This is a genomic window from Halobellus sp. H-GB7 (assembly GCF_030848585.1).
Taxonomy (GTDB): domain Archaea; phylum Halobacteriota; class Halobacteria; order Halobacteriales; family Haloferacaceae; genus Haloquadratum; species Haloquadratum inordinatus.
The window spans coordinates 1-446,074 of sequence record NZ_JAVDDW010000001.1 but is presented as its reverse complement, the minus strand read 5'-3'; the positions used below and the strand labels follow the sequence as shown (position 1 = coordinate 446,074).

The window sequence follows — 446,074 nt, the reverse complement described above, 5'->3', positions numbered from 1 at the left end:
AGACGAATTCGACGTCGTATGGAGCGTCGGCGTCCGTGCCGGTCGCGTGGCTCACGAAGAGTCCTGGCTGGTCCGTGTCGTAGCCGACGAACTGCACGGGGCGACGTAATCGATGCGGGGTGAAAGCGGTGCCGTTCCAGGGTGGGGGCTCTGTGAGTCGCCGGGTCGCCGCTTTCTCTCGCGCTCGCTACGCCTCGGATTCGGCGCGCAGTTCCTCGTAGAGTTCCTCGGCGGCGCGGCGGACGGCGTCGTCGCTGGAGGCGTCGGCTTCCCAGCCGAGCCCCGAGAGCTTCTCGACGGAGAGCCGCATCCGCGGGACGTCGCCCTCCCAACCGCGGTCGCCGCCGGTGTACGCGTAGTCGGGGTCGAGATCCATCACGTCGGCGACGATGTCTGCGATGCGGTTCACGGAGGTCGTGGTTCGCGTTCCCAGATTGTAGGTGTTCATCGCGGCGTCGGCGTGCTCGACGACGTGGCAGATGGCGTCGACGCACTCGGTGACGTGGAGGTAGGACTTCTCCTGGCGACCGTCCCCGAGAATTTCGAGCGTCTCGGGGTCCGCAAGCAGTTTCTCGATGAAGTCCGGGACGACGTTGCCGCGCTGGTGCGGCCCGACGATGTTCGCGAAGCGGAAGCACCACACGGTGAAGTCTTTCGCGTGAGCGTACGTCGAGAGCAGCCCCTCGTCGGCGAGTTTCGACGCGCCGTAGACGCTGATCGGTTCGAGGGGTGCGAAGTCCTCGGGCGTCGGCCGCGGCGCTTCGCCGTACACGGTCGACGAGGAGGTAAAGGCAATGTCCGAGACGCCGACCTCCGCCATCCGTTCGAGGACGTTGTAGGTCATCTCGGTGTTCTCCTCGAAGAGCTTCCGCGGGTCGGCGAAGTTCGTGTCCGTGTAGGCTGCCAGGTGGAAGACGAGGTCGACGTCGGCGGTGATGACGTCCGCGACGTCGTCTGGGGACGTCATATCCGCCTCGACGAACTCGACGCCCGCAGGGACGCGGTCTCGCGTGCCTTTCGAGAGGTCGTCGGCGACGACGACGTCGTTGTCGTCGCGGAGTCGGTTCGCGAGGTGCGAGCCGACGAGGCCTGCGCCGCCGGTGACGACGATTCGCTTCTCGGAGAGGTCCATACTCGTGATGCAGTAGACAGCGGTAAGTGCGTTCTCCTTTTCGGGGTTGCGGACACCGGCGATCGTATGGCGTCGACGAGCGCGTACGCCATCCGAAGCGCCTTAGCGCCCGCACCGTCTCGATTCGGCTATGCAAGACGAATCCGAAGTGGCCGTGCTCCGCTACGGCCACCGGCCCGGTCGAGACGACCGGATGACGACGCACGTTGGCCTCACGGCGCGAGCGCTCGGCGCGGACCGAGTGATCTTCCCCGGCAACGCCGGCCAATCGGAGGAGACCGTCCAAGACATCACCGGGCGGTTCGGCGGCCCCTTCGACGTCGAACTGACGGATCAGCTGGACGCGACGATCCGCGAGTGGGACGGGCACGTCGTCCACCTCACGATGTACGGCGAGCGCGTCCAGGACGTCGAAGGCGACATCCGAGAGGCGCACCGGGAAGCGCCACTCCTGATCGTCGTCGGTGGCGAGAAGGTCCCCTTCGAGGTGTACGAACACGCCGACTGGAACGTCGGCGTCACCAACCAACCGCACTCGGAAGTCGCGGGACTGGCCGTCTTCCTCGACCGGCTCTTCGAGGGTCGCGAACTCGAACAGGAGTGGCCCGACGCAGACCGTCGGGTGCTCCCACAGGAGCGCGGCAAGCGCGTCGTCGACGCCGAGGAACTCGACGGCGGGTCGTGAGCGATCGGCGGTCGGTGACGACTCGCTAAGCGGGATACGACGACGTCGAAGAGAAATGCGCGAGAACGGCGGTGTAGACCCGGACGGGAGACGTTTTCCCCGACCCACACGGCCATCTAGCTTCGACACGCCGACTTTATCCGGAATCTCACCGGCGCTTGCCGAAGCGTTAGCCGGGTTCCCACCGGCATTGTCGACGTGCCGTCGCCGAATTTCACGAAGTCCGCTTGCGCGTACTCCGATAGTTGGCCTTGTCCCTCGGCCGCCCGGGCGGTCGAGCGTTCGGGACGGTGCGGTCCTCCTTCGGAACCGAAACCTCGTCGCCTTGTGACGGACTCTTCGGTTGTGGCTCCTAGCTCGTTTCGTCTCACCAGCGTCCAGGCGATCTGAAACGAGTCGTCCAGTGTGTCCCCGCCTTCTCGCGGGAATTATACTTACGAGGTACGTAATAATAAATCATTCTGAATAGTTTTCGAGGTGTTGTCATAATTCTAAGTAGTGGCTGTATGGAAACATACCGGAGCAGACGAGCGTCCCGGCTTCCGCAACTTTAAAACGACTGAGCGGCGCAACTGTGTACAATGGCTTTTGAGGAGCTGCTGAACGACCCTGTCATCCAGAAATACCTCCACGAGCTGGTGGGACCGACGGGGATGCCGGTGGCCGCGGCCCCGCCTGACGGCGAGGTAACCGACGAGGAACTCGCCGAGGAACTGGGCCTCGAGCTCAACGACGTTCGACGGGCGCTCTTCATCCTCTATGAGAACGATCTGGCGTCCTATCGCCGGGTCCGCGACGAGGACTCCGGGTGGCTCACCTATCTCTGGACGTTCCACTACGAGAACATCCCGGAAAACCTCCAAGAGGAGATGCACCGCCTTCTCGACGCGCTCGAAGAACGCCTGGAGTACGAACGGACCCACGAGTTCTACCTCTCGGAACCGGCGGGGATCCGCTTCGAGTTCTCCGAGGCGATGGAGCAGGGCTTTCAGTGCCCCGAGACCGGCGCACCGCTGGAACCGATGGAGAACGACGAGATGGTCGACTCGATGGAGCGACGGATCGAGGAGCTTCGCGACGAACTCAACGTCGACGTAGGTCGAGACGACTGATGGTCGCGCTCGCAACCAAATGCTACGTCGATGGCGACGCCCGCGAGCGAGCCCTCGACAGTTTCAATTCGCTCGTCGGCAACGAGATCGGCGAGCTATCGGTCGAGTGGACGGTCGACGTGCGCGAAGACGACTTCCTCGACGTCGACCTCGACGGCGAGGACGCGACTGTCGCCGCCAACCTCCTCGCCGAGTCGTGGGGCGAGATCGCTCCCGACCACGAGGACGGCGAGACCTACGTCGGAACGCTCGAATCGTGGGACGAAGACGGCTGGGTGCTCGACGTCGGCAACGGAAACAGCGTCCGGATTCCGGCCGAGGAACTCGGCCTTGGAACCGGGTCGCCTTCGCAGATCCGGGATCGCTTCGGCGTCGTCCAGCACACGCCGCTGCGGTTCGTCTACGGCGAGACGCCACGGCTCGCGGACGCCGAGCGCGACCGGCTGTACGACTGGACTCGCGAGGACGGCAGCGGGCGAGTGAACGTCAACAGCGCGACGCGCGGCGAAGTCCGCGCGACGGTCAACCGCGCCGGCCACGCGGCCGACATCGTTACTGTCGAGCGCCTCGGACTCCTCGAACAGAGCATCGTCTGCCCCGAGAGCACCGACCCGCCAGGGCTGCTCGCCAGCATCGGCTCGTACCTCCCGTCGGAGCTGAAGTGCGTTCTGACGTGAGGCCGACTCCTCTCCGAACGCTATGACCCACTTTCGCACCATATGAACCGTCGACTCCTCCTCGCGGCCGGCAGTCTCGCCTTGCTCGCAGTGATGAGCGGCTGTCTCGGCTTCGGAACCGGACCAGTGCCCGCCGAACGACTCGACAGCGAACCGGCCGCCGCCTACGAGTGGGAGACGAACCGGACAGTGCACATCACGGTGCAGGCAAACACCCAGTTCCGGGCCGTGATGGAGACGAACAGTTCGACTATCGAACTGTTCAGACGCGACGGCTTCGGCGGAACGAATCCGCTATCCGTCCAGTCGGTACGCTATCGCTATCCGAACGGGACCGTCGTGAACGGCACAGAGATCCGCGAAAACGGCGGGGAGATCCGCCGCACGCGGGACGAAATGATCGTCTCACTGCCGGAAAATGCACCGGCTAGCGGCGGTAAGCTCGCGTACACCAGCAGCGGAACGCCGAAGCGGTTCACGCTGCCTACCTACGTGGACGGCACCTACGAGGTGGTGTTGCCGCCGGACCGCCGGATCGACTTCCCCGTCTTCGGGAAGGTCTCGCCCGGCAATTACGACGCGACCATCGACGACAGCAGCCGCGTCCACATCGTCTGGCAGGAAGCGGTGACGGTCGAGACCATCTCGGTGCAGTACTACCTCCAGCGTGACTTGTACGTCTTCGGCGGGATCGTCGCCTTGGTCGGTGCCATCGGCATCGGCGGGCTGCTCTACTACCGACGACAGATCGAGCGCTTGCGACGCCGACGGATGGAGATGGGCGTCGACGTCGAGACCGACGACGACGAGTTCGACGACGGGCCGCCGCCGGGAATGCGCTGAGACCGACGGCCCGCTGCCGAGTCGCTTTTGTCCATCTCAGGCATATCACGGGTATGCGAGTCGCAATCGTCACCGTCGGAGACGAGATCCTCTCCGGTGACACGGTAAACACGAACGCCGCGTGGCTGTGCGAACAGTTGAACGACCGCGGTGTCGACGTCGGGCGTATCACGACCGTTCCGGACGTCGTCGCCGACATCGCCCGCGTCGTCAACGAGTACCGCGCCGAGTACGACGCCGTCATCGTCACCGGCGGCCTCGGTCCCACGCACGACGACGTGACAGTCGACGGCGTCGCCGCCGCGGTCGGACGCCGCGTCGAACCGCACGACGCCGCCCACGAGTGGTTGACCGAGCACGGCGGGTACGCCGCGGAGGACCTCGTCGACGGGACCACCGACCTGCCCGCGGGAGCGCGAATGCTGCCGAACGAGGCGGGCGTCGCGCCCGGCGCGGTCGTCGAGGGCATCTACGTCTTCCCGGGCGTGCCCACCGAGATGAAATCGATGTTCGAGGCCGTCGCCGACGAGTTCTCCGGCGAGGCCACCTACACGACGGTCGTCGACGTCGACGAACCCGAGAGTGAACTGATCGACCGATTCGAGGCGATCCGAGAACGCTTCGACGTCACTGTCGGGAGTTACCCTGGCGACTCGGTCCGTGTGAAACTCACCGCGACGGACGAAGCCGTCGCCGACGAAGCGCGCCACTGGCTCAGCGAGCGTGTCGAACTCGTCGACGGAGCAGTGGATCGAGAACAGGCGTAGGCGTCGGCGCGAACGCTACCGATAGAGGTAGTAGAGCCAGCCGACAACCATCGCGACACTCAACAGGAGAATGACCGCGCCGGTCTCCGCGATCGGGAAGGGTTCGCCAGTGACTTCGAGTGGGAGCATACGCCTCAGTTCCGAGGCGCACTTCTTAAACGTTCAGTAATCCGGCTCGTCCCCTCGCCAGCCACGTCCGAGCACCGGCGGACTTTTGCTCGCAACGCCGTTCGGTTCGCGTATGCGTCTCGGTTTCGTCGTCAACCCCATCGCGGGAATGGGCGGTCGCGTCGGTCTCAAGGGTACCGACGGCAAAGTCGAAGAAGCGCGCCAGTTGGGGGCCGAGCCTCGCGCTCCCGACCGCGCCCGTCGGGCGCTCGTCGCGCTCCACGAGCAGGGGGGCGACGACGTCGAACTGCTCACGTGGGGCGGGGAAATGGGGGCCGACGTCGCCCGTGCGGCCGGCTTCGAGCCGGAAGTCCTGGGCTCTCCTGCGGACACGGAAACCGGCGCCGACGACACGGCTCGGGCCGTGGCGGCGTTCCTCGACGCCGACGTGGCTCTCGTCCTCTTCGTCGGCGGTGACGGGACCGCCGCAGACGTCGCCGACGCCGTCGAAGGGACTGCCACGCCGATTCTGGGCGTGCCCGCCGGCGTGAAGGTGTACTCCTCTGTGTTCGCCGTCTCGCCCGAAGACGCCGCACACGTCGTGCGGACGTTCGAGCGGACCGAGCGCCGCGAGGTTATGGACATCGACGAAGACGAGTACCGCGAGGGCGAGGTGCATCCCGAACTCCGCGCGGTGCCGTACGTCCCCGTCGCCGAGGAACTCCAGTCGTCGAAACAGCTCGGTGGCGGCAACGTCGAAGCGCTCGTGGCAGGGACCGTCGACGACATCGAGGCGAGCGAGAAGACGTTCGTGCTGGGACCGGGGAGCACCGTCGGCGCGATCAAAGAGGCACTCGGCTTCGATGGGTCGCCGCTGGGCGTCGACGTCTGGCGGGACGGCGAAGTGCTCGCCCTCGACGCGACCGAATCGGAGATCCTGGCTGCGCTCGATCCCGACGGCGAAAACGTCGTCGTCGTCTCGCCGATCGGCGGCCAAGGGTTCGTCTTCGGCCGGGGCAACCCACAGCTCTCACCCGACGTGATCCGACAGTGCGACGTCGAGGTCGTGGCCTCGCGCGCGAAACTGGATACCATCGGCGAACTCCGCGTCGACACCGACGATCCGGAACTCGACGAGGAACTCCGCGGGTGGACGAAGGTCCGGGTCGGACGTGTCGAACGGCGGATGATGCGGATCGCCTAGAGCGGGTCTGTCCGTACAACCCTGGTGGTGGGGAGCCACCCATTTCAACACATCCTAACAAATACATATCTGTATAAGTGGCATATAGTGAAGATTAAGGCCGCTGGAGACCAGGGTATGGTATGGAGACGCGTAAGGTTCAGCGGCTCGGTCCCTCCACGCTGGCAATGACGTTACCGGCGGAGTGGGCGAAAGAACACAACGTCGACAAGGGTGATGAGGTTTCTCTACGGATGGGCGGGAAAGGAACGCTGACGGTACTGCCGGAGTCTGCGAGTCAGGAAGATTCCTCGGCGACGATTCGCGCGGACAATCTCGACGCCGACTCGCTCGAACGGGCAATCGTCGCGCAGTACGTGCTCGGACGGCGCGTGATCCACATCGAAAAGAGCGACGGCGCACTCGACTCCGAACACATCAACGCCGTCTACAAGGCGGAGACGCAGCTGATGGGTCTAGGCGTCATCGAGGAGACGCCGGACCGCATCGCGATCCGCTGTTCGGTCGATCCCGAGGACTTCACGCTCGACAATCTGCTCGAACGCCTCGAAAACACCGGCAGCACGATGCGCGGTGAGGCGGTCAAAGCGCTGGCACACGGCAACACGGACCTCGCCCAGCGCGCGTTAAACCGCGAGCGACAGGCGAACAAGATCTTCGTCCTCCTGCTACGTCTCATCTTCACGGCCTACCAGAACCCGAACCTCGCGCGGGCCGTCGGACTGGAGTCGGGCTTCCCCCTGATCGGTTATCGCTCGGTGGCGAAGAACCTCGAACTGACTGCGGACAACGCCGAGGACATCGCCAACATCGCGATGGACGCCGAAGGTCACACGCTCGACGTCGACTCGAAGACGATGCGGCGGATCCGCGAGTTCACCGACCAGGTCGACGAACTCACGCGGACGGCAGTGCAGTCAGTCGTCGAGCGCGACTACGACAAGACCGTCGAGTGCCGCACCCTGTTCCGTCAGCTTCGAGACCGCGAACAGGAGATCCTCGACGACCTCCCCGAGATGGACAACGAGGAACTACTCCAGATCCGGGAGGTCCTCGTCAGCCTCCAGCAGACCGCGCAGTACGCGATGCGGAATGCGGAGATCTCAGCGAACCTCGCGCTGAACGAGGAGTCCGAACACGTGACGATTGGGTAGTCGAAGCCGACCGGTGAGTATGCGACGCCGCCTCCCAATTCGTATGAACTAAGTCGAGACCGGGAAACGTTCGGGTATGGAGACCGCATCCGCCAGTTCTGACAAGGGAATCGGCCTGACCGTCCTCTTTTCGATCGTCGCGATTCTCGGAGTCGTCGGGATGTTCGCCGCGGGACTGACCGGGGATCAGCTCGTCGCCGCCGTGGGCTTCGCCGTCGCCACGATCGCCGCCTCGCTCGCGGTGTCTGCGACGCACCTATTCGGGTGACTTCCGAACGCTACGATAGCCCGCTGACGAGAAACCGTTAAGACCGAACCGTCCGTACACGGAGTCAAATGAGTGACTTCACCGAGGAGGAAAAACGGATCGTCTCGTACCTCCGCGAGAGCGTGTCCGCCGGCGAGCGGTACTTCCGGGCGAAGAACATCGCCGACGCCATCGGGCTCTCGGCCAAGCAGGTCGGGGTTCGACTGCCGCGGCTCGCGGAGAAGTCCGACGACGTCGAGATCGAAAAGTGGGGTCGGGCCCGCTCGACGACCTGGCGCGTCACCCGTAGCTGAACACTGCCCGGCACAGCCCGTCGCCGTCCGCGCGAACGCGCATTTCAGGGCCTTTTTTGTCTCTCCACCCTACGTGACGGTATGACGGTTCGTGTCCGGCGGGTGTTCGAGTTCGACGCCACGCCCGAGGCCGTGTGGGACTTCATCGCTGACCCCTCCAAGCGAGCCGACGCGATCAGCGTCGTCGAGCGCTACGAGGTCGACGAGGGGACCGGCGCAGCGACGTGGCACGTTCGGCTGCCGATTCCGCTCGTGAAGTCGACCGCCCGCGTCGAGACCGAAGACGTCGAGCGCGACCCGCCGCGATACGTCAAGTTCGTCGGGAAGTCCTCGGTGCTGCGCGTCACGGGCGAACACACCGTCGAGTCCACGGACGGCCACACGCGGCTCGTGAACGAGTTCGTCGTCGACGGCCGCGTGCCGGGCGTCGAACGGTTCTTCAAGCGGAACCTCGACGAGGAGTTAGAGAACCTCGAACGCGCGCTCAGCCGCGCCGTCGAATCCGAATCCTGAAATCGACAGACTACAGGAGAGTCGCCCCGGAGCCGGTGGGTTTATTCACGTCCCGCTGCTACGCTCTTTCGCCGACGAACGACGCTTTTCTCGTCGCAGTCGGCACAGATCCGCCGCACGCCGCCGCAGTGTTCGGGGTCCGCTGCGGCCCACCGCGTCCAGCGCTCCCTCTTCCCGGAGAGGGGGTAGCTGTTCGCTCCACTCCCGCCTCCGCCTTCGCATCCGCTCACCTCTCGCTCTCACCCACCGTTCCACTTCCCACCGCTTCACTTCCTACCGTTCCACTTCCTGTCGCCCTACTGCCCCATCCTGTCGGTCGAGCCTCGACGCTCCTGAGCCGTGACCTCGCTCGGAGCACCGCCTCCCGTAGCCTCGCTACGGCGAGGAGGCGCGCTTTTCGATCTCGCCTTTCAGGACCGCGGCGTCGAAGTCGTGATCCGGACGGATGTTGACGAAGTCGAGAAAGCGCGCGGCGTCGAGTAGTTCGTCCGTCGAAAACGCTTCGAGCGCGGCGTCGACCGCGCGTTTCGCCCCGATCAGCGGTTCGAGCGCGCCGAGCGCGCAGGCGACGTCGTAGGCCTTCGCGTCCCGCGCGCCCTCCTCGCTGACGTTCGTCGCGTCGATGAAGTAGATCTCACCGTCGCGGATGAGGACGTTCTCCGCGCGGAGGTCGCCGTGTAGGAGTTCGTGTTCGTGCATCGCGTGCAACGCCTCGAACAGCGTAGGGGCGAGATCGGCCTCTGCTTCCTCGTCCAACTCGTCGAGCGTCCGGAAGTCGGGGAGGTACTCCAAGACGAGCACGCCGAGGCCGTCGACCTCGAAGGCCTCGACCGGTTCGGGCGCGTTGAGGCCGATGTCGCGCATCCGCCGCGTCGCTTCGAGTTCGTGTTGTGCCATCTCGACCGGCGTCGCGAAGTGCTCGAAGAACCCTTCGGTACCCGACGAGAAGGCACCCAGGTTTCGCCCGGTCGTAAAGAGCGCGTGGACGATCGAGTTCTGTCGCGAGATGACCTTCACGAACCACTGATCGTCGACGACCATCGGCGTCGAGAGCCAGTTGTCGGCGTCTAGAAACCGCACGTGGACCTCCTCACGATCGTAGCGATCGCGGATTTCGCGGGCGACGGCCTCCAGTCGAGACCACTCGATACGCCCGCGAAGGAGGCGGCGGAGTTCCATATGCTTCCAGTCGGTCTCCGGGCGTATATAAAGTCGCCTTCGCGTCACGCGGCGGATACCCCGCCGGATATATCGTGAGCGGACGGCGGCCCAGTCGGGCGTATCATAAGCGGACAGTGGTCTGCTGGACGTGGTCACGCGTCGGGAGCGCGGCGTGGTCGGAGCCGGCGCGGTTGGAGGCGACGCGCGGGTAATTTGCTCTCCGTTATTCCTCTTCCTCTTCCTCTTCTTCCTCGTGTGAGCGGACGGTCAACACGGGGACGTCGGAGCGACGAACGGTTCGCTCGGTCACGCTGCCGAGCAGGTAGCGTTCGAGGCCGGTGCGGCCGTGCGTCCCCATCACGATGAGGTCGCAGTCGTTTTCGGATGCGTAGTCGACGACGACGTCGTCGGGTACGCCGGGTTCGATTGCGGTGACGACATCGGCGACGCCGGCGTCCTTCGCACGGTCGGCGACGTCGGAGACCACTGATTCCGCTCGCTCGCGGAGCGTCTGTTCCACCTGTTGCGGGCTGATGGCCGGCGCGCTGTGGCTTACGTCTCTGGCATCGACGACCGAGAGGACGTGCAGCTCGGCGTCGTACTGGTCGGCGAGGTTGATCGCGTGCTCGACTGCGAGGTCGGCACAGTCGCTGCCGTCGGTCGGGACAAGAATACGGTCGTACATACGTTGTCGTACTCGGAGTGACAATTAGACGTTTTGGATGGCTGCCACCGCGTGAGAATGTGTGGGAGCGTCCGGACGGCGACGCCGTTACTCGATCAATCGCTCGGCGATCCGGCGCGCGCCTTCGGCCGGGGCGAGGTCGGGTCGGTCGGCGGAGATACATTCGACGTCGCGGTCGAGTTCATCCGAGAGGCGCTCCTCGAAGACGTCGACGATGCCGGGGATGCAGGCCATCCCACCGGTGAGAACGATCGGCTTCGAGAGCGCGAGCTGGTACGGCTTCATATGGTCGTTCGCCAACTGCGCGAGGAAGTTGTTCGCGACCTCATCGACGGCGTTGTCGACGTAGTCGTCCAGCGGTTCCATCACCGAGCGCTCGATGGTAAACTCGTGGGCGCCACCACCGGGCTGCTGGATGACATCCGTGAACGGCTCGAACTCCTCGAAGTCACCGTGCTCCTCTTTGTACTCGCGGGCGGTCGTCAGATCGACGTTGACGCGACCTTGGGTCTCCTCCTCGACGGCGTTGGCGATCCGCCGGTCGACCTCGTTACCGGTGACGGCCCCGGAGACGAACGGCGAGAGCTGTTCGCCGTGGCGGTACGCGGAGGCTTCGAGGTTCGTCGAGCCCATATTCACGGCGACGAACACCTCGTCGATAGCGCGGAGGTCCTCGCCGAAGGCCGGAATCGCTCCGCAGAGCGACTCGGGGAAACTTCGGACCAAGGCGTCGCCGACGGGGCTCTCCTCGATGACGCTGTTGAGGTTCGCCAGCCCCGGTTCGTTGTCGATCGTCGGAATCGCGTAGACGACGGCGGTGTCGGCGTCGAGTCCTTCGGATGCGACGACTTCGGCGAAGAACTTCGAGGCGAGTTCCGCGCGGTCCTCGTCTTCTGGAAGCCCCGAGCGGAGCATATACTGCACCTCGTCGGGGTACTCCTGTGCGGCCTGTTCGCCGAAGAGCACGCGCTCCTCACCGGTGAGCGCGTCCTCGTACGTCGCGAGACACGTCAACGTCCGGATCGTCTCCACTTCGTCGTCGCGGACGTACTGGAGGACGGTCCGCGTGCTTCCGAGTTTGACGCCGACCGGCGTCGGTCCCGATTCGGCTGCCCCAGCCTCGTCGAAGGAGGCGTCTTCACTGTCTGCCATAGGCAAGTGGAAACAGAACGAGCAGAAAGTACTGTTGGTATATGGGTTGATACGAGCCGCGACAGAATACGGCGCTACGTCATCGACGCCAGTCGTGCGATGTAGACCAGGCTCAGATGATGGTCATCGACGTCGTATTCGGTCGTATTGGTGACCTCACCGGAGAACCCGACCAGGTAGTCTTGCAGTTCGGATTCGACGTCTTCGGTCAGCCACTCCACGGTGTGGTAGTACCGGAGCGCGTCCATCGTCCGCTTGAAGCCGCCCTTGAGGACGAGGAACTCGAGCCAGTCGAAGACGAGTCGTTCCGCGGCGTACGCGTCGGGGAGCGAGCCGAGATAGGGCTTCGAGAGCCCTTCTGCCGCGGCGGTCTCGTGGACGAGCAGTTGTTCGAGTTGGTTCTGTCGGAGAGCCTCGCCAGCCCGCCCCCGGGGCCGTTCGCGGATCTCGGTGTCGAACTGGAACCGTCCGACGTCGTCGGCACCGAACTCGGGTTCCGCGGGGACTCGTGAACGCGAATCCGTGCGCCGCCGGTCGTCGCGTCGTCGGTCGGGGTCGCGCCCGCGACGCGAACGATCCTGCGCGCCGACGCCGAAGCCGAGGTCGCGAGCGATCTGATCCGCGAGGACGACCTCGTCGTGACCCTCCGCGTGATCCGAGTCGCCACGTCGCGGCGGCGTGACGTCCTCGCGCGGACGCACAGAGACCTCGCCGCGCTCGTCGTCCGCATCTCGGTCGTCCGTCTGCTCGGTGGCGTCGCGCCGTCGAGCACCCTCGCGGTCACGACTGCCAGCGTTCCGTTCCTCGTCGCGCCGGCGGATGTCGTTTTCCCGTGCCTCGCGACGGTCGGTATCGCGGTCTCGGCGGCTCTCAGTTCGACCGTTCAGTCGTCGCTCGTCGGTACGCTCACGCGCTGCGCGGTCGGAGATGCGTTCGCTCTGCCGCCGGTCGTCGCGATTCGCCCGATTGTCGCGACTCGACCGGTCGTCACTCCGGCGCTTCCCCGACCGACGCCGGTCCGTGCGACTGCGGCGGCGTCGCTCCGACGGCAGTCGGTCGTCGTCGTGGTCCGATTCATCGCCGGGCTGTTCGTCCTCCGAACGGCGCGCGCCCCGCCGTTCGTCCGCGATTCGTCTGAGTTCTCGGAGGTCGTAATCGTCGGGATCGATGGTCATTGCCTGTCTCTCGTCCCGCGGCGAAATCGCCGCGTCGGTCGTACCTCGACGGTCTGCAGGCGCGTGCATAAACGTGCCCCCGAAATTATCAGCGAAGATACTGCGACTATGTGTGACGAACCAGTACGTACTGGGAGACTGCAACCCGCCGAGTCATAGGGATTATCGTCACTGTTCGGAGAGTCTCGCCGTACCGTCCGGCGAGAGATCAATGAGGACTTACGATAATCTCTATCAGATGACGTGATTTTCGCCGTGTGCCCGCCGGATGGAGAGTTCGCCAGTCGTGGCATCGAACGACAGCGAACGGCCGTAGTCGCCACCCACATCTGTCGCGACGAGGGGAACGTCGTACGTTTCGAGCGTTGTCTTCGCGGCGACGACGTTGCGCTCACCGACGCCGCCGTCTCCGGAACTGAACTCGAACATCGCACTCCCCCCGGCGAGACGTGCTTCGATACGTGAGCGGTCAGCACCCGTCTCCTCCATCGAATGCAGGAGCCCCGGAATAGCGGTGTTGACGTACTTGGCCCCGGCTGGCCGGTCGTCTGTGGGCTCGTCCCCGGTCGCATCGCCTGCCCCGCCATCGCCGTCCTGCTCGTCGCTAGCATATGGTAACATCGCGTGCGCGAGGCCAGCGACGCCGGCGTCGACGTCAGCCAACGCGATCCCGACACAGGAGCCGAGTCCGCTCGTCACGAGCGTCGATCCGGCCTCGGCGACGGCGTAGTCGGCGACGCCGACTTTGATTCGCTTGGACGACGATTGGTCGGTCGATCGGTCAGTCGTGTATACTTTCATTGGTTCGTTCGGGGCGTGACGAAGCAGCGCCGAAGGCACGTTCGTCAGCTGAGGTGATCATTTCGGCGCACGTGGTCGTGACACGGTCATTCGCCGGCTGTCAGTTCGCTTCGGGCGCGAGCTGGTCGAAGGCTGCGCGCAGTTCTCGTTCGTCGGGGAGCGCGTAGATGTCGCAGGTGAACGTCTCGTCCGGCGTGGCGATCGCCGAATCGATGAGGAACGCATAATCTTGCGTCCGCGCGAGTTCTGTCACCAGCGGGTCCACAATCGCCGAGGCGATGTCGTCGACGTAGGTCGGGGGGGAGATTTCGATCGTCGTCTCCAAGGAGTTGGCCCAGCCGTCGAGGAATCCGGACGTGACGATGTTGCCGATCTCTTGCAGCGCGCTCTTTCGCATCTCTGGATCCGCGTCCATCCCAGGCATCAGCGCGTCGGCGACGCTTTCGGCCGATTCCGGGTCGAACAGAATCGCGATGTATCCCGATGGCGTGCCCGAGAACTCGAGGACGACGCCTCGTCTGGCCTCGTCTGTGAGTTCCATCGGCACCCCCTCGACCGGAACGAAGCTCAGTCGACTCACGTCGACGTTGGTGTCGATCCCGGTCATCGCCGTCAGGTCCTCCGAGGCTTGTCCCGCGCCTTCGGAGATCATCTGGGAGAACGACGTGAACGTCTCGACGGGGATCGCGTCGTCGGCGTCGCCCGCGACGTCGACGATCGTCTCGACAGAGTCCTGCGTCGGTAGCATATAGATGTAAAAGCCCGCCTCCTCGTCGACCGTTTCGAGGTGGTTCCGGAACGCGAGCACGTGATTGGAGTCGATTTCGGCACCGAAATCGACGTCTTCGTGGACTTCCGCGCCGAATTGGCCGTCGGTGTCGAACTCGGAGTCGTCGACGACGTCCTGCAGCGACTGGCCGGCGTCCAACTCGACGTACGTCGGCGTCGTGATGTCGATGCCGTCGCCGAGGAAGTCCGCCCAGCCGTCGATGAACCCCCCGAGCATAATATTCCCGAGTTCCTTCAGGCCGCTCGTCGCCAGGTCACTGTCCGGGTCGTCAGAAGCACCAGGAACGAGTGCGTCGACGAGCGAGATGGCACGGTCGCGGTCGAACGCGAGAACTGTCTGGCCCTCGATCGCCCCCGAAAACCCGATGTGGACGGTGACGAGGTCGCGCTCCCGAAACTCGCGTTCGACGTCCGCTCGCGTCGCCATTTCAACTTTTGTGACGGCCACGCGGGCGTCGAAGCCAGTCAGCGTCGTGAGCGATCCGGCCGCTTCTTCCGCCCCCGAGTGGGCGAGACGACTGAACGTCCGAAGCGACTGGACGTCGAGGTTCATGCTTCGACGCCCACCACGTCGTCGATAGCCTGGAGCACGTTCGGCTTCTGGAAGGGCTTCGTAATGTAACCGTCCGCGCCGGCTTCGACGGCTTCACGCATTTTCTCCTCCTGTCCGACGGACGTGCACATAATCACCGACGAGTCGGGGTCGATCGATTTGATCTCCGACGTCGCCTCGATGCCGTTTCGGATCGGCATCACGACGTCCATCGTGACCACGTCGGGATCGAGTTCACGGTACAGCTCGACCGCTTCAACCCCGTTTTCGGCTTCGCCGACGACCTCGTGATCGTCCTCGAGCAACTGCTTCAGCAGATTCCGCATAAACGCCGAATCGTCCACAACCAGTACGGTGCGTGCCATATCTTCACTTCCGAGAAACGCTGTATAAACGCATCGTCCCCATTATCAGCGCTGATACGGCTCTTGCACGCTCACTCTTCGTCCGGCGGGATCTGAAGGCCATCGTCGGGGAGTGAACCGACGAGGTCTCCGATCGAGTCATCGAGCGTGAGGTCGTGCTCTTTCAGGAGCGACGCGAGCGCCTTCTTCGGATACGAGACGCGCGTCTCGGAGGCGAGAAGGAGAATGCCGAGGGCTCGCTTTTCGGAGGCTGTGGTGTCGATCTGTTCGACGTACCACGACGCTAGCTCGCCGAAGGCGTCGACGACGTCGTCCGAGAAGTGCTCGTGGTGGTCGACCTCGCCTTCGAATGCCGCGGTGAGCGCGAACCCGTACTCCGAATCCTGCTCGGAGAGGTACCGGGCCATCTGCTGGCGGGCGAGCGCTCCGAGGTCCGCAGACGCGTCCTCACCGTCGTTCTCGTCCACTGACGGCGAATTGTCGTTGTCGGTCGCGACCACGTATCGACCGTCTGAGATCTCTGCGACCCGTTCGGAGGCGGTGTAGTCGAGTTCGTCGGGTCTGACGACGCCCTCCTCGTCGCGCACGGGTCGCCGCGCGTCATTCGGAGGGTCGGGAGCCATACCTCGTGGTGCCGTCGGCGCGATAATAAGCCCATCGCAGGCGAAAGTCAGTCGACAGCCACGAGACGGGCGGTCCTCAAATCCGATATTCAGTATCGAATTCGAAATCGCGCGGACCGTCACATTCAGGTAAGTCCGGTTAGAACGTGGCGCTATCTATGGAGTCCGACAGGACGCTCGCAGCGCTCGGAAACGAGTACAACCCGGACATCTTACGTGCTGCCGACGAAGCTCACTCCGCACAGGAATTCAGTGAAATGCTCGACATCCCGATCGCGACGTGTTATCGCCGCATCGAGGAGCTCACGGGTGCCGGGCTGCTCGAACTACACGACCGCGTCCTCTCGGACGAACACCGTCGGACCAACGTTTATCGCCGCGACGTCGACGAGATCGTCATCAGTTTCGACGAGAACGAACTCAACGTGCAGGTGACCGAGCGCCCCGAAGTGAAGAACAAACTCGACGACGTCTGGCGGAAGATTTCTCAGGAGTAAGCTGGCTGGCGGCGTGTAGCGAGTCGGGGCCAGCGTAGGCCCCAACGCTCACAACCGGAGCCCGAAGTCCGAATCGCAGACACAATTTTTCTAGTTCGCCGACTCGTTATTGGGGGTCGCTGTCGGACTCGGAGGTAGGGATTCTCACTCTTGATTTTTCCAATCGTGAGACAGAAGTTTTCGTATGCGGCCTGAAACTACCGAAATTCGGCTTCAAAATCCAATATCATCTCTGATATCTGGGTCCATACCATTATGTGCAGACCGCTGATTGCTTGATTTGACGGTCCTCACCTCCGGCGGGGAGGCGAGGGGGCCAGACTGGAGACAACATACATATGTTCGAACAAGACGACGCCGACCGTGGTCAGGTCGGTATCGGTACGCTCATCGTGTTCATCGCGATGGTGCTGGTCGCAGCGATTGCGGCGGGCGTCCTCGTGAACACGGCCGGCTTCCTCCAAGCGACCGCGGAGGATGCGGGCCAAGAGAGCGTCGACAAGGTGACGAATAGGCTCGACGTGGTGAGTACGCACGGAATGGTCAACGACAGTGACCCGAAGACCATCGACAACCTGAACCTCACCGTCCGAATGGCGGCGGGTTCGGGGAGTGTTAATCTCAATACGACGACAATCAAGTACCTCAGCGGAACGACGGCGGAAACGCTCACGTTGAATCATACTGCAAGTAGTGCCGGAGGCGCGAGCTTCGACAACACCACAGATGACGAGTTCATAGCGACCTCGCTCGACGGCACCGACAATTCGTTCCCGGTACTCGACGAGCAGTCCGATCGATACGAGATTCGGATCAACACTTCGATAGTTGAGGGAACCACTGCCAACGGGACGCAGACGGGCGATACGGTTAAGCTGGACATAACTACGCAGAGTGGCGGAACCTCACAGGTCATCCTAACGATGCCCCAACAGCTCGCGGGCAACGAGGACGGCGACCCGGTCCCTCTCTAAAGTGATTACTAATGTTTGAAATATTCAACAAAGACGAACGCGGTCAGGTTGGTATCGGTACGCTCATCGTGTTCATCGCGATGGTGCTAGTCGCAGCGATCGCGGCGGGCGTCCTCGTGAACACGGCTGGCTTCCTCCAAGCGACCGCGGAGGATGCGGGTCAAGAGAGCGTCAACAAGGTGACGAACCGTGTGGAAGTTGTGAACACGCACGGCGTCGTCCTGGATGACGAAAATTCGCGAATCAATATGACGGTTCGTCTGGCTGCTGGATCAGGTGCCGTCGATATGAACGAAACGTCGATAAAGTACTTGAGCGATGAAAGCGTCCAGACGTTGACAAATGGTACTGCAATTGGTAGGGACGGTACTAGCTCTACCGAATTCGGCTTGGACGAAATCACTGACGACGACGGGTCGTTCGGTGTCCTCAATAGTAACACCGACCGGTACACAGTGACCATTAATACGACCGAAGTCGAGACGGATGGTAACGGTCTCAGCACCGGTGAATCGCTCAATCTCGAAATCACCAGTCGGACTGGCGGAACGACGCAGGTCATCCTGACGATGCCGCAGCAGCTCGCAGGCAAAAACGACGGCGACCCAGTCGAGCTCTAAGTCCCGCGTATACCCTCGACTGTAGCTGATTTCTTTACTATTTGGGATTGACTGCGGAAAGATAGACTATTCAGCGATAGCTATCAGATGTAGAGTAAACCCAAAGAAGACAGAATAAGGTAGCGACCGGCAGTCTATTCCAAATTCCCCTCTTCCTCACCGAACCATGGCGGCGAATCGCCGACCATTGAGAAGCCAGCCGCCTGCTCGTAGATTTTGATCCCACCCTCGTCGATCTCCAGCGGGAACATCGAATTTTTGATCGCCTGCTTACGCATCTTCGCGACCCAGATATACCGATTCGACGTCGAACCGGCGGGCGATTGGATCAGATAGATATTCCCATCCGTCAAGAAATTCTCGAGGCCGATTTCGGTATCCGGGAACACCGCCGACTGCTCCATCGTCAGAATCGACGTCAATCCACTGTCTTTCAGAATGTCGATGAACTTGAGCAGATACTGGCGCTTCTCTTGTTCGCTCTCGAAGAAGAGCTGGAACATCGTCAGCGAGTCGAGGACGAGCCGGTCGTACTGTGTGTCCTGCAGATCGTCGAGAATCGTATCGAGCGTCGAAGAGAAGTCACCGCTGCGGAGGAGTGTCCGCTTGTCGTAGATTTTGATTCGGCCGGCGTCGACGAACTCGTCCCACTTCTCGAAGCCGATCGATTCTGCCGCCTGGCTGATGTCGTCTGCAGACTCCTCGAATGTGAGGTAGATCCCGCCTTCATCGTACTTATCAACGCCGTTGTAGAGGTACTGGAGGCCGAGAATGCTCTTGCCAGTCCCAGGGTTGCCACTGACAAGTACCGCCGCGTTCTTGACGATTCCCCCATTGAGTATGGAGTCAAGTCCCTCAATCCCGGTTTTGACGAATTCTGGCATACGTGTGGTCACGTCCTTGAAAGGTAGCTATAGAATCCGTCCCGGATGCGGATAATTCTTCGCACCCCGAACGAGTCCTTCGGATCGTAGTACAGGTCGATTATCTGCCGCTACAAACGTATTCCGGTTCTATCACGAGCGATAATTTGGAGCGAACCTTCTTGTACCGATGACTGGACATTTGTACCAATGTTACCTGTTCCACCGAGACCGGACGACCGGACCGGTCGGACCACCCGTTCGGTACGGTTCGTGGGGCGCAGTGGTGCGCCACAGCGGTCGAGCCGGGTGACGGCCGGTCGTTGCGGTCGTTTCCACAGGAGGCGGTGCGGATGGGCGTGATGGACTGGATGGACGGTGACGAGGGCGAAGATTCCGATACCGTCGCCACGGATGGGCTCGGGTTCGACGAGGACTTCGACGACCTCGACGGCGAGGTGGACGATCTCGACGGGGGCGGAATGGGTGACCTCGACGACGAGATGGACGACTTCGGTGACGATATGGGCGGGTTCGACGACGGTGACGACCTCGGAGGACCCGACATCGACGCCGACACCATCGCGGAGATGGAAGACCGAATCTCCGAGTTGGAAAACGAGGTCAGTTCGGTCTCGTCGAGTATGAACACCGTTCGCGAGGAGAACAAACAGATCGGCGAGACCGTCGAAGAACTCGACGAAACCATCCGAAAGCTGCTGGACATCTACGAGATGGTGACACGGGGAATCAACCCGTTCGTCGACGACGCTCGCGAGATGGGCGGGCTGGAAGGCGACGGTGCGTTCGGCCTCTTCGATATGGAAGAAGAGGAAGAGGAGAATCTCGATTCGGATGTCGCGAACGCGGACGCCGAGGACTTCTTCGACGAGGACTTCGGCGACCTCGACGCCGAACAGGACGAAGCCGAACTCGCAGCAGAGGACGAACTCGCCGAGGAAGAGCGCGAGGACCCCAGTGAGGCACTCGACGATGATGGGGACGAGGAAGCCGGCGACGAAGCGGCTGGCGGATCCAGCTTCGACGACCTGAAAGCCGAATACGAGGAGAATGACGGCTGGGACGACGTCGAGGACGACACGGAAGACGAATCCGAGTCCGACAACCTCGACGACGAGACGGCCGCCGCACAGGATGCGCTCGACGAGGCGCTCGATGGAGACCACTTCGAGGAAGCGACGGAGGATATTGGCGACGAGGAATCACTCGACCAGGCTGAAGAGGTCGAACCCGACGAGACGCTTTTCGAGGCCGACGAAACGTCTGAACCGGCGAACGATGCTGCCGACCCAGCCGAGAGTGGCTCCAAGGAGACGTCACCAGAGCCAGCCGCCAGCCCGGACCCAGCCACGACCACTGCGCAGTCGCCAACGACGGATTCCGAACCGACCCACGATCCCGACGTGTATCTCGCCGAACTTCCGGCCCGGTACACGGCCGAATCCGTCGTCCTAGAATGGACGCGCTTCCTCGTCGACGTCGGCGGGGCGATCGGTGCCGCGCGAGCGCTCCGACAGTACCGCTCGCAGGGCTGGATCACCCGCGACGTCGAGCGGACGATGAGCGAACACGTTCGCAACGCCGCCACCGCAGGGACGACGGAGCAGCCGCGGGACCTGCGCGTGGAACACCACCGCGAGAGCCTGACGTACATCAGTCGGCTCGCCGGCGACGTCGACGAGGCGCGGCTCCTCGAAGAACTATCGGCGCTCGGAGGGGGTTCCCGTGGGATTCGGCGTTAGCGGCTCGACAGCAGTCATCTTTCTCGGCGTCCTGATCGCCTCCGGGACGCTCTACACCGCAGCAGCGGGTAGCGCAGAGCAGATCTCCGAAGCGCGTGACGACGATCAGGAAGACCTACTCGAACGCCGGAATACGGCGATCGACGTGACGCGGGTCGTGTATAACAGTACCGGAAATGACAACCTGGAGGTTACGGTGCAAAACACCGGAACGACGACGCTGTCGGTCAATGGAACGAGTCTACTCGTCGATAACGAGCACATTGGTCTGGGACACACACAAACGAGTGTCGAGGGTGACGATACGACGGACGTATGGGCAGCCGACCAGACACTCGTACTAACGACGACGATGGATCAGGAACCCGACCACGTCAAAGTCGTCGCCGAAAACGGCATCGCGGCGAGTAACACGACGGTCGAGGTGGTGAACTGAATGGCCGACGTCTCCGTTCCGAGTCTGATCCTGTTCATCGCGAGCATCGTCATCGCAGCAGGAGTCGCGGGTGTCCTCATCGACACGGTCACCGGAATCAGCGGGGCGCTCGACGACCGGGGCGCAGACGTCGCAGAGAACATCCGGACCGACATCGAAATTATCAGCAGTTCCGACAGTAACGTTTACGACGACAGCTCAAACAGCATAAGTCTGTACGTCAAGAACACGGGACAACGAACGTTACCAGCGACGGGTCAAACGTTTGACGTCATCGTCGACGCGCAATATCGAGCGGACGTCGATGTCAATGTCGTCGACGGCAACAGCGGGGAGTGGACGCCCCACGGTGTCGTCAACGTCACGATACAGAACATCGACCTGACCGAAGGTAGCGGCGATCACGACGTCACGCTGACCGTCGACGGCGACGAAGAGAACTTCCGCTTCAACTACTAACTATGGGATCGAATCAGTTCTCGCTTGGACTCAAAGACCACGACCGCCTCGAGAAGGAACTCGGCGGCGGTATTCCGAAGGGCTCGATCGTCCTCATCGAAGGCGATTACGGGGCCGGAAAGAGCGTCCTCTCCCAGCGACTCACCTACGGGTTTACGCAGGAAGACATTGTGACGACGCTCGTCTCGACAGAACTAGGTGTCCGAGGCTTTCTCGACCAGATGCACTCGCTGACGTACGACGTCGTCAAGCCCCTGCTCGACGAGGAGATTCTCTTCATCCCCGCCGAGATCGACGCGTCGGGGACGCTGACCGGCAGCAGTGGGGACGACGAGCGGAAGCAACTCCTCAAGCGAATGATGGAGGCGGACACGATGTGGGACGGCGACGTCATCATCGTCGATACGTTCGACGCCATTCTCCGGAACGATCCCAAGTTCGAGGCGCTCGTCCGGCAAAATGAGGAGCGGCAGGCAGCGCTGGAAATCATCTCGTTCTTCCGTGATCTGACCACCAAGGGCAAGACGATCGTTCTCACGGTCGACCCCTCGACGGTCGACGACGAGGCGATCGGTCCCTTCCGATCGATCGCGGACGTCTACCTCGAATTAGAGATGGTCGAGGTCGGGAACGACGTCCGGCGAAACATCTTCGTGAAGCGATTCGCCGGGATGGGCCAGCAGGTCGGCGACCGCGTCGGCTTCTCGGTCCGCTCGGGGATCGGGATCGTCATCGAGTCGAGGAGTGTCGCATAATGGCTACCGAACACGGCTCAGCGAAGATCGACAACGAACTGCGGCGGCACGCCCAGCGGTGGGGCCATCTCCGCGAGCACCTCAAGCGGTTTCGGCAGATCACCGGCGAGTTCCCGATGCTCGTCGAGGAGCCAGACGGATACGAGTCGCGGCGGCCGAACATCATCTACCACGTGGGCGGCCCGATCTACTGTCAGGTGTACGGGAACTTCGGGGAGACGACGAAGTACTACACGATCGAGCCGGAACTGGACGACGACGAACGCGAGCTCTTCGGGCAGGTGAAAGACAAACTCCTCGAACGGTCGGTGACGAAGCCGGCACCTGCCGAGGAGACCGAGTACGAAGATCGGATTCGGGAACTACTCGAAGAGATCGTCGTCCTCGAAGACGAACGCAACGGGCGGTTGGCGGAAATCATCCAGCGACTCGAACTCGGGGCGCTGGAAGTGTCCGAAGAGACGTACGAGAAGGTCCAGTACCGACTCGTCCGCGACATCGTCGGCCTCGGACCGCTGGAGCCGATCATGCGCGACCCGGCCAACGAGGACATTCACGTCATTGGGCCACGCCAGGTCGACGTCGATCACGGCGAGTTCGGACTGCTGGAGACGACCGTCGAATTCGACTCCGAAGAGCAGTACGACAACTGGCTCCGGAATATGGGTGAACGCATCGGCGACCCGGTGTCGGACGCGCACCCGATCGTGGACTCGACGCTCCCGGACGGATCGCGTATCAACATCATCTACTCCGACGACGTCTCGCTGAAGGGTTCCTCGCTCACGATCCGCCAGGGCGACGACGTCCCACTGTCGGTGTTTCAGATCGCAAAGTGGGGAACGCTGTCGCCGGAACTGGCCGCGTATCTCTGGATCGCCTTGGAGAACGAGCGGACGGTGTTCGTCGTCGGCGAGACGGCGTCCGGGAAGACCACGACACTCAACGCTGTCACGTCGTTCATCCCGCGGGACTCGAAGATCTACACCGCAGAGGACACCGCCGAGGTGCTCCCGCCACACGACACGTGGCAGCAGCTCCTCACCCGCGAGGGACGCGGCGCGGATTCTGAAGTCGATATGTTCGACCTCGTTGCGGCCGCGCTGCGTTCCCGTCCTGACTACATCATCGTCGGGGAGGTTCGTGGCGAGGAGGGGCGGATGGCGTTCCAGGCCGCCCAGACCGGTCACCCGGTGATGCTGACGTTCCACGCGTCCGACATCGTCTCGATGATCCAGCGGTTCACCGGGGACCCGATCAACGTCCCCGAGACGTTCATGTCGAACTGTGACATCGCGCTGTTCCAGAACCGCGTCAAGCGGGGCAACGACACGCTCCGTCGCGTCACGTCGGTGCAGGAGATCGAGGGGTACTCGAAAGAGATGGGCGGTGTCGTCACACGGGAGGCGTTCTACTGGGACCCAGTCGAAGACGAGATCGTGTTCCAGGGCCGGAACAACTCCTTCATTATGGAAGAGAAGATCGCGACGCTGCTCGGGTACGACGACACCCGGAAGATCTACGAGGACATCGAGTTCCGCTCGGAACTCATCCGACGGGCAATCCAAGAGAACATCGTCGGCTATCACGAGGTGAACGAGTTCATCGAGGACTTCCAGCGGGACGGTACGGAAGGCATCCCGTTCGATATGACGAGGGTCGACTGATGAGTGAAACTGACCGACGGCCGAACCGGAGTGCCGCCGATGACCGACAGGGAGGATAATCGATGAGTGAGACGAATCCCGACGTCGATCCCGGATGGAGTGCACAGCGGAAGCAACTCCAGGAGTTCGCGTCGTCGATCCTCGACTCCTACGAGCGGATGCCGATGGAAAATCGGAAGTACGCGCTCACGGTCCTGGCGCCGACGGTACTCCTGTTCGTCCTCGGCGTCGCCGGGGCCGTCTTCCTCCCGCTGCCGATCCTGGTCCGGATCCCGATCTTCCTCCTCGGCGCGCTGATGCTGGTGGCGGGCGCTCTCTATCCCCGCTTGCTCGTCGAACAGCAGCGACGCGGCCTGGAGAACCAACTGCACCTCGTCATCACGCACCTGACAGTGCTTTCGACGACGAATATCGACCGTGTTGCGGTCTTCCGGCAGCTTGGGAAAGAAGAAGAGTACGGCGAGCTCGCGGTCGAAATGCGGCGGATCACGGAGCTGGTCGACACGTGGAATCAGTCACTCGATGATGCGCTGCGTCGGCGTGCACGTGCCGTTCCCTCGAAGGAACTCGGTGATTTCCTCGACCGACTGGCGTACTCGCTGAACGCCGGCCAAAGCCTCGATGACTTCCTGCTCGGCGAACAGCAGACGATGATCGAAAAGTACGTCACGGTCTACGAGGGTGCGCTCGGCAACCTAGAAGTGATGAAGGACCTCTATCTCTCGATGATTCTCTCGATGACGTTCGCTATCATCAACGCGATCGTCTTGCCGATTCTCACCGGCACCGACGCGACGATGACCATCGCGGCCGTTATCGTGCTGTTCGTCTTCGTCCAGTTGGGATTCTACTTCGTCATCAGGACGATATCGCCGCACGACCCACTGTGGTATCAGCAGGACGAGTACCGGACGAAGATGGGCCGGCAAATCGATATTGCACTTTACGGATCGGTCGCGCTAAGTCTCGTGTTCATTGGCATTCTGGGACTCGGCGTCGCCGGGTGGACGTCGATCGGACAATCGATCCAGTACGTGATGCTCGATATTCCGATTCCAGTGATGATGGCGGCACCCTTGACGCCGCTCGCGATTCCGGGGCTCGTTGCTCGGCACCACGAGAACAGCGTCAAGGAACGCGACAACGAATTCCCGGGATTCATCCGGGCGCTCGGCGCCTCCGAGAGCGCGAAGCAATCGACCACGCGTGCGGTGTTGGAAACGCTCCGCGAGAAGGACTTCGGCGTGCTCTCCCGAGAGATCGATCGGCTCTACACTCGATTGAATATGCGCGTCGCACCGGATCGCTCGTGGTTCTTCTTCACCGCGGAGACAAGTTCGTACCTCATCCAGAAGTTCTCGGAGATGTACCTCGTCGGGCGACAGATGGGTGGGACACCGAAACAGCTCGGCGAACTCATCTCACAGAATATGAACGAAGTGATCAAGCTCCGTCAGCAGCGCGACCAGGCGACCGTGACGCTCATCGGCGTTCTCTACGGGATCACCGCCTCCGCGGCGTTCGCGTTCTTCATCGGCCTGGAAGTCGTCGAGATCCTCGCGACGTTCTCCTCGGATCTGAACCTCGCGCAGTTCGAGTTCGGGAAGATCATCTACGCGGGCGTCTACGACATCCCGGTGATCGAGTACCTGCTGTCGCTCATTATCCTGTTCAACGGCGTCCTCTCGGCGCTGATGATCCGGATGGTCGACGGCGGGCACAAGGTGAACGCCTACCTCCACTTCGTCGTTCTCGTTTGGATCGGCAGTGGCAGCGCGGTGCTGACCTCGTGGCTCGCCGGGGGGCTGATCAGCGTATGACGGCCGCAGATTCCGACCGTGATGGCGGCGATCGCGACGCCTCCGAGTCACACTCTGAACACGGCGAAGCAGCCGAACAACGCTCGGAACTCCTCGAAGCGTATCGGGAGGAATCCGGCAGCGGCTCAGACTCGAAGTCGAAGTCGGGCTCGAAGTCGAAGTCGGGCTCGAAGTCGAAGTCGGGATCGAAGTCGAAATCTCGTAAGGCACAGAGCGGCGAGTCGGTCATCGTCGACTTCGTCGCGAACTTCGTCGCCGGCGGCGACGCCGCGTTCGATCCGGTGAAAGGTCGCGTGCTGATGAGCGAGCGACGGCTCGTCCTCGCGACCTCGGAAACGAAGACGATGATTCCGATCACCTCGATATTCGACATCGCAGTCGGGCAGGTGCCGCCCGAAGTCGAGGAGTTCTTCGATTACACCGTGATGGTCGGGTACGTCGACGGCGACTATCGACGGACGACCGTCATCGGTGGCGACCGAGAGACGATCGAGAAGTTCTCGCTCTTGCTCTTCCGGGCGACGCTCAACGGATCGACGGCGCTCGTGAAGCATCCGGCGAAGATCGGCGGGCGCGTGATGGATACCCCGAAGCGGAAGACTGGGCTCAATCTCGATTACGAGTCGGTGTCGTTCCCCGGCAGCGACGTCCAATCCGAGGAAGACGGGCCGTTCTCGATCGACCTGGCGTCGGTCGTCTTCTTCGAGGTGATAGAGCGGACGGCCGACGACGGCGATTCCATCCTCGTCCTCTCAGTGCAACACGTCGAGAACGGTCAGACGGTCACCTCCGAGATTTCGATGCGGTCGAGACGGAAGATGAACATCCTCGGCCGCTACCTGCGGCTGATCTACCACTGGATCAAGAGCGACGTCCGCGACGTCGAGGTGGCCGAGACAGAACTGGAAGTGCTCGTTGGGCTGTACTCGACCGCCGAAGACATCGATCTCGCATCGCTACTCGACATCGGCGACGCCGAACTCGAAGCCCGACTGGAGTCACTCCACGAAAACGACCTCATCACTGACGAGGAGCCACCGGTCGATCTCACGCCACAGGGTCGGTTTATCGTCAACGAGGAGTTCGAAGACATCAACGTGTGAGCGCGCGAGGCAGGCCAGCCATTCGAGACCGGCAAGCGCGGCGGGAGACGCCAACCGGGAAAGTGACGGACGTCCTGCGGCGCCACTACCGCATTTCTTCTAGGGGGACGAACGCGTCCGCGTCGGCGGATAGCCAGGCGTCGACGTGTTCACAGCAACTCTCCCGACGCGGGTAGATCGTACAGCGGTCCGGCCGTTCCTCGTAGCGGACGACGACGCTTCGGAGTTCGAACAGTCGATGCGACGCATCGTCGGTGCGTTCGGCTCTCGGCTCTGGAGCGCGATTTTCGGGATCGCCGGGCAAGTCGGACATCTCAGTCCACACTCGGACTATCGCTACGGACGTACTAAACCACTACTGTTGGCAGGCAAGTTCCGCCGGGTAACACGGAGTCAAGTGTGCCCGAGTGCCAAGCACTCGAAGAGATGGTAGACCCGACCTCCGATCTCGGAGAGGATATCGACGAATCTAACGCACCCGCGTGTGCGACCTGCGGAGAGAAGATCGTGCAGTCGCCGACCCACCGCGTCGTTACGTGGATTGAGGACAGCCAGGTGCAAGAGCGACACTTCTGTTCTGACGAGTGTAAGGCCGCCTACGACGAATAGCGACTTCTCTCTCTCAGTTCGCTTCGAGCGACGACCAGAACCGATCGACGCCGTAGCCGAGCATATCCGGACTGACCGGATCGAACTCCTCGCGTTCGGTCTCGGGGAGGTACTCCCGGACGCTGTCCCAGGACTCGCGGGCGTAGCGGGCGTCCACGAGTGCACGGATCCCGACCTCGTCGGGCCCGCGAATGACGCGCCCGATCGCCTGCCGCGCTTTTCGCACGGCCGGCACGGTGAGCGCCGTCTCGAATCCGCTCCGACTCCCTTTGCCCTCGGAACCGAACCGGCGATCGTACGCCGTCTTCACCGCCCGCGTCCGCGGACTCGACGTGTCGATGATCGGCACGCCGCAGACGACCGCCGCAGCGAGGCGGTCGCCCCGGTAGTCGACGCCCTCGGTGAGCGTCCCGCGGAGGCTCGTGACGAGGACTTTCGACTCCCCGCCGAAGAACTCCGTCTTCAGGGCCTCGGTCGCGTCGTCGTCGGACGCTTCGTCGAGGAGCACCGGGCGGTCGAGTCGCTCCGAGAGGGCCTCGGCCATCCACGCGGCCTCTGCGTAGTTCGGCATCCCGACGAGGACGTTCCCCGGCGAGCGCGCGATCTCACAGACGGCATCGACGTGGGCGCGTCGGGTCGGATTCAGTTCGCCCCGCGGGCCGCGGTTCTCGTGGGTGAACTTCGGCACGTCGACGGCGAAGGACGCGCGGTTCGTCGCGGGGAACGAGAGCCCGTAGGTCCGCTCCTCGATCGGCCGGCCGTCGTCCGCGAGCGCGTCCAGCCCTGTTACTTCCCGAAAGACAGCCATCGGTTCGAGCGTCGCCGACATCAGGACGCCGCCGCCGAACTCGCCGAGCCGCTCTGCAATCGCCTCGCCGGGGACGCAGTTGTGCAGCGAGATGCGGGCGTTGTAGGCGCGTCGCCAGGAGTTCTGGCGGGCGGTCTCGTCCCAGGTGCGTTCGAGTTCGAGTTCTCTGAAGTACGCGACGTGGTCGGTCCGAACCCAGTTCGCGAGCGTTCGCCCGACGGCGGGGGCGGCCCGCCGGACGTCGTCGTCTTCGGCCTCGTTCAGGATGCGAGCGACGACGGCGCCGACTGACTCCGCACGAAGCCACGTCGCTTCGTCGTAGCCGGCGTCGTCGGCCCACGCCGTGAGTTCGTCGACGCCGGGATCTTCGGGGTCGCGGAGTGGGATCTCGTCGTCGTCGAGGCGCGTGAGGTCCGCGCGCCAGTCCGGCAGTGTCCGGTCCAGGTGAGCGTTCACGCGGCGGTCGATCTCCGATCGGAGATCCGAGACGAACTCGCGGATCTCGCGCACTTCGCGGAGAGTCACGTCCGCGTCGGCGAGTTCGCCGCGGACGAGGTCGGCGTCGGCGCTTCCGGCGTCGCCATCTGCACTTGATTTCCCCGCGTCCTCGAACTCGATGGGCTGGATCACTCGCGTCAGTTCGTTCTCGGCGTCGCGAAGCGTCGATTCGGCGACGCCGTCGCTCACCAGATCGCGAACGCGCGGTTCGAGCATATGCGCCTCGTCGCAGACGACGAAGGTTTCCTCGTCGACGAGCGCACCCGTGAACGAGCCAACCGTCGTGGGGTCGAACGCGTGGTAGTAGTTTCCGAGGACGACCTCCGCGTGCGGGAGGACTGCGCCCATCACCGAGTGGGGGCAGGTGCCGTAGCCGGCGCTCAAGCGAACGAGTTCCTCGGTGTCGATGTGGCCGCGGTCGGTCAGATCGAACGGGACCGCCTCCATCGGGTCGCCGTCCTCGGGGACGTCGTCGAGGAACGTCGCGTAGAACGGACAGTACTCCGTGTCGCCGTACTCGGCGGTCTCGGGGAGATACGGCGTCGGTTCGCCGGCAGTGGAGAGGTACTCGGGCCCCTGTGTTGAGCCCGAGTCGAGCAGCCCGGTCTGCGTCTGGCGGGCCTCCGAAACGAGTGTCCCCGTCGAGGTCTCGCCGCCGTCACCGACGGGGTTTCGCGTTCGTTCGCGGAGGCCCTCACACCGATCGTAGACCGTCTCGTCGTCGACGCCGGCGACGCCTTCGCGGCTGTAGGGGCAGACGTCGGCCTTCCCGACGAGCGTCAGTCCCGACACGGGCGACCACTCGTCCGGAAGGTTCGCGTTGATCGTTTCGAGGTCGGCCTCGAACTGGCGCAGTTGCTGCTTGACGCTCGTCAGGACGAGCACGCGCTCGTAGTCCGACTCGGGGTCGCGGACGCGGTCGATGCCCGCCGTAAGCGCGAGCATCGTCTTTCCTGTTCCGCACGCCCCTTCGACGACGAGAAAACCGTTCTCCTCGGCGACTTCGACGGCGGCGTCGATGCCGTCGGCTTGCTCGGAATACGGGTCGTCGTGGCCGAAGACCGCCTGCCAACTCACGTGCTGCAGTGGCTGCGCCGCGCTCATATTGGTGTCGGTGAGTGGCCGCGGCTCAGTATTTGAACGCTCGGCCGAGACGAAACGGCGAGAGACGGCGACTCCTGTCGACCGCCCCCCGTAGCTATTCGAACGTGTGATCGATGTCGGCCGAGTCGCCGACGCAGACGACCAACGAGTCGCGGGCCGGCGCGTACACCTTCATCTCGCGTCCTTTCACGGAGTAGCGGGTGTCGACGACGCGGACGAGCTCTGCGTCGCGGAGGTTGTCGAGGTGGTGCCGAACGTTCTGCAGCGAGGTTTCGACGTCGTCTGCGAGTTCGGAGGCGGTGGCAGGGTTCTCTTGGAGAGCCGCAAGTGTCGAGCGGGCAGTGTCGGAGGCGAGACAGTTTATGAGCTGGGCGGCGTCATCGTCGTCGAGCGGAAGCACGCGTAGGGTGCCATCGTCCCCATCTGGAGGACGAGTCTCTGTCTCTGACGGCAGGAGCCCCGACATACCACCGTATTCCACGTACGTCTGCCTAAACGTTTCGGATATCCGACACACACCACGTCACGCGTGACCGGAGCGGTCACGCTTTGCCGGGGACGGCCAGTGCCGAGGCCAGCGTCGGGCGCGCTACAGCATCCCTCGCATTTTAGGATAGGTCGGACCGAACTGAGGAGTATGATAACGAGCGAGCGAATGGCCGCGGTGGATCGCAACGCCGAGGCGCTCGGCATCCCGCGGAAGCAGTTGATGGAGTCGAGCGGCAACGCCGTCGCCCGTACGGTACGCCGCCTGGCCGACCCCGAAGACGCGGTCGCGATCGTGGCCGGCCGCGGAAACAACGGCGGCGACGCACTCGTCGCCGCCCGCTTTCTCGACGCCTACGACGTCACCGTCCACCTCCTCGGTCGGCCGGAGACGATCACGACCGATCTGGCCCGGGAAAACTGGGAGGCCCTGCGTGCCGTAGAGTACGACGCGCGGACAGTCACAGATTCCGTCGATCTCGATTTCGACCTCGGCGACCCGGACGTGATCGTCGATGCGATGCTCGGCACGGGCGTGACGGGAGCGCTGCGCGAACCGGCGGCGACGGCCGCCCGGCAGATCAACCGCCTCGGCGCGACGGTTCTCTCGGTCGACGTTCCCTCCGGGGTCGACGCCGACACCGGCGAAGCCGCGGGCGTCGCCGTCGACGCCGACCACGTGGTGACGTTCCACGACGAAAAACCGGGACTGGCGTCGCTCGACGCCGACGTCACCGTCGAAGACATCGGGATCCCGTCAGCAGCGGAACTGTTCACCGGACCGGGCGACCTCCAGCAACTCGGGCGTCCAGCCCAGAGCCACAAGGGCGACTTCGGCGAGGTACTGGTCGTCGGCGGCGGCCCGTACACCGGCGCGCCCGCACTCGCCGCACAGGCGGCACTCCGAGCCGGCGCGGACCTCGTCCGCGTCGCCTGCCCCGCGTCCGTCGCGCGCGAGATCCAGGGCTACAGCGAGAACCTCATCCTCCGTCCCTACGACGGCGACCATCTGGAGCCGGCACACGTGGGCGAAATTCTGACGCTCGCGGCCGAGCACGACGTCGCCGTCTTCGGTCCCGGCCTCGGGAGTCACGAGGAGACCCTCGCGGCCGTTCGCGACCTTCTCGAACGCTACGACGGCACCGCCGTCGTCGACGCCGACGCACTCCAAGTCGTCCCGACGGTCGACACCGACGCGGCCCTGATCTGCACGCCCCACCAGGGCGAGTTGCAGGCGATGGGCGGCGAGACCGACACCGAGTGGCGGGCGCGCGCGGAACTGGTCACGGAGTTCGCCGAGAACGTCGGTCACGTGCTACTCGTGAAGGGAGCCTACGACGTGATCACCGACGGCGACGAGACGCGCGTCAACCGCACCGGGAACCCGGGGATGACCGTCGGCGGTACCGGCGACGTTCTCGCGGGCGCGACCGGCGCGCTTGCGTGCGTCCTCACACCACTGGAGGCGGCCGCCGTCGCCGCCTACGGAAACGGACGCGCCGGCGACGCAGCCGTCGACGAGAACGGGTACGGTCTCCTGGCAACGGATCTGATCGATCGGCTGCCCGCGGCGCTTCGGGAGGGCGACGAATGACCGACGCAGAGCGCGACGCCGACCGGAGGGACGACGGTGACGCTCGATCTGACGGGAGCGACGCGGAACTCACACACGTCGACGAGACGGGCGACGTCCAGATGGTCGACGTCGGCGCGAAGCCCGATACACAACGGAGAGCCGTCGCGGCCGGAACGATTCAGCTCACCGAGTCGACGATCGGCGCGATCCGCGACGACGAGATCGGCAAGGGCGACGTGCTCGCGACCGCGCGCATCGGCGCGGTCCAGGCGGTGAAACACACCTGGGAGACGATCCCGATGTGCCATCAGATCCCGATCACGAACGTCGACACCGATTTCGACGTCCGGGACGACCACGTGACGCTCACCGTGACCGTCGAGACGACCGGGAAGACCGGCTGTGAGATGGAAGCTCTCGAAGGCGTCACGACCGGGCTGAACGTCGTCTGGGATATGGTCAAAGCCGCCGAGAAGACGGCCGACGGGCAGTATCCCGACACGCGAATCACCGACGTCGAAGTCCTGACAAAAGAGAAGCAGCGGGTCGACGACGCCTAGTCGGGCCGCGTCGTCGATTCGGACATCGAGCCCAGTGGTCCCCAGATCCTACCGCCCGTCGACGCTCGCTTCGGACTCGGCGGATTCGGGTTCCGCGCTGGAGGCTGGAACGCGGACGTCTGCCGCTTTCGATCGCGCTTTCTCGACGATGGCGGGGCGCGCGGAGAACTCGACGAGGACCTCCTCGCCGGTGTACTCCTCGCGCTCGACGTGGCCGTGGTCGTAGAGCCACGAGACGAGGCTCATCGCATCGTCCGACATCGGCAAGAGCAGTCGCTCCTCACGCCACTCGGGGAGTTCGGCTTCGATGCGGTCGGTCAGTTCGTCGATGTTCTCACCGGTGAGTCCCGAGACGACGACCGGGTTCGGTGCGAGGGCGTCGAGCGCCGCGCGCTTCTCTGCGAGCTCGTCTTCGTCGACGCGGTCGATCTTGTTGAGGACCGTGACGATGGGCGCTTCGTTCCGCTCGTAGAGCGTGTCGTGACTGGTGATGAGCTTCTCGCGCATCTCCTCGATCGACTCGGAGGCGTCGACGACGAGCAACACGAGGTCGGCGCGGTAGACCGAATCCAGCGTCGACTCGAAGGACTCGACGAGCCAGTGCGGAAGATTGGAGATGAACCCGACGGTGTCGGTCAAGAGAACGTCTCTCGTCCCCGTGTCGGCTCGGCGCGTCGTCGTGCCGAGCGTCGTGAACAGGCGGTCTTCCGACTCCGCGGTCGGGTCGAGATCCGGGTGGAGCCCCTCGTTCTCGCCCACGTCGAGGTCGTCTGCGAGCCGGCGCATCAGCGTCGACTTGCCGGCGTTCGTGTAGCCAGCGAGCGCGACGAGATCGAAGCCGGACTCCCGGCGCTGCTCGCGACGCGTCTCCTCTTTGTCGGCGATGGCGTCGAGTTCCTGCTTGATACGGGAGATCTGCGCTTTGATGTCCTGCTCGCGGCTCTCGTCGTACTCGCCGAGGCCCATAAACCCGGGGCGCTCGTCGCGCTTTGCCAGCGACGCTTTCGCCTCCGCGCGCGGGAGTTCGTAGCGCAGTTCCGCGAGTTCGACTTGCAACTGCGCCTTGCGGGTGTTGGCCCGCTGGCCGAAAATCTCGAGGATGAGCGTGAAGCGGTCGATCACTTCGACGCCCTCCGGAAGTTTCCCGCCGATGTTGTACGTCTGGTACGGCCCCAGGCGGTTGTCGACGATGACCGCCTGGGCGTTCGTCTCGCGGACGAGCGCGGCTAGTTCCTCGACTTTCCCCTCGCCGAAGTGGTAGGCCGCGTCCTCCTCGCGCGACTGCGAGAGTTGGCCGACGACGTCGTAGCCGGCCGCGCGGGCCAGGTCCATAATCTCGCTCAAGTCGGCAGTATCGCCGCCGTCGACCCGTTTCGCGACGACGACGGGGCTGTCTTCGCTCATCGTTTCACCGCAGTAGCGGCGGTCTCGGGGTGATTCACCTGCACTGTCTAGGCGGAGGTAGGCGGTCGAAGCACTTGAACGCTACCCGAATTCCAGCGCCGATCCGAGCGTGTCGTTCCCGAGAGAGGCCCCCGACATCACTTGTGACTCGCCGTGATTCGAAGTAGCACGGTGCCGTTGCGTAATATCTCCCTATATTCCTAATATTATAGAATCTAAAACGATTGTATTGCTCTATTTTGTAGATAAGTATAAACAGCTCTAGCTCTGAGTGAAGATATCTCTATGAGATATGGAATTCGTTCCCGGTTTCTACCACCTGAGGTGGTGCTGTTCGTCACACTTGCGACCGTCTGGGGGCTCTCTTTCGTCGCCATCGAGGCCGGACTCGCCCACGTCCCGCCGCTGTTCTTCGCGGCCGTCCGCTACGCGCTGGCTGGCGTCCTCGTCCTCGGCTACGCCGCGGTCACGACGGACCGCCTCCGACCGCGCGGTCGCACCGAATGGCTGAACGTCGCCGTCGTCGGCACCTTCCTCGTCGGTGGCTACCACGCACTGCTCTACGTCGGACAACTGTCCGTCCCCGGCCCCGTTGCCGCCGTCGTCGTGAGTCTCTCACCGGTCCTGACGGCGGTCTTCGCTGCGATGCTCCTCGACGACTCGCTCGACGCGGTCTCCGCCGGCGGCTTCGCCGTGGGGCTCCTCGGCGTCGCAATCGTCGCCGACCTCGATCCGTCGAACCTGTTCGCGTCGGACCTCCTCGGAGTCGGTCTCTTGCTCGCCGGTGCCGCGACGTTCGCGCTCGGCTCTGTGCTCTCGACCCCGCTTCGGACGACGCTCGCAGACGTCTCGATGCAGGGCTGGGCGATGCTTCTCGGGGCCGGCGTGCTCTTCGCCGGATCGCTCGCGCGCGGCGAAGCCGTCGCGACCGTCGAGTGGACGACGACCGCGCTCGCGTCACTCGCGTATCTGACCGTTGCCTCCGGTGTGATCGGCTTTCTCGTCTACTTCGCGCTCCACGAACGGGTCGGCCCCGCCGAGAGCAACCTCGTCGGCTACTTCCAGCCGATCGTCGCCGCGCTCGGCGGCTGGCTCCTGCTCGGGCAGACGGTGAGCCAGACGACCGTCCTCGGCTTCCTCGGCATCTTCACTGGGTTCGTCCTCGTCCAGCACGAACTCGTCCGCGAGCAGTTCGGCGGCGTGCTGGTCCCCCGACAGCGGGTCGCCCGAAGCCGGGTGTTCCCGCAGCGGCGGGTCGTCCACTGGTCGAGTCTGGAGTACCGAATCTATCGGCACCTTCGGCGGGCGCGTACCCGCGTGTGTGACCTCTCTCCGGGTCGAGCCCAGATCTGCGAGAAGCAGTCCTCGCCCGCGACGGGATACGGTCACGACGCCGACTGACGAGACGACCGACTCGTCTCTCTATCGAAGTACTCGCAAAAATACGCCGCCCGTCCGCGCGTCCGCAGGATGTGAGAGATCCCAGAGACCGCGTTACTCCTCGATGAAGTCCGGCTCGATCCGCTTTTCGTCGTACTCGGATTCGAGGTGCGCGCGGAACGTCTCGACGTCGACGTCCTGTCGCTCCTGCTCCTTCCGGTCGCGCACCGAAATCGTCCCGTTCTCCTCCTCGTCGTCGCCGACGACGATCATATACGGCACGCGGTCCTCCTGTGCTTCGCGGATCTTGCGGCCGAGCGTCCACGAGCGGTCCTCGACCGAGGTCCGAAAGTCGCCCAGTTCGTTCTTCACGCGGTGGGCGTACCCGAGCTGGTCGTCGCTGATCGGGAGGATGCGGACCTGCTCGGGCGCGAGCCAGAACGGGAACTTGCCGTCGAAGTGCTCGATGAGCACCATAAAGAAGCGCTCGTAGGAGCCATACAGCGCGCGGTGGATCATCACCGGACGGTGCTCCTCGTTGTCTTCGCCCGTGTAGGAGAGCTCGAAGCGCTCGGGCATATTGAAGTCGAGTTGGACGGTCGGACCGTCCCACTTCCGACCGAGCGCGTCCTCGAAGGCGAAGTCGATTTTTGGACCATAGAAGGCGCCGTCGCCGGGTTCGAGGTCGTAGTCGATACCCTGATTTTCGAGCACGGAACGGAGCTGTGACTCCGCTTGCTCCCAGATCTCGTCGCCGCCGACGGACTTCTCCGGGCGGGTCGCGAGCGCGACGTGGGCGTCGAGGTCGAAGGTGTCGAGCACCTCGTAGATGGCGTCCATCACCTGATTGACCTCTCCTTCGATCTGCTCGGGGCGGCAGAACAGGTGGCCGTCGTCGATAGTGAACGACCAGACGCGCGAGAGGCCCGAGAGCTCCCCGCGCTGCTCTTTCCGGTAGACTTTGCCGTCCTCGAAGTAGCGAACTGGCAGGTCGCGGTAGGACCAGGATTTCTGATCGAAGATGGTCGCGTGGCCCGGGCAGTTCATCGGCTTCAGGCCGTATTCCTCGTCGTTGACGTCCATCAGGAACATATCGTCGACGTAGTTGTCGTAGTGTCCCGACTTCTTCCACAGTTCCGTCCGGAACAGATGGGGCGTCTCGACGGGGTCGTAGCCGGCGTCGAGGTTGAGCGAGCGGGCGTAGTCGGCGAGTTCGTCGAGGATCTTCTTCCCGTTGGGGTGATACAGCGGCAGGCCGGGACCCGTGACCTCCGGTATGGAGAACAGATCGAGTTCCTGTCCGAGCTTTCGGTGGTCGCGCTCTTGGGCCTCTTCGCGAAGGGTGAGGTAGTCTTCGAGGTCGGATTCGGACTCGAAGGCCGTCCCGTAGACGCGCGTCAGCGTGTCGTTGTCCTCGTCGCCACGCCAGTACGCCGAGGAGATGTTGAGAAGCGTCACTGCACCGATCTCGCCCGTGGACTCGACGTGGGGACCCTTACAGAGATCCTCGAAGTCGCCCTGGACGTAGAAGGAGATGGGATCCTCGCCGGCAGCCTCGTCCTGGAGAATCTCCTGTTTGTATGGGTTGTCGTCGTAGGTGTCGAGTGCCTCCTCGCGCGGCCGGAGTTCACGCTCGATGGGGAGGTCCTCTTCGATGATGGCCTCCATCTCGTCTTCGATCGCTTCGAGGTCGTCCTGATCGAGGTCGACGTTCGCGACGTCGTAGTAGAAGCCCTCGTCGGTCGGCGGCCCGATGGCGAGTTTCGCTTCGGGGTGGAGCCGCTGGAGCGCCTGGGCGAAGACGTGCGCGGCCGAGTGGCGCAGCACGCGGAGATACTCGTCGCTCTGGTCGGTGACGATGACGATCTCGGCACCGTCGTGGACGGGTGCCGCCTTGTCGACGAGTTCCCCGTCGACGACGCCCGCGACGGTGTCGCGGCCGAGTCCGGGTCCGATCTCGTAGGCGACGTCCTCGACCGTCGCGTCCTCCGAAACAGAGAGTTCAGAGCCGTCGGGGAGGCTGACAACGATTTCGCTCATACGCGTTGGGAGTGCGAGCGTACGAATAAGTGTTTTCGAGTCGCCGAACGGGCTGGTACGTCAGCGCTGGGCGCACGCTCGGTACCGACACCGATCCGCGGTCAGCAGATGGCGTAGTAGGAATAGAGTCCCCCCTCGTCTGTGATCTCCACGTAGGCGTTCCCGTAGCACGCGCTCGTCTCGATCGTGACGCTCTCTGTCGTGTTGCGGGCGGTCGCCACGACGCGGAACGGTTCGATCCCCGCCGGGTCAGCCGCCGAGAGGTTGTAGACGTCGCGTTCTGCACCCGGTTCGAGAGTGTAGGTCGCCTCGTGAACCGTCTCGTTCGTCGTCTCGCGGACGACGCGCACGTGGATCTCGACGCTCCGGTTCCAGGCGTTCTCCAGTCGCACCTCCTTGTTCGGATCCGGCTGGTCCGACGCGTGAGCCGTTCCGGCCGGCGTCGACGCCGTCGGCGACGCCGAGGTCGAGGGAGCGTCGCCGTTCGGGACGCCGAGGCAACCGGCGGAGAGCAGTAAGACGGCGAGCACCACGGAGGCGGCTCGTGTGAGGTCCATCACGTGGGAACACGGCAGTGGGCAGAAAGGGCCTTGTGGTGGATCAAAGGAGTGTTTGAGAGATCTGAGAGAGTACAGCGGCGTCGCCGCGATACCCGACGCGACACTCGTTATGCGTACTCCGCCTTCACCTCGTCGGCGTAGGCGTCCGCCAGCCGGGTCGGCTCGGGGAGTTTGTAGCCGTCGCAGAGCCGCTCGACGAGGTCGGTCGCGGTCCCGACGCCCACGCGATGTCCCGGACTGACGTACAGCGGGTTGACGATCGGCCGCGACGCGTACTGCCGGGACTGGAACGCGTGGCCGATCTGTTCACCGGGTGCAGCGTTCTCGACGTCCGCGTCGGCCCGGATCGGCGTCCGCCACCCCTCCGGGCGGCCGTCGACGTCGTCGTCGGGGGTGCCACAGAGCAGGCCCTTCGCGACGCCGACGCTCGGGAGGTCGAGCAACACGCCGAGGTGCGTCGCCAGTCCCGCCTGCCGGTAGTGGATGCGGCCGCTGCCGTCGAAGACGACGAGGTCGGGCTCACACGCCAGTTCCGCGAACGCGGCGAGAATCGGCCCACCCTCCCGGAAGGCGAGCAGTCCAGGAATGTAGGGGATCTCCAGGTCGGTCACGGCGTGCGCGCGCTCGACGACAGTCTCCCCGCGGCGGACGACCACGACGCTCACGGCGCGGTCGTCGAGGAACGCCTGATCGACCCCGGCGACGAGCGGACGGTCGTCGGGATCGGTCGCTGCATCGAGGGTGTGGTCGGCCCGTAGCGACAGAGCTGTTGGATCGAAATCGAATGCGTCTTCCCACGTCGCCGCCGCGGCGACGTCGAGTTGCAGCGACTCCATCTCCGCGCGCGTCAGCGCGGGGTCGGGGACGAACTCGGGACGAACCGGCCGCATCGGTTCAGGGGCGGCGGCCCGGGCCGCCGGGGCCGCCCGGACCACCGCCCATTCCGCCGCCGCCGCGACCGAACTGCAGGGAGTTCGGGACGCCGACCCGGTCCTTCACGCGGACGCCGTAGGCGAGGCCGACGAGCAGGCCGGCGAGGTGTGCGAGGTGGGCGACGTTACCGCCGACGAGGCCGCTGCCGGCGGCGCCGAAGCCGGCGACGATGCTGAACGCGGCGAAGCCGAACGTGAGCACCCACAGCGGCATCGGGATGATGAAGTAGAGATACACCTTCAGGTTCGGGTTCAGGACGGTGAGCACGCCGAGCACACCCATAATCGCCCCGGACGCGCCGACGACGCCCGCGCCGAAGGGGCCGACCGTCAGCAGCGTCGAGAAGACCTGCGCGAGCCCGGCGATGATGCCGGCCCCGAAGAAGAGCGCGGCGAAGCGCTTCGTGGAGAGATAGCGCTCGACCACCGGGCCGAAGAAGTACAGCGCGATGCTGTTGAAGGCGATGTGCGTGAAGCCGCCGTGGGCGAAGATCGAGGTGAGCCACGTCCAGACGTACTCGATGTGCCCGGGCGAGAGCACGAACGCGGCCTGCCAGAGCGAACTCCGCGGCGACGCGCCGAGCAGGAAGGGGAAGATGAAGTACTGCAGCGCGAACGTGATCCACATCACGCCGAGGAAGACGTAGCTCATATTTCCACGGAAGTACCCGAGCGGGCCGCCAGTGCCGAGCAGTCGGTCGGCGAAGCCACTCGAACGCGACGTACTGCCGCGGTTCTGGACTGAGTCGTCGAACCCGCTGTCGAAGACGCCCGAGGGGTCGTTCCAGTCGCTGAGGCCCGGGCAGTCGTGGTTCTCCGGGAGTCGGTGTTCAGCACAGAACGTGTTCCCGCACCGTCGGCACTGGTACGGCAGGTTCTCGTGCTTCCCGCACTCGTCGCAGGTAGCCATCACTCACCGTAGTCGCGGCGCAAGTAAAAGCGGTTCCCCTCAGTGGAGTCGCGTGCGGTGCGAGGCTGGCGAACGGGCCAGCCCCGCCCACCGGCGTCTTGCGACGATTGCGCGGGCACCGTTCGACGAGGCGCTGCTCGCCGATCCGAGAACGTCTCGGACGACCAGAACTCGGGCGGGACTCAGGCGGCCTCGACGTCGATCTCTACGGCCTCGTCGGTGTGATCCGATCCGTCCGGACGACCCCCACCCGATCCGTCCGGGCTGGCGTCGTTCTCGCGGGTGTCGACGCCGGCGACGTCGTAGGCCGGACAGTACCCCGTCGCACCCGTTGCGAGCATCGTCCCGCCAGCGCCGAGCGCGGCCGCCCGCCGGACCGGGCCGCGCGTCGTGAGGGCCGCACCGAGTAGCGTCGCTCCTGCAGCGATGCGTGCGCGTCGATCCATTCGGCCGACGTTTTGCTCCATACTGAAACTACGAACTGAGCAGTCTTGTATTTTTCACCCAAGACGTTCGGCGTTTCGCGGTCACGACCGCTCGTCGGCACAGCGGTCCGGTCGTCGAACGTGGCTCGAAGAAGGCGTCGTTACGCCGCGTTCTCGGTCGTCTCTTCCGATCCGCTCTCGCTGGTCGGAGCCTCGTCTGCGTCGCGCTCCTGTCGGTGGTTGGTGGGAACGACCGTCGGGTGGGCGACGCCGAGGCGCGGGTTCTTGGCAGCCATCACAGATAGTACTTCAGCCCCTACGGGCAAAAGATTACCCATACGCATAACGCATCGGGGCGCACAGCGACCATTACTGGGAGGTATCCGGGGGACTCAACCCGTCGCTAAGCAGGGTGATACGGCGCGAAAAAGCGGAACGGGGGGGTCGCTTACGCGAAGTTCTCTTCGTAGAGGTCCATCGCGTGCTCGATGGCGTCCTTCGCGGCGGCGGCGTCTTCCCAGCCGAGCGTCTCCGTCTGTTTGCCCTCTTCGAGGTTCTTGTAGGTCTCGAAGAACTCGGCAATCTCGGCCTTCTGCTGGTCGGTGAGGTCGTCGACGTCTTGGACGTCGTCGTAGCGCGGGTCCTCGTCGGGGACGGCGATCACTTTGTCGTCCTTCTCGCCGTCGTCGTCCATCCGCATCAGCGCGACCGGGCGGGCCTCGATGATGCACCCGGGGAACGTCTGATCCTCGACGAGCACGAGGATGTCGAAGGGGTCCTCGTCGTCGTAGTACGTCTGCGGGAGGAACCCGTAGTCCGAGGGGTAGTGAACGTTCGAGTGGAGCACGCGGTCGAGGACGACGCCGGGAACGTCCTTGTCGTACTCGTATTTGTTCCGTTCGCCCTTTAGACACTCGACGACGGCGTAGACGACGTCCGGCGCGTCCGGACCGGTCTCGATGTCTTCCCAGAGGTTCGTCATACCTGTGCTGTCTCCGAACGAGCAAAAAGTCCTTTCGCATCGTCGGTACGCAACAGGTAGCATCACACGTGTCAGCGTGTAACGCGGTATATGCGACCGATTTGATGATCGGGTAATATTCGTCCAAGAATACCCAGACGGGACCATCACTAGACATTTCCGGGCCGATATCCGTGGGGGAAGAAACACGGATCGCCCGATTGCGACCGCCAAGAACCGGTTAGAGGCCGATTTGGTTTTAATGTGAAGATTAGTTGAGAAGCGTTAAATATCCCGGACCCATTTCAACTGGTATGTCAGAGGCACAAACAGTTACTGACACGGAAGGTGTGGTACGCGACCTTACGGCATTCCAGCAGAATATCCTCGTCATCCTCGCCGAGGAGCCGATGTACGGCCTCGCGATCAAACGCGAACTCGAGACGTACTACGGCACCGAAGTGAACCACGGCCGACTCTACCCCAACCTCGACGACCTCGTCGAGATGGGACTCGTCGAAAAGAGCGAACTCGACAAGCGGACGAACCAGTACGAGCTTACCGAACAGGGCCACGACGCGCTCCTCGATCAGTTCGATTGGATGTTCGCGAAGTTCGTCACCGGCGACGAACGCGCCGCAGAACTCACCGACCTCGTCGAAGCGTACCGATAGACCGGATATCGTAGCATTTGCAACCGATTGCGCACCAGATCACACGCTGTCGTGCGGTCGGTGCGTGAAGACTCGCGAATGCTACTGTAGTTCAGGTTCCGGGCACTCCGTCGTCGACCACCTCGGCAACGAGCTCGACGCTATCGACGACGATGGATTCCTGTTCTTTCGATGGCCACGCGTTGCGCGGGTAGTACTCCGCGAGGAACTCCTCGCGCTCCTCGGGCGTGGCGTCCGCGACCGTCTTGAGGTAGTGGTTTCCCATAAAGTCCGCAAACGCGCGGACGTTGCCGGCGTGGGCGGGACCGTACTCTTTCTCTATCGCGTCGACGATCGCCTGGTTCTCGTCTTCGACGTGTTCCCACTCCGCGCCGTGGTCTGGACCCGACAGCGATACCTCCACCGCGCGGTCGGTATCCTCGATGCGATCGAACTGGACCGTACCGTCTTCGACCCACTCCTCGGGGTAGAGAACGAGCGTGTCGTCCTCGTCGCGGACGCGTGCGGTGAAGTCGTGCTCGTCGACGAGTTCGTCGCGACGCTCCTGGTACGCCTCCGCGGCGTCGTCGACGGCGGCCTCGCTTTCCAGTCGCGTCAGCCGCTCCGCTTCGTCTATCACGTCTTCGGGTATCTCGGGATCGTCGGCCGCATCGTCACTTCCGGTCGGCCGGCGTCCGTCGGCCGGCTCTGGGACGTCTGCCGCCTCGCGCTCCCGTCGATCGAACGTCTCACTGTGGTCTTCAGCCATCGTCGAGCGCCTCGTTCGCTAGTGAGTCGGCGCGTCCGTTTACCGCTCTCGGTACGTGTTCGAGCGACCACCGATCGAACGCATCGAGCAGTTCGAGCACGCGGACCCGTCGCTCCCGCAGTTCCGGGTTGTTCGTGTCGTACTCGCCTTTCACCTGGCGGACGATCAACTGGGAGTCGCCGCGAACGTCGACCTCGTCGAACCCGTAGTCGCGGGCGACTTCCAGTGCGCGTGCGAGCGCCTCGTACTCCGCGCGGTTGTTCGTCGTCTCGCCGATGCGTTTGCTCCCCTCGTCGACGATCCCGTCGCTCGTGACGATGACCCAGCCGATCGCCGCGGGGCCGGGGTTGCCGCGGCTCGCGCCGTCGAAGTACACGTGCGCGCGTCCGCCACCGTCAGACCGGAGGACCGCAAGCAGATCTGTCGGCTGCGATCCCTGCACGACCACCTTGTCGTCGTAGGCGACGGCAGTCGCCCCGCCGCGTTCGGCACGCCACCGCTCGTAGTCGGTGTTACCCGCCCGAACCTCGACGCCCGCGGCTTCGAGTCGGTCGCGGGCGACGTCGGGATCGCACTCCACACTCGGCATACCGGAGAGAGTCAGAGCGCGGGAAAGAACCGTTCGGTCTCTCCTCGCTCTCCGAGGGCGTCGTCAGCCCGCGGATCGAATCCGCACACGTCGTCGCCGCCGCCGACCGTACGACTCGTGCGACGGAGCACCCCGAACCAGCCGAGGGTTTAACTGTATCGAGATAGCGAATATAAAAATGCGATGACACGGCCCACCCGCCAGCGGGAACAGGACGTCGAGAGGACGCGATGGCAGGGCGAGCGTGAAGACGAGGCGGACGGAGCGGAAGACGACATCGACTTCGAGGATATGGACGAGGAAGACCTCGTCCGTACGGGTGACGGAGAACTCATCCACGAACCGACGGGTATCGTCGTCGAGGAGGAGCAGATCGATCCCGGACCGGAGTGGCGGGCGTTCAACCACTCCGAGCGCCAGGAGAAGTCCCGCGTGGGCGCCCCCACGACACAGACGATGCACGACAAGGGGCTGACGACGACGATCGACTGGAAGGACAAAGACGCCTACGGGCGCTCGATCTCCTCGCGCAAGCGCTCACAGATGCACCGATTGCGCAAGTGGCAAGAGCGCATCCGGACGAAGGACGCAGGCGAGCGCAACCTCCAGTTCGCGCTCTCGGAGATCGACCGGATGGCGTCGGCGCTGGGCGTCCCACGATCGGTACGGGAGGTCGCGTCGGTCATCTATCGCCGCGCGCTCAACGAGGACCTCATCCGCGGCCGGTCTATCGAAGGCGTCGCCACTTCTGCCCTCTATGCGGCGTGCCGCAAGGAGGGGATCCCCCGGTCCTTAGAGGAGATCTCTGAGGTCTCCCGCGTCGATCGAAAGGAGATCGGCCGGACGTATCGTTACATCTCCCAGGAGCTCGGCCTGGAGATGAAGCCGGTCGATCCGAAGAAGTACGTCCCACGGTTCTGTTCGGAACTCGATCTCTCGAAGGAGGTCCAATCGAAGGCCGACGAGATCATCGAGACGACCGCAGAGAAGGGACTGCTCTCCGGGAAGTCGCCGACGGGGTTCGCGGCCGCGGCGATCTATGCGGCGTCACTGCTCTGCAACGAGAAGAAGACCCAGCGCGAGGTCGCCGACGTCGCACAGGTGACGGAAGTCACCATCCGGAATCGCTACCAAGAGCAGATCGAAGCGATGGGCATCCACAGTTAGAGCCACGCCGGCGTCGCTCGCGAGTCTCGGAGGGCGCCAAAATCCCCTCCGTCGCTTCGTACTGTCGGTCGCTCGACGGTCGAGCCGCCTCTGTTGCGAGCGCGGACGACTCGGCCGTTCCACATTCGAACGTACCTCCTCCAGCCACAGGGGGACGATCGTCCCGGAGAGAAACGTCGACCTCACGTCGCGGCACATCCGGTAGACGCTCTCGCGTCGCGGCACATCCGGTAGCGCCCTCCCCACGGAGCGCCACGTCCGATGTGCCGTGTCGCCAGAAGCGGTGCGATAGAGAACAGTCGGCACGCTACAGTCCCGCACCGACGTGCCGAACAACTGCTGCCCGGCGCGGGATAGACATCACGTCACACGATCGCTGGCCGCTCGTTCGTAGATAAACTCACGCACCGAGCCGCGGGTCGATCGACGAGACGCCGAAGGTTCATATCCGTCCCCGCCGCACACCCACACGATGAATCTGGACGAGTACGTCGACGTCGAGCGGAACGAGCGCGCGGAGCGTCGGCGACTCGCCGAGGAGAAGTCCTACGACATCCTCGATCACCTGGAGACGTTTCAGGATCGCTTCGAGGAGACCATCCAGGGCGACTCGCTGTACGGCGGCGTCTCGCCGTCGATCTTCGTCGGCACCTCCAACTACCCGCGCGTCTCGACGGGCCTTCTCTCGCCTGTCGGTCACGACGAAAACGCCGAGCAGTTCGAGACCTCCGGAGCGTGGTACGACGAAGGCGTCTCGATCTCCGACGTCTTCGCGCGGCGCACGTCGCTTCTCAACTCCAATCGCTCACAGAAGGTGACGAACGTCGCGGACTCGTGGAACGGCTTTCTCGGCACCCAGCGCGAAGTGGCGATCGCCGACCGTCCCGTGACGGTCGAGATCGGCCTCGACGAACGCCCGGACGTCGACTTAGACGTCGGCGTCGAAGACGTCGCCACGCCGGTCGGGCCGCGCGCTCGTGCCCGCTCTGCGGAGTTAGCGGAGAACCCCCACGTGCCGCGTCCCGTCGAGAAGACGCTCGAAGACGACGACTGGAACGCCGAGGGCGCGATGAACTACCTCTATCGCCGCGGCTTCGACGTCTACGACATCAACACGATTCTCTCTGCGGGCGCGCTCGGACAGACCGACCAGCGGCGACTCGTGCCCACGCGCTGGTCGATCACCGCCGTCGACGACACCGTCGGCCAGTACCTCAGAGGGCGGATCCGGACGAATCCTGGGATCGACGCCGTCGAAGTCCACCGCAACGAGTTCCTCGGAAACGCCTTCTGGGTGATCCTCGCACCGGGCAAGTGGGAGTACGAACTCGTCGAGTTGAAAGCACCCGGGAGCGTCTGGAATCCCGACCCCGAAGCCGGGATGTACCTCGCCGCGGACAGCGAGGGCTCGGAGGGTCGCACAGGCTACGTCGACGAGACCGCCGGCGCGTACCACGCAGCACGGCTGGCCGTCCTCGAACACCTCGAAGACCGTGGCCGGCAGGCGAAAGCGCTCGTCCTCCGGCACGTCTCCGACGACTACTGGGGGCCGGTCGGCGTCTGGCAGGTTCGCGAGACCGTCCGGGACGCGTTCGAGGACGAACACGGCACCGCTGAAACGTTCGGCGACGCAGTCCGCGGCGTCACGAAGCACCTCCCCGTGTCGCTGTCGACGCTCCGGCGAAAATCGACGATGGCGGCCGGACTCCAGCGGACGCTCGGGGACTTCGGATGAGCGCGGGGAAAACCCAGCAATCGTGGGGAAATCGACCCGCCGCGGTGGCGTGACCGGCGGTACTACTTTAACGATTCGCCGAGAGATACCACCGGAGGTCTACACGGTGGAAATCTCAGATAAACTCCTGTGTCTGTTCAACGCGGACGTTCGCGCCGAAGAGGATCGCTACGTCGTCGAAGTACCGAAGCGCGAGGTCGAAACCGGGTCGATAGAACCCGGCGAGGCCTACCGCGTCGCTCTCATCTCTCGTGCCGTCGAGTCTTCCTCGGAACCGTCCGAGTCCGAACGGCCGTCCTCGGAGCCACAGCCGCCGGTCGAACCCGGCGAACTGCGCTACGTCGAGATCGAGGACATCGGCAAGCAAGGCGACGGCATCGCCCGCGTCGAACGCGGCTACGTGATCATCGTCCCCGACACGGAGGTGGGCGACCGAGTGAAGATCGAGGTCACCGAAGTGAAATCGAACTTCGCCGTCGGCGAAGTGATCGAAGAAGAGATCTAATCCTATCGTCAGTCCGCGCTCGGTCGTTCGTCAGTCGGGTAGCTCCCGGTGAACGTCGAGAAGTCGATTTCTGGACTCGGCACGGCCGCCGCAGAGTCGTACGGGCGATTGATGACGATATCGCCGGCCGTCCGGTCGCCGATGCCAGGAATCGCCGTGAGTTCGTCCATCGTCGCCGCGTTGGGGTCCAGCGGGTACGGAACGCCGGTCACCGACCGATAGCCGTGGTCGACGACCGCGACGTCGATCGTCGCCCCGAGGTCGCGCTCGCCCGGGATGCCGACCAAGAGTGGATACGTCCCGAGCTGCCGGCCGAACGTCCGACCGTCCTGGTGATATTCGAGGTGGACGTCCGGCAGCACGGTTCCGATCGGTGCGAGCCGCCGCAGCATCGGCCGGTCGATCTCCTCGCGGATGTCGCGTTTGTACTGTTTGAACCGCTTTTTGTGTTCCTTCGCGATGTCGGCTCCTTCGTCGGCCATCTCGGTGCCCTCGAAGGCCATCACCTGCCGGATGTTGATCCGCCGGACCATCAGCCCCGCGTCGTAGACGCGCTGGAGGAACTGTTTGTTGTGCTCGAAGGTCTCCGCGCGCTCACCTTTCAGCCCGTGCAGGAGGTTGATCCCGGGCAGGAGTTTCGGGAGGCGGTTCGCGGCGCCGTCGCCGTGCGTCGGCGCGTCGGCGGGGTCGTCGCCGGGACGCCAGCCCGCCTCCTCGTTGACGATCTCGATCGCTCGGAAGCACTCGTCGGCGGTGACGTTCAGCTGATTTTGCTCCTGTACCACGGGATCTGCCGATTCGAGTCCGAACGCCGCGGTGTCGCCGGGCGTGTTGTGTTCGGCGATGATCCGAATGCCCTCTCTGGCTTTCTCGGGCCACTTCACCACCGTGATCGGGTTCATGTTGTCGAGGTGAAGCGTCCCGAGGTTGGGCGCGACCTCCCGGATCCCGCCGTAGAGTCGGCGCAGGGCGTCCGGGTTGGGCGCTTCGCCGTCGCCGCCGTACGCGAGGATGTCGGCCTGTCGACCGAGCCGGAGGTGTCGAACGCCCCGCTCGTAGAGGTTCTCGACCTCGCGGACGACCGACTCGGGCGTCCGGAACGCGGGGTTGCCGTACATCGGCTCCGTACAGAACGAACATCGGTAGGCGCACCCGCGCGAGGTCTCCAGTTCGGCGATGAGGTACTCGGGGTGGTTCGGATGCTGTTCGACGACGAACGCGCCCTGCGCCGCCCAGCGGTCCAGTTCGTCGTTGTCGCGGTAGCGGTTCTCGAAGCCCTCCAGTCCGCTGTCGACGAGGTCGTACGCCGCGGCCTCGACGTCGCCCATCGCGAGGAAGTCGTAGTCGAGGTCCTTCCGCTGCATCTCCTGTGCGCCGGCGTTCTCCTCGCCGACGCCGAAGCGGATCGGCCCGCCCATCACGGAGACGCCCTCTGCGGCCCAGGCGAGTTCGCGCACTTCGTCGGGTTCGGCGGGCGTCCCGCCGACGTACTTGCCGGGGACGGTCATCCCGCCGAGGTAGACGAACAGGTCGGCGTCGGCGACGTCGGCCCACTTCGCCCGGTCCTCGCGGAGTTCGTCGATCGTGTGGTACGTGACGTTCGCCTCGGGGACGCCGGCGTCGACGATCGCACCGGCCGTGAACCGCGGATACGTCGAGATGTACGGCGGCACGCCGAAGTGCGCCGGCTCGTCGACGTAGCCGTCGACGAGCGTCACGGAGAGGTCGGCCGGGTCAGTCATACGAGTGCAAAGACGGCCGAGCGGTAAAACGCTCACCTTCTCAGACGAACTCGAGGGTCGGCCGCGATGCGCTGGCGCGCCGCAACCGCAAGAGAGGTTAGCTCGCGGGTCGGTTCGAGATGTATGAGCGAGGACGCCGGACCGAACCCGCACGCCGACGGAACGGACTGTCGTGCGGACTCGTCAGATACCTCGGACGCTGTCGTGACGCTCCGTCCCGCCCGCCCGGAAGACGCCGCTGCCATCCGCGACATCTACGCGCCGTTCGTCCGCGACTCCCCGGCGACGTTCCGAACCGACGTGCCGACAACGGCCGAACTCGCCGAGAAGATCCGCGCGAAGCGCGCGGTCGACGAGTATCCGTGGTACGTCGCCGTCAGCGATGCGGGGGGGCGCGACCAGGAGGTCGTCGGCTACGCCTACGCCAGCCGGCTCCGCGACCGGGCGGCGTACCGCTGGACCGTCGAGACGTCCATCTACGTCGATCCCGCGACACATCGGTCCGGCGTGGGGACGCGGCTGTACGACCGCCTGCTCGGCACGCTCCGCCGGCAGGGGTACTGCTCGGCGTACGCCGCGCTGGGAATGCCGAACCCCGAGAGCGAGCGCTTTCACGAACGACACGGCTTCGAGCGCGTCGGACAGTTCCCCGCTGCCGGTTTCAAACTGGGTGAGTGGCGCGACGTCGTCTGGTATCACCGTCGACTCCGGGATCCGGACGGCGACCCGGACGAACCGCGCACGGTCTCGGCCGTCGAGCAGCCGACTGACGAACGCTGACGCTTGAGCGGAGACGGCACCGCGGCAATCCTCCGCAGAGTCGCCACGTTCAAGCGCACCGACCGAGTTGAGCCGACAACGATGACACGAAGCGTCTGGCTCAAGGCCGACGACAGCGTCGGCGACTGGGAGACACGCAAACGACGGATCACGGCAGGGCTCGAAGCCGGGGTCGACTGGGTACTCGTCGACGAGGACGACGTCGAGCGCGTTCGCTCGCTCGGCGACGTCTCCGTGGCGGCGTTCCGGACGGACTCAGATACGACGCTCATCGACGACGTCGAGGAGGGTGACGAGGACGCCGCGAGCATCGACGCCGCGAGCGAGGCCGACGCGTACATCGTCGGCAAGGACGGCGAGGGCGACGGCACCGTCGACCTTCCCGGCGACTTCTCCGGGTCGGCCGATCTCACGACGCTCCGCCGCGAGGACAACCGAGCGCAGGGCTCCTACGTCCGGATTCTCTCGAAGGACTACGAGAGCTTCGCCGAGGAGGCAGCCAAAGACGCTGACTACACCATCGTCGTCGGCGAGGACTGGACGATCATCCCGCTGGAGAACCTCATCGCGCGGATCGGCGAGGAGACTGACCTGATCGCCGGTGTCACGACCGCCGAAGAGGCCAAGACGGCCTTCGAGACGCTCGAACTCGGGGCCGACGGCGTACTTCTCGACTCCGACGATCCCGACGAGATTCGCCAGACGGTCGAGGTGCGCGACGAGGCCGAGCGCGAGACGCTCGACCTCCAGTGGGCCACCGTCACGGCCATCGAACGGACCGGGATGGCCGACCGCGTCTGCGTCGATACGGGCAATCTGATGGAACACGACGAGGGGATGCTCGTCGGCAGTATGGGCCGCGGACTGTTCTTCGTCCACGCCGAGACCGCCGAATCGCCGTACGTCGCCTCCCGGCCGTTCCGAGTCAACGCCGGCGCGGTCCACGCCTACGTCCGGACGCCAGACGGCGGCACGAAGTACCTCTCGGAACTCAAGAGCGGCGACGAGGTGCAAGTCGTCGACGCCGACGGCAAGACGCGCGAGGCCGTCGTCGGCCGCGTGAAGATCGAAAAGCGCCCGATGTTCCGCATCGAGGCCGAGATCGACGGTGACCGCGTGGAGACGCTGCTGCAGAACGCCGAGACGATCAAGGTCCACACGCGCGAGGGACGCACGGCCGTCACGGACCTGGAAGCCGGAGACGACGTCCTGCTGTTCTACGAGCAGACCGCGCGACACTTCGGCGAGGCCGTCGAAGAGAGTATCATCGAGAAGTAGGCGTCTGTAGTAGCGTTTGCAACTGATTACAGAGGCGATCGCACGACTGGTGTGATTGGGTGAGTGGAGACTCGCAAACGCTCTATAGCGCGGCGGCGTTCAGTTTTCCGTTCGTCGATCGCCGACTTCTCCGTCCTCGACCGGGTAGTTCTCGAACTCGACCGTACACCACGGACAGAACGAGATTTCCGGGTCGATCTCGCCGCCGCAGTTCGGACACTGCGGTGCGTCCGTCGACGTCGGTCCACGGGTCGCGAGACGGTAGGCGTCGAGCGCGCTGAGCAGCAGGAGCGCAAACAGCGGCGCGGTGACGATCGTCGGCAGCGACGACGGCTGCATCGCCGCGACGGACGCGGGATCGGTGAGACTGACCGTCGTCGGATCGACGAACACCGAGAGAAGCACGAGTGCCGCCCCGATGACGAACGAGAACCACGCTGCGCCCCGTCGCCACTCGCGGAGGTAGAGATGTCCGGCCCCGGCGACGCCGACGCTGGCACCGAGGACGGCGACGAGCGTCGCGATCATCGCACGGCGTCGCGTTCGAGTCATATCCGTGGCCGACGCCGTGGGCGTTCTTAAACTCACGGGAATGTCTCTCGCTGTCACGCAGGGGACGTACGACTGTCTCGCGGGGTGCCGACGACTGTCTCGCGGGAAGAGGTGGCCAGAAAATGAGGAGTGTCGACGAAATCGCCGCGCCGACGGCGATACCGAGACCCGGCTTACGCGAGGCCGATGCTCTCTTCGGCTTCGAGCAGTTCGTGATATCGGTTGCGGATCGTGACTTCGGAGATGTCCGCAACGTCGCTCACGGCGGCCTGCGTCGTCTTCTCGTTGGTGAGCAGGGCGGCGGCGTAGACGGCGGCGGCCGCGAGGCCGACCGGCGACTTTCCGGAGTGGACGCCCTTCTCTTTGGCGTTCTTCAGCAGCTGGCGCGCGCGAAGTTTCGCCTCGTCGGAGAGGCCAAGCTCCGAGGCGAATCGGGGGACGTACTGCTCGGGGTCGGCGGGCTTGACTTCTAGCGACAGTTCGCGTGCGATGTAGCGGTAGGTTCGCGCGACCTCGCTCTTGGGGACGCGGGAGACCTCCGCGATCTCGTCGAGCGAGCGGGGGACGCCCGCCATCCGCGCCGCAGCGTAGACACACGAGGTGGCGACGCCTTCGATGGAGCGGCCGGGGAGCAGATCCTCGTCGAGCGCGCGGCGGTAAATGACAGAGGCGGTCTCTCGGACGTTCTCGGGGAGACCGAGCGCCGAGGCCATCCGGTCGATCTCGCCGAGCGCCTGCTTGAGGTTGCGCTCTTTCGAGTCGCGCGTCCGGAAGCGCTCGTTCCACTTGCGGAGGCGCTGCATCTTCTGGCGCTGGTTCGACGACAGCGAGTTGCCGTAGGCGTCGCGGTCGCGCCAGTCGATGTTCGTCGAGAGCCCCTTGTCGTGCATCGTGTTCGTCGTCGGCGCGCCGACGCGGGACTTCTGGTCTTTCTCCTTGGCGTCGAACGCGCGCCACTCGGGGCCGCGGTCGACCGAGTCCTCGGTGATGACCAGCCCACAGTCGTCACAGACGGTCTCGCCGTGTTCGTCGTCGACGACGACGTTGCCGCCACACTCCGGACAGGAGAGCTCTTCCTCGGTGGATTCTTCTTCGGTCTCTTCTTCTTCTTCCTGGCCGGGTCGTACCCACCGCTGGCCGGCCGAGTCGCCGTCTCGGCCGTCGTTCGTTCGCGATTCGTCTCTCGTTCTCGCGTTCACGCGAGTGTACGTACTCTTCTCGCTCATCGGTATAGCGACGAATGCTCCGTGCCACAGACACGGGGTAAGAGAGGCCCGGAGCGGTCCGTACCCATTCCACCGACGGAGAATATAAAAGCGGTTCGGAATCGCTCGCCCGAACCCAGTGCACAGCCCCGAATCGCGTTGTCTGTCGAAATAGACCGTTATGATTTATATAGTCGGTATCGGCGGCACGACCCGCCCAAATCGTGGGCCAGTCCCGTCCACAACGCACTTGATCGTTCCCCGTCGACGACGACTATGTACTCTTCTCGCGACGACGCAGCCGGGGGGGCCGGCTCGGCCAGCGACGTCGAGCGCGTCGTCTCGCTCGCGCCGAGCGCCACGGCGACGGTGGCGGCGATGGGTGGCAGGGACCTCCTCGTCGGCGTGACGACGCACTGCCCGCTGGACCGCACGGTCGTCGGCGGGTGGCTGAATCCCGACTACGATCGGCTGGCCGACCTCGATCCCGATCTGGTCTGCACCGCCGACGCGTTGCAAGCGGACGTCCGCGACGAGCTCGCAGCGCGCGGCTACGACGTCTGTCACGTCGAGCCCGACCGACTGGACGCCGTCGTCGACTCCTTCGCGACGCTCGGCCGTGCCGTCGGTCGTCCCGAGGCAGGCGAACGGCTGGCCGACGAGGCCCGCCGCCGGATCGATGCGGTTCGGGACCGCGTTCCCGGGCGAAGCGACGGCGAGCAAGGCGGCGACGACGCACGACCGGTCGTCTACTGTGAGGAGTGGGGTGACCCGCCGATGGCCGCCGGTAACTGGGTCCCAGAAGTCGTCGCGGCGGCCGGGGGCAGCTATCCCTTCTGGGACCCCGGCGAGCGCTCCCGCGAGGTGACACGCGAGCAGGTCGAAGCGGCGGATCCCACGCACGTGATCGTCCACCACTGCGGCCACGGCGACCGGGCCGACCCCGACATCCTCGCCGACCGCGGGTGGGACCTCGACGCGTCCGTCCACGTTCTCGACGACGACCTGCTGAATCAACCGAGTCCGCGGCTCCTCGACGGCGTCGAGACGCTCGCTGAACTCTTTCACGGAGATAACTGAAGTAGGTACTCCGAACCGCACAGAAGCGACACACGTATCGCCGGCGGTCGTTCACTCAGGGGTATGTACGTCGCAGTCGGCAGCGGCAACCCGGTGAAGCGCGACGCGACGGCCCGCGTGTTCCCCGGCGCGACCGTCGTCGCCGAAGCAGTCCCATCGGGCGTCTCCGAGCAACCGATCGGGCACGACGAGACGCGAGCGGGAGCGCAGAACAGAGCCGAAGCGGTGCTCGAAACGGTTCGAGACGAAGCAGACGACTCCGAGGAGACCCGTCTCGGCGTCGGGATCGAAGGCGGCGTCGCGTCCTTCGGTGACGGCCGCGTTGTCGACGACGCCAACGCAGCCGCCGACGCCGAGGCACCCGCGACCGACACGTACCTCGTGATGTGGGCGGCCGCCACAGACGGCGACCGCTGGGGCGTCGGCTCCGGCCCGAGCCTCCGTCTCCCGGAGTCGATCGCGACTCGCATCCACGACGGCGAGGAGTTGGGACCGGTGATGGACGACGTGCTCGGTGAGTCGAACGTCGCGAAGAACCAGGGCGCAGCGGGCGCGTTCACCGCCGGACAACTGACGCGCACCGACGCGCTGGAAGATGCCGTCGCGGCTGCCGCCGCGCCGTTCCTGAGCGGCCTCTACTAGGAATCTCAGTCCAGCTCCGGCGCTTCCTCGCGCGCTTCGCGCACGTCGCGCGTCTCCTCGACCGCCGTCGTCAGCGAGACGTTGAGGCCGAGCATCGAGGCGTAGCCGCCGATCACGGTGACGATGTTCTTGACGGCGTGGTCCAGCACGGCCGCGCCCAGCGCGAGCTCGGCTCCGAGCGGCGTCAGGCCGACGACGAGCAGCGTGAACGCGCCCTCGTAGAGACCGACACCGCCGGGGGACAGCGGAAGCACCTTCGCGAGGTTCCCGACGCTGACCGCGAAGAAACTCACCGCGATCAGTTCTACGACCGGCAGCCCGGGAGAGAACGCCGCGAGGACCAAAAGTGCCGTGACGACGTCGAGCGTCCAGACGAGGACGCTCGTCGCGCCGACGCGGGCGAATCCGCGCCGCGTGCCGGCGACGGTCTGGAGGTCGCCGACGAACCGCCCGATGACGCCGGCGACGAAGTCGGCGTACGAGTCCGTGCTCACGCGGTAGACGAGCGCGGTGACGACGTCGCGGTCGCTCCGGGCCGACAGCGCGATGCCGATCACGGCGGCGATGGCGACGAGTCCGACGCCCATCGCGACGACGACGGCCACGCGGCCCGCGCCCTCCGCGCCGACGACGGTTCGGGCTAACTCCGCTGTCTGCCCCGTCGCCGTGTAGCCGAGCAGGACGACGCCCGCCATCGACGCGATGGTGAGTAGATCGAAGACCCGCTCGGCCGCCAGCGACGCGAAGCCCGAGGGGTACGGAATGCCGCGACGGGCCTTGACGACGTACGCGCGGATCAGGTCTCCGGCACGTGCGGGAAAGACCAGGTTCCCGGTCTGGCTGATGAACACCGCGCCCGTCAAGAAGCTCAACTGCTCGCGATAGCCCAACTCGGTGAGAATATCCTGGTAGCGGAACCCACGGAGCGGCCACGAGAGGACGTAGACGAGCGCGGCCGCGCCGACCAGCGCGGGATCGGCGTCGCGCATTTCCGTGAGTACCGTCCCGAAGTCGAGATACTGCGTCATCAACACGAGTGCGAGGACGGCCAGTACCGCACCGGCCGCGAGCCCGACCCGCTGGGAGAGTCGCGGACGAACCGACAACTGCCACCACGTCCGCAGAATCTGACTGCCCATCCCGAGGACGTCGCGGACGAGGTCGACTTTCGTGTCGCCCTTCGGCGTCCAGTCGACGGGGAACTCAGTCACCTCGTAGCCGGCCCGCTGTGCCCGGACGAGCATCTCTGTGTCCCAGAACCAGTGGTCGTCTTCGACCTCGTCTGCGAGCGTCTCGAACGCCTCGCGGCTGAACGCCTTGAACCCGCACTGGTGGTCCCGGAGGTCAGAGCGGAGGAACGTACGCACCAGGCCGTTGTACACGCGGCTGGGGACGCCGCGCTTTGCCGGTCTGTCAGCGACGTTCTCGGGCATCCAGCGCGAACCGGTCGCGACGTCGGCCTCGCCGGAGCGTACGCGCTCTACGAGCTCTTCGAGGTGGCGCATATCGGTCGCTAGATCGGTGTCGAAGTAGACCAGCACATCGCCGTGTGCGGCCTCGAAGGCGTGTTCGAGCGCCCCACCACGTCCGAGCCGCTCGTCGCTGTGGAAGTGCCTGACGCGGCCGTCAGCGGCCGCCAGGCGGTCTGCTATCTCGGGCGTCCTGTCGTCGCAGCCGTCCTCGGCGACGATGACCTCGAAGGTCCCCGATTCGAGGAAGGCATCGAGCGTCCGGAGTGTCGTCTCCACGGTCGACTCGATGGTGTTGGCTTCGTTGTACGCGGGGAGCACGACGCTCACAGCGATGGAGGGGGCCGCGCCGTCGCTGGCGCGGTCGGCGGGCGGGCCGCGGGCGGCACCGTCGGAGGGACCCATTGGTGCTTTCTGGCCGGCCGGCGCGTATGAACTTTCTGCCTCGGCGCGGGTGGTCTGCCCCGTTAGGCGACCGTACCTCGAAGCCGATAATAGCACGTGGAAACGCGGCCCCAATCGCGAAAGACCGCATTACAGCGGCGTGTTAACCGCGCGTACCAAACCCCTCATAGGGAGATACACCGTGTGTAGGAGTATGAGCGCAACCGCCTCCACGACGACCGCACCGAACCTCAGCGACAAACAGCGACAGATTCTCCAGTACCTCCGCGCGAACGCCGACACGCAGACGTACTTCAAGTCGCGGCTGATCGCGGAGGATCTCGGTCTCTCGGCGAAGGAAGTCGGAGCCAATATGCGTGCCATCCTCGACGGCGACGTCGGCCTCACAATCGAGAAGTGGGGCTACTCCTCGGGGACGACCTGGAAAGTGACCCAGTAGCCTGCCACAGGTGCGTCGCGAAGAACGGGATCAATCGGAGCTACGGAGTCAGTCGTCTGCGCCGTCCCGCGGCTCGTATCGGATCAGCGAGTCGGCCTCGTCGGCCAGGGCAGCGGCCTCTGGTCCGAGCGAGTCGGCGTATCTGACGACGAGCGTGAGGAGCGTCTCCGGCCGTTCGACGGCGTACGCGCCGTCGCGCGAGAGCAGCCCGGCGTCGTCGAGTTTGCGGGCATACCCGCTCACGGTCGCTCGCGACACGTCGAGGTGTTCTGCGATCGCTGCGCCGCTCGTGCCCGGGTCGCGGAGGAGGGCAACGAGCATTCCGCGCGGCGTGCGACGACGGAGGTACCCGAGCGCGACCTGTTCGAACTCGGAGAACCGGTCTGCGGGGAAGAACCGCTTGTAATCGCCGTCGCGGCGGAACACGAGTACGCCGTCGTCGACGAGTTGTCGGAGGTGGTGCTGGGTCTCGCCCGTCCCCAGGCTGAGATCGTCGCGTATCTTCGAGAAATGCGCACCCGGCGTCGACGCCACGTAGCCGACGATGGCGTCGCGGGCGTCGCTCGTCGAGTCGGACGTGGCTTCGGCCTCGCCACTGGCACCGAGTCCAGCGAGCGGCGACGCCGCCCCCAGCGCGGCGAAGCGCCGGAGCGTCGCCCGCTTTTCCTCGTCGATGTCGCGGTTCGGCATTCGAATCTACCACTAGTACGACTCGACACGGAGAAAAGCGCTTCGCTCGTCTCAGCGAAGTCGGACGAAAAAACGTGAACGCGGGTAACGTCGCCGGAACGCGTCGGTAACGCGGTCCTACTCCCGCTCTTTCTCGACGGCGCGGTCGTCGTCATCCGCGGCTTCGTCGCTCTGTTCTGTCGGGGTTTCCGTGTCGGTCGCGGCTTGTGCGTCGGCGACGACGTCTTCGGGATCTTTGATCGCGGCCTCGTCTGCGGCGTCGGCCTGGTCGATGACCGCGTCGGCGCTCCGGATGTCCGTGCCCGCGCCGCGCTTGATCGCTTCGGCCTCCTGTTCGAGTTCTTCGACGTCCATCTCGGTGGCCTGATCGATCTGCCCGAGGATCTCCTCGATGTCGTCGAGGCCGAGGAGTTCGCGCGTCTCCGCGTCGAAGTCGAGACTGTCGAGGCCGGCCTGCTCTTGGACGTCGGAGTCGGTCAACTGCCGGCCGTAGCGCCCGAGGAGGCTCGTGAGTTCCTGCGGGAGGACGAACGTCGTCGACTCGCCCTGCCCGATCGTCTCTAAGCTCTCCATACCCTTCTCGATGATCGCGCGTTCGCCCATCGACTCGGCGGACTTCGCGCGGAGGACCGTCGAGATGGCGTCACCCTGTGCTTCCAGGATCTGACTCTGCTTTTCACCCTGGGCGCGGATGATGTTCGACTGCTTCTCACCCTCGGCCTGCTCGACCGCAGAGCGGCGTTCACCCTGCGCTTCCAGGATCATCGCACGGCGACGGCGCTCGGCGGACGTCTGCTGCTCCATCGCCTGCTGGACGTCCTGGGAGGGATTGACCTCGCGGACCTCGACGCTCTCGACGCGCACGCCCCACTCGTCGGTCGGCTCGTCGAGTTCGCGGCGGATCCGGCCGTTGATCTCCTGACGCTTGTTGAGCGTGTCGTCGAGTTCCATATCGCCGATGACGGCCCGCAGCGTCGTCTGTGCGAGGTTCGAGACGGCGCGCTTGTAGTCGTCGACCTCCAGGAACGCCTTCTTCGCGTCCATCACCTTGATGTAGACGACGGCGTCGGCGGTCACCGGCGAGTTGTCGCGGGTGATCGCCTCCTGTCGAGGCACGTCGAGCGTCTGCGTCCGCATATCGAACGGATACGTCCGCGAGACGAACGGCGGGATGAAGTTGATGCCGGGTTGGAGGAGCTTCCTGTACTCACCGAACACCGTCAGCGCCTTCTTCTCGTAGGCGTCGACGATCTCGACCATCTGGTAGACGATGACGATCGCGAGGAGGAGCACGAGTATCCCGATCGTCGGGATACCGAGACCTGTCTGTAATGGAACGGGACCAAGTACCATACGCGGACTTAGTGTGTGGGTCTGATAAGCGTTGGCCCAGTCGAACTGAGAAATTCGGCGACGCGAGTGCGCACAGAATCGCGGTACGTCGGTGAGACCGGTTCGGCCGCCGTCTCCGTGTCGTCGTGTCTCAGTATCGTTACGTCTCGATGTCGTCGCGTCTGAGCGTCGTCGCAGCCGCGATCAGGCGCGCTCGGTCTCCATCTCGGTGTCGTCCTCGCTGTCTGCTCTCTCGACGTCGTCCGACCGCGACGCCCGACCCTGATCGAGTTGGCGGTCGATCTCGTCGTAGCCGGACGAGAGTGACTCGACGGTGACGACGTTCCCGCCGCCGGGGTCGACGACGACAACTTCCGTCCCGACGGGGAGTTCGCCGTCCACCGATCGCGCGGCGTAGAAGGGGTTGAAACCGCCGTCGTCGAGTTTGACCTCGCCGTCGGTCGGGGTCACGCGTTCCGTGACGCGACCGGTCCGGCCGCGGAGACTCGCCGAATCGCTCGTCTGTTCGGTGCCTTTGCCGCCGTAGATGTCGAACTCGCGGTAGCCGTAGAGCGCAAGCGACCCGAAGACGAGGACGAGGACGCCGAGGACGATCGGTGAGGCCAGCGGCCCGAGGACCAGCCCGACGAGTCCGGCCGCGAGGAGGGCGATTCCGAGGACGATGAAGTGTGCGCCCGGCGCGAAGGCTTCGAGGAAGCTGACGCCGAGTCCGGCGGTGACCAGCAACAGCGGCAGCGTCTCCGGCGGGATCGAGAGCTGCAGGGCGACCGAAAGCGCTGGTTCGAGCATACGAGCGATAAGTCTGGCGCACGATTAAGCGTTGTCACGAGAGATCGATGCACACGTTGGGAAACCGAGCGACGGGAGTGTGCGATATCGGTCGATCGACCAACTGCGTGGCGTGACCGAGCGTGCGACATCGACCGACGGGAAGGCCGTCGGACCCGCTATTCGCGCTCCGGGACGGTCGCCTCGGGCGTGATCGTGGTATCGCGGGTGAAGCGAACGTTCAGTTCGCCGGTCATCAAGAGCGTCGCGCTCTCTCCGTCGGCGGGAACGCTGAAGACCGTCCACACCTCCCGCGACTCGCCAGGTTCGAACAGTCCGGCGGAGGGGAAGCCGGTCACGCCGTCGAGCGGTTGATGCGCGTAGCGCTCGCCCGCGACCTCGACGGCCAACTTCGACTGTGCGAACTGCGTCGGAGTGTCGGCCCGGTTGGTCACGTTCATCCGAACTAGGAGGAACGTCTGTTCGTCGGGGGCATCGTAGGTGGTCCCGTTCACCGTGAGCGCCTGCGTCGTCTTCGCATTCCAGCGCACGTCCGCCGTCGCGTTCGCGCTCGCCGTCGAGATCGCCGAGACGTCGAGGCCGTCGTCGCCGCCGGAGGCGAAGGGACCCCCGAGGCCGAGCGCCGGCCCCAGCGCAGCCCCGAGCACGAACGCGACGACGAGGACGATCGGGATGACAGTCGCCGGTAGCGAGCGCGAGGAGAGCGCGCGGATCCGGTCCGTGACTCCGGCGTCGGCCCCGGGGGCGCCGCTCGAATCGGGATCAGAATCGGACTGCGCCCCCGACGCATCCGCGTCGTCGCTGTCGTCCCCGTCGCCGCGGTCGAGTTTCGCGCGGATCGCCGCGAGCGACTCACCGAAGTCGGGGACGCGGTCGACGACGGACACGGGGACCGGCACCCCAAGCTCCTGGAGCCGTTCGACGGCTGCTTCGAGGCCGCTCGTCTCGGTGTACTGCTTCAGGACGTCCTCGAAGCCGCCCTCCTCGACTGTCTCGGCGAGCGTCGCGCGGTCGAGGAGGTGGACGCTTCGCTGGGCGGCCACCTTCTTGGCGCCGTCCGCGAACGCGCCCTGCGTCGCGACGACGGCCACGTCGATGCTGCGTTTCCGACAGAAGGCGACGAACTGCTTGAGGTGCCGTTCGGTGACCGTCGCCGTCGTCGTCGGGAAGGCGTAAATGACGCCGCGCTTGCCGTCGCCCCGCTCGCCGATCACGAACCGCGTCTCGTCGGCGCGCTCTTTGACGGAGATCTCCCAGCCCCGCTCGCGCCAGAGGTCCGCGAGGAAAGCGACGAAATCCTCGGGCTCCAGTTCGGGGATCACGACGACCCACCTCGGCGTGCGAGCAGTGCACCGGCGCCGAGCAGCGCGGCGACCGCGACGCCCGGCGACAGCGGGAGACTCGACTGCGAGGCACCAGCGGGAGCCAGCGGCGTCCGCGTGACGACGGGGTACGGCGTCGCCGTGGACGTCGCCGTCGCCGTCGCGGTCCGCGTCGGTGTGCTCGTCTCGGTCGGTGCCGGCGGGAACTCGATCCGCGCCGTGTCGTTGACGACGGCGTCGTTCGCGGTGTAGGCCGCCGCGTCGGGGTCGTAGGACTGCTCCTCGCCGGCGCGGACCAGTTCGGCGCGGATCTGTTGGGCCTCGAAGAGCGGCGTCCCCAACTCCGCTGTTACGTTCGTATGTTCACCGGGCGCGAGGTAGTCGCTCCGTCCGACCGACGACCCGTCGGCGTCTTCCAAGCGAACGAAACCGCCCGCGGGGACTTCGGCGCTCGCGATCCGTAGCGTCGTTCCGTTCGCCGTTTGGTCTTCGATACGGACGCTCGGGTCCGGTGCGACCAAGTAGACGTCCTGTGCGGTCTGCAAGAAGTGATTGCGAACCCAAAGCGTCGCGTTCGTCCCCCGAGAGACCGACGAGAGGTCGAACGACGCCTCGAAGTCCCCGTCGGGGCCGACTGTGGCATCGCGCAGCTGCAGGAACGCGTTCGGATCCGAGGACCGGAGGCGGACTTCCAGCGTCGTGTTCGGCGCGCGGTTCGTCGTCCCGGAGACGGCGAACGAACTGTTCTCCCAGGGGTAATGCACCGAGTCGTTGTCCGGCGACAGCGACACCGACTGCGAACTGAGATGGAACGGCGTCGACGCGATCGTCGTCGGCGAGTCGGCGAGGCCGCTCTCGTCGGTCAGCGTCAGGGCCGCGCGGTAGCGATTGCGCTTCTCCAGATTCCCGATCGGAACCTCGCTGGTGTCCCAGAGCACGTAGATCTCGTCGTTCGCGAGACTCGGCAGCACGGAGACGTTCGCCGAGGCCGTCGCGACGTACTCCCGCGGCTCCTGGTTCGGCCCGGGCGTCGTCTGCGTGAAGTTCACTTTGAGCCCGTTAGCCGCCGCGGCACCGGTGAGGTCGCTCGTGTTCAGCGCCGACTCCAGGCCGCTCTCCTCGAAGCGGACGACGGCGTAATCGCCGCGTGCGAGGTCGGTTCCGGCGCTCATCGTCGTCTCCAGGGGTCCGACGTTGGCGTCGCCGTCTTCGCCGCCGTCGACGTACTCCGAGGGCTCGAACGCCCCCGGCGCGCGGTACGATTCCGCTGTCGTCTCGCCCCGTGGGTCGACGGTGAGCGTTCCGATGTCGCGCTCGACGCCGTCGATAGAGACGCGGAGAAGGTAGTCTTCGGGCTCGATGGGCTCATCGAGCGGTGCGGAGTGCAGCGTCGCGGATCCGCCTTCGACGAAGACGGCTGGATCGGCGGCAGTCGTCTGGCGTGTGTCGAGAGTTACTTCGGACGTGCCGCTGCCGCCGAGCGCGACGGTGAGGTGAAAGCCGTACTCCGGGCCGCCGATCGTCACGTTCGCGGGGTCGGAGTGTGAGACCGAGAACGTCACCTCGTCGCCGCGGGTGACGGTCACGTTGCCGCCAGGGAACGACGCCGAGGCGTCGTCGGTCTGTTGCGGCGCGCGATCGGCGGCTGCGAGTGCGTGCGGAGAGGTGCTGTGGCTGTCCTCGCCGATCGTCTCGGTCCCGGCGCTGTGGGCCACTCCCGGCGCCGTCGACGCAGGGGCGACCCCCGAAACGGGCGTCGCACCGCCGACGAGGAGGGAGAGGGCGATAGCGAGAGCGAGGTAGGGATGGGCGTGAGACATCGGCGATACGGTCGTCCCCCTACGCTACCGACCAACTCGCATAAAACGCTGCGGTCACAGGATCAGAACTGATAACGGACGTGCAGCACGGAGGCCGAAATCGAGTGGCGGCGAGCCGCTCAGAGTACGCCCGGGACGATCGCTGACGCGAGGAGCGCGACCGTACCGAGCGCGCCAGCCACCACGAACAGGGCGTTCTCCGCGTCGGGATCGCCGGGTTCGATCGGCGCACGGAGCGAGAGCCGTCCGTCGCCGAGCCCGTCGGCATCGACGTCGGTCGCAGGCGGCGCAGCGTCCTGGTCGGTTCGGGTCTCGTCGAGCTCCCGGTCGGGACCAGTGTCCGGATTACTCATTACGAGTAGTACGACTGCCACAGGAAAAGACTTGCCGCCTCGGACGCCTATCGGATCTCGGCGTCTCGCGTGCGATGTCTGATGACGTCGCCCTCGTAGACGATGCCGCGTTCGGCGTGCAGCGTCAAAGTCGTCCCGGGCGACAGCGACGTCGGCAGCGGCGCACCCGAGATCATCGGGATGTCGAGTTCGCGGGCGACGAGCGCCGGATAGCCCGTCATCCCGGGACGCGCGTCGACGATGCCGCCGAGTTTGGCGGCCTCGCCGTCGAACTCGCCGTCGAAGGTCGCCGGCAGTGCCAGGATCGCTCCGTCGGGGACCGACGAGAGGTCGCCGTCCTCGGTGACTGCGAGCGGGCCAGCGACGCGGCCTCCGACGACCTTCCGGCCCGTCGCGACGGCCTCGGCGGCGACGTGGAGTTTCAGCATATTCGTCGTGTTCGTGCCCTCGAGTTCGGTCATCATCCCCGAGAGGACGACGAGCGTGTCGCCGGATTTCGCGACGCCGGCGTCGAGCGCGGCGTCGACGGCGTCTTCCATCATCGCGTCGATGCCGTCGCGGTACGCCGAGTAGACCGGGATGACGCCCCACGAGAGGGCGAGTTGCCGGCGGACGCGGTCCGTCGGAGTCGTCGCGACCACCGGGACTGCCGGCCGGAACTTCGCCGTCTTCCGCGCGGTGTAGCCGGACTCGGAAGCGGCGACGATTGCACTCGCACCGACGTCGCGGGCGAGATACCGCGCCGAGCGGGCGAGCGCCTCGGTGCGGGAGTCCTCGTCCGGCGTCGGAATCCGCTGTTCGCGGCTCTCGGCGTACTCGTCGCTGGCTTCGACCTGTCGGATGATCCGGTCCATCGTCTCGACGACGCGTACCGGGTCGTCGCCGATCGCGGTCTCGCCCGAGAGCATCACCGCGTCGGTGCCGTCGAGGACCGCGTTCGCGACGTCGGAGGCTTCCGCCCGAGTAGGTCGGCGGGCGTGCACCATCGAATCGAGCATCTCGGTCGCCGTGATGACGGGCGTCCCGGCGGCGTGGCACTTTCGGATGATCCGCTTTTGGATGATCGGGACGTCTTCGAGCGGCATCTCGACGCCGAGGTCGCCGCGGGCGACCATCACGCCGTAGGCGGCGTCGATGATCTCGTCGAGGTTCTCGACCGCCCCCGCGCGCTCGATCTTTGCGACGACGGGGATGTCCGCGCCGAGTTCGTCGAGCGCGTCGCTGATGGTGTAGACGTCTTCCGCAGAGCGGACGAACGAGGCGGCGACGAAGTCGGCCTCGGTCTCGGCGGCGACAGCCAGTTCCGCGCGGTCGCCTTCGGTGATGAGGTCGATGTCGAGGTCGACGCCCGGGAGGTTGACGCCCTTTCGCCCCCCGAGTTCGCCGCCGGAGTCGATGCGCGCGACGACGCCGTCGTCGTCGACGCGGACGACCGTGGCCTCGATCCGACCGTCGTCGAGGAGCACCGTATCGCCCGGCTCGGCGGCCGTGATCGAGTACGAGAGCCCGATCGTTTCGGGCGTCGCCTCCTCGCCCGCGACGAACCGGACCTCCGTGTCAGTCGCCAGCGTGATTGGGTCTTCGAGCGGCGCCGTCCTGACCTCGGGGCCCTGGAGGTCGACCATCGCGGCCAGGGGGCTGTCGGTCACGTCGTCTACGGACCGAATGCGCTCGATGACCTTCCGGCGGTGGTCCGGGGTCCCGTGGCTCGCGTTGAGGCGGGCGACGCTCATCCCGGCGTCGACGAGGCCCCGAATCGTGGATTCGTCGTCCGACGCCGGGCCGAGCGTGCAGACGATTTTCGCCTTTCTCATAGGACCCCCTACTCGGGAGTGAGTTAAAAAGACCGACGATGAGCCGGCCGGCGTAACGAGGGGTCTACTGGACCTTCGTTCCGGGGACGGCGTCGCCGTGGGTGGTCAGGAGATCGGCCTGATCGCCCGCCGCGAGCAGCATCCCGTTGGATTCGACGCCGAACAGTTCGGCTTTCTCCAAGTTGGCGACGACGACGATCTTCGTGCCAGGGAGCGAATCCAGGTCGTGGAGCTGTTTGATCCCGGCGACGATCTGGCGCTCTTCGACGCCGATGTCGACCGTCAGCTTCGCGAGTTTGTCGGCGCCTTCGACACCCTCGGCGGCGACGATCTCGCCCACGCGGATGTCGAGATCCTGGAAGTCCTCGAAGCTGATCCGCTCGTCGGCGATCGGTTCGAGGTCGGCCACTGCTTCCTCGGTCGGCTCGTCGCCGTCGCCAGTACCTGCGTCGGCCTCGTCGTCCGCGTCGGCCTCGGCCTCGCCGTCTTCGGTCGCAGCGTCGACTCGCGCTTCGAGTTTCTCGTTCAGTTCCTCGACGCGCTCCTCGGGGATCTTCTCGAACAGTTCCGTCGGTTCGTCGAACGCCGCGGCCGGGGCGTCGAGCGCGGCGTCGGTGCCGACGGCGTGGACGTCGCCGTCCTCGTTGAGGTCGTCCCAGAGGTTCTCGGCCGCTTCGGGCGTGACCGGCTCGAAGAGCACGGCGACGGCCTTCGCGATCTGGACGCAGTCACGGATGACCTGCGCCTTCTCGGGGTCGTCGTCGTCGAGCTTCCAGGGTTCGTTCCGCTGGATGTACTCGTTGCCGAACTGCGCGAGGCGGACGGCGGCGTCGCCGACCTCGCGGACCGAGTACTCGTTGACGCCGGCCTCGAACTCGGCCATCGCCGTCTCGATGCGCTCACGGACCGACTCCGAGAGGTCGACGTCGGGCGTGCCGCCGAACTCGCGGGCGGCGAAGAGCAGCGAGCGGTACGCGAAGTTGCCGACCGTGCCGACGAGTTCGTTGTTCACGCGCTCGCGGAAGCGCGCCCACGAGAAGTCGACGTCCTGCTGGAAGCCGCCGTTGGTCGCGAGGTAGTAGCGCAGGAGGTCGGGACGGAAGCCCTCCTCGAGGTACTCGTCGGCCCAGACCGCGCGGTTTCGCGAGGTCGAGAAGCCCTTGCCCTCCAGCGTGATGAATCCGGAGGCCATCACGGCGCGGGGTTCGACGTAGCCCGAGGCGTGGAGCATCGCCGGCCAGAACACCGTGTGGTGCTGGATGATGTCGCGGCCGATGATGTGGACGATGTCGCCGTCCTCGCGCCAGGCCGTCTCCCAGTCGAAGACGTCGGGGCCGACGCGTTCGGTGTACTGCTTCGTCGAGGAGATGTACTCGATCGGCGCGTCGACCCAGACGTAGAGGACGAGGTCCTCCTCGCCGGGGTAGTCGACGCCCCACTCCATATCGCGGGTGATACACCAGTCCTGGAGATCGCCCTCGATCCACTCGCGGGGCTGATTCTGCGCGTTCGAGGTGCCTTCCAGGCGGTCGATGAACTCGCCGAGGTACTCCTGCAGGTCGGAGACGGCGAAGAACTTGTGCTCTCGGTTTCGGTACTCCGCTGAGTTGCCCGTGATCGTCGAGACGGGATCTTCGATCTCGCCGGGTTCGAGGTGGCGACCGCAGCCCTCGTCGCACTCGTCGCCGCGGGCGTGCTCGCCGCAGTAGGGGCAGGTTCCCTCGACGAAGCGGTCGGGGAGCCACTGGTCGGCGTCGGGGTCGTAGGCGACCGGGATCTCCTTCTCGTAGACGTAGCCCTCCGCTTCGAGAGTCCGGACGATCTCCTGGGTCGTCTCCGTGTTCGTCGCGTCGTCCGTGTGCCCGTAGTTGTCGAACTCGACGTCGAACTTCGGGAAGGTCTCCTCGTATTGTTCGTGGTGTCGGAGCGCGAACTCCTCGGGCGTGACGCCCTCCTGGGCGGCGTTGACGGCGACCGGGGTGCCGTGCATATCCGACCCGCAGACGAACGCGGTCTGCTGGCCGAGTCGCTTCAGCGCGCGACTGTAGATGTCGCCGCCGACGTACGTTCGGAGGTGGCCGATGTGCAGGTCGCCGTTGGCGTACGGCAGGCCGCAGGTCACCACCGCCGGGTTCTCGGTGGGAAAGTCCTCGTGGCTCATAGGGGGTACTCTCAGCGGCGGCACCAAAATCCCGCTGATTCGGAGTCGCCGGCGGGCCGCCTCTCAGTGGCGAGGGCGACCCCGACTAGACGATCGACAGCACGGTACCGACGCCGACGACGGTGACGACGAGGCGGCCGACGCTCCCGACGAACGTCGCGGCCGCGAACTTCACGTAATCCTCTTCGAGCACGGCGAACGCGTAGATCGAGAGGGTGTCCGGGAAGAACGGGATCGAGAGCGCGACCGCAAGACCGGCGTAGCCCCACTTCTGTGCGATGTCGACGGTGCGGCGCTCGGACCACTCGATCACGTCGAACCGGGACCGCCGCAGGAACCGGATGACCGGTCCCGCCTCCTTGACCTCCTGGCCGATGTGGAACGCGAAGACGCTGCCCGCGGCCTTTCCGACGCCGGTCACGAGCGTGATGACCGCGAGTCGTCCCGTCTCCGAGAGGCCGAGATTCAGCGGCGCGAGCAGAACGATCTCGCTCACCCCGGGCAGCGCGAACGCGATGAGGAACGAGTAGACGAAGATGATGCCCAGCCCGGGCCATCCCGTCGCCGTCTCGACCGCCGCCGAGAGCCAACCGAAGTCGGGCAACAGGTCACTCGCGAGCGCGAGACCGACAGTGCTGGCCGTGTCGACGACGGGCTCGAGCGGTACTGCCGTGACAGGGAGGGACACGTTACCGGAGAGTGAGTCGCACGGGGTCGTAAGTCTTGAGTTTCCGGGCGAAATCGGCGCCGTAGACGCGAGCGCGGCTACCGGATCTCGTCGAGATCCGACAGGAAGGCGTGGAGCACGTCCCGGGTGACGTGTGGCATCACGACGATCCGAGCCAACCCCGAACCGGTGCGGGAGAGTCGCCAGCCCCGGTCACGGATCCGCTCGAACGTCGGGGCGTCGACGTCGGCGACGACGATCGGGAGTGCCACGTCGGCGACGTCGTAGCCGCGCTCCCGGAGTTCGGTCGCCAGCCACCGCGCGAGACGGTCGGCGCGCTCGTACTCGCGGCGGTAGCCGTCAGGCCACAGTGCGTCCATCGCGGCGACGGCGCCCGCGACACCGGCCCCGCTCCGCGTCCCCGTCAGCGACGCCTGCGAGGTCGACTCCAGATACGGAGTATCGACCGCGAGCGCGTCGACGCCTGCGCGTTCGCGGAACAGGAGGCCGCCGGCGGGGATGACCGCCCGCCCGCACTTGTGAGGGTCGATCGTCAGCGAGTCGATCGGCGCGTGCGCGAAGCTCCACTCGTAGTCGGTGAAGGGGAGCAGAAAGCCACCCCACGCGGCGTCGACGTGACAGTACGCGCCGGCGTCGTGAGCGATTCTGGTGAGTTCCGGAATCGGGTCGACACGGCCGTACTCGGTGGTTCCGGCGACGCCGAGCACTAACACCGTCTGGTCGTCGACGGCGGCCCGCACGCCGTCGAGGTCGACGCGGTGGGCGTCGTCGGTCGGAACCGAACGTAACTCCACGTCGAGGATGTCGGCAGCCTTGGGAAACGAAAAGTGCGCGCTCTCGGGGACGACGACGTTCGGGTGCTCGACGTCCCGACGGTTCCGAGCGGAGCGGAGCGCCTGGATGTTCGCCTCGGTCCCGCCGCTCGTGATGTATCCATACGGGGCGTCGGCCGCTGGTCGACCGGCGCCCGCTCGTGACGACGAAGGGGCTGTAGCTGCGTCGTCGAGGCCGGCGAGCCGCCCGAGTCCGGCCACCGCGCGCGATTCGAGGTCGGCGACTTCGGCGTACGTCGCCGGATCCCCCGGGTTCGTCGCGAGAAATCGCTCCGCCGCGTCCCGCGCGGCGGGATGTGGCTCCGTGCACATCGACGAAAGAACCCGGTCGAACTCTTGCGGGGCCGCCCGCTGCATAGCGCCGTTTAGTTCCCGTCCGCGTTTAGTGGTTCCGTTTAGTGATCAGACCAGGGAGTACCGGAGATCAGCGAACGGAATCGAGCAGGAGGCGCTGTTCGACCCGCTTGACCTCGTGCTGGACATCGCGAACGGCGTCGATGTTCGCCGAAACCGACGAGACGCCCTTCTCGACGAGGAACTGGACCATCTGCGGTTTCGAGCCTGCCTGCCCGCAGATACTCGTGCGGACGTCGAGGTCCCGGCACGTCTCGATGGTGTCGCCGATGAGCTTCAGAACTGCCGGGTGTAGCTCGTCGAAGCGGTCGGCGACGCGCTCGTTGTTGCGGTCGACCGCGAGCGTGTACTGCGTGAGGTCGTTCGTCCCGAAGGAGACGAAGTCGATGCCGGTTTCAGCCATCGACTCGACTTCGAGCGCGGCCGCCGGCGTCTCGATCATCACGCCCCACTCGCGCTTCGTGGGGTCGATGCCGGCCTGTTCCATCAGATTCCGTGCACGGAAGACGTCCTCGGCGTCGTTGACGAGCGGGAACATCACCTCGACGTTGTCGTAGCCCATCTCGAAGATCCGCCGGAACGCCTCCAGCTCGTGCTCGAACAGATCCGGGTTGTCGAGCGAGCGGCGGATGCCGCGGTATCCGAGCATCGGGTTGTGCTCGTGTGGCTCGTCGTCGCCGCCCTCCAACTGGCGGAACTCGTCGGTCGGCGCGTCGAGCGTGCGGACGCGGACGGGACGCGGGTAGAACGCCTCGGCGGCGGTTCGGATGCCGTCGACGAGTTCGTCGACGTACGCCCGCTCGCCGTTCTCGGCAATGTACTTCGTTGGCGTCTTGCCGAGCGAGAGCACCATATGCTCGATGCGGAGGAGTCCAACCCCGTCGGCGCCCGTCGCGGCGGCGCGCTCTGCGGCTTCGGGGATCGAAACGTTGACCTTCACTTCGGTCGCCGTCATCGGTTTCACGGGCGTCTTCGGTCGCGCCTCCTCGATGGGTTCGGGCGCCTCTTTCTCGGGCTCTGCACCCTCGCGAACCGTTCCCTTGTCACCGTCGATCGTGATCGGCTGGCCGTCTTCCAGTTGCCGGGTGGCCGAGCCGGCGCCGACGACCGCCGGAACGCCGAGCTCGCGCGAGACGATCGCGGCGTGGGAAGTCATCCCGCCCTCGTCGGTGACGATGCCCGACGCGCGCTTCATCGCGGGCACCATATCAGGCATCGTCATCTCAGTCACGATGATGTCGCCCTCGCCGACCTGGTCGAGGTGGTCGAGTTTCGTGACGATCCGGGCCTCACCGGAGGCGATCCCGGGACTCGATCCGAGCCCGCGGAAGAGGACGTCGCCGGACTGGGAGGAGTCGCCGGACTGGACCTGTCCGCCGTTCGCCCCGGCGGCCGCCTCGGCGGACTCCTCGTCGTCGGAGATCGTCGTGATCGGCCGCGACTGGAGCATATACACCTCGCCCTCGTGGATCGCCCACTCGACGTCCTGCGGCGTTCCGTAGTGGTCTTCGACGCGCTCACCGAGCGCGACGAGTTCTTCGATCTCCTCGTCGGAGAGCACGCGTGCGCTCCGCTTTTCGTCGGGGACCTCCGTCTCGATGGTCTCGCCGGTCTCCTCGTCTTTGACCATCATCATCTTCTTGTCGGCGACCGTGATGGTCTCGACTTCGGCAGTGTCTCGGTCGATGACGTAGTTGTCCGGGGAGACAGACCCGGAGACGACCGCTTCGCCGAGTCCCCACGCGGCTTCGATGATGATCTGCGGCTCGCCCGTCGAGGGGTGCGAGGTGAACAGCACGCCGGACTTCTCGGCGTCGACCATCTCCTGTACGACGACGGCGATGTCGACCTGGTCGTGCGGGAAGCCCTGTCGGTTCCGGTAGTAGATCGCTCGCTGGGAGAACAGCGACGCCCAGCACTCCTTGACACGCTCGACCAGTGCGTCCTCCTGGACGTTCAGGAAGGTCTCCTGTTGGCCGGCGAAAGACGCGTCCGGCAGGTCCTCGGCGGTTGCAGACGAACGGACGGCGACGAAGCGTTCGCCGTCGCCGAGGTCTTGGTACGCAGCGAGGATTCCCTCCCGAACGTCGTCGGGGACGGGAGTGTTCATAATAAGTTCGTGAGCACGTTCGTGAGCCTCACGAAGAGCCTCGGTGTCTTCGTGATCGACGTCGACAGCCGAAAACAGCTCCTCGTCGATGCCTGCGTCCTCGATGAATTCACGGTATGTCCCGGCGGTCACGACGAACCCCGAGGGAACAGGCAGCCCTGCCCCGGTGAGTTCGCCCAGCGAAGCCGCCTTTCCGCCGACGCTCTCGATGTCGGCGGACCGCACGTCGTCCAGCCAAGCTACAGCCATTAGCGTGTGCAAGTCCGCAGATATCACTAAAGTACTTTCCGAAGCGTGAGACGCCGAATAAAACGTACTCGGAAGCGAATTTTTAATATATAATAGGTGAGGATGCGTGGCGCGCTCGCTCTTCGGCTCCGGAGTACGACCCCCGGGCGAGAAATTCTTTAGGGACGGCGCCCTGTGTCTATACGTGCTTCCGGAGTGGGTCTCGTTGTTGCCGCCGTGGCTCGTCTTCGGCCTCCTCGGGGGCGGTATCGCCTCCGTCGTCGCCGCGGGCGTGTTCGTCGTAGGCGGACGCCTCTTTCCGGACGAGCCGACGCCCGCCGGCCACCGAATCGATGGCTCGACGCGCCGACGCGCGGAGATTCGCGAGTATCTCCGCGATATTTCCGAGCCGTTCGCCGAGGACCACGTCGTCCGCGGCGAGACGATCGAATTCTACTTGCCGCGCCGGGACGTCGCGATCACCTTCGACGCGCAGGCGTACTTCAGACTCGAACGCGCAGGGACCTACACCGTCCTCTGTGAGCACGAGATGCCGGTCCACGCCCTCGGCCGTCGACTCCCGTTCGACGTCCCCACCTTCACCCACGGTCCCCGCTCGAACGCCAGAGCGGATCCGGTCTCGGAGGCGTTCGACTACCTGGATCTCTCGCGGGGTGCCAGTCCCGAGGCCGTCAGGACCGCCTACCGCGACCGCGTGAAGTCCGTCCATCCGGATCACGGCGGCTCACAGGCGGAGTTCAAGCAGCTCCAAGAAGCGTACGCAACGGCACGAGAACACGCGAGCGAGTAAACCTGTCTCACTAAGAGACAGCCCCAGTGCCGCAGAAGCCCCGGTCTGCGCGAGGTTTTATATACGGAGCCGCGGCCAGACCGCGCGTAATGTAGCCCTCGCCACGGCGCGTCTCGCGGTTGCGTGGTACACCGCGCCGTGTGATTCGGAGACGGGCAGTCCCGTACCACCTGTTCGCCCGCATCGAGAGGCGTCGCTCGGTGTCAGTCCGCCCCGTCGCTGTCGCCCGCCTCGTTCGGATCGCCGGCCGCCGGCGTCGCCCCGTCACGTCCGGCTTCGGTTACCTCGTACAGGACGTCGCTGTCACGGAGTGCGTCCGTCACGCGCCCCACGTTGTCCGCCGTGGCCACGACGACGCTGTCGACACCGCGTGCGGCCGCCGCTGCGGCGACTTCGCCGGCAGCGAACGACGTTTCGACGTCGACCTCGGCTGCTCGAAGCGCGACGACCGCTTCGACTCCCGCCGCAACGACGACAGCCGCATCGGCACAGATCCCCGCCAACTCGTCCGGCGAAACCGCTCGGCTGCCGCCGGAGCGCGCCGACGGAACCTGAACGACGGTGACTTCGCCCGGCTCGATCTCGATGACGCCCTCGAAGCCAGTGATGCTCACGTCCTCGCCAGGGTCGGCGCTCGTCGTCGCGACGCCGGTCGCGGGACCGGAACCGCCCGGCGAGGCGTGCAGCAGTCCGTCGCGGAGCGACAACGTCACCGTGTCACCAGTCTCGATCGTCGCCGTCGCGATGGCGGCATCCTCCTGGACGCTTTCGAGCACGTCGTCGGTGACGTGCTCGGCGAATCGCTGGAGCCCTTTGGCCTCCTGGAACAGCCAGTCGACGCCCTCTTTCGTCACGCGGTACCGCGACCGCGCTTCCTTCTCGACGTAGCCGTCGTCGACGAGTTCTCGGATGTACTCGCTGACGGCCTGGCTCGTCACGCCGACGGCCTCGGCGATCTCACCCTGGCTCACCGCCGGTTGCCGGTCCGCGATTTCGACGAGGATGCGAAACCGCGTCGCAGTCCGCTTGTCTTCGAGGGCTCCGCTCATACTGGCGTCCTTGCAGGCCGCCGAGAAAAATCCCACCGGAACCCGACGAGCGGTGCGCCCAAGCCGCAGAGCACAGTTGCGTAGTCACGCTATCGTCATCGACGCGTGCTCTCACTGCCATCGTCGGTGCGTGCTCCCGCTGCCGTCACCGATATGACCGCCCCATCCGTACGTCGACCGTGGACGGCTTCCAGTTTCTCCCGCGGAGCGTCTTCCTGCCGACCGCGGACGCGCTCGTCGTCGCCGACCTCCACGTCGGGCGGAACGAAGCGTCAGACGTCGCGTTTCCGCTCGGTGAGCGTCGCGACCTGCTCGACCGACTCGGCGCGCTGCTCACCCGCGCAAAGCCGACAACCGTGGTCTTCGCCGGCGACGTGCTCCACCGGTTCGAGGCGGTCTCGGAGCGGAGTCGTGAGACGGTCGCCGAACTCGCAGCGGCGTGCCGCGAGGCTGGAAGCGATCCCGTGTTCGTTCGCGGGAATCACGACCCGATGTTGGATGCCGTCCGCGACGACGCCCGCGACGCCTACGTCGTCGCAGCGGACCCACGAACCGTAGTCTGTCACGGGCACGAGGAGCCGTCGCTCGACGCCGAGCAGTACGTGATCGGACACGACCACCCGGCGATCGACATCGAAGGGCAGCGGCGACCGTGTTTTCTCGACGCACCGGCCGCCTACGAGGGCGCGGACGTGCTGATGCTGCCCGCGTTCTCGCGACTGGCTGCGGGCGTCGAGGTCAACGACGCGCGCGGATCCGACCTCCAGTCACCACTCGTCCGCGACCTCGACGACGTCCGACCGACCATCTACGACGACGGGAGCGAGGAAGCCCTCACGTTTCCGCCGCTTGCGTCGTTTCGACGATTGCTCTGATAGGGGTTATCGTAAGTCTCCATAGATTTCTTGCCGGACGGTACGGCGAGAATCTCCGAACAGTTACGATAACCCCTATGAGTCCGTACGACGCCCCTCACGGATCGGGAGTCAGAAGTCCCACTCGACCGCTCTGGCCACCTCGCGACCGCTTCGCATCGCGCCCTGAATGGAGGACCACGCGGTGTAGTCACCGGCCAGATACGTCCGACCGCCCGGCGCGCGGTGATCCGGGAGCGTGTCGTGTACGCCCGGCGGTTGATCGAACTGCGCGAACTCGATCCGCTGGGTGCGGACGGGGTCGAGGTCCGCGAAGTCGCGGTCGGGGTACCACGACTCCAGGGTCAGGCGCGTCTCGTCGGCGAGGGCTCCAGCGTCGCGGTCGAGTGCGGCGTCGCCGAGGAACGTGGCGTTGAGTAGCGCCTCGCCGTCGGGTGCGTACTCCGGCGCGACCTCGGACATCGGCACGACCGTATTCGGCGACGGATCGCCGGCATTGAGCAGGAGCTTGCGCCGCGTCGTCGGCGCGACGTCGTCCGGAAGCCGGTAGTGCTGAGTCACGCACCCGCGAGCGTCAGTCGGGATCTCCGCGACGTCCGTGAGGCGTTTCGCCTCCTTGGGGTCGGTCGCGACGACGAGTGCGTCGGCGTCGATCGTCTCGGCGTCGGTCTCGACGGTGACGCCGTCGCCGTGGTCGGTCACCGATTCGACGCGTTCGGAGAGACGGATCGACGCGCCCGTGCTTCGCGCTCGCGCTGCCAACTGCTCCGGAATCGCGGCCATTCCGGCGGCCGGAACGGCGATGCGGCCATCCGAGAGCGCCTTGAACGTGTACTCGAAGACGCGTTTCGAGGTCGATAGCGACCGATCGAGCGTAATTCCGCCGTAGAAGGGGGCGACGAAGTTGTCGACGTAGTCGTCCGAAAAGCCCCACTCGCGGAGATACGAGCGGATCGATCGATCGGCGCTCCTGAAGATCTCGGATTCCGTCCGCGTGTCGACGTGCTGCCGAAGGAACAGCGTCCGGACCTTGTCGGTGAACGTCACCTCGTCGTTGCGGACCGACGCCGGCGCGGATCGAAGGTCGCGCAGCGGGTCCGAGAGGACGGAGCGTGATCCGGGCCGGGCGATGACTGCGCCGGGCGTGAAGTACCGGAGGTCGAGCGCCGCCAGATCTAGTTCCCGTCGGACGGCCGGATACGCGGTGAAAAGCACCTGAAATCCGCGGTCGAGAGTGAATCCGTCTCTCGTCTCCGTCCGGACGCGGCCACCGACGGTCGATCGGCGCTCCAGCACTGTCACATCTGCGCCTGCGGCGGCGAGTCGACGGGCGGCGACGAGCCCGGCCAGCCCTGCGCCGGCGACGACGACGGAAGCTCCGTTCATACGCGTCGTTTCGATCGCGGGACACAAAGAGACTGCGAGTGGGTCCCGGAGAGAAGTGAATAGGGATTTGTTCGTCGGATCGTAACTCCAGGTATGCAAACGAGCGAGGCGTTCTGCGGCCTAGTCTGTACGGCGACCGACGAGCGCTACGACGCGACTGCGACGGGCGAGAGCGACGCCGGCGCACGGCTCGAAGCCGCGTACGACTACGACGCCGTCGAGTGGTCCGACGAGGCGCTCGCGGACGCACCGCGGTCGATGTGGCGCTACAGCGACCTGCTCGCGTTCGAATCGCCGGTCACGGCCGACGAGGGCGGCACGCTGCTCGTCGCCGCGCCGACGCTGGCCGAGGAAGTCGGTCTCGGCGAACTCTCGATCAAAGACGAGAGCCGCAACCCGACCGGAACGGTTCTCGACCGGGGGCTGGCGCCGGCGGTGACGGCGGCGCGCGAAGCCGACGCGGACCTCGTCGCGCTCGCGACGCCGGGGAACGCGGGGCAGTCGGCGGCGTCCTACGCCGGGATGGCCGACATCCGCTCGTACGCGTTCGTCCCCTCCCGCGCGCCGTTCTCGAACAAGGCGATGGTGAACGTCCACGGCGGGGAGATGCGAGTCGCGGGCGGGCGCTACCCCGACGCGGAGGCCGCACTCCACGAACAGTTGCAGTCGGAGTGGTACACGCTGCAGGAGTTCGACAATCCGCACCGACACGACGGTATCAAGACGGTCGCCTTCGAGATCGCGGAGTCTGTCGATTGGGCGCTCCCGGACGCCGTCGTCCTTCCGGCGGGGACGGGTGAGGTGGTCGCGGGCGTCGTGAAGGGCTTCCGCGAACTCCGCGAGGTCGGGATGACCGACGACGTGCCGCCGGTGTATGCGGCCCAGCCCGCCGGCTGTGCGCCGCTCGTCGCCGCGCACGATCGCGGTGCCGACACGATCGAACCCTGGGAGTCGCCGGACACCATCGTCGGCGAACTGGAGATTCCCGAGCCGAACGGTGCGGAGCCGGCGCTCGACGCCGTCGCGGAGACCGGCGGCGGATTCGTGGCCGTCGACGACGAGAACAGCCTCGAAAGCGCTGTCGTGGCCGCTCAGAAGGCAGGATTAGAGGTTGGCGCCGCCGGCGGAGTCGCGGTCGCGGCGGCCGGCGAACTCGCTGCCGACGGCGTGTTCGGCCCCGACGATCACGTCGTCGTCGTCAACACGGAATCCGGAACCAAGACCGCAGACGTGCTCCGGAGCCATTTGATGGGAAAAGGGATCTGAGTTAGAACACTCACGCAGAATCGTTTGGACCGACAGATTATTAATTTTGACTAGTCTAAATCGTCGTATGTTGAGCGACGTGATGGAAGACTATCTCAAAACGATCTACCAGATTCAGGCTCGATCCGGGCCGCCCGTCTCCACCTCTGCGGTCGCAGACGCCCTCGAGAAGACCCCGCCGACGGTGACGAGTATGCTCGGGAATCTCGAAGACCGCGGGCTCGTGACGCGCGAGAAGTACAAAGGAGCCGAACTCACCCCCGAAGGAGAGACGGTCGCACTGGAGATTCTCCGCCATCACCGCCTCCTCGAAGCGTACCTCGCAGAGCATCTTGATTACTCCTGGAGCGAGGTCCACGACGAGGCCGACGCGCTGGAACACCACATCAGCGAAGAGTTCGAGCGTCGCGTCGCGGAGGCGCTCGACGATCCGATCGTCGACCCGCACGGCGATCCGATTCCGTCCGCTGATCTCGCCCCGCTCGAAGACGACGAGGCGACGCCCCTGACGGCCCACGAGGTCGACGACCGCGTCGTCGTCTCGCGCGTCAGCGACCGCGACCGCGACGAACTCGAATATCTTGCTGACGCGGGGATCACACCCGGGACGACGCTCGAAGTTGTCGGCGTCGCCCCCTTCGGAATGGTCACGGTGCGAACCGGATCAGACGCCGAACAGAGTCTCCCAGAATCTGTGGCCGAAGCGATCTACGTTCGTCCTGCGACCGATGCGGCGCCAGCCGGCGGTTCGACTGAGGTGAGCGACGCGTGAGTACCTACCTCGAAATCCTGATCGTCGCGTTCGTCGCTCAGTTGGCCGTCCTCCCCGGAGAGAAGGTGCAGTTCATCATCGCGGGGCTCTCGACCCGGTACGACCCGCGGATCGTCGTGGCCGCCGCAGGGTCGGCGTTCGCCGGCTGGACCGCAATCGAGATCCTCTTCGGGCGGGCACTTCAGTCAGCCTTGCCGCCGGTCGTCCTCGATGCAGTGACGGCGGCGCTGTTTTTGACGTTCGCGGTCCTCCTGTACCGTTCGGCTCCGAAGGCCGCCGGTGGCTCCGGACTCGACGGGACGAGCGTTACCGATGGGGGCTTCGCAGAGTTGGCAGACCTCGATCTCCCGCGCCCGCTCGATCGGTACGCCGGTTCCTTCGGCGGATTCCTCCCCATTTTCGTGATGATGGTCACCGGCGAGTTCGGCGACAAGACGCAGTTGGTAACGATCGGGCTGGCCGTCCAGTACGGCGCGACCTCGGCGATCTGGGCCGGCGAGATGCTCGCGATCATTCCGATCAGCCTCGCGAACGCGTATCTGTTCCACACCTTCGCGCACAAGTTCAATATGCGCAAGGCCCACTTCGGCTCCGCGATCCTGTTCGCCTTCTTCGGGCTGGATACGGTCCTCTCGATCGTCACCGGCTTCTCCGTCTGGGAGACGTTCATCGGGACGGTGACCGCCGCCGCGACCGGGCTCGTGTAACTGGGCGGGCCCGTGCGACTGGCCGGTCGCACTCGATGCACTGCGGTCCGACGTAGTGCCTGCCGCGCCTTCGGATCTTTTTTCTCGATACCACTCGTGAGATGGGACGATGACGAGTCTCGTTGCAACCCTCTCGGCCGGTATCGTATTCGGGGTTGCCCTCGCTGCGCCGCCCGGACCGATGAACGCAATTATCGCCGAGGAGAGCGTCGTGCGCGGCTGGCTCGCCGGGTTCAAGGCGGGTCTCGGCGCGATGAGCGCCGACGCGATCTTCTTCGTCCTCGCGGCGCTCGGCGTCGTCGCGTTCGTCGAGCGGTTCCCGCTCCTGCGGGCGGGGATGGTCGGCGTTGGCGGCGTCCTGATGCTGTACTTCGCCTACGGCGCAGCCAGCGACATCCAATCGTCGTTCCGGGCCGGCGGCGGCGCCACGGACGACTCCGACCCGCGCATCGGGACCGGATTCCGCAAGGCGTTCGTCCTCGCCCTCACCAACCCCTATCAGATCCTCTTTTGGCTCACGATCGGGGTCGGGCTGCTCCAGCCAGGCACGCTCGACGTGCTCGCACAGACGCCGTACGTCGGCTCCTCGCTCGCCGGCATTCTGGTCGTCAACACCGGATCGCCGGCCCTAGTCGCGGGCTTCTTCGGCGGAATCGTCGTGTGGGTCACCGGCTTCCCGGCCGCGCTCGTCAGCGCAGAGCGCCGCGTCGAGGCCTTCGCCCCGATCGTCGCCGGCGTCAGCGCCGTCGTCCTCGCCGGGTTCGGCGTTCTGTTCCTAGCGCAGAGCATCGCCGCGCTGTCGTGAACGAGCGCGAGGCGCGTGCAGTCGGATGAGGGAAGACGTGCAACCGCCACTATCGCATTCGGTCCAGATTGGGCACAAGGTATGTATACTCAGGAACATAACTATCTAGTATGTCACAACCGCCCGAAGAGCGCGTTGACGAAACGACGACGTGGCCCGAACTCGCGATCGGCCTCTACGATCGCCTAACTGGACGAGGCGCCGAGATCACGTACGAATTCGAGGATATGTCGGTCGAAGTGCCCAGCGGGACGGGGCCGGACGCGGAGCACGCCACGTGGCTCGTCGACGGCACCGTCCGGATCACGACCAGAGAGCGTGAGTGATTCCCACGTAGACGAGCGGTTCACGCCGCTTTCGGTGGACGCAGACCTGACGATCGAGGTCGCTGGGACGCAGGCGGACGTGCGATCGATCGGCGAACGAGTGTTCGTGATGTTCCCCTCATTACTCGGCGCCGTTCAGGCGTTCCGAAGACTCCCCGGCGGGTCTGAGAAGCGGCTCAGCGAACTGCTTTCTCGGACTGACCTCACCGTCGAGTTCCGTGTCCGCGACCGGACCGTGGCGGTTTCTGGCGCCGGAGCCCGACCGGGGCTACTCTCCGAACTGCTCGGTGTCGAGACGGTCGAGATCCGAGTGAGCGGAATCGCTGGAGCAGTCAGGCGCGGTGTCGCCGCCGCAATAGAAGCGGTATAAACACAACTGCTCCACGAACCAGTATATTCTAACGGCCCCATCGGGTACGGTACGTATGTTCGAGAAGACGACGTGGATCAAACTTCCGCGAAACGTCCTCGTCGGTCACGGCGTCCTCGACGACCTCTCAGACGCGCTGGCGGAGCTCTATCTCTCGGGCCGCCCGCTGGTCGTGACGAGTTCGACGCCGGACAGCCTGGTCGGCGACCGCGTCCGCGCCCAGTTCGACGATCCAGCGACCGTCACGGTCGATACGGCCAGCTTCGAGGCCGTCGAGCACGTCATCGACGCTGCCGAGGCGGCCGACGCGGGCTATCTCGTCGGCCTCGGCGGCGGCAAACCGATCGACACCGCGAAGATGGCGTCCGATCGGCTCGACTGCGGATTCGTCTCCGTTCCGACTGCGGCGAGCCACGACGGGATCGTCTCCGGGCGCTCGTCAATCCCGGAAGGTGACACCCGGCACTCGGTCGCGGCCGACCCGCCGCTCGCCGTCGTCGCCGACACGGAAATCCTCGCGGAAGCGCCCTGGGAACTCACGACGGCTGGCTGTGCGGATATCGTCTCGAATTACACGGCGGTGAAAGACTGGAAGCTCGCGCACCGGCTGAAGAACGTCGAGTACAGCGAGTACGCGGGCGCGCTCTCACAGATGACCGCGGAGATGCTCGTCGAATCCTCCGACGCGATCAAACCCGGGTTCGAGGAGTCGGCGTGGCTGGTCGCGAAAGCGCTCGTCTCCTCGGGCGTGGCGATGTCGATCGCTGGATCCTCCCGGCCCGCCTCGGGCGCAGAGCACCTCATCTCACACCAACTCGACCGACTCGTCCCCGGTCGTGCGCTCCACGGCCACCAGGTTGGCGTCGCCGCCGTCGTCACCGAGTACCTCCACTCGGGCGAACGCGGCGAGTGGGCCGACATCCGCGACGCTCTCGACGATGTGGGCGCGCCGACCACCGCCGGCGAACTCGGCATCGACGACGCGACGTTCTTGGAAGCGGTGACGACTGCGCACACGATCCGCGACCGCTACACGATCCTCGGCGACGGCGTCAGCGAGGCGGCCGCGCGCGAAGCCGCGACATTCACCGGCGTCATCTGAGCGTCTCCCACCATCGCGCACATCCCACGCACGGCGTCCACGATCGGTCCTCGATCCGAAGACGGAATACGGCAGAGTCCTCACCCCACGGTATGGCAACTTCGAGCGCCGACAACGCGGCGAAGCGGCACCCGTTGGCCGTCACTGCCGTGCTCTCGGTCGTCGGATACGCTGCCGTCGTCGGCACCTTTCTCGGACTCGTTCCGGGGAGCGTCTTCCCCGAACTATCGCTGCGTGCGGTGAACCGGCTCTCGGACGCGATCGCTCTCGTGAACGCGATTAACGTCGTCGTGATCGCCGCCGGCTGGCGGTGGATCCGCCGCGACGAGGTGAAAAAGCACGCGACTGCGATGGTGACCTCGTTCGTCCTGATCCTCGTGTTCCTCGTGATGTATCTCACGAAAATCGGCGGCGGGGGCACGAAGGAGTTCGTCGGGCCGGCGTTCGCGTACTACCCCTACCTGGCGATGCTCGCGATCCACATCATCCTCTCCATCATTTCGGTGCCGGTAGTGCTGTACGCGCTCGTGCTCGGTCTGACCCACTCGCCGACGGAACTTCGGACCGAGACGCCGCACCGTCGCGTCGGCCGGATCGCCGCGGGCGCGTGGCTGCTCTCGCTCGCGCTCGGCGTCGTCACCTACCTGTTGCTGAACCACGTCTACAGTTGGGAGTACATCGAAGCCGCCGCTGCGGCTCTGATCTTCGTCTGATTGGATTCGGCTCGTCGTCTGTCGGGCCGTCGACTCGTCGGGTCCCGGCCCCGACCGCCGAATGTCGAGGATTTTTATCGCCCCGACGAAATCCACGGGTATGCGCGTCGCGTTCGTCTCGTTGTATCCCGAACAGCGCCGGTCCGACGGCGCGACGAGGCGAACGCGACGAGTCGCCGAACACCTCGCGGCGCGCGGTCACGACGTCGTCTTCCTCTGTTCGCAGTGGTGGGACGGCGAGTTAGACGCCTTCGAGCAGGACGACGTCGAGTACGTCGCCGTCAGCGAGACGCCTTCGGCACGCACCTTCGCCTCGAAACTCCCCTTTGCGCTCCGGCGGGCCGATCCGGACGTGATCCACGCGACGAACAGCCCCCCGTCGCAGGTCGTCGCCGCGAAGACCGCTGCGCGCGTTCTCCGGGTCCCGGTCGTCGTCGACTGGTGGGCCGCCCGCGGAGACGACTCGGCCCGGATGCTCGGCAAGGCGGCGACGAGCGCGAACCGCGTTCTGACGCCGTCGCGGATGGTCAAGACGGACGTTCGCGAACACGGCGCGCCCGAAGACGCGGTCACGGTCGTCCCCGAATCCATCGACGTCGACCTGGTGCGTGAGTCAGACGTCGACAACCGAGCGGACCTCGTGTACGCCCGCCACTTGGACGAACACGCGAACGTCGAGTCGTTCCTCCTCGCGCTCGCGGAACTCCGCGACCGCGACTGGCGTGCGGCCATTATCGGCGACGGGCCCGAACGCGACGCGGCAGAGCAGACTGCCGCGGAACTCCGGATCGACGACCGCGTGGAGTTCCTCGGTGACCTCCCGCCCGCCGAGTTCGTCCCGATTCTGAAGGGTGCACACGTGTTCGCCCAGACGGCGACCGTCGAGCCGTTCCCGCGCGGACTGCTCTGGGCGCTCGCCGCCGGCTGTGTCGGCATCGTGGAGTATCAGGCCCGATCGAGCGCCCACGAACTAGTCGAAAACTGCGAGCGCGGCGTCCGCGTGACCAACCCGCAGGAACTGGCCGACGAGGTCGTCGCCGCCGCGGGCCACGAGCGGGCGTCGATCAACGAGGCGTTCGCCGACTTCGATCACGCCGACGTATTGCAGTCCTACGAGCAGCTCTACGAGACCGAGCGCGACGACTACGGGTTCTTTTGAAGCGCGCGATAGCGGAGAGAGCGGGCAGGTAGAGAGCCACGCGGAGAGCGGTAGTGCGGCGGTTCGGGTTGGAGACGAGCGAATAGCTATCAGGCCAGAGAAACGATCGCGCGCTGCGACGGTCTGTGGCCGCCGAAGACGATTACTCGTCTTCGATCTCGTAGTCGCCGCCGTACTTCAGGAAGAAGAAGGCGAGACCGAGTGTCGCGACCATCGCGAACGTCGTCGCGACGCCGAGCGTCTTCGCGGAGTCCGGAACCGTCGGGACGTTCGAGGGTGCAGGCGTCGAGATAGACTCGACGACTTCGATAGTCCCGACCATTCCCGCGCTCTGGTGAGGCACGCAGTAGTACTCGTAGGTTCCGAGCGTCTCGAACGTGTGCGAGTAGGTGAATCCCGTGTTCTCGATCGGCTCGTGGCCCTCCCAGTTCGCGCCCTCGGGCTGGCTGTCGACGACGATGTTGTGGTTGTCGGAGTCCCAGACGAACTCGACGGTCGTTCCGGGCGTGATCTGGAGCGGTTCGTTCGTTCCGGGCTCGAACACCAGCGAGCCGCCGGGGCCGACCATAACCGTCTTCGTGCCGCCACCGCCGCCTTCCTGTGCTGCGGCGGTTCCGGCAGCACCGGCGGCCGCGGCGGTACCGGCCGCGGTCGTGAGGAAGGCGCGACGGGACATCTCCGCGTTGCCGTCAGTCATACCCGGGCGTTAGAAGTCGGCTGTAGTGAATACTTTGGTTTGTCTCGTCGAGAGAGCGGCCGGTGTGTCGAAACGGGGCCGATGTCCCCCCGATCGAGGCGGGTGGGGCTCTGATGCTGGCGAGATCCAACCGAAACCGGCGCGGGATCTCGACCGCACCGACGCCGTCGACGCGACCGATCACTCCAGCGGCGGCGAGTGTCGACCGTTCATCTCGTCGATTTCGAGTTCGTACCACTCGGGGGCGAGTGCGGGCGCCTCCTGTTCGAACACGCTCAGCCCCGCGACCGACGCGTACTCGGCGAAGATCTCCGACGTCTCGATCGCTTCCGGTGTGTCCCCGTCGATCGCGTGGAGCGTTCCCGTGATGAGGACGCTGCGCCAGTCGCTGGGATCTGTCCACTCGTAGGTGACGAGTGAGACGGTCGGCGACTCCTCGAGTCGGGCTTGCTTTTCGCTCTCCTCGTGGAAGACGGGCTGGAAGATACACCGGTTCTCGATGACGTCGTAGCCGAAGGAGATCGGGAGGCCGTAGGGAACGTCGCCGCCGAAAGAGAGAACGCCGTGTCGCGCCGGGTGAGAAACGTCGCAATCTCGCTGTCAGTCATCTCGACGCCGTAGTCACCGGTCGACATTGTCCGGCAGTTTCCGACCAGAGGACAAGAAGCTACGGGCCGTGGGTAAACTCTCAACCGATTTGTGGTGGTTCCGGAACGCTTTTGCGGATTGTGTGGCACGTCTCGGCTATGGCAGACGTTGAGGCGGAACTCCGAAAGCAGTTTATGGACGCGTTCAGTGGCGCCGACTATCCGATCACCAGCCAGATGGACCTCGTCCCCGCGCTCCCGGATGGACCGGGAACGAAGTTCGAGGCCGGCGACGTCACGCTCACCGCGATGGAGATGGCAGCGAAGCTCGGCTCGCACCAGGACTTCCCCTACGACGACGCCGAGTCGCTCGTCGACGACGTCATCGAGGGGCTGAAAGCCGAAGGGATGATCTAAGCAGCGGCCGGTCGGTTCGTGCGCGAGACCAAACGGACGCTCTGGGAGTCGTGGCTCGACCGCTACGTCGACAGCGACGACCCCACACCGCTCTTTGCGACGACCGACGACGCGGGCCTGGCGGTCGAGCTAACCGAGTACGGCCGACGACAGCGTCGCCCCGTGCTCCGGCGGAGTGAGGCGATGAACGCCCAGCTTAAGCAGGCCGTCGAAACCGTCGTAGAAGACCACGAGACCCGCCGCGGCGAGTACGACGGTCTCGTGTACCTGATGTACACTCTCGAGGAGTCGCAGGTGATCCCGTACTACATCGGGAAGACAGGGATGTACCGCCGCTCCGACGACGGACTGAGCGCGAACCTCCGGAACGTCTCCGAGACGGGCGGGAAGTTCGCGCGCTGGGGCTACGGGAACGCGTACCACATCGGTGATCTGAGCGCGGCCGTTCTCGACGCCTGTGAGGACGTCGACGCCGCGAACCACGACGCTCCGACGGAGAAGTATCGGACGTGGGCACGGCGGCTCTTCGAGGCGGGGACGCATCGCCTCCGTCGCCCAGTCTACTTCTGGGTCCGCGCGTGGGACCGCAGCGAAGGCCCGTATCCGGACACGTACCCGTATCTCGCCGAACTGGAGTACCAGCTCGTCGGTATCGCCTACGAGCTGTTCCCGGAGACGCTTTTGAACACCGAGGGCGTCCCGAACAACCCGACTGCCTACGCGAAGGCGCGGGGCTGGATCGCAGACGAGCGGACCAGTCTCGACGACTTCGCAGACGTGGATCGGTAGCCCGCTCGGGGCACGGGGGGCACCACCCGAACGCTTTCGTCTTCTGCAGCGGAATCGAAACGTATGCCCCACGACATCGAGCGCTATCTCAACGTTCGGAGCGCCTACGGCGCGTCGGTCGCCCCCGACGACGAGCACGTCGCGTTCCTGATGGACACGACCGGCGTCCCGCAGGTGTGGACAGTCGCAGCGCCCGGCGGCTGGCCCGAGCAGCGGACCTTCTTCGACGAACGGGTGACGTTCGCGTCGTTCTCGCCCGAGCGCGAGGAGTTCGTCTTCGGAATGGACGAGGGCGGCAACGAGCGCCAGCAGTTGTTCCGGTACGATCTCCCCACGGGCGAGATCACGAACCTGACGGCCCACCCCGACGCGAAGCACCGCTGGGGCGGGTGGAGCCACGACGGCGAGCGGTTCGCGTTCGCCTCGAACCGACGCGACGAGTCGGTGTTCGACGTCTACGTGCAGGACCGCGACGCCGACGGAGACGAGGCCGAACTCGTCGCCGAGGGCGACGGCTGGCTGACGGTCGGCGGATGGTCCCCGGACGACGCACGGCTCATCGTCTCGGAGGCGTACTCGAACTTCGATCAGGACGTCTCCGTGCTCGACGTCGAAACCGGCGAGTTGATCCACCTGACCCCTCACGACGGGACCGTCCGGTTCCAGAGCGCCGAGTGGGGACCCGACGGCGAACGCGTCTATCTCGTCTCCGACCGCGACAGCGACACGCTCGATCTGTGGTGTGTCGACGTCGACAGCGGCGCCTTCTCGCTCGTCGCCGCCGACGCCGACTGGGAGATCGACGGGGTCGCGATCGACGACGAGTCGGGGCGCATCGTCTACTCGACGAACGTCGACGGCTACACCGAACTGACAGTCGGCGAGCTCGCGGGGCCGACGACGATTGCCGACCCGACGACGCCGGATCTCCCGCAGGGCGTCGCGGGCGGCGTCGCGTTCGATTCGACCGGCGAGCGGTTCGCGATCACCGTCACGCGGCGCAGCGACCCCGCGAACGTCTACGTCGTCGACGCCGAGACCGGAGCGACCGAACGCTGGACGCGCGCGGCGACTGCCGGCATCCCGCGAGACTCCTTCGTCGAACCCGAACTGGTCCACTACCCGACGTTCGACGGCCGGGAGATCCCGGCGTTCTTCACGCTGCCGGAGACCGACACCGGCGCGGGCGAGACACCGGTGATCGTCGACATCCACGGCGGCCCCGAGTCCCAGCGCCGACCCTCCTTCAGCGCGGTCACGCAGTACTTCCTCGCGAACGGCTATGCGGTCTTCGAGCCGAACGTCCGCGGGTCGGCGGGCTACGGGAAGGCCTACGGTCACCTCGACGACGTCGAAAACCGGATGGACTCGGTGGCCGACGTCGAAGCCGCCGTGGAGTGGCTCCACGATCACCCCGCAGTCGATCCCGATCGAATCGTCGCGATGGGCGGGTCCTACGGCGGATTTATGATCCTCGCCGCGATGACGGAGTATCCCGACCTGTGGGCCGCCGGCGTCGACATCGTCGGCATCGCGAACTTCGTCACGTTCCTCGAAAACACCGGTGAGTGGCGGCGCAAACTCCGCGAAGCCGAGTACGGATCTCTCGAGGACGACCGGGAGTTCCTCGAATCCATCTCGCCGCTCAACACCATCGAGGACATCCGCGCGCCACTGTTCGTGCTGCACGGCGAGAACGACCCGCGAGTGCCCGTCTCGGAGGCCCACCAACTCGTCGAGGCGGCCAGCGACCACGTCCCGGTCCGCGAACTCGTCTTCGAGGACGAGGGCCACGGGATCACGAAACTGGAGAACCGGATCGACGCGTACGGCGCAATCGTCGAATTCCTGAACGAGCACGTACACTGATCGTGAGTATCGAAAGTCCGAATCGATGCTCGCCGAACGGTCTGGCGTGATCGCTGCACCGTTACGATAATCCCGATGAGAAACTCAGCGACCAGTGTACACGCTTGAATACGAATACTGATCGGATTCTGCATCCGATTCAAAATCGTGTTAGATGAGTCGAAGTCACCTTTGTGTGTCTTAGACCCGGTCGATTGATCCGAGAAAATAGTCAACAGACCGAACGTCTTAATGGGCTGACGGGCGAGTCCCGCAGTATGACGAGAGAACATGCTGGGGGGCGCGTTCTCGTCGTCGTTTCTTCCGCCGTCAGTGAGGACGACCGAGAGGCGGACGGCGGATCAGACACCGATCGTCGCCCCGGTGCTGACAGGTCGGACGACGAAGATACGTTCTATCGAGGAGGGGGAAATACGAAGTCGGAAACGGGCGCTAACCCGGTTGGCTCTGGTGGCAGAACGGACGCCACCGGACCGTCCACGGGTCGCCCTGACTCGACGGGATCCTCCAATGCGGACGGTGGCGAAGAGGACGGTTACGACGCCGACTGCGACTGTAACCCTGAGGAAGTAATCGCAGAGCTGGATCGGCGGCTTCCAGCGGACGTCGTGTCACGGTGTTCAGCGACCGCTGTCGAGTACGTCGAGGAACTCGGACCGACACTCGACTGTGTGGTCATTCTCGGGGCGGACCCACCGCTAATTCGGGAACTCGCCGCGGACAAATCGATTCCCACAGTCGTCTACGATCCACCAGTCGTCAGCGTCGTCGACGGCGCTCTTACTGACGAAAATCACGGGGAGCTAATCGAACGCGTGCGCGGCGAGGTCTGGTCGGACCGGTCCAAAAGCGAACTTCGCGAGTCGAACGCACGACTGACGGCGCTGAGCCTCTACGCCGAAGACATCACCGCGTGTGAGACCATCGAGGCGGTCCTCGACCGAACGATCGAAGCCGCGGTCGAGGCGCTGGCGTTCGATCACTCGATCGTCTTTCTCACCGAGGGAGACCGGCTGGTCCCGCGCGCCTCGGTACTTCCAGAACCCGAAGCGAGTCCGAGCAATATCGAGGACGGCATCGCGGGGCGAACGCTGGCCGCGGGCGAATCCGAAATCGTCGACGATATGCAGACTGACCCCGACGCCATTCCGGAACACGACGGGTTGCACGCCGTACTGAGCGTGCCGATCGGGACACAGGGTGTCATCCAGATGGCGTCGAAAGAGTGTGGGGCGTTCGACGAGAGAGACAAAGAGTTCGTCGAGATCCTCGCGGGCTACACGCGGGAGGCGCTTGAACGGATCGAGCGCGAAGTGACGCTTCGGACGGAACGGGATCGACTCCACGCATTCTTCGGCGACCTCCCGGTGCCGGCGGTCTACGTCAAGTGTCACGACGGCGTCGTCCAAATCGAAGAAGTGAACTGCGCGTACGCCAGCCAGTTCGGCGAACCAGAAACGGGCAAGTCGCTCTTGAATGCCGTCCAGAGCGATACGGAGTTCGAGCAGTATCAGACGGCTCTCAGGACCGGAGACGTCACCACGGACACCGTCGAGCGATCGGTCGAGGACGGGGCACCCCAGACGTTTTCACTCAGCGTCATTCCCGTGTCTCCGCCGGGGGTAAACGAGTGTTCCTACGGGATCTACGTCGGTGCCGACGGCGAGATACCGATGTTGGGTCCATAGTGACGGCTCATAGTGGGTATCGTAACGGTGCAGCGATCACGCCAGGCCGTTCGGCGAGACTCGGAGCGGACTTCCGATAACCACTGTCAGCAGACGGGGGTGCGACTCGACGGCGTCAGTTGATGTTCGACCGGCGGTAGAACCAAACGGTCGGCCTTCGAAGGGTCGAGTATGAGCGCCGACGCGGAGCGAGGACAAACACAGCAGCCGATCCGGTGTCTCATCGCGAAGGTGGGACTCGACGGCCACGATCGGGGCGCACACGTCATCGCCCGTGCGTTCAGAGACGCCGGCTTCGAGGTCGTCTACTCGGGGCTCCATCGTGCTCCCGAGGAGATCGTCCAAGCGGCCGTCCAGGAGGACGTCGACGTCCTCGGGATCTCGATACTCTCTGGTGCACACAACACGCTCGTCCCGAAAGTGATCGAGGGCCTCGAAGAGTACAACGCCTTCGCGGACACGCTCTTGATCGTCGGAGGAATCATCCCCGAAGAAGACCGCGAGGGCCTTCGAGAGATGGGCGTCGCGGCGATTTTCGGCCCGGGGACACCGATGCAAGAGACGATCGACTTCGTCCGGGAGCACGCTCCCCAACGCGACTGATGGAGGGACCGGACGCCGACCGACGCGACACGGCCACCCGACCTGAGGACGTCGACCCGGAGACGGCCGCACGCAACGAGCGCCTCGTCGAGTCGCTCCTCGCGGGCGAACACCGCGCGCTAGCGCGCGTCATTACCCGGATCGAGAACCAGGCCCCGGGCCACCGTGACCTCGTCGCTCGGTTGCACCCACACACCGGCGAGGCCGCCATCGTCGGGATTACCGGGAGCCCGGGCGCGGGGAAGTCGACGCTCGTGGATAAACTGGCGGAGGCCTATCGGAGACGCGGCGACACCGTCGGCGTCGTCGCCGTCGACCCCTCCTCGCCGTACTCCGGGGGCTCGGTCCTCGGGGACCGCATCCGGATGGCGTCGACTGTCGGCGATATGGACGTGTTCTTCCGCTCGATGAGCGCTCGCGGGCGGCTTGGCGGCCTCGCGACCGCGACGACGGACGCGGTGAAGGCGCTCGACGCCTTCGGGAAGGACGTCGTCGTCGTCGAAACCGTCGGCGCCGGACAGAGTGAGGTCGACATCGTCCGAACGGCCGACACCGTCGCCGTGCTCGTGCAACCGGGCAGCGGCGACGACGTCCAGATGCTGAAGGCCGGGATTCTCGAAATCGGCGACGTCTTCGTGGTCAACAAGGCGGATATGGACGGCGTCGAGCGGACTGTCGCGGAGCTAAAAGAGATGATTCACCGGCGAGACGCCGCGGGCGACGCGACCGAACGACGGCCACCGTCTGAGGTCGGACACCACGGAGTCGCCGGATCCGCTGGAGCCGACGCGGACGCGGGGGCCGCAGACGGACACGCGGACACAGCCACGGACGAACGGGCAGACACGGCCGCCGACGCCACAAATGACGCGTCCGACGACGCCACCGACGGCGTGTGGGAACCGCGGGTCGTCGAGACCGTCGCGACGACGGGCGACGGCATCGACGAACTCATCGACGCGTTCGACGCGCACGCCGACCATCTCTGTGACTCCGGCAAACGAGAGACGAAAGCCCGCGCCCGGTACGCGGACGAGATCCGTCGGCTGATGCGGAGCGACGCGAACGAACTTCTCGACGAGGAACTCCGCCGTCACGGCGGCGTCGACGCGCTCGCAAAGCGCGTCTACGAACGCGAGACAGATCCCTACGCCGTCGCGGCGTCGATCGTCGGGCCGCTTCGCGACTGCGTCGAAGCGAGACGCGAGCGCGACGAACCGAGAACGTCGGAGTGAACAGCACAGCGAGCAAAGCGGACCGGGGAGCTGCCCCAGCAGCCTGATTACCCTCGCGGTCGTGCGTTGTGGTATGAAGCTCAGATCGGTCGCCAGCGCACTCGTCGCCGGGACGGGAGCCGTCGCCCTCGCAAACGCCGCACTGAGACAGCGCGCCCCGCCGCTGGAGCCAGCACTCGGCGGTGACCACCGCACCTTCGAGTGGAACGGAATCGACGTCCGGTACGCGGAGGCGGGCGACACGGACGATCCGGACCTCGTCTTACTGCACGGCGTCAACGCCGCCGGTTCGAACGGCGAGTTCCGCGAGATATTCGACGAACTCGCAGCGGACTACCACGTGATCGCCCCCGATCTGCCCGGGTTCGGAACCTCAGAGCGCCCGCCGCTTCGATACTCCGCGACGTTATACGAGGAGTTCGTCCGCGACTTCGTCGCCGCCTTCGAGAACCCGGCGGTCGTCGCCTCCTCGTTGACGGGGGCGTATCTCACGGCTGTCGCAGACGATCTAGATCTCGCCTCGGTCGTCCTCATCTGCCCCACCGAACGCGGCGGCCCCGACCGCAACCTCCCCGCGCGGGAACTCCTCCGCGCGCCGGTCGTCGGTGAGGCGCTGTTCAATCTTCTCACGTCGAAGCCCTCGATCCGGTATTTCAACGCGGATCACGGCTACTACGATATGGATCGCGTGAGCGATGCGTGGATGGACTACGAGTGGCGGACGGCCCACCAGCCGAACGCCCGCTACGCGCCCGCGTCGTTCGTCAGTGGCTTTCTCAACGCCGAGTTCGATCTCGAAGAGACGCTCGCGGGCGTCGACGCCCCCGTGACGCTCCTGTGGGGGCGCGAGGCGGACATCACTCCGCTGAAGCGCGGCCGGGAGTTGGCGACAGCGACCGACACGCGACTCGTCGTCGTCGACGACGCGAAACTCCTCCCGCACGTCGAGTTCCCCGAGGAGTCCCTCAACGCCATTCGCGACGCGATCGGCGAGTGATGCTTTCACCGAGCGGCGACGCGACGCCCGACCCCCGCTCCGGAGCGCCGCGACGTCGCTCGCCGCAGCGAACCGCTGGGTCTTTTTTCCCCAGCGGTTTACCGGCGCGTATGCTTGGAGTCGAGCCGGAGTCGACGAAACCAGACCGGACGGGGGCGGGTCCGTGAGCGAGACGGCCGTCGTCGTGAGCGAACCCGGCTCGACCGGTGACGCGGTCGTCGAGGCACTCGCCGGCACCGAGGGGATTCTAACCGAGCGCGCGGACCCGACCGCAGGAGACTGCCGGATCGGCGACGACGCGGATTCGGTGTTCGCCGTCGGCGAGACAGCCCTTCTCGCGCTCGCCGACTGTCCGCTTGAGTGTCCCGTCTTCCCGATCGGCGTCGGCGCGGATCGGTACGACGTGCCGGTCGGAAACGCCGACGTCGCCGCGGAGGCCTTCCTGCGCGGGACATACGAGACTGTATCACATCCGATTCTGGACGTTGCGGTCGACGGCGAGGCGGCGGGGACGGCCATCACCGACGTGACGCTTCTAACCTCGGAACCGGCCCGCATCTCCGAGTACGCCGTGGGATCGCCCGACGGCTGGCTGGATACGGTCCGCTCCGACGGCGTCGTGATCGCCACGCCGCTCGGCAGCGCGGGCTACGCCCGCGACGCCGGTGGATCCCTGCTCGCACCCGAAACGGGACTGATCACCGTTCCGATCTCACCGTACGCGATGCACGCCGACTCGTGGGTGCTTCGCCCACCGGTATCGCTCTCGGTCGAACGAGACGAGGCGGCCGTCTCGCTGCTTCTCGACGACGAATCCGTGCGTTCGGTTCCGGCCGACACGCCGATCGACGTCAGCATCGGCCGGGAGATATCGCTCGTTCGTCCGCAAACGCTCGGTGACGGGTAGGACGGCGGGGAAGCGAACTGCACAGCGAAAAAAGCACGTCAGTGCCGTCTACGAGAGCGGTTTTTCTGGGCGGTCGTCGGCGACGTCGAAACGGACGACCCGACTCAGATGATCGAGTTCCAGAGCGGTTCGATGAGGTAGAAAAAGCCCTGATAGCTCGCGTACAGCAGCGCGAACACCGCAGAGCCGATGGCCGTCGTGGGACGTCCGAGTTCCTTGCTCTTCGAGCGCGCCTCCACCCGGCGGGCCTCGTACTCGAAGAAGTCCGAGACGAACACCGAGAGTGCGAGCGCGGACATCACCATCCCACCGTGTGGCTCGACGATCATAAAGAGGAACGAGACCAGCACCAGCGCCAGCGTGGTTGCGGTGTGCGGCAGCCACCGGCTGATCTCCGCGTCGCCGTCGCCCGAGTCAGCCTGCGTGTGGTGCTTCCGGTGCTGAACCGCGCGGGTGAGGAAATTCAGGAGCACCAGGCCGACGAGGACGACTGGGAGGATGGGTGCGACCCCCTCCAGCGCGTCGATCGGGACGAGGAACTGTAGCGGTTGCATACCCGACCTTGGGTACAGGACTCATTAGAGTTTTTCCAATCCGACGCGAGGATAGCGTGACCTATCGTGGAATAGTAGTCTGTCGTCGAGACGATCGTGACCGAAAACGTCGGCGCTCGCTCGCCGGATCGCAGCGCGACTGGTTTACTGGACGCGCTCTTCGAGCGCTTCGCGGGCCTGTCGGACGGCCGGAATGCCCACCCAGAAGGTGAGGGCGCCGATGATTGCGAACCAGAAGAACACGTCCATCAGCAGCACGCCGAGGGTGTCGAACATCGTCGCGGAGTCGCTGAGCGACACCGGTTCCACCAGTTGCTGACTGCTCTCGAAGCTCGAGGTTCGGTACCATCCCGCGAGGACCATCCACGCGAGCCCTGCGCCGGTGAAGATTCCCAGCCCCTTGATGAACTCGTCAGCCATTGTTGTTCGAATCTTCGCCGGAGTCCTCTTGATACTTTCCCATTCCGCGGGCGCGGAACCGCGTCCCGATGATGTACACTCCCGCGCCAAACGCGATGATCGCGAGGCCGACGGCGGCGAAGACCGTGCTCAGGATGCCGTCGGCGATCTGAAGCCCGACGAACGCGAGGACGCTCCGGACGAAGTTCCCCAGAAAACTCACGTTCAGCGTCGCCGCGTCGAGGAGCATAAATCCGAACACGACGCTCACGACGGCGATGAGCGTCGAGAACACAGTCACGACCTTGTAAAGCGGCATCGGGACGACGACGTCGCGTCCGCGCCCGCCCTCACGGTTGCCGCTCCCGGTCGACGCCGCGTCCGATCCCTCGGCCGCGCTCGCCCCGGTCGCGTCTCCATCAGTCATTACCGGGCCTACGGCGGGAAGCGAAATGTGCCTTTCCGTGTGCGGTCGTCGCGACGCTCAGAGACGAGTGGGCCGCCAGAAAAACGAAACAAGAGTCGGAACGGTGAGCGCCGATAGGCGGCGCGCAGAGCCCGCTATTTCGGGGGGCGAAGCCGGTAGTAGCGGCGGTTGAGGTCGTACATATACCCCTCGCGCATCGTCTTCAGCACCGCCCACGTGACGAACCCGCCGACGATCGGCAGGAGGAACGTCAGGTCGAACAGCAGGTCGACGTTCATCGGAATCAGGTTCTTCGCGGAGTAGACGCTGATGGTGAACGCGAAGATGACGCCGCCGACGCCGACGGCGGCCCAGAAGGGCTGCTCGACGGGGCGGCGCGCGCTCCCCTTGTTGAGGAAGGGGACGATGGCGACGATGCCGACGACGACCAGGTTCGCGAGGACGCCGTACGTCCGGTCGGCCATCAGTTTCTGTCCACCCAAGATCGAGAGCTCGGGGTTCAGGGGACCGAGCTTGAGGAGGCCGAACGACCAGTAGAGATACCAGTCCGGCAGGATGATCGCGGGCGTACTGGACGGATTCGCCGGCGCGCCGATGTGCGGCGGCAGCGTCGCAGACAGGAACAGCAGCATTCCCACGAAGAAGCTCGCGATCGCGAGGTTCCGGATGATCTCGTGGGGCCACGTCGGGAACGCGAGCACGTCGCGCTCGACGTAGTCGGACTCCTGTCGCAGGTCTTGGTCTTCGCGGCGGGCGCGCTCGAAGTACTCGTAAGTGAGTCGCGAGAGGCCCTCCGTGCGCTCTTTGCGCTCGCGCCACGTCGGCGTCTCGTCGTCCGGCGCGACGATGCCGCTGCCGTCGGTGCGAACGTCGTCGGTGTTGGTGTCTTCGTCGGTCATTGGTTTAGTGGGGTTCGGCGATGCCCTGCACCCAGACGATACCGATGTGGATGGCGATGAGCGTCGTCACCACGAACGGGAGCAGGAACACGTGGAGGATGTACATCCGCTGTAGCGTCGCTTGGCTCAACGAGAAGCCGCCGAAGAGGAGCTGTGCGGCCCACTCGCCGACGAGCGGGATCGACAGCGCCATCTCGACGCCGATCTGTCCCGCCCAGTAGGCGAGCTGGTCCCACGGGAGCAGGTAGCCGGTGTACCCGAAGACCATCGTCAGGCTGATCAGCACGATGCCGATGAGCCAGTTCAGCTCACGGGGCTCCTTGTACGCTCCGGTGAAGTACACGCGGAGCATGTGCAGGAACACCGCTGCGACCATCACCTGCGCCGCCCACCGGTGGATCGAGCGGAGCATAAAGCCGAACTGGAGATCGCGCATAATGAACGCGATACTCTCGTAGGCGACGGTCCCAGCGGCCTCGGTCCCGGCGGCCGCGGAGGGGCTGTAGTAGAACCCCAAGAGCGCGCCGGAGATGGCCGCGACGACGTATGCTAACGTCGAGAACAGCCCCAGCGTGTACAGCGGGTACCAGTACCAGAACTTGTTGTCGAGGTTGTACTGTTCGGTGTGACTCTTCGGCATCTGGAGGTTGACCCGGTAATAGAGGGTCTCTAAGAGCTCCAGGTAGTCGACGATGCGGAGCCGCTTGTCAAGCCAGATGAGCGTCGTGAGGAAGGTCGACTCGATCGGAGTCAGATCCTTCTCTTTCATCCAGCCTTTGTGGTCGTAGTCGTCTTTCTTTTCGAGACTCATTGTTATCGCTTGTAGTACGGGTAAACCGCGCGTTTGACGTGATCCCACGCGCCGTCAGCGAATGGCGTGCCATCGACGTCTTCCTCGCGGATGTAGAGATCCTCCCACTTGCGACGTCGTTTCTTGACGATCACGACGTCCGGCAGGAACTCCTTGCGATACATCGCAAGTATGAACGCCAGGTCGATGAAGATGACGGCCAACACGGCGCCGAGATACATATTCCCGGTGTCGGTCAGCCCCCATCCGGAGATGAGGCCATACGTGAACAGAAACACGAACACGACCTCGATGATCGTGAGCAGGACGATGGCGATCGCCGCTGCGGTGCTCTCACGGGCCGGCTCGTACCGGTGGATGTCGCCGTAGGTGCTCCCACTGGATGACATCGTCAGTTCCTCCCGGTGCCCGTGTGGGCCGATTCACCGTATTTCAGGATGTAGAACGTGAAGATCACCGTCACGAGGATCCCGAGTATCGTGGCGGCACCGACCCAGTGCGCGTGGATCGGGACGCCGAGCTCGTGCAGTTCCTTCTCGCCGCCACCGCCGCCGCCCGCGTTGGGGTTCTCGACGACTTCGATCGTGGCGACCATCCCGGCCGTTCGGTGCGGTTCACAGTAGTACTCGTACGTGCCGAGCGTGTCGAACGTGTGCGTGTAGGTGAAGCCAGTGTTTTCGAGGGGTTGGTGTCCTTGCCAGTTCGCGCCGTCGGGCTGATTCTCGACGACGATGTTGTGGTTGTCGGAGTCCCAGACGAACTCGACGGTCGTCCCGGGTGCGATCTGGAGCGGTTCGCTCGTCCCGGGCTCGAACACCAGCGAGCCGCCGGGGCCGACAGTTACCGTTACGGTCTCGCCGCTTCCGCCGCCTCCACCTGAGCCGCTCGCAGTCCCCGTGGCCGTCCCAGTTCCAGTACTGGTCCCGGTTGCTGTGCCGGTCGCTGTCCCGCCCGACGTCTCCGTCGTCTCCTGGGCGGCACCGAGGCCGGCGGTAGCAGAGGCCGTCGTGGCAGCAGCAGGGACGCTCGCTGCTCGCAGAAAGTCCCGCCTCTTCATACAAGCCGAAGGTGAGGATGGAATGCGCTTAAACCCACCGACTCCCCCCTCAGAGCGGACGCTACGATTCGCGAGCCTCGTCGGCTGTACCGGCGTCTACGGACTACTGATCTCCCCGAGTATCGGCCGTAGGACCCCCGTCTTCGCGGCCGCCTGAATCCGCCGAGCCGGCGAAATCCCGGGCTTTCTCCCCGTCATTATCGCCGGTTTCGTCCGCCCCGGCTCCGTCTTCGTCGGTACTGCGCGCCCGCTCTGGCTCCTCGTCGTGCAACAGTTCCTCCAGTCGCTCGTCGCCGGCGGCGTCGAGCGCGCGGAGTCGATTGCGGAACTCCTCCGTTCGGAAGCGATCCGAGAGCCGGGCGTTCGCCACCACCAGAAAGAGGAAGAATCCGATCACGAGAAAGCCGATGGCGGCGATGGGGGCGACGACCGTCGAGAGCGACGGCAGCGTGAGCCACGCGACGAGGAGTCCGAACCCGACTAGCATCTGCGCGCCCGCGACGATCTGTAGCATCAGGTTTCCGAACTCGCCGCTCCCTTCGACGACGTCCGTGGGCTCTGGGAGCGACGCGTCCTCGGGCGCCTCCATCAGCTCGTAGTCTTCCATCGAGCAGAGCGCGACGGTCGGTTTGACGTCGCGGAGGACGGTGCCTTCGCCCTCGACGCTCCCGTCGGCGTAGACGATGGCGTAACCCTCGTCGGAGTAGGCGACGACGCGGTCCTCGACGCGTTCGACGATGGCGAAGATTTCACGGATCGCGACGCGGGCTTTCAGTTCCTGTTCGACCCGGTGGAGCAGTTCCTCGCCGACGATCCACGTGTCGGGGTCGAACGCCGCTTCCCACTCTTCGAGGCTCATCTCGGCCATCTCCGCGGGGCCGAAGTTGTCGAAGTCGTAGGTCTCTTCGACCTCTTTTCGGAGCGCCTCGAGGTCGTCGGACTCGGCGCTCGACTGGCCGGCCGCGTCGGCTTCCGTCGCAGGGTCCGGCGCGGCCGACGAGTCTTCGGCGGCGGCCGAGCCCGAACGGCTGTCTGCCGCGTACGACTCCTCAGAAGACTCCGTCATTTCCTGTCTGTAGGAGCGGCAGACTCCTTAGGGTAACGGTTCTCGCAGACAGGGCAGTCCGAGACACTACCATCGCTCGGCGTGCGCCGACGACGAGTCGGACACTTTACCCACGGGGAGTCCATACTCGGACCGATGGTATCCGATTCGACCATCGCGACAGCCGCCGCGCTGATGGTCACCTCGAGTCTCCCGTTCTACCTCTACGGTGCGTGGATCATGATCGACGCCAAGATCGTGAGCTGGGACGTACTCGTCTATCACCTGAAGTTCATTTTCCCCGGGCTCGTCCTCAACACGATCCCCGTCGTCACGTGGATGTTGCCGCGACTCCTGGACCAGCTGGGTGGCGTGACCGTGCTCCACGCGATTTTGGGCCTCCAGGCGTACGCGCTCTTGGCGTTCGCGTTGACCGGAATCGTTCGCATCCTCCAGGTGAAGCGAGACGCCGACCTATATGACGACCCGACCCAAGACGTCGACCTGAACGAGCTCCACCCGGATATGAGTGCGTGGCGGGGGCGCCTCCGCGTCGGCGTCTTCGGCTACGTGCTCTTCTGGTTTCTCGCGTGGCTCTTGGGGCTGTATCAGTACGTCGGCCGCTACATCCTCGGGTGAAATGCTGCCCGTCGCCTAGGCCCAGGATTCGCCCGACGCGAGGTCGATGTCGCCGTCGAGTTTCGAGGACGGACAGATATCTTCGAGCACACAGTCGTCGCAGTCGGGGTTCCGCGCCGTACAGACCGCGCGACCGTGGCTGATGAACAGGTGCGTGAACTGCTGCCAGTCGGATTCGGAGACCAGTTCCATCAGTTCCTGTTCGATCTTCGTCGGCGACTCCTCCTCGGCGATTCCGAGCCGTCGGGAAATACGCTGGACGTGGGTGTCGACGACGATGCCTTCGACGACGTCGTGACCGTGCTGGAGGACCACATTCGCCGTCTTGCGGCCGACGCCGGAGAGTTCTGTGAGTTCGGCCATCGTGTCGGGCACCTCGCCGCCGTGCTCGTCGCGAAGCGCCTCGCCGATGGATTTCAGATAGCCCGCCTTGTTGTTGTGGAACGTGATGCCGTAGATGTCCTCGGCGAGCTGTTCCTCGTCGGCCTCGGCGTAGTCCTCGGGCGTCTGGTACGTCTCGAACAGTTCCTCGGTGACGTCGTTGACGCGTTCGTCGGTGCACTGCGCCGAGAGGACGACGGCGACGAGTAGTTCCAGCCGATTCGAGTAGTTCAGCGAGATCGTAGAGTCGGGGTACTCCTCGTAGAGACGGTCGAGAACCTCCGAGGCCTGTGCTTCGCGGTCGGAAAGCGGCGTGCCCATACGCGAGCGTCGTCGCCGCGGGTGTTGAGTGATTCGGCTTCCCACGACGCTCGCGCGGAGATGACTCCGAGCAGTGCAGTCGAGCGCCGGCGGTGCAGTCGAACGCCGAAGCCGAAGCACCGATCAGTCGTCCGCGCTCGACGTGACCGCCGCAAGCGACGCGTCCTCGACGCGGTCGACCGACGAGCGGTTGCTCGTCGGGTCTTTCTCGACGGTCACCAGATCGTCGGCGGCCGCGACGAGTTCGTCGTCGTGGCTCACGATCAAGATCTGCTTCACGCCGAGGTTCCGCATCTCCTCGACGAGATCGACCAGCCGGGAGACGTGCCCGGAGTCGAGAAACACCGTCGGCTCGTCGAGGATGAGCGGCGGCATCGGGGCCGACCCCTCGATACCCTCCGCGAGCAGCCGGTAGATCGCACACCGCAGCGAGAGGTTGAACAGCGCGCGCTCGCCCCCGGAGAGCTGTTCGGGTTCGAGCGCGGTGCCGTCCTTCTGGAAGACCGTCAGTTCGTACTCGTCGTCGAGCCGGATGCGCGAGTAGGCGTCGTTGCCGTAGACGAGATCGAACGTCTCGTTGAGCATCCGTTCGAGCGTCTCGACGTTCCGCCGCCGAAGTTCCGCGCGGAGGTCGCTGTAGGTCGATTCGAGCGTCGAGATCTCCTCGTGGAGCGACTCCAGATCGTCGACCCGCGCGGCGATCAGTTCGCGGTCCTCCCGGAGCGATTCGAGTTGCGACAGTTCGCCTTTCACGCTCCCGATGCTGTTCTGCAGTTCGTCGCGGCGCTCGCGCAGTTCCGTCAGTTTCACCTCGACGTCGGACAGGTACTCCTCGGCGTCGGCCTTGTTCGTCCGTGCCTCCTCGATTCGTGACTCGTCGACCGCGTCGGCGAGTTCCTCGCGCCGGTCCCGCTTCTCCTGGAGATACGACCGTCGCTCGTCGTTTCGGTCCGCGATCGACTCCCGCTTCTCGCGGCGGCGGTCGATCTGGCCTTCGATCTCGTCGATCTGTGCGCGCAACTCTTCGACCCGGTCGAGTCGCTCGCGCGCCGCCTCGATCGCATCGAGGTCGCCCTCCAGCGCCGAGACGCGCTCGGCGGCGTCGGCTGCTGCGTCGGCCTGGCCCTCGGCCGCTTCGCGTTTTTCGGCCGCCTGCGATTCGAGTTCGGCGGCCTCCTCGCGGAGCGACCCCGCCTCCGCTCGGCGGTCCTCGGCCGCCGTTTCGGCGTCCGCGATGCTGTCTTCGATCAACGAGCGCTTCTCGCGCAGATTCCCCAATCGCGTTTCGGCGTCCGCGAGCGACTCGGCCGTATCGAGTTTCTCGTCGAGGGCTTTGCGTCGCTCCTGCAGCGTTTCGACGTCAGCTTCGAGCGTCTGGATCTGCGCTTCGTACTCTCCGATGGCGTCGACGTGGGGCGACCCCTCGACGGGCTGACCGCACTCCGGACACTTCCCCGCCGCCTGGAGTTCCTTCGCCTCCTCGAGGCGATCGCGGACGGAGTCCAGTTCCGCTCGGGCGTCTGCGAGATCGTCGCGGACTGCTTGCTGGTCCTCCTGCAGCGATTCGCGGTGGGCCGCCGCCTCGCCCACATCGATCGGTGCCTCCACGAAACGGGCCTGGAGTGACTCGATCTCGTCGTCGACTGTCGAGAGTTCCGCAGCGCGCTCCTCCGCGCGTTCTGCGGCCTCCTCGGCGGTCGATTCCGCGTCTGTAGCACGCTCGCGCACTTCCCCTGCGCGCGTTTCGAGTTCGTCGGCGCGCTCTCGCAACTTCTCGGCCTGGTTCGACAGCATCGTCTGGCGCTGGCGCGCTGCCTGCAGTTCCTCGCGGACGTCCGCTTCCTCGTCGTCGAGCGTCTCGCGGCGCGCGTCGATGGCGTCCGCATCGACGTGCCCGGAACTAGCCGCGTCGAGGTCCGTCTCTGTGAGTGCCGCATCGAGGTCGTCTTCGAGCGCGTCGATCCGCTCGCGCGCGTCGACGATCTCGTCCCGCAACTCCTCGCGCGTCGCCTCGCCGTCCTGAATCGTCCCGCGCAGTTCCTCGATGTCAGCGTCGAGGCTGTCGAGTTTCTGCTTCGTCTCCTCGTACGCCGAGAGCACCTCTGTCGCCTCCTCGTAGGTGTCTTCGGCGCGCGATTTGTTCTCCTCGAAGCGTTCGATCTCCGAATCGACGTCCGAGAGTTCGGTTTCGAGGCTGTTCAAGCGTTCGTGCAGTCCCGCGTCCTCTTTGGCCTCGATCTGGGAGTCGAGTTTCGAGAGCGCGCCGCGCTTCTCCGAGAGGACGTCTTCGACGCCGAGGCGTGCCTGGCCGGCGCGCTCGCGGTACTCCTCCAGTTTGCCGAGTTGCAGCAGGTCGTCGATAGTGTCCTGTCGCTGACTCGGCGTCGCGTTGATGAGTTTGTTCACCTCGCCCTGGCGGACGTACGCGCAGTTGACGAACGCCTCGGCGTCCATCCGGAGGAGGTCGGTGACGAACGCCCGGACGTCGGTGGCCCCGTCGACGGCGACGTCGGGGCCTTCGAGCGTACACGTCGCCGTCTGCATCCGCTCGCCGGAGCGGCGCAGGCGACGTTCGATCCGGTAGGTGTCTCCCTCGTGGACGAACTGGAGTGTGACCTCGGCCTCGTCCTCGCCCGTGGTCACGATGTCGTCGAGCGTCTCGTCGAGGGCGCGCGCGCCGTAGAGCGCGAAGAAACACGCCTCGAGCAGCGAGGACTTGCCGCTGCCGTTCAGGCCGTGAATCACCGTCACGCCGTCGCGGAGGTCGAGGTCGGCGTCGGCGTAGGGCTTGAAGTCCTGGAGTCTGATCCGTTCGAAGCGCATCTAGAAATCCTCCATCGTTACTTGAGTGTCACTCGGCGTCGCAGTCTCCTCCGAGTCGTCGTCTGTCGCCTCCTCGTCGGTCTCGTCGCTAGAGGTTTCGTCGCTAGAATCGTCGAGTGGGGGCGGAGCGGCCTCGTCGGCGGCGTCGCCAGTCGCGGATCCGGCGGCGTCCGCGGCGGCGACGTCGGAAACACCGTCCGTCGCGTCGGTGACGTCGGCAGCGCCGTCTGTTGGACCGGTAACATCGGCGTCATCCGTCTCGGAACCGCCGTCTGCACCGGACTCGGTCGTCCCAGCTCCGTCACTTCCGGAGCTCTCTACACCAGATTCGTCGTCCCCTCGCGGAGCGGCAGCGAACGCGGCGTCCGCTCCGTCCTCCAGGAGGTCGGTGACGCGAGATTTCACCGCGTCGCGGACGTTCGAGTCCGGCGTCTTACTCGCTCGGATCGTCTCGTCGACGTCGAGCGCGGCCGTCGAGAGTCCTAGGTCGCGAACGCGCTCGTCGACGGCGGCGTCGGGGTCGGCGAAGGAGACGTCGATCTCCGCGTCGGTCTCGTGCTCGCGGCGGTCCGTGACGCGCGCGATGAGCGCGCCGCGCTCCGTGAGAGACTCCTCGATCGCCGCGGGCGTCACGGGCTCGCCATCGCCGGTCACCTCCACGACGACGACCGCGTCTGCGACCTCGCGCTGACGGAGTTGCTCGCGAACGCGCCCCGGTCCCTCGCCCGCGGCCAACTCCACGCTGACGAAGACGAACGAGCGGGTGTCGAGCGTGCGTCGCCGGATGTCGACCGCGTCGTCGAACGTCACGAGGTTGTACCCGCGCGCGTCCTCCTCGGCGGCGCTCGCGCGCTCGGTCGATCCGCAGTAGGTGACCCACGTGTCGTCGACGGTCTCGGTCCCCGGCGCGTGGTTGTCGCCGAGGAGGACCACGTCGAAGTCGACGTTCGAGCGATCGAGGACCATCTCGGTGTCCCAGTTGGCGTGGGCAAAGGGCGTGAACAGCCCGTGGCTCACGAGCGCGGCGGAGGCGGCGTCGTGTGGCTCGAAGTCGTAATCGAGTTCCTCCCGTCGCGACTCGGGCACGTGGTCGAGACCGTAGAAGGCGGTGTCCTCGACGACTCGCGGGGCCGCTCCGAGTCGCTCCGCCAGGCCCAGGTTCTCGAAGAGGTCGAGCCACTGGCCGCCGCGCGTGGACTCGTGATTCCCGACGACCGCGAGAAACGGAATCTCGGCGTCGTCGAGTCGCCTGAGAATGCGAATCGTTCCGAGGAGGTCCCGGAGTTCCGGGCGGCGGTCGTGGAACAGATCGCCGGCGTGGACGACGGCGTCGACGCCCATCTCGACGGCGTCGTCGATCACCTGCTCGAACGCGTCGAGGAAGTCCTTGCGCCGCGCCGAGGAGTGGTACTGCTGGTACCCGAGGTGGGTGTCGCCGGTGTGGATCACCCGTGTCATCTGCCCGGGTCTTGACCGCTGCGTCCTAAAACGGTTCCGCGAGCGGAGTGAAAGTGGTCGCTGTCGGACGACAGCGGACAGTCGGCGTCGGAGGCGACGCCGGCGGATCGAGGACTGTCATCGTGGCCTCTCAGGGCGGTCTCGAACCGCCGGAGCGTCGCGCTCGCGGTTCGTCCGCGGCGTGCTAATTCGGCTGTGCCACACCGCGTCGCCGTCCGGACCGCGGCGTCGAGCGCCGACAGCCGACCGGCAGCGACGAATCTCGCGCCCGCGCACGCACACGATACCGCACTTTCTGCGTCGGAGATTACGTCCTCGGCGTCTTCGGTGTCGGCGACCACGGCTTCCGCACCGACAAGTCCGGCTTCGGGACCTTCGGCGTCACAACCAGGGTCGGGCGCAGTGGGCGTCAGTCGGGCGGGCGCGGACCCCTCTGTGAGCGCACGGAGCGAACGTCGGACGGACTCGGGCGACGGTTCTGACACGGCGTCGATGGCGCCGCGTTGCTACTTGAACTTCCGGAGACTCTTCGTAGGGATGATCGTAAGTCCGCATAGATTTCTCGCCGGACGGTACGGCGGGAATCTCCGAACAGTTACGAGAATCCCTATCAGAGGTTCAGCGTGTACAGCCGCTTGCGGGCGTCGGTGAACGAGAAGCGCGAGTCGACGACGCCGGCGTCTTCGAGTCGCGAGAGCGCGTAGCGAACGGTCCGCGGCGGGAGAAGCGTCTCCTCGGCGAGTTGGCTCTGGGTCAGCGTGTCGTTGTAATCGAGGACCTTGGCGACGAGTTTCGCACTCGGCGGCATCTCGCGGACCGGGTCCCAGCGGTCGGTCGACTCCTCTTCGGGGGCGAGTGCCTCGGTGGTGCTCATTCGTATCTCTCACTGGGGAATGTAGACTGATAATATTTACTGTATCAAAATATGCATCTTGTTAATTATTCTGTCCGAGGGACACAGCTCGTTCTGCCCCGATTCGACGCATCATTGCCACCGTTACCGGCGAATGAACGAATAACGGGTCTCCTTGCTCGTTCGGGTACGTTCGGAGGCCGCCGGAGAGACAGCGCTCCCACAGCGCGGCGGATCCGACTATGGTACGGCTTCGCTCACCCGAAGTCTCTTATGAAGCCACATCCTACGGAGGGTGATGACTGACACTGTGGACGACGTCGAGCTCCCCTACGACGAGGAGGCGGCGTCGCAGCAGGAGAAGATCCAGGCGCTCAGAGAGCGCCTCGATATTCTCGAGTCCCAAAACGAGGAGATGCGGGACAAGCTGCTGGACGCGAACGCCGAGAACAACAAGTACCAGCAGAAGCTCGAGCGGCTCACGCACGAGAACAAGAAGCTCAAGCAGTCGCCGCTTTTCGTCGCCACCGTCCAAGAGATCACCGACGACGGCGTCGTGATCAAACAGCACGGCAACAACCAGGAGGCGCTCACCGAGGTGACAGACGAGATGCGCGAGGACCTCGAACCCGACGCGCGCGTCGCCGTCAACAACTCGCTTTCGGTCGTCAAGCGTCTCGATAACGAGACCGACGTCCGCGCCCGGGTGATGCAGGTCGATCACAGCCCGGACGTCACCTACCAGGACATCGGTGGCCTCGAAGAGCAGATGCAGGAGGTGCGCGAGACCGTCGAGATGCCGCTGGAATCGCCCGAGATGTTCGAGAAGGTCGGCATCCAGCCGCCCTCGGGCGTCCTGCTCTACGGTCCGCCGGGCACCGGCAAGACGATGCTCGCGAAGGCCGTCGCCAACCAGACGGACGCGACGTTCATCAAGATGGCCGGCTCCGAACTCGTCCACAAGTTCATCGGCGAGGGCGCAAAGCTCGTTCGCGACCTCTTCGAGGTGGCCCGCGAGAACGAGCCGGCGGTCCTCTTCATCGACGAGATCGACGCGATCGCCTCCAAGCGGACGGACTCGAAGACCTCCGGCGACGCCGAGGTCCAGCGGACGATGATGCAACTGCTCTCTGAGATGGACGGCTTCGACGAGCGCGGTGACATCCGCATCATCGCGGCGACGAACCGCTTCGATATGCTCGACGAGGCGATCCTCCGCCCCGGCCGCTTCGACCGCCTCATCGAAGTCCCCAAGCCCGGCCAGGAGGGTCGCGCGATCATCTTCCAGATCCACACGCGCGATATGAACGTCGCCGACGACGTCGACTTCGACCGGCTGGCCGAACTGACCGGCGAGGCCTCGGGTGCCGACATCAAAGCGATCTGCACGGAGGCCGGGATGTTCGCCATCCGCGACGACCGGACGGAGATCACGATGGCCGACTTCGTCGAAGCCTGGGAGAAGATCCAGGCCGACGCGAGCGCCGACGGCGACGCGAGCCGCGCGTTCGCCTGATTCGGCGGCGTCTCTCCGGGCTTCTTTCTGCTGTTCAGAATCGACGGGGCGGAGCTGTGCTTCGATTATCGCCGACCACTGTCGGCTACTGTCGATTACTCGCTGTTACCGTCGTCTTCGGCGCCTCGAAGCATCGCGACCGCACGGCGCGTCGTCTCGGTGGCGTCGTAGCCGCGCTCGCCGTAGACAGTCGTCTCGGTGAGGAGCCCTGCCGCGCGGAACTCACCGAGGAGGCCGTGAAGATCCGACTCACAGAGGTCGTAGGAATCGAGGAGTTCGACCACCGAGAGCGGGCCGCGATCGGCGAGTTCGACGAGCAGTCCAAGCGAGCGGTCGTCGTGTGCGGCCGTGGCGACGCGTCGGACCGCCTCGGGGACGGCGCGAGCGGCGACCGAAAGTGGCGCATCGTCCTCGACGGTCAACGCGTCGTTGGGGAGGTACCGTTCCTCGCCAGTCTCCGGATCGCGCACGCGACTCGATTCGGCCGAGCGCTTGACCAAGAGATACCGATCACCGGCGTCATCGCGGACGGTCTGCATAGTCGTGACCTGGCCCGAGCGGCGCTTATCAGTTGCGCTGGCGGACGCGATCACTGATGTTCGTCCGGACCGGCGCCCGCGGTATCGGCGTCCGCGTTTGCCGCACCGGCAGAACCTCCGTCTTTCGCCCCGTCAGAGTCTGTATCTACCGCCCCGTCAGCAGCTGCGTCGGGCGTGCTCTCGTCGCTGTCTGCGACGTGCTCTTGGTACGTCCGATAGAGGTCGTACGTCCGGTAGAGTGCGAAGAGGCCGACGACGACGGCCCCGCCGCCCCAAGTCCACTGACTACGGAACGCGATGAGCAACAGGCCGAGGCTGACGCCTGCGAGCGCGACGTTGGCGTAGATGACTGTGGCCCAGAAGAACTTCGCGAGGTCGCCGTCGACGTCGATGCCGGCGGCATCTTCGTCCCCCGACGTCTCGACCGACGGGATAGAAACGAGGTCGTTCTCGGGGTCTCCCCACCGGTCTTCGGGGTTGGGCTCGTTCGGTTCTTCGAGCCACTCGTCGAAATCCGTCGGCACGGTCGACTCGAGGGGCGGGCGCCGCAAAAACAGTTCGTTCCGCCGAAAGAGAGCGACGAGCGGGCTAACAGTACTCGGCGAGCGTCACCGTCCGGGCCGCTTCGACCCACGCGAGCGGATTCTGCGGATCGTAAAACACGATCCCGCCGTCGACCTCGTAGGACTCGACGTCGTCGAGTCCGTTCGCTTCGCCCAGGCGCGCTGGCGCGGCTGGCGACCGATCCGTCCGCTCGGAGTCTGCAGGGTCGACCATCGTAGCCTGTGGTATGACATAACACACTATAGGTCTTGCGTCCGATCCGGAACCCGTCGCGGAGAAACCGACGATCCGCCGAGACGGTCGGCGGAAGGATGATCATAGGGACTATCGTAAGTCCTCGTAGATTTCTCGCCGGACGGTACGGAGAGAATCTTCGAACAGTGACGATAATCCCTATCAGTCGAGGGGCGGTCGGCAAGAAGACGAGGCGTTAGCGAACGTAAATGGCGGAATCCGGGTACACGCGACGGACACAATGCCGAAGCTTTTACTCGGGAATGCCGAAAGCGCCCCTATGGAACAGGCAGGGCTTACGGACGACTGGGGGGGCGGTGGCGACGACACCGCCGACGACGCCCGGCCGGACGCGGAAGCGGTGGCCGTCGCCGGCAACGGCACACAGCACGTCTCGGAAGTCGTCGACGCCGAGGACATCCGCTTTCCCGACGCCGACGGCACGGTCGAACTGATGGTGACGCAGGTCAACTACTCCGTCGAGGGCAGCGGCCGTCGGGAGTATCCCGTCCTGCACGTCTTCGGTCGGACGCCCGACGGCGAGACCGAACACGTCCGCGTGCTCGGGTTCGAGCCGTACTTCTACGCGCCGACCGAGACGCTCGACGACGACAAACTCGACAAGGACGTCATCACGCGAACGGAGGAGGGCTACGAGAGTATCCGGGGTGAGGAGCTGACGAAGATCTGCACCCGGACGCCGCGGGACGTCGGCCAGATCCGCGACGAGTTCGAACACTACGAGGCGGACATCCTCTTTCCGAACCGCCTGCTCATCGACAAGGACGTCAAGAGCGGTATCCGCGTTCCCGAGCGACGTCTCGGTGACGGCGGCGACGGTGGCGACGATAGTGACGGGAAAGCAGATGCGATCCAGATTCCGCACGACGAGATCGAACCCGTCGAGGTCGAAGCGCCGCTGCGCGTGAACACCTTCGACATCGAGGTCGACGACCGTTCGGGCTTCCCCGAGGACGGCGAGGAACCGATCGTCTGTCTCACCAGCCACGACTCCGAACGCGACGAGTACATTGCGTGGCTCTACGACGCTCCGGAAGCCGCCGCGGGCGTCGACTCTCCTGACGACCTCGACGCGTACGAACCGCTGCGCGAGGACACCGACATCGACGTTCGATCCTTCGAGCGCGAGGATGCGATGCTCGACGCGTTCCTCACCTACATCGAGGAAACGGATCCGGACGTACTGACCGGTTGGAACTTCGAGGACTTCGATATGCCGTACCTCCTCGATCGAATGGAAGTCATCGATCCGACCTCGGAGTACGACCTCGACCCCGCGCGGTTCTCCCGCATCGGCGAGGTCTGGCGCAGCGGCTGGGGCGGCCCGAACGTGAAAGGCCGCGTCGTCTTCGACCTCCTGTACGCCTACAAGCGCACGCAGTTCACGGAACTGGAGTCCTATCGGCTCGACGCCGTGGGCGAACTCGAACTCGACGTGGGGAAAGAGCGGTACGCGGGCGACATCGGCGACCTCTGGGAGCAAGAGCCCGAACGTCTGCTGGAGTACAACGTTCGCGACGTCGAACTCTGCGTCGAGATCGACCGCAAACAGGACGTCATCGCCTTCTGGGACGAGGTGCGGACGTTCGTCGGTTGTAAGCTCGAAGACGCGACGACGCCGGGCGACACCGTCGACATCTACATTCTCCACGAGGCGCACGGCCGCTTCGCCCTCCCGTCGAAGGGCCAGGCCGACGCCGAGGACTACGAGGGCGGGGCCGTCTTCGATCCGATCACCGGCGTCAAAGAGAACGTCACCGTGCTCGACCTGAAGAGCCTCTATCCGATGTGTATGGTGACGATCAACGCGTCGCCGGAGACGAAGGTCGACCCCGAAAGCTACGACGGTGACACGTTCCAGGCACCCAACGGGACGTACTTCCGACGCGAACCGGACGGGATCATCCGCGAGATGATCGACGACCTCCTCGCAGAGCGCGAGGAGAAGAAGGCCCTGCGGAACGAGAACGATCCCGATACGCCGGCCTACGAGCAGTACGACCGCCAGCAGGCGGCTGTCAAGGTGATTATGAACTCGCTGTACGGCGTCCTGGGCTGGGATCGGTTCCGCCTCTACGACAAGGAGATGGGTGCTGCCGTCACTGCGACGGGTCGTGACGTGATCGAACACACGGCCGAGGCCGCGAACGAACTCGGCAAGGAAGTCATCTATGGCGACACCGACTCGGTGATGCTGGAACTCGGCGGTGACGTCAGTAAGGAGGAAGCCATAGAGCAGTCCTTCGAGTTGGAGGAGTACATCAACGACTCCTACGACGAGTTCGCAGCGCGGGAACTCGACGCCGAGGAACACCGCTTCCAGATCGAGTTCGAGAAGCTCTATCGGCGGTTCTTCCAAGCAGGAAAGAAAAAGCGCTACGCGGGCCACATCGTCTGGAAGGAAGGGAAGGACGTCGACGACATCGACATCACGGGCTTCGAGTACAAGCGCTCGGACATCGCGCCGATCACCAAAGAGGTGCAAAAGCGCGTCATCGAGATGATTGTCCACGGGGAGGAGACCGACGAGATCGCCGACTACCTCCACGAGATCATCAGCGACTTCGAGTCGGGCGAGATCCCCGTCGACGAGATCGGCATCCCCGGCGGGATCGGCAAGCGCCTGGACGCCTACGACACCGCGACCGCGCAGGTCCGCGGCGCGAAGTACGCGAACGAGTTCCTGGGGACGAACTTCGGGCGCGGGTCGAAACCGAAGCGGATCTACCTGGAGAAAGTCCATCCCTCGTGGTTCCGGCGGATGGAAGGCGAGGAGGGATTCGATCCGCAGCGCGATGTCCTCTACGGTGAGTTCAAACGCGATCCCGACGTCATCTGTATCGAGTACGACGACCAACTCCCCGAAGAGTTCGAGGTCGACTGGGACGTGATGCTCGAAAAGACGCTGAAGGGACCGATCGCGCGGATCATCGAAGCGCTCGGAATGTCGTGGGACGAGGTGAAATCCGGGCAGGAGCAGACCGGACTCGGCAGTTTCGTCTGACGCACGTCAGCAAACGCGACCGACAGGAACCTCACGTACCCACATTCGGTTTCGCAAAACGCAAATATATTTTCCCCACAATAAACTGTGTACTGGGGAATGCGTAACCATTATGGGTGCCAGACCCTACTTTAGGGACACGAGGCAACGAAACAACGATGGCTACACTCGAAATCAAGAACCTCCACGCGAACGTGGCGGAGGAAGGCGGCGAACAGATTCTTCGTGGCGTTGACCTGGAGGTCAAATCCGGCGAGATCCACGCGATGATGGGTCCAAACGGGTCCGGGAAGTCGACGACGGCGAAGGTCATCGCCGGACATCCCGCCTACGAGGTCACCGACGGTGAGATCCTCCTCCATCTCGACGAGAACGACGTCGACGCGGACGCCCCCGAGGACAAACTGACGTGGGATCTTCTCGAGCTGGAGCCGAACGAGCGCGCGGCGCTCGGTATCTTCCTCGGCTTCCAGTACCCCGCAGAGATCGAGGGCGTCACGATGACGAACTTCCTCCGGACCGCACTGAACGCCAAACTCGAGGAACGCGAGGAACTCTTCGAGGACGAAGACGAAGCCGAAGAAGCAGCGGGCGAAGAAGAAGACGCTGGCTACGAGACCTCCCCGATGGAAGGTCCCGCCGACGAGGGCGAGGTCGGCGTCGCCGAGTTCCAACAGCTCCTCAAAGAGAAGATGGAGCTGCTGGATATGGACGAGAAGTTTATGCAGCGCTATCTCAACGCCGGCTTCTCCGGCGGTGAGAAGAAACAGAACGAGGTGCTGCAGGCCGCGATCCTCGAACCGTCGATCGCTGTCCTCGACGAGATCGACTCCGGGCTGGACATCGACCGCCTGCAGGACGTCTCGGCGGGAATCAACGCCCTCCGCGACGAGCAGGGCACGGGCGTGCTCCAGATCACGCACTACCAGCGCATCCTCGAGTACGTCGAGCCCGACCACGTCCACATTATGCTGGACGGGAAGGTCGTCAAGAGCGGCGACGCGTCGCTGGCCGAAGAACTCGAAGACAAGGGGTACGACTGGGTTCGCGACGAGGTATACGGGACAGCCTGATACGGACAGAGATCTAAGCAACCAAACACAATTATGAGCTCCGAACAAGATCACCTCAAAGAGACGGACACCGAGGCTCGCTTCGACTTCAAGAAGGAGGAGTCCTCGGCGTTCCAGACCGAGAAGGGCCTGACCGAAGAGACGGTCCGCGTCATCTCCGAGGACAAAGACGAACCCGAGTGGATGCTGAACCGGCGCCTCCGCGCGCTGAAGCAGTTCCAGAAGATGCCGATGCCGACCGACTGGCCCGGCCAGCCGGACCTCTCGGAAGTCGACATCGCAGAGATCGTACCTTACATCCGACCCGACGTCGACGTCCGCGCGGGCGTCGACGACTGGACGGAACTCCCAGACGAGATCAAAGACACCTTCGACAAACTCGGCATCCCCGAGGCCGAGAAGAACGCGCTCTCGGGCGTCGGCGCCCAGTACGAGTCCGAGGTCGTCTACCAGAATATGCAGGAGCGCTGGGAGGAGAAGGGCGTCATCTTCATGAATATGGACAAGGCGGTGCAGGAGCACCCCGACATCGTCCGCGAGTACTTCATGACGAAGTGCGTCCCCCCGAGCGACAACAAGTTCGCCGCGCTCCACGGCGCCGTCTGGTCCGGCGGCTCGTTCGTCTACGTCCCCGAGGACGTGACAGTCGAGATGCCCGTGCAGGCGTACTTCCGGATGAACTCCGAAGGGATGGGCCAGTTCGAGCACACGCTCATCGTCGCCGAGGACGGCGCGGAAGTTCACTACATCGAGGGCTGTTCGGCCCCGAAGTACTCGGCGTTCAATCTGCACTCCGGCGGCGTCGAAGTGTTCGTCGGCGAGGACGCCCACGTCCAGTACTCCACGGTGCAGAACTGGTCGAAGAACACCTACAACCTCAACACCAAGCGTGCGATCGTCGAAGCCGGCGGCCGAATGGAGTGGATCTCCGGCTCGATGGGCTCGAAGGCGACGATGCTGTACCCCTCGACCGTGCTGAAGGGTCCCGGCGCCTCCGACAACCACATCACCATCGCCTTCGCAGGCGAGGGCCAGAACATCGACACCGGCGCGAAGGTCTACCACAACGCGCCCAACACCAAGTCGACGATCGAGTCCAAGTCGATCTCGAAGGACGGCGGCCGGACGAACTACCGCGGTCTCGTCCACATCGCCGACGGCGCGTCCGATTCCTCGACCTCCGTCGAGTGTGACGCGCTGATGTTCGACAACGAGTCGACGTCGGACACGATGCCGTATATGGAGATCAACGAGTCGAAAGTCGACGTCGCCCACGAGGCCACCGTCGGCAAGATCGGCGACGAGGACGTCTTCTACCTCCAGTCGCGCGGCCTCGACGACGACGACGCAAAGCAGATGATCGTCTCGGGCTTCATCGAGCCGATCACCGAAGAACTGCCGATCGAGTACGCGGTCGAACTCAACCGCCTCGTCGAACTCGAAATGGAGGGGAGCCTCGGGTAGTATGAGCGGCGCACAACTTCCCGCGAACCTCTCTGCGGAGACGGTCCGAGAGATCTCCGAGCAGCGCGAGGAACCCGAGTGGCTACTCGAAGCGCGACTCGACGCCCTCGACGCGCTCGAAACGCTCGATCTGCCGGACGTCATCCAGACGCCCGGCCGCCGCTGGACGAACCTCGAAGCGCTCGACTTCGAGTCGCTCGTCGACCCGCTCGAACAGGTCGACGAGACCGAGCGCACCGCCGACGAGGGCGTCGAGGTGCTCACGTTCACCGAAGCGCTCGACGCGCACCCCGACGTCGTCGAGTCCGCGTTCGGATCGACGATCGACCCGCAGGAGAACTACCTGACCGCGCTGTCGGCCGCGCTGTTCACGACCGGCACGGTCGTCTACGTCCCCGAAGGAGTCGACGCCGAGGACGTGACGATCCGCGCGGAGATGAACTCCCGATCGCTGTTCAGTCACACGCTCGTCGTCACCGAGGAGTCCGCGTCGGTCACGATCCTCGAGAGCATCGAGTCGGGTGCTGACGTAGAGGGCTCGCGGTACTTCTCGAACCTCGTCGAGATCGACGCCGGCGAGAACTCCTACGTCCAGTACGGGTCGCTGCAGAATCTGAACGAAGACACCTACAGCTACTCGCTCAAGCGAGCGGACGTCGGCACGTACGCGACGGTCAACTGGATCGAGGGCAACCTCGGATCGCGGCTGACTCGCAGCGACGTCGAGAGCGAACTCAACGGCGACGCCGCCGAGACGAAGATCGTCGGCGCGTTCTTCGGCCACGACGACCAGCACTTCGACGTCAACGCCCGCGTCTGGCACAACGCCGAACACACGACCGCAGATCTCGTCACCCGAGGCGTCCTCGACGACGAGGCGCGCTCGGTGTACGAGGGCGTCCAGGACGTCGGCCGCGACGCGTGGGACACGAACTCCTACCAGCGCGAAAACACGCTGATGCTTTCGGACGAGAGCGAGGCCGACGCGTCGCCGAAGCTGATCATTCAGAATCACGACACCGAGGCGTCGCACTCGGCGACTGTCGGACAGGTCGACCAGGAAGACCTGTTCTATATGGTCTCGCGAGCCATCCCGCCGTGGCGCGCGCGGAATATGCTCGTCGAGGGCTTCTTCGTCCCCGTCCTCGAAGAGATCGAAGTCGAGGAGTTCCGCGACGATCTCGAAGCCCTGATCGCCGCACGGCTGCAGTAACCGACGCTTTTACTTACGGTTCTTTCTCCCGCACTTTCTACGCGATCTCATTCTCTCGGACACTGCCCCGTCGGCGTCGTACAGCGAGGCCCCGGAGCCGATCCGCTCCACGCGACTGATCGCTCGTCGACGTTGCCGTCGGTGTCGCCGACGCCGAACTTTCCGGGCGGCACGGCCACGACGGCGACCGTCCGCACGCGGAAGTCGACGCGTTTGTTCTCTCCGAGTCGTTCGTCGACCCCATCGCCGTCGACGTCGAGCGCCACGGTCGTCCCGTCGCGGACGTACGTCGTCCGATCGGAGGCTGCTTCGACGGCGAACCGACCGTAAGCACCGCGGGATTCCACGATCCAGAGGTTCGTCGTGGCGACCCACGGGTTGAGCGTCGGCAGGATCGGGAGTCCGGCGGGGATCTCTCCGAGCGTCCCGTTAGTTGCGCGCGCGATGCCCTGCTGGGTCGCGTTCTCGGCGGTTTGGGTCGCCATCTCGCGGGCGACGTCGCGCGTCGTCGAGACCGTCTCGTCGACGACCGACTGGGGAACGCGGACCCGTTTCGACGTCGCTGCCCGACGCAGATCGACGCGGAGCGCCGTACGGACCCGATCTTCCGCTACCTCGCTCGAACCAGTGCCTGTCGTTTCAGCGACGGCCACTGTCGCAACCGCGCGAGCGAGGGACCCGTCGGTCGCCGCGACCGCACGCTCGCCCGGGCCGGCCCAGCGCGCGAACGCGCGGCGGACGACGGCAGTCCGCTCCGTCGGCGAGAGTGTCGTCTCGCGAGCGAGCGTTCGCTCCGTGCGTTGTCGAACGTGGCCCATCGAGCGGGCGACGTTCGACCGCAGTGCGTCGGTACGCTTTCGGAGTGTTGGATCAGCGTGCGTTTCGAGCGTCTGATCGGCGGTGACGAGCGCCTGCCCTGCAGTGTGTAGCGAGACGCGTCCAGCGTTCCCGAAGAGCGTTCGTGTGACGAGATCCGCCGCTTCGCCGTACGGGACGGCAAATACGTTCAGATTTCGGACGGCGAGACCGACGTACTGTTCGTCGTCGTCGATACCGTCGACGAGAGTTCCCTCGACCGGTTCGGGCGCGAGATACGCCGGGTCGCCGTCGGGGACGAAGACGACCTCTCCGCGTGCGCCTGCGGCCGTCCCGACGTCCCGACGCGGCGATGGCGGCTCGGGCGTGAGATCTGCGAGATCCTTCGCGCGTGAGGCCGCGATCCCTTTCGCGTCGAGCGCACGACCGATGCCGGTGTTTTGCTTCCGGGTCCGGTCAGCGCGGGCGTCGAGCGCAGCGAGTAGCTGGTCGAGATACGCCGCACGAGCGGCGACGCGGGTTCGGTCCGCGACGCCGTCGTAGGTTTCAGGCGCGTCGAGGAGTACGGCACGTCGGTCGCGGACGAGCGACGCGAGGCGCGCCGCACCGTTGGCTCGCCCCGTGGCCGCAGCACTGGCGTCGACCTCGACAGAGAGGTGCCGCACACGATCGCGGAGTCGCGCGACGTCCGCGTACACCCAGTCGGCGAGTTCCGCGGGCCGGTCGCCGACCATCGCGGTCGAGGCACTCGTCCGGCCACCGGTGACTGCACGGCGAGCGATCGCGTCGGGTCCCCCGAGGTCCGACACGAGCTCACGGCTGGCTGTGCGTCCCGCTCTGAGGTTCGGTCCATCGAGCGTCCCGCCGGATTCGAAGAGCGGTCGGACGGGGCGGGCGGGCGCTCTCCCGCCACCGAGCCGGCCGGTCGCGGTCACCCGGACACGGGAGACGTCCCGCCACGACGCGGACGTCGTTTGTGGTGTCGCATTCACCTTGACCCAGGTCCGATCCACTCGCCGGTGCTCTACGACGCGTCGGGTTGCCGTGTAGAGCCGCCGCGTGCCGATCCCCGTTCGAGACACAGACCGCGACTGCCCACTTCCGGTGACGGCGACGTCAGTCGAGACGTCGGAGTAGACGAGCGTCCAGTTGGGACCAGGTGCGCGTGGGGCGGGTCGCCGGCCGTTTCGGACCGTCCACGCCTCGGCGTCGATGGAGACTCTCGCCCGGTAGCCGTCTCGCAGGACGGCGTCGAGGGTGTCGGCTCCGCGCGTCCCACGGAGCAGTGACAGAAACGCCTCGTCGGCCGTGCCGTTCACACCCACCGAAATCGATCGGGTCGCCGGCAACGACCCAGATCTCCCGTCGGAATCCGCGCGCTCGGCGTCGTTGGGACTCGGAAGTTGACCGGTCACTGCCGACACGACACGCGGGTCCGTTCTCGGGCCGAGGAGGTCGGTCGCGCCGGTCTGCAGCGTCGCCGCGCGAACCCCAGCGGCAGCGTCCGGATCAGCTCTACCGAACGCCGCCCGCTGGGCGTCGAGGAGGCCGGCGTTCGTCGAGAGCGCGACGTGGCGGTTCGCCACGACGTTCGAGATCGGTAGCCCGCCGTACTGACCGAGGCCACGGGCCTGCGCCATCGCGGTGACGCCAACCGTCGTCCGGCGAGCGAGACCCGGTGCGTCGAGTGGGTCCGCGTCCAGGCGTGCCTGGAACGCTTCGGTTCGGTCGTGCAGCGCCAGGACGGGGACGCCGACGGTCATCGTCCGGTCGCGCTGGCTGGTCTCGACGACACGTCCGTCCCGTTCGATCGTCAGAGCGACGTCGTGGACCGTCACTCGCAGTTCCGTTCCGTCGTCGGCGCTCGCGAGCGAGACGTGACCGAGCGCGTCCGGAACGGTCTCGACGGACGCCCCGAGCGATGCCCGCGCGGCGCTCTGCCCTCGGCGGTGTTCGACTGCCGCGACAGCATCACGAGCAGCGAGGAACACGCGAAGTCGGAGGTAGCGACGGAACGTCTGCGAACCCGCGAGCGCGCGTCCGGCCTCGGTGTCTGCTGCGATGGTCACGGGGTCGCGAGCAGCCGCCCGCGCCGCATCCCGAACGGCGCCGCGGAGTGCGGCGGTCACCTCGGCGTCGACGCGATCGGCGACGACGTCAGCCGAGCGGTCGATCGGTTCGGGACCCGGTGTCGCGAGTGAGGCCGCGAACGTCGAACTGCCAACGAGGAGCAGCACGCCGACGAGGGCGAACGGGACCCGCGCGCGGTCGTCGTCTGCGAGCCGCATCAGCGAGCCTCCGCCGAGGGGTTCCAGGTACGAACGATGATCCGAACTGAAGACACGGACACCGACTCCGCGGCCGCAGCCGGCGTGTCGTATCGGCTCCGTAAGTCTGCAGTCACCTGCCGGGCGAGCGCGTCAGCGACGCAGGCGTTCGCGGCATCGGTGTCTTCGGTCGCGAGCGGGGCAGACAGCGACGTGTTCATTTCGGCTTCGAGGCGCGCGTACCGATATCGAACCAACCCAGCGGCCGGATCGTCACCGCGGAGCGTGACGTGCGCGGGGCCGGGCGGGACGAGTACCTGCACGGTCCGGTCGGCGACTGCGCGGCCGAGTGTCTCGAAATCGGTCGTTTCTGACGCAGCGAGCGGTGCGACCCCAGTCGGGACGACGAGCGTCGCCGTGTGGACGCCATCGATGGGCGGTCGAGGACCGACGCCGACAGCACCGCCGACCGGCGCGTCGGGATACGGTCGCCACACTGCGTCGATCCGAGCGGTCGCGCCGGTTCGAGCGCGGACGGCTTCCCGCACGGCCCGGCGGAAGTCCGCGCGGGTCCGCGTGAGTGGGGCTGCCTCGGGATCTGAGTCCGCCGAGTCCAGGGTGACGCCCGCAGTTCCCGTCGCGGCGCGAGCGAGCAATCCGGCGAGGCTCCCGTGCGCAGTCCGGTCGAGTTCGGGCGAGTCGAGAGGCGTTTCGGCCGCGTTCCCATACCGTGGATCAGCGTCGTCGAGGGCACGAACGCCGGGGGCGAGCGAGTAGGTCACCTGTGCCGTCGTCGTCGCGAGCGCGTCGGCGACGGCGTCGGCCTGTCCAGGGTTCTGCGGTGGCGACTGCTCGACACTCACCAGACCGAAGACGGACGCGGAGACGAGGAGCAGACAAACCACTGCGTCGAGAGCGGCGTTCATCGCCACACCCAGACCCGTAGCTGACCCCACTCGACGTCGCCGTCCCCCATCGCAACGCTCACCGGCCGGGCAGCACTGTCGGCGTCGCTGCCGACATCGTGCGGCGGCCGACGGCCGTTCGTCCAGCGCGCGTTCTGTGTCGTGAGCACGACCGCGACGCGGTAGCCGTCTGGCGCGACCCTGTCTGCCCGAACGAGGCTCACGGGAGAGACGACGCCGCCACCGTGGATCTCGCCGTAGACGCGGTCGAGCGTCGGCTCTGCGAGTTCGTTCGCCGTCTCTGACGGCGTCACGGCACCGAGTGTGGTGGCGTACAGCGACAGGCCAGCACAGACCGCGAAGAGCGCGACGAGCGCCACTATCGGTGACGTCTGGGCCCGTTCGGCCGCCCTCGCCTCGTTACGCATCGACGAGCACCACGTCGACGTCGTCCCAGGTCGTCCGGCGAACGATCAGCGTTCGATCCACGACACGCCACGGCGCCTCCGTCGCGTCGGCTCTGGCGCTGACGACTGCCTGTCGGAACGCCGCCGGCGAGCGGAACGCCCGGTCGGGCGGCGTCCCGTGCAGCACCTCCCGAAGCGGCGAGTCGCCGGCGGGGACAGGAGTAACGGGGCCGAACGCCACCGTCGCGTGAGCCGTCCCCGCGTCCGAGCGGAGTCCGACGCGGCGCGTCCCGAGCCGGATCTCCTCGGCGTCGAGCGGGTGCTCGCCAGTCGCGGTGTACTCTGCGGCCGCGACGCGGTCGATCGTCGCCGCGACGGCTCCTGCGTCCGGTGGCGGGGCAGTCGGAAGTCCGGTAGCGGCACCGACGAGTGCGACGCCCGTCAGCGACAGGCCGATCCACGCGTACCACGCGTCGAGTGTGAGGTCGAACATAGGGCGGCTGGTGCCGTCTCCGTATATAAACGCTCGCCGCCGCGGAGCAGTGCTGGTCGGCGTCCCGAAATTGTGCCCCGGTCAGAACAACATCGACGCCCCGAGAAACGCCGCGAGATACGCCACCGTCGCCGACAGCAGCGCCAGTCCGACACGGTACCCCACGAGCGTCCGATCGAGACCGCGGTCCAGTCCCGTCGCCACGACAGTGAGAATAGCCGCGAGCGCGAGAACGTACAGGCCGACCGCTGCGCCGAGCAGCGCAGGGTCGAGCGTCGTCGCCCCCGGGGCTGCCGATCCAGCAATCGACGAACGGCTTGCGGCTGACGCGCCCAGCGACTGCTGGCCCGCGCCGACGCCGGATGCGGCCATCTGTGTCGCCATCGCCACGGTCGCGCCGCCGACGAGCGGACCGAACAGCGCCGCGGTGTGTCCGAGTGTACCCGTGATCGCTGCGAGTTCGCGGCGTGCGTCGGCCTCGACGCGCCGGAGTTCGGTCAGATGATCGGCCAGCGTGACGAGTGTCGGACCGGCAGGTCGGCCCTCTCTGGCTGCGACCGCTAAGAGCGATGCCGTCGCGCGGGCCCGCGGGCTCGGAACGTGTTCGAGTGCGCCGTGCGCCCCGAGGAACGCTCGGTGTACGCCGACGCGCAGACGACGTTGGACGCCCGCCGCGGCGTCGAATACCTCGCTCGTCCGTCCAGTCGTCGCGTCGGCAGCCGACTCGATCGCCGTCTCGACGGATTCCCCGGCTCCGACGCGACGTCCGATGACGGCTGTCGCGTCCGCGAGCCCCGATTCGACCGCGGTGACGTCGCGGCGGACCGCCGCCATCGGGCGGTAGTACGCGGTGAGACCGGCCCCGAGAGAGAGCCCCGCGGCACCGACTGGTGTCGCCCACGGCGCGACGAGCGACCCAACAGCGGCCCCGAGGACGAGGCCACCCGACGCCGCGGCGACCCCGCGCCACCGCCCGGACGGCACGTCCGGATGCCCGGTCGTCACGCGCGGCGGGGCGAGCGCGATCGGACGTCGAAGCAGGAGCCAGGCCCCGGCAAACACCAACCCTGCCGGGAGGACGACGTCGTAGAGGCCGACGAACGCCACCGCCGGTACTGACACCCCGCCAGCACGGGCGGCCGGCAACACGCCGACGAGTGCGAGCGGCAGGAGCACGCCGAACGCGTAGATTCCGCTGGCCGGACCGCGAATGTCGCCTGCGAAGGTCGCCATCTCGGTTCGCGCCCCGTCGAGCACCGTCTCCAGTGCGCGATCGAGCGCGTGGTCACGTTCCTCCGCGGGGGCGTCGGAGGCACTCAAGAGCAGCGACGTCGACCGTTCGAGCGCAGGGAACCACGAGTGCCACTCCGCGGCGAAGCCGCCGAGTCCCGCAGCCGGGCCGGCGCGCGTCCGGTCGATGTGTGCAGCGAGGCTCCGAGCGAGTGGCCCTTCACCGGTCTGGGCCGCGAACGTGGCGGCGCGTTCGGGCGCTGCTTCGAGCCGAAGCCGAAGGGCTGCGCGGGCGACGAGTCCGGGTGCGTCGCCGAGAGCCCGCGACCGTCGGAGTGTCGCGGCCGCGACGGGGAGCCGGTGGACGAGGTGAGTAACTCCGAGACCGAGGCCCGCGGCCGCCGAGGCCGCGGCCACGAACGGGAGTGACGGGACGGCGAGTACGACCCCACACAACACGAGGATCGTAGCAAAGGGGGCGAGCACGTACCCGGCCCGGACGACCGTCTGGGCTCGAAGGTCGCTCTCGAGGAACGCTAGCGACCGGTGAAGCTCTGCTGTCGGCTCGACGTCGCTTGGATACCAACGCGCGAGTCGGCGTGCCGCACGAACGACGCGGTCGTCGGTCGCCGACATCAGCGACCTCCGCGCTGGGACGGGCGTAGATCGTCGGGGGCTGTCAACCCCGCGGTGGCGAGTCGCTCGAAGCGACTCGCGCGCCGGTCGAGCAGCGAGAGCAGGTCGCCGTAGGACTCGTCCCCGTGGCAGAGCCGCTCGAACAACGCGCTGTCCCCTCTATCCAGCGAACCGGTTCGACGGAGCGTTCCCGATTGCCGCTCGAAGAGCGAGACGAACGTGGTGTCTCCGTTGACAGCGCGGACTTCCTCGATGGCGTCGACGTAGCGTGCGTCGCCGTCGTGAGTGCAGGTGACGACGAGGTCCGTCGCACCGAACGAGGACGGTGGGACACCGAGATCGGAGACCACGCGCTCGCGGACGGCAGCCGCGGAGTCGCCGTGGATCGTTCCGAGCACTGCGTGCCCGTGCGCGCCGACTCGCATCGCCTCGTAGAGCGCACCGGCTTCCTCACCGCGGACTTCGCCGACTGCGAGCGCCCCGTCGCCGAGCCGAAGCGCCGCGCGAAGCGCGTGCGTCGGAGAGAACGAACCGCCTATCCCGGTGCCTTCACCCGACCCTCCTGCGTGGCCGTCGGTGTGGAGCGCTTGCACGTCCCGGCCGTGCGCACGGAGCGCTTCGACCGGGAGCTCCGGCGTGTCTTCGATGCTCACGAGCCGCGTCGTGTAGGGGAGTTCCCAGAGAAGCGCCCCGAGCAAGGTCGTCTTGCCGGCACCGCGCGTCCCGGCGACGATCGTTGCCGCCCCGCGCTCGATCGCGAGCGAGAGAAACGCCGCAGCCGCCGGTGAGAGCGACTGGGCGGCGACGAGACGCGCCAACGTCCAGGCTTCGTCGTCCCGCGCGCGAAAGGCGAATCCGACGCCGTCGCTCGCGGGTGCCGTCACGCCAGCCACCCGGATCCGGCGACCCGTCTCCGCGACGACAGACGCGTCGAGCGTCGGCGAACTGCGGGAAAACGCGCGGCCACTCTCGCGACGGAAGCGTGAGGCGAGTGACGCCGCGCCGCCGGGCGTCAGCCGGAGGTTCGTGGGGACGCGCTCGCCGTCGAGGACGACTCTGACGGGCGAGTCAGTCACCGGGGCCGAGACGACGACGTCCGAGACTCGCTCGTCGGCGAAGAGGTGCTCGAAGACGCCGAGTCCGCGAGTGTACCGGTCGAGCGCCGTCGAGAGCGTTTCGACCGGGTCGGCAGGGCTGGCGACGCGTCTAACGGCTCGGCCCGCGGCACGCGGTCCGCCGCTAACGGACCCGTTCGCGAGCACGCCGTAGGCGGCCGCCAGGGTCGACGTGGCGGCGGCGTCGAGTCCGTGTGCGACCGGACCGAGGTGGTATCGCGTTCCGTCGACAGTGTCGTACACCCGGACGTCCGCGCCGGTCGGCAGTTCGTACGTCTCTCGTGGAGAGGCGTCAGACGGCGGCTGGCGAGCCACACGCGCACGAGCGATCGTCGGCCCGACGAACGCGCTGAGGATGCCAGCGTAGTCGTCCCCGTCGCTGACAGATTCGAAGTCGTCCGCTCCAAGGCGAGCACCCGCGCGCGCAACCCCCTCTGCGAGTCCTGATTCGGCGGCGATTCGTGCGACGGCACCCGCGCGTCCGGTCGCCCGCCGAGCGGCCGCGAGCGGGTCTCGACGGGCCCGCTCGGCCAGCGACTCGTCGTGGAAGCGAACGCGCTCGACGAACCGACCCGCGGCGAGGAGCAGCCCCACGGATTCGTCGGTGTACGTCCGTTCGCGTCCATCGGATCGCGTCCTGACGGCGTCCACGTCGTGGTCGGTTAGTGCCGCGACGACGGTTGCGCGACACCCCGGACGTGACTCGAGAACTCCCTTGCCGGGGCACGCGGAAGCGTCGACGACGAGTTCCCGGCGATCGGCAACACCCGTGCCAGTCAGTCGTTCGATCGACGGCTGGCACCGACAGCCCTCACCCATCTCGCCTGGATCAACCCCACTGGCCACCGGTCCCGATCCCTCGTTAACGGGGTTCGGTTGGTCTGGCTCCGAACCGAGTCCGAGAGCAGCGACATCGGGAAGCGACGACGTGAGGCGACTGAGAGACGGCTCGTCGCCGAGGACGGAACCGAGGTTGAGCGACATACGACGGGTGGCCGCGTCACGGTATATAAAGAATCGGCCGACGGCTCAGGTCGCCCCCGTCACAGATGCTCCGGGCGGACGCCGCGTGACGACGAGCGTGGGGCGCTCGGCCGCGCCCACGAGCGCGAGCGAGACGCTTCGGCGACCGGGTTCGCGCAAGACAACTGGGCCGGCGGGCGTTCGGACTGGAACCGGCAGCGAGAGTCCTCGAAGCCGCGTCGGCGACTCCGCCAGGGCGAACGTGACAGCCGAGCGATTTCCCGGTCCCCTAGGCCGACCGCCGATCGCGACGAACGCCGGCTGGGCTGCTGTCAGCGACGCGCGCGGGAGTCGGATCGTGATGCGTCGCGTCGCGGCTCGCTCGCGCGTCGGCGTCGCGTCTTCCGTCGTTGCGAGGCTACGCCCGGCGCGGTCGATCCGGTCGACGGCACGTTCGATGGTCGCGTCGGTCCGCGTTGCTCGGGCGTCGTCGACCGCGGGAACGACGGCCGCGAACGTCGCGACCGTGAGTGCCGCCGCGACGACGAGGCGAATCACCGGAAGGCGTCGCGGAGTCGCGACGCGAGAGACGGACCCGCGTCCGATGCCGTATCCGTCGACGCCCCCTCTGAACGGCTGACGGCGTCGCGGACTGTCTGCCCGTCGCGCGCGCGATCACCGCCGCGAGTGGACTGTCGGGACTGCGGCGTGGACGGTCTCGCGTCTGCGTCGTCGACCGCGTCGTTCGGGGTTCGGGTCGGCGTCTCGGCTGTGGTCGATCTCCCCACCGCGTGGCGTGTCTCGCCGCTTTTCGATTCCGCGGGCGTGTCTCCGTCACCTGTCTCTCCCGACTCCGCGAACCGCTCGCGGACGAGCGCTCCGTCCTCCCGCTCGACTTGCCGTTCGAGTGCTTCGACTTTCGCGAGGGCGATGGACGCCCGGCGCTCGACCGCCTCGTCGATGGCTTCGACGCCGTCGAGCAGCCCTCGGACTGCGTCGAGGTCGGCCTCCAGCGCGGTCAGCCGCTCGTCGAGACTCGCCACGCGCTCCTCGACGGCGTCCGTGTCGTCTCGGGACGCGGAATCGGCGTGCGTCGTCGCCGAACCCCGGTCGAAGTCGCCGTCCGTCGCTGGGGGTAGCAGTTTCTCGTCGTCGGTCGCGGCCGATTCGGAAGCGGCGATAGCGTCGTCGACGGAATCGAGACGAGCAGTGAGCGCGTCGTGGCCAGTCTGTTCACTCGACATACCGCCCGTGGCCGCGTCATCGTTCATAAACGGTCGGCCGCAGAGAGTCCGCCGCGCACGCGACCCGGGGCGAACGTTGAAGGGCCACCTCAGAGATACACGAGATATGAAGTCCGTCCTGATCGGCGTCGGCCAGGCCGGCGGGAAACTCACCCGCGAACTGGTCGCATACGACGAACGGATGGGGTTCGGCTCCATCCGTGGCGCAGTCGCGGTCAACACCGCCAAGACAGATCTGCAGGGTCTCCCCTTCGAGACAGTTTTGATCGGCCAGGACCGCGTCAAGGGCCACGGGGTCGGCGGCGACAACGAACTCGGGGCCGAAGTGATGCAATCGGACAACCGCGAGGTGCTCTCGGCGCTCGACGGCCGCATCACGGCCGGCGTCGAGTCGATCTTCGTCGTGGCCGGACTCGGCGGCGGAACCGGCAGCGGCGGCGCGCCCGTCCTCACGAAGGAACTCAAGCGTATCTACGACGTCCCCGTCTACGGACTCGGGATCCTCCCCGGCCGCGACGAGGGCTCGATGTACCAGGTGAACGCCGGTCGATCGCTGAAGACGTTCGCCCGCGAGGCCGACGCCCTCCTCCTCGTGGACAACGACGCGTTCCGGTCGGCCGGCGAGAGCATCACCGAAGGCTTCGACGCGATCAACGAGGAGATCGCACAGCGAGTCGGCCTCCTCCTCGCATCGGGCGAGGCCGTCGAGGGCGTCGCCGAGAGCGTCGTCGACTCCTCGGAGATCATCAACACGCTCCGCAGCGGCGGCATCGCCGCCCTCGGCTACGCCTCCGCCGAAGCAGCACCCGACGCCGAGGAGAACATCAACGCCGTGATGAGCACCACCCGGCGCGCCCTCCTCACCGGATCGAGCCTGCCTGACGCGACGGACGCCGACGCCGCGCTCCTGATCGTCGCGGGCGAACAGGACGCCATTCCGCGGAAGGGCGTCGAGCGGGCCCGTCGGTGGGTCGAAGAGGAGACCGCCAGTCTCCAGGTCCGCGGCGGCGACTTCCCGCTGTCGAGCGGTCGCCTCGCGACCTTGGTCCTCCTCGGCGGCGTCGAACGCTCCGAACGGCTGGAGGCGTTTATGCAGCGCGCCAAAGACGCCCAGGAAGAGTCCGACGCGGCGGCCGAAGCGGAGGCCGAGGACGCCGCGGATATGTGGGCGAACGACGACCTCGACGATCTGCTGTAGGCGACGCAGGGCCGTTGGGGGGGATACGAAGCCGTTGGAAGCGACGCGAACCGAGCGCTGAGGCGCTGTTCGGTCGGTGCGAAAGAGGTGAGAAGTCGCTCGCTACTGCTGGAGTAGGCTCGCGCCGTCGAACTCGGTGCGGGCGTACTCGACTTCCAGCAGGTCGAGGATCGTCGGCGCGATGTCGTAGAGGTCGGCGTCCTCTATCTCGACGTCGGAGTCGTCGACGAACAGCGACGCGTTGTCGAAGCTGTGCATCCCGTTCCGGGGGCCGGTACCGAACACGTCTTCGTGGCCCTTGAACCCGGATTTGAGGTCGAAGCCGTGGTTCGGGACGACGACGAGGTCCGGCGCGATGTCGTCGTGGTCGCCGCGGAAGGCGTCTTCTTTCTCGACGACCCGCGCTGCGACCTTGCGACCGTCGGGGCCTTCGAGCGCTTCCAGTTCGGCTTTGAGTTCCGCGCGGACCGCCTCGTACTCGTCCTGTGGGACGCCTCCGCGCGGTTCGCGGTCTTCGAGGTTGATGTAGAACCGTCCGGGGATGAGCGAGTACGCGCGCGTGTCGTCGGCGATGTCGCCGAGTTCCTCGTGGTCGTCGTCCGCATACGAGAGCCAGCCCTCCTCTTCGAGCCAGGCGTTGCAGTGGACCTCGTAATCGAGGGACGTGAAGCCGTGGTCAGAGGCGACGACGAGCGTGACGTCGTCCGGGAGCGATTCGCGGATCTTGCCGACGTACTCGTCGACCTTCTCGTAGAACTCCAGGAACGCCGCTTTGTTCTCGCCGTCGTGTTCGTAGTCCTTGAATAGGAAGTGATTCACTCGATCGGTCGTCATAAAGACCCCGAAGAAGAGGTCCCAGTCGTCGCGGTCGAGGACGTTCGTGAACGCCTCGTACCGGCGGTCGAGGGTCTTGTGCGCGTTCTCGACGAACTCCGTCTTGTCCTCGTTGTGGCCGAGTTTGGCGTTGACGTCGATCCGATAGCCCATCTCGTCGAGTTCGTCGCGGAACTCGTCGGGGTGGGCGGCCTTGTCGACGCCCGGCGAGAGAAAGCCCGAGACCATCCGCTGGACGTTCCGCTGCGGCGGGAACGTCACCGGGACGTTCATCACGCTCGCCTGGCGGCCGGCGTCGGTGACGCGATCCCACAGGCGCGTCGCCTGTACGTCGCGCCCCATCGGGACGTAGGTGTCGTAGGAGCCGTTCTCGCGGTCCTGAAAGCCGTAGACGCCGGTTTCACCCGGATTGACGCCGGTCGTGAGCGACGGCCAGCAGGCCGAGGACTCCGGCGGGACGATGCTCTCGATGGGGCCGGCGCTCCCCTCCTCGGCGAGCGCGGCGAAGTGCGGAAACCGATCTGGGCTGTCGGCGAGGAGGCTGAAAGGAACGCCGTCGATACCGATGAAGGCGACGCGCGGGTGATCCGCCCCGCGAAGTCGGTCGAACAATCCCATATCCTCCGTATTTCCTGGTGAGTCATAAGAAGTTTCGTCTCCGTGCGAACGACTGCCGGCGTCTCTGACGGCGAAGGAGCGAAGTGGACGGCCGCGTAACTGCAAGGCGAGAGCCGTGAAGGAGTTCGAACGAAAACAGCTGTTGGAGCGCGTCAACCGCGAGGCCGCGACCGTCGGCGTCGACATCCCGGATCGGATCGACGTACAGGGCGAGGAGATCGACCTCCGGGAGTTCGTCTTCGAGATCAAGCGTCGCGATACGATTCCGGCCGGCGAGCGCGACCGCGTCGAGCAGGCGAAGAAGAACCTCCGTCGCGAGCGACTCCAGCGACTCCAAGAGATCGAGGCGGGCGAGATCACCTACGAGAAGGGAGAACGGCTCGCCGAGAGCATCATCGGCATCGACCGCGCGCTGAACGCGCTCGAACAGCTTCGGCCGGTCGACCTCGAACAGGAGTCGAAGGTGCAAGAGGCCGCAGACCAGAAGCGATGGATGGGCTTCCTGAAGCAAGCGCTCGGGCACGAAGACACCAGTAGCACGCGCGGAGGTCGACTGTGAGCCGCAACGCGGAGGTCGCCCACCAACTCGAGATATTCGCGGACCTCCTCGAAGCCGACGACGTGGAATACAAGCCGAACGCCTACCGTCGCGCCGCGGAGAACGTCCGCGAGTACCACGAGCCGATCGAGGACCTGGCAGACGAGGGGAAATCCGCGGTCGAGCGGATCGACGGCGTCGGCGACGCCATCGCCGCGAAAGTCGTCGAGTACATCGAGACCGGCGAGATCGAGGAGCTAGCCGATCTCAAAGAGAAACTGCCCGTCGACATCGAGGCGCTCACGCGAGTCGAGGGCGTCGGTCCCAAGACGGTCGGGACGCTCTACGACGCGCTGGGCATCACCACGCTCGACGAGCTCGCGGAGGCCGCCGAGGAGGGGCGCATCCAGGAAGTGAAAGGCTTCGGCGCGAAGACCGAAGCGAACATCCGCGAGAACGTCGCGTTCGCTCGCGAGGCACAGAAACGAGAGCGCCTCGGCGACGCGCGTCCGCTCGCGGACGACGTCCTCGCGTACCTCCGCGGGATCGACGAGGTCGAGCAGGCTGAAGTCGCGGGGTCGATCCGCCGCTGGCGGGACACGATCGGCGACGTCGACGTTCTCGTCGCCGCAACCGAGAGTGAGGCCGTGATCGACGCGTTCGTCGAGTTACCGGCCGCGTCGGACGTGATCGAGGCGGGCGAACACAAAGCGGGCCTCCGCGTCGACGACATCCGGGTCGATCTCCGCGTCGTGGCCCCCGACGAGTTCGGCTCCGCACTCCAGTATTTCACCGGAAGCAAGGATCACAACGTCGAACTCCGGAACCTCGCGATCGATCGGGGGCTGAAGATGAACGAGTACGGCGTCTTCGACGTCACCGACGTTGACGACCCCGACGCGGGCCAGCGCGTCGGGGAACGGATCGCCGGCGAGACGGAGGAATCGATGTACGCGGCGCTCGATCTGCCGCTCATCTCGCCGGAGATCCGCGAGGGGACCGGCGAGATCGACGCCGCGCGCGAGGGTACCCTCCCCGACCTCGTCGCGGAGGGCGACGTCCGCGGCGATCTTCACACGCACACCGACTGGTCCGACGGGCGCGCGTCGGTCGCAGAGATGGCGCAGGCGGCCGCCGAACGCGGCTACGACTACTACGCCGTGACCGACCACGCGAGCGGACCGGGAATGGTCGGCGGCGTCGGACTCTCCGACGACGAAATCCGAGAACAGATGGACGCGATCGAAGATGCGCGCGAGAAGACCGATTCGGGGTTGACCCTGCTGCACGGCATCGAGACGAACATCGACGCCGACGGCGGCCTCTCCACCGCCGACGACCTCCTCGCGGACCTCGACGTCGTCGTCGCGTCACCGCACGCCGCGCTCGGCCAGGACCGCGAGACGGCGACCGACCGGCTCGTCCGAGCCGTCGAACACCCGAGCGTCGACATCCTGGGGCACCCGACCGGCCGCCTCATCAACGAGCGCGAAGGGCTGGATCTCGACGTCGCCCGGATCGCCGAGGCGGCCGCAGACGCCGGAACCGCGCTCGAAATCAACGCCGACCCCGCGCGGTTGGATCTCCACGGCGAACTCGTCCGGGTGGCGATCGACGCCGGGGCGACGATCGCTGTCGACACCGACGGGCACGCCCCCGGCGCGCTCGCGTACATCAGATACGGCGTCCACACGGCTCGGCGCGGCTGGTGTGAAGCAGACGACGTGTTGAACACCCGAGAAGTCGACGAGCTTCGCGCCTTCCTGCACTGATTCGACCGATGACCGAGAACGACTCCACGGACCGGTTGCTCCTCGACGCGATGCTCGGCAAACTGACCACGTACCTGCGGATGTGTGGCTACGACGCCGCGTATATCCTCGACGAGGGCGGCGAGTGGGGGCGAGAGCCCGGAAACGACCCCAGTGACGACGAGATCCTGGCGCAAGTCGAGGCGTCGGATCGGACGCTCGTGACGCGCGACGTCGAGCTCGCGACCCGCGCGACCGACACCGTGCTCCTGTCCACGCGCGACGTGAAAGACCAACTCAGAGAGGTCCGCGACGCCGGCTACGCCCTCACGCTCGACGATCCGCCGACCCGCTGTAGCGCGTGCAACGGCGAACTCCGTCCCGTCGACGCGGCCGAGTCGCTTCCGGCGTACGCACCCGAGCCGGCCGAGACCGACTGCTGGCGCTGTCGCTCCTGCGGGCAAGTGTTCTGGAAGGGCAGCCACTGGGACGACGTGACAGCGACGCTCGAAGAGCTATAGGAGCGACAGTCAGCGCGAGCGGTCCGACCGCGACGTCCACTCTTCACAGGGGTCCATATCGTCCATCAGTTCCTCGTGTGCGCCGCAGTACGGCTGGATCCCCGAGTCAGTACGGACGTACTCGAAGTGTGCGCAGTTGCCGCAGTAGGTGTCTGCAGCATCGGATGCGGAGCCGCGCTCGGTGCGCTCGGAGCGCCCGGTACGCTGGCTTCGCGGCGTCTGTGCGCGCTCGGTCTGCTGTCGGGACTTCGAAGCCGAACTCGCTGCTGCACCGGCGCTCTGCGTCCCGCCCGGTGCGGCGTCCATCGGCGACGAGATCGACTCGGCGTCGGTGCCGCCGTCCGACGCCGGGCCGGGCGTACTGCCGGGGGCGCTGGAACCGCCGTTGCTGGATCTGCCTGCGGTCTGCGTTTCGACTTCGCCGTCGGGTGTACCGCCAAAGAAGCCGATACCGCCGAGGCCGCCGCGCGAGCGCTCGACCGGGACGTACTTCGTTTCGCTCTTGCGCGTCACGTTCACGGTGGCCGTCCCCCCGGGATCGTTGCGCGTCTTGAAGTTCGCGACGCCGGCGAACAGACACCAGAAGGTGATCATCGCGCCGAGGAAGTAGACGCCGACGGTCATCAGCGTCAAGTCGGGCTTGCCCGCGCCGCAGAGCGATCCCGACCAGCGGCAGGGGTACGCGTAGGTGAAGAGCGCGACGCCGATCACGGCGATGCCGGCTCCGACGACCGCTGCTGCCTTCGTGAGCCGCGCGGAGGGGAGCACCGCGAAGATACCGAGAAAGACCGCAGGGACGCCGACGCCGGCGAGCACGCCCCCGAGTTGGCGCTTGGCCGTCAGCGCGGCCGGTTCGGTTCCGTAGAGGACGTCCGTCGTGGCGACGACGATGCCGAAGACGACGAAGAGCGCCCCGGCGAGAAACAGCACTAGCCCGAAGAGCAGTCGCCGGAGGCTCGCCCCCGTTTCTTTTCCCCTGTAAACCTCCGAGAGACTGGGCATAGGCCTAGTTCGAAGTCACCACACAAAACGATGCGTCAGACGGACGTACGACGGACACTCGAACGGAGACCAGAACCCGTCTTCCGAGCGGGCAACACATATGCGATGGGACGAGGTCGACTGGGTAGAAGGTGGCGATCAATCGGGGAGAGGCAACGGACGATAGAGCAGTGGGCGATGGACAACAGACCAAGCTGGCAGCGATCGATAGAGCAGTAGGCGACGGACGGTAGACATACAGGCGACGGACAGAGAGACCCGCGAGCGTCGCGTTCACGGGCTTTCGCGCGTGTCGAAGAGATTATTGTACGGGCTCGCTAACCGCCGGGTATGGCAGACGAGGAGGAATCCGAGGGCCCCGTCGTCGAATTAGGCGAGGAAACACCCGTCGAGGGCCAGCCGCTGGCGCGCGTCGCCGCGCGACTCACCTGGCCCCACGAGATGAGCCGGATCGTCGAACAGGAGGGCGACAGCGTCGTTCGGACGCCGTCCGGCCCCCAGACGCTCGCCGACGTCCTCGAAGCAGTCGACGAGACGTACTTCGACTCCCGACAGACGTTCGTCGACCGGGTCCACGACGTCATCGGCGATGGGCCCGTGCAGACCGAGTGAGTACCGGCCACGACGGTGTCCGTTCACGTACGTATTCGTAACGCCGCTTTCGAGTCGAGTTGGCTCCAGCGGTCGCTGTTCGTCGGTCTCGTCCTCTCGATACTCTGGAGTTCGTGGACGGTCCCACCGTCGGATCTCACCGCACGCGTCGTCCGCGATGCCGTCGTGTTCCTCTTCGTGCCCATCGGTCTCGCGATCACGCACGGGCGGAACCTCGGCTACCGAGTCGACCGGCGGGCGCTCCGCGACACCCTTATTCTCGCTGCATTCGTGCTTCCCTTCTACCTCGTCGGCGCGTCGCTGCCGAGCATCCGCGCGTACTACCCGATGTGGCAGACGACGACTGCGCTCGGGCAGTTCCTCCCGCACACGATCCAGCAACTGCTCGTCGTCGTCGCCGCCGAGACCTACTACCGCGGACTGCTCTGTGTCGGCGTCAGCGACGATTTCGGGTTCAAGAGCGTCTTCATCAGCCCCGTCGTCTACGCCCTTCACCACGTCGGCAAGCCGCCGATCGAACTCCTGCTGTCGGGGCCGACAGACGTTCTCTTCGGCGCAGTCGATTACCACAGCCAGTCGCTGTTGCCCTCGATCGTCGCCCACGGCCTCGGCCTGACGCTGCTCGATTGGCTCACACTGCACGACCCCGTGTTTCCGCCGCAGGACGTACTGGCGGCCTTGCGGTGGTTGCCAGTCCCGCTGTGAGGTGCTGATAGACTGCCCTGCGAGGGACAGAGACCGCTGTGAAAGGGCATAGATTTTCCTCGCGTGCCGTCGTATGACAACCCGATGACTCTACCGATAGATCCGGAAGCGATCGCTGCGTCAGATATCGGCGAAGAGCGCGCGACACTACAGATGGAACACGGAGACGCGATCGAACACGTTCGGGAGGCGTTCACCGACGCCGGCTTCGGGATCGCGACTGAATTCTCGGCCTCGGAGTTGCTCAACGAGAAGATCGACGCCGGACGCGACCCGTATCACGTTCTCGGGGCCTGCAACCCGTCGATGGCGAACCGCGCGCTCGACGCCAGCGACAACCGGATGGGTGGGCTGTTCCCGTGCAACGTCGTGGTCTGGCAGGAAGAACCGGGCGTCCAGACCGTCTATCACGTGAGTATTATGCGCATCGCTCGCCTGGTCGGGATGGCACCCGACAGCGACGAGATGGCCGACGTCATCGCCGATACGGGCGAGCTCGTCGACGAGGCGTTCGGGAACCTCGACGCGGAGTGAGAACCGACAGTAGCGTTTGCAAACCTTCACGCGCTCGCTTGCACGCGGTCGTGCCATCGAGTGCGTGACGGCGCACGGACGCCACTACTGGAGGGTGATCAGGATCGGTCAGACGCGGGGCGTGGATCCCACGATCCGAGACGCCGCATCGTCGCATCCATCTGTGAAAAGTGGGCGGTTTTCCTGTCACGGTCTGACATAGCATACGAAAGGTCGGAAGTAACGCATAAGTATTTTCTGCCGCGTGTGTTTTGATTGATCACGAGTATATCCACCTATTATATCTATAATCGTGGTCTTATCTGCTATATTATTGTATTTTCTGTTTATTTTGGCATCGGGTGCCAATGCTGACGCGTAACGCGGACCGTCTGCTCGTCTCCAAGGGTAACTGTCCATGCGTAGCGACAACCGACAGAATTAGCCCGGGGCCAGCCCCACCGTCGGGTATGATTCACAGCGACTGGGACGATTGGCTCCCGCGCGCCGTCGAATCGGCTGACCCGGAAACTGTCGCGATCTGGTATCTCGGCTGCAACGGCTTCATTCTGAAGGGCTCGGAGGGAACGACCGTCGCGATCGACCCGTATCTCGGCACGGGCGATCCGCCGCGGACCGTCCGGATGATTCCGGTGCCGTTCGCGCCCGAGGACGTCGCCGAGATGGACGCCGTCTTCGCCACGCACGAACACACCGACCACACGCACGGCCCGAGCCAGGCGCCGATCCTCGAAACCACCGGCGCATCGTTCTACGCGCCGGACGACTCGCTCGCGGTCGCCTTCGACGACGAGGCGTGGCTCGACGAGTACGACCTCACAGAAGAGCAGTTCACCGAGGTCACCGAGGGCAACACCGTCGAGGTGGGCGAGTTCACCGTGCACGTCGAAATCTCTCACGACCCCGATTCGACGCATCCGGTCTCCTACGTGTTCGAGCACGACTCGGGGACGTTCTTCCACGGTGGCGACACCAAGCCGCACGACGACTTCGACGACGTCGGCGAGCGCTACGACATCGACCTGGGCGTGCTCGCGTTCGGCGCGATCGGGAACATCGACGACAAACAGACCGGCGAGCCGAAGCGCACGCGCTGGTACTCGACGGAGAACGAGGCCGTCGAGGCGGCCTCGGCCCTCCAGTTCGATCGGTTCCTCCCGAGCCACTGGGATATGTGGAAGGGGCTGACCGCCGATCCGAAGGTGCTCCACCACCACACGCGGAGCTACGCGTACCCCGAATCGCTGGAGATCGCCGAGATCGGCGATCGGATCGACCTCTGAGTCGCGGGCGAACGCGACCCGCCACTTCGTCGTAGCAACATCCCCTCGGTAAAAAGCGGACGTGACAGGACTCCCGCGAGCGGTAGCGAGCGGGCGGTCGTCACGGGAGTGCGCGACGTGAGCGGACGTGACGGGACTCCCGTGAGCGGTTGCGAGCGGGCGGTCCTCACGGGGGTGAACGAAGTGAGCGGACGTGACGGGATTCGAACCACGGTCGGACGTGCTTGCTCCGCTGCGCGCGACTTCCCCGATTCGAATTCCTCAGCGTCGTTTTCACGCCTCGCTGTCGCTCGGCGGGAAACGGACGTGACGGGACTCCCGCGAGCGGCAGCGAGCGGGCGGTCGTCACAGGAGTGACCGAAGTGAGCGGACGTGACGGGATTCGAACCCGCGCTCTAGGGGTTAGGAACCCCTCGCCTTAGTCCACTGGGCCACACGTCCTACCGCAGGATAGCGTAGCCGTCGCGTGAACTACCCCTGCCTACTCGCCGCCTTCGGCGGCTCCTTGAGGCAGGGGCTTCCTGCTTCCACGACGCACTTTGCAGACACAACGGTGTCCGTAGGGAGCGCAGTCTCCACAGGCGTTAACGAATCGCTGCGCGATTCGTTCGCACACCAGAAATCTTCGATTTCTGGGGACGTTCGTTCGGAGTGAACCACTCCTACGTCTTCGAGACCGCGAGAAAGGATGTTCCACGACGCATTCGCGTCTCTATCCGCTTCAAACCCACAAGATGGGCACGAGTGTTCGCGCACCCACAGCGGTTTATCCGTCTTGACACCACAGGACGCACATTTCTTTGTCGTGTCTTTCGGGTCAACAGCGACGAAGTGCGTTCCCTCCCGCTCGCACTTGTATTCGAGCATCCGAAGGAACGTCCCCCACGCCGCACCCGCACGGTTGCGCGAGTTGCCCGGTAGTTCCACCAAACCCTTCGCGTCCAAATTCTCTACGGCCACAAGGTCGTATTCTCGGGCGTAGTAGTTCGAGAGTTTGTGGAGGAAGTCACGGCGCTTGTTCTTCAACTCGGCGTGTCGTTCGGCCACGACCCGGCGTTGTTTCTCCCAATTCGCAGAGCCGTGCTGTTTCCGCGAGAGGTTGCGCTGTGCGCGTCCCAACCGCTCGCGCTCGTCGCTGAAGTCAGGACTCTCGATAGCGTACCCGTCGGTGTCGTGAGCGTACTTCAGGAAGCCTACGTCAATCCCGACGACTTTCTCGGGTGTCTCCGGTTTCTCAGGCGTTGCTTCGTCCACGTTGATACCGAATGTGGCGAACCACTCACCCGTCGGTTCCTGCTTGACCGTGACCTGTTTGATGGTCGCGTTCTCGGGAATGTCTCGGTGGAGGTGAATCGGTATTTCTCCGATTTTGCTCAACCACAGGACAGGCCGACCACTCGTATTCTTGAGTTTGAAGCCGGACTGATTGTAGGTGAGCGACCGATACTCCCGAGGCGGTTTCCACTTGAGCATTCCCACGGCGCGTCCGTTCTCCTTCTGCGCTTTGAGCGTGGAGAGATTATCGTAAACGCGCTTGACAACCATCTGCAACACCTTCGAGTGAACGTCTCCGAGGTCGTCCCACCACGATTTGAGGTCGGGGAGTGTGCCCTGTACCTTGTAGCGGGCGGGAATCTCGTCTGACTCGTTGAGTTTGTAGAGGACGTGGTTATACAGTTGCCTACAGGTATCGACGTGGTGCAGAAGCGTCTCCGCGAGAGCTTCCGGTGGGTCGAGCCGATACTTGTAGTTGTAGTGCATCTATTCTTCTCGTTCCTCGATAAGTTCGTCCAGTTTCTCTTGGACGAACGAGGAGAGATTCAGGTGGTTCTCCTGTATCCACTCCTCTTGGTCGTCTCGGATGGAGATGTTCTTGCGCGTTGCCACAACATATTATACACAAAATACTCAAATAAGAGTTGTGATTGCGTGGGCCTGTGGGCCGGGCGACGAACGTGTTTGAGAACCGTGCGGCGCTGTATCCCCTCCCTACTGCGCTACTCGGTCGCTTCGCTCCCTGCGTTGCTCCTTGACAGATACGGTTCCGAGAAAAACGCCGGGTGGGGGCAGCGCCTCATAGGGCTTATCGTAAGTCCGCATAGATTTCTCGCCGGACGGTACGGCGAGAATCTCTGAACAGTTACGATAATCCCTATCAGTTCGCGTCGGTGGACGTTTCCGTCGACTTCGTGGTCTCGGCCTCGTCCGTCTCTTCGTCGTCCATCTGACTCAGTTCATCTTCGATCTCTTCACGGCCGCGCTTGAACTCGCCCATCGCCTGCCCCGTGGAGCGGGCGAGTTTGGGGATCTTGTTCGCCCCGAACAGCAGCACCAGTATGAGCAGGACGACGAGCACTTCCGGCCCACCCGGGAGCCCCGGGAACAGTGGGGTAACACTTACGGACATTGCTACCAGCACCTAACCCAGTCGTAATTATAGGCTTTTTGCTCGGCTACCCCCCTAAATTCAGGTAGGAACAGGAAATCACAGGTAGCGACAGCAACATTGAACCGGAATGCCTGCGCACTCCCGGTATGGTTTCAGTCGGCGATACTGCCCCTGACTTCACCGCACCGCTCGCAGACGGCGACATCGGCTCGTTCACCCTCTCAGAAGAACTCTCGGAGGGGCCGCTCGTGCTCGCGTTCTTCCCCGCGTCCTTCACGAGCACCTGTACGACCGAGATGTGTACGTTCCGCGACCAGATGGCCAACTTCGAGGACGTCGGCGCTGCCGTCTACGGCATCAGTATCGACACGCCGTTCACGCTCAACGAGTTCCGCCGGCAGAACGAACTGAACTTCGCGCTCCTCAGCGACACCAACCGCGAGATCATCGACGCCTACGACGTCTCGATGGACTTCGCGGACCTCGGCGTCTACAACGTCGCAAAGCGCGCGGTCTTCGTCGTCGACGAAGACGGGTCAGTCACCTACGCCTGGGTGAGCGACGACCCCGGCGCCGAACCCGACTACGACGAGGTCGCCGCCGCCGCCGAAGAAGCGAGCGCCTGAGAGGAAGTACTCTCACTGTGTACCGCCGAGCGCCACTCCCGGTGGCGGTGGTCGGCGGTAAGAGACGAGAGTAATCAGTATGAGTCGGTCGCGACACCCCAATCTGACACGTTCCCGATCGGCCTACCCGTAGGCTACTTTGCGCTCCCCGGAGAATGTACAGAAGTATGGCTGAGTCTACCGAGAGCGTCGGTCACGAGTACGACCCGGACGCAGACCACAATTTCCCGGACGAACGGCTCAACGCTGTTCTCCCGCAGATCCTCGACGACCCCGAGATTACGACGTATCTGCAGGCCCAGAACGTCAACGCGGTCACGAGAAAAGGGTACAACGATCACGGTCCCAAACACATCGAGATCGTCCGCAACCGCGCGCTCAACCTCTATGACCTCCTGAAGGGCGGCGACGTGGCGTTCAACGGCGCGGCCGACCAGGGCCTCGAGGAGGCCGACGAACCGGTGATCGTCGCGCTGGCGGCGACGCTACACGACATCGGCCACGTCGTCCACCGCGACGAGCACGCGTACTATTCGATTCCGCTCGCCTCCGACGTCCTCGACCGCATCCTCCCGCAGTTCGAGTTCTACGACACCCCTGAGGTAGTCCGGATGAAGGCCGAAGTGCTGCACGCGATTCTGTGCCATCACACCGAAGAAGATCCGCTGACGACCGAAGCGGGCGTCATTCGCGTCGCCGACGCGCTGGATATGGAGCGCGGCCGCTCGCGCATCCCCTACGAGAAGGGTGGCCGGGGGATCAACACCCTCTCCAGCCAGGCGATCGAGAGCGTCTCGCTCCGTCCCGGCGACGGCAAGGCCGTCCTCGTCGAGATCGAGATGGTCAACGCTGCCGGCGTCTATCAGGTCGACAACCTCCTGAAAGCGAAACTCAGGGATTCGGGACTCGCATCGCACATCCGCATCGTCGCGGTCAACACGAAAGCCGACGATCAGCTCGTCGAGCGGATCGAACTGTAAGGCGACCGAATAGCGAGAGCAGCGCAGACGAGGGGCGACGCGCTCAGTCGTCTGCGGGCGTGACTTCTTCGAGGCCGGCGACGGTGAGTTCGCCACCGAGCGTCCGGTTCGGGTACGGGATGTCGATGCCCTCCTCGTCGAAGCGCCGTTTCACGGTCTGGACGTACTCCGCGCGGGTCTTGACGAAGTCAGCACGACTCGGGTCGTCGATCCAGATTCGAGAGGTAAGCGTCACCGAGGAGTCACCGAGTTCCGTCAGCCGCACCGTCGGCGCGGGATCGTCGAGGATGTCGTCGCGGGCGTCGGCTTCCTCGACGATGATCTCGGTCGCTCGCTCGACGTCGTCGTCGTAGCCGATTCCGAAGGGGACCTGGAGGCGGAGTTTGTTTTTCGCGACGGGGTTCTTGATGACGCCGTCGGTCAGCGCCGAGTTCGGCACCGTCAGGAGTTCGTTGTCGAACGTCCGGACGCGCGAGACGCGGAAGCTGATGTCTTCGACGATACCGGAGTTGCCGTCCCATTCGATCCAGTCGCCGATCTTGAACGGCTTGTCGGTGTAGATGAAGATGCCGGCGACGAAGTTCTTCAGGACGTCCTGCATCGCGAACCCGATCGCCAGCGTCGCCGCCGCGGCGATCGTCGCGAGCGACTGCAGGAAGTTGGGGTAGCCCGCCGCCCCGAACGCCGCGGTGATGCCGACGAAACCGACGACGAGGACGAGGAGTCGCCGCAGTGGCGTCTGTGCGTGTGTTTCGAGACCGCGCGAGTCCATCATCCGGTTCGCGAGCGGGAGTACGACGCTGCGCCCGACGAGATAGACGACGGCGAACACGCCGAGGAACGCCAGCGCCTGTCCGAGCAGGCCAGCGACCGTGTCCGGCAGTCCGAATCCAGCGAGGAAGCGACCGATAGAGTCGCTTAGGTCGACGCTCGTCTGGAGCGTCGCCCCGCCGGTCATCGGTAGAGAACTCCCGTGTTACCTCGTGTTTCGATTACCGTGGCATCGGTGCGCTCTGCCAACTCCGCGGCTAACTCCTCGACCGTCGTGCCGCCCTGAGCGGCTCGGAGGAACTTCACTTTGATGAGGTCCCGGTCTGCGAGTTGGTCGGATACTTCCTCGACGACGGGGTCGAGACCGCCCTTTCCGACCCAGACGGTGACATCCAAGTCGTGTGCCTGCTTTCGCAACTCCTGTTCGTCCATACCGACTCGCTACGGCCGCACCCGGTTTGAAACTTAAGACTCACAAACAGTCCAGACGAGAGTAGCCGTTGCAACTGATTGCGCACCCGATCGCACGACAGCGTCTGCTCGGGTGAGTGAAGACGTGCCAATGCTACTGTCGGCACTCACACGGGACGGGCCGCCGAAGCGGACAGACCCTTATAGGAATGATCGTAAGTCCGCATAGATGTCTCGCCGGACGGTACGGCGAGAATCTCCGAACAGTGACGATAGTCCCTATTACTCGTCACCGTACGGATACCGCTTCGTCGCGCCGCATAAGAGACACCGGACGACGACGTGTCCCGACTGAAGCCGAACGCGCGCGGTCGAACCGGGTCGGAGATACGCGTCACACTCGTCGCAGGTGAACCGACGGAACCGGCGCGGGAGGCCCGAGCGGTTCCGCTCGGCGATGCGGCGCGCGAGACGGACGTACTCGCGTGCGCGTTCGACGTCTCCCCCGGCCGTCGCCTCCCGAGCGAGGTCGTGCAACCGTTCGATCCGTTCAGCCGGGATACCCATTACCGACGCGTCGTGACGAGCGGAAAAAGACGTTCCGAGTCGGCCGCGTGGACCCGGACAGCCAGGCGTCGTCTCATATTCTTGTATCCACCGCACAATATTAGTTAGTGGGGTGCGAATAACAAGTATGCGCATCGTATTTGCTACAGACCTCTCGGACGCGAACGAGGCAGCGATCCGCTCACGGACGTGCCTGGACTGCCTGGACAACATCGGCGTCACGGAGGTCCACCTCGTGACGGTCGTCCCCGACAACGTCACGAGCGGGCTACCGGGGATGGGTGCGGCCTCGGACGCCCGACAGGCGCTGCAGGCACAGCGCGACGTATTCGAGTCCGCGGGCTTCGACGTCGAGACGCACGTGGCGCGCGGAACCCCATACCGGCGCATCAACGGCTTCGCCGAGCGACTCAACGCGGATATGGTCGTCATCGGGTCGCGTGGTGAGAGCCCGCTCGAGAACCGCCTCGTCGGGAGCACGACGCGAAACGTCGCCCGGACGTCCGTCCGCCCGCTGCTGGTCGAACGCATCGCCCCGCCGGAGTCCGACAAGGCGGTCGTGAAAGAGCACCTCTTCGAGCACGTCCTCTTTACGACGGACTTCTCGGAGAACGCCCAGAAGGCCTTCGAGTACCTCCCGCACCTGACGGGCGCGACGCAGGAGGTCGACCTGCTCCACGTGCAGCACGGCGACACGGAGATCAGCGACGCCCAAGAAAAGCTCGACGAGCTCGCCGCCGAAGTCGAACGCGAGATGGGTATCGAGGCCGGGACCAACATCCGCAACGGCGACCCCGTCCAGGAGATCCTCGCCGAAGAAGAGCGCGTCGGCGCGACGACGACGCTGCTGGGGACGCGGGGGCAGAGTCGCCTCCGTCGCCTCCTGCTCGGGAGCGTCTCTGAGGCCGTCGTCGCTCGCGGCAACAACAACGTCCTCTTGGTCCCGCCGGCGGCGTCCCAGCGGCGCTAAGCGAGACGTATCCCTCGCGTTCGGTCGCCGTCGACGACACGCGCTCCCGTGACAGTCGCTGTGACACCACGGCACACCACGGCTCCACAGCCGACAGTATAAATGGACCCACCGCAAACGGCCACGCGACGTGGCTCTCCGCGCGCTCAACTACCTCGAACTCGAATCTCGGCTGGCACGAAGCGGTATCGGGACCGCCGCTGACCAACAGCGCGCCGCGCTCGAACGCACCGACGTCGAGGTCGTGACCTCGCCGTGGCGCGGCGGCGACCCCCTCTCGGGGGTCCGATCGCTCGCGGCCGGCAGCGGCTTCTTCGAGGACTTCGACGTCGCCCACTGCAACCTCGTCGGTCCCGGATCACTCGCCGTCGCGCGATACGCCAAACGGAACGACGTACCGCTCATCCTCCACACGCACGTCACGCGCGAGGACTTCGCCGAGTCGTTTCGGGGGTCGACGACGATCGCCCCCGCACTCGGTCGGTATCTGAAGTGGTTCTACTCGCAGGCGGATCTGGTCCTCTGTCCCTCCCAGTACACGAAGCGCGTTCTCGAATCGTACCCAGTCGACGCCCCGATCCGCCCGATGACGAACGGCGTCGACGTCGACGCGCTGGCGGGCTTCGAGACCCTCCGCGAGGAGTACCGCGACCGCTACGACCTCGAGGGGACGGTCGTCTTCCTCGTCGGCAACGTCTTCGAGCGGAAGGGACTGACGACGTTCTGTCGCGTCGCCGAGTCGACGCCGTACGACTTCGCGTGGTTCGGTCCCTACGACACCGGACCGCACGCCTCGAAAGCCGTCCGGCAGTGGACGACGAATCCGCCCGAGAACGTCACGTTCACCGGCTGGATCGACGACATCCGCGGCGCGTACGGCGCCGGCGACGTCTATCTGTTCCCGACGAAGAACGAGAACCAGGGCATCGCCGTCCTCGAAGCGATGGCCTGCGGGAAGGCGGTCGTGCTCCGCGACATCCCGGTCTTCGAGGAGTTCTACACCGACGGGCACGACTGCATCAAATGCGAGACCGAAGCCGAGTTCCGCGAGGCCGTCGAGCGCCTCGCCGAGGACGAACAGCTCCGGCGGCGACTCGGCGAGAACGCCCGCGGGACGGCGATGGAACACAGCCTCGACCGCGTTGGCGACCGGCTCGCCGCGACGTATCGCGAGGTCCGCGATGCGAAACGCGCGGGGCGACCGATCGACCTCGACGACGAGTAACGGGTACTGCCCGTGTCCGATTCGCAACTGATTAAGCCCGCGTCCGTGAATCGCCGCCGATGCATCCCGTTTCGGTCGCCGCCTTCACCGACACCTACCTCCCGACGGTGAACGGCGTCTCCTACACGATCCAGACGTGGCGCGATCGCTGGCGGGACCGCGGCGGGACGATGAACGTCGTCTACCCCGGAAGCGACGAGTACGACCCCGACGACGGCGAATACCCGGTCGGGAGCCTCCCGTTTCCGATGTACGAGGGCTTCCGGTTGGGGACGCCACGGATCCCCACGGCCGCCGCGGACGTCGACGTCGTACACGCACATACACCCTTCGCGGTCGGTCTCGGCGGCGTCCGACTCGCCCGCCGCGAGGACCTTCCGCTCGTTACCTCGTACCATACGCCGACCGCGGAGTACGCGGACTATCTCACCTCTCGACCGCGCGTCGAGCGCGGCATCGAACGCATCGCCGAGCGCTACGAGCGGTGGTTCCTCTCCCGTTCGGACGCGATCGTCTGCCCCAGCGAGGACGCCAAAGAGCGTGCGGTCGGGAACGTCCCAGTCGACACGCCGGCAGTCGTACTCTCGAACGGCGTCGACGTCGAGTTCTTCTCGCCGACCGACCCCGAGTCGTTCCGCGCGCGCTACGACCTCCCGTCCGGTCCGCTCGTCGGCTACACCGGCCGTCACGGCTACGAGAAGAACCTCTCTGAGTTCCTGCGCGCCGCCGCCGGCGTGGACGCGACGGTCGTTCTCGGCGGCGACGGACCGGCACGCGACGATCTGGAAGCGCTGGCCGACGACCTCGGTCTCGACGCGCACTTTCTGGGCTTTCTCCCGCGCGAGGAACTTCCCGCGTTCTACTCCGCGCTCGACGCGTTCGTCTTCCCGAGCCCCGTGGAGACCCAGGGGCTCGTCGCGCTGGAGGCGAACGCCTGCGGGACGCCCGTCGTCGCTGTCGACGCCGGCGCGCTCTCGAACACCGTCGAAGACGGCGTCACGGGCTATCACTACGCACACGGCGACGTCGACGGCTGTCGCGACACGATCCGGCGCGTGCTCGACGAGCGCGCGACGCTCGCGGAGTCCTGTCTCGCACAGCGCGAGGAACTGAGCGTCGAGCACGCGGTCGATAAACTGGCGTCGCTCTACGAGCGCGTCATCGAGAAAAAACGGACGTAACGGGCGTCGCAGCCACCGATCGCAGCAGAGGCCTTCAGTCGTCGAGGTCTTCGACGGCCTGTGCGATCCGCTGGAGCTGTCGGGTCGCATCGCGGACTTCGTCGCGGAGCTGACGGACCTCGCGGACGAGTTCCTCGTTGCCAGCGGACTCTTCCTCGCGGCCGCCCATCCCGCCGGGGCCGCCGCCCATTCCACCGGGGCCGCCACCCATACCGCCGGGACCGCCACCGCCCATCATCCCGCTCATCATTTGTGCGAAGGGGTTGCCACCGGCGCCACCGGGACCGCCGCCGCCCATCATCTCTTCGGGCTCGGGGCGGTCGCCTTCCTCTCGCTCCTCGGCTCGTCGCTCGCGAATCTCCTCGACGCGCTCGCGGAAGGATTTCTCCTCGGAGTCAGCGTCGGCGTCCGGCGATTCGTCTGCGTCGTTCTCAGCGGCGTGATCGTCTGATTCGTCCGACATACCTGCGCGTACACCCTCGGCCCGCAAATGACTGTTGGTCGGAACCGAAGACGCGAAACCGGGGTCGGTTCAGTATCCGGCTCAGGGCGACGTCTCGATCCGATAGAATGCCTGCGGCGGTAGAACGTCCGGTTCGAGATCGCTCGAAAGCGGTCGACCGATTACGCCAGCGCCGAGTCTTCCTCTTCGCCGTTCGGCTTCGACATCTGCTCGATGACGTCGTGGAGCGTCACGTCGTTGATGAGGATGACGTCGCCGACTGCGCGGACCCATCGATACGGGAGGATGACGCCTTTCTGTCCGCCGACGACGCCGGCGAATAGTTCGTCGTTCAGTTGAGTGAGCGCGAGTCCGGTGACGGCCTGCCGCTCGGTGAGGTCGATTCGGACGTCCGCGACTTCGCCGACGAAGACGCCTTCGTTCGAGTACACCTCGCGGCCGACGAGCGTCGTGATCTTCTCGGGTGTCTCGTCCATATGCCGCTGATCGGGAGCGTTCGTCTTAATTGTTCGCAGCGAGCGTCGCTCGGAGCCCTCGAGACGACGGGAGCCGGCAGACGAGCGTCAGACGCCCGGTCCGCGGAACACCCATTTGCGGTGGCCCTGGTACGTCACCCGTCCTCGAACTCGTCGTCGGTCACGCGGACGACGACCGTCTCCGAGACCGGCCGGAGGTCGTAGGACGGGAGGGTGCCGTCCGGTCGGCGGGTGACGTACATCGGTTCGACGAGACGGCCGTCCTCAACGCCGTAGATGGCCACCCGCTCGCCGGTGTCTTCGGGCCGGACGTCGCCGTCGCGGACCGCCGCCGCCAGCGACCGACTCAGCCACTCGTCGCTCGAAACACTCGGCTCACGGACGACCGCGAGGTCGACGAACCGGACGAGATACCAGTTCAGGTCGTTGCACAGCGACACCGCGGCGCCGAGGCTCACCGTATCGACGGCCAGCGAGTTCTCGAAGGGGGCGTAGCGCTCGTACGTCGAGAGCGCCTCGCGAGCCGTCTCCCGGGAGAGCAGTTCGTACTGGACGTCGACGTCCGGCGAGCCGACGAAGCAGACCCGCGTCACGGCTGTCGTGGGCGGCGACCGCCGGATCGCTTGCGGGCCGGTGCGAAGACGGAGTGCGACGACGTGTGGATCATTGGATCGGGGCCGCGCGACGGCGCGGCGTACTGTCCGGCGGTTTCGAATGTGGTCATAAATCGGTTCCGGTGCGAGGCGTCACAGGACGGAGTGATAGGGGCTATCGTAAGTCCGCATATAGTAGCGTTTGCAAGTCTTCACGCATCTAATCGCACGCAGTCGTGCGATTGGCTGTGTAATCAGTTGCAAACGCTACTATAGATGTCTCGCCGGACAGTACGGCGAGAATCTCCGAACAGTGACGATAATCCCTATGAAAGCGAGAAGCCGAAAAGAGCGTCGGGAGGTGGGAGGACGTGCCGTCAGCAGTAGCGCAGAGGAGTGCCGTCAGCAGTCGTGCGGCGCGTTCACAGCGCGAACGACGCCGAGGTTCACCGACTCTCGACGTCGTCGAGCCACGAGGTCGCACACGACTCGTCACAGAACGAGAGCAGTCGGCGCTCACGCGTCAGTTTCGAGCCAGCGGCGGCCGCCCGCTCGCGGTCGAGTTCGACCTGGTAGTGCGGACCGCAGAGTTCGACTGGCTCACCGCAGGTCGGGCACGCTTCGGTGGTGGTGTCCCACTCGCTACGCGGGACCACCTGCCGCACGTTCCACTCGGGATCGGCGGACGACGGGGAGGGACGACACGTCTTTGACATCGACCGTACGTACGGTCTGGAAGTATGTAAATGCATTTTAACCCGGTCTTTCACACGGAAATCTTACTGTGCGTAACTTTCACGCACAAACCGATATACGTTCGCACAATTCCGGGTGTCGCGCGTTCACAGGGGGACGATCTCCGCGTTCCGCCCCGCCTCGCGTGCGATGTCGAGAAGCCCGTCGGGTTCGGCGGCGACGACGTCCGAGCGCGTCGCGTTCGTCTCCGGATGAGAGGGAGCGATCCGGTCACAGCCGACCGGGAGCGTCGCGTCCGTGTACGTCCCGAGATCCTGCGCTTCGGCCACGATGTCCGGCTTGTCGACGGTGAGCAGCGGTCTGTGGACTGGGATCGAAACCGCCGCGTCCGTCGCTGCGAGATTCGCCCCGGTCTGACTGGATTTCTGCCCCAGCGCCTCGCCCGTCGCGATGCTGTGGGCGTCGTCGCGTTCGGCGACGGCCTCCGCGGCGGCGAGCATCGCACGCCGGAGCGACAGCATCCGAGTGTTGTCAGTGGTCTCGACGACGCGCTCGACGAACGGGCCGCCGTCGACGATCCGCGGACGGGTGTCGGCGCGCGGGGCGCGTGCGGCGAGCCTCTCGATCACTTCGAGCGCCCGCGCGCGGTGGTCGGAACCTCCGTAGTCACCGAGGTCGACGTAGACGGGGATCGCGACGACGCCGCGACGGAGGAGCCGCCACATCGCCACCGGCGAGTCGAGACCGCCGCTGACGAGGACGACGGCGCGACCCTGGGTGCCGACCGGGAGGCCGCCGGGGCCGTCGAACCGTCGCGCCGAGACGAACGCCTCGGTCTCGCGCGCTTCGATCCGGTAAGTCCGGTCGGGATCGTCGAGGTCGACGGGGCTACCCGTTTCCTCGCCGACGACGCGTCCGGCTTCGATCTTGAGATCACGGGTCGAGAACTCGTGGGCGTCCGCTGGCCCGATTCGGTCGCCGTCGACCGCGTACGACTCCGCGGCCGTCTGTGAACTGGCCGCAGCGAGCCGTCGGGTGGCGTCGCGGATCAGGTCGAGTCGGGGAGTGACGGCGACGGCAGGGCGGGCGAACGCGACGCCGGGCAGGGTCGCAGCGACACGTGCGGCCGCCGTCGGCTGGTCGGTGCGGACGACGACGCGCGACCACGGACGTTCGACCGTCGCGTCAATTTCCGCTGCGGCGAACGCGGCCGCGAGGTCGGCGGCGACCCGCTCGGCCATCTTTGCGCGGACCGCGCTGCTCTTCGCGCCGAAGTCGCCGTGACCGACTAGCACGGCGTTGGTCGGGTCAGTCGCGTCCGTGGGGTTCGTTCCGCTCACACAGTATATTTTGCGTCAGCGGGTTTCAGAACGTCGAAACGCGTCGGTCGGAACTGTGGAAGTCCTCAGAACGTCGACAGCTCGCCGTCGATCACGCGCCGGGTGACGTCGGTGACGTTCGCCAGTCGGTCGTCGATGAGGTCGCGGATCTCCGGCTCGATCTCGTCGAGTTCGACGCCCTCCTCGGTGACGATCTTCGCGTCGGCGACGTGGGGCTGGTCGATCGGGCGACCGATCTGTGAGAGGAGTCGGACCTGGAGGTCGCGGATGCCGTGGACGTCGTCGACGACGGTCTCGGCGATGTCCGTCGAGAGGAGGTTGTAGATCTTTCCGATGTGGTTGACGGGGTTCTTCCCGGAGGTCGCCTCCATACTCATCGGGCGGTTGGGCGTGATGAGGCCGTTGGCACGGTTGCCGCGGCCGACCGAGCCGTCGTCGCCCATCTCCGCGCTGGTGCCGGTGACGGTGAGGTAGATCGATCCCTCGGCGTAGTCGTCGGCGGTGTTGACGTCGACGTGGACCTCGCGGTCGGTTAGCCCGCGAGCGACCCCGCCGACGAACTCCCGGACGCGCTCGACGGCGTCGTCGTAGTCGTCGAGATCCTCGACGTGGGCGTCGACCATCGCCGCGGCGACGGTGATGTCGATGTGATCGCCCTCGCGCTTTCCCATCACCTTCACGTCGGGGCCGAGTTCGGGATGCTCGTCGGCGTACGCGCCGTTGAGTTCCCGCTCGACGGTCAGGACGATCTCCTCGGTTTCGGTGAGCGGCGCGTGGCCGACGCCGAAGGAGGTGTCGTTCGACATCGGAACTTCCGCGCCGTCCTCACCGAAGACGTCCTGAAGGTCGCCGGAGCCCTCGCCGAGTCGAGTGTCGATGACGACGTCGGTGCCGACTTCCAGTTCGGGGATGTTCTCGTTCAGGTAGTCGCGGGCCGCGGCGATCGCCGCCGCGTCGACCGGGAGCCGCTGGCCGTCGTACGTCTTGGTCGCGCGGCCGACGATGAGAACGTAGATGGGTTCGACGATTTCGCCGCCGCCGTACTGGGGGGCGGACTCGCCGGCGACGAGCTGTGTCTCGTCGGTGTTGTAGTGGAGGACTTTGCCAACACGGTCCAGATAGAGTTGCGAGAGCGCACGGGAGACGCTCTCTGCAATGCCGTCGCAGATCGAATCCGGGTGGCCGATACCCTTCCGCTCGACGATTTCGACCTCCTGGTCCTCGACTGCAGTTCGGTCTGCAGCCTCGATAGCGATGTTCCGTTCGGTCATTACCCCTGGCTACTTCCCGGGCGGTTCTATAACTTGCGGAAAAGATCCGTCGGAATAATATTACTGCCGGATATTTACTCGGCGTCGGCTTCGAGTAGCATACCGAGATAGGAGGTCCGGATCTGATCCGTCGGGTCGAGACCTAACGTCCGAAGGACGTCGAAGGCGCCCTCTCGGACGCTCGCGACGTCGTCGCTCGCTTCCGCTTCGGCTTCGACTTCGACGAACTCGCCGAGGCCGGCGACCTGATCGAGCGTGACGGTGTAGTCGTCGAGTTCGTAGAAGGTCCGGTGCTTTTCGACGACTGCTGCTGGCTCGAACCCGAGACCGTCGAAGATCGCTTCGGCGGTGTCGCCGTCGTCGACGCCGGTCTCGTGCTCCTCGCGAGTCTTCGAGTCGGCGTCGACGAGCGGACCTTTGTAAGTCAGTTTGGTCGTCGCTACCCCCTGGTCCGCCCGCGCGGGGTCATCGTCCGAGCGTCTGTCCAGTTCGCCCTCGACGTCAGACTCCCGCGTCTCGCGGCGGAGACGGAGCGCCTCGTCCGTCTCGGCAAAGTCGCGATGCGGCGCTTCGTAGTAGGTGTCGACCTGCGTGACTCGCTCGACGAACACTGCGTCCGCCTCGGCGAGCGCCGGGCGGATAGCGTCGTGTGAGGCGCGCAGTTTGACCTCGACCTCGAACATACCAGTCGGTCGGTCTCACCGGAGAAAAGCGGTCGGAATCGACCGTACGTAGTACCGGGAGACCGACAGTAAACATAGTTATTTATCATTATAAAAATCCTACGTTTGGACGGGACCATACTATGAGCAGTGAAACCGCAGAGCGTCCCGTTGACGCGGTAGACGAGGATGTAGACGGTATCGAATCGTTCGGGATTCTGATCACCGCTCGCGTCGTCCTCGGTTCGATGGCAGGTGGACTGTTAGGAACGGTGGCGATGCTCCCCGTTCTCGTCGGTATTCCGGAGCTTCTAGGGCTGTTCCGAACCGCACCAGTGACGCAATTCGCTGGACTGGCTTCGTTTTTCGGACTCGAACCGACGATCTACCTCGGCATCGTGCTGTTCGCCTTCGGCGGCACGGTCGCGCTCCCGCTGACGTTCCTCGTCGTCGGAGCGTTCCTTCCGCCGGAGTCGCCGCGCTACCTTCGCGGTGCGACGTTCGCGACGGCGTTCTGGTTCGGATTCGTGCCGGCCTTCTGGCCCGACGTGGGGCTCTTGACGTCGTCGTCTTTCCTCGTCTTCTCGCTCCTCGGACACTGGATATACGGCCTCACCCTCGGCTACGTCCTGAGCCATGTGGTCGGTATCCCACAGCACGACGTGTGAGTTCGCCCACACTCATCCATCTCTCTACACTGTTTGTTCACGGCGAAGCATCCAGCGCGGTGTCTCGAGTCTGTCGATCTGCGACAGGAGCGCCCGAGAGGCGTCATCGCCGTCGCTGACGCCAGCATCCGCGTAGCGTCCCACGTTTCTCCCGGCAAACGGCCGCTGCGTCGGTATTCCCTGCCCAAGTCGAAACGTGATTCTTAAGGGTCGCACGGGAGATGGTCAGCGTATGAGTGACGAACAGCAGGCGGACGCCGCCGAATCGCAGGCAGACGCCGAGGACGACGTCGCCGAGGACGCTATCCAGGACGGCGACTTCGTCCGTCTCGCCTACACGCTCCGGACGACAGACGACGGTCGCGTCGTCGACACGACCGACCAAGAAACGGCCGAAGAAGCCGAAATCGACACCGACGAGTACGAGTTCGAGCCGCGCGTGATCGTCGTCGGCGCCGGACACGTCTTCGAAAGCGTCGACGAGGCGCTCATCGGCGCGGAGGTCGGTGACACCGGCACCGTCGACATCGCCGCCGCCGAGGCCTTCGGCGAGTACGACGACGACGAGGTCCGAACGGTCAGCGCCAACAAGATCGACGAAGAGAGCCGCTACCCCGGCGCACAGGTCCAGATCGACGGCGAGCAGGGCCAGATCGTGACCATCGTCAGTGGCCGCGCTCGCGTCGACTTCAACCACCCGCTCGCGGGCGAGGACCTCGAGTACGACTACGAGGTCCTCGACGTCGTCGACGACCGCGAGGAACAGGCCGCCAGTATGCTGGAGATGTACCTCCAGGAGGCTCCCGAGGTCTGGATCGAGACCGACACCGTCGAAGAAGAGCAGGTCGTCGAGTCCGACGAGGACGACGAAGACGCCGACCCCGAGACGGAGACCGTCGAAGTCGAGAAGGAGACGCTGTACATCGAAGCCACGCCGCAGATGACGATGAATCAGCAGTGGCTCTTCTCGAAGCAGCAGATCGCACAGGACGTGATGGACCGACTCGATCTCGACCGCGTCATCGTCCAGGAGACCATCGACGGGATGGGCGGAATGATGGGCGGTCTCGGCGGAATGATGGGCGGCGCAGGCGGCGCGGCCCCCGAAGACATCGAGGAAGCTATCGAGGACGTCGACGTCGACGCCGACGAACTCGCCGACGAACTCGACGCCGACCTCGAAGAGTAACGCACCCGAAAGCCGGTTTCGCGACTCGAAGATCGATCGGGTGGTCGACCCCACACGACCCCCGCTAGGTGATGCACACCGATGCCAGACGAATCTACGAGCACTGAACTCTCGAACGCCGGACTCGCTACCGACGATCTGCGGGTCGCGGTCGTCGCCGCGGCCTGTACGATCGGACTGACGCTCGGGCTCAGGTACGGCCTCGGCCGCGAGATCGCGTTCGTCTGGCGGCTGCTTCCCCTCGGTCCGTACTTCCTCTCGCTGTTCACGAAGCGGCTGCAGCTCGGCGGTCTCGACACCGCGCGGAACTGGTCGCTCCTGACGGTCGCAGTCACGCTCGGCGCGTTCGTCTACTTCGGCGTCGTCTGATAGTGATTACTCTCACTGTTGACCGCCGAGCGCCACTCCCGGTGGCGATGGTCGGCGGTAAGAGACGAGAGTAATCATTATGAGGCGCCCGCACGCTCGCGTCGATCGATGAGAACGAGCAGTCGAAAATACCGCCCAGCGACGGGGTCGGCCTATGCGATGTCGCGGCTCGTGTCGACGGTGACGCGCTCGCCCAAGCGGAGTTTGATCGTCTCCTCGGGCGGGTGTCCGCCGCGGAACTTCGGAACGGCGAGTCGGTTCTCGATCTCGGAGCCGTCGATCTTCGTGCGGAGGTCGAACACGACGTCGGACATATGCTTCGTGTAGCTCCGGTTCCGGGGTTCGGTCTCCTGTTTCATCCCGTGGACGATCGCCAGCCCGCCGGTGTTGACCATATGCGTCTGGAGTTCGTTCAGGAACTGGCGGTACCGCGCCGGCTCGGTCTCCTCTAACGCGTCGACGACGTCGATGACGAGGTTCGCGCCCTCGGGGAGGTCGCGAACGAAGCGGTTCGCCGTGTCCAGCGGTGCATTACCGCCGACGTCTCTGACCGTCGGGTCCCCGACGTGTCCGGGCGCGCGGTCGATCGCGTCGCGGATCGCCTGATCCGAGCGGATCGTCGTGAGATACAGCGTCGCCCGTACTGCCGTTAGTTCGTAGAGAAACAGCTCCGACTGGCTGGCGGGGTCCGCGGCGAGAAGCACGATGCTCCCCGGCGGGATCCCGCCGTCGAGTTGGCGATCGAGGACGCTGACGCCAGTCGAGAGTCTCCCTGCCACGACGGGGCGTTCGCGGGCGAGCGGTTTAGCTTTTTGGTCGGTCGCAGACTGCCTGTGCGAGGTCGTCGTACGCTCGTCTGACGGGGGGCGCAGCGAGCGGGTCGGCCGCAGGCGGGACCGTCGCGAGAACCGGACAGCCGAGCAAGTCGTCGACGCCGGGCGGCGCGAGCCGTGCCCGCGTGAGGACGCCACCGACGACCGGCGTGCCGACCGCGCGCGCCATCGCAGCCGTCTTTGCCGCGTCACGGAGCGCGGCGACGCAGGGCGTCGCGACGAGGAGGACGGCGTCGGCGACGCGCAGCGGGACGGTCGCATCCGGACCAGCACCGGCCGGACAGTCGACGAGGACGGTGGCGTCGTCGTCGCTATCGACGAGCCGTCGCAGCCGTCCGCCGACGCCGTCGGGTGCGTCCTGCGGAGCAGGTAGAATCCGAGTTTCAGAACTGGGCGACGCCGGATCCGGATGGCCGAAGCCACCGGGCGAAGGGTCGCGCGGGACGCCCGCGAGCGCGTGGAGGTTCGGCAGGTCGCAGTCGGCATCCACAGCGAGCGTCGGCCCGTCGACCGCCCGCGCAAGTCCCAGCGTGGTCGTCGTCTTGCCGCTGCCTCCCTTCCCGCCGGCGATAGCGAGCATACCGTCGCTGGTCCCGTCTCGGTACTTGAACGCTCGGACCCAGGTGAAGACGGACCGAAAACAGCCGACTCGCCGAGTTAGTCGTGACAGCAGCCGCCGGCTTCGCCGCCGAAGTCGATCGCCAATGGGTCGGAGATCGCCTCGTTGATCGACTGCAGGCGCTCCTGGAGTTCCTCTTGGGCTTCCAGATAGGCGGCCATCTTCGGCATCGAGTGAAGCTCTTGCTGGGCGGACTGGACCTTCTGGAGTGCCGCTTCGCTCGCGTCCCCAGTCTGACGGGCCTGCATATACTGCTCGCGGAGTTCCTGGAACGTCGCGATCTGCTCTTGGACGTCGTCGTCGTTCTCGACGGCCGCTTTCGTTTTCTCGAACGCCTCGTACTCGGGCGTCCCCGCGATGGCCTCGCCGAGGTCGCTGCCGAGTTCTTCGAGTCGGTCTGTCTGGACGCTCATCGACGTACGTTCGGACGCGATGTGTTTCAAGGTGCCGGACCCAGAGAATCTCGGACACGCTGGCCACCCACTGAGCCGCACTCTCACGGTCGTTCGCCCGGTTCTCGGAACCGCCGACGTTATCAGCGTCGACCGGCTACGGCGTTGCAATGAGTCAGGACGGCGCCACGGAGGGTGATCTCCGAAACACCGGGATGTCGCTGAAGCACGACCGGGAGTGGGACTACGAACTCGACCGCATCGTCGAAGCCATCGAAGAACGTGACGCGACGAAAGTCGGCCTGCAGTTCCCCGAGGGGCTGAAGCGCCGCGGGCCGGCCGTCGCCGACGACCTCCGAGAACTGTGCGACGACGACGTGACGTTTATGCTGTCGGGACAGCCCTGCTACGGCGCGTGCGACCTCGACACCTACCTGATGCGGCGGACCGACGTGTTCGTGCACTTCGGCCACTCGCCGATGAAGGAATCGGAGAACATCATCTACGTGCCGCTGTTCTCGAACGTCGACCCGTTCCCGATCCTCGAAGAGGCCGTCGACGAGTTGCCCGAAGAGGAGGTCGGTCTCGTGACGACGGCGCAGCATATGAATCGCTTCGAGGAGATGGTCGAGTGGCTCGAAGAGCGCGGCTACGACGTCCACACCCGCCGCGGCGACGACCGCCTGACCTACGAGGGGCAGGTCCTCGGCTGCAACTACGCCTCGGCCGACATCGACGCCGATCAGGTGCTCTACGTCGGCGGCGGGAAGTTCCACCCGCTCGGCCTCGCGATGGAGCACCCCGAGAAGAAGGTTCTCATCGCAGACCCCGTCAACAACGTCGTCACCGTCGCGGACACGGAGAAGTTTATGAAACAGCGGTACGGCGCGGTCCACCGCGCGATGGACGCCGAGAAGTGGGGCGTGATCTTCTGTACGAAGATCGGCCAGGGTCGGATGGAGATCGCAGAGTCCATCATCGAGGACAACGACGACGCCTACCTTATCACGATGGACGAAGTGACGCCGGACAGGCTCAGGAACTTCGATATGGACGCGTTCGTCAACACGGGCTGTCCCCGCATCACGACTGACGACGGGCCGCGGTTCCACAAGCCGATGCTGACGCCCCAGGAGTACCGGATCGCCGTCGGCGACGAGCCGCTCGATTCGCTCTCGTTCGACACCTTCCACGGCACCTGGTAAGCGGCTCGACGGTACCGACCGGCGCGTGTGGCTTCCGCGGCGCGTCCCGCTCCCGCGTCGTGTTCTGCTTCCGCCACCCGTACCGCGAGCGTGCCGCTCCTGTTACTCGTCGTCGCCGACAGAGTCGCCACTAGCAGCGACCGCGTTTTCGACGTACTCAACCGCTCGTTCGGCGGTCTCGACCGCTTCGACGTGATTTGCGTCGTGCGTGCCGATGCCGGCCGTCGGCCGCTCGTAGACCGCAGCGTAGCCGAGTTCCGAGAGCGTCCCCCCGCTGCCGTCGACCGCGACGACGGCGTCGCCGTTCATCACGACGAGTGCGTTGCGCGCGTGCCCGAGGCCCGTCGCGATCACCTCGTCGACGAACGAGTTGGCATCGGCGCGGTCGTCCGTCGGGAGGATCCCGATCGTGTGTCCGCCGGCCTCGTCGGCGCCGCGACAGACGGCTTCCATCACGCCGCCGAGACCGCCGCAAACGACGGTGTGGCCCCGCTGCGCGATGTGTCGGCCCAGATTCGTCACCACTTCGGCCGTGTCGTCGTCGATCGTGCTGCCGCCGATGACGCTGATTCGCATAGCGGTCGCTCGGCGGGGATCGTGGAAGAACTTTCGTCTACGAGCGAACCTCGATGGCTTCGATGTCGGCCACCGGGGACAGCGAATCGAGGTCGTCCGCCGGGCCACACCCGCTTCGGCGCTGCATCCGGAGCGGGAGCACCCGGTCGTCGCCGACGACGGGGCTCTGGGTCTCGACGATGTACGCCTCGTGTCGAGTGTCGTGTGAGCACGGGACGAGACGCAGAACCCGTCGGTCGACGATCCCGTCGATGTCGACGTCTTTCTGCCGCGCGTCGATGGTCTCCTCGGTCACTGCGGCCACGCGGGTCACGATCGGCGACGCGAACTCCACGCTGCCGACGGTGAGTGTGTCCGTGTCGAGGGTGATCGCCACCTCGTCGCCCTCGCTCGCGCGTTCGATCTGCTCGAAGAGTTCGGCGGTCATCGGAGCCAGCTATGGAGGGAGCGCTCAAGAACCCTCCTACCGGGCGCCGCGTACGGTTACTCCGCGTCGCGAATCGGCGACCCGTCCGCGCGCTTCGGTCCCTCGGAGTCGTACACGACGACGCCCTCGGTATCGACGGGGCTGTAGTTGTCGCGGACGCCGATCGCCTCCTCCAGTTCGCGGACCGCGCGCTCTTTGAGCGCCGCCGCCAACTCCTCCGCGTCCGCGCGGGAGATGTCGCGACCCAGTCCTTCGCACTCGTGGGCGCGGACCATCCCGGCCTCGTCGACGGCCTCGCCCATCGGCTGGCTCGTCCCGCCGAGCGCGACGCTGAACGGGTAGGTCCGACAGATGAGCGGGCGGTCCTCGTGGACACGACAGGCTCCGAGGCCGGCTTCCTCACCCCCGTCGTCGTTCTCTTCGTAGAACACGCAGTCGCCGCAGGCGTCCGCCTGGATCGCCCACTCGAACGTCTCGCCCTGGGGGCCGTCCTCGCCCTCGGTGATCCCGTACGGCATCGGGCGGGCGACGTCGCGCCAGTCGTAGGATTCCGCGGCGTCGCCATCCGAAGCGTCGTCGTCCGAAGCGTCGTCGCTCGGTTCGTCACCGGCCCCGCTCGCGGCCGCCTGCAGCTCCCGTACTTCGTCGGGGAACACCGTCGCAGTGTGGGGCTCTCTGGTCTCGGAATCGGCGCTCTCGTGGCCCGTACAGCACGCGCCACAGCGCGTGCACTCGAAGCCGATCGACTCGATCGCGTCCGCCAGTTCCGACACCGACAGGTCGCGAGCGCGGGCGAGTTCGGTCTCCAGCGTCGGCGCGTCGCTCACGGTTTCTCTCACAGCGGCGCGGACAAAATCTTCTCGATCAGCAACAAACGCTCCGACGCCGACCCGTCAGCGCGCTTCGACGGTCTCGGCCGTTCGGTCGAACACGACCGAGTTCTCCACGTCCAGTTTATCGAGGTGCGCGACGACGGTCGCCCGCGCGAGATCACGGACCCCGGTGAGATCGGCGTCGTAGGCGGCGTCGAGCACCGCATCGACGCTTGTGGCACCCGATCGGACGGCATCGAGGACCCGCTGTTCGCGGTCGAGTCGGTGCCGAATCAGGCGTTCACAGGTGGCCCGCGTGTCCGCAATAGCGGGGCCGTGTCCAGGGAACAACTGCGATGGATTCCGGGCGTAGAGCCGCCGGAGTGCGACGAGGTACGCGCGGATGTCTCCCTCGGGCGCGGCGACGGCGACGCTCCCCTCGGCGACGGCGACGTCGCCGCAGAGCGTCCCGCTCGCAGTCTCGAAGGCGACGTGGTCGGGCGCGTGCCCCGGCACGTCGATCACGGAGACGCCGTCACCGATCGGCAGTTCGCTCCCCTCGACGAACGTCCGATCGGGCCGGATCCCTGCAGCCCGCGCAAAGCGGTCTTCGCGGCCGCGACGACACCAGACAGTCGCGCCCGTCTCGGCGGCGTACGATTCGACACCACCGATATGGTCGGAGTGTGCGTGCGTGACGGCGATGTGGTCGACGGTGGCGTCGGCGACCGCGGCGTCGAGGTCGTCGGTCCGGGCGGGCGGATCGACGAGCAGTGCGGGATCGTCGCCGACGAGGTACGCGTTCGTCGAGCCGGTCGGCACGCGGCCGTCGACCGGGACGGAGATGCGGCGAACGGGGGCGTCGCGCTGGCGGGCCGAAGTCACGGCCCGAGCTACTGGCCGTCGGAAGAAAACGCTACCGTCACGGCTCCCGTAGTGAGTGAGCGGCGTGTAGAAGAAAAAGGAAAGCGACGGAGGACGAGTCGCCGAAGCCGTCAGGTGTTGAGGTAGTAGACCTGCTTTCGGGCGTCTTTGAAGCTGTATCGGGAGCCGACGAGGTCGGCGTCTTCCAGACGGTTGAGCGCGTAGCGGACGGTCCGGTCCGGAAGGAGCGATTCTTCGGCGAGTTGTCCCTGCGAGAGCGGCGCGTCGCCTTCGAGAACCTTGGCGACGAGTTTCGCGCTCGGCGGCAGCTCCCGGAGCCGGTCGCGGTACTCCGATTCCGAGAGGAGATCGTCGCCGTCGATTTCTGCGGTACTGGTGCTCATAGGCACACAGAGCAACGTATTGCTGGTAAATGTTGTCTACAAGTGAGACAATATAATCCGTAGACCTTAAACACATACAAGGGCGTAAAATTCGCATCCGAATACGGGGCAAGCGGACGGATCGTCGATCCGTTCAAGCGAGGGCGGACGCGACGCGCATCCAGTACGGTTTTAGTCCGCGAGCGTGGACTGGCAGATAGCGTGAAAGGAAAGGAGTGGTACCAGGCTGACGACGTCGCCCAGGAGTACGACTCGAAGCGGTTCTCACGGGGCGGGAGACTCATCGACAGCCGCGAGAAACGGGCCGTCGTCGAAGCGATCGGACCTGTCGAGGACAAAGACGTCCTCGAAATCGCCTGCGGGACGGGGCGGTTCACCGTGATGCTGGCCGAACGCGGGGCGAACATCGTCGGACTCGACATCTCCAACGCGATGTTGGCCCAAGGCCGCGAGAAGGCTCGGCAGGCCGGCGTCGACGACCACATCGAGTTCCTCCGCGGCGACGCCGCCCGGCTGCCCTTCCCCGACAACCACTTCGACGCCGTCTTCGCGATGCGGTTTTTCCACCTCGCGGAGACGCCGGCGAAGTTCATAGCCGAGATGGCTCGCGTCTCGAAAGACATCGTCTTCTTCGACACCTTCAACGAGCAGAGCACCCGCGTCGTCTACAATTGGCTGCTCCCGATGGGCTCGCATCTCTACTCCTCGGATCAGGTCGAACGGCTGCTCGACGGCGCCGGCCTGTCGATGGTCGACGCCGCACACGACTTCCTGCTCCCGTACGGCTTCTACCGCAAGATTCCGAACGGCATCGCCCAGGAGTTCCGCGACCTCGACACGTCGATCGGCGAGACGTCGGTCGGCGACGCGCTGGCGTCGGTCTCCTACTGGACTGCGACCGTCGACACCGCCAAGCACGGATAGCGCGAGCAGTTCCACGAGCGTCGTCTCGTACTCCGACCGCTCCGCCGCCGAATCGCCCGGCGAGTCCGAGTCGCGGTCGGCCCGAGGTGCGACATTTAAGTTCTCGTGTCGCAACCGACGGGTATGGAGCTCTCGGTAGTGGTCCCGACCCTGAACGAACGGGACCATCTCGCGGCCACGCTCGACGTCCTGGCCGCGCACGCCCCCGACGCCGAGGTCGTGGTGGTCAACGGCCCCTCGGCCGACGGGACGACGGGGATGATCCGTGACCGAGACGACGTCGACGTGCTCGTGGAAGTCTCCGATCGGACGCTGAACGTCTCTCGCAACGCGGGGATTCGAGCCGCGTCGGGCGACGTCGTCGCTTTTCTCCGACACGACCTCGCCATCGAAGAGGGCTGGACGACCGCCATCGAAGCAGGGCTACAGAACGCGGCAGTCGTGACGGGTCCCATCCACGAGACGCTGCCGGCCGGGATGACGACGACCGCGCCGGAGACCCGGCAGATCCGCGGGCGCGACGTGACGTACTTCAACGGCGGCAACGTCGCCTTCCGCGCCACGGTGCTCGACCGCCTCGACGGCTTCGACGAGTACCTCGAAACCGGAGGTGCACGCGACGCCGCACACCGACTTGCCGGACTCGGCTACGACGTCGCCTGGGAGTCAGAGATGTCCGTCCGCACGGAGTACGAAGCCGATGGCGGGGTCGACGAACGCGACCACAGGTGGAAGTATCGGGCGCTGACGTATCGGCTGGTGAAAAATTACGGCCTCCGCCCGACCGTCCTCCGTCGGATCGTTTCGCACGCGGGCTCGGATGCGATTGCGGCCGCCCGCGACGTCGTCGCAGGCGATGCCACACCGACGGGCTGGGTCGGCACCGGACGCGACGTGGTCGCCGGCGTCGCGACCGGCTGGTCGGACGGCCTCGTCGCTCGCGCGAGAGATCAGAGCCCGACCCGGAATCCGCACGGCTGCTCGAAGCGCGCCGACCGGGCGGTCGCGAGGTACGACTGGCGCTGACCGCGGGCCCGAACCGGGAAGTCATAGGGGTTATCGTACGTCCTCATAGATGTCTCGCCAGACGATACGGCGAGAATCTCCGAACAGTGACGATAATCCCTATCAGTCTTCGCCGGGCGCGAGTCCGGGGACGACCCGTGAGGGGTTCGTCGAGAACGCGCGCCGCATCGCGTCCTCGGAGACGTCGAGCGTCAGAATCTCCATCACGCCGACGTTCGGGTGCGTCTCGGGTGCCCCGCTCCCGAACAGCACGCGGTCGGGATGTTCCAGCAGCGCGCGTTCGAGGACGCTCCGGAAGTGGACGTGTTTCGTGTCCAGATAGAGCTGATCGTACTGATCGAGGAGTTCGATGGCCTCGAGCATCAGTTCGCGGTCGAGCGGGTAGCCGCCGAAGCCGGCGAGAACGACCGGGAAATCGCGATCCAAGAGCGTCTCGGCGACCGCCGCGGGCGGAAACTCGCGGCCGCCGTCGACGACGACCGGGAGTCCGACGTCCTCCAGTTGATCCAGCGTCGCCTCGTCGGGGAGCCCGTCTCGGTCGGGGGCGAGCGTGAAGCCGTGAAACCGGTCGTCGTAGGCGTACTGCTCGATGTCCTCGGGACTGGCGTGGTGTGACGCCCGCGAGGCGGTGAGGTTACGGAGCCGAGCAGACGCACGGGAACTCGGATCGCGCGGGCCGTCGATGCGCGCGAACGCGAGAAACGGGCGTTCGACGCTCAGCCGCGCGACCGCGTTGTTCGCCCGGAGGTACCCCTCGTCGGCGGGGCGGCTCCCCGGCGAAACGACCGCCTTGACGACGCCCGCCTGGTGGAGTTCGCGTTCGAGCGATTCGGGCGTCGTCTCGCGGCCGCGGCTCGCGACCTCCGCCTCGTCGGTCGGATCCAACCGCGCGTGGAGGTCGACGACCCGAAACCCGTGGTTCAACTCGAGCATCGTCGGACACTGTCGCGGCGACGCAAATATACCTTGGCGAATGCGTCCGCTGCGTGCGGGCGGCTCCCGTCGTGCCCTGGCACCCCGTGAAACATACATAAAGTGTCACAAACCGTCGCTCGCTTGCTGGCACTCCGTATCGAGACACACACAATCACGCTTAGAAGACCCTTAGCGGCATTCAGACCCTGAAATCCGAAATGTACATATAGAACTGCTAACGTCTTTCCCGTCGAGGTTCCATAAATATGTCGACACGTATGCAGCCACTGTACGTTCTCTCCGGAAGCAGCGAGCGCACCCGCGGGGGTGACGCACAGGACTCGAACATCCGGGCGGGCAAGGCCGTCGCGAGCGCCGTTCGGACGACGCTCGGTCCGCGCGGGATGGACAAAATGCTCGTCGATTCGGGGGGCAACGTCGTCGTCACCAACGACGGCGCGACGATCCTCGAGGAGATGGACATCGAACACCCGGCCGCTCAGATGATCGTCGAGGTCGCACAGACCCAAGAAGAGAGCGTCGGCGACGGCACCACCACCGCATCGGTACTGACGGGCGAACTCCTCTCGCACGCAGAGCACCTCCTCGACGACGACCTCCATCCGACGGTCATCATCGAGGGCTACAACGAGGCCGCCCGACTCGCCCAGGAGGCAATCGAGAACCAGGTGCTCGACGTGACACTCGACGACGACGTGCTGGCGGCCGTCGCGGAGTCGTCGATGACCGGCAAAGGAACCGGCGACGTCACCGCCGACGTGCTCGCGCGCCACGTCGTCGACGCCGTCCGCGCGGTCCACGACGGAAGCGAACCCTTCGACGCCGACGACGTGCGCATCCTCACCCGCACGGGCGCGTCGTCGTCGGCGACCGAACTAGTCGAGGGCGTGGTCGTCGACAAGTCGCGCGCTCACGACGGAATGCCCCGATCCGTCGAGGACGCGACAGTCGCCGTCCTGACGACGAAACTCGACGTCCGCGAGGGCGAAGCCGGCACCGAATACAGCATCTCCTCGGTCGACCAACTCGAAGCCGCGATCGAGGCCGAAGACGCGGAACTCCGCGGGTACGCGACGGCACTGGCGGACGCCGGCGTCGACGTCGTCTTCTGCACGAAGTCGATCGCCGACCGCGTCGTCGACCACCTCGCGCGGCAGGGCATCCTCGCGTTCAAGAGCGTGAAGTCCGCGGATGCGCGCGCTATCGCCCGGGCGACCGGCGCGAAGCAACTCGGCGACGTGCGCGATCTCGATCCCGCCGACTTCGGCCACGCAGACCGGATCGCGACCCGGACGTTCGGCGACGACGAACTCACCTTCGTCGAGGGCGGCGACGCCGCGAAAACGGTGACGCTCCTGCTCCGCGGCGGGACCGAACACGTCGTCGACGAACTCGAACGGGCGATTTCGGACGCCGTCGACGTCACCGTCGCCGCGATCGACGCGGGCGGCGTCGTCCCCGGCGCCGGCGCGACCGAAGTCGCGGTCGCAGATCACATCCGCTCGGCAGCGAGCGGCGTGCAGGGACGCAAACAGCTCGCGGTCGAGGCCTTCGCCGACGCCGTCGAGGCGCTCCCGCGCACGCTCGCGACGAACGCCGGAATGGACCCGATCGACGCCGTCGTCGAACTCCGATCGACGTTCGACCGCGACGGCGTCGCGGGGATTCTCTCGACGGGGCGAACTGGCGAAGTTGGCGACCCGATCGAGGCGGGCGTTTTCGACCCCGCGGCCGTGAAGCGCGAAGCCGTCACCGCCGCCACTGAAGCGGCGACGATGATCATCCGCATCGACGACGTCATCGCCGCGAAGTAAGCACGTCTCGCTCCCAATAAGCGTCCTTCCCCCAGAAGCGCGCCTCACTCCGAGAGTACGACGTCGTCACCGGGGGCGAGGTCGAACGCCTCGTCCCCACGACCCCTATTCACGTCGCATTCGACGTAGCCGTGGCTCCCGACAGTCACCAGGCGTGCGCCCTCGGGAACGTCCGCGAACGCAGTCGCGACGGTCGCGGAGGTGCCGTTCACGCCGAGGTCGTCGCCCTCACGACCGTCGAGGAAGGAACCGGGGACGTTCGTGATCGCGTTGCCGAAGTCGTCGACGACGAGGACTTCGCCGCGCGCCTCGTTCGCGCTGGGGTCCAGCGTCGGTTCCGGGAACCGGCAGTCGACGACTGTTTCGGGTGCGTCAGCGGCGACGAACGTCTCCGCGTGTGTCACCGCGTCGATCGATCCGACGGCGTCGACGCCTGCTTCGTGGACTTCGGCGGCCACGGGAGCGAACACGTCCCGTCCGTGGAACGTCGACGAGGCGGGGTCGGCGTGGTCGTAGACGAAGCACTCGATGGGGACGGTCTCGTCAGTGTTCGCAGCGAGGCGACGCGCCGCCGGCAGCAACACGCCGTTGTCGGGGCCGACAAGCGCGTGCTCACCCGCGCGGACGACGAGCGCGTCGCGGTCGGTGCCGACGCCGGGGTCGACGACGACGAGGTGGACCGCGGGCGGGAAGTACGGGAGTGTCTCGCGACACCAGAACGCGGCGGCGCGGACGTCCTGGCGGGGGAGATCGTGGGCGACGTCGACGAGGCGGGCGTCGGTGTGCTGGAGGACGACGCCTTTCATCGCGGCCGGGTACGGGGAGCCGAAGTCGGAGGCGAGCGTGAGCATTACTCTCTCACTCGGGGTCCGTACTGCTGTCGCCGTTAGTAGCGTCGGTGTCGCTGACGCTCTGGATGCGCTCTATGCCGTTGATCTCCTCGACGACGTCGACGACGGGGTCCGGCACCAGACTCTGCCAGTCCTCGCCGTGGATCATCCGCGAGCGGAGTTCCGCGCCTTCGAGGACGTCCCGATTGAACATCGGCGACTGGCGGACGTCGACGCCCGCCTCCGAGAACAGTTGGATGACGAGCGGGTTGTTGGAGTAGGCGACGTCGAACGCGGGCGACATACTCTGGACGTGGCTCACCCAGACGGAGTTCCGGTCGAGGTCCTCGATCGGGACCGCGTAGGTAGTGATATCGAGGTCCGAGACGGACTTCGTCACCATCATCACGCGCTCGCCGGCCGTGAACGGATTCCGCGGGCTGTGAGAGTCGCCAGCCGATCCGATCCCGAGGACGAGTTCGTCGACCTCACGTGCGATCTCCTCGACCATCCGGTGGTGCCCGTTGTGGTAGGGCTGGAACCGGCCGATATAGAACCCCCGCATACCACAACTGTGGCTGCCATCATTTATAAATACCCCGAGACGCGGCAGAGCGGTAATACAGCACATAAGCGGCCTGAAACAGTCGATATCGAGGGTGCAGGCCCGATACATTCGAGGAGAAAGTATATCAGTCGCCCGGCCTACCGTATAGGTAGCGAAGGATTCTATGAGTAACGACACGGAAGCCGACGAGAACGCCCCCGAAGAGGGGGGCGGCGTCACCGACGAGGCGCCCGACTCACCGCCGTCTGACGGCAGTGAGCGGTTCCCCGACGGGGTCGCCGACGAACCGTCCGACGGAGCCGTCGGACCCGACGAGCGAGGCGACCGTCCCGGAGACCGGAACGGTCAATCCGATGGAAGCGTCGAGGGAACCATCGAGGACCTCGGAAGCGACGTCGAAGTCGACGCCGAGGTCGCAGAGGACGTCGACGAAGACGACCTCCTCGGTGGACTGCGGATCGACTCCACGGAAGAGATCGACGTTCCGGACCGGCTCGTCGACCAGGTCATCGGGCAGGAACACGCCCGAGACGTGGTAATGAAGGCTGCAAAGCAACGGCGGCACGTGATGATGATCGGCTCGCCCGGGACGGGCAAGTCGATGCTCGCGAAGGCGATGTCGGAGCTGCTGCCGCCCGAAGAACTGCAGGACGTCCTCGTCTATCACAACCCCGACGACGGGAACAACCCCAAGGTTCGGACCGTTCCCGCCGGGAAAGGCGAGCAGATCGTCGAGGCCCACAAAGAGGAAGCGAGAAAGCGCAACCAGATGCGCTCGTTCCTCATGTGGATCATCATCGCGATCGTCATCGGCTACTCGTTCATCATCGCCGGGCAGATCCTGCTCGGCATCCTCGCAGCCGGTGTCATCTACCTCGCGTTCCGCTACGGCTCGCGCGGTGGCGACGCGATGGTGCCGAACCTCATCGTGAACAACGCCGACACGACGACCGCGCCCTTCGAGGACGCGACCGGCGCCCACGCCGGTGCACTGCTCGGCGACGTCCGCCACGACCCGTTCCAGTCCGGTGGGATGGAGACGCCGAGCCACGACCGCGTCGAACCCGGCGCGATCCACAAGGCGAACAAGGGCGTGCTGTTCATCGACGAGATCAACACGCTCGACATCCGCAGCCAGCAGCACCTGATGACGGCGATCCAGGAGGGCGAGTTCTCGATCACCGGCCAGTCCGAGCGCTCCTCGGGCGCGATGGTCCAGACCGAACCCGTCCCGACGGACTTCATCATGATCGCCGCGGGGAACCTCGACGCGATGGAGAATATGCACCCCGCCCTGCGCTCGCGGATCAAGGGCTACGGGTACGAGGTGTATATGGACGACACCATCGAGGACACCCCAGAGATGCGCCGGAAGTACGCCCGCTTCGTGGCCCAGGAAGTCAGCAAGGACGGCCGCCTGCCGGAGTATTCCGCCGAGGCGATCGAGGAGATCATCCTCGAAGCGCGGCGGCGTGCCGGCCGCAAGGGCCACCTGACGCTCAAACTGCGTAATCTGGGTGGGCTCGTCCGGGTTGCCGGCGACATCGCCCGCTCGGAGGACGCCGACGCTGTCACGCGCGATCACGTGCTGCAGGCGAAGGGTCGCAGCCGCTCGATCGAACAGCAGCTCGCGGACGACTACATCGAGCGCCGGAAGGACTACGAACTGCAGGTCTCGGAAGGCTACGAGGTCGGCCGCGTCAACGGGCTCGCCGTGATGGGCGAAGACTCGGGCATTATGCTCCCCGTGATGGCCGAAGTCACGCCGTCGCAGGGTCCCGGTGAGGTCATCGCGACCGGCCAGCTGAAGGAGATGGCCCAAGAGGCCGTCTCGAACGTCTCGGCGATCATCAAGAAGTTCTCCGACGAGAACATCTCCGAGAAGGACATCCACATCCAGTTCGTCCAGACCGGCCAGCAGGGCGTCGACGGCGACTCCGCGTCCATCACCGTCGCGACCGCGGTCATCTCCGCGCTCGAAGATATGGGCGTCGATCAGTCGCTCGCGATGACCGGCTCGCTGTCGGTCCGCGGCGACGTGCTCCCGGTCGGCGGGGTCACGCACAAGATCGAGGCCGCCGCCAAGTCCGGCTGTGACCGGGTCATCATCCCGGCCGCGAATATGCAAGACGTGATGATCGAAGAGGAGTACGAGGAGATGGTCGAGATCATCCCCGTCTCCCACATCAGCGAAGTGCTCGACATCGCGCTCGAAGGCGAGCCCGAGAAGGACTCGCTCGTCGACCGCCTCAAGAGCATCACCGGCTCGGCGCTCTCGCAGGGTGAGAACGTCTCCGGACCCTCTAGCCCGAGCCCGCAGTAACGTCTATGCCCCAGTGGGCGACGTTCGCCGGATTCGCGTTCGTCGTCACCGCGGGACTCCTCTTACTTTCGCACGCGTCACGCGGCGTGCTTTCCGAACGAGATCACACACAGAGCGACGGCGACGTCGATCAGCAGGGGCGAGCCGCGAGGCCGCGATCGACCGACGCCGATAGTGAGACCGGCGCGAACGCCGCCGCTCGCGGCTCGGAGACAGATCACGGCGAGCCCACCGAAGTCGGAGCGTTTCAGCGCGTCGACGCGACCGACGAGGCTGCGAAGGCGCGCCACGACGAGGAGACGATCGTGCTGCCGAAGTCCGGCGTCGAGTACCGGGTGACAGATGCGGGTCTGAATCAGGGCGGGTCCGCGCCCGCACGGGAACTCTCGACCGCGTCGCTACTCGCGAACGTCGCCGTCTCGCAGGGCCTCTTTGGCGTGCTCCTGCTCGCAGGTGCGTGGTACGCCGAGATCCCCGCGTGGGCGTTCGGCGTCGCTGCAGAAACTGTCAGCGTGCGCGCCCTCGCGATCGGCGTCGGCCTCGGCCTCGCGCTCTACGCCGCGAACGAGGCCGGCGCGGCCGTCGGCGCCCAGTTCGGACTCGGCGAGGGTGAGCGACTGCGAAGCGCGCTCGCACCGGACACGCTGCTCGGTTGGGCGGTCCTGTTGCTCGTCGTTTTGCCCATCATCGCGGGCTTCGAGGAACTGCTCTTTCGGGGAGCACTCGTCGGCGTCGTCGCGGCCGGCTACGACGTCTCACCGTGGGTGATGGCCGTCGTTTCCTCGGGTGCATTCGCGCTTGGACACGGCGCACAGGGTCGCCTCGGTGTGCTCGTGACCGGGACGCTGGGCTTCGTCCTCGCGGCGGCGTTCGTCGTGACTGGAAGTCTCCTCGTCGTCGTGGTCGCGCACTATCTCGTGAACGCGCTGGAGTTCGTCGTGCACGAAGGACTCGGCGTCGAGTGGGCACGCGATAACTGATAGCGTGGGCCGCGCCGACGTTCTGCAGGTCTCCTCAAACCGACTCGATCTCTCGCAACCGTTCTGTGACCGACGCGGGCGCGCCGCTGGGGGCGTCGCGGACGCGATGGTCCGGGACGAAAAGCGGCACCGGATTCTCCGCTAACGCGGCTCGCGCAGTTTCCACGTCCTCGGCTTCGTCGGGGTCGAGGTCGGCCATCCGCATCACGCGGTCCAGTGACACCGTCTCGCCGTAGGGGACGTTGCGCGTCGCTTCCAAGACGCGCCGCTGTTCGGTCGGGACCGTGAGTGCGACCTCGACGTCGTCGAAGTGGTCGGACGCGCCGTCGAGGTACGCGAAGGCGCGATCCAGCAGCGGGTGATCGGATGCTGCGTCCGCCGGCGGCGACGCCGGGAACGAGACGCTGATCACGCGGCCGCTGGCGATCCCGATCTCGATCGACCGGCCCAGCCGGTCGGATTCGCGGGCGAAGACGCCGACGTCCATACTCCCGCGTTGCGCGCCATCGTTCTTGAACGTTCGCGATACAGGACCGGCGTCGCTCCGCTGACCGCCGAGGATGGACCCGGCCGCGACGCGCAAGCCTTATGTGCAAATGCGTCCGTTAATGGACATAGATGAACGCTAGTGAGGACAAACTTGCCCCCGAGGTGCGGTCGATCCTCGCGGCGGCCCGCGAGCGGTCCGGCGGTGAGGGGACGCTCGACGTCGACGCGCGGTCGTTCCCCGAGGCGGTCGCGACGGCGGAGGCGGCCGGACGCGTCCCCGTCGTCGCCGAGGTCAAGCCGACCAGCCCGACGACCGACGGCGAACGGACCGACGATCCGGTCGCGCTCGCGCGTGAGATGGTTGCGGGCGGCGCGACGGCGCTGTCGGTGCTGACCGAGCCAGAACACTTCGGCGGGTCGACGGAGAACCTCCGGCGCATCCGCGAGGCCGTCGACGTACCGGTGCTTCGCAAGGACTTCGTCGTCCGCGAGGAGCAACTCGACGTCGTCGAATCGGATCTGGTCTTACTCATCGCGCGCTTCCTCGACGAGGACGACACGGACTCCCTCGCGGCCCTGTACGAGGCGGCCGAAGAGCGGGGGTTCCAGCCGCTCGTTGAGGTTCACACGCGCGCGGAACTCGACCGAGCGCTCGACGTCGGCGCGGAGATCATCGGCATCAACAACCGTGACCTGGGGCAGTTAGAAGTCGATCTGGGGACGTTCGAGCGTCTCTCCCCCCACGTTCCCGAGGACGTGACACTCCTCGCCGAGAGCGGCGTGGCGAGCGTCGACGACGTCCGGCGGATGCGCGCCGCGGGCGCGGACGCGCTCCTGATCGGGACGGCCATTATGGACGGCGACGTCGAGACGAACACCGAGCGACTCACCACGGCCGACGCCGAGCGTACGAACAGAGATTCGACGGCGGAGGCGGCAAGCACAGACGCGACAGCGGTGACAGACGCGAAAACGACAGACACAGCCACGGATACCGACACACGATGACACAGCAATACGCGGACGGCAAGTTCGGCAAGTACGGTGGACAGTACGTACCAGAGGCGCTGATGCCGGCGATCGAAGAGTTGACCGACGCCTACGAGCGCTACGTACTGGAGAACGAGGACGGGTTTATGGACGAGTTCCGCGCGCGACTGCGGGACTTCGGCGGGCGACCGACGCCGACCCAGCACGCCGAGCGCCTCTCAGAGCGCTACGGCCGCGAGGTCTACTTAAAGCGCGAGGACCTGCTCCACGGCGGCGCGCACAAACTCAACAACGCGCTCGGCCAGGTCCTCCTGGCGAAGTATATGGGCAAAGAGCGGATCGTCGCCGAGACCGGCGCGGGACAGCACGGCACCGCGACGGCGATGGCGGCAGCCCACCTGGATATGCCCTGTGAGATCTACATGGGCGAGCGCGACATCAACCGCCAGCGCCCGAACGTCTTCCGGATGCGGCTCAACGGCTCGGAGGTCAATCCGGTCACGACCGGCCGCGGCACGCTGAAAGAAGCCATCTCCGAGACGATGCGCGACTGGGCGACGAACGTCGAGGACACCCACTACGTCATCGGGTCGGTCGTCGGCCCGCATCCCTTCCCGGCCATGGTTCGGGACTTCCAGGCGGTCATCTCCGAGGAGGCACGCCGCCAGCTTCGCGAACAGACGGGCGGACTCCCGGACTCGGTGCTCGCGTGCGCCGGCGGCGGGTCGAACACGATGGGGACGTTCGCGCACTTCGTCGACGACGAAGACGTCGGGCTGTACGCCGTCGAGGCCGGCGGCTCGACGCTCGAAGTCGACGAGGAAGCGGGAGTCGCGCCGAACTCCGCGTCGCTGTCGACGGGCGAGGAGGGCGTCCTTCACGGGGCGCGGACCAAGCTCCTCCAGGACAGCGACGGCCAGATTATGGAGAGCCACAGCGTCTCCTCCGGCCTCGACTACGCCGGCGTCGGCCCCGAACTCGCCCAGCTCGTCGACGAGGAGCGCGTGAACGCGGTCAACGTCGACGACGACTGCGCGCTGGAAGCGTTCCACCGGCTCTCACAGCTCGAAGGCGTGATCCCCGCGCTGGAGACAGCCCACGCGTTCGGCTACCTGGAAGAAAATTACGAGGACCTCGGGGAGACGGTTCTGGTGAACGTCTCCGGCCGCGGCGACAAAGATCTCGAAACCGTCATCGAGGAGACCGAAAATCGAGACATCGAGGCCGCGCCGTCGCTGGCGGAGTTCTCGGGGGGGATCTGAGATGGCCGACGACCTCGACGCCGCATTCGCCGACGGGCCGGCGTTCGTCCCGTATCTCGCCGCCGGCGACCCCGACTACGAGTCCTCGCTGAAATACGTCGAGGCGCTCGAACGCGGCGGCGCGGACGTCATCGAACTCGGCCTCCCCTTTTCGGAACCGGTCGCCGAGGGATCGACGATCCAGAACGCCGTCGTGCGGGCGCTCGAAGGGGGGATGACCCCGGATCGGTTCTTCCAGTTCGTCGACGACCTCGACGTGGACGTTCCGCTGGTCTGTATGACCTACTACAATCTCATCTTCCAGTACGGCGACGAGCCCGGGCCGCGGCCGTTCGTCGAGCGCGCCGCGGAACTCGGCCTCTCGGGGTTCGTCGTCCCCGACCTCCCTGCAGAGGAGGCCGACCCCCTGCGGGACGCGTGCGACGAGTTCGGACTCGACCTCGTCTTCATCGTCGCTCCCACGACGCGCGGCGAGCGCCTAGACCGAATTATGTCGCAGGTCTCCGGCTACGTCTACGTACAGGCGCGGCTGGGCGTCACCGGCGCGCAGGACGACGTTTCCGGACAGACCGAGGAGAGTCTCGAACGCCTCGCCGACTACGACGTGCCGAAGGCCGTCGGGTTCGGGATCAAGACCGGCGATCACGCCGAGCGGATCGTCGCCGCCGGGGCGGACGGAATCATCGTCGGGAGCGCGCTCGTTGACATCGTCGCTGAAGGTCACGAGACCGGGAAATCCGCGGACGCCGTCGCCGCGCGGCTGGAAGAGAAGGCCCGCGAACTGAAGGACGGCGCCCTGCGCGGATACGAACAACGCGTGCCCCAAGCGGAAGGCAAATAACCGACGGTTGCCACAGTTTCTCACACGATGAACGCAGGACTCACAGCCCGACTCGATCGCATCTCGACAGGGGGGCGATACCTCGTCGTCCCGATGGACCACGGTATCACACTCGGCCCTGTAAAGGGCCTCGTAGACCTCGAATCGACAGTTGACTCGATCACGCGCGGCGGCGCGGACGCCGTCCTCACGCAGAAAGGCGTCGCACCGCGCGTCCACGGAAACAAGAACGGGAAAGGCTACATCGTCCACCTCAACGGCTCGACGGTCATCGGTCCCGACGAAGAGGACAAACGGCGGACGGGCTCGGTCGAAGAAGCGCTCCGCGCGGGTGCGGACGCGGTCTCCTTCCACATCAACATCGGCAGCGATCACGAGCCCGATCAGCTGACCGAACTCGGCGAGCTGACCGAAACCGCCCACCAGCTCGGGATTCCGGTCCTCGCGATGAGCTACGCGCGCGGGCCGGGCGTCGACGAACACGACGCCGAGAGCCTCGCACACGCCGTCCGCATCGCCGAGGAACTCGGTGCCGACGTCGTGAAGACCGCCTACTCCGGCGACGCTGACTCCTTCGAGCGCGTCTGTGAGGCGACGCGGCTCCCCGTCGTCATCGCCGGTGGTAGCCGCGGGACTGACCGCGAGACCGCAGAGATGGTCCGCGGCGCGATGGACGCCGGCGCGGCGGGCGTCTCGATGGGGCGTTCGATCTTCCAGCACGACGACCCCGAAGCGATCACCCGGACCGTCAGCGCGATCATCCACGACGACGCCGACGTCGACGAGGCAGTCGAGGCCGGCGGCCTCGGTCTCGAAGCGTAACCGACGCCGATTACCGCCCGACGGGCGGTCGTATTCTCCTCTCCTCGCGCCCTGTAGCGACGATGGTGGTCTCACGTCGCCGTCCGGCAGCGGCCCGCTCCCGTCCGGCAGAGCGGGCCGAGCCCGCGCGTTTATCATCGTGGCGAGCCAAGCCGTGGATATGCCTACTACGCTCGAAGTACGGTGCACCGACGACGAGTGCGAGATGGATATGTTCGAGCTTCATTACACGTACGATATGCCCGACGACGTCGGCGTCGCCGACTTCGTCTGTCCGTACTGCCGCGGGAGCGAGCCCCTGGAGGCGATCGAGCTATGAGCGGCTTCAGAAAGCTCAGCGACCTCGGCGATCCCGAGCGGTTGCGCGAGATCGGCGAATCGGTCGCCGAGAACGCACTGGAACGCGTCGGCCGCAGCGTCGCGCGCGTGCAGGAGCGAAAGCCGCTGCCGTACGACCTCTTAGAGAGCGACGACGCCTACCTCGTCGTCTTCGACGCGCCGGGCGTCCGCGAGAAAGACGTGCAGGTGCGCTTCGAGAACGGCGAGGTACAGGTCCGCATCGACCGCTTCCGTGACTTCTATGAGGGCTTCGAGATGCGCTTTCCCGGACGCGGGCTCGCCTTAGACGGGGCGGCGCGGCTTCCCGAAGGGGCCGCCGTCGACGCCGAAAACGCCTCGGCGACCGTCACCGACGCGGGCACGCTCCGAATCAGACTCCCGAAGCGCGGCGACGACGCCTGAGCGCCGAGCGGCCCTTTCTCTCGCGTCTCGCGTCCTACACCGGAAGTTCCGCGTCTGAGTCGACGACGCGGTCCGGTTCCTCGGGGACGGTCCAGTCGGTCGTCAGTTCGAGCAGCTGCGCGAGCATCAGCCCGGTCGCCCCCCAGACGGTGTAGTCGCCGACGTGGAAGTAGTGAATGCGGCGGCAACCGTAGCCGGAGAACTCGCGCCGTTCGGATTCGTAGTTGTCGAGGTCGGCGAGGTCAGAGACGGCGAGCGGGACGACTTCGGCGACCTCGCGTTCGTCTGGATCGTACGCGCGGTTGGGGACTGCGGCGACGAACGGCCGTACGGAGTAGTCAGTCACCGTCAGGATGTCGTCGAGACGGCCGAAGACGGCCGCCTCCTTGGACCGCAGTCCGATCTCCTCGTCGGCCTCGCGGAGCGCTGTTGTCTGGAGCGTGCCGTCTTCGGGTTCGCGTGAGCCGCCGGGGAAACTCATCTGTCCGGGGTGCTCCCCGAGGTGGTCCGCGCGCTTCGTGAACAGGACGTGCGTTTCCCCGTCTCGTACCAGCACCGGGGCGAGGACCGCCGCCTGTTGGCCCGCCCCGCCGACCGGCTCCGGTGTATACGCCGACACCCGCGAGAGATCCATACTCGGAGTGGGGTACGAGCCGAGGGGGCTTATACTGTCGGCCGGCTCTTTATGTGAGTGAGTTACGAGTCGCCGTCGAGCGCGTCGTCGAGTCGCGCGCGGATGTCGTCGACTGCGACAGTATCGGACCACACGTCGACGTCGTACGTCACGTCGAGGAGCCGACGCATTTCGGCGTCGTCCTCCTCCGCGACGGCTCGCGCGGCCGCCGTTCTGAGGCGTTCGGCGACGGCCGCGTCGGCGGTCTCGCGGTCCACCTCGCGCGTGGGCACCTCGAGAATGTGCGGCAGGTCTTCGGCGTGCTCGGGGAGCGACGGAAAGGCGGCCGGGCCGGGCGCGAGCAGCGTCTCCCCGTCGTCCTCGTAGCGGACGAGCGCGAACGCCGCGATCGCGTCGTCGACGGCCTCGGCAACGACGTCCGCGTCGACGCTTGCCTGCCGTTTGAACGCCAGTTCTTCGAGGGCATCCTCGAGTTCGCCGGGAGCGAGCGCACCGAAGAGGTCGACGACGCCGGCGAGTTCGTCCCGCTGTAAGTCACTCGCCCGGAAATCGTCCGTCACTCGCCGCCTCCCGCGTCGATCGGTGGCGCGCTCGTCGTTCCCGGTCCAATCGCGTCTTCGAGGTCGGACGTGGCTGCGTCGAACACCGCATCCGCAGTGATCGGCGCGTCCTCCCACGCCGGGAGGCGATCGTCGCTTCCCGTCGGTTCGGTGACCGCCGCCGCGTAGCGTGTCACCTGCCGCCGCTCGTGGTCCCGGTCGAAGTGGAAGTCGTTGAACGCCGCATCCATCGCGTACTGCTCGACGAGCGTCTCTGCCGTCGTCCGATAGCGCTCTGGGAGCGTCTCGAAGTCGACGTCGATGCCGTGTTCGAGGACGCCCCGCAGGAGCGTCTCGCCGACCGATCGGCTCATCTCCGAGAGCCCGGCCGAGCCGTCGACCGCGCGATGGTCGTGTTCGTACGTGCCGAGGTCGACCTGTGCCGTTCCCTCGAACCCGGCGACGTCGAACGCGTCGCCGAGGGTTCCGACTTCGAGCCCCCACTTCCGAGGCGTCCGGATCCGGCGGGCCGTCTCGGCCGTCGCAGCGAACTCGCCCGCGAGTGCGTAGCGGAAGGAATCGAGATACTGGAGATAGGGGTCGGGGTGGGCATCGACGAGCGCGCGGACGAGCGGGACGTAGAAAAGCCGAAAGAGCCGCCCGTAGAGGCGCTGGTCCTCGACGCGCGCGTAGTAGCCCTTCGAGAAGTCGTAGCCGTTCGCCAGCGGGAACAGCAGCCGACGGACGAACGACTCGTCGTAGGTCGTCGTGTCGGCGTCGTGGACGACGACGAACTCCGCTTCGGCTGCGCGGCCGAGCGCCAGCCACACGTCGCGGCCCTTTCCGCGACCGCCAGCGAGACCGGCATCGGCGAGCAACTCCGCGAGGCGTGGGCCGTCACACCACAGCAGTTCCAGCCGTAGGTCGTACGCCGAGAGCCACTCGTGGACCGACTCGACGCGCTCGGGGGCGGCGCGGAGCGGAACGACGACCCGAGCGGGTTCCAGCCGTTCGAGCGTCTGTAACACCCGGTCTGCGGCCGCGCCCTGACAGTCGCGCTCCGTCATCGGCACGACGACCGCCGCGCGCCCGGTCGGAGCGGTCGGGAGCGGATCGGCGAGACCGTGGAGCGTCGTCACCCGCGCTTGCACGTACTCCATCGAAGCATTCTCAGGGCGGAACGAGCAAAAGCGCGGGGGTTCCGGATGCCTATCGCCCGCGCGTCGTGGGCGTCACTGCGGGAGCCGCCCCGCCTGCTGGAAGACGACCAACCCGACGACGACGACGGCGAGTCCGAGCGCGAGTTGCGTGAAGATGGCGTCGTAGGCGAGTCCCAGTTCGCGGAGCGTCCCGACGGCCGACGACCCCGTCGCCTGGACGACCATCATCCCACCGGAGTACCACGCGTACGCGCTCGCTCGCGTCTCGTCCGGTAGCGTGTCCAGCAGATAGGTGTCGATCGCCGGAAAGAGGCTGTGGATCACGTAGCCGATCACCGCCGTGAGGACGAGGATCGGGACGAGTCCCGTCGTGACTGTCAGCACGAGCACGGAGACGGTGAAGGACCCGATGATCACGAGAATGTACGGGACGCGCGGGAGCCGGTCAGTGAGCCGCCCGGAAATAAAGAAGGCGGGGACGCCAGCGGCGAAAATCACCGTGAGGAGGTTCTTCGCGGTCGCGTCGGCGAGCCCTTTCGTTTCCATATACAGCTCGTAGAAGTTGAACAGTCCCTGCCAGACGAAGCCGGTCGCGCCGACGACCACGACGCCCAAGAGCACGACGCGCCACTCCGAGCGGATCGCGCCGAGGAGGTCTCTGTCGTCGGTGCCCGCGTCGGGGAGCTCTGTCGACCGCGCGGCGAAATACAGCGCGACCGTGACGAGCGCCGCCGCGGCCGCGACGCAGACGAACACGAGCTGCCAGTCGAAGAAGAACGTCAGGATCAGCGTCACGAGCGGCGCGGCCGCGACGGCGGCGAGTTGGCTCATCATCCCGTGGACGCCGAGCGCCCAGCCGACGCGTTCGGGGTAGAGTTCGCTGACGAGCGGGTTCGCGGCGACCAGATAGACGCCCGAGGAGAGCCCCATCAGGAGCGCGCCGATGCCGACGAAAAGCACCGAGTTCGCGCTCGCGGTGAACGCCGCAGCGGTCGTGAGCACCGCGCCGGTCACGAGGATCACGCGGTGACGGGGGACACGCGTAAGCACCCAGCCGGTCGGGATCCGCGGGAGCGCGCTGCCGAGCCACGCGAGCGTCGCGATGAGCCCGGCCGTGCCCTCGCCGATCTGAAACACCGCGATGAACTCCTGCAGCAGCGGTGCGAAGACGACCCTCGCGAGGTTCACCAGGAAGAACATCGAACAGAGCGTACCGAACAGTCGGCTCCGAGACACGACCGACCCTTGCCCGTAAGGGGTGTCAACTGTTGCGATCCAGCGCCGGAGACGAGCGGATCGCGCTATACTGATCTTTTTACCTCACGCCCTCCACGTTCGAGGTGACTATGAAGACGACGCGGAAGGGGCTTCGAGACGGGGAGTTGGAGAAAGACACCTACGGGCGTCTGAACTGCGCGGAGTGCGGCGAGACGCTGAAGACCGAAAACGATCCCGACGAGGTCTACACTGTGCGGCGGTGTCCCGACTGCGAAACGGAGTGGAAGGAACTCCGGTAGACAGCGGGCGGGCGGTGAATCGGAGAGAACGGCCGCAGACAGGTGAGGGGCACGCCGTCACTCGAAGACGGCGTCGAACGCTCGCGCGCCGAGCGGCTCGAACGTGCCGGCAGCGACGTTTTCGGGGACGTGCCCCGGCGAGCTCGTGCCGACGAGCGCGGTGGTGACGCCGGGGGCGCTTCGGGCGAAGTTGATCGCTCGCTGCGCGGCGGTCTCGCCGTGTAACTCCGCGTCGACGGCTGCCGGGATCGACGACGCAAGATCACCCTGTGCGAGGGTCGCGCTCGCGACGACGTCGAGGCCGGCCGCCTGGGCGTATTCGAGCGCGCTGACGTCCCGTTCTTCTTCGGGGAGTCGGTGCGCCGCGACGGTGAACGCGTCGGCCATCGTGACGCTGAACGGGAGCTGAATCGCTTTCAGTCCGGGCTCTGCGGCGCCCACTTTCTCGGCCGCTCTCGCGGCGCGGTCGACGACCTCGGGCAACGAGAGATACGCGTCGTGATCGCGGGGCACGCGGAACGCCTCCCAGGTCGCGACGCCGTAGGCGCCGATGTCGCCCGCCTCGCGGCGACGTTCGAGGCGCTCGAAAGCCGCTTCGAGTTGCTCGTAGACCGCCTCGCGGTTCCTGACCGCCAGTTGCGTTTCGGGGTTGTGGACGTAGTAGCAATCGACCGTGTCGACGCCGAGGTTCGCGAGCGAGCGGTCCAGCAGTTCATCCAGGAAGTCGGGGGCGATCGCGTGGCTGCCGCGCGCGAGGTCGTCGACAGCGACGTGGCCGGGGCGGACGAACTCCTCGCGGACGTACGCGCCCGGATCGTCGGGACGGGAGCCATCGAACGGGACGAAGCCGCCCTTGGTCGCGACGACGACTTCCTCGCGGCCGGCGTCGGCGGCGTCGAGCGCCTCGCCGACGACGCGCTCGCTCCGCTGGTGGCGGTAGTTGATCGCGGTGTCGACGTGGTTGATGCCGGCCGAGAGCGCGTCGGTGACCGATTCGCGGTAGCGCTCGTCGTACTCGTCGGTCGGAGCCCCGAGGTACGTGCCGAGGCCGATGCTCGAAGCGACACCCGGTCCGAACCGACGGAAGTACGTCCGGGCGAAGGCGTCGCCGAACCGATCGCGGTATCCCCAGGTCCCCTGACTCGTCGCCATAGTCCAGGCAAAGGGACGCGCGGGTAAACGGGCGTCGGAAGTCGAGAGTCGGGAGCCGAAGTTCGGAACTCGGAAGTCGCCAACCGCCAACCGCCAACTGCCAACCGCCAACTGCCAGCCGTCCCACGGCGTCAGATGTCGCCGGACATCGACTCGAACAGGCGATCGCGGAGCGCGTCGCGGGGCATCGTCTCGCCGGTCTCGGTCTGGATCTGGCCGCTGTGTAAGACGAGTTGTCCGCCGCCCATCCGCGCGTGCCCGCCCGCCGAGGCGCTCTTTAGACCCGATACCGCCGAGTCGAGCGTCTGACCCATATGGACGCGATCGTCGCGTGAGCGCCCGGAGACGTGGATCGTCCCGTCCCGCTCGCCGAGGACGACGACGGCGGTGACGCCTTCGAGTTGGACCAGTTCGTCGGCCGCTTGGGGGATGGCGTCGGGATTAGAGATGCGACCGACGTCGCTGATGGCGAACGGCCCGCGGACGTCGCGGCCGGCGATCGCGCGGGCTTTCAGTTCCAGGACTTCCGTCGAGACTTCGGGGTTTGCGATCCGGTCGAGTTGATCCTCGTTGACCCCAGCGTACAGGAACCCCGCAGCGGCGAAGTCCGCGGCCGAACAGCCGGCAGTCAGCCGCTTGGTGTCGGTCAGAATACCGTAGAGCAGGCCGGTCGCGACCGTCGACGGGACGGTGTAGGCCGCGTCGACTTCGCTCGCGTGTTTGGCCGGCGGGACCGGCTTGGCGCCGACGTCCTCGAAGTACTCGGCGACGATGCTGGAGGCAGCCCCGTAGTCCGTCCGCACGTCGGTGAACTCGCCGCCGGTCCCCTCGCCGGGGTGGTGATCGACGACGGCGAATGGGAGGACGCTATCGGCCCCAGCGAAGCCTCGCGGGCGGTTGTGATCGACGAGGACCACGTGTTCGGCCGCGACGTCGCTGACGTGGGCGATCCGGTCGATGTCGATCTCCAGTACCGTCTGGAAGGCGCGGTTCTCCTGGTGGCGGACCTGCCCGGCGTACTGGACCGTCGCATCAGTTCCGACCTGTTCGGCGAGGCTCGCGACGCCGATGCCCGTCGCCATCGCGTCGGGGTCGGGATTCGGATGCAACAGCACCGCGACCTCGTCGAGTCCGGAGACCTGTTCGAGAAAGCGCGTCCCCATCGGCCGCTCGAACCGCTTGATCGCGTAGAGACCGACGAGGAGCGCGAGGAGACCGACGACGACAGCGAGGACGACAGCAGGGTAGGCCACGAAGAGCTCCCTCGCGCGACCGACGAACTCCGAACTGGCGTTCGAGGCGACGCCCGGAAGCGGGGACCACATACTCTTTGCGTCAGAGTGCATCCCTAAGAAGATTCCTTCGTTCGGCCGGGTGACGCGCTCACAGACGGGGATCTGGGGGAAATCACAATCGAACAGATCCACGGCGCGTCCCGAAACGAGCGCTAGAGTGGTTGGGGGAACCGCCGCCGAACGTGCAGTTCAGATCTCCGAAGCGTCCGTTCCGGACAGATACGCCTCGATCGCCGCGCTGTAACCCTCCCGATATGTCGGATACGCGAAGTCGTAGCCGAGTTCGCGCAGGCGCGCGTTCGAGCAGCGCTTGCTGGTCTGGATCCGCCGGCGCGCGGCCGCCGAGAGGTCCGGGTCGTCCAGTCGCTCCTCGATCGTCCGCTTCGGTGGGGCAGGTTCGTCGCACTCGGTAGCCAGCCAATCGGCGAACGCCCACTTGTCGACCGGTTCGTCGTCCACGACGAGGACGACGTCGTCGCGTGCCAGGTCGGATTCGAGGAGGAACGCGACCGCGCCCGCGGCGTCGTCGCGGTGCACCATATTCAGATATCCCTCCGTCACGGGGCCCTCTAGATAGCGATCGAGTCGGTACCGGTCGGGACCGTACAGCCCCGCAAAGCGCGCGACGGTGCCGTCGATGCCGGCCGCAGCCGTTTCCTCACGGGCGACGCGCTCGGCCGCCGCGAGGACGCGGGTCTTCTCGGTCGTCGGCTCGATCGGCGTCTCCTCGTCGACGAAGTCGCCGCCGTGGTCGCCGTAGACGCCCGTCGAGGAGGTGTAGACGAGCCGATCCGGAGGCGAGGAGCGATCGGCGTACGCCGCGATGACGTTCCGTAATCCCTCCACGTAGACGTCGCGGGCGGCATCCGCACCGCGACCGCCGGAACTGGCCGCGAAGACGACCCAGTCGGCGTCGGGGAGGGCAGCGAGCGAGTCGGCGTCGGTCGCGTCGGCGCGGACGGCGTCGAGACCCGCTTCGGCGACCGCGTCGAGTCCGGCGTCGGAGCGGCGGACGCCGGTCACCTCGTGGCCGGCCGCGTCGAGTTGCCGGCCGAGTTCGAGGCCGACGTACCCACAGCCGACGATGACGGTTCGGGCCATCAGCGTTCGTTCCGTTCGGCGAGGAACTGCTGGATCGCCGCGAGCTGTTCGAGCGTCATCGTCGTCCGGCCTTCGAGCGCCTGTTGGACCTCCTGCCCCGAGAGCCCGAGACCGACGTTTGCGGCGATCGTGTCGACGTCGACGACGCCGGTCGTCATCGCCATCAGGAGGTGATCGCGGAGTTCGAGGACGATCGCCTCGGCGTCGGGGCGGGCCTCGTCGAGTGCGAGGATTGCGGCGGCGTCTGCGACGCTCAGATCGGGCACGGTGCCGTCGGCGAGCGCCTCGACGGTGTCGACGTCGACGCCCGATTCGGCGGCTGCGGTTTCGACGCCGACGTCTGTCAGGACGGCTCTGAGCTGTGCTTCGTAGGCTTCGCGCAACGCCTCGGGAGTCAGCGTCGCCGGCTCCTCGGCCGCGTCGTAGAGCATACCGCTACTCGCCACCGCGGCGGCAAAACGGTTTCCGAACGGGGCGTGGCGGCGTCTCGGGGGCGTCGGGGTCGCACCCCGCGAAGGGGAACTGCTTAAGTCCGTCACTACCCACCCAACGAGTATGAGCCACGTATCGCCCGCAAATCGGGAGGTGCAGCCGTGAGCGTCGGCCATCGCGTCAGCTCCGATCACCAGCTCGCGCGGTTGCTCCAGATCGGGATCGTCCTCGAAGAGGTCGTCGAGGCCCGGTCGTATCACCACTATCAGTCGCTCGACGAGGGATCAGAGCTCGACGCCGAGATCGAATCGCTCTTGGAACACGCCGCCGCGGAATCCGCCGAGCATCGCGAGCGACTGGAAGCGCTCGTCGAGGAACTCGACGCCGAGAGCATCCCGTTCGACGAGATCGAAGCGCTCGTCGAAGCCCAGTACGGCAAGACAGAGCCCGAGGACTTCGACGACATCCTCTACGACCAACTGTGCAACGAGGAGACGGCGTACAAGTTCTACGACGACCTCGTCGGCGCGCTCCGGGCCTCGGAGGCGACCTTCGGGATCGACCGCGACCGACTCATCGACGTGCTCATCGAGATCCGCGAGGAGGAAGCAGACGGCGTCGAAGAAGTCACGAAAATTATGAACAAACGGCAATGAGACGAGATACGATGCGTCACGGAGGGACGGTATGAACACGGCCGACCAGTACGTCAAGGCGATCTACCTCCTCCAGCAGATGGAGAACGGCCCGGCGTCGACCGGCGCGCTCGCGGATCGCCTCGACGTCAGCCCCGCCAGCGCGAACGAGATGATCGGGAAACTCGAATCGCGAGGGCTCGCCGAACACGAGAAGTACAAGGGCGTCACGCTCACCGACGACGGGATCGTCCGCGCCCGGGATGCACTCCAGACGTACTGCATCATCGAGCGATTCCTCGCGAACGTCCTCTCCGTCGAGGAGTTCCGCGCCGAGGCACGCGAACTCGAACCGGTCATCGACGACCTCGTCGCCGAGCGCCTGGACACGATCATCGATCGAAACGCCGAGTGCCCCGACTGCTTCGACCCCGAAACGGACGCCTGTTGTCACCTCGAAGTGGCTTCTGAGGCCAACGTCGAAGCCGAAGAGCAACGCGCGGACTGACGCCGTTTTTCTCCCGGCTTATTAAGCAGGACGAAGCCCGTAGCTTCAAGATGTTCCCGACTGAGGCGTTGGATATGGATGGGACAACGGCGCTCGATCGCCTCCTGAAACTCGCGGGATTGGGGCCCCGCGAGGCGTCGGAGGCAACCGACCGAACAGCACCGTACGCGTGTTTGGGCTGTGGGGCGACGTACGACGTACAGTATCACGTCTGTCCGGAGTGCGGGGGGTACTCCGTGGAGCTACAGCAGACCGGTCTCGATCCGGATACTAACCCGGAAAGCAGACACGAACGTCGATGAGGCAGCCGACCACCGGGCGGGATCGAGGCCCGGCGAGCGCCGTCGGAACCCGATGCCTTTTCAAAGACTGCGACGTGAGTAGGAGATGCAGTCCCGTGGTGTAGTGGCCAATCATATGGGCCTTTGGAGCCCATGACGGCGGTTCGAATCCGCCCGGGACTACTCAAACTTCTGACATAATCCCCGAAACAGAGCCGTCGCTGTCTGCCGGTTCGGATCCTGGTATCTCCACCCGAACCCAGGGGGTGCGCGCCTGATGAACCCCGAGCGGCCGCTCCGTGGTGACGATCACGGCGACATCGGGCTCGAAGCCACGAAGTACTGCGGCTGTCTCAGTTGCACGGACCCAGCCGTCGCTGTGATCGAGCACCCGAAGCACGGTCTCCGGACGGTCTGTGGTGCCCACATCAACGGCCACGACGTCGACGAGTGGCTCGTCGCGCGCGACACCGACATCAACGCGGACGACCAGGAGGTGTCGGCCGATGTCTGAGGACCACGACATCACGCCGGCCGACGCCCTGCAGGTCGCCCAGCGAGCCCTCGCGAAGGTCAACGACCTCGAAAGCGAACTCGAAACGCTCCGTGCGGATCACGAGGACGCGGTCAAGGAGCTGACGAAGCTTCGGCTGTGGACCTCGGAGTTCGAGACCGACCGCACGTACGAGTCGCTGGGGAAGGACGCGAAGATCGGGATGGTCCGCGAACACGCCTTCGAGCGCGCACTCGACAACGGAGGGCGCGGGAAGATCGACTACAAGGACGTCAAGTGGGGCGTGTTCAACGGCGAACCCGGCGCCTCGCACTGCTATAACTTGCTCCGGTGGGCGGCCGGCGAGGACGAAGCAGCCCAGCGCGACATCCGCAGCGGCACCGTCGGCTTCCGCTACCGCAACCCCGACTCGGGGAACATCCACCTTGCCGTCGACGCCGATCTCGCCAAACGCGAGTCCAGTCTTTTCGCCCAGAAAAAAGACGCTCAGGAGTCGGGGGTGATCTGAGCGTGTTCTCACGGTGCGGGAAACCACCTCCGCTTGAATTGAGCTAAAATTACGTTGTATAGCCGCTGTAAGCATCGGTTCGCTAGCTGCAGGTACGTCGTCTCCGGCGTCGTCTCGGCGTCGGTCGCGGCGGTCCGAAACGGCTGCGAACCGATTTTTCTGCCCAAAAAGACCGCACCCGATCCGATGCACGACACTCACGACGCACACGGCGCACAGGCGATGGACGAGATGACAGAACAGTTCATCCGGTTCTACCGGAAGTACTACCGCGACGAGCTGGGGCGGCTCGCCCAGCGGTACCCAAGCGAGCAGCGCGCACTCCGCATCGACTACAGCGACCTCGTCCAGTTCGAGGCCGAACTCGCGGAGGGATGGCTCGACACCCCGGAGCAGATGCACGAGTACGCGGACGCGGCGCTGCACAACGTCGACCTTCCGGCGGACGTCTCGCTCACGCGCGATGACGCTCCGCCTGCAGAGGTGCGGCTCACGAACCTGCCCGAGGACCGCGAGTACTACCCCGGCGGCTACTCACCCTCGGATGCTCCGGGCGAGTACGTCGCGATCCGCGGCGAGATCGCGATGGCGACCGACACGTACCCGAAGATCGTCGACGCGGCTTTCGAGTGCCAGCGCTGCGGGACGATGACCTACATCCCACAGGACGACGGCTACCAGGAACCCCACGAGTGCCAGGGCTGCGAGCGCCAGGGGCCATTCCACATCGACTTCGACCAGTCAGTCTTCGTCGACGCCCAGTCACTCCGCGTCCAGGAGCCTCCGAGCGTCGCCGGTGGTGAGGGGGCGACCGTGGACGTCTTCGTCGAGGAAGATCTGGCCGGCCGCGCGGACACGGGCGACGAAGTCGTATTCTACGGGACGCTGCACCTCCGGCAAGTCGACCAGGACGACACGAAGTTCACGACCTACCTGGACGCCCGCGCCGTCCAGTTCGAGGAGTCCTCCTCGGAGGACCTCGACATCACAACGGAGGAACGCCAGCGGATCCGCGACCTCGCCGCCGGCGCCGAAGGCGACCCACTGCAAGTGGCTGCGGATGCCCTGGTGCCGAAGATCCACGGCTACGAGCACGTCAAGAAGGCGGCCATCCTGCAGCTCGTCGGCGGCGAGCACGTCGAGTACGCCAACGGCGCGACCGACCGCGGCGACATCCACCTGCTCGCGATCGGCGATCCCTCGACTGGCAAATCGGAGATCGTCGACGCAGTCGAGCGCGTCGCCCCACGTGCGGCGGCGGTCTCCGCCTCGAACACTGGAAAGGCCGGGATGACGGCGTCCGCTGTTCGCGATGACTTCGGCGACGGCGAGTGGACGCTCAAGCCCGGTGCGTTCGCGAAGGCCAACGGCGGGATGGTCTGCGTCGAGGAACTCGACGACCTCGAAGCCGAAAAGCGCGCGGCGATGCTCGAACCAATGTCGAAACAGTCGATCGCCGTCTCGAAAGCCGGGATCAACACGAAACTGCAGACGCGCGTGGGCGTGATCGCCGCGGCGAACCCCAAGCACGGCCGGTTCGATCCCTACGAACCCGTCGCCGAGCAGTTCGTGTTCGGCTCGGCGATGCTCTCGCGATTCGACCTGATCTTCACGTTCACCGACGAGCCCAATCCCGATTCGGATACGATCGTCGCCGGCCACATCGCGGGCCACCGCCGGGAGGGGAAGCTCCAGATGCGTGAGGGCCAGCCCGCCGGCGCCGACGCCGGATCTGAGACCGACACGAGCATCGATCACGACCTCCTGCGGAAGTGGGTCGCGCTCGCGTCCCGGTCGGACCCACCAATCTCCGACGAGACGGCGCTCGAAGACGCGCAGGAGACGTTCGTCAGCCTCCGCGGGGCGAACGGCTACGACGAGAACGACCCGGTCCCGGTGACGTGGCGCTCGTGGGAGGCCGTCCTCCGAATCGCCGAGGCCGCCGCGAAGTTCGAGTTCTCGGCAACGATCGAGGCACGGCACTTCGAGACGGCGACGCAGTTGGTCGGCCAGTCGATGCAGGACATCGGGAAGAACGAAGACGGCGAGCTCGACGCCGACGTCGTCGAGACGGGCACCTCGAAGCCCCAGGCCGAGCGCAAGAAGACGCTCAAGGAGATTCTCAAAGAAGAGGCCGGCGGCACCGAAGCCGAGATCGATCGAATCGTCGACGTGGCGGCCGACCACGGCATCTCCGAGCAAGAGGTCAATGAGGAGATCCAGACGTTCCGTGACAGTGGCTGGGTGATCGAGCCCCGGGCGAATCAGACAGTCAAGTGGGTGGGTGAGTTCTGATGTCGAGCACAGAAGGGCATCCAGCGGATGGCGGCCCGTGGTGGTGCCCGTCGTGTGGTCGCGTCACCGTGACGAACTACCGCTGCTCGAACTGGGACTGTGCGGTCGACCTCACTGAGGAGACGCTGGAGGCGCTATGACGGCCAAGCGCGCGCTTCCGCCCGAAGGATCCGAACGCGCCTATCGCATCATACTCGGGATGCTCCACAAGAATACGGGCCACGGCAGCCCGGTCACAATGTCGGCATCGCATCTGTGGAACACGGTCCGGCACGCCTCACTCTCGAAAGGCGACGCCAAGACGGCGCTGCAGGCTGCGCGGGAGAACGGCGACGTCCACCGCTGGCAAGATGGTGAGGGCCAGATCCGCTACGCCCTAGCTGCCGATGGCGTCGACGAACTGCCCGATACCGAAATGCCGATCTACACGAGCGAGGACGTCGACGCGCTCAAGGCCGTGATCGACGTCGAGGTCTCGCGCCCCGACGACGAACTCGACCAGAACGTGATCGGCTGGGCGAACACGCATCTGCAGGCGATCAAGGAGGGTTCCGATGGCGACCTGTAACGTCGAGGGCTGCTCCGACCGCGCGGTCGCGGCGATCGTCGGCGAGGATGGCTACGCGACCGCCTACCGCTGTCGGGACTGTCTCGTACTCGACCTCGATCTCGGAGGTGGCCACACCGATGAGTAATCACAAGTACTCAACTGACAGCAGCGACCGCACCACGACAACGTGGGAAACCGACACCGAGCACACGTTGTACGAGTGGACGACAAAGCCATTCGTCGGCCACCGACACTGCCACGAGGAAGTTGAGTGCCGGATCCGGATCGAGTACTACGACGATTTCGGGGCGGACATCCGCTGGGAGGCACAAAGCGACGACACTGCGAAGTTCCCCGATTCGTGGGGTCTGGTCGAGGCCGTCGAAATCCGCGAATACGGTGCTCGACATACGCGGCACGAACGCGCGAGGTGGCTGTGATGAGCCAGCGCACGAGGTACCGCAAGGAGCTCAACGAGTGGGTGCTGGGCCCAGACGACGGTGATCACTACGCCATCGGTGTCGAGCCACCGCTGAACCGCGACGACGTCTACTGCCGTCTCGACGTGAAAGGCCGTACCTGGGGCGGCTCCTCGCGGCAGGTCGCCACCCGCGACGACGCGATCGCGTGGCTCCACGAGAAGCTGGCCGAACTCGAACAGAAGGCGCTCGACGACAAGCCTCGCGGGAGCGTCTCACGCTACCCAGAACCGCCGAAACCGTCGAACACACGGTACGTTGTGCACCCCGACTACGAGGGCGAGATCGGCCCGCGCGAGGTGTGGGGTGACGCCACGCTGTCGTCGTTCGGCGTCGAGACGACATCGCGGTACGCGGACACGCCGTGGTACGAGACTCGTGACGCCTACCAGGAGTGGCTCGCCCCGCTGCGAGAGTCGCCGGGCGACCGCGTCTGTCGCGTCTTCGCCCAGGATCTGACCGAGATGGCCTACTGGTGGGCGATGGCTGGCGAGGACGAACTCTACTGGATCCGCTACCGTCCGCGCTCCGATCGGCTCGCAGTCCAGACGACGTCGTGGACGTCCGCGACGCGACGGGCTGGCGGCATCGGTCTCACAAACGCCCCGCCAGCGGACGTCCGCCTCTTCGACATCAAGGAGACGCCGCTCGCACACGGAGTGACCGAGGACGACATCCGGACGTGGATCGACGCCCACGACGTCGAGGCACTGACAAAGGCCGAAGCGAACCAAGTCGACACAGGGGACGAGATGCCTACTCGCTACGGAGGTCACCAATGACTGACGCGGTCCTCGACGACGTGCCAGCGAGCGCGAAGTTCGTCCACTACGTCCTCGAGGAGGCCGATCGCCCACTCACTACATCAGAACTCGCCGACCGAACAGGGCTCCCAGAACGAACGATTCGTGAAGCAATCGACCGCCTTCGCGACCGCAATATCGTCGAGACACGCGCTCCGAGCCCGCGGAATCCGAATGCGCCGCTCCACGACATATCACCCTTCCAGTAGTATTAAATATCCAATTCGAAATGGAGCAGTATGGGATCAGACGCAGTTACGTTTCTCTCGATTCCGCCGCGAAAGGCTGTACAGCTCATTTCAGAGAATGCGTACTATTCAGTCATCGTCGAGGGCGGCCCCCACACGTGGGAGATCTACTGGGACAAAGGCAACGACCGTATACTCTCGAACAGTAAGAAGCTCCGAGCGACGCTTGAACGCCACAAATTTACTGAACAGGTTGTCCAAACGAATTCGACCCGCGTTGAGTCCGGTACGGTCGGGACCAAGATGACGTGGGATAGCGGGAACTCGTGGGTGAAAGAACCTGTCGAAGACTACGAAATTCGGTAGGGCACGGGAGTCTTATAGAGTCGCGTGCCCTCTGAGGTTCTCTCCGAAGAACCACATATCCACTCTTCAACGGAAATTACGAAAATGTCCAAATACATTTTTCACACATCGAACAGAATATATGCCTCAATTTGCTGGATTCTGGTATGAGTGTGGGTGGTCCGAGTGGACGGGTTCAGTATTCGTACGATCGCGGCGATACAGCCCCGAGTATAGCTCTTATTGAAGCCATAGCTGATGCAGAAGGCATCGAGGCCACTGACTTGTCCGACAAGACGGGAATGCAGCTGGGCGACTACGTCGACCTTGACGCGGTTGACAATCTCGAGACCGCAGAAAGCAACGTCACTATTGCACTCCACATAGGCGAATACGGCATACAGATTGACGGTGAGGAAGTTATTATCGAATCACAGACCTCCGAAGAGTAACTGAATCGTTCTCTTTCGCCGATGGTCGTGGCTCGATTCGTTACCGTCTCCTTGCCACCCCCACCGTGGGGCCGGCGAGAACCGCCGGACTGCGAGCGCTTTTCGCGTAGCAACCACATCACTCGATAACTCCTCTTCAGACGGTCGTGACCACCCGAGAGTTGGGGCCCGCGGCCCCCTCTCTGTCCTGCCCGCCATCTCCTCAGTTACTCGTGCATCCAGCATACCAAGAGCACGTCCTGAACGCACCGGATATCTGTCGCAACTGCCTCCGCGTCGTGCGCGAAGAACGCCACCCACACGAACCCCGCCGGTCGGACGTCTCCGTCCAGGAGTCGCAGTGGAGCCGCCGCAAGGACACCACCGAGGTCGCGTTCGGCCCTGCCGACACAGCCTCCGGCCAGAAGGGCATCTTCTGCGAATGTGGCGTCGAGGGCTCGTTTGTCCGCGTGTGGGACGACGTCGACGTCGATCGCGAGCGCTTCCGGACGCTGCTGAAGCGACTCATCCAGACGTTTGAGCACAAAGGCGTCAGCATTCACCGGAAAGCCACTGTGGCACACGCGCTGGATGCCTTCGAGCGACTTCCAGTGGAAATGGAGGGCCCACACCGCCCAGACACGAGCGTCGACGAAGCCCTCTCGGAGGGCGTCCGCTACGGGCTGGCCCGCGCGGAAGTACAGTCGCGATCGCGATCGACCGCGAATCCGGCGCCCACTGCCTAACGATGTCTTCGTCTCGCCCACACACGCCCGGCACCCGAGTGATCGTGCCGCACACGCACCGCCCACTCCTGGGCCGCATCGTCGACGCCGAGATGCGACCGACGTTCGCAGACCCGGGCCGGACAATCCTCACCGTCGAAGCCGACGACCTCGAGGAGACCGTCCGCGTGCTCGCCCAGGATGCCGAGGTGGTCGCAGACACCGACACCGAGGCCGGCACCGGCGAGCCCGCCACTGACACGAGAGATGTACTATGACGACGACGAGACCCACCCGACCGTGGTACGCCCCAGACGCACTGATCGACGACTACAAAAACAGCCTCCGGGATGGCGGTGATCTCAGAATGTATCGCTCGCTCAAGGTCATTCGTGGGATCATCGTCAATCTCGGCATCATCGGGTTAGCGATCTATGCACTCATCCAGGGCGCGGAGCCGACGATCATCGGCACGTTTGCACTGCTGACACTCGCCGGCTACAACGGGCTCGAGATGTCCGACTACGCGGCCCTCGTACAGGCCTACACTGAGATCCAACGTGAAGGCGGCACAGATAGCAGCGATGACTGACGAGAACACCACCGACACCACCGACAACGCCGACAACGCCGACGCCACGACGGAGTCCACCCGGACGCGGTGGGACTTCACGAACGACGTCCTTGCATTCATCCTGGTCATCTCCGTGCCAGCACTCGCGACCCTCGACGCAACGACGCACGCCTCGCTCGCCCAGCTCCCAACGAACCTGCTGCTCACGTGGCTGCTGCTCGCGACGATCGCGACGGCGTGGGCCTTCGGCGGCGCCGCAGTGAAAGCTGCCTCGCAACTCCGCTCGGGATCCTGAGATGGCCTGGGAGTGTCACGCCCGCGTCGCCGACGACTGCGTCAGCGAGGACCTCTGGGATCCGCCGTACTACGACCCCGACGGGATGCCGATCTGCATACGATGCGCGGTCGCCCTCGGAATGCACGACCCCGAGACGAACACACCGACCTACGCGAGCGACGATGAGTGACCGCACGAATATCTCACTGAACGAGCGGGCCTACGACGCGCTTGATGACGCGAAACGTGCGGACGAGTCGTTCTCGGATGTCGTCCTCCGACTCACCGACGGGTCGATGAACCACACGCAAAACACACGCATCGACGCCGAACAAGCGGAGGAGATCGCGCGGATGGCTGGCCGATTCGCCGGCGACGAGGTCGAAGGCCGCCTCGCACGCCGATGAGGGTGTCGCACACGCACACCACGGACTCGTAGCTCAGCCTGGGAGAGCGCCGCCCTGAAGAGGCGGTCCTGCCCCGGTTCGAATCCGGGCGAGTCCATTCGACGTCTCTATCGAACTGACATACCGCTCACCGCGTCGCTGGCGTCGCTCTCACCGGCCACGCGGCCTACTTAAAGTATAAATCAACCCCCCGACGCAACGCGACACACCGCTATCGATGTCTACACGCGACCGCCGAGTCACGCTCGCCCTCAAGTGGCACCATCTCGACAATCTCTCAGCCCGAGAGGTCCGGGACCGCTTCGAGAGCGAGGGCATCGGCGACTACACCGTCTCGACGATCCGAGACTACCTCAGCGAGGAGCCGGCCGACGCCGTCCTCGAACAGATCGAGAACGAGCACGCCAACGTCCGGCTGCAGTCAGCCGAGCGCTACGAGCGGCTCTACCAGCGGGCCCGCGAGGCCGAACAGAACGCAACCACCGACGAACCGATCACGGCGATGGTCCCGCAGATGCGGACAGTCTCCCAAAGCGAGGAACCGCTGCGCGTCGCCGACTGGGAGCGCGCCCCGCCAGGGGACGATCGCCGACCGGAGTGGGCCGACGAGCACGACGTCGTTGTTGTCTTCGTCGACGACGCTCGCCACCTCGAGGCCGGCGACGAGTATCCTGCCGGCGCCCGCCGTGGCGGCTACCCGGCACGTCCTGGAACACTGCCGGAGTTCCGCAAGGCGACGATCGGTGTCGAACGCGACGAACCCGATCCGAAGGGCCGGGCGATGGCCCGCTCCGAACAGGCGAAGTACCAACGCGAGAAGGGCGACGTCCTCGGGATCTACTCGACAGACATCAATATGAACGTCGACGGCGAGCTCGAGACGACCGTCGAACTCGATTCGGCGACAGCGGCCGCGATCCGGGAGGCCGACCTCGGGGAGGACGTCACCGATGAGTAGTACGCCCTCTTCGTCGTCTGCTTCTACGTCTTCTGAGGCCGGCGACACCGAGGCGGTCGACCTCTCGCTGGCGGAGATCCGCGCGGCCTACAACCCCTTCGAGCACGGCTGTTGGCTCGACTTCGCGAACAAACTCACGCAGGGGTATATGGACGACGAGTACGACGACTGGGCGCCACTGACCGACCACCACGGCCAGTGGCTCCGACACCTCGCCGGCGATGCCGACGTCGACGGCGACCTCGCGCTGCTGTGTCACCGGGACGGCCTCAAGACGACCATCATCACGGCCTTCGCCGTCGCCTGCCTCGAATACCTGGATGGCTATCGCGTCATCTGGGCGATGAACACCCAAGAGCAGGCCTTCGAGAAGGCCGACCGCGAACTCAACAAGTTCATCGAGCGGAACCCGTGGCTCACGAGCCTGAACAAACCCCGATCTACGGACTCGAAGAAGACCAAAGAGTTCGCGAACGGATCCAGCCTGACGACGGGCTGGCTGAAAGGCGCGATTGAGGGCGCCCGAGCCCACCTGCTGATCCTCGACGACATCATCAAAGAGCAGGGTGACGGCTCGACGCAGGGCGTCCTCAACTGGGTCGACGGCGTCGCCCAGCCGATGGTCAAAGACGAGGGCCGGACGGTCCTCGTGGGCACACGAAAACGCTCTGACGACATCTACAACCACTACCGCAACTACGAGGGCTACGCCCTTCGGGAGTTCCCCGCGATCCTCGATGCGTGGGACCAGGAGTTCCGTGGAGACGACGACTGGCAGGCCCGCCGACCCGACCCCGACTACTACACGGAAGTCGCAAACCCCTGGCGCGAGGGTGAGTCTCTCCGGGTCTTGTGGCCCGAAGCGCGAGGCCCCGAGTGGCTGGCCAACAAGCGCTCGAAGATGGCCGACTACCTCTTCTGGCGTGAGTACACGCTCACGATCCAGGGCGCCAGCGGCAACCTAATCGAGCCCGCGGACGTCGATCGCGCCGTCTCGGATGGCGGCTGTTCGATCCGCGATCGCTCACCACCAACGAAATATCGCGCTGGCGAGGGCGAGGCGATCGTCGTCGGGCACGACCCCGCGATGTCGCCCACCGGCGACGACGCCGCGTTCGTAGTGCAGCTGCTCCGGCGCTCCGGCGAGCGCGTGATCCTCGATGCCCACGCCGAGCAGGGGATGTCGCCCTCTGGCGTGAAAGCCCAGCTCCAAGAGTACGATCGGCGGTACGATCCCGCCCTGATCGTGATCGAGGACAACGGAATGCAGCAATACATCGTCGAGGACGCCATCGAGTTCTCGCCAGCACTGCGCGCAAAGGTGACCGGACTGTCGACGACGTCGTCGAAACACTCCTGGGAGAACGGCATTCCTCGGCTCCGGACGCTCGTCGAGAACGGTGGGATACAGTTCTACCGTGGGCACGGGTCCACCGAAGACTGGATCCAGGCGGCGACGTCGCTCGAACTCGCCGACGGCAAACTGAAAGGCCACACGCCGGACCTGATCGCGGCGTGGTATATGGCCGAGCAGGGGCTGCGGCGCTTCGAGTACCGCGATGGCAGTGGCGGTGGTGGGACAGACGACACAGACGGCGATACGTCAGGGATTAGCTACGTATGAGTAGAGAGTCGTAGAAGGTTTCCCAGAAAAAATACGACGTGCTCGCTACAGCACAACATTCCACTGATTAGCCGCCCCAGCCGCCATAGTCAGTAGCAAATTCACGCCCAGTGCAATTGTTGGTAGCCAAGCCAAACAATCGGAATTCGACGTCCTCGAATGGAATTCCCCAGACACCGAGGTCTGGCGGGAACGCTGCGTTTGCGGCTAGGCTGGCGTATGCTTGCTCTGTGTCGTCGTCCTCGATCTCGTAGATCTCGCCCGTCACAACGACACTTCGCCAGACTGCCGGGTCGTCTGCGTCCTGCTCATAAACAGTGAGACAGACGTTCGGGTTCGACTCGATCGCTTCACTCTTCCGGCTGCTGTAGCCACCGCCCCACTGCATCGGAAAAACCATCTCTTCTGCGTCGTAGCCGAAGGAGATCGGGATTGCATACGGTTGTGTGCCGTCGACCAGTGCCAGCACGCCGATGCCATTCCGAACGAGGAGTTCGTCGATTTCTGTTCCCTCAAGGCGCCTCATTACCTCTGTGTTCCCATTTTACTATCCTAAGTGTAATGATTGACGTGTGACACTACTGATGACTGTTAGCCGCTCTTACGGGGACCAGTACGCAGGCAGAGTCCCACGGCTGATTCGGCCGTGAGATCGTGAAAGAAACACTGTGAGAAGTTTTTGACACTCTGACGTATGAGATCGACACGACAGCAGTGCCGACAGTGCAACGCGACGCTCAGTACCGATCGCGAGCAGGCACGTGGCGTCTGTAACAGTTGCAGCCGAACGAGGATCGAAAAATGAGTGAAGAGGGGCCGAAGATCTGGATCGACCACTACGACCTCAACCTGGGCGTCGCCGGCGGCGATGGCGACACGCTCGAAGACGTCCAAGAGATCTTCAACGAACAACTCGCGAAGGCGATCGAGACCGACCCGAAACTCGGCGAAGACGATCTCGATGATGCACGGGAGGTCCAGTGATGGCTAGCGACAGTTCTCGCGAGACGGTGACCGTTGAGGCAGAAATCGAACCGTATGAACTGGAGTGCCTCCGCGAGTGGGCCGACGCGACCGGTACTGACGTCGAAGCGGTGGCCGGCAGCGCGCTCTCGGAACAACTCGAGGAGTGGTGCTAGATGACCGAGGATACTGCAGACGCTGGCGACGGTGGGACGACCATCGGCGTCGACGTCACCAAGATCGGTGGCGGCCTCGAGAAGGCCGACGATACCACGCAACTGAACGAGCGCCGCATCGCGACGGACATCGGGCGTGGGATCCAGCCGCCGTACAACCCCGACCGGCTGGCGGCGTTTATGGAGCTCAACGAGACGCACTCCGCAGCGGTCCGCAAGAAGGCGCGCTACGAGGTCGGCCACGGGTTCGACATCACACCACACCGAAGCGTCGATGCCGAGGACGCGAGCGACGAGCAGTTCGAGACGATTCGCGACTTCTGGCACGGCTCCGAGTCGCAGTGGATGGTCGGCCCCAACGGCACGGCCGCGACCACTCCGGAAGAAGTCCTCGAACAGGCGCGCATCGACTACCACGGGATCGGCTACTGCGCGGTCGAGATCCTTACCCGGGCGGATGGCACGCCCACAGGCCTCGCTCACGTGCCGGCACGGACGGTCCGGGTCCGGAAGGCCGAGACCGACGATGGCGAGGTCGTCAAGGGCCACGGGTACGTGCAGATCCGGAACGGCCGGACACGTTACTTCGGTGAGGCGGGCGACCGGTACGCCGACGATCCGAAATTCGTCGACAAGGAGACTGGCGACGTCGCTGACGACGCACGCGAGCTTCCGAACGAGCCGGCGAACGAACTCATCTGGGTGCAGAACCCGACGCCGCTGGCGCTGTACTACGGCGTACCGGACTGGGTGGCGGCCACGCGGACGATCGCGGCCGACGAGGCGGCCAAAGACTACAACCACCAGTTTTTCGAGAACGACACGATTCCGCGCTATGCGATCAAGGTCACCGGCGGCGAACTCAAAGAGAGCTCCAAGCAGGAACTGCGGAAGCTGTTCAAGAACCTGCAGGACTCACCACATCGCACCGTCATCCTCGAGGTCGAAGAGTTCGCAAAGAACCTCGATTCGGACATCGAGATCGAACTCGTGCCGCTGTCGGCGTCGCGGACGCAGGATATGGACTTCGAGAACTTCCGCGAGCGCAACGAGCACGAGATCGCGAAAGTCCACGAGGTCCCGCCCGTCCTGCTGAACCGGACGGAGACGTCGAATCGCTCGAACTCGAAAGAGCAAGTCCAGGAGTTCGCCCTCTCGGTGATCGCGCCCGAGCAGCAGAAGTTCGCCGCCCGCCTCTATCAGGTGCTTCACCAGGCCGCCTTCGGCGCGCCAGACTGGACGATCGAGTTCACGCTCCGGGGCGCCGAGCAGCCGAAAGATGAGGCGGACGTCGCCCGGACGCGGGTGATGGCTGCCCGCGGGACGATGACCGTCGACGAGGCCCGCGCTGAAGTCGGGATCGGGCCCCTTCCGGACGAGCACCCTGTCGATGGTGACACACTACTGGCTGAACTGGGAGCAGACCAAAGCCAGGAGTTCAATGCCGTCGGCGAGCGCCCCGAGTACCTCCCGCCGGCAGAGAACAAACTCGGTGAGCGGGCAGACGTCACGCTCAAGGAGTCGGTCGAGACAGTCTCCTTCGACAGTACGAATCTCGAGTCGGCCGCGTACGACGCCGACAACGACGAACTGTACGTTCGGTTCAAGCGTGATGAGGGCACAGACTCGCTGTATGTCTACCTGGACGTCCCCCAGCAGATCTGGGAGGGCCTCAAAGACGCCTCATCGCACGGCTCGTACCACTACTCGAATATCCGGACGGAGTTCCCATACGAGGAGATCACGAGCCATCACGACCGGCTCCCGGGCACGGAACAGCCGACGGAGTTACCGACTGGACTCTAGCTGCAACTGCTGTGACGACGGTGGATAACAACACACGAACGTCGAAGCGCGGCTGTCCGATCTGTTTGAGACGGATAATGTACTTCACCAGCGACTTTCGTAAACACTCAAAGCCTTCCACATTCTAGGTACTGGCGCCGATTGAATGATCGGCACTCCGGGGAGGAGAGGAATGTGTCAGAGGCACACTCTCCTCCCCTTTGTACCATTCATCTCTATTTGTTATCTACAAATAAAGATCACTACTCTAGAGAGTTGTGAGCTGAATTCGCATACGCTTCCACATCCGTTTGTGTAATTATTCCGTGTGGTTAGTTCTGTGACAATCGCGCCCAGACGCTCGTAGCGCACTCCCGATGACGCCTGCCGGGGCCGAGGTCCAGACCCGGTTGGATGTTGGAGGTTGGATTTCTCACGCAATGACTGACGAGACAGCGCCGCGTAGATTCACGAAGACGGCCACGATCAAGGCCGTCGACGAAGAGGCGCGGACGGCGACGGGGGCTGTCCTGGTGCCCGACGAACTCGATCACCAGGGCGACTTTCTCCGCCCCGAGGCCATCCGCCGCTTCCACAGCGATGACGTCGCGACCGGCGTGATGCATTCGGCTTTCCCCGATGATGCCGCCGCCCTCGAACGCTCGGAGGTGATCGATACCGCCGAAGAACTCGATGGCGCCACGTACCCACCAGGGACGTGGATCGCGACGCGTCGCTACGACGACGACGACCTCTGGCAACTCGTCGAAGACGGCATTCTGACGGGCTTCTCGATCGGCGGCGAAGTCTCGGAGGCCGTCGAACACGAGGAACTCCCGGACGAGGTGACCGTCCCGGACGCCGTCGAGCACGAGGACGCCGGCGGCATCGAACTCGTCGACGGCAGCGTCGATGAGGTGTCGGACGTCGACATCCCGGCCGTTCCCAGAGCGACGTACAAAGGCGATCTCGCGAAGGGCGTGCTCGAAGAGATCGACGGCGAAGACGAGTTCGTCGCCGTGATGACCGAGCAGCGCGGGCACGACGAAGCCGACGCCCGCCAGCTCTATCAGTACCTCAGCGAGCACACCGACGCGGACGATCCCGATGGCGATAGCGACGCCGAGAACACGGCGACGCACGCGACGGAGGTTTCTGATGCTATGACAGACCCCGACCACGAAGACGAACCGGCCACTGACAAGACTCCTGCAGATCCGCAAGTCGACGACGCCACGCTGGGCAAGCGGCTGAAGACGCTCCTCGGACTCGGTGGGGCAGATGCAGATGCCACGGCCGATGACGGCACTCAGGCGACAGCCAAGTCCGAGGCCCTGGACACGGAGACGACCGATGCTCCCGCAACCGACGACACCGAGAAAGCCGGCCGGACACTGTCGACGTCGAACGTCGACGCGGTGAAGGCTATCCACGACGCGTCGATCGACCTGCTCTCGCAGGCCGACGGGTGTGAGACGGCGCTGCGCTACACCGACCGAGAGGACGATGACTTCGAGATGGCCGCCTATGGCGCCGACTCACCATCAGGAGAAGCGGGAGGCAGTGGCGAAGACGACGAGGACGTCAACGAGAACGACGACGAGGACGAGGAGAGTACCAAGACCGCCGACGACGGCGCAGTAACAGCGGCCAGAGGCACACTCGAAAAGGAACTCACGCCCGAGCAGGCGACGATCGTCGCCGACGCCGTCGAAGAGTTCGTGGATGCCCACGGCGATGCGACGGTCGGTGACTTCCGTGATTGGTTCTGGGAGATGGACTGGGCCGACGAACTCGACCCAGACCAGATTGTCGCCCTCGAGAGTGCGTTCGACGAGTGGTTCGACGCGATGGCCGCAGAAGAACAGGTTATCACAGACCAGTTCGCCGACTGGCTCGGCGAACAAGCAGAAGACACGGAGCTTACGATGAGCAACGACCCTGAGGACCCGCCCGCGTGGGCGGCGACTCTCACTGAGAAGGTGGACAGTATCGAGAAGCGAGTCTCTGAGATGGAAGACGACGAAGACGCCGAGAAGTCGCTAGAGGACGCCCCCGAGTGGGCGGCCAACCTGGCCGAGAAGGTCGACGACCTCGACGAGCGCGTCGAGACGATCTCCAAGCAGTCCGGCCACAGCCAGCAGCTCGGCAAGACCGCCGACGAAGAAGAGGAGACCGAGAAGTCGAACTTCACGCTGGACCCGCGGAAGGCGGGGCGGTGATCTAAATGAGCATTCGGAACACCCGCGACAAGAACGAAGACGCACTGGAAAAGCTGGACACGACCACGATGTCCGGGGGCGTGCTGCCCCGGGATCTGTTTCAGGAGTTCTACCAGAAGGTAGTCGACTCTGCCGCGATGCTCGAAGGCGCCCGCACCGAAGAGCTCCCGCGCCCGCAGATGGACCTGCCGCGTATCTCCGTCGGCGAGCGGATGCGCCGCGGGGCCGACGAGGGTGACGGTGATTCGGGATCGGCGACGGTCAACACCGACGCCGTCAGTATGGACACCAACAAGGGCACCCTCGCGTACGACCTCACCCGCGAGTCCGTCGACGACACGGTCGACAACGTCGACGAACTCGTCCTGGATATGCTGGCGCGGCAGTTCGCGGTCGACACCCAGGACCTCGGCATCAACGGCGACGAGTCGTCCGGTGACGCCTTCCTCAACCAGCACGACGGCTGGCTGAAGATCCTCGCGAACGCGACGGACACGAACACCTACGACCACTCGGACGCCAACGGCAACCCCCAGCCGATCAACACGGATCTGTTCAACCAGATGATCCAGGCGATGCCGAACAAGTACCTCCGTTCGGATCGCTTCGAGCCGGTCTTCTACGCCAACGAGAACCAGGTCCAGTCCTACCGGATGCAGCTGACCGAGCGCGAGGACCCGCTCGGGTCGGCGGTCATCTTCGGCGACGACGACATCACGCCGTTCTCCTACCGCGTGGAGGGCATCGCCGCGTGGCCCGAAGACACGGTCGTCTTCACGCACCCCGAGAACTTCATCTACGGGCTGTACGACGACGTCGAGATCCGCGTGCTCACGGAGACCGACAAGGTCGCCGAGAACGACCTCTTCGCGCGCTACTTCATGCGGGTCCGTGACGACTTCGAGATCGAAGACGAGCAGGGCGCTGTGCTCGGGACCAACATCCAGACCTGAGGTGGACAGTAGATGAGTACCACTAACGAGCAGGTTCGCCGGCGCTACGAGAACGGCGAGCTCCTCAACGACGGCGCGCCGAAGCACGTGGAGACAGACGCGCCGGCCAACGGCGCGGATACAGTCGTCGGGACAGACGCCGACGTCCACGTGGTCACGGCCGACGGAACGAACACTGTCGACCTCTCGAACATCGAGGCAGCTGGCCGCCAGGTCACGGTCGTCCACGACGGTGGCGCGAACACGCCAACGCTGTCGTTCGCTGATGCCGACTTCGTCGGGACCGGTCCGTCGAACATCACGAGCGCCGGCGCGACCGCCACGGTTCAGAACATCAACGGCAACGCTGACGGCTGGGTCGTCGTCGCGACCGGGAGTGCCTAACGATGCGTCGCGTCCGCTACACGGCTGAGGGCGGCCACTATCGGACCAACGGCATCGGCTTCGGTCCTGGCGACGAGCGCGACGTCGACGCCGATCTCGCCGCGTACCTGTGCAGTCGGGACGACTTCGAGGCCGTCGACGGCGGCGCTGGGCCAACAGATGCGACTCCCCACGAGGCAGCCGAGCCGCCTGACGAGGCTGTGGATGGCACGGATGACACAGACAGCGCCTTCGACGTCGGCTCGTTCCTCGATCGCAACGTCGATCCGATTGCTGAGGACATCCTGGCTGGCGAGGCGGACGCACACCTCGACGAACTGAGTGCCGAAGCCTCCCGCGTCACCGTCACCGACGCGATCGGCGAGCGTCGTGCCGAACTCGAAACGGAGGGCTGACTGAATGCCCACGTGGCACGACAGCGTCGCGATCGCGGACTCGAAGACGTTCAACGCCGGCGAGTCGGCCAGCGCGCTCGTCGAGAAGTTTCACACGCCGGCGGTGTGTGTCGCCGTCGAGAACCTCGAAGGCAACGCCGACGATACCATCACGGTCGAGATCGTCGGCGACGTCGGCACGTACGAGGTCGACAGTCGGACGCTGTCGGCGACCGGCAGCTACGTCGTCGACGTCCCGCAGTGCGAGCAGGTGCACGTGACGAGCGCGAACGGGACGACGATTTCTGCAGAAGCGCGGAACAACCCGCGGTGATCTGAATGGCAACGGGGTACTGCACGCTCGAAGACGTCCGCCGAGCGCTGCGGAAAGCATCGCTGCCGGGCGACATCGGCCAAGATAAGCAGATCGCCGTCGACGCGGTCGTCGCCCAGACCGAGGAACTCGAAAAGACGTTCAGTCGGCACTGGTACGCGCCTGATGGTGCAGACATCCTCTCGGAAGCGTCGACGATCGACATCCCCACCAGCCCGAAGACCCGGAATGACGAGGAGTCGCTCCCGACCAGTGGCGCGATGGCTGTCGCTGCGCCGCCGACGCCAAAACTCTACCAGGGCGACTACACGCGGATCGATCTCGCCCGGCGCGATGCGAAGGCCGTCCAGCAGTTGCTCGTCCGTGATCGTGATGGGGGCTACACTGACTGGATCGCGAGCGACGAGTACACTGGCGGCACGTGGCCCGACGCCCTCGGCGACGACTATTTCCTTCGTGTGAACAACGGCGGCCAGTCGGCGCTGTATCTGGACACGACGAACTTCCTCGAAGCAGACGATGACGACGAGTTCTATCTCGACTCGTTCGTGAACGCGGTCTACGTGACGTGGGAGTACGGCCACGAAGGCATCCCGCGGAACGTCCGCCGGGCGGTCGCCTTCCGCGCTGGCGCCGAGCTGGTCGAGGAAGCAGTCGTCGAGATTCCCCAGAACGCGACCGTCTACAACGTCGACACGAAGGCCGAGAAGATGCGCAACCGCGCCGACGAACTCCTCGACGTCTACCGCTGATGACGACGCTTGAGTCGGGCTTCGAGGACAAGCTCCACACGGCTCTGTTAGATGATGCAGAACGCAGGGCCCGCGAGGAGATCGCGCCCGAACTCAAGACGAAGGCCAACGATCTACTGACGCGCTACGGCCAGCGCCACGACTACGACGTCGGGACGCTCGTCGACGCTGCTCGCGTCGAGGTCGGGCGGACGGCCGACGCCGTTACCATCACGCTGTACTACCCACACCCGGCACTCCTGTTCGAGCGTGGAACTGCAGATCACGAAGTCACAGGCGACCCGCTCAGTTTTGTTTGGAGTAAAGACGACGACCCGCCCGAGTGGGTTCGCGAGCAGTTCGAGCGCGAAGGTGACGGCTGGCGCGTGTTTCTGCAGACAGTCGAGGTCTCGGGGCTGCCCGAAGCGGGCTTCATTCGAGACGCGCTGAACGCGATGCGGCAGAACCTACAGCGATAGAGCTACTGACGATGAGTTTTCCACAAGTCGACTGGACGCTGTCACAGCTCGCCAGCGTCGCCGACGCCCAGCCCGACGAGCACCCGCTGACGCGTGTTGACCGGGACGACGCCGAGGTCTACGAGACCGGTGATGCGGTCGATATGGCTGCGCCGATGCGGACGCGAACTGCACAACTCAAACAGGCGAACTACGTCGGCGCAACGCTCGCATCGGCCGATCGGTCACCGATCGGCACCGAGTACGACTACCACGTCGACGACGTCGTCCGTGTCCGCGTCGAGGGACTGCATCATTCTGAGTGGGGCCACATCGACCCGGCCGGCCAAGACGGCGTCGCGTTTGCGGCGCTCGTCGACGCGATCCAGGATGCAATCGACAGCGCGGCGACCTTTCCACAAGTGCCGGGCGAGGACGCACGCTACACGCACCTGCTCGTCACGAACGACGATCCACAGTCGAGCGACTGGGCGGATTTCTACCGCTATTCGTTCGACATCGAATTTTCCGGCTACGAAGAACGATGATCCAGGATGATCGACGCGGCCACCGCGCCGCGACTGACGGAGGAACCGTATGACCGGCGCCGGCAGCGCGACTGTCGCGTTCGGCCTCGAAGATGGCTTCGGCGGCTCGATCGTCGACAGTGACAGCGACGGGAGTCCAGAGTACTATCTCCCGTTCAAGAACCCGACCGTCGATGAGCTCTCGGTGGACAACGCGCTCCAACGCGAGCGCGATCCTGGCGACGTCGAAGCCGATGGCTCGCTCGCCCAGAACTTCGAGGGTGGCATCTCGATCTCGGGTGAACTCGCAGAGCCGCCGAAGTGGCACGAGCTCGTGTTCAACGACGGCGGGACGGGCTTCACGACGGGGCGGATGCCCTCAGGAACGTTCTTTTTCGGCGTCGACTACCTCGACGGCACCGCCGAGTGGGCGGCCGAGCAGGCAGTCACGACGGACGTCACGGTCAACTGGCAGCAGGGACAGCCGCCGACTGTTGACTGGACGCTGATCTACGGCAATGCCTCCTCGAACATGTCGATCACACCGTCGAACATCCAGACGCCAGGGATCAGCGACATATACGCCTTCCACGGCCTGGACCTCACGATCGACGGCACGACCGTCTCGAAACTCCAGTCGGCGTCGCTGTCGATCCCAACCAATGCCCGATTCCATCGTGACGCCGACCGCCATCCGACCGACGCAGTGATCGGCTCGGTAGATACGACACTCACGACGGACGCGATCTTCACCGGGCCATCGAACTTCGAGGCTGCGCTCGGCGGCACCACGCCGGCGACGATGCTCTCGGAGGTTTCGGGCTCGATGACGTTCACGAACGGAAACGGAACGGCGCTCACGTACAATCTCGGTGGGATGAAGCCGAACAACTACTCGTGGAACCAGCTGATCGACAACGACAACGATCTACAGGACCCCGTCGAATGGCACGTCTCGTCGCTGGGGGTCACATAAGATGCCACTCGGTACGAACACACTGAACTTCGACGACGAGGTACAGCGACTTCGCGAAAAGCGCGAAGAACTCCTCGACAGAGTCGCGGCACTTGATCCCGACAACCCCGAAGCGGCGCGGCTCGAACAGCGGGGACAGAACATCGATGACTACCTGGCCGGCCTCCGGTGGGCTCGCGATGAGGCGTATGAGGATCCAGACGTCAGTGTCTGGGACGCCGACGCCGATGCAGTCACACTGTGTGGGCTCACTGGCGGCGAGTACGCCGGCGTCGAAGATGACGTCCGCTCGGCCGCCCTCGAACGCGAGCAGGCGTCGGCGTCTGGCACCTCGCGCGTCTATATGGTCGCTCACGGGACTGTCGACGCACCCTACCACGACGAGGACTACAGCGACGCCGAGTTGCTCGCGGCGACACAGCAACTCCCGTATCAGTTCCTCAAGTGGGCCGAGATGCACATCAACCGGATGACGACTGTCGGTGGTCAAGAGGGAAATCAGAGTTTCTCCGCCGCGGTCGCGGAGAGACGTCGGGAGATGTCGACCGACGAACCGAACTGAACTGGTTACTTGCTGTGGCAGCGCTCCACGGCCACGATCCACGGGACGCCCGTGAGTGGCCACTGGCCGATCTCCAACGCCTCGAGTTCGCACACGAACTCACGATCGCGAAGATGACTCCATTCACCGATGTCTGAATTTGCTGCGACCGCGTCGCTCGACGTCGCCGTTAACCAGGCGTCACTTCGATCGGCGCGACAGACGGTCGAGGACTCGATCGGGAACATCACTGTCGACGTCGCGACCGATGGCGGTGCTGCAGGCGCTGCCTCGCGCGGGCTCGCGAACGCCGGCGGTGGCGGTCCCTCTCTGACTGGTGGCACGACAGCCACCGAGCCAGAGGGGATCGGAAACACACTCACCCAATCACTCGAAGTCCAAGAGTCGATTCTCGAGGAAGTCGAGGACATCAACTCACAGGGCGGGAGTATGATCGGCGATATGGTCTCGAACTTCGTGACTGAAGCGGGCCCGTCGGCCGCGGGCGACTTCGCCGGCGAGGCCGTCGGTGCGGTCGCCGACACGATCGGGGGTGCGCTGGGGCCGGCAATCGGGACCGTCATCGGCGATGCGCTCTCGAACGCCACGTCGGGAGACGTCAGCGGCTCAGTGTCGCTCACAAAGCCGGAGTGGGTGCCGCTTCGTGTTGCTCGCCCGGGGTGGGCCCCACTGGGCGTGTCCAAACCGAAGTGGGACGTCGGCGTGAGCAAGCCCAGTTGGGAGGTTGGTGTGGCGCGTCCCGACTGGGAGATCGGCGTCGCCAAGCCAGACTGGGCACCGCTTGAGATAGAGGACGTCGAGCCGATCCCCGTCGACGCACCGGAATCAATCCCGGTGACAGTCGACACGCCACGGCAGCGACAGCCTCCGACGACACCGCCCAACTCGACCGAGTCAGAGAAGACACTCTTGGGGAACATCGGGAAAGGCGTGACCAGAGGGGCAGCGGCAGGAGCTGTGACGGGCACTGCTGCAGGGTTCCTGGGCGGGCCTCTTGCTCCCGTCTCAGTCCCTGGCGGTGCCATCGCAGGCACTGCAATTGGTGGTGCTGTTGGCGGTGGCCTCGGTGCCGTCGACTACGCCGCCTCAGAGCTAACCGCTGGGCAACAGCAGCAACAACCACGCACCTCGGTAACGAATGAGATCTCGATCACGAACCGCCCGCGCTACGAAGTCCGTGTCGATGGCCTCGATCGCGACGAGATCCGGCGGGCGGTCGAGGAGGCACAACGCGACAATCTTGCTGAGTTGGAACGCCGACTCGACAAGGTCGAACGGGAGCTCGACCGGATGCGCCGCTCGATCAAACAGAGCGCCTGATCACGACGTGTGTAGCACCCGGAAGTGGCCCGCGATGAGGCCGAGCACTGCGCCCGTGAAATGCGCCAAGAGTGCGCTGCCGGGCGCACTCCACTCGATAGTGAGCCACGCAGCTGCGACGGCGAAGACGACGACCGCAATCCGGAACGAGATACCGAGCCACCCAGCGACGAGCTGTGACACGACATTCGACGTCAGCACGTAGCCGACCAACGCGAACGCGGCACCACTGGCACCCAACACAGCGATTGCGGTGCCCTGCAGGTGGAACACCAGTACTTGCACCACGCCGGCGAGCACGCCAGTCGTGAGAAAGAACAGATGAAAGCGGAGTGTCGACGTCGAAAGGGCAACGATCCCGCCGGCGATCGCGATGATCACGGCGTTCGCGAGGAGGTGCCCTGGACCGAGGTGCGCGTACACGCTGGTCACGAGCCCCCACGGGCGTTCGCTGAGAGGGGTGGCAAGAACGAACAGTCGGGAATAGCCCACGAACATCCCGATCCACGCCACCGCCGACACGAGTACCATCAGCGCGAGCGTCTGCACGGCCGGGTTCCTCGCGATCGCACCTCGCATTGTCTCGTCAGCAGGGGCTGGGGTACTCATACCGCCCACTCGGGGCCCGTGTCTCGTAAAGTCACTGCCACGAACGTGTCCGAACCTCTATGTCAGTTCCGCAGTGAGAGCCATTGTGACGCGTAACGGGACGGACCAACGCCGGATTACGGACCTTTCGACGCCAACACCCGAGGCGATCAAATATCGGAACACGCAGTTCCTCCGGGATCCGGAGCACCCGTACGAAACGGGGCTCGACGATGATCCCGAACGCCTGCGGAGGAAGATTTGGAATGTCAGAAACGGCGACCTCCGGCGACTCTTCCGTCAGTTCCCCGTCCAAGAGCCACTGCCGCGACAGTGTGCGCACTGGGTCCACGCAGTCGTCGGGAAACACTTCTTCCCGGATGCGAATCACCGGACTGCCATCGCAACACTCCGACGGTTAATGCGGCACAACGATATCTATCCGCCGGCGTGGCCGGTCGATCGGCTCCGGACTGCGCGAAAAGAGTCACACACGATTCGCGGCGAGGTTGATCCGATACGGCTTGATACGCTCTACCGTCGCGATCGACTGCACGACCGCTGGTACGAGTTCTTCACGGCTGTCGATTTAACAACCGACTGAAAACGGGGACAGAGCGAGGCCTACTCGTCGTCGCTATCGTCGTCATCGGCGAGTGCGTGATACATTTCCGCGTTCTCGTCGACGTCGCGCTCCATATCACGGACCGCGTCCCAGTCCATCGGCATACCTGAAACCTGCACGTGAGTACGTAAATCAGTTACTCTCAGTAACACCCTGATGATGCCTGTGTCGCCGCAGCACGGGTGAGGCGCCCCGACGCGGCGTTCGATTTTCAATACCAATGACCGAACGATTGAGCGGTGCCGTTATCCAAGTTGAAGCGAACCTGGACGGGCAGAGCCGGACAGCGAGTCTTGAGCTCCGTAAGGACTTCGAGCGTGAAAGCGAGTCGACACACGAGTTCGTTGTCGGCCCAGTCGGTGAGATCGGAGCCCGCGTCCTCAACCTCGTCACAAATAGTGACAGCCGACTTCGCCAACCGTATGTTATCGACGCCGGCGGCGGTCGCGTCGCCTACGATCTGCGGGCGACACTCTCGGAGACACCACACAACGGCTCGTACCTCCAGATGGGCGACACTGGTGATCCTGACCACCTGACTGCGACCGACGCCACGGGTGCGGACGCACGCACGCAGGCCGACGTTGCCCAGCGCTGGCTCTCACAGAGCACGATCGATTCAGTCAACCCCGCAACGCTGCACATCGGTCACTATCACGACGGCACGTACACCGACTCAGGCGAAGCGGGGCTATTCGGGAGCCCACTGGACGTCTACGTCGCCAACACGCGCGTGATTATGTCCTCTGAGGAGTCCTCGACCGTAGATTTCAACGTGACGCTGGTGCCCGTTGCAACGCTCGCGAACGCACTCGATGCCGCTGCACAGTTGGGTTAAGAGTACGCTATATGAACTGGAGACTCTACCGACTCGTCATTCGGAACCAGGCAGTACTGCGCCGAGGGCGTGGGCTACAGCGAAACACGGCACAGCTCTCGAAGCTCTCGGGGCAATCAACGTCGAAAGCGATTTCGCTTGCACCGGGAGAGATCCGCTTCGAGTTCCTGCGCGCCGGCGAGTACGCCGCAAAGCTCGCTCAAGAGGCGAAAGAACTGTTCGACGCTGAGGGCTTCGAGACGGTCCCGCTCTACTCGATGGGCTCAGAGACAGAAACGGACGGGTACTACGTCCTCAAATCCGCCGATGGCCGGCCACTCGATCCAGCGACCAATCGGCTGCACCGCATCGACGGTGTCCTTCGGGCCGCTGGGACACGCCGCTCGCACCTTCGATCGGTTGCGACGACGATCGCGACGCAGCCGAACGACTTCGGCAACGATGAGCGGGCTCGCGTCGGTGTCGACGCCCGCGCCACCCGGCCGCAATGGAAGGATCGCACCTCGAACGCGACCGAAGACGCCACGATCGTCACCACTCGGACGGGCGCATTCGGGGACGTTGCGCTCGTGGATCCGCAGGCGTCGACCTTCGAGGCCCCCACGCTCGTCTATGACCTCCCGTACGAACACCAGGGCGCGATGGACGTCCGCGTGTGGGACGATCGCGGCCACGGCCTGGACGGCAAAACCGACAGCGACGGGGTCGTGCAGTGGGCGCGGGTGTTCACCACGAGTCACGAGTTCGCCGGCGCGACCGTGCTCTCGAACGGTTTGGTGCGACTGCGCTGTGCCGATGACGCTGAGACGATCGCCGCCGAGCGTTACGATGCAGGCGCGGGTGCGTGGACGGCGGTCGCGCTCGGTAGTTCGGAGTGGACGCTCGTCGACGTCGGCGTCGTCTCGATCGGGCCGGCGGCGGTCGACGCGCGGTTGACGTTCGCGGATCGGACCTCCTCGCCCGTGGCGTACTACGAGCTCGCGGCGCGAGTGACGCGGGGTGACGAGACGATCCAGTTCACGACGCCCGGTCGCGACGCGCAGGGTGGCACGCCTGCCGGCCTGCTCGACCTGCTCGATCCGATCGCGTCGACGTCGCGATTAACGGCGGGTGAGTCGCTGGGGCTGGTCGCTCGCGACGACGTTCGGTACTGACTGCCGGCGAGTCGGGTCGGTTCGATCAGACTCGGTTGGACTCGATTCGACTCAATTCGGGTCGCTCGGATCGATACGAGACCGATGATGCCGCCGTGGCCCGCGGCGTGCGGAGGACCCTGGGCACTGCGAGGCTATTCATAATGACTGAAGGACTCAGTAACTACGGCGAAGAGACACTGTTGAACGCGCTGGTCGGCCTCGACGTCGACCTCATTCTGTACGATGATTCGACCGACGCACTGACCGATTCGGATGGCACCGGCGCGATCACGACCGAGCCGAGCGGCGGCACGACGACGCAGACGATCACCGTCCAGTCAGGAGACCTCTCGCTGACGAACGACGACTGGACGTTCGCTCGCAGCGTGGTCTTCTCAGACGTGTCCGCAGCGAGCGGGCGCGTCGACGCCGTCGCTGTCGCCGAGAATGGGACGTCGAACATCCTCTTTCGGGGGTTGCTCGACTCGGCAATTACGGACATCGGCCCGGTCGACAAGATCGACCCGCTGGACGTTAGCCTCCCGCTTGACTAACGATGGCTGATCGCTGGTTCGTCGTCCCGGTGGCGACAGACGATCAGGGTGCACAGCATCCGAAGTACAGCAACCGCGACGGCGTCGGCGGCTTGGCGGGCAACGTCGTGGACTTTGCAGCGACTGAGTGGAGCAGTCTCGACTACCCGTTCGTCGGCGCAGAGCGGTACGTCGTGCGACTCTACGCCGACGGCGGCGAACGAGTTCGGCGAGTCCGTCCCCTCGAACGAGGCGAGCGTCGACGTGGCTGCCGCGGACCCGCAGGTCACGATCACAGCGACAAACACCCTGTCGCGGCGGGCGAGCCGCTGCGCGTTGACGTGGCGGTCACGAACGCGGGCGACCTCGCGGCGACGGGCGAACTGACGCTTTCGGTTTCGGAGCAATAACACGATAATGACAGACCACGACATCCTCATCATCGGCATCGAGAACTGGACGACTGGACAGCGACCCGACGGCATCGACAACGACGACATCCGCAACGGCGCTCTCGTTTCTCCCGCAGGTCAATTTCATCAATGTCTCAACACCGAACCAGGCGGGGATTTCGAGGTGCGGTTAGTTAAAGATAAGAGAGACCTCTCCCAGTACGAGGGGACGTGGACGCTTCACTTCGCCGATGGGACGACGCACGACCAGGAGTCGTGGAAGTCCGCCGTCGCACAGGCGTTCAACGACGGCAAACAACTCGTCGACGTGGACGGAGTGGTCCCGGTTCCCGCCGACGATGTCGACATCGCCAACAGCATCATCTCGAATGGGCTGCCCGCACAGTATCGCGGCGACCGCGAGCGCGTGCAGTCGTGGGCTGACGAGAACGGCATCTCGCTGCCTGCGGACACCTACGAAATGATGCGAACGGCCTACGAGGAGGGCTGCCCCGACGTGACCAAGACCGAGCCGCCTGAACTCTAACGATGGCGTTTGGAGACGTTCTCCGAACCAGTGCCTCGCCTGATGCCTCTCCCTGGGGTATCGGGGGCGATGGCAGTACGATTTGGCATAGTAACCCGAGCGCCAATACCCTCTATGAACTGTCGCCATCGGACTTCTCGACGGTGCAGAGCGCAACACCGCCTGGTGCTGGGCCAATTGATATTGGGGGCGATTCTGACACTGTCTGGCACACTGATGATGATAGCGGGACGGTCTACGAACTCGCGTCGTCCGATTTATCGACCGTTCGCAGCTCCAGCTCTCCAAATAGTTTTCCCGATGGGATTGGCGGAGATGCAGATACCATCTGGCTCTCACAAAATTACGATCCACTATACCACGAACTTTCGACATCGGACTTCTCATCGATCCAAAGTGCGAGCACGCCGACGGATTCGCCGATAGGTGCAGGCGGCAATACGGAAATCGCCTACCACAGCGAGTTCGACACAGGCACGCTTTACGAACTCTCGACCAGTGACTTCTCGGTCGTCAATGATGCCAGCGCGCCGGGGGGCCAGCCGTACGGTATCGGAGGCGATCGCAACACCGTCTGGGTAACTGATCGAACTAACGACGAACTCTACGAGGTCGAGGAGCCGCCAGAACTGCCCGCTGCACCGACGAACCTGAGCGCGACGCTCCAATAATAGATGGCGACAGTAGACCTCTCGTGGACGGACAACTCAAACAACGAGGATGGCTTTCGGATTTACCGTACCACCACGTCCTCGCCGTCGTTCCCATCTGATTACTCACAGATCGACACGGTTGGGTCGAACACGACGACGTACTCCGATACGTCCGCCCCTGACGGTGATGTCGTCTACTACGCAGTCACCGCCTACAACGCGGCAGGCGAGTCCTTGGAGACGACGACGAACATTGACACGACGAAACCACCCTCAACGCCGCAGAACCTCGCGTTCACCGACACGGCGACCGAGGGCGAACTGTCGTTCGCGTGGGACGCCGTTGACTGGGGTGGCGAGCAGGGTGACTATCAAATCTATCGCGCCGAGGCGAGCGGTTCCACACGCTCGGACTACACACAGACCGACACCGTTCCCGCTGGCACAACCTCCTACACCGACACGGGATTAGAGGACGGCGAGCGATACTTCTACCGTGTCGGGGCGACCAACTCGGCGGGCGACTCCGACCTCTCCAGTGAAGTCAACGCCACGACGGTCCTTCCCGCGCCGACCATCGGTGACCTATCTGTCAACTCGAACGATAACGTCGATGTCCCGTGGACGTATAACGACAACTCGACCGACGGCGGCGTTGACATCGAGCGCAAAATCGACGACACGCCACACAACCCAGTCGCCTACTGGAAATTCGACGACGCCTCGGGTGGTGTCGTCCCCGACCAGATTGGGAATAAAGACGGCCAACTCGTGAACGCGTCGTTGGTGTCGTCACCCCTTGGCGGCAAGATGGTGTCGTTCGACGGCGACGACGCCTATGTCGACCTCGGCGACCTCTCGGGGTTAGTTGGGTCCGAAGCTACCTTGGCGATGTTCGTCAAGACGACGCCGTCGTACTCAAACGGGTTCACAACGCTTGACGGGAGCGGCAAGACGTCTCATTACGTCTATGGCGACGGGACGGCATATATTAACGAACTACGGTCCAGCCGTGTCGATGTCGGACAGCCACCAGTTGATGTGACGCAACTCCACCACCTCGCAATTACTCACAAGGCAGGTGCGACCGACGGGTGGACGGTCTTTTTCGATGGCTCACCCTTCAAAACCGTCGATGGCACGGCAAGTATTACTCTCGGGGCGGGGGCGAAACTTGGGGTTGATGGTGGAAATTATATGCTGGGTGCGATGGACGAGGTGCGCCTCTACGACTACGTTCTCACCGAGAGCCAAATCAGCGACCTGACGCAATTCCCGTATTCGTGGTCGGATATTGCCACCAGCATATCACCCTCCACGACATCGTACACCGACACGTCCGTCTCCGAGGGCACGACCTACGAGTACAGAGTCGAACGCAACACCGACCACGCGACGGCGACGAGCGGCACGGCACAGGTTACGACGCCCACCGTCGTCTCGGCAGCAGTTAGTGCATCAACGACTGGCTCCCCAACGGTTGCATCAACGACTGGCTCCGAGCGGAGCGCAACTCCGACCGCAACGGCGACGCCGACGGCGACCGCTGAGGCAGTCAACACGACGCTCGCGGCTGACGTTGCAGCAAACGCCGCCCCAGCGACGTCGGCCACGGCGGACGTCGAACGTCTCGTTGCTATGTCCGCGACGTCGCCACCCAATGTGACGGCGGTTACGGCGGCATCGCCGTCGGCCACGCTTGGAGCCGGCGCATCGCCAGCCGCGACACTCGGAGACGTCACTGCGTCGGTCACTGCCGATCTCGCTAGGCCAAACGTGGCGCTCTCCTGGCAGGCCAGCGATGACCTCGCAGAGATCTACTCCATCTATCGGTCCACCGCGGCGTCGCCATCGTATCCTGACGACTACGAGCGGCTTGGCACAACGACGGCTACGGCGTTCGTCGACGAGACACCACCTAGCGACGAAACGCCGAGCTACGTCGTTACGGCGAGTAACGACACGGGCGAGTCACCGCCATCGGCGCCGGCCACTATTGCGGTACCGGCGTACGGTGGCTACTCGAATCCAGCGGCGGCAGTCGGATCAGTGAGCGCCTCGACGTCAAGCAGTGTGAGAGCGACCGCGACGCCCACTGCAGCGGTAACGGCAACCGTCCAGCACGCCCTCTCTGCCTCCGCGACCGCGGCACCCACGGCGGCGCTCGGTGCGCTGTCGGGGTCGCTGGCCGCCCCCTCGGGCTTCGCGATCACCGGCCACACGGCGACGAGCGTCTCAGCCTCCTGGACCGACAACGCGACCGAGGAGGCTATCTATCGACTGCTGCGCGAAGAAGAGTTCCCCGATGGGTTCGGCCCCCAGCGCGTCGGCGTCGAACTCCCAGCGAACGCTGAGAGTGGGACCGACGACACCCTCCTCCCGGACACGACCTATCGCTACCGCGCCGAGGCCGCAATCGAGGTTACCGACGACGGGCGGAAGGTAACGGCCGGAAGCGACACCGCAACTGTCACGACCGACGCGCCAGCCGAACCGACGACAGCCGCGCCTGCGACGGGCTGGTACGTCGAGATCGATCACCCCGACGGCCGGACGCTCACCCCCCGCGTCTTGGAGGGCGCGACACCCCGCCCGACGCTCAACGGCCTGCCCGAAGTTGAATTGCCGGTCCCGCGAGACGAGTCCTGGTTGGATCCGGCCTTCGACCGCGCGCCGGTCCGCGTGTGGCACGACGGCCAGCGCCTGCCCGTCGAGACGCTCGTCGATCGTTCCCAGGCGCCCGACCAGACCGTCCTGACGGCGCGGGGTGGCGACGAGCTCACCAAGCGGATCGAACGCAACGTCATCGAACAGCAGTCCCACACGTTCGTCGAGGACCTCATCAGCGCGGAGACGTCACTGGCGACGCACGTCGACGAGCCGGTGGGGACGATCACCGAGAACGCGCCGCTGCTCGACGCCGACACGACGACCGAACTCACGGACGCGCTGCGAGACGCGATCGCCGCCACGGACCCGATCGACGCCGCGAATGGGGCGATCGACCTGCTGGATTCGTGCCACGTCTTCGAGGCCGGTGGCGGGGCAACGGGTGGGACCGTCTCCGATAGTGCAGCCTCCGGAGGCGAGGCGGCGACGTTCTTCGATACGTCCCATAGCTACACGGTGACCGCGTCACTCGATTACGACATCCCGGCCGAGCACGTCGGCGTCGCGCTTCGGTTTCGCAACCCCAAGGATCCGGACGGCGACGGTACTTACGAGGGCGCGACTGGCGAAGTCATCGTCGACGGCTACAACCTTGGCCCGCAGTTCGGGAATGCGAACAACTCTACGTATTCGTGGGGCAGGTCAGAAGGCGAGTATGGTGGTGGCGATCTGTCGGGCTCGGTCGACGTCGAGATCGAAATCGTCTCGAATGCTCCCTCCGGCGCCTCGACGTACGTCGATCTGGTGGTGGTGTACGACACGCGCTTTTCCTACACCTGGGACAACACCGTCGACGCGAACAACGCGCTCGCCGGTCCCGAGCCCAAACCCGACCAATGGGACGTCGTCTTCTCCGAGGTGCGCGCTGTCCAATCCGTCGCCGGTGGCAAGATCACGGTGGCGATGGACGATACCTCTGGGAATCAGCACCTCGCGCTCTCACCCGATGGCGGTGCCACGTGGCAGACGGCCGCGAACACCGACTCGTTCGCGACGGACTTCGCGAATCTTGTCGATGGTGTCGCCGCGCGAGTGCGGCTCTCTCGCTACGGATCACAGTCGACGACGCCGACGCAGGGTGTCTCGGGACAATCCCTCGACACTGTCGAGTTGTTTGCCGACCTGGACTCGACGCCGATCGTCACCAACGAGACGTTCGACGGGGAACTGCGAGAGGTCCTCACGACGGTCGCCGAGAACGGCGATTTTATCTGGGAACTGCAGTGGGATCCCAGCGCCGGCGGGCTCACTCTCGAATGGACCCAGCCCGGCCAGCGGACGGCCACCGTCGATCCCGCACTCGTCGATTACGAGGTCGACGTCGATTCCTCCGCCGTGAATGAAAAGGCGATCGTCTATGGCGTCTCTCAGACCGTTCGGGACGAAGAGATTACGGCGAGTTCCGGGACGGCAGTCGCACTCGCCAACGACTACAACCAACCCGGCGAGATCGCCGTCGTCGCGAAGAGTGACGGCACCGAGTATCGTCTTGGCATCGACTTCGAGTACGACGCCCTCGCTGGTGACGTGACGGCACTCCCTGGGGGTGGGATCAGTGATGGCGAGGCGCTGTTAGTCGACTACGTCACCCGCGTTCGTGGGACGTATGCGCTGCCGTCGTGGTCGGGCGATGAGACGCTCGCGACGACCGAAGAGGTGCCAGGCGCGACGACCGATCGCGCGGCGGCCCAGGCCGCGTACGTGCTCGTCGAGCAGACCAACGAGCCGATCACGACCGCGACAGTCACGATCGACACGCGCGCCGGCTGGTCGCTCGTCGATGCGTTGTCGGTCGAGCAGCTCCCGACCGACGAGCCGATGGAAGTGTGGTCGCTCGAAGACCAGGGTGGCACGCTCGTCCTGCAGTTGGGGAGCCGCGACCGGATCGGCGAGGTCATCTCGCGGCTGCAGAGTCAGCTTGAGACGACCGCCTCGAAGGTGTGACTCCTTCGCCCACGCCTTAACCTACAATCCCGGCCGCCAGCGGTCACGTGTTGGTTAAGACCGCGGCGCGTGTGCCTGATGGCCCGATGGCCCGCTGACGCTACCGGCCGAGGCGAGGGTACTGTACGATGGATTTTGGACCGCTTACACTTCCGACAGCAGTCGCATCGCTTCTCGGACTTCTTCTGACCGCTGGGGCGGCCTACCTGGGCGGGCGCACGAAGCGCGCTCGCTCGGCGGTGATCCGCTTCGAGACAGAGCTCCGACGCATCCTCGAGGACAAGTGGGGGATTCCGTCGCCGGCGACGCGGCGCATCACACGCTCGACGATCGATCAGGCGCTACAGAACGCGATCGCGCCCTACGATGGCTCGAACGACCCGATCCGTGTCGCCTACACCGACGGGACGTGGCTCGCGCCGATTCCCGCGGACGTCGATCTCCTCCGCGTCGGTGGCGTGTTGACGTCGATTCTTCCGTACCGACCTGAGAGGTTCGACTGCGAGAACTTCGCTGGCGCGTTCCGTGCGCTCGTCGCGTTCGGGCTCGGGACGAACACTGTGGGCGTCGTGATCGACTGGTCGGGTGGGCACGCCTACAACGTGATCGTCGACGCCGACGGTGGCGTGACTTTCTACGAGCCCCAGGACGATCGCGTCGTCGAGGTCGGCAAAGAGGGCAACTACCAGCTACAGAACGCGCTCATCGTGTTCTGAGTCCCCAGAAGACTCCTTTTCAGCAGTTTCGTGTCTCTATACCAACTTACATTATGCACCGGTACAACGAACCCAGTAGGACACAGCACCGTGTCCGAGCTGGGTAGTCTCGCACCAGTACTACTCGGCCGTGATCGCGAACGCGGCGTACATCAGCAACCCACCGCCAACCACTGCACCTGGACCGTACAGTGTGAGGAGGCTGAAGCCTGCCGCGAGCGCGACCATATGATCTTCTACAATGACGATGATGGTTTCACCACCGTGCGACAGTCTGTGATGCACCCACAATCTTGACTGTTTGTGTTCGCCGCGAGGGACGTAGGTGCGCTCATCTACGTTGCCGTCTGAGTATGGCGTGACTGAAAGAATAGCCTGCTAACAGCTGCTGTACGTCACGCCCACCGCGCTTGGAGTTCGCGCTCGACCTGGACCGGGCCGCGCTCGTCGAGGTAGCGTTCGGCTTCGGGCATCGCACACGAGCGCATCGCCATCACTTCGGCGACGAGGTCTGCGCGTGGGCGCGGGTCGACGTCCGCGCTGTCGTCGACGTCGAGTGGGTCGACCGCCGGCGCCGGGACTGCGTTAGGCATCCGTCTCACTCCCACGACCGCGATAGAGTTCGGCGCGGCCAGCTGGCGCGGTCGCGAGCCAGCGGAGTTCGTCGCCGTCGACGAAGCCGATCGCGAGCGACACGTCCGAGTCGCGGGTGGTCGTGATCGAGACGTCTGGGGAAGTCACTGCGACCACCGCCGGCGGCACGATCGGCATTCGAGGACCTGCTGGGTGCCCCAGACGTCACGGTGCTCGCGAGCGCGGATGGCGAGCCGCGCGTTCCGGGACGTACAACACTCAGGCATCGGCTTCGCCCTCTTCGAGGATCTCTGGTCCATCGACCAACACTTGCGCCGACTCCGCTTGCGCGGCCGCGCCCTGGACATACTCCCACTCTTGGCTCTCTTGGTCGAGTTGCTCACGAGCGCCGATCAGGAGCTCGTAGGCGCGTTCGATCAGCGGGCCGACGTCAGGGTCAGCCTCACCGGGCTCGTAGCCGCGTCGCATCGCGTGGAATGTCGGCGAATCGGGGTCGCGTTCCAGGCGCTCCTCAAGGCCCTCGATCGCACACTCACGCGTGCAGAAGTACGTCTTCTTGCCTCGTGGCCAGCCGACATCGGCATCGAACTCCATCCGCGAGACGACAAAACACGGATCCTGGTCGTGCGTCATCGCCATCTTCGTACGAATCGAGCCGTGGCAGTTCTCACACCTCGGCATCTTCGATTACCTCACACGCCGCGCGGACGTGTCGGCGGAGCGCCTCGACGTCGTTGTTCTCGATCGCCTCGCCGGCGGCCAGGACGTGCTGTTCCAACTCGTCGACGTCGAGGGCGCCGTTCTGGTCGCCCTCATCGTCATTCTCGGGGACGTGCTCGTAAAGTCCTCTGTTCACCTTCCGAACGACGCCAGCCTTCTGCAGCTGCCGGAGCGCGTCGTTCACATACTGTTTCCGAACGCCAGTTGCCTCGCGGACGCGCATCGGGTTTACACGCTTCTCGCGGCGAACGACGTCGAGGACCTTCTGTTCGGTCTCGTCGGGTTCATAGTCCATCGCTGGTTCTTGGATGCTCATTCGACCACCTCAATAGTAACGTTTTGCGTACTATGCCAAGTATCTTTCTACGTATCTGACTTAGACAATTACTCCGTAATCACTAAGTACCCACACCTGTTACTATGATATAGGAAGCGCGGGACGCCGCAGAAATCGGCCGGTGCTGATGACACCGACCGTGGCTCGTGACGAGCAATGTCGACTATGAACGCTACCGAGGATAAGTCCCTCGGCACGACTGCGGGCCCCGATCGGGGCGGCATCGACACCGACCATCTCGACCTGCCGTACGACGCGACGCTGCTGGGCGTCGACGGCGAGGGCGACGTCCACCTCCACTCGCCGAAGGCCGATCGCGTGTACGTCCTCGACGACTCTCACGAACCGGCGAAGGTCACCCACGAGACGCCACTCGGCGGCCGCTCGGTCTGGGACTGGGTCGAACACACCGAGCAGGCTCGCGGCGAGTGGGCCGAGCTGCGGTACGTCCGCGGCGGCGCTTTCGAGAACATCGTCCGCGACATCATCCGCGCCCAGGCACAGATCCAGGGCCAGCACGAGGAGGGCCACTGATGCTCGACGGCTACGTGCCGGGGGCGACCGACGAACGCGGCACGCCCGACGCGGCGATCGTCGAGTGTGCGTGCGGCGTGCTGTTCAGGCGTGGCGGCGAGCATCGGCACAACGGCACGTGGATCGACTACGAGACCTTTCGCGCGGAGGTGGCCGACCGATGAGCGCGGCGACCGAGAGCGACGCGGCTGCATCCGACGCCCAGATGATCCAGACACTCGCACGCCTCGAAGACCGCGACATCCGCGCCCTGACGCGGCCGATGAACACGGTCATCGACGACCCCGACACGTGGGGCGACGACGAAGTCGCCGTCTACCACAAAGGGCGACAGCACATCGTGAACGTGGTGACGCAGTCCTGCGACTGCGAGGACTTCCACTATCGCGACGTCGCGTGCCAGCACATCCGGCGGGCGTGGTATGCGACCGGCCGCCGGGAGATTCCCGATGGCATCGACGTCGACGCGCTCGACGCACCGCTTCGTGAGCAACTCGACAGCGAGAGCGATTCTCAGGAGACCCACCGATGACGCTGATCTACAAACTCAAATACGCCGGCGCAGAGCCATTCGAGCCCGAGCAGGGGCGCGACGACATCGACTACCACGAACAGGAGCTCCTCGAGCAGGACGAGACGTACCAGAAGCTCGCGGAGTTGCGGTACCTCGCCGATGACCTCGAAGAGACGCTGAGTCGCGACGTCCTCGCCGCCGAGAGCGACGCCCACGATGCCATCTTCGAGGCGACCGCGATGCGCGATGCGCCATTACAGGTAGCTGTATCGCAGTACGTCGACGCCTGGCTCGCCGATCACCGTGCTGACGCCGACGACCAGGAGGTGGCCGCGGATGCGAATTGACGACGCCAGTCGCGCGGCCGAGACGATGATCGACGAACTCGACCTCGCCAGCGAGGACGACGACTACGAGCTCTATCACGCACTCCTCACCGACGAGCGCTTCGGCGCCGCCTGCTACCTCTATCAGGAAGCCGCGGTCTACGCGAGTGGTGACGATGCGACCGAGGCCGACCGGGAGGCGCGGGACTGTCTCAAGCGCTCGATCCGCGAGCACGCTCAGCGTGTCCGGGCAGAGGTCGGCGACATCGACCAGGAGGGCGCGGATGACTGACGAGACGCTCAACGAGACGTGCGCCGACTGCGGCACACAGCTCGTCCGGACATCCGAAGACGACGTCGCCAATGCGCACAACTGCGCAGTCGTGACGTGTCCGAGTTGCCTCTCGATCGTGCGGAGGGAACGATGAGCGACCGCGACCAGCAGTCGGTCACGCTGCAGTACCGCCCGCTGTCAGGCCCGCGTCGACGTGTCCGCTTCGAGCCGGTCAAGCCCTCGCGGCTCACGCCCGAGGCGTATTGCTACTGGCGTATCGACGAGGTCTACTCGGTCGAGCAGGCGGCCTGGCGCGAGGTCGGGCGCGAACGGACTGACGAACCCGAACTGACGCTCGACGTCGACGACGCAGTTACGGCGGACACGGGGGTGTCCCCAGATGCGTAACCCGCTCGCAGTCGATGGTAACGGCCGCATCGCTCGACTCCGGAATCGCTTCCGCAAGGGCGCGTTTTCACTCGGAGTCGGGGGTATTCTCGTGGCCATCCACGACCTCGGGATCGGCGCTGCTCTCTTAGCGATCGCCGCGATCGCGATCGCCCTCGACGAGCGCCTCGTTCGATCGGGGCTGCTGCCGTGGGGAGGGCGATGACGATGCGTTCGTTTGCTGATGAGGACACGCACTTCGAGTTAGTCACGGCCGAGACGTCCGAGGGCTGGGACGGAGCCCGGCGTGGCGAACCCACGGGCGAAGTGCGCTGTGACGAGTGCGGCCAGGCGGCGATGACGGTCGAAGAGATCCCACACGACAGCGATTGCAGTCAGAGAGGCGTCGTCTCGGAGTGGTGGGCTGCGACGTTCGTTGCTGACGATCGCGACTGCTGACCGAGCAGCCCCACGTGTCGTCGCCGGCAGTTCACTTGCACGGTGGTGTGTGATCTCTAAATTTCCTTACACACGGAAGGGAGCCAGTGTGTCTCTGCCAGAACGCCAGCACGTCGACCACGATTCCCCATCTTGGAGATTCGAGAACGGAATATACTTGACAACGGAATACAATATTTCGGTGCGGGTGTGGTGACCCGCATACAGGCTGTGGTCCTGGTTCCATCCGCTAGTTGAGCCTTGGATCGCGTTGGCGTCGGCGTTTTTGAAGAGTTTCCCGTCGGCGCCCCCCTTTCGTTCCAATCACGGCGACAGTGACAGAGACCTCTCAGGTTTCTCATACACCCGGAACTCGCATATGTATTTTTACACCTGCTTTGCGTCACCGAAACTGAATGATAACGAATTCGAGTGTCTTCGAGGACGACACGCCGCCACGGGAGTTGATGTATCGCGAGGCGGAAGTCGAAGCGCTCCACCGGGCGTGGAAGCCGACACTCGGCGGGCAGGCGGGTGACGAGGTCATCATTTCTGGGAGTTCAGGCGTCGGTAAAACGTCACTCGCCCAGCACACGATCGAACGGATCGAAGCGCAGACCGAGACGGCACACGCTTACGTGCAGTGTCTAGGGGCGTCACCCCAGAAGATTCTCGCGACCGTCCTCCAAGCGCATCCAACGGCGTCGTTCCCGGCCGGTGAAGAGTCACTTGCGGCACTCACAGAGACGCTTCGCGACGCTGTCTCGCACCCGTACATCGTCATCCTTGACGAAGCCGAGGGTCTCCCCGATCTGAATGCGCTCGATCGGCTTGCGGATGTCCCCCAGTTGTCGACAGTCGTCATCGTCCACAATCCAACGCGATGGCGATCGCGGCTCTCGAATGAAGCCGTCAGCGAGCGGTATATCGATGCGACTGACGTCGAGGTCGACAAGTTCGGCGTCGACGAACTCGCAGACATCTTGCGGGCTCGCGCCCGCGTTGGATTGCAGCCCGGTGTCGTCGATCGCTCGCAGTTGGAGTGGATCGCCGACGAAGTCGCTGGCGTCGCTCGTTACGGGATTCAGTCGCTCCGAGCGGCTGCCGAACACGCCGCCGATCGGGGCGCCTTCGAGATCGAGGCCGAAGACATCGAGGCGTGTTTCGAACTCGCCCAACGTCGGATCCGCGAGATCAATCTTCGCTCGCTGACCGTCCATCATCATATTCTGTATGCGCTGATCCACGCGGCCGGGTCGATCAACGGCGTCGAGCTGCACGAGCGCTACGACGCGGTGGCCGAGCAGGTGTATGCGGATACCACGTTGACACCGATCGTCCGTCGAACGCGTCGTGATCGACTCCGGAAGCTCGAAGAATACGAGCTGATCACCCAGGAGGGGACGGGTGTGGCACGCTACGAGGTTGCGGACGCAAGTGTGCAGCCACCGATCGATGTCTCTGTTGCGGCTTCTGTCGCGTCAAATAAGAGGTGAGTAGCCGGGCGTTATGCGCCGCCGGGTGCTTTCGACTGGCTTAACGTGGCCGAGGTCTCGCCGTTCTGGGAAGACCAGACGACGCGGATTGTCTGACCGTTGAATGCGTTCTTGGCCTCTTTTGTGATCGAATTCCCGGCTGTAACGGTCGTGTAGGATTTATTCCACGTTGGAGTGGAATCAGCCCAGTTCGCGCCCGTCGTGTTGAGCTGCGATGCCGTGATCGAATCACCAGACTGGTGCGTGATCGTCACGTTACTAGCACCGTTCGTCGTATTGTAGTCGAACTCGAAACTGGCCTGCGGGGCTGTCTGTTGGACGCCCTGGCCGAGGTTCAGCACGAACGAGCCAATGACGGCCGCGAGGATCACCGTAATTGCGACCATCAGGATCACCCCGATAACGGGAGACACTGCGTCGTCATCTGCGAGGAGTTGTTTTAGCTGCATACTAACTGCTTTAGTAGGGTCTGGCTAAAACATTATCCCCGAACCGAATCTTGTCGAATGACAACCGGCCAGATCACGCAGAGAGAGGCATAGACACTGATACACAACAGATCTACGCTGAACCACACGGCGACAGTTAGGATCAGGTTTCTTCTGATTCTCGTTTCGTTAGTAGCATCCAGACAGCAATGGCGATAACTGCCGCGACAACCCCGAGGCCAGGCAGTTTCCGAGTCGACGAATCGTCCTCAGTTGAGACTGTGGCATTCACCTCACAATCGTTGGTCTGAACAGTTACAGAACTGAACATCACTGTGGTTTGTTCGCCGGGTGCCAACGTCACCTGCTCCTGCCGAACCACCGCACCATCAACGGATAATGTGACCGTTTGAGTATCTTCGATAGAGCCCTCATTGACAATTGTAGCTGATCCTGTGCCGGTTGCTTTACTTCCCAGACAGAAACGACGACCAACATTGGTGTCGGTAATGTTAAATATACTTTCCCCGCCTGCTGGGTTGGCTGCGATGTCCAATAGGATAGTGGATGTATCTGACTTCTCGCTCTTCCAGATCAGTTTCACACGATCTTGCGTCGGCACTGCTTCGATTGTCGTTCCTGCCTTCACAGTCTCGGGGATGTCCGCCTGTGCACCTTGGAGTTCGAGATTCTTTCCAGCGAGAGATTGCCCACCAATGTGGGTTATCCGTAATGTGTCCCCATCCTGTTCGGTGTCAAATGCTGCAGAGGGTGGACTCGTATTCTGTGAATTCGCTAAATTCGAGGCGGGGATTCCCACGGCACCCACTACGACAATCGTGACAGCGACCATTAATATCGTGGCGGTTGTTGAGGTCGCCCCTCGTCTGTGCCCACCCATATCCAGAGCAAATATCTCCACCACATAAATTATAGGGGCAAGTACCCACATTTTGGGCACCATTCAAGGAAGTCTCTACGACATAACTAACAACTAAATTACATACCCGGAAGTTGCGCCCCTTTTTATGCTACCTCCGGTCCTCAGTCGGCGTGTATGCCAGAGCAAGTACAGACGGTCGAGGCGTACACCGGCGACGAAGTGGCGGTTGAGCCGATCAAGCAGCTCTCGAACGGTGGCACGCGCGTCGAGTTAGATGTCGTGGAGGGTCCGCGATGGCGACTTGACGTCAACGGGACGGGCAACGACTACGAGGTCGTGACCTCGTGGGACGCAACCGGACAGTTGGCGGACGTCGACGTGCCCGGTTGGATCGACGACATCCTCGTCCGGTTGCGTCAGGTGTGAGGCCAGGGCCCGAACGGCATCCCCAATCCCCCGTGGTGCAGCCGATCGGGCACTGACTGTGGTCCGGCGTGGTGGAGAGCGAGAATCGCAGGACTACAGCCACCTGAGTAGACGCGAAGTCTAGATTAAAACCCCGTCAGACGCTAGGTGACAAACTTGATACAGCAACCAGTCCCCAATAGTGCCCTCCGATTAGCTACTCGTCGCCGCTGGGATCGAGTTTCCCTCTGCAGAGTCTCCCGTGCTTTCCCGTTCGAGTTTTTCGACGACGGCTTCCTCAATCCATTCGCTACGGCTGTCACCGTATTCGAGTCGGTCGTCAACCTCGTCGACGAGTTCTTCGGAGAGACTGATGCTGATAGTCTTCTTCATACGTGCACTCAGTTGAGGTATGAACTTAATAACTCCCCCACTAATCGAGTTATTGAGCTATTGAGCAACGTTACTATTAAGTTAATACTCAAATAACCAAATAACGGATGGCACGAAGAACAGTCCACATCCCAGACGACCTCGACGACCGCGTCGAAGATTACGGCGGGTTACACGACAGTTACAGCGGCCTTGTGCAAGAGGCTCTTCGTGAATACCTCGATCGGCGTGAAAACGGCGCGGAGACGCTTGAGACGGCGAAGAATTAACCACTGCCCACGCGGGCGACCCAGTCCAACGAGTCCGCCCGCGCAGGTGGTGGTCCCGATCACCGCAGTCAGCAATGAACGAGACCACCCGAACGGAGGGCAAGCGCCCTCAAAAAGACGACGGCACGAGTACTGACACAGAACCGACGCCGCGCGATGCGTGGTTCGACCTGCATCACTTCCAGCGCGACATCCTCGCGGCGATCGCGGCCCACGACGGCGTCCCGCACGGCCTCGCGATCAAGGACCAACTCGAAGCGTGGTACGACGAGGAAGTCAACCACGGCCGCCTGTACCCAAACCTCGACGAGCTGGTCGAGGGCGACCTCCTCGCCAAATCGGAGAAGGACAAGCGCACGAACGGCTACGCACTCACCGCCCAGGGCACAGACGTCCTCGCAGCGGGCGCGGAGCACCTCGACGCCGTGCGCCCAGCACCAGGACACCGGCTCGCGGCCGCCGACCCCAAGACGCAACCCGACGATGCGGGCGACGTCGACGACACGGTCGCGGACCCGAAGTCACTCGACGTGTTGCAAACGATCAGTGGCGTCGGTCGCCGGCGGGCGCAGGCACTCATCAACGCCGGCTACGAGTCGGTCGGATCCCTGCGCGAGGCACCGGTTGAGGAGATCGCCGCTGTCGAGTCGGTCAGCGAGTCGGTCGCGGTGCAGATCAAGACTGACATCGAGCCCAGTCCCACCAACAAAGCCGCACTCCACAGTGACGGCGGCTACGGGGTGACCGACTGATGGCGGCCGAAGACCTCGTCCAGAACATCGTCCGCGCTTCGGACGACGCCGAACCGCGCCGGCGAGAGGCACTCCACCGATCGGAGACACCCAGCGGCCGGCAACTGCTCTGCGAGCCGCAGACGATCGCCCGTGCGAAACTCTTCGGGCGCGTCCGATCGAGCGCGTGGATCACCGCCCACCCGAACGACCTCGTCGACGTCGAGGAGGTGGCCTGAGATGTACGCCGCGATTCTACACGCGGTTGCCGGCGGCGACGTCGCAGACGGCAACGCCACGCTCGACAGCGACCTCGACCGGCGGCCCTACGCCGACCTCTCGGCGACCGAATACCTCGACGGCCACACGGTCTACGACGGCACGCTTGCGGGCTACGTCCCCACCGAGCAGCCGAAGTTCTACACCGACGCCGACACCGAACACCCGAGCCTCCACGTTGAGACCGACGAGGCCGAAGTCCCGATCACGACCGACGTGGTTGCGGACCTCGAAGCGGGGTGGGCGGGTGTCGACGCCGGCGATGGCGCCGACCTGCTCGAAACGATCCTGCTCGGACAACTATCGGCCATCCCCGAACGCACCGAACTCGATCTCCCGGCGATCGCCGAGACGCTGCCCGACGACGCGATCGTCGAGGGCGTCGTCACGAGCGAGGATGCCGACGAGGATGATCGCGACGCCGCGGCGGCGCTGTGGCACGACGAAGCCCCGAAGCGACACTCGATCCCCACGCAGGGGCTGTCGCAGTTGTCGATTCGGTACCGGTGGGACGGCTACCCGATTCACGGTACGCTCGCCGCATCGGGTTACGTCGCGATCTACTCGGACATCACGATTGAGGCGTTCGCCCGCTGGGTCACCGAGGTCGTCTGGCCGAACTCGGTCCACGAGGACGGCACAGTCGGCGGCCAGACCGAGTTGGGCGACGATCCCGACGTCTGCGCCGAGTGCGGTCGCGAGAGCGACGACCTCCTGCGGCACGAGGCCGCACCGGTCGACGGAACGCTGTGCCCGGTCTGTCGGGATCAGTACGACGAGGTCGCCGATGGAACGGGAGGTGAGGCGGCGTGACGTCGATCACGCATCTGCTGTTCGCCGGTGACGGCTACGGCGGCCACATCGAGTCCGGGCTGCGATACATCTCGCTGTGCGGAACGACGTTCGATCCCGAGGCCGTCGACCGCGAGGCGTACGCCTGCCCAAACGACCCCGACCACAAGCACGCTCACCTCTGCTTTGACTGCACGAGTGTCCGGAACGGCGGCAGTGTTCGCGAACACCACCGCAGCCGTCACGGAGGTGCGTCTGCGTGACGTTCGACCGCGTCGAAAAGCGCCACGGAGGGTCGTACGCAAAAGATGAGCCACAGCTTGCTATTTACCCGGCGGGCACTGCGCGCTTCAACAAGAGCGCCAGTTGCAAGTGGCTCGGCGACGTCGACGTCGTTGAGTTCTACGTCGATCGCGAAGGTCGTCAGTTAGGCATCGCTCGGGGCGGCGACCCTGACGACGCCTGGGCGTTGATCTCTGACGGCCCGGGGTATGGCGTGTCGTTTCGGGGGATTCTGTCACAGTTCGGTCTGAGCCGCGAGGTGATCGGCCAGACAGTCTACCTCGATCTCGACCACGATGCCAGCGAGGGCCTGCTCGTCGCCGACGCCGAGCCGCTGTTCGACGAAGCGGAGGGGAACGAATGAGCCAGCAGTTCCGTGTCGTCGATCGTGTCGCCCGCGAGACCGCCGAGATGCTCGAAGCGACCGACGCGATCCTCGCACACGACGACGAGCACACGTACGTCCTCGAGGAGGTCGACGATGCCGAGTGATCGGCCTGACGACGTCGAGCAGCACCTCGACGCGATCGAGCGGCACATCCACGCGGCCCGTGGCGACATCGACACCACAGCCGACGTGAGCGTCCACGACTTCCGGATCCCGACCGGAAACGAACTGCGAGCGCTCCGTAAGACGTGCGGCCTCTCGGTCGACGAGGTTGCCACGCAGATCCCGTATGAGGCGACCACCGTTCGGAACGTCGAATCCGGGACGAACGCGCCCGGACGGGCGTTGATCCAGACGCTACTGCGACTCTATCGGATGGAGTGGCCCCGAGGTGAGACCTATGAGTGATGCCGACACGCGCGTCTGGGTCGCCGTCGACAGCGGGACCGACGTCTATCACTACGTCGACGACTGCGCTGGGCTGCAGTCGGGTGGTCCTGCTGGCGAGTGTGCTGACGCGACCCCGACGACGATCGGCGACGTCCCAGACCGCTTCCGGCCGTGCGAGCGCTGTCGCTATTTCGACATCCCGGCGCTCGAGGACGCGCCCGCTCGCCGAGATCGCGCCCAGACCGAGACGGCGCCGTGGATCGTTGCGCTCGGCGCGGCGCTCGGGCTCGCGATGCTCTTCGTCGCGATCTACGGAGGTGCACTGTGAATGTCCTCTCGTCACCGGCGCAGCAGCGACGTGCGAGCGCCGACGCCCTCGACGCCGGACGGCCGAGCGCAGGCGTGGAAGACCCAAGATGGGATGCGCCTGCGCGGAGAGTGCAACGGCCACGCGCGGACCCACCCCGGCCGGCAGTGGGACGCCCGCTGTCCCGACGGCTGGGAGGGCTATCCGCTCCGCGTCGCCTGGCGCGAGGCTGTCGCGACCGACGTGAAGACGGACCGGGAGACGACCGCCCGCGTCCATCTGGCGACCGAGATGCTGTTGATCGCCTGTCTCGGGGCGATCGTGAGCACGGTCCCGGCCCACTGGGAGAACGTCGACGTCACCGAGACCGCAGCGGAAGCCCGCAGCGAGGCACAGTCAGCCAATCGCTATCGCGAACAGCAGTTTACCCCTACCAATGAGTGAGACACAGCAGCGAGAGGGCGACCTCTCATTCCGTGACCGCAGCGACCGTGAGAAACTCGAATCGCTCACCGAGAAGTACGACGCCGATACGAAGATCGGCCGCTATGCGCGCAACATCCTCAATGAGATGGCCGGCGGCACCGACGCCCAAGAGGAGGATGACGATGTCTGAATCAGACGTCGAGGGCCGCTTCGGGATGGGCCTCGATATTCTCCAGGAGGGCGACCAGTTCGTCACGTGTCTCGGGGTCGATCGTCGAGACGAGCTCGTCGGTCGTCGTGTCGGTCGCCTCGGAGACGGCGTCAGCAGCCGTGTCGGTCAGTGGAGCCGAACAGTTGGGGCAGAACCGCTGGCCCTCGCGGACCGACGACCGGCAGCGCGGACACGGGAAGACCGTCGGCTCGTGCTCATCGCGCTCGATGTCGATCCCGTAGTGTGCGAGGATCTGGTCGTTGAGTTCCTCGTCGCGAACCCCGGAGTAGGTCTTGATCTGGTCGGTATCGACGTCCCACATCGCCCGGTGTTTGATCGCCTGCTCGGAGAGCCCCTCGCGGATCCACCGCGAGATGGCCGTCTTCCGGAAGTTGTGCGTGTTCACGCGCTCGCGTGCGACCCCAGCCTTGTCGGCGGCCGTCTTGATGCGTCGCGAGAGATACTGGTAGGTCATCGCGCCATCTTCGCCGTCCTCGTCGAGGTCGTACCAGCCGGCGCTCTTGTGGATCAGTGCCGCCTCGTCGACGTCGCGTCGCGGATGGTTGTTGAGATACGAGGTGAGGTGCGACTCGCTCCACGTCAGCGGGACAGTCCCCGAGGCACCCTTCACGTTCGCGTCCTCGTTGATCGACAGCGTCGTCATCTGCCCGCTGGTGTCGAGGTCGCGGATCCGGAGGCTGGCGATCGCGCCGATACGGAGGCCGGTGTCAGCGAGCAGTGCGATCGTTGCTTTGTCTCGCGGGTTCGGGGCAGCATCGAGGAGGTCGTCGATCTCCTCGTCGGTGAGGAGTTCGTCGGGGTCGACCGATCGACTGGGCTGTGCGCCGATCGTGATGTCTTCGGCCCACGGCTCGTCGCGATGGCGGAAGAACTTCCGGAGCGACTTCCGGTAGTTGCGGCGGGTACCTTCGGCGAGTCCGTGTTCGTGGTTCAACTCGAAGAGCAGCGTGTCGACATCGGACTTGTCCATCTCGACGAGCGGGACGTCGGCGCGCTCCGAGGAGAGCCGGAGGTGGTTGATCCGGGCGCCCATCGTGCCTTCGTTGAGGTTACCGGTGGCGTCGAGGGCGTGGATGAAGTTGAGAATGGCCTCGCGGTCGCGCTCGTCGATATCGGCGTCCTGAACGCGCTCGTACTGGTTACGGAACTTTCGCGCGTATCCTTGGACGTCTTCGGTACCGACCATATCCAGTTTGTTGACAGCAGGGACTATGAAACATCTAGCTATAGTCCGCCCGGGACTACTACTTCTGTGACAAACCGAACGGGGAGTCACGAATGCGAGACTGTCGGGCGATTCGAACCCAGAGGCCGAGCAGACGCGAGTCCTCGCGGGGCGAATCCACGTTGGGGTACTCGCAGTTCATATAGTAGCGTCTGCAACTGATAGGGAGTATCGTAACGGTTCAGAGGCTGTCGCCGTACTATCCGGCGAGAAATCTATGCGGATGTACGATAATCCCTATGAGTACACAGCCAATCGCACGACTACGTGCGATTCGGTGCGTGAAGACGTGCAAACGCTACGATAGCGATAACGAACCCTGTGCCCCCGCTGTCGACCGAGTCGGATATTCAGTCAGTTGCCTAAAGGGAATACGAGCGTCGTGACTCAGCGGGACGTGTCGTCGGGACGCCAAAGAAAATGAAGCCGTCGGGTGCGGTTAGCGCGCTATTCGTTGAACGCGAAGTACGCGCCGGCGACGATCGCCAGGATGACGATCACGACGCCAGCGATGAGCAGCGGGCCAGGCCCGCCGTCGTCACCGGGCGGCGACGTCGTCGTCGCCTGGGTCGCCGGTTCGGTCGTCTCGTCCGGCTGTTCGGTCGTGTCGACCGCAGTCGTCGTCACCTGCGCTTGATCGTCCTGCACGGTCACGGCGAACGGCGAGAAGCCCGTCGTCTGCGCGCTCAGGACGACTTCGCTACCGTCCTGGCTTTCGACGGTCGTCTCGAGCGTCTGCCACGCGCCGTCCGTGTAGTGCTGGATGGCCAGCTGCTCCGCGCTCGCGCCCAGTTCGTCGAGGCGTGACTGCGAGACGGTGATCGTGACCGTCGCGCTCTCGCCTTCCGGCGGATCCGGTGCGGAGATGTCGACGCCCGTCACGTACTGGCCCGGCGGGGCAGGTACGTCAGCCGGCGGGTCCGGCAGTTCTTCGACGGTCGCCTGACCGGTCGCGCCCGGCACGGTCACGGTGACGCTCGTTGCGCCCGTGCCGCCCGAGAGCTGGACCTGCGCGGCGCCGTCCTGGTCGAGATCGACCGTTTCGGAGACTGGCTCGGGGGTGTCGTCGGCCGGCGGGGCATCGCCACCGCCGCCAGTACCGCCAGTACCGCCATCACCGGTGTCACCGTCGCCGCCGTCAGGCGTTTCGGTGGGCGTGGTGGCGACGTCAGCGGTGAAGTTCACCTGCGCGCTGCTGCCGGGTTCCCAGGTCGCCTGGGTGCTTGCATCCGTCCCTGCGACGGAGATGGTGACCGTGTCACCGTCTTCGAGACCGTTCTCTTTGGGGACCTGCAGGTCGTAGTACCCGTCGGAGTCGGTAGTGGTATTGGCGATCACCGCGCCGTCGTAGGTCACTTCTACAGTCTGGTCAGCGACGCCGACGCCGTCGCTGGAAACCGTCCCGTAGAAGCGCTGCGGCGGCACCGGTGGTGTGCCCTCTTCTTGGGCCGCGGCCAGCGGCGCGAAGCCTGCGCTCGCGACCGTCAACAGTGCGACGACTACGACCAACAGCCGCAGCGCCGAACGTTGCCTAGTTCGTGTCATTATGTGTTATGTGAGTAGTCCTGTCTACCTTTGTGTCAAATAAATTGTGGAGGAGGTGTGAGCCGATTAGCCCGACGTAGTCGTGCTTGTCGACGTTGACGTAGTCGTGCTTGTCGAGTCAGTCGTGACGTCGATCTGACCAGCCATCACGGTGTTGCCACCGTCGTCCTCGATGACCACGTAGACGTCGTACGCTGTGCCTTCACTGAGACCACTCACGGTCGTCGAAGCGGACGAATCGGCGGTGACCTCGAACTGCCCCTTGACTTCGCCACTGGCAGACTGGTCGACGACTGAGGCTTTGTCGGGACTGTCACTGTCGGACGTCTCGACGACGTAGTACGCGGTCACGTCTTCGTCAGCGTCGACGTTGATGTCGAAGCTGTTCGTTCCGACGTTATCGGTGCCGGAACTCTCGAACGCGGGCGAGTTCATATCGACGACCTTGTGGCCGCTTTCGGGCTCAATCGTGATCATCGACTTCTGCTCGTCAGAGACGCCATCCGCGGACTTCGGCGTACCGGCGTAGAGACCGATACCGCGCGGCGTGCTGTACGAGGCGTAGTTGTCGCCATTATCGATGTCCGCAGAAGTGAACTGCGAACTGACCGTGATGGTGTTACCGGATAGGGTCGTGATACCGTCGCCACCGACGCCGATGCCTTCGCCGTCAGAAGCGACAGTGATGTCGTTGTTCTGAACCGTGACGTCAGCAGCTGTCGTCAGCGTTGAGACACCGACGACAGCGTCAGTAACGTTGTTGCCTTTAACGACGTGTTTGACGTCGTTCTGTCCGGTCTGGATCGCCGTCTGAAGGTTCTTGAACTCGTTGTTCTTGATGACGACCTTCTCGCCACCGTCAGCGTTCGCGGTCCGAACACCGACTAAGATGTTCGTGTTCCCGTTACCGTCGAACGTCAGCCCGGAGATCGAGACACCGGCACTCCGGACGTCGAACATCCGACCACTACTCGGGAGATTCGTGTCTGTGATGACCGGGTCGGCATTCGATGCGTTAGTGATCGTCACCGAACGGCTGATACCGACACTGTCGTACTCTCCGTTTTCGAGATAGAGCGTTTTCGTCGTGTCAACATTATCGACAGCCGTTTGGAGCGTCGAGTCGCCAGTGGTGTCCCACGAATCCGCAATCGTGCCGTCGTCGTTCACCGTGTACGCGAGGTCCGTCAGACCGGAGACGGTCTGAGCGTCTTCGTCGTTGGTGTCCTCGGCGACGACGTAGTCGTAGTCGTCACCTTCGCTCGCGTCGACGAGGTAGGCGTTCAGTTTGTCGCCGTTATCAACCCGCGTCATATTGACGTCGAGGTGAGACTCTCCATCTATGGGACCGATGTCCGTGGCGACGACCTGGCCGGTCTGTGCGTTCTTAACGATTACTTGGGCGTCTGCCACGCCGCCGGTATTGTAGGTCGTATCAACTGTGATCTGACCTGCATCGTCATCGTCACTGGCTTTGAGATCGCTTTCAACGATCTCGACCGATCCAGTTCGGTCAGCCGGGTCGACTTCCTGACTGACCTGACCGACGTTACCGTAGGCGTCGACGGCCGAGACGGTGACTGACGTGTTCTCGATTCCATCGTAGCCTGCAGCGTAGTCGGCTTCCACGGTGCCTTGGCTCACGTAGAGCGTACCGGACGTCTGAGACTGAATGGATTTCAGATACTGTCGGATTTCAGTCGTGTAACTGTACTCCGGTGGGAGATGGATGAACTCCTCGGAAGGTGGCCGCTCGAAGTACATCTCTGTGCCAACCGGAACCGGAACGAGGGTTTCGTCGATACCCAGTTCCTCGGAGTGAGCCTGAACAGTACTAATCTGATTCTCGTCGCTCACTTGCGCGATGAAGATCAGCTCTTCCTCCCCGTTCACGGGGAAGCCCACAGGACCGGCTCGGTCGAGAGCGAGAGGCGTGCTCACAGGAGACACAAGGTTTGCGCCAGGCAGCGTGCCAACGGTCGGCTTCTCGCTGGTCGCGCCGCCGTAGTTCACGGGCACGTAGGGGCCGCCCTCGGTGGTGAAGACCCAGTAGCCTTCACCGGCGTCGAGCGAGGCGTCCGTGCTCAGTTGCGAGCCGTCGTAGCCCGCTTCGATCTGGTAGAACTGGTCACCGAGCGGCGCCATTACCTGGCCGACAGACTGCTTGCCTTCCTGGTAGTGGCCGATCAGGTTCCAGCCGGACTGGAGCTGCTGGAGGTTCCGCTCGTCGACGGGCGGTGCGTTCTCGGCGTTGATCTCGACTGTCGTGTCTTCCGCAGCGTCCACGACGTAGCCCTGCCCACCTTCGAGGTAGGTGAGGTTGTTCTCTTCAGCACCGGGCGAGTACTGCTCCCAGGTGCCGTCCGCAGCGTCGTAGGCGCTGATCGTGTCGATCGCGTCACTGTTGAAGCCAGTGGCGCTGAGCTCGACGCGGCCGGTCTCGGCCGGGATCGAGATGACGTTCAGCCCGTCGCTCGACAGCTCGAAGTGAGCCGTCGCGACCGGCGTGGACGTGTCACTCGTATCCTGAGTGTCGCCGTAGTTCGTCTCGGTCACGTCGGAGACGTTCAGCAGCGGCGCGTCGACCGTCTGGACCTCGCCGTCGAGAGTGACAGTCAGCGTGCCGTCGCCGTTGTCGACGACGTTCTTGACGGCGGCAGTCGAATCACGGAAGGAGACCGCCGACTCGTCCTCGAGTGCGACGTGCTCATTGAATTCGACCGTGACCGTGGACTCGCCACCGTTGCTACCGATCAGGTAGGCCGTCTCAGCCATCGGGTCGTGGTCGTCGACCGTCGCGGTCGTACCTGCGTCCCCGTCGAGACGGACATTCACGGTGTCGCCGTCGTCGTCCTCAGCGTCGGTCACCGTGACGTCGTAGGTGCCGTCGTCGAGGCCGTCAACGGTCGCCGTGTAGATGCCGCTGTCTTCGTATTCCGAGAAGTCCTCGCGCGTGAGTGTCCGCTCGGTCTGCGCGAAGTGACCATCGGTGTCTTCGACCGTAACGTTGAGCTCGTCGAGGTGCTCGACGTCATCGAGCGTTTCGACGCCGATGTTGACCTCGTCGCCGCTGACGCTTTCAGCGCCGACGAGCGGGGCGAAGGAGACACGAACCGTCGTGTTTTCGCCGCCAACCTCGGCGGAGATCGGTTCGGTCAGCCCGCGGTGGACTTCAGCGGTGATCGTGTGGTCGGCCGCGACCTCTTCGCCGTCGACGTAGTAGGTCGCATCGACACCCTCATTCGTGCTGAAGACGTCAGCCGGGGAGATGTCCGTAGTGCCGTCCGCAGTGTACCCACCGGCCGAGACAGGCGTGATGAGACCGGGCAGGTACTCCTGCTCGACCGTCAACGGCTGATCGTTGTCAAGCGTGAAGTCGACAAACTTGGTGCGGTCGTTACCGGCGCTGTCTTCGACGGTCACTGCCAGCGTGTGGGTGCCGTCGGGGAGGTTCTGCGTCGGAACGTTCTCAGCGCTGAACGGCAGCTCGGAGATCGGGACCGCCGCGGATGCGTCGGTGCCCACGTAGATCTCGTAGCTGATCTCGTCGATGTCATCTTCGTTAGTGGCGTACGTCGTGAAGTTCACGTAGCCCTGGATCGGCGAGGAGATGTCTCCCGGTTCGCTGAGCGTGATCGACGGACCGTCCGTGTCGATCGAGAACGTCTCGTTACTCGCGTCAGCATCGGCGTTCGACAGGCCGTTGCCAGCGACGTCCGATGCTGCCGTGACGTTCATGACAGCCGAGGCGTTTTCGATGTTCCCGTAGGTGTCGAGGTTGAGCGGGACGGCAACCTGCTTGCCTTCTCCCTCAACAAGGTCTGCCTGACCGGTGACGGCATTAGACTCACCGTCGATACTCGTCGTGAGGTCGACAGAGTTCTCGTCGACCGTGTCGTTGAACGTGACGAGTGCATCGACACCGTGGTCCACGTCACTTTCGTTGATCTCGGAATCGGAGAGTTCGAGATCGGTGACCTGGATCGGCGTCGTGTCGACGTGGAAGCTGAAGACGTCGCTGGCGGTGTTGCCCGCGTCGTCTTCCGCGCTCACGTCGACAGTCACGTCACCAGTCGCGGGGAGCGACTGAACGTCGTTCTCGCCCGGGACGACGGTGAACGTGTGGGTGTCGTTATCGTATTCGGTGTCCGTGTAGTCGAAGGACTCCTCGTAGTCAGCGCCGTCAACCGTGACGGTCAGCGAGGAGTGTGAGTCGTTGATCGCAACGGCGGACGGAGAGTCGATGTCGACCTCGATGGTCTGGTTCTCGTAGTTCGTCGCGAGACCGTAGTCCGTCCGGTCGTCGTCGTAGAGATCAGTGACGTTGTCATCGCCCAGAGCTGGTGTGTCCAGCGAGAACGTCGGGTCGGCAGATTCGATCGTGAACGTGAAGTCCGTGGTGTTGCTGTTGCCGACTTCGTCCTCGGCGGTCACGTCAACGGTGTAGACGCCATCTGTATCAAGTGCGGGGACGTTTCCGGCACCGGGCGTGATCGTGAGTTCGTTGTTACTGAACGCAACACCATCAGCCGAGGCTGAGTCCGGATTGAGCTCAAACGTGACTTCTTCCTCGCCACTGGTGACAGTCGCGGTGATGAAGTCGACGCTCGTGTTAGCGTCGGTGATCGGAACGACGATGTCCTGCTGTGCGCTGATCGTCGTGCCGTCTTCGGGCGTTTCGTTCCCGAAGACCGGCTCGTCAGCGTCAACCTGGAGCTCAGCCGAGCGCTCGCCCGTGTCACCATTACTGATGGTGTAGCTGTCTTGGCCTTCCACTTGGAAGACGTACACATCGTACGTCCCGCTTTCTAAGCCATCGACATTAAGCGGGATTGAGAACTGGCTATCTTGGGTGTGGTCACTGACGTACTCAGTAGCCCAGATTCCAGCATCGCCCCCATCAGGAGCATCAGAACTCGTGTTGTATTCGCCGTCGCCGTTGTCATCGACGAATGCAACAACAGTACCATTCGCATCAACTGATCCATTTACTTGAATCTCTCCCCCTGAAACGAGTGTGTCGCTCAAGGAGGCAGAATTCGTCGCCGCGGCAGCACTCCCTGCGAACGCCATCGTCCCGCCGAAGACGGAGACGACCATCAGCGTCGCCAGGAACACCGCGCGCGCTTTGTTACGTAAGTCGCGTGTCATTAATTGGTGTCGTAAGTATAGTCGCGGTTAGTTGTCGAGTGATACGACTGCTGAATCATCGCGTGCTCCGGCGGGCTCGCGCCCGGCGCGTCAATCGAGGTCGTAATAATCCTCGAGCACCTCCTCAAGTTTTTCAGAGACGTTCTTCCCGTCTGCAACGGCATCGCTGCGGACTTGCCGCCACACGTCGCGGCTAATTTCGATGGACGTGTGCGTGGTGTCCTCGCGGGCGCCGTTATCCGATGTTGTCATCGTTGCCATGTTCCGTTCTACTACGTTCTGGTCCGATCGAGTGGCCTCCACACAGCTATGCACCACTCGCTTCGTGTGTATTGGACAACACTACTTGAAAGTACCGCTAGCATACACTGTCGGTATATAGCCTTTCAGTGCCCGCTAAAAGCCCTAAAACGCAAGAACCAGATTTAGAGTGTGGCGTTGACTACCACAGTCAACAGCGCCCGCACTGCCGTAAACTCCGGGATATCGAGCATCGCACAGAGTCCTGCCTGCTTCTGCCTGTATACCAATACCATATAAACATATTGCTACTAGGTACTAGTAGTATATCTTGATCGCTGATTCGCTGTTAGACGACACGACGCAGCAGCGTTCGAGATCTGAGACGGCGAGAGAATGTGGCTGGGGGTGAGGTCTCACCAAGACCGGGTATGGGGACGGCCCACTACGGAAGCTCGTCCGATTTGAGCGTGAACATCGTCGTGTCTGTTACTGTCGGACAGAACGATGTGAAAAGTATCGGCACCCCGTGGGTGCCAAAATAATTCACGGACTGCTGTCCGACAGTGTCAGTATGTGATCAGAGATGTGATCCGTTGCAAACGCTACTATCGTCGGTCGCAGGTATCCAAAAAAGCCGAACGAATGGCCGTTAAGCCGATCAGGACTCGTCGGGTGCGGTAGACTGACTCAGCGTCGCGGAAGTCTCGCCGTTCTGGGAGGTCCAGACGACGCGGACCGTCTCTCCATCCCAATGGGCTCCGTTGTCGAAAGTAGCGCTTGAGCCCGCGGAGACTGTCCCAGTGACGTCACCGTTATCGACCCAATTGATCGTCCCGTTGTCGAGACCAGTCGTGTTGAGTCGCGCCGCATCAATCGAATCTCCCGTTTCGTGTGTTATCGTCACGTTACCGTTGGCACTCGTATTGTAATCAAAGCCGAAACTGGCCTGCGGTGCCGTCTGCTGAACGCCCTGGCCGAGGTTGAGCACGAACGAGCCGATGACGGCCGCGAGAATGACTGTAATCGCGACCATCAGGATCACCCCGATGACGGGGGACACTGCGTCGTCATCTGCGAGGAGTTGTTTTATCTGCACACTAACGTCCATCGTAGTATTTGCTTAAAATATTATTCCCTGAATATTAGCGGTCGACAATCGACCAGGTAATCCGAGAGGGGCGACAACGAACCCTTCAACGGAGAGGTTTCGGTTAGTTTTTCAGCGACGCAAATAGCGTGAGAAGAATCTATAACACTCGCAGATCAGTACAAGCGGCCCCGGCCGACTAGTCGGGCGGACTGCTCTTAACCATTCTCCAACCCCGGTGAGTGAGACGGTACGTGGCACTTACTGGAGATGGATCGGGACGAAGTTGTCTCAAGTACCCGTCCTCACTCAAGTGATCGAGTCGGTCGGAGATCATCACCATCGGCGGTGCGTCAAACTCCTCGGATCTAACGTAGTGATCTATTATATCACTATATCTGACTCCATCCGCATCAGACGGATATGGCCGTTGTTGTTTTTCCACTTCGGCGACTCGTTCCATAATCTCTTCGTCTATATACTCAAGGTGGATACCGATCATATATGTACATAGGTAATAAAATCATATAATCATTTGGTTGGTGAGATCCTCAGACTAGTCGACTTCTGAGTCGAGTCGAAAATATGGTAGCGTCTAGTAGGCTTCACGCACCCGATTGCACGAGAGGGGGCATCGGCTCCGACAGTATTAGCCCAGTGGCTGCCTGGTCGGTAGCCGGCTCCCGACTGTCCAGTGCGTAACGGAATCACGGCGAGAAACAGCCGTTCGACCGCCCGGATCCTTCGAAGACTGTGCACACCGAACGCTCCGAACAGACAAGTCTCGCAACTGTGACCTCCAAAAATAATTGAGAGCTGACAAAAGAGCAGGGGTTACGAACCCGAATAAAGAGAGCCGCCCCGAGGACCCCTCAGGCGACGAAGTCAGCGTCGGCAAGATACTTGCGTTTGGTTCGTTTTGCTTCTGGACCCTCTGGAACGAGACCGGGCGTGGTTACCGGACTGTCGAAGCGACCGGGGTCCGGACGAACACTGTCGAGTAATTCCGAGAATATGGCACTGCTCCGTCCCGTAATGTGCACGAAGCCGCCGTAGTTGCGCTCCTCGAACGGCGTGGTGTCCGGGTCCGGGAACGACTCCCGGATGCAGGCGACGCGCTCGCGGATGTATTCTGCGGCCTCACGCTGTGCGTACTGGCACTCCGCGTAGTATCGTTCGCGATACTCCTCGTCGATATCCGTGTGTGTAACTGATTCGTAACGGACGGCGTCGTCGGAAACGTCGCCGTCGGCGAAGCCGAGATTGACCGTGAAGCAGTCGGGATAGCGGAGCACGAGGAGAAAGAAGAACTGGTCGTCGTGGGTGTAGCGCTCCTGCAGTCGGTAGTAGCACTCCCGGTAGTAGGTCGCGAGCGCCCCGATCCAGTCGTCGCGCTCGCCGCGGATGTACGCGTCCGCGACGTCGTGATAGTCCGCGCCGGCGACCTGCTGTAGGCGGTGCTGGAAGCTCTGTCGCATCTCGTCGAGTTCGTACTCGTAGGCTTCGGTGAGCGGGACGTCCGGGTCTGCGAGCAGGTCGCTCTTGTGGATGCCCGCATCAGCGATGCGCGTCATATTCTTATGGAGGACGCGTTCGGCGTCGAGGTCCGGCAGTGGGACTCGAACCGCCTGCTGGTACAGAACGTTCGTCGCGCGTTCTTCTCGCCCTCGCCACTCGTCCATCGTATTCCGTGGTAGCGAGATGCTCCTATTACTGTCTGTCTATCCGTAATGATCGATGGGCGTGGTTTGACAACGTCACTCGGGCGACTCGGACGAGTCCGGATCCCACGACCGATCGACCGCCGACTCCGGATCGAGGTCCGCGACGAAACGCATCGTTGCGAAGTTCGCGCCGAGACCGAGGATGCTGCCGCCGAGGATGCCGACCGGGATCCCGAGCAGCGGCACGTTCACCACGAACGCAGTCGCAAAGGGTGAGACCACGAGGACGAAGAGCGAGAAGCCGACCGCATAGGAAACGTACGGGCCGCCGTCGACGGCGAGCGCGTACGACGCTCGGGCGGCATCGACGACGCCGACGTCGCGTAGAACGAGGAGATACGGCGTCGCATAAAAGAGGTACGCGGCGATCAGAAAGACGAGCAACGTCGGGATGACGATCAGCAGCACCGCACCACTGAGGTTCCCAGCCAACGCGCCGACGCCGAAGACGCCGACTGCGAGCGGGAGCACCGCGAGGAACGGCACGGCAGTCAGCACGAGAAAGGGGACAAAGTACGCACGAACGTTTCGGCTGAAGTCGTAGGCGTCGCGATCGAGTGCGTTTCGGATGCTCCCGAAGTACCCCGCCGTCGCTGCGGCCTGCACGACGAGCAATACCGGGACCGTCACGACCGCCAGCGGGAGCATCTCGATCGGAAGCCCGGTGTTTGCGGTGACGCCCGAGTTCGGGACGCTCACGAACTGCCAGATGGTGACGACCGACAGCGGGAGCCCGAATTTGAAGCCGATGTGTCCGCCGTCGAACGTGGCGATAGCGACGATCTTGTCCGTATCCAGAAGGGCGAGCAGTACCGGGACGAGCGCCAGCAACGGATACTCCCGGGCCCGTTCCATCCCTGCGGAGAGTCGAGTCGTGAAACTAGGCATCGGTGACACCCCTGTCACTGCGACGGATTCGTAAGTGTCTCTCCTGCCAGCGAACGAGAGTGGAGGGACGCCTTCTGATCGGGTGTACGTCGGGTGTGGGGACCATCTCTGATACGTCTGTATCGACGGCAATCGCAGATAAAACTCGGTTTAGCTCAAACGGGTGTTGGGGTGACCAAAGGCGCGGCTGCTCCCCTCGGCGCCCAGTCCTGTAGTGTCGGCAGGTCGTCGCCGCGTCGACTTCGTCGGTTTCGTAGACTGTGTTTATACTCGTCTGTCGGCTCGATAACTGACGCCGGGTTCGCCTCGGAAAGTGACAAAATGTCTTGGTCTGGGGCCGATATTTTACGAAAACGGTGATTTTCGGTGACTTTAATACGTGATGCGGCCGCAATCGTTCGGTATGGATCCGTACGAGACGAGTAGCGCGGCGGACGTTGTCGGAGTTCTCGTAAGTCCTCGCAGATCTCTCGGCGTGTCCTCCGGCGAGAGTCTATCAACGGTTACGGGAACCCCGATAGAACGTGCCCGCCGTCCGCTCACAACGGTCGGAACGACGGGTCCCACGAGCGGTTACGGCTGTGTGAGCGGGCGCAGATTCCGGGAGTTGCACCGTCCGAACTCCGCCGTACTGCAGCCGTGACGCACGCAGCGCTCTCGACGGAGCGCACAACCATCGATTGCGACTCACTTGGACAAAACGGAGAGACAGAGGGGATGGCAAATTTGCACACGCAGGAGTCGGTAAACGACGAGCACTCCGGGAGCAGAGGATGGTAGAGCACACTCGGTCACTCGGCTTCACCGTCGCGTACGCGATGGGCCTCGGGACGATGATCGCGGCGGGGATCTTCTCGCTGTCCGGCGTCGCCGTCGCCCGAATCGGCAGTAGCGCGGTCATCGCGTTCATTATCGCCGCAGTCGTCGCCGGGATCACCGCGGCCTCGTACTCCGAGTTCGCCTCGATCTACTCCGAGAACGGCGGCGGCTACCTGTTCAGTTCACAGACGTTCGACAGCGACTTCCTCACGTACTTCGTCGGCGTCTCGCTGTTTCTCGGCTACACGGGGACGACCGCGTTCTACCTCGCGACGATGGGCGAGTGGTGGCAGCGGTTCGTCTTCCCCGAAGCCTGGCCGATTCCGCACGGGACGATGCCGCTCGTCACGACGATTCTCCTTGGCGCCCTCAACGCCCGCGGGACTGAAGAGAGCGGGACGTTCCAGGTCATCATCACCTCCGCGAAAGTCGCCGTGCTCTTCGCATTCATCGGCGGCGCGTTCGCTTTCGCCGGGCCAGTCGAAGCTACCGGGCGGTTCGCCGGGAACTTCCAGGCCGAACCCGTCGGCATCGTCTCCGTGGCGGCCCTGGCGTTCATTACGTTCTTCGGATTCTCAGCCATCGCTGCGAGTGCGGGCGAGATCATCGAGCCACGGAAGACGGTCCCCAAGGCTATCGCGACGTCGATTCTGACCGTCGTCGTGCTCTACACCTTCGTCATCGTCGCGATGGTGAACTCGCCGATCCCCGCGGAAGTGGTCGCCGAACTCGGTGAGACCGCGATGGGCCGGGTCGCGGCCGCGTTCCTCGGTCCGATCGGTCGGGTACTCATCGTCGCGGGCGCGATCTTCTCGATGGTGTCGGCGTCGAACGCCTCGATACTGGCCGCCTCGGGGATCGGGTCGCTGATGGGCGAGCGTGGACAGGCCCCGCGGCCGTTCCAGCGCATCCATCCCGAGTACGGGACGCCGTTCTGGAGCGTCGCGACGGCGACGGGAACGATCGTCGCGTTGATTCTGGCCTTCAGCGGCATCCTGCCGTCGGTCGAGGTCGTCGGCCGCGAACTCCACTTCCATCTCTCGGCGCTCACCGGCTTTGCGACGTTCAATCTGCTCGTTCCACTCTCGGTCGTGAACGTCGCGCTCGTCTACTCGCGGCGCCGCTATCCGGACCTCGACCGTCCCTTCAGCGTCCCGCTCGTGCCGTTCGTTCCCGTCCTCGGCGTCCTGGCCAACGTCGCACTCATCGGAAATCTGCCCTTCTCGGGGATCCTCAGCGGCATCGTCATCGTGATCGCGCTCGTAGCGTCGTACTACTTCTGGGGCGGCGCGCCCGAACGCGAGGAACTCTTCGCGCGCGTGACTGAAGCCCGCCCGCACGCTGCATCCGTCGAACCGGGCGGGCACGCCGCCCGTGCGGGCGAACGCCCGCCGACCGTAGCGGGTGAGTCGGCCGCAGCGGCCGGCGGAGAGGAGGCCGAAGCGGAGACCGAAGAACGGTTCCGTATCCTAGTCCCGGTCGCTCGGCCGAGTCGCGCACCCGCCTACGTGCGCTTTGCGAGCCAAATAGCCGAAGCGCGGACGGGCAACGGCGATCCGCTCGTCCAGGTCGTGACGATCACCCAGCTACCCGAACAGACCCCCTTCGAGGCGCTCGAAGACACCGCCGGCGACCGCGCCGACGCGCTCGAAGCCCAGCTCGAAGGCGTCGAGACCGGGGTCGACTACACCGTCGAGGGACACATCTGCCGGGAGGTCGCCTTCGACATTCTCCAGACTGCTCGGGACGACGGCGCGGACCTGATCCTGATGGGGTACCCCGAGGACCACCCGGACATCGCGTCGTCGGTGCAGTTCAAATCGCCGTGTGACATTCTCTACGTCCACAAACTCCCCGAGCACCCGAGCCTGGACGTGGTCAACGTCGGTGCCGGCGGCGGACCGCACCACCACGCCCTCCTCCCCCTGATCGACGACCTCGGAACGCAGGGCGCGGCGGTCCACGTCATTCGCGTCGCACCGACGGGCGAACACGGGACACACGAAGCGATCGAGGACACACTCGATCACCTCTCGGAGGGGATCGACGTCGAGGTTCACGAGATCGAAGCGGATCTCATCGCCGACGGCCTCGTCGAGTCGGCGGCGGCGAGCGGCGGCGTCCTGTTCATCGGCGCGACTCGCACGCGCGAGCTCCGTCGGTGGGTCGTCGGGAGCACCCCGGACCGCGTCATCGAGCGCGCCCCCGAAACCGACCTCCCGGTAGTCGTCTACGCCAGTTCGACCGGCGTCGTCGGCCGCCTCTCCGAATACGTCTTCCCCGTCTATCGCTACCTGCAGAAGCTGTTCCGGTAGTATCACGCGGATTCTTGGCTTGCTTGTCTGGGACGCTGTCGCTGATCGAACATTTTTCGCGGTGTTGAATTAACGGAAATCGTCCGAGAAAGGAAGGTTACTTATAATATATGCTAGTCGTCCTACTCGGGCGTCTAATCGACAGACGGATGCACGGTCACGGACTCTCGCGTCGCCGCCGGACTCGGTTCCGAGTCGTGACTGACGACGGAGTTCGAGGCATCCGGCAGAACGAGGCGGGCATCGACTTCCGTTTCTGGTGGTTCAGTTTGTGCGTCGTGTTATCTGCATTTGCGTCAGCGTCTGCGTCAGTCGCTCGCGCGTCGTCGACGACCCACTACTTCACGTATGACAGGCTACACGAGCCGCTTTCGAGCCGTTTCTCTCGTAACGATTCTTGTACTCAGTCTTCTCAGCGGGATGGGGGCGTTCTCCGGCGTCGTTGCCGCGGATCAAGGGAACATCTCGTTTGATTCGTCCACGTACACCGACGGCGACGTCGTCACCGTCACCGTCGAAGATAGCGATTTGTCGACGACCACGGACTACGTCGTCAATATCGAGTCGGATACTGAGTCGCAACAGAACCTAATGGATCGAGACATTGTTGATGGAACAGATTCGATTACCACGGAATTCCCGGTAGCCGATTATTATACCGATAACAAGATTACGAAGACCGATTTTGTGTACAGCAATCAGGGGGATGGATCCGGTGGAATTGCAACAGTCTCACGGAATCGTAACGGTACTGTAGATCTAGAATTACTTTCTCCGTCAGATAAGAATGACAGAATCACCTACACTCGCGGCGAAACGGTTCTTCTGACATCGGAGGTAGGAGACCAATTCACAGGTACAATTGGTATAGGATCTTCAGATAAAATTGGGGAATTACACGTAACAGAAGGCGACGAGATCACATCTACATATTTTGACGAAAGTGCAAATACAGAGCGAACAGCAAATGCAACAATTGACGCAGAAACTGTCGACAACGATCCAGAGCCCCTCACTCTCGGATCGGTCACCGAATTCTCCATCGACAGCCTCTCGGGAGCGTCGCTAACGCACACAGAGAGCGTCATCGAAGTCCCGTTCAGCGAAGACGTCTCGAAGGCGGGCGGTGAAGCGGGGGCGTTGACGCTCGCGGACAACGTCACCGTCCTCGTCGACGGAGCGGACGTAACCGATCGCTACGCCCTCGACGCCGACGGATCTACGGACGGACAACTGCTCCTCAGTTCCGCGACGGCGCTCGATCCGCGCTCGGAAGTGGGCGTCAGAATCGACGCGGTGAACGACTCGATTGACAGCGAGACCATCACACCCGGGACGCTCGACGTGACGGTGGCGTCCGCGACCGTTCCAGAGGGCAGCGGCGAGGCAAACGTCTACGCCGGATCGGCGATGGCGTTCGTCGCGACCGATGGCTCGGCCGACCTCGATCAGGCGTTCGAGGTCGTCGACGACGACGGGGCGTTCGTCTTCGCGGGTCGCACCGGGCCGGGAAGCCAGGTGTTCGTGATCGACACCGACGCGCGGAACTGGACCGAGGCGTACACCGTCGAAACGACGCTCGACGACGGCAGCACCGATCGAACGACGGGAGTCACGATCCGGGATCTGGGGCTCGGAGTCGCGATCGACGATCGGAACCTCACGACCGCCGCGGCAGTCGAAGGGACCATCTTCGCGAGCGCGGGCGGGCGCACCGTTCGGGTCGACCTCCGCGAGACGGACGGTGCGGTCGTCGAACGTACGAACATCACCCTCGGTGGGAACGGCGAGACGGCGTTCGACTTCCCGGCGTCGGTGTTCGATACGACTGGACCAGGTAATTACACCGTCAACGTGACCGACGTCGGTACCGACGCGACAGTCCGCTCCGACCGCATAGCTGTCGTCGACGACAGCCTGAGCACCGCGAGGTTCCGGTCGGCCGTCGTCGGCGAGCACGCCGGCGACGTCGCCGAAGTGGGCGTGAATCTGACCTACGCCGAGACCGCGACGGTGACGCTCGGAAGCGTCGACTCGGGCTTTCGGGCGAACGTGACCGTATCCGATGGCGACGACGACGGCACCGTCCGGCTGCGGTTCAATACAGCCGCGGTCGCCGGTGCGACGAGTCTGCCGGACGACGGCGGCGACGTGTTCGGCGTCGGCGCGTCCAGTGGAAACACCAGCGGGACGGCAGACGAGGTGATCGCGGCCGATATCGACGAGGGGACCCCCCTGAGCGAGCCGCTAGCCCCCGGAGAGTACGAGGTAACTGTTCGGACGGGCGCAGACGCGGAACACGCCGCGACGCTCGTACTCGACGCCCCCGCTCCAGAGCGACTCACCACCTGGGTCGCGCCCGCGGATGCAGCGCTTTCGACGCACGAAGACCTCTCGACGGCCGTCGAGACAGGGCGGCTCACGCAGCGGGCGGACGTCGCCGTGGGCGACCTCGTCGTGCACCGAATCGAGGCACCGGGGCTCGCCGGCCAGTTTGCACAACACGACGGAACGGCGACCGAGACGTTCTTCGCGCTCGATGGCACGGACGAGGCGGCGCTGTACGCGCTGAACGTCACACAACAGAACCCACCGCCAAATCGCGAGGCCTACCAACTCGAACTGAACGCGAGCAACGCACGCGTCGTCGCCGACCCGAGCAACGATACCTACACAATGCTGTACGAAATCGATGCACCGGCGGCGACAGCGAGCGACAGTGAGGCTGTAGGCACTGTCTCGGACGGAGCAGACACCAGTGTACCCGCAGCAGGGGACGCACTCACGGCGTCGTTCGCGGTTCACGAGAACGGAACGTTCACAGAAGTCGACGACGACAGTCGGACAGTCGCTAGCAACTACTCGTTCGTCGAGGCGACCATCGCGACGGACGACGATCCCCTCGTCGTCGCAGCCGCGGCGAACCAATCGATCAGCGGGACCACGACCGTCGCGCCGGGAACCGAGATCGAACTCCGACTCCGGTCGACGAACGGGACGCAGCCGTCGTTCCACAAGACGACCCAGGCGGTCGTCGGACCGAGCGGCGCGTGGTCCGCTGCGTTCGACTTCGACGCACAGGGCGTCGGCGATACCTTCGAGGCGACCTCCGCGGCCGGCGTCATCAGCGATTCAAACGAACTCGGCGTCAGCGGCGAGGTTCGCGCGTTCGTACCGACGACGGCGGTGGCGACCACAGCCGCGACGACCGTCGGTCAGGCGGGCGGCGCAGGCGGAAGCGGTGGCGTCGGAAGCGACGGATCCGGGGGGTCGTCCCGGAGCAATGCGGCAGCACCAACCACCGAGTCGACAGCGACTCCCGAACAGCGGTCCGACGGGGACGGGCGCTCGATCACCGATTCGACGGGAGAGTTCTTCGGGACCGTGATCGACACCCTCGTCGACGGCTCGGGCGAGAGACCACTCCGGGAACGGTTGCTGGATTTCGACGTGCTGGTCGCGCTGGCTGCCCTGACGACCGTCCTGGTGTTCGTGACGCGGCTCGAATGACCGAACGGTCCGTATCGCCGCCGTCGCAGACGGTCGGCGGGCATATCAGCAGCGGGACGGGGTCAAGCCGTCGTAACGCCTAAGAACCGAAGAACCATTTTATCGGGTAATGAACCCGAACGCGAATACAGACACCGTGGGACCGCCCACTGATTCGAAGGAGAGGTGGTTCCGTGGGCGTTGAAATCAAGGAGTCGACGGTCGCAGACGAGGAGTTCGAGGAGATGGAGCGGTTCGTCCGCGACTATCTCGCTGCGAGCGTCGAAGGCGAAGACGACGGCGGCCGAATGCGGTGGTACCCCTGGCACAGCGCCGAGTATCGCTTCAACCACATTCTGAACGTCGTCGATCTGGCGACCCAGATCGCCGAGCGCGAGGGCGCAGACACGGACGTCGTCCGAGTCGCCGCGCTCTTTCACGACATCTCGAAGCTCGAAGCCGACCAGGAAGTCCACGCCGAGGAGGGGGCACGCGTCGCTCGCGAGTACCTGAACACCCACGGCGACTTCCCGCAGTCGTTCGTCGAGCAGGTGTGTCAGGTCGTCGCCGACCACTCCTACCAGGGACCGCTCGCGGACGTCTCACTCGAAACGCAGAGCCTCATCGAGGCCGACATCCTCGACAAAGTCGGCGCGAACGGCACGGCGCTGATGCTGCTCCGGATGGGATACGAGGCTCGGACGCACATGGACGCCGCCGAGATGGTCGAGCGAGTCCTCGAACGCGGCCGCGACGCGACGGACCGGGTCAACTCCGACGCCGCCGAGAGCATCGCGCACAAGCGGCTCAAGCGCGTCAAGTGGTTCCGCGAGTGGCTCGAATCCGAGGTCCCGGAGATGGACCACAGCCTCGAGAAGCGCTGAGCGGTTAGCGGTCGGAGTAGCCCTCCGCCCAGTGCGGACGGTGTAGCTATCGGCGGACTGCGACCCCGAGAGCAGTACGCTTAGTAGTCACGGCCCTCACGTCGAAAGCGTGCCCTCCGAATACCCTCCACGGCCGTCGAGACGGGTGAAGATCGCGCTCGCGGTCGTCGCTGTCGTGACGTTTGCGTACAGTATCGTCGTCGCCGGACAGATCCTTCTGTGGTTCGTCCTCGCGGGGATCGCCGCCGGAATCTACGTCGCCTGGCTCCTCGTCGTCGCCGTCCTTCGGCTGGTCGACGCGACCGAGCGAATCGCGAGTGCGCTGGAAGCCGAACACGGCGACAGCACTGGCGACAACAGCGGCGACAACAACGACGGCAGCAACGACGGCAGCAACGACGACGACCACCAAATCCGCGGCGTAGAAGTCGACGATCGCTGAGAGACGCTTGAAGACGACCGAACCGGTGGTCGTTTGTACGCCGCTCGCCTACAGCCGTCGATGACGGACTCAGGCAGTTGGGTCAGCCTCTTCTCCGGCGGCAAAGACTCCTCGTGGGCGCTCTACCGCGCGTTGGAGGAGGGACTGAACGTCTCACATCTCCTGACGGTCCACCCCGGCGAGGACTCGTATATGTATCACGTCCCCGAGACGCGGCTGGCCGGGCTCGCCGCCGAGAGCATCGGTATCCCGCTGGTCGACGTCGAACCGGACGACCTCGACGCTGGCGACGTCGACGACGTGGGTGCTCAAGGCGACCGCGAGATCGAGCCACTCGAAGCCGCGCTCGTCGAGTTGCAGTCGGACCTCGACGGTGGCCTGGCCGGCGTCACCGCCGGCGCCGTCGAGAGCGAGTTCCAGACCTCCCGCATCCAAGAGATGTGCGACCGTCTGGAGATCGGTCTCTTCGCGCCCCTCTGGCAGCGTGATCCGCTGGAACTCGGGAGAGAAATGCTCGACGCCGGGTTCGAGATCCGGATAATTCAGGTCGCCGCCCACGGCCTCGACGAGTCGTGGCTGGGGCGGACGCTCGACGCCGACGCGCTCACAGAACTAGTCGAACTCAACGACGAGTACGGCGTCCACGTCCTCGGCGAAGGCGGGGAGTTCGAGACGTTCGTGACCGACGGGCCGCATATGGACCGCCCGATCGAACTGGAGTACGAGACCGTCTGGGAGGGGACTCGCGGACACATTCGCGTGACGGACGCGCGGCTCGGCGAGGCGAAGGAGTAGCGGGAGAATCGCGGCGCGCTATTCGAGGTGCGAGTGCGCCCCGATCAGGGCGTTCGAGAGATCGAGATTCTCGATGTAGGTGTGCTCGTCGACGATAGTGTCGCGGATGTCCGCGTTGTGAATCGTCGCGTCACTGAAGACGACAGTTCGTTCCAGATGTGAGTCCGACACCGACGCATCGGCCATCACGTGCACGTCCTCGTCGAGCACGGAGTTTTCGACCGTCGCCGACTCGTGGACGAACGTGTCGCCGCCGAGGTACCACGAGACGGCGTCGAGGTAGCTCTCGGGCGTGCCGATGTCGAACCACGCGCCGTCGAACGTGAACGCGTGGACGGTCCCGCGCCGCTGGAGCCACTCGATGAACCAGCCGGGCTCGTCGGGGTTGTTGCCGTTCGAGAGGTACGTGTCGAAGTCGGGGAGCGTGTCCGCGGGGAACGCATAGCAGGCGATCGAGACGAGCGTGCTCTGGGGGTCGTCTGGTTTCTCCTGGAAGTCGACGACGCGGTCGCCGTCCAACTGGACGAGTCCGTAGGACCGCGCGCGCTCTTTCGAGCCGACGTCGTAGGCGGCGAGACACGGAGTCGCCTTCGACTCGAAGAAGTCGACGAACTCGCCCACGTCGAACGAGAGCAGATTGTCGCCGGCGATGACCACGAGGTCGTCGTCGACGCCCTCGCGGTCGATGAGTTGCGCGAGCGCGCCGACGACGCCGAACTTCTCGTCTTCCTCGACCGTCTCTTCGATCGAGAGGGTGGGTTTCTCGTAGGGCGCGTCTGCGAGGAAGGACTCGAAGGAGTCGGCGAATCGCTCGTTGGTGCTCACGAACACCTCGTCGATCCGCTCGTCGGCTTCGAGGTCCTCGAAGATGACGTCGATGACGGTCCCGTCACCGACCGGGAGAAACATCTTGGGGCGGTCTTTGGTGATCGGCCACATACGCGTCGCGTACCCGCCGGCGAGGACGACTGCCTTCATATATTGACTCTCCGCCCGGAGTCTCAAGTTTGTTTCCCCGGGTATCCCGTCGAGCCCCGTCTTGTCCCCGGATTTCACCTGATAAATGTACATATACGCCCAGTGCAGCGTCCGATATCACGGGATCGCACAGAGCAGGCGACAGTATATACGGGAGCGAGAACCTAGAGGGGGTATGTCCGAGTCGGACGACGAGGCCACGACCCGACAGCGGATCGCAGACGCGCTGCGAGCGGAACCCCACGGCGCGGCAGATCTCTCGACGGCGGTCGGCGTCCCTCGCTCGACGGTGTATCACCATCTCGATCACGTCGCGCGCTCGATCGAGGGATCCGACGCCGACGAGCAGTTCCTCGTCGCGCCGCCCGAGTGCCGTGCGTGTGGCTTCGACAGCTTCGACGACCCGCTGAACGATCCCTCGCGGTGCCCGGAGTGCCGCTCCGAGCGCATCGCCGAACCGCAGTTCGTGATCGACTAGGCGCGGTCGTCGGGCGCAGTCGTCGAGCACGGCGAAACACGAACCCGTCTCAGCGGTCGGCCCGGTCGTCAGTCCTGACAACGTCAGCCGCCGCGTCGTCGCGATCGAGAAGGTGACAGGCCGCCGTGTGCTCGGCGGAGACCGGCCGCAACGACGGCGGGTCGGCCTCACAGGGCGTCTCGAAGGCGTCGGCCAGCAGCGTCGCCGCCGCTGCGTGCTCGCCGGCGACGACTCGGGAGAGCGCACGGTCGAGGACCGCCTCGGCGTCCGGATCTGACAGCCGCTCTGGAATCTCGAATTCGCGTCGCAGTGCCGTACAGACGTTCTCGTCGTCGACATCGCTGGGAGCGAGGGAGCCGCCGCGTTCGGCCGCCACCCGCTCGCGGATCGCCCGGACGTCCACACCAGATCCCCCCTCGCCCAGTCGCGTCCGGAGCTGGAGGATGCCCCGCCACGCGTCCTGGTCGAGGTCGTACCCGTCCGGTTGAATGACCGCCGGACAGCGCGTGTGGAACCGACAGCCCGCGGGCGGGTCCGCCGCGCTCGGGACCGTGCCGGTCAGTTCGACGTCGGGACGCTCGGCGGTGGGATCGGGCACGGGAACCGACGCGAGAAGCGCCCGCGTGTAGGGGTGCTGTGGGTCGCCGAACACGACGTCGACGGGGCCGGATTCGACGATTTCGCCCAGATACATCACCGCGACGCGGTCGCAGAACTCGCGCACGACGGCGAGGTCGTGACTGATGAGCAAGACGCCGAGGTCCAGCTCCGATTGGAGCGACGCCAGAAGCGAGAGGACGGCCGCCTGGACGGGCATATCGAGCGCCGAAACGGGTTCGTCGGCGACGAGGAGGTCCGGATCGACGATCAGCGCGCGCGCCAGTGCGGCCCGCTGTTTTTCACCACCCGACAGTTCGTGCGGGTAGCGGTCGGCGTCGCCCGCGTCGAGGCCGATGCGTTCCAGCGTGTCTTCGACCAGTCGCCGCCGGCGCTCGCGGTCGGCCATCCCGTGCACGGCGAGTGGTTCGCCGACCGACTGGCCGATCGACAGCCGCGGGTCGAAGCTCGACGTCGGATCCTGGAAGATCAGTTGCGCTCGGCGACGGAACCGCCGGAGCCGCTCGCGGTCGTACGCCGTGACGTCGTCGCCGTCGAAGCGCACCGTCCCGCCGGTCGGGTCCTCGATCCGAAGCAGTGCGCGCGCCGCCGTCGACTTGCCGCACCCGGACTCGCCGACGAGGCCGAGCGTCTCGCCGCGCTCGACGGTGAGATCGATCCCGTCGACCGCCCGCACGCGCCCGACCTCACGGTTCCAGATCCCGTCGGTGATCGGGTAGTGTTTCTCCAGCCCGGAAACGTCCAGCAGCGGCGGGTCTGCGGTCACTGTGGTTCACCACCGTCGCGAGAATAGGATCCATCCGCCCTCGTGTCGGCGTCGACGGCGGTTCCGTAGACGACCGTCGGATCGCCCTCCGGTGCGAAGTGGACGCACGAGACGGCGTGTTCGCGATCGGCATCGTCGTCCGCCGTTGCCGCACCCGCCGGTGTGGCGGCGCCCTCGATTCCAGAGACGTCGTACAGCGGTGGCTGGTCCCCTCGCCGGCAGGCCTCCACGGCGTAGGGGCAGCGGTCGCGGAAACAGCAGCCAGCGGATTGTTCGGCCGAGTTCGAGTCGGTCAGGGTCGAGCCGTTTGCGCCAGAGTCGGCCGGCCCCGGAGCCGAATCGGTCGCCGCCGCGGCGGATGCTCGGGGGGCGCCGCGTCCAGGGATCGAATCCAACAGCGAGCGCGTGTACGGATGGGCGGGGCGATCGAAGATCGCGTAGACGTCGCCGCGTTCCACCACACGACCCTGATACAGCACCACGACCCGGTCTGCGACGTCGGCGACGACGCCGAGGTCGTGAGTCACGAGTAGGATGCCCATCCCGAACTCCGATTGAATCTCCTCGAGGAGTCCGAGGACCCGCGATTGGATCGTGACGTCGAGCGCCGTCGTCGGCTCGTCGGCGATCAACAGATCCGGGTCGCCCGCGAGCGCCATCGCGATCGCGACCCGCTGTTTCATCCCGCCCGACAGTTCGTGGGGATAGTCGTCGACGCGACTCGCGGGATCTGAGATCCCGACGCGGTCGAGCAGGTCGATCGCACGTGCTCGGGCCTCACGCTTCGAGACGTCCGCGTGCAACTGCACGGCCTCGATCAGCTGCCAGCCGACCGTGTAGACGGGGTTGAGCGAGTCCTGTGGATTTTGGAACACGTGCGCGATCCGGTCGCCGCGGACCGCGCCGAGTTGTGCCTCCGCCGAGAGGAGGTCCTGTCCGTCGAAGTGCACGGTTCCCCCGCGGATCTCGCCCGGCGGTTCACGGAGCACCCGCGTGATCGACTCGCCCACGACGGTTTTGCCGCTGCCGGACTCGCCGACGAGACAGACGGTCTCGCCGCGCTCGACGTCGAAGGAGACGCCGTCGACCGCCCGGACGACACCCTGGTCGGTGCGGAACTCGACCGTCAGGTCGTCGACGCGGAGGAGAGACTCGTCGCTCATCGGCCGACCTCCTGCCGCGGATCGAGCGCGTCTCTGAGCGCGTCGCCGAGGAAGTTGAACGCGAGGATCGTCGCGAAGAGGAACAGTCCGGGGATCGTCGAGATCCACCACGCGGTCGCGAGATCACCGCGGCCCGCCGCGATCGTCTGCCCCCACGAGGGCAGCATCACGTCGCCGAGACCGATGAACGAGAGCGCCGCCTCAGAAAGGATGAGCACCGGAACGTTCAGCGTCGCGGCGGTGACGATCGAGTTCGAGACGTTCGGGACGATGTGCCGCCAGACGACGGACGCGCCGGACGCACCGGCGCTTTGGGCCGCCTGGACGTACGTCTCCTCGCGGCGCTGGAGCGCCTCGCTGCGGACGATGCGGGCGATGCCGCCCCAGCCGGTCAGCCCGAAGATGACGATCAGGACGAACAGGCTGCCGCCGTAGAGGTACGCCAAGAACAGAAAGAGGAAGAACGTCGGAAACGTCTGCTGGACGTCGACGTAGCGCATCAGCAATTCGTCGACCCAGCCACCAGCGTAGGCGGCCGTCGCCCCGACGGCGGTCGCGACGGTGACCGAGATGAGCGTCGCGATCAGTCCGACCTGCAGACTGACGCGCATCCCGAATATCGCGAGCGCCAAGAGCCCCTTCCCGCTGCCGGTCGTCCCCAGCGGATAGCGCCACGTCCCCTGACACCGGCCGTCGACGACGGGGCCGAGACACTGGGTCGGGATCGACACGTCGACGCTCAGGAAGACCGGCGGCTGGTATCCGGCCGCGACGTGCAGCGTCGGCGGGTCGATGAACAGCGTGCCGACCGTTCCGAGCAGAAAGATCACGGCGAGGTACACCAGGCTGAGCACCGCGAGACGGTGGCGTCGGAAGCGCTGCCAGTAGTACGCGGTCAGACGTCGGTTCCGTGCGAGCGGCACGGCAGCGAAGCCCAAAACGAGAAGCGTCGCGACGAACAGCCAGTCCACGCCGGTCGCGTCCCAGAGGAGCGTCGACTCGGCGACGACGACCTCGACCGTCGGGTCGCCAGCAGCCAAGAGGACGTCGTACGCCAGCGCGAGCGCGTAGAGGCCGCCGGCGACGAGGGCGAGAAGTTGCGTCGGCGAGACGCGGCGTCCGTCCGCGTCGATCGCCTCCCAGTCGACGTCCTCGAAGCGCTCGCGAGAGCGATCCGAGGTCGGGTCCGTCGCGTCACCGCCGCCCGGTCCACTCTGTTCGTCTCCCGGCATCACCGATCACCGTAGTCGATACGCGGGTCCAGCCAGCCGTAGGCGAGATCCTGCAGCAGATTCCCGACGACAGCGACGAACACGGGGACGAGCGTCGTCCCCAAGACCAGCGCCGTGTCCTGCCGGCGGATCGCGTCGAGGCTGAGTCGGCCCAGGCCGGGGATGCCGAAGACGACCTCGACGAGGTAGGAGGCCGACAGGATCACGCCGAGCAAGTCGCCGACGAGAATCGTCGACAGCGGCACGAGCGTCGGGCGAAGGACGTGTCGCGTGATGATCCGCCAGTCGGACGCGCCTTTCGCCCGGGCCGTTTTCACGAACGCCGCACGGACGTACTCGAGCGCTTCCGCGCGCGCGTAGCGCATCGTACTCGCGATCGCGCTCGTCGCGAGCACGAACACCGGCAAGACGAGTTGGCGCGCGTTCGCGAGCGAGAGGGGTCGCGTCCGGGCCAGTTCGGAATCGAAGAGGACCGGGACCCAGCCGAGGTGGACGGCGAAGACCAACAGCAGCACGATGCCGAACCAGAAGTTAGGGATGCTGACGCCGAAGAACGCCACGAACGTCGCCGCGTAGTCGGTCTTCGTGTACTGATTGAACGCCGAGTAGAGCCCGATCCCGATGCCGAGCACCGTCGAGAGGAGCACGGCGGGGATCGTATACAGCAACGAGTAGGGGAGCGCCGTCAGAATCGCCGTCACGACGGGCTGGGACCGCGAGTCCGACCAGCCCCAATCGCCCGAGGCGAGGTTCCCGAGGTATTCGAGATAGCGCTCCCAGAGCGGCCCTTGCAGACCGCGGCGACGGGCGTACGCCTCCGCGGCGGCCTCGGCGCTCCGGCCGCTGGCGGCCGCCTGAAACTGGACGCGTGCTAACTGTGCGTCAGGTGCGTACTCGAGCAGGACGAACGTGACCGTCAGGATGACGAAGGCGACGACGCCCGCCCACGCGACCCGACGCGCCGTGTACCATTTCAGTCCCATCGTGGTGTGTCGCTCCAGGCCGTACTCCGATTCCGCCGGCCGCCGTTGCCGGTCAGTTCCGTCGACCGCAGTTAATATTGTCGTCCGAACGGGGTGTCCCCACGGGTCGGTGCGGCGGTCGGGCGTCGATTCACTGCTGGCCGAGTCGCCAGGTGTTCTGGTCCCAACTGTAGCCGAATACCTCCTCGGGACCGCGCACGGCGCTGTCGTAGCCGACGACCTCCACGCCCATATTGAGGAAGTTGAACGGTTGTTCGGCCGAGAGCGCGCCGAAAATCTCGGCGAGGGTGCCACGCCGCGCTGCCTCGTCGACGGTGCTCGTCGCGGTCTCGAACAGCGAGGCGAAGTCCGTCTCGGGGTGGTAGCCGTAGAAGTTGATGCCGCCCCGTTCGAGCGTGAAGCCCCGAATCGAGGAGGGCGTCCGCGGATAGGTGTTGAACGTGATTCCGAGGATGAGGTCCCACGGCTCCTGACTCAGCGATTGGTCACGCGGACCGCCGTTGTACGGGCCGGCGTCCCACGGCGGGTCGCCGTCGCCCTGCCAACTGTTGTAGAGGTGGTGTTCGACCAGCGTCCCGTACTGCTTGCCGGTGACGTCGACGTCGATGCCGATGGCGTCGTACTCCTGGGCGACGTACTGCGCCGTCGTCTCGACCGTCTGAGACCCCTGCGCGAAGACGAGATCGAGCGTGAGTTGCTCGCCCTCCGCGTCGACGACGCGGTCGCCGTCGTAGCGGTACGGGGTGGATCCGAGGTGCTCCCGGAGGAGTTCCCGCGCTCGGTCGTGACTGTATGTGTCACCGACGCCGTATTCGGTCACCTGCTCGTCGGAGTACCACCGCGAGAACGTCGGTTGGAACGTGTGGGCGACCGTCGCGTAGCCGCGGAGAACGTCGTCGACGAGCGTTCGTTTGTCGACGGCGTGCGCGAGCGCGCGCCTGACGCCCGGTTTCCGCAGCGCCTCGTAGAACGACCCGTTGGCGCGCTGATTGTAGATGAGCGACGTCATATACGCCTGCGGGAAGACCTTGACGTCGACGTCGTCTCGCCCCTCGAACTGTTCGACGCGCGTCTCGGGGATGTCGGTGGCGGTGAGTTCGCCTGATCGAAGCGCGGAGAGGCGCGTGCTCTCCTCGGGGACGACCTCGTAGGTGTAGGCGTCGAAGTACGGCGCGTTCTGCCACTCGTCGGGGACGTCGTCGACTTCGCGCAGGTAGTACTCCTCGTTTCGGGTAGCGACGAACTCCGATTCGCGGTTCCACCGCTCGAAGCTGTAGGGGCCGAGGTTTCCGGCGTACGCGAGCGTCTGTACCTCCTCGTCCTGTGCGAGCCCGTCCTGGTCCTCGTCGGGACGGTACCGGGTGATGATCTCTTTCGGCATACAGAATGCGCCCCACATAATCGGCCGGAGCGGGAACGCGGGGTCGACGGACTGCAGCCTGATCTCGAAGGAGCGGGGACCGGTCTTCTCGACGGGGATCGGCTCGCCCTGTTGTCGCCAGTCGCCGGGGTTCGGGTACCCGGCCCAGTTCGAGTCGGCCTGGTAGACCTCCGTGATCATGTACACCCAGTCTTCGGCCGTCACCTGGCCATAGCCGGCCCCCCACCGGAGATTGTCTCGAAGTTCGACCGTGTAGACCCGCCCCTCGTCGGAGGTGATGTCCGCCCAGAGCGGGAAGATCTCTTGTTCGGGCGTGATGGCGTACGCGCCGTCGAGCGCCAGTTGGATCCGGTTCGCGGACGGCGTGTCGTCGACGCTCAGGAAGTTCAGCGTCTGCGTCCCCGTAGGCGTTCCCTCGACATACTCGACAGCCTCCGCGTCCTCCGTCGGCGCCCCGTTTCGATCCGGCGCACTACAGCCTGCGACCGCCGTCGCCCCACCGAGACCGAGAAGTTGGAGAAAGGAACGGCGGGACCGACCGGCGATCGGGGTCGGTCCGCGGCCGTCTGAACCGCTACCGGATGGCATAGAAGCTACGTGCGCCCATCCGGTCAAATACCCATCGATAGATCGGCCGAAAACGTTCGTTCTGTCGCTCGTATTACCCGTTTGTGCGGTCGGGGTCGTCCCGGTTCGACGGGGAGGTCAGTCGTCGCCGTGCTCGTCGACGATGACGACCTCGCCGTCCTCGACGCGCACGTTGATCAGCGTCTTGACGTGGTGACCGCTGTCGTCGAGTTCGTTCGGCCCGGCCTTCTTGATCACGGCGACGGTGTCGACGACGTCCGCACCGATGTGTTCGAGCGCGTCGAGCACCGCGCGCATCGTCCCGCCGGTCGAGAGCACGTCGTCGAGGACCAGGACGCGGTCGCCCGGATCGACGTCGTTGATGTACATCTCGTTCTCGGAGTAGCCGGTCTGCTGGCTCAGCGGTTCCTCGCCGTCGAGGCCGTACTGCCGCTTGCGGATGACGACGAGCGGGATGTCCGTCATCAGCGACACCGCAGTGGAGATGTGAATCCCCATCGCGGCCGGCGTGACGATCTTGTCGACGTCGTCGATCTCGGCCTTCCGGATGATCTTGATGACGATCTCGCGGAGCAGTTCCGGACGGAGCATCGGAACGCCGTCGCTGATGGGATGGACGAAGTACTCGTACTCGCCTTTCTCGATAATCGGCGCTTCGAGGAGCGACTGCCGCAGTTGGTCCATGTCGTGGGTACTCCGGGTCGAAAATAAAAACTGGCGGTTCGGTCGCTCTAGCGCAGAGCGACACACGGGGTGCGTCAGCGAGCACCACTCCGTGGTTGGGAAGCGGCGTTCCGCTCTTCAGATCGCGGGAGCAGTGGATTGACGCAACGTCGCGGACGGCGATCCGTCTTCGGACTCCCAGACGACGCGGACGGTTTCGCCGTTCCACTCGGTGCCGGAGAGGTTGTACGTGGCCGTGTCACCCGCGCTGACTGTGCCCGCAAAGAGTGTCGATCCACTGTAGTCGATCGCTGCTGCGGACGTCACGTTCAACTGGGCGGCGACGACCGTGTCACCGCTCTCGTGGGTGACGTCGACGGAGTCGTTCGTGTAGTCGAAGCCGAAACTGGCCTGCGGGGCCGTCTGTTGGATGCCCTGACCGAGGTTCAACACGAAACTGCCGATGGCGGCCGCCAGAATTACCGTGATCGCGACCATCAGGATGACGCCGATAACTGGATAGACAGCCACGTCGTCCGCGAATAGTGTACGTAGGTTCATAGTATAGGATAGTGTTTTCAAGTATTCAACAATAATTTGGCTGGTAGTAACACGGTTGCCAGTCGCGTGGTGCGGTCGAGCACGCAGGTCGTTCTGGACGGTTAGTCAATCTATTTTAAATACCAATTGTCGGATCGAGAACGGAGTCACGCCAGAGCGGAAGACGTATTTGACCCCCTTAGTAAACGGTAGAGTAACGTATGAGCCGAGTGACCGACGGGAAACGGCCGGCGTCGATCGAGGCGGGTGGTGGCTGATGAGTGCCGGCAGCTCCCGGATCCTCGTTCCAGTCGGAGAGTCCTCCACGTTCCGGAACACGGTCGCCTACGCCCTCCGAGAGGCGCGCTCGGGTGTCACGGAGGGCGACGAGCAAGCCACCGTTCACTTCGTGTATCCTGCACGGTGGCGCACCGTCGACGGCGACTCGCTCGACGACACGGAGGCGGCCGCTGACCTCCTCGAACGGGTGGCGGTCTGGGCCGAAGAGGATCTCGACTACGACGAAGAGGACGAACCGCCGGTGGAGATCGAGACGGCCATCGTCGGGGCGGATCGCTATCTCTTCAGCCCCAGCGACTTCGCGGCGATCCTCGTCGAGTATGCACACCGAACCGGGCTCGACCGGGTCGTCGTCGATCCGGAGTTCCAGCCCGGCGGGAGCGCGCCGATGCTCCGGCCCTTCGAGGTGGAACTCTCACGGTCTGACCTCTCCGTCGAGGAAGCCCCGGTCGAACGGCAGACGACCCGGACGCGCCTCGTCTCACGAGCGACGGTCTCGAAGGGTCTCGCGACGTTCGGTGCGACGTACGCCTTCTATCTCGTGATCGGCGGCCACCTCACCACGTTCAATCTGGTGACGGGCGGACTCACGGCGTTGCTCGCGACGATCGCGTTCTCGAATATCACGTTCGTCACGTCGCCCTCGCCACGCCGAACCACGCTTCGTATCCTGCGGATGGGCCTCTTCGTGCCGTATCTCGTCTGGGAGATCACGAAAGCCAACATCGCGATCGCGTACATCATCCTCCACCCGGATCTCCCGATCGACCCCGAGATGCGGCGGTTCCGCGCTGCGGTCTGGGGCGGCCTTCCGGTGACGACGCTCGCGAACAGCATCACGCTCACGCCGGGGACGCTGACGGTCGACATCGGCCGCGACGGGCTCGACATCCACACGCTGACCGGTGACGCCCGCGACGACCTCGCCGCCGGGAGCTTAGAGCGGGCGGTCCGGTTCGTCTACTACGGTCGCTCGGGCGCGCGGATCCCGACCCCGACGGAGCGCGGGAGCATCTCGCTTCTCGGCCCCGACGGTGAACCGATCGCGGAACCGACGGAGGACGCCGAATAATGGCGGTCTCCGGAGTCGTCGATACGGTACTGCTGACCGCGGCAGGCGGGTTCGTCCTGTTCGCCATCGTGTTGGTCTACCGGATCGTCGCAGGACCGACGATGCAGGACCGCGTCATCGCGGTCAACGGGATCGGAACGAACGCGGTCGTCGTGCTCGCGCTGCTGGCGGCGGCGCTCGATCAGCCGGGATTCCTCGACATCGCCCTCGTCTACGGGATGTTGAACTTCCTGATGAGCATCGCCATCTCGAAGTTCACCGTCGAGCGCGGCGGGGTGATCTGAATGTCCATCACGGAGATCCTGATCATCCTGCTGGTCGCTGCGGGAACGTTCTTCGGGTTCGTCGCGGTGGTCGGCATCGTCCGCCTCCCAGATCTCTATACACGCGCGCACGCGACCTCGAAGAGTGACACGCTCGGGATCATCCTGACGCTGAGCGGCGTCGCGCTGGTCTTCGGCGCGGACCTAGCCGTCGCGAAGACGGCCCTGCTCGGGCTGTTCTTGTTCGTGACCAACCCGACGGCCGCCCACGCGATCACGCGGGCAGCCTACGATCAGGGCATCGCCCCGTGGACAACGGAGGGTGAGGAGTGACGCCCGTTTCGACCTCGCTCGCGGTCATCCTCACGTTCGCCGTGCTGGCTGCGATCGCCGCGATCCTTCTTCGGGACGTCCTCAACGCGATCATTGCGTTCGCAGCGTTCAGCTTCGGCATCGCTGTCGCGTGGATCCTGCTGGCCGCACCGGACGTCGCGCTGACCGAAGCGGCCGTCGGCGCCGGCATCACCACGGTACTGTTCCTCGTGACGATCGCGAAGACCGTCCGCCCGGGCGGTGAGCGACTCTTCGAGCGGATCGCCTGGCGGTCCGTCGCGATCGTCGCGGTTCTGGTCGGCGCGCTGCTGACGACGATCCGGTCGCTTCCGGCGGTCGGATCCAGCGAGGCGCCGGTCGCGACGTCGCGGATCACGGAGTACTACCTGCAGAACGCCTACCCCGAGACCGGCGTCGAGAACGTCGTGACCGCCGTGTTGGCCGCCTACCGTGGGTTCGACACCCTCGGCGAGGCGACGGTGGTCATCGCCGCCGGCCTCGCGGTGCTTCTCGTCCTTCGACAGGAGGCGTACGTATGAGCCAATCAGATCCGAACCGAACCTACGTCGAGAGTACCATCATTATGACGACTGTCCGCGTGGTCGTCCCGTTCGTCTTCACGTTCGGGGTGTTCGTGATGTTCCACGGGGCGGAGTCCGCAGGCGGCGGCTTCCAGGGCGGCGTCATCGTCGCCTCGGCGGTCCTGCTACTTGCGTTCGCCTTCGGCATCGAACCGACGCGGGCGTGGCTGGAAGGGCCGCTCGCACAGCTCGCGATCGCCTCCGGCGGCGGCACGTTTGCGCTCATCGGACTGGGCGCGCTGCTCTCGGGCGGTGCGTTCCTCGAATACCCCGCCTACGGCTTCGGGACCGACGGCGTGAAATACGGCATCGAACTCGTCGAACTCGGGATCGGAGCAGTCGTCTCCGGCGTCCTCGTGAGCCTCTTCTTCAGCCTCTCACAGGGGGACTTCCAGTCCGTCGGAAACGGTGGAGGGAACGGAAATGGCAATGGAGACGGCGACGCCGCAGGAGGTGAGCGAGCGTGATCGACCTGCTCGCGACCCACTACAACTACCTCGTGTTCGTCGCGCTCGTCGCCATCGGGCTGTACGGCGTCACTGCGAGTCCGAACCTGGTGAAGAAAGTCATCGGCCTGAACATCTTCCAGGTCGGCATCTTCCTGTTCTTCGTCACGAGCGGCTACGTCGACGGCGCTGTGCCGCCGGTAGTCCACGGAGACGCAGTCGGGACGTACGCCAGCCCGCTACCGCACGTGCTCATCCTCACCGCCATCGTCGTCGGGGTCAGCCTGACCGCGGTGGCGCTCGCGCTCATCGTGCGCATCTACGACGCGTACGGGACGCTCGACGAGGAAGCCATCCGGGAGGTGCAAACTGAATGACTGACGCTATCGCGCTTCTCGTAGTGGTCCCGATCGTACTCGCGCTCGTGCCGATCGCGCTCGGACGCCTGTGGGACGGCGCCGGCTGGGTCGCGGCCGCGCTCGCCGCGCTCGCCCACCTGGGACTCTCCGTGACCGTCGCGGCGAAAGTGTTCTCTACGGGGCGGTTCACCTACGCCGTCGGCGGCTACACGCCGCCGTTCGGCATCGAACTCGTCGCCGACGGCATCTCGGCGACGCTCGTCGTCCTGGTGTCTGTCGTGACCGTCGCCGTCGTCCTCTACGCGCGGCGGACCGGCCCGGACTCGAATAGCTTCTACAGCGAACTGCTGTTGCTCACCGCGGGCATCTCCGGCGTGTTCGTCACGGGCGACGTGTTCAATCTGTACGTCTTCATCGAGATCACCGGGCTGGCGACCTACGCGCTGGTCGCGACGGGCCGCTCGCCCGCCGCGGCGCTCGCGAGCCTGAAGTATCTCCTCGTCGGGACCATCGGCGCCTCGCTGTATCTGCTCGGCGTCGGCTACCTCTACATCGCGACGGGGACGCTGAATATGGCCGACCTGTCGACGCAACTGCAGGCAGTCGGCTACGACTCGCCGCTGGTCTTGACCGGCTTCGCGCTCCTCGTCGTCGGCCTCGCAGTGAAGTCGGCGCTCTATCCGCTGCACACGTGGCAGCCGGGCGCCTACGCCGAATCGCCCGACAGCGTCACTGCGTACATCTCCGCGCTCGTCTCGACGGCGGCGGCGTACGCGCTGTTCCGCCTCGTCTACGCGGTGTTCACGCCCGCGTTCGACGCAGCGGTGCCGTTCGCACTCGACGCGCTGGTGCTCCTCGCGTCCGTCAGCGTCGTCGTCGGCTCGGTGCTCGCCGTGTTGCAGTCGGACCTCAAGCGGATGCTCGCGTACTCCTCCGTCGCGCAGTTCGGCCTGGTGGTCGCCGGCTTCGCGGTCGCGAACGCGACGGCCGTGACCGGCGGTCTCGTCCACCTGGTCGGTCACGCGATAATGAAGGCGGGTCTCTTCGTCGGCGTCGGCGCGCTCGCGGGCGTCGCGGGCGGCCGAACCGTCGACGACCTCGCCGGCGTCGCCGACCGCGCGCCGGTCGTGAGCGCCGCCTTCGCCATCCTCGCGTTCGCGCTCGTCGGCGTCCCACCGGCAGTCGGCTTCGCCGGCAAGTGGCACATCGTCCTCGGGGCGGTCGAGGGGGGGCGCTGGGGCGTCGCCGCCGTCGCGGTCGTGAGCACGCTCCTGACGCTCGCGTACTTCGCCCGCGTCGTCGAACAGATGTACTTCCAGGACGCACCGGCGGCGACGGCCGACACCGTGAGTGGCCCCGACGCCACCGCGACGGCCGATACCGACGCCGCGCTGACGCCCGACGGCGGCGAGTCGGGGTCGGAGTCCACTGACGACGCGAAGACGACTGGGGCTTCGGGCATCACCATCGAAGCCCGCATCGTGGTCGTCGCCGCCGCGGTCGGCGCGGTCGTCCTCGGACTGTTCGCGTCTGATCTCATTGCCGTCTTCGAGCCCGTGCTGGAGGTGTACTTCCAATGACCGAGATCGACTCTCTCAGGCCGCTGGCGGCGGTACTGCTGCCCGCTATCGGCATTCTCACGATCGTCGCATCGCACCGCCGACCGAACGTCCGCGAGGGCTTTACCATCCTCACGGCGCTCGGGACGTTCGGACTCGTCGCAAGCCTCGTGCCCGCGACGCTGGCCGGCACGACGCACGTCTCCCGGCTGGGGACGTTCGTGCCCGGCATCGACCTCACGCTCAGCGCGGACCCGCTCGGGATGATCTTCGCGCTGCTCGCGAGCGCGCTGTGGCTCGTCACCAGTTTCTACAGCATCGGGTATATGCGCGGTCTCGACGAGCACTCCCAGACGCGGTACTTCGCGGCGTTCGCGGGCAGCGTCGGGGCGGCGCTGGGGGTCGCGTTCGCGTCGAACCTCGTCGCGCTGTACGTCTTCTACGAACTGCTGACCGTCGCGACGTACCCGCTCGTCGCCCACGACGAGAGCGACACGGCCCGGAAGGCCGGCCGGAAGTACCTCACTTACACCTTCGGCGGCGGCGTCGCGGTCCTGGCCGGGACGGTACTGGTCTTCTGGACGACCGGGACCGTCGCATTCACGCCCGGCGGCATCGCCGATCTGGCGAGCACCGATCCGGTCGTCGCACGCGCGGCGTTCGCGCTGCTGGCGGGTGGATTCGGCGTGAAAGCCGCACTGATTCCGGTTCACTCGTGGCTCCCGGACGCGATGGTCGCGCCGACGCCCGTCTCCGGTCTCCTGCACGCGGTCGCGGTCGTCAAGAGCGGCGTCTTCGGGATCGCGCGCGTCGTGCTCGACGTGTTCGGGCCCGAAACCGCCGGGACCCTCGGCGTCGGACTGCCGCTGGCGGCCGTCGCCGCGGTCACCATCGTCGTCGCGAGTATCATCGCGCTCAGACAGGACAACCTGAAGCGCCGGCTCGCGTACTCGACGATCAGTCAGCTCTCGTACATCGTGCTCGGGTTGGGACTGCTCTCGCCGGCGGCGCTCGTCGGCGGCCTGCTGCACATCCCGGCGCACGCGTTTATGAAGCTCACCCTGTTCTTCTGTGCGGGTGCGATCCACGTCGAGACTCACACCGACGACATCAGCGATATGGCGGGGATCGGTAAGCGGATGCCCGTCACGATGGCCGCCTTCGCCGTCGCGAGCGTCGGGATGGCAGGCCTCCCGCTCGTCGCCGGCTTCGTGAGCAAGTGGTACCTCCTGATCGGAAGTCTCGACGCCGGCAACGCGGTCTTCGCGGGCGTCCTCCTCGTCTCGGGGCTCCTGAACGTCGGCTACTTCTGGCCGATCGTCTACCAGGCGTTCTTCCAGACGCCCGAAGACGCCGACTCGAAACCGCTCGTCGAGTTCCCGATCGGCGGGGCTCGCGTCCGCACGGACGGCGGCGAGCGGGGCGAGAGCGGTGAGCGGAGCGAGGACGTCGAGCGCGACGTGAGCGGTTCCGAACCCGAGACTGCCGGCTCGGAGGAAGTCCCCATCAACACCGCCGAACCGGTCGACCCCGACGTCGACCCCGACGTCGAGCCCTCCGAGTCGGAGGGTCGAATCGAGGTCGACGCCCGCGTCGAAGAGGACGGCGAGTATGCCGTCGACCGACACCCCAGCGACCACCTCGGCGACGAGGCGACAGACGACGGAACCGACTCCCACGACGCCGACTCCGACGAGGGGACGTCGCTGACCGAAGCCGATGCCGACGACCACCACGAGCACCACGGCGGCCCGCCGGCTGCCGGCTGGGAGCGCCGTGGGTTCGGCGAAGAGAGCACGTGGTTTATGCTCGGACCGATCACCGTCGCCGCGGCCGGGGCCGTCGCGCTCGGCCTCGTGCCCCGCGGGATGGTCTTCCTCGCGCTCGTTCAGCGTGTCGTCGCCGAGGCTACGGGGGTGGTGTTCTGATGAGCGCTACTGTTTCGCCGCTCGCCGCCGACCTCTCGGCGACGGTGCTGGCGTCCGAGGTGCCGACGCTGCCGACGGCCGACGTGCCGACCGTGGTGCCACCGGCGTTCGCCATCCTGGCGGTCGCGATCGTCGCGCCGTTCCTCTCGCGCCGCCTCGGCCACGCGCTGGGCGTGATCGCGACCGGCGGGGTCGCCGTCTGGTCGCTCCTGGTTCCGGCGGGCGTCTACCTGCAGACCACGTTCCTCGGCTTCGATGCGGTCCTCATCAACGTCGACGCCTTCTCCCGGCTGATGGGCGTCATCTTCGGGCTCATCGGCGCGGCCGCCGTGCTGTACTCGTACTCCTCGGAAGCGGAAAACCGACAGACCGCGTTCGCCCTCGGCTACGTCGGGACGAGCGTCGGGGCCGTCTTCGCCGGCGACTGGCTGACGATGGTGTTCTTCTGGGAACTGATGGCCGTCACGAGCACCCTCCTCGTGTGGGACTACGGCGGCGAGGCCGTCCGCGCGGGCTTCCGCTACGCCGTCTATCACGGCCTCGGCGGGAGTCTACTGATGGCCGCGGTCATCTGGCACTACACGAACGTCGGGTCGTTCCTCTTCAGCGCCTCCGATGGCATCACTGCGGGGATCCCAGCCGTGCTCGCCGCCATCGGGATCGGCGTCAACGTCGGCTTCGTCGGCCTGCACACGTGGCTGCCCGACACCTACCCGCGTCCGCACGTCGCCGCGAGCGTCTTCCTCTCGGTTTATACGACCAAGACGGGCGTCTACGGTCTCGCGCGCGCCTTCCCGGACGGCAACCTCGCGATCGCGTATATGGGCGCGGCGATGGCGCTGGTCGGCGTCGTCTACGCGCTCCTGCAGAACGATATGCGCCGCCTCCTGTCGTACCACATCCAGTCGCAGGTCGGCTATATGATCGCCGGCGTCGGCGTCGGTACGGCGCTGGCGACGGCCGGCGCGTTCGCACACGTGTTCAACCACATCCTCTACAAGGCGCTGCTCTTCATGACCGCGGGCGTCGTGATCGCGCGGACCGACGAGCAGAGCCTGAAGTACCTCGGCGGACTCGGTCGAGCGCTGCCGGTGACCGCGATCGCGTTCACGGCCGCGGCGCTCTCGATCAGCGGCTTCCCCGGCTTCAACGGTTTCGTCAGCAAGGGGATGATCACCGCGGCCGCGCACAAAGAACACCTCGACGGTATCTTCTACATCCTGCTTCTCGCGGGCGTCGGGACGTTTATGTCGTTCATCAAGTTCGGCTACTACGCGTTCCTGAAAGAGCACAGCGGGACGTGGAACGTCCGTCGCTCGGTCACCGGCCAGCGGATCGCGATGCTCGGCGTCGCGGCGCTCTGTGTGGTGCTCGGGCTCTACCCGGACGCGCTGTTCGCGCTGCTGCCCGGCAGCACCGCCGACGCCCACCCCTTCACGCTGAGCCACCTCGGTGAGGGCTTCCTGCTCGCGTTCCTCGGTGTCGTCGGCTTCGCCGTGCTCAAGAAAACACTCTCGAAGATCGGAAGCGGCATCGACGTCGACGCCGTCATCGAACCGGCCACGTTCTACGGGATGCGCGGCCTCGTCCGCGGCGTCACCGACCTGTTCGCTACCGTCGACCGCGCTGTCGTCGCGACGGCCAACGCGGCGCTCGACGCCGCGTCCGACCCCTACGGTGTGATTCGCGGACCGGCGACCGCGGTCGTCGGCCGCGAGGGGAGTTCGTTGAAAGAGGGAAGCCTCAGAGCGAGCATCGCCACGAGCGTGCTCCTCGTCATCGTCGTGTTGGCGGCGACGCTCGCCGGATTGCTGTAGACCGACACTCGTCAGGTCTCTGGGTACTCTCTACCCCCCACTCGTTTTTCGGCCTTGTCTGTGTCAGTGCCGAGTTGCCGCGGGCGCAGACTGCGTCTCGTGGTGCCAAGAGCAGAGAGCGGCAGTAACCCACTCACGCCGATAGGTCGGACTGTTTGTTTAATAATGCCATATTACTAGGACAATTCAGCAATTTAAGAAAGAATTTATGACGTTCTGTCCTCTATAGTTATTCGCGTGACTGCCACGAAGCCGTCCCGTGACACTTCACGATGACAGATACACACATACTCGTCCTCGGTGGCGGCCAGATCGGTCGTCGTCTCGCAGAGGACCTCACAGACCATCCAGCAACGGGCGACGTCGGGTTCGTCGACGGAAGCGAAACAGCCGTCGAGGCCGCGGGGTCGAACGGAGTGACCGCGACCCACGCACCAGTGACGGACACCGACTCTACGGCCGTCGAAACGGCTCGCAACGCGGAGGTCGTGGTCCTCACAGGCGACAACGACGGGATGAACCTCCTGTTGGCCCAGCGGTTACGACTGCGCGAGACCGATATCGATCTCGTCGTTCTCGTCAACGACCCGCGAAACCGCGAGGCGTTCGACGAACTGGACGTCGATACCGTCTGCGTCGCCGAGACCACTGCGGCCGCGCTCGACGTCCGGATTTCGGCGCTCACGACCGCAGAGGAAAACGCCGATTCGATCGAGGACAGTCCGACGCGGGGCGCCGTCGCCGAGGGTGCCGATCGATCGACCGACCGGATGGTGAGGTGACGTGCCGAAGACGCTCGAACGCGACCTCGGGCTCCCGGCGGTGCTCGCCATCAGCATCGGCGCGATGGTCGGCAGCGGCATCTTCATCCTCCCGGCCCTCGCGGTCGAGATTGCGGGCCCGGCCGTCATCCTCGCGTACCTCGTCGCGGGCGTGCTCGTGGTCCCGGCCGCCCTCGCGAAAGCCGAGATGGCGACGGCGATGCCGGAGGCGGGCGGCACCTACCTGTTCATCGAACGCGGGATGGGGCCGCTTTTGGGCACTGTCGCGGGCATCGGAACGTGGTTCGCGCTGTCGTTCAAAGGTGCGCTCGCGCTCGTCGGCGGCGTTCCCTACCTCCTGTTGCTGTTCGACGTGTCGCCCGGCGCCACGACACAGGTCGCGCTTGCGCTGGCGGCGCTCCTCGTCGTGGTGAACGTCCTCGGGGCGAAACAGACCGGCCGACTGCAGGTCGCCATCGTGGTCGTGATGCTCGCCGCACTCGTGTGGTTCGTCGTCGGGGGCGGCCCGTCGGTCCGACAGCCAAACTACGCGCCGTTCTTCGGCGGCGGCGCGGGCGGTCTGTTGGCGGCCACCGGGCTAGTGTTCGTATCCTACGCAGGCGTCACGAAGGTCGCGAGCGTCGCCGAGGAGGTCGCCGATCCCGACCGCAACATCCCGCTCGGGATCCTCGGGTCGCTCGCGTTCACGACGGTCCTCTACGTGCTGATCGTCGCGGTGATGATCGGCGTCACGGAGCCGACGCGGATCGCCGAGAGCGCGACCCCGATGGCCGTCGCCGCCGGGGCGACGCTGGGAACCCCCGGAGTCGTCGCCGTGGTCCTCGCCGCGATCCTCGCGCTCGTGAGCACGGCGAACGCCGGGATCCTCTCCTCGTCGCGGTACCCCTTCGCGATGGCGCGCGACGATCTCGTCCCCGCCTCGATGGCGACCGTGAGCGAGCGCTTCGGGACGCCCTCGAACTCGATCACGCTCACCGGTGTCGTACTGCTGGTGCTGATCGCGTTCGTCCCGCTCTTAGAGATCGCAAAGCTCGCGAGCGCCTTCCAGATCCTCATCTTCGTCCTGATCAACGTCGCGCTCGTCGCGTTCCGAGAGGGCAACGCCGAGTATGACCCGGCGTTCACCGCACCGCTGTATCCGTGGGTCCAGATCGTCGGCGTCCTCAGCGGTCTCGTGTTGTTGACGCAGATGGGACTGGTCCCGTTCGTCGGCGCAGTCGCGCTGATCGCCGTCGGCGTCGCCTGGTTCCTCCTCTACGGTCGCCGCCGCGTCGATCGCGAAGGCGTTGCCGTCGACGCCGTTCGCCGGCAGGTCGGCCGCAGCGCCGTCGATCGGACGCAACAGGCGCTCGACGAGTGGGCCAGCGGCTACCGCGTGCTCGTCGCTCTCGATCACGCCGTCTCGAAGGACGAAGAACGGTCGTTCGTTCGCATCGCGTCCGACCTCGCTCGAACCCACGATGGAGAGGTCGCTGTCGTGCGATTCGAGCAGGTCCCGGATCAGGTCCCGCTGACGTACGCCTCCGAGACGGAGACCCCCGCAGACGTTCGCTTCGACGAGCAGACGAGCGAACTCGACTGCGAGTTCGACGTGCCCGTGAAAAGCGGGACGATCGTCTGTCACGACGTGCGCCACGCCGCCGTCAACTACGCCGCCCACGAGTCGGTCGATCTCCTCCTCACCGAGGAGACGGCGACGCCCGCAGGGCTCCGCGGACGGCTGTTCGGCTCCGACGTCGACTGGGTTCGGCGGCACGCACCCTGTGACGTCGCGCTCTTGCACGCCGAGCCCGGAGGGCTCGACGACGTGGACGTCGTCGGCGTGCTCTCAGACGAAGGCCCGTACGATCCGGCGAAAGTCGCCATCGCGGACGCGATCGCCACGTCGGCCGCTGGATCGATCGCGTTCAGGTACGTGGATCGCGAGGACGACTCCGTCGTCGCGAAGCGAACGCTCCGAGACTATCACGGCGACGTAGCCGAGCTGTGTTCGGCCCCGGTTTCGAGCCACGCACCGTTCACCGACGGCGGGACGGCGACGCATCCGAAGTCGGAGCCGACCGCTCCGGACCTCCTCGTCGTTAGCGCCGCGGAACGCGGTAACGACGGGATCGCGTCGTATCTCGCGACGGCGAACCGTCCCGTGCTCGTCGTCCACCCGGAGGACTCACAGCGCCGCGGGCGGATCGCTCAGATGCTCGAACGCTGGGTGTTCTGAGAGGGATTATCGTACGTCTCCATAGATTTCTCGCCGGACGGTTCGGCGAAATCTCCGAACAGTTACGATACTCCCTATAGCTCCCCCACTGACGCTGTCGCCACAAGCACAACACCTATCTATGATTCGATTTGCACACAGAGTATGGCCGCAGTCGATCTTGACGATCTCGACCGCTACATCGTCTATGCGCTCCAGAAAGACGCCAGACACACATCCAGCAGCGACATCGCCGAGACGAAGGGCGTCTCCGCGAGCACGGTTAGAAACCGGATCGGAAAGCTCGAATCGGAGGGGATCATCCGGGGGACACACGTCGACGTCGACTACGAGCGGATGGGGTATCAGCTCTACACGATCATCTTCTGTACGGCTCCGATCCCCGAGCGCGAGCGGTTGGCCGAGCAAGCGCTCGACGTCGAGGGCGTGATCTCCGTCAGAGAGATTATGACCGGCGAGGAGAACGTTCACATCACTGCCGTCGGCCGTGACAGCGACGATCTGAGCCGGATCGGCCGGGAGCTCAGCTCACTCGGCTTCGAGATCGTCGAAGAGGAGATCATCCGCAACGAGTACACCAACCCCTACAGCCCGTTCGGGTCAGACAGCAGCGGCGGGGAGTGAGACGGTCCCCCGACCGGGCAGTGTCGCCCCGAGCGACGCAGCCGTTATTCGCGAAGATACCGTAGAGAGGGTATGGCAACAGTTAGCGCACGAGACGCGTTACAGTACGCGCTCGGTCGGGAGATGGCCGTTCTGTACGCCGTGGTCCTGGCCGGCTACGTCGCGTTGCTCCTCGGTGGGTGGTTCGCGTCGAATTGGGCGATCCGGGGCGGCGGTGCCGGGTTCGTGGGGCAACTCCTCGCAGCGATCGTCTTCCTCGTCGGGTTCGTCGCCGTCCTGGGTGGCCTGATCGGCTTCGTCTACAAGGTGATTGCCGACGCCAACGACGTGGCGCGGGGCTAGTGGAACAGAGCGACGAGCGCGGCGTGGAGGCGTTCAGTCGCGAACCGTTACGGCGATCCGGTCCGCGATCGCACCGCCGAGCGCCGTCTTCGATCCCGAGAACTCGTCGACCTCGTCGGCGTCGACGAACAACGTCCGGGTCTCGTCGTCGCCCATTACGGACGCGTCGTTGGCGACGACGAACGCGAGGTCCGTCCGTTCGAGGATGTTGCGAGCGGCTGCGACCATCTTCTCGTCGTCGCCAGACGTTTCGGCTTTGAAGCCGACGATCGGGAGGTCCGGATACGCCTCGCGCACCCCGTCGAGGAGTTTCGGCGTCGGTTCGAGTTCGAGCGTGCGGTGGTCGCCCGAACGGAGTTTCTCGGCGGCGGCTTCGACCGTGTAATCGGAGATAGCGGCCGCGGACACGACGACGTCCGCGGCGGGCGCGTCGCCGTCGGCATCGGTTCCACCGACCGCGGCGAGGACCGCATCCCGCATCTCGGCGGCGGATTCGACGGTCACGGTGTCCGCGTAGTGGACGTCGCCGGCGTCGTGGACGAGCGTGACGTCGGCCCCGCGGACGTAGCAGGCGCGGGCGACGGCGCGGCCGGTCTTGCCCGACGCGCGGTTCGTGAGAATCCTGACGGGGTCGATCTCTTCTGCGGTCGCGCCCGAGGTGACGACCACGTGGCGGCCCGCGAGCGTCCGTTCGGTCGTCGCGCGCGCGGTGGCGGTGACGATGGCGTCTTCGGTCGCGATCTTCGCTTTTCCCTCCTCGATCCGCGGATCGACGAAATCGACGCCCCAGGACTCGACGCGGTCGATGGCGTCCAGCACGCCCGGGTGGTCGTACATCGGTTCGTGCATCGCGGGCGCGATCACGACCGGCAGGTCCGCGCCGAGCGCGGTCGTCGCGCAGGTCGTCACCGGCGTGTCGTCGATCGCACTCGCGATCTTGCCGACCGTGTTCGCCGTCGCGGGCGCGAGCAATAGCACGTCGGCCCAGCCGTCGCGACCGCAGAGTTCGACGTGTTCGACGCGCCCGGTGAGTTCGGTCACCACGTCGTTGCCCGTCGCGAATTCGAGCGCCCACGGGTGGATGATCCCCTGTGCGCTCTCGGTCATCACCCCGCGGACGTTCGCCCCCTGGCGTCGCAACTCGTGGGCGAGTTCGACCACCTTCACGGCGGCGATGCTCCCCGAGACGCCGAGCGCGACGTTGACGCCGTCTAACATCGCCCGAGGGTTCGACGGCGGCGGGGTAAAACTCCCCGGTCTGGCTCCCTCCGCGCGAGCGGGGAGGGAGCAAAACGGCTACTCGTCGAGTCGGCCCAGTTCGTCGTCGACGAGGCTCGGATGCGTCCGCTGGGGCTCCGGATGCGCCTCGGTGAACGCCTCGCGCATTCGGTCGCGGGACGCCGAATCACGGCGGTCGCGCTCGGCGGCGTCGATCTCCTCACAGCCCGGCGGGACCTCGCGGCCGCGGTCGGTGAAGTAGCCCTCGGGCGTCACCCAGTCGTTGTAGTACGGCGTCTCGGAGTCGTGAACGACGGTCAGGCCGACCTCGGCGCCGTGGCCCGCGGCGACGACTGCCTGGTGATACTTCTCGGTCAGCCGACCCGCGGCGTAGACGCCCTCGACGTTCGTCCGCCCGAGGTCGTCCACCTCGACGTACGTCTTCGATCCCGCATCGCGCGTGTCGACGCCGAGGTTCTCGAGGTAGGAGACGTCGGACCACGACGCAGCGACGACGGCGTCGGCGCTGATCGTTCGCTCCGCGAGCGTTGCGTCGTTGCCAGCCGCCACTGCGACTTCGAATCCGTCGCCGTCTCGCGCGACGTCGCGGACGCGCCCCGTCTGTCGCCGGACGCCGTTCGCGTCGGCCTGCTCGCGCAGGAGGTCGAGGAACTGACGTGAGTTGATGCCGGCCGGGAACCCAGGCACGTTCTCTAAGTGTGCGTTCCGGGCCAGGATGCTCTCGTCGGCGTCGACGACGAGGGTGTCGAGTCCCGCGCGGGCGGTGAACGTCGCGGCCGTTAGCCCGGCGACGCCCCCGCCGACGACGAGGACGTCTGCGGCGTTCGAATCACCGCCGTCGGGGATCGAATCGGAGAAGTCAGTACCGGCATCACTGTCGCTCGGCGCAGTACTGGCGTCTGTGGGGTGTTCGGACATACCCGCCGAGAGGTTGGCACAGCCGATGAGTCTCACGGTTGGGGCGGGCGACGAAAGCGTTGATCGTCAGTACTCCGAGTCGGTGTCGTACAGTCGCTGATCGTCGGTCGCGTCGATCGAGACGAGGCCGTCCGGCACCGCCCCCGGTTCGATCCGGAGTCGCCAGCGGCGGTCACCGAGCGGGGTCGCCGCAGCGAAGCGGAACGGCGTCTCCGGCAGCCGCTGGGCGAGCGCGATCGAGATCGGGAGCGTCGGGAGACGCCCGGTCCGCTCGGCGAGGGCATACTCGCCGAGCGTCACCTCCCAGCCGTCGCCCCGTGCGGGCGAGACGGACTGCGAGCCGACGAATCCGACGTGTTCGAGGTGTTCGACGGCCGCACGGACTCCCTCGTCCGGCCGCATCGCTGTCGGGGCGCGTGGCCCTCGAAGCGAGTCGGCCGCGGCGTCGACGACAGGCAGGTGTTCGGTCCGAGTGGTCCGGTGGGCGAGTTCGCTCGTCATACTCCACAGCATCGTGAGACAGAAGTCGTCGCGGTCGCTGACGACCTCCGCGAGCGTGAGATACGTCTCCATCGCCGCGGATTCGACCTCGCGGAGACCCGCGTCGGTGAACGCCTCGAAGATCGCGCCGGCGACGTCGTGGCAGAACGAGAGATAGCGCAGTCGTCTGTCGTCGTCGCCCGCGGCCGCGAGCCCCGCCGGTCCGTCCTCGACGTCGTGGACCAGTGGCTCGTAGAAGGGGACCTGTGGGTCGTACTGACGAAGCGTCGCGCGGTACTCTGAGGCGGCCTCGGCCGCCTCCGCGGCCGTGTCTCTATCGTCGAAACGCAGCCCCGAGACGGGGTGTGGCTCACAGCCCGTCCGCCCGCAGACGACGGCGTAGGGGCCGTCCCGCGCCGCGAGGCAGTCGACGTGCCGGCTGATGTCCCGGAGGGTCGAACCGACCATCGTGTCGAATATGACTTCTCCGAGACAAGTACGTTGTGGTCGACACCCGATATCGGGTACGATAGCGTCTCACAGGGCGATATCCGGTGTCGGCACACGGTGCTGCCCACAACGCTTTCTGTGCCGCCGCCCAACGAGTCCGCGTGGACGAACTCGTCGTCAGCACCGTCGTGTATCTCCCGCCCGAGGAGACCTACGAATTTCTCGTCGATTTCCCTCGCTATGCGGACTACTCGAAACACCTCCGGAACGTCGCCAGGCGGCGCGGCGACGGCGGCGCAGGGACGCGCTATGCGATGCGCTTCGCGTGGTGGAAGCTCACCTACACCGTCGAATCGGAGGTGACGGAGGTCGACCGCCCAGAACGCATCGAGTGGCGGATCGTGAAGAATCTCGACGCCAGCGGCCGCTGGCGGATCGAAGCGCTCGACGAGGTGCCGGAAGACGCCCCCGACGACGCCGAAGCCGCCTCGCGCGTCTCGTTCGAGGTGGCGTACGATCCGTCCTCGGCGAACGAGGGCGGGATCGACCTCCCGCGGTTCGTCTCGCTGGGCTGGGTCGTCGAGAAGATCAAGCCCGCGATCACGGGCGAGGCCGAACGTCTGGTCGAGCGCGTCGTCGCCGACCTCGAAGGGTCGGCGCGACCGGTCGAGTTGACCGTCGAGCGGCGGTCGAAGTCTGAAGCGGGCTGAGCCGCGCTGCCCGCGTGGAACGGGTCGCCGCCAGGGGCGGGACTCATCCGCAGGGACAGGGCGATGCCGAAAGAGCGATACGCCTTCGCCAGGCACATCCGAAAGATGAATCCGGGTGGTCGTCAGTGCGCGTAGTCATCGTCGGGGCGGGACAGGTCGGATCGAGCATCGCAGCCGACCTCGCAGACGCCCACGAGGTTATCGTCGTCGACTGCGACAGCGAGCGGACCGAGGAGCTGAACTACTCGTTCGACGTGCTCGGCGTGACCGGCGACGGCACGTCAGTGGCGACGCTCGAAGAGGCCGGCATCGAGGAGACCGATATGGTGATCGCCTCGACGGACGACGACGAGACGAACATCGTCGTCTGCTCGACCGTGAAGGCCATCTCGGACGCCTTCACGATCGCGCGGGTGAAAAACACCGAGTACCTCCGAACCTGGGAGCGCTCTTCGCGAGCGTTCGGCGTCGACTTCATGGTCTGTACGAACCTCCTGGCCGCGGAGTCGATCGTCCGGATGATCGGTTTACCGGCCGCACGCGACGTCGATCCCTTCGCCGGCGGCCAGGTGCAGATGGCCGAGTTCGAGGTCGACGCCGACAGCCCGGTGGCGAATCAGACTGTCGCGGAGGCGGACCGCTTCGACTCGCTGACGTTCGTGGCCATACTCAGAAACGGCTGCGTGGAGATCGCTCGCGGCGAGACGGTCATCAACGCCGACGACCGCGTCATCGTCATCGGCTCGCCAGAGAGCGTCCAGCAGTTCGCCCGCTCGGTCGAACCCGACGAATCGCCCGGCACCGCCGAGGAGGTCGTCATCGTCGGCGGCTCGGAGATCGGCTATCACGTCGCGCGCCTGCTCGAAGATCGCGGATTCAAGCCGCGACTCGTCGAGCAGGACGGCGAGCGCGCGCGCAACCTCGCCGAGCGACTCCCGAATACGGTCGTGATGGAGTCCGACGCGACCGACATCGAGTTCCTCGAACGCGAGCACGTCGGTGACGCGGACGTGGTTGTCTCGACGCTCGACTCCGACGAGAAGAACCTCCTCGTGTCCTTGCTGGCGGCGCGGATGGGCGTCGAGCGGACCATCGCCATCATCGACACCAGCGAGTACGTCGACCTCTTCGAGACCGTCGGCGTCGACGTGGGGGTGAGTCCACGCGGGGTCGTCGCAGAGGAGATCTCGCGGTTCACCCGCGAGGGAGACGCCGAGAACGTCGCGCTCATCGAGTCCGACAAGGCCGAGGTGCTCGAAATCGAAGTCGACGAGGAGAGCATCCTCGCCGGGCGCCCGATCCGGGAGTCCGCACGAGACCTCCCGAACGGTGTGGTGATCGGCGCGATCACGCGCGAGCGGGAGTTCATCGCGCCCCGGGGCGACACCGTCCCGCAGGTCGGAGATCACGTCGTCGTCTTCGCGGACATCGACGTCGTCGACGACGTGGCCCCACTGTTATGAGCGCGAGAGTAGCCGACCCGGTCACCGGACCGAAACATCTTCTACCCGCCAGCGAGAGCCAGCGGCCACAGCTCCGATGACTCTACGAGTCGACGCCCGCGCCAGTTTCAGCCTCGTCGGGTCCGTGCTGAAGTACCTCGCGGTCCCGCTCTGTTTCCCGCTCGTCGTCGCCCTCTACTACGGGGAGACGGTCGCCCCCTTCCTCGCGACGATTCTCGTCACCGTCATAGTCGGTGTCGGACTCGAACGCCTCGAACCCGACCCGGACCTCCGGGCGCGCGAGGGCTTTCTGATGGTCGCAGCGACGTGGTTCGCCGTCGCCCTCGTCGGGGCCATCCCATATCTCATCGAGGCGAACGGCCTCCCGCCGCTCGTCGCACCCGTCCATCCCGAGTCGACGCTCGCGAACCCAGCGAACGCGCTCTTCGAGACGATGAGCGGGTTTACGACCACCGGAGCGACCGTGCTGGGCGACATCTCTTTCGAATCGCACACACGGGGGATTATGCTGTGGCGACAGCTTACCCAGTGGCTCGGCGGGATGGGTATCGTCGTCCTCGCGGTGGCGGTCCTCCCCGAACTCTCGGTCGGGGGCGCACAGCTGATGGACGCCGAAGCACCGGGGCCAGGTATTGAGAAGCTAACCCCGCGAATCGCCGAAACGGCGCGGGCGCTGTGGGGAGCGTACCTTGGACTGACGATCCTGGAGATCGGACTGCTCTACAGTCTCCACCTGGTCGGCGTGGATCAGACAATGACGCTCTACAACGCCGTCTCTCACGGCCTAACAACGATGCCGACAGGCGGGTTCTCGCCGGAGGCCCGTAGTATCGAAGCATTCAGCACCGCGGCGCAGTGGATCATCATTCCCTTTATGATCGCCGCCGGGACGAACTTCGCGCTGTTCTGGCACGTGCTCACCGGCGAGCCGAAGCGGCTCGTCCGCGACTCGGAGTTCCGGTTCTATGTCGGCGTGATAGCGACCCTGACGGCCGTCATCACGGCGGTCCTGTTCGCCGACGGACTCATCAGTGCGGCCCCGGCCGGTGAGACTTTCGACGCCGCCTACCTAGAGAGGTTCCGGACAGAAATCGTCGGACAGCTCGAACCCTCGCTACGCTACGCAGCGTTTCAGGCCGCATCGATCGTTACAACGACCGGGTACGCGAATATGGACTTCAACGCGTGGGGGACTGCGGCGCAGTATCTCCTGCTTTTCGCGATGTTCATCGGTGGCTCGGCTGGATCGACTGGTGGCGCGGTCAAGATCGTCCGCTGGTACGTGATCCTCAAATCCGTCCGTCGAGAGCTCTTCACCACCGCACATCCCGAAGCGATCCGTCCCGTTCGGCTCGGCGGCCGCACGCTCGACGAGCGTGCGGTCCGTGGCATATACGCCTTCACGCTCCTGTATCTGATCATCTTTTTTGTCGCGGCCGGGATCATCTTCCTCGACGCGGTGCGGGTCGGACTGAGTCTCACGATTCTAGAAGTGCTGTCAGCGACGGCAGCAACGCTCGGGAACGTCGGACCGGGATTCGGTACAGTTGGGCCGATGGGGAGCTATCTCGCGTTCTCGAACGCGAGCAAGCTCTTTATGTTCGTTCTGATGTGGATCGGACGTCTAGAGATTATCCCCGTACTCGTGCTGTTGACCCCCGAGTACTGGAGTCGGTGAGCGGCCGGGCAGTGACCCCATTCAGGGATCGAGCCCGTACAGCACTGACCGCGCAAAGACGAGGATCGGAATGATCTCCAGCCGTCCAATCCACATATTCAGGAGAAACATTGCCTCAGCGACGGGATGCATCGTCGGACCGGTGATACCCGTCGAGAGCCCGACGTTGCCCTGGGCGGATGCGACCTCGAAGAGCGCATCCGCGTAGGAGAACTCCGGGCCAGCGAGGTTGACGAGGACGAGGCTCGACCCTACGAGGACGAGAAGCCAGAGCAGGGAGACAATAGCGGCCTCAGAGAACTCCCGCTCCATTTCCTCGCGGTTCAGTCGGCGACCGTTCAGCCGCGTTCCAACAACCGCGCTGGACGGGAGAAATACGCGGTGGAACTGCCACGCGATGCCCCGACCGATGACGTAGCCACGAATGATCTTGATACCCCCAACGGTCGATCCGGCGGCGCCGCCAAGCACCATCGCACTCGACACGAGGACCTTGCCGCCGGCCGTCCAGCGACCGATCGGTGCTGACTGAAACCCCGTACAGGAAAGCGCGCTTATCCACTGGAATGTAGAGTCACGAGCGGCGCCGGCCACAAGAGGCCCGAGCACCGATCCGATCCCGAACCACTCTGAGGCGTCGAACGCTCCCTCGGTCGCGGGGATCGAGACGACGTTCTGGACGATGAGAACGATGGCGCCGAGGAGAAATAAGAGGAGTAACCACCGCGTCTGGAGGTCCGAGACGAGCGCCCGGACGTCGCGATCGGCGAGCACGGTGTAGTGAACAGGGAAAGCGATAGCGCCGAGCGCCATCACGGGGAGGAGTACCGACTCGATGAGCGGCGAATCGTAGGTCGCGATCGAATTGTCGGTGACAGAGAATCCTCCGGTCGAAAGTCCCGTCATCGCGTGGTTGAGCGCCTGCCAGCCGGCGCGCCAGAGCGGGAGTTGCGAGCCGTAGTCGGATGCGAGGATTGCGGCAAAAAGAACCAGAATCGAGACGACCGTATAGCCGAAGAAAATCTTCCAGACCGTCCGGACCGTCGAGACGATACTCGGATGGATCTTCTCCTCGCGGGTCTCAGAACGATAGAGCGCGTAGCTTCCGCTCCCTGGCCGCGCGAGGATCGAGACGGTGAGGACGATCACTCCGACGCCGCCGACCCACTGGATCAGCGAGCGCCACCACTGGATCGTCCGCGGGAGCGAGGGTTCGTGGACCGCCATCGTAAGCCCGCTCCCGGTCCATCCGCTCATACTCTCGAAGAAGGCGTGGAGCGGGTTCGAAAAGTATGCGAGGCTCGACCGCGCGTAGTCTGCGCCCGCAGGAACGTACCCGACGGCGACGTCGGCGGGGACGAACCGCGCCGAGAATAAGAAGGGGAGCGACCCGAAGACGGCGACGAGCAACCAGCCGGCCGCGGCGATGATCATCCCGTGCTTCATTCGTGGGTCAGGCGCAGACGTGAACGCACGACGCGCGCCGAGGCCAACGGAGGCGGTGATACCCCCAGCGAGAGCGAACGCGAGAGCGACGTACCACTCGCGGAAGACGACAGCGACGAGGACCGAGGCGGTCATCAGCACCGCCTCCATCGTGAGCAGCGAGCCGACGTCGCGGGCGATGGTCGCCAGGTCCCGCGGCCATCCCGAGACGTCCCTGTCGCGTGGGCGAACCATCAGTGGTCCTCGTAGTAGCCAAACACGTCCGTCACCTCGGGTGTCGCGCCCCGTGCAGAGTAAACCGTCAGGAGGTCGCCGCCTTGGAGCACCGTGCCGCCGCGGGGGGTGATCGGGCTGCCCGTTCCGTCGCGCTCGACGGCGACGACGAGCATATCGCTCCGGAGGAGGTCGGCTTCGGCCGCCTCGCTGATCGACATCCCGGCGATGGGAGCGTCGGGGGCGACCTCGATCTCGAAGACTGCCGCCTCGTCGCCGATTCGCATATAGTCGGCAATCGAGGGGTACTTGACTGCGCGATAGAGATATTCCGCGATCAGCCGCTGGGGGTTCTCCATCGTGTTCACGCCGATCTGACGATAGAGCGTCATATGATCGGGATTGTGGACGACAGAAACGATATCGGGGATCTCCAGTTCCTTCGAGAGTAGACAGACCATAATATTTGTCGCGTCCTGGTCGGTGGTGGAGATGAGCGCGTCAGCGCGCTCGGCGCCAGCGTCCAGCAGTGTCTCCTTTTCCGTGGCGTCGTCGTTGAGAACGAGACAGTCGAACGCCGTCGAAGCGGCCTCGGCCTTTTCCTCGTCGCGCTCAATGACGACGACTTCGTTTCCGCCTTCGGTTGCAATCTCGATGAGCGGCGTACCGATACTGCCCGCTCCGACGACGATAATGTACATCTCGCGATCTGTTTGAGGTGGATGGCCCACCGTTGAAAATATACCGTTACCTGCGCAACGCCTCCGGGATCTGTCGAGACTCCCGACTGCGGCGGTCAGTCCTCGACGGCCGACGCGGCGCGGACGATCGACTCCTCGCCGAACTTCGGTCCGATCAGTTGCAGGCCGACCGGGAGGCCGTCGGCCTCGCCCGCGGGCACGGAGATGGCGGGGAGGTTCGCGAGATTGACCGGGACGGTGTTCGCGTCCATCAGATACAGTTGAAGCGGGTCGTCCAGGCTCTCGCCGAGTTCGGGCGGGAGCACGGGCATCGTCGGCGTCGCCAGCACGTCCGCCTGATCGAGGGCGTCGTCGAAGTCGCGTTTCACCCACGCGCGGGCGTCCTGGGCTTTCTTGTAGTACTTGTCGTGGTAGCCCGCCGAGAGCGCGTAGGTGCCGAGCAGGACGCGTCGCTTGACCTCCTCGCCGAAGCCCTCCTCGCGGGCGCGGGCGAAGGCGTCGTTCCAGTTGCCCTCGTAGCCCCCGGGCTGGCCGTATCTGACGCCGTCGAAGCGCGCGAGGTTCGAGGACGCCTCCGACATCGCGATGACGTAGTACGCCTGCACCGCGTGTTCGAGGGAATCCAGCGAGACCTCGACCGTCTCTGCACCCTGTGCGCGGAGGTCTTCGAGGGACGCCTCGAACACCTCGACGACGCGGTCGTCCGCGCCTTCGAGGAGGTCGGTGATGACGCCGATCGTCATCCCGTCGACGTCGCCGTCGGCGGCCCCGGCGTAGTTCGAGTCAGCCGCGGGGTGTGCAGCGTCCTCACCGTCCTCGTCGAGGTCGAACCGGGTCGTCGAGTCCTTCGGATCCGGGCCGGAGATGACGTCTAAGAGCGCGGCGGTCTCCTCGACGCTGGTGCCGATCGGCCCGATCTGTTCGAGGGAGTTCGCGTAGGCGACGAGGCCGTAGCGCGAGACGAGGCCGTAGGTGGGCTTGATGCCGACGACGCCGCAGAACGCGGCGGGGTTGCGGACGGAGCCGCCCGTATCGGAGCCGAGCGCGAGGTCCGCGTCGCCGGCCGCGACGGCGGCTGCCGAACCGCCGGACGAACCGCCGGGAACGTGACCCTCGTCGACGGGGTTTTTCACCGCGCCGTAGGCCGACGTCTCGGTTGTGCCGCCCATCCCGAACTCGTCCATATTGGCCTTGCCGACGATGGTCGCGCCCGCGTCTTTCAGGCGCTCGACGACGGTCGCGTCGTAGGGCGGGACGTACGATTCGAGCATCGCCGACCCGCACGTCGTGCGGACGCCTTCGGTGCTGATGTTGTCCTTGACGGCGACGGTCGCGTCCGCGAGCGGGCCGTCGTCGGCCCCCTCGATCGTCTCCTCGGTGATGAACGCGTTCTGGCTCATTATGACACCCGCGGGCCTTTGAAGAAGCCGTCTTCGGTCTCTGCAGCGTTCTGCAGTGCCTCCTCCTGATCGAGGCTCGCTTCGACCTCGTCGGGTCGCATCACGTTCACGAGGTCGGCTTCGCTCTCGACTTCGGGCACCTCGTCGAGGGCCTCGAAGTACTCGAGGATCTCCGCGAACTGCGTCGTGAACGCGTCGACTTCGTCGTCGTCGAGATCGACACGCGCTAGCTCCGCGACGTGTTCGACCTCCTCGGCGTCGACGGGCGTCTCGCTCATATCCGTGAGGAACCGTGGCCTGGGAGTAAGGGTTTCGGTGCGCTCTGGCGTGCCGCCGGAGGCGGCGACGGCCCGACAGGCGAGCAGTAAGCGGCACACTGAGCCCCGGACAGCCTCGCCTACGGGATAGTAAGAGACTCCCGTGGGGCCGCGAACGGATCAGTATGGAGACGACGCGTCATTTCACTGCGACGGTCTACATCGTCGAGAGCGGAGCGGTCGCGCTGCATCGGCACGGGCGCCTCGGCATCCGGATCCCGCCCGGCGGCCACGTCGACCGCGACGAACTGCCGCACGAGGCCGGGCTGCGCGAGGTCCGCGAGGAGACGGGCCTCGACGCCGAGTTGCTCGACGGGACCGACGCCGTCGACGCGCCCGCGGGCCGCAAACTCCCGCGGCCGCGCCACCAGATGCTCTACGACATCAACGTCCACGACGACGGGACGATCGGCCACCAGCACATCGACCACGTCTACTTCGCGCGTGTGAACTCCCGCGAGATCGACCCGAACGGCGACGACGAGGCCGACGCGGCGGTCTGGGACTGGTACGACGAACAGGACCTCCGCGAAAGCGACATCGACCCCGACACGGTGCAGTTCTCCCTGGAAGCGATCGAGGCCGCCGAGCGCGCCGAAGAATAGCGGTCCACCGACGCGACCCGGTTACGACTCGGAGTCGGGCGGCGTGACGGGGCCGTCGCTCACGAGCGCCCGGACGTAGCGCTCGACGTGATCGTCCATCCGGCGCTTGTAGCCCGCCCGGCGGGCCAGCCGGTCGAGTTCGCGCGAGACGTACGTCCCGTACTGGACGGCCTTCTTGTCCGCCGTCCGGACCGAGTCGGGGACGACGCCGCGCGCCACCTCCCGAAGCGCGACCTTCCGTCGGTCGCCGTCCACGAGGAGGTGGCCGGGGAGGTCGAGCGCGGCCGCGACGACGTCGTCGTGGAGCAGCGGCGCGACGGGTTCGATCCCGGCGGCGCGGACCGCGAGGACGTCGCGCTCGGCCTGATCGGGGAGCGTCCCGAGGAGTTCGTGCCGCGCGCCCCGGACGGTGTCGGCCGCGACGCGCGGGTCCTCGGGGGCCTTTTCGACCTTCGCGTAGCCGCCGAACAGTTCGTCTGCCCCCTGGCCGAGTGCGAGACGATCGAAGCCGTCGGCGGCCGCGCGCTCGGCGACGAGAAAGAGCGGGAGCGCGATCGAGAGGTCCATCGGGTTCGTGCGGCCGAGAACGTCGACGAGGGCCAGTACGGCCTCGCGGATATCGTCGTGTGTGAGTTCAACGACGCGGAGATCCCGGTCCATCTCGGCAGCCGCCGCGCGCGCGGCAGCGACGTCGTGACAGCCCTCGAAGCCGGCGACGTAGCAGGGCGCGTCGGGAGCCCCCGTAGCGACGACGGCGGAGTCGACGCCGCCGGAGAACGCGACGGCGACGTCGCCCGTGGAGTCGTCCCCACCGAGTGCCCGCGTTCGAGCGAGCACGGCGTCGCGGACCGCGGCCAGCGCCGCGTCGTCGTCCTCCATCGGATCGGGGTCCGGAAGCGTCCAGCGGCGGCCGGAGGCGTCGGAGTCTGGTCGTTCCCCGACCCGAACGACCGTTCCGGCCGGCACCGAAACCGGTGCTGGAAGTTCGCGCGGGTCGAACGCCCACGCCGAGGCGTTGTCGGCGTCGACGAAAAGCGGACGGCGTCCGAGGACGTCACGTACGAGATTGCCGTCGATCTCGCCCGCGAAGCCCCCGGTTCCTGGGAGCGGCTCCCGCGTCTCGGTCGCGTCACGGACCACTTCGAGAGCGGCACCGTCGAGCGGGGCGTCCGCGCTGGACGTCGCCGTCTCCTCGGACGACATCTACACCAGATCCGAGACGGTACGCTTGATTCGGCGCTTGATGCCGCCGCCGAACTGTCTGAACGAGATGCGCCAAGGCGTCCGACTGCCGACGACGCTCGTCTCACCGGCGACGATCGCGTCGAGGATTCCCTCGACCGAGCGGTCGTCCGTCCCGACCTGCGTGACGGCCTGGCCGACCATCTCGCTGATGTGGGCGTCGCTGCCGGCGGTCATCGGCAGTCCGCGAGCGGTCGCAAAGCGCTTTGCCTTGCGGTTGGCCCAGCCGGTGAACAGCCGGGAGTTGTACACCTCGATCGCGTCGGCGTCGGCGAGCTGGTCCCGGCTGATATGGGCTGCGACGCCGTGCCGTGAGGACTGAAACGGGTGCGGGACGACGGCGACGCCGCCCTGTTCGTGGATGCGGTCGAGCGTCTCGTCGTAGGAGAGCCCCGCCGGGACGAGTTCGTCGATGCCGAACGCGAGGATGTGGCCCGCAGCCGACGTCACCTCCATCGCCGGGATTCCGACGAGGCCGTACTCCGGCGCCAGCGCCGCGGCTTCCAGGCTCGCGTCGATCTCGTCGTGATCCGTCACTGCGAGCGCGTCGAGGCCGACCGCCTCCGCCTGCGCTAAGAGCAGTTCGACCGGGTCGCGGCCGTCGTACGACAGCGACGAGTGCGCGTGCAGCTCGACCGATAGCACGGGTGAGCATAGAAACCCAGGTTAAAAAAGCGACCCGGTCCACGCCTCGCGGTGCGTCACCACGCCACTATCTCACGCCGATGAAATGCACGTCCGTGCATACAGAAAAGCATTAATCGCGCCTACTTGAACAGGGAAGTGAATGAGCCTGCCGGACTCTGATCGCGAACTCGTTACGGCCGAACTCGGGCGCGACCCCACCCAGACGGAGGCCGCGCTGTTCGAGAATCTCTGGAGCGAACACTGCGCGTATCGCTCGTCTCGACCCCTCCTCTCTGCGTTCTCTTCGGACGGAGAGCAGGTCGTCGTCGGTCCCGGGGACGACGCTGCCGTCGTCCGTCTGCCCGACAACGATGGCGACGCCGACGAGGAGACGTACATCACGATGGGCATCGAGAGCCACAACCACCCGTCGTACGTCGATCCCTACGACGGCGCGGCGACGGGCGTCGGCGGCATCGTCCGCGACACGCTCTCGATGGGCGCGTATCCGATCGCGCTCGCCGACAGCCTCTACTTCGGCGGCTTCGACCGCGAGCACACTCGCTACCTCCTCGACGGCGTCGTCGAGGGCATCTCCGACTACGGCAACGCGATCGGCGTGCCGACGGTCGCAGGAAGCGTGGAGTTCCACGACGACTACGAGGGCAACCCGCTTGTCAACGTCGCTTGCGTCGGACTGCTCGACGAAGAGCGCCTCGTGACCGCCGAGGCTCAGCAGCCCGGTAACAAACTCGTCCTCGTCGGCAACGCGACCGGACGCGACGGCCTCGGCGGCGCGTCCTTCGCCAGCGAAGACCTCGCCGAAGACGCCGAGACGGAGGACCGCCCCGCCGTGCAGGTGGGCGACCCCTACTCGGAGAAACTCCTCATCGAGGCGAACGAGGACCTCATCGACGGCGACCTCGTTCAGTCGGCGCGGGACCTCGGCGCGGCCGGCCTCGGTGGCGCGTCCTCGGAACTCGTCGCGAAGGGCGGCCTCGGTGCACGGATCGAACTGGAACGCGTCCACCAGCGCGAACCGAATATGAATCCGCTGGAGATCGTCCTCGCGGAGTCCCAAGAGCGGATGTGCTACGAGGTCCGTCCCGAGGACGTCGACGACGTCGCCGCGATCGCCGAGAAGTACGACCTCGGCTGCTCGGTCATCGGCGAGGTGACCGACGGCAACTACGTCTGCACGTTCGAGGGCGAAACGGTCGTCGACGTGCCGGCGGAGTTCCTCGCCGACGGCGCACCGATGAACGACCTCGACACCGTCGAACCCGAGCAACCGCAGCGCGATCGACCGGATATCGATCTCGCGTCCGCATTCGAAGCGGTCGTCAGCGCGCCCAACACGGCCTCGAAACGGTGGGTTTACCGCCAGTACGATCACGAGGTCGGCGCGCGGACCGCGCTCCGCCCCGGCGACGACGCCGCGGTGATGGCGATCCGCGAAGCGGGGACTGGCCTCGCGATCTCCTCGGGCGCGGTGCCCGCGTGGACGGACTGCGCGCCGTACGACGGGGCCCGCGCTGTCGCCCTGGAGAACGCGACGAACCTCGCGGCGAAGGGCGCAACGCCGCTGGCTGCGGTCGACTGCCTGAACGGCGGCAACCCCGAGAAACCGGACGTGTACGGCCGATTCACGGCGATCGTCGACGGCCTCGCCGATATGTGTCGGGACCTCTCGGTTCCGGTCGTCGGGGGGAACGTCTCGCTGTACAACGACTCGGTCGCGGGGCCGATTCCCCCGACGCCGACGCTCGCGATGGTCGGCGCAAAGGCGGGCTACGACGCGCCGGAAGCCGCGCTCGACGGCGCGGGGACCCTACTCCTCGTCGGCGAGGGCAGCGACGCGCTCGGTGGGTCGGAGCTACTCGCGCAAGTCGGTGGCTCCGATCAGTTCCCGACGCTGCCCGCGAACGCCAGCGACGTCGTCTCGACGCTCGCTGAAGTCGCGGACGACGACGCGACACTCGCGGTACACGACGTGAGCAACGGCGGGCTCGCAGTCACGCTCGCGGAGATGGTCACCGAAGACATCGGCGCCGACGTCGCTGTCGACGATCTCGTCACGCTCTTCGAGGAGACGCCCGGCCGTGCGGTCGTCGAGACGACCGACCCCGACGCCGTCGAAGCCGCATTCGAGGACGTCGCGCCGGTTCGGACGCTGGGCGAGGCGACGCCGGACGGAACGCTCTCGCTTTCGGTCGGCGGCGACAACCTGGCGGTCGAGGCCGCGGAAATCGCGTCACTTCGCGACGTGCTCGAAGCGGAACTCGACTGACGCAGCGCGAAAACAGCGGTTCTTTTCGTCGCTCGAACGCGGCGCGATTAGACGAACAGCGGGACGCCGAAAACGATGGCGAGGCCGACGACGAGCACCACGAGGCCCGTCGTGACCTGACTCATTCCGAACTCCTGCATCGGCGAGGTGACGCGTCCGTCCTCGTCTGCATCGTCGTGATGGTCGTCGTGGTCTGTCATACCTACGGTGTGGACTGTCGTGTATAAAATCCTCCCGGAATAGCCGCTCAACCGGGCGACAGTATAACTTATCGGGGCGTCTCGCGGGCGTATGGACCGCGAACAGCCCGACGAGTCGACGTCGAGATCATCGGGAACAGTGGATGGCACGCACGGCTCCGAGCCCGGTTCAGAAGAGAGTGAGAAACGAGACGAAACGGAGACGCTACCGAACGGAGAGGTTCGACGGTGGTGGAAGGAAGCAGTCGTCTATCAGATCTACCCACGGTCGTTCAACGACACGAACGGCGACGGGATCGGTGACATCCCGGGCATTATCTCGAAGGTCGAGTACCTCGACGACCTCGGCGTCGACGTCGTCTGGCTCAATCCGGTCTACGAGTCGCCGAACGCGGACAACGGTTACGACGTCTCGGATTACCGCACGATTATGGACGAGTTCGGAACGATGGCCGACTGGGAAGCACTCCTCGCAGAGCTCCACAGTCGCGACATCCGGCTCGTGATGGACCTCGTCGCGAATCACACCTCAGACGAGCACGAGTGGTTCCAGCGCTCACGGCGATCCAAAGACAGCGAGTGCCGCGAGTGGTACTTCTGGCGCGAGGGACACGACGCCGAGGCGGTGTCGTGGAGTGCCAGCGACGGGCCACCCGATGAAGCCCCGCCGAACGACTGGCAGTCGTTCTTCGGCGGCCCCGCGTGGACCTACGACGAGGCGACCGGCGAGTGGTATCTCCACCTGTTCGACGAGAAGCAACCCGACCTCAACTGGGAGACGGAAGCAGTTCGCGAGGCAGTGTTCGAGACGATGGAGTGGTGGCTCGAGAAGGGGATCGACGGGTTCCGGATAGACGTCATCAATCTCGTCTCGAAGCCGCCGGGACTGCCCTCCACGGATCCCGAACGCGGCATCGACACGGTCGATCGAGTCACACAGGGGCCACGCGTCCACGAGTACCTCCAGGAGATGCGCGAGAAGGTGCTCTCGCCGGACCTTCTCACCGTCGGCGAGATGACTGGCTGGCAGATGCCAATGGAGCACGCGCGTCAGTACGTCGGCCAGGGGCCTGACCGCGACGGGCTCTCGATGCTGTTCCACTTCGAACATATGCGTCTCGGACGTGGGGAGCGGCTCTGGGAGACGCGCGAGTGGAGCCTCACCGATTTGAAGGCCATCTTCGATCGGTGGCAGTCCGGGCTCGCAGACGAAGGATGGAACGCGCTGTACTTTAGCAATCACGACCAGCCGCGGACGGTCTCGCGGTTCGGCGACGACGGCGAGTTCCGGCGAGAATCGGCGACGCTGCTCGCGACGCTGCTTCACACGCTCCGGGGAACTCCCTACATCTACCAGGGCCAAGAGCTCGGGATGACGAACGTCCCGTTCGAGTCGCTATCGGAGTTTCGCGACGTCGAGACTCGCAATCCGGTCCGACGAGCGATAGAACGCGGTGAAATCGAGTCTTTCGAGGCGGTTGCAGACGAGATCCGGGCGAACAGCCGAGACAACGCACGGACGCCGATGCAGTGGTCCGACGACGCCTACGCCGGATTCACCGATGCCGACGCCGAGCCGTGGATCAAGGTGAACCCGAACTACGAGGAGATCAACGTCGCCGCACAGCGCGAGGACCCGCAGTCGGTCTGGCACTACTACCGGCGACTGATCGCACTCAGAGACGAACACGACGTGATGACGTACGGCGACTACGACCCGTTCTTGCAGGATCACGAGTCCGTCTGGGCGTACACTCGGACGCTCGGCGACGTCACGTGGTTCGTCGTGCTCAACGTCTCCGGGACAGCGACGACCGTCGAAGCGCCGATAGAGGTCACAGAAGACGCTGACCCGGGCGTACTGATCGCAAACTACCCCGAGGAGGCGCGTGCGCACGAGGAGCTACCCGGCGGAACGTTGGAGTTGCGTCCGTGGGAAGCCCGCGTCTACGACCTATAGCTGTGGGGGTGGGGCGAACAGGCGACACGGGAGCGTCGCGGCGCGGTGTGTCGCACATCCGCGTGTCGCGCCGCGGCCGGAGTCAAGTCACGGCGAGGCTGGCCCCGGCATCGTATATAAAATCGGGGGCGCGTTCGCCGCCGTTTCACGACCGCGACGTCCGGACCCGCCCGTAGCCGAAACCATCAAGCGGGTGATCCGCGAACCATCCCGTAACGAATGCTCACGAAGCGGATCATCCCCTGCATCGACGTCGACCTCGACGACGACGGGAACCCGGCGGTCTACACCGGCGTCAACTTCGAGGACCTGAAGTACACGGGCGACCCCGTCGAGATGGCCAAGCGGTACAACGAAGCGGGCGCCGACGAGTTCGTCTTCCTCGACATCACCGCCTCGGCGAAGGGCCGCGAGACGATGCTCGACACCGTCTCGCAGGTCGCCGACGAGGTGTTCATCCCGCTCACGGTCGGCGGCGGGATCCGCACCCGCGAGGACATCAAAGAGACGCTCCGTGCGGGCGCGGACAAAGTCTCGATCAACACGGCGGCGCTGGAGAACCCTGATCTGATCGACGAGGGCGCGCGGGCCTTCGGTTCGCAGTGCATCGTCATCTCCGTCGACGCGAAGCGGCGCTTCGACGAGAGCGGCGAGCACTACGTCGAGATCGACGGCGAGTCCTGCTGGTTCGAGTGCACGGTGAAAGGCGGTCGCGAAGGCACCGGCGTCGACGTCGTCGAGTGGGCCAGCGAGGCCGAATCCCGCGGTGCGGGCGAGTTGTTCGTCAACTCCATCGACGCCGACGGGACGAAAGACGGCTACGACATCCCGCTGACGAAGGCCGTCTGTGATACCGTCTCGACGCCCGTGATCGCCTCCTCGGGCTGTGGCAGCCCCGAGGATATGTACGAAGTGTTCACCGAGGCGGACGCCGACGCCGGCCTCGCGGCGTCGATCTTCCACTTCGACGAGTACAGCATCCAGGACGTCAAAGAGTATCTCGACGAGCGCGACGTCCCGGTTCGGCTGTAGTCCGACGTCGCCCGCGCGGGCGGTCCGTCGAGTTCGATTACTGGGCGGCTTCGAACGCCGCAGAGAAGTCTTCGACCGTCGTCTGCACGTTGCGAGAGGCGTCGCCGAGCGCGTCGAGCGGATCGACGCCGGCCTCTGTCTTGATCGAGAGGATCGGTTCGGTCTGTCCGCCCGACTGCTCGGGGTTCACGTCGTAGGTCGCGGCGGCGACGCCCTCGGTCTCCAAGAGCGCGCCCTTGATCACGTTCATAAACGTGTGATCCTCGCCCGCGACCTCGATGCGGAGTTCCTCGTCCGTCTTGTCGATGACCCGCAGTTCCATACCCGCTCTTTGCCCACGGCGGCGTTTCAGTATTTCGTATTCGGGAACAGGGCCGCGACGTCGGGATCCGTCTCGACCAACCGGTATTCGGAGCCGTCGCGTTCGACGACGCCGGCGTGTTCGAGGTGATCGAGATGGGCGAACGCCTCGCCCGGACCGTGGAGGATGTGGATGTCTTCGAGTTCGCCGAACAGGTGCGCGCTGACCGTCCAGGCGTCCGCCGGCCCGTGCTCTCGAAGCGTCTCGACGACCCGACTCGTCCGTTCGAGGTGGTGCTCGCGAATGACGCGCGCGCGTCCGGACGGGTCTTCGATCGGTTCGCGGTGGCCCGGCCACGCGTAATCGAAGTCGCGGGCGATGAGTCGATCCAGACTGTCGATGTAGTGTTCGAGTGGGCGGTCCAATCGGAGGTCCGCGCCGCCGACGTTCGGCGTGTACTGGGGGAGAATCGCGTCGCCGACGAACGCCTCCGAACGTGGCTCTGAGACCGGATCCGGGCCGTCGTCCGCGTCTCGATCGAACGTGAACGCGATCTGTCCTGCGGCGTGTCCGGGGAGGTGGAACACGGTCAGTTCCCCGTCACCGGCGGCGACCTGGTCACCGTCCGTGAGCGGTTCGATGTCGGCTGGATCGCCCGCCACATCCTCGAAGGCCGACTGGACCGCGACGAGTTCCTCGCGCTTGTCTTTCGGGATTCCCCACTGCGTGAATCGTTCCTCGCGGAGCGCCCGCAGTTCGGCGAGCGCGTCGTCGTCGCCCGCGATCAGCGGGAGATCGGCTTCGTGAGCGAAGACCGTCGCACCGGACTCCGCTTGCAGTTCGCCCGCGAGGCCGGTGTGATCGGAGTGCCAGTGCGTGAGGAGAATCCGGTCGAGATCGGAGACCGACACGTCTGCAGCCGAGAGCCCGTCGAGGAGATCCGCGCGGACGTTCGCAGTCGACGCACCGACGTCGACCAGCGTGGTTACGTCTCCATCGAGCAGATAGGCGTTGTTCTCTCCCTCGAAGACGGTGTTGCCGAGCGAGATTCGGGTGACGTCCATACCCTCAGGCACCGTGCGGACGACAATGAGGGTTACCATACCACGGGTACGACGGCGGCCGTCGACTCCGACGCGTCGGTACATTCAATTCGATCGGTGTCAAACGGCGCGATCAGGGGATGGAGGACTTCTACGATCTGCTGGAGGTGTCCGAAGACGCCTCGACCGACGAGATCGATCGCGCGTGGCGACAGAAAGTTCGGACGTACCACCCGGACGTCAACGACGACACGCGGGCGAACGCGCAGTTCAAGACGCTCAAGACGGCCCACGAGGTGCTCTCAGACGAGACCAAACGAGCGGCCTACGACCGGATGGGACACGCGAAGTACGTCCGAAAACGGCTCGACGGCCTCCCGACGAAGATGGGGCCCGGGTCGGCTGGCGGGCAGCGGAGCGGCCGCGCGACCGGCACGTCGGAGAACACAGCCAGCACTGACAGGACCGCACAGTCCGACACGCAGCGTTCGTCGTCCACGAGTACGAGTCGGAGCACGAGTGGGTCGAGCCGATTCGGCCGGAAGCGGCGGGCGAACCGTGACAGCGGGCCGGAGACTGGCAATCGCACGACCCGAACGTCGACAGCCAGCGGGAGTCGATCGACTGCGTCGCGATCGCAGTCGACGACGTCCCGATCGACCGGTGGAAGGCAGTCGTCGGCGGCGACCGGGCGCAGTGGCTCTCGTACCACGAGCAGTGCCAGCGAGTCGGCGGGGGCGACCGCGGACGCGACGACGTCGGCGGGGGATGCGTCTCGGAGTTTCGGAAGCCCGTTGCTGTACGGGTGGTTCGGCGTGTTGTGTGCCGCAGTGCTCTACCTCGTGGGACTGTGGCAGTACGTCGATGCGAACGTGGCGGCGGTCGCGAACTTCCGCTCGGCAGTCACCGCGGACCCGATCGGGGCGCTGACCACGGCCCAGACACTTACCGCGCCGGGGACGTTCGTGCTCAGCACGGCGACAGTCGACGTGCCACTCACGCTGCTCCTCCCGGTGGGCGTCGGCGCGCTGGCGCTCGTGCTTACGGCGGTCGTGCTCTCGTTCGGACACGGGACGGCGTATCTCTATCTGCTCGGGAGTCTCGCACCGCTGGCCGGTCTCGGCGTCGGCCCCGTCGTCACCGTTCCGGACGGTGCCGTGCTCGCCTTATTGGTCGTCCTTCCAATCGGCGCGAGCGTCGTCTTTCTCGCCGACGTCGGCCGAGTGCTGTTTGTCGGACAATAGCGCCGCTGGCAGGGTTCTGTGCTGGAAAGGAAGCGGGGCCGCATCGGGCGGACCCCTGACTGACCAAGCCACTGCGAAGAGCACCAGTCTCGCAGGTCCTTACGTGACGCGCCCGGTATCGACCACGCGCGTCGAGAGACTGTTGAACGCTTGCATTCAAAAATCACCCGGATGGTGCCAATATCCACCGCCCGACCACAGATGAGCAGACATACATATGGAAATATTCGAATTTGGTTCTGGAAAGATTAAATATGTATTCTCGCGTGAGTCATCGCCGTATGATTCGAGACTATCCGGATAAATTATTGAAAATTCTAACAGGCAGGGGATCCGGGCCTCACTAACGAGAGTAGCGTCGTCTTGGATTCGAGACGGCTGTGTCGAGGTCGGCGCCGACGTCAGCGGACCAGATACGGGTCGTTGCCCGCACTGAATCGACCGAGATCAGCCTCCCGACGGAAGTCCGTCGAACGGAGCGTATCGAGCGCTTCGACGAGTCGGTCGTGATGGGTGTCGTCCCACTCGGCGGGGTCTTTGATCGGGAGCACGAGGAAGCCGCTGCCGCGCAGTTCGGTCCCGTGGAGGGCCTCCATCTCGATGTCTGTCTTCCACGCCTGCGCGGTGTACGTTTCGAGGACGTGTGCGGTCGCGCGCGCGCCGACCGGGAGGAGGACGTGCGCCGCGATCGCACGCAGCTCGGCGTCGAAGAAGCGTTCTAGATCGTCGTACGACGACGGTGTCGGTTCCCCGTCGTCGGGCGCACACATATGCAGGTACGAAAAGTACGTCTTCGTCGGCTCCGGTTCGGCGCCCGTCGCGGTCAGCAGTCCGGCATCGGCCAGCGCGGCCTGCAGTCGGCGGCCCGCGTCGTTGGTGAACGGAACGCCGGTATCGAGACCGCCGTGAACGCCGGGGTGGTCGCCGACGACGTGGAAATCCGCGTTGGCGTCGCCGTACCCAGGGACGAAGCGCTCACAGGGGGGTCGCATATCGAAGGGGTTGCTCGTTCTGTCGGTGACGTTCTCCACGATGGACCAGATAGCGTCGAGTCCGTTAAAATGGAACCGATTCGGCGTCTAGAGTTCGACGCCGGACGGGATCAGACTGTGAGACCTGAGGAGATTCCCGTCGGCGTCGTAGACGAGGAACGTCTGTTTCTCGTAGACGACGACGTTCTCGCCGTCGATGCTCACCTCGACTCGATATCGCCCGTCCTCGGAGTCGGCCGTGTCGCGGCCGTACTCGCGAGCGGCGCGGATGAACGTGAGAACGTCGTCCGCCGACTCGTTGAGTTCGAGGACGAAGTCGCCCGTAATCCGATTTGTCACGCTGACGACGCCAGCGGCACCTGGCTCGTCGAGCGGATCTTGCAGCCGAAACGCAACGTCCGTTTCGCTGGCGTCGAGATACGTACCGTCCGGATCGGAGAGCCGTCGCTCTAGCACGTCTTTCGGCCCGTGAAACGCGATGCGGACCAGCGGCTTCTTGGGGTCACCACCGTTCTCGACCCAGTCGATGTTTTCCACGTCCAACTCGAAGTAGTCCCGCCTCATTCCCTACATTCCGGTTAGTCGTCATCGTGTATGAACGTAACGCCCGCGTCAGACGTGGCGCCTATGTCGGACGGCGATCGACCGGAAAGACGAAACCTCGGGACCGAGCGTGCTGGACGTTTTGAATGTACTCTCGTTTCGCTAGTATGGCGTCGAGGTCGGTGGCAGTAGCTCGAGGCGCAGTCGTCGTATGATCGTCCGTCGTCGAGGTCACATCACAGTCCACATAGTAGCATTTGCCACTGATTGCGCATCCGATCGCACGACAGCGTACGATCCGATGAGTGAGGACTTGCAAATGCTACGATAGCGACTGGCCGGAAACGCTGCCGCCTACCGATGCCGACGCTGCACTGGGAATACGAAAGGCACGGAGAGGCGCAAGGCGCGCGAAACCACTCGGTGGTCCGATTTCGTATCGCAGTATCTCATTTATCGAGGGGAACGTGGAAAGGCCGGTTCAGCGACCAAAGCGGGCCAGATCAGGAGGAAGGGTAGTTATACCGTGTAATCACGGACCGTTTGGAAGTCGTCGGCAGCGACGGCGTCCCCGAGTGCGTCGGCGTCGAGGTCGGGAACGTGGCCGGGATACTTGCGGTTGAAATACGAGAGGAGGTTGTCGATGTCGCGGTCGAGGAGTTCCCGGGCGTTCTCGTGATCCGTCGGCACGGCCTGCGGCCAGTCGAAGATCGTAACGCCCGATTCGCTGACGGCGACGTTGTACTCGCTCATATCCGCGTGGACGTATCCGGTCTCGTACGCGGCGGCGACCTCCCGGAGAATCAGGTCCAAGACGCCGACGACCTGGTCGTCCGCGAGTTTCGCGCGGTCGAGTTCGACGCCCTCCAGTTTCGCCATCACGATGGCGTGACGGTTCTGGTCGATCGGACGTGGGACCGAAACCTCGGGAAAGAGCGTCTCCAGTGCCTCGTACTCGCGCTCTGAAGCTTTTCGAGCCGTGTAGAGCCACGATACGTGTTGGTTATCCGATGTGTAGTCGCGCTCGCGCATCACCTCGCGGAAGTTGGTGTAGCCCTCCCGGTGGAACTTCAGCGCCATCGGTTTGTACGACTGCACTTCGAGGACGTCGCTCTCCTTGCCGACCCCGAGAGGTGCGCCGACGCCTTCGACGGTGCCGCGCTTGGAGAACGTCCGTAGCGCGAGGGCGTCGTACCCTTCGGCAGTGAGCGTGTAGCCCTCGTATTGGATCGTCTTCCGCTCGATCAGTCCGCGGCTCGCACATCTATCCAGACGATACTCGACTTCCTCGGGCGTGAGGTTCGAGAGGTCGGGGAGTTTCTCGCGGTTCACCCACTCCGAAAAGCGCATCCCCTGCTCGACGCCGGAGAGAAGATAGAAGTCCTCGGGTTCGAGTTCGGCCATCACGCCGGCGACGTTCCGCACCATACCGAACGGAGGGTAGCGACGCGTAAAAGACTCGCGAGTCTGTATAGCGGCTGATATACGAGATATTGCTATACAAAATCCGCTTTTCGGCTGTTCTCTGACGAAACCGCTTTCAGCGACCGGGCGTAGCCTCCGGGTATGACCGAGGACACGGCCGGGGCGCTCGCCGACCGGGAGTGGCGGTTCATCCGCGAGGAGGCGCGCGACGGGCCGATGCAAATGGCGCTCGACGAAGTGGCCGCAGAGACGGCCGCCGACGGCGGGCCGCGAACGGTCAGGGTCTACCGGTGGGACCCGAGCACCCTCTCGCTCGGCTACGGCCAGGACCCCGACACCGTCGACTGGGAGCACTGCGCCGACGAAGGCATCTCAGTCACCCGCCGGCAGACCGGGGGCGGAGGTATCTACCACGACCTCCACGGCGACGTTTCGTACTCAATCGTCGCGCCGAAGGCCGAACTCCCGGGCGACCTGATGGACGCCTATCACTTGCTCTGTGAACCGATCCTCGACGCGTTCGACCGTCTCGGCGTCGACGCCGACTACGTCTCCGACCCGATGCCCGAGATCTGGTCGCCCGCGTGTTACCTCCGCGAACTGCACCCCGCCCACGACATCGTCGCCGACGGGCGGAAGATCAGCGGCAACGCGCAGTACCGCCGCCGCGACGCCGTCGTCCAGCACGGTTCGCTCACGTACTCGGCCCGCGCCGCCGAGCATCTCGACGTCTTCGACGGCCACGACGTCGACCCCGGGCGGTTCCGAGAGCGCGTCGTCGGCGTCGACGAACTGGCCGACGTCTCGCGGGCCGAAACGGTCGCCGCCGTCGAAGCGGCGCTCACGACGTGGACCGACGCCACGGAGGGCGAGTGGACCGATGCAGAGCTCGAACGCGCGCGGGAGCGCGCGGACGAGAAGTACGCGAACGACGAGTGGGTCCGCCGGCGGCCGGACGACCGCTCCTGATACCGTCGGCACTATGGAAGAACCGACGGCCGCGATGCGACCCGAAGTCGCTTTACTCCCGGCCGACCAGCGATCGAGTATGCGAGTTGGCGCACACGAGTCGATCGCCGGCGGCGTCGCGAACGCCGTGGATCGACAGCTCGACGACGGTGGTAACTGCGGACAGATCTTCACGCACTCCCCCCAGGTCTGGCAGGATCCGAACATCGACGACGACGACGCCGCGGCGTTCCGCGAATCATCGGTCGAGAACGACGTCGGCCCCTGGGTCATCCACTCGTCGTATCTCGTCAACCTCTGTACGCCCAAAGACGACCTCCGCGCGAAATCGATCGACTCGATGCAGCAGGAGGTCGACGCCGCCGCGAAACTCGACATCCCCTACGTGAACGTCCACTTGGGCGCACACACCGGCGCTGGCGAACAGCAGGGCCTCGACAACGCCGTCTCGGCGCTCGACGAACTCGACATTCCTGACGGCGTCACTGTCCTCGTCGAGTCCGACGCTGGATCGGGGACGAAGATGGGCGACGAGTTCGAACACCTCGGTTACGTCCTCGACGAGAGCACACAAGATCTCGAAATCTGTCTCGACACCGCCCACGCCTTCGCCGCGGGCTACGATCTCTCGACCTCCGGCGGCGTCGACGAGACGCTCGGCGAACTGGACGCCGAGGTCGGCATCGAGAACCTCGCGTGCGTCCACCTGAACGACTCGAAGCACGAGTGTGGGACGAACAAAGACGAGCACGCCCACATCGGCGAGGGCCTGATCGGTGAGGACGGAATGTCCGCGTTCGTCAACCACGACGCGATTCGCGACGTCCCGCTCGTCTTAGAGACGCCAAACGAAGACGGGAAGGGCTTCGCCTGGAACATCGAGCGGGTCCGCGAACTCCGAGCGGAGTAGCCGCCGGCATCGCCAGCGGCCGGAACCGCTCGGGTTCGCTGAACGAACGTTCTTCAAGCGATACGCCCAACGTTCGACTATCCGTGGACGACACCGACCGCTCTGCAGCCGCGACCGACGCACCGTGGACTCGCCGACGGCTACTCCGCGTCGGGGGCGGGTCGTTGGCTGCCACGACGCTTCTGGCTGGTGGCGCCGCCGAACGAAGCGGCGCGACCGCCAGCCCTGACACCGAATCTGGAGTCACCGGCACGAGAGCGGTTGCCAGCGACGGTGGTCTCTCCGTCTCCGTCGCGACGCAGAATCTCGGCCTCGGCGCGGACTTTCTGTCGATCGCGCGCGACAGCGACGAGGCGACCGTCCCCGAGCGCGTCGGGGCGCTCTACACGGACGTGCGAAAGAGCAGGCCCCGCGAACGGATGGTGGCCATCGCCCAGGAACTCACACAGCGGCGACCGGCGATCGTCGGCGTACAGGAGGCGGCGATCGTCCGCCGGGGCTCCCGGACGGGCAACGACCCCGAATCGCCCGACGCCAACGGCATCGTCTTCGACTTCCTCGACGCGCTCCGCGCGGCGTTGCGCGCTCGCGAGACGCCGTACCGCCCGGTTGCAGTCGCGACGAACGCCGATCTCGAATTCCCGGGCCGCGTCGACGGCGAGGCGATCGACGTTCGGCTGACCGATCGGGACGCGATTCTCGTTCGCGAAGACGCCGACGTGACCGTCCAGGACACGTCGACCGCGACGTTCGACGCATCGCTCACGCTCCCGCTCAGCGCCGAGCGGTCCGTCGAGATCGAACGCGGGTACGCCCGGGCCGACCTGCGCGTCGCGGGCGAACCGCTCTCGGTCCTGAACACGCACCTCGAATCGGCGCTCGAAAGCGTCCGGACCGCACAGGCCACCGAGTTCGCGTCCGCGGTCGATGCCGGATCCACGCCGCTCGTCGCCCTCGGCGACTTCAACGACGGTCCAGACGGCGAGGGCGACGCGTACGAGATCCTGACGGAGTCGCTCTCGGACGTCGCGGTCGAAGGAACAAGCGCCACCGGCGAGACGGCAGCCACCGGAAGCACGGCGGCGACACCGGAAGCGCGGATCAGCGGGACGTGCTGTCGGCCGTCGTCGCTGCGGCCGCCGGACGAGGACGGACTGACGCGACGGATCGATCACGTGTTCGTCGACGGCATCCGCGCGAGTCACGTGCGTCGGTTCGGGGTAGAGGCCGTCGACGTCGACGGTGCGACGAGACGATGGCCGTCGGATCACGCCGGCGTGCTCGCGGCACTGACGACGGCACCGGCGGCGACGCCGACCGCGACGGAAGACGCGACGGCGACTGTCGAGGGGACAGTCGCGAACGGATCGGCCACCTCTGAATCGGCGTCGACATCGCCGCAGACCGTCGAACCGACCGCGAAGTCGGCGGAGGCCGGGGGCGACACGGCCCCGAGCACGTCGGCCGAGAATCCCGGGTTCGGCGTCGTCGCCGCTCTCTCGGCGCTCGTCGGTGGGGCGGCCGGAGCGGCGCTGCTCGACCGGCGGCGCGACGCGTGACCGACTCGCTTTTTAGCGCGCCACCGGAACGGACGCCCGTGCGGAAGTTCTCGCCGGAGTACCTGCGTCGGACGCGCGAGGGGATGTGGGAGCAGTCCCGCGAGGCGTTAGAACCGCTCTCGCTCGCGGACCGTGAACGGATCCTCGACGCGGGCAGCGGCACGGGCGAACTCGCCCGCGTTCTCGACGAGGAGTCGCCGGGGCGCGTCTTCTGTCTCGACGCCGACCCCGACCTCCTGGCGGTGGCGCGCGAACAGACCGGCCTCGACGTCGTCGCCGGCGATGCGACACGGCCACCGTTCCGACCAGACTCCTTCGACCTGGTCGTCTGCCAGGCGCTGTTAGTCAACCTCCCCGATCCGGTCGCCGCGCTGCGGGCCTTCGCCGACTGCTCGACCGAACTGGTCGCCGCCGTCGAACCCGACAACGCCGACGTCGCCGTCGACTCCACCGTCGCCGCGGAGGTCGAACTGGAACGGAGCGTCCGCGAGGCGTACATCGAGGGCGTCGAGACTGACGTCGCGATGGGCGACCGGCTGGTCTCGCTGTTTCGCGACGCCGGACTCGAAGCGGTGCAGACGCGACGCTACTACCACCGGAAACTGATCGAACCCCCGTACGACGGGACGGAACTCACAGCGGCCGCGCGGAAAGCCAGCGGCGCGGCCCTGACAGAACACGAGGCGGAACTACGACGGACGCTCTCGGCCACGGAGTACGACACGCTCAGACGCGAGTGGCGCGAGATGGGGCGCGAGGTCGTCGAGGCGATGCGCGAAGAGCGGTATCGGCGCGCCGAAGTGGTCCCGTTCGACGTCGTCGTCGGGCGCGTGAGCGGGAGCGTATGAGCGTGGCCGAAGGCGGCTAAATCCGAATCGACACGAGAGCCGGCGTCAGACGACGTCGCCGCGGACGGTCCGACCCGTCTGCGACGCGCGGTAGTCCTTCACAGCGTCGGCGGCCTCGCCGGCCGTCCCCTCGTCGAGGCCGAGCATCGACAGCGACTCTTCGAGCGTCGGGAAGACCAACTCGCTGCCGCGGAGCTTTTCGAGCGCCGACTCCGAGCGCTGGCCCTCGGCGTACAGACAGACGCCGCGCGGGTCGAGAATCTGCTCGTAGGCGTCGCGGGCGAGTGCGCCCTTCAACCGCTGCTGGACGTTGTCCTCGAAGGAGGCGTTACACACTTCCAGGTGGATCGGCTCGTCGTCGGGCACGAGCTGCGCCGCGAGACACTTTTCGGGGGCAGCGTGGCCGCTGGCGTTCGTGCGGAGGAGCTCCGGGTTCGCTTCGGCCCACTCCGCGGAGACGCTCCGGCCGACGCCTTTCACGCCGTGGGTGGCCTCGAACTCCGCGGCGGCGTCGGCGTCGCCCCGGAGGATGAGATCTTTCGTCAGGTAGATATCCAGGCGTTCGACGGGGTCGAGACCGAGCGCGACGTCGCCGTAGACCCACACCTCGCGCACGGGGACCGGCATCGACTCGGACTCGACCGCGTCGAGGACGGCTTCGACCCGGTCTAACGCACTCGCGCGTTCCATACCGCGCTATCGGGAGTCGGGGGCCGAATGTGTTTCGACGGCCGGCGGGTGAGAGGTGTCGGCCGCGCCGCTGTCAGAGCCAGTACCCTTTCGGCCGTCTAAGGCAGTCAGACGAGTGACATATGTCCTCTCGGCACTGCGGTTTCGGAGGAATTTTGAGTGGGGTGTGCTTACGTCACAGTGGCACCTCTGGGGTGTCGATCGACCGGTCATCGCGACGGTGACCACTCGGGGCAACGCAACCCTGGGGTGCCTTCCCCCATCCCCCCCTCTCCCTCGATCACGCGTTCCCCATTCTGTTGACGTCGTTTCTCGCTACTCGAACGGTCGAGACGAAACCCGTATCCTCCCGCATCGCCAACGCCGCATCGATGGAGTGCGACAAGTGCGGCCGCGACGCCGTGATGCACGCTGGCTACTCCGGCGCACACCTGTGTGAGGAGCACTTCTGCGCGTCGGTGGAGAAACGCGCCCGTCGGCGGATCCGTCAGGACGGACTCGTGCCACGGGACGCCTCGCCCGAGGACCCCGAGCGCTGGGTCGTCGGCCTCTCTGGCGGCAAAGACAGCGTCGTGCTCACCCAGATCCTCGACGAGACGTTCGGCCAGGATCCACGCATCGAGATTCTCGCGTTGACGATCCACGAAGGGATCGAAGGCTACCGCGACGAGAGCGTCGACGCCTGCGTCGAACTCGCCGACGACCTCGACATCGAACACGAACTCGTCTCCTACGACGAGGAGTTCGGAATCCGGATGGATGAGGTCGTCGAGGACGACCCCGAGGGAATGGCCGCCTGTGCGTACTGCGGCGTGTTCCGTCGGGACCTGCTCGAAACGTACGCCGAGGAGTTCGACGCCGACATTATGCTGACGGGCCACAACCTCGACGACGAGGCCCAGACGGCGCTGATGAACATCCTCGAAGGCGACGTCGAACAGATGGCGAAACACTTCGACGCCAGCCTCGGCCCCTTCGACGAGCGGACCGAGTCCGAACACTTCGTGCCGCGCGCGAAACCGCTGCGCGACGTGCCGGAGAAGGAGGTCGCGCTGTATGCGCACCTGCGAGACCTCCCGGCGCACATCACCGAGTGTCCGCACGCCTCTGAGGCGTTCCGCGGCGAGATCCAGGAACTGTTGCTGAAACTGGAGGACGGCCACCCCGGGACGAGACACTCGATCATCTCGGGCTACGAGGAGTTGGCGTCGATGGCCGCCGATCGCTACCGTGGGGAGTCGACGCCGGAGATGCGCGAATGCGAACGCTGTGGCTCGCAGACGACGCGGGACGTCTGCCGGAAATGTCGGCTGTTGGAGTCGCTTGAGGCCGTCTGAACCGGACGGTCTGTGTGCGGATTACGGCTGAAAAAGCGGATATGGCCGAGCCGAAACGACCGGACGGTTGGAGACAACGGGCCGCGTACGCCGATAGCCGGCGCATCCCGGCCGGACTGGAATCGGCCGGGAAGTGACGTCTGCGCTTAGCGGATGACGTCGAGTCCGTTCTGCTGTTCGCGCTGTTCTCGCCCCCCGTCTGACTGCCAGGAGCCGCCCGTGGCAGTCGATCCGGTGTTGGCGCCGGATCCGTTCTGCGCGAGTTCGACGTTGTCGCTTGCGTCGAATTCCGAAGATTCGAGACTCTGACGGGACCGATCGGCCTGCTTCTGGGTCGACGGTCCGAGCACCTGCGCGGACTGGACGCCCGTCATAATGGCCATTACGCGGACTTTGCCCTTGTACTCGTCGCGGATACGTGCGCCCCAGATGACGTTCGCGCGCGCTTCGAGCCGCTCTGTGATGTTGTTCGCGATGCCCTCGGCCTCCTTCAGCGTGAGGTCGGGGCCACCCGTGATGTGGACGAGTCCGCCCGAGGCGCCGCGGTAGTCGACGTCCAAGAGCGGGTGGTTCATCGCGTCGTTGACGACCTCCTGGGTCTTGTTCTTGTCCTGGGTCTGTCCGACGAGCATCACCGCGACGCCACCCTGATCCATAATCGTGGACATGTCCGCGTAGTCCAGATTGATCAGCGAGGGCTGGGTGATGGTCTCGGAGATGCCCTTGACCGTCTCGGCGATGATCTGGTCCATCACCGAGAACGCCTTGCCGATCGGGAGGTTCGGGACGTAGTCGAGCAGCCGGTTGTTGTCGAGGACGATGATCGAGTCGGCTTCGTTACGAAGCTTTTCGAGCCCCTCCTCGGCTTTGACTGTCCGCGCGCGCTCGACGTTGAACGGCGTCGAGACCATCCCGACGACGATCGCGCCCTGTTCTTTGGCGATCTTCGAGACGACCGGCGCGGCACCGGTTCCGGTGCCGCCACCCATCCCCGCGGTGACGAAGACGAGGTCGGCCTCGCCGAGGACTTCCTTGATCGTCCCCTGAGCCATCTCGGTCGCGCGCTCGCCCATCGAGGGGTCGCCGCCGGCGCCGAGTCCCTGCGTCAGCGACTTGCCGACGAGGATCTTCGTGTCCGCCTCGATCATCTTGAGGTGCTGTTTGTCGGTGTTGATCGCCACCGTGTCAGCACCGTCGACGCCGATGTTGTAGAGGCGATTGACCGTGTTGTTGCCGGCGCCGCCGCAGCCGACGATGACGATTCGGGGGCTCCCGAACTCGTCACCATCCGGAGCCTCGGTGGTTGCGTCGCGCTCTTCCTCGTCGCGCTCCATAGCCTCTCTGACAATATCTTGCATCGTCTTACACCTTGGCCCACGTGTGTTTGGTTGGCGAGTCGCGGCTCTCGGCCTGTTGTTCGTTGATCATTTCACGCACAGCCGAGCGGATCGCCTCCGACCGGTTCGGGAACTCCCCGGTCTCGACCATCTGTTCGACCTCCTCGATCTGCTGCTTCGGAATTCGTAGTGTCACACGCTCCATTGTTGCATTCCCCCGGTAAGACGGCGCGCACAGTCCGTGCGAACGTCTTACACCACCGAAATCGGCAGACAGCGGATCTCTCCCCCGCCCCCGACGGTTCTGTAAGACGACCGTCTTACGCAGAGATTACCACAGAGCGATACATTATAAAAGTAACGCCGGTCGTAAGACAAATACGCGAAATTCGCGTATACGCTAGTTTCAGTGCCGTTTACGTCCGTTCGAGGACGTCGGCTGCCGACGTCCGGCGTCCACAGCTCGGGCAGAACGCCCAGTCGGATCTGAGTTCGTCGCCGCACTCACAGAAGACCCGATGAGATGCCTTCTCCCCGCAGTTAGGGCAGTATACGTGCTCACCGTCGACGGTTTCACCGCACTTGTCACACGTCTTCTCGCGGGCGTCCGCACCGACGTCGGCGTCGCCGGATGCAGCGTGTGTCTTACGCTCTGTATCGCTCTTGTTCTGGGCCGCAGCGGAGCCGTTTTCGACCGTTTCAGACGACGCCGCGCCGTCGACGGTGACGTTGACGTTGAGGTCTCTCGCTCCACGCGGTTCTCGTCCGACGAGTTCGTCGAGTCGCTCGGCGACGAGTTCGTCGACGCGTTCGCGGATGACGTCGTCGACGGTGTCGGACGCCGAGTGGTCGTCAGTTTCGGTGTCGGTCTCTCCGGTGTCGGTCGCGTCGGCGTCGGTGTCACGGTCCGCCCCCTCGAGGTAGGTGCGCAGCGCGTCGCGCATCGCCTCGCTCTTCGAGGCGTCGAGCGCCTCTAAGCGCTCGACGAGACCGTCGTCGGCGCGGAACGTGATTTTACTCATCGGTTTAACATATGCAACCGACTATTTGAATCTTCCTTCGTGTCTGACGGCTGTCGGTCGACGTTTCCGGGCGGCCCAAGATCGAGGGCGATCGCCGGACCTCCGGCAAATTCAAGTCGACTTTCACCGACCCAATTGTAGTGGCAGTTACGTTCGATCTCTTCGGCACGCTCGTCGCGGTCGACCGCCCCGAGGATCCCGCCGCCGCCGTGGCGGCCGAGCTTCGCGACCGCGGGGTCGCCGTCCCCGACGACTGGCGAGCGGCCTACGCCGAACCCCACGTCGACGCCCCCGAGGGGGCCGAGGTTCCCCTCCCCGCGCACGTCGCCGCCGCGCTCCGCGCCCGCAACGTGGAGGTCCCGGCCAACGCCGCCCGACGCGCTGTCGTCGCCGCCTTCGACCCCGAGGTCAGAACGCGTGCTGGGGCTGTCGACGCCGTGGCCGCGGCCGCCGAACGCGGGGCCGTCGGCTTGCTCTCGAACTGTTCGGTCCCCGAACTCGTGACGCGAACGCTCGTCCGCTCGGAACTCGACCGCGCCTCCTTCGATGCCATCGTCACGAGCGTCGGGTGCGGGTGGCGCAAACCACACCCGAAGGCGTTCGAGACGGTCGCGGGCGAACTCGGCGTCGAAGCCGGAGGGTTGGTCCACGTCGGCGACGACCCCGCGACAGACGGCGGCGTCGAGGCTGTCGGGGGGACGTTCCGGGACGTCAACGACACCGATCTCGACGCCCTCGCGACGGAACTGCGGCGCGAGGGGTCGCTCGGAGACGGTTCACGCGGAGGCGAGGAATGCCGGTGACCGCGACGGTCGCGGTCGGCCTCGCGGCCGGCCTCGACGCCGCGTTCGGCGAACCCCCGGCGCGGCTCCATCCGGTCGCGCTCCTGGGTCGCGCCGTCGCACGAATCGAGCGGGAGATCGAAGCGCGAGAGTCCTGGCTGGGGATGCGCCCGCGACTCGCTGGCGGCCTCGTCGCGGTCGTGCTCCCGATTGGGTTCGCCGGCGCCGCGGTCGCGACCGTCGCGGGCGGGACGAGCGTCCACCCGTGGCTCGGGGCGGCGCTGGCCGGTGGGGTGCTCTTCTCGACCACGAGCCTGCGACTCCTGCTCGGGAGCGCTCGGAAAGTGGTTCGCGAAAGCGACACCGACCTCGGCGCCGCTCGCAACGACCTCCGCGCGCTCGCGGGGCGCGACGCTTCGGCGCTCGACGCGCCACACGTGCGCTCGGCAGCCGTCGAGAGCCTCGCGGAGAACCTCGCGGACGGCCTCGTCGCACCCTTGCTGGCGTTCGCGACCGTCGCTGGCGTCGCGAGCGCGCTCGGCCTGCCGTCGTCGGTGGCGTTTGCAGCCGGCGCGGCCGCCTGGGTCAAAGCCGTCAACACGCTGGACTCGATGCTCGGCTACCGCTCGAAGCCGATGGGCTGGGCGCCCGCCCGCCTCGACGACGCCGTGATGTGGGCTCCGGCGCGGCTCTCGGCGCTCCTGCTCGCGGTCGTCGCCGGCGCGCCGGCGCTCCCGTTCCGGCGTCGCGTTCGGGCGTTCGCCCGGAAGCCGTCGTCACCGAACTCCGGCTGGCCGATGGCGACGATGGCGGCGCTGCTGCCCGCGCGGTTGCACAAGCCGGATACGTACGACCTCGACAGCGACGCGCCGCTTCCTGACGTCGCGACAGCGACGAGAGCGATCCGCGTGACTCGGCGCGCGGGCGTGCTCGCATTCGTCCTCGCGGGGGTGGTCGCGTGGTTCTGACCGCGCTGCGCGGGGCGCTCCGCTTTCTCACGCGACTCCCCGTCGGCGGCGGCGACGCAGCCTGGGAGGCGTTCCGACGCACGCCCGTCTCGATCACGCTCGCCGGCTACGTCGTCGGCGCGCTGGCCGCACTACCGCTCGTGGTGCCGATCCCGGTCCCGAGCGCCGCCGCACTGTATCTCGTGACGCTCGTGCTCCTCACGGGCGTCACGCACGCCGACGGCCTGGCCGACCTGGGCGATGCGGCGGCCGTCCACGGCGGCGTCGACGCCGCACGCCGGCGTGAAGTGCTCAAAGACTCACAGACGGGCGTCGGCGGCGCGCTCGCGGTGTCGCTGGCGCTCGTGACGCTCAGCCTCGGCGCGCTCGGTCTCGCCGGGACGCTCTCGTTCGTCGGGGTCACGCTCGCGCTCGCGGCCGAAGTGGGGGCGAAGACCGGCATCGCGCTGCTCGTCTGCACGCAGAAGGCGGCCCACGAGGGGCTCGGATCAGCGCTGACCGAGGCCGCGACTCCGACTGATCTGCTTCCCGTCGTCGTCGCCGTCCTTCCGCTGTTCGCGCTCGCGTCCGCCGTCGGGACCGGCTACGCGGGGCCGTTCGCCGCACTCGTTGCACCGGTCGCTGTCGCCTGGCTCGTTGGACGCTGGGCCGCGGGTACGTTCGGCGGGATCAGCGGTGACGTCCTCGGCGCGGCGAACGAACTCGGCCGCGTCGCCGGCGTTCACGCGGGGGTGATCGTATGGACGCTCTGGTGATGTGCGGCGGCCGCGGGACGCGGCTTCGGAGCGGGGACGGCGAGCGCGCGCTCGATGTCGAGAAGCCGCTGGTCGAAGTCGGTGGGGCGTCGATGCTCTCGCGAGTCGTCGCCGCCCTCCGTGAGAGTCGGATCGGACGGACGGGAACCATCCACGCCGTCGTCTCGCCGCACGCACCCGAAACCGCGGCCCGAGCGCGGGACCTGTCGCTCTCGGTCGTCGAGACAGCGGGCGACGGTTACGTCTCCGACCTCTCTACAGCCCTCGACGCGGTCGGTCGCCCCGTGCTCACCGTTCCCGCCGACCTCCCGCTGCTCGCGGCCGAGCACGTCGACGACGCGGTGGCACGAGCGCGTGGCGACGTTGGGTCGGAGTCCGGGAACGACGACGCCGTGACCTCGCTCACCGTCTGCGTTCCCGCCGCGCTGAAGCGTCGCCTCGGTGCGTCCGTCGATACGGCGTTCGAGCACGACGAGCGAGACGTCGCCCCAACGGGGCTGAACGTCGTCGCCGGCGACGACGACACCGTGGCGTTGACGTACGACGCCCGCCTCGCGGTCAACGTGAACCGACCCGCAGACCGAGACCTCGCGGAGGCGCTATGCGAGTAATCCTCGTCGCAGGGACGACCCGCACGGCCGAAGTCGACGGGATCAGCGCCGCCGGCGCGTCCCGAGAGTTGCTCGTGCACACGCCGAGCGCCGACGCCGAGATCCTGACGTACGGTGATACGGTCCGGGCGCCCGTGACGCCGGTGAGTCCGACGGGCTGTCCGACGCCCGCAGTGGTGACGCGGGCCGTCCGGGAACTCCTCGACTTCGAGGTGACCGTCGTCGACGGCGGCCTGGCGCGGCCGACCGGCGCGCCGACGGTCACCGTGGGCGCACGCCCCGGTAGCGACATTCGCGAAGCGGACCCCGTCCCGACTGCTCCGGGCGCGTTCGCGGCCGCGCGGGAGTACGGCCGCGCGCTCCCGGACGAACGAATCGTCGTCGGCGAGACGATCCCCGGCGGGACGACGACGGCGATGGCGGTCCTCCGCGCGCTCGGCGAGGAGACGATTCCGGCGACGTCGTCGTCGCTGCCGGAGAACCCGCTCGACCTGAAAGAGCGCGTCGTCGCGGACGCGTTCGAGGGGTCCGACGTCGCGCCGGGGGACGGCGCACACACCCCCGAGTCCGTCCTCAGATACGTCGGCGATCCGGTACTGGCTGTCGCCGCCGGGCTGACTGCGGGGGCGCTCGAATCCGGGACCGACGTCGTCCTCGGCGGCGGCACGCAGTTGCTCACGGTCGCCGCGCTCGTCCGCCACGCCGGCGTCGCAGAGCGGGCGACGCTCGCGACGACGCCGTATCTCGCCGACGACGTACCGGGGCTCGACAACGCCGCGACAGGGCTCGACCTCGATCTCGTCGTCTCCGACCCCGGCTTCGACGCCGCCGAGGCGGGGGCGCTGAACGCCTACGCCGACGGCGTCGGAAAGGAGGGCGCGGCGATGGGCGGGGCACTCAGACTCGCCGACGAGGCCGGCCGGTTGAGCGACGTGACGGACGCGACCCACGCCGTGCTCGACCGACTCGAAGGGGCGGATCAAACAGCCGCAGAGGGCAGAAGTGGACCCTGACAGCGTCGACACCGTCTCGCGCGTTCCCCACGGCGGGAGCGACGACGCGGGCCTCGTCGATTTCAGCGCGAACACGAACCCGGTCCGCCCCGAGGGCGTCGCATCCGTCTACGAGTCTGCGCTCGCGGACGCGACGCGTTACGCCGACGACTTCGCCGACTTCCGCGCGGCGGCCGCCGACTACGTCGACTGCGATCCTGCCGCTGTGGTCCCGACGGCGGGAGGGCTCGCGGCGCTCCGTCTCGCCTTCGGCGTCACCGTCTCGCCCGACGACCGCGTGCTCGTTCCCGAACCGAGCTTCGGCGAATACGCCCGCGAAATCCGGTTGCAGGGGGGCGACCCCGTCGGCGTCGCCCACGACGAGGTGCTCGACGCGGACCCGAGCGACTACGACGCGGCAGTCGTCTGCACGCCGAACAATCCGACGGGCGAACTCGCCGATTCCGACGCGCTCCGGGCGTTCCTGGCCGACTGCCGGGCCGCAGAGACGCCGCTCGTCGTCGACGAGGCGTTTCTCGACTTCACCGACGCGCCGAGCATCGCGGGCGAACCAGGCTCGATCGTCGCTCGCTCGCTGACGAAGATGTTCGGCCTCCCCGGCATCCGCGCGGGCTTCGCCGTCGCGACCGGCGACCTCGGCGAGCGACTTCGAACGGCCCGCCCGGCGTGGGGGCTCTCGACGCCCGCCGCCGCGGTCGGAACGTACTGCCTCCGCCAAGATACGTTCGTCCGTCGCACGCGGGAGCGCGTCGCGGCCGAGCGCGTCCGGATGCGCGACGCGCTCGAACCGACGTTCGACGTCGCGCCCTCCGACGCACCCTTCCTCCTGCTCGACGTCGGCGAGGGGCACGGCGGGGTCGGTGCCGAAACCGATAGCGACGCCGCCAACTCCGGCTCCGTCGACGCCGTCCTCGAACGCGCTCGTGCCGGGGGCGTGGCGCTCCGGGACGCGCGGACCTTCGAGCGACTGGATTCGCATATTCGCGTTGCCGTCCGCCGCTCGCACGAGAACGACCGACTGCTCGACGCCCTGTTAGATCGATGACGCGCGAGTCCGACCCCTCGGACGCGTCCCACTCGTCGCCACTGTTCGAGACGACCGTCCGCGACGAGGTCTGCCGTCTCTATCGGCCCGACACGCGGTGGCTCTCGACGGGGTACGACGGCGGCGAGTCGCGGGCGGACGCCGCGTATCTTCTCTCGGTTCCCGAGGGCTGGGACGACGTGGACGTGACCGACTACGTGCGGCGGCGTCGCCGACGAGCCGGCTTCGAGGAGGCAGGTCCCGCGTTGCTTACGGGCGTCTCGATGCGGCACGCACACCGGGCGCACCTCGGTCCCGTCGAAGCCGTCGTCACCGCCGGCGTGAACAATCCGGCGGCGCTGCCGATGCCGGACGAGGCTGGACCAGAGCGACCCAGCCGTTCCCCGGACGGCGAGCGCAGACACGCCGGCACCGTCAACGTCGTCGTCGGGACGACTCGCGCACTGGCGCCGGGGGGGCTCGCGAACCTCGTCGCCGTCGCCGCCGAGGCGAAGGCGACGACGCTACTCGCAGAGACTGGGTTCCCCGGGACGACGTCCGACGCCGTCCTCGTCGCCTGCGACCCCGGGGGCGAGACGGCGCAATTTTCCGGGAGCGCGACCGCCGTGGGGTCGGCTGCACGGGCCTGCGTGCGCGACGCGTTGTGTGCCGCGCTCGGCTCCCGATACACCGACGAGGAGCCGCCGGAATCGGTCGCGGAAGCCGAGTACGGTGTCGTGACCGACGAGTCGGCGCGAGTAGAGCGTGTCGCCGGCGGCGAGTCCTTGTCGACAGGAGAGCGCGAAACGACCGACGCGTCCGGCGAGTAGCCGGGCGACTCCGCACGGAACCCTTTAACCGGTAGCGTCGTCGACACTCTCTCGATGACGACCGACGCGGTGCCCTCGGACCTGCCTGGAGTCGTCCTCGCCGGGACGGCCTCCGGCGTGGGCAAGACCGTCGCGACGCTGGCCGTCTGTCGCGCGCTCGAACGCGCCGGGCGGACGCCGGTCGCCGCCAAAGCCGGCCCGGACTTCATCGACCCGAGTCACCACGCCGCCGTCCTCGATCGGCCGTCGCGGACGCTCGATCCCTGGATGGCGGGCGAGTCAGGGATCCAGCGCGCCTACGCCCGCGGGGCCGACGAGGGCGACGTCTGCGTCGTCGAGGGGATGATGGGCCTCTACGACGGCGACGTGAGCACCGCCGCTGTGGCCGAGGCGCTGGATCTGCCCATCGTCCTCGTCGTCGACGCCACCGCGGGGATGGAGAGCGTCGCCGCCACGGCCCTCGGCTTCCAGCAGTACGCCGAGCGCGCGGGTTACGACGTCGACGTCGTCGGCCTCCTGGCGGCGCGCGCTCACGGCGGGCGACACGAACAGGGGATTCGCGACGCCGTCGAGGGACTGCGATACGTCGGGCGAACGCCGCCGCTGGACGGTCTCGAAATCCCGGATCGCCACCTCGGGCTCCACTTCGGCGACGAATCGCCCGTCGCCGACGACGCGATCGACGGCGCGGCGCGACAGATCCGAACCGGCACGCTCCTCGATCTGGTTCGGCGGCCCCGTCTCGACACCGCTCCCTCGCTCCGCGCCGCCGACGAGACCGGCATCCGGGTCGCAGTCGCCGCCGACGACGCCTTCCGCTTCGTCTATCCGAGCACGCGTGATCGCTTCGCCGCCCGCGCGTCGACCGAGCCGTTCTCGCCCGTCGCGGGCGACCCCGTCCCCGAGTGCGACGCCGTCTACCTCCCCGGTGGCTACCCGGAGCGCCACGCCGCCGCGCTCGCGGAGTCGGAGACGCTCGACGAACTCGGGTCGCTCGCGGCGGACGGCCTCCCCATATTCGGGGAGTGCGGCGGGATGATGGTCCTCGGCGAGGCGCTGCAGACCGACGACGGCGACGACCACGAGATGGCCGGCGTCCTCCCCGTCGAGACGCGGATGACGGATCGACCGGTCGCGCTCGATCACGTCGGCGTCCGCGCCCGCGAGGACTGTCTCGTCGCGCCGGCGGGCGGTACGCGCCGCGGCCACGAGTTCCACTACTCGTCGGCGACGGCCGCGCCCGACGCTCGATACGCCTTCGAGATGGTCCGCGGCGCGGGCGTCGACGGGGCCAACGACGGCCTCTGTGAGTACCGCACGCTCGGGACCTACGCGCACTTTCACGTGGGGTCGGGCGCGTTCGACTACTTGCTCGAAGCAGTGTAACGGCGCACGTCGGACTCGGAGGGCACCCACGGAGATCCATCTCGTAGGGTTTATGCCGACGCCGGAGGTACAACGCGGTACTATGGCCGACAATAAGGCGCGCACGACCGGCAGTGCCGGTCGCTTCGGCGCGCGGTACGGGCGCGTTGCCCGCCGACGCGTGAAAGAGATCGAAGAGGAGATGCGGAACGCGACGGTCGACGAAGATAGCGTCACCCGTCTCGAACCCGGCATCTGGCAGAACGACGAAACGGGCGAGGTCTTCACCGGCGGGAGCTACCGCCCGCAGACCCCCGGCGGCAAGCAGGTCCGTCGCTCCATTCGCGCCGCACTCTCCGGCGACGGCGAAGAGTAAGCGCGAAAGATCCAACACCCACAATCCCCACTACCTGAACGATGAGCTACAAGTGTTCCCGGTGTAAGCGCGACGTCGAACTGGACGAGTACGGCGGCGTCCGCTGTCCGTACTGCGGCCACCGCGTGCTGCTGAAAGAGCGCGCACCGGACGTCAAGGAAGTCCCAGTCGAGTAATCCCCTTCTTCGATGGCGAGCCGAGGGACCCCCGCCGACGGGGTCGCACACGAAGCCGCGATCGACTTCGAGTACGACGACGAGCGTCGCGCCCGGCTCGTCACCGAGAGCGTCCGCGTCGAAGTCGACGAGATCGCGGACGATCGGTCCCGCGCCGACGTGACTCGTGAGGGCCGTACCGTCCACGTCGACGTCGCGGCCGCCGACCTCGTGGCGCTGCGCGCCGGAATAAATACGTGGATACGGCTGGTTCGCGTCGCCGAAGACGTCGAACGCGCGGGTGCGGAGCGACCGGGCGCGGCCGGACGGCGAGCGGAGTGAGCGGCGGCGACGGCGACTGCTCCGAAGCGTCGTGAGCGTAGGCCGAGCGGAGAATACGGGCCTTTTTCAGTCCGCATCCCGTCGCCACGCGTATGCAGGGTAATCTGCCGCCGGAAGCGCAGGAGAAACTCGAAGAACTGCAGGACCTTCAGGAGACGGCCCAGAAGGTCGCCGCGCAGAAGGAACAGGCCGAGTCCACGCTCAACGAGTCGAAGACGGCGCTCGACGCCCTCGACGAGATCGACGAGGACACGACGATGTACCGCGAAGTCGGCGAACTGCTCGTCGAGACCGACTACGACGACGCACACGAGGAGCTTTCCGACAAGGTCGACAGCCTCGAGATCCGCGTCGAACAGCTCGGAAAGCAGGAAGAGCGCGTCGAACAGCAGTTCGAGAGCCTGCAGGAAGAGCTCCAGCAGATGCTCCAGGGTGGCGCAGGCGGCGGTCCGATGGGCCCCGGCGGCGCCGGCGCATAAGTCGATGCCGACCGACGAGGAAGTCGTCCAGACGGCCGCCGAGGCCGCAGAGGGCGTGATCTTCGCCCACTACAAGCAGTCGGAACTGACCGACTTCGACGTGACCGTGACGTTCGAGGAGGGCGTCCTCGACGTCGACGTCTACGTCAACGCTCCCGACGACGCAGAGCAGGATGCCGACGCCGTCGCCGACGAGGCCGCGCGGGCCGCCGGCGACGCCGTCGACGAACTGTTCGCGGCGGACGAAGACGAGTAATCGGGACACAGAGATCGGTCGTCGGTCGTCGTTTCTCGACCGGCGGAATTTCTTTTCCGGGTAGCAACCGCGCTGTCGGCGGTCGGGTATCCGAGACGGGGTGCCAGCGAGTCAGGCGAACAGGAAGATCAGGACGCTCACCGCCACCGCGGCGAGGATGATCGAGACGGCGAACGCGCCACCCATCGCGACGACCGCGTTCGCGTGGCTGGCGAGCGTCTCCGTGCGGTCGTTCCCGAAGACCGTGACCTCGGCGCGCTCGACGGCGACGCCGGCTTCGACGGGTTCGAGGTCCGCGCGGGCCTCCTCGAGGAGCTCACAGACGAGCGTGCGGAGTTCGTCCCACTCGATTGCGGCCCCGACCTGATTGTCCGCCTCGACGGTGTTGACGATGTGTGTGTCGGTGGTCATCACTTCCGCCTCGTCGACGGGGCCGTCGTCGACGAGCGCATCGACGAGTTCGCCGCGGAGTCCGGGTTCCATATTGTTCCCGTCGACGAGTACGTACGCCGTCTCCTGACCGTCGACGGCGGTGACGGCGACGCGGACGCCGAGCGGTCCGATACCGTCGACCGGTTCCCAGTCGGTCTCGTCCCAGGCGACCCCGAGGTGTGGTTCGTGTCGATCAGCCGTCGAGAGCCGCTGTCCGGAGATTCCGGCCGCACCGATCATATCGAACGCGCGCTGTGAGCCGGGCGTGACGTGCCCCAGGTCCGGGCCGCTCAGCCCGTCGTTGGAGTTGTGCGCGTCGACGAGGACGACGTCGTCGAGGCCGCTCGTCCGGGCTTCCGCCGTCGCCGAGAGGCCGACGCCGTACTCGACATCGTCGGCGAAGCCGGGCGCGTACGTCGAGATCAAGAGCGCGTCGTCGCCGAACGCCTGCCCGAGCATCGACGCCTCGCCGGATCGGGTCCGGACGCTTCGGGTGGCATCGCTCGAATAGGAGACGCGATCCGCGGCGGTGTTTGCCGCGTCGAGGATGGTGTCGACCTCGCGCTCGGTCACGAGGTTGAAGTCGTGGCCGGCGGTGGCGTGCGGCGGGAAGACCAGCCCCGAGCAGTCGTTGGCGACGCGTTCGGGGAAGTTGCCGCCGCCGATCTCACCCATCGGACCGGGGTGGATCATCGGGAGGACGAACCGCGCCTTCTCGTCGCCGCCCGTGGTGCGAAACGAGAGCACCGAGACCGGGACGATCGCCTCCTCGCCGAGTTGCTGGAAGAACTCCTCGAGTTCGCGTGATCCCTCGGCGACGTGGCCGACGAACCCGCGGAGGAAATCGAGCATCGAGACGCCGAGACTCCGCCGCCACGGGCGGTCGACGGCGACGACGAAGGCGTACACCGCCAGCGCGTAGAGGCCGCAGGTGATCCCGAGCAGGAGGAAGTGCTCGGCCGAGATGGCGGATAGCTCTGCGGGCGCGTCCGCCGAGCGCGCGAGGTACGGCATCAGATACGCGTCGAGGACGGTGCCGCCGACAGAGAGTAGTCGGAGCGTGCCGCCGTAGATGAACAGCAGCACGGCCGCCGCGACCGTCTGGATGCTCGCCGGGAGCGCCGCGACGAGGATCGACGACCGCGAGACCGCCATCACGACGAGCAGGCGGAACGCGAACACCGACGCGAGCGCGACGACGAGCGCGTCGAAGACGAACTGCTGTTCGAGCCCGGCGAACACCGAGACGATGGCGGCGAGCGTGACGATCACGACGACGATGATCTCCGAGACCAGCGCTAAGAGTGAGGAGCGATTCGGCGTGAGTTTGCCGCCGACGAACCGATCGACGCCCGTCGTCCCGAACGCGGCGACGACGGTCGGGACGCCGATGAAGAAGATTCCTTCCCAGGCGTCGCGGCCGAGGAAGAACAGGCCGCGCCAGGTGCGGGCGTACGCGCCGGAGTCGAAGGCGGCGACGCCGGCGAGCGCCGCCAGGAGGAGCGCGAAGGCGAGACTGGCGTACCAACTCGGGGCGCGGAAGATGAATCGCGAGAGTCCTGCGAGGTCGCTTTGTGTCGAAGTCATCGTGAGAGAGGGGAGGGGAAAGAGCGAGGGGGCCGCCGCGCTACTCGCAGATCGCGACGAAGTTGCGGAACACTTCCTCGCCGCGCTCGGTGTGGGCGACCTCGGGGTGCCACTGCACGCCGTAGAGGTCGCGGTCGGTGTCGCTCATCGCCTCGACGTCGCAGACGTCTGACGTCGCCGTCCGGGTGAATCCCTCGGGGACTTCCTTCACCTCGTCCGCGTGGCTCGCCCACACGCGCGTCTCGGGCGCGAGCGAGCCGACGAGCGGGTCGTCGTCCTCGAGGATCTGTACGTCGACGTCGGCGTAGCCGCCGTAGTCGCCCGAGCCGACTCGCCCACCGAGTTCGGCCGCGAGGATCTGCATCCCGAGGCAGATCCCGAAGACCGGAACGTCGAGATCGAGGTAGTCGGGGCAGTTGCCGATGCGGTCCATATCCGGGCCGCCAGAGAGGACGATCCCGTCGGCGTCGATCTCCGAGGCCGGCGTCGTGTTGTCGAGGAGTTCGACGTCGACGTCGAGGTCGCGGAGCGCGCGTCGTTCGAGGTGGGTGAACTGGCCGTGGTTGTCGATGACGACGATGCGAGTCATCAGTTGCAGACTCTTACAGCGAAGGAAGGCAAAAAGCGCCCGGTCTGCTGACGGCACGTGTCAGTGGTGAGGAGCGAACTGGACGACGGCCCGGCGGGCCGCGCAGAACTGCGTCGGTACGGCCTTCTCGGGGCACGCCAAGCGGGCCCTCGAAGCAGAGTGTCCCGGTCGTGCTCGTTTCACAGGGCTCACGACTCGTCCGCGTCGCGCCGTTCGCGCGCGGTGGCAAATCCGAACTCCGTCTGCTCCTTCGAGCGCCGCTCCTCGCGGGTGGCGAACGCCTCGGCGTCGGGTTCGGCATCGTCGTCGATCCGGGCGAAGGAGTTGTGGATCTTGGCGTGACACCACCGACAGAGCGCGACCGTGATCTCGTGTGATAGCGACCCGTCGGAGTTGCCGCCATCGTCGCCCGCGGTGACGACGCGCCGCCCACGCGTACTCGCGCTCTCCCCGTAGGAGAGGTGATGTTCTTCCAGCAGCGGCCGGGAGCCGTCGTGCGCCATCCGCACCGATTCGAGGCCGCAGCGGACGCACTCGCGGCCGTCGGTCGTCGAGCGGTAGTGCGGACAGTCGCGGAACTCACAGTCTTCGTCGGCGGCGACGCAGTCGTAGTCGGCCGCACGGCGCGCGGCGGCGAATTCCGGGTCGTCACCGGCGCGGTTCAGCGCGAAGCGGCACCGGCCGTCGCTGGTGAGGTGATCGCAGACGCCCGCGTGCTCGTAGGGGTCGTCGACGCCGACTGGCGTGCCGGTTGGCGTCTCCCGCATACTGATAGAGATTATCGTAAGCCCTCATAGATTTCTCGCCTGATGGTACGGCGAGAACCTCGAACAGTTACGATAATCCCTATGAGAGAGCGTCGCCGCCGAGTTGAATCCGCCGGTGCAGAGTCGAATCTGACAGTGGCCGAAGCCGCGTCAGTCGAGCGATTTATTCGTCCGCCGGGAGAGCGCCACCTGTGCGACTCGAACACCGCCGAGACGGGACCCGACGGACGCTCGCCAGCGACGTCGACGTCGCCGATACGTTTCTCTCGAAGGCGCGAGGGCTGATGTTTCGGCGGTCGATTCCGGACGGGTACGCGCTGGTGTTCCCCTTCGGCGAGTCGGGAAAGCGCGACCTGCATATGATGTTCGTGCCGTTCGACATCGACGCGCTGTGGCTCGTCGACGACGAGGTGGTGGCGAAAAAACGACTCCGCGCGTGGCGCGGCGTCGGGATCGAGACGGCGGACACGGTCGTCGAACTCCCCGCCGGCGCCGCAGACGACGTCGAGTCGGGTGACACCGTCCGACTCGTCGAGTGACGACGTCACCGGCGACGACGGCGTCAGGTCGGTAACGCGACGCGGGACATCTTGTCGAGAGGCGTTAGTTTAAATATCTGCACGTCCACAGTCCGTGTGAGCACATGACTCGTGGTCGATTTATTCGGGGGTAACCCCGACAACCCCCTAGCATCCATCGTGGATTCTGACGATTCTGTACAGCTTCTAGATACGACGCTACGCGACGGTGAGCAGGCCCCTGGCGTCTCGCTGACGCCCGACGAGAAGGCCGACATCGCCCGGTCGCTCGACAGAGCGAACATCGAGTTCATCGAGGCCGGCAGCGCCTGCACCGGCGAGGGCGAGCGCGAGACCATCCGGCAGGTGACCGCGCTCGACCTCGACGCGACAGTGACGAGTTTCGCCCGCGGCGTCCAGCGGGACATCGACCTCGCGCTCGACTGCGACGTCGACGGCGTCACCATCGTCGTGCCCGCCAGCGACAAGCACGTCGAGCGGAAGGTCGGCACCACCCACGACGAGGTGGTCGAAAAGACCGGCGACCTCGTCACCTACGCGAAGGACCACGACCTCTGGGTCGAGGTCATCGGCGAGGACGGCTCCCGCGCGGACTTAGACTTCCTCGAACGCCTGATGCGCGAGGCGCTCGATGCGGGCGCCGACCGGTCGTGTTACGCCGACACCGTCGGCCACGCCACGCCGGAGACGACCTACGAGTACGTCTCCCGGCTGGCAGAACTCGGCCCCGTGTCGACGCACACCCACGACGACCTCGGACTGGGGATGACGAACGTCTGGGCCAGCCTCGCCGCCGGGGCGGATCTCGTCCACGGCACGATCAACGGCATCGGCGAGCGCGCCGGCAACGTCGCGCTCGAAGAGGTCGCGATCGCCTTGGCGCACGGCTACGGCGTCGAGACGATGGACCTCGACGAGGTGTACGACCTCGCACAGCAGGTCTCCCACGCGACGGGCGTGCCGCTGCCGCCGAACAAGGCGGTCGTCGGCGAGAACGCCTTCACGCACGAGAGCGGGATCCACACCGACGGAACGCTCAAGGACGACACGATGTACGAGCCCTACCCGCCGGAGATGGTGGGTCGGGAGCGACGGCTCGTCCTCGGCAAGCACGCCGGCCGTGCGGGCGTTCGCGCCGCACTCGACGAACACGACGTCGACGTGTCCGAGGAGGATCTCGCGGCGATCGTCGAGCGCGTGAAACGGCTCGGCGACCGCGACAAGCGCGTCACCGACGCCGACCTGCTGGCGATCGCGGAGGACGTGCAGGGTCGCGAGCGCGACCGTCACGTCGAACTCCTCGATCTCACGGCCGCCTCGGGCGGCGGCACCCCGACCGCCTCGGTCCGTATCCGCGTCGGCACCGAGGAGCGCGTCGCCTCCGGCACCGGCAGCGGCCCCGTCGACGCCGCCGTCAAAGCGGTCCGGGCCGCGCTCGGCTCCGACGCCGACGCCCAACTGGAGTCGTACCACGTCGACGCGATCACCGGCGGCACCGACGCCGTCGTCACCGTCGAAGTGGAGATGTCGAAGGGCGACCGGACGGTCACCGTCGCCACCTCGGACTCGGACATCACCCGCTGCAGCGTCGAGGCGATGGTCGAGGCGCTCGATCGACTCCTCGCCAGCGACGCCGTCGAAGACGAACCCGAACCGGAAGACGCCCTCGCCGACGACTGAGAAGCGTTCTCACACCCGCGTCGGGATGTGCGCCCGGTGATTCTCGCCCGGTTCTGCCGGGCACGCGTTCACAGACGACCAGCGGGTGCTATCGCCGCCGCACCAGAGCCGCGCGAGAAGGCATAGAGCGATCCTCGTCACCACCCGAGACGACCGCGAGGACCCCGATACGGCAAGAACGGACGGTGAGCGGTGCAGACGCATCGCTCGAAGGCGAAAGTTCAGAAGCGCCGAGGGTGAGATTTGAACTCACGTGTCCGAATGGACAGCAGATTTCGAATCTGCCGCCTTGGCCGGGCTAGGCTACCTCGGCTACACTCTCTGTTGGACGGCGACGCGTTTAATCGGTTTCGATTTTCGAGAGATCGTCGGACGTCGTGGCAGCGACTCACGCACAGTCGCTGGGGAAGCGGAGGCGGATGACGCTGGCTTCCGTCTCGGTCGGCGGCGAGTCTGCCTCGACCGCGTCGTCGCCGTCCGCATCCCCGAAGCGCAGTTCGCCGCCGTTTTCGATCACACACCAGTACGCGAGCCAGAGCCCCAGTCCTTCGGCGTGCTGAAGCGGCGTCTCCGACTCCGCTGCGAGGGCTTCGCGGTCGACGGCTGGGATCCCGGCCCCGCTCGATTCGATGCGGACGACGACGTCGTCGCGGCACTCGACCCCGACCCGGAGGGTGAGGTCGTCGCGGTCGGCCTGCGAGACGAGCAGTTCCAGCAGTTCTCCGACGGCCGTCGCGAGCGACCCGGCGTCGGTGAGTTGCGCCTCCGTATGGGCGGCGCCCTCGAACTGGATGACAACGTCGGGGTACTCGCGTCGGGCCTGGTGGACGACGCTGTCGACGAGCGCGGTCACGTCGTGCGTCGTCGAGGGCTGCGAGTGCGAGTCGTCGAGTTCGGACACTTTCCGGGCCTTGTCGCTGACGGTGAGGAGGTCGTCCGTGCGGGAGAGAATCGACTCCGCGGCTCGGGTCGCATCGTCCGCCGAGCCCGACGCGACGAGATCCGCGTACCCGCGAACGACGTTCATATCGTTGCGGAGATTGTGCCGGAGCACTCGGTTGGCCACCTCGAGTCGCTGTTCGTATCGGTGGCGGCTGGTGACGTCGCGCAGCGCTACGGCGTAGCCGATCTCGTCGCCGCGCTCGTCGGTGAGCTCTGAGACGCGGACGTCGTAGGCCAGGTTGTTCGCGTCGGTGACGGTGGTGCCGTGAAGCTGATCGAAGGGCCGATCGGGAAACACCGCCGTAATCGAGTGGCCGATCCGTGGCGCGGGGTCGAGCACGCGGCAGGCGATGTCGTCGGCGTCGACCACGACGCGGTCGGTGTCGAGGACCACGAGCCCGTCGCCCATCGCCTGGAGCGCTTGTCGGCGTGCGATGGGGACGCGTTCGAGCAGATCAAAGTGATAGAGGCTGAGTACCAGGAGGACCCCCGTAAACGAGAACACGAACGGCGTCAGGTCGAGGTTGGGGATGGGGCTCACGCCGAGCATAAACGCTATGTTCGAGAGGAACGGCGGGAGCGGCGCGATGAGCAGGACGACCACTTGCTTCCAGTACACCAGCGACCAGCGGATCCCGACGAAGAGGATCATACTCATTCCGACCGCGACGGCGACGTACGCGAGGACGATGTGCGTGTAGTAGAGCGGCCCGAACACGAGGTCGATTGCTGATCCCGCCGTCGCCGTCGTGTCCGGCGCGACCGTCCAGACGAGATTGTGCGAGGCGTTCGTCGCGACCGCGAGAACGACGGCGAGCGGTTCGACGGTGAGTAGTCCCGCGCGCACCGGGGTGAGCCACTGCGAGCGGCTGACGTACTGGACGACGAAGACGAGCCACAGGATCGGGACGACGGTCGAGAACGCAAAGGAGAGTTCCCACCAGACGGTCTGTGCCGCGACGGAGTCGAATCCGAGCTGGATCGCGTACGCGAGCGCGGAGAGCCCGACGACGAGGTGGAGTGCCGCGATCTCCGGGCCACACCGTGAGTCCCGGTGCTGCCAACCGAGGACGACGACCACTGCGTACACGATGACAGTAGCGAACCCGACAGCGGAGATCGCAGTGAGTTCCCACGGCATACGAGAGTAGTGACGTGTTTCCCCGAAGCAGCCCTGGTACATCAAACCACCAGTCGGCAGAGCGGGTCGAATCGGCCTACGACGGCGGGATGGTCCGGAACACAGCCAAACGTGACACACTGTGTGAAAATTTGACAATGTGGTCAGTCCGATCGCGGCTGAAGGAAGTTTTATTCCGGCGCTAGAGCGAGTAGCGCCATCGACCGGATGAGAGAAACACTCGACGCGAACGCGGAGGGAGTATCGGACCCGAAGGCGTGGGCGCTCACGGCGACCGATCGGCGAGTGCTCGGCTGGCTCGGCGTGAATCTGCTCGTCTTCGGGCACGTCGTGGCTTTCGAGACGCCGCTGTGGCTGACCTACGCGTACAACGGTCTGCTGTACGCGATCGGAATCGGCGTCGCATTGCGGTCGCCGAAGATTCGCGACGTCTTCGTGCTCGGGAGCGTCGCAGGCGTGTTAGAAGTGGGTGTCGACGCGTTTCTCGTCTCGACGGGGTCGTTAGTGTATCCGGATTCGCTTCCGATGCTCCTGGGATCACCGCTGTATATGCCGATCGCGTGGGCGCTCGTCGTCACCTACTTCGGCTACTTCGGACGGCGACTCGATGAAATCGCCGGACCCGTCGCCGCGACCCTCGGTCCGGCGGTGACCGGAATGGTACTCGTGGGATTCTTCGAGTACGGAGCACACTACGCCGGCATCTGGAGCTACGCCATCGCACCGTTCGCGATGCTCGGTCACGTCCCGGCGTTCATCGTCGTCGCGGAGGGCGTAATGTTCGCCGCGCTCTACTGGGTCGTTCGACTGCGCCGACCGCTGCTCGGGGGCGTCGGCTTCGCGGCGGTCATCTCGGTCAGCTACGTCGGTAGCTACGCGCTGTTTTCCGCACTCGGCGGCTGAGTCGCGGCAGCACGTACCCCTTACCGTCCAGCGACGATCAGACGGCCCGCAGCGAGAGCGTCGCCGTCGTCGATTCCGCTGGCGAGACAATCCGGACGCTGACCGCGGCGGCGACGACCGTCGTCTCCCCCGCCCGCTCCTGAACGACGACGCCATCGATCGCTCGACACGGCCCGAAATCGCGTCCGCGACCGGAGGGACAGCGCTCGGCCGCCCAGCGAGTGGCCTCCGCGTCGTCGAACGTCACGGTCACCGCTCTGCTCTCGTCCGCGTGGGAACGCTCCAGTCGGTCGATATCCGTACCGACATCTGTCCGGATTCGCTCGACGAGCGAGCCGCGGTCACGCCACGAGACGTCGCGCCCGGCGTCCGTTTCGGCGTCACGGACGGCCGTGCGGAAGGAGGCGGTCAGGCTACGGTCGATCTCCGCGAGCGACGCAACGTCGACCGCGCCCGCGGCGGTCCGGTCGGCGTCGTAGCCAAGTTGCGCGTAGGCGAGCGTCATCGAGAGGAAGGCGACGGCGACGACCGCGGCCGCGACGAGCACGATCTGTGCGCGGTCGTCATCCCGGAGCGGTCCGCCACGCGGTGACTGCGGCCAGCGGCGGGTCACGCGTACCACACCCGTAGCGTGACGGTACACTGCCCCGTCGCGAGCGTCGCTCGCCCGGACGGCGCGCCGTTGGGCGATGGCGGACCGACGGTCCCGTGTGGGAACTCGATACGCCCGAACGCGGCTGTCGGAAGAACCGCATCGAGTCGAGCCCGAAGGGCGTCGCGTTCGGTTGCGAGTGCGGCCGGCGAGCGACAGGCCGCCGCGAGTCGACTCCGGCCGGCGCCGATCGGTGGCTCCGCGTCGAGGATCGCGAGTGCGTCGGCTGCAGTGCGGTCGAGCTTCGCGTCCGAGCCCCCCTCGGCGGCCGGAATCCAGAGGAACCCGGCGACGACCGCGAGGATCAAGAGCGCGCCCACGGCAGCTTCGAGGAGCGATGTCGCGAGCTGCGCTCGATCGGAGCGGTCACGCACCGACACTCACCACCAGCCGCTCGACGCTGGCATTTCTTGTGTGCCACGCGACAGTCGCCGCTCCGGCAACGTATGGATCGTCGGCGTCGAATGCGAGCACGAGCGGGTACGCGTCCGGAACGGCGACCGAGTACTCGCCCTCGAGGCCGGACGGGTCGTGGAGGACGACTCTGTTGCCGGCTCGAACTGTCGTCACACTTCGTCCTCGACGCGGGTCCACCGCCACCGTGACGTCTCCCGTGTGGTCCGCGAGCGTGACTTCACGTCGATCCGAGAGCACGATCCGCTCGGTATTCTGAACAGGGTGCTCGACACGAACGCGGCGTTCGACCCGCTCGAATCCCGCATCGCGGACGCGACGACCATCGCCCGACACCGCGTGGCCGCTGCGCTCCACGAGAACGTCGCCGCCGAGTGTGATACGGATCGACCGTCCCCGGAGAGACGGGACGGCGGCTTCGAGGTCGGACGCGGTCAGATTCCTGACGGCCGCTGAGCGGACGACGTTCGGCCCGCGCGTGTGTGCGGCGTCGACATCGAGGAGGTGCGCGGCGAGATCGTCCGCGGCGTGCGTCGTCGCCGGATCCCGATCGGCGTCGACGAGCGCGTCGTTCGCGAGCGCCGCGCCGGCGACCGTGACCGCCGTCACGACGACGACCGCCACGGCGAAGCCGATCAGATTCGCCTGGGCGCGCGACGTCACGTAGCCGCCTCCCGTTCGATCGTTGACGAAACGGAGCCGCGTGAGCGATCACGCTCTGCGAGGCGCGAGGCGCCGTTACGCTCGTTGAGGAGTCGAATCGAAACTCGTCCCTCGGTCACGACGACGACCGCCCGCGACGGCGACGCACTGTCCCACGAGCCGCGGACGACGGTGGCGTCGGGAACGGTGAGCCGGATCCGTCCGCCGATTGAGGCATCCGGATGAACGAGCCGCAGCGCCGGCGTGGACGTATCGTTCGCGACGACGACTCGGTAGGGATCACCGCGAATAGCGGGCGGAAGTCGGACGGCAACGCTGCGGTCCGCGCGTACGTCCGTGTCGGTTGGGACCGCCGCTTCGACGCGCTCGGCGGCCGCGACGAGCGCCCGATCGCCGAGTTCGGTCCCGACCGCCGCGCGGTAGTCGGGCGCGATGCCGCCGAAGAACGTCGCCGTCAGGAGCGCGACGAACAGCACGCCGACGCCGAGTTCGAGCGTCTTGCCCACGACGGGCGAGAGGCCGCGATCGAACGATCGCCCCCGCGACCGACCCCACCCTCCTGTGTCGCGTCGCCGGCTCATCGGCCCACCTCGACTGCAAGCCGCACGTCGTGGACGACGAGATAGGCGGTCCGCTCGCCCTCGAAAGACGCGACGACGCTCGGCGTGCCGTCGCCGTCGATGTCGCGGCGTGAGGTCGTCGCGCCGCGTTCCTTGAGGTGGCGTTCCCAGGCGGCCGGCGTCGGCGTTTCGATGCCGATGCGGTACGAAGACGCAGGGAGATCGACCCGCTCGGTTCGCGCGTCGGTGCGGAGCGTCATCGCGAGGCGATGGCCGCCGGTCGAGACGCCGTCCGCGCCGCTGGCGTTCAGGACGGGTACCCCGACGTACAGGGTCCCGTTCGCGGGTGCGACCCGACTCGGCGCGACGACGCGACTGCCGCGGTCGTCGCTCTGGACGACGGCACCAGCGAAGCCGGTGACGCGCTGGCCGCCGTCGGCGTAGACGATCGCCCCGGCGTGGCCCGCCCAGACGACGCCCTCGTCGTCGAGGAGCCACACGGTCCGGTTGACCACCTGAATCGTCCCCGTCGCGAGTTCGACAGTCGTCTCTCGGTCGCCGGGAGCGGGGCCGAGTGCCGTCTCGAAGTCGTCGCCGACGCGCGTCGCGGCCGCCGAGGCCGACCCGTCCTCGACGATAGACCCGGCCGTCGCCGTGAGTCCGCCGACAGCGAGGACGGTGATTCCAAGGAGGAGCGCGACGCCGACGACCGCCGTCTGTGCGCGGTCGTTCCCCGGCGCAGAAACGGAGCTGTCGGCGCTCATACCAGCCCCATTCCCGCAAAGACGATATGACAGACTGCGACCAGACTTCCGGAGTGCAAGAGCGCCTCGTACTGCCCGCGACTGGCGACGCCGGCGAACCACCCGGCGGCGAGCATCGTCGCCTGGGTGGTCACGTAGACGCGGTACTGATCGCGCGCGAGGTCGACCGCGCCGGGATCGACCGCGACGCCCGAGAGTTCCGACATCGTCGATAGCCGGTCGAACCCGGCGAAGACGTTGGCGCTCGTCGCGACGCTGATACCGACGACTAAAAGCGCAGTCGTCCAGCCGACGGCGACGTAGACGAGCATCCCCGATCTGAGCGCGCGTTTCTCGTGATAGAGGCGGCCCACTTCGCTCTGGAGCGTCTCGAAGACGACGCCCGTGTCGCTGCCGGCGTCGAGCGCGCCGATCACGAGGCCGACCGTCTGCTCGGCCATCGGCGTGCCGACGCGGTCGACGAACCGGTCGAGCGCCGCCGTCCGCAGGTCGGTCTCCGCGTCCGCCGTCGGCGTTGTGAGGTGCAGATTCATCGAGAGATCGGCGACGTCACCGTTCAGGGGTCCGAGGTCGACGTCGCGGGCGACGTGTTCGACCGCGGCGGAGAAGGGCCGCCCGAGGTTGACGTGGCCGGAGACGGCGTGCACGAAGTCTTTGAGTTCGTGGTCCTTCGCGTCGTCGAGTCGGGCGCGGCGGACGGCGACGAGGCCGACAGGAATCGCGTAGCCGACGTAGCCGACCAGAAGCGAGATCACGATGTCGACGCCGAGGAGGACGGACGCGACGAGCGCGGCGACGCCGATCGGCGCGAACGCGACGCTCGCGCTCGCGGGGTTCGTCGTCGCCGTGCGGAGTGTACCGACCGTGCTCGCGGGTCGGTGGTAGGTGACGTGCTGATCCGGCGGCCGGAGCCGGGCGACGAGCCCCGCAGTCCCGAGGCCGACTACGAGGATGAACGCCGCGCTGCCGTAGACGGCGAGCGCGCGGAGCGTGACGGGACCGAGCGGCGTCTCAACCGGTGCCGAGAGTTCGGGCGAGACGATGCTCATCACCGTGAGGACGATGACGAGGAGCGCCGGGAGGACGAGTAACACGACGAACAGTTCCGCGAGCAGTTCGAGAAACCCCTGCGCGCGACGCCGATCCCGGTCCTGCTGGTGTCGCAGCATTCGACTCTCCATCGCGAGGTACTCCCGGAGCGCGTCCGAGCCCTGCTCGGCGTGCTCGCGGAACTTCAGCAAGAAGGGCGCGAGCGTGTCCTGTGCCGGCGTGTCGCGGGCGACTCGCCGCAATCCCTCGTCGACGTTCCCCGTCATCGCGGCGGTGTTGAGCGCCTTTCGGAGCGCGACTGCCGTCTCCCCGTAGGCGTCGGTGTCGGCGACGCGCCGGAGCATCGCGCGGCGGCCGTCGCTCCCAGACGCGAGGACGTTCAGGTAGCGAACCGCACTCGGAAGCGTGCGCCCGATGTTCGATCGCCGCGCGGCGGTCAGCCAGCGGAGGTACCGGCCGCCGGCGTAGACGACGCTCCAGTGGACACCCGCGGCTGCGAGAACGCCGACGAGTCCGGCCAGTGCTGTCGCGTTCCGTCGGGAGATATCGAGGGTTTCGGCGGTGGAGCCACCGATTGCACCGGTACCGACGCCGGTGAGTCGGTCGAGGAGGCCAGCCGCGGCCGATTCGATCATCGTTGGTGGGAGCACGAGTCCGATGGCGACGATTGCCCCACCGGCGAGCACCGCCAGAAGCCACGAGAACGCGTAGACGCGAGCGAGGTACAGATCGAACGCCACGGTCAGGTTGGTTCCGCGATAAGCGCGCCGGTCGCGCTCGTGGCGGCGTGAATCCGCTCGGCTGGCGAACAGCGCGTACGCCGCGCGGTCGAACGCCCCGAGCGAGCGCGTTGCGTGATTCGAGCGTCGTCGAGCCGAATCCGAACGCTGTGTCGGATCAGACGGTGACGACGGTCCCAGATTCGAGCCCTGCTCGGAGTCGCCCCCGCTCACGGCTTCCGTCCTCCGGGCCGATCGCGGGTCCGCACCGCAGCGTCGTCTGCGGTTCCAGTCTCGCGCTCGGATGGCGACGACTCGGTATCGGGCCCGGCAGTCTGGTGTGCACGCTGCCGCCGAACTCGCTCGACGGTCGCGGCCTCGTCAGTCCGGAGATCCGAGAGGAACCCGAACAGCCGGTCGACGTCGGTCACGTCCTCCTGGAGGAGATACTCGACGTAGCCGCGCTTCCGACGGAACTCGCGTTCGATCGTCTCGACGTCCTGGTCGGTCGCGTCGGCGATGCGGTGGAACACGCGGAGCGCGCGGCGGTGCGTCTCGCCCGCGGTAGCGGCATTGTCGCCGCCGAGCGACGGATGATCGTAGGCCATCGCGAACGACCCGTCGGTCTCCCGCCAGAGGATCGTGTTGTAGTAGAGGTTCGTCCCGTCCTTCTCGACGACGCCCGTCCGCGCGGACGCGGGCAGTTCCTCGTACTCGGATTCCGAAAGGAGTTCGACGACCGAGCCGACGTACCGCTCGCCGTCGACGCGGCGGGGGAAGACGACCAAGTCGAGTTCGCGCAGGAGATACACGGGCAGTCCCTGCTCGACGACGCGGTTCACCAGCGTCTCGATGTCTTCGGCGTGTGTGGTGCCGACGACGCCGTGGCCGGTGTTCAGCACTTCGGCGAAGGTTTCGAACGACTCCGGGGTGTTGACCTCGGCGATGACTTCCACGTCGGGGTTCAGATAGTTCGCTTCAGTCATCAGATCCGCCATCGAGACGCGCTTGTACTCGTTCTCGTGGTCGCGCGTCGTCAGCGACACGCCGGTCTCGTGGGGGAGATACACCTCGCGAGACCCCTCGTCGATGCTGATCGGGCGGTGGTCGTACGGAATGAAGGGCATATGGGCGTTCATCAGCGTCGTCTTGCCGGCCCCGGTCGGTCCCGAAAAGAGGACGACACGGTGGTGTTCATACAGGAGCCAAAGCAGCGTCACCAGCTCCGTCGGAATCGACCCGAAGCCGACGAGGTCGATCGGCGTCAGCGGCGACGACGCCTGTTTGCGGATCGAGACGTGCGGTCCGTCTTCGGAGATGACCGGGAGCGCGACGGCACACCGGATGGTCTCGCCGTGACCGGTGGCGTCGGGTGCGACTCCCTCGGGGCGGAGGTTCACCTTCGCGGAGGGCTGGCTCGCGCTGAGTTCGACGCCGTCGGCCGCCGCCAGTTGGGTGACGACGTTGACGAAGCTGGTCTCGTCCTCGAAGGCGAGGTTCGTGGGGACGCGTTCGCCCGCTCGGACGACGTCAGCCCGCGGAACGACCTTCACGCGCTCGCCGACCCGATTGGCTTCGACGTCTTCGAGATGCGGGTCGCGGATCGGGACCGTGAGGACGCCCTCGCCGACGTAGTCGCGGAGGACGTAGTAGACAAGGTCGTCGAGGCGGTCCTGGGCGTACCGGCGGTCGACCGGCGGCACGCCGAGCCCGTACGCTGCCAGCGCGTTGCGGGCGCGGTACCGCGTCGCTTCGAGCCACGCGCGGGTGTTGCGCGCGGTGAGGCGGCGCGAGAGGAACTGTCTGGCGCGGTCGCGAATGAACGCCGTCCGATCTTCGACGACTTCGTCGACGTTGGCTTCCCAGATGCGCTCTTTGCACTCGGCGACGAGTGCTTCGTCGCCCGGGAGGAGGTCGGGTTCGAGCACCGCGTACTTCGCCTCGAAGCGGTCGCTACCGAGGAGTCGGTCCCGGTGGACGACGACGTCGACGTCGAACCCCGCAAAGGAGACGGTGTAGTGGCGGAGTCGCTCGCCGGCGACCCGCGTCGCGAACTCGGCGTCCGCGCGGAACGGCGTGACCGCGGGCGCGTAGTTGTCGGTGTGGACGACGAGCGCACCGTCGGTCTCGCCTTCGACGTCGACGACGTCGACGCGGTCGTCGAGCGCTATCGGCGTCACGGGGCCGAGCAGGCGCAATTCGCAGGTCGCGTAGTAGTCGAGGCGGCGGCGGGTGGCGGGCGCGACGTCGAGAAGCCGATCGAGGACGCGCCGGTACTTCGGCGGCAACCCCGCGGCCGCTCGCTCGGCAGTTCCCTGACGAGTGAGCGGCCGGCGGACGTCCACGCCCGAAAAGTAATCTAGCACTGACACGAGCGCGCGTTCGGAGTCGGCTCCAAGGGCCGGCTCTCGAATCTGATACGAGAAGCCGACACCGTCGGGGCCGTCGCGGATCGTCGTGACGACGCCGGGCGTGACCTCGTACTGTGCGCGAACTGTCGGTGCGTACCACGCGTCGGTGCTGTCCGGTGGTTCTGGCGCCGGAACGACCGGCGCGTCAGGGACTTTGGCGTCCCGTTGCGCGGCCGAAGTCATCCCGCCTCCACGGGGACGCGTCGATCATACATACCGTCGCTTCTTCCCCGTTCGTATATAAACGCTCGCGGCAGTTATCTCGGGCGATAATCGAAGGACTGCGTCGAGGTCATAGTCGTTTTCAATTGACAGTAAGCACATCACTTATTCTGGTCGACGGAAACCAGGAATCATCGGAGCGATCGAAGACCCCGCCGCGACTGTGGTTGCATCGATCGACGGCGACAGAGCCGCAGCACTCCTCGAGTCGATCGCGGATCACGAACTACCGCCGGCGCTCGGCGACCTCGTTTCGGAGTATCAGTCCTTCGAGGCGGCCCGTCCCGCGTTCATCTGGAAGTGGGTCCACCACCTCGCGCCGGCGAACACGATGCCCTTCGTCGACGAGACTCACCACGAGCGCGTCGCCACGAACAAGACGATGCTCGTGTTGTTCGTCACCATCCTCGACGACCTCCTGGAGAAGTACCGCGACTACGAGACGTTCGACGCGATCGTCAGTCTGGCTCGGGCGGGAGATCGCCTCGACGGGGGAGACGGAGTCGGTGTCGAAGCCCGCTCGGACGCGGTCGACGACGAGTACGTCGCGTTCGCGGCGCGCGTGTGGGAGACGCTCGTCTCCCGCCTCGAACGGGGGGCGAAGTTCCAGCAGTACGTCCCGCGGTTCCGGTTCGACGTGAGACAGATCGTCACAGCGATCGAATACAGCACCCTCGTCATCGAGCGCCCAGAGCAGGCGACAGTCCACGATCTCCGGCGGTACGAGACGCACAATATGGGGATGCACAGTTACCTCGACATCGACCTGATGCACGCCTCGGCCGACCTCACCCGGGCGACCGCAGACCTTCGGGCAGCGGTCGACGCCGCCCAGCAAATGGCGCGGATCGGCAACTGGGTCAGCACCTGGGAACGGGAGGTGTTAGAAGGCGACGTCAGTTCCGGAGTCGTCGTCGCCGCGCTCGAACGCGGGATCGTCGACCCCGAGGATTTCCCGGATCCCGACGATCCGGACGCCGAAGCGGCGGCACGCGTCATCGACCGGATCGACGGCCACGACCTCGAATCGGAGTTCCTCGACGAGTGGAACGTGCAGTATCGACGGCTCGAAACCCTCCGCGATCGGATCGACGCCGTGGACCTGGGTCCGTTCGTCGACGGGACCAAAGAGGTCCTGCGCTATCATCTCGCGAGCCGCGGTTTCAAGTGACTGCGCTGCTCTCAAGCGCCACTGAACCGCTCGCGCTCGCGGCGACACACCCGCTCCCAGAGCGTGAAGAGCGAACTCCCGAGGCCGTATCGCTCGTCGATAGTGCGTACCCACTCGTCGTCGGTAAAGAGCAGGTACTGAAGTCGTCGGACCGTCGGATCGAGGTCCTCCATCGCGAGGTCACCGACGTAGTAGCCGACAGTCTGATCGCGCGCCTCGGCGATCAGTTCCGGGGGCACGCCGATGCCGCACGCGGTCGCGACGTAGTCGAACCACTCCAGATGTAGGATGGCGTCGGCGAACGCGAACCGATCGGCGAAGCCCGAGACGGATTCGATCGCGGGGGACCCGCGGGAGACGACGTCGTCGGGGCGGCTGAACCGCGGCAGCGAGAGGTGATCGATCGTCGCGGCGTACTGGTCGGCGACGCGCCTGAGTCGCCAGTCGGCGTAGGCCGTCGGCGCAGTCAGTGAGAGTTCGTACCACACGGGCGTCCACTCCAAGAAGGGGAGCCCGAACGCGGCGTCGGCGTAGAGGTCCGCGGCGATCAGGCGATTGACCGCGGGCGCGACGTCCGCGCCGGTTCGGTTCGCCCGCATCGCCGTCTCCGCTTCGTCGATGAAGCCCGAGAGGTCGCCAGTGTGAAACCCCATTCCGTCGGCGACACGCAGGAGATACTCTCCCCCGGGCCGGAACCAATCTGCGAAGTCCGACGCCGTCCGCGCGCGCAACAGCGAGAAGACGCTCACACGACCCCTAGGAGGTCCGTTGGTATATATAGTCGCGTTTGACAGCGCACGGCATCTGTCCGTTATCCTGACGAGTCCGGCGGTTCCTCTCCGTCGAGTTGCTCCGCCAGACCCCACTCAGCGGCCCGCGCTTGCGCCTCTGCGCGCGCCTCGTCGCGAATCGCGTCGATGCGGTCGGCGTCGGCGAGAAACGCTTCGACCGCACTCGCTCCCGCGGCGTCGGCTAGCCGATCCTCGGGCGCGGCGTCGCGCGTTCGGTCGACGAGCGTCTCGTCGTCCGCGAGGACGTCGGCCGGCGCGGAAGGGGCGACTCGGAGTTCCTCGACCCGATGGGCTGCCGCCAGCGCGTCGGCCGCGAGTTCGTACACCTCGGCGTGAAACAGGTCGCCGGTGAGCGCATCGAGCGCGGCGCGGCCGCCCGCGTCGCTCGCGGAGTGGTACGCCAGCACGGGGACGCCCGCCTCGAACGTGAGGACCGCCCGCTCGTCGTTCCCGAAGAGGATGGACCCCTGTGGCTCGAAGACGACGTAGCCGGTGAGTTCGCGGTCGAGCACCCCCGCGAGCGTTTCACCGATGTCGGCGTCGGTCCGCGAGCGGCAGAGTTCGCCCTCGGGAATGTGGCCGTCGGCCACCATCGTCAGAGGCGGTCCGGGACGACGGCACTCCGGAAGCGGTCCGCGACGCCCGCGGCGTCGCCCGCTCGGACGTCGAGATTCCCGGCTGCCTCGTGGAAGGCGTCGGCCGCGGGATCAGTCGGCGCGTGCGCGAGGAGTGGTTCGCCGGCCCGCCGCGCGGCCCGCACCGCGTCGCTCTCGGGGACGCTCGCCAGCGCCGTCCCACCGAAGTAGCGCGCGGCCTGCTCCGAAATCGTCTCGACGTCTTCGTCGGGGCGGACGCGGTTGAAGAGCACGCCCGCCGTCTCGGTGCCGTACGAGCGGGCGTACTCCTGCACCTTCAGCCCGTCTGAGAGCGAGGGCACCGTCGGCTGGAGGACGACGACGACGCGATCGGCGAGAACAACCGGCAACACGGCGCTTTTCGAGCCGAGCGCCGCGGGCGAATCGAGCAGGAGGACGTCGGTGTCGGCTGCGAGTTCGGCGACGACGTCCCGAAGGTTACCCGGATCGGCGGCCTCGAACGCCGTGAGACTCGTTCCGCAAGGGACGACCGACATTCCGAACCGGTCGTAGACGGCGTCCTCGACCGCGACGTCGCGATCGGAGACCAGGAGGTCGTGCAGTGTCACGTCGGCGTCGTCGAGTCCCGCGTGAAAGAGGAGATTCGCCATCCCGGTGTCGGCGTCGATGACCGTGACGTCGTACCGCTCGGCGAGCGCCATCCCGAGCGCCAGCGTGCTCGTCGTCTTTCCGGTGCCGCCTTTCCCGCTCGCGACGGCGAACGCCTCGACCATACCCGAACCTCGCGGTACCCGCTGAAAAGTCTTCGAGTCCGATTCTCGGCTGTGATTCCGTGACGGCGCTCAGGTGGATCGCGTCACATCGGGCACGAGGGCGTCAAGTGGGAGCGGGTCGACGAGGTCGGCGGCGCGCTCGTAAGCGGTTGCGTCGGTCGCGCCGGTGCCGGCGGTGTCGGTTCGCGCGCCGTCCGTCGGCCGTGATATCCCCGCGGACTCGAAGACCGCGTCGACGAACGCCTCGCGGGCGGTCTCGTTCTCGAAGAGGCCGTGGAGGTACGTCCCGAGTGCGTTGCCAGACGCCGCCCCGAGCGTCACCGGCTCGCGGTCCGCTGTCGAGAACGGCGTCTCGGTCGGCGTCGAGCGTGCGAGGGGTTCGTCGATCGCCCGCGTCTCGCCCGCGTGGATCTCGTATCCCGCGACGGCGCCCGAGGCGCCGGCGAGCGGTCCCGTTCCGTCCAGCGTCCACGAGACGGGGGCGACGCGCTTCCGTCGCGAGAACGCCGTCTCCACTGCCAGCAGGCCGAGTCCGGGGAGTTCCGCGTCCCCCGCGTCGCCCGCACTCTCCACGTCGGCGTCGACGAGGCGCTCGCCGAGGAGTTGGTAGCCGCCGCAGAGGCCGACGACGGGGCCCTCGAAGTCCCGCAGGCGCTCGTGGAAGCCGGCCTCGCGGAGCGTCCGGAGGTCGTCGGTCGTGTTCTTCGTCCCGGTCAGGACGACCGCGTCGGCGTCCGCGAGCGACGTCTCCGGTGGAACGAACGCGACGCGGACGCCCGGAACGGCCGCGAGCGGATCGACGTCGGCCGTGTTCGACGCCCGTGGGAGTCGGGGGACAGCGACGGTGACTCGCTGTTCCTCGGGAACGCCGTCGTCGTCGCCGCGGACCGACCGCTCGCCGACGGCCGGCAGCGAGACGCTGTCCTCGTCGGGAAGGCCGGGATCGTCGTACGGGAGCACCGCGAGAACTGGCACGCCGGTTCGCGCTTCGATCTCCTCGATACCGGGGTCGAGCAGCGAGCGGTCGCCGCGGAACTTCGTGATCGCGACGCCGACGACGCGCTTGCGCACGTCGTCGGGGAGCAGTTCGAGCGTGCCCAGAATGGACGCGAACACGCCGCCGCGCTCGATGTCGGCGACGAGCAGGACGGTGGCGTCGGCGAATCGCGCCGTCTCGACGTTCGCTAGGTCCCGGTCGTGGAAGTTCACCTCCGCAATCGAGCCCGCGCCCTCGGCGACGACGACGTCGTGATCGGCCGCGAGGCGCGCGTGCGCCGCTTCGGCCGCCCGACGGGCATCGTCCCAGTGCTCGGCGTAGTAGTCGCCCGCGGCGTAGTGGCCGACCGCGACCCCGTCGACGACGAGTTGGGATTCGCTTCCGCCGCGCGGCTTCAAGAGGACGGGGTTGTGGTCGGTCGTCGGCCGGACGCCGGCCGCGCGGGACTGGACGTACTGAGAGACGCCGATCTCGCCGAATGCCGGGCTGTGATCAGACTCGGTGACGGGGCCGGAGTCGAAGCGGGGGCCGGAGCCGCCGGCCTCACGAGTCCGCACCGCGCTCGGACGGACGACCGCCCGCGCCTCGTTGCTCATATTCTGCGCCTTGAACGGCGCGACGTCGACGCCGGCGTCAGCGAGACGGCGACAGAGCCCGGCGGCCACCGTGCTCTTGCCGACGTGACTGGCCGTCCCCGCGACGAGAATCGTCTCGGCGGCACCGCTGTCGTCGCCGCCCGCTCCGACGTCGTCGGCCATCAGTACTCGGTGCCTTTCCGGGCGCGAACGCCCGCGTCGAAGGGGTGTTTCACCTTTCGCACTTCGGTCACGAGGTCGGCGGCGTCGAGCAGGTAGGTCGGCTCCGAGTGGCTCCCGGTGAGGACGAGTTCGAGGTTATCGGGTTTCTCGTCGATTAGATCGAGCACGTCGGCCTCCTCGAGGAGGTCCTGCTCGACGGCGTAGAGGATCTCGTCGAGGACGAGCAGGTGAACGCCGTCCGTGGGGTCGCCGTCGAGATCGAGCGGGGCCGTCAGGTCCACGTCGGCCGCGCCGTTCATAATCTCCCGCGTTCGTTCGAGCGCGCCGCGGGCCTTCGCGTGGTGCTCGTCGTCGTCGGAGCCGTCGAGCAGGCCGTGCCAGCCGTAGTGACCCGTGTTCTCGTAGGAGATGCCGGGGACGGCCGCGATGGCGTTGTACTCGCCGCGGACGCCTTCGACCGAGTCGGCGCCGCCCTTCAGGAACTGGAGGAGGTGGACGCGGTAGCCGTGGCCGGCCGCGCGGAAGGCCATCCCGAGCGACGCCGTCGTCTTGCCCTTGCCGTCGCCCCACCACGCCTGCACCAGGCCGAACTCCGCGGGGGCCGCGGGTTCGATGTCGGTCGCGGACGGGCGGACGCCGCCGCCCGGCGTCTGGCGTCGGGCCTCCGCTGGCGTCCTTGCGGTCGCGTCGTCGCTGTCAGTCATACGCGAGGAGAGGGAGGGGTCGGACAAGAAGGCGACGCGTTGATCCGGGCGAGCGTCGCGGTGGGGGTCGGTCAGTCGCCTGGCCGCTGAGAAACCGTGCTCATAGGGATTATCGTAACTGTTCGGAGATTCTCGCCGTATCGTCCGGCGAGAAGTCTATGGAGACGTACGATAGTCCCTATCAGTCGTCCGCGACGGCGGCGTCAGCCCGAAGTGCAGGGGGAAAGTCGGCTGGCAGCCGATCGCGGTCGTGCGGCTCCGAGAAGTCGACGTCGGGGCCGGACGGGACGAGTCGCTTCGGGTTCACGTCGTCGTGGCTCATATAGTAGTGCCGCGTGATGTGATCGAGGTTCACCGTCTCGTCGACGCCCGGGAACTGGTAGATCTCCTTCGTGTAGTTCCAGAGATTCGGATACTCGTGGATCGCCCGGCGGTTGCACTTGAAGTGGGTGTGATAGACGTGGTCGAACCGGATCAGCGTCACGAACATCGCGATGTCGGCCTCGGTGAACACGTCGCCGGCGAGGAAGCGCTGCTCGTCGAGGACGGCCTCCCAGCGGTCGAGCGCGTCGAAGAGGTCCTCGATCGCCGCCTCGTGAGCCGCCTGCGTGTCGGCGAACCCGGCGCGGTAGACGCCGTTGTTGATCGGGTCGTAAATCTCGTCGATGGCCTGATCGACCGCGTCGCGATAGCCCTCGGGCCAGAGATCGACACCGTTGGCGTCGTCGAACTCGGTGTCGAGCATCCGCATAATCTCGCGGGATTCGTTGTTGACGATGGTCTCGCGCTCGCGATCCCAGAGGACGGGAACGGTCACGCGGCCGGTGTAGTCTGAGTCCGCGCGCGTGTAGATGTCGCGGAGGTAGTCCTCGCCGTAGACCGGATCGGGGTACTCCTCGGAGAACTCCCAGCCGTCCTCGTAACGGACGGGCTCGACGATCGACAGCGAGATGTCGTCTTCCAGCCCGAGCAGGCGGCGGGCCATCGCCACGCGGTGGGCCCACGGACAGGCACGGGAGATGTAGACGTGATACCGACCCGACTCGGCGGGGTATTCGGCGTCCGGATCGTCCTGAATCCAGTCGCGGAACGTCGTCTCCTGTCGGTCGAACTCCCCGTCCTCGTTCGTGGCCTGGTAGGCGTCGGTCCGCCACTCACCGTCGACGAGCATATTCATCGGCGGACACCTCCGCGCGCCGCTGTAGAACGTGTAAGCGTCGAAGATCCGTTCATTGTGTCTGGACGAGGTGGCGTAGCCGTGTAAGTCGTTCGGCCAGCGAACGCCTCCCGCGGACGGCAGTGAGCGTCACGAGCGGGGCGACGCCGCGCTCGGCCCGTCATCGAAACGTCTTAGTAGTAAGTAATATCACTAGGTGGTATGGCGGAGTTCACCGGATTCACAGACGTAAGCGAAGCGCAGGTAACGCGAGCGATCGCCAGCGACTGGAGCGAGGAGTTCCTCGATCGGGTCGACACCGACGTCATCATCGTCGGCGGCGGTCCCTCGGGACTCGTCACGGCGAAGGAACTGGCCGAGCGCGGCGTCGACGTGACCATCGTCGAGAAGAACAACTACCTCGGCGGCGGCTTCTGGCTCGGCGGGTTCCTGATGAACAAGGTGACGGTGCGCGACCCCGCGCAGTCGGTGCTGGACGAACTGGGCGTCCCCTACGAGGAGTCCGACGAAGCGCCCGGTCTGTACGTCGCCGACGGACCGCACGCCGTTTCGGCGCTCATCGAGGCCGCCTGCGACGCTGGCGCGGCGATCCAGAATATGACCGAGTTCACCGACGTCGTCGTCCGCGAGGGCGACCGCGTCGGCGGCGTCGTCCTCAACTGGACGCCGGTCCACGCGCTCCCTCGCGAACTCACCTGCGTCGACCCCGTCGCGGTCGAGTCCGACCTCGTCGTCGACGCCACCGGCCACGAGGCCGTCGTCATCTCGAAGCTCGCAGAGCGGGACGTCCTGGACGCGCCGGGCATCGAACACGCGAGCGAGCACAACACGGGAATGGACGCGACCGGCGACGACGAGTACGGCGCGCCCGGCCACGACTCCCCCGGCCACGACTCGATGTGGGTGAGCAAATCCGAGGATCAGGTCGTCGAACACACCGGCGTGGTCCATCCGGGCGTCGTCGCCACCGGAATGGCCGTCGCCACCGTCGACGGACTGCCCCGAATGGGTCCGACGTTCGGCGCGATGCTCCTCTCGGGCAAGCGTGGCGCGCAAGCGTGTCTCGACGAACTAGAGCGCGACGCCGCCCCCGTCGACTTCGCGCCGGCCGCGCCCGCGGACGACTGATACTGTTGGACAGAACGATGTGAAAATCATCGGCACCCCGTGGGTGCCAATATGATTCACGAACTGCTGTCCGGCAGTATGAGTCTCGCGAACGGAGATGGCCTACTGCTCGGGACGAAGAAGCGTCTTGACCGCCGTGACGACCGCGTCGGCGTCGGGGCCGAGGACGTAGGTGATCGGCTCGATGCCGTACCCGCCGGTCTGATAGCAGACGAACGTCTCCGAGAGCGTCTCGGGGCCGCGTTCTTCGACCGACTCCCGGATCGGGTCGGTCGGCGCGTCGGGGTCGAACTCCACCGTGTCGTAGCCCGCGGCGTCGAGGTCGGCGACGAGCTGGGAGTCGTAGCGGACGTTGATCGCCGCGCGGACGTCGCAGCCAGCCGCACGCGCCGAGAGGAGCACCGACGCAACGTGCTCGCTGACGCCGAACTCGGGATCGCTCGGGACCGTCGCGCGCCCCTTCACGTCGAAAATGCGGCCGGGGACGCCCGCGACGTCGTCGACGGTCGACGCGTCGGGGAGGCACTCGACGAGGTTCGATCCGACGTTCGGGATGAGTCCCGCGAAGCCGCTCGCGTTAGTGAGTCGGCGGAGCGCCTGCCGGACCGACGACCGCACCTGCTCGCTCGTACGGAGCCCGCTTTCGGGGTCGTGAATCCGCACGTAGCCGTCGTAGTCGGCCAGTTCCGGCATCGCTTCTTCGTGCAGGCGAGCGAGCAGGTCGCCCTCCTCCAACTGGCGGACGAGCACTTCGGCCTCGACGAGAGCCTGCACCCGGCTCATATCGCCCGTCGCGAGCCCGTCGGCGACGCGCTCGACGAGGTCGACGACGCGGTCGTCTTCGAGCACTTCTTCTCGGCGGCTGATCTCGCCGTGAGCGTACTTCGAGACGGCCGACTGGCTGATCCCGAGTGCCTCGGCGACTTCGTGTTGGGTCAGGCCGCGGTCGCGGAGTTCCTCGGCGAGCATCGAGCGGAACGTCGGGAGGAACTCCTCGACGACGACCTCCTCGATGAATCTCATTCTCGGTCTCCGGTGAACTCGGGGTCGTCACCGATCCGCGAGGCCTGCGGCCCCTCCTGTCCCTGGTACTTCGAGCCGCGTTCGGCGCCGTAGGGGCGGGCCGCGGGCTGGGTGAGCTCCGTAAACACGAGCTGTGAGACGCGCATCCCCGGCGTGAGCGCGACCGGGGCAGTACCGAGATTCGAGAGTTCGAGCGTGATCTGCCCCTCGTAGCCCGGGTCGACGATCCCGGCCGTCGCGTGAATCACGATCGCGAGCCGACCGAGCGAGGACCGGCCCTCGACTGTCGCGAGGAGGTCCGGCGGGATCTCGACGCGCTCTTTGGTCGTCCCGAGGACGAAGTCGCCGGGGTGGAGGATGAACTCCTCTCCCTCGGGGACCCGCGTCTCGGTCACGTACTCGGAGACTTCGGCCTCACGGTTCGGGTGGATGCACGAGATGTTGGTCCGCTGGAACTCCAGGAACTCCTCGCCGAGCCGCAGATCCAGGCTCGCCGGCTGAACCTGCATATCGAGGTCGTCGATGGGGTCGACGACCAGGTCCCCAGTTTCTAAGCGAGCCAGGATGTCGTCGTCCGAGAGTATCATCGTCAGAACGAGCGTGAGCGAGGGACGTAAAGTCATCCTTCCGAGAGAGCCAGCCGAGCGGAGTGACGGCCAATAGGGATTATCGTAACTGTTCAGAGATTCTCGCCGTACTGTCCGGCGAGAGATCTATGCGGACGTACGATAATCCCTACAAGCGGACAAAGCGAGGACATATACCACGTCGCGCGCCACCCTCGCGTATGAAGCAAGCCATCGTCGCCCGGACGGATCTCGGAATGGGCCGCGGCAAGCTCGCGGCGCAGGTCGCGCACGCCTCGCTGTCGGCCTACGAAGACACCGACGAGCGAACCAGAAAGCGGTGGAAAGGCGAGGGCCAGAAGAAAGTCGTACTCAAAGCCGACGGCGAATCGGAACTGTTCCGCCTCGCCGACGAGGCCGAACGCCTGGGCCTCCCGCACGCCGTCGTCAGAGACGCCGGGCACACCCAGTTAGATCCCGGAACGGTGACCTGTCTGGCCGTCGGCCCCGCCCGCGAAGAAGACGTCGACCGAGTCACCGGCGACCTCTCGCTGTACTGATCGAGAGGGGCGAACGACCATCGATGGGGTCGAACGGCCAAACGACTTACCACAGGTCCGTGCGGAGAGACAGAAGATGAGCGAGTTCGCGGGTCCGAGTGCCGATAGCTTACTCTTGGAGGTCGTCGACGATCTCGGAGACGCCGTGATCGCTCGCGACGCGGGAAGCGGCGAGGTCGTCGCGGTCAACGGCACCGTCGAGGAGTTGTTCGGCTACCCGCCGGCAGCCTTCCGTGAACTCGGGATCGACGAGTGCGCCGTGTCCCCAGCGCAGGCGCAGGACGCACGGACGGGCGCCGAGCGAACGGCCCGCGAGACGGGGTCGGGGACGTATCGCTGGGAGGTCGAGCGGCGCGACGGAACGACGTTCTGGGCGGAGTCGACTGTCTCGCCGACGACCGTCGGCGAACGGGAGTGCTTCGTGAGCGTCGTTCGCGACGTGAGCGAACAGACCGAGCGCGAGCGCGAACTCGAACGCTTCGCCGAGATCCTGACACACGACCTCCGGAACCCGCTGAACGCGGCGCAGGCGCAGGTGGGGATTCTCCGCGGCGAGGTCTGCGGCGGCGAGGAGTTCTTAGACCGTCTCGAACGTGTCCACGGTCGGATGGCAGACATCGTCGACGACGTGCGAACGCTCGTCAGCCACGGCGACCGCGTCGAAAATCCCGTCCAGGTCGATCTGAATCAGGTCGTCGACGGCGCCTGGGAAGCCGTCGTCGGTGGGAGAGACGGCCGCAGGCACGGGAACGCCCGGGGCGCGCCGACACTCGTCGTCGAAGACGACCTCGGAATCGTGACGGCCGACGAGAGCCGGATCGGCAGACTCTTCGAGAACCTCTTCGAGAACGCCGTCCGGCACGCGACCGGCGACAGCGGCGTCACCGTGACGGTGTCGACCACGCCGGGGGGGCGCGGAATCGTCGTCGCCGACGACGGCCCAGGCATCGTCGCGGACGACCGAGAGCGCGTCTTCGATTACGGGTACACCACCGCCGACCGCGGAACGGGCTTCGGCCTGAATATCGTCTCGGCTGTGGCCGACTCCCACGGATGGGATATCGACGTCCGCGAGGCCGACTCTGGGGGCGCGCGCTTCGAGATCACCGGAATGTGGGACGACCCCGTCCGGCGGGGCGACGCCGCGCGCGAGTAAGACGAAGGCCGAACCGGAGCGGCCTTACCCCCAGAGCGGGAACCCGGTGACGACCAGATGCGCGAGGCACACCCGCTCGAACGGCGCGTCGGCATCGAGTACTACTTCAGCGACGCCGACGGGACCGGCGGCCGCCTGCGGACGACGCCCGAGGACTTCCGCGTCCGCGAACTGGAGACGATGGAGCCCGAACCGCTCGCGGCCGACGCGGGCGATTATCCGCACCTGCTCGTCCGCGCGGAGCTCCGGCAGTGGGACACGAACGACTTCGCCCACCGGCTCTCGAACGCGCTCGGAATCAGCCGCGAGCGGGTCTCGTGGGCGGGCACGAAGGACAAACACGCGGTCACGACGCAACTATTCACGCTCTCGGACGTCGATCCCGACGACCTGCCCGAAATCGACGACGCGGACGTCGAGGTGCTCGGCCGGGTCGGCCGAACGCTCCACTTCGGCGATCTCGCGGGCAACGCCTTCGAGATCCGCGTTCGCGACGCCGACGTCACGCCCGTCGAGGGGATCACCGCCGAACTGCACGCGCGGCTTCAGGAGGCGGCAGACGAGCGTCAGCGCAGCGTCGCCGACGTGTTCACCGAGGCCGACGGCTGCGTCGACGTCGCGGTCCCGAACTACTTCGGCCACCAGCGCTTCGGCAGCCGCCGTCCCGTCACCCACGAGGTCGGCCTGTGCGTCGCCCGCGGCGAGTGGCGCGAGGCCGTCCTGACGTACGTCGGCAATCCGTTCGATGCCGAACCGGAGGCGACGCAGGCCGCGCGGGCGTTCGTCGACGAGCAGGCCGCGACGACCGATCCCGACTGGCAGGCGGCGCTCGATCGAATGCCCGGCGCACTCCGGTTCGAGCGTGCGATGCTGCACCGGCTGCACGAAGACGGCGACGAGACCGCAGAAGACTGGCGACACGCGCTCGAAGCCGTCCCCCAGAACCTTCAGCGCCTGTTCGTCAACGCCGCGCAGTCGTACGCGTTCAACCGGATCGTCAGCGAGCGGCTCTCGCGTGGGCTCCCGCTCTCGGAACCGGTCGCGGGGGACGTCGTCTGCTTCGCCGACACCGACGCGCCCGAGGGGCTCTATCGGCCGGACACGGACCGGACGCAGACGGCGACCGAGCGACGCGTGGACGTGATGGGCCGCCACTGCGAGCGCGGCCGGGCGTTCGTGACGGCGCCGCTCGTCGGCACCGAAACCGACCTCGCAGAGGGCGAACCCGGCGACGTCGAGCGCGCAGTCCTCGACGATCTGGGCCTCGAACCGTCCGACTTCGATCTGCCCGGCGAGTTCCACTCGACGGGGACGCGCCGAGCGGTCCTCCTTCGGACGTGCGTCGACGTAGACACCGACCTCGAGGACAGCGAGGACACCTACGACCTGTCGTTTTCGCTGCCGTCGGGGTCGTACGCGACGGTGCTTCTCCGGGAGTATCTGAAGACGAGTCCGACGGAGTTGTGAGCGCGAATTGTGGATGTACGCCCGCTGCGGCGTCATTTTCGGACTTATGCGCACAGCCAAGCCAGTGACTCGATAGCCGCGCTTTTATTTTTCCGTCGTCTTCCACCGCTATGGACTGCCGGCGGTGCGGGACGCCCCTCGAACGCCCCGGGGACTACTGTCTGGTCTGCAACACGGCCAACTGCGACGCCGTCGTCGTCGCGTTCGAGCGCGACCGCGCGGAACTGACGATGCTCGACGGCGAGGAGATCGTCGGCCGCACGACGCTGACGACGGTTCCCGAAGACGACCCCGAAGCCGAGGTCGTCGAACTTCGGAACTTCGCGGGGCGCGTCGCCGACGAGATCCGCCGGAAGCGTCCCGAGACCGTCTTTGCAGCGGGCGACCGCGACGTACTGCGGGAAGCCCGCGCGCAGTTGCACCACGAGTTCTACCGCGTCGCAGCCGACGACCCAGTCGAGCGCGTCCTCGACCGCCGCGGCGAACGGTCGCTGGAAGTCGTCGAGACGCCGCCGCGAGAGAAACTCGGCGGGTCGCACTCGACGCTCATCGGCGGGCGCCGCGGCCGCAAGGCGATCGGCGTCGTCGCCAACCACCCGCACGTGAAGAAGATCGTGCCCGGCCCGATCGACGCCGGCGGGACCGGGTCGCGGACGGGACTCAGAGCGAAAGTTACGCGCGCCGACGACAACGGCAACGTCCGACTTCTACTCCGGGACGGTTCCAGCGTCCAGGAGAACCGTATCGTGACGACCGCGATGGACAGAGAGACGGGCGAGTTCGTCCGCGACGACCTCAACGACGCGCTTACCGACGCCGAGTTGCGAGAACAGTAGCGGTCCGAGAGTGCTGTGCGACGCTCACTCGAGCGTGCCGGAGCGAATCGCGTCCTCGGCGGCCGCGAGCGCGCGCTCGCGGTCGAACTCGCGCACGATCGTCTCCAGTTCCCCCCGTGAGGCCTCCTGTAGCGTCCGCGCGTGTTCGGTAATGTTCGGCACTGCGCGGAGGATGTTGTCGATGATCGGCACTGTCGCAGTCTGTGCCGAACGCGACAGCGGGTTCAGGTCGATCACGATCTCCCGTTTCCCCATCTCGGCGAGCGCTTCGGCCCGATCGCCGTCTTCGAGCGGCACGAGCACGACGTCGGCCGATCCGATGCCGTCGGCGTCGACTTTCGCGCGCTCGTGATCGAGTCCGGGGATCCGGGCGTCGGCGGTGAGCCCCTTGATCTCGACGCCCGCCTCGCCCGCGTCGTGCTCACGGAGGTGTTCGACGATGGCTTGCATCCGCTCGTCCGTCCGGTTGAACAGATTGACCTCGATGTCGGCCCCGACCACCGACGCCAGTTCGATCATCTCACCGGGGACGAGCGCGGCGGCGTTGCCGTTGACCGAGAGGACCGGATGATCCGCGAGAAGCAGCAACGCGGCGGCGGCGCGCTCGGCTCGATCGGCCGACTGCGTCGTCTGCTCGCCGAGCAAGTAGTCGAACGCCTCGCCGCGGCCCTCCGCGATGAGGCCCTGCTTGCTCGTGATCCCCTTCTCTACGCCCGCTTCGATGCGGTGTCGCGTGAGCAGCGACTCGTATCGGGGGTGGCTCTCCGGGACGTCGATCTCGCTCATACCCCGATATTTACGGGGCAAACAAAAAGCGAGCCGATTCGACGAGCAGCCACAGCAGCCGTCACGCGTCGATCGCGGACCGTCGGCGGAAACGTCAGGTGTCAGGTTCGCTCAGGCGTCGCGTGCGCCCTGCGCGCGGAGCGTCGCCCCCGCGGCGTGGACGGAACAGACCTCGGGGTCGTAGCCCGCCGCCGAGAGGTCCCCTCCGAACGCGAATACGGTGTCACCCAGCATCGCCATCGCTGCGTCGCCGCCCGCGGCACGAACGGCCGCGATGGCGTCGGCGACGTGGTCGGTCAGGAGGTCGGCCTCGCGAGCGAAGCGGCGCGACAGGGAGACGAGATGGTCAGGCGTGGGCCGCTCGCGGAGGTCCGCGAGCGCACGCTCTCCCGCAGCCGTCAGCGCGCGGGTGTCACCCGAGAGGACTTCCTCTGTGGAAACCGAGCCGAACGAGAGGTACTCGACGCGCGGGCTGGCCGGGACGCCGTCGAGCCGGCCGTGTTCGGGCGCGCCCGGTTCGAGCCGGATCGGGAGTCCGCCGCGGGCCTGCGCGACCACGTCGCCGAGCCCCGTCCCCGCCTCGACTTCCGCGCGGTGGGCGACGGCGACGAGGGCGTTCTCGGTCCGACGACAGTCGTACGCCGCGTTGACCGCGTAGGCGGTTCCGAGCGCCATCGCACCGGAGACGCCGAAGCCGGCTCCGAGCGGGAGGGGCGTCTCGGCGGTCACGGCCGCGTCGGTCGCGCCGAGCGCGTCGAGTACGGCGTCGACGGCGTCGACGGTGAGCACCTCGCCGTTGAGCGTCACGTCCGAGGCTCCGGCGTCGCGTTCGATCCGCACCTCGACGCCGTGTGAGAGGGTGATGCCCGCACCGCGCGAGCCCGCAACTAACGGGTCCCCGTCCGGGTGCGCGCTGAAAAACCCCGTGACGTGCCCGGGAACGAACGCCGTCGCCTCGTCGGTCATCGTGCGTCGGTTGCGCACGCGCCGTTAAATCGGGCGCGGTTTCGGCGGGGGTTGCGTCGCCACAGCCGACGCCACGATACTGCGGCCTATGAGAGCGTCATAAGCGACTTTCCACCCGAGAAAAGGAACCGCTCACGCAGCGTGTACAGATATATAGTAGCGTTCGCTCGGAGCCTGTAGTCGTCTGATAGGGATTATCGTAACTATTCGGAGATTCTCGCCGTACCGACCGGCGAGACATCTATGCGGACTTACGATAATCCCTATGAAAATCGAGATGGTGTCTGTCGCTGTGAGCGACAGGTGTGTCTCGGTATTACTGTCGAACGACGTTCGCCGCGCGAGGCCCCTTGGGCGAGGACTCGATGTCGAATTCGACCTCAGTACCTTCTGTGAGGTCTTCGCCGCCGACATCCTCCATATGGAAGAAAACGTCTTCGTCGTCGTCGAGGTCGCCGTCGTCAGTCGAGATGAAACCGTAGCCGCCTGTGTCGTTGAAGAAATCAACCTTACCGTGTGCCATTACAACTAACCCGAAGGTCGTGGGAGGGATAACCCTTCTGAGGGTCGAGGTACCACGACCCCCTCAGTAGCGACGTCGTCGCTTACGGGCTCAGGCGCTGGCGGTCTCGCGGGAACAGGGCGATCCCGAAGGAATCGCTTGCCCCCGCGATCGGTGTCGCGTCGTCGCTTACGGCGACAGACGCTGGCGGTCTCGCGGGAACAGCGAAAAGCTCACTTCGCTCGCTTTTCTGGCTCCCGCTCGACAGCGACGCCTTCGCTCTAGGGACTCGGGCGCTGGCGGTCTCGCGGGAACAGGGCGATTCCGTAGGAATCGCTTGCCCCCGCGATCGATCTCGCGTCGTCGCTTACGGCGACAGACGCTGGCGGTCTCGCGGGAACAGCACAGCTTCCCGGATGTTGTCCAGTCCGAGCATCGTCATCACGAGACGCTCGCCACCGAGACCCCAGCCGGCGTGCGGCGGCATCCCGTATTTGAACATTTTCGTGTAGTACTCGAACTGGTCGGGATCGAGGCCCTGCTGCTCGAAGCCGGCGACGAGGTGATCGTAGCGGTGTTCACGCTGCCCGCCGGAGACGAGTTCCATTCGCGGGTGCATCATGTCGAACCCCGTCGAGAGCTGCTCGTCGTCGTCGTGGTCCTTGATGTAGAACGGCTTGATCTCGCTGGGCCAGTCGGTGATGAAGTAGTGCTCGCCGACGTCCTCGCCGAGCGCGCGCTCGCCCTCGGTCGGGAGGTCGTCGCCCCAGACGAGCTGTTCGTCGAGTTCGCCCGTCGCGTTGATCCGCTCGATGGCCTCCTCGTAGGTGAGCCGCGGGAAGTCGCCCTCGGGCACCTCGAACTCCTCGTCGAGACCGAGCAGTTCGAGCTGACGCTGGCAGTTCTCTGCGACGCCCTCGTAGGCGCTCTTGACGACGTGTTCGCAGGCGTCCATCGCCTCCGTGTGATCGACGAACGCCGACTCGAAGTCGATCGAGGTCGCCTCGTTGAGGTGCCGCGGCGTGTTGTGCTCTTCGGCGCGGAAGATCGGACCGATCTCGAAGACGCGTTCGAGGCCGGAGCCGACCATCAGCTGCTTGAACAGCTGCGGCGACTGGTTCATAAAGGCCTCCTCGCCGAAGTAGGTGATCGGGAACAGCTCGGTGCCGCCTTCGGTCCCGGTCGCGACGATCTTCGGCGTGTTGATCTCCGTACAGCCGATGTCGCGGAAGGCGTCGCGGACAGAGCGGAGGATCTCCGCGCGGATCTCGAAGATCGCTTTCACTTCCTCCTTGCGGAGGTCGAGCGTTCGGTTGTCGAGCCGCGTCGAGAGTTCGGCGTCGACCTTCCCGGAGGGGTCGAGCGGCAGTTCGGTGTCGGACTCCGCGAGCACCTCGATGCTCTCGGGGATGATCTCGACGTCGGTCGGCGCGCGCGGCTCCTCTTTCACCGAGCCGGTGACGGTGATGACGCTCTCCCGAGAGACATCGAGTCCGGTCTCGACGAGATCTGCGTCCATCGAGTCCTCTTCGAGTTTGATCTGAATCTTCCCAGACTTGTCTCGGAGGATCAGGAAGGCGATCCCGCCGAGGTCACGGACCTCGTGGACCCAGCCAGCGACAGTGACCTCGTCGCCAGGCTCGGCGTCGGCCGTGAAGGTTCTGCCTTGCATACTCCGTGTTACCGACCGCCCGGTCTTAAAAACGGTCGGTTCGGACCCGAAGTGTGTCGTCCCCGCACGGAACTGCGAGCGGTGCGCGCGGCTCAAGCGATCGGTCTTCCGAGGAGACGCAAAAACGAAGGCGAATGCGAGGGCGAAGACAGCGACGAAACGTGCGGGAGAGCGGCGAAAATAGCGGCGGGGAGTGAAGGCCGGAGCAGAGCGCGCTACTCGACGACGGCTTCGGCGTGGGCGTCCTTGACGCCTTCGACGGTTTCCCGAACGGCGTCGACACCTTCGTCGTGGAGGAGGTCGCCGACCACGATCGTGTCGGCGTTCTGCCCCATCTCGTAGGCGGTGTCGTAGTCGTGGATCCCGCCGCCGTAGAACAGCGTCGACTCTTCGAGCGCGTCGCGGGCGGCCGCGACCTTCTTCGGATCGCCGAAAGTACCCGAGTACTCGATGTAGATGATCTCCTGGCCGAACATCTTCTCGGCGACGGCCGCGAACGAGGCGACGTCCTCGGCGGTCTGGTCGGTGTCGGCCTCGGTCACTTCGGCGACGGACGCGTCGGGGTTCAACACGACGTAGGCTTCCGTCGTCGTCCGGTCCCAGTCGAGGGGACCGTCGATGCGGACCCACTCTTTGTGTGCGCCGGTCACCCAAAACGAGGACTCGGCGTTGAACACCGTCGGGACGAGGTAGCCGTCGAGGTCCTCGGATTCGATGACGACCCCGGGATTCGACGGCTCCTGGTACAGCGGCACGTCGTAGCGCGAACACGCGTCGACGACGCGCTGCATCTTGTCGGTCGTGATGTCGAGCGTTCCCCCGATCTCGATCGCGTCGGTTCCAGTCTCACAGACGTCTTCGAACGTCTCGCCGTCGACGAGATCTTTGTCCGGGTCCACTTTCAGCACGTGGTCCCACTCCGTCCAAGGCCCGGTCATTGACGATACGTCTCCCGGGGAACGTTAAAAATGGCGCGGAAGCGGTGGCCGTCGACCGGCGTGCTAGGCCTGTTCACTGTCGTCTTCGCCGCCTTCATCCTCGTCGCCGTCGCCCTCGTCACTAGCGTCGTGAGCGTCGTCGTGCTTCGCGTCGTCGCCATCCTCGCCGACAGTGATCGTGACCGGCCCGACGCTCGTCTCGCCCTCGTCGTCCGCGTCGTCACCGAGTCGGCGGTCGAGGTTGAACACCGTGTTCAGTTCCGACTGCACCTGCTCGGCGACGCCGCGGACCAGTTCGCTCGGCGCGATCGCGGTGTACTCGTAGGGGTTGTTGCCCGCGCCGGCGCTCTCGCGCTTGCGACGGGTGACGGTCTCCTCGTCGTGCAGTTCGGCGAGCGCCTCGCGGACGGTGCTCGGGTAGAGCCCGGTCCCGTCGGCGACCTCCTCGCTCGTCGAGTGGGGGTTCTTCCGGAGATAGACGTAGATGCGCGCGCGGGTTTCCGTGTCGAGGAGCCACGCGAGGAGGTCGACGATGCCCTCGTCGAACTCCGAGACGGCGCGGTCGGCCTCCGCTTCGAGGCGTGCACGCGTACTCTCGCCGTCCGCATCGACATCCGTCTCCGCCTCGTCGGCCGCCGCCGCGTCGCTGGATCCGTGGTAGGTGTCCTCGCCGACTTCGATGTCGATACCGTCGTCTTCGCTCCCGTCTGCCGCGTCTGCGTCAGTCAGTCGGTCGGTTCCGTCGCTCTCGGTCTCGTCTGTCGGCTCGTCAGGGGACATCGTGTTCTAGTCGAAAGGTCAAAACTCGCGAGACAAAAGCCTTTCTCGGGATCAGTCGAGACAGAGCGCTTCACAGAGTGCGTCGAGTCCCTCCTCCTCGTGAATCCGACGCTGCCACGCCGCGCCGCTCTCCATCTCGAAGCGCGTCCGGAGGCTGTCGATGCCGAGACGGTCGGACTCGGCAGCGACGAACTCGCCGAGCGTGATCGTGTCTTCGACGTCGCGCGTGATGAACGACGCGTCGTAGCCGTAGCGGATCGCGTGCCACTTGTTGGCGTCGAGGATCTCTCGGCGGATGTCTGTCCCCGACTCGCCGTCCTCGTAGCGGGCGGCGAGGTCTTCGACGAGCGCGTGCACGTACTCGACGAACGCCACGGTCGCCGCCGGGTCGGTCTGGGCGTCGGGCGTGCGGACTTCGACGGTCCCGTGGCCCGTGTGTGGCCGCACGTCGTACCAGAGTTCCCCGCGGTCCTCGATCGATCCGAGTTCGACCATTTTGCGCTCGAACTGCTGGTAGGTCTCGAAGTCCTCGAAGTACGTCGGCATTCCCGTGTTCGGGAGCGCCTCGAAGATCTTCGCACGAGCGGATGCTAATCCGGTGTCGAAGCCGTTCCAGAACGGGGAGTTGACAGAAAGTGCGAGCACCGGCGGGAGGTACCAGCGGAGCTCGTTGGCGATCCACGTCGCCTTGTCGGCGTCGTCGACGCCGACGTGGACGTGGAGACCGGCGGTCGTGTTGCGGTGCTGGGGATACTGGATGCGGTCCAGCTGAGACTTGTACCGTGGCTTCGTGGCGTGATCGAGTTCGCGCCACTTCGCCGCCGGGTGGAGTCCGGCGGCCGCGATCCGATAGCCGTGTTCGGCGGCGTGATCGACGAGAGCCTCGCGAACCTCACGGACCACCTCGTCGACCGCGTCGACGTCCTCGATGAGCGGCGTCTGCGTCTCGATCGTGAACTGGAACAGTTCGTGGTCGATTCGGTCCTCGAGGATTCCTCCGGGGGGATGATCGTAGACGAGATCCGAGATGCCCGACGCCGGGTAGCCCCGCTCGTCGACTATGTAGAACTCCTCTTCGACGCCGAGCGTGCCCATCCGGTCGAAGGCGTCCGCCGACCCTAGCTCCATCGGCACGTGGTTTGCGGCGGCCGATTAAATATGTCGCGGGCTGCGGCGAACGGTTCGCCCATCCGCGCCGGGGGCGACCGTCGGCCGGAAGCCGATGGCGCCACTCCCGGAACCGACGCGGTCGTCGACGCGCTCACTCGGACCCCTCCGGTCGCGGCTCGGCGACGACCGCGAGGTGATCGTCGTGGAAGCGATCCAGCCGCTGGGTTTCGAGGATCTCGTAGCCCGCTCGAAGTTCGGCGAGCACGTCGTCGAAGACCTCCGCGGGGTCGCTGAGGACGTCCTCGCTCCGCGCCTTGAACGCGGCGAGCAGCCGGCCGTCCGGCGCGAGGAACTCCCGGTTCCGCAGCGCGACGGTCGCCTGCCCGCGGGTCGCGACGTCCTGGATCAGACAGTCCAGGTCGGATTCGACGACGTGGGCGTACGTCTCCGGCTCGCGGGCGTCTTTCAGCAGCGGGAAGAGGTTCGGCCGCGACTCGGCGACGCCGACGAGGTCACGCGTCGGGCGCGGGGCGAACTCGACGGCGTACGTCGGGCCGGCGAAGTCCGCGACGTGCGAGACGGTCGTGCCCGAGGCCGCGCCGAGATAGAGCACGCCGTCGCCGCCGTCGATGCCGAGGTCCATCCCGATTTCGAGCATCGCACCGAGTTTCGACCGCCCGGCGTCCCACGCGCGCCAGCCCTCGTCGTCCTGCGGTTCGCCGTAGACCGGGTCACCGCGGGTGGCGAGTCGCTCGCGGCCGTCGAATCGCCGGCGCTCGACGCCGGCAGGGAGCGCGGGGCTCATTGGCTCACCTCCCGCTCGCGGATCGTCGCCATCCGCTCTGTGAGGTCGTCGTGGACGGACTGCTTGAACTCGCCCGAGTAGTAGTCGATCCGGGCTGCAATCGCGAGCTTGCCGGCGAACGCCCGCGCGGCCGACCCGCGGTGGTCGGGGTGAGTCCCACGGACGTACTCGTGCGTGAAGATGACGCCGTGTTTCGGCGAGGAGCCGCGGCCGCGCAAGTGCGCGAAGAGCGCGTCCTCCGCGCCGAGCACCTGCACCGTCCCGGCGGGCTTTTTCGCCAGCGACTCCAGTCCGCCGGCGAGCGAGAGCAGTCGCGCTGCGAGGACGGGACCGGCCATCTCGGCGAGGTTGGGGGCGACGTCGGGGGCGTGTGACTCCACGAACGAGCGGAGCTCGGCGCGCTCGTCGTCGAGGTCGACGACCCGCTCGGCAAGCGAGACGACGCGCACCTCGGCGGGCGTCTCGGGGGTCCACGCTGCGACCTCGCGGGCACCGTCGACGCCGCCGGGGACGTCGCGGTCGAACGTGCCTGCCCACTCGGCGAGACGCTCGGCGAGTTCGTTCGCGGTTCGCTCGGCGTCGTCCATCGCGCGGACCGCGTGCGTGAGCTGTTTGTCGTCCGAGCGCTCGCGCTCCTGGACGGCCTCGCGGGTCGCCGCGAGCGTCGCCTCGTGGAGCGCGCCGTAGTAGTCGGCTTCGTCGGCAGCGAAGCCCGCCCGGACCGCTTCGGCCGGCCAGTCCCGAGGGTGCTCGGCCGTTCGGTCGTAGATCGCCGCCGCGCCGGCGTCGAGGTCCCCCGGATCGACGTCGACGAACCATCCCGCACTTTCGGGACGCTGATCGCTCATACCCGTCCTTGCGTACGGACTCGTATATGTATTCTCGAAGGCGTCGGCGGCCGTCGCCGCTCAGGCGATCGGGAGTTCGACAGCGAACACCGCACCCTCGGCGTCGGTCGCAGCAGCGGGCGCTGTACGCGTGTCGGCGGGCCGCCCCGCCGTCTCGTCTTCTATCCAGACGTCCCCGCCGTAGGCCTCGACGAGCGTGCGAACGAGATAGAGTCCGACGCCCGTGCCCTCGCTGTCGAGACCCTTCTCGCCTTTCCCGAAGATCGACGGTCGGAGGTCCTCGGGGACCCCGGGGCCGTTGTCGGCGACGCGCACGGTGACCGCCCCCGCGTCGTCGTCGACCGTCGCCGAGACCGTCACTTCGGGAACGTCCTTGTCGTTGTGCTGGACGGCGTTCTTCAGCAGGTTTCGAAACACCGACGAGAGCATATCGTCGGCCAGGACCTCGACCGCCGGCAACGACCCCGCCACTGCGACTGTGGCGCCATCGAACGTCTCACAGACCTCGGTGATCTGCGTCTGGAGGATGTCGTCCAAGCAGACACGGGTCGGGTCGCGGTCCGGATGGACCATCACTTCCGCGAGGTCGGCCGCCGTGTGGGTCAGTTCGACTGCCGACTCGGCGTTGTTCAGAATTTTGGTCAGGTGCTCGTTCCCGTCGGCGTCGACGTAGGGGCCGAGCAGGTCGCCGTAACCGAGCACGACCTGGAGGTTGTTCCTGATGTCGTGTCGGACGACCTTGTTCAACAGGTCGAGGCCGTCGCGCTGCTCTTCGAGTTGCTGTTCGTACGCCTTGCGTTCAGTAATGTCGCGGCTCACACCGACGAGTCCGATGATCTCGCCCGACTCGTCGCGGTAGGGGAACTTGTTGTCGATGAAGACGTGTTCAGTCCCATCGACGTAGCGGACGCGCTCCCACGTCTCCCCGGATCCGGTCTCGAAGACGTGGCGGTCGTCGGCTCTGACCGCGTCGGCGCTCTCGGTGTCGAACAGTTCGTCGTCGGTCTTGCCGACGACCGTCTCGGGCGTCTCATCGAAGATGTCAGCACCGACCTCGTTGATGAAGACGTACTCGCTCTCGCGGTTCTTGATGTAGATGGCTTCGGACGTGTTGTGTACGATCGCGTCGAGGCGACGCTTCGCTTCCGTGAGTTCCCGTTCGCGCTGTTTGCGCTCTGTAATCTCCCGTGAGAAGATCGAGAGGCCGTCCTCGTCGGGGTGGACATCGACTTCGACCCAGTAGTCGAACGGCGCTTCGACGTACATCTCGAACGACTGCGGCTCGTTCGTCTCCATCGCAGCCCGGTAGTTCGACTCGGCTTCCGTCCCGACGATCTCGGGGAACGCCGTCCAGAGCCGTTCGCCGAGGGCGTCCGCGGCCGACACGTCAGTTCGATCGGCCATCTGGTCGTTCCAGTACGTGATCTCCCACTCCGAGTCGACGGCGTAGTACGCGTCCGAGATGCGCTCTGTGAGCTGCTCGTACTGGCGCTTCTGGGCCTCCAGGTCTTCGCGGGCCAAGACGCCGCCGATCGCGGTCCCGATCGTCGCGCCGAGTTCTGCCAGGAGCGTCTGCTCGGACGCCTCGAAGGCCTCGGGCCGTCCGGAGTACACGTTCAAGACGCCGTACGCCCGATCGCCTTCGACGAGCGGAACGGCGGCGCTCGATTCGAACCCGTGGGCAAGCGCCTGCTCGCGCCAGGGTTCGTAGTCCGGATCGTCCCGAATGCGCTGCATAATCTGCGCCGTACCGGTGCGGAGCGCCACCGCGGTCGGGCCGTTCGCCTCCGCAGAGTCGTCGAGCGCGATCGAGATCTCGTCGAGGTACTCTTGTCCCGTCCCTGCAATCGCGCTCGGAACGACGGCGTTAGTGTCGGTATCGTGCACCCCGATCCAGGCGAAGACGTACGGCTCAGAGTCCGCAAAGGCTCGACAGACTGCGGCTTCGAGTTCGTCTCGTGTCTTCACTTCCACGAGTGCCTCGTGAACACGGCGGATGACCCCGTCGATGCGTAACCGCGTGTCGTCCCCCGAACTGCTCATTGTACAGAACAGTTATCTGTGAGAATGAATAGATTGTGATTCGTCTATACTGTCTTGTACGATAGTTCCATTATTGAACAATTCAATATGTCGTCGCCCGTGAACACACCACGGTAAGAGTTAACACGCCAGGATCCTTTCAGGCGGAGTGATGAGTGGTCGACAATCCTTCGTCTGTCAGGACTGCGGTTTTCGCGTCTCTCCCGGCTCGTTCCGCGCTCGATGTCCCGAGTGCAACGGTGACCTCGGCGCACCCGACACCGCGCGGTGGGGCGCGGGGTGAGATGACGGAGCACGATGGGACGGGAGAGGACCCCTCTCGTCCACCTTCGTCTGTGGATTCGGCGTCGTCCGCGACGGGCCCGCATCGGATCAGATCGCTCGCCGTGACGACAGCGGACGTCGTCGACGGACTCGAAGCGGCGTCCCGGAGCCAGCGGGCGGTCGTGCTGCGCGTGACGCCGCCCTTCTCGGGTCGAATGCGAGCGCGGATCCACGACGCTGGCATCGTCGGTCCGGACGAGGAGGCGGCGTCCAGTTCGGAGACGGACACAGTGGCAGTCGACAGTGAGAGCGGCTCCGGCGACGCGCCGTCACCGATACACCTCGCCCCCGAGCGGTTCGTTGCAGACCCGCCGTCGTATCCGACCGTCGACGACACCGAAGACGAACTCCGCGCCTCGGAGACGCCCTACACGCGAGAACGGCATCGCGAACGCCATCAAGAGGCTGTCGACGAGTGGCGCGAACAGGTCCGGGAACGACTGGTCGAGGAAGTCACGTTGGAGACCGCGACTGGCCCACACACCGTTTCAGTCTCGTATCTCGGGTAACGAAATATAGGGGTTATCGTAACTGTTCGGAGATTCTCGCCGTACCGTCCGGCGAGAAATCTATGGAGACTTACGATAACCCCTATAGTAGCATTTGCAACTGATTGCGCACCCGATCGTACACTGTCGGACGATCGGGCGGGTGATGACGTGCAAATGCTGCTATCGTCGACGTCGGGGTCGACCCGCGGATTTAAACCCGATCGGGTGAGTACCTCCGACCGTGATATCGAACCGTCGCGTGGTAGCCGCTGTCGCCGTCGCGCTCCTGCTCTCGACGAGCGGCTGTATCGGCTTTCTCACTGGAAGCGAAGCGCTCACGTTCACCGCGGAACCGGCTGCCGTCGCTGATTCGGCAGTCGAAGAAGCGGGGTACGAGTCGAATGGGACGCGGGAAATCACCGTGAACCGGACGTTCGAGGTCGCCGGCCAGGAACGCCGCGTCGTCGCCACGAACCAGGTCACAAGCTACGATAAGAGTCTGGACCTCGGACCGCTGGGCGAGACGCGCCTCGGTGTCTTCACCGTGGTCTCGACGCCCGCCGTCGAGATCGCCGGCCAGACCCTCAACCCGATCGGGCAGTTCTCGAACGCGCGGCTGGTCGAGTTCGTCCAGCAGCGCTACTCCGGCCTGAGCGACATTCGACAGGTGAGCGAACGGAACATCACCGTCCAGGGGACCGAGACGACGGTGACGAAGTTCGCGGGAACGGCGACCGTAGAGGGCCGAGAGATCGACGTCTTCGTTCACGTGACGAAGTACCGCGACGGTGAGGACTTCGTCCTCGCGATCGGCGTCTACCCCCAGCAGCTCGACGGTGAGGAGGAGAACGTCCTGTCGATGATGCGCGCGCTCGAACACCCGGTCTCGGACTGATACTATCAGACAGAACTATGTGAAAAGTATCGGCACCCCGTGGGTGCCAATATGATTCACGAACTTCTGTCTGACAGTATGACGACGCCGAAGCGCGCACCGCACCCGTTTTTGACCCGAACAACGCTTTTGTCCTCGCTCCGAGAGTGTCAGCTATGCGACGAACGCGGCTGATCGGGATCTCGCTCACCGCGCTCGCTCTCGTCGGGTACGCGGTCGGTGTCGCCGCGCCGTATCCGGGGCGCTCGGTGACGATCGTCGGCGTGATGGTCGGTGTGACGCTCTACGCCATCGGTTACGACGGGGGTGAAGCGACGTGATCTCGGCGATCGTCTACGACGTCGGGCGGGTCGACCACCACACGATCGAGAACGAATCGGATCTCCGAGCGGCACGCGAAGCCCCCGGAACGACGTGGGTCCGAGTGAGCGCGCCGACACGGGAGGAAGAGCAGATGGTCGCCGAGGCGTTCTCGTTGCACCCGCTGGAGATGGAGGACGTTCGCGGCGACGTCAGGCCGAAGACCGCAGAGTTCGAGGGCCACACGTTCGTGTTAGTGAAGACGGTCGCGCTCGAACGAGGCGAGACGACGTTCGACGAAGAGATCCGGACGCAGCCGATCGGGCTGTTTCTCGGCAGCGACTGGCTCGTGACGGTGACGGCCGAAACCGGGCACGTCGACGTCGTCTCCGACGTCTGGCAGTCCGTCGAGAATCAGGAGGGTCGGACGCTGAAACAGGGGCCGGATTTCGCGGCCTACCGCGTGATCGACCACGCCGTCGAGGACTACTTCGACCTGCTCGACACCGTCGGCGACACGATCGAAGAGATCGAGGAGGCGATCCTCTCGACGCCGGACGAGGGACTCATCGAGGGGCTCAACGCCGTCCGGCGGGACTTGCTCTCGTTCCGGAAGGTCGTCTGGCCGATGCGGGAGGCGGTCGGGGTGCTGGCGCGTGGCGACGTCGAGCGCGTCAGCGAACCGACAGAGAAGTTCTACCGCGACGTCTACGACCACCTGGTCGAGATCGTCGATCTCACCGAGACGTACCGGGATCTCACGCGTGGAACGCGCGACATCTACCTCAACGTCGTCTCTCAATCGACGAACGACGTGATGAAGCGGCTGACTGTCGTCGCGACGATCTTCATCCCGCTGACGTTCGTCGTCGGCGTCTACGGGATGAACTTCGGCGATCACGCGACGAACCTCCCGGAACTGACGTGGCCGTACGCCTATCCCGCAGTCGTCGGCGGAATGGGACTGGTCACGGCAATATTGCTCGTTCACTTTCGGCGAGAGGGCTGGCTCTGAGCGACAGCCCCCCGAAACCTTCGGAACGTATATATAGCCTCGGCGGGCCACCAGTGGCAGGTCGTTTGAGGGCTAATATGCACGTATTGGGGCTCAAAGATCGTGAATAATCGGCTTTCAGCCGCCAAAATATTTAAATACTTCGGGTACTTACAGATAGTAAGGTCAGTTCGGGCCGGGTTCTCTCTTATTCCTCCCGGTCGCGAACGAACCTCCCTCCCCATCATGAGTGACACACGCACCAGAGAGCACGTAGCGGGCCGCAGCACACGGCAAGCGGACGAACGCGAGGACGATACACAAGTGACAACCCACAATACTGAAACGCGAACCGACGGAGAACGCACCGAGAGCGAGCACGAAGAGCACGCTCACGAAGAAGAGACCGAAGCAGAAGAGCACGTCTGCCCGGAGTGTGGCGGCACGCTCATCACCGACGAAGCCCGCGGCGAGACGGTCTGTGCGGACTGTGGCCTCGTCGTCGACGAGGGCTCGATCGACCGCGGCCCCGAGTGGCGGGCCTTCGATAGCGCCGAGCGCGACCGCAAATCTCGCGTCGGCGCGCCGACGACGAACCTGATGCACGACAAGGGGCTGTCGACCAACATCGGCTGGCAGAACAAAGACGCCTACGGCAACTCGCTGTCGTCGCGACAGCGCGAGCAGATGCAACGCCTCCGCACGTGGAACGAGCGCTTCCGCACGCGCGACTCGAAAGAGCGCAACCTCAAACAGGCGCTCGGCGAGATCGACCGGATGGCCTCGGCGCTCGGCCTCCCGGAAAACGTTCGGGAGACCGCGTCGGTCATCTACCGCCGCGCGCTGAGCGAGGACCTACTTCCCGGCCGTTCGATCGAGGGCGTCGCGACCGCCGCGCTGTACGCCGCGGCCCGACAGGCCAGGACGCCCCGCTCGCTCGACGAGATCGAGCGCGTCTCGCGCGTCGACAAGATGGAGTTGACTCGGACGTACCGCTACGTCGTCCGCGAGCTCAAACTGGAAGTCGAGCCCGCAGACCCCGAACAGTACGTCCCCCGGTTCGCCTCGGAACTCGGCCTCTCGGACGAGGCCGAACGACAGGCGCGACAGCTGCTCCGAAACGCGAAGCAGGCCGCGATCCACTCGGGGAAGTCGCCGGTCGGCCTCGCGGCCGCGGCCGTCTACGCGGCCGCCCTGCTCACCAACGAGAAGGTGACCCAGAGCCAGGTCAGCGAGGTCGCCGACGTCTCCGAAGTCACGATCCGGAACCGGTACAAAGAGCTCCTCGAGGTCGACGACCCGGGGATGCTCGCGTAGGCGACGAAGCAGCGCCGAGGGAGGACGTAGCGAATCGGGAGGAGACGGAACGGACCGAATCGTCCACGCGGACGAACGGCCCGGGACGGTCCTCGTCGGGGGGCCCGGGACGGCCCCTGTCGGGCAGCTATTCGGCCGTCGGCGGTACCGGCGCAACAACCTTTATTGACGTACCGGGAGTCGATTGGGCTATGGTCGAAGCGTTTGTCCGACTGCTGTGCCCTGAATGCGGGAAAGGCTGGGAGGCGAAGCCGACGTCGCTACCCAATCACCGTGAAAACTACACGTGCTCTTCTTGCGGTGCGACCCGTCGGCTCGCGGAGTTTATGCGGACCGAACGCGACCTCGACACCGTAAAACAGTTCGAGTGAAGCAGCAGGCTGTGCCGACGGCCCGCGGCAGACGCGACTGGCATCGTGCTACGGACCTCGGGGCGACCCAGGTCCGTCCTCGCGACCGTATCAGAGGTCAGGAACCGTCGAGAGCGCGCCGCAGGCGTCGCATTTCAGCATCGTCGTGCCGCGCTCTTCGACGAGTCGCGTGTCCGGCGATCCGCATTCGCTGCACGTGACGAAGTCGTCGACGTACGTTTCGAGCGCCTCCGCGACCCGCCGTTGTTTGAAGTCGCCCGTGAAGCGCGCGCGGCCGCGGTCGTCGATCTGCGCGCTCGTCCCGAGCTCCGACTGCAGAAACCGGACCAGATGATCCGGGTCGCGCGCGAGCCGGTCGTGCGTCGACTCGAAGTTCTCCCAGACCGTGGCGTTGCCCTCCTGGCGGACCTCCGGATCCGGGACCTCGAACCGGTCTCCACCTTCGGCGATGTCGGGCGACTGGTCGAGTGCGCGGTCGAGTTGATCGTCGTAGTCCATACCCTCGTTATGGGGCCGCGTCGTGTAAAGCGTTCATATACTGTCGATCCTGTCGTGGTTCGTGTTTCTCTAGAAACACTTTTTACGGCCCTGATGTATAGAACAGTATAACGATCAATGACACTTGTCCAACAATAACCGGATAATCGGTGGGCCGTCCCGGAATCCTTCATCATTGTCGACCTGAAATCGGTCGATTTGGGGCGTTTCATCGGGATATTCGGCAGGTCCGTGTTAACGAGACTCAGGATAGTAATATATTCTTCGAGTCTCAACAGACTTTTGCTCATGAAGAAGCAGGAGCTCATCCACCTTCACGGCCTGCTTGCGGAAGTACACACACAGGTCGAAGCGTGGGAAGACGAGGAAGTTTCGCTCGAAGCATACAACGAACTCGGCGTCCGACCGACCTCGATTCACAAGTCGAAAACCGATCACAAAGCCGCCGTTTTTAAACTAGTCAAAGGAATCACCTCCTCGATGGACGAAGTCGAGCAGGACCGCGTCGCAGCCGCCGCCGACTGACCCCCGACGACTCGCCGCATCCTCCGCACACCACGTCTCAGAGCGATAGCCACAGCGACACACGGGGCCGTCGTCCGCCGGCGCACCCACGCGCGTCGCATCCGATCTACCTACGATCGCGTCTGTAGCCGCCTGCTCACCGGTCCGCGCGCGCCAGTAACTCCTCCTCGTACGCCGCGACGGCCTGCACGACTTTCGCGGCGTCGTCTTCCGGAACGTCGAACGCGTCGAGACTATCCGAGAGGTGCTCGATAGCGCGCTCGATATGCTCCTCAGTGAACGGGACGTGAAGGTGCGCCTCGCGGATCGGAGCAGCGTCGTACGTTTCGGGTCCACCCGCGGCCTCACACAGAAAGTCGGTCTGTGTCTGTCGGAGACGTTCGACGTCAGCGTCCTCGAAGAACGGGCCTATGTCCTCGTCCGCGACGAGTCGGTCGTAGAAGTCGTCGACGACGGTGCGAATCCCCTCGCGTTGGCCGAGTCGATCGTACAGCGTCTCGTTCACCATATCTCGCGGTGAGTACTGCAGCCTCACGATACTGTCGGCTCCCACGGATACGTACCGAGAGAGAAGAACCGCGCGGACACCCGTCCGCAACGCCGATCAGCCGTCTTCGACGAGGTCGTCGAACTCGGGGATGAGGTCGTCGTCTGCCGAATCGTCGGTCGATCTGTCTTCGGTCTCGGAGTCCGCGCCGTTTCTGCCGTGCTCGTTGGATTCTTCCTCGCCTGTCGCGTCCTCGTCGGTCTCGTCACCCTCCTCGACGGGCTCGACCGAGAGAACCTTCAGCGGGACGTTTTCGAGCCGCTGGCCGATCTCCTTCCGGGCGATCCGGGAGGCGTGTTCCTCCTGTTCGACGTTGAAGACCGTCATCTCCAGTTCCAGCGCGACGAGCGCCTCGTCGGCCGCGATGAACGCTGGCGGGAGTTCCTCGCCGTCGGGCGAGGTGCGCGAACCCATCGAGATCTCGACGTAGCTCAGATCCGGATTCAGCATCTCGCCCGTCTTCGAGATGGCGATCCGAATCGCCTCGTCGGGCGTCGTCACGTCGTACACCGGTATCGCGGCCTCGACGACGACTCTGCAGTCCATACAGGATAGTACGGTCGCCCGTGGCATCAAAGGTTCGCCGATCGATACCAATATCCGATCAAACCGATCGCCGGTCAGTCGTCGCCGCGAGCGCGGAGGTAATAAAAGAGGTACGTCTGGGCGTAACCGGCGTACTCGCCGCCGAGACGTTCGCGGAGGGCGCGCGACGTCTCGGTGTAGTTGCCGCGGTCGCACTCGGGGAAGTGCTCGGCGATGGCGCCCTGTATCCAAGTGTCGAGTGGGACCGCCTCCAGGTAGCCGAGCGAGAACAGCAACACGCAGTCTGCGACCTTGTCGCCGACGCCGACGAACTGCGTCAGATACTCGCGGGCGTCCTCGTAGTCGCGACCGACGGCCTCGCTGGGGTGAGCCTCTCCGCCGGCGACCATCGCTGCGGTCCGCTGTACGTAGGGCGCGCGGTAGCCGAGTTTCAGGTCGCGGAGGTCGTCCTCGCTCTGTGCGGCCAACTGCGCAGGCGTCGGGAACGCCTCGAAGGCCTCGCCGTCGACATCGTGGTGCGTCCCGAACTCACTGGCGAGCGCCATCTGCATCCCGTGGATCCGCGAGACGCGCATCTGCGCCGAGCAGATGAACGAGACGAGACAGGGAAACGGCGGGTCGCGGACGAGTCGCATCCCGCGGTAGGCGTCGTAGGCGCGCTCGATGAGGTCGTCGTCGGGCGTCGCCGCGTAGATCGCGTCGAGGTCGTCGTCGAGGCGCAGGAGGTGCGTCAAAAGCGGCACGGGGTCGGTCGTCGCTTCCCACTCCAGGTCGCCGTCACGCTGGCGGACGCGGACGACGACGTCCTCGTCGGTGACGCCGTCGACCGGCGGCACGACCGTCTCGTACCACGCGTCGCCGCCGTAGACGTCCATCGACTCGTACATCCGTCCGTCGGCGCGGTCCCACAGGTACGACTGGCCGCTTTCGAGCGTCGCCTGGAGATCGAACGGCCCGGGGATCGAGGAGAGCGGGATCGCGCCGGATTCGAACGTCATCGAGACAGTGGACGGCCCAGGCGCGTATCCGGGTTTCGATGCGTCGAGGAGCGGGTGGGAACTGGGCGGCGGGGACGTAGTGCTCAGTTTCGGATGTGCTCGTCGGTAACGCGCGCGAGCCGCGCCGCGGTGTCGTCTTCGAACGCCTCGTCGGTGCAGCGCCACGTCCAGTTGCCCAGCGCGGTTCCCGGGCGGTTGAATCGCGCGTGTTTGTCGAGGCCGAGGACGTCCTGCATCGTCGTGAAGACGAGCACGGCGTCCGAGCGCCAGACTGCCTCGATCATCGACCAGTGGATCTCCGAGCCGTCCGCGCCGATGTTGTACTCGAGGCAGTCGCGCTGGCGCGGCGGGAGCGCGTCGTAGTACCCGACGAGGGTGTTCGTGTCGTGCGTCGAGGTGTAGCCGACGCTGTTTTCGGGGTAGTGCATCGGCTGGTACATATCGCCCTCGCGGCACCAGTCGGCGTAGTGAGGCACGCGCATCGACGGGAAGTCGAAGCGCTCGCGGAGGTCGACGAGCCCCTGATCGAGGAACCCGAGATCCTCGACGACGAACGGCAGTTCGCCGAGTTCCGCTTCGACGGTCTCGAAGAAGTCCACGCCCGGCGCGTCGCGCCACTCGCCAGCCGCCGGCGACTCGGCGTCGGCGGGGATCGCCCAGTACTCGTCGAAGCCTTTGAAGTGGTCGATACGCGTGACGTCGACGAGTTCGAGGAGGCGTTCGAGTCGCGCGAGCCACCAGTCGTATCCGGTCTCTGAGAGCGCGTCCCAGTCGTAGACGGGATTCCCCCAGCGCTGGCCCTCGTCGCCGGGGTTCGGCGGGACGCCGGCGACGGCCGCCGGCTCGTGGTCGTCGGTCAGATCGAACGCCTCCGGGTTCGCCCAGACGTCGGCGCTGTCGAGCGCGACGTAGATGGGGAGATCGCCGACGAGGTCGATGCCGCGCTCGCTGGCGTACTCTCGCATCGCACGCCACTGCCGATCGAAGACGAACTGGACGAACTCGCGGTAGGCCACCTCGTCGGCCAACTCCTCGCGGTGGGTCGCCAGCGCGTCCGGGTCGCGCGTCCGGATCGGTTCGGGCCACGACGTCCACGCGCCGTCGTACCGCGTCCGCAACGCCATAAACAGCGCGTAGTCGTCGAGCCAGGCCGACTCGCGCTCGCGGAACGCCGCGAACGCCTCGCGGTCGGCGTCGTCCGCGTCGGCGTGGAACCGCTCGGCCGCGAGCCGCAACGTCTCGGTTTTGTACTCGCGGACGCGGTCGTACTCGACGTCGTGCGCCGGGAACGAGGGGACCGGTTCGAGGTCCGCCTCGTCCAGATACCCGGCGTCGACGAGTCGGTCGAGGCTGACGAGCAGCGGATTCCCCGCGAACGCGGAGTACGCCTGGTACGGCGAGTCGCCGTGGACCGACGCCGTCGGGCCGACCGGGCAGAACTGCCAATACGACTGCGCTGCGTCCGCGAGCCAATCGAGGAACGTGCGGGCGCTGCGGCCCAGGTCGCCGATGCCGTGTGGGCCGGGCAGGGAGGTGACGTGGAGGAAGACCCCGGACCGTCGATCGAATCGCATACTCGGACCACCCCGGGCAGAAAGTTAAGCGTGTGGCAACGGGCCGACGCCGGCGCGCACCGGGGCGGGCGGCCTGCCGTGAACCGCACACAATTAACACCGCGCGGGTCGTTGCTCGGATCGTGCATCCGAAGACGGTCCTCATCACCGGCTGTTCGTCCGGCATCGGCCGCGCCACGGCGCTCGCCTTCCTCGAGGAGGACTGGTGCGTCTACGCCACGGCCCGCAACCCAGCAGACATCGAGACGCTCGGTGAGAAGGGCTGCAACATCGCCACCCTGGACGTCACCGATCAAGACGACGTCGACCGCGTAGTCGACCGCATCATCGAAGAGGAGGGCCACATCTCCTGTCTCGTCAACAACGCCGGCTTCGGGCAGATGGGGCCGGTCGAAGACGTCCCCACCGAGCAGGTCCACCGGCAGTTCGAGGTGAACGTCTACGGGCCGCATCGACTGCTTCGCGCGGTCCTCCCGCATATGCGCGAACAGGAAGACGGCACCGTCGTGAACGTCTCCAGCGCGGCGGGACGAGTCTCGTTCCCCGGCGGCGGCATCTACGCGGGGTCGAAGTTCGCGCTCGAAGCGATGAGCGACGCGCTCCGCAACGAGGTCGACGAGTACGGCATCGACGTCGTCGTCGTCGAACCCGGCCCGGTCGAGACGCAGTTCACAGACCGCGTCGAGCGTGAGGTCCACGGCGACGACGGGGACAGAGGCGACGGCGACGACGCCGACGACATCCCGGGAATCGAACGCTCGGGCGCGTACGAGTCGTTCTACGAACTCTTCTCGGACACGCAACTGATCGGCGGCGGCGGACTCGGCGCAATCTCGGCCGAGCGCGTCGCAGAGGACATCCTCGACGCCGCCTCCTCGACGAAGCCACGACCCCGGTATCAGCCCGGGACGGCCGCGCGGGTCTCGGTGCTGGCGCGACACCTCCCTGCGCGGTGGCTCGACACCGCCTACCGGTACCTCAGAAAACTCTAGCGTGCGGTTCTGCGCGTTTCGCTACTCCAGACACGCCGCGACGACGCGGAGCGCCCGCTCGCCGCGCACTTCTTCGGCCAGAAGCGGCACGCGCTTTACGTCCCGACTCCTGAACAGTTCGGTCGCGCGACCGATGGCGTCCTGCTGGACCTGCCAGCGACGCTGACAGAACTCACAGTGCTCTAAGTCCGGCGAGACCACCCAGCGGTCGTCGACGTCGGCGCTCGTCACCTCAGCGAGGTCCTCCATCACGCGGTTGACGACGAGCGTCTGGACGGGGATGCCGTAGCCGTCGAGGCGCTCGACGAGGCGCTCGGACTCGACGACGCTCATCTCCTCGGGAATCATCACCACGCGGAAGTCCGTCTTCGCGGGATCGCGCAGGACGGTCCGGAGGCGTTCGATCCGCTCGCGGAGTTCGTCGAGGTCGGGCGCGGCGGCGTTCTCCTCGTTGCCCATCCCGAACATTCCTTTGACGCCCTCCATCATCCCCGAGAACTGCTGGCGGAACTTCGCGATGCGGCCGACCATCGAGTCCATCAGTTCCGGGAGTTCGAGCAGTCGGAGCGTGTGCCCCGTGGGTGCGGTGTCGACGACGACCCGGTCGAATCGGGGGTCGTCGAGGTACTCCATCAGTTGCTGCATCGCCGCCGCCTCGTCGGCGCCGGGCATCGACCCCGGACCCATCGCGCTGCCGATGAGGTCCTCCATCCCGCCGAGGTCGCCGAAGGGCGACGCCCCTGCGCCCGCCGCGTCGCCGCCGGCGAAGGGGTTGTCCTCGACGTCCGCGTTCTGATCGAATCCGCTGCTGGCGTCGGCGTCAGATCCGAATCCGGCTCCTGCGCCTGCATCGCCCGCAGCGCCCGATCCGGCCGCCCCCGGTCCGGCCTCGCCGCCGAACGGGCCGGCGACGACCGAGTCCGGATCGATCTCGGCGGCGTACAGCGGGATGTCCTCGCGAATCCGCGTCGGCTCGGCCGGCACGTCGACGTCGAGCGTGTCCGACAGCGAGTGCGCCGGGTCCGTAGAGACGACGAGCGTAGCCGTGCCCGCGGCCGCGGATGCGAGCGCCGTCGAGGCCGCCATCGTCGTCTTGCCGACTCCCCCTTTCCCGCCGTAGAGGACGTAGTCGGGAGCGTCGACCTGGTCGGGCAGCCCCGTCGCGTCCTCGGCGTCTTCGATCGGGTCGACGTGATCGACCGCCTCGACGTCGACGGTGTGGTCGTGGCTCTCCTCCGGCGAGTCGCTCTCGGTACGCGCGTCGTCGCCCTCGTCGGCGGCGTCGACGTCGATACTCGACATACGAGGGGGGACGAGATGCGGACTTGTGTACTTCTCGGTCGGCGGATGCGAGAGTCGCCCGAGCCAACGCGGTCCGCTCAGCGTACGCTTGCACCGCCCGCAGCCTTCAGCGGTCGTCGAAGTACGCGGCGAGTCGGTCCGCCGCCTCCGCCGCCCGGTCGGTACAGAGCGCAAAGCGGATCCAGTCGTCGTAGGCCTCGCCGAACGCTTCGCCGGGCATCCCCGCGACCCCGGCCTCGTCGATCAGTCGCTCGACGTTCGCCATCGTCCCCGGAAAGTCCTCGAAGCGCGCCAGGACGTAGAACGCGCCCTCCGGGGTGGTGTAGTCCGCGCCGGCCGCGTCGAGCGCGTCGGTGAACGCGTCGATCCGCTCGCGGAGCGTGTCGCGGACGGACTCGTAGTACGACGGAGGCGTCTCCTGTAAGGCGTTGGCGACGGCCGCCTGCGCGGGGCGGCTCCCGGTGACGTTGACGAGCATATGCCGCGCTCTCGCATCGCCGACGAGGTGGTCGGGGAAGACGCCGTAGCCGACGCGAAAGCCCGTGATCCCCATCGACTTCGAGAACGACGAAGTGACGACGACGTGCTCGCGGTCGAGCGTGAGCGCGCTCTCGAAGCGTCCGGTGAAGTCGAAGTGGTCGTACACCTCGTCGACGAGGAGGAGGGCGTCGTGCTCGGCAGCGACGTCCGCGATTTCGGCGACGGCGTCGCGGCTGTAGACGGTGCCGGTGGGGTTGTTCGGCGTGTTGAGCACGATCATCGCCGTGTCGGACGAGGCCGCCTCACGCATCCCCGCGACGTCGACGTGGCCGTCGTCGTGGACGGGCACGCGCGTCACGTCGCCGCCGAGCATCGTCGCCTTCCCCGGGTAGTACGGGTAGACGGGGTCGGTCAGGAGGAACTCCGACCCCGACCCACGCTCTATCGCCTCCGCCATCGCGAGGTAGTTCGCCTCGGCCGCGCCGTTGGTGACGACCAGCCGCGATTCGTCGACGTTCCGCCGTTCAGCGATCACCTCGCGAAGCGCACCGAGCCCCTCGCTCGCCGGGTACTGGAAGTCTCGCGGGTCGCTGTCGGCGTAGGATTCGAGTCCATCTCGGAGCGCCTCCGGTGGTCCCCAGTCGGGGTTGCCCGAGACCATCGTCACGACGTCGCGGTCGGCGGCGACGGCGTACTGGATGACGCGGTAGAAGAGCGGTTCGTCGTACGCGTCGTCCGTCTCTGTCATCTCGTCTGCGGCGACGGATGCGAGAAGGGTGTGTTTTTCGACCGCGCCGTGCGGGCGTTCTTTACTGTTCGCCGCCCACCACACGGGTATGCGAGAGTTCGCATCCGATCCCCCGATCGAAGTCCGCGTCGGCGACGCCCTCCGCGAGACGGGCGAGACGGTCGCCGTCGCCGAGTCGTGCACGGGCGGGCTGATCGGGTCGCTCCTGACCGACATCCCCGGCTCTTCGGACTACTTCGACCGTTCGCTGGTGACGTACTCCTACGACGCGAAACTGACTGCGCTCGGCGTCTCACGGGAGTCGCTGGACGAACACGGGGCGGTCTCGGAGCCGGTGGCCCACGAGATGGCGGCCGGCGTCCGCGACACCGCCGGGACCGACTGGGGAATCTCGACCACCGGGATCGCCGGGCCGGACGGCGGCACGGCAGAGAAGCCGGTCGGGACCGTCTTCATCGGCGTCGCCTATCGGGGCGAGTGGGGAACAGGGGAGTCCTACACGCGCGTCGAGCGCTACGAGTTCGACGGCGGTCGAACCGAGATCAAAGAGCAGATCGCACGGCAGGCGCTCGAAACACTCCTCGTCGCCGTGGAGGCGTAGCCGGGACGGTCTGACGGGGTGCGAAAGTGGCCGACGGCGCGGCGCTCGATGAGACACAACGTTTGTAGGGGCGGCACGCAGACTCACAGCCGATGAACAAAGACGGGCACGTGCTGAACGGGGCGCTCCTCGCGATCGGACTCGGGGTGATTCTCTCGGTGGATCCGACGTCGGGACCGCTCGTCGGGGGAGAGAGCGGGGCCGTCACGGTCGACGCCGCCGTGACGCTCGCCAGCGACACCGCCTGGTCGGTCGCGGAACTGTCGCTGCCGGTCGTCCTCGGCGCGCTCTTTCCCGACGTCGACACCGCGTTCGGCCGCCACCGAAAGACGCTGCACAATCTGCCGATCCTGGCCATCTTCCTCGCGTTTCCCTACGTCTTCGGGAACCTCCAGTTCGTCTGGATCGGGGTCGCGACGCACTACCTCCTCGATATGGTCGGCTCGAAGCGCGGGATCGCGCTCTTTTACCCGTTTTCGGCAACCGAGTACGACCTCCCGACCGGCGTGGCGACGTCGAGCAGCTGGGCGATCCGAGTGACGGTCCTCGTGACAGTGCTCGAACTGGTGTTGCTCGCGCTCGTCCACAACTACGTCTTCGCGCTCGACACGTCGCTGGCGGAGGCGACGAACACGTTCGGGGTCTTCATCGGACTGTGAACGAACAGCACTGAACCGGTCTCCGAGACGGAGGTCAGTACTCTCTGACGTCGTCGAATCGATTTTCGTAGGCGACGTGTCCCGGATGGGTTGGCTCCATTCCCGAGAGAAACAGTCGGTCGATCTTCCCCCAGGAGTTCTCATAGCCCAGATGCGCGAACTCGGTCAGTCCGCGAACGGAGTGAGCGAGGCCGCTGCGCCGGAGAACGCGACGGGGCGCTTGCTCTCGGAGCGCGTCGACGAGGTCGGTCGCGGAGTCGATCGCGCGCTCGAACGTCGTCCACACCTCGCCGACGCTGCCGCGGAGGTGGGCGTACGAGGAGCCGAACCCCGGGAGACCGACGTCGTTCGCGAGGGGTCGAGCGTGGCGGTTCTGCCGCGAGGGCACCTTGAAGTTGTGCGTCTCGACGGCGTGGATTCGCTCGGCGTAGGCTGCGATCGTCTCGCGGTCGAGACTCACGTTGAGGAAGTTCGGGTGGGGGACGAGCACGGCCGCGTCCTGTCTGTCGAACTCCGCGAGCGCGCCGTCGAGCGAGATGAAGTCCGGGACCGGTTCGGAGAGCCCGATCGCGAGGACGTGGTTCCGATTCCGCCAGGAACCGGTGAACACCTCGCGGGCGGGGACGACGAGCAGGTCGTCGTCCGAGAAGCGTTCCGCGCGCTCGCGGATCGTCGGCAGGCGGACGAAATGCGGCGCGTACACTAAGGCGTCGAGGCCGCGGGCCTTCGCACGAGCGACGACGCGCTCGTTCAGGATCTTCACGTGAGGGTCGACTCGGGTAGTCGTCGCCGCGCCGCCGTCGGTGCGTACGGCTGCCGCCACGTTCGAATCGGCGTCACTCGTTTGGTCCGGTCCGGACGCGGCCGTGTCGGTCACGTCCGTCGGTCTGCACGGCGCCGGGTTAGTGATTTCTATTTCTCATCCGCTGCGGAACGGTTTTGTCGGACCTGTGCGTGCGTTCCGATATGTCCCTGTGGAAGTGCGGCATCGGCGACTGTGGGGAGCGCTTCGAGGACGTCGAGTCCGCGATCATACACCAGACGGTGGAACACGCCCGCCACGAGTGTACGGTCTGTGGCAGCATCGTCCCGGACGGCTACTTCGCGATCCGGCACGCCTTCGAGGAACACTCCCGAGCGGAGTACGTGCGCGCCTACGACGCAGATTCGACGGCCGTGCGCGTCCGCGAAGACATCAAGGCAGATATCGAAGACGAAGCTAACCTCCGGGACGTCGTCGAAGAACTCAAACGGCGCGACGCGCTGTGAGCGTCGCCGGAGCGCTCCCATCCGTATTCGCCAGGTCCCGTCCGCATACGCCGGGGTCGTCGTCGCCGTCGCCCTCCTGACACTGCGACCCAGTGCCCGTTTTCGCGTCTCGACTGCGCACAGGCCGCTCTCACGACGACGTGGACACTACCGACCGGCGGGAAAACGGCTCAGCGCTCGTCGCTGTCGAGGACGCGGATCTGGTCGCCGCGGACGGTGACCGGAATCGGAACCGTCGCCTCGTAGAGTTCGACTGTGACCTGGTCTTTCGTCTCGTCGATCCGCTGGACGCGAGCCTTCTCGCCCTTGAACGGACCGGCGATCAGTTCGACGATGTCGCCCTCGGCGATGCCTTCGACGTCCGGCGTCGGCGAGAGGAAGTGCTCGACTTCCGCGATCGAGGAGCGGCCGGCTTCCCCGCCGCTCTTGACGAGGCCGCGAGCGTGCGGAATCTCCTCGAGAACGCGCGTGATCACGGCATCGTTGTCCGATTCCACCATCACGTAGCTCGTGAGCGAGTCCGGAGCTAACACGGCGTGGATCTCCGGTTCCTCGCGGTTGGCGATCATATCGGCGACCGTCCGCTCCTGGCTGGCGGTCGTCTTCACCGAGTAGATCGGCACGTCAGACACCCCCCGGGAGGAAGCTCATCACCGCGTAGATGAGAAAGCCCAGGAAGCCGACGAGAACGATGCCGGCGCCGGCGATGAGACCAATCTGTGAGAACTCCTCCCACGAGGGGGTGCTCGCCAGCTTCAGCACCCGCACGTAGCTGGTCAGGTCGTACTTGACGTCCATCGTTGTGCCGTAGCTTGTATGCCGGGCTTTTTCTATCTATTGATGCCCGCTTCGCGCTGCGGCAGCACTGGAGGGAAGTGATGAAGCAAAAACCGGAAGTCCCAGAGCAGCAGTACGGAACCAACAGTCGAGGGTCCCGAGAGACGGAACCACGCGACGGGGATAGGGTCGCTATTCGACGTAGTCGATCTCGGCGCCGCCGGCCTGTCCCTGTGGCGGGGCCTGCGGTTGGGGTTGGGCCTCGTCGTCGTCGCTGCGGCCGTAGATCTGCGGCGATTCGACGCCCGTGACGACGATCATCGTCCGCATCGTGCCGTCGATCTCCTCGTCGACGGAGGTCCCCCAGATGATCCGTGCGTCGGGGTCGATCCGGTCGTAGATCTCTTCGACGACGCCCTCGGCCTCCTCGATGCTCATATCCGACCCGCCGGTGACGTTTACGAGCGCGGAGTTCGCCCCCGAGATGTCGACGTCCAAGAGCGGCGAGCGGAGCGCGCTCTTGACGGAGTCTTGGGCCTTCGATTCGGAGTCGGACTCGCCGAGGCCGATCATCGCGACGCCGCCGCGCTCCATCACGGTCTTCACGTCGGCGAAGTCGAGGTTGACCAGCCCGGGCTTTGTGATGAGTTCGGTGATCCCCTTCACCGAGCGCATCAGCACCTCGTCGGAGACTTTGAACGCCTGGCGAACCGGAAGTTTGCCGACCGCGTCGAGCAGGCGGTCGTTCGGCACGACGATGACGGTGTCGGCGACGTCGCGGAGGCGTTCGAGCCCCGCTTCGGCGTTGGTTCGGCGGACCTCGCCCTCGGCGGTGAACGGCGTCGTGACGATGGCGATGGTAAGTGCGCCGGACTCGCGAGCAGCCTTCGCGACGACCGGGGCCGAGCCGGTGCCGGTCCCACCGCCGAGCCCGGCCGTGACGAACACCATATCCGAGCCGTCGATCGAGTCGTAGATCTCCTCTTGGGACTCTAAGGCGGCTTCCTCGCCGACCTGCGGGAGCGAGCCCGCGCCGCGGCCCTGCGTCTTCTGTTCGCCCATCAGGATCTTCGTGTCGGCTTCGATCTCTACGAGGTGCTGGACGTCGGTGTTGGCGGCGACCAGCGTCGCGCCCTCGATGCCCTCTTCGTGCATTCGGTTGACGGTGTTGCCGCCGGCGCCGCCGCAGCCGACGACCGTGATGTCAGTCTGGAGGTCGACGAGGACTTCCTGCAGTTCCTCGTCGGTCATCGTTCCGGTGCGGGGCATCTCCCCGCCCGTGGGTGCGTCGACGGCGTTCCCATCCCCCGTCTCCTCGGCCTCGTCTATCGCATCGTCGACGATGGAGTCCATAGTATGGCCATTCGTACCGAATACAGCCTAATTATCTTTCCCCCTTTCGTCGGACGCGCGTCTGACGCTCAGGTGGCTTGACGCGGGGGTTCGGCGGAGTTCCCGGGGGCGAGGGGATGATCCGCTGGGAGTCGACAGTCAGATCGACCAGGGATCGATGGGCGAAGCGGTCAGGAATCGGCGGCCGTATGAGGTCGAATGCGACGCGCAGACTACGGCGAGTTCGTCGGCCGGAGCGCGCTGCCGACCGGGAACGTTACGGTCTCCTCGGCGTGGACCTCCGCGGGCGTGACCTCGCGCCCGTCGACCTCCACGGTCTCGCCCGCGGACAGTCGGCCGAAGGCCGGCCCCTCCGGGACGCCCAACTCGGCTGCCGCCGCCGGGTCGAACGTCTCTCGCGTCGCGACGACGCGGTCGTCCTCCCTGCGGACCTCGTCGTACTTCGATTCGAGGATGGAAGCGAGCGCGTCAGCGAGCGCGTCGAGAGCGCTGGCGTCGTCGACAGCGGCGTTCTCCTGGGGTTTCGTCCCGCCTTCGACCGTCTCGAAGGCGAGGAGCGTGGCGCTTGCGGCCTCCATCGTCGCCGCCTGGTCGATGCCCGAGGCCTCCGCGAGGAGGTCGTCGGGGAGCGAGACGACGTCGAAGGCGTCGCGGTCGGCCACGTCGTCGGTGGCGTCTCTCGCCGGGGTCCCGAGCCGAAGTCCGGCGTCGATCGGCGAGAGCGCTGCTTCGAGGGTTTCGACGAGGTCGAGGTCGACGCCGGTCGTGACGCGGAGCCACGTCTCGCCGACGACGCGGTAGCCGAGGTCGTCGATGACGGCTTCGAGTTCGGGATCGTCGGCGGCGACGAGCGCGCGTGTCGCCGCCGACTGCTCGAACGCCTGGTCGACGACCGCCGCGTTCGCCTCGGGTGCGCCCATCGACTGGAGGACCCAGTCGGCACCGATGTGGCCGATCGCCCAGTCCGTCTCGCGGAGGACCCGTTCGAACTGGGGTGCGTAGTGGCCACCGCCGAATCCGACGATCTGGCGCGGTTCGTGGCCCGAGTCGGCGCCGCCGGTCGGGGCAGCGTCGACGGACCGCGTTGCGTCCGGAGCCGACCCCGAAAGCGAAAGCACTGCGCGGGCGACGGCCGCGGCACCCTCGGGGTCGTCCCACTCGGTCTCGCTGCTGCCGAGTTCCACGAACAGGGAAGGGGCGCCGACGTCGCTCGGGCCGTGGTGCGTGCACTCGATGCCGACGTCGTAGCCCTCGGGCGCGTGGCGGTCGAACGCCTCGACGACCGCTCGCTGGACGTTCGGACACGTGCGAGCCAGCTCGCCCAGTTCACCGCCGTGTTCGGCCGGCCCGAAGTTCCCCGTGAAGTGCGCTGTCAGGAGCGGGCCGGTATCACCCGAGTGCCGCGAGAGAAAGGCGACGAAAGCGGGCTGTTCCGAAAAGGCGGCCGCGACGCCGTCGAGTTCGAGGTGCCAGGCGTCGAACTCCCGGAGCTCGAAGTCCTCGTAGCGGTAGTACGTCCCACCACCGTCGGCGTCGCTGCGCGCGGTGTCTTTGTGCGATTCCCACTCGACGAGCGAGCGGAGTGCCTCGCCGATCGCGACCGAGGCGGAGTCGGCGCGGCTGACGACCAGTCCGATCACGACCGGGAGTCGTCGCCGCTCGGTATAAAAACTCTCGGAGCGGCGGGAAGGCGGACGCTTCGTCGCTCAGTCCGCGCGCTCCGGTTCCGGCATCGGCGTCCCGCGGATGTTGGCGACGGTGAGTTTGGCGAGTCGCTGGAGGTCACGCCGACGGCTGGCGAGGAGTCCGGCGGCGAGCACGACGTAGACGACCGAGTACGCCAAGAGCAGGTAGATCGAGTACGTCTCCGCGAGCGCTTCCGGATAGACTCGGATGAGCGCGAACTCGATGACGACCTGCGAGACGAACAGGACGAGAAGCGTCACCGCCTCGCGGACGCTGATGCGGAAATTCACGAGGACCGCGAGCGCGAAGAAGCTCTGTGCGGCGGTGAGCCAGATTTCGGCCGCCTGCTTGAACTCGAACGGCAAGACGCCGTAGGAGCCGAGCGAGATGCTGTAGACGACCGAAAGCGTCCCGATCAGGAGCGTCCACTGATTCAGCTTCGAGGAGATGAGCGCGTTGAACGCCGCCGTCGCCCGCGCCTTGTTCACGAGGTAGGCGGTCACGATGAGTTCGGGGCTCTCAGACGCCAGCGGCGCGATCCACTGGATCATAAAGAACTCCGGGATACCGTACTGCAGTCCCAATCGCTCCAGTCCGTGCGCGAACGGTTCGACCGCGGTGATGATCAGGAAGCCGGAGTAGACGAACAGCGTGAGGACGATGGGGACGCGGACCTTCCGGGGATACGACTGGAAGTACGCCGGCACGCCGACCTGTTCGTCGTGGTCGTCGACGTCACCGCGGACGATGATCGCGATGTAGGTGACGTAGAGACCGACGAGGACGACCGTGTCGACGATGTCGATACCGCCGCTGAGCGGGACGAAGAAGGCGAAGATCGTAGCCAAAAAGAGGAAGAGAATCTCCGTCGAGATGCTCGGATCGAGTTTCACGGCGTCGCGGAGCGTGCCCTCGCGGTTGACGACGCTCCCATCGTCACGGCCGCTGGCGGTCGCTTTGTAGATCGAGAACAGCGCGATCCCGGACCAGCCGAGACCGATGAGGATGCGGTTCGCGCCGGTCATATTGGCGACCGCGAGGTTCGCCTTCGCCGGGTCGGTCGCCGCCTGCCAGGCGTACAGCGCGTCGACGGCGTACTCGGGGGCGACGGCGAGAACGGCGAGAACGGCCAGCGCGAACGCCCGCGGCACGTCTTTCTCAGCCGTCTCAGCCCCCCACGCGAGGAGGAAGGACGCCCCGAGGACGGCGAGGCCGCTGACGCCGACGATCGAGAGCGGCGCGAAGCCGTCGGCCAGTCCCGTCGCCCACGCGACGACCCACGGGAGCGTCAACACGACGCCCCCCGCGACGGCGGTGAGCGGGTGGCGTAAGCGCGAAGTCATCACTCAAAGTGGCCGCTTGCCCCGCCTATCTCTTGCGGTTCATACTGTCGGACAGAACGATGTGAAAAGTATCGGCATCCCGTGGGTGCCAACATCATTCACGAACTGCTGTCCGATAGTATCAGTGATAGCGACAGCGTGAGCGCGGCCGCGACGCCGCCGGAGACGCGCGAGACTGGCCGCCGGGCGACCATTTAATTCGATCGCGTGGCGACGCGTGGGTATGGATGTATACGGACTCTTGGGGAATCCGGTCGAGCACTCGCTGTCGCCGCCGATGCACGAGGCTGCCTACGAGGCGCTCGGGATCGACGCGCGCTACGTCACCTTCGAACCCGACCGCGACGCCGCTGCGGAGGCCGTCGCGGCCGCGGAGACGCTCGGAATCGCGGGGCTGAACGTCACGATCCCGTTCAAGCAGGACGTCCTCGACGCGGTCGAATCGGACGACGTCGCCCGCCGCGTCGGCGCGGTAAACACGATCGACTTCTCCGACGAGACGCCGCAGGGGTACAACACGGACGTCGCGGGCGTCGAACGCTCGTTCGCGCACCACGGCGTCGCCATCGACGGTCGCGACGCGGTCGTCGTCGGCGCGGGCGGGGCCGGCCGGGCCGCGTCGTTTGCGCTCGCGGACGCCGGGGCGTCGGTCCACATCGCGAACCGGACGGTCGAGAGCGCGGAGTCGCTCGCGGCCGACGTGCCCGGCGCGACGGCGGGCGGCCTCGACACGCTCGACCGCGTCGCCGACGCCGACCTCCTCGTCAACGCGACGAGCGTTGGGATGGAGCCCGACGCGGACGAGACCCCCGTTCCGGCCGACCATCTCCACGCTGACCTCGCCGTGCTCGACGCGGTCTACGCGCCGATCGAGACGCGGTTGCTCCGGGAAGCCGCCGAGGTGGGCGCGACGACCATCGACGGCGCGTGGATGCTCCTGTTCCAGGGCGTCGAGGCGTTCGAGCGCTGGACCGGACGCGACGCGCCGGTCGACGCGATGAACGAGGCGCTGCGGGCTGAGTTGGAGTAAGGATCGAGGGACTGGCGGGGGCGAGAGCGAAAGGTTGACTCAGTCGTCGGCGTCACTTTCGACGCTCGTTCGCGAGGCGCGGCGGCTGGCGCGCTCGACGAACTCCTCGGGCAGTTCGTCGATCTCGCCGGCCTGGACGCCCCAGAGGTGCGCGTAGAGGTCGTCGTTCGCCAGCAGCTCCTCGTGGTCGCCGCGTTCGGCGATACGGCCGTCTTCGAGGACGACGATCTGGTCGGCGTCCTTGATCGTCGAGAGCCGGTGGGCGATGCTGAACGTCGTTCGGTGCTCGGTCAGGCGGTCGAGCGACCGCTGGATGAGCATTTCTGTCTCGGTATCGACGTCCGAAGTCGCCTCGTCGAGTACGAGTATCTCGGGATCGCGGAGGACGGCGCGAGCGATCGAGAGCCGCTGGCGCTGGCCGCCCGAGAGCTTCACGCCGCGCTCGCCGATCTCGGTGTCGTAGCCATCGGGGAGGTTCTGGATGAAGTCGTGCGCTTCGGCGGCCTTCGCGGCTGCGACGACCTCTTGGTGGGTCGCGCCGAACGTCCCATAGCGGATGTTCTCTTCGACGGTGCCGTAGAACATGAACGTCTCCTGGCTGACGTAGCCGATCGAGCGCCGGAGGCTCGGGATCGTGACGTCGCGGATGTCGGTCCCGTCGATCGAGATCGATCCCTCGTCGACGTCGTACATCCGGAGGAGCAGTTTGAGCACGGTCGACTTGCCGGCCCCGGTCGGACCGACTAACGCGAGCGTCTCGCCGCCGTCGACGCTGAACGAGATGTCTTCGACGATCGCCTCCTCGTCGCCGTAACCGAAGGTGACGTCGTCGTAGACGACGCGACCCTCGTCGACGACGAGGTCCTCGGCGTTCGGGTCTTCCGCGATCTGGGATGGCTCGTCCATCAGGCCAAAGATCCGGGCGGCGGAGGCGTACGCACGCTGGTACATATTGATGATCTGGCCGAACTGCGCCATCGGCCAAATGAAGCGCTGGGTGAAGAGGATGAAGCCGACGAACTCGCCGGGCGTGAGTTCCCCGGTGAAAAACAGCGGCGCGCTGCCGGTCTGACGGTAGGTGAGCACCCAGGCGCCCCCGAGGAGGAACGTGAGGACGAAGCCGACGCCCGAGAGAATCCGGAGGCTGGGGAAGAACTTGATCCGCGTGCGGATCGCCCCCCAGTTGGCGTCGAAGTAGTCCTGGGAGACGTCGTCGACGCGGTCGGACTCGAAGTCCTCCGTGTTCGCGGACTTGATGACCTGGATTCCGCCGAGGTTGTTCTCAAGTCGGGAGTTGAGTTGCCCGACCGACGAGCGCACGTCGGCGTACTGCGGCTGGATCGTCTGGACGAAGCGGTAGGTGAAGTAGCCGATCAGCGGGACGACGGTCAGCGTGATTGCCGCCAGTTGCCAGTTCCAGTACAGCAGGATCGCCGCGATGCCGAGGACCATCACGCCGAGGCGGAACGCCGAGTTCATCCCGTCGTTGAGGAAGCGCTCTAAGCGATTGACGTCGTTCGAGAGGATCGACATCATCTCGCCGGTCTGCTTGTCGGCGAAGAAGTCCATATTCAGCCGCTGCATCTTGTCGTAGGTGTCGGTCCGGATCGCGTGCTGGATATGTTGGGCGAAGGCGTTCCAGCCCCAGTTGCGCGTCCAGTGGAACGCCGCGCCGCCGAAGAAGGCGACGGCGATCAGCCCCGCAGAGAGATAGAGTTGCTCGGCGGACGTCGCCGGCAGCCACGCGTCGGGGACGAGCCACAGCGAGAACGGCCGCTCGTCGAAGAAGATGGAGTCGACGGCGACCGCGAGGAGGATCGGCGGCAGGAGATCGAGCACTCGCGCGACGACGCTGGACGTCAGCCCGACGGCGAACGCAAACGCGTTCTCGCGGCCGTACTCGGCGAAGAGTCGGCGCATCGGGTTCTCCGCGCGCTCGCGCTGGCGCTCGAAGGGATCGTCTTCGTCCGCGAGGGAGTCCATCATCGCGTCTCAGGGCTCGTCGGTACTAAAGGGTTGGATCGTAGCGGTATTCGAGGAGGCTCACAGGGACCGGCGTTCGACGTCGGGATCGATCCCTGCCGCTTCGAGGTCCTCGCGAACGCGCCTCCGGAGTGGGTCGGGAACCGTCTCCCGGCCGACGGGGACGGCGGTCTCGCCGTCGCCCTTCACCTTCCAGTAGAGGACGCACTCGGAGGGTTCGTAGAACTCGATACTGTAGTGGTCGTCGGTGCCGCGGTAGTGAACGCGCGCAGCGTAGCCTTCGGCCTGCCAGCCGTCGAGGGAATCGAGGCCGTCGAGCGAGCCGTCCATACGAACCCCGACGGGCGCGGTCACCCTCGGCCTTTCGTTCCGGGCCGGTGCGTCGACGACGGGAGTGCTACCCGTCTGCCGGCCCCCAGCGTCCCGCGACTCGAATCCGATCGCCCGGCTCGATACCGTGTTCTGTGGTGTAGTTGTACGGCACTTCCAGCACGTACTTGCCCCGGCCGCGGTAGCGCGTCAGGTCCGAGCCGGAGGTGCCCTCGGGCGGGAGTTCGGCGTGGTGGATGGTCGTGATCGTCCCGTTAGCGTCGACGAAGGCGATGTCGAGCGGGAAATCCATCTCACGCATCACGTAGGCGTGCTGTTCGTCGGCGTCGTGGACGAAGAGCATCCCCTCGTTCGGGCCGAGCGAGTTGGTGTCGCTGAGTCCGGTGTAACGCTTCTGTCCCGTGTCGGCGACGCGGACGTTCACCGACGCGAGCGTCTCGCCGGTCGCGTCGTCGACGACAGTGACTGTCGTCCGCTCGTACTCGCCGGTCGGAAGCAGCCCGGGGTTCATCGCGACGGCGACGATGCCGAGCGCGAGGAGGGCAGCGAGCGCGAGCACGACGGTACCGAGCGTCGACCGATCGACCATACGCTGCGATTCGAGCGAGTTGGCGTAAGGATTCCGTCGTTGGGATTGGAAACCGTTCATCTTATACACGTGTGCAGACTCGTGTCGCCTACGGGCTCGTGGTCTAGCTGGTTATGACGCTTCCCTTACAAGGAAGAGGCCGGTGGTTCGAATCCGCCCGAGCCCATACGAGTGCCCGAGCGTAGGGAGGGCCGAGTCTGTTCCGAGCGGTGGATTCTGAACCAGGGAGCGAACGCAGTGAGCGACCGAGGTTCGAATCCGCCCGAGCCCACTAATTCTGTGCGAGCGACAGCGAGCACGAATTCGTGAACCGAGGAAGGAATCGAACTCAGAGAGTCGCAGCGTCGAGCGGAGCGAGGCGACCGTCTCTCGATTAGTTCGAATCCGCCCGAGCCCATCAGATTTTGTGACGGCAGCGACGACGAGTCCGAATGCCGTTACAGAGGTGGTGGGTTCGATGCAGGAAACGGTGCAGTCGGGCGATCGAATCGGCCGACACCGACGGCGGCGCGACAATCCGAAACCCTTTTTTATATACTCGGCTTCGATCGAAGTGCGCGCCGCCTTAGCTCAGACTGGGAGAGCACTCGACTGAAGATCGAGCTGTCCCCGGTTCAAATCCGGGAGGCGGCATTTTCCTGCGACCGAAGGGAGCAGTGAAAATGTTCCCGGCCGCGATTTGAACCAGACGAGTCGCGCACGGCGAACGAAGTGAGCGAGCACATCTCGGCGAGGTTCACAATCCGGGAGGCGGCATCCAGTTTCTACACGGTTTCCATTCGAGCAGCTTCCGCACTCGACTGAAGGTCGAGCCGTTCCCGCGAGCGGAGCGAGCGGGAAGTCGGAAGACGAGCGCAGCGAGTCTTTCGGGAGTTCATACTGTCGGACAGAAGTTCGTGAATCATATTGTCACCCACGGTGTGCCGGTGATTTTTACAAGTTCTGTCCGACAGTATCAGATGAGCAGGAGCGGCTCGTCGAGCCGACGGGCGACCTCGTGGGCGATGTGGCCCAGATGGACCGCTTCGTAGCCGCTCTCGCCGTGCGTGCCGAGGACGACCAGTTCGATCCCGTGGGTGTCGACGTATTCGAGTATCTTTTCGTGGGGCGTTCCTCGGTCGACGTGAGTCTCGACGTAATCCACGGAGGAGTCGTACGCCTGGTCTTCGAGATCTGCGACGATTCGTTGGCCTTCGTCCTCGAGGTCGTCGAGCATCGTTTCGATCTCCGCCTCCGGTTTATCCGCAGAGAACTGCTCGGAATCAGCCACGTAGAGCAGGTGTAGGTCCGCGTTGAACAGGGTGGCCAACTCGATCGCTCGTTCGACGGCGTTCTCGGCGCCGTCGCTGCCGTCGGTGGGGGCGAGAATCGTCTCGTACATAACTAGCGTTTCTCCGCCTAGATAGTAGTTTGTTGGGGTGTAACACGGTGACGCTGCCCGCGATATTATGTGTATCCGCACTTAACGTACGGCTATGGCACCCGACGTCGAAGCGGAGAGCGACCTACCGGCCAGCCTCGAGGAACTGTTAGACCAACACGAACCCGAGACGATAGCGGCGATTCGCGACTACTGTGATCAGTTGCTCGAAGCGTACGACATCGAAGAGGACCTCGACGAACGGACCTACGGGTAGCCGGCTGGAGAGCCGAGAACGACTAGGTGTAGCTGTCGATGAGCGCGGATACCTCGTCGATGTAGTCCTCGCGGACGCGTCTGTTCGACATCTCCTGGACGTGCGTCGACGTCTGATCGATACCCGGGCTCGTTCCGAGTGGTCGATCGACGAGGTCGTACTGTGAAATCAGTTCGACCGTTCCCTCGACTGCTTCGAGATTGTCGATGATCGCGTCGATCGCCTGCCTCACCTCGGTCCGGTCGGCAAAGTCGGGGCACCGCGTCATCCACCCACGATCGCCGCCGTGTTCGTAGGCGGCCCACACGTCGGCCTCGAAAAAGCTCGTTTCGCCCCGGTGTTCGATGTTCGAGGTGGCGTCGTCCTGCACGTAGATGGCGTACTCGGGCGCTTCCTGGTCGAGTCCGAAGATAGAGAAGAAGTCGTCCCACTCGGTCGGCAGGTCGTCGAGTTGGCCAGTCAACGCGACGTCCCACACCTGATTGCGGGCGTTCGTCCGCTCTGCGCGCCACGAATCGAAGCGGCCTTCGTCGACGAAGACGGGGATCGAATTTCGGCCGATCCCCTCGTACAGCCCCGCGTAGTAGACGCCCTCCATCGGCTCCAGTCGAACGACCGGTTGCCCGGAACTGATGCTGACGAGCGCGTCGATACTGGTCGGTGCGTCTGTCGAGAGGGCGTCTCTGAACTCGAAGTGTCGCTGCTTGATGAGTCGTGGATCCCCGAAAATCATCGGGGCGTACAGAGACAGCGTCCCCTCGACTGTGACGTACGACCCAGTGTCGAGCGTGTCTCGGCGATGGGCGCTCCAGAACTCCTTGACCCCGCCGATTTCGTCGACGCCCCCGTCTGGCACGATGGACTTTCGCTGGTGGTAGGCACTCGCGGCGTTGACACCAAGCGTCAACGCTCCGAGCGTCGCCGAGATCGGATCGACCATATCGTACCCTCCAAACGACACTACTTAACAGTCATCGATCCCGACATCGGACGTCGGTGCTCCGAGGACTCATAGTGATTACTCTCACTGTGTACCGCCGAGCGCCACTCCCGGTGGCGATGGTCGGCGGTAAGAGACGAGAGTAATCATTATCACACGTGCTGAGGGCTGCGATTTTTCCGGACTTGTCCGGTGGGCGAGGACGACGGACCACTATAGTAGCATTTGCGACTGATAGCGATTATCGTAACTATTCGGAGATTCTCGCCGTACCGTCCGGCGAGAAATCTATGGAGACGTACGATAATCCCTATGATTGCGCACCCGATCACACGCTGTCGGGCGATCGGGTGCGTGAAGACGTGCAAATGCTACTATAGACAGAGACGAGAGCCAGCAACACCGGGCGGCCGCGAGTCCAGTTCTGGAGGCTCTCGGTCACACGGCGTGGTACCACGAGTCGCACAACAGTTATACATCGGCGGGGATTCGGTACGGTCGCAATGGCAAACGGCACTGTCGACTTCTTCAACGACACAGGCGGTTACGGCTTCATTTCCACCGAGGACGCGGACGAGGACGTCTTCTTCCACATGGAAGACATCGGCGGCCCGGACCTCGAAGAGGGTCAGGAACTCGAGTTCGAGATCGAGCAGGCCGACAAGGGCCCGCGCGCGAAGAACGTCGAGCGTCTGTAAGAAGTCGACGTACCACATACGTAGCGGACGGAGGCTGGCGGTCGAGCGGGCAGCTGATTCCGGTTCGGTTGCGGCAGTTCTCTGAAAAATCCTTCTTTCGGCACCGCGATCCCAGAGTTGCGACGCCGTCTCCGAGCCCACGATGAGATCGGGAGCCGATCGGTTCCGACCCCAACAATAGCCGACACGTTCTCGGCGACGGCGGTCAAAGCAGGCGTATGGTCGAGATGGAGTACGTCGAGGCGTACGGCGCGCGCGTCCCGAAGGTGGGACTCGGGACGTGGCAGCTCACGGGCGAGGAGTGCTACGAGACGGTGTCGACCGCGCTCGACGTGGGCTACCGGCACATCGACACCGCGCAGTTGTACGACAACGAGACGGAGGTGGGCCGCGCGATCGCCGACGCCGACGTCGATCGCGAGGACCTGTTTCTGACCACGAAGGTCTCGCCGCGAAACGCCGGCTACGACGACGTAATCCGATCGACGAAAGAGAGCCTGGAACGACTGGACACGCCCTACGTCGATCTGCTGTTGTTGCACTGGCCGAATCCGCTCGTCTCGGTGGGCGAGACGATGCGTGCGATGGATCGGCTCGTCGAGCAAGGGCTCGTCTACAACATCGGCGTCAGTAACTTCCCGAAGGTCTTCTTGGAGCGCGCACGCGAGGCTGCGGAGACGCCGATCGTAACGAATCAGGTCCAGTTTCACCCTTACAAGCCCCAGCGGCGAATGCTCGGCTACTGCCAGCGAGAAGAGATGTTCCTCACCGGTTACAGCCCGCTCGCCCGCGGCACTGCACTCGAAGACGACGACGTCCAGCGACTCGCCGAAGCGTACGACAAGACGCCCGCCCAGATCGTTCTCCGGTGGGCCATCCAGCACCGCGACGTCGTCGTGATTCCGAAAGCCTCCGGCGAAGCCCACCTCCGCGAGAACCTCGAACTCTTCGACTTCAAACTCACCCGCTCGGAGGTCGAAGAGCTCACCAAGTCGTCGCTGCTCAGATCCGGGAAGGCGATGCTCGATGGGATGCTGAGCGAACTCCGCTGATGGCTGCTCGCGGACGCACCCCGAATCGATGACCGACGCCGACGACCGCGGACGCGAGCACCCCTCTCGATCCCGACGCAGAGCGGGGAGCGTCGCTGCCGCGTGGACACTCATCGTCGTGCTCGCGTCGGTCGTCGACCCGACAGCGATACTCGGCCCGGCCGCCGGCGGGGCCCCGGCGCAGAGCACCGGGACCGCGGCGGCAGTCGGGATGGACGTCTACACCGTCGCACACCTCGTCGCCTACGGTGTCCTCGCGTGGCTCGTGGGGGTGTGGTTCGACTCCGGCTCGGCCGACTCGAACGCTGTCCGCACCGCACTCGTCGCGGTCGGCGTCGCAGCGGCTGTCGGCTTTGGTGTTGAGGTCCTGCAGATCCCGGTGGCTGCGCGGGCGGGGAGTACGGCTGACGCCGTCGTGAACGTCGTCGGCGCAGTAACGGGCGTCACGACGCGTGCGACCGTCCGGACGGTCATACTATCGGACAGAAGCTCGTGAATCATTTTGGCACCCACAGGGTGCCGATAATTTTCACATCGTTCTGTCCGACAGTATCAGGACCGCGCGAGATGGCGCGCGCCGGGGTCGGTGACAGCGGGGACGCGCGGTTTTTATTCACAGAGCCGAAACGGGATGGAGATGTCGGTCACGACGCTGCACCGCCCGACGCACCGCGACGCGCTCGGACTCTTAGAGACGGCGTTCGGCGACGGGCGGCTGGTGACCGTGTTCGGCCGATGTACCGTCGAGTACGACGGGCGAGCGTCGTCCAGCCTCGGCCCCGGCGATCGACTCATTATCTGCAAGCCCGACGGGACGATCCTCGTGCACACCGACGAGAACCGCAAGCCGGTGAACTGGCAACCGCCGGGCTGTACTCATCGGGTGAGCGTCCGTGAGGGCCGGCTCAGAATCCGGAGCGAACGCTCCGCTCCCGAAGAGCGCCTCGACGTCGATTTCGAGCGGATCGAACAGGTCTCGGCGTACGAAGTGACCGATCGGAGCGATCTGACGTTGACCGGGAGCGAAGAGGACCTCCGACAGCGGATTCTCGACGATCCCGCGTTGATCGAACCGGGATTCGTTCCGGTCGCCACCGAGCGCGAGACGACAGCGGGGCCGGTGGACGTCTTCGGTGCCGACGCCGACGACCGGCCGGTCGTCGTGGAGTTGAAACGGCGGCGCGTCGGTCCCTCAGCAGCGAGCCAACTGCAGCGATACGTAGACGCACTCGACGAGGAGTTCCCCGGCGAAGACGTACGCGGCATCCTGGTTGCCCCCTCCGTGACCGACCGGGCGGCCGCACTGCTCGAAGAGCGGGGCCTGGAGTTCGTCGCGCTGGACCCGGTCGGAGAAGATGGCGACGGCAGTGGGAGTGATAACAATCGGAGCGACGGCAGTGGGGGCGACGACAGCGAGAGCGACGACAGCGAGAGCGGCGTCGTCGACGGCGCGTAGGGGCCAAGGAGTCCCCGCGTGCAGACCCAGTGACTGCGGGATCGGCGGCGAACAGTTCGAAGCGCTTTTAGGTCGTCTGGGCGTCGTTCCGCACAAGTAACTATGTCCGACAAACCCGCCTCCATGTACCGGGAACTGTCGAAGCCGTCCTACACGCGGCGAGAGTACATCACGGGCATTCCCGGCTCGAAGATCGCACAGCACAATATGGGTAACCTCCAGACCGGTCCCGAGGACTACCCGATCCAGATCAGCCTCCGCATCGAAGAGGAGTGTCAGATTCGCCACGGCTCGCTCGAATCCGCGCGCCTGTCGGCGAACCGCGTGATGCTCAAAGAGGTCGGACAGGAGAACTACAAGATGGTCCTCCGGAAGTTCCCCCACCAGGTCCTGCGTGAGAACAAGCAGGCGACCGGGGCGGGTGCGGACCGTGTCTCCGACGGGATGCGTCAGGCCTTCGGCAAGCCCGTCGGCACCGCCGCGCGCATCCAGCGCAACGAGCGCGTCTTCACCATCTACTGCAACCCCGAGGACGCCGAGGTTGCGAAGGACGCGCTCCGCCGCGCGTACAACAAGATGTCGCCGCCGTGCCGCGTCGAAGTCGAGAAGGGCGAGAAGCTCCTGGTCTCCTAGAGCCGCCGGGCACGCCGGTACCCGAACGCCACGCCGCGACGACTTCGCACCGCGAACCGGCCGCTTTTTGCGCTGTCGCTTCCACGCAGTAGTCGATGCTTCGACTCGCCGTGACGACGTCCTCGGAGACGTTCGAGCGGATGTGCGACCCGCTCGCCGCCCGCGACATCGCCGTCGAGCACCTGCAGGCGAAAGAGCGGGTCGTCGATCTCACGGCGCCCCCGACCCGTCACTTCGACGTCGGGTTCGTGTATCCCAGTCGGCTGATGGAGGGCGGCGTCGTGGACGGGCGCCACGCGATTCCGTGGGTGAACGACCGGGACGCGGTCGTCACCTCGCGGAACAAAGCGGGCGTGATCGCCGCGCTCTCCCGGGCTGGCGTGCCCGTCCCGGAGACGCGCCTCGTCTCGAACCCCGTCAGCGACGAGGACGTCGCCGCGGCCGTCGCCGACCTCGACTTTCCCATCGTCGTCAAGCCGAACTCCGCGACCCGGGGCGTCGGCGTCGCGAAAGCCACCGATCTCGACTCCCTTTTGGGCGTCGTCGACTACCTGAACCTCGTCCACGACTACCGCGCGACGGGCGATCAGTCCTATCTCCTGCAGGAGTACCTGCCGAACGCGCGCGATTACCGCATAATGGTCGTCGACGGGACCGTCGTCGGGGGCGTCGAACGCCAACTTTCGGACGACGCGCGCGAGGCGGGGCGCTGGAAGCACAACGTCCACCGCGGGGCGACGGCGACAGCGGCCGACGTTCCTGACGACCTCCGAACGCTCGCCGCCGACGCCGCCGCCGAACTCGACATCGACTACCTCGGCGTCGACGTGCTGGTCTCGGACGGCCGGGCGGTCGTCTCGGAGACGAACGCGCGGCCGACCATCGACGACGAAAAGTACGCGGACGGCTTCTGGGACCGACTCGCGGCGCTGATTCGGCGGACAGCGAGCGAGTGATCGGCTCGGGCCGAGTCGAGGACGTACCTGCGAAATCAGGAGCAGGAGCGGGAGCGGTCGCGTCGCTCGCGTAAGTGGTTCCGAAAGAGTCCAGTGGGGGTGCGGCCGAGCGGCGTTACAGCGGCGTGGCGAAAGCGCCCTCAGTCGAGGTCGATCGAGGCCGAGTCGTCGACCTTCTGCAGCGTGACCTGGAGGATACCGTTGTTGAACGACGCGCTCGCGCTGTGTTCGTCGACGCGAGTCGGCAGGCGGATGCGTTCGTCGTACTCGCGACGGTCGCCGGCAGCGGAGATCGTGAGCACTTCGCCGTCGCACTTCAGTTCGATGGCGTCCTTCGTGACGCCCGGGAGGTCGGCGACGAGTCGAAGCTCCTCGCCCTCGTCGTAGATGTCGACGTGGGTCTCGGAAGCGAACCCGGTGGCATCGTTGCCGGTCATTTCGTCCATCATCCGTTCGATCCCCTCGAAGAAGTCGTCGAACGGGTCGTCGCGGTCGTCTCTCATCACCCCCTGCTAGGTCGGTTTCGATGAAAAGCCTTCTCCCCCCGGCGGGATCGGCCGGACGACAGAGTCTAGGCGGGCCGTGCAGCGGTTTTCCGAAGCGGTCCAGCCAAAAGTGAGACACGGATGAGAGAATGTCGAGAACGGCGAGCGTATCGAGAGCGGCACGGGAAGACGGTGGCAGTACCTGTACCCGGGGAGATAGAGTATTAAATTTCTGATCTTTTTGATCCTCAGCGACTGCCGACGCCGAAGCCACTGGCGGTTCTCCAGTAATACCGAGTCACGAGACGGTCGTGCGAGACGCCGAGACCCGTTCTGGTGCCCGTCTTAGCCGCAAACTCGATGACACCGGGATTCAAGTAGGATGGAATAGTAAACTCGGATATGAGTGAACAATCGGATATGGACGCAGACGTGGACGACGGCGACGCCGTTCGAGTCGCGCTGAACGGCTTCGGTCGGATCGGTCGCAACGTACTCCGGGCCGTCCGAGACGACCCGCGAGTCGAACTCGTCGGCATCAACGACGTGATGGACTTCGAGGATATGGCGTATCTCGCGAAGTACGACACGGTGATGGGCCGCCTCGACGACGTCGCGCTCGACGGCGACTCGCTCGTCGTCGGCGACACGTCGGTCCCGCTGTACAACGTCCAGAATCCGACCGAACTGCCGTGGGGTGAACTCGACGTCGACGTCACACTGGAGTGTACCGGCATCTTCCGCACGAAGGACGACGCCGCCGCGCATCTGGAGGCCGGCGCGGACAAAGTCATCATCTCCGCGCCGCCGAAGGGCGACAAGCCGGTCAAGCAACTCGTGTACGGTGTCAACCACCACGAGTACGACGGCGAGGACGTCGTCTCGAACGCCTCCTGTACGACGAACTCCGTCAGCCCCGTCGCGAAAGTGCTCGACGAGGAGTTCGGCATCGAGAGCGGTCTCCTGACGACCGTCCACGCCTACACCGGCAGCCAGAACCTCGTCGACGGCCCGATGTCGAAGACGCGCCGCGGCCGCGCCGCCGCCGAGAACATCGTCCCCACCTCGACCGGGGCGGCGCAGGCGACGACCGAGATTCTGCCCCAACTCGAAGGCAAACTCGACGGGATGGCGATCCGCGTGCCGGTCCCGAACGGCTCGATCACCGAACTGGTCGTCTCCCTCGAGGCGACGCCCTCCGTCGAGGAGCTCAACGACGCCTTCCGCGACGCCGCCGACTCCGGGCCGCTGGCGGGCGTCCTTGGATACACCGACGACGAGGTCGTCTCCTCGGACATCCAGGGTCTGCCCTTTTCCTCGACGGTCGACCTCCAGTCGACGAACCAGGTCAACGGCGGCGGCCTCTACAAGATCCTGACGTGGTACGACAACGAGTACGGCTTCTCCAACCGGATGCTCGACGTGGCCCACTACGTCACGCACGGCTGATCGGCAGACGGTTTTTCTACTGTCGTGGTAACAGACCACACACCGGACTCGCATCCGAACACGACTAAGTAACACCATTCCGAGCACACGGGACAGAGAGCGATGTCCACCCCCACAGCCACGTTCAAAACGCTCGACGACCTCGAATCCGACCAGCGCGTGCTCGTCCGCCTCGATCTGAACTCTCCCATCGAAGACGGCGAGCCGCAGGACAACCGCCGCTTCGAGCGCCACGCCGAGACGGTGCGAGAGCTCGCGGACGCGGGCCACCGCGTCGTTCTGCTGGCGCACCAGGGGCGACCCGGCCGCGACGACTTCGTTTCGCTGGCCGGGCACGCCGACATCCTCGCCTCGCACGTCGGCCGCGACGTCGGCTTCGTCGCCGACACCTACGGCGACGATGCTATCGACGCTATCGAGGCGCTCGAACCCGGCGAGATTCTCCTCTTAGAGAACACGCGGATGTGCGACGACGAACTCCCTGAGGAGGACCCCGAGGTCAAAGCCGAGACCGAGTTCGTCCAGTCGCTCGCGCTGCACTTCGACGCGTACGTGAACGACGCGTACTCGGCGGCGCACCGCTCGCACGCCTCGCTCGTCGGCTTCCCGCAGGTCCTGCCCGCCTACGCCGGGCGCGTGATGCAGACCGAGTACGAGGCCAACACCGCCATCGCCGAAAAGGAGTTCGACGGGCAGGTGACGATGGCCGTCGGCGGCACGAAGGCGACGGACGTCATCGACGTGATGAACAATCTCGGCGACAAGGTCGACGACTTCCTGCTCGGCGGCATCGCGGGCGAGCTGTTCCTCCGCGCCGCGGGCCACCCGGTCGGCTTCGATCTGGATCCCGAACAGGACCTCTACGACACCCAGTGGGAGCAGAACCACGAGCTCGTCGAGGAGATGCTCGCAGAGCGCGGCGAGCAGATCACGCTGGCGACCGACCTGGCCTACGAGGCCGAGGGCGAGCGGGCGGAGGTCGACGTCGACGAGATCGAGGAGAAAGACGTCTCGTTCCTCGACGTCGGCACCGACACCGCCGAGGGGTACGCGGATGTCGTCCGCGACTCCGAGGCCGTCTTCGTGAAGGGCGCACTGGGCGTCTTCGAGGACGAGCGCTTCTCGGTCGGCACTGTGACCGTACTCGAAGCTATCGCCGAGACCGACTGTTTCTCCGTCGTCGGCGGCGGCGACACCTCCCGCGCGATCGGGATGTACGGGATGGACGAAGCCGACTTCGACCACGTCTCGATCGCCGGCGGCGCGTACATCCGCGCGCTGACCGGCCAGCCGCTTGCGGGCGTCGAGGCGCTGAAAGAGCAGTAACGTCGCGAGCGAGGATCGAATCGCTAGCGACGCCCCCGTCGAAGCGCTGAAGCAGGCGTGCGTCGAATCGGATACCGATGCGCGTCGGACTCTGTTCTGATACCCACGACAACCTCGATCTGGCACGCGCCGCCGTCGAAACGTTCGAGAGCGAGGGCGTCGACGCCGTGATCCACTGCGGCGACGTCGTCGCGCCGTTCACCGCCGCCGTCTTCGACGCCGACTTCGCCTTCCACGCCGTCCGCGGCAACAACGACGGCGAGTGGGCGCTCGCGGAGACGATCGAAGCGTTCGGGACGTACCACGGCGAGAGCGCCGCGCTGACGTTCGACGGCGTCGACCTCGCCGTCTATCACGGCACGAGCGAACGGCTCGTGGACGCGCTCCTCGCGTGCGGCGACTACGACTACGTCGTCCGCGGGCACACCCACGAACGGACGCACGAGGAACGCGATGGCACGGTTCACGTCAATCCGGGCGGACTGCCGTTCCCCGATGCGGACGACGTCTATCACGTCGCGACGCTCGATACCGAGACGCGCGAGGTGACGTTCCACGAGATTCTACCGGAGGAGTAGCGATTTTCGTCGGTCCCGACGCAGTCACGTCGCCGGGAGGATGTCGCCGAGCGCTGCGCCGATGCTCATCGGTACGAACGCGACGGCGACGTCCGCGAGCGCCAAGAGCGGCGTTCCCCACTCGACGCGTCCCCACCCGGTCATCACGACCGCCGCGGTGAGAAACGAGACGCCGAGGACGCCCACGAGTCGCCGGGGGAGGACTCCGAAGAGCGGTTCCTGCACGCGGACGTCCTGAATGTCGGCGACGTAGAGGATACCGATGACGAGTCCGACTCCGCCGAGAAGCGTTCCAACGAGCAAGGGCGGATACGCGGCGAGGAATCGGCCCACTTCGTTCGTGCCACCCTCGACGAACATCGGAATACCGAACAGGACACAGCCCAGAAACGCCTCCGCGAGGTCGCCGCGGTCGAACCCGCGGACGACCCGCCCGAAGACGCCAGCGTTCCGTGCGGCCGACACGGCGGCGCGGCGGGCAGTTCGGACGCGTTCTCGCTCCGCCGGAGAGTCGACGGTCGCTTCGAGCGCGTCGAACTCTGCGAGGAGGCGGTCCATCTCGTCGTCCGGCGGCGCGTCTGAACCGGCGTCGGCGGCCGCTGAGTCGGTTGTGTGGGCGTCGTCGGTCACGGACGCGACCACTCGGTGAGAACGGATAAACGTGGGCGGCGGAACGGTCGTCGGTGCGGCCCGTCGAGCGGGTCGGCGGCGTGTCGTCGATCAGTCGTCGGCGGCCTCGGCTTCGACCTGGCCGGACTCGCTAAAACCCGCGGGATCACCCGATAGACCGACGCCGAGCGTCCGATTCGTGCGCTCGATGCTCTCGTCGGCGTCCGCGGACTCGGTCACGGCACGGATCGCGTCGACGTTCTCGGGGACGACGTCGGACTCTTGGTGGATCGCCTGGAAGAGATAGAGGTCACGACCCTCGGTCGCGATCGACTCACCCCACAGGCAGTTCTCCCAGAGGTCGCCGCGGGGTCGGCCGGCGTCGAGCGCGAAGTCCTTGAGCTTTCCAGCCCCGTCGAGACCGAGGCCCTCCGGAATGACGTAGACGCGGGATTCGCCCTCTAGCAGTTGGCGGACGTGTGCGGCCGTGACGTCCGATTCGAGCGTGACGTTGAGCGCGTGAACGTGCATCAGCGTCGCCGGGACCTTCAGCCCCATCGTGTCGATTTCGAGATCGGGGAAGATCGTCTTGACGTCGGGGCCGTGGTGCGACGGGATGCCGATCGGGTCCGGAAGAATGTCGTTGATCGGACCGCGGGAGTTCTGGCCTGGGTCGCCGCCACGGCGAACGAGCGTCGCGCGAACCTTCTCGACGCCGTAGGCCTCCTCCAGCGGTGCGACGAGCCGCGAGATCCCGGTCGTGTTACAGGAGACGACGCGGACGGAGTCGGCGCCGCGGGCGTCGTCGTAGTTCGACCGGGCGTTGAAGCTCACGTCGGCGACGTCCGCGTCCTCGCCGCCCTGGAAGATCGCCGGCGTGTCGTAGGAAGCGTACAGCGACTTGTTCTCGGCGCCGATGCCCGACGGCGTGGCGTCGACCATCACGTCGGCGTCGGCGACCAACTCGTCGACGATGCCCGCGGTCTCGATGCCGGCGTCCCCGAAGAGCGGGGCGCGCTCGGGGATGGCGGCGTACATCGGGTAGCCGCGCTCGACGGCGGTGTGGGCCTCGAAGTTGGGCTGCGTCTTGGCGACGCCGGCGACTTCCATATCTGGCTGGGCCGCGACGGCGTCGGCGACGCGCTTACCGATCGTTCCGTAACCGTTGACACCCACTCGTATCATCATTCGAGAATCCGGAGAGCACACGCATAGTTATTTCGGAGCATAACGATCAGAAATTAACTCCGCGGCGAGTAACGCGGGCGATTTTCCCGAAGGCGAGTAACGAACGCGCCAGGTCCTGAAACGCGTTCACACGCGTCTTCGTCTGCGGGGCTAGCCCCCGGATTGACCCGATGCGAACGCCTAACTCCGCGGGGGTCTCACCGAGTAGTATGTCGAACAACGGACTCGTGACTGCCGCGAGGACGGCAGTCGAGCAGTGTATGGCCCTCGAAGCGTCCGAATCGTGCGTCGTCGTCACCGACGACAAACGCCGGCCGATCGGCGAAGCGCTGTATGAAGCCGCGTGCGCGGTCTCGGAGGATACGACGATCCTCCAGTATCCGCCGGGCGACCAACACGGCGAGGAACCGCCCGCGACGGTGGCCGCCGCGATGGCTGCGGCCGACGTCTTCCTCGCACCGACGACGAAAAGCATCAGCCACACGCGCGCTCGCGGCGACGCCTGCGAGGCCGGCGCGCGCGGCGCGACCCTCCCCGGAATCACCGAAGACGTGTTCGTCACGGGTCTCGACGCCGACTACGAGACCATCGCCCAGCACTGCCGCGACGTGCTCGCGCAGGTCGCAGACGCAGACGAGATTCGCGTGACTGCGCCGGCGGGCACGGACATCACCTTCGAGACTGGCGACAGGGAGTGGAACACCGACACGGGTATCGTCCACGACGCCGGCGGCTTCTCGAATCTCCCCGCTGGCGAAGTGTTCGTCTCGCCGACGAACGCCGACGGCACCTACGTCGTCGACGGGACGATGCGACCGCACGGCCTCCTCGACGACGGGCAGGAACTCCGGTTCGAGGTCGAAGACGGCTACGTCACCGAGATTTCGGACGACGAGATCCGATCGCAGGTCGAGGAAGCCGCCGAGGAGGTCGGCCGCGACGCGTACAACCTCGCGGAACTCGGCATCGGGACCAACGTCGGGGTGACCGACCTCGTCGGCTCCGTCCTCCTCGACGAGAAGGCGGCCGGGACGATCCACATCGCGATCGGCGACGACGCCGGAATTGGCGGCGACACGGACGCACCGCTGCATCTCGACGGGATCGTGCGAGAGCCGACCGTGTGGGCGGACGGCGAGGAAGTGGAGCTTCCTCGGTGAGCGAGCGGGGACGTCGTCGACCTCCCGAACGTCGAGCAGTAAGCCGCGAGAACGGAGGGCAGGTGGGGTGCCTCGACAGACGGCGAGGAGGGCACCAACGCAGCACGAAACCCTCGTGAGCCAGCGACTCGCACGCTGCCCCGCGGAAGGGCGGACTTTTACGGCCAGACGGGTTACGGAGCCGTATGAGCACGCCACAGGACCGCATCGCGGTCGAATGTCCCTCCTGTTCGCCCGCTGAACCGACGGTCCACGAGGTACTGAAAGAAGGCAGCGGTCACCACACCGTCCGCTGCACGGAGTGCGGTCACGTCCACAAGGTCCGCATCGAGACGGAGACCGAAATCGAGCGCGACGTCGTCGTCTCCCAGGACGGCGAGTCGTTCTCGACGAGCGTCGACGCGCCGCCCGAAGAGACCATCGCCGTCGGCGAGGAGTTCATCGTCGACAGCGAGGAGGCCATTATGCTCGTTCGGATCACCGGCATCGAGGTCGGCCCCGAACAGCGCACCGAGGAGGCGACGATCGAGGACGTCGACACCATCTGGACCCGCGCGGTCGACAACGTCACCGTCAAAGTGACCGTCAACCCCAAAGAGGGGACCGGCGACCGCGAGTCGACCCGAAGTTTCGAGTTACAGCTTCCGGGCGACCACGAGTTCGTCGTCGGCGAGACCGAATCCTTCGGCGACGAGGAGTTCGACGTGAAGGCGATTCAGGTTCGTCAGGACGCCCCCGAGTACCGCCACGGAAAACTCGACCACGAGGGCGATATGGTCTACGCGAAAGACGTCAAGCGGCTCTACGGCACCGACAAGACGACGTCCGCCTGGTCGGCCTGGTAGCGACACAGCGACGTTTTCGGGTACTCACGGTGGCAGATGGCCGCCCGTATTCCTGTTTTGAACGATGCAGATTTGAGTCACCGATACGCTTACGTTATCATCGGAAAAAACACAATTCCGAAGTGACACGAATTGCCGCCCACGCCCTCCTCGTAGTCGCGGGTACAGCCGCCGTGCCGATCGTCTTCGGGGGAGTGCTCTTCCCGGAGTGGACGTTCGCGACCGTCGGCTTCCTCGGTTACCTGGCCGCTGTCGCGCTCGTGGTCGTCACGGGGATGAGCCTCGCCGTCGTCGACCTCACGAGCGCCGTCGAGCGGCTGCTCGGCCCGTGAGAGGAAACGATTCGGCCCGCTGGAAACAGCGGTAGCGTGTATCCGGGGGCGACGGACGCACGCGCCATCCCTCGTCGAGCGACTGCGCCGCGGCGGGCGGAGCGTGCAGTTGATTAGTGCGCACCTCCGAGAGCGACGTATGGATCCCGGGGAACTGCGCGGGGATATGGTCGACGGCCTCGAAGAGCGGCTGACGGTCGATGCGGCCGTCTCCCTCGCGATGCGGACGGTGCCCCGTCAGGAGTTTGTCGACGACGCACCGTACGACGATCGAAGCGGCGACGCGGCCGGCACACTCTCACCGGAGATCGTCGCGCGGCTCCTGACGGCGCTCGACGTCGACGCTCCAGAGAGCGCAGCCGCGGCTGAGCCCACAGCAGGGACACGTCGGGAGACCGAGGGCGGACGCGACCGAACTGGCGACGTCCTCGTCGTCGGCGCGGGCGTCGGCTACACCGCGGCCTTGCTCGCGGAGGTCCTCGACGAGACGCGCGTCCACGCCGTCGACATCGACCGACGGCTCGTCTACGCCGCGCGCTCGAACCTCGATTCGGCGGGCTACGGCGGCGTCCTCGTCGACGCCCGCGACGGAGCCAACGGCCTCCCCGAGTACGCTCCCTTCGACCGGATTCTGGTCGAGGCGGCCGCGATCGACCCGCCGAAGCGACTCGTCGACCAGCTCGCTCCCGACGGACGGCTCGTCCTCCCGCTCGGCGGTCCCGAGCAGACGCTCGCCGCCGTGGACGCCTCGGGCGACGTGATCGAGCGCCACGGGCCGGTAGCGTTCAAGCCGCTACTCGTCGACGGGGAACAGGGCAGCGCCCCGGCACGGAATCGGACGATGAGAGAGGACGCCGAACGGGCGAGCGCGGACGGCTACTTCGCGAAGACCGGCTGGGAACAGGACTGGATCGACTGGGACGAGCAGTTGCGTCGTCATCGATAGCGTCGGCGTCGGTCGAGCCGGTCCGGGTCGCTTTTTCGAACGCTACTGCGTTTTCAGCCCGCTGCCGGTGAGCGGGACGACCACGTCGTCGTCGGGAGCGACGACGCCGCGCTCGCGGTAGGCGGCGAGTGCGGCGGGCGCGACCGCGCAGGTGGGCTCGACGTAGAAGCCGTGTCGGTGTAAGGCGTCGCGCTCGCGGTAGGCGGCGAGTGCGGCGGGCGCGACCGCGCAGGTGGGCTCGACGTAGAAGCCGTGTCGGTGTAAGGCGTCGCGCTCGCGTTCGACCGCCGCCGCCGGGACCGCGATGGCGTCGCCGTCGGTGGCCTCGATGCAATCGAGAATCTGCGTCTTTCTGACAGGGTCGCGGATCTGAATCCCGTCCGCGACGTCGTTGGAGCCGGCGGCAGCGTCCTCGCCGTGGAGCTCGGCGGCGATGGGCGCATAGCCCGCCGCCTGTGCGCCGAGGAGCCGCGGCAGCTCGTCGATCCAGCCGGCCTCGCGGAGGGCACGAAAGCCGCGGTACGCGCCCAGAAAGAGCGTGCCGTGGCCGAGCGGCGTCACGACGGCGTCCGGCGCGGTCCACTCGCGCTGGGCGCACACCTCGTAGGCGAACGTGGCCGTCCCCGCGAAGAACGCCGGGTTCCACGCGTGTGAGGCGTACCACGCGTCGCCGGACTCGACGGCGTCGACGCAGGCGCCGGTCACGTCCTCGCGACTCCCGTCGATCGGGACGGGCGTCGCGCCGGCGCGTTCGATCGCACGGCGCTTGGCGGGCTTCACCGACGACGGGACGTAGATGTCGGCGTCGATGCCCGCGCGGGCGGCGTACGTCGCGATCGCCGCACCGGCGTTCCCCGAGGAGTCCTCGACGACGCGCTCGACGCCGAGTTCCGCGGCGACCGACAGCGTCACCGTGGCGCCGCGATCCTTGAACGAGCCGGTCGGAAAGACGTATTCGAGTTTGAACTGGGCGTCCCAGTCGGGGGCGCCGACGAGCGGCGTCAGCCCTTCGCCGAGCGAGACGTGCGGGTCGACCGGGAGGAAGTCGTCGAACGACCACAGCCCGGCACAAGTGTCCGCCCACGAGGTCGGTGGCTCGCGATCCGCGGGCGTCGGAGTCGACGCGAACTCCAGTGGCGCGCCGCAGTCACACCGCCAGGTCCACGCGTCGTAGGTCCGGTCGCACCCGGAGCAGTGGAGCGTGAGCGGGGAAGACATACGTTCAGTACGCGTCGACGTTGGTGCCGACAGAGCAGACGTACTCGCCGGTCGCGACCTGCGGGAGCCGACGGGTGCGCCAGAAGATCCCGTCGTTGTTCGCGGTCACGCGAGCCTTCAGTTCGCCGAAGACGTCCGTCACCTCGAAGAGGAGGTCGCCCGCGGAGACGCGCTCGCCGAGGTCGACCTGGAAGCGCACGAGGCCGCCGGTCGGCGAGCCGAACTGGTCGAACCCCTTCGCACGCGTCTGTGGCTCGGGAGTCACCGATCCATCGAGGAAGCCGTAGTCGTGGAGGACGTTGAAGACGCCCTCGACGCCCGCCTCGATGCTGGTCTCGTCCCAGCCGACGCAGCCGCCGAGTTCGGGGTCGATCGTCGGGATCCCCTGGTCGGGGCCGGCGCGGGCGAGTTGCCCCTCCGGACCTTTCTGATCGAGGACGTACCCGCAGCCGAAGGTCTTCGCGAGTTGGAGACACTCGTCGTGAAGACGGTGCCGGCGGCCACAGCGGACACGCACCTCGTCGATCATCCGCGAGGTCGAGCCCTGATGCAGGTCGAGAATCAGGTCCGCGCGGGTGGCGGCGTCGAACGTCGCGGCTGCGATCCGCTCGGAGGACGTGCCGTTCTCGTCGCCGGGGTACGCCCGGTTCATCTTCGTGTCGTCGATCGGGTTCCGGTGCTCTGCGACCTGGAACGCGTGGTAGTTGACGATGCCGACGACGAGGATCGTCCCTGACAGTTCCGCGGGGTCGAGTTGGGGGACGACCCGGTTGATCACGCCGACGCCGTTCAGTTCGTCGCCGTCCGAGGCCGCCTGCATATAGAGAGTCTTGCCGTCGGACGCGCCGTTGATGACCGCACAGGGGAGTCCGACGGAGGAGCCGTCGCGGGCTTCGCCGACTTCGAGACGGCCCGTGTCCATCTCGCCGGGACCCGCACTCGCCGTTCCGAGTGTCGTCATTATCTGACACTCGGAGGCACCCGCCTTTAGGGGTTCGGTCTCCGCCGCTCGTCGCCGTCTACTGGCCGTTCTCGCTGTTCCGGTACCGAAAGGGAGTGGCAGTATTCGCCGGAGATGCCACGGGACCGACGACGCTTTGTCGACGCCACCGAAAGGACAGGACGTGAGCGATGAGGTTCCAGACCGGCCGCCGCAATCGGGGCTGGTCCGAGCGTTGCACGTCCCACGGAACGCTGCGGTCGGCGCCGGCGTCGGCGTCGCGCTCGCGGTCGTCGCGTACCTCGCCCGCGTACTCGAACTGTTCGGCCCGTTCGCGGGCACGCGCGAGTATCCCGTCCTGGGTCCCGAAGGGTGGTTTCTGGTGCTCGCGTTCGTCCTCGCGACGTCGACCGCGCTGCTCGTCGCGTCGGCGCTGACCGTCGTCGAGGCCGTGCGGCTGGCGCGGCGGCTGTAGACTGCGGCCGGAAAGAGAGCTAGGTCTCGAACTCCTGTTCGTCGCCGACGAGTTCGCCGAGCCGTTCGGCCCCCGCCCGCGTCCCCTTCGCGATGATGACGTCGCCGCCGCGGAGTTCGGTCGTCGGGCCGGGCTGGACGACCCACTCGCCGCCGCTCGCGCGGCGGACGGCGATGACGCGCATCCCGGTCTGCGTCTTGACCATCTCCTCGCCGAGAGTGGTGCCCGCGAGCGGCGCGTCGGTGGCGACCGTGAGGCGAACGATCACCTCGTCGGACTCCTCGACGGCGGCAGCGACGACCGGATGAGCGTCGATACCGCGGAGGACTCCCTCGCTGATCTCTAAGGCCGCATCGGAGATGACCTCCGTTGCCGACGCCAAGTGGACGAGCCCGCGGAGTCGGACGGGGTCTTCGACGCGACTCGCCGCGCGGAGCGTCCAGGCCTCGAAGCGCGACTTCAGCGCGTCGACCTCGGCCTCCAGTTCGTGGACTTCCTCGGCGACGCCCTCGCTGTCGAACAGCACCGCGCCGTAAGCCAGATCGACTGCGAGTTCGCTCATATCCTTCATCAGGATGATCGAGTCGACCGCGCGTTCGAGGTCCTCGATCGGCGGTTCGACTGCCTCCGGGGGTTCGTAGGCATCGCCGGTCACGTCCTCGAACACCCCCGAGATGCCGTCGAGCGGGCCGCGAAGCAGGAGCGAGTCGTCGGCCTGGAGTTCGCTGTCGGGGCCGGGGTTCATCAGCCAGCGGCGCTTGCCCGTCACCGACTCCCGACGGATCGCGATGACGCGGACGCCCATCTCGGTCTCCATATTGATGTCGCGGAGCGTCCGCCCGACGTAGGACGAATCGGGCGCGACAGTCGCACGGACCAGCACCTCGACGGCCTCTGGGAGGGCCGTGCGGATTGCGTCCGGCATCCCGATGTCTTCGATGACGATTTTCGCGATGTCGCCGGCAGCGTTCGAGATCTTCTCTGCGGCCCCCATCACTCCGAGGACCGGCGCGAGCTGTTCGGCGTCCTCGGGGCTGCGGGCGGACATCAGGAGGCTCATCCGACCCTGAAGCTGGAGGATGTCCATTCGGCCTTCGAGTTCGAGGACCTCACGGGCGATCTCGTCGCTCCCGTTGAGGACGGCGGAGTACGAGAGATCGATGAGGAGCTCTGCGGTGTCTTTCATCTCCGCGAGCACCTCCTTGACGCTGACCGGCTCGTACTCGACGTCCTGTGGATCCATACCCCGCCGTTCGCCGCGGGTCGCAAAAACACTTGGTGGTCGACCCAGGGCTGGGATGAATGTCACTGACACCCGGAAACGATAACGCTTTTTTCACGTGGAAGGGAACCGCATAGGTATGTCAGACGACCTGAAGCGCGGGCTGGAAGGCGTCCTCGTCGCCGAATCAGAGCTTAGTTACATCGACGGTGACGCCGGAAAACTGGTCTACCGCGGGTACCCGATCGAGTCCCTGGCCCGTGAAGCGTCCTACGAAGAAGTCGTCTATCTGTTGTGGCACGGCGAACTTCCGACCGCCGAGGAACTCGCCGATTTCGAGTCGTGGATGGCCGGGACAAGATCGCTGAACGACGAGGTGCTCTCGGAGATCCGGAAACTGGCGGAGGCCGACGAGGTGCCGATGGCGGCGCTCCGTACCATCGTCTCGTCGCTGTCGGCGTACGACGAGGACGCCGACCACGAGGACGTGACGGATCTCGAAGCGAACCTCCGGATGGCGTGTCGCATCACGGCCAAGATTCCGACCGCACTCGCCGCCTTCGAGCGGTTCCGGAACGGCGACGACGCGCTCGAGCCGCGCGAAGACCTCAGCCACGCCGCGAACTTCCTCTATATGCTCAACGGCGAAGAGCCCGACGAGGTGCTCGCAGAGACGTTCGATATGGCGCTCGTCCTCCACGCCGACCACGGCCTGAACGCCTCGACGTTCTCGGCGCTCGTGACCGCCTCGACGCTGTCTGATCTCCACAGCGCCGTCACCTCGGCCATCGGGACCCTCGCCGGATCGCTTCACGGCGGTGCGAACGCCAACGTGATGCGGATGCTCAAAGAGGTCGACGAGAGCGACGTCGACCCGACGACGTGGGTCGAAAACGCCCTCGACGAGGGACGGCGGATCCCCGGGTTCGGCCACCGCGTCTACGACGTCAAGGATCCGCGCGCGAAGATCCTCGGCGAGAAGTCGAAGGCGCTCGCGGAAGCCGCGGGCGACACGAAGTGGTACGACTGCTCTGTCGCCATCGAGGACTACATCACCGAGGAGAAGGGCCTCGCGCCCAACGTCGACTTCTACTCGGCGTCGACGTACTACCAGATGGGCATCCCGATCGACATCTACACGCCCATCTTCGCGATGTCGCGCGTTGCCGGCTGGATCGCCCACGTCCTCGAACAGTACGACAACAACCGCCTGATCCGTCCGCGGGCGCGCTACGTCGGGCCGAAAGACCTCGACTTCCCGGCGCTCGACGAGCGGTAACGTAGACGCCTCCCGTTACACTTCTTCGACGACGCGTCCGTGTCCCAGAAGTTCCGTGGCTGTTCCAGCACAGAGGCTTTGCAGGCCCGCTCTGCGGGCAACGAAAACGGTGAATCGCCCGACTGCGGCCAATTTCCGGCAGACGTGCGACAGACAACCGTCAGACAGCGGCCGGGAGGGCGTCGCTGTCGGCCGATTTCACTTTCACCGTGCGTGGGGGATATTTATGTACTTCGCGGGTGCATAGACAAGTGCACGTCACACGCGTGCATTCCCCCTTTCCCCTTCAACGCCTCTGAGCGACAGCGCCGTCCGTCGGTGGCAGTTTCACCCGTGAGGCGGGCCCCTCTCGATCGTAGAGGCCCGGCCAGGACGCGTGCGGGCGACAGAGACAGCCGTACAGTCGACAGTATTAGGCCCGCCGCCGGGGAACGGTCGTCCATATGCTCTCTCTCGCTGACGTCGAGGCCGCGCGCGACCGGATCGAAGACATCGCCCGGTGGACGCCGCTGGAGTACTCGCACACGTTCTCGGATATGACCGGTGCGGACGTACACCTGAAGCTCGAAACGTTCCAGCGCACCGGCGCGTTCAAGATCCGTGGGGCGACGAACCGGATCGCGACGCTCTCGGCGGCCGAGCGCGAGGCGGGCGTCGTCACGGCGAGCGCGGGGAACCACGCCCAGGGGGTCGCGCTCGCTGCCAGTCGCTCGGGCGTCGACTCGAAGATCGTGATGCCGGAGCACGCGCCGATCTCGAAGGTTGAAGCGACCGAGCGCTACGGCGGGCAGACGGTGCTCTACGGGGCGGACTACGACGAAGCGCAGGCGAAAGCCCACGAGATCGAACGCGAGGAGGGCCGAACGTACGTCCACGCGTTCAACGACGAGGTGGTGATGGCGGGACAGGGGACGATCGGGCTGGAGATCGTCGACGACTGCCCCGAGGTCGACACCGTCGTCGTCCCCATCGGCGGCGGCGGGCTCATCTCCGGCATCGCGACCGCGGTGAAGGGCCGGAATCCGGACGCGCGAGTGATCGGTGTCCAGGCCGAGGGCGCGGCGTCGCTCCCGCAATCACTCCAGGCCGGCGAGATCCGCGAACTCGACGCGGTGAACACGATCGCCGACGGGATCGCCACCCGGAAGGTCGGCGAGCGCCCCTTCGAGGTCATCCAACAGCGCGTCGACGAGGTCGTCACCGTCTCCGACGAGGAGATCGCCGTCGCACTGACGTACCTGCTGGAGCGCGAGAAGACGCTCGTCGAGGGGGCGGGGGCCGTCCCGCTCGCGGCACTGCTGTTCGAGGCGTTCGACTACGAGGACGGCGAGACGATCGTCCCGGCGCTCTGCGGGGGCAACATCGACACGAATCAGTTGACGACTGTCCTCGTGCGCGGGCTCGTCGAGACGGGGCGCTACCTGAAGGTCCGGACCGTGCTGCGCGACCGTCCCGGCGCGCTGCAGGACCTCGTCGAGATAATCGCCGATCAGCGGGCGAACATCTACGCGATCCAGCACGACCGGACGTCCCGGGACGTCGCGATGAACGAGGCCGACGTCGAGATCGACATCGAAACGCGCGGGCACGAACACATCGAGGAACTGCTCGTAGCACTCCGTGCGGCAGGCTACGACGTCGACGTGCTGGCCTAGCAGCCCCGTGTAAATATAAGCGAGGCAAACCTTCTCATTCGGTGAGAACCAACGGCCGACACAATCCCGCGTAGCGAGTAGCCACCAGTACCCAAGAGTCGTCGGCGGTCCGTGGCCTCTCGTCCGTCAGTACGTCGGCGGTGGGTCGGACGGTCCACCGGTAGTCGAATCCGAAATACGAACGAAATCCGAACGCCACTCGGTGCACGCGCGTATGCCGCGTGCGTGCGACACCTCACCATCAATGATCGAACCCGCCCTCGCGAGTAGACTTCAGTTCGCGCTCACGACGATCGTCCACATCATCTTTCCCGTGATGAGTATGGGGCTCGCCCCCTTTCTCGTCTACTTCACGTGGAAAGACATCCGGACCGGAGAACCGATTTACGAGCAACTGCGGCGTTTCTGGACGAAGATCTTCGCGATCAGTTTCGTCGTCGGGACGGTGACGGGGATCGTCTTGGAGTTCGAGTTCGGGACGAACTTCGCCGCGTTCTCGACGGCCGCCGGCGAGTTGTTCGGCGGTCCACTCGCCGTCGAAGGGATGATGGCGTTTATGCTCGAGGCGACGTTCCTCGGCATCTTCGTCTTCGGTCGCGAGCGCGTCGGCAACGTCCTGTATATGGTCTCCGCCGTCGCGGTCGCGCTCGGCACGTGGCTATCGGCGGTCTGGATCCTGATCGCCAACTCCTGGATGCAGACGCCCCGGGGCTACGAGTTGGTGACCGAGAACGGCCAGATGATCGTCTCGCTCGTCGACCCGATCGCGGCGTACGCCAACCCACGGTTCCCGTGGATGTACGTCCACATGCAGAACGCGGCCGTCCTCTCGGTCGCGCTGTTTATGGCCGGCGTCGCCGCCTACCACCTGTTCCGGCACTACCACTGGGAGTACCCCGTCGATCACCCGCAGTTCTGGGAGAAGACGCTGAAGATCGCGCTGGTCGTCTTGATCATCACCGCGCCGTTTCAGGTGCTCCACGGCGACGCCTACGGACGACACGTCGCCGAAACCCAACCGCAGAAGTTCGCTGCGATGGAAGCGGTCTGGGAGACCGAGAGCTACGTCCCCGAGTACATCATCGCGGTGCCGACGAACCTCGAAGACCTGACGAACCCACGCGCAAAGGAGATATTCGGGATCGGGATCCCTGGCGGCGCGTCCTGGCTCGCAAGCGGGGGTGATCCGAGCGCCGAAATTATAGGCCTAAACGAGTTCGAGACGGAAGCACCCCCGGTCGCGATCGTCTTCTGGTCGTTCCGCATAATGGTCGGACTCGGCTTCTGGTTCGTCCTCTTGGCCTTCTGGGCGGGCTACCGCTGGTGGCGCGGCCAGTTGCTCGAAGACGACCTGTTGCACAAGTCGCTGATGGCGTCGTCACTGCTGGGTATCCTCGCCGTCGAAGTCGGCTGGATCGTGACCGAGGTCGGCAGACAGCCGTGGGTGATCCAAGGCGTGATGAAGACCGCCGACGGCGTCTCCCCCGGACTGACCGGCTTCGAGGCGACGCTGACGCTCGTCAGTTTCGCGGCCGTCTACCTCGGACTGCTGGCGCTGTACAGCTACGTCGTCTTCCGGATCGTGCGGGCCGGGCCGCCGAGCATTACGCCGGACGCACCCGAGACCGACGTGGTCCGCGAGGAGACGGGGGCAGGACCGAAGCCCGCCGGAGGCGACGATGACTGAGCCGGGGGCGACAGTCGGGTTCGCCGCGGGTGCAACAGGACGAGAAGCAGCCGCGACACTCGACCCCGGATTCGCGCTCCAGACAGGGGGACTCGCCGACGGCCCGCTGTTCGGGCTCCCGCTGACAGAGCTGTGGTACGGGCTGGTCTTCTTCATCCTCGGGACGTTTCTGTTCCTCGATGGCTTCGATTTCGGCGTCGGCGCGATCTTCGTCACCCGAAGTGAGGAGTCCGCTCGCGAGCAGTTGCTGGCGGCGATCGGCCCCTTCTGGGACGGCAACGAGGTGTGGCTCGTCGTCTTCGGCGGGGCGCTTTTCGCCGCCTTTCCGGCCGTGTACGCCAACCTGTTCAGTCGCCATTACCTCCTGATGTTCGCCATCCTGGGCGCGCTCATCGTTCGCGGACTCGCGCCGGAGATGTACGAACAGCGGCACGACGAGACCTGGCAGCGCTGGTGGGGCCGGGCGTTCGTCGTCGGCAGCGTGGCGGCACCCCTCCTTTTGGGGATCTTCGCTGGCAACTGGCTGCTGGGATCGACGGCGCTCGTCTCGCTCCCCTCGCTGGTCGTCGGCGTCGCGCTGGTCGCGCTCTCGACTGCCGGCGGGGCCGCGTTTCTCGGATTGAAGACCCGCGGACGACTCCAGCAGGAGACGGCGGCGTACGGCCCGAAAGCGCTCGTGGCGTATCTCGCGCTCGTCGTCGTCGCCGTCGGCTACCTGTTCGCGACGCGGCCGGACCTCCGGGGCGATCTGCTCTCACCGGTCGCGCTCGGTCTCGTCGGGGCGAGCGTCGTCCTCGGTGCGGGCTACGTCGTCGCGATGCGCCGCGAGTCCTACGTCGGTGCGCTGGCAGCGACGGCCGGGCTCACCTACGGACTGGTGGCGCTGGTCGCGGCACTCCTGTATCCCGTGATCGACCCGGTCGCGGGGCTGACCGTCGCCGACGCGATCGTCTCGACGCTCCCGCTGAATCTGATGAGCATCGGGGCGGCGCTGTTGCTCCCACTGATCTTCGCGTACTTCGTCGTCCTCTACGCGGCGTTCTGGGGACCGGTGGAGGAAGGCGAAGGATACGCCGGCGAGTAGTCGCCGCCGCGCAGCGAGAGATTTTAGACGACGCGACGGCGATGTCCCGTCGTGAACCGAACTGCGTCGGCACTACTGTGGGGGCTCGTCGGGACGCTCGCGTTTCTCGTTCTCGTCCAGGGCTACCGGCTGCTCGTCGGAGCGCTGGGATTGGACTTCCTCACGGCGTCCGGGGTCGCCCTCCTCGTCGGCGGCGTCGTGACCGCCGCGTCCTACGTCGCCGAACCCCGGTTGGCGGCGAAGGGAAGGACTTAAACGACTCAGTAGGCTACCTCAGACCGAGCCGGGATGGCCGAGTGGTAAGGCGCACGCCTGGAAAGCGTGTTCCCTCTGGGATCCAGGGTTCAAATCCCTGTCCCGGCGTTTTTCCTGCGATCCAACGTCCGAGAGTGATCTGTCCGGCGTTCACCGCCGCGTCCGGGAGTTGTGTGGTACTAATTGGCACAGGCACAAAGTTAATCACTGTGGGAGACATCAACACGGTTGACAATGCCTGACACGAAATCTGGACGGGAGCGAAAGGGGCGGAACAAGCGCAACCAGCTCCAAGAAGAACTCTACGATGAGGAGATCGAAGCGCTCGAAACCGACGAGGATCTCCCCCCGTTCGAGCCGTCGAGCGATCGGCCGTTTGTCGCCGACGAACTGCCAGACAGGGAGTGATAGGGACTATCGTAGGTCTCCATAGATTTCTCGCCGGACGATACGGCGAGAATCTCCGAACAGTTACGATAATCCCTATGAGCAACGAGGACTTCTTTTCAGGTACGGGATTATCGCTGTCACGGCGGAGGCGACCCACTACGAACGCGCGGCAAGTGATGCCCACGCAGTGGCTTCGCACTCGCGTCGCGCACGAAACGCCTAAAGCCCGCAAGAAGTATGACGACGGGAGACAGCGTCGGGAGCCAAAGCCGTGCGAAAATAGCCCGCTCAGCGGGGGCGTGAAGAAGTATATAAATAACCGTCGGACACCTGGATTCGAACAGTATTATGTGACACTTTCCCACACACAAACATCGGCTGATAGTAGCCATCTGGCCTCGATGCGACGGTTCTCGGGAGATGCGTTCGCCGGACAGTGAGAACCCGATAGCGAAGTTTTTATATAGAATCACAAACAATCGAACGATGTCTATGAGTCAGCGAATGCAGCAGGGTCAGCCGATGATCATTATGGGCGAGGACGCCCAGCGCGTCAAGGACCGCGACGCGCAGGAGTACAACATTCAGGCCGCTCGTGCCGTCGCTGAAGCCGTACGATCGACACTCGGCCCGAAAGGGATGGACAAGATGCTCGTCGATTCGATGGGAGACGTCACCATCACGAACGACGGCGTCACCATCCTCCAGGAGATGGACATCGACAACCCGACGGCCGAGATGATCGTCGAAGTCGCCGAGACCCAGGAAGACGAGGCCGGCGACGGCACGACGACCGCCGTCGCGATCGCGGGTGAACTCCTGAAGAACGCCGAGGACCTCCTCGATCAGGACATCCACCCGACGGCGATCATCAAGGGCTTCCACCTCGCGAGCCAGGAAGCGCGCTCTGCAGTCGACGACATCGCCGAGTCGGTCGAGCCCGACGACACCGAGCTCCTGCAGAAGGTCGCCGAGACCTCGATGACCGGCAAGAGCTCCGAGCTCAGCAAGGACCTCCTCGCACAGCTCATCGTCGAGACCGTCGAGGCCGTGACGGTCGAAGCCGACGACGGCTCCTACATCGTCGACCTGGCGAACGCGAACATCGAGACACAGACCGGTCGCTCGACCGGTGACTCCGAACTGCTCAACGGCGCAGTCATCGACAAGGACCCCGTCCACGACGATATGCCCTCGTCGTTCGACGAGGCGAGCGTCCTGCTCCTCAACGAGCCGATCGAGGTCGAAGAGACCGACGTCGACACGCAGGTCAACATCGAATCGCCCGACCAGCTCCAGAAGTTCCTCGATCAGGAGGAAAAAGAGCTCAAACAGAAGGTCCAGCAGATCGTCGACTCCGGTGCCGACGTCGTCTTCTGTCAGAAGGGCATCGACGACCTCGCACAGCACTACCTCGCGAAGGAGGGCATCCTCGCGGTCCGCCGGACGAAGAAGTCCGACATCGCGTTCCTCCGCGACGTCGTCGGCGGCAACGTCGTCTCCGACCTCGACAGCCTCACCGAAGACGATCTCGGATACGGCTCGGTCAGCCGTGACGGCGAGGACGAACTGTTCTACGTCGAAGGACTCGGCGACGAGGCCCACGGCGTCACGCTGCTGCTGCGCGGCTCCACCGATCACGTCGTCGACGAGATCGAACGCGGCGTCACGGACGCTCTCGACGTCGTCTCGACGACGGTCTCCGACGGCCGCGTCGTCGCGGGCGGCGGTGCCATCGAGGTCGAAGTCGCTCGTCGGCTCCGCAGCTACGCCGGCTCCGTCGGCGGCCGCGAACAGCTCGCCGTCGAAGCCTTCGCCGACGCGCTCGAACTCGTCCCGCGCGTCCTCGCGGAGAACGCCGGACTCGACTCCATCGACACGCTCGTCAAGCTCCGTGAGGCCCACGAGGACGGCGACGTCCGCGCCGGCCTGAACGTCTTCAGCGGCGACGTCGAGGACACCTTCGAGGCCGGCGTCGTCGAGCCCGCACACGCCAAAGAGCAGGCGCTCTCGTCTGCCACCGAGGCCGCGAACCTCGTCCTCAAGATCGACGACATCATCGCCGCCGACGAACTGAGCACCAGCGGCGACGGCGACGAGGAAGGCGGCGCCCCCGGTGGCGGAATGGGCGGTATGGGCGGAATGGGTGGAATGGGCGGCGCGATGTGACGTCCGTCTGAGGACACCCACCACCCCCCGACACACCGAGCATCGCTGTCTCACCGTCGGCTGACGCGGTCCGCAGCCGATCTCTCGATCGTCGAGCATCTGCTTACTCTTGTGTCGATCGTCGAACTTCTGCTTACTCGTGCGTCGCTCGCTCGACGCCGTCGCGCTCGGCCCCTATTCCCGAGTCAGTCCATTGTGGCGGATCCACTTGTGGCGGCCCGATCGAAGCACATTCAGGCCCGCCGCAACGCGGCCCACGACCCAGGGCGTGTGACCCCGGACCCACGTTCCGTCGTCAGGTGATATTCCGTCGTCCAATTCGGCGAGGAGCATATAGGTTGTAGTAAAATCTGTATTTTCCCTCTAAATCAGATTCTGATTCGATTATAGTATGAATTAAGTGCGGACACTTCGAAGCGCAAGTATGGAGACGCTTCTGTTGAACGGTACGGACGTCCGCGAGAACGCCGCGATGGCGGAGCTCGTCCCCGCCATCGAGGACGCGTTCGCCGCCTTCGAGCGCGGCGACGCACAGATGCCGCCGAAATCCTACATCGATCTCCCGGCGTACAACGGCGATTTCCGGTCGATGCCGGCGTATCTGGACGCAGGCACGTGGGACGCCGCGGGCATCAAGTGGGTGAACGTCCACCCGGACAACCCCGAGAAGTTCGACCTCCCGACGGTGCTGGGGACGATGATCTACTCCGACCCCGAGACCGCCGTCCCGCTCGCAGTGATGGACGGCCGAGAGCTCACGATGCTCCGGACCGGCGCGGCGGCCGCTGTCGCGACCGACCACCTCGCCGTTCCCGACGCCACGTCGCTCGGAATCGTCGGCGCCGGCGTCCAGTCTTACACACAGTTACGCGCCATCTCGCAGGTGCGTGACATCGAGACGGTCGTGATCTCCGACCTCGACGAGGAGCGCGTCGCCGATTTCATCGACGCCTTCGAGGACGAGTTCGACGTCCACGCGGGATCGATCGAGGACGCCGCGTCCTGCGACGTGCTCTCGACGGTCACCCCGGTCGAGTCGCCGATCGTCTCCCGCGACGCCGTCGGCGACCACACCCACATCAACGCGATGGGTGCCGACGCCGAGGGGAAACACGAACTCGACGACGAGATCCTCCTCGATTCGAAGCTAGTCATCGACGACTACGAGCAGACGACCCACTCGGGGGAGATCAATGTCCCTTGGAGCGAGGGCGTCCTCGACGACGACGACATCTACGGCTCCGTCGGCGAGATCGTCACCGAAAAGAAACCCGGCCGAACCGCAGCAGACGGGATCTCCGTCTTCGACTCGACGGGACTCGCGATCCAGGACGTCGCGGCCGCCCACATCGTTTACGAGCACGCCACGGAGAACGACAACGGCTACCCGTTCGATCTGTTCGGCCTGAGCGAGTAGTTCGGAGCGGCGACGAGCGAGCGACGTCCGCGGCGTCCGTCCGGTAGCTTTTACAGAGCCGACGACGCGGACCACGTATGGTGTGGGTACGTTCGGAGTACGCGGGGCCGCTGGCGGTCGTCTCGACGTGGTTAGCCGCGCTCGTGCCCTGGAACGTCACGTACTCCAGCGGCGTCTCCGGCGGCTCGGTGCTGTTCGTTCGCTTCCCGTTCTTCCAGATCCGCTACGCGTTCGGCGTGCCTGTCGCCCGTCGCGTCAGCGTCTCGGATCCGCTCTCGGCGGTGGCGTTTCAGGCCGGACAGACGATCCAGGCGGCGTATCAGGTCTGGGCGGTCGGTGCGGCCGTCCTCGCCATAGCGGTCGTCGTCGCCGCCGCGTACTATCACGACGAGGCGCGCGTGGAATCGGGCCCCCTCGACCCAGTTCGATTGCTCGGCGGCCTCCTGGCGCTCTCGGGCGTCGTGCTCGCGGGCGCGACGTACCTGCTCGCGACGCGCGGCTTCCCCGGCGTCCCGCTGCCGATCGGCGTCGTCTTCTTGCTCCTATTCGGCGGCGTGCTGCTGACCGTCGATCGGGAGTAGCAGCCTGTGTTCGGAACGCTCGCCTGGTGTCGGCCGGGCGAAACGAAAACGGCAAATAGTCACTGTTCGGATGGTTGAGGTAATGAGTGAGTCGGGAGCGGATGCAGTCTGCGTGTTACACGTCGAACCCGATCCGCAGTTCAGAGAGCTCACCGAGACGTTCCTGGAGCGCCAACAGAACTCGTTCAGGGTGACGGCTGCCGCCGGCGCCGACGCGGCGCTCGACCGGCTCGATGCGGACGTCGACTGCATTGTCTCTGACTACGACCTCCCGGGCCAGGACGGAATCGAGTTGCTCCGGACCGTCCGGTCGGAGTATCCGGACCTCCCGTTCGTGCTGTTTACCAGTCAGGGCTCGGAGACGATCGCCAGCGACGCGATCGCGGCCGGCGTCACCGACTACTTGCAGAAGGGGACGACCCCAGAGCGGTTCGAGTTACTGGCCAACCGCGTCCGCAACGCGGTGTCGGCCTACGAGTCCGAGCGAGCGGCGAAAGAGCACCACCAGCGACTGCAGCAGGTGATGAAGACCGTGCCGACGGCGATCACGCGGGTCAATCGCGACGGCGAGATCGTCTTTGCGAACGAACGCGCGCAGTCGAACCTGGGGTTCGAGCCGAACGAGGTGACCGAGCGGACGTACAACGACTCGAAGTGGGAGATCAGAGATCTCGACGGCGATCCGATCCCCGACGAGGAGTTGCCCTTCCAGCAGGTGCTGCAGTCGGGCGAACGGATCGAAGGATACCGACACACCATCGTGTGGCCCGACGGGGAGCGTCGCGTCGTCGAGATCAACGGCGCACCGCTGTTCGACGACGACGGCGAGGTCGAGGGCATCGTCTTCTCGAACACCGACGTCACGACGCAGACCGAACGTGAACGAGCGCTCCAGCGGGAGCGCGACCGACTCGACAATTTCTCTAGCGTGGTCTCACACGACCTTCGAAATCCGTTGAACGTGGCGAGCCTCAGCCTCGAACTCGCAAAAGAGGAGTGTGACAGCGACCACCTGGGGCGCGCCGATCGCGCGCTCGATCGGATGGAGCGGCTCATCGACGACCTGCTGGCACTTGCGCACACGGACGATCTCGTCGACAGCATCGAACCGATCGAGATCGAGCGCGTTGTCACCCAGTGCTGGCGAAACGTGCAGACAGAGGAAGCACGGCTCGAATTACAGACGAGCGCGCGAATCTGTGGGGATCGAAGCCAGCTCCGCCGGGCGTTCGAGAACCTGTTCCGGAACGCGATCGAACACGCTGGCGACGGTGTCACCGTCACTGTCGGTGCTCTCCCGGACGAAGACGGGCTGTACGTCGCCGACGACGGAGCCGGCTTCGACGCGGGAGACGACGATCGAGTGTTCGAGAGCGGATACTCGACACAGCGGACCGGTACGGGCTTTGGCCTCGCGATCGTAGAGAGCATCATAGAGGCCCACGGAGGGGAGGTACGCGCAACCCCCAGCGAGGATGGCGGGGCACGGTTCGAGATTGTAGGCCTCGAATGCGACTGTTGAGGCCTCCCGCCTCCGATCGCAGACCGCCCATCCGCACGGCCGACAGTATAAGTCGCTTCGCCTGAAAGAGTCGGCACACGCGGAACCACGCAGCTATGGGGGACCCAGACTCGAATCGAAGTGCGGGGACACACGCGACCCACGAGCGAACCGCCTCTCCAACCGGCGGGCGTACCGGAGACGATTCCGGCAGCGTACAGAACGGCGAGAGCGACGCGCCACTCCGAGCGGACGGCGGTTCGCTCGCTGCGACCGTCGAGGCGCTGACGGACGACTCCGAGGGACCCGTCGGCGACCTGCGAGAGCGGATCCAGCGCGCCATCGACGTCCTGCGAGGATCGTCGATCGACGTCCGTCCGTACCGCCCGGAAGACGGCAACTTCGCTGCATTCGACACGCCCGCCGGCGAGGAGATCGTCGACCGCTACTGGGTGAACGCGCCGTACGCCTACGTCGTCATCACCTACGACGACGAGGACAGCGAGCACTACTACTACGCGATCGAACCCGAACTCGACGAGTTCGAGGCCGAGCTCCTCGCGCGCGCCCGAGTCGACATCAGGGACCCGCTCCTGTACCGCACCGACGAGGAACCGACCGCAGAGGAGACGCTCCGAGACGAGCTCAAGGAACTGCTGGAACGGTACGGCGTCGACGTGTCGATGCTGACGTTCCACACGTTGCTGTACTACCTGGCTCGCGACTTCCGGGGGTTCGGCCGCATCGATCCCCTGATGCACGACCCCCACATCGAGGACATCTCCTGTGACGGCTACGACCTCCCGATCTTCGTCTACCACGACGAGTACACCGACGTGGAGACGAACGTCGTCTTCGGCTCTGAAGACCTCGACGACTTCGTGATCCGACTCGCCCAGGAGTCCGGGCGGCACATCAGCGTCGGCGACCCCGTCGTCGGGACGACGCTCCCGGACGGGTCGCGGATCGAACTCGCACTCGGCGAGGAAGTCACACCGCGCGGATCGGCGTTCACGATCCGAAAGTACGCAGAAGAGCCGTTCACGCCCGTCGATCTCGTCAACTACGGGACGTTCTCCGTCGAGGAGATGGCGTATCTCTGGCTCTGCATCGAGAACAACAAGAGCCTCATCTTCGCCGGCGGGACCGCTTCGGGCAAGACGACGTCGATGAACGCCGTCTCGATGTTCATCCCACCGCGCGCGAAGGTGCTGACGATCGAGGACACCCGCGAGCTATCGCTGTATCACGACAACTGGCTCTCGTCGGTCACCAGAGAGCGGCTTCACGAGGGGGCCGACATCGATATGTACGACCTGCTGCGGTCTGCGCTCCGGCACCGCCCGGAGTTCATCATCGTCGGCGAGGTCCGTGGGAACGAGGCCGTGACGCTGTTTCAGGCGATGAACACGGGTCACACGACGTTCTCGACGATGCACGCAGACAGCATCGAAACGGTGATCAACCGACTGGAGAACGAGCCGATCAACGTCCCGCGTGCGATGGTGCAGTCGCTCGATCTCCTCTGTGTCCAGACGCTCACGCGCGTCGGTGGCGAGCGCGTCCGCCGCTCGAAGGCGATCGGCGAAATCGGCGAAATCGACCAGCGGACCGGCGAACTCGACTACTCGCGGGCGTTCACCTGGCAGCCGGAGGCGGACGCGTTCCGGCAGTCGGACTCGAACCTCATCGACGAGATCCAACGTGAGCGGGGCTGGAGCCGGACCGAGCTGAAACGCGAGCTGAACCGCCGAGAGCGGTTCATCCGACTGCTCGCGGAGTTGGATACGACCGACTACCGCGAGTTCACCGCGCTGGTCAACGAGTACTACGCCAACCCCGAGCGCGTGATGGACCGCCTCGAAGCCGCCGAGGAGTCGTCCGGCGAGCACGCCGACGTCGTCGTCGGAGCCGACGGCCTGCACGGCGAGGAGGCGAGCGTCGATGGCGGCGATTGAACTGCTCGGCTACGCGCCGCTCGTCGTCGTAACGCTGCTCGCGCTCCCGGTCGCGCTCGTGCCGTTCAGCCCACGGGCGCGTCTCGTCGTCTCCCGGCTGGCGCTACCGATCTTCGGGCGGTACGTCGCCGAGTCGAGCGCGAAGCGACAGCAGCAGATCGAGCGGATGCGAGCCGCGTTCGTCGGCGAGAGCCACCGCGTGTTCGCCTCCCAGACGCTGTTAGTCGCGGCCGTCGCGGGCATCGCCGGAAGCGTCTACGGCGTCTATCTAGGGGCGCTGATACTGCGCTCGCTCGCCGTCAGTCCCGAAGTGATCAGATCGACGCTCCCGGGACCGCTGGGCTTTCTCGCGGCGATCGTCAACGTCCCGGACCTCTCGCTGCTCCAGTTGTTCGCGTTGTTGTTCGTTTCGAGTGCGACCGTCGGGGCGGCACTCGCGGTCGGGACCTACTGGGGCCGCTGGACGTATCTCGATCAGCGTGCCCGCGCTCGCGGCATCGAGATCGACGCGACCCTCCCCCGAACGGTCGCTTTCGTGTACGCGCTCTCGCGGTCCGGGATGCCGTTCCAGGCGGTGTTGCGGACGCTCTCGGAGAATCAGGACGTCTACGGGGAGGCGTCGCGAGAACTCGGGGTCAGCGTTCGCGATATGAACGCCTTCGGGACTGACATCCTGACCGCGTTACACAGCACGGCGAGCCGGACCCCGAGCGAGAACCTCGAGGAGTTCACCGAAAACCTCGCGAGCGTCCTCTCGTCGGGGCAGAGCGTCTCAGCATTCCTGCGCGAACAGTACGAGCGATTCCAGGAGGAGGCCGAAGCCCAACAGCGACAGTACCTGGAACTCCTCTCGACGTTCGCGGAGGTGTACGTCACCGTCCTCGTCGCCGGACCGCTTTTTTTCATCACCGTCCTCGTCGTCGTCGGCCTCGTCATTCAGGACACACTCACGCTCGTCCGACTCGTGGGCTACGCCGCGATCCCGCTCTTGACGTTCGGCTTCGTCGTCTACGTCGACAGTATGACCGAGGGCCTGAACGTCCCGGGAGGCGGCGGCGGGGACACCGACCCCACGAACGTCGGCAGCGCACGCGGGAGCCGCCACGACGGGTCAACACAGGCAGACAGCGACGCCGTCGAGGTCACCGACGGCGGATCCGTACGTGACCGAACCGGGGCGGACGCCGAGAACTGGGCACGGCTTGCGGTCTACGATCAGATCGGCTCGGTCCGACAGACGCTGTCGAATCCCGTCGGGACACTCCTTCGGAACCCGACGTATACGCTGCTTCTCACCGGTCCGGTCGGACTCCTGATCATCGGGCTCTCGATCGACAGCGCCGTACTGGAGGCAGTCGGCGGGATCCTGGTGGGTACGCCGGGAGCGCTCACGCGACTCGTCGAATTGCTCGACGGGGCGATCGTTCAGGCGACGATTCTCGTCCTCGGTGGCATCGCCCTCGCACACGAGATCCAGAAACGGCGGCTGCGCGCAATCGAGGCGGAGATGCCCGACTTCCTCGACCGGATGGCGAGTATCAACGAGGCGGGCGTCACCATCGTCGGCTGTCTGAACCGGCTCTCGGACGCCGAACTCGGACGGCTCGGCGACGAGATCGGCCGGGTGTGGCGGGACATCCAGTGGGGCGCCAGCGTCGGCGAAGCGCTCACCGGGTTAGAGCAGCGGACGGGCACGCCGACGGTGTCGCGTGCAGTGACACTCATCAAGAACGCGATGGCCGCAAGCGGCGACATCAGTCCGGTACTCCACATCGCCGCCGACGAGGCCCAAGAGACCCGGCGGCTTCGGCGCGAGCGTCGCCAGGAGATGCTGACGTACCTCGTCGTCATCTACGTCTCGTTTCTCGTCTTCCTCGGGATCATCATCGCGCTGACGGTTTCGTTCATCCCGGCGATCGAAGCCGCGAGTCAGTCCGCCGGGGGCTCGACTAACCAGATCGGCGGCGTCGACACCGGCGTCCTCGGCGGCTTCCAGACGGTCAACACGGACGCCTACGAACTGCTCTTCTTCCACACGGCGGCGATCCAGGGCATCTGTTCGGGCATCGTCGCCGGACAGTTAGGAGAAGGGAGCGTCGCGGACGGGCTGAAGCACGCGGCCGTGTTGCTGACGCTGACGTACGTGGTCTTCGCACTGCTGTAAACGGACATCGCGGCGTAACAGTGGCAGTGGCAATGGCGGCGGCGTAACAGTGGTAGTGACGGATCGTCGCTGTGCGCTGGGCATCACTCTCTGAATCGACCTGCCGTTGCCTGTCCACCGGACCGTCGGTGCTTTGTGTGCCCGCCGCCTCGCGTTGGTATGGACGACGAGCGGACGGCGACGCCCGAACCGGTCACAGAGACGTACGACCGGATCGCAGAGCACTTCGCGTCGACGCGGGAGTACCCGTGGCCCGAAGTGGCGGCGTTTCTCGGCCGCGACGTGGGCGGCGACCTCGCTGACGACGCAGCGGCGCTCGCCGACGGTGCCGCGCCGGCGTTAGAGCGCGTCCGATCGGCAGCCGACGACGCAGGGGGGGTCGGGCTGGACCTCGGCTGTGGAAACGGTCGCCACGCCGAGCTGCTAGCCGACGACGTCGAACGCGTCGTCGGCGCCGACGCCAGTCGCGGGCTCCTGGGGACCGCTCGCGAGCGGGCACAGGACCACGAATTCGACGATTCGCTCCATCTCGTGCAGGCAGACGCAGCGGGGCTTCCGCTTCGATCCGGCGTCGTCGACGTCGCGGTCTACGTCGCGACGCTGCATCACTTGCGCACGCGGGACCAGCGCGTCGCGAGCCTCTCGGAGTTGGCCCGCGTGCTCGCACCGGGCGGCCGCGCTATCGTCAGCGTCTGGTCGACCGCACACGACCGATTCGAGGCGACATCGGGGTTCGATACGACCGTCGAGTGGACGCTCCCCGGTGGCGAGCGCGTCCCTCGGTACTACCACATCTACGACCCGGCGGAGTTCGAATCCGACCTGGCCGCGAGCGACCTGCAAACCGTCGACAGCGTCGTCTCCAGCGGGAACTGCTACGCCGTGGTAGAGGCCGGAGCGAGGACACGGTCCGACAGCTAACCGCGCGCGAGAGCGAGTGACCGGGTGCGAGCGGGGGAACAGATATACTCGTTCCTGTGTACTGTCTACTATGGGTCGTCGTGTCACACGGCGTGACTTTCTTGCGGGACTGACCGCTCCCGTTGCAGCGGGGGCGATCCCCGGAATCACGCGTGCCCAGTCCGAGAGCGACGCCGGTGGGTTCACTCCGATAGAGCACGGCTACGGGTTTCGGAACTGGGGGGTCAAAGACCAGTACTTCGACTCCCCGCCCGCCCCGACGCAAGCGAAGATCCGCGAGCGGATCCGGACGAAGTGGGTCGAACAGGCTCGGGCCGTCCTCGGACTCGACGTCGGCGCACTCTCGCGGGCGATGGTGAGTGCGGTCGCCACGCAACTCCGCGCGGCAGTGGTACAGCGGGCGGGAACGAACGGACACTGCTACGGGATGGCGCTGACGGCCCAGCGGTACTTCGAGCGACCGGAGACTATCCCCGTCAACCGGCGGCGCGCGAGCGAGATCGAAGTCCCGACGGTTCCGGTCGACGAACCGATCGCCCCGGTGTACGACGAAATCGTACAGCGGCAGGCCGATCAGTATCTCCGGTTTCGGGCGTTTCTCGCACGGCAGGCGATCCTGTATCGTGACTGGATCGACACGGAAGCCATCCTCCGGGACGTCGGGAACGTCATCGAGCGGTTCGGGACCGCGACGCTCATCCTCTTCAACAACACCCTGCTCTCGCATCAGGTGCTGGCGTACGGCTTCGAGGACCGCGGCGACAGCGTGGTCGTTCCGATCTACGATCCCAACCTCCCCGCCTCGGCGTATCGGCGGCGCTCACCGCGGTTAGAGTTCGAACGCGACGGCGAGTCCGTCTCGATGCATCAGTACGGCCAGTACACGGGGATGCTGTTCAGTCGGTACGATCGGATCGAAGACGCAGCCGACCGCACCGCGCCGACGCCGATGGATCACGTCACTGTCGACCAGAGGAGGGTCCGAGAGTCGCTGTTCCCGTTCACGCTCGTTGTCGCGACCTCAGAGGACGTCGATCTCACCGTCGTCGGTCCCGGCGGGAGCCAGATCGGACGCATCCGCGGCGTGTACACGGACCGAAGTCGCGGCGAGTACGGGCGGGTGCGGAGCCAGCACGGAGCGGAACCGGGGACCTACCGGATCAGCGTGTTCGGAACCGCCGACACCGAGTACGAACTGACAGCGATGGTGACCGACGCGGACGGGGCGTCCGTGAACGCGGCGCGGACCGAGACGATTCGGACAGGTGACGAACACGAGTACGACCTCGAAGTCACACAGGAGGGAGCGGGGGGCCTCCGCAGGGTTCGTACCGACCGAAATCTGCCGGCACTCGTGGGAACGGGTGTCGCCGGAGTCGCCGCCGGAGCCGTCGGCTATCGGACAGTGAAGCGCCTGCGGGAGCGCGACCGCCACGAATCGTGAGTCGTTTCGGAGGCTGTTCGGAGCAGAGACAGCGACGGCATAGCGACCGAGAGCGGCGGCAGCCGTCCTGGCCGGCCGACGCCTCTTGAACGGTTCGCGGGTGGTCGGTCGCGGCGCACTCGAACTCTGCGTTTAAGTCGGAGCGACCGCTATCAGGAGACGAATGAGCGAGACAGAGGACGTACGCGACTACGAAGTAGTCGTCGTCGGTGGCGGTCCGGCGGGTATCCAGACCGCCCTGTACACGACCCGACTGGGCCACGATACGGTTGTCGTCGACCGCGGGGGCGGCCGGGCAGCGATGATGCTGGACACGCACAACGTCATCGGCGTCCCCGAGCACACCTCGGGCAACGAATTCCTCCAGACGGCGCAAGAACAGATCGAATCGTACGGCGCCGACGTCGTCCGCGACTTCATCGTCGAGGCCGAACGGACCGACGACGGTCGCTTCCGGCTCGTCGGCAACGACGCGGAGTTCCGCGCCGACCGCGTCGTCCTCGGCGTCGGATTCAACGACGATCGCCCCGACCCGCCCGTACCGCGGACCGGCAAGGGACTGCACTACTGTCTCCACTGTGACGCGTATATGTTCATCGACCGTCCGGTCTACGTGATGGGGACGGGCGAGGCGGCCGCCCACGTCGCGATGATTATGCTCAACTTCACCGACGACGTGGATATCCTGCTCCGCGGCGACGCGCCCGAGTGGAGCGACGAAACCGACGAACAGCTCCGCGGGCACCCGATCGGCATCGTCGAGGCCGAGATCACCGGGATGCAGAAGAGCGACGACGGCTGGCTGAAGGCCTTCGAGTTCGACGACGGGACCGTCCGCCAGTACCGCGGCGGGTTCCCGATGTACGGTTCGAACTACAACGACGCGCTCGCAGAGCAGTTGGGCTGCGAGCTGAACGACGACGGCACGGTGGTCGTCAGCGACAGTATGGAGACGACCGTCGAGGGCGTCTACGCCGTCGGCGACATCACGCCCGGACACAATCAGATTCCGGTCGCGATGGGCAAAGGCGCTCAGGCGGGCATCGACATCCACTACGGCCTCCGGGAGTTCCCGCGTGATCTCAAGACGCTCCGGGCGACCGGCCCCGTCGGCGCCGACGAAGTGCCGAGTTCCGGTGGTCGCGTCCGCGCCGCCGCCGCGGAGTTCGAGGAGGCGCGCGCGCCGCCGATCGAACCCGCCGATCCCGAACCGGCCGACGACGACTGATACTGTCCGACAGTATGACCCTCTCTCGTTCGGACCTGTCGAACACAGTACCCTGCTGGGAACCAGTACGCCGAGCGACGACTCCAAAGGGTAACACCCTTATTTGGGGACCGGGAACGGATGAGTGAAGGTCGTCACCGCGCGGTCGTGGTGATCGATCCGGACGAGCGCCGGTGGTCTAGTGGTAGGACCTGAGCCTTCCAAGCTCATGGCCCGGGTTCAAATCCCGGCCGGCGCATTTTCTGCCGAACGAAGTGAGGCGAAAATCGTCCAGAGGGATTTGAACTAGCGAGCGACCGGGGGGAGCGAGTGAAGTTCACAATCCCGGCCGGCGCATTTTCCCGAACACCGCGAGCGAGGAGCGGTAGCGACGAGCGAGCCGTGAGGGAAATGCAACTCGACCGGATTTGAATCAGGGAGCAAATCTTCGATTTGCGACCGTGGTTCACAATCCCGGCCGGCGCATTTCTGCTGCGAACGAACTGATCAGAGAAATTGCCAAGGGAGATTTGAGCGAGACGAGTCGCAGCCTGCGAGCGAAGCGAGCGAGAACGGGGCGTCGCGACCGAACCGCGCTCACTCTGCGTCCGCTTTGTACGCCTTGAGGAACACGTCGTGGGTGTCGCGTCGGAGGTAGATCGGTTCGACCTCGAACCCCGCGCCGTAGAACACGCGGACGAGGTCGGTGAGCGACCAGGCGTCGAGGTAGTCCTGGAAGACGTCGTCGGGGCGCTTCCGCTGGAACGTCGTCGGGAGGTGTGCCTCCAAGTAGACGAGACGGCACTCCTCGCGCGCCAGCAGTTCTTCGAGCGCCTTGACCACGTCGAGTTCGGCTCCGAACACGTCGATCTTGACGACAGTCGGGAGTGGAATCGTCTCGTCGTCGAGGATGTCGCGGGCGTCGACCGTCTCGAATCCGGCCGCGTCACTGTTGCCGAGCAGACCGACGCGTCCTTGATGAGAGTGGTAGCCGTCGCCTGCCTGCTGGCTGATGGCCGTCTCCGAGAGAATGACGTTCGAGCGCTCTCCGGTGGACGTTCTGAGTTGGGACGCTCCGTCTCCCGGTTCGAAGGCGACGACTGTCCCCTCAGTGAGGTACGCCGCGACCGGTCGGGTGAAGATACCGACGTGTGCACCCACGTCGTAGAAGACGTCGTCCCGCCGTAGATTCGCGAACAGGTCTGCGAACACCGGCCGTTCGTCCGAGACGGCCGCTTCCAGGCCGGTGCCGACGTCGATGTCGTACCGTAGTTGCCACCACAGGGCAGTCAGCGCTCCGACGGCGTACCACCAGGCGTGTTTCGCGAGCGAGCGCGGCCCGCGCTTGCGGAGCACGTGGAACGCCCGACTGACGAGCGACGGGGTCTGGGTGCTCATTGCCCCACCTCCGCGCGGCCCGCCGTCCATCCTATGGAGAGCGTGTCGCCTCTCATCGTTTCCGTGCGACGAAACCGGTCCACGGGAACCACTTGAAGAAGATGTCGACGTCCCGGTCGACGTCGAACCCCGCGTCGGTGAGGATATCCTCGTACTCGGCGACGGTCAGCGGCCGGAGTTGCCCACGGAGCGTCTTCGCCTTCCCGATGATCTCCTCCTCGGTAAGGCCCTGGCTGGCCTTGAAGTCCCAGTACTCCTCGTTCCAGATGTCCTGGAACTGCGAGGACCGGGCCCGCGTCTTCTCGGCGAAGACGAACGCGCCGCCGTATTCGAGGTCGTCGTAGATCTGCTGGACGAGCTCTCGCCGGTCCTCCTCGCGGACGAAACTCATCGTGAACAGGCTGATGACCATCGACGCCCCGGGGAACGACATATGTGAGGAGACGTCGGCCTGCAGGAAATCGACGTTCGGGCAGTCACCGATGCGTTCCCGCGCGCGATCCAGCATCGGGGCCTGGATGTCGATGCCGATGAACGATGGCGGCCCTTCCGTCCCGTAGCGATTGACGAGCTGTTCGATGGTCGTCCCCGTCGCACAGCCGAGATCGTAGACTTTCTCTTCGCCCTCTGATTGGAGGAACCAGTCGGCCAGATCGACGACCTGCGATTGGACCTGTTCGTAGAGCGGGATCGACTTCCGGACGTGTGCGTCGAACTCCTCGGCGACCTGCTCGTCGAACGTCCACCCACCCTCGCTCTGTTCGAGACTGCCATCCACCGTCGTCTTCTCTTGCATAGTTGTGGATCTGCCGACCGGGAGGACCCGATCGCGTTGTCTGTTGATGACTGTCAAGGGGCCAATTGTAATGCCGGTGCTACCACACCAACCCGCACAGTAGCGACGTGGTTATCGACGACTTACGCGGAGGATAACCGCCACAGGAGAACCGTACTGTGCCCCGTCTCGTCGCCGTGCAGTACTGGGGTTTCGACGCTCCTCTCACCGATAGCGGAGTCGGTATCAGTACAGTGTAGATGCGGCCAAATCCAAACCGACAGTGTCCGACTACCGTAGCTGCTGGAGAGCGACCATAGTGGCGCGCAGTTCGTGTTCACTGACAGGAAACAGACAGCAGCCGAACCACTCGGAGAACGGACGACCACCGCGTCTCGCCGGATGTCGCGTCCTCGTCGATGTAGTTCGTCGGGCGTCGAACTATTATTCACTCGGATTTGTATTATACTAATAACCTTATATGTGGTTAGTGAACCCTTATGCTTTCAGGAGAAGGCCCTTTAGGGGGCAAGTCAAGGGGGACATATGACCAAGCCACAGAGACACACGACTGGCGAGTCCTGCGGGCTCGCGGACCCGTCGGACGAGCGGTCGAACTGCGGCGTAGGTGCCGTTATCGACCTCGACGGCGGCCGATCCCACGAAACGGTCGCCGATGGGATCGAACTGCTAGAGAATCTCGAACACCGCGGGACGACCGGAGCCGAGGAGAACACCGGCGACGGGGCCGGGATTATGATCCAGCGCCCCGACGAGTTCTTCGACGCCGTCGTCGACGCCGATCTCCCCGACGAGTACGCGGTCGGATCGCTCTTTATGCCGCAAGACGGGGCCGCGCGCGAAGGTCTCATCGCCATCTTCGAGCGCGTGCTAAATGCGCACGGACTCGACGTACTCCACTGGCGCGACGTCCCCACCGACAACTCTGATCTCGGCGCGACCGCACTCGACTCCGAACCTGACGTCTGGCAAGTGTTCGTTGCACCCGAAGACGACCTCGACGCCGAGGCCTTCGACCGCGCACTGTACGTCGCACGGCGCGATGTCGAGAACGAGGTCGAGGAACTCGAATCCGAAGGTGCGGCTCGCTTCTACATCTGCTCGCTCTCGCGGAAGACGCTGGTCTACAAGGGGCTGCTGAAAGGCGAGCAACTCGCCGATTACTACCCGGACCTCGACGACGAGCGGCTCCGATCGACGCTGACGCTCGTCCACGCGCGCTTCTCGACGAACACGCTGGGTGCGTGGCACCTCGCACACCCCTACCGCCACATCGTCCACAACGGCGAGATCAACACGATCCAGGGCAACATCAACTGGATGCGGAGCCGCGAGACCGACCTCGAACATCCGGACTTCGGCGAGGACCTCGAAACGCTGAAGCCGATCATCAACGATCCGGATCAGTCCGACACGGCCTCCGTCGACAACGCGGTCGAACTGCTCCTACAGGGCGGTCGGGACCTCCCGCACGTCCTCCGGATGCTCATCCCCGAGGCGTACCGCGGCGACGACCAGATGACCGAGGAACGCCGCGAGTGGTACGACTACCACGCCTCGCTGATCGAGCCGTGGGACGGCCCCGCGCTCGTCGCAGCCACCGACGGCGACCGCGTCGCAGCCGTCCTCGACCGAAACGGCCTCCGTCCGTGCCGGTACGACGTCACGACCGACGACACGCTCGTGATGGCCAGCGAGGTCGGCGCACTCGACACCGACCCCAGCGAGATTCGCGAGCGCGGTCGACTCCAGCCGGGACAGCTGTTCGTCGCCGATCCCGAGGAGGGCCGCGTCATCCCCGACGAGGAGGTCTTCGAGTCCCTCACCGACGAGAAGTACGGCGAGTGGGTCGACGACGAACAGCAGCAACTCGACGAACTCGCCGACGTCGACGACTACACGCCGCGAGAGAACGTCGACCACCTCCGCGCGGCGCAGGCGGCGTTCGGCTACACCCACGACCAACTGAGCCACCTCATCGAACCGATGGCCAAAGAGGGCAAGGACCCGGTCGGCTCGATGGGCGACGACACGCCGCTGTCGGTCCTCTCAGATTTCAACCGTCCGCTGTTCACGTACTTCAAGCAACTGTTCGCGCAGGTGACGAACCCGCCGCTCGACTACATCCGCGAGGAACTCGTCACCTCGCTGGAATCGCGGCTCGGTGCCCAGCGCAACCTGCTCGACGAGACGCCCGAGCACGCGCGACAGCTCGTTCTCGACTCCCCCGTCCTGACCGACGCGCAGACGGCGAGCATCAAGTCGCTCGGTGAAGACGCCGATTCGATGTCTACGACGATCGTCGATATCACCTACGACCCCGAGCGCTCGCTCGAAGCGGCGGTCGAGCGCGTCCGCGACGACGCCGTCGATGCCATCGAAGCGGGTGCCGACGTCGTCGTGCTCTCGGATCGGAACCTCGGACCCGACCGCGTCGCGGTCCCGAGTCTGCTCGCGACGGGCGCGGTCCATCACTGTCTCGTCCGGAACGGCCACCGGAACCACGCCGGCCTCGTCGTCGAGTCCGGCGACCCCCGCGAGGTGCACCACGTCGCGACGCTCGTCGGCTACGGTGCGGATGCAGTGAACCCCTACCTCGCCTACCAGACGATCGCCGACGTCGTCGCCGGTCCCGACGGCGCCGACGAGAGCGAAGCCATCGCAGCGTACAAGAAGGCCCTCGAAGACGGCCTCCTGAAGACGATGGCCAAGATGGGCATCTCGACGGTCGAGTCCTACCAGGGCGCGCAGATCTTCGAGGCCGTCGGCCTCGATTCGGGCTTCGTCGCCGAGTACTTCGAGGGCACGGAGATCCGCACCGAGGGCATCGGTATCGACGTCATCGAGGAGGACGTTCAGACGCGACACACCGTCGCGTACGGGAACGATCCCGAACTCGACCGGCAGGGCGAGTACGAACACCGCTCGGACGGCATCCACCACCAGTGGAACCCCCAGACCGTCGGCACGCTCCAGCAGGCGGTCCGCTCGGGCAACTACGAGAAGTACCAGGAGTTCGCAGAACTCATCAACGACCAGACCGAGGAACTCCAGACCCTCCGCGGCCTGCTCGAGTTCGACTCCGACCGCGAGTCGGTGCCGATCGAGGAGGTCGAACCCGTCGAGGACATCGTCACCCGCTTTTCGACGGCCGCGATGTCGCTCGGCAGCCTCTCGCCGGAGGCCCACGAGAACAACTCGATCGCGATGAACCGCCTCGGCGGCAAATCGAACTCCGGCGAGGGCGGTGAACCGCCGGAGCGGTTCGGCACCGAGAAGGAGTGCAACGTCAAGCAGGTCGCTTCGGGCCGCTTCGGCGTCACCTCCGAGTACCTCACGAGCGCCGACGAGATCCAGATCAAGATGGCGCAGGGCTCGAAGCCCGGCGAGGGCGGGCACCTGCCCGGCAAGAAGGTCAACGAGATGATCGCGCACGTGCGGTTCGCGACGCCCGGCGTCGGCCTCATCTCGCCGCCACCGCTGCACGACATCTACTCGATCGAGGACCTCAAGCAACTCATCCACGACCTGAAGACCGCCAATCCCGACGCCGACATCAACGTGAAACTCGTCTCGGAGGCCGGCATCGGCACGATTGCGGCCGGCGTCGCGAAGGCCAACGCCGACGTAGTACACATCTCGGGTCACGACGGCGGGACAGGCGCGTCGCCGAAGACGTCGATCAAGAACGCGGGCCTCCCGTGGGAACTCGGCCTCGCGGAGGCCAACCAGATGCTGCGGGCGACGGACCTGCGTTCGCGAATCCGCGTCAGCGTCGACGGGGGGATGAAGACCGGCCGCGACGTCGCCGTCGCGGCGCTGCTCGGCGGCGAAGAGTACATCTTCGGGACGGCCTCGCTCGTCACGTCCGGCTGTGTGATGGCTCGGCAGTGCCACGAGAACACCTGTCCGGTCGGCGTCGCCACCCAGCGCGAGAACCTGCGCCAGCGCTTCCCCGGCCAGCCGGATCACGTCATCAACTATATGACGTTCATCGCGCAGGAACTGCGCGAGATTATGGCCGACCTCGGCTTCCGCTCGCTCGAGGAGATGATCGGCCGACCGTCGCTTCTCACCCAGCGCGAGACCGACCACGAGAAGGCCAAGCACCTCGATCTATCGGACGTCATCGCGGAACCGTCCGGCGACGCGCGCCAGAAGACCGAAGATCAGGTCCACGAGGGCGTCGAGACCCAACTCGATCACGACCTCATCCGGCGGGCCGGCCCCGCGCTCGAAGAGGGCGAGCCGATCGCACTCAACGAGGAGATCTCGAATGTCGACCGCGCGGTCGGCGCGATGCTCTCGAATCGGATCTCCGCGGCGTACGGCGGCGACGGCCTCCCGGACGATACCATCCACTGCACGTTCGACGGCGTCGCCGGCCAGTCCTTCGGCGCGTTCCTCGCCAGCGGCGTGACGATGGATCTCACCGGCGCCGCGAACGACTACGTCGGCAAGGGGCTCTCCGGCGGGAAGATCATCGTCGAGACGCCCGACAACGCCGCCTACGAGCCCGACGAGAACGTCCTCATCGGCAACGTCGCGCTCTACGGTGCGACGGAAGGTGAACTGTACGTCAACGGCGTCGCTGGCGAGCGCTTCGCCGTCCGCAACTCCGGCGTGAAAGCCGTCGTCGAGGGCGTCGGCGACCACGGCTGTGAGTATATGACCGGCGGCGTCGTAGCCGTGCTCGGCGACACCGGACGCAACTTCGCCGCGGGGATGTCCGGCGGCGTGGCCTACGTCTACGATCCCGACGACGAGTTCGCCGCGAAGACGAACACCGGAATGGTCGCGCTCGAAGACAGCCTCGACGACTCCGACCGCCAGATGCTCCGCCGCCTGGTGGAGAACCACGCGACCTACACCGACAGCGACCGCGCGGCGTGGATGCTCGACGACTGGGGCGAGGTCGTCACCGACTTCGTGAAGGTGATGCCCGACGCCTACGCCGAGGTCATCGAGGAGCGCGCCCGCGACGACGTCCGAAAGGAACTGCCGCCCGCCGCGGCCGCGACCGCCGCGGAGGACGGCGACGCGCTCGCACAGACCAGCGACGACTGATCGGGTCGTCTCGGCCGTCTTTTTTGAATGACGAGAGTGGCGAACAGTCGGCACAGTCGCACCCCGGAGAACGGGGGACCTCGCGCCGACGTGCTGAACGACCGCGGCCCGACGCGAGGCGGAGCTTACGTCACGGCGGTCGTGGGGCCGTCATCCGATATAAACGCACGCCGCAGCGAGACGCACGCCACAACGAAACGCGCACAACAACGAGACGCACAGCGGCGGGCCACTCGACGGCACACTTAATGTTGCGACGGCGAAAGCGGCCCGTATGAACGGCGACGAACGCGCTGTGAGCGAGACAGTCAGTTTCGTGCTCGTCTTCGCACTCGTCGTCGCGTCCGTGGGGACAGTCTACGCCGTCGGCGTCTCGGAACTCGAAACGGCGCGGGACGCAGAGCGCGTCGAGAACGCCCAGCGCGCCTTCGACGTCCTCGCGGACAACCTCCGGGATATCACCGAGGGCGCACCGAGCAGAGGGACGGAAGTGAAGCTCTCGGAGGCGACGCTCCGCTCGGTCGACGACGCCTCGATGAACGTGACTGTCGATCCGGACGGTGCGTCACCGACGTACTGGGAGTACGCGCTGTCACCGATCGTCTACGACGTCGAGGCCGGCGGAGAGATCCGGCTCAGCAACGGCGCAGTGCTCCGGGACAGCGAGCGCAGCGGGTCGGCAGTCGTCCGTGGGCCGCCGCTCATCGTCGACGACGACCACATTCAGCTCACACTGATCAGACAGGAGCACGTCGGATCGGCTGTCACCGGCGGGTCACAGACGGTCCGGGTTCGGATGGCCGCGACCCGGTCGCGGCTCTTCTACGACAACGAGTCGGTCAATCACGAGATGGTTCGCGTGAACGTCACGACACCGTACACGGACGCGTGGGGGCGGCACTACGAGTCGGCCGGCTTCGCGTGCACTGAGATCAGCGAACCGGCGCCGGGCACCCCCGGACGCGTCTCGTGTACAGTCAACGATGTTGACCGTGTCACGGTCATCTGGGTGCGCGTGACGACAGCCTTCGAATGAAGGCGGGAACCGACAGTCGTGCTGACTGACCCGGATCAGTTCAGGTCGATCGTGACGTTGTTCTGCGTGACGTGGAGATACGTGATGTACGACGAGGCGTCGGTCGTGTCGTACCGGAGGACGCCTCCTGACGCGCTCTGGTCGATCTGGGTCGTCCCGCGGTCACCGGGGCCGTGGTCGACGTGGAGTTTGAACTCCCCGTCGAAGGTCGCGAAGTAGTGGCGCGTGAGGATTCGGAGCGTCTGTTCGTCGCCGTCGTAGTACGTCGTGTTCTCCCCGTCGTCGCCGGTGTGATTGAACGAAACCGGGTCCACGCTGCCCCCATCGTCGCGGGCGTCCCAGTCGATCGCAGTGTCGTGGCCGACGTTGCTCGATCCGTACGTGAAGTTCTGTGCGGAACTCGTGAAGTCGACGTCGATCACCGTGTCACCGCCCTCACAGGCGAGTTGCACCGGGCCGGAGTCCGACGGGATGCTATCGTTCGACCAGCGGTGAACGTCTTCGGACGTCGAGGCGTCGTCGTAGTAGACGTCCATCACCATCTGCTCGGTGGACGCACCGCCGTTGCAGTAGTTGTTGCCGATCCCGTTCGGGACCTCGATGGCAACTTCGTAGGCCTTGTCGCCGTCTTCGATGTAGAACGAGGCGTAGAGGTTGTTGAACGTCCCGTGGTCTTTTTTGATCGACGTCTGGAAATCCGTGACGGCGTGCCCGTCTGCGATCCCGCGGATGGTCACACTGCCGTCTTTTTCGGGATACGGGAAGACGCCCACTGCCCCCGCCGTCTCGAGGACGACCGTCGCGGTCCGGTTGCCATCGTCGGTGGAGACGTTGCCAGTCGTTCGCGTGCGGAAGTACTCCGCCCAACCCTCGTAGAACCGACTGTGGACAGTCACCGCGACGGTGCCACTGCGTACCGGGTTGTGATACTGTTGTGTCGCCCCGTCCACGTCCTCATCGTACGGCGCGCCGACGCCGTCGTCGGTCGCCGCCGTCTCGTTCGGGAATATACGGGTGGTCGATGCCGAACGACGGACGGTCGCTCGCGCGTTCCCGGTCACAGTGTCACTCGACCGAACGCGGATGACCGGCAAGGTGAGCGTCTGATCCCGATAGTGGAACTCCGGGGGCGACACCATCGTCGTGCCGCCGTCGCGGTACCGCCAGACGCCGCCGCCCTGATAGGCGATCTCCGTCTCGGCGGTCTGGTAGGTGACCGATCCGAGCGACGCGTTGTAGATCGTCTCGGTCTCGTTGTCGGTGTAGTTGCGATGCCGAATACGGAGCCACCCGCTCTCGGACTCGGAGGAATACTGACCCCCGCCGGAGCGCCCGAGTTGGACCGTCTGCACGGATCCTTCTCCGAGTCCAACGACGGCAGTGCGGGCGTCCAGAAGCGTCATCGCGTGTGCCGCTCGGTCGGCCGTCGCTTCCTGTTGCACGTCGGCCAGCGCCGAGGAACCGATGGCGACGACGACGCCAGCGCTGGTGATCGTCAGCGCGAGGAGCAATACGAGTCCGATGTTCGACGACTGCGCGCGGTGATTCATCCTTCGAGAGCCCCCTCTGTCGGCCCGGTGAGCGACAGCGACGCCGAGGCGTCGCCGTCGGCGACCACGAGCGTCGGGTCCGGACCGCTCGTGTCGAGTCGAACGGCCGTCCACCCCCCGGTGACCGATCCGTCTTCGATACCTACCGTCGTCGAGACAGTAAGCGTGGCGCTCACGTCAGATCGAGACGGTCGCAGCGTCAGTTCGTGTCTCGCCGGCTGGTCGGCCGGGTCTGAGACTTCCCTGACGTAGATTCGATAGGACTCACCGGCCACGCGCTCGGGGAGGTCGACGCCGACACGGACGGAGCGCGAGCGCGCCTGCGACTCCGACAGCCGATCGGCGTCGGCGATCCCCGCAGCGAGTTGCTCGGCGACGACGTCGAGTTCTTCGCGGACGACCTGTTCGCGCTGGTTTTCGACGTACCCGCCTGCGCCGACGAGCAGCCCCGAGATCAGGACGGCGGTGATCCCCAGCGCGATGACGTAGTTCACCGTGATCGAGACCGCGCGGTCGCAGGAAGACGTCATTCGGGGACCACCTCGATTCGCGCCTCGTAGTCGAGTTTCGGCGTCCGGTACGTGACGTGGAGGTCTGCCGCGTAGATGGCGGGCGTCGAGTAGGGGTCGCTAGACGCGGGGCCGACCCCGGGCTCGTCGACGACCATCGTGTACCGTCCGCCCGCTTCGTCGCCGTTGGTGTACGCGATTTCGAGGTCGTCACCGACGTCGTCGACGACCGAAAGGTTCGGGCACGGCGACCCGCCGACGGACGCATTCGCGACGTCGATCCGGAACGTGTCGCCGGAGAACGAACCGGGCGAGCAGGTGTCGACGACAGACCCGTTCTCTGAGACCTGCACCGTCGGTCCACTGTCGTCGTAGACAGAGATGTTCCGAGTCCCCGCGTCCGAGGCGACGTTCAGGTGGAACGCGTCGTCGCTGGGACCGCTCGCGAGAGTGGTCTCGTCGACGGTCAGACGCAGCGAGCGGAGTCCCGAGAGGTCGGGGTCGGACGCAACGGTCCAGTTTGCTACGCCGCCCGCGGTCGTGAATTTCTGTGTGACGTCGTCCTGCTGGATCCGCGTGCCGTTCGTGGCACCGACGAGATCGACGTCAGCACCGTCACCGACGACCGCGCGATGCTGTGCCGCGGCGTCGTCCCAGATCCGCAGCGTCGACCGGAGCGAGGTGTTCAGCGCCGAGTGCGAGGAGTTGTTACGGTAGTTCACCGATCGGATCGCGTCCTCACCCGCCGTCCGCGCTTTTGAGGCGTACTCGATCGCGCCAGCGGAGTCGACGCCAGCCTCGCGGGTTGCCAAGTTCCCGGTGTAGATGGCAGTGTTCAAAAGCAGCGCGAGCGCGACGAACAGGACCGCGAGGGCGAGCGCGCCCACGAGGAGGAGTTGAGCGCGGTCCACACGCTCCGAGGGACGCTCGGAGCTCCGCCCGCCTGACTGCCGCCTCAGATCCGCCATACGACGAGCTCCACCTCCACGACCGTGTACAGTTGTTGCGTCGGGTCCGCGTCGTCGACAGGGTAGGAGGCGTTCGAGAGCGTCGTCGAAGAGACCGACCCGTCGGGGTCGCGTAGGTGGTCGTCGTCCGAGAGGGTGACGAGCCGGCGCGCGCTCGAAGCGTGATCGCTCGGCTGACCGAGATCGACGATCGGTTGCGGCTGGCGCTCCCCGTCGTCGTCGATATAGTACAGCGTCAGGTCAAAGGCGATTCCGCGATCCAGAAACGTCTCGTTGAGGACGGATCCGAAGGCGGTCGGCGGACCGCTCCGAACGTAGCCGTCGTCGGTCGCTCCGTGCCAGGTGCCGGCCGACTCGTTCCAGTACAGCAGCGTCGGCAGCAACGTCCCCTCCTCGTCGGCCGACGCGAGGACGCCCTCGGCGACGGCGGCCTGTTGGTTCTCGATGTGCTGGCTGGACGTGCTGCCGGTCAGCGGCGTCACGGCCGTCACCTGGAGCGCGAAGACGAGACTGGAGACGAGGATCATCGCCGCCGTGATCGCTTCGAGCGTATGGGCCTGTGCGCGGTCCATCACCACGTCCTCACGAGTAGTCTGTGCGTGTCGCCCTCGAACGATACCGCGCGCCGCGCAGACGTGACAGAGGTCGTCTGCGGGACTGACGGCCCGGCCGTGAGCGGGTCGCCGTCGGCTCCGGTCGCGACCGCGCCGTCGAGCGTGCGAATCGAGACGTTGACCGACCGTGACTCGGGGAGCGCAAAGGCCGTCCGTGCCGTATCGGCAGTCGTATTGAACCGACAGGAGGTCGGCGCGTCCGTGCCGGTCGAGACCTGCTCGAAGAACGCGTTCGTGCACGTCGCGTTCAGAACGTACGGCTCGGACGGCTGCCCCAATCGATCCGTCGAGAGTGATGTCGAGAGGCGATCAGCCGTCTGGGAGCCGTCGACGCCCTGAAACGGCGCGAAGATCGTCGGGACGAACGCGACCACGACCGCGACGACGAGCAAGAAGAGGCTCACGCCGATCACGAAGTCGATCGTCGTCTGTGCGCGCGTCTCAGCACGCGCGTCGTCGCTCACGCTCGATCTGCGCAGCGTCATCCGACCACCATCCAGACGACGAGCGCGATCGTTTGCAAGATGACGACGAACTTCACCCCAGAGACGATCTCGGCGTCGCGAATGTAGCCGCTGATGAATCCCGAGAGTGCCGCCTGCAGCGTGACGGCGTGGAAGAAGAGCACCGAGAGCAGGTCGGTGTCGACGCCGCTCCCGAAGTTCATCCCCTGTCCGGAGAGGTTACTGCTCCCGCCCGAGCCCGCTTGCGACGCCAGTCCAGCCATCACGTCGAGGAACTGCGTCTTGAGGATGGCCATCACCCCGAGCAGCGTCAGATACGTCATCAGGATGATCGCCACCTGCATCCGGGTTCGGGATTTGCGCTCGCGCTCGATGTCGTCTTGGTTCTCTGAGGCCTGCGCCGCGGTTGTCAGGACTTCGGTGATCTGACTCGACGCCTCCTGTGCCTTCGAGATGAGTTTGACGGTCCGCGCGAGTCGCGGGATGTGGTACTTGTTGTTGAACTCGACGAGCGCGCTGCGGAGGCTCATCCCGTAGTTCACCTTCGCGTGCATTATCTCGAACTCCTCGGCGATCTTTCCAGAGGAGGTCGAGGCGACGGTTTCGACGGATTCGAGCAGCGTCTGTCCGGTGTCGTTCGCGCTGGAGAGTTTTCGGAGGTTGTCCGAAAGCTTCCCGATGACGGCGTTCCGCGAGCGCACGTTCCAGGAGTGAAAGGCGGCGAGCGGAATCCCGACGACGTAGACTGGCACGTACCACCAGATGAACGTCCCCCAGACGGGATTGTCGAGCATTCCCTGCCAGGCGAGTGGGGCAGCGCCGTTGACGACGGCGATACCGAGGAGCACCAGCGCCGCGGGCACGGTCACGACGAGCGTGTACAGTGGGTGATCGCGGAAGAACAGGTGCGGGCGCCGCAGTAGTTGCGCGGTCTTGTACGTGCCCTCCCGTGAGCGAATGTGGTCGAACACGCGGAACTCGCCGACGAAGCTCTCGATCAGCCCCATATGAATCAGCCCCTCGCGGTTCACCTGTTCGAGCCGATCCGAACCGTTTGTGGGCTGGAGATAGCCGTCGCCGGGTTCGTCCTGTTTGACAGTCGAGACGAGCACGAGAAAGCCGACGCCGGTGAGCGGCACGAGGCCGTAGACGGTGCCGTACAGGAGGCTCTGTTGGGCCTGCCCGAGCATACTCATAATCACGAGGATGATGATGAGAAGCAGCGGAAACAGCGAGAGCGTCATATACATCTCGCCGAAGAGTTCGAGCGTCTCCAGGACGGTCTCTTGCTCCTGTTTGGCCGTCCGGAGGTGCTTTTCTTTCTTGTCGTCGAGGAACTGCTCCATATTACCCCCGGAGTTGACGATCGAGAGCATATCCGTCAGGAACTGCGAGAGTTCCTCTGAGGGCGTCGTCATCGCCTGATCGCGGATCGCGTTTCGATAATCGGTCCCGAAGTACTCGGTCTCGCGGACGATGCTCTGAAACTCCTTTGCGACCTCGCCGTAGGTGTCGTCGGCGCGGCCCATCGCCTCCAGAATCTCCAGTTGGTTCAGCCCCCCGACCGAGAGAGCGTACATAAACGAGATGGCGTCGGGGAGCAGCATATTGATCTCGCGCTTCCGTCCGGAAGCCTTCGAGTACGGGACGGCGACGAGGCTCCCGAACCCGATACCGAACCCGATCGCGCCGAAGACGACACCCGAGACGATCGTAACCGCTGGCACAGTGAGCGCGTCCAGCGCGGCGGCCGTCGCTTCGTCTCCGGTAGGGAGGCCGATGCTGATGACGTCCGGCGAGATCAGACCAAACTCGAAAATCGCCCACCCGACGAAGGTTCCGAGGAGCCAGAGGAACGCCCCGGCGATGACGCCGATGGCGATCGCGTGGGAGAGATACAGCTCCACTGTCGCCGGCATCCGCGCCTGTTCCAGTTTCGTGCCGACGTCGTTGACGAAGTCGCCGTCCTCGTCGAAGAGGAACTGGAAGACGGGGTAGAAGATGTCGCCGAGCGCGTCGTTACTTCGGTCGAGTCCCTCCCCCTCGGCGTCGCCGACGTCGAGACTCATCGGTCCGCACCTCCTGTCTCGTCGTCCGCGTCTGTCTCCCCGGTGTCGGCGGCGCCGTTCGCCTCGGGGTCGTCCGTGCCCGTCTCCTCGGTATCGTCCGCGTCTCTCTCCTCGGCGTCGTCGGCATCGTTCTCTCCGGTTGCGTCCTCCACGTCTGTCTCGTTAGCGTCGGCACCACTACCCGGTCTATCGCCCGAATCATCCGAATCACCGCCTCGGGCGCGCGCGCTGTCGTCTGCGTTATTATCTCCCGTCTCGTCGCTCGGCTCGACGCCCTCGAACTCGCTGAAGTCCCACATCTCCTCGCCGTCGACGTCAGCGTCCGCATCGGCAGCCGCTGTGCCCTCCTCGAGTAAGTCCTCGATGCCGAACTCGTCGGACTCCCCGCGGGACTGGTTCGCGTCCGTCTCCTGGGGATCCGCTCGCGAGCGGTCTGTCCCGGCCGGGCCGTCGTCGCCACTCTGGTCGATCGAGTCGCTCCCGAAGGCGTCGAACGGGTCGGCAGCTCCGTCGTCCCCGGCATCGACGTCTCCGAGGGCTGCGTCGCCGTCACCCGTCTCCTCGTCCCCGACAGCCCGCTCGTCGTCTTCGAGGCGCTCCTCGTCGGAGACCGGTTCCGCATCTGGGAGCGCGTCAGCGGCGGTGTCGCCTTCGAGGACGCCATCGACGTCGGTGTCTCCGTCGTCGCCGTCGAGCGCCTCCGCCGGTTCGGAAATCGAGTCGAGTTCGGGCTGGTCGGTCTGCTCGTCGAGCGCGTCGAGTTCCGGATGCTCGCCGATGTCGGCGGTGACGTCCGGCGCGGCGTCGACGTCGACCAGTGCATCCGCGACGTCGACGTCTTCGAGGTCCTGGTAGTCCGGCCAGAGTTCTTCCGCCGCACGGTCGAGGATGTCGCGACAGAGGTCGCGGATGTCCTCGTCGGGATCGGGTCGGGGGACCATCTCCTCTTTCTCGGGGTCGACGTCGATCTCGACGGACTCCATCTCGCGGAGGTCTTCGAGGCTCCGTTCGAGGTCGTCGCGCGCCATCAGCGCGAGGATCGTCTCCTGATCGTTGATGAACGCCTGCAGCGTCGCCGCGACCTGCGTGTACGTGTTGAGGCCGCGATCGATCAGGTACGCCAGGACGACGCGGCGCTTGAACAGTTCCTCGTCGAGTCGCTCTCTAGTCCACCCGCGGTCGAACCGGACGTCTTCGAGCGTGTTCGACGAGCCCATCTTGAGGAACTCGTCGCCCTCGGCCTGCCACTGGTAGACGTCCTGGACGTTGATCTCGTCGTTCTCGGCGTCGTAGTGGTTGATCTCGGTCAGCGACTTGTTCCGTCGGACCTTGTCGCCGTGGACGCGGGTCGACGTCTGGATCGAGACGAGATCCAGCGCCGTGAACATCGTCTTCGAGACGTTGATCGGATCGGTCGTGAAGCGCTTGAGGACCTCACCGACGCTGTCTGCGTGGAACGTCGTGTACGTGGTGTGACCCGTCGACATCACCTGAAAGAGCGTCCGCCCCTCCTCGCCGCGGATCTCGCCCATCACGATGTAGTCGGGGCGCTGTCGCAGCGCGGCTTCCAGTAAGTCGAACTCGTCGACGTCGCCGCGGTCGTCGTCGCTGAACGAGGGGCGCGTGACGGAGGCGACCCAGTTCCGCTGGGGCAGTTCGACCTCGCGGGTGTCCTCGATCGAGACGATCTTGGAGTTCGAGGGGATGAAAAGCGACACCGCGTTCAGCGACGTCGTCTTCCCCGAGGCAGTCCCGCCCGCGAAGATCAGGCTCTTGTCGTTCTCGATGCAGAGCCAGAGGAACGCCATCTCCTCTAAGGAGAAGGTCTTCCAGTTCACGAGGTCGATCGGCGTGAACGGGACGTCCTTGAACTGGCGGATGGTGTAGTTGGTCCCGTGGTCGGACACCTCCCGACCCAGCGTCAGTTGGGCGCGAGAGCCGTCCGGGAGCGTCGCGTCGACCTGCGGACGGCGCTTCGAGATGCCCTTGCCCGACCGCTGGGCGAGTTTGACGACGAAGTCGTCGAGTTCCTCCTCCTCGTGGTAGACGTTGGTGATGATCTGCTCGTAGTCGGAGTGATAGACGAACACCGGGGAGTTGTAGCCGTCACAGGAGATGTCCTCGACGTTCACGTCGTGTTTGATGCCGTCGATCCGCTCGTAGCCGATGAAGTCCCGCCGGAGGACGTACAGCAGTTTCTCGACCTGGTAGTCGGTCAGCTCTGTCGGGTCCTCCTCGAGCACGGCCGGTTCGGGCCGCGCGGCGATCCCGTCGAGTGAGGGATCGGAGTGTGCCGTCGTCGACTCGGCGAACAGGCCGTCGAGACGGCCGCCGAGCGAGCCTTCACCGAGGCCGAGCGAGCGCGCGATCGACGCGAGCGGCCGTTCGGAGGCGGTCGCTGCCGACCCGGATCCGGCAGATTGGGCCGCGGCGTCACCGTTGCCGAACGCTCCCCCGAGGTCGAAGTCGAACTGCGAGAGCATCCCGTCGTCCGTAGAGCCGGTGGAATTCGACGGAAGGATCGAGAGCCCGGTTTGTCGTGGGCGGTCGGGAACCTGATAGAGGTTGTAGCGATCGAGGAGTTCGAGCGCCTGCTGTTCGATCACGCGGCGGCGGGTGTCGGGACCGTCGCCGACGACGCTCTCGTCGTCGTACTTGATTGCCGTTCGGAGTTTGCCGGTCAGAAACTCCACCAGGTCGGCTTCGATCCGGTTCTGGTAGGGCTCGACGACGTAGTACTTCTTCTCGTTCTCCTTCGTCGAGTGGAAGATGATGACGAACGAGTGCGGCTTGTCGACCCAGTAGCGCTCGACCTCGCGGAAGTGCGTCTTCTTCGAAAGCGGCACCGCCTTTTCGAGATCGTAGCGGTTGGCGACCGTCGTTGCCCCACGCGCGTCGGTGAAGAAGGCGTCCTCGTCGAACTCGGGGTCGACGTCGACCGTACGCTCGTCGACGACGTCTTTCAGCTCTGCGGCGCGCTGCCCGCCGCGAGCGAGCGCGTTCTCCATCACCTCGGGGTCGAAGCCGAGCGCGTCCTCGGCGTCGAACCGCTCGATTTCGCCGTCTTCGTCCCGCGGGCGCGAGCCGTCTTCCTCGTAGTAGTACTCGCGCTTGTAGTGCTCCCACATCCAGACGTCCTTGACCACGGGCGTCGTCTCCGGGTCGCAGAACACCTCGAACTCCGCTGAGATGCGGACCGCTTCCGCGATTGCGGCCTCGACCTCGTCGTCGGTGTCGACGGGGTGGAACTCGAGGTACGCCTCGGGATCGAGGCTCACGTCGTCCCACTCCTCGCGCGTCGGCGTCGGGATCTCGACGGTCTCGCCGTCGTCCCAGCGGGCGTTCTCGGCGTCGTCGCCGTCGTCTACCTCGCGCGGGTCGTAGCCCTGATAGAGCGTGGTGACGTCGCCGTCGACGCCGTACTCGTCGAGAAAGTCCGCCCAGGTGTACTCGCCGACTGCGACCTTCGGGCCGTCCTCGGCCGGCCCGGCTGCGGCGTCCTCGGTCGCGTCGCCACTGTGGTCCTGCGCCTCGGAGCCGCGCGCAGCCTGGTCGTCAGATCCCTCCGCCGGAACGTCGGCGGCGTCAGTCGCCGGGAGCCCCCCAGCTTCCTCGACTGACAGTTCCCCCGCGTCGTCGGCGGTCCGATCGACGATGTCCCCCTCGTGAGGCGACGGCGAAGCGTCCCCGCCCCCCTCCAACGCGTCCTCGCCGTCCGACTCGGAGTCGGCGGCGGACGCGTCGTCGTCGGTTGCCATCGTTCGGGGGTCGGCTTCCCCACTGAAAAAGACTTCTGCCGGACCGGGCGAGTATTTATGACCGCGTCGGCCTGAAAAAATGTGTTCGGGTTGTTACGTCCACAGTGGGAAGAACCGCCACGACCCCGGCCGACGCTATCAGGAACGGTATTTTGCCCGGTTGTTTTATGTGAGCAGTTTCGGTAAGGTGGTCTATGAGCCACGAGTCCGACGCCGATAGAACGACCGCCGTGTCAGACGACGACGTGCGCGTAGAGAAGTCGTTCGCCGGCGACGAGTTCCCGGTTCCGGCGATCAAGTTCCGGCTCGACTCCGAGAGCGACGAGCCCGTACACGTCCGGCTCGTCGATCAGATCCCCGAGGACTTCCCGATGGAAGGGGTCGGCTTCCATCCGGACTACGAGAGCGACAACTGGACCGCCTACAAGGACCACCGCGTCGAGTACGAGCGGACCCTCGACCCCGGTGAGGAGACCACGACGGTGTACGGGATCCGTCTCGAACAGGTCTCGGACGTCGAGGGATTCCTCGGCGAGCCGATTCTCGAACGCCCGCCCGCACCCGAAGAATCCAGCGACGACCAGACCGGCGCCGAGGTCGAAGACATCCTCGGCGCGGACCGGAGCCAACTCGTCCGCGACGCCCTGCAGGGCAACGGACGGCTGGCGACCGAAAGCGAGCCCAACGGAGAAATCGGACACGAGCAGCCGGTCGGACACGAATCAGAGCCCGAACAGGATCCGGTGCCGGACGCCGTCGAATCGTCCGCAGCGGTGGACGCCGACGACGCGCGTTCGGACGACCCGGGACTCGGCGCGGAGGCCAGTGCGGAGGCGACAGCCGAGAGCGTCACCGACGACGCCGCAGTAGAAGACGCCACAGGCGACACAGCAGAAGGAAACGCGGACGGCATCGAGGGAGAAGTGGAGGCAGGAGACGCGGACGGCGTCGCGGGAGAAGTCGACGCAGGCGACGCCACGGCTGAGAGCGGTGCGGGAACGGCGGCAGCGGAGTCGGAGGCGACCGCCAGCCTGGCGGACGCATCGGACGTGGCCGCGGGGCCCGGAGCCATCCCGCGCGAGATAGCGACTGATCTCACGCCCGCACTACGCCAGCGAGACGACGGCGAGAGTACGCCAGTGGAATCAGACGAGACCGACGAGGAGAGTGCGGAGCCGGTGGAGTCGGATGCAGAGGGCGAAGAAGATGCCGACGTCGACGCGGCCGACGAGGCACCCGAAACAACGGCGTCCGGAGAGAGTGACGCAGACGACTATCTCGACATCGACGAACACGTCGAAGAACACGTCGACGAGCCGGGCGTGAACGCTTCTGATGTCGCAGTGACCGCCGCAGCCGACGAGTCCGGGGCCGATGCGAGCGCCGAGTCCGGCACCGACGTAAGCGCCGAGCCAGCATCGACGCAGTCAGCCGATTCTCAGTCGGCGTCCGCCGCTGCGGAAGCCGGAACCGCAGCGTCCGGGGGCCTGGCGGCGACGCTCGCCGAGGAAATCCGTGCCGGGGAAGTCTCCGAGTCCGATCTCGATACGCTCCGCGGCGAGCTCGACGTCGGGCTGCCACGGAGCGCGGACGTTCGCCTCCGACGCGTACAGGCGCAGGTGGAGGAGCTCAACGCCTACGCCGACGCGCTCGCGGAGTTCATCGACGAGGAAGGCACCGGCGCGGAACTGGTCGAACGTCTCGACACGGAACTGAACGAGATCACCGCGGAACTCGACGATCTGCAGGCCTCGCTCGACGCCGCCGAAACGGACCGCGAGGAGATTCGCGCGGACGTGTCGAGCCTCCACGAGGACGTCGACGCGAACGACGAGCGGCTCACTGAGACGACGCAACGACTCGACGAGGTCGACGAGACCGCCTCGGCTGCCGCAGCCGGCCTCGACGACCTTCGCGAGCGGGCCGACGGGCTCGAAGAGCGACTCGACGCGACCGCAGACCGTGTCGCGGACGTCGAGGTGGGCGTCGACGACGTTGCGAGCGACGTCGATACCGTGGCAGCCGACGTAGACGACGTCGCAGCCGACGTCGATACGGTGGCAGCAGACGTCGACGAAGTAGCCGCCGAGATGGGTGAGGTCGCGGCGGACGTCGACGGACTCGCGGCCGACGTAGACGGGATGTCGTCCGATCTAGAGGGCGTCGCAGCCGACGTCGACGACGTCGCGATGGACGTAGACGAGACCGAGGCGCGCGTCTCGCGGCTCGACGAGGAGATGGGCGACGTCCGCGAGGACATCGCGACGCTCGACGGCGACGTCGTCGACGTTCGCGACTCGCTCGAAGCCGAGATCGACGAGCTTCGGGCCGATATGTCCGCGCTCTCGGCCGAACTCGATCGCTTCGAGTCCATCGAACGCGACATCGAAGAACTGCAGACGTTCCGCGACCGCCTCAACGACGCCTTCGGCCCCGGCGGTCAGTGAGCGGGTCGAATCCCCTCCGAGAGCCGTAACCGCGAAGCGCAATCTGTTTAGCGCGCCACCCCGTGCGTTCGACAATGACTGAGACGGAGGCGATTCGCGTCGCCGTCCCCCGCAAGGGCCGACCCCTCGAAGCCGTTCTCGAACGCGTCGCCGACGTTGCCGAGCGAAGCGCCGCCGGCAGCGCGGCCGACGTCGAGACCGTGGCCGACGAGATCATCTCGACGCTCCGCCACGAGAAAGCGGTCACGAAGGGCCATACCCAGCCGGGCGCGGACATCTACCAGCGGCTCGCGACGTACTCCGATCTCGAGGACGACTACGAGCCCGAGTACACGCTCCTCCGCGACGACCGCCAGGGGATGCCCCGTCGGATCGTCTTCGACAGCCTCACCGTCGACATCGGCGGCGTCCCGGTCCAGTTCGTCGGCCGCGAGGAGCCCTTCCGCGCGCTCCGCACCCACGAGTTCGGCCTGGGCTTCGACAGCGCGGATCTGGTCTTAGAGGAGGTCGTCGAACTCGAACCCGAAGGCGTCGGCTCGATAGCCGACGTCAACGCCCGGATCGACCCGATGAACACCGACGTTCGGGTCGTCTCGGGACTCGGCGACACCGTCTATCACACCCTGATGGCGCGTCCGGAGATTCTGCCACCGGGGGCCGACCTCGACCGCGAGTTCGTCGCCGGCTACGAGGGCGAACTGTGCATCTCGCCGCGGTACGAACGGCTCGTCGAGGCCGTCCTCGGTACGCGACCGCTCGACGGCATCTCCTTTGCCTACCCCGACGACGACCGCGAGGAGGAAGCGGCCATCGCGGACGTCGGTCTCGGCGTCTACCTGACGATGACTGGCTCGACCGCCCGCGATCACGGCCTCGTCCTCGGCGAGAACCTGTTCCCCTCGGAGACGGTCCTGATGGAGAACGTCGCGGAGGCCGAGGAACTCGACGCCGCCGAAACCGTTCGCGACGCGCTCGCGACCGCGGCCCACGAGACCGAAATCGCGGTGTGAGCGCGCAGATGGCGTGAACGCGCTGTGCGCTCCGGGCTTGTCGCTGGCGGGGTGACGCGCAGTTCGATTCGAGCCACATCGCTGGCGGATAGCGCCCGGTTAGTCCTCGCCGAGCGGCGTGGCACCGCTGTCGGCGTCGGTCGGCAGCGACTCGCGGACCTGGGTGTACACGAGAACGAGCGCGACGAGCGCCGCGACCGCACCGAAGGTGAACGGCGTCGACAGCCGACCGGCGTTGTACAGGAAGCCGGCGGTGAGCGGCCCGACCGCGACGCCGAGCCCGAACGCCATCGTCAGCACCGAGAGGGTGCTGCCCGATTGTCCCTCGCGTGCCAGGTCGCCCGCGAGCGCGAGCGACGGCGCGAACACCAGCGCGACCGCGACGCCCTGGAGGAGACGTGCGACGAGCATCGCCAGCGGCGTCGAGACGACGCCCTGCGCGAAGACGGCGGGGACGAGGATCACGAAGCCGGCGAGCAGGAAAGGCCGACGGCCGTAGGTGTCGCTCGCGCTCCCGATCGGGATCTGGAGCAGGACGTTCGCGATGACGACGGCCGCGAACTGGACGCTGAAGAGGAACGTACCCTCGTTCAGGCGGGCGCGGATGGGCGCTTCCAGCGGCGCGAACAGCGCGATCGTCATCGCCATGAAGAACGTGGCGACGCCGAGGACGAACACCGAGTCGAACCGTCCCGGCCCGCTCCGTTCGAGGATCCGAACCGAGAGGTCGTCGCCGGCCTCGGCGTCGAGCGTCGGCGGGTCGTCCACCACCGCGTAGACGAGCAGGAAGCTCACGATGGCCCCGGCCACGGCGACGCCGAACGCCGCGTCGAAGCCCGAGAGCAGGCCGAACGGAGTCGGGTACGGGCCGAATCGGATGACGACGCCGGCGACGATCGGGCCGAAGCCGAAACCGATCAACCGAAACGTGTTGAAGACGCCGAAGTTACCCCCGCGTTCGCTGTCCGACCGGGCGTAGTCGTTGACGAGCGCCACGGTCGCCGGAACCGTGAACGCGGCACCGATCCCCTGGAATCCACGGGCGACGAGGACCGCCCAGTAGTTGGTCAAGAACGGATACGCGACGCTCCCGATAGCGAACAACACCAGGCCGAAGAGGACGAACGACTTGCGCTTGCCCAACCGATCGGACAGACGACCGGTGAACGGTTGCCCGAAACTGTTGACGAACCCGAAAAGCGACAGGACGAACCCGATGAGTAGCTCCTCGCCGACGGCGACGCCGAAGAGGTCGCCGCCGACGAGACCGCCCAGCGATACCTGGCCACTCGCGATGTACAGCGGCAGCACGATGATGAGAAAGGAGTTGCCGAGCGCGTCCGCCATCCGGGCGAGCCCGAGCGCGATCACGCGCCCGTCGGTGTCACCGATCATCGTACGGCCCCGCTCTGTGTCCGCGTTCGAGCGACGACAGCTGGCCCCGAGCGTCTCCACATACTCGGGGCGACGGACGCCGCACGGAAGTCGCTTTCAGTCGGGACAGATCCGCAACGACGAGTCAGCCTGGACAGATCCGCAACAGGGCCTCAGTCGGCGTTCGCCTGCCACTTCCGCACCGTGTCGGGTCCGACGCCGTCGACCTTTTCGGCCAGCGCATCCGGTTCGACCTCTTTGAGCGAGGCGACGTCCTCGACGCCGGCGTCTTTGAGTTTCTCGGCGGTCTTCTCGCCGATGCCGCTGACGCTTTCGAGGTCGGAACCGCTCTCGCTCTGCTCGGCCTGGTACTCGCGATAGTTGCAGATCGGACAGCCGAGGTCCCACGGTTCGCTGTCGTCGTCGTAGGTGATCCGGAGTTTCGGGAGGTCGTGCTCCTCACAGGTCTCGTCTGTCACCTCGATGTCACCGCGGCGCGGTAAGGGAAGCGAGTACTCACAATCGGGATAGCGCGTACAGCCGACGAGCCGTGACCCCGAGCGGAGGCGTTTGATCGCGAGTTCGCCGCCCGCTGCGGCGTCGTCGCCTTCGTCTCGCGGCGTCTCCGACGCCGCGCTCTCACCACACTCGGGACACGGCCCGATCACCAGATCCTCCTGCTCGTCGGCCTCCTCGGCCTTACAGAGCGGACAGCCGTGGACGAACGTCTTGCGACCCGCGAGCATCTTGATGTGGTGCAGACCGTGTTCGTCGCAGGTCTCCTCTAAGATGAGCGGCTTGCCGGTCGAAGGCAGCGGGAGCGTGTAGGTGCAGTCCGGATAGGAGTCACACCCGATGAAGTACGAGCCCTGCCGGCTCTTTCGGATCACGAGGTCGCCGCCGCACTCGGGGCACTCGCCGACGGTCTTGTCCGCCTTCAGCGACTCCTGGAGGTGTTTTCCGACCTCCTCGCCGGACTCCATCAGCCCCTCGAACACCGATTCGAGAATCTCGCGGGACTCGTCTGTCACCCCGTCGAGCGTCGCCTCGCCGCGGGCGATGGCCTGCATATCTTCCTCCAGTTGGGCCGTCATCTCCTCGCTCACGATGCGGTCGGCGAACTCCTCGGAGGCCTCGACGACCGACCGGGCCAGTCGCGTCGGCCGCGGCGGGTCGCTCTCGATGTACCCGCGGTCGTACAGCTTCTGGATGACGTCGTGGCGGGTCGCCTTCGTCCCGATGCCCATCTGTTCCATCGTCTCGATGAGCCGCGACTGGCCGTAGCGCCGCGGCGGCTGGGTCTGCTTTGCGTCGAGGCGAGTGTCGGTGACGGTCAGTTCCTCGCCCTCGGCGACGTCGGGGACGAACGACTCGCTGGCGTTGGAATACGGGTAGACCGCGTGATAACCCGGGTCGAGGAGCCGCTTGCCGTTGGCCTTCAGCGAGAGGCCCTCGTCGTCGCCGGCGACAGTCGCGACGACGCGGAGGTGCTCCCAGGTAGCCGCCTCGGCGACGGTCGCGAAGAACCGCCGGACCACGAGTTCGTAGACCTCCCATTCGTCTTCTGTGAGTTCAGAATGACTGGGCAGTTCGCCGGTCGGGTGGATCGGCGGGTGATCTGTCGTCTCCTCGTCGCCGGCGGTCGGTTCGATCTCCTCCTGGTCGAGCAGCGATTTCGCGTCGTCGCCGAAGTCCCGCGTGCCGGCGAACGAATCCAGGAGCTCTCGGGGGTCGAGGTCGTCGGGGTAGACGGTGTTGTCCGTCCGCGGGTAGGTGAGATAGCCGGCGGTGTAGAGGTCCTCGGCGATGCTCATCGCGCGCTGGGCGGAGTAGCCGATCGAGCCCGCGGCGCGGATGAACTGCGTCGTGTTGAACGGCGCTGGCGGATCGTCGGTCCGGGTGCGCCGACGGACCGACTCGACCGACGCCGTCGACGACGACCGGAGCGTCTCGTAGGCCGCGTCCGCAGTGTCTTCGTCCCAGACGCGCTCGGCTTCGTTGCCATCCTCATCGAGGTAGAAGTACTGCGCCTCGAAGGAGCCGTCTTCGTCGGCGTCGTCTTTTTCGAGGTCCGCAAACAGTTCCCAGTAGTCTTCGGGATCGAACGCCTCGATCTCGCGCTCGCGATCGACGATGAGCTTCAGCGTCGGCCCCTGCACCCGGCCGACAGAGATGAAGTCGTCACCGAGCTGGCGCGCCGACAGCGAGAGAAAGCGCGTGAGCGCCGCCCCCCACACGAGGTCGATGATCTGGCGGGCCTCGCCGGCGGCCGCGAGGTCGAAGTCGAGTTCGTCGGGGTTCTCGAAGGCGTCGGTCACCTCGTTCTCCGTGATCGAGGAGAAACGGACGCGGTCGACCGGGACGTCGTCGTTGACCTCGCGGACGAGTTCGTAGGCCTCCTTGCCGATGAGTTCGCCCTCGCGGTCGTAGTCGGTCGCGATGACGACGCGACCCGCGCGGCGGGCGAGACGGCGGAGCGCCGCGACGATGTTCTCCTGGGTCGGGTGCTTGTCGATCGGTGCGTCGATCAGTTCGACCGGCTCGACGTCCCGCCAGTCGTTGTACTCCGGCGGGAAGTCGACGCCGACGACGTGGCCTGAGAGGCCGATACAGCGCTTGCCGCCCCACTTGTAGACGTTCACGCCGTTGAGGCGGTCGGCCTCGGCGGACCCGCCGCTCAGGATGTCGGCGATCCGCCGAGCGGCGTTGTCCTTCTCGGTGATTATCAGTTCCGGGCCCTGACTCATTGCCCGGCGATAAGCGAGGGGCCGGCCTAAAGCTTTCGCGCCGAATCGTGCAAAATCAGCGGACAGCGCGCCCGTGCGCGCGAAACAGCCGTTTCAGGCGCTCGCAGTGTGGCGGGCGTCGCAGATCCTCGAATCGAGACGAGGTCGTTACTCGTCGAGTTGCTCGCGGAGCTTCTGGTTCACGTCGCCGGGGTCGGCGCTGCCGCCGGTCTTCTGCATCACTTGCCCCACGAGGAAGTTGATCGCGCCGCCCTCGCCGGCGTGGTAGTCCTCGACGGCGTCGGGGTTCTCCTCGATGGCTTCCGCGACCGCGACGTCGACCTCGTCGTCGTCGGCCGTGCCGAGGCCCTCCGCCTCGATGACCGTGTCGGGGTCCTCGCCCTCGTCGAGCATCGTCCGGAGGACGATCTCCTCGGCGTTCTTCGTCGTAATCTCGTCGGCGTCGACGAGTTCGACGAGGCGCGTGAACTCCTCGAGGCGGTCGTCGACGTCGGTGATCGCCATATCGCGGTAGTTGAGTTCGCCCAGTAAGTTGTCCGCGACCCACGTCGCCGCGAGGTCGGGATCGAACTGGGAGGCGACGTCCTCGAAGAAGTCTGCGACCTCCTTCGTCGAGGTGAGTTTCGCCGCCGACTCGGCGTCGAGGCCGTACTCCTCGCGGAAGCGCTCGCGGCGGGCGTCGGGGAGTTCGGGGATGTCGATCTTCGTTTTCCAGTCGGAGACTTCGAGCGGCGGCAGGTCGGCCTCGCGGAAGTAGCGGTAGTCCTTTTCTTCTTCCTTCGAGCGCATCGAGACCGTGATGCCGCGTGACTCGTCCCAGTGGCGCGTCTCCTGTTCGACCGCGCGGCCGCGCTGGACGGCGTTCTTCTGCCGCGTCACCTCGTAGGCGAGCGCCTGCTCTGCGCCCTTGTGACTGGAGATGTTCTTCACCTCGGTCCGGTTGGCCGCCTCCAGCGACTCGACGCTGATCGAGCCGTCGTCGTCGACCTCGTCGGCCGGGACGAGCGAGATGTTGGCGTCGACGCGGAGCGACCCGTCGCGCGTGGAGTCGAAGACGCTGAGGTATTCGAGGACCTCTTCGAGTTTCGCGAGGAACGCGCGGGTCTCCTGAGGACTGCGGAAGTCGGGGCGGGTGACGATCTCCATCAGCGGCGTGCCGGCGCGGTTGTAGTCGACGAGCGTGTAGTCTGCGGTGTCGATACTGCCGCCCTTGTGCTGGAGGCTGCCCGGGTCCTCTTCGAGGTGGGCGCGTTCGATACCGATCTCGCGGCGCTCGCCCTCGACGGAGACTTCGAGGGTGCCGTCGGCGCAGATCGGGGCGTCGTACTGCGTGATCTGGAAGTTCTTCGGCAGGTCGGGGTAGTAGTAGTTCTTCCGGTGGAACCGGGTGTGTTCGGCGACGTCGGCGTCGAGCGCCTTGCCGACCTTCACGGCGGCCTCGACGGCCCCTTCGTTCAGGACGGGCAACGCACCCGGCAGGCCGAGACAGATCGGGCAGGTACGGCTGTTGGGCTCTTCGTCGTCCGCCGGTTCGGTCGAACACCCACAGAAGATCTTCGTGTCCGTCTCGAGTTGGACGTGGACCTCCAACCCGATGACGGTGGCGAGATCGCGCTGGGAGAGCGCCTTCGCGGTCATTGACGCGTGATTCGACGTAGCGGGGCTAAAGGCTAACGGGACGGTCGGATAGGTGGGCACCGAAAGCACCCTGACCACTGTCCGCTAGCGCCCATACCACCGGGAGTTTTTTCGCCGGACGATCAATAACGCTCGATTGGAACTGTGGGCCCAAACTCACCGCCGCGTTCGACGCGGGTCGGTCAGTTCATCGACGTCCGGCGGCTGTTGGCCGGGCTGGATCTCTACTACGGTTGGTTCGTCGTTGCCTCGTGCTTTCTCGGCGGGCTGCTGATCTACGGGCTCCTGTACTCGTTCAGCGTCTTTTTCGGCCACCTCGTCACCGCGTTCGGAATGTCGCACGCTAACACGTCTCTTATTTTCTCTCTGCAGTCGGTGATGATGTACGTCGGCGCGGCGGTGTTCGGGTTCACCATCGACCGGTACGACGTCCGCCGACTGTTCGCGCTCGGGTCTGTGCTGATCGTCGGCGGCCTGTTCGGGACGAGCATCTTCTCCAGTTTCCTGGGCGTGCTGGTGTGTTATGGGATCGCAGTCGGCATCGGATTCAGCATTGTGATGGTCATCGCATACGTGACACCGGTGTTCTGGTTCGAGCGGCGACGGGGCATCGCCACAGGGATCGCGACCGCGGGTGCCGGGGTCGGGATGATGGCGATGCCACCGTTCGCTCGTCTGTTGATCGAAGCGCTGGGCTGGCAGCGCGCGTACTTCGCGCTGGCGTTGTTAGTGAGCGTCGCCCTCGCAGTTGCGACGGTCCTGATTGCCGACCGGCCGGAACGACTCGGTATCGACGCCTCCGCGGAGTTCGTGACGACTGCCGACGACCGGTCTTACCCCTCCGCTCGTGAACAGTTGCGTGACGTCCGGTCTGTCGTGCTGTCGCCGTCGTTCGCCGTGTTCTTCCTGGCGTTTCTCGGATCGTATCTCGTGCCGTTGTCGCTGACGGTCAACTTCGTCGAGTTCGCCCGGTCGGTCGATATCGGAGCACAGGCCGGCGTCTTCGCAATCAGCGTGATCGGAGCGACCAACACCATCGGGAAGTTCGTCACCGGCTACCTCGCCGACCGGTTGGACACGACGCACGTCCTCGCCGGCAACGCGGTCGTGATCGGGGTGCTGACGGTTCCGATCACGCAGATACACGACGCGGGAGTGGTGCTCGCTATGTCGGCGCTGTTCGGGTTCGGATACGCCGGACTCGGGGCGCTGATGACGCCGGTGATGGCAGATCTCTTCGGAGCGGAGAATCTGAACGGACTGTTCGGTGTCGCGTCCGTCTCCTCAGCCTTCGCGGGTGCGCTCGGCCCTTATCTCGCGAACCTCTCGTTCGACCTGTACGGGACGTACATCCCCGTGTTCCTCGGGATGGCACTCATCAGCGTCCTCTCGGCGGGGCTGTTCCTCCTGGCCCGGCAGTGGGCCGAGACGGGGGTTCGTGCGTGACGGAGGGGACACGGCGCTATTCGACGTCTTCCTCGCGCTTCCGTAACCTATTCCCTCGGTCCCATCGACGGCACGCCCGATGAGCGACTCGCTGGCCGACGCTGCCAGGATCGACGTTCGCCGCGGGGTCACCTTTGCGGCCCCTGACGGCAGCCCCCTCCATCTCGATCTCTATCGCCCGGCGACGGCCGGGGTCGGGACAGCCGACGCTGCCCGCCGCGCCGCCGTCGTCCTCGTTCCCGGCAGTCGCGGTCGCGCCCCCGACAGCGGCGAACTGGCGCGGTACGCGCTCGATCTGGCCGAGCGCGGCTACGTCTGCGTCGTCCCGGCGTATCGCGGCAGCGACGTCGCGAGCTTCCCCGCCCAGATTCGGGATCTGAAGGCCGCGATCCGGTGGCTTCGCGCCGCCGCGGACGACGTCGGCGTCGACCCGGACCGCCTCGGCGCGTTCGGCCACGGCACGGGCGCACACCTCGCCGTCCTCGCCGCGGTGACGGCCGGAGAGGCGTCGTTTGCGCCACACGAATCGGCGTTCGCCGGTGTTCCGATCGACGCCGCGGCCGCATCCAGCGCACACGACGGGCTCGCCGCAGTCGTCGGCGTCGCCGGCACGTACGCACTGGAACACCAGCCCGAAACCGACGGTCTCGTGGCGCTGCTGGGCGGTGACCGCGAGTCGGCACCGGACGCCTGGGAGCGAGCGTCGCCGTCGACGTATCTGGGTGGTAACGGACAGCCGGGAGCGTGGGACACCTCACAGACGGACGCCGCGGCCGACGTGCCCCCAATTTTGCTCCTCCACGGCGAGGACGACGACGTCGTTCCGGCGATGGCCTCGGAACTGTTCCACGATATGCTGGAAGAGAGCGACGTCACCGCCGAGTGCGTGGTCGCGGCCGACGCCGGCCACGACGTCCACGAGACGCAGCGGCCGTTCACGCTCGGCTGGACCGAAGCGTTCTTCGATCGGCATCTCCGGTGAGAGGTTCGGCGTCCCGTCGCAGCCGGTGCTACCGGCGTCCGTCGAATCGGATATTCACGTCAACTATCACTTCCTGGGTAGGTGTCTGACGTACGTTTATGTGGCCGGAGACGGGCTATCTACCCTATGAGCAACCGTGTGGAGGAGCTCGAGTCGAAGGTCGCGGAGCTACAGGCCGCCGTCAACGGGCTGACCGAAGAGCTCGTCGAGACGAAAGAGCGCGTTCGGCTCCTCGAAGAGGAGGTCGAAGTCGACCTCGCGGCCGGGACCCGTCCGGTCGGTCACGACAACGTCGTCGCGTCGGAGCCCGAATCGGCATCGGAGCCCGAATCGGCGTCGGACGCCCAGTCCGAGCCCGAGGCGGCCGCCGAATCCGACGCCGAGGCGAACACCGCGGAAGACCCGATGGACCCACACCAGGAGTCGCCGGCGCAGGCGGAGTCGCGCCGCGAAACGTCCGCACAGCAGTCCGACGACGCGGACTTCATCGACGCCGACGCGGACGACCACATCCCGAGCGAGGTCGAATCGAAGGACGACGATACTAAGACGAACGAAACCGAGGGTGACGACGAGGCGGCGACCGAAGACGACGACATCATCGTCGCATAATCGGGCGCTCCGCCCGCTACGAGCAACCTATGCACATCAAAGAGCTCGTCCTCGACGGCTTCAAGAGCTTCGGGCGGACCACGCGTATCCCGTTCTACGAGGACTTCACAGTCGTTACGGGGCCGAACGGCTCCGGTAAGTCGAACATCATCGACGGCGTACTGTTCGCGCTCGGGTTAGCCCGGACGCGCGGCATCCGCGCCGAGAAGCTGACTGATCTCATCTACAACCCCGGTCACGCCGACGACAGCGACGGCGGCGGGGGCGGACCCAAAGAGGCCACCGTCACGGTCGTCCTCGACAACGCGGACGGCACGCTGGAGCGTTCGCAAGTCGTCAACGCCGCGGGCAGCGACGACGTCGGCGACGTCTCCGAGATCCGCGTCAAGCGCCGCGTGAAAGAGACAGAGGACAACTACTACTCGTATTACTACCTCAACGGCCGCTCGTGCAACCTCTCGGACATCCAGGACCTCCTCGCGCAAGCGGGCATCACGCCCGAGGGCTACAACGTCGTGATGCAGGGTGACGTCACCGAGATCATCAATATGACGCCCCACCAGCGCCGGGGCATCATCGACGAGATCGCCGGCGTCGCCGAGTTCGACGCCAAGAAGGAGGACGCCTTCGAGGAACTCGACGCCGTCGAAGATCGGATCGAGGAGGCCGACCTCCGGATCGAAGAGAAAGAGACCCGGCTCGACCAGCTCGAAGACGAGCGCGAGACGGCGCTGGAATACCAGTCGCTCCGCGAGGAGCGCGAGGAGTACGAAGGCTATCAGAAGGCCGCCGAACTGGAAGACAAGCGCGAGGACCTCGAAGCGACCCGGGAGCGAGCCGAGAGAACCGAATCGAAGCTCGAATCGCACCGCGAGGAACTCGACCGCCGGCAGGGTCGCGTCTCGCGGCTGGAGGACGAACTCGAAGCGCTCACGCGGGAGATCGAACGGAAGGGCGAGGACGAACAGCTCCGGATCAAATCCGAGATCGAGGAGGTCAAAGGCGAGATCGACCGGCTGGAGAACGCCATCGAGGCCGCCGAAGAGCGAATCGACGACGCCGAGAGCGAGCGGCGGAACGCGTTCGTCCAACTCGACCGCAAGCAGGAGGAGATCGACGAACTCGACGCGGAGATCCGCTCTGTCAAGGTCGAGAAGGCCTCCGTGAAGTCCGACATCGGCTCGCTGGAGACGGACCTGGCCGAAGTCCAGGCCGAAATCGACGACGTCGACACCGAGTACGACGAGCTGAAATCCGATCTCGCCGAGAAGAAAGCCCGGCTCGAAGAGCTGAAAACGGAGCAGAACGACCGCCAGCGCGAGAAGGATCGCCTCCTCGACGACACGCGACGACGGGCGACCGAAATCTCCGAGACCGAAGCGGAGATCGAGGACCTCCGCGAGACGCTGCCCGATCTGAAAGCCGAGGTGTCGGACCTCTACTCGGAACTCGACAAGGCCGAGAAGAACGAATCGAAGATCGAGGGCGTCGTCGACGACCTCCAAGCGGAGAAGGCAGAACTGAAAGACGACCTCGACGACGTCGTCGAGGAGATCCAATCGAAGCAATCGGAGTACGCCACGCTTGAGGCCCGCGCGGGCGACGACGGCGACAACTCCTGGCCGCGCGCGGTCACGACGATCCTCAACGCCGGGATGTCGGGTATCCACGGC

At 65.7% G+C, this 446,074-nt stretch carries 472 protein-coding genes, 8 tRNA genes and 1 pseudogene (1 of these 481 cut by a window edge); 268 read left to right on the top strand and 213 right to left on the bottom strand.

Going from position 1 to position 446,074, the window contains the following annotated elements:
• Nucleotides 1–97: the 5' portion of a DUF2797 domain-containing protein gene (locus tag RBH22_RS02405; protein ID WP_306676422.1), read on the bottom strand. It extends 680 nt beyond the left edge of the window; the window shows 97 of its 777 coding nt (coding positions 1–97); the start codon lies at nt 95–97; the stop codon falls past the left edge of the window.
• A gap of 90 nt (nt 98–187) precedes the next feature.
• On the bottom strand, nt 188–1,132 hold the full coding sequence (locus RBH22_RS02400) for an NAD-dependent epimerase/dehydratase family protein (protein ID WP_256288099.1): 945 nt from the start codon (nt 1,130–1,132) through the stop codon (nt 188–190).
• Nucleotides 1,133–1,262: 130 nt separating this feature from the next.
• On the opposite strand from RBH22_RS02400, the gene RBH22_RS02395 reads away from it, so the two are divergent.
• The 10 genes from RBH22_RS02395 to RBH22_RS02350 all read left to right on the top strand — a co-directional run bounded on the left by RBH22_RS02395 (nt 1,263) and on the right by RBH22_RS02350 (nt 8,756).
• Nucleotides 1,263–1,817, top strand: coding sequence for a tRNA (cytidine(56)-2'-O)-methyltransferase (locus RBH22_RS02395; RefSeq protein WP_306676421.1), 555 nt, complete (start codon nt 1,263–1,265; stop codon nt 1,815–1,817).
• 581 nt (nt 1,818–2,398) lie between these two features.
• A complete protein-coding gene (locus RBH22_RS02390; RefSeq protein ID WP_121568152.1) occupies nt 2,399–2,929 on the top strand; it encodes a transcription factor in 531 nt (176 codons plus the stop codon).
• Entirely contained in the window at nt 2,929–3,606 is a 678-nt protein-coding gene (locus RBH22_RS02385) for a DUF2110 family protein (protein WP_256544720.1), read from the top strand. Before RBH22_RS02390 ends, RBH22_RS02385 begins: the two co-directional genes overlap by 1 nt.
• Nucleotides 3,607–3,648: 42 nt before the next feature.
• A complete protein-coding gene (locus RBH22_RS02380) occupies nt 3,649–4,449 on the top strand; it encodes a DUF5803 family protein (protein WP_306676420.1) in 801 nt (266 codons plus the stop codon).
• A gap of 53 nt (nt 4,450–4,502) precedes the next feature.
• On the top strand, nt 4,503–5,216 hold the full coding sequence (locus RBH22_RS02375) for a molybdopterin-binding protein (RefSeq protein WP_256544718.1): 714 nt from the start codon (nt 4,503–4,505) through the stop codon (nt 5,214–5,216).
• A 241-nt stretch (nt 5,217–5,457) separates the two neighbouring features.
• Nucleotides 5,458–6,528, top strand: a complete 1,071-nt coding sequence (locus RBH22_RS02370; protein ID WP_306676419.1) for an ATP-NAD kinase family protein — start codon at nt 5,458–5,460, stop codon at nt 6,526–6,528.
• Nucleotides 6,529–6,650: 122 nt separating this feature from the next.
• Nucleotides 6,651–7,682 carry a phosphate uptake regulator PhoU gene (locus RBH22_RS02365; protein WP_121568147.1) on the top strand — a complete coding sequence of 344 codons (1,032 nt, stop codon included), beginning with the start codon at nt 6,651–6,653 and terminating at the stop codon, nt 7,680–7,682.
• A 76-nt stretch (nt 7,683–7,758) separates the two neighbouring features.
• Nucleotides 7,759–7,950, top strand: a complete 192-nt coding sequence (locus RBH22_RS02360; protein ID WP_121568146.1) for a hypothetical protein — start codon at nt 7,759–7,761, stop codon at nt 7,948–7,950.
• 68 nt (nt 7,951–8,018) lie between these two features.
• Nucleotides 8,019–8,243, top strand: a complete 225-nt coding sequence (locus RBH22_RS02355) for a hypothetical protein (RefSeq protein ID WP_121568145.1) — start codon at nt 8,019–8,021, stop codon at nt 8,241–8,243.
• An 81-nt stretch (nt 8,244–8,324) separates the two neighbouring features.
• Nucleotides 8,325–8,756, top strand: coding sequence for an SRPBCC family protein (locus tag RBH22_RS02350; RefSeq protein WP_256544716.1), 432 nt, complete (start codon nt 8,325–8,327; stop codon nt 8,754–8,756).
• Nucleotides 8,757–9,131: 375 nt separating this feature from the next.
• Here the strand turns inward: RBH22_RS02350 and RBH22_RS02345 are convergent, their stop codons facing one another.
• The 8 genes from RBH22_RS02345 to RBH22_RS02310 all read right to left on the bottom strand — a co-directional run bounded on the left by RBH22_RS02345 (nt 9,132) and on the right by RBH22_RS02310 (nt 16,060).
• A complete protein-coding gene (locus tag RBH22_RS02345) occupies nt 9,132–9,935 on the bottom strand; it encodes an RIO1 family regulatory kinase/ATPase (RefSeq protein WP_256544715.1) in 804 nt (267 codons plus the stop codon).
• 205 nt (nt 9,936–10,140) lie between these two features.
• A complete protein-coding gene (locus RBH22_RS02340; RefSeq protein ID WP_256544714.1) occupies nt 10,141–10,602 on the bottom strand; it encodes a universal stress protein in 462 nt (153 codons plus the stop codon).
• An 87-nt stretch (nt 10,603–10,689) separates the two neighbouring features.
• The gene (locus tag RBH22_RS02335) at nt 10,690–11,754 is read right to left on the bottom strand and encodes a hypothetical protein (RefSeq protein ID WP_306676417.1); all 1,065 of its coding nucleotides are present in this window, start codon (nt 11,752–11,754) and stop codon (nt 10,690–10,692) included.
• A gap of 74 nt (nt 11,755–11,828) precedes the next feature.
• Nucleotides 11,829–12,368 carry a FlaD/FlaE family flagellar protein gene (locus tag RBH22_RS02330; RefSeq protein ID WP_306676731.1) on the bottom strand — a complete coding sequence of 180 codons (540 nt, stop codon included), beginning with the start codon at nt 12,366–12,368 and terminating at the stop codon, nt 11,829–11,831.
• Between the two features lie 795 nt (nt 12,369–13,163).
• Entirely contained in the window at nt 13,164–13,730 is a 567-nt protein-coding gene (locus tag RBH22_RS02325; protein WP_256544712.1) for a chemotaxis protein CheD, read from the bottom strand.
• 100 nt (nt 13,731–13,830) lie between these two features.
• Nucleotides 13,831–15,072: a chemotaxis protein CheC gene (locus tag RBH22_RS02320; protein WP_306676416.1), complete on the bottom strand. Its 1,242-nt coding sequence runs from the start codon at nt 15,070–15,072 to the stop codon at nt 13,831–13,833.
• Nucleotides 15,069–15,437 (bottom strand): chemotaxis protein CheY, encoded by a 369-nt coding sequence (gene cheY, locus RBH22_RS02315; protein ID WP_121568137.1) that lies wholly within the window; start codon nt 15,435–15,437, stop codon nt 15,069–15,071. Before cheY ends, RBH22_RS02320 begins: the two co-directional genes overlap by 4 nt.
• A 71-nt stretch (nt 15,438–15,508) precedes the next feature.
• Entirely contained in the window at nt 15,509–16,060 is a 552-nt protein-coding gene (locus RBH22_RS02310; RefSeq protein ID WP_256288087.1) for a hypothetical protein, read from the bottom strand.
• Nucleotides 16,061–16,218: 158 nt separating this feature from the next.
• Here RBH22_RS02310 and RBH22_RS02305 point away from each other — a divergent pair, with 158 nt between their 5' ends.
• The 3 genes from RBH22_RS02305 to RBH22_RS02295 all read left to right on the top strand — a co-directional run bounded on the left by RBH22_RS02305 (nt 16,219) and on the right by RBH22_RS02295 (nt 18,151).
• Nucleotides 16,219–16,557, top strand: a complete 339-nt coding sequence (locus RBH22_RS02305) for a helix-turn-helix domain-containing protein (RefSeq protein WP_121568135.1) — start codon at nt 16,219–16,221, stop codon at nt 16,555–16,557.
• 338 nt (nt 16,558–16,895) lie between these two features.
• Nucleotides 16,896–17,531, top strand: coding sequence for an archaellin/type IV pilin N-terminal domain-containing protein (locus RBH22_RS02300; protein WP_256544710.1), 636 nt, complete (start codon nt 16,896–16,898; stop codon nt 17,529–17,531).
• Between the two features lie 11 nt (nt 17,532–17,542).
• Entirely contained in the window at nt 17,543–18,151 is a 609-nt protein-coding gene (locus RBH22_RS02295) for an archaellin/type IV pilin N-terminal domain-containing protein (protein WP_306676415.1), read from the top strand.
• A gap of 134 nt (nt 18,152–18,285) precedes the next feature.
• Here the strand turns inward: RBH22_RS02295 and RBH22_RS02290 are convergent, their stop codons facing one another.
• Nucleotides 18,286–19,035 carry an ATPase domain-containing protein gene (locus tag RBH22_RS02290; RefSeq protein ID WP_306676414.1) on the bottom strand — a complete coding sequence of 250 codons (750 nt, stop codon included), beginning with the start codon at nt 19,033–19,035 and terminating at the stop codon, nt 18,286–18,288.
• A 332-nt stretch (nt 19,036–19,367) separates the two neighbouring features.
• On the opposite strand from RBH22_RS02290, the gene RBH22_RS02285 reads away from it, so the two are divergent.
• The 7 genes from RBH22_RS02285 to RBH22_RS02255 all read left to right on the top strand — a co-directional run bounded on the left by RBH22_RS02285 (nt 19,368) and on the right by RBH22_RS02255 (nt 27,017).
• Entirely contained in the window at nt 19,368–20,777 is a 1,410-nt protein-coding gene (locus tag RBH22_RS02285; protein WP_306676730.1) for a flagella accessory protein C, read from the top strand.
• Nucleotides 20,761–21,213: a fla cluster protein FlaF gene (locus RBH22_RS02280; RefSeq protein WP_256544707.1), complete on the top strand. Its 453-nt coding sequence runs from the start codon at nt 20,761–20,763 to the stop codon at nt 21,211–21,213. Before RBH22_RS02285 ends, RBH22_RS02280 begins: the two co-directional genes overlap by 17 nt.
• Entirely contained in the window at nt 21,214–21,672 is a 459-nt protein-coding gene (locus tag RBH22_RS02275) for a flagellar protein G (protein ID WP_256544706.1), read from the top strand.
• 2 nt (nt 21,673–21,674) lie between these two features.
• On the top strand, nt 21,675–22,427 hold the full coding sequence (locus RBH22_RS02270; RefSeq protein WP_306676413.1) for an ATPase domain-containing protein: 753 nt from the start codon (nt 21,675–21,677) through the stop codon (nt 22,425–22,427).
• Nucleotides 22,427–24,094, top strand: coding sequence for a type II/IV secretion system ATPase subunit (locus RBH22_RS02265; RefSeq protein ID WP_256288080.1), 1,668 nt, complete (start codon nt 22,427–22,429; stop codon nt 24,092–24,094). The genes RBH22_RS02270 and RBH22_RS02265 overlap by 1 nt, the downstream gene beginning before the upstream one ends.
• Nucleotides 24,095–24,156: 62 nt before the next feature.
• The gene (gene flaJ, locus RBH22_RS02260; RefSeq protein ID WP_306676412.1) at nt 24,157–25,914 is read left to right on the top strand and encodes an archaellar assembly protein FlaJ; all 1,758 of its coding nucleotides are present in this window, start codon (nt 24,157–24,159) and stop codon (nt 25,912–25,914) included.
• Nucleotides 25,911–27,017 carry a CheF family chemotaxis protein gene (locus RBH22_RS02255; protein ID WP_306676410.1) on the top strand — a complete coding sequence of 369 codons (1,107 nt, stop codon included), beginning with the start codon at nt 25,911–25,913 and terminating at the stop codon, nt 27,015–27,017. Before flaJ ends, RBH22_RS02255 begins: the two co-directional genes overlap by 4 nt.
• A gap of 85 nt (nt 27,018–27,102) precedes the next feature.
• On the opposite strand, the gene RBH22_RS02250 is transcribed toward RBH22_RS02255, so the two are convergent.
• A complete protein-coding gene (locus tag RBH22_RS02250; RefSeq protein ID WP_121568125.1) occupies nt 27,103–27,330 on the bottom strand; it encodes a hypothetical protein in 228 nt (75 codons plus the stop codon).
• Nucleotides 27,331–27,443: 113 nt separating this feature from the next.
• Between RBH22_RS02250 and RBH22_RS02245 the strand changes: the two genes are divergently transcribed.
• Nucleotides 27,444–27,626, top strand: coding sequence for a hypothetical protein (locus RBH22_RS02245; protein WP_256288416.1), 183 nt, complete (start codon nt 27,444–27,446; stop codon nt 27,624–27,626).
• A gap of 13 nt (nt 27,627–27,639) precedes the next feature.
• Here RBH22_RS02245 and RBH22_RS02240 read toward each other — a convergent pair whose 3' ends face one another.
• Nucleotides 27,640–30,036, bottom strand: a complete 2,397-nt coding sequence (locus RBH22_RS02240) for an ATP-dependent DNA helicase (RefSeq protein WP_306676409.1) — start codon at nt 30,034–30,036, stop codon at nt 27,640–27,642.
• Between the two features lie 94 nt (nt 30,037–30,130).
• Nucleotides 30,131–30,502, bottom strand: coding sequence for a winged helix-turn-helix domain-containing protein (locus RBH22_RS02235; protein ID WP_256544701.1), 372 nt, complete (start codon nt 30,500–30,502; stop codon nt 30,131–30,133).
• A gap of 171 nt (nt 30,503–30,673) precedes the next feature.
• Here RBH22_RS02235 and RBH22_RS02230 point away from each other — a divergent pair, with 171 nt between their 5' ends.
• Together RBH22_RS02230 and moaC are read left to right on the top strand one after the other, a co-directional pair.
• Nucleotides 30,674–32,116, top strand: coding sequence for an NAD(P)H-hydrate dehydratase (locus RBH22_RS02230; protein WP_306676408.1), 1,443 nt, complete (start codon nt 30,674–30,676; stop codon nt 32,114–32,116).
• Nucleotides 32,113–32,658, top strand: a complete 546-nt coding sequence (gene moaC / locus RBH22_RS02225) for a cyclic pyranopterin monophosphate synthase MoaC (protein ID WP_256288075.1) — start codon at nt 32,113–32,115, stop codon at nt 32,656–32,658. The genes RBH22_RS02230 and moaC overlap by 4 nt, the downstream gene beginning before the upstream one ends.
• Before the next feature lie 48 nt (nt 32,659–32,706).
• On the opposite strand, the gene hflX is transcribed toward moaC, so the two are convergent.
• Nucleotides 32,707–34,062 carry a GTPase HflX gene (hflX, locus tag RBH22_RS02220; RefSeq protein ID WP_306676407.1) on the bottom strand — a complete coding sequence of 452 codons (1,356 nt, stop codon included), beginning with the start codon at nt 34,060–34,062 and terminating at the stop codon, nt 32,707–32,709.
• Nucleotides 34,063–34,389: 327 nt separating this feature from the next.
• Here hflX and RBH22_RS02215 point away from each other — a divergent pair, with 327 nt between their 5' ends.
• Nucleotides 34,390–35,463 (top strand): EamA family transporter, encoded by a 1,074-nt coding sequence (locus RBH22_RS02215; protein ID WP_306676406.1) that lies wholly within the window; start codon nt 34,390–34,392, stop codon nt 35,461–35,463.
• A gap of 93 nt (nt 35,464–35,556) precedes the next feature.
• Here RBH22_RS02215 and thrS read toward each other — a convergent pair whose 3' ends face one another.
• The 7 genes from thrS to RBH22_RS02180 form a co-directional block, all read right to left on the bottom strand.
• A complete protein-coding gene (thrS, locus tag RBH22_RS02210) occupies nt 35,557–37,482 on the bottom strand; it encodes a threonine--tRNA ligase (protein ID WP_256544698.1) in 1,926 nt (641 codons plus the stop codon).
• A 101-nt stretch (nt 37,483–37,583) separates the two neighbouring features.
• Nucleotides 37,584–38,039 (bottom strand): hypothetical protein, encoded by a 456-nt coding sequence (locus RBH22_RS02205; protein ID WP_256544697.1) that lies wholly within the window; start codon nt 38,037–38,039, stop codon nt 37,584–37,586.
• 110 nt (nt 38,040–38,149) lie between these two features.
• Complete coding sequence (locus RBH22_RS02200) at nt 38,150–38,932, bottom strand: endonuclease V (protein ID WP_306676729.1); 783 nt, start codon at nt 38,930–38,932, stop codon at nt 38,150–38,152.
• Nucleotides 38,933–38,936: 4 nt separating this feature from the next.
• Nucleotides 38,937–39,884, bottom strand: coding sequence for a rhomboid family intramembrane serine protease (locus tag RBH22_RS02195; RefSeq protein ID WP_256288070.1), 948 nt, complete (start codon nt 39,882–39,884; stop codon nt 38,937–38,939).
• 182 nt (nt 39,885–40,066) lie between these two features.
• The gene (locus RBH22_RS02190; protein WP_256288069.1) at nt 40,067–40,351 is read right to left on the bottom strand and encodes a DUF2892 domain-containing protein; all 285 of its coding nucleotides are present in this window, start codon (nt 40,349–40,351) and stop codon (nt 40,067–40,069) included.
• Nucleotides 40,352–40,470: 119 nt separating this feature from the next.
• The gene (locus tag RBH22_RS02185; protein WP_256288068.1) at nt 40,471–40,605 is read right to left on the bottom strand and encodes a hypothetical protein; all 135 of its coding nucleotides are present in this window, start codon (nt 40,603–40,605) and stop codon (nt 40,471–40,473) included.
• 152 nt (nt 40,606–40,757) lie between these two features.
• Nucleotides 40,758–41,291 carry an inorganic diphosphatase gene (locus tag RBH22_RS02180; protein WP_256288067.1) on the bottom strand — a complete coding sequence of 178 codons (534 nt, stop codon included), beginning with the start codon at nt 41,289–41,291 and terminating at the stop codon, nt 40,758–40,760.
• 293 nt (nt 41,292–41,584) lie between these two features.
• On the opposite strand from RBH22_RS02180, the gene RBH22_RS02175 reads away from it, so the two are divergent.
• The gene (locus tag RBH22_RS02175; protein ID WP_256288066.1) at nt 41,585–41,944 is read left to right on the top strand and encodes a PadR family transcriptional regulator; all 360 of its coding nucleotides are present in this window, start codon (nt 41,585–41,587) and stop codon (nt 41,942–41,944) included.
• A gap of 91 nt (nt 41,945–42,035) precedes the next feature.
• On the opposite strand, the gene RBH22_RS02170 is transcribed toward RBH22_RS02175, so the two are convergent.
• Together RBH22_RS02170 and rnhA are read right to left on the bottom strand one after the other, a co-directional pair.
• Nucleotides 42,036–42,692 (bottom strand): rnhA operon protein, encoded by a 657-nt coding sequence (locus RBH22_RS02170; protein WP_256544693.1) that lies wholly within the window; start codon nt 42,690–42,692, stop codon nt 42,036–42,038.
• Complete coding sequence (gene rnhA / locus RBH22_RS02165) at nt 42,685–43,281, bottom strand: ribonuclease HI (protein WP_256544692.1); 597 nt, start codon at nt 43,279–43,281, stop codon at nt 42,685–42,687. Before rnhA ends, RBH22_RS02170 begins: the two co-directional genes overlap by 8 nt.
• A 183-nt stretch (nt 43,282–43,464) precedes the next feature.
• Between rnhA and RBH22_RS02160 the strand changes: the two genes are divergently transcribed.
• From RBH22_RS02160 to RBH22_RS02150, 3 genes are all read left to right on the top strand, one after another.
• Nucleotides 43,465–44,448, top strand: a complete 984-nt coding sequence (locus RBH22_RS02160) for a transcription initiation factor IIB (protein ID WP_121568108.1) — start codon at nt 43,465–43,467, stop codon at nt 44,446–44,448.
• Nucleotides 44,449–44,920: 472 nt separating this feature from the next.
• The gene (gene nreA, locus RBH22_RS02155) at nt 44,921–46,183 is read left to right on the top strand and encodes a DNA repair protein NreA (RefSeq protein ID WP_256288063.1); all 1,263 of its coding nucleotides are present in this window, start codon (nt 44,921–44,923) and stop codon (nt 46,181–46,183) included.
• 106 nt (nt 46,184–46,289) lie between these two features.
• The gene (locus tag RBH22_RS02150) at nt 46,290–46,688 is read left to right on the top strand and encodes a TRAM domain-containing protein (protein ID WP_121568106.1); all 399 of its coding nucleotides are present in this window, start codon (nt 46,290–46,292) and stop codon (nt 46,686–46,688) included.
• Between the two features lie 8 nt (nt 46,689–46,696).
• On the opposite strand, the gene RBH22_RS02145 is transcribed toward RBH22_RS02150, so the two are convergent.
• Nucleotides 46,697–48,430 (bottom strand): radical SAM protein, encoded by a 1,734-nt coding sequence (locus RBH22_RS02145; protein WP_306676405.1) that lies wholly within the window; start codon nt 48,428–48,430, stop codon nt 46,697–46,699.
• 123 nt (nt 48,431–48,553) lie between these two features.
• Here RBH22_RS02145 and RBH22_RS02140 point away from each other — a divergent pair, with 123 nt between their 5' ends.
• Complete coding sequence (locus RBH22_RS02140) at nt 48,554–49,210, top strand: GNAT family N-acetyltransferase (protein ID WP_306676404.1); 657 nt, start codon at nt 48,554–48,556, stop codon at nt 49,208–49,210.
• A gap of 81 nt (nt 49,211–49,291) precedes the next feature.
• A complete protein-coding gene (locus RBH22_RS02135; protein ID WP_306676403.1) occupies nt 49,292–50,488 on the top strand; it encodes a 3-dehydroquinate synthase II in 1,197 nt (398 codons plus the stop codon).
• Between the two features lie 99 nt (nt 50,489–50,587).
• Here the strand turns inward: RBH22_RS02135 and RBH22_RS02130 are convergent, their stop codons facing one another.
• Both RBH22_RS02130 and RBH22_RS02125 read right to left on the bottom strand, forming a co-directional pair.
• Nucleotides 50,588–51,040, bottom strand: a complete 453-nt coding sequence (locus RBH22_RS02130; protein WP_256288059.1) for a zinc ribbon domain-containing protein — start codon at nt 51,038–51,040, stop codon at nt 50,588–50,590.
• 173 nt (nt 51,041–51,213) lie between these two features.
• A complete protein-coding gene (locus RBH22_RS02125; RefSeq protein ID WP_199722982.1) occupies nt 51,214–52,266 on the bottom strand; it encodes a transcription initiation factor IIB in 1,053 nt (350 codons plus the stop codon).
• A gap of 255 nt (nt 52,267–52,521) precedes the next feature.
• Between RBH22_RS02125 and RBH22_RS02120 the strand changes: the two genes are divergently transcribed.
• Nucleotides 52,522–53,325 (top strand): cobalamin-binding protein, encoded by an 804-nt coding sequence (locus tag RBH22_RS02120; RefSeq protein ID WP_306676402.1) that lies wholly within the window; start codon nt 52,522–52,524, stop codon nt 53,323–53,325.
• Nucleotides 53,326–53,388: 63 nt separating this feature from the next.
• Nucleotides 53,389–53,967 carry an inosine/xanthosine triphosphatase gene (locus RBH22_RS02115; protein WP_306676401.1) on the top strand — a complete coding sequence of 193 codons (579 nt, stop codon included), beginning with the start codon at nt 53,389–53,391 and terminating at the stop codon, nt 53,965–53,967.
• Between the two features lie 5 nt (nt 53,968–53,972).
• Here RBH22_RS02115 and RBH22_RS02110 read toward each other — a convergent pair whose 3' ends face one another.
• Nucleotides 53,973–55,841, bottom strand: a complete 1,869-nt coding sequence (locus tag RBH22_RS02110) for a flippase-like domain-containing protein (RefSeq protein ID WP_306676400.1) — start codon at nt 55,839–55,841, stop codon at nt 53,973–53,975.
• Nucleotides 55,842–56,034: 193 nt separating this feature from the next.
• Here RBH22_RS02110 and RBH22_RS02105 point away from each other — a divergent pair, with 193 nt between their 5' ends.
• Entirely contained in the window at nt 56,035–56,280 is a 246-nt protein-coding gene (locus tag RBH22_RS02105) for a hypothetical protein (protein WP_121568098.1), read from the top strand.
• Between the two features lie 48 nt (nt 56,281–56,328).
• Here the strand turns inward: RBH22_RS02105 and RBH22_RS02100 are convergent, their stop codons facing one another.
• The 11 genes from RBH22_RS02100 to ppsA all read right to left on the bottom strand — a co-directional run bounded on the left by RBH22_RS02100 (nt 56,329) and on the right by ppsA (nt 70,816).
• Nucleotides 56,329–56,970 carry a winged helix-turn-helix transcriptional regulator gene (locus RBH22_RS02100; RefSeq protein ID WP_256544684.1) on the bottom strand — a complete coding sequence of 214 codons (642 nt, stop codon included), beginning with the start codon at nt 56,968–56,970 and terminating at the stop codon, nt 56,329–56,331.
• Nucleotides 56,971–57,087: 117 nt separating this feature from the next.
• The gene (locus RBH22_RS02095; protein ID WP_306676399.1) at nt 57,088–58,323 is read right to left on the bottom strand and encodes an SPFH domain-containing protein; all 1,236 of its coding nucleotides are present in this window, start codon (nt 58,321–58,323) and stop codon (nt 57,088–57,090) included.
• 183 nt (nt 58,324–58,506) lie between these two features.
• Nucleotides 58,507–59,112 carry an NfeD family protein gene (locus RBH22_RS02090; RefSeq protein ID WP_256544682.1) on the bottom strand — a complete coding sequence of 202 codons (606 nt, stop codon included), beginning with the start codon at nt 59,110–59,112 and terminating at the stop codon, nt 58,507–58,509.
• Between the two features lie 158 nt (nt 59,113–59,270).
• Nucleotides 59,271–60,434, bottom strand: a complete 1,164-nt coding sequence (locus tag RBH22_RS02085; protein WP_306676398.1) for a restriction endonuclease — start codon at nt 60,432–60,434, stop codon at nt 59,271–59,273.
• A complete protein-coding gene (locus RBH22_RS02080) occupies nt 60,431–62,254 on the bottom strand; it encodes a BGTF surface domain-containing protein (RefSeq protein WP_306676397.1) in 1,824 nt (607 codons plus the stop codon). The genes RBH22_RS02085 and RBH22_RS02080 overlap by 4 nt, the downstream gene beginning before the upstream one ends.
• 119 nt (nt 62,255–62,373) lie before the next feature.
• Nucleotides 62,374–62,607 carry a hypothetical protein gene (locus RBH22_RS02075; RefSeq protein WP_121568092.1) on the bottom strand — a complete coding sequence of 78 codons (234 nt, stop codon included), beginning with the start codon at nt 62,605–62,607 and terminating at the stop codon, nt 62,374–62,376.
• Between the two features lie 47 nt (nt 62,608–62,654).
• A complete protein-coding gene (gene pyk / locus RBH22_RS02070) occupies nt 62,655–64,421 on the bottom strand; it encodes a pyruvate kinase (protein ID WP_256544678.1) in 1,767 nt (588 codons plus the stop codon).
• A 64-nt stretch (nt 64,422–64,485) separates the two neighbouring features.
• Entirely contained in the window at nt 64,486–66,582 is a 2,097-nt protein-coding gene (gene metG, locus RBH22_RS02065; protein WP_306676396.1) for a methionine--tRNA ligase, read from the bottom strand.
• Nucleotides 66,583–66,667: 85 nt separating this feature from the next.
• Complete coding sequence (locus RBH22_RS02060; protein WP_256546611.1) at nt 66,668–67,189, bottom strand: VTT domain-containing protein; 522 nt, start codon at nt 67,187–67,189, stop codon at nt 66,668–66,670.
• A gap of 158 nt (nt 67,190–67,347) precedes the next feature.
• Nucleotides 67,348–68,460 carry a tyrosine decarboxylase MfnA gene (gene mfnA, locus RBH22_RS02055; protein ID WP_256288047.1) on the bottom strand — a complete coding sequence of 371 codons (1,113 nt, stop codon included), beginning with the start codon at nt 68,458–68,460 and terminating at the stop codon, nt 67,348–67,350.
• A 67-nt stretch (nt 68,461–68,527) separates the two neighbouring features.
• Entirely contained in the window at nt 68,528–70,816 is a 2,289-nt protein-coding gene (gene ppsA / locus RBH22_RS02050) for a phosphoenolpyruvate synthase (RefSeq protein WP_256544676.1), read from the bottom strand.
• 184 nt (nt 70,817–71,000) lie between these two features.
• On the opposite strand from ppsA, the gene RBH22_RS02045 reads away from it, so the two are divergent.
• On the top strand, nt 71,001–71,606 hold the full coding sequence (locus RBH22_RS02045; RefSeq protein WP_256288045.1) for a J domain-containing protein: 606 nt from the start codon (nt 71,001–71,003) through the stop codon (nt 71,604–71,606).
• Between the two features lie 203 nt (nt 71,607–71,809).
• Here the strand turns inward: RBH22_RS02045 and RBH22_RS02040 are convergent, their stop codons facing one another.
• A complete protein-coding gene (locus RBH22_RS02040) occupies nt 71,810–72,655 on the bottom strand; it encodes a MarR family transcriptional regulator (protein ID WP_306676395.1) in 846 nt (281 codons plus the stop codon).
• Nucleotides 72,656–72,834: 179 nt separating this feature from the next.
• Here RBH22_RS02040 and RBH22_RS02035 point away from each other — a divergent pair, with 179 nt between their 5' ends.
• Nucleotides 72,835–73,530, top strand: coding sequence for a metallophosphoesterase (locus RBH22_RS02035; protein ID WP_306676394.1), 696 nt, complete (start codon nt 72,835–72,837; stop codon nt 73,528–73,530).
• 111 nt (nt 73,531–73,641) lie between these two features.
• Here the strand turns inward: RBH22_RS02035 and RBH22_RS02030 are convergent, their stop codons facing one another.
• Nucleotides 73,642–74,916, bottom strand: coding sequence for an NAD(P)/FAD-dependent oxidoreductase (locus RBH22_RS02030; protein WP_256544672.1), 1,275 nt, complete (start codon nt 74,914–74,916; stop codon nt 73,642–73,644).
• 93 nt (nt 74,917–75,009) lie between these two features.
• Here RBH22_RS02030 and RBH22_RS02025 point away from each other — a divergent pair, with 93 nt between their 5' ends.
• From RBH22_RS02025 to RBH22_RS01985, 9 genes are all read left to right on the top strand, one after another.
• Nucleotides 75,010–76,182, top strand: coding sequence for a pyridoxal-phosphate dependent enzyme (locus RBH22_RS02025; protein ID WP_306676393.1), 1,173 nt, complete (start codon nt 75,010–75,012; stop codon nt 76,180–76,182).
• A gap of 67 nt (nt 76,183–76,249) precedes the next feature.
• A complete protein-coding gene (locus RBH22_RS02020; RefSeq protein WP_256544670.1) occupies nt 76,250–76,954 on the top strand; it encodes a metal-dependent transcriptional regulator in 705 nt (234 codons plus the stop codon).
• Nucleotides 76,951–77,661 (top strand): TMEM165/GDT1 family protein, encoded by a 711-nt coding sequence (locus tag RBH22_RS02015; protein WP_306676392.1) that lies wholly within the window; start codon nt 76,951–76,953, stop codon nt 77,659–77,661. Before RBH22_RS02020 ends, RBH22_RS02015 begins: the two co-directional genes overlap by 4 nt.
• Nucleotides 77,662–77,770: 109 nt before the next feature.
• Complete coding sequence (locus tag RBH22_RS02010) at nt 77,771–78,466, top strand: LysE family transporter (RefSeq protein WP_256544668.1); 696 nt, start codon at nt 77,771–77,773, stop codon at nt 78,464–78,466.
• Between the two features lie 110 nt (nt 78,467–78,576).
• Nucleotides 78,577–78,792: a hypothetical protein gene (locus RBH22_RS02005; protein ID WP_256288037.1), complete on the top strand. Its 216-nt coding sequence runs from the start codon at nt 78,577–78,579 to the stop codon at nt 78,790–78,792.
• Nucleotides 78,785–79,162 (top strand): hypothetical protein, encoded by a 378-nt coding sequence (locus RBH22_RS02000; protein WP_306676391.1) that lies wholly within the window; start codon nt 78,785–78,787, stop codon nt 79,160–79,162. Before RBH22_RS02005 ends, RBH22_RS02000 begins: the two co-directional genes overlap by 8 nt.
• A 55-nt stretch (nt 79,163–79,217) precedes the next feature.
• Nucleotides 79,218–80,264, top strand: a complete 1,047-nt coding sequence (locus tag RBH22_RS01995; protein ID WP_121568077.1) for an NAD(P)-dependent glycerol-1-phosphate dehydrogenase — start codon at nt 79,218–79,220, stop codon at nt 80,262–80,264.
• 92 nt (nt 80,265–80,356) lie between these two features.
• Nucleotides 80,357–80,977, top strand: coding sequence for a DUF420 domain-containing protein (locus tag RBH22_RS01990; RefSeq protein WP_256544665.1), 621 nt, complete (start codon nt 80,357–80,359; stop codon nt 80,975–80,977).
• A gap of 100 nt (nt 80,978–81,077) precedes the next feature.
• Nucleotides 81,078–82,136 (top strand): glycosyltransferase family 4 protein, encoded by a 1,059-nt coding sequence (locus RBH22_RS01985; RefSeq protein ID WP_306676389.1) that lies wholly within the window; start codon nt 81,078–81,080, stop codon nt 82,134–82,136.
• Between the two features lie 142 nt (nt 82,137–82,278).
• On the opposite strand, the gene RBH22_RS01980 is transcribed toward RBH22_RS01985, so the two are convergent.
• Nucleotides 82,279–82,833: a plastocyanin/azurin family copper-binding protein gene (locus RBH22_RS01980; RefSeq protein WP_306676388.1), complete on the bottom strand. Its 555-nt coding sequence runs from the start codon at nt 82,831–82,833 to the stop codon at nt 82,279–82,281.
• Nucleotides 82,834–82,897: 64 nt separating this feature from the next.
• Here RBH22_RS01980 and RBH22_RS01975 point away from each other — a divergent pair, with 64 nt between their 5' ends.
• The 10 genes from RBH22_RS01975 (at nt 82,898) to RBH22_RS01930 (ending at nt 91,925) form a co-directional block, all read left to right on the top strand.
• On the top strand, nt 82,898–83,242 hold the full coding sequence (locus tag RBH22_RS01975) for a hypothetical protein (protein WP_306676387.1): 345 nt from the start codon (nt 82,898–82,900) through the stop codon (nt 83,240–83,242).
• 56 nt (nt 83,243–83,298) lie between these two features.
• Nucleotides 83,299–83,454 (top strand): hypothetical protein, encoded by a 156-nt coding sequence (locus RBH22_RS01970; protein ID WP_306676386.1) that lies wholly within the window; start codon nt 83,299–83,301, stop codon nt 83,452–83,454.
• A 125-nt stretch (nt 83,455–83,579) separates the two neighbouring features.
• A complete protein-coding gene (locus RBH22_RS01965) occupies nt 83,580–83,837 on the top strand; it encodes an MTH865 family protein (protein WP_121568072.1) in 258 nt (85 codons plus the stop codon).
• 18 nt (nt 83,838–83,855) lie between these two features.
• Nucleotides 83,856–84,626: a hypothetical protein gene (locus tag RBH22_RS01960; protein WP_306676384.1), complete on the top strand. Its 771-nt coding sequence runs from the start codon at nt 83,856–83,858 to the stop codon at nt 84,624–84,626.
• Nucleotides 84,627–84,689: 63 nt separating this feature from the next.
• Entirely contained in the window at nt 84,690–86,495 is a 1,806-nt protein-coding gene (locus tag RBH22_RS01955) for a S9 family peptidase (protein WP_306676383.1), read from the top strand.
• Between the two features lie 257 nt (nt 86,496–86,752).
• Nucleotides 86,753–88,183: a GAF domain-containing protein gene (locus RBH22_RS01950; RefSeq protein WP_306676382.1), complete on the top strand. Its 1,431-nt coding sequence runs from the start codon at nt 86,753–86,755 to the stop codon at nt 88,181–88,183.
• 171 nt (nt 88,184–88,354) lie between these two features.
• The gene (locus tag RBH22_RS01945) at nt 88,355–88,786 is read left to right on the top strand and encodes a cobalamin B12-binding domain-containing protein (protein ID WP_121568069.1); all 432 of its coding nucleotides are present in this window, start codon (nt 88,355–88,357) and stop codon (nt 88,784–88,786) included.
• Nucleotides 88,786–90,021, top strand: a complete 1,236-nt coding sequence (gene meaB / locus RBH22_RS01940) for a methylmalonyl Co-A mutase-associated GTPase MeaB (RefSeq protein ID WP_306676381.1) — start codon at nt 88,786–88,788, stop codon at nt 90,019–90,021. Before RBH22_RS01945 ends, meaB begins: the two co-directional genes overlap by 1 nt.
• A 73-nt stretch (nt 90,022–90,094) precedes the next feature.
• The gene (locus tag RBH22_RS01935) at nt 90,095–91,018 is read left to right on the top strand and encodes an alpha/beta hydrolase (RefSeq protein ID WP_306676380.1); all 924 of its coding nucleotides are present in this window, start codon (nt 90,095–90,097) and stop codon (nt 91,016–91,018) included.
• A gap of 163 nt (nt 91,019–91,181) precedes the next feature.
• The gene (locus RBH22_RS01930) at nt 91,182–91,925 is read left to right on the top strand and encodes an NAD(+)/NADH kinase (RefSeq protein ID WP_306676379.1); all 744 of its coding nucleotides are present in this window, start codon (nt 91,182–91,184) and stop codon (nt 91,923–91,925) included.
• Nucleotides 91,926–92,029: 104 nt separating this feature from the next.
• On the opposite strand, the gene RBH22_RS01925 is transcribed toward RBH22_RS01930, so the two are convergent.
• From RBH22_RS01925 to RBH22_RS01890, 8 genes are all read right to left on the bottom strand, one after another.
• Nucleotides 92,030–92,479: a hypothetical protein gene (locus RBH22_RS01925; RefSeq protein ID WP_256544655.1), complete on the bottom strand. Its 450-nt coding sequence runs from the start codon at nt 92,477–92,479 to the stop codon at nt 92,030–92,032.
• Between the two features lie 144 nt (nt 92,480–92,623).
• Nucleotides 92,624–92,899: a hypothetical protein gene (locus tag RBH22_RS01920; RefSeq protein ID WP_121568064.1), complete on the bottom strand. Its 276-nt coding sequence runs from the start codon at nt 92,897–92,899 to the stop codon at nt 92,624–92,626.
• Entirely contained in the window at nt 92,892–93,197 is a 306-nt protein-coding gene (locus RBH22_RS01915) for a hypothetical protein (RefSeq protein ID WP_233560562.1), read from the bottom strand. The genes RBH22_RS01920 and RBH22_RS01915 overlap by 8 nt, the downstream gene beginning before the upstream one ends.
• A gap of 242 nt (nt 93,198–93,439) precedes the next feature.
• The gene (locus RBH22_RS01910; RefSeq protein WP_256288024.1) at nt 93,440–94,204 is read right to left on the bottom strand and encodes a cytochrome bc complex cytochrome b subunit; all 765 of its coding nucleotides are present in this window, start codon (nt 94,202–94,204) and stop codon (nt 93,440–93,442) included.
• A gap of 4 nt (nt 94,205–94,208) precedes the next feature.
• A complete protein-coding gene (locus tag RBH22_RS01905; protein WP_121568061.1) occupies nt 94,209–95,015 on the bottom strand; it encodes a cytochrome bc complex cytochrome b subunit in 807 nt (268 codons plus the stop codon).
• 2 nt (nt 95,016–95,017) lie between these two features.
• Complete coding sequence (locus RBH22_RS01900; RefSeq protein ID WP_121568060.1) at nt 95,018–95,404, bottom strand: hypothetical protein; 387 nt, start codon at nt 95,402–95,404, stop codon at nt 95,018–95,020.
• Between the two features lie 2 nt (nt 95,405–95,406).
• Nucleotides 95,407–96,072 (bottom strand): plastocyanin/azurin family copper-binding protein, encoded by a 666-nt coding sequence (locus RBH22_RS01895; RefSeq protein WP_306676378.1) that lies wholly within the window; start codon nt 96,070–96,072, stop codon nt 95,407–95,409.
• A gap of 103 nt (nt 96,073–96,175) precedes the next feature.
• Nucleotides 96,176–97,138, bottom strand: coding sequence for a hypothetical protein (locus tag RBH22_RS01890; RefSeq protein WP_306676377.1), 963 nt, complete (start codon nt 97,136–97,138; stop codon nt 96,176–96,178).
• A 135-nt stretch (nt 97,139–97,273) separates the two neighbouring features.
• Between RBH22_RS01890 and RBH22_RS01885 the strand changes: the two genes are divergently transcribed.
• Nucleotides 97,274–97,756: a hypothetical protein gene (locus RBH22_RS01885; protein ID WP_306676376.1), complete on the top strand. Its 483-nt coding sequence runs from the start codon at nt 97,274–97,276 to the stop codon at nt 97,754–97,756.
• A gap of 15 nt (nt 97,757–97,771) precedes the next feature.
• Here the strand turns inward: RBH22_RS01885 and nth are convergent, their stop codons facing one another.
• The 5 genes from nth to RBH22_RS01860 all read right to left on the bottom strand — a co-directional run bounded on the left by nth (nt 97,772) and on the right by RBH22_RS01860 (nt 103,613).
• Nucleotides 97,772–98,458 carry an endonuclease III gene (gene nth / locus RBH22_RS01880; RefSeq protein ID WP_306676374.1) on the bottom strand — a complete coding sequence of 229 codons (687 nt, stop codon included), beginning with the start codon at nt 98,456–98,458 and terminating at the stop codon, nt 97,772–97,774.
• Between the two features lie 123 nt (nt 98,459–98,581).
• Nucleotides 98,582–101,281: a DNA double-strand break repair ATPase Rad50 gene (rad50, locus tag RBH22_RS01875; protein WP_306676373.1), complete on the bottom strand. Its 2,700-nt coding sequence runs from the start codon at nt 101,279–101,281 to the stop codon at nt 98,582–98,584.
• Nucleotides 101,282–102,739 carry a DNA double-strand break repair protein Mre11 gene (gene mre11, locus RBH22_RS01870; RefSeq protein ID WP_306676372.1) on the bottom strand — a complete coding sequence of 486 codons (1,458 nt, stop codon included), beginning with the start codon at nt 102,737–102,739 and terminating at the stop codon, nt 101,282–101,284. It lies immediately after the preceding gene.
• Nucleotides 102,736–103,224, bottom strand: a complete 489-nt coding sequence (locus RBH22_RS01865; protein ID WP_306676371.1) for a hypothetical protein — start codon at nt 103,222–103,224, stop codon at nt 102,736–102,738. The genes mre11 and RBH22_RS01865 overlap by 4 nt, the downstream gene beginning before the upstream one ends.
• Before the next feature lie 125 nt (nt 103,225–103,349).
• A complete protein-coding gene (locus tag RBH22_RS01860; protein WP_256288016.1) occupies nt 103,350–103,613 on the bottom strand; it encodes a helix-turn-helix domain-containing protein in 264 nt (87 codons plus the stop codon).
• A gap of 277 nt (nt 103,614–103,890) precedes the next feature.
• Between RBH22_RS01860 and RBH22_RS01855 the strand changes: the two genes are divergently transcribed.
• A complete protein-coding gene (locus tag RBH22_RS01855; RefSeq protein ID WP_256288015.1) occupies nt 103,891–105,108 on the top strand; it encodes a proteasome-activating nucleotidase in 1,218 nt (405 codons plus the stop codon).
• Between the two features lie 95 nt (nt 105,109–105,203).
• On the opposite strand, the gene RBH22_RS01850 is transcribed toward RBH22_RS01855, so the two are convergent.
• From RBH22_RS01850 to RBH22_RS01840, 3 genes are all read right to left on the bottom strand, one after another.
• Nucleotides 105,204–105,647 carry a hypothetical protein gene (locus RBH22_RS01850; protein ID WP_256288014.1) on the bottom strand — a complete coding sequence of 148 codons (444 nt, stop codon included), beginning with the start codon at nt 105,645–105,647 and terminating at the stop codon, nt 105,204–105,206.
• Nucleotides 105,648–105,697: 50 nt separating this feature from the next.
• On the bottom strand, nt 105,698–106,171 hold the full coding sequence (locus RBH22_RS01845) for a hypothetical protein (protein WP_306676370.1): 474 nt from the start codon (nt 106,169–106,171) through the stop codon (nt 105,698–105,700).
• A gap of 64 nt (nt 106,172–106,235) precedes the next feature.
• Nucleotides 106,236–106,424, bottom strand: a complete 189-nt coding sequence (locus tag RBH22_RS01840; RefSeq protein WP_256288012.1) for a hypothetical protein — start codon at nt 106,422–106,424, stop codon at nt 106,236–106,238.
• Nucleotides 106,425–106,725: 301 nt separating this feature from the next.
• Between RBH22_RS01840 and RBH22_RS01835 the strand changes: the two genes are divergently transcribed.
• The 4 genes from RBH22_RS01835 to sufD all read left to right on the top strand — a co-directional run bounded on the left by RBH22_RS01835 (nt 106,726) and on the right by sufD (nt 113,220).
• Nucleotides 106,726–109,470, top strand: coding sequence for a DNA-directed DNA polymerase (locus RBH22_RS01835; RefSeq protein ID WP_306676369.1), 2,745 nt, complete (start codon nt 106,726–106,728; stop codon nt 109,468–109,470).
• Between the two features lie 158 nt (nt 109,471–109,628).
• Complete coding sequence (locus tag RBH22_RS01830; protein WP_306676367.1) at nt 109,629–110,543, top strand: ABC transporter ATP-binding protein; 915 nt, start codon at nt 109,629–109,631, stop codon at nt 110,541–110,543.
• A 33-nt stretch (nt 110,544–110,576) separates the two neighbouring features.
• The gene (sufB, locus tag RBH22_RS01825) at nt 110,577–112,007 is read left to right on the top strand and encodes a Fe-S cluster assembly protein SufB (RefSeq protein WP_121568047.1); all 1,431 of its coding nucleotides are present in this window, start codon (nt 110,577–110,579) and stop codon (nt 112,005–112,007) included.
• Between the two features lies 1 nt (nt 112,008).
• Nucleotides 112,009–113,220 (top strand): Fe-S cluster assembly protein SufD, encoded by a 1,212-nt coding sequence (gene sufD, locus RBH22_RS01820; RefSeq protein ID WP_306676366.1) that lies wholly within the window; start codon nt 112,009–112,011, stop codon nt 113,218–113,220.
• Nucleotides 113,221–113,267: 47 nt separating this feature from the next.
• Here sufD and RBH22_RS01815 read toward each other — a convergent pair whose 3' ends face one another.
• The 8 genes from RBH22_RS01815 to RBH22_RS01780 all read right to left on the bottom strand — a co-directional run bounded on the left by RBH22_RS01815 (nt 113,268) and on the right by RBH22_RS01780 (nt 123,296).
• A complete protein-coding gene (locus RBH22_RS01815; protein WP_306676365.1) occupies nt 113,268–116,324 on the bottom strand; it encodes a hypothetical protein in 3,057 nt (1,018 codons plus the stop codon).
• Entirely contained in the window at nt 116,324–117,229 is a 906-nt protein-coding gene (locus RBH22_RS01810) for a hypothetical protein (RefSeq protein ID WP_306676364.1), read from the bottom strand. Before RBH22_RS01810 ends, RBH22_RS01815 begins: the two co-directional genes overlap by 1 nt.
• On the bottom strand, nt 117,226–117,636 hold the full coding sequence (locus RBH22_RS01805) for a hypothetical protein (protein ID WP_306676363.1): 411 nt from the start codon (nt 117,634–117,636) through the stop codon (nt 117,226–117,228). Before RBH22_RS01805 ends, RBH22_RS01810 begins: the two co-directional genes overlap by 4 nt.
• Nucleotides 117,629–118,108, bottom strand: coding sequence for a hypothetical protein (locus RBH22_RS01800; protein WP_306676362.1), 480 nt, complete (start codon nt 118,106–118,108; stop codon nt 117,629–117,631). Before RBH22_RS01800 ends, RBH22_RS01805 begins: the two co-directional genes overlap by 8 nt.
• Before the next feature lie 81 nt (nt 118,109–118,189).
• Nucleotides 118,190–119,974, bottom strand: coding sequence for a type II secretion system protein (locus RBH22_RS01795; protein WP_306676361.1), 1,785 nt, complete (start codon nt 119,972–119,974; stop codon nt 118,190–118,192).
• Nucleotides 119,974–122,073: an ATPase, T2SS/T4P/T4SS family gene (locus RBH22_RS01790; protein WP_306676360.1), complete on the bottom strand. Its 2,100-nt coding sequence runs from the start codon at nt 122,071–122,073 to the stop codon at nt 119,974–119,976. The genes RBH22_RS01795 and RBH22_RS01790 overlap by 1 nt, the downstream gene beginning before the upstream one ends.
• Nucleotides 122,074–122,118: 45 nt before the next feature.
• Nucleotides 122,119–122,610 carry a hypothetical protein gene (locus RBH22_RS01785; protein WP_306676359.1) on the bottom strand — a complete coding sequence of 164 codons (492 nt, stop codon included), beginning with the start codon at nt 122,608–122,610 and terminating at the stop codon, nt 122,119–122,121.
• Entirely contained in the window at nt 122,607–123,296 is a 690-nt protein-coding gene (locus RBH22_RS01780; protein WP_306676358.1) for a hypothetical protein, read from the bottom strand. The genes RBH22_RS01785 and RBH22_RS01780 overlap by 4 nt, the downstream gene beginning before the upstream one ends.
• Nucleotides 123,297–123,402: 106 nt before the next feature.
• Here RBH22_RS01780 and RBH22_RS01775 point away from each other — a divergent pair, with 106 nt between their 5' ends.
• Nucleotides 123,403–124,494 carry a tubulin/FtsZ family protein gene (locus RBH22_RS01775; protein WP_306676357.1) on the top strand — a complete coding sequence of 364 codons (1,092 nt, stop codon included), beginning with the start codon at nt 123,403–123,405 and terminating at the stop codon, nt 124,492–124,494.
• A 102-nt stretch (nt 124,495–124,596) separates the two neighbouring features.
• Here the strand turns inward: RBH22_RS01775 and RBH22_RS01770 are convergent, their stop codons facing one another.
• On the bottom strand, nt 124,597–125,946 hold the full coding sequence (locus tag RBH22_RS01770) for an alkaline phosphatase family protein (protein ID WP_256546583.1): 1,350 nt from the start codon (nt 125,944–125,946) through the stop codon (nt 124,597–124,599).
• A gap of 115 nt (nt 125,947–126,061) precedes the next feature.
• Between RBH22_RS01770 and RBH22_RS01765 the strand changes: the two genes are divergently transcribed.
• The 3 genes from RBH22_RS01765 to RBH22_RS01755 are packed head-to-tail and all read left to right on the top strand — an operon-like array spanning nt 126,062 to nt 128,756.
• Nucleotides 126,062–126,505: a DUF5788 family protein gene (locus RBH22_RS01765; protein ID WP_256546582.1), complete on the top strand. Its 444-nt coding sequence runs from the start codon at nt 126,062–126,064 to the stop codon at nt 126,503–126,505.
• A complete protein-coding gene (gene polX, locus RBH22_RS01760) occupies nt 126,502–128,256 on the top strand; it encodes a DNA polymerase/3'-5' exonuclease PolX (RefSeq protein ID WP_306676356.1) in 1,755 nt (584 codons plus the stop codon). Before RBH22_RS01765 ends, polX begins: the two co-directional genes overlap by 4 nt.
• 8 nt (nt 128,257–128,264) lie before the next feature.
• Complete coding sequence (locus tag RBH22_RS01755; RefSeq protein ID WP_306676355.1) at nt 128,265–128,756, top strand: Mut7-C RNAse domain-containing protein; 492 nt, start codon at nt 128,265–128,267, stop codon at nt 128,754–128,756.
• Nucleotides 128,757–128,765: 9 nt separating this feature from the next.
• Here RBH22_RS01755 and RBH22_RS01750 read toward each other — a convergent pair whose 3' ends face one another.
• Nucleotides 128,766–129,758, bottom strand: coding sequence for a ribonuclease BN (locus tag RBH22_RS01750; RefSeq protein WP_306676354.1), 993 nt, complete (start codon nt 129,756–129,758; stop codon nt 128,766–128,768).
• 330 nt (nt 129,759–130,088) lie between these two features.
• Between RBH22_RS01750 and RBH22_RS01745 the strand changes: the two genes are divergently transcribed.
• The 4 genes from RBH22_RS01745 to RBH22_RS01730 all read left to right on the top strand — a co-directional run bounded on the left by RBH22_RS01745 (nt 130,089) and on the right by RBH22_RS01730 (nt 132,892).
• Nucleotides 130,089–130,370: a DUF5789 family protein gene (locus RBH22_RS01745; protein ID WP_256287993.1), complete on the top strand. Its 282-nt coding sequence runs from the start codon at nt 130,089–130,091 to the stop codon at nt 130,368–130,370.
• 99 nt (nt 130,371–130,469) lie between these two features.
• The gene (locus tag RBH22_RS01740) at nt 130,470–131,075 is read left to right on the top strand and encodes a CPBP family intramembrane glutamic endopeptidase (protein WP_256288414.1); all 606 of its coding nucleotides are present in this window, start codon (nt 130,470–130,472) and stop codon (nt 131,073–131,075) included.
• An 84-nt stretch (nt 131,076–131,159) separates the two neighbouring features.
• Nucleotides 131,160–131,609 carry a DUF302 domain-containing protein gene (locus RBH22_RS01735; RefSeq protein WP_256287992.1) on the top strand — a complete coding sequence of 150 codons (450 nt, stop codon included), beginning with the start codon at nt 131,160–131,162 and terminating at the stop codon, nt 131,607–131,609.
• Nucleotides 131,610–132,058: 449 nt separating this feature from the next.
• Complete coding sequence (locus RBH22_RS01730; RefSeq protein ID WP_306676352.1) at nt 132,059–132,892, top strand: MBL fold metallo-hydrolase; 834 nt, start codon at nt 132,059–132,061, stop codon at nt 132,890–132,892.
• A gap of 367 nt (nt 132,893–133,259) precedes the next feature.
• On the opposite strand, the gene RBH22_RS01725 is transcribed toward RBH22_RS01730, so the two are convergent.
• The 4 genes from RBH22_RS01725 to RBH22_RS01710 form a co-directional block, all read right to left on the bottom strand.
• Nucleotides 133,260–133,333 (bottom strand) — tRNA-Arg (locus RBH22_RS01725).
• 30 nt (nt 133,334–133,363) lie between these two features.
• Nucleotides 133,364–134,653 (bottom strand): transposase, encoded by a 1,290-nt coding sequence (locus RBH22_RS01720; RefSeq protein ID WP_306676351.1) that lies wholly within the window; start codon nt 134,651–134,653, stop codon nt 133,364–133,366.
• Nucleotides 134,654–134,779: a hypothetical protein gene (locus RBH22_RS01715; RefSeq protein ID WP_256287989.1), complete on the bottom strand. Its 126-nt coding sequence runs from the start codon at nt 134,777–134,779 to the stop codon at nt 134,654–134,656.
• A 268-nt stretch (nt 134,780–135,047) separates the two neighbouring features.
• Complete coding sequence (locus RBH22_RS01710) at nt 135,048–135,299, bottom strand: twin-arginine translocase TatA/TatE family subunit (protein ID WP_306676350.1); 252 nt, start codon at nt 135,297–135,299, stop codon at nt 135,048–135,050.
• Between the two features lie 128 nt (nt 135,300–135,427).
• Between RBH22_RS01710 and RBH22_RS01705 the strand changes: the two genes are divergently transcribed.
• Both RBH22_RS01705 and RBH22_RS01700 read left to right on the top strand, forming a co-directional pair.
• On the top strand, nt 135,428–135,907 hold the full coding sequence (locus tag RBH22_RS01705; protein WP_121568028.1) for a redoxin domain-containing protein: 480 nt from the start codon (nt 135,428–135,430) through the stop codon (nt 135,905–135,907).
• A gap of 167 nt (nt 135,908–136,074) precedes the next feature.
• Nucleotides 136,075–136,887: an HD domain-containing protein gene (locus RBH22_RS01700; RefSeq protein WP_256546571.1), complete on the top strand. Its 813-nt coding sequence runs from the start codon at nt 136,075–136,077 to the stop codon at nt 136,885–136,887.
• A gap of 43 nt (nt 136,888–136,930) precedes the next feature.
• Here the strand turns inward: RBH22_RS01700 and RBH22_RS01695 are convergent, their stop codons facing one another.
• The 3 genes from RBH22_RS01695 to RBH22_RS01685 form a co-directional block, all read right to left on the bottom strand.
• Complete coding sequence (locus RBH22_RS01695; protein ID WP_306676349.1) at nt 136,931–137,845, bottom strand: mechanosensitive ion channel family protein; 915 nt, start codon at nt 137,843–137,845, stop codon at nt 136,931–136,933.
• Nucleotides 137,842–138,090, bottom strand: coding sequence for a YhbY family RNA-binding protein (locus RBH22_RS01690; protein WP_115821811.1), 249 nt, complete (start codon nt 138,088–138,090; stop codon nt 137,842–137,844). Before RBH22_RS01690 ends, RBH22_RS01695 begins: the two co-directional genes overlap by 4 nt.
• Before the next feature lie 261 nt (nt 138,091–138,351).
• On the bottom strand, nt 138,352–138,636 hold the full coding sequence (locus RBH22_RS01685) for a ribonuclease P protein component 4 (protein ID WP_256287979.1): 285 nt from the start codon (nt 138,634–138,636) through the stop codon (nt 138,352–138,354).
• A 127-nt stretch (nt 138,637–138,763) separates the two neighbouring features.
• On the opposite strand from RBH22_RS01685, the gene RBH22_RS01680 reads away from it, so the two are divergent.
• The 3 genes from RBH22_RS01680 (at nt 138,764) to RBH22_RS01670 (ending at nt 142,012) form a co-directional block, all read left to right on the top strand.
• Nucleotides 138,764–139,606 carry a universal stress protein gene (locus tag RBH22_RS01680; RefSeq protein WP_256546569.1) on the top strand — a complete coding sequence of 281 codons (843 nt, stop codon included), beginning with the start codon at nt 138,764–138,766 and terminating at the stop codon, nt 139,604–139,606.
• 130 nt (nt 139,607–139,736) lie between these two features.
• The gene (locus tag RBH22_RS01675; protein ID WP_306676348.1) at nt 139,737–140,831 is read left to right on the top strand and encodes a glycosyltransferase family 4 protein; all 1,095 of its coding nucleotides are present in this window, start codon (nt 139,737–139,739) and stop codon (nt 140,829–140,831) included.
• A gap of 59 nt (nt 140,832–140,890) precedes the next feature.
• Nucleotides 140,891–142,012, top strand: coding sequence for a glycosyltransferase (locus RBH22_RS01670; protein ID WP_256287976.1), 1,122 nt, complete (start codon nt 140,891–140,893; stop codon nt 142,010–142,012).
• A 34-nt stretch (nt 142,013–142,046) separates the two neighbouring features.
• Here RBH22_RS01670 and RBH22_RS01665 read toward each other — a convergent pair whose 3' ends face one another.
• The 7 genes from RBH22_RS01665 to cyaB form a co-directional block, all read right to left on the bottom strand.
• The gene (locus RBH22_RS01665) at nt 142,047–142,475 is read right to left on the bottom strand and encodes a hypothetical protein (RefSeq protein ID WP_121568021.1); all 429 of its coding nucleotides are present in this window, start codon (nt 142,473–142,475) and stop codon (nt 142,047–142,049) included.
• 161 nt (nt 142,476–142,636) lie between these two features.
• The gene (locus RBH22_RS01660) at nt 142,637–142,951 is read right to left on the bottom strand and encodes a PRC-barrel domain-containing protein (RefSeq protein WP_121568020.1); all 315 of its coding nucleotides are present in this window, start codon (nt 142,949–142,951) and stop codon (nt 142,637–142,639) included.
• 134 nt (nt 142,952–143,085) lie between these two features.
• Nucleotides 143,086–143,544 carry a DUF5804 family protein gene (locus RBH22_RS01655; protein ID WP_256287974.1) on the bottom strand — a complete coding sequence of 153 codons (459 nt, stop codon included), beginning with the start codon at nt 143,542–143,544 and terminating at the stop codon, nt 143,086–143,088.
• Nucleotides 143,545–143,990: 446 nt separating this feature from the next.
• Nucleotides 143,991–144,260: a hypothetical protein gene (locus RBH22_RS01650; RefSeq protein ID WP_256287973.1), complete on the bottom strand. Its 270-nt coding sequence runs from the start codon at nt 144,258–144,260 to the stop codon at nt 143,991–143,993.
• 126 nt (nt 144,261–144,386) lie between these two features.
• Nucleotides 144,387–145,580 (bottom strand): THUMP domain-containing protein, encoded by a 1,194-nt coding sequence (locus RBH22_RS01645; protein ID WP_306676347.1) that lies wholly within the window; start codon nt 145,578–145,580, stop codon nt 144,387–144,389.
• A 65-nt stretch (nt 145,581–145,645) separates the two neighbouring features.
• Entirely contained in the window at nt 145,646–146,851 is a 1,206-nt protein-coding gene (locus RBH22_RS01640; RefSeq protein WP_256287971.1) for a methionine adenosyltransferase, read from the bottom strand.
• A 74-nt stretch (nt 146,852–146,925) separates the two neighbouring features.
• A complete protein-coding gene (gene cyaB / locus RBH22_RS01635) occupies nt 146,926–147,534 on the bottom strand; it encodes a class IV adenylate cyclase (protein WP_306676346.1) in 609 nt (202 codons plus the stop codon).
• A 122-nt stretch (nt 147,535–147,656) separates the two neighbouring features.
• Here cyaB and RBH22_RS01630 point away from each other — a divergent pair, with 122 nt between their 5' ends.
• From RBH22_RS01630 to RBH22_RS01620, 3 genes are all read left to right on the top strand, one after another.
• The gene (locus tag RBH22_RS01630; protein WP_306676344.1) at nt 147,657–148,181 is read left to right on the top strand and encodes a DUF6789 family protein; all 525 of its coding nucleotides are present in this window, start codon (nt 147,657–147,659) and stop codon (nt 148,179–148,181) included.
• A 232-nt stretch (nt 148,182–148,413) separates the two neighbouring features.
• A complete protein-coding gene (locus RBH22_RS01625; protein WP_256287968.1) occupies nt 148,414–149,370 on the top strand; it encodes a peptidylprolyl isomerase in 957 nt (318 codons plus the stop codon).
• An 81-nt stretch (nt 149,371–149,451) separates the two neighbouring features.
• On the top strand, nt 149,452–149,739 hold the full coding sequence (locus RBH22_RS01620; protein ID WP_256287967.1) for a hypothetical protein: 288 nt from the start codon (nt 149,452–149,454) through the stop codon (nt 149,737–149,739).
• Nucleotides 149,740–149,891: 152 nt separating this feature from the next.
• Here RBH22_RS01620 and RBH22_RS01615 read toward each other — a convergent pair whose 3' ends face one another.
• The 3 genes from RBH22_RS01615 to RBH22_RS01605 all read right to left on the bottom strand — a co-directional run bounded on the left by RBH22_RS01615 (nt 149,892) and on the right by RBH22_RS01605 (nt 151,604).
• Nucleotides 149,892–150,518, bottom strand: a complete 627-nt coding sequence (locus RBH22_RS01615; RefSeq protein WP_256287966.1) for a transcriptional regulator — start codon at nt 150,516–150,518, stop codon at nt 149,892–149,894.
• A 25-nt stretch (nt 150,519–150,543) separates the two neighbouring features.
• Nucleotides 150,544–151,152 carry a CDP-4-keto-6-deoxy-D-glucose-3-dehydrase gene (locus RBH22_RS01610; protein WP_256546555.1) on the bottom strand — a complete coding sequence of 203 codons (609 nt, stop codon included), beginning with the start codon at nt 151,150–151,152 and terminating at the stop codon, nt 150,544–150,546.
• A gap of 77 nt (nt 151,153–151,229) precedes the next feature.
• Nucleotides 151,230–151,604: a YlbF family regulator gene (locus RBH22_RS01605; RefSeq protein ID WP_306676343.1), complete on the bottom strand. Its 375-nt coding sequence runs from the start codon at nt 151,602–151,604 to the stop codon at nt 151,230–151,232.
• Nucleotides 151,605–151,753: 149 nt separating this feature from the next.
• On the opposite strand from RBH22_RS01605, the gene dph2 reads away from it, so the two are divergent.
• Complete coding sequence (gene dph2, locus RBH22_RS01600) at nt 151,754–152,788, top strand: diphthamide biosynthesis enzyme Dph2 (protein ID WP_256287963.1); 1,035 nt, start codon at nt 151,754–151,756, stop codon at nt 152,786–152,788.
• Nucleotides 152,789–152,890: 102 nt separating this feature from the next.
• Here dph2 and RBH22_RS01595 read toward each other — a convergent pair whose 3' ends face one another.
• From RBH22_RS01595 to RBH22_RS01575, 5 genes are all read right to left on the bottom strand, one after another.
• Complete coding sequence (locus tag RBH22_RS01595) at nt 152,891–153,364, bottom strand: TIGR00725 family protein (RefSeq protein ID WP_306676342.1); 474 nt, start codon at nt 153,362–153,364, stop codon at nt 152,891–152,893.
• A gap of 37 nt (nt 153,365–153,401) precedes the next feature.
• Nucleotides 153,402–153,791: a hypothetical protein gene (locus tag RBH22_RS01590; protein ID WP_256546553.1), complete on the bottom strand. Its 390-nt coding sequence runs from the start codon at nt 153,789–153,791 to the stop codon at nt 153,402–153,404.
• A 56-nt stretch (nt 153,792–153,847) separates the two neighbouring features.
• The gene (locus RBH22_RS01585) at nt 153,848–154,618 is read right to left on the bottom strand and encodes a YkgJ family cysteine cluster protein (protein WP_306676341.1); all 771 of its coding nucleotides are present in this window, start codon (nt 154,616–154,618) and stop codon (nt 153,848–153,850) included.
• 66 nt (nt 154,619–154,684) lie between these two features.
• Nucleotides 154,685–155,488 (bottom strand): MBL fold metallo-hydrolase, encoded by an 804-nt coding sequence (locus tag RBH22_RS01580; protein ID WP_306676340.1) that lies wholly within the window; start codon nt 155,486–155,488, stop codon nt 154,685–154,687.
• 110 nt (nt 155,489–155,598) lie between these two features.
• The gene (locus RBH22_RS01575) at nt 155,599–155,871 is read right to left on the bottom strand and encodes a helix-turn-helix domain-containing protein (RefSeq protein ID WP_306676339.1); all 273 of its coding nucleotides are present in this window, start codon (nt 155,869–155,871) and stop codon (nt 155,599–155,601) included.
• A gap of 201 nt (nt 155,872–156,072) precedes the next feature.
• Between RBH22_RS01575 and RBH22_RS01570 the strand changes: the two genes are divergently transcribed.
• Both RBH22_RS01570 and RBH22_RS01565 read left to right on the top strand, forming a co-directional pair.
• Entirely contained in the window at nt 156,073–156,795 is a 723-nt protein-coding gene (locus RBH22_RS01570) for a class I SAM-dependent methyltransferase (RefSeq protein WP_256546549.1), read from the top strand.
• Nucleotides 156,796–156,918: 123 nt separating this feature from the next.
• Nucleotides 156,919–157,821: a glycosyltransferase family A protein gene (locus RBH22_RS01565; protein WP_256546548.1), complete on the top strand. Its 903-nt coding sequence runs from the start codon at nt 156,919–156,921 to the stop codon at nt 157,819–157,821.
• A gap of 102 nt (nt 157,822–157,923) precedes the next feature.
• Here RBH22_RS01565 and RBH22_RS01560 read toward each other — a convergent pair whose 3' ends face one another.
• Nucleotides 157,924–158,754, bottom strand: a complete 831-nt coding sequence (locus RBH22_RS01560) for an amidohydrolase family protein (RefSeq protein ID WP_256546547.1) — start codon at nt 158,752–158,754, stop codon at nt 157,924–157,926.
• Between the two features lie 248 nt (nt 158,755–159,002).
• Between RBH22_RS01560 and thsA the strand changes: the two genes are divergently transcribed.
• Nucleotides 159,003–160,571, top strand: coding sequence for a thermosome subunit alpha (thsA, locus tag RBH22_RS01555; RefSeq protein ID WP_306676338.1), 1,569 nt, complete (start codon nt 159,003–159,005; stop codon nt 160,569–160,571).
• A gap of 44 nt (nt 160,572–160,615) precedes the next feature.
• Here the strand turns inward: thsA and RBH22_RS01550 are convergent, their stop codons facing one another.
• Entirely contained in the window at nt 160,616–161,422 is an 807-nt protein-coding gene (locus tag RBH22_RS01550) for an SAM-dependent chlorinase/fluorinase (RefSeq protein WP_306676337.1), read from the bottom strand.
• A 7-nt stretch (nt 161,423–161,429) separates the two neighbouring features.
• Complete coding sequence (locus RBH22_RS01545) at nt 161,430–161,966, bottom strand: nicotinamide-nucleotide adenylyltransferase (RefSeq protein WP_306676336.1); 537 nt, start codon at nt 161,964–161,966, stop codon at nt 161,430–161,432.
• 166 nt (nt 161,967–162,132) lie between these two features.
• Between RBH22_RS01545 and lonB the strand changes: the two genes are divergently transcribed.
• Together lonB and RBH22_RS01535 are read left to right on the top strand one after the other, a co-directional pair.
• Complete coding sequence (gene lonB, locus RBH22_RS01540) at nt 162,133–164,292, top strand: ATP-dependent protease LonB (protein WP_256546543.1); 2,160 nt, start codon at nt 162,133–162,135, stop codon at nt 164,290–164,292.
• Nucleotides 164,293–164,297: 5 nt separating this feature from the next.
• Nucleotides 164,298–165,272, top strand: coding sequence for a type II CAAX endopeptidase family protein (locus RBH22_RS01535; RefSeq protein ID WP_256546542.1), 975 nt, complete (start codon nt 164,298–164,300; stop codon nt 165,270–165,272).
• 34 nt (nt 165,273–165,306) lie between these two features.
• On the opposite strand, the gene RBH22_RS01530 is transcribed toward RBH22_RS01535, so the two are convergent.
• Nucleotides 165,307–165,759: an MGMT family protein gene (locus RBH22_RS01530; RefSeq protein WP_256546541.1), complete on the bottom strand. Its 453-nt coding sequence runs from the start codon at nt 165,757–165,759 to the stop codon at nt 165,307–165,309.
• Between the two features lie 131 nt (nt 165,760–165,890).
• Here RBH22_RS01530 and trpC point away from each other — a divergent pair, with 131 nt between their 5' ends.
• From trpC to RBH22_RS01500, 6 genes are all read left to right on the top strand, one after another.
• Complete coding sequence (gene trpC / locus RBH22_RS01525; RefSeq protein ID WP_306676334.1) at nt 165,891–166,769, top strand: indole-3-glycerol phosphate synthase; 879 nt, start codon at nt 165,891–165,893, stop codon at nt 166,767–166,769.
• Nucleotides 166,766–168,013, top strand: coding sequence for a tryptophan synthase subunit beta (trpB, locus tag RBH22_RS01520; protein WP_306676333.1), 1,248 nt, complete (start codon nt 166,766–166,768; stop codon nt 168,011–168,013). Before trpC ends, trpB begins: the two co-directional genes overlap by 4 nt.
• 1 nt (nt 168,014) lies before the next feature.
• Nucleotides 168,015–168,854: a tryptophan synthase subunit alpha gene (trpA, locus tag RBH22_RS01515; protein WP_256287946.1), complete on the top strand. Its 840-nt coding sequence runs from the start codon at nt 168,015–168,017 to the stop codon at nt 168,852–168,854.
• A gap of 27 nt (nt 168,855–168,881) precedes the next feature.
• Nucleotides 168,882–169,676: a 2-amino-3,7-dideoxy-D-threo-hept-6-ulosonate synthase gene (locus RBH22_RS01510; protein ID WP_306676332.1), complete on the top strand. Its 795-nt coding sequence runs from the start codon at nt 168,882–168,884 to the stop codon at nt 169,674–169,676.
• Nucleotides 169,677–169,836: 160 nt separating this feature from the next.
• On the top strand, nt 169,837–169,995 hold the full coding sequence (locus RBH22_RS01505; protein WP_199722980.1) for a hypothetical protein: 159 nt from the start codon (nt 169,837–169,839) through the stop codon (nt 169,993–169,995).
• On the top strand, nt 169,992–170,417 hold the full coding sequence (locus RBH22_RS01500) for an Hsp20/alpha crystallin family protein (RefSeq protein ID WP_256546536.1): 426 nt from the start codon (nt 169,992–169,994) through the stop codon (nt 170,415–170,417). The genes RBH22_RS01505 and RBH22_RS01500 overlap by 4 nt, the downstream gene beginning before the upstream one ends.
• A gap of 34 nt (nt 170,418–170,451) precedes the next feature.
• Here the strand turns inward: RBH22_RS01500 and RBH22_RS01495 are convergent, their stop codons facing one another.
• The 4 genes from RBH22_RS01495 to RBH22_RS01480 all read right to left on the bottom strand — a co-directional run bounded on the left by RBH22_RS01495 (nt 170,452) and on the right by RBH22_RS01480 (nt 173,950).
• Entirely contained in the window at nt 170,452–171,051 is a 600-nt protein-coding gene (locus tag RBH22_RS01495; RefSeq protein WP_256546535.1) for a CoA pyrophosphatase, read from the bottom strand.
• 62 nt (nt 171,052–171,113) lie between these two features.
• On the bottom strand, nt 171,114–171,611 hold the full coding sequence (locus tag RBH22_RS01490) for a hypothetical protein (RefSeq protein ID WP_306676331.1): 498 nt from the start codon (nt 171,609–171,611) through the stop codon (nt 171,114–171,116).
• Entirely contained in the window at nt 171,608–172,750 is a 1,143-nt protein-coding gene (locus tag RBH22_RS01485) for a glycosyl transferase family 2 (protein ID WP_306676329.1), read from the bottom strand. The genes RBH22_RS01490 and RBH22_RS01485 overlap by 4 nt, the downstream gene beginning before the upstream one ends.
• Nucleotides 172,751–172,822: 72 nt before the next feature.
• The gene (locus RBH22_RS01480) at nt 172,823–173,950 is read right to left on the bottom strand and encodes an MFS transporter (protein ID WP_306676728.1); all 1,128 of its coding nucleotides are present in this window, start codon (nt 173,948–173,950) and stop codon (nt 172,823–172,825) included.
• 146 nt (nt 173,951–174,096) lie between these two features.
• On the opposite strand from RBH22_RS01480, the gene RBH22_RS01475 reads away from it, so the two are divergent.
• On the top strand, nt 174,097–174,267 hold the full coding sequence (locus RBH22_RS01475) for an HVO_0758 family zinc finger protein (protein WP_199722979.1): 171 nt from the start codon (nt 174,097–174,099) through the stop codon (nt 174,265–174,267).
• 57 nt (nt 174,268–174,324) lie between these two features.
• On the opposite strand, the gene RBH22_RS01470 is transcribed toward RBH22_RS01475, so the two are convergent.
• The 4 genes from RBH22_RS01470 to RBH22_RS01455 form a co-directional block, all read right to left on the bottom strand.
• On the bottom strand, nt 174,325–175,419 hold the full coding sequence (locus tag RBH22_RS01470; RefSeq protein WP_306676328.1) for an aldo/keto reductase: 1,095 nt from the start codon (nt 175,417–175,419) through the stop codon (nt 174,325–174,327).
• A gap of 131 nt (nt 175,420–175,550) precedes the next feature.
• A complete protein-coding gene (locus tag RBH22_RS01465) occupies nt 175,551–176,846 on the bottom strand; it encodes a DHHA1 domain-containing protein (RefSeq protein WP_306676327.1) in 1,296 nt (431 codons plus the stop codon).
• A 57-nt stretch (nt 176,847–176,903) separates the two neighbouring features.
• A complete protein-coding gene (locus RBH22_RS01460) occupies nt 176,904–177,815 on the bottom strand; it encodes an NAD(P)H-binding protein (RefSeq protein ID WP_306676326.1) in 912 nt (303 codons plus the stop codon).
• Nucleotides 177,815–178,246, bottom strand: a complete 432-nt coding sequence (locus tag RBH22_RS01455) for a DUF5791 family protein (RefSeq protein ID WP_256546529.1) — start codon at nt 178,244–178,246, stop codon at nt 177,815–177,817. Before RBH22_RS01455 ends, RBH22_RS01460 begins: the two co-directional genes overlap by 1 nt.
• A gap of 162 nt (nt 178,247–178,408) precedes the next feature.
• Between RBH22_RS01455 and RBH22_RS01450 the strand changes: the two genes are divergently transcribed.
• The 24 genes from RBH22_RS01450 to RBH22_RS01335 all read left to right on the top strand — a co-directional run bounded on the left by RBH22_RS01450 (nt 178,409) and on the right by RBH22_RS01335 (nt 190,349).
• Complete coding sequence (locus RBH22_RS01450) at nt 178,409–178,903, top strand: ferritin-like domain-containing protein (RefSeq protein WP_121567972.1); 495 nt, start codon at nt 178,409–178,411, stop codon at nt 178,901–178,903.
• A gap of 31 nt (nt 178,904–178,934) precedes the next feature.
• Complete coding sequence (locus RBH22_RS01445) at nt 178,935–179,390, top strand: metal-dependent transcriptional regulator (RefSeq protein WP_121567970.1); 456 nt, start codon at nt 178,935–178,937, stop codon at nt 179,388–179,390.
• A 74-nt stretch (nt 179,391–179,464) separates the two neighbouring features.
• A complete protein-coding gene (locus RBH22_RS01440; RefSeq protein ID WP_306676325.1) occupies nt 179,465–179,692 on the top strand; it encodes a hypothetical protein in 228 nt (75 codons plus the stop codon).
• A gap of 89 nt (nt 179,693–179,781) precedes the next feature.
• Nucleotides 179,782–179,854, top strand: a tRNA-Gln gene (locus RBH22_RS01435).
• A gap of 94 nt (nt 179,855–179,948) precedes the next feature.
• Nucleotides 179,949–180,185, top strand: coding sequence for a hypothetical protein (locus RBH22_RS01430; RefSeq protein WP_306676324.1), 237 nt, complete (start codon nt 179,949–179,951; stop codon nt 180,183–180,185).
• Nucleotides 180,178–180,693, top strand: a complete 516-nt coding sequence (locus RBH22_RS01425) for a hypothetical protein (RefSeq protein ID WP_306676323.1) — start codon at nt 180,178–180,180, stop codon at nt 180,691–180,693. Before RBH22_RS01430 ends, RBH22_RS01425 begins: the two co-directional genes overlap by 8 nt.
• A gap of 186 nt (nt 180,694–180,879) precedes the next feature.
• On the top strand, nt 180,880–182,988 hold the full coding sequence (locus RBH22_RS01420) for a minichromosome maintenance protein MCM (RefSeq protein ID WP_306676322.1): 2,109 nt from the start codon (nt 180,880–180,882) through the stop codon (nt 182,986–182,988).
• On the top strand, nt 182,988–183,128 hold the full coding sequence (locus RBH22_RS01415) for a hypothetical protein (protein ID WP_306676321.1): 141 nt from the start codon (nt 182,988–182,990) through the stop codon (nt 183,126–183,128). Before RBH22_RS01420 ends, RBH22_RS01415 begins: the two co-directional genes overlap by 1 nt.
• Entirely contained in the window at nt 183,125–183,556 is a 432-nt protein-coding gene (locus RBH22_RS01410) for a hypothetical protein (RefSeq protein ID WP_306676320.1), read from the top strand. Before RBH22_RS01415 ends, RBH22_RS01410 begins: the two co-directional genes overlap by 4 nt.
• Nucleotides 183,543–183,683: a hypothetical protein gene (locus RBH22_RS01405; RefSeq protein WP_306676319.1), complete on the top strand. Its 141-nt coding sequence runs from the start codon at nt 183,543–183,545 to the stop codon at nt 183,681–183,683. Before RBH22_RS01410 ends, RBH22_RS01405 begins: the two co-directional genes overlap by 14 nt.
• Complete coding sequence (locus RBH22_RS01400; protein ID WP_306676318.1) at nt 183,676–183,978, top strand: hypothetical protein; 303 nt, start codon at nt 183,676–183,678, stop codon at nt 183,976–183,978. The genes RBH22_RS01405 and RBH22_RS01400 overlap by 8 nt, the downstream gene beginning before the upstream one ends.
• Nucleotides 183,978–184,799, top strand: a complete 822-nt coding sequence (locus RBH22_RS01395; protein ID WP_306676317.1) for a hypothetical protein — start codon at nt 183,978–183,980, stop codon at nt 184,797–184,799. The genes RBH22_RS01400 and RBH22_RS01395 overlap by 1 nt, the downstream gene beginning before the upstream one ends.
• Nucleotides 184,796–185,029, top strand: a complete 234-nt coding sequence (locus RBH22_RS01390; protein WP_306676316.1) for a winged helix-turn-helix domain-containing protein — start codon at nt 184,796–184,798, stop codon at nt 185,027–185,029. The genes RBH22_RS01395 and RBH22_RS01390 overlap by 4 nt, the downstream gene beginning before the upstream one ends.
• 30 nt (nt 185,030–185,059) lie before the next feature.
• Complete coding sequence (locus RBH22_RS01385) at nt 185,060–185,374, top strand: hypothetical protein (protein ID WP_306676315.1); 315 nt, start codon at nt 185,060–185,062, stop codon at nt 185,372–185,374.
• A 146-nt stretch (nt 185,375–185,520) separates the two neighbouring features.
• Entirely contained in the window at nt 185,521–185,805 is a 285-nt protein-coding gene (locus RBH22_RS01380; RefSeq protein WP_306676314.1) for a HalOD1 output domain-containing protein, read from the top strand.
• 212 nt (nt 185,806–186,017) lie between these two features.
• Nucleotides 186,018–186,530 (top strand): peptide ABC transporter substrate-binding protein, encoded by a 513-nt coding sequence (locus tag RBH22_RS01375; protein ID WP_306676313.1) that lies wholly within the window; start codon nt 186,018–186,020, stop codon nt 186,528–186,530.
• A gap of 2 nt (nt 186,531–186,532) precedes the next feature.
• Nucleotides 186,533–186,787, top strand: coding sequence for a hypothetical protein (locus RBH22_RS01370; protein ID WP_306676312.1), 255 nt, complete (start codon nt 186,533–186,535; stop codon nt 186,785–186,787).
• Nucleotides 186,784–187,101 (top strand): hypothetical protein, encoded by a 318-nt coding sequence (locus RBH22_RS01365; protein ID WP_306676311.1) that lies wholly within the window; start codon nt 186,784–186,786, stop codon nt 187,099–187,101. The genes RBH22_RS01370 and RBH22_RS01365 overlap by 4 nt, the downstream gene beginning before the upstream one ends.
• Nucleotides 187,094–187,378 (top strand): hypothetical protein, encoded by a 285-nt coding sequence (locus RBH22_RS01360; RefSeq protein WP_306676309.1) that lies wholly within the window; start codon nt 187,094–187,096, stop codon nt 187,376–187,378. Before RBH22_RS01365 ends, RBH22_RS01360 begins: the two co-directional genes overlap by 8 nt.
• A 1-nt stretch (nt 187,379) precedes the next feature.
• On the top strand, nt 187,380–187,550 hold the full coding sequence (locus RBH22_RS01355) for a hypothetical protein (RefSeq protein WP_306676308.1): 171 nt from the start codon (nt 187,380–187,382) through the stop codon (nt 187,548–187,550).
• Nucleotides 187,543–187,767 (top strand): antitoxin VapB family protein, encoded by a 225-nt coding sequence (locus RBH22_RS01350; protein ID WP_306676307.1) that lies wholly within the window; start codon nt 187,543–187,545, stop codon nt 187,765–187,767. The genes RBH22_RS01355 and RBH22_RS01350 overlap by 8 nt, the downstream gene beginning before the upstream one ends.
• A 22-nt stretch (nt 187,768–187,789) precedes the next feature.
• Nucleotides 187,790–187,864 (top strand) — tRNA-Phe (locus RBH22_RS01345).
• A 120-nt stretch (nt 187,865–187,984) separates the two neighbouring features.
• Nucleotides 187,985–188,725 (top strand): hypothetical protein, encoded by a 741-nt coding sequence (locus RBH22_RS01340; protein ID WP_306676306.1) that lies wholly within the window; start codon nt 187,985–187,987, stop codon nt 188,723–188,725.
• Nucleotides 188,718–190,349 carry a hypothetical protein gene (locus RBH22_RS01335; protein WP_306676305.1) on the top strand — a complete coding sequence of 544 codons (1,632 nt, stop codon included), beginning with the start codon at nt 188,718–188,720 and terminating at the stop codon, nt 190,347–190,349. Before RBH22_RS01340 ends, RBH22_RS01335 begins: the two co-directional genes overlap by 8 nt.
• A gap of 67 nt (nt 190,350–190,416) precedes the next feature.
• On the opposite strand, the gene RBH22_RS01330 is transcribed toward RBH22_RS01335, so the two are convergent.
• Nucleotides 190,417–190,875, bottom strand: a complete 459-nt coding sequence (locus tag RBH22_RS01330) for a pyridoxamine 5'-phosphate oxidase family protein (RefSeq protein WP_306676304.1) — start codon at nt 190,873–190,875, stop codon at nt 190,417–190,419.
• A gap of 275 nt (nt 190,876–191,150) precedes the next feature.
• Here RBH22_RS01330 and RBH22_RS01325 point away from each other — a divergent pair, with 275 nt between their 5' ends.
• The 14 genes from RBH22_RS01325 to RBH22_RS01260 all read left to right on the top strand — a co-directional run bounded on the left by RBH22_RS01325 (nt 191,151) and on the right by RBH22_RS01260 (nt 202,114).
• Nucleotides 191,151–191,333, top strand: a complete 183-nt coding sequence (locus tag RBH22_RS01325; RefSeq protein WP_306676303.1) for a hypothetical protein — start codon at nt 191,151–191,153, stop codon at nt 191,331–191,333.
• A complete protein-coding gene (locus RBH22_RS01320) occupies nt 191,333–191,488 on the top strand; it encodes a hypothetical protein (RefSeq protein WP_306676302.1) in 156 nt (51 codons plus the stop codon). Before RBH22_RS01325 ends, RBH22_RS01320 begins: the two co-directional genes overlap by 1 nt.
• Nucleotides 191,489–193,294 carry a phage portal protein gene (locus RBH22_RS01315; RefSeq protein WP_306676301.1) on the top strand — a complete coding sequence of 602 codons (1,806 nt, stop codon included), beginning with the start codon at nt 191,489–191,491 and terminating at the stop codon, nt 193,292–193,294.
• 419 nt (nt 193,295–193,713) lie between these two features.
• The gene (locus tag RBH22_RS01310) at nt 193,714–195,495 is read left to right on the top strand and encodes an XkdF-like putative serine protease domain-containing protein (protein ID WP_306676300.1); all 1,782 of its coding nucleotides are present in this window, start codon (nt 193,714–193,716) and stop codon (nt 195,493–195,495) included.
• Nucleotides 195,496–195,500: 5 nt separating this feature from the next.
• The gene (locus tag RBH22_RS01305) at nt 195,501–196,448 is read left to right on the top strand and encodes a phage major capsid protein (protein WP_306676298.1); all 948 of its coding nucleotides are present in this window, start codon (nt 195,501–195,503) and stop codon (nt 196,446–196,448) included.
• 12 nt (nt 196,449–196,460) lie between these two features.
• Nucleotides 196,461–196,832: a hypothetical protein gene (locus RBH22_RS01300; RefSeq protein WP_306676297.1), complete on the top strand. Its 372-nt coding sequence runs from the start codon at nt 196,461–196,463 to the stop codon at nt 196,830–196,832.
• A gap of 2 nt (nt 196,833–196,834) precedes the next feature.
• Entirely contained in the window at nt 196,835–197,227 is a 393-nt protein-coding gene (locus RBH22_RS01295) for a hypothetical protein (RefSeq protein ID WP_306676296.1), read from the top strand.
• Nucleotides 197,228–197,231: 4 nt separating this feature from the next.
• Nucleotides 197,232–197,540, top strand: coding sequence for a hypothetical protein (locus RBH22_RS01290; protein WP_306676295.1), 309 nt, complete (start codon nt 197,232–197,234; stop codon nt 197,538–197,540).
• Nucleotides 197,541–197,545: 5 nt separating this feature from the next.
• A complete protein-coding gene (locus tag RBH22_RS01285) occupies nt 197,546–198,292 on the top strand; it encodes a hypothetical protein (protein WP_306676293.1) in 747 nt (248 codons plus the stop codon).
• Nucleotides 198,292–198,750 carry a hypothetical protein gene (locus tag RBH22_RS01280; RefSeq protein ID WP_306676292.1) on the top strand — a complete coding sequence of 153 codons (459 nt, stop codon included), beginning with the start codon at nt 198,292–198,294 and terminating at the stop codon, nt 198,748–198,750. The genes RBH22_RS01285 and RBH22_RS01280 overlap by 1 nt, the downstream gene beginning before the upstream one ends.
• A gap of 11 nt (nt 198,751–198,761) precedes the next feature.
• Nucleotides 198,762–199,277, top strand: a complete 516-nt coding sequence (locus tag RBH22_RS01275) for a hypothetical protein (RefSeq protein ID WP_306676291.1) — start codon at nt 198,762–198,764, stop codon at nt 199,275–199,277.
• 49 nt (nt 199,278–199,326) lie between these two features.
• Complete coding sequence (locus RBH22_RS01270; protein ID WP_306676290.1) at nt 199,327–200,232, top strand: hypothetical protein; 906 nt, start codon at nt 199,327–199,329, stop codon at nt 200,230–200,232.
• Nucleotide 200,233: 1 nt separating this feature from the next.
• Nucleotides 200,234–200,794, top strand: coding sequence for a hypothetical protein (locus RBH22_RS01265; protein ID WP_306676288.1), 561 nt, complete (start codon nt 200,234–200,236; stop codon nt 200,792–200,794).
• A gap of 129 nt (nt 200,795–200,923) precedes the next feature.
• The gene (locus RBH22_RS01260) at nt 200,924–202,114 is read left to right on the top strand and encodes a hypothetical protein (RefSeq protein WP_306676287.1); all 1,191 of its coding nucleotides are present in this window, start codon (nt 200,924–200,926) and stop codon (nt 202,112–202,114) included.
• Here the strand turns inward: RBH22_RS01260 and RBH22_RS01255 are convergent, their stop codons facing one another.
• Nucleotides 202,115–202,723: a rhomboid family intramembrane serine protease gene (locus RBH22_RS01255; protein WP_306676286.1), complete on the bottom strand. Its 609-nt coding sequence runs from the start codon at nt 202,721–202,723 to the stop codon at nt 202,115–202,117.
• An 85-nt stretch (nt 202,724–202,808) separates the two neighbouring features.
• Between RBH22_RS01255 and RBH22_RS01250 the strand changes: the two genes are divergently transcribed.
• The 9 genes from RBH22_RS01250 to RBH22_RS01210 all read left to right on the top strand — a co-directional run bounded on the left by RBH22_RS01250 (nt 202,809) and on the right by RBH22_RS01210 (nt 212,756).
• Nucleotides 202,809–203,306, top strand: a complete 498-nt coding sequence (locus RBH22_RS01250) for a hypothetical protein (RefSeq protein WP_306676285.1) — start codon at nt 202,809–202,811, stop codon at nt 203,304–203,306.
• A gap of 241 nt (nt 203,307–203,547) precedes the next feature.
• The gene (locus tag RBH22_RS01245; RefSeq protein WP_306676284.1) at nt 203,548–204,165 is read left to right on the top strand and encodes a hypothetical protein; all 618 of its coding nucleotides are present in this window, start codon (nt 203,548–203,550) and stop codon (nt 204,163–204,165) included.
• Between the two features lie 11 nt (nt 204,166–204,176).
• Nucleotides 204,177–205,319, top strand: coding sequence for a hypothetical protein (locus RBH22_RS01240; protein ID WP_306676283.1), 1,143 nt, complete (start codon nt 204,177–204,179; stop codon nt 205,317–205,319).
• Nucleotides 205,320–205,462: 143 nt separating this feature from the next.
• Nucleotides 205,463–205,855, top strand: coding sequence for a hypothetical protein (locus RBH22_RS01235; protein WP_306676281.1), 393 nt, complete (start codon nt 205,463–205,465; stop codon nt 205,853–205,855).
• A gap of 2 nt (nt 205,856–205,857) precedes the next feature.
• Nucleotides 205,858–206,244 (top strand): hypothetical protein, encoded by a 387-nt coding sequence (locus RBH22_RS01230; protein WP_306676280.1) that lies wholly within the window; start codon nt 205,858–205,860, stop codon nt 206,242–206,244.
• A 7-nt stretch (nt 206,245–206,251) separates the two neighbouring features.
• Nucleotides 206,252–206,773, top strand: a complete 522-nt coding sequence (locus RBH22_RS01225; protein ID WP_306676279.1) for a hypothetical protein — start codon at nt 206,252–206,254, stop codon at nt 206,771–206,773.
• A gap of 2 nt (nt 206,774–206,775) precedes the next feature.
• On the top strand, nt 206,776–207,444 hold the full coding sequence (locus RBH22_RS01220; protein WP_306676278.1) for a hypothetical protein: 669 nt from the start codon (nt 206,776–206,778) through the stop codon (nt 207,442–207,444).
• 3 nt (nt 207,445–207,447) lie between these two features.
• Entirely contained in the window at nt 207,448–212,040 is a 4,593-nt protein-coding gene (locus RBH22_RS01215; RefSeq protein WP_306676277.1) for a fibronectin type III domain-containing protein, read from the top strand.
• Nucleotides 212,041–212,168: 128 nt separating this feature from the next.
• A complete protein-coding gene (locus tag RBH22_RS01210; protein ID WP_306676276.1) occupies nt 212,169–212,756 on the top strand; it encodes a hypothetical protein in 588 nt (195 codons plus the stop codon).
• A 120-nt stretch (nt 212,757–212,876) separates the two neighbouring features.
• Here the strand turns inward: RBH22_RS01210 and RBH22_RS01205 are convergent, their stop codons facing one another.
• The 5 genes from RBH22_RS01205 to RBH22_RS01185 form a co-directional block, all read right to left on the bottom strand.
• Nucleotides 212,877–213,041: a hypothetical protein gene (locus RBH22_RS01205; RefSeq protein ID WP_306676275.1), complete on the bottom strand. Its 165-nt coding sequence runs from the start codon at nt 213,039–213,041 to the stop codon at nt 212,877–212,879.
• A gap of 110 nt (nt 213,042–213,151) precedes the next feature.
• The gene (locus RBH22_RS01200) at nt 213,152–213,349 is read right to left on the bottom strand and encodes a hypothetical protein (RefSeq protein ID WP_306676274.1); all 198 of its coding nucleotides are present in this window, start codon (nt 213,347–213,349) and stop codon (nt 213,152–213,154) included.
• Nucleotides 213,342–213,527 (bottom strand): hypothetical protein, encoded by a 186-nt coding sequence (locus tag RBH22_RS01195; protein ID WP_306676273.1) that lies wholly within the window; start codon nt 213,525–213,527, stop codon nt 213,342–213,344. Before RBH22_RS01195 ends, RBH22_RS01200 begins: the two co-directional genes overlap by 8 nt.
• An 81-nt stretch (nt 213,528–213,608) precedes the next feature.
• A complete protein-coding gene (locus RBH22_RS01190; RefSeq protein WP_306676271.1) occupies nt 213,609–214,031 on the bottom strand; it encodes a hypothetical protein in 423 nt (140 codons plus the stop codon).
• Complete coding sequence (locus RBH22_RS01185; protein WP_306676270.1) at nt 214,018–214,386, bottom strand: hypothetical protein; 369 nt, start codon at nt 214,384–214,386, stop codon at nt 214,018–214,020. The genes RBH22_RS01190 and RBH22_RS01185 overlap by 14 nt, the downstream gene beginning before the upstream one ends.
• A 186-nt stretch (nt 214,387–214,572) precedes the next feature.
• Here RBH22_RS01185 and RBH22_RS01180 point away from each other — a divergent pair, with 186 nt between their 5' ends.
• The 10 genes from RBH22_RS01180 to RBH22_RS01135 all read left to right on the top strand — a co-directional run bounded on the left by RBH22_RS01180 (nt 214,573) and on the right by RBH22_RS01135 (nt 218,376).
• On the top strand, nt 214,573–214,941 hold the full coding sequence (locus tag RBH22_RS01180) for a hypothetical protein (RefSeq protein WP_306676269.1): 369 nt from the start codon (nt 214,573–214,575) through the stop codon (nt 214,939–214,941).
• A complete protein-coding gene (locus tag RBH22_RS01175; protein ID WP_306676268.1) occupies nt 214,941–215,105 on the top strand; it encodes a hypothetical protein in 165 nt (54 codons plus the stop codon). Before RBH22_RS01180 ends, RBH22_RS01175 begins: the two co-directional genes overlap by 1 nt.
• Nucleotides 215,102–215,473 carry an SWIM zinc finger family protein gene (locus tag RBH22_RS01170; protein WP_306676267.1) on the top strand — a complete coding sequence of 124 codons (372 nt, stop codon included), beginning with the start codon at nt 215,102–215,104 and terminating at the stop codon, nt 215,471–215,473. Before RBH22_RS01175 ends, RBH22_RS01170 begins: the two co-directional genes overlap by 4 nt.
• Nucleotides 215,470–215,802, top strand: coding sequence for a hypothetical protein (locus RBH22_RS01165; RefSeq protein WP_306676266.1), 333 nt, complete (start codon nt 215,470–215,472; stop codon nt 215,800–215,802). Before RBH22_RS01170 ends, RBH22_RS01165 begins: the two co-directional genes overlap by 4 nt.
• Nucleotides 215,792–216,073, top strand: coding sequence for a hypothetical protein (locus RBH22_RS01160; protein WP_306676265.1), 282 nt, complete (start codon nt 215,792–215,794; stop codon nt 216,071–216,073). Before RBH22_RS01165 ends, RBH22_RS01160 begins: the two co-directional genes overlap by 11 nt.
• Nucleotides 216,066–216,209, top strand: a complete 144-nt coding sequence (locus RBH22_RS01155; RefSeq protein WP_306676264.1) for a hypothetical protein — start codon at nt 216,066–216,068, stop codon at nt 216,207–216,209. Before RBH22_RS01160 ends, RBH22_RS01155 begins: the two co-directional genes overlap by 8 nt.
• On the top strand, nt 216,206–216,463 hold the full coding sequence (locus RBH22_RS01150) for a hypothetical protein (protein WP_306676263.1): 258 nt from the start codon (nt 216,206–216,208) through the stop codon (nt 216,461–216,463). Before RBH22_RS01155 ends, RBH22_RS01150 begins: the two co-directional genes overlap by 4 nt.
• Nucleotides 216,456–216,668 carry a hypothetical protein gene (locus RBH22_RS01145; RefSeq protein WP_306676262.1) on the top strand — a complete coding sequence of 71 codons (213 nt, stop codon included), beginning with the start codon at nt 216,456–216,458 and terminating at the stop codon, nt 216,666–216,668. The genes RBH22_RS01150 and RBH22_RS01145 overlap by 8 nt, the downstream gene beginning before the upstream one ends.
• A gap of 2 nt (nt 216,669–216,670) precedes the next feature.
• Nucleotides 216,671–216,901, top strand: coding sequence for a hypothetical protein (locus RBH22_RS01140; RefSeq protein WP_306676261.1), 231 nt, complete (start codon nt 216,671–216,673; stop codon nt 216,899–216,901).
• 395 nt (nt 216,902–217,296) lie between these two features.
• Nucleotides 217,297–218,376 (top strand): AAA family ATPase, encoded by a 1,080-nt coding sequence (locus RBH22_RS01135; protein ID WP_306676260.1) that lies wholly within the window; start codon nt 217,297–217,299, stop codon nt 218,374–218,376.
• Between the two features lie 11 nt (nt 218,377–218,387).
• On the opposite strand, the gene RBH22_RS01130 is transcribed toward RBH22_RS01135, so the two are convergent.
• Entirely contained in the window at nt 218,388–218,825 is a 438-nt protein-coding gene (locus RBH22_RS01130) for a type IV pilin N-terminal domain-containing protein (protein WP_306676259.1), read from the bottom strand.
• Nucleotides 218,826–218,967: 142 nt separating this feature from the next.
• Complete coding sequence (locus tag RBH22_RS01125; RefSeq protein WP_306676258.1) at nt 218,968–219,768, bottom strand: type IV pilin; 801 nt, start codon at nt 219,766–219,768, stop codon at nt 218,968–218,970.
• Between the two features lie 93 nt (nt 219,769–219,861).
• Here RBH22_RS01125 and RBH22_RS01120 point away from each other — a divergent pair, with 93 nt between their 5' ends.
• The gene (locus tag RBH22_RS01120; RefSeq protein WP_306676257.1) at nt 219,862–220,113 is read left to right on the top strand and encodes a hypothetical protein; all 252 of its coding nucleotides are present in this window, start codon (nt 219,862–219,864) and stop codon (nt 220,111–220,113) included.
• A gap of 192 nt (nt 220,114–220,305) precedes the next feature.
• On the opposite strand, the gene RBH22_RS01115 is transcribed toward RBH22_RS01120, so the two are convergent.
• On the bottom strand, nt 220,306–220,485 hold the full coding sequence (locus RBH22_RS01115) for a ribbon-helix-helix domain-containing protein (RefSeq protein WP_306676256.1): 180 nt from the start codon (nt 220,483–220,485) through the stop codon (nt 220,306–220,308).
• Between the two features lie 107 nt (nt 220,486–220,592).
• Here RBH22_RS01115 and RBH22_RS01110 point away from each other — a divergent pair, with 107 nt between their 5' ends.
• The 12 genes and pseudogenes from RBH22_RS01110 (at nt 220,593) to RBH22_RS01055 (ending at nt 224,539) form a co-directional block, all read left to right on the top strand.
• Nucleotides 220,593–220,754: a hypothetical protein gene (locus RBH22_RS01110; RefSeq protein WP_306676254.1), complete on the top strand. Its 162-nt coding sequence runs from the start codon at nt 220,593–220,595 to the stop codon at nt 220,752–220,754.
• Nucleotides 220,755–220,924: 170 nt separating this feature from the next.
• Nucleotides 220,925–221,143, top strand: a pseudogene (locus tag RBH22_RS01105) (helix-turn-helix transcriptional regulator); the annotation flags it as partial.
• Between the two features lie 36 nt (nt 221,144–221,179).
• On the top strand, nt 221,180–221,506 hold the full coding sequence (locus RBH22_RS01100; protein WP_306676727.1) for a helix-hairpin-helix domain-containing protein: 327 nt from the start codon (nt 221,180–221,182) through the stop codon (nt 221,504–221,506).
• Nucleotides 221,506–221,724 (top strand): hypothetical protein, encoded by a 219-nt coding sequence (locus RBH22_RS01095; RefSeq protein ID WP_306676252.1) that lies wholly within the window; start codon nt 221,506–221,508, stop codon nt 221,722–221,724. The genes RBH22_RS01100 and RBH22_RS01095 overlap by 1 nt, the downstream gene beginning before the upstream one ends.
• A gap of 1 nt (nt 221,725) precedes the next feature.
• Nucleotides 221,726–222,577, top strand: coding sequence for a hypothetical protein (locus RBH22_RS01090; protein ID WP_306676251.1), 852 nt, complete (start codon nt 221,726–221,728; stop codon nt 222,575–222,577).
• A complete protein-coding gene (locus RBH22_RS01085; RefSeq protein WP_306676249.1) occupies nt 222,574–222,819 on the top strand; it encodes a hypothetical protein in 246 nt (81 codons plus the stop codon). Before RBH22_RS01090 ends, RBH22_RS01085 begins: the two co-directional genes overlap by 4 nt.
• Nucleotides 222,816–223,202, top strand: a complete 387-nt coding sequence (locus tag RBH22_RS01080; protein WP_306676248.1) for a hypothetical protein — start codon at nt 222,816–222,818, stop codon at nt 223,200–223,202. Before RBH22_RS01085 ends, RBH22_RS01080 begins: the two co-directional genes overlap by 4 nt.
• Complete coding sequence (locus tag RBH22_RS01075; protein WP_306676247.1) at nt 223,199–223,330, top strand: hypothetical protein; 132 nt, start codon at nt 223,199–223,201, stop codon at nt 223,328–223,330. Before RBH22_RS01080 ends, RBH22_RS01075 begins: the two co-directional genes overlap by 4 nt.
• Nucleotides 223,320–223,634, top strand: coding sequence for a helix-turn-helix transcriptional regulator (locus tag RBH22_RS01070; RefSeq protein WP_306676246.1), 315 nt, complete (start codon nt 223,320–223,322; stop codon nt 223,632–223,634). Before RBH22_RS01075 ends, RBH22_RS01070 begins: the two co-directional genes overlap by 11 nt.
• Nucleotides 223,627–223,944, top strand: a complete 318-nt coding sequence (locus RBH22_RS01065; protein ID WP_306676245.1) for a hypothetical protein — start codon at nt 223,627–223,629, stop codon at nt 223,942–223,944. The genes RBH22_RS01070 and RBH22_RS01065 overlap by 8 nt, the downstream gene beginning before the upstream one ends.
• A complete protein-coding gene (locus RBH22_RS01060; protein ID WP_306676244.1) occupies nt 223,945–224,367 on the top strand; it encodes a hypothetical protein in 423 nt (140 codons plus the stop codon).
• The gene (locus RBH22_RS01055; protein ID WP_306676243.1) at nt 224,360–224,539 is read left to right on the top strand and encodes a hypothetical protein; all 180 of its coding nucleotides are present in this window, start codon (nt 224,360–224,362) and stop codon (nt 224,537–224,539) included. Before RBH22_RS01060 ends, RBH22_RS01055 begins: the two co-directional genes overlap by 8 nt.
• Before the next feature lies 1 nt (nt 224,540).
• Here RBH22_RS01055 and RBH22_RS01050 read toward each other — a convergent pair whose 3' ends face one another.
• The 8 genes from RBH22_RS01050 to RBH22_RS01015 all read right to left on the bottom strand — a co-directional run bounded on the left by RBH22_RS01050 (nt 224,541) and on the right by RBH22_RS01015 (nt 236,444).
• Nucleotides 224,541–225,767, bottom strand: coding sequence for a tyrosine-type recombinase/integrase (locus tag RBH22_RS01050; protein ID WP_306676242.1), 1,227 nt, complete (start codon nt 225,765–225,767; stop codon nt 224,541–224,543).
• Nucleotides 225,768–226,253: 486 nt separating this feature from the next.
• A complete protein-coding gene (locus RBH22_RS01045; RefSeq protein WP_306676241.1) occupies nt 226,254–227,351 on the bottom strand; it encodes a PGF-pre-PGF domain-containing protein in 1,098 nt (365 codons plus the stop codon).
• Between the two features lie 66 nt (nt 227,352–227,417).
• Nucleotides 227,418–232,502, bottom strand: coding sequence for a surface glycoprotein (locus tag RBH22_RS01040; RefSeq protein WP_306676240.1), 5,085 nt, complete (start codon nt 232,500–232,502; stop codon nt 227,418–227,420).
• Nucleotides 232,503–232,592: 90 nt separating this feature from the next.
• Complete coding sequence (locus tag RBH22_RS01035) at nt 232,593–232,754, bottom strand: hypothetical protein (protein WP_199722976.1); 162 nt, start codon at nt 232,752–232,754, stop codon at nt 232,593–232,595.
• 649 nt (nt 232,755–233,403) lie between these two features.
• Complete coding sequence (locus tag RBH22_RS01030; protein WP_306676239.1) at nt 233,404–233,841, bottom strand: type IV pilin N-terminal domain-containing protein; 438 nt, start codon at nt 233,839–233,841, stop codon at nt 233,404–233,406.
• Nucleotides 233,842–234,031: 190 nt separating this feature from the next.
• Nucleotides 234,032–234,334 (bottom strand): hypothetical protein, encoded by a 303-nt coding sequence (locus RBH22_RS01025; RefSeq protein ID WP_306676238.1) that lies wholly within the window; start codon nt 234,332–234,334, stop codon nt 234,032–234,034.
• A gap of 370 nt (nt 234,335–234,704) precedes the next feature.
• On the bottom strand, nt 234,705–235,514 hold the full coding sequence (locus RBH22_RS01020) for a hypothetical protein (protein ID WP_306676236.1): 810 nt from the start codon (nt 235,512–235,514) through the stop codon (nt 234,705–234,707).
• A gap of 75 nt (nt 235,515–235,589) precedes the next feature.
• Nucleotides 235,590–236,444, bottom strand: a complete 855-nt coding sequence (locus RBH22_RS01015; RefSeq protein WP_306676235.1) for a hypothetical protein — start codon at nt 236,442–236,444, stop codon at nt 235,590–235,592.
• Between the two features lie 773 nt (nt 236,445–237,217).
• On the opposite strand from RBH22_RS01015, the gene RBH22_RS01010 reads away from it, so the two are divergent.
• The 5 genes from RBH22_RS01010 to RBH22_RS00990 all read left to right on the top strand — a co-directional run bounded on the left by RBH22_RS01010 (nt 237,218) and on the right by RBH22_RS00990 (nt 245,188).
• Nucleotides 237,218–239,578, top strand: coding sequence for an amino acid permease (locus RBH22_RS01010; RefSeq protein WP_306676234.1), 2,361 nt, complete (start codon nt 237,218–237,220; stop codon nt 239,576–239,578).
• A gap of 1,140 nt (nt 239,579–240,718) precedes the next feature.
• Nucleotides 240,719–243,088 carry a BGTF surface domain-containing protein gene (locus RBH22_RS01005; protein WP_306676233.1) on the top strand — a complete coding sequence of 790 codons (2,370 nt, stop codon included), beginning with the start codon at nt 240,719–240,721 and terminating at the stop codon, nt 243,086–243,088.
• A 173-nt stretch (nt 243,089–243,261) separates the two neighbouring features.
• Nucleotides 243,262–243,951: an HD domain-containing protein gene (locus tag RBH22_RS01000; RefSeq protein WP_256546520.1), complete on the top strand. Its 690-nt coding sequence runs from the start codon at nt 243,262–243,264 to the stop codon at nt 243,949–243,951.
• 109 nt (nt 243,952–244,060) lie between these two features.
• The gene (locus RBH22_RS00995) at nt 244,061–244,393 is read left to right on the top strand and encodes a hypothetical protein (RefSeq protein WP_306676232.1); all 333 of its coding nucleotides are present in this window, start codon (nt 244,061–244,063) and stop codon (nt 244,391–244,393) included.
• 60 nt (nt 244,394–244,453) lie between these two features.
• Nucleotides 244,454–245,188 (top strand): diphthine--ammonia ligase, encoded by a 735-nt coding sequence (locus RBH22_RS00990; RefSeq protein WP_306676231.1) that lies wholly within the window; start codon nt 244,454–244,456, stop codon nt 245,186–245,188.
• 18 nt (nt 245,189–245,206) lie between these two features.
• Here the strand turns inward: RBH22_RS00990 and RBH22_RS00985 are convergent, their stop codons facing one another.
• Nucleotides 245,207–246,166 (bottom strand): NDP-sugar synthase, encoded by a 960-nt coding sequence (locus RBH22_RS00985; protein ID WP_256546517.1) that lies wholly within the window; start codon nt 246,164–246,166, stop codon nt 245,207–245,209.
• 175 nt (nt 246,167–246,341) lie between these two features.
• On the opposite strand from RBH22_RS00985, the gene RBH22_RS00980 reads away from it, so the two are divergent.
• The gene (locus tag RBH22_RS00980) at nt 246,342–246,644 is read left to right on the top strand and encodes an ArsR family transcriptional regulator (RefSeq protein WP_256546516.1); all 303 of its coding nucleotides are present in this window, start codon (nt 246,342–246,344) and stop codon (nt 246,642–246,644) included.
• A gap of 49 nt (nt 246,645–246,693) precedes the next feature.
• Here the strand turns inward: RBH22_RS00980 and RBH22_RS00975 are convergent, their stop codons facing one another.
• The 7 genes from RBH22_RS00975 to RBH22_RS00945 all read right to left on the bottom strand — a co-directional run bounded on the left by RBH22_RS00975 (nt 246,694) and on the right by RBH22_RS00945 (nt 254,599).
• Nucleotides 246,694–248,028, bottom strand: a complete 1,335-nt coding sequence (locus tag RBH22_RS00975; protein WP_306676229.1) for an ABC transporter ATP-binding protein — start codon at nt 248,026–248,028, stop codon at nt 246,694–246,696.
• Nucleotides 248,025–249,191, bottom strand: coding sequence for an ABC transporter ATP-binding protein (locus RBH22_RS00970; RefSeq protein ID WP_256546514.1), 1,167 nt, complete (start codon nt 249,189–249,191; stop codon nt 248,025–248,027). The genes RBH22_RS00975 and RBH22_RS00970 overlap by 4 nt, the downstream gene beginning before the upstream one ends.
• Nucleotides 249,188–250,423: an ABC transporter permease gene (locus RBH22_RS00965; RefSeq protein ID WP_256546513.1), complete on the bottom strand. Its 1,236-nt coding sequence runs from the start codon at nt 250,421–250,423 to the stop codon at nt 249,188–249,190. The genes RBH22_RS00970 and RBH22_RS00965 overlap by 4 nt, the downstream gene beginning before the upstream one ends.
• The gene (locus RBH22_RS00960) at nt 250,423–251,406 is read right to left on the bottom strand and encodes an ABC transporter permease (RefSeq protein WP_306676228.1); all 984 of its coding nucleotides are present in this window, start codon (nt 251,404–251,406) and stop codon (nt 250,423–250,425) included. Before RBH22_RS00960 ends, RBH22_RS00965 begins: the two co-directional genes overlap by 1 nt.
• A gap of 130 nt (nt 251,407–251,536) precedes the next feature.
• Entirely contained in the window at nt 251,537–253,375 is a 1,839-nt protein-coding gene (locus RBH22_RS00955) for an ABC transporter substrate-binding protein (RefSeq protein WP_306676227.1), read from the bottom strand.
• 117 nt (nt 253,376–253,492) lie between these two features.
• Nucleotides 253,493–254,059 (bottom strand): hypoxanthine/guanine phosphoribosyltransferase, encoded by a 567-nt coding sequence (gene hpt, locus RBH22_RS00950; protein ID WP_121567922.1) that lies wholly within the window; start codon nt 254,057–254,059, stop codon nt 253,493–253,495.
• Between the two features lie 117 nt (nt 254,060–254,176).
• Entirely contained in the window at nt 254,177–254,599 is a 423-nt protein-coding gene (locus tag RBH22_RS00945; RefSeq protein WP_306676226.1) for a type IV pilin N-terminal domain-containing protein, read from the bottom strand.
• A gap of 256 nt (nt 254,600–254,855) precedes the next feature.
• On the opposite strand from RBH22_RS00945, the gene RBH22_RS00940 reads away from it, so the two are divergent.
• From RBH22_RS00940 to RBH22_RS00880, 13 genes are all read left to right on the top strand, one after another.
• Nucleotides 254,856–255,950: a monovalent cation/H+ antiporter subunit E gene (locus RBH22_RS00940; RefSeq protein ID WP_306676225.1), complete on the top strand. Its 1,095-nt coding sequence runs from the start codon at nt 254,856–254,858 to the stop codon at nt 255,948–255,950.
• A complete protein-coding gene (locus RBH22_RS00935) occupies nt 255,950–256,234 on the top strand; it encodes a cation:proton antiporter (RefSeq protein WP_306676224.1) in 285 nt (94 codons plus the stop codon). Before RBH22_RS00940 ends, RBH22_RS00935 begins: the two co-directional genes overlap by 1 nt.
• Nucleotides 256,235–256,546 (top strand): monovalent cation/H(+) antiporter subunit G, encoded by a 312-nt coding sequence (gene mnhG / locus RBH22_RS00930; RefSeq protein ID WP_256287915.1) that lies wholly within the window; start codon nt 256,235–256,237, stop codon nt 256,544–256,546. It abuts the gene before it with no gap.
• Nucleotides 256,543–257,085 carry a DUF4040 domain-containing protein gene (locus RBH22_RS00925; RefSeq protein WP_256287914.1) on the top strand — a complete coding sequence of 181 codons (543 nt, stop codon included), beginning with the start codon at nt 256,543–256,545 and terminating at the stop codon, nt 257,083–257,085. The genes mnhG and RBH22_RS00925 overlap by 4 nt, the downstream gene beginning before the upstream one ends.
• On the top strand, nt 257,082–257,594 hold the full coding sequence (locus RBH22_RS00920; RefSeq protein WP_306676223.1) for an MnhB domain-containing protein: 513 nt from the start codon (nt 257,082–257,084) through the stop codon (nt 257,592–257,594). Before RBH22_RS00925 ends, RBH22_RS00920 begins: the two co-directional genes overlap by 4 nt.
• The gene (locus RBH22_RS00915; RefSeq protein WP_256546507.1) at nt 257,591–257,950 is read left to right on the top strand and encodes a cation:proton antiporter subunit C; all 360 of its coding nucleotides are present in this window, start codon (nt 257,591–257,593) and stop codon (nt 257,948–257,950) included. Before RBH22_RS00920 ends, RBH22_RS00915 begins: the two co-directional genes overlap by 4 nt.
• Nucleotides 257,947–259,512, top strand: a complete 1,566-nt coding sequence (locus RBH22_RS00910) for a proton-conducting transporter membrane subunit (RefSeq protein ID WP_306676222.1) — start codon at nt 257,947–257,949, stop codon at nt 259,510–259,512. The genes RBH22_RS00915 and RBH22_RS00910 overlap by 4 nt, the downstream gene beginning before the upstream one ends.
• The gene (locus tag RBH22_RS00905; RefSeq protein ID WP_306676221.1) at nt 259,509–261,419 is read left to right on the top strand and encodes a proton-conducting transporter membrane subunit; all 1,911 of its coding nucleotides are present in this window, start codon (nt 259,509–259,511) and stop codon (nt 261,417–261,419) included. Before RBH22_RS00910 ends, RBH22_RS00905 begins: the two co-directional genes overlap by 4 nt.
• On the top strand, nt 261,419–263,236 hold the full coding sequence (locus RBH22_RS00900; protein WP_306676219.1) for a Na(+)/H(+) antiporter subunit D: 1,818 nt from the start codon (nt 261,419–261,421) through the stop codon (nt 263,234–263,236). The genes RBH22_RS00905 and RBH22_RS00900 overlap by 1 nt, the downstream gene beginning before the upstream one ends.
• Before the next feature lie 272 nt (nt 263,237–263,508).
• Complete coding sequence (locus RBH22_RS00895; protein ID WP_306676218.1) at nt 263,509–264,018, top strand: NAD-binding protein; 510 nt, start codon at nt 263,509–263,511, stop codon at nt 264,016–264,018.
• Between the two features lies 1 nt (nt 264,019).
• Nucleotides 264,020–266,236, top strand: coding sequence for a universal stress protein (locus tag RBH22_RS00890; protein ID WP_306676217.1), 2,217 nt, complete (start codon nt 264,020–264,022; stop codon nt 266,234–266,236).
• A gap of 144 nt (nt 266,237–266,380) precedes the next feature.
• The gene (locus RBH22_RS00885) at nt 266,381–266,860 is read left to right on the top strand and encodes an Lrp/AsnC family transcriptional regulator (protein ID WP_256546501.1); all 480 of its coding nucleotides are present in this window, start codon (nt 266,381–266,383) and stop codon (nt 266,858–266,860) included.
• Nucleotides 266,861–266,932: 72 nt separating this feature from the next.
• A complete protein-coding gene (locus RBH22_RS00880; RefSeq protein WP_256546500.1) occupies nt 266,933–267,202 on the top strand; it encodes a hypothetical protein in 270 nt (89 codons plus the stop codon).
• A gap of 33 nt (nt 267,203–267,235) precedes the next feature.
• Here RBH22_RS00880 and coaBC read toward each other — a convergent pair whose 3' ends face one another.
• From coaBC to RBH22_RS00865, 3 genes are all read right to left on the bottom strand, one after another.
• Complete coding sequence (gene coaBC, locus RBH22_RS00875; protein WP_306676216.1) at nt 267,236–268,420, bottom strand: bifunctional phosphopantothenoylcysteine decarboxylase/phosphopantothenate--cysteine ligase CoaBC; 1,185 nt, start codon at nt 268,418–268,420, stop codon at nt 267,236–267,238.
• 78 nt (nt 268,421–268,498) lie between these two features.
• Nucleotides 268,499–269,359 (bottom strand): FAD-dependent oxidoreductase, encoded by an 861-nt coding sequence (locus tag RBH22_RS00870; RefSeq protein WP_306676215.1) that lies wholly within the window; start codon nt 269,357–269,359, stop codon nt 268,499–268,501.
• A 66-nt stretch (nt 269,360–269,425) separates the two neighbouring features.
• Nucleotides 269,426–270,307 (bottom strand): hypothetical protein, encoded by an 882-nt coding sequence (locus RBH22_RS00865; RefSeq protein WP_256546497.1) that lies wholly within the window; start codon nt 270,305–270,307, stop codon nt 269,426–269,428.
• Nucleotides 270,308–270,450: 143 nt separating this feature from the next.
• Here RBH22_RS00865 and RBH22_RS00860 point away from each other — a divergent pair, with 143 nt between their 5' ends.
• The 3 genes from RBH22_RS00860 (at nt 270,451) to RBH22_RS00850 (ending at nt 274,140) form a co-directional block, all read left to right on the top strand.
• Nucleotides 270,451–270,999: an SRPBCC family protein gene (locus tag RBH22_RS00860; protein WP_306676214.1), complete on the top strand. Its 549-nt coding sequence runs from the start codon at nt 270,451–270,453 to the stop codon at nt 270,997–270,999.
• A gap of 125 nt (nt 271,000–271,124) precedes the next feature.
• Nucleotides 271,125–272,462, top strand: coding sequence for a Trk system potassium transporter TrkA (trkA, locus tag RBH22_RS00855; RefSeq protein WP_256287900.1), 1,338 nt, complete (start codon nt 271,125–271,127; stop codon nt 272,460–272,462).
• Between the two features lie 76 nt (nt 272,463–272,538).
• Entirely contained in the window at nt 272,539–274,140 is a 1,602-nt protein-coding gene (locus RBH22_RS00850; protein ID WP_306676213.1) for a TrkH family potassium uptake protein, read from the top strand.
• 21 nt (nt 274,141–274,161) lie between these two features.
• On the opposite strand, the gene RBH22_RS00845 is transcribed toward RBH22_RS00850, so the two are convergent.
• From RBH22_RS00845 to gatC, 4 genes are all read right to left on the bottom strand, one after another.
• Entirely contained in the window at nt 274,162–275,820 is a 1,659-nt protein-coding gene (locus RBH22_RS00845) for a potassium transporter TrkG (protein WP_256287898.1), read from the bottom strand.
• Nucleotides 275,820–276,500: a TrkA family potassium uptake protein gene (locus tag RBH22_RS00840; RefSeq protein WP_256287897.1), complete on the bottom strand. Its 681-nt coding sequence runs from the start codon at nt 276,498–276,500 to the stop codon at nt 275,820–275,822. Before RBH22_RS00840 ends, RBH22_RS00845 begins: the two co-directional genes overlap by 1 nt.
• Nucleotides 276,501–276,595: 95 nt before the next feature.
• Complete coding sequence (gene gatA / locus RBH22_RS00835) at nt 276,596–277,900, bottom strand: Asp-tRNA(Asn)/Glu-tRNA(Gln) amidotransferase subunit GatA (RefSeq protein ID WP_306676212.1); 1,305 nt, start codon at nt 277,898–277,900, stop codon at nt 276,596–276,598.
• The gene (gene gatC, locus RBH22_RS00830; RefSeq protein ID WP_121568838.1) at nt 277,900–278,178 is read right to left on the bottom strand and encodes an Asp-tRNA(Asn)/Glu-tRNA(Gln) amidotransferase subunit GatC; all 279 of its coding nucleotides are present in this window, start codon (nt 278,176–278,178) and stop codon (nt 277,900–277,902) included. Before gatC ends, gatA begins: the two co-directional genes overlap by 1 nt.
• Before the next feature lie 164 nt (nt 278,179–278,342).
• Here gatC and RBH22_RS00825 point away from each other — a divergent pair, with 164 nt between their 5' ends.
• Entirely contained in the window at nt 278,343–278,822 is a 480-nt protein-coding gene (locus tag RBH22_RS00825; RefSeq protein WP_306676211.1) for an NUDIX domain-containing protein, read from the top strand.
• 21 nt (nt 278,823–278,843) lie between these two features.
• Here RBH22_RS00825 and RBH22_RS00820 read toward each other — a convergent pair whose 3' ends face one another.
• Complete coding sequence (locus tag RBH22_RS00820; protein WP_306676209.1) at nt 278,844–280,025, bottom strand: asparagine synthase-related protein; 1,182 nt, start codon at nt 280,023–280,025, stop codon at nt 278,844–278,846.
• Nucleotides 280,026–280,709 (bottom strand): PHP domain-containing protein, encoded by a 684-nt coding sequence (locus RBH22_RS00815; RefSeq protein ID WP_256287893.1) that lies wholly within the window; start codon nt 280,707–280,709, stop codon nt 280,026–280,028. It lies immediately after the preceding gene.
• Between the two features lie 142 nt (nt 280,710–280,851).
• Between RBH22_RS00815 and purL the strand changes: the two genes are divergently transcribed.
• Nucleotides 280,852–282,981, top strand: coding sequence for a phosphoribosylformylglycinamidine synthase subunit PurL (purL, locus tag RBH22_RS00810; RefSeq protein ID WP_256546488.1), 2,130 nt, complete (start codon nt 280,852–280,854; stop codon nt 282,979–282,981).
• A 47-nt stretch (nt 282,982–283,028) separates the two neighbouring features.
• Here the strand turns inward: purL and RBH22_RS00805 are convergent, their stop codons facing one another.
• Nucleotides 283,029–283,181: a hypothetical protein gene (locus tag RBH22_RS00805; protein ID WP_256546487.1), complete on the bottom strand. Its 153-nt coding sequence runs from the start codon at nt 283,179–283,181 to the stop codon at nt 283,029–283,031.
• A gap of 91 nt (nt 283,182–283,272) precedes the next feature.
• Between RBH22_RS00805 and RBH22_RS00800 the strand changes: the two genes are divergently transcribed.
• Both RBH22_RS00800 and hisF read left to right on the top strand, forming a co-directional pair.
• Complete coding sequence (locus RBH22_RS00800) at nt 283,273–285,141, top strand: alpha-glucosidase (RefSeq protein ID WP_306676208.1); 1,869 nt, start codon at nt 283,273–283,275, stop codon at nt 285,139–285,141.
• A gap of 219 nt (nt 285,142–285,360) precedes the next feature.
• On the top strand, nt 285,361–286,173 hold the full coding sequence (gene hisF, locus RBH22_RS00795) for an imidazole glycerol phosphate synthase subunit HisF (protein WP_256287890.1): 813 nt from the start codon (nt 285,361–285,363) through the stop codon (nt 286,171–286,173).
• Between the two features lie 37 nt (nt 286,174–286,210).
• On the opposite strand, the gene RBH22_RS00790 is transcribed toward hisF, so the two are convergent.
• Nucleotides 286,211–286,495, bottom strand: coding sequence for a DNA-directed RNA polymerase subunit L (locus tag RBH22_RS00790; RefSeq protein WP_121568846.1), 285 nt, complete (start codon nt 286,493–286,495; stop codon nt 286,211–286,213).
• A 26-nt stretch (nt 286,496–286,521) separates the two neighbouring features.
• Nucleotides 286,522–287,538, bottom strand: coding sequence for an MBL fold metallo-hydrolase (locus RBH22_RS00785; RefSeq protein ID WP_256546607.1), 1,017 nt, complete (start codon nt 287,536–287,538; stop codon nt 286,522–286,524).
• Between the two features lie 119 nt (nt 287,539–287,657).
• On the opposite strand from RBH22_RS00785, the gene RBH22_RS00780 reads away from it, so the two are divergent.
• Nucleotides 287,658–288,761 (top strand): DnaJ domain-containing protein, encoded by a 1,104-nt coding sequence (locus RBH22_RS00780; protein ID WP_306676207.1) that lies wholly within the window; start codon nt 287,658–287,660, stop codon nt 288,759–288,761.
• 401 nt (nt 288,762–289,162) lie between these two features.
• On the opposite strand, the gene RBH22_RS00775 is transcribed toward RBH22_RS00780, so the two are convergent.
• The 3 genes from RBH22_RS00775 to RBH22_RS00765 all read right to left on the bottom strand — a co-directional run bounded on the left by RBH22_RS00775 (nt 289,163) and on the right by RBH22_RS00765 (nt 291,724).
• Nucleotides 289,163–289,792 (bottom strand): uracil-DNA glycosylase family protein, encoded by a 630-nt coding sequence (locus RBH22_RS00775; protein ID WP_306676206.1) that lies wholly within the window; start codon nt 289,790–289,792, stop codon nt 289,163–289,165.
• Nucleotides 289,793–289,840: 48 nt separating this feature from the next.
• Nucleotides 289,841–290,317, bottom strand: coding sequence for a DUF5793 family protein (locus RBH22_RS00770; RefSeq protein WP_121568850.1), 477 nt, complete (start codon nt 290,315–290,317; stop codon nt 289,841–289,843).
• 498 nt (nt 290,318–290,815) lie between these two features.
• On the bottom strand, nt 290,816–291,724 hold the full coding sequence (locus RBH22_RS00765; RefSeq protein ID WP_121568851.1) for a serine/threonine-protein kinase RIO2: 909 nt from the start codon (nt 291,722–291,724) through the stop codon (nt 290,816–290,818).
• 138 nt (nt 291,725–291,862) lie between these two features.
• Between RBH22_RS00765 and RBH22_RS00760 the strand changes: the two genes are divergently transcribed.
• The 4 genes from RBH22_RS00760 (at nt 291,863) to RBH22_RS00745 (ending at nt 296,007) form a co-directional block, all read left to right on the top strand.
• The gene (locus RBH22_RS00760; RefSeq protein WP_306676205.1) at nt 291,863–292,690 is read left to right on the top strand and encodes a biotin/lipoate A/B protein ligase family protein; all 828 of its coding nucleotides are present in this window, start codon (nt 291,863–291,865) and stop codon (nt 292,688–292,690) included.
• Between the two features lie 79 nt (nt 292,691–292,769).
• Nucleotides 292,770–293,600, top strand: a complete 831-nt coding sequence (locus RBH22_RS00755) for a deoxyribonuclease IV (RefSeq protein WP_306676726.1) — start codon at nt 292,770–292,772, stop codon at nt 293,598–293,600.
• An 83-nt stretch (nt 293,601–293,683) separates the two neighbouring features.
• Nucleotides 293,684–295,159 carry an endonuclease/exonuclease/phosphatase family protein gene (locus tag RBH22_RS00750; protein WP_306676204.1) on the top strand — a complete coding sequence of 492 codons (1,476 nt, stop codon included), beginning with the start codon at nt 293,684–293,686 and terminating at the stop codon, nt 295,157–295,159.
• A gap of 38 nt (nt 295,160–295,197) precedes the next feature.
• Entirely contained in the window at nt 295,198–296,007 is an 810-nt protein-coding gene (locus tag RBH22_RS00745) for a class I SAM-dependent methyltransferase (protein ID WP_306676203.1), read from the top strand.
• Nucleotides 296,008–296,052: 45 nt separating this feature from the next.
• On the opposite strand, the gene RBH22_RS00740 is transcribed toward RBH22_RS00745, so the two are convergent.
• On the bottom strand, nt 296,053–296,697 hold the full coding sequence (locus RBH22_RS00740) for a hypothetical protein (RefSeq protein WP_306676202.1): 645 nt from the start codon (nt 296,695–296,697) through the stop codon (nt 296,053–296,055).
• A 371-nt stretch (nt 296,698–297,068) separates the two neighbouring features.
• Here RBH22_RS00740 and RBH22_RS00735 point away from each other — a divergent pair, with 371 nt between their 5' ends.
• Nucleotides 297,069–298,034, top strand: coding sequence for a TIGR00269 family protein (locus tag RBH22_RS00735; protein WP_306676201.1), 966 nt, complete (start codon nt 297,069–297,071; stop codon nt 298,032–298,034).
• 146 nt (nt 298,035–298,180) lie between these two features.
• On the opposite strand, the gene ftsZ (RBH22_RS00730) is transcribed toward RBH22_RS00735, so the two are convergent.
• From ftsZ (RBH22_RS00730) to RBH22_RS00720, 3 genes are all read right to left on the bottom strand, one after another.
• On the bottom strand, nt 298,181–299,392 hold the full coding sequence (ftsZ, locus tag RBH22_RS00730; RefSeq protein WP_256287881.1) for a cell division protein FtsZ: 1,212 nt from the start codon (nt 299,390–299,392) through the stop codon (nt 298,181–298,183).
• A gap of 4 nt (nt 299,393–299,396) precedes the next feature.
• A complete protein-coding gene (locus RBH22_RS00725) occupies nt 299,397–299,576 on the bottom strand; it encodes a ribbon-helix-helix domain-containing protein (protein ID WP_121558722.1) in 180 nt (59 codons plus the stop codon).
• A 211-nt stretch (nt 299,577–299,787) separates the two neighbouring features.
• Entirely contained in the window at nt 299,788–300,393 is a 606-nt protein-coding gene (locus RBH22_RS00720; RefSeq protein WP_306676198.1) for a zinc ribbon domain-containing protein, read from the bottom strand.
• Between the two features lie 140 nt (nt 300,394–300,533).
• Here RBH22_RS00720 and RBH22_RS00715 point away from each other — a divergent pair, with 140 nt between their 5' ends.
• The 13 genes from RBH22_RS00715 (at nt 300,534) to RBH22_RS00655 (ending at nt 309,349) form a co-directional block, all read left to right on the top strand.
• Complete coding sequence (locus RBH22_RS00715; RefSeq protein WP_306676197.1) at nt 300,534–301,196, top strand: HAD family hydrolase; 663 nt, start codon at nt 300,534–300,536, stop codon at nt 301,194–301,196.
• Nucleotides 301,187–302,143, top strand: a complete 957-nt coding sequence (gene cbiB, locus RBH22_RS00710; RefSeq protein WP_306676195.1) for an adenosylcobinamide-phosphate synthase CbiB — start codon at nt 301,187–301,189, stop codon at nt 302,141–302,143. Before RBH22_RS00715 ends, cbiB begins: the two co-directional genes overlap by 10 nt.
• Complete coding sequence (cobS, locus tag RBH22_RS00705) at nt 302,134–302,898, top strand: adenosylcobinamide-GDP ribazoletransferase (RefSeq protein ID WP_306676194.1); 765 nt, start codon at nt 302,134–302,136, stop codon at nt 302,896–302,898. The genes cbiB and cobS overlap by 10 nt, the downstream gene beginning before the upstream one ends.
• Nucleotides 302,883–303,509 (top strand): NTP transferase domain-containing protein, encoded by a 627-nt coding sequence (locus tag RBH22_RS00700; protein WP_306676193.1) that lies wholly within the window; start codon nt 302,883–302,885, stop codon nt 303,507–303,509. The genes cobS and RBH22_RS00700 overlap by 16 nt, the downstream gene beginning before the upstream one ends.
• A complete protein-coding gene (locus RBH22_RS00695; protein WP_306676192.1) occupies nt 303,500–304,522 on the top strand; it encodes a nicotinate-nucleotide--dimethylbenzimidazole phosphoribosyltransferase in 1,023 nt (340 codons plus the stop codon). The genes RBH22_RS00700 and RBH22_RS00695 overlap by 10 nt, the downstream gene beginning before the upstream one ends.
• On the top strand, nt 304,512–305,567 hold the full coding sequence (locus RBH22_RS00690; protein WP_306676190.1) for an aminotransferase class I/II-fold pyridoxal phosphate-dependent enzyme: 1,056 nt from the start codon (nt 304,512–304,514) through the stop codon (nt 305,565–305,567). The genes RBH22_RS00695 and RBH22_RS00690 overlap by 11 nt, the downstream gene beginning before the upstream one ends.
• 41 nt (nt 305,568–305,608) lie before the next feature.
• A complete protein-coding gene (locus RBH22_RS00685; protein WP_306676725.1) occupies nt 305,609–306,376 on the top strand; it encodes an adenosylcobinamide amidohydrolase in 768 nt (255 codons plus the stop codon).
• 81 nt (nt 306,377–306,457) lie between these two features.
• On the top strand, nt 306,458–307,762 hold the full coding sequence (locus RBH22_RS00680; RefSeq protein WP_306676724.1) for a cobyrinate a,c-diamide synthase: 1,305 nt from the start codon (nt 306,458–306,460) through the stop codon (nt 307,760–307,762).
• A gap of 82 nt (nt 307,763–307,844) precedes the next feature.
• Nucleotides 307,845–308,117, top strand: coding sequence for a 50S ribosomal protein L37ae (locus RBH22_RS00675; RefSeq protein ID WP_121568868.1), 273 nt, complete (start codon nt 307,845–307,847; stop codon nt 308,115–308,117).
• Between the two features lie 41 nt (nt 308,118–308,158).
• The gene (locus RBH22_RS00670; RefSeq protein WP_089764242.1) at nt 308,159–308,293 is read left to right on the top strand and encodes a DNA-directed RNA polymerase subunit P; all 135 of its coding nucleotides are present in this window, start codon (nt 308,159–308,161) and stop codon (nt 308,291–308,293) included.
• Nucleotides 308,294–308,305: 12 nt separating this feature from the next.
• Nucleotides 308,306–308,614 carry a KEOPS complex subunit Pcc1 gene (locus RBH22_RS00665; RefSeq protein WP_306676189.1) on the top strand — a complete coding sequence of 103 codons (309 nt, stop codon included), beginning with the start codon at nt 308,306–308,308 and terminating at the stop codon, nt 308,612–308,614.
• 92 nt (nt 308,615–308,706) lie between these two features.
• Entirely contained in the window at nt 308,707–309,093 is a 387-nt protein-coding gene (locus tag RBH22_RS00660; RefSeq protein WP_121568870.1) for a prefoldin subunit beta, read from the top strand.
• 4 nt (nt 309,094–309,097) lie between these two features.
• Complete coding sequence (locus RBH22_RS00655) at nt 309,098–309,349, top strand: DUF3194 domain-containing protein (RefSeq protein ID WP_256546468.1); 252 nt, start codon at nt 309,098–309,100, stop codon at nt 309,347–309,349.
• A 111-nt stretch (nt 309,350–309,460) separates the two neighbouring features.
• Here RBH22_RS00655 and RBH22_RS00650 read toward each other — a convergent pair whose 3' ends face one another.
• The 3 genes from RBH22_RS00650 to RBH22_RS00640 all read right to left on the bottom strand — a co-directional run bounded on the left by RBH22_RS00650 (nt 309,461) and on the right by RBH22_RS00640 (nt 312,724).
• Nucleotides 309,461–311,368 (bottom strand): DUF2070 family protein, encoded by a 1,908-nt coding sequence (locus RBH22_RS00650; RefSeq protein WP_256287871.1) that lies wholly within the window; start codon nt 311,366–311,368, stop codon nt 309,461–309,463.
• Nucleotides 311,369–311,408: 40 nt separating this feature from the next.
• Nucleotides 311,409–311,957: a GMP synthase subunit A gene (locus RBH22_RS00645; protein ID WP_256287870.1), complete on the bottom strand. Its 549-nt coding sequence runs from the start codon at nt 311,955–311,957 to the stop codon at nt 311,409–311,411.
• A gap of 188 nt (nt 311,958–312,145) precedes the next feature.
• On the bottom strand, nt 312,146–312,724 hold the full coding sequence (locus RBH22_RS00640; RefSeq protein ID WP_306676187.1) for a hypothetical protein: 579 nt from the start codon (nt 312,722–312,724) through the stop codon (nt 312,146–312,148).
• Between the two features lie 191 nt (nt 312,725–312,915).
• Between RBH22_RS00640 and RBH22_RS00635 the strand changes: the two genes are divergently transcribed.
• Both RBH22_RS00635 and RBH22_RS00630 read left to right on the top strand, forming a co-directional pair.
• Complete coding sequence (locus RBH22_RS00635) at nt 312,916–313,263, top strand: DUF192 domain-containing protein (RefSeq protein ID WP_306676186.1); 348 nt, start codon at nt 312,916–312,918, stop codon at nt 313,261–313,263.
• 111 nt (nt 313,264–313,374) lie between these two features.
• On the top strand, nt 313,375–314,943 hold the full coding sequence (locus tag RBH22_RS00630; protein ID WP_256546463.1) for a (R)-citramalate synthase: 1,569 nt from the start codon (nt 313,375–313,377) through the stop codon (nt 314,941–314,943).
• 228 nt (nt 314,944–315,171) lie between these two features.
• Here the strand turns inward: RBH22_RS00630 and RBH22_RS00625 are convergent.
• Both RBH22_RS00625 and RBH22_RS00620 read right to left on the bottom strand, forming a co-directional pair.
• Nucleotides 315,172–315,256, bottom strand: a tRNA-Ser gene (locus RBH22_RS00625).
• 75 nt (nt 315,257–315,331) lie between these two features.
• A complete protein-coding gene (locus RBH22_RS00620; RefSeq protein WP_256287866.1) occupies nt 315,332–317,026 on the bottom strand; it encodes a histidine kinase N-terminal 7TM domain-containing protein in 1,695 nt (564 codons plus the stop codon).
• 207 nt (nt 317,027–317,233) lie between these two features.
• Between RBH22_RS00620 and RBH22_RS00615 the strand changes: the two genes are divergently transcribed.
• A complete protein-coding gene (locus RBH22_RS00615; protein WP_306676185.1) occupies nt 317,234–317,929 on the top strand; it encodes a hypothetical protein in 696 nt (231 codons plus the stop codon).
• Between the two features lie 37 nt (nt 317,930–317,966).
• On the opposite strand, the gene RBH22_RS00610 is transcribed toward RBH22_RS00615, so the two are convergent.
• From RBH22_RS00610 to RBH22_RS00580, 7 genes are all read right to left on the bottom strand, one after another.
• Nucleotides 317,967–318,542, bottom strand: a complete 576-nt coding sequence (locus RBH22_RS00610; RefSeq protein WP_256287864.1) for a hypothetical protein — start codon at nt 318,540–318,542, stop codon at nt 317,967–317,969.
• Nucleotides 318,539–318,955, bottom strand: coding sequence for a hypothetical protein (locus tag RBH22_RS00605; RefSeq protein WP_256287863.1), 417 nt, complete (start codon nt 318,953–318,955; stop codon nt 318,539–318,541). The genes RBH22_RS00610 and RBH22_RS00605 overlap by 4 nt, the downstream gene beginning before the upstream one ends.
• The gene (locus tag RBH22_RS00600) at nt 318,948–319,658 is read right to left on the bottom strand and encodes a hypothetical protein (RefSeq protein WP_256287862.1); all 711 of its coding nucleotides are present in this window, start codon (nt 319,656–319,658) and stop codon (nt 318,948–318,950) included. Before RBH22_RS00600 ends, RBH22_RS00605 begins: the two co-directional genes overlap by 8 nt.
• On the bottom strand, nt 319,655–320,239 hold the full coding sequence (locus RBH22_RS00595; RefSeq protein ID WP_306676184.1) for a hypothetical protein: 585 nt from the start codon (nt 320,237–320,239) through the stop codon (nt 319,655–319,657). The genes RBH22_RS00600 and RBH22_RS00595 overlap by 4 nt, the downstream gene beginning before the upstream one ends.
• Nucleotides 320,236–320,982: a flagellin-like protein gene (locus tag RBH22_RS00590; RefSeq protein WP_306676183.1), complete on the bottom strand. Its 747-nt coding sequence runs from the start codon at nt 320,980–320,982 to the stop codon at nt 320,236–320,238. The genes RBH22_RS00595 and RBH22_RS00590 overlap by 4 nt, the downstream gene beginning before the upstream one ends.
• Complete coding sequence (locus RBH22_RS00585; RefSeq protein ID WP_256546604.1) at nt 320,979–322,844, bottom strand: type II secretion system F family protein; 1,866 nt, start codon at nt 322,842–322,844, stop codon at nt 320,979–320,981. The genes RBH22_RS00590 and RBH22_RS00585 overlap by 4 nt, the downstream gene beginning before the upstream one ends.
• 137 nt (nt 322,845–322,981) lie before the next feature.
• Nucleotides 322,982–325,345, bottom strand: coding sequence for a type II/IV secretion system ATPase subunit (locus RBH22_RS00580; RefSeq protein WP_306676182.1), 2,364 nt, complete (start codon nt 325,343–325,345; stop codon nt 322,982–322,984).
• A gap of 202 nt (nt 325,346–325,547) precedes the next feature.
• Between RBH22_RS00580 and RBH22_RS00575 the strand changes: the two genes are divergently transcribed.
• On the top strand, nt 325,548–326,555 hold the full coding sequence (locus RBH22_RS00575; RefSeq protein ID WP_306676181.1) for a hypothetical protein: 1,008 nt from the start codon (nt 325,548–325,550) through the stop codon (nt 326,553–326,555).
• An 11-nt stretch (nt 326,556–326,566) separates the two neighbouring features.
• Here RBH22_RS00575 and RBH22_RS00570 read toward each other — a convergent pair whose 3' ends face one another.
• From RBH22_RS00570 to RBH22_RS00545, 6 genes are all read right to left on the bottom strand, one after another.
• Nucleotides 326,567–327,304, bottom strand: coding sequence for a hypothetical protein (locus RBH22_RS00570; RefSeq protein ID WP_306676180.1), 738 nt, complete (start codon nt 327,302–327,304; stop codon nt 326,567–326,569).
• A 62-nt stretch (nt 327,305–327,366) separates the two neighbouring features.
• Nucleotides 327,367–327,939, bottom strand: a complete 573-nt coding sequence (locus tag RBH22_RS00565) for a hypothetical protein (RefSeq protein WP_256546453.1) — start codon at nt 327,937–327,939, stop codon at nt 327,367–327,369.
• Nucleotides 327,940–327,941: 2 nt separating this feature from the next.
• Nucleotides 327,942–328,715: a P-loop NTPase gene (locus tag RBH22_RS00560; protein ID WP_256546452.1), complete on the bottom strand. Its 774-nt coding sequence runs from the start codon at nt 328,713–328,715 to the stop codon at nt 327,942–327,944.
• A gap of 69 nt (nt 328,716–328,784) precedes the next feature.
• On the bottom strand, nt 328,785–330,470 hold the full coding sequence (locus RBH22_RS00555) for a cobyric acid synthase (protein WP_306676179.1): 1,686 nt from the start codon (nt 330,468–330,470) through the stop codon (nt 328,785–328,787).
• Complete coding sequence (locus tag RBH22_RS00550) at nt 330,470–331,174, bottom strand: cob(I)yrinic acid a,c-diamide adenosyltransferase (protein WP_306676178.1); 705 nt, start codon at nt 331,172–331,174, stop codon at nt 330,470–330,472. Before RBH22_RS00550 ends, RBH22_RS00555 begins: the two co-directional genes overlap by 1 nt.
• Before the next feature lie 181 nt (nt 331,175–331,355).
• Nucleotides 331,356–332,351, bottom strand: coding sequence for a glutathione S-transferase family protein (locus RBH22_RS00545; protein ID WP_306676177.1), 996 nt, complete (start codon nt 332,349–332,351; stop codon nt 331,356–331,358).
• A 201-nt stretch (nt 332,352–332,552) separates the two neighbouring features.
• Between RBH22_RS00545 and RBH22_RS00540 the strand changes: the two genes are divergently transcribed.
• Entirely contained in the window at nt 332,553–333,479 is a 927-nt protein-coding gene (locus RBH22_RS00540; protein WP_256546448.1) for a sulfide-dependent adenosine diphosphate thiazole synthase, read from the top strand.
• Between the two features lie 102 nt (nt 333,480–333,581).
• On the opposite strand, the gene RBH22_RS00535 is transcribed toward RBH22_RS00540, so the two are convergent.
• Nucleotides 333,582–334,502, bottom strand: coding sequence for a thiamine-phosphate synthase family protein (locus tag RBH22_RS00535; protein WP_256287850.1), 921 nt, complete (start codon nt 334,500–334,502; stop codon nt 333,582–333,584).
• Nucleotides 334,499–335,089 carry a dCTP deaminase gene (gene dcd / locus RBH22_RS00530; protein ID WP_256287849.1) on the bottom strand — a complete coding sequence of 197 codons (591 nt, stop codon included), beginning with the start codon at nt 335,087–335,089 and terminating at the stop codon, nt 334,499–334,501. Before dcd ends, RBH22_RS00535 begins: the two co-directional genes overlap by 4 nt.
• A 200-nt stretch (nt 335,090–335,289) precedes the next feature.
• Here dcd and pth2 point away from each other — a divergent pair, with 200 nt between their 5' ends.
• The 4 genes from pth2 (at nt 335,290) to RBH22_RS00510 (ending at nt 339,087) form a co-directional block, all read left to right on the top strand.
• Nucleotides 335,290–335,628 carry a peptidyl-tRNA hydrolase Pth2 gene (pth2, locus tag RBH22_RS00525; RefSeq protein WP_256546446.1) on the top strand — a complete coding sequence of 113 codons (339 nt, stop codon included), beginning with the start codon at nt 335,290–335,292 and terminating at the stop codon, nt 335,626–335,628.
• Nucleotides 335,629–335,704: 76 nt separating this feature from the next.
• Nucleotides 335,705–336,784 (top strand): PAS domain-containing sensor histidine kinase, encoded by a 1,080-nt coding sequence (locus RBH22_RS00520; RefSeq protein WP_306676176.1) that lies wholly within the window; start codon nt 335,705–335,707, stop codon nt 336,782–336,784.
• A gap of 57 nt (nt 336,785–336,841) precedes the next feature.
• Entirely contained in the window at nt 336,842–338,251 is a 1,410-nt protein-coding gene (truD, locus tag RBH22_RS00515) for a tRNA pseudouridine(13) synthase TruD (RefSeq protein WP_306676175.1), read from the top strand.
• A 110-nt stretch (nt 338,252–338,361) separates the two neighbouring features.
• A complete protein-coding gene (locus RBH22_RS00510) occupies nt 338,362–339,087 on the top strand; it encodes a DUF2103 domain-containing protein (RefSeq protein WP_121568896.1) in 726 nt (241 codons plus the stop codon).
• Nucleotides 339,088–339,111: 24 nt separating this feature from the next.
• Here the strand turns inward: RBH22_RS00510 and RBH22_RS00505 are convergent, their stop codons facing one another.
• From RBH22_RS00505 to RBH22_RS00460, 10 genes are all read right to left on the bottom strand, one after another.
• Nucleotides 339,112–339,873, bottom strand: a complete 762-nt coding sequence (locus RBH22_RS00505) for a 4-phosphopantoate--beta-alanine ligase (RefSeq protein WP_256546443.1) — start codon at nt 339,871–339,873, stop codon at nt 339,112–339,114.
• Between the two features lie 111 nt (nt 339,874–339,984).
• On the bottom strand, nt 339,985–340,839 hold the full coding sequence (locus RBH22_RS00500) for a pantoate kinase (RefSeq protein ID WP_306676174.1): 855 nt from the start codon (nt 340,837–340,839) through the stop codon (nt 339,985–339,987).
• 316 nt (nt 340,840–341,155) lie between these two features.
• A complete protein-coding gene (locus tag RBH22_RS00495) occupies nt 341,156–341,362 on the bottom strand; it encodes a cold shock domain-containing protein (protein WP_004978121.1) in 207 nt (68 codons plus the stop codon).
• A gap of 346 nt (nt 341,363–341,708) precedes the next feature.
• On the bottom strand, nt 341,709–343,013 hold the full coding sequence (gene aspS, locus RBH22_RS00490) for an aspartate--tRNA(Asn) ligase (protein WP_256287843.1): 1,305 nt from the start codon (nt 343,011–343,013) through the stop codon (nt 341,709–341,711).
• Between the two features lie 215 nt (nt 343,014–343,228).
• Complete coding sequence (locus RBH22_RS00485) at nt 343,229–343,951, bottom strand: phosphoglycerol geranylgeranyltransferase (RefSeq protein WP_121568900.1); 723 nt, start codon at nt 343,949–343,951, stop codon at nt 343,229–343,231.
• A 63-nt stretch (nt 343,952–344,014) separates the two neighbouring features.
• Complete coding sequence (locus tag RBH22_RS00480; protein ID WP_306676173.1) at nt 344,015–344,731, bottom strand: winged helix-turn-helix domain-containing protein; 717 nt, start codon at nt 344,729–344,731, stop codon at nt 344,015–344,017.
• 51 nt (nt 344,732–344,782) lie between these two features.
• Nucleotides 344,783–345,859: a glutamate--cysteine ligase gene (locus tag RBH22_RS00475; RefSeq protein ID WP_256546439.1), complete on the bottom strand. Its 1,077-nt coding sequence runs from the start codon at nt 345,857–345,859 to the stop codon at nt 344,783–344,785.
• Nucleotides 345,860–345,992: 133 nt separating this feature from the next.
• Nucleotides 345,993–346,646 (bottom strand): fibrillarin-like rRNA/tRNA 2'-O-methyltransferase, encoded by a 654-nt coding sequence (locus RBH22_RS00470; RefSeq protein WP_306676172.1) that lies wholly within the window; start codon nt 346,644–346,646, stop codon nt 345,993–345,995.
• Nucleotides 346,643–347,494, bottom strand: coding sequence for an NOP5/NOP56 family protein (locus RBH22_RS00465; RefSeq protein ID WP_256546437.1), 852 nt, complete (start codon nt 347,492–347,494; stop codon nt 346,643–346,645). Before RBH22_RS00465 ends, RBH22_RS00470 begins: the two co-directional genes overlap by 4 nt.
• Nucleotides 347,495–347,554: 60 nt before the next feature.
• Nucleotides 347,555–349,537, bottom strand: a complete 1,983-nt coding sequence (locus RBH22_RS00460) for a PAS domain-containing protein (RefSeq protein ID WP_256546436.1) — start codon at nt 349,535–349,537, stop codon at nt 347,555–347,557.
• A 151-nt stretch (nt 349,538–349,688) separates the two neighbouring features.
• On the opposite strand from RBH22_RS00460, the gene RBH22_RS00455 reads away from it, so the two are divergent.
• The 7 genes from RBH22_RS00455 (at nt 349,689) to RBH22_RS00425 (ending at nt 354,229) form a co-directional block, all read left to right on the top strand.
• Nucleotides 349,689–349,820 (top strand): hypothetical protein, encoded by a 132-nt coding sequence (locus RBH22_RS00455; RefSeq protein WP_256287838.1) that lies wholly within the window; start codon nt 349,689–349,691, stop codon nt 349,818–349,820.
• Between the two features lies 1 nt (nt 349,821).
• Nucleotides 349,822–350,370: a hypothetical protein gene (locus RBH22_RS00450; RefSeq protein WP_306676171.1), complete on the top strand. Its 549-nt coding sequence runs from the start codon at nt 349,822–349,824 to the stop codon at nt 350,368–350,370.
• A gap of 226 nt (nt 350,371–350,596) precedes the next feature.
• Nucleotides 350,597–351,247: a DUF6517 family protein gene (locus tag RBH22_RS00445; protein ID WP_256288407.1), complete on the top strand. Its 651-nt coding sequence runs from the start codon at nt 350,597–350,599 to the stop codon at nt 351,245–351,247.
• Between the two features lie 155 nt (nt 351,248–351,402).
• Entirely contained in the window at nt 351,403–351,567 is a 165-nt protein-coding gene (locus RBH22_RS00440; RefSeq protein WP_306676170.1) for a hypothetical protein, read from the top strand.
• Nucleotides 351,564–352,562: a magnesium/cobalt transporter CorA gene (corA, locus tag RBH22_RS00435; RefSeq protein ID WP_306676169.1), complete on the top strand. Its 999-nt coding sequence runs from the start codon at nt 351,564–351,566 to the stop codon at nt 352,560–352,562. Before RBH22_RS00440 ends, corA begins: the two co-directional genes overlap by 4 nt.
• Before the next feature lie 225 nt (nt 352,563–352,787).
• Nucleotides 352,788–353,858, top strand: a complete 1,071-nt coding sequence (locus RBH22_RS00430) for a transcription initiation factor IIB (RefSeq protein ID WP_256546432.1) — start codon at nt 352,788–352,790, stop codon at nt 353,856–353,858.
• 191 nt (nt 353,859–354,049) lie between these two features.
• Nucleotides 354,050–354,229: a hypothetical protein gene (locus tag RBH22_RS00425; protein ID WP_121568908.1), complete on the top strand. Its 180-nt coding sequence runs from the start codon at nt 354,050–354,052 to the stop codon at nt 354,227–354,229.
• Nucleotides 354,230–354,319: 90 nt separating this feature from the next.
• On the opposite strand, the gene RBH22_RS00420 is transcribed toward RBH22_RS00425, so the two are convergent.
• Nucleotides 354,320–354,727, bottom strand: a complete 408-nt coding sequence (locus RBH22_RS00420) for a translation initiation factor IF-2 subunit beta (protein WP_121568909.1) — start codon at nt 354,725–354,727, stop codon at nt 354,320–354,322.
• 288 nt (nt 354,728–355,015) lie between these two features.
• Between RBH22_RS00420 and RBH22_RS00415 the strand changes: the two genes are divergently transcribed.
• Nucleotides 355,016–355,252 (top strand): UPF0058 family protein, encoded by a 237-nt coding sequence (locus RBH22_RS00415; protein ID WP_121568910.1) that lies wholly within the window; start codon nt 355,016–355,018, stop codon nt 355,250–355,252.
• Between the two features lie 136 nt (nt 355,253–355,388).
• Here the strand turns inward: RBH22_RS00415 and RBH22_RS00410 are convergent, their stop codons facing one another.
• From RBH22_RS00410 to malQ, 4 genes are all read right to left on the bottom strand, one after another.
• Complete coding sequence (locus RBH22_RS00410) at nt 355,389–355,760, bottom strand: group 1 truncated hemoglobin (protein WP_256546431.1); 372 nt, start codon at nt 355,758–355,760, stop codon at nt 355,389–355,391.
• Between the two features lie 96 nt (nt 355,761–355,856).
• A complete protein-coding gene (locus RBH22_RS00405) occupies nt 355,857–356,345 on the bottom strand; it encodes a DUF555 domain-containing protein (protein ID WP_306676168.1) in 489 nt (162 codons plus the stop codon).
• A 74-nt stretch (nt 356,346–356,419) separates the two neighbouring features.
• Entirely contained in the window at nt 356,420–357,343 is a 924-nt protein-coding gene (locus RBH22_RS00400; protein WP_256546429.1) for a DNA glycosylase, read from the bottom strand.
• A gap of 83 nt (nt 357,344–357,426) precedes the next feature.
• Complete coding sequence (malQ, locus tag RBH22_RS00395; protein WP_306676167.1) at nt 357,427–358,917, bottom strand: 4-alpha-glucanotransferase; 1,491 nt, start codon at nt 358,915–358,917, stop codon at nt 357,427–357,429.
• 122 nt (nt 358,918–359,039) lie between these two features.
• On the opposite strand from malQ, the gene RBH22_RS00390 reads away from it, so the two are divergent.
• On the top strand, nt 359,040–359,909 hold the full coding sequence (locus RBH22_RS00390; protein ID WP_306676166.1) for an SDR family oxidoreductase: 870 nt from the start codon (nt 359,040–359,042) through the stop codon (nt 359,907–359,909).
• A gap of 21 nt (nt 359,910–359,930) precedes the next feature.
• Here the strand turns inward: RBH22_RS00390 and RBH22_RS00385 are convergent, their stop codons facing one another.
• Together RBH22_RS00385 and RBH22_RS00380 are read right to left on the bottom strand one after the other, a co-directional pair.
• Complete coding sequence (locus RBH22_RS00385) at nt 359,931–361,211, bottom strand: TRC40/GET3/ArsA family transport-energizing ATPase (protein WP_306676165.1); 1,281 nt, start codon at nt 361,209–361,211, stop codon at nt 359,931–359,933.
• 106 nt (nt 361,212–361,317) lie between these two features.
• Nucleotides 361,318–362,439, bottom strand: a complete 1,122-nt coding sequence (locus RBH22_RS00380; protein ID WP_306676164.1) for a pyridoxal phosphate-dependent aminotransferase — start codon at nt 362,437–362,439, stop codon at nt 361,318–361,320.
• Nucleotides 362,440–362,527: 88 nt separating this feature from the next.
• Between RBH22_RS00380 and RBH22_RS00375 the strand changes: the two genes are divergently transcribed.
• Complete coding sequence (locus RBH22_RS00375) at nt 362,528–363,040, top strand: CinA family protein (protein ID WP_306676163.1); 513 nt, start codon at nt 362,528–362,530, stop codon at nt 363,038–363,040.
• 92 nt (nt 363,041–363,132) lie between these two features.
• A complete protein-coding gene (locus tag RBH22_RS00370) occupies nt 363,133–363,699 on the top strand; it encodes a metal-dependent hydrolase (protein ID WP_306676162.1) in 567 nt (188 codons plus the stop codon).
• A gap of 34 nt (nt 363,700–363,733) precedes the next feature.
• On the opposite strand, the gene RBH22_RS00365 is transcribed toward RBH22_RS00370, so the two are convergent.
• Nucleotides 363,734–364,522 carry a PHP-associated domain-containing protein gene (locus tag RBH22_RS00365; protein ID WP_306676723.1) on the bottom strand — a complete coding sequence of 263 codons (789 nt, stop codon included), beginning with the start codon at nt 364,520–364,522 and terminating at the stop codon, nt 363,734–363,736.
• Nucleotides 364,523–364,665: 143 nt separating this feature from the next.
• Here RBH22_RS00365 and RBH22_RS00360 point away from each other — a divergent pair, with 143 nt between their 5' ends.
• A complete protein-coding gene (locus RBH22_RS00360; protein ID WP_121568919.1) occupies nt 364,666–364,968 on the top strand; it encodes a hypothetical protein in 303 nt (100 codons plus the stop codon).
• A 170-nt stretch (nt 364,969–365,138) separates the two neighbouring features.
• On the opposite strand, the gene RBH22_RS00355 is transcribed toward RBH22_RS00360, so the two are convergent.
• The 5 genes from RBH22_RS00355 to RBH22_RS00335 all read right to left on the bottom strand — a co-directional run bounded on the left by RBH22_RS00355 (nt 365,139) and on the right by RBH22_RS00335 (nt 370,127).
• Nucleotides 365,139–365,591 carry a transcription elongation factor Spt5 gene (locus tag RBH22_RS00355; RefSeq protein WP_121568920.1) on the bottom strand — a complete coding sequence of 151 codons (453 nt, stop codon included), beginning with the start codon at nt 365,589–365,591 and terminating at the stop codon, nt 365,139–365,141.
• 1 nt (nt 365,592) lies between these two features.
• Entirely contained in the window at nt 365,593–365,766 is a 174-nt protein-coding gene (locus RBH22_RS00350) for a protein translocase SEC61 complex subunit gamma (protein WP_103992772.1), read from the bottom strand.
• Nucleotides 365,767–365,937: 171 nt separating this feature from the next.
• Nucleotides 365,938–367,098: a cell division protein FtsZ gene (gene ftsZ, locus RBH22_RS00345; RefSeq protein ID WP_121568921.1), complete on the bottom strand. Its 1,161-nt coding sequence runs from the start codon at nt 367,096–367,098 to the stop codon at nt 365,938–365,940.
• Nucleotides 367,099–367,310: 212 nt separating this feature from the next.
• Complete coding sequence (locus RBH22_RS00340; protein WP_306676161.1) at nt 367,311–368,738, bottom strand: D-aminoacyl-tRNA deacylase; 1,428 nt, start codon at nt 368,736–368,738, stop codon at nt 367,311–367,313.
• 66 nt (nt 368,739–368,804) lie between these two features.
• Nucleotides 368,805–370,127, bottom strand: coding sequence for a sodium:calcium antiporter (locus RBH22_RS00335; protein WP_306676160.1), 1,323 nt, complete (start codon nt 370,125–370,127; stop codon nt 368,805–368,807).
• 223 nt (nt 370,128–370,350) lie between these two features.
• On the opposite strand from RBH22_RS00335, the gene RBH22_RS00330 reads away from it, so the two are divergent.
• Nucleotides 370,351–371,157, top strand: a complete 807-nt coding sequence (locus RBH22_RS00330; RefSeq protein ID WP_306676159.1) for a shikimate dehydrogenase — start codon at nt 370,351–370,353, stop codon at nt 371,155–371,157.
• A gap of 39 nt (nt 371,158–371,196) precedes the next feature.
• Here the strand turns inward: RBH22_RS00330 and RBH22_RS00325 are convergent, their stop codons facing one another.
• The 3 genes from RBH22_RS00325 to RBH22_RS00315 form a co-directional block, all read right to left on the bottom strand.
• A complete protein-coding gene (locus RBH22_RS00325; protein WP_306676158.1) occupies nt 371,197–373,140 on the bottom strand; it encodes an ABC transporter ATP-binding protein in 1,944 nt (647 codons plus the stop codon).
• Between the two features lie 60 nt (nt 373,141–373,200).
• Nucleotides 373,201–373,470: a hypothetical protein gene (locus tag RBH22_RS00320; protein WP_256546419.1), complete on the bottom strand. Its 270-nt coding sequence runs from the start codon at nt 373,468–373,470 to the stop codon at nt 373,201–373,203.
• Between the two features lie 67 nt (nt 373,471–373,537).
• Nucleotides 373,538–374,059, bottom strand: a complete 522-nt coding sequence (locus RBH22_RS00315) for a DUF192 domain-containing protein (RefSeq protein ID WP_306676157.1) — start codon at nt 374,057–374,059, stop codon at nt 373,538–373,540.
• A 92-nt stretch (nt 374,060–374,151) separates the two neighbouring features.
• On the opposite strand from RBH22_RS00315, the gene RBH22_RS00310 reads away from it, so the two are divergent.
• A tRNA-Val gene (locus RBH22_RS00310) sits at nt 374,152–374,225 on the top strand.
• Between the two features lie 393 nt (nt 374,226–374,618).
• Nucleotides 374,619–374,692: transfer RNA gene (locus tag RBH22_RS00305), tRNA-Phe, on the top strand.
• 322 nt (nt 374,693–375,014) lie between these two features.
• Here the strand turns inward: RBH22_RS00305 and RBH22_RS00300 are convergent.
• On the bottom strand, nt 375,015–375,440 hold the full coding sequence (locus RBH22_RS00300) for a universal stress protein (protein WP_306676156.1): 426 nt from the start codon (nt 375,438–375,440) through the stop codon (nt 375,015–375,017).
• A 94-nt stretch (nt 375,441–375,534) separates the two neighbouring features.
• On the opposite strand from RBH22_RS00300, the gene RBH22_RS00295 reads away from it, so the two are divergent.
• Nucleotides 375,535–375,696: a hypothetical protein gene (locus RBH22_RS00295; RefSeq protein ID WP_256287816.1), complete on the top strand. Its 162-nt coding sequence runs from the start codon at nt 375,535–375,537 to the stop codon at nt 375,694–375,696.
• A 22-nt stretch (nt 375,697–375,718) separates the two neighbouring features.
• Here the strand turns inward: RBH22_RS00295 and RBH22_RS00290 are convergent, their stop codons facing one another.
• Nucleotides 375,719–376,636, bottom strand: coding sequence for a hypothetical protein (locus RBH22_RS00290; RefSeq protein WP_256287815.1), 918 nt, complete (start codon nt 376,634–376,636; stop codon nt 375,719–375,721).
• Nucleotides 376,637–377,139: 503 nt separating this feature from the next.
• On the opposite strand from RBH22_RS00290, the gene RBH22_RS00285 reads away from it, so the two are divergent.
• From RBH22_RS00285 to RBH22_RS00260, 6 genes are all read left to right on the top strand, one after another.
• On the top strand, nt 377,140–377,334 hold the full coding sequence (locus RBH22_RS00285; RefSeq protein ID WP_121568930.1) for a cold-shock protein: 195 nt from the start codon (nt 377,140–377,142) through the stop codon (nt 377,332–377,334).
• Nucleotides 377,335–377,552: 218 nt separating this feature from the next.
• Nucleotides 377,553–378,386 carry an aldo/keto reductase gene (locus tag RBH22_RS00280; RefSeq protein WP_256546415.1) on the top strand — a complete coding sequence of 278 codons (834 nt, stop codon included), beginning with the start codon at nt 377,553–377,555 and terminating at the stop codon, nt 378,384–378,386.
• Between the two features lie 28 nt (nt 378,387–378,414).
• On the top strand, nt 378,415–378,882 hold the full coding sequence (locus tag RBH22_RS00275; protein ID WP_306676155.1) for a VanZ family protein: 468 nt from the start codon (nt 378,415–378,417) through the stop codon (nt 378,880–378,882).
• 141 nt (nt 378,883–379,023) lie between these two features.
• Nucleotides 379,024–379,842, top strand: a complete 819-nt coding sequence (gene nucS, locus RBH22_RS00270; protein WP_306676154.1) for an endonuclease NucS — start codon at nt 379,024–379,026, stop codon at nt 379,840–379,842.
• Nucleotides 379,843–379,944: 102 nt separating this feature from the next.
• Complete coding sequence (locus tag RBH22_RS00265; RefSeq protein ID WP_256546412.1) at nt 379,945–380,475, top strand: 50S ribosomal protein L16; 531 nt, start codon at nt 379,945–379,947, stop codon at nt 380,473–380,475.
• A 95-nt stretch (nt 380,476–380,570) separates the two neighbouring features.
• Nucleotides 380,571–381,431: an ATP-grasp domain-containing protein gene (locus RBH22_RS00260; protein WP_306676153.1), complete on the top strand. Its 861-nt coding sequence runs from the start codon at nt 380,571–380,573 to the stop codon at nt 381,429–381,431.
• Between the two features lie 140 nt (nt 381,432–381,571).
• On the opposite strand, the gene RBH22_RS00255 is transcribed toward RBH22_RS00260, so the two are convergent.
• A complete protein-coding gene (locus RBH22_RS00255) occupies nt 381,572–381,937 on the bottom strand; it encodes an Hsp20/alpha crystallin family protein (protein WP_121568935.1) in 366 nt (121 codons plus the stop codon).
• Between the two features lie 381 nt (nt 381,938–382,318).
• On the opposite strand from RBH22_RS00255, the gene gap reads away from it, so the two are divergent.
• From gap to RBH22_RS00240, 3 genes are all read left to right on the top strand, one after another.
• Nucleotides 382,319–383,365, top strand: coding sequence for a type I glyceraldehyde-3-phosphate dehydrogenase (gap, locus tag RBH22_RS00250; RefSeq protein ID WP_256287809.1), 1,047 nt, complete (start codon nt 382,319–382,321; stop codon nt 383,363–383,365).
• 102 nt (nt 383,366–383,467) lie between these two features.
• A complete protein-coding gene (locus tag RBH22_RS00245) occupies nt 383,468–384,691 on the top strand; it encodes a phosphoglycerate kinase (RefSeq protein ID WP_306676152.1) in 1,224 nt (407 codons plus the stop codon).
• A gap of 77 nt (nt 384,692–384,768) precedes the next feature.
• The gene (locus tag RBH22_RS00240; protein ID WP_306676151.1) at nt 384,769–385,269 is read left to right on the top strand and encodes a metallophosphoesterase; all 501 of its coding nucleotides are present in this window, start codon (nt 384,769–384,771) and stop codon (nt 385,267–385,269) included.
• 24 nt (nt 385,270–385,293) lie between these two features.
• Here the strand turns inward: RBH22_RS00240 and RBH22_RS00235 are convergent, their stop codons facing one another.
• Together RBH22_RS00235 and RBH22_RS00230 are read right to left on the bottom strand one after the other, a co-directional pair.
• Nucleotides 385,294–385,899, bottom strand: coding sequence for a DUF2391 family protein (locus RBH22_RS00235; RefSeq protein WP_306676150.1), 606 nt, complete (start codon nt 385,897–385,899; stop codon nt 385,294–385,296).
• 90 nt (nt 385,900–385,989) lie between these two features.
• The gene (locus RBH22_RS00230; protein ID WP_121569196.1) at nt 385,990–387,063 is read right to left on the bottom strand and encodes a type II glyceraldehyde-3-phosphate dehydrogenase; all 1,074 of its coding nucleotides are present in this window, start codon (nt 387,061–387,063) and stop codon (nt 385,990–385,992) included.
• Between the two features lie 212 nt (nt 387,064–387,275).
• On the opposite strand from RBH22_RS00230, the gene RBH22_RS00225 reads away from it, so the two are divergent.
• The 4 genes from RBH22_RS00225 (at nt 387,276) to RBH22_RS00210 (ending at nt 390,349) form a co-directional block, all read left to right on the top strand.
• Nucleotides 387,276–388,226, top strand: coding sequence for an aminopeptidase (locus RBH22_RS00225; RefSeq protein ID WP_306676149.1), 951 nt, complete (start codon nt 387,276–387,278; stop codon nt 388,224–388,226).
• Nucleotides 388,227–388,411: 185 nt separating this feature from the next.
• Complete coding sequence (locus tag RBH22_RS00220; RefSeq protein ID WP_256287804.1) at nt 388,412–389,071, top strand: HVO_0476 family zinc finger protein; 660 nt, start codon at nt 388,412–388,414, stop codon at nt 389,069–389,071.
• Nucleotides 389,072–389,193: 122 nt separating this feature from the next.
• Nucleotides 389,194–389,403, top strand: a complete 210-nt coding sequence (locus tag RBH22_RS00215; protein WP_256287803.1) for a hypothetical protein — start codon at nt 389,194–389,196, stop codon at nt 389,401–389,403.
• Between the two features lie 139 nt (nt 389,404–389,542).
• Nucleotides 389,543–390,349 carry a protein-L-isoaspartate O-methyltransferase gene (locus RBH22_RS00210; RefSeq protein ID WP_306676148.1) on the top strand — a complete coding sequence of 269 codons (807 nt, stop codon included), beginning with the start codon at nt 389,543–389,545 and terminating at the stop codon, nt 390,347–390,349.
• A gap of 42 nt (nt 390,350–390,391) precedes the next feature.
• Here the strand turns inward: RBH22_RS00210 and RBH22_RS00205 are convergent, their stop codons facing one another.
• Entirely contained in the window at nt 390,392–391,567 is a 1,176-nt protein-coding gene (locus RBH22_RS00205) for a pyridoxal-phosphate dependent enzyme (RefSeq protein WP_306676147.1), read from the bottom strand.
• Nucleotides 391,568–391,571: 4 nt separating this feature from the next.
• Nucleotides 391,572–392,528 (bottom strand): succinylglutamate desuccinylase/aspartoacylase family protein, encoded by a 957-nt coding sequence (locus RBH22_RS00200; RefSeq protein WP_306676146.1) that lies wholly within the window; start codon nt 392,526–392,528, stop codon nt 391,572–391,574.
• Nucleotides 392,529–392,691: 163 nt separating this feature from the next.
• Between RBH22_RS00200 and RBH22_RS00195 the strand changes: the two genes are divergently transcribed.
• Nucleotides 392,692–392,982: a hypothetical protein gene (locus tag RBH22_RS00195; RefSeq protein ID WP_306676145.1), complete on the top strand. Its 291-nt coding sequence runs from the start codon at nt 392,692–392,694 to the stop codon at nt 392,980–392,982.
• Between the two features lie 19 nt (nt 392,983–393,001).
• Here RBH22_RS00195 and RBH22_RS00190 read toward each other — a convergent pair whose 3' ends face one another.
• Nucleotides 393,002–394,225 (bottom strand): TrkA C-terminal domain-containing protein, encoded by a 1,224-nt coding sequence (locus RBH22_RS00190; RefSeq protein WP_306676144.1) that lies wholly within the window; start codon nt 394,223–394,225, stop codon nt 393,002–393,004.
• A gap of 118 nt (nt 394,226–394,343) precedes the next feature.
• Here RBH22_RS00190 and citZ point away from each other — a divergent pair, with 118 nt between their 5' ends.
• From citZ to RBH22_RS00105, 17 genes are all read left to right on the top strand, one after another.
• Nucleotides 394,344–395,483, top strand: a complete 1,140-nt coding sequence (citZ, locus tag RBH22_RS00185; protein ID WP_256546402.1) for a citrate synthase — start codon at nt 394,344–394,346, stop codon at nt 395,481–395,483.
• A gap of 443 nt (nt 395,484–395,926) precedes the next feature.
• The gene (ilvA, locus tag RBH22_RS00180) at nt 395,927–397,138 is read left to right on the top strand and encodes a threonine ammonia-lyase (protein WP_306676143.1); all 1,212 of its coding nucleotides are present in this window, start codon (nt 395,927–395,929) and stop codon (nt 397,136–397,138) included.
• 244 nt (nt 397,139–397,382) lie between these two features.
• Entirely contained in the window at nt 397,383–398,825 is a 1,443-nt protein-coding gene (locus tag RBH22_RS00175; protein WP_306676142.1) for a cytochrome ubiquinol oxidase subunit I, read from the top strand.
• A complete protein-coding gene (locus tag RBH22_RS00170) occupies nt 398,818–399,909 on the top strand; it encodes a cytochrome d ubiquinol oxidase subunit II (protein WP_306676141.1) in 1,092 nt (363 codons plus the stop codon). The genes RBH22_RS00175 and RBH22_RS00170 overlap by 8 nt, the downstream gene beginning before the upstream one ends.
• Nucleotides 399,910–399,960: 51 nt before the next feature.
• The gene (locus RBH22_RS00165) at nt 399,961–400,164 is read left to right on the top strand and encodes a hypothetical protein (RefSeq protein WP_121568952.1); all 204 of its coding nucleotides are present in this window, start codon (nt 399,961–399,963) and stop codon (nt 400,162–400,164) included.
• Between the two features lie 27 nt (nt 400,165–400,191).
• Nucleotides 400,192–400,272 (top strand) — tRNA-Ser (locus tag RBH22_RS00160).
• Nucleotides 400,273–400,398: 126 nt separating this feature from the next.
• Complete coding sequence (locus RBH22_RS00155) at nt 400,399–400,572, top strand: hypothetical protein (protein WP_199723018.1); 174 nt, start codon at nt 400,399–400,401, stop codon at nt 400,570–400,572.
• Between the two features lie 504 nt (nt 400,573–401,076).
• Complete coding sequence (gene thsB, locus RBH22_RS00150) at nt 401,077–402,723, top strand: thermosome subunit beta (protein WP_256288405.1); 1,647 nt, start codon at nt 401,077–401,079, stop codon at nt 402,721–402,723.
• Between the two features lie 424 nt (nt 402,724–403,147).
• The gene (locus RBH22_RS00145) at nt 403,148–404,140 is read left to right on the top strand and encodes an ornithine cyclodeaminase family protein (protein WP_306676140.1); all 993 of its coding nucleotides are present in this window, start codon (nt 403,148–403,150) and stop codon (nt 404,138–404,140) included.
• Between the two features lie 77 nt (nt 404,141–404,217).
• Nucleotides 404,218–404,721 carry a hypothetical protein gene (locus RBH22_RS00140; RefSeq protein WP_306676139.1) on the top strand — a complete coding sequence of 168 codons (504 nt, stop codon included), beginning with the start codon at nt 404,218–404,220 and terminating at the stop codon, nt 404,719–404,721.
• A gap of 82 nt (nt 404,722–404,803) precedes the next feature.
• The gene (locus RBH22_RS00135; RefSeq protein WP_306676138.1) at nt 404,804–406,243 is read left to right on the top strand and encodes an ATP-binding protein; all 1,440 of its coding nucleotides are present in this window, start codon (nt 404,804–404,806) and stop codon (nt 406,241–406,243) included.
• Nucleotides 406,244–406,338: 95 nt separating this feature from the next.
• Complete coding sequence (locus tag RBH22_RS00130; protein WP_306676137.1) at nt 406,339–408,180, top strand: type II/IV secretion system ATPase subunit; 1,842 nt, start codon at nt 406,339–406,341, stop codon at nt 408,178–408,180.
• Nucleotides 408,167–410,344, top strand: coding sequence for a type II secretion system F family protein (locus RBH22_RS00125; protein WP_306676136.1), 2,178 nt, complete (start codon nt 408,167–408,169; stop codon nt 410,342–410,344). Before RBH22_RS00130 ends, RBH22_RS00125 begins: the two co-directional genes overlap by 14 nt.
• 159 nt (nt 410,345–410,503) lie before the next feature.
• Nucleotides 410,504–411,265, top strand: a complete 762-nt coding sequence (locus RBH22_RS00120) for a class I SAM-dependent methyltransferase (protein ID WP_256546394.1) — start codon at nt 410,504–410,506, stop codon at nt 411,263–411,265.
• A gap of 70 nt (nt 411,266–411,335) precedes the next feature.
• A complete protein-coding gene (locus RBH22_RS00115; RefSeq protein ID WP_306676135.1) occupies nt 411,336–412,709 on the top strand; it encodes a hypothetical protein in 1,374 nt (457 codons plus the stop codon).
• A gap of 163 nt (nt 412,710–412,872) precedes the next feature.
• Complete coding sequence (locus RBH22_RS00110; RefSeq protein WP_306676134.1) at nt 412,873–413,937, top strand: NAD(P)/FAD-dependent oxidoreductase; 1,065 nt, start codon at nt 412,873–412,875, stop codon at nt 413,935–413,937.
• A gap of 167 nt (nt 413,938–414,104) precedes the next feature.
• A tRNA-Gly gene (locus RBH22_RS00105) sits at nt 414,105–414,175 on the top strand.
• A 338-nt stretch (nt 414,176–414,513) separates the two neighbouring features.
• On the opposite strand, the gene RBH22_RS00100 is transcribed toward RBH22_RS00105, so the two are convergent.
• Nucleotides 414,514–415,314, bottom strand: a complete 801-nt coding sequence (locus RBH22_RS00100) for an FkbM family methyltransferase (RefSeq protein ID WP_256546391.1) — start codon at nt 415,312–415,314, stop codon at nt 414,514–414,516.
• A gap of 52 nt (nt 415,315–415,366) precedes the next feature.
• Complete coding sequence (locus tag RBH22_RS00095; protein ID WP_256287784.1) at nt 415,367–416,110, bottom strand: methyltransferase domain-containing protein; 744 nt, start codon at nt 416,108–416,110, stop codon at nt 415,367–415,369.
• Between the two features lie 525 nt (nt 416,111–416,635).
• Between RBH22_RS00095 and gltB the strand changes: the two genes are divergently transcribed.
• Both gltB and RBH22_RS00085 read left to right on the top strand, forming a co-directional pair.
• A complete protein-coding gene (gene gltB, locus RBH22_RS00090; protein WP_306676133.1) occupies nt 416,636–421,177 on the top strand; it encodes a glutamate synthase large subunit in 4,542 nt (1,513 codons plus the stop codon).
• A gap of 274 nt (nt 421,178–421,451) precedes the next feature.
• On the top strand, nt 421,452–422,213 hold the full coding sequence (locus RBH22_RS00085; RefSeq protein ID WP_306676132.1) for a hypothetical protein: 762 nt from the start codon (nt 421,452–421,454) through the stop codon (nt 422,211–422,213).
• Between the two features lie 35 nt (nt 422,214–422,248).
• Here RBH22_RS00085 and RBH22_RS00080 read toward each other — a convergent pair whose 3' ends face one another.
• Genes RBH22_RS00080 through RBH22_RS00050 form a run of 7 tightly spaced genes read right to left on the bottom strand, consistent with a single transcriptional unit; the run spans nt 422,249 to nt 432,145 of the window.
• On the bottom strand, nt 422,249–423,763 hold the full coding sequence (locus tag RBH22_RS00080) for a hypothetical protein (RefSeq protein WP_306676131.1): 1,515 nt from the start codon (nt 423,761–423,763) through the stop codon (nt 422,249–422,251).
• Nucleotides 423,760–424,293, bottom strand: a complete 534-nt coding sequence (locus RBH22_RS00075; RefSeq protein ID WP_306676130.1) for a hypothetical protein — start codon at nt 424,291–424,293, stop codon at nt 423,760–423,762. Before RBH22_RS00075 ends, RBH22_RS00080 begins: the two co-directional genes overlap by 4 nt.
• Complete coding sequence (locus tag RBH22_RS00070) at nt 424,290–425,240, bottom strand: hypothetical protein (RefSeq protein ID WP_306676129.1); 951 nt, start codon at nt 425,238–425,240, stop codon at nt 424,290–424,292. Before RBH22_RS00070 ends, RBH22_RS00075 begins: the two co-directional genes overlap by 4 nt.
• Nucleotides 425,228–425,812, bottom strand: a complete 585-nt coding sequence (locus RBH22_RS00065; RefSeq protein WP_256287778.1) for a hypothetical protein — start codon at nt 425,810–425,812, stop codon at nt 425,228–425,230. The genes RBH22_RS00070 and RBH22_RS00065 overlap by 13 nt, the downstream gene beginning before the upstream one ends.
• Nucleotides 425,812–426,339, bottom strand: coding sequence for a hypothetical protein (locus tag RBH22_RS00060; protein ID WP_306676128.1), 528 nt, complete (start codon nt 426,337–426,339; stop codon nt 425,812–425,814). The genes RBH22_RS00065 and RBH22_RS00060 overlap by 1 nt, the downstream gene beginning before the upstream one ends.
• Nucleotides 426,336–428,387 (bottom strand): type II secretion system F family protein, encoded by a 2,052-nt coding sequence (locus tag RBH22_RS00055; protein ID WP_256546384.1) that lies wholly within the window; start codon nt 428,385–428,387, stop codon nt 426,336–426,338. The genes RBH22_RS00060 and RBH22_RS00055 overlap by 4 nt, the downstream gene beginning before the upstream one ends.
• Nucleotides 428,384–432,145: a type II/IV secretion system ATPase subunit gene (locus RBH22_RS00050; RefSeq protein ID WP_306676127.1), complete on the bottom strand. Its 3,762-nt coding sequence runs from the start codon at nt 432,143–432,145 to the stop codon at nt 428,384–428,386. Before RBH22_RS00050 ends, RBH22_RS00055 begins: the two co-directional genes overlap by 4 nt.
• A gap of 194 nt (nt 432,146–432,339) precedes the next feature.
• Between RBH22_RS00050 and RBH22_RS00045 the strand changes: the two genes are divergently transcribed.
• Nucleotides 432,340–434,592, top strand: coding sequence for a hypothetical protein (locus RBH22_RS00045; RefSeq protein WP_306676126.1), 2,253 nt, complete (start codon nt 432,340–432,342; stop codon nt 434,590–434,592).
• Between the two features lie 74 nt (nt 434,593–434,666).
• Nucleotides 434,667–435,602, top strand: coding sequence for a hypothetical protein (locus tag RBH22_RS00040; RefSeq protein WP_256287773.1), 936 nt, complete (start codon nt 434,667–434,669; stop codon nt 435,600–435,602).
• Nucleotides 435,603–435,701: 99 nt separating this feature from the next.
• Here the strand turns inward: RBH22_RS00040 and RBH22_RS00035 are convergent, their stop codons facing one another.
• From RBH22_RS00035 to gatB, 3 genes are all read right to left on the bottom strand, one after another.
• A complete protein-coding gene (locus RBH22_RS00035) occupies nt 435,702–436,997 on the bottom strand; it encodes an MFS transporter (RefSeq protein ID WP_256287772.1) in 1,296 nt (431 codons plus the stop codon).
• 152 nt (nt 436,998–437,149) lie between these two features.
• A complete protein-coding gene (locus RBH22_RS00030) occupies nt 437,150–439,723 on the bottom strand; it encodes a DNA topoisomerase I (RefSeq protein WP_306676125.1) in 2,574 nt (857 codons plus the stop codon).
• Nucleotides 439,724–439,870: 147 nt separating this feature from the next.
• Nucleotides 439,871–441,361, bottom strand: coding sequence for an Asp-tRNA(Asn)/Glu-tRNA(Gln) amidotransferase subunit GatB (gene gatB, locus RBH22_RS00025; protein WP_256546378.1), 1,491 nt, complete (start codon nt 441,359–441,361; stop codon nt 439,871–439,873).
• Nucleotides 441,362–441,505: 144 nt separating this feature from the next.
• On the opposite strand from gatB, the gene RBH22_RS00020 reads away from it, so the two are divergent.
• The 4 genes from RBH22_RS00020 to RBH22_RS00005 form a co-directional block, all read left to right on the top strand.
• A complete protein-coding gene (locus RBH22_RS00020; protein WP_306676124.1) occupies nt 441,506–442,807 on the top strand; it encodes an MFS transporter in 1,302 nt (433 codons plus the stop codon).
• Between the two features lie 79 nt (nt 442,808–442,886).
• Nucleotides 442,887–443,789 (top strand): alpha/beta hydrolase, encoded by a 903-nt coding sequence (locus RBH22_RS00015; RefSeq protein WP_306676123.1) that lies wholly within the window; start codon nt 442,887–442,889, stop codon nt 443,787–443,789.
• Between the two features lie 126 nt (nt 443,790–443,915).
• A complete protein-coding gene (locus tag RBH22_RS00010; RefSeq protein ID WP_256287767.1) occupies nt 443,916–444,401 on the top strand; it encodes a hypothetical protein in 486 nt (161 codons plus the stop codon).
• 29 nt (nt 444,402–444,430) lie between these two features.
• The coding region (locus RBH22_RS00005; RefSeq protein ID WP_343218153.1) for an AAA family ATPase at nt 444,431–446,074 on the top strand (1,644 nt) is incomplete at its 3' end.

What these genes read in the sequence shown, in the direction of transcription:
- RBH22_RS02400 (WP_256288099.1), bottom strand. Translation starts at nt 1,132, where the DNA reads ATGGACCTCTCCGAGAAGCGAATCGTCGTCACCGGCGGCGCAGGCCTC.
- RBH22_RS02395 (WP_306676421.1), top strand. Translation starts at nt 1,263, where the DNA reads ATGCAAGACGAATCCGAAGTGGCCGTGCTCCGCTACGGCCACCGGCCC.
- RBH22_RS02390 (WP_121568152.1), top strand. Translation starts at nt 2,399, where the DNA reads ATGGCTTTTGAGGAGCTGCTGAACGACCCTGTCATCCAGAAATACCTC.
- RBH22_RS02385 (WP_256544720.1), top strand. Translation starts at nt 2,929, where the DNA reads ATGGTCGCGCTCGCAACCAAATGCTACGTCGATGGCGACGCCCGCGAG.
- RBH22_RS02380 (WP_306676420.1), top strand. Translation starts at nt 3,649, where the DNA reads ATGAACCGTCGACTCCTCCTCGCGGCCGGCAGTCTCGCCTTGCTCGCA.
- RBH22_RS02375 (WP_256544718.1), top strand. Translation starts at nt 4,503, where the DNA reads ATGCGAGTCGCAATCGTCACCGTCGGAGACGAGATCCTCTCCGGTGAC.
- RBH22_RS02370 (WP_306676419.1), top strand. Translation starts at nt 5,458, where the DNA reads ATGCGTCTCGGTTTCGTCGTCAACCCCATCGCGGGAATGGGCGGTCGC.
- RBH22_RS02365 (WP_121568147.1), top strand. Translation starts at nt 6,651, where the DNA reads ATGGAGACGCGTAAGGTTCAGCGGCTCGGTCCCTCCACGCTGGCAATG.
- RBH22_RS02360 (WP_121568146.1), top strand. Translation starts at nt 7,759, where the DNA reads ATGGAGACCGCATCCGCCAGTTCTGACAAGGGAATCGGCCTGACCGTC.
- RBH22_RS02355 (WP_121568145.1), top strand. Translation starts at nt 8,019, where the DNA reads ATGAGTGACTTCACCGAGGAGGAAAAACGGATCGTCTCGTACCTCCGC.
- RBH22_RS02350 (WP_256544716.1), top strand. Translation starts at nt 8,325, where the DNA reads ATGACGGTTCGTGTCCGGCGGGTGTTCGAGTTCGACGCCACGCCCGAG.
- RBH22_RS02345 (WP_256544715.1), bottom strand. Translation starts at nt 9,935, where the DNA reads ATGGAACTCCGCCGCCTCCTTCGCGGGCGTATCGAGTGGTCTCGACTG.
- RBH22_RS02340 (WP_256544714.1), bottom strand. Translation starts at nt 10,602, where the DNA reads ATGTACGACCGTATTCTTGTCCCGACCGACGGCAGCGACTGTGCCGAC.
- RBH22_RS02335 (WP_306676417.1), bottom strand. Translation starts at nt 11,754, where the DNA reads ATGGCAGACAGTGAAGACGCCTCCTTCGACGAGGCTGGGGCAGCCGAA.
- RBH22_RS02325 (WP_256544712.1), bottom strand. Translation starts at nt 13,730, where the DNA reads ATGAAAGTATACACGACTGACCGATCGACCGACCAATCGTCGTCCAAG.
- RBH22_RS02320 (WP_306676416.1), bottom strand. Translation starts at nt 15,072, where the DNA reads ATGAACCTCGACGTCCAGTCGCTTCGGACGTTCAGTCGTCTCGCCCAC.
- cheY (WP_121568137.1), bottom strand. Translation starts at nt 15,437, where the DNA reads ATGGCACGCACCGTACTGGTTGTGGACGATTCGGCGTTTATGCGGAAT.
- RBH22_RS02310 (WP_256288087.1), bottom strand. Translation starts at nt 16,060, where the DNA reads ATGGCTCCCGACCCTCCGAATGACGCGCGGCGACCCGTGCGCGACGAG.
- RBH22_RS02305 (WP_121568135.1), top strand. Translation starts at nt 16,219, where the DNA reads ATGGAGTCCGACAGGACGCTCGCAGCGCTCGGAAACGAGTACAACCCG.
- RBH22_RS02300 (WP_256544710.1), top strand. Translation starts at nt 16,896, where the DNA reads ATGTTCGAACAAGACGACGCCGACCGTGGTCAGGTCGGTATCGGTACG.
- RBH22_RS02295 (WP_306676415.1), top strand. Translation starts at nt 17,543, where the DNA reads ATGTTTGAAATATTCAACAAAGACGAACGCGGTCAGGTTGGTATCGGT.
- RBH22_RS02290 (WP_306676414.1), bottom strand. Translation starts at nt 19,035, where the DNA reads ATGCCAGAATTCGTCAAAACCGGGATTGAGGGACTTGACTCCATACTC.
- RBH22_RS02285 (WP_306676730.1), top strand. Translation starts at nt 19,368, where the DNA reads ATGGGCGTGATGGACTGGATGGACGGTGACGAGGGCGAAGATTCCGAT.
- RBH22_RS02275 (WP_256544706.1), top strand. Translation starts at nt 21,214, where the DNA reads ATGGCCGACGTCTCCGTTCCGAGTCTGATCCTGTTCATCGCGAGCATC.
- RBH22_RS02270 (WP_306676413.1), top strand. Translation starts at nt 21,675, where the DNA reads ATGGGATCGAATCAGTTCTCGCTTGGACTCAAAGACCACGACCGCCTC.
- RBH22_RS02265 (WP_256288080.1), top strand. Translation starts at nt 22,427, where the DNA reads ATGGCTACCGAACACGGCTCAGCGAAGATCGACAACGAACTGCGGCGG.
- flaJ (WP_306676412.1), top strand. Translation starts at nt 24,157, where the DNA reads ATGAGTGAGACGAATCCCGACGTCGATCCCGGATGGAGTGCACAGCGG.
- RBH22_RS02255 (WP_306676410.1), top strand. Translation starts at nt 25,911, where the DNA reads ATGACGGCCGCAGATTCCGACCGTGATGGCGGCGATCGCGACGCCTCC.
- RBH22_RS02250 (WP_121568125.1), bottom strand. Translation starts at nt 27,330, where the DNA reads ATGTCCGACTTGCCCGGCGATCCCGAAAATCGCGCTCCAGAGCCGAGA.
- RBH22_RS02245 (WP_256288416.1), top strand. Translation starts at nt 27,444, where the DNA reads ATGGTAGACCCGACCTCCGATCTCGGAGAGGATATCGACGAATCTAAC.
- RBH22_RS02240 (WP_306676409.1), bottom strand. Translation starts at nt 30,036, where the DNA reads ATGAGCGCGGCGCAGCCACTGCAGCACGTGAGTTGGCAGGCGGTCTTC.
- RBH22_RS02235 (WP_256544701.1), bottom strand. Translation starts at nt 30,502, where the DNA reads ATGTCGGGGCTCCTGCCGTCAGAGACAGAGACTCGTCCTCCAGATGGG.
- RBH22_RS02230 (WP_306676408.1), top strand. Translation starts at nt 30,674, where the DNA reads ATGATAACGAGCGAGCGAATGGCCGCGGTGGATCGCAACGCCGAGGCG.
- moaC (WP_256288075.1), top strand. Translation starts at nt 32,113, where the DNA reads ATGACCGACGCAGAGCGCGACGCCGACCGGAGGGACGACGGTGACGCT.
- hflX (WP_306676407.1), bottom strand. Translation starts at nt 34,062, where the DNA reads ATGAGCGAAGACAGCCCCGTCGTCGTCGCGAAACGGGTCGACGGCGGC.
- thrS (WP_256544698.1), bottom strand. Translation starts at nt 37,482, where the DNA reads ATGAGCGAAATCGTTGTCAGCCTCCCCGACGGCTCTGAACTCTCTGTT.
- RBH22_RS02205 (WP_256544697.1), bottom strand. Translation starts at nt 38,039, where the DNA reads ATGGACCTCACACGAGCCGCCTCCGTGGTGCTCGCCGTCTTACTGCTC.
- RBH22_RS02200 (WP_306676729.1), bottom strand. Translation starts at nt 38,932, where the DNA reads ATGCGGCCGGTTCGTCCCGAGTTCGTCCCCGACCCCGCGCTGACGCGC.
- RBH22_RS02195 (WP_256288070.1), bottom strand. Translation starts at nt 39,884, where the DNA reads ATGGCTACCTGCGACGAGTGCGGGAAGCACGAGAACCTGCCGTACCAG.
- RBH22_RS02190 (WP_256288069.1), bottom strand. Translation starts at nt 40,351, where the DNA reads ATGGAGCAAAACGTCGGCCGAATGGATCGACGCGCACGCATCGCTGCA.
- RBH22_RS02185 (WP_256288068.1), bottom strand. Translation starts at nt 40,605, where the DNA reads ATGGCTGCCAAGAACCCGCGCCTCGGCGTCGCCCACCCGACGGTCGTT.
- RBH22_RS02180 (WP_256288067.1), bottom strand. Translation starts at nt 41,291, where the DNA reads ATGACGAACCTCTGGGAAGACATCGAGACCGGTCCGGACGCGCCGGAC.
- RBH22_RS02175 (WP_256288066.1), top strand. Translation starts at nt 41,585, where the DNA reads ATGTCAGAGGCACAAACAGTTACTGACACGGAAGGTGTGGTACGCGAC.
- RBH22_RS02170 (WP_256544693.1), bottom strand. Translation starts at nt 42,692, where the DNA reads ATGGCTGAAGACCACAGTGAGACGTTCGATCGACGGGAGCGCGAGGCG.
- rnhA (WP_256544692.1), bottom strand. Translation starts at nt 43,281, where the DNA reads ATGCCGAGTGTGGAGTGCGATCCCGACGTCGCCCGCGACCGACTCGAA.
- RBH22_RS02160 (WP_121568108.1), top strand. Translation starts at nt 43,465, where the DNA reads ATGACACGGCCCACCCGCCAGCGGGAACAGGACGTCGAGAGGACGCGA.
- nreA (WP_256288063.1), top strand. Translation starts at nt 44,921, where the DNA reads ATGAATCTGGACGAGTACGTCGACGTCGAGCGGAACGAGCGCGCGGAG.
- RBH22_RS02145 (WP_306676405.1), bottom strand. Translation starts at nt 48,430, where the DNA reads ATGACTGACCCGGCCGACCTCTCCGTGACGCTCGTCGACGGCTACGTC.
- RBH22_RS02140 (WP_306676404.1), top strand. Translation starts at nt 48,554, where the DNA reads ATGAGCGAGGACGCCGGACCGAACCCGCACGCCGACGGAACGGACTGT.
- RBH22_RS02135 (WP_306676403.1), top strand. Translation starts at nt 49,292, where the DNA reads ATGACACGAAGCGTCTGGCTCAAGGCCGACGACAGCGTCGGCGACTGG.
- RBH22_RS02130 (WP_256288059.1), bottom strand. Translation starts at nt 51,040, where the DNA reads ATGACTCGAACGCGACGCCGTGCGATGATCGCGACGCTCGTCGCCGTC.
- RBH22_RS02125 (WP_199722982.1), bottom strand. Translation starts at nt 52,266, where the DNA reads ATGAGCGAGAAGAGTACGTACACTCGCGTGAACGCGAGAACGAGAGAC.
- RBH22_RS02120 (WP_306676402.1), top strand. Translation starts at nt 52,522, where the DNA reads ATGTACTCTTCTCGCGACGACGCAGCCGGGGGGGCCGGCTCGGCCAGC.
- RBH22_RS02115 (WP_306676401.1), top strand. Translation starts at nt 53,389, where the DNA reads ATGTACGTCGCAGTCGGCAGCGGCAACCCGGTGAAGCGCGACGCGACG.
- RBH22_RS02110 (WP_306676400.1), bottom strand. Translation starts at nt 55,841, where the DNA reads ATGGGTCCCTCCGACGGTGCCGCCCGCGGCCCGCCCGCCGACCGCGCC.
- RBH22_RS02105 (WP_121568098.1), top strand. Translation starts at nt 56,035, where the DNA reads ATGAGCGCAACCGCCTCCACGACGACCGCACCGAACCTCAGCGACAAA.
- RBH22_RS02100 (WP_256544684.1), bottom strand. Translation starts at nt 56,970, where the DNA reads ATGCCGAACCGCGACATCGACGAGGAAAAGCGGGCGACGCTCCGGCGC.
- RBH22_RS02095 (WP_306676399.1), bottom strand. Translation starts at nt 58,323, where the DNA reads ATGGTACTTGGTCCCGTTCCATTACAGACAGGTCTCGGTATCCCGACG.
- RBH22_RS02090 (WP_256544682.1), bottom strand. Translation starts at nt 59,112, where the DNA reads ATGCTCGAACCAGCGCTTTCGGTCGCCCTGCAGCTCTCGATCCCGCCG.
- RBH22_RS02080 (WP_306676397.1), bottom strand. Translation starts at nt 62,254, where the DNA reads ATGTCTCACGCCCATCCCTACCTCGCTCTCGCTATCGCCCTCTCCCTC.
- RBH22_RS02075 (WP_121568092.1), bottom strand. Translation starts at nt 62,607, where the DNA reads ATGAGTAATCCGGACACTGGTCCCGACCGGGAGCTCGACGAGACCCGA.
- pyk (WP_256544678.1), bottom strand. Translation starts at nt 64,421, where the DNA reads ATGAGAAAGGCGAAAATCGTCTGCACGCTCGGCCCGGCGTCGGACGAC.
- metG (WP_306676396.1), bottom strand. Translation starts at nt 66,582, where the DNA reads ATGAGCCACGAGGACTTTCCCACCGAGAACCCGGCGGTGGTGACCTGC.
- mfnA (WP_256288047.1), bottom strand. Translation starts at nt 68,460, where the DNA reads ATGCAGCGGGCGGCCCCGCAAGAGTTCGACCGGGTTCTTTCGTCGATG.
- ppsA (WP_256544676.1), bottom strand. Translation starts at nt 70,816, where the DNA reads ATGGCTGTAGCTTGGCTGGACGACGTGCGGTCCGCCGACATCGAGAGC.
- RBH22_RS02040 (WP_306676395.1), bottom strand. Translation starts at nt 72,655, where the DNA reads ATGAGCGGAGCCCTCGAAGACAAGCGGACTGCGACGCGGTTTCGCATC.
- RBH22_RS02030 (WP_256544672.1), bottom strand. Translation starts at nt 74,916, where the DNA reads ATGAACGGAGCTTCCGTCGTCGTCGCCGGCGCAGGGCTGGCCGGGCTC.
- RBH22_RS02025 (WP_306676393.1), top strand. Translation starts at nt 75,010, where the DNA reads ATGCAAACGAGCGAGGCGTTCTGCGGCCTAGTCTGTACGGCGACCGAC.
- RBH22_RS02020 (WP_256544670.1), top strand. Translation starts at nt 76,250, where the DNA reads ATGTTGAGCGACGTGATGGAAGACTATCTCAAAACGATCTACCAGATT.
- RBH22_RS02010 (WP_256544668.1), top strand. Translation starts at nt 77,771, where the DNA reads ATGACGAGTCTCGTTGCAACCCTCTCGGCCGGTATCGTATTCGGGGTT.
- RBH22_RS02005 (WP_256288037.1), top strand. Translation starts at nt 78,577, where the DNA reads ATGTCACAACCGCCCGAAGAGCGCGTTGACGAAACGACGACGTGGCCC.
- RBH22_RS01995 (WP_121568077.1), top strand. Translation starts at nt 79,218, where the DNA reads ATGTTCGAGAAGACGACGTGGATCAAACTTCCGCGAAACGTCCTCGTC.
- RBH22_RS01990 (WP_256544665.1), top strand. Translation starts at nt 80,357, where the DNA reads ATGGCAACTTCGAGCGCCGACAACGCGGCGAAGCGGCACCCGTTGGCC.
- RBH22_RS01985 (WP_306676389.1), top strand. Translation starts at nt 81,078, where the DNA reads ATGCGCGTCGCGTTCGTCTCGTTGTATCCCGAACAGCGCCGGTCCGAC.
- RBH22_RS01980 (WP_306676388.1), bottom strand. Translation starts at nt 82,833, where the DNA reads ATGACTGACGGCAACGCGGAGATGTCCCGTCGCGCCTTCCTCACGACC.
- RBH22_RS01965 (WP_121568072.1), top strand. Translation starts at nt 83,580, where the DNA reads ATGGCAGACGTTGAGGCGGAACTCCGAAAGCAGTTTATGGACGCGTTC.
- RBH22_RS01955 (WP_306676383.1), top strand. Translation starts at nt 84,690, where the DNA reads ATGCCCCACGACATCGAGCGCTATCTCAACGTTCGGAGCGCCTACGGC.
- RBH22_RS01950 (WP_306676382.1), top strand. Translation starts at nt 86,753, where the DNA reads ATGACGAGAGAACATGCTGGGGGGCGCGTTCTCGTCGTCGTTTCTTCC.
- RBH22_RS01945 (WP_121568069.1), top strand. Translation starts at nt 88,355, where the DNA reads ATGAGCGCCGACGCGGAGCGAGGACAAACACAGCAGCCGATCCGGTGT.
- meaB (WP_306676381.1), top strand. Translation starts at nt 88,786, where the DNA reads ATGGAGGGACCGGACGCCGACCGACGCGACACGGCCACCCGACCTGAG.
- RBH22_RS01935 (WP_306676380.1), top strand. Translation starts at nt 90,095, where the DNA reads ATGAAGCTCAGATCGGTCGCCAGCGCACTCGTCGCCGGGACGGGAGCC.
- RBH22_RS01925 (WP_256544655.1), bottom strand. Translation starts at nt 92,479, where the DNA reads ATGCAACCGCTACAGTTCCTCGTCCCGATCGACGCGCTGGAGGGGGTC.
- RBH22_RS01920 (WP_121568064.1), bottom strand. Translation starts at nt 92,899, where the DNA reads ATGGCTGACGAGTTCATCAAGGGGCTGGGAATCTTCACCGGCGCAGGG.
- RBH22_RS01915 (WP_233560562.1), bottom strand. Translation starts at nt 93,197, where the DNA reads ATGCCGCTTTACAAGGTCGTGACTGTGTTCTCGACGCTCATCGCCGTC.
- RBH22_RS01910 (WP_256288024.1), bottom strand. Translation starts at nt 94,204, where the DNA reads ATGACCGACGAAGACACCAACACCGACGACGTTCGCACCGACGGCAGC.
- RBH22_RS01905 (WP_121568061.1), bottom strand. Translation starts at nt 95,015, where the DNA reads ATGAGTCTCGAAAAGAAAGACGACTACGACCACAAAGGCTGGATGAAA.
- RBH22_RS01900 (WP_121568060.1), bottom strand. Translation starts at nt 95,404, where the DNA reads ATGTCATCCAGTGGGAGCACCTACGGCGACATCCACCGGTACGAGCCG.
- RBH22_RS01895 (WP_306676378.1), bottom strand. Translation starts at nt 96,072, where the DNA reads ATGAAGAGGCGGGACTTTCTGCGAGCAGCGAGCGTCCCTGCTGCTGCC.
- RBH22_RS01890 (WP_306676377.1), bottom strand. Translation starts at nt 97,138, where the DNA reads ATGACGGAGTCTTCTGAGGAGTCGTACGCGGCAGACAGCCGTTCGGGC.
- RBH22_RS01885 (WP_306676376.1), top strand. Translation starts at nt 97,274, where the DNA reads ATGGTATCCGATTCGACCATCGCGACAGCCGCCGCGCTGATGGTCACC.
- nth (WP_306676374.1), bottom strand. Translation starts at nt 98,458, where the DNA reads ATGGGCACGCCGCTTTCCGACCGCGAAGCACAGGCCTCGGAGGTTCTC.
- rad50 (WP_306676373.1), bottom strand. Translation starts at nt 101,281, where the DNA reads ATGCGCTTCGAACGGATCAGACTCCAGGACTTCAAGCCCTACGCCGAC.
- mre11 (WP_306676372.1), bottom strand. Translation starts at nt 102,739, where the DNA reads ATGACACGGGTGATCCACACCGGCGACACCCACCTCGGGTACCAGCAG.
- RBH22_RS01860 (WP_256288016.1), bottom strand. Translation starts at nt 103,613, where the DNA reads ATGAGCACCACCGAGGCACTCGCCCCCGAAGAGGAGTCGACCGACCGC.
- RBH22_RS01855 (WP_256288015.1), top strand. Translation starts at nt 103,891, where the DNA reads ATGACTGACACTGTGGACGACGTCGAGCTCCCCTACGACGAGGAGGCG.
- RBH22_RS01850 (WP_256288014.1), bottom strand. Translation starts at nt 105,647, where the DNA reads ATGCAGACCGTCCGCGATGACGCCGGTGATCGGTATCTCTTGGTCAAG.
- RBH22_RS01840 (WP_256288012.1), bottom strand. Translation starts at nt 106,424, where the DNA reads ATGGTCGACCCTGCAGACTCCGAGCGGACGGATCGGTCGCCAGCCGCG.
- RBH22_RS01835 (WP_306676369.1), top strand. Translation starts at nt 106,726, where the DNA reads ATGGAACAGGCAGGGCTTACGGACGACTGGGGGGGCGGTGGCGACGAC.
- RBH22_RS01830 (WP_306676367.1), top strand. Translation starts at nt 109,629, where the DNA reads ATGGCTACACTCGAAATCAAGAACCTCCACGCGAACGTGGCGGAGGAA.
- sufB (WP_121568047.1), top strand. Translation starts at nt 110,577, where the DNA reads ATGAGCTCCGAACAAGATCACCTCAAAGAGACGGACACCGAGGCTCGC.
- sufD (WP_306676366.1), top strand. Translation starts at nt 112,009, where the DNA reads ATGAGCGGCGCACAACTTCCCGCGAACCTCTCTGCGGAGACGGTCCGA.
- RBH22_RS01815 (WP_306676365.1), bottom strand. Translation starts at nt 116,324, where the DNA reads ATGCGGCTCGCAGACGACGACCGCGCGCGGGTCCCGTTCGCCCTCGTC.
- RBH22_RS01810 (WP_306676364.1), bottom strand. Translation starts at nt 117,229, where the DNA reads ATGAACGCCGCTCTCGACGCAGTGGTTTGTCTGCTCCTCGTCTCCGCG.
- RBH22_RS01805 (WP_306676363.1), bottom strand. Translation starts at nt 117,636, where the DNA reads ATGCGTAACGAGGCGAGGGCGGCCGAACGGGCCCAGACGTCACCGATA.
- RBH22_RS01800 (WP_306676362.1), bottom strand. Translation starts at nt 118,108, where the DNA reads ATGTTCGACCTCACACTCGACGCGTGGTACGCGTGGATCGGCCTGTCG.
- RBH22_RS01795 (WP_306676361.1), bottom strand. Translation starts at nt 119,974, where the DNA reads ATGTCGGCGACCGACGACCGCGTCGTTCGTGCGGCACGCCGACTCGCG.
- RBH22_RS01790 (WP_306676360.1), bottom strand. Translation starts at nt 122,073, where the DNA reads ATGTCGCTCAACCTCGGTTCCGTCCTCGGCGACGAGCCGTCTCTCAGT.
- RBH22_RS01780 (WP_306676358.1), bottom strand. Translation starts at nt 123,296, where the DNA reads ATGTCGAGTGAACAGACTGGCCACGACGCGCTCACTGCTCGTCTCGAT.
- RBH22_RS01775 (WP_306676357.1), top strand. Translation starts at nt 123,403, where the DNA reads ATGAAGTCCGTCCTGATCGGCGTCGGCCAGGCCGGCGGGAAACTCACC.
- RBH22_RS01770 (WP_256546583.1), bottom strand. Translation starts at nt 125,946, where the DNA reads ATGGGATTGTTCGACCGACTTCGCGGGGCGGATCACCCGCGCGTCGCC.
- RBH22_RS01755 (WP_306676355.1), top strand. Translation starts at nt 128,265, where the DNA reads ATGACCGAGAACGACTCCACGGACCGGTTGCTCCTCGACGCGATGCTC.
- RBH22_RS01750 (WP_306676354.1), bottom strand. Translation starts at nt 129,758, where the DNA reads ATGCCCAGTCTCTCGGAGGTTTACAGGGGAAAAGAAACGGGGGCGAGC.
- RBH22_RS01745 (WP_256287993.1), top strand. Translation starts at nt 130,089, where the DNA reads ATGGCAGACGAGGAGGAATCCGAGGGCCCCGTCGTCGAATTAGGCGAG.
- RBH22_RS01735 (WP_256287992.1), top strand. Translation starts at nt 131,160, where the DNA reads ATGACTCTACCGATAGATCCGGAAGCGATCGCTGCGTCAGATATCGGC.
- RBH22_RS01730 (WP_306676352.1), top strand. Translation starts at nt 132,059, where the DNA reads ATGATTCACAGCGACTGGGACGATTGGCTCCCGCGCGCCGTCGAATCG.
- RBH22_RS01720 (WP_306676351.1), bottom strand. Translation starts at nt 134,653, where the DNA reads ATGCACTACAACTACAAGTATCGGCTCGACCCACCGGAAGCTCTCGCG.
- RBH22_RS01710 (WP_306676350.1), bottom strand. Translation starts at nt 135,299, where the DNA reads ATGTCCGTAAGTGTTACCCCACTGTTCCCGGGGCTCCCGGGTGGGCCG.
- RBH22_RS01705 (WP_121568028.1), top strand. Translation starts at nt 135,428, where the DNA reads ATGGTTTCAGTCGGCGATACTGCCCCTGACTTCACCGCACCGCTCGCA.
- RBH22_RS01700 (WP_256546571.1), top strand. Translation starts at nt 136,075, where the DNA reads ATGGCTGAGTCTACCGAGAGCGTCGGTCACGAGTACGACCCGGACGCA.
- RBH22_RS01695 (WP_306676349.1), bottom strand. Translation starts at nt 137,845, where the DNA reads ATGACCGGCGGGGCGACGCTCCAGACGAGCGTCGACCTAAGCGACTCT.
- RBH22_RS01690 (WP_115821811.1), bottom strand. Translation starts at nt 138,090, where the DNA reads ATGGACGAACAGGAGTTGCGAAAGCAGGCACACGACTTGGATGTCACC.
- RBH22_RS01685 (WP_256287979.1), bottom strand. Translation starts at nt 138,636, where the DNA reads ATGGGTATCCCGGCTGAACGGATCGAACGGTTGCACGACCTCGCTCGG.
- RBH22_RS01680 (WP_256546569.1), top strand. Translation starts at nt 138,764, where the DNA reads ATGCGCATCGTATTTGCTACAGACCTCTCGGACGCGAACGAGGCAGCG.
- RBH22_RS01670 (WP_256287976.1), top strand. Translation starts at nt 140,891, where the DNA reads ATGCATCCCGTTTCGGTCGCCGCCTTCACCGACACCTACCTCCCGACG.
- RBH22_RS01665 (WP_121568021.1), bottom strand. Translation starts at nt 142,475, where the DNA reads ATGTCGGACGAATCAGACGATCACGCCGCTGAGAACGACGCAGACGAA.
- RBH22_RS01660 (WP_121568020.1), bottom strand. Translation starts at nt 142,951, where the DNA reads ATGGACGAGACACCCGAGAAGATCACGACGCTCGTCGGCCGCGAGGTG.
- RBH22_RS01650 (WP_256287973.1), bottom strand. Translation starts at nt 144,260, where the DNA reads ATGTCAAAGACGTGTCGTCCCTCCCCGTCGTCCGCCGATCCCGAGTGG.
- RBH22_RS01640 (WP_256287971.1), bottom strand. Translation starts at nt 146,851, where the DNA reads ATGACCGAACGGAACATCGCTATCGAGGCTGCAGACCGAACTGCAGTC.
- cyaB (WP_306676346.1), bottom strand. Translation starts at nt 147,534, where the DNA reads ATGTTCGAGGTCGAGGTCAAACTGCGCGCCTCACACGACGCTATCCGC.
- RBH22_RS01630 (WP_306676344.1), top strand. Translation starts at nt 147,657, where the DNA reads ATGAGCAGTGAAACCGCAGAGCGTCCCGTTGACGCGGTAGACGAGGAT.
- RBH22_RS01625 (WP_256287968.1), top strand. Translation starts at nt 148,414, where the DNA reads ATGAGTGACGAACAGCAGGCGGACGCCGCCGAATCGCAGGCAGACGCC.
- RBH22_RS01620 (WP_256287967.1), top strand. Translation starts at nt 149,452, where the DNA reads ATGCCAGACGAATCTACGAGCACTGAACTCTCGAACGCCGGACTCGCT.
- RBH22_RS01610 (WP_256546555.1), bottom strand. Translation starts at nt 151,152, where the DNA reads ATGCTCGCTATCGCCGGCGGGAAGGGAGGCAGCGGCAAGACGACGACC.
- RBH22_RS01605 (WP_306676343.1), bottom strand. Translation starts at nt 151,604, where the DNA reads ATGAGCGTCCAGACAGACCGACTCGAAGAACTCGGCAGCGACCTCGGC.
- dph2 (WP_256287963.1), top strand. Translation starts at nt 151,754, where the DNA reads ATGAGTCAGGACGGCGCCACGGAGGGTGATCTCCGAAACACCGGGATG.
- RBH22_RS01595 (WP_306676342.1), bottom strand. Translation starts at nt 153,364, where the DNA reads ATGCGAATCAGCGTCATCGGCGGCAGCACGATCGACGACGACACGGCC.
- RBH22_RS01590 (WP_256546553.1), bottom strand. Translation starts at nt 153,791, where the DNA reads ATGACCGCCGAACTCTTCGAGCAGATCGAACGCGCGAGCGAGGGCGAC.
- RBH22_RS01575 (WP_306676339.1), bottom strand. Translation starts at nt 155,871, where the DNA reads ATGAGCACCAGTACCGCAGAAATCGACGGCGACGATCTCCTCTCGGAA.
- RBH22_RS01565 (WP_256546548.1), top strand. Translation starts at nt 156,919, where the DNA reads ATGGAGCTCTCGGTAGTGGTCCCGACCCTGAACGAACGGGACCATCTC.
- RBH22_RS01560 (WP_256546547.1), bottom strand. Translation starts at nt 158,754, where the DNA reads ATGCTCGAGTTGAACCACGGGTTTCGGGTCGTCGACCTCCACGCGCGG.
- thsA (WP_306676338.1), top strand. Translation starts at nt 159,003, where the DNA reads ATGTCGACACGTATGCAGCCACTGTACGTTCTCTCCGGAAGCAGCGAG.
- RBH22_RS01550 (WP_306676337.1), bottom strand. Translation starts at nt 161,422, where the DNA reads ATGCTCACGCTCGCCTCCGACTTCGGCTCCCCGTACCCGGCCGCGATG.
- RBH22_RS01545 (WP_306676336.1), bottom strand. Translation starts at nt 161,966, where the DNA reads ATGCGGGGGTTCTATATCGGCCGGTTCCAGCCCTACCACAACGGGCAC.
- lonB (WP_256546543.1), top strand. Translation starts at nt 162,133, where the DNA reads ATGAGTAACGACACGGAAGCCGACGAGAACGCCCCCGAAGAGGGGGGC.
- RBH22_RS01535 (WP_256546542.1), top strand. Translation starts at nt 164,298, where the DNA reads ATGCCCCAGTGGGCGACGTTCGCCGGATTCGCGTTCGTCGTCACCGCG.
- RBH22_RS01530 (WP_256546541.1), bottom strand. Translation starts at nt 165,759, where the DNA reads ATGGACGTCGGCGTCTTCGCCCGCGAATCCGACCGGCTGGGCCGGTCG.
- trpC (WP_306676334.1), top strand. Translation starts at nt 165,891, where the DNA reads ATGAACGCTAGTGAGGACAAACTTGCCCCCGAGGTGCGGTCGATCCTC.
- trpB (WP_306676333.1), top strand. Translation starts at nt 166,766, where the DNA reads ATGACACAGCAATACGCGGACGGCAAGTTCGGCAAGTACGGTGGACAG.
- trpA (WP_256287946.1), top strand. Translation starts at nt 168,015, where the DNA reads ATGGCCGACGACCTCGACGCCGCATTCGCCGACGGGCCGGCGTTCGTC.
- RBH22_RS01510 (WP_306676332.1), top strand. Translation starts at nt 168,882, where the DNA reads ATGAACGCAGGACTCACAGCCCGACTCGATCGCATCTCGACAGGGGGG.
- RBH22_RS01505 (WP_199722980.1), top strand. Translation starts at nt 169,837, where the DNA reads ATGCCTACTACGCTCGAAGTACGGTGCACCGACGACGAGTGCGAGATG.
- RBH22_RS01500 (WP_256546536.1), top strand. Translation starts at nt 169,992, where the DNA reads ATGAGCGGCTTCAGAAAGCTCAGCGACCTCGGCGATCCCGAGCGGTTG.
- RBH22_RS01495 (WP_256546535.1), bottom strand. Translation starts at nt 171,051, where the DNA reads ATGGATCTCTCGCGGGTGTCGGCGTATACACCGGAGCCGGTCGGCGGG.
- RBH22_RS01485 (WP_306676329.1), bottom strand. Translation starts at nt 172,750, where the DNA reads ATGGAGTACGTGCAAGCGCGGGTGACGACGCTCCACGGTCTCGCCGAT.
- RBH22_RS01480 (WP_306676728.1), bottom strand. Translation starts at nt 173,950, where the DNA reads ATGTTCTTCCTGGTGAACCTCGCGAGGGTCGTCTTCGCACCGCTGCTG.
- RBH22_RS01475 (WP_199722979.1), top strand. Translation starts at nt 174,097, where the DNA reads ATGAAGACGACGCGGAAGGGGCTTCGAGACGGGGAGTTGGAGAAAGAC.
- RBH22_RS01470 (WP_306676328.1), bottom strand. Translation starts at nt 175,419, where the DNA reads ATGGCGACGAGTCAGGGGACCTGGGGATACCGCGATCGGTTCGGCGAC.
- RBH22_RS01460 (WP_306676326.1), bottom strand. Translation starts at nt 177,815, where the DNA reads ATGGCCCGAACCGTCATCGTCGGCTGTGGGTACGTCGGCCTCGAACTC.
- RBH22_RS01455 (WP_256546529.1), bottom strand. Translation starts at nt 178,246, where the DNA reads ATGCTCTACGACGCGGCCGAGGAGCCGGCGACGCTGACTCCCGAGGCG.
- RBH22_RS01445 (WP_121567970.1), top strand. Translation starts at nt 178,935, where the DNA reads ATGAACACGGCCGACCAGTACGTCAAGGCGATCTACCTCCTCCAGCAG.
- RBH22_RS01440 (WP_306676325.1), top strand. Translation starts at nt 179,465, where the DNA reads ATGGATGGGACAACGGCGCTCGATCGCCTCCTGAAACTCGCGGGATTG.
- RBH22_RS01430 (WP_306676324.1), top strand. Translation starts at nt 179,949, where the DNA reads ATGAACCCCGAGCGGCCGCTCCGTGGTGACGATCACGGCGACATCGGG.
- RBH22_RS01425 (WP_306676323.1), top strand. Translation starts at nt 180,178, where the DNA reads ATGTCTGAGGACCACGACATCACGCCGGCCGACGCCCTGCAGGTCGCC.
- RBH22_RS01420 (WP_306676322.1), top strand. Translation starts at nt 180,880, where the DNA reads ATGCACGACACTCACGACGCACACGGCGCACAGGCGATGGACGAGATG.
- RBH22_RS01415 (WP_306676321.1), top strand. Translation starts at nt 182,988, where the DNA reads ATGTCGAGCACAGAAGGGCATCCAGCGGATGGCGGCCCGTGGTGGTGC.
- RBH22_RS01410 (WP_306676320.1), top strand. Translation starts at nt 183,125, where the DNA reads ATGACGGCCAAGCGCGCGCTTCCGCCCGAAGGATCCGAACGCGCCTAT.
- RBH22_RS01405 (WP_306676319.1), top strand. Translation starts at nt 183,543, where the DNA reads ATGGCGACCTGTAACGTCGAGGGCTGCTCCGACCGCGCGGTCGCGGCG.
- RBH22_RS01400 (WP_306676318.1), top strand. Translation starts at nt 183,676, where the DNA reads ATGAGTAATCACAAGTACTCAACTGACAGCAGCGACCGCACCACGACA.
- RBH22_RS01395 (WP_306676317.1), top strand. Translation starts at nt 183,978, where the DNA reads ATGAGCCAGCGCACGAGGTACCGCAAGGAGCTCAACGAGTGGGTGCTG.
- RBH22_RS01390 (WP_306676316.1), top strand. Translation starts at nt 184,796, where the DNA reads ATGACTGACGCGGTCCTCGACGACGTGCCAGCGAGCGCGAAGTTCGTC.
- RBH22_RS01385 (WP_306676315.1), top strand. Translation starts at nt 185,060, where the DNA reads ATGGGATCAGACGCAGTTACGTTTCTCTCGATTCCGCCGCGAAAGGCT.
- RBH22_RS01380 (WP_306676314.1), top strand. Translation starts at nt 185,521, where the DNA reads ATGAGTGTGGGTGGTCCGAGTGGACGGGTTCAGTATTCGTACGATCGC.
- RBH22_RS01370 (WP_306676312.1), top strand. Translation starts at nt 186,533, where the DNA reads ATGTCTTCGTCTCGCCCACACACGCCCGGCACCCGAGTGATCGTGCCG.
- RBH22_RS01365 (WP_306676311.1), top strand. Translation starts at nt 186,784, where the DNA reads ATGACGACGACGAGACCCACCCGACCGTGGTACGCCCCAGACGCACTG.
- RBH22_RS01360 (WP_306676309.1), top strand. Translation starts at nt 187,094, where the DNA reads ATGACTGACGAGAACACCACCGACACCACCGACAACGCCGACAACGCC.
- RBH22_RS01355 (WP_306676308.1), top strand. Translation starts at nt 187,380, where the DNA reads ATGGCCTGGGAGTGTCACGCCCGCGTCGCCGACGACTGCGTCAGCGAG.
- RBH22_RS01350 (WP_306676307.1), top strand. Translation starts at nt 187,543, where the DNA reads ATGAGTGACCGCACGAATATCTCACTGAACGAGCGGGCCTACGACGCG.
- RBH22_RS01340 (WP_306676306.1), top strand. Translation starts at nt 187,985, where the DNA reads ATGTCTACACGCGACCGCCGAGTCACGCTCGCCCTCAAGTGGCACCAT.
- RBH22_RS01335 (WP_306676305.1), top strand. Translation starts at nt 188,718, where the DNA reads ATGAGTAGTACGCCCTCTTCGTCGTCTGCTTCTACGTCTTCTGAGGCC.
- RBH22_RS01330 (WP_306676304.1), bottom strand. Translation starts at nt 190,875, where the DNA reads ATGAGGCGCCTTGAGGGAACAGAAATCGACGAACTCCTCGTTCGGAAT.
- RBH22_RS01325 (WP_306676303.1), top strand. Translation starts at nt 191,151, where the DNA reads ATGAGTGAAGAGGGGCCGAAGATCTGGATCGACCACTACGACCTCAAC.
- RBH22_RS01320 (WP_306676302.1), top strand. Translation starts at nt 191,333, where the DNA reads ATGGCTAGCGACAGTTCTCGCGAGACGGTGACCGTTGAGGCAGAAATC.
- RBH22_RS01315 (WP_306676301.1), top strand. Translation starts at nt 191,489, where the DNA reads ATGACCGAGGATACTGCAGACGCTGGCGACGGTGGGACGACCATCGGC.
- RBH22_RS01310 (WP_306676300.1), top strand. Translation starts at nt 193,714, where the DNA reads ATGACTGACGAGACAGCGCCGCGTAGATTCACGAAGACGGCCACGATC.
- RBH22_RS01305 (WP_306676298.1), top strand. Translation starts at nt 195,501, where the DNA reads ATGAGCATTCGGAACACCCGCGACAAGAACGAAGACGCACTGGAAAAG.
- RBH22_RS01300 (WP_306676297.1), top strand. Translation starts at nt 196,461, where the DNA reads ATGAGTACCACTAACGAGCAGGTTCGCCGGCGCTACGAGAACGGCGAG.
- RBH22_RS01295 (WP_306676296.1), top strand. Translation starts at nt 196,835, where the DNA reads ATGCGTCGCGTCCGCTACACGGCTGAGGGCGGCCACTATCGGACCAAC.
- RBH22_RS01290 (WP_306676295.1), top strand. Translation starts at nt 197,232, where the DNA reads ATGCCCACGTGGCACGACAGCGTCGCGATCGCGGACTCGAAGACGTTC.
- RBH22_RS01285 (WP_306676293.1), top strand. Translation starts at nt 197,546, where the DNA reads ATGGCAACGGGGTACTGCACGCTCGAAGACGTCCGCCGAGCGCTGCGG.
- RBH22_RS01280 (WP_306676292.1), top strand. Translation starts at nt 198,292, where the DNA reads ATGACGACGCTTGAGTCGGGCTTCGAGGACAAGCTCCACACGGCTCTG.
- RBH22_RS01275 (WP_306676291.1), top strand. Translation starts at nt 198,762, where the DNA reads ATGAGTTTTCCACAAGTCGACTGGACGCTGTCACAGCTCGCCAGCGTC.
- RBH22_RS01270 (WP_306676290.1), top strand. Translation starts at nt 199,327, where the DNA reads ATGACCGGCGCCGGCAGCGCGACTGTCGCGTTCGGCCTCGAAGATGGC.
- RBH22_RS01265 (WP_306676288.1), top strand. Translation starts at nt 200,234, where the DNA reads ATGCCACTCGGTACGAACACACTGAACTTCGACGACGAGGTACAGCGA.
- RBH22_RS01260 (WP_306676287.1), top strand. Translation starts at nt 200,924, where the DNA reads ATGTCTGAATTTGCTGCGACCGCGTCGCTCGACGTCGCCGTTAACCAG.
- RBH22_RS01255 (WP_306676286.1), bottom strand. Translation starts at nt 202,723, where the DNA reads ATGAGTACCCCAGCCCCTGCTGACGAGACAATGCGAGGTGCGATCGCG.
- RBH22_RS01245 (WP_306676284.1), top strand. Translation starts at nt 203,548, where the DNA reads ATGACCGAACGATTGAGCGGTGCCGTTATCCAAGTTGAAGCGAACCTG.
- RBH22_RS01240 (WP_306676283.1), top strand. Translation starts at nt 204,177, where the DNA reads ATGAACTGGAGACTCTACCGACTCGTCATTCGGAACCAGGCAGTACTG.
- RBH22_RS01235 (WP_306676281.1), top strand. Translation starts at nt 205,463, where the DNA reads ATGACTGAAGGACTCAGTAACTACGGCGAAGAGACACTGTTGAACGCG.
- RBH22_RS01230 (WP_306676280.1), top strand. Translation starts at nt 205,858, where the DNA reads ATGGCTGATCGCTGGTTCGTCGTCCCGGTGGCGACAGACGATCAGGGT.
- RBH22_RS01225 (WP_306676279.1), top strand. Translation starts at nt 206,252, where the DNA reads ATGACAGACCACGACATCCTCATCATCGGCATCGAGAACTGGACGACT.
- RBH22_RS01220 (WP_306676278.1), top strand. Translation starts at nt 206,776, where the DNA reads ATGGCGTTTGGAGACGTTCTCCGAACCAGTGCCTCGCCTGATGCCTCT.
- RBH22_RS01215 (WP_306676277.1), top strand. Translation starts at nt 207,448, where the DNA reads ATGGCGACAGTAGACCTCTCGTGGACGGACAACTCAAACAACGAGGAT.
- RBH22_RS01210 (WP_306676276.1), top strand. Translation starts at nt 212,169, where the DNA reads ATGGATTTTGGACCGCTTACACTTCCGACAGCAGTCGCATCGCTTCTC.
- RBH22_RS01200 (WP_306676274.1), bottom strand. Translation starts at nt 213,349, where the DNA reads ATGCCTAACGCAGTCCCGGCGCCGGCGGTCGACCCACTCGACGTCGAC.
- RBH22_RS01195 (WP_306676273.1), bottom strand. Translation starts at nt 213,527, where the DNA reads ATGCCGATCGTGCCGCCGGCGGTGGTCGCAGTGACTTCCCCAGACGTC.
- RBH22_RS01190 (WP_306676271.1), bottom strand. Translation starts at nt 214,031, where the DNA reads ATGCCGAGGTGTGAGAACTGCCACGGCTCGATTCGTACGAAGATGGCG.
- RBH22_RS01185 (WP_306676270.1), bottom strand. Translation starts at nt 214,386, where the DNA reads ATGAGCATCCAAGAACCAGCGATGGACTATGAACCCGACGAGACCGAA.
- RBH22_RS01180 (WP_306676269.1), top strand. Translation starts at nt 214,573, where the DNA reads ATGAACGCTACCGAGGATAAGTCCCTCGGCACGACTGCGGGCCCCGAT.
- RBH22_RS01175 (WP_306676268.1), top strand. Translation starts at nt 214,941, where the DNA reads ATGCTCGACGGCTACGTGCCGGGGGCGACCGACGAACGCGGCACGCCC.
- RBH22_RS01170 (WP_306676267.1), top strand. Translation starts at nt 215,102, where the DNA reads ATGAGCGCGGCGACCGAGAGCGACGCGGCTGCATCCGACGCCCAGATG.
- RBH22_RS01165 (WP_306676266.1), top strand. Translation starts at nt 215,470, where the DNA reads ATGACGCTGATCTACAAACTCAAATACGCCGGCGCAGAGCCATTCGAG.
- RBH22_RS01160 (WP_306676265.1), top strand. Translation starts at nt 215,792, where the DNA reads ATGCGAATTGACGACGCCAGTCGCGCGGCCGAGACGATGATCGACGAA.
- RBH22_RS01155 (WP_306676264.1), top strand. Translation starts at nt 216,066, where the DNA reads ATGACTGACGAGACGCTCAACGAGACGTGCGCCGACTGCGGCACACAG.
- RBH22_RS01150 (WP_306676263.1), top strand. Translation starts at nt 216,206, where the DNA reads ATGAGCGACCGCGACCAGCAGTCGGTCACGCTGCAGTACCGCCCGCTG.
- RBH22_RS01145 (WP_306676262.1), top strand. Translation starts at nt 216,456, where the DNA reads ATGCGTAACCCGCTCGCAGTCGATGGTAACGGCCGCATCGCTCGACTC.
- RBH22_RS01140 (WP_306676261.1), top strand. Translation starts at nt 216,671, where the DNA reads ATGCGTTCGTTTGCTGATGAGGACACGCACTTCGAGTTAGTCACGGCC.
- RBH22_RS01135 (WP_306676260.1), top strand. Translation starts at nt 217,297, where the DNA reads ATGATAACGAATTCGAGTGTCTTCGAGGACGACACGCCGCCACGGGAG.
- RBH22_RS01130 (WP_306676259.1), bottom strand. Translation starts at nt 218,825, where the DNA reads ATGCAGCTAAAACAACTCCTCGCAGATGACGACGCAGTGTCTCCCGTT.
- RBH22_RS01125 (WP_306676258.1), bottom strand. Translation starts at nt 219,768, where the DNA reads ATGGTGCCCAAAATGTGGGTACTTGCCCCTATAATTTATGTGGTGGAG.
- RBH22_RS01120 (WP_306676257.1), top strand. Translation starts at nt 219,862, where the DNA reads ATGCCAGAGCAAGTACAGACGGTCGAGGCGTACACCGGCGACGAAGTG.
- RBH22_RS01115 (WP_306676256.1), bottom strand. Translation starts at nt 220,485, where the DNA reads ATGAAGAAGACTATCAGCATCAGTCTCTCCGAAGAACTCGTCGACGAG.
- RBH22_RS01110 (WP_306676254.1), top strand. Translation starts at nt 220,593, where the DNA reads ATGGCACGAAGAACAGTCCACATCCCAGACGACCTCGACGACCGCGTC.
- RBH22_RS01095 (WP_306676252.1), top strand. Translation starts at nt 221,506, where the DNA reads ATGGCGGCCGAAGACCTCGTCCAGAACATCGTCCGCGCTTCGGACGAC.
- RBH22_RS01090 (WP_306676251.1), top strand. Translation starts at nt 221,726, where the DNA reads ATGTACGCCGCGATTCTACACGCGGTTGCCGGCGGCGACGTCGCAGAC.
- RBH22_RS01075 (WP_306676247.1), top strand. Translation starts at nt 223,199, where the DNA reads ATGAGCCAGCAGTTCCGTGTCGTCGATCGTGTCGCCCGCGAGACCGCC.
- RBH22_RS01070 (WP_306676246.1), top strand. Translation starts at nt 223,320, where the DNA reads ATGCCGAGTGATCGGCCTGACGACGTCGAGCAGCACCTCGACGCGATC.
- RBH22_RS01065 (WP_306676245.1), top strand. Translation starts at nt 223,627, where the DNA reads ATGAGTGATGCCGACACGCGCGTCTGGGTCGCCGTCGACAGCGGGACC.
- RBH22_RS01060 (WP_306676244.1), top strand. Translation starts at nt 223,945, where the DNA reads ATGTCCTCTCGTCACCGGCGCAGCAGCGACGTGCGAGCGCCGACGCCC.
- RBH22_RS01055 (WP_306676243.1), top strand. Translation starts at nt 224,360, where the DNA reads ATGAGTGAGACACAGCAGCGAGAGGGCGACCTCTCATTCCGTGACCGC.
- RBH22_RS01050 (WP_306676242.1), bottom strand. Translation starts at nt 225,767, where the DNA reads ATGGTCGGTACCGAAGACGTCCAAGGATACGCGCGAAAGTTCCGTAAC.
- RBH22_RS01045 (WP_306676241.1), bottom strand. Translation starts at nt 227,351, where the DNA reads ATGACACGAACTAGGCAACGTTCGGCGCTGCGGCTGTTGGTCGTAGTC.
- RBH22_RS01040 (WP_306676240.1), bottom strand. Translation starts at nt 232,502, where the DNA reads ATGACACGCGACTTACGTAACAAAGCGCGCGCGGTGTTCCTGGCGACG.
- RBH22_RS01035 (WP_199722976.1), bottom strand. Translation starts at nt 232,754, where the DNA reads ATGACAACATCGGATAACGGCGCCCGCGAGGACACCACGCACACGTCC.
- RBH22_RS01025 (WP_306676238.1), bottom strand. Translation starts at nt 234,334, where the DNA reads ATGATCGGTATCCACCTTGAGTATATAGACGAAGAGATTATGGAACGA.
- RBH22_RS01020 (WP_306676236.1), bottom strand. Translation starts at nt 235,514, where the DNA reads ATGGACGAGTGGCGAGGGCGAGAAGAACGCGCGACGAACGTTCTGTAC.
- RBH22_RS01015 (WP_306676235.1), bottom strand. Translation starts at nt 236,444, where the DNA reads ATGCCTAGTTTCACGACTCGACTCTCCGCAGGGATGGAACGGGCCCGG.
- RBH22_RS01010 (WP_306676234.1), top strand. Translation starts at nt 237,218, where the DNA reads ATGGTAGAGCACACTCGGTCACTCGGCTTCACCGTCGCGTACGCGATG.
- RBH22_RS00990 (WP_306676231.1), top strand. Translation starts at nt 244,454, where the DNA reads ATGACGGACTCAGGCAGTTGGGTCAGCCTCTTCTCCGGCGGCAAAGAC.
- RBH22_RS00985 (WP_256546517.1), bottom strand. Translation starts at nt 246,166, where the DNA reads ATGAAGGCAGTCGTCCTCGCCGGCGGGTACGCGACGCGTATGTGGCCG.
- RBH22_RS00980 (WP_256546516.1), top strand. Translation starts at nt 246,342, where the DNA reads ATGTCCGAGTCGGACGACGAGGCCACGACCCGACAGCGGATCGCAGAC.
- RBH22_RS00970 (WP_256546514.1), bottom strand. Translation starts at nt 249,191, where the DNA reads ATGAGCGACGAGTCTCTCCTCCGCGTCGACGACCTGACGGTCGAGTTC.
- RBH22_RS00965 (WP_256546513.1), bottom strand. Translation starts at nt 250,423, where the DNA reads ATGCCGGGAGACGAACAGAGTGGACCGGGCGGCGGTGACGCGACGGAC.
- RBH22_RS00960 (WP_306676228.1), bottom strand. Translation starts at nt 251,406, where the DNA reads ATGGGACTGAAATGGTACACGGCGCGTCGGGTCGCGTGGGCGGGCGTC.
- RBH22_RS00955 (WP_306676227.1), bottom strand. Translation starts at nt 253,375, where the DNA reads ATGCCATCCGGTAGCGGTTCAGACGGCCGCGGACCGACCCCGATCGCC.
- hpt (WP_121567922.1), bottom strand. Translation starts at nt 254,059, where the DNA reads ATGGACCAACTGCGGCAGTCGCTCCTCGAAGCGCCGATTATCGAGAAA.
- RBH22_RS00945 (WP_306676226.1), bottom strand. Translation starts at nt 254,599, where the DNA reads ATGAACCTACGTACACTATTCGCGGACGACGTGGCTGTCTATCCAGTT.
- RBH22_RS00940 (WP_306676225.1), top strand. Translation starts at nt 254,856, where the DNA reads ATGAGTGCCGGCAGCTCCCGGATCCTCGTTCCAGTCGGAGAGTCCTCC.
- RBH22_RS00935 (WP_306676224.1), top strand. Translation starts at nt 255,950, where the DNA reads ATGGCGGTCTCCGGAGTCGTCGATACGGTACTGCTGACCGCGGCAGGC.
- mnhG (WP_256287915.1), top strand. Translation starts at nt 256,235, where the DNA reads ATGTCCATCACGGAGATCCTGATCATCCTGCTGGTCGCTGCGGGAACG.
- RBH22_RS00920 (WP_306676223.1), top strand. Translation starts at nt 257,082, where the DNA reads ATGAGCCAATCAGATCCGAACCGAACCTACGTCGAGAGTACCATCATT.
- RBH22_RS00910 (WP_306676222.1), top strand. Translation starts at nt 257,947, where the DNA reads ATGACTGACGCTATCGCGCTTCTCGTAGTGGTCCCGATCGTACTCGCG.
- RBH22_RS00905 (WP_306676221.1), top strand. Translation starts at nt 259,509, where the DNA reads ATGACCGAGATCGACTCTCTCAGGCCGCTGGCGGCGGTACTGCTGCCC.
- RBH22_RS00900 (WP_306676219.1), top strand. Translation starts at nt 261,419, where the DNA reads ATGAGCGCTACTGTTTCGCCGCTCGCCGCCGACCTCTCGGCGACGGTG.
- RBH22_RS00895 (WP_306676218.1), top strand. Translation starts at nt 263,509, where the DNA reads ATGACAGATACACACATACTCGTCCTCGGTGGCGGCCAGATCGGTCGT.
- RBH22_RS00885 (WP_256546501.1), top strand. Translation starts at nt 266,381, where the DNA reads ATGGCCGCAGTCGATCTTGACGATCTCGACCGCTACATCGTCTATGCG.
- RBH22_RS00880 (WP_256546500.1), top strand. Translation starts at nt 266,933, where the DNA reads ATGGCAACAGTTAGCGCACGAGACGCGTTACAGTACGCGCTCGGTCGG.
- coaBC (WP_306676216.1), bottom strand. Translation starts at nt 268,420, where the DNA reads ATGTTAGACGGCGTCAACGTCGCGCTCGGCGTCTCGGGGAGCATCGCC.
- RBH22_RS00870 (WP_306676215.1), bottom strand. Translation starts at nt 269,359, where the DNA reads ATGTCCGAACACCCCACAGACGCCAGTACTGCGCCGAGCGACAGTGAT.
- RBH22_RS00865 (WP_256546497.1), bottom strand. Translation starts at nt 270,307, where the DNA reads ATGGTCGGTTCGACCCTCCGGGACATCAGCCGGCACGTCGACTGCCTC.
- RBH22_RS00850 (WP_306676213.1), top strand. Translation starts at nt 272,539, where the DNA reads ATGACTCTACGAGTCGACGCCCGCGCCAGTTTCAGCCTCGTCGGGTCC.
- RBH22_RS00845 (WP_256287898.1), bottom strand. Translation starts at nt 275,820, where the DNA reads ATGGTTCGCCCACGCGACAGGGACGTCTCGGGATGGCCGCGGGACCTG.
- RBH22_RS00840 (WP_256287897.1), bottom strand. Translation starts at nt 276,500, where the DNA reads ATGTACATTATCGTCGTCGGAGCGGGCAGTATCGGTACGCCGCTCATC.
- gatA (WP_306676212.1), bottom strand. Translation starts at nt 277,900, where the DNA reads ATGAGCCAGAACGCGTTCATCACCGAGGAGACGATCGAGGGGGCCGAC.
- gatC (WP_121568838.1), bottom strand. Translation starts at nt 278,178, where the DNA reads ATGAGCGAGACGCCCGTCGACGCCGAGGAGGTCGAACACGTCGCGGAG.
- RBH22_RS00825 (WP_306676211.1), top strand. Translation starts at nt 278,343, where the DNA reads ATGGAGACGACGCGTCATTTCACTGCGACGGTCTACATCGTCGAGAGC.
- RBH22_RS00820 (WP_306676209.1), bottom strand. Translation starts at nt 280,025, where the DNA reads ATGTCGTCCGAGGAGACGGCGACGTCCAGCGCGGACGCCCCGCTCGAC.
- purL (WP_256546488.1), top strand. Translation starts at nt 280,852, where the DNA reads ATGAGCCTGCCGGACTCTGATCGCGAACTCGTTACGGCCGAACTCGGG.
- RBH22_RS00805 (WP_256546487.1), bottom strand. Translation starts at nt 283,181, where the DNA reads ATGACAGACCACGACGACCATCACGACGATGCAGACGAGGACGGACGC.
- RBH22_RS00800 (WP_306676208.1), top strand. Translation starts at nt 283,273, where the DNA reads ATGGACCGCGAACAGCCCGACGAGTCGACGTCGAGATCATCGGGAACA.
- hisF (WP_256287890.1), top strand. Translation starts at nt 285,361, where the DNA reads ATGCTCACGAAGCGGATCATCCCCTGCATCGACGTCGACCTCGACGAC.
- RBH22_RS00790 (WP_121568846.1), bottom strand. Translation starts at nt 286,495, where the DNA reads ATGGAACTGCGGGTCATCGACAAGACGGACGAGGAACTCCGCATCGAG.
- RBH22_RS00785 (WP_256546607.1), bottom strand. Translation starts at nt 287,538, where the DNA reads ATGGACGTCACCCGAATCTCGCTCGGCAACACCGTCTTCGAGGGAGAG.
- RBH22_RS00780 (WP_306676207.1), top strand. Translation starts at nt 287,658, where the DNA reads ATGGAGGACTTCTACGATCTGCTGGAGGTGTCCGAAGACGCCTCGACC.
- RBH22_RS00770 (WP_121568850.1), bottom strand. Translation starts at nt 290,317, where the DNA reads ATGAGGCGGGACTACTTCGAGTTGGACGTGGAAAACATCGACTGGGTC.
- RBH22_RS00765 (WP_121568851.1), bottom strand. Translation starts at nt 291,724, where the DNA reads ATGGTGCGGAACGTCGCCGGCGTGATGGCCGAACTCGAACCCGAGGAC.
- RBH22_RS00760 (WP_306676205.1), top strand. Translation starts at nt 291,863, where the DNA reads ATGACCGAGGACACGGCCGGGGCGCTCGCCGACCGGGAGTGGCGGTTC.
- RBH22_RS00755 (WP_306676726.1), top strand. Translation starts at nt 292,770, where the DNA reads ATGCGAGTTGGCGCACACGAGTCGATCGCCGGCGGCGTCGCGAACGCC.
- RBH22_RS00740 (WP_306676202.1), bottom strand. Translation starts at nt 296,697, where the DNA reads ATGGAACGCGCGAGTGCGTTAGACCGGGTCGAAGCCGTCCTCGACGCG.
- RBH22_RS00735 (WP_306676201.1), top strand. Translation starts at nt 297,069, where the DNA reads ATGGAGTGCGACAAGTGCGGCCGCGACGCCGTGATGCACGCTGGCTAC.
- ftsZ (WP_256287881.1), bottom strand. Translation starts at nt 299,392, where the DNA reads ATGCAAGATATTGTCAGAGAGGCTATGGAGCGCGACGAGGAAGAGCGC.
- RBH22_RS00725 (WP_121558722.1), bottom strand. Translation starts at nt 299,576, where the DNA reads ATGGAGCGTGTGACACTACGAATTCCGAAGCAGCAGATCGAGGAGGTC.
- RBH22_RS00720 (WP_306676198.1), bottom strand. Translation starts at nt 300,393, where the DNA reads ATGAGTAAAATCACGTTCCGCGCCGACGACGGTCTCGTCGAGCGCTTA.
- cbiB (WP_306676195.1), top strand. Translation starts at nt 301,187, where the DNA reads ATGCCGGTGACCGCGACGGTCGCGGTCGGCCTCGCGGCCGGCCTCGAC.
- RBH22_RS00700 (WP_306676193.1), top strand. Translation starts at nt 302,883, where the DNA reads ATGGACGCTCTGGTGATGTGCGGCGGCCGCGGGACGCGGCTTCGGAGC.
- RBH22_RS00695 (WP_306676192.1), top strand. Translation starts at nt 303,500, where the DNA reads ATGCGAGTAATCCTCGTCGCAGGGACGACCCGCACGGCCGAAGTCGAC.
- RBH22_RS00675 (WP_121568868.1), top strand. Translation starts at nt 307,845, where the DNA reads ATGGCCGACAATAAGGCGCGCACGACCGGCAGTGCCGGTCGCTTCGGC.
- RBH22_RS00670 (WP_089764242.1), top strand. Translation starts at nt 308,159, where the DNA reads ATGAGCTACAAGTGTTCCCGGTGTAAGCGCGACGTCGAACTGGACGAG.
- RBH22_RS00665 (WP_306676189.1), top strand. Translation starts at nt 308,306, where the DNA reads ATGGCGAGCCGAGGGACCCCCGCCGACGGGGTCGCACACGAAGCCGCG.
- RBH22_RS00660 (WP_121568870.1), top strand. Translation starts at nt 308,707, where the DNA reads ATGCAGGGTAATCTGCCGCCGGAAGCGCAGGAGAAACTCGAAGAACTG.
- RBH22_RS00655 (WP_256546468.1), top strand. Translation starts at nt 309,098, where the DNA reads ATGCCGACCGACGAGGAAGTCGTCCAGACGGCCGCCGAGGCCGCAGAG.
- RBH22_RS00650 (WP_256287871.1), bottom strand. Translation starts at nt 311,368, where the DNA reads ATGACTTCGACACAAAGCGACCTCGCAGGACTCTCGCGATTCATCTTC.
- RBH22_RS00645 (WP_256287870.1), bottom strand. Translation starts at nt 311,957, where the DNA reads ATGACTCGCATCGTCGTCATCGACAACCACGGCCAGTTCACCCACCTC.
- RBH22_RS00640 (WP_306676187.1), bottom strand. Translation starts at nt 312,724, where the DNA reads ATGCGGGAGACGCCAACCGGCACGCCAGTCGGCGTCGACGACCCCTAC.
- RBH22_RS00620 (WP_256287866.1), bottom strand. Translation starts at nt 317,026, where the DNA reads ATGCCGTGGGAACTCACTGCGATCTCCGCTGTCGGGTTCGCTACTGTC.
- RBH22_RS00615 (WP_306676185.1), top strand. Translation starts at nt 317,234, where the DNA reads ATGAGAGAAACACTCGACGCGAACGCGGAGGGAGTATCGGACCCGAAG.
- RBH22_RS00595 (WP_306676184.1), bottom strand. Translation starts at nt 320,239, where the DNA reads ATGAGCCGGCGACGCGACACAGGAGGGTGGGGTCGGTCGCGGGGGCGA.
- RBH22_RS00590 (WP_306676183.1), bottom strand. Translation starts at nt 320,982, where the DNA reads ATGAGCGCCGACAGCTCCGTTTCTGCGCCGGGGAACGACCGCGCACAG.
- RBH22_RS00580 (WP_306676182.1), bottom strand. Translation starts at nt 325,345, where the DNA reads ATGACTTCGGCCGCGCAACGGGACGCCAAAGTCCCTGACGCGCCGGTC.
- RBH22_RS00565 (WP_256546453.1), bottom strand. Translation starts at nt 327,939, where the DNA reads ATGGTGGCCGACGGCCACATTCCCGAGGGCGAACTCTGCCGCTCGCGG.
- RBH22_RS00560 (WP_256546452.1), bottom strand. Translation starts at nt 328,715, where the DNA reads ATGGTCGAGGCGTTCGCCGTCGCGAGCGGGAAAGGCGGCACCGGAAAG.
- RBH22_RS00555 (WP_306676179.1), bottom strand. Translation starts at nt 330,470, where the DNA reads ATGGCCGACGACGTCGGAGCGGGCGGCGACGACAGCGGTGCCGCCGAG.
- RBH22_RS00550 (WP_306676178.1), bottom strand. Translation starts at nt 331,174, where the DNA reads ATGACTGACAGCGACGACGCGACCGCAAGGACGCCAGCGGAGGCCCGA.
- RBH22_RS00545 (WP_306676177.1), bottom strand. Translation starts at nt 332,351, where the DNA reads ATGAATATGCTCGTCGACGGTGAGTGGCGGACCGACGCCTACCAGGCC.
- RBH22_RS00540 (WP_256546448.1), top strand. Translation starts at nt 332,553, where the DNA reads ATGGCGGAGTTCACCGGATTCACAGACGTAAGCGAAGCGCAGGTAACG.
- RBH22_RS00535 (WP_256287850.1), bottom strand. Translation starts at nt 334,502, where the DNA reads ATGAGATTCATCGAGGAGGTCGTCGTCGAGGAGTTCCTCCCGACGTTC.
- dcd (WP_256287849.1), bottom strand. Translation starts at nt 335,089, where the DNA reads ATGATACTCTCGGACGACGACATCCTGGCTCGCTTAGAAACTGGGGAC.
- pth2 (WP_256546446.1), top strand. Translation starts at nt 335,290, where the DNA reads ATGAAGCAAGCCATCGTCGCCCGGACGGATCTCGGAATGGGCCGCGGC.
- RBH22_RS00520 (WP_306676176.1), top strand. Translation starts at nt 335,705, where the DNA reads ATGAGCGAGTTCGCGGGTCCGAGTGCCGATAGCTTACTCTTGGAGGTC.
- truD (WP_306676175.1), top strand. Translation starts at nt 336,842, where the DNA reads ATGCGCGAGGCACACCCGCTCGAACGGCGCGTCGGCATCGAGTACTAC.
- RBH22_RS00510 (WP_121568896.1), top strand. Translation starts at nt 338,362, where the DNA reads ATGGACTGCCGGCGGTGCGGGACGCCCCTCGAACGCCCCGGGGACTAC.
- RBH22_RS00505 (WP_256546443.1), bottom strand. Translation starts at nt 339,873, where the DNA reads ATGAGCGAGATCGACGTCCCGGAGAGCCACCCCCGATACGAGTCGCTG.
- RBH22_RS00500 (WP_306676174.1), bottom strand. Translation starts at nt 340,839, where the DNA reads ATGACCGACGAGGCGACGGCGTTCGTTCCCGGGCACGTCACGGGGTTT.
- RBH22_RS00495 (WP_004978121.1), bottom strand. Translation starts at nt 341,362, where the DNA reads ATGGCACACGGTAAGGTTGATTTCTTCAACGACACAGGCGGCTACGGT.
- aspS (WP_256287843.1), bottom strand. Translation starts at nt 343,013, where the DNA reads ATGCAAGGCAGAACCTTCACGGCCGACGCCGAGCCTGGCGACGAGGTC.
- RBH22_RS00485 (WP_121568900.1), bottom strand. Translation starts at nt 343,951, where the DNA reads ATGACCGGGCCTTGGACGGAGTGGGACCACGTGCTGAAAGTGGACCCG.
- RBH22_RS00480 (WP_306676173.1), bottom strand. Translation starts at nt 344,731, where the DNA reads ATGTCCCCTGACGAGCCGACAGACGAGACCGAGAGCGACGGAACCGAC.
- RBH22_RS00475 (WP_256546439.1), bottom strand. Translation starts at nt 345,859, where the DNA reads ATGGAGCTAGGGTCGGCGGACGCCTTCGACCGGATGGGCACGCTCGGC.
- RBH22_RS00470 (WP_306676172.1), bottom strand. Translation starts at nt 346,646, where the DNA reads ATGAGCCCCGCGCTCCCTGCCGGCGTCGAGCGCCGGCGATTCGACGGC.
- RBH22_RS00465 (WP_256546437.1), bottom strand. Translation starts at nt 347,494, where the DNA reads ATGAGCGATCAGCGTCCCGAAAGTGCGGGATGGTTCGTCGACGTCGAT.
- RBH22_RS00460 (WP_256546436.1), bottom strand. Translation starts at nt 349,537, where the DNA reads ATGAGCAGTTCGGGGGACGACACGCGGTTACGCATCGACGGGGTCATC.
- RBH22_RS00455 (WP_256287838.1), top strand. Translation starts at nt 349,689, where the DNA reads ATGAGTGGTCGACAATCCTTCGTCTGTCAGGACTGCGGTTTTCGCGTC.
- RBH22_RS00450 (WP_306676171.1), top strand. Translation starts at nt 349,822, where the DNA reads ATGACGGAGCACGATGGGACGGGAGAGGACCCCTCTCGTCCACCTTCG.
- RBH22_RS00440 (WP_306676170.1), top strand. Translation starts at nt 351,403, where the DNA reads ATGCGACGAACGCGGCTGATCGGGATCTCGCTCACCGCGCTCGCTCTC.
- RBH22_RS00430 (WP_256546432.1), top strand. Translation starts at nt 352,788, where the DNA reads ATGAGTGACACACGCACCAGAGAGCACGTAGCGGGCCGCAGCACACGG.
- RBH22_RS00425 (WP_121568908.1), top strand. Translation starts at nt 354,050, where the DNA reads ATGGTCGAAGCGTTTGTCCGACTGCTGTGCCCTGAATGCGGGAAAGGC.
- RBH22_RS00420 (WP_121568909.1), bottom strand. Translation starts at nt 354,727, where the DNA reads ATGGACTACGACGATCAACTCGACCGCGCACTCGACCAGTCGCCCGAC.
- RBH22_RS00415 (WP_121568910.1), top strand. Translation starts at nt 355,016, where the DNA reads ATGAAGAAGCAGGAGCTCATCCACCTTCACGGCCTGCTTGCGGAAGTA.
- RBH22_RS00410 (WP_256546431.1), bottom strand. Translation starts at nt 355,760, where the DNA reads ATGGTGAACGAGACGCTGTACGATCGACTCGGCCAACGCGAGGGGATT.
- RBH22_RS00405 (WP_306676168.1), bottom strand. Translation starts at nt 356,345, where the DNA reads ATGGACTGCAGAGTCGTCGTCGAGGCCGCGATACCGGTGTACGACGTG.
- RBH22_RS00400 (WP_256546429.1), bottom strand. Translation starts at nt 357,343, where the DNA reads ATGACGTTCGAATCCGGCGCGATCCCGCTCTCCTCGATCCCCGGGCCG.
- malQ (WP_306676167.1), bottom strand. Translation starts at nt 358,917, where the DNA reads ATGCGATTCGATCGACGGTCCGGGGTCTTCCTCCACGTCACCTCCCTG.
- RBH22_RS00385 (WP_306676165.1), bottom strand. Translation starts at nt 361,211, where the DNA reads ATGTCGAGTATCGACGTCGACGCCGCCGACGAGGGCGACGACGCGCGT.
- RBH22_RS00380 (WP_306676164.1), bottom strand. Translation starts at nt 362,439, where the DNA reads ATGACAGAGACGGACGACGCGTACGACGAACCGCTCTTCTACCGCGTC.
- RBH22_RS00375 (WP_306676163.1), top strand. Translation starts at nt 362,528, where the DNA reads ATGCGAGAGTTCGCATCCGATCCCCCGATCGAAGTCCGCGTCGGCGAC.
- RBH22_RS00370 (WP_306676162.1), top strand. Translation starts at nt 363,133, where the DNA reads ATGAACAAAGACGGGCACGTGCTGAACGGGGCGCTCCTCGCGATCGGA.
- RBH22_RS00360 (WP_121568919.1), top strand. Translation starts at nt 364,666, where the DNA reads ATGTCCCTGTGGAAGTGCGGCATCGGCGACTGTGGGGAGCGCTTCGAG.
- RBH22_RS00350 (WP_103992772.1), bottom strand. Translation starts at nt 365,766, where the DNA reads ATGGACGTCAAGTACGACCTGACCAGCTACGTGCGGGTGCTGAAGCTG.
- ftsZ (WP_121568921.1), bottom strand. Translation starts at nt 367,098, where the DNA reads ATGGACTCCATCGTCGACGATGCGATAGACGAGGCCGAGGAGACGGGG.
- RBH22_RS00335 (WP_306676160.1), bottom strand. Translation starts at nt 370,127, where the DNA reads ATGACTTCGCGCTTACGCCACCCGCTCACCGCCGTCGCGGGGGGCGTC.
- RBH22_RS00330 (WP_306676159.1), top strand. Translation starts at nt 370,351, where the DNA reads ATGGATGTATACGGACTCTTGGGGAATCCGGTCGAGCACTCGCTGTCG.
- RBH22_RS00325 (WP_306676158.1), bottom strand. Translation starts at nt 373,140, where the DNA reads ATGGACTCCCTCGCGGACGAAGACGATCCCTTCGAGCGCCAGCGCGAG.
- RBH22_RS00320 (WP_256546419.1), bottom strand. Translation starts at nt 373,470, where the DNA reads ATGGACGGCTCGCTCGACGGCCTCGATTCCCTCGACGGCTGGCAGGCC.
- RBH22_RS00315 (WP_306676157.1), bottom strand. Translation starts at nt 374,059, where the DNA reads ATGGTCGATCGGTCGACGCTCGGTACCGTCGTGCTCGCGCTCGCTGCC.
- RBH22_RS00300 (WP_306676156.1), bottom strand. Translation starts at nt 375,440, where the DNA reads ATGTACGAGACGATTCTCGCCCCCACCGACGGCAGCGACGGCGCCGAG.
- RBH22_RS00295 (WP_256287816.1), top strand. Translation starts at nt 375,535, where the DNA reads ATGGCACCCGACGTCGAAGCGGAGAGCGACCTACCGGCCAGCCTCGAG.
- RBH22_RS00290 (WP_256287815.1), bottom strand. Translation starts at nt 376,636, where the DNA reads ATGGTCGATCCGATCTCGGCGACGCTCGGAGCGTTGACGCTTGGTGTC.
- RBH22_RS00285 (WP_121568930.1), top strand. Translation starts at nt 377,140, where the DNA reads ATGGCAAACGGCACTGTCGACTTCTTCAACGACACAGGCGGTTACGGC.
- RBH22_RS00280 (WP_256546415.1), top strand. Translation starts at nt 377,553, where the DNA reads ATGGTCGAGATGGAGTACGTCGAGGCGTACGGCGCGCGCGTCCCGAAG.
- RBH22_RS00275 (WP_306676155.1), top strand. Translation starts at nt 378,415, where the DNA reads ATGACCGACGCCGACGACCGCGGACGCGAGCACCCCTCTCGATCCCGA.
- nucS (WP_306676154.1), top strand. Translation starts at nt 379,024, where the DNA reads ATGTCGGTCACGACGCTGCACCGCCCGACGCACCGCGACGCGCTCGGA.
- RBH22_RS00265 (WP_256546412.1), top strand. Translation starts at nt 379,945, where the DNA reads ATGTCCGACAAACCCGCCTCCATGTACCGGGAACTGTCGAAGCCGTCC.
- RBH22_RS00260 (WP_306676153.1), top strand. Translation starts at nt 380,571, where the DNA reads ATGCTTCGACTCGCCGTGACGACGTCCTCGGAGACGTTCGAGCGGATG.
- gap (WP_256287809.1), top strand. Translation starts at nt 382,319, where the DNA reads ATGAGTGAACAATCGGATATGGACGCAGACGTGGACGACGGCGACGCC.
- RBH22_RS00245 (WP_306676152.1), top strand. Translation starts at nt 383,468, where the DNA reads ATGTCCACCCCCACAGCCACGTTCAAAACGCTCGACGACCTCGAATCC.
- RBH22_RS00240 (WP_306676151.1), top strand. Translation starts at nt 384,769, where the DNA reads ATGCGCGTCGGACTCTGTTCTGATACCCACGACAACCTCGATCTGGCA.
- RBH22_RS00230 (WP_121569196.1), bottom strand. Translation starts at nt 387,063, where the DNA reads ATGATACGAGTGGGTGTCAACGGTTACGGAACGATCGGTAAGCGCGTC.
- RBH22_RS00225 (WP_306676149.1), top strand. Translation starts at nt 387,276, where the DNA reads ATGTCGAACAACGGACTCGTGACTGCCGCGAGGACGGCAGTCGAGCAG.
- RBH22_RS00220 (WP_256287804.1), top strand. Translation starts at nt 388,412, where the DNA reads ATGAGCACGCCACAGGACCGCATCGCGGTCGAATGTCCCTCCTGTTCG.
- RBH22_RS00210 (WP_306676148.1), top strand. Translation starts at nt 389,543, where the DNA reads ATGGATCCCGGGGAACTGCGCGGGGATATGGTCGACGGCCTCGAAGAG.
- RBH22_RS00205 (WP_306676147.1), bottom strand. Translation starts at nt 391,567, where the DNA reads ATGTCTTCCCCGCTCACGCTCCACTGCTCCGGGTGCGACCGGACCTAC.
- RBH22_RS00200 (WP_306676146.1), bottom strand. Translation starts at nt 392,528, where the DNA reads ATGACGACACTCGGAACGGCGAGTGCGGGTCCCGGCGAGATGGACACG.
- RBH22_RS00190 (WP_306676144.1), bottom strand. Translation starts at nt 394,225, where the DNA reads ATGGATCCACAGGACGTCGAGTACGAGCCGGTCAGCGTCAAGGAGGTG.
- citZ (WP_256546402.1), top strand. Translation starts at nt 394,344, where the DNA reads ATGTCAGACGACCTGAAGCGCGGGCTGGAAGGCGTCCTCGTCGCCGAA.
- ilvA (WP_306676143.1), top strand. Translation starts at nt 395,927, where the DNA reads ATGCTCTCTCTCGCTGACGTCGAGGCCGCGCGCGACCGGATCGAAGAC.
- RBH22_RS00175 (WP_306676142.1), top strand. Translation starts at nt 397,383, where the DNA reads ATGATCGAACCCGCCCTCGCGAGTAGACTTCAGTTCGCGCTCACGACG.
- RBH22_RS00170 (WP_306676141.1), top strand. Translation starts at nt 398,818, where the DNA reads ATGACTGAGCCGGGGGCGACAGTCGGGTTCGCCGCGGGTGCAACAGGA.
- RBH22_RS00155 (WP_199723018.1), top strand. Translation starts at nt 400,399, where the DNA reads ATGCCTGACACGAAATCTGGACGGGAGCGAAAGGGGCGGAACAAGCGC.
- thsB (WP_256288405.1), top strand. Translation starts at nt 401,077, where the DNA reads ATGATCATTATGGGCGAGGACGCCCAGCGCGTCAAGGACCGCGACGCG.
- RBH22_RS00145 (WP_306676140.1), top strand. Translation starts at nt 403,148, where the DNA reads ATGGAGACGCTTCTGTTGAACGGTACGGACGTCCGCGAGAACGCCGCG.
- RBH22_RS00140 (WP_306676139.1), top strand. Translation starts at nt 404,218, where the DNA reads ATGGTGTGGGTACGTTCGGAGTACGCGGGGCCGCTGGCGGTCGTCTCG.
- RBH22_RS00135 (WP_306676138.1), top strand. Translation starts at nt 404,804, where the DNA reads ATGAGTGAGTCGGGAGCGGATGCAGTCTGCGTGTTACACGTCGAACCC.
- RBH22_RS00130 (WP_306676137.1), top strand. Translation starts at nt 406,339, where the DNA reads ATGGGGGACCCAGACTCGAATCGAAGTGCGGGGACACACGCGACCCAC.
- RBH22_RS00125 (WP_306676136.1), top strand. Translation starts at nt 408,167, where the DNA reads ATGGCGGCGATTGAACTGCTCGGCTACGCGCCGCTCGTCGTCGTAACG.
- RBH22_RS00120 (WP_256546394.1), top strand. Translation starts at nt 410,504, where the DNA reads ATGGACGACGAGCGGACGGCGACGCCCGAACCGGTCACAGAGACGTAC.
- RBH22_RS00115 (WP_306676135.1), top strand. Translation starts at nt 411,336, where the DNA reads ATGGGTCGTCGTGTCACACGGCGTGACTTTCTTGCGGGACTGACCGCT.
- RBH22_RS00110 (WP_306676134.1), top strand. Translation starts at nt 412,873, where the DNA reads ATGAGCGAGACAGAGGACGTACGCGACTACGAAGTAGTCGTCGTCGGT.
- RBH22_RS00100 (WP_256546391.1), bottom strand. Translation starts at nt 415,314, where the DNA reads ATGAGCACCCAGACCCCGTCGCTCGTCAGTCGGGCGTTCCACGTGCTC.
- RBH22_RS00095 (WP_256287784.1), bottom strand. Translation starts at nt 416,110, where the DNA reads ATGCAAGAGAAGACGACGGTGGATGGCAGTCTCGAACAGAGCGAGGGT.
- gltB (WP_306676133.1), top strand. Translation starts at nt 416,636, where the DNA reads ATGACCAAGCCACAGAGACACACGACTGGCGAGTCCTGCGGGCTCGCG.
- RBH22_RS00085 (WP_306676132.1), top strand. Translation starts at nt 421,452, where the DNA reads ATGAACGGCGACGAACGCGCTGTGAGCGAGACAGTCAGTTTCGTGCTC.
- RBH22_RS00080 (WP_306676131.1), bottom strand. Translation starts at nt 423,763, where the DNA reads ATGAATCACCGCGCGCAGTCGTCGAACATCGGACTCGTATTGCTCCTC.
- RBH22_RS00075 (WP_306676130.1), bottom strand. Translation starts at nt 424,293, where the DNA reads ATGACGTCTTCCTGCGACCGCGCGGTCTCGATCACGGTGAACTACGTC.
- RBH22_RS00070 (WP_306676129.1), bottom strand. Translation starts at nt 425,240, where the DNA reads ATGGCGGATCTGAGGCGGCAGTCAGGCGGGCGGAGCTCCGAGCGTCCC.
- RBH22_RS00065 (WP_256287778.1), bottom strand. Translation starts at nt 425,812, where the DNA reads ATGGACCGCGCACAGGCCCATACGCTCGAAGCGATCACGGCGGCGATG.
- RBH22_RS00060 (WP_306676128.1), bottom strand. Translation starts at nt 426,339, where the DNA reads ATGACGCTGCGCAGATCGAGCGTGAGCGACGACGCGCGTGCTGAGACG.
- RBH22_RS00055 (WP_256546384.1), bottom strand. Translation starts at nt 428,387, where the DNA reads ATGAGTCTCGACGTCGGCGACGCCGAGGGGGAGGGACTCGACCGAAGT.
- RBH22_RS00050 (WP_306676127.1), bottom strand. Translation starts at nt 432,145, where the DNA reads ATGGCAACCGACGACGACGCGTCCGCCGCCGACTCCGAGTCGGACGGC.
- RBH22_RS00045 (WP_306676126.1), top strand. Translation starts at nt 432,340, where the DNA reads ATGAGCCACGAGTCCGACGCCGATAGAACGACCGCCGTGTCAGACGAC.
- RBH22_RS00040 (WP_256287773.1), top strand. Translation starts at nt 434,667, where the DNA reads ATGACTGAGACGGAGGCGATTCGCGTCGCCGTCCCCCGCAAGGGCCGA.
- RBH22_RS00035 (WP_256287772.1), bottom strand. Translation starts at nt 436,997, where the DNA reads ATGATCGGTGACACCGACGGGCGCGTGATCGCGCTCGGGCTCGCCCGG.
- RBH22_RS00030 (WP_306676125.1), bottom strand. Translation starts at nt 439,723, where the DNA reads ATGAGTCAGGGCCCGGAACTGATAATCACCGAGAAGGACAACGCCGCT.
- gatB (WP_256546378.1), bottom strand. Translation starts at nt 441,361, where the DNA reads ATGACCGCGAAGGCGCTCTCCCAGCGCGATCTCGCCACCGTCATCGGG.
- RBH22_RS00015 (WP_306676123.1), top strand. Translation starts at nt 442,887, where the DNA reads ATGAGCGACTCGCTGGCCGACGCTGCCAGGATCGACGTTCGCCGCGGG.
- RBH22_RS00010 (WP_256287767.1), top strand. Translation starts at nt 443,916, where the DNA reads ATGAGCAACCGTGTGGAGGAGCTCGAGTCGAAGGTCGCGGAGCTACAG.